This window comes from Pseudomonas protegens (assembly GCF_003363755.1).
Taxonomy (GTDB): domain Bacteria; phylum Pseudomonadota; class Gammaproteobacteria; order Pseudomonadales; family Pseudomonadaceae; genus Aquipseudomonas; species Aquipseudomonas danubii.
This window is the reverse complement of sequence record NZ_CP031396.1, coordinates 398577-856994: the sequence shown is the minus strand read 5'-3', so window position 1 is coordinate 856994 and position 458418 is coordinate 398577. Positions and strand designations below refer to the sequence as shown.

At 63.0% G+C, this 458418-nt stretch carries 382 protein-coding genes, 4 tRNA genes and 11 pseudogenes (2 of these 397 running past the window's edge); 211 read left to right on the top strand and 186 right to left on the bottom strand.

Features of this window, described 5'->3' with window-relative positions; translation table 11 throughout:
- From DWF74_RS03605 to DWF74_RS03550, 12 genes are all read right to left on the bottom strand, one after another.
- A protein-coding gene (locus DWF74_RS03605) for a peptidylprolyl isomerase (RefSeq protein WP_011061856.1) crosses the window boundary here: on the bottom strand, window positions 1-238 show its 5' portion. Its footprint begins 38 nt before the window's first position; 238 of the gene's 276 nt are visible here — the first part of the coding sequence; the start codon lies at window positions 236-238; its stop codon lies off the left edge, out of view.
- 51 nt (window positions 239-289) lie between these two features.
- Window positions 290-2830 carry a PAS domain-containing hybrid sensor histidine kinase/response regulator gene (locus tag DWF74_RS03600; RefSeq protein ID WP_115580349.1) on the bottom strand — a complete coding sequence of 847 codons (2541 nt, stop codon included), beginning with the start codon at window positions 2828-2830 and terminating at the stop codon, window positions 290-292.
- A 342-nt stretch (window positions 2831-3172) separates the two neighbouring features.
- Window positions 3173-5128: an acetoacetate--CoA ligase gene (locus DWF74_RS03595; RefSeq protein ID WP_115580348.1), complete on the bottom strand. Its 1956-nt coding sequence runs from the start codon at window positions 5126-5128 to the stop codon at window positions 3173-3175.
- Between the two features lie 169 nt (window positions 5129-5297).
- Complete coding sequence (gene hbdH / locus DWF74_RS03590) at window positions 5298-6071, bottom strand: 3-hydroxybutyrate dehydrogenase (protein ID WP_115580347.1); 774 nt, start codon at window positions 6069-6071, stop codon at window positions 5298-5300.
- Between the two features lie 7 nt (window positions 6072-6078).
- Window positions 6079-7470 carry a GntP family permease gene (locus DWF74_RS03585; protein ID WP_115580346.1) on the bottom strand — a complete coding sequence of 464 codons (1392 nt, stop codon included), beginning with the start codon at window positions 7468-7470 and terminating at the stop codon, window positions 6079-6081.
- A gap of 320 nt (window positions 7471-7790) precedes the next feature.
- A complete protein-coding gene (locus DWF74_RS03580) occupies window positions 7791-9209 on the bottom strand; it encodes a sigma-54 interaction domain-containing protein (protein ID WP_115580345.1) in 1419 nt (472 codons plus the stop codon).
- A 233-nt stretch (window positions 9210-9442) separates the two neighbouring features.
- Window positions 9443-11017, bottom strand: coding sequence for an ABC transporter ATP-binding protein (locus DWF74_RS03575; RefSeq protein ID WP_115580344.1), 1575 nt, complete (start codon window positions 11015-11017; stop codon window positions 9443-9445).
- Window positions 11018-11031: 14 nt separating this feature from the next.
- Window positions 11032-12054 carry an ABC transporter permease gene (locus tag DWF74_RS03570; protein WP_115580343.1) on the bottom strand — a complete coding sequence of 341 codons (1023 nt, stop codon included), beginning with the start codon at window positions 12052-12054 and terminating at the stop codon, window positions 11032-11034.
- Window positions 12054-13118, bottom strand: coding sequence for a microcin C ABC transporter permease YejB (locus DWF74_RS03565; protein WP_102864941.1), 1065 nt, complete (start codon window positions 13116-13118; stop codon window positions 12054-12056). Before DWF74_RS03565 ends, DWF74_RS03570 begins: the two co-directional genes overlap by 1 nt.
- Window positions 13118-14980 carry an extracellular solute-binding protein gene (locus DWF74_RS03560; protein ID WP_102864942.1) on the bottom strand — a complete coding sequence of 621 codons (1863 nt, stop codon included), beginning with the start codon at window positions 14978-14980 and terminating at the stop codon, window positions 13118-13120. The genes DWF74_RS03565 and DWF74_RS03560 overlap by 1 nt, the downstream gene beginning before the upstream one ends.
- 131 nt (window positions 14981-15111) lie before the next feature.
- Window positions 15112-15393 carry a peptidylprolyl isomerase gene (locus DWF74_RS03555; RefSeq protein ID WP_007924449.1) on the bottom strand — a complete coding sequence of 94 codons (282 nt, stop codon included), beginning with the start codon at window positions 15391-15393 and terminating at the stop codon, window positions 15112-15114.
- A 212-nt stretch (window positions 15394-15605) separates the two neighbouring features.
- A complete protein-coding gene (locus tag DWF74_RS03550; protein ID WP_115580342.1) occupies window positions 15606-16697 on the bottom strand; it encodes a 3-deoxy-7-phosphoheptulonate synthase in 1092 nt (363 codons plus the stop codon).
- Between the two features lie 639 nt (window positions 16698-17336).
- Between DWF74_RS03550 and DWF74_RS03545 the strand changes: the two genes are divergently transcribed.
- The 6 genes from DWF74_RS03545 (at window position 17337) to DWF74_RS03520 (ending at window position 22197) form a co-directional block, all read left to right on the top strand.
- Window positions 17337-18092: a carbon-nitrogen hydrolase family protein gene (locus DWF74_RS03545; protein ID WP_115580341.1), complete on the top strand. Its 756-nt coding sequence runs from the start codon at window positions 17337-17339 to the stop codon at window positions 18090-18092.
- The gene (locus DWF74_RS03540) at window positions 18092-18526 is read left to right on the top strand and encodes a GNAT family N-acetyltransferase (protein ID WP_102864945.1); all 435 of its coding nucleotides are present in this window, start codon (window positions 18092-18094) and stop codon (window positions 18524-18526) included. Before DWF74_RS03545 ends, DWF74_RS03540 begins: the two co-directional genes overlap by 1 nt.
- A gap of 470 nt (window positions 18527-18996) precedes the next feature.
- Window positions 18997-19638 (top strand): response regulator transcription factor GacA, encoded by a 642-nt coding sequence (gene gacA, locus DWF74_RS03535; protein WP_011061841.1) that lies wholly within the window; start codon window positions 18997-18999, stop codon window positions 19636-19638.
- Between the two features lies 1 nt (window position 19639).
- The gene (gene uvrC / locus DWF74_RS03530) at window positions 19640-21463 is read left to right on the top strand and encodes an excinuclease ABC subunit UvrC (protein ID WP_115580340.1); all 1824 of its coding nucleotides are present in this window, start codon (window positions 19640-19642) and stop codon (window positions 21461-21463) included.
- Between the two features lie 32 nt (window positions 21464-21495).
- Window positions 21496-22056, top strand: a complete 561-nt coding sequence (pgsA, locus tag DWF74_RS03525; protein ID WP_060839891.1) for a CDP-diacylglycerol--glycerol-3-phosphate 3-phosphatidyltransferase — start codon at window positions 21496-21498, stop codon at window positions 22054-22056.
- 65 nt (window positions 22057-22121) lie between these two features.
- Window positions 22122-22197, top strand: a tRNA-Gly gene (locus DWF74_RS03520).
- 784 nt (window positions 22198-22981) lie between these two features.
- Here the strand turns inward: DWF74_RS03520 and DWF74_RS30370 are convergent.
- Window positions 22982-23155: a hypothetical protein gene (locus DWF74_RS30370; RefSeq protein WP_162884065.1), complete on the bottom strand. Its 174-nt coding sequence runs from the start codon at window positions 23153-23155 to the stop codon at window positions 22982-22984.
- A 745-nt stretch (window positions 23156-23900) separates the two neighbouring features.
- On the opposite strand from DWF74_RS30370, the pseudogene DWF74_RS03515 reads away from it, so the two are divergent.
- The 5 genes and pseudogenes from DWF74_RS03515 to DWF74_RS03495 all read left to right on the top strand — a co-directional run.
- Window positions 23901-24524 (top strand): annotated as a pseudogene (locus DWF74_RS03515) (type VI secretion system ImpA family N-terminal domain-containing protein); the annotation flags it as partial.
- Between the two features lie 58 nt (window positions 24525-24582).
- Window positions 24583-25740: pseudogene (gene tssC, locus DWF74_RS03510) on the top strand (type VI secretion system contractile sheath large subunit); the annotation flags it as partial.
- 1 nt (window position 25741) lies between these two features.
- Window positions 25742-27037, top strand: a pseudogene (locus DWF74_RS03505) (effector protein Tle3 domain-containing protein); the annotation flags it as partial.
- Window positions 27037-28632 carry a type VI lipase adapter Tla3 domain-containing protein gene (locus DWF74_RS03500; RefSeq protein ID WP_115580338.1) on the top strand — a complete coding sequence of 532 codons (1596 nt, stop codon included), beginning with the start codon at window positions 27037-27039 and terminating at the stop codon, window positions 28630-28632. The pseudogene DWF74_RS03505 and the gene DWF74_RS03500, both read left to right, overlap by 1 nt.
- An 18-nt stretch (window positions 28633-28650) precedes the next feature.
- Window positions 28651-28911, top strand: coding sequence for a PAAR domain-containing protein (locus tag DWF74_RS03495; RefSeq protein ID WP_115580337.1), 261 nt, complete (start codon window positions 28651-28653; stop codon window positions 28909-28911).
- A gap of 125 nt (window positions 28912-29036) precedes the next feature.
- Here DWF74_RS03495 and DWF74_RS03490 read toward each other — a convergent pair whose 3' ends face one another.
- Entirely contained in the window at window positions 29037-29639 is a 603-nt protein-coding gene (locus DWF74_RS03490; RefSeq protein WP_240322023.1) for a DUF4265 domain-containing protein, read from the bottom strand.
- A gap of 217 nt (window positions 29640-29856) precedes the next feature.
- Here DWF74_RS03490 and DWF74_RS03485 point away from each other — a divergent pair, with 217 nt between their 5' ends.
- From DWF74_RS03485 to DWF74_RS03460, 6 genes are read left to right on the top strand one after another with little or no spacing between them, the layout of a single operon-like run.
- A complete protein-coding gene (locus DWF74_RS03485) occupies window positions 29857-30930 on the top strand; it encodes a glycosyltransferase (protein WP_240322022.1) in 1074 nt (357 codons plus the stop codon).
- 53 nt (window positions 30931-30983) lie between these two features.
- On the top strand, window positions 30984-32006 hold the full coding sequence (locus DWF74_RS03480) for a hypothetical protein (RefSeq protein WP_115580335.1): 1023 nt from the start codon (window positions 30984-30986) through the stop codon (window positions 32004-32006).
- Window positions 32003-32737: a hypothetical protein gene (locus tag DWF74_RS03475; RefSeq protein ID WP_115580334.1), complete on the top strand. Its 735-nt coding sequence runs from the start codon at window positions 32003-32005 to the stop codon at window positions 32735-32737. Before DWF74_RS03480 ends, DWF74_RS03475 begins: the two co-directional genes overlap by 4 nt.
- The gene (locus DWF74_RS03470; protein ID WP_115580333.1) at window positions 32734-33828 is read left to right on the top strand and encodes a hypothetical protein; all 1095 of its coding nucleotides are present in this window, start codon (window positions 32734-32736) and stop codon (window positions 33826-33828) included. The genes DWF74_RS03475 and DWF74_RS03470 overlap by 4 nt, the downstream gene beginning before the upstream one ends.
- Before the next feature lie 51 nt (window positions 33829-33879).
- Window positions 33880-34503 carry a phosphatase PAP2 family protein gene (locus DWF74_RS03465; RefSeq protein ID WP_115580332.1) on the top strand — a complete coding sequence of 208 codons (624 nt, stop codon included), beginning with the start codon at window positions 33880-33882 and terminating at the stop codon, window positions 34501-34503.
- On the top strand, window positions 34490-35455 hold the full coding sequence (locus DWF74_RS03460; RefSeq protein WP_115582413.1) for a fatty acid desaturase family protein: 966 nt from the start codon (window positions 34490-34492) through the stop codon (window positions 35453-35455). The genes DWF74_RS03465 and DWF74_RS03460 overlap by 14 nt, the downstream gene beginning before the upstream one ends.
- Here DWF74_RS03460 and DWF74_RS03455 read toward each other — a convergent pair.
- The 4 genes from DWF74_RS03455 to DWF74_RS03440 form a co-directional block, all read right to left on the bottom strand.
- The gene (locus tag DWF74_RS03455) at window positions 35425-37047 is read right to left on the bottom strand and encodes an EAL domain-containing protein (RefSeq protein WP_115580331.1); all 1623 of its coding nucleotides are present in this window, start codon (window positions 37045-37047) and stop codon (window positions 35425-35427) included. The genes DWF74_RS03460 and DWF74_RS03455 overlap by 31 nt on opposite strands.
- A 176-nt stretch (window positions 37048-37223) precedes the next feature.
- Window positions 37224-38963, bottom strand: coding sequence for a dipeptidase (locus DWF74_RS03450; RefSeq protein WP_115580330.1), 1740 nt, complete (start codon window positions 38961-38963; stop codon window positions 37224-37226).
- Between the two features lie 211 nt (window positions 38964-39174).
- Window positions 39175-40419 (bottom strand): saccharopine dehydrogenase family protein, encoded by a 1245-nt coding sequence (locus DWF74_RS03445; protein WP_102863073.1) that lies wholly within the window; start codon window positions 40417-40419, stop codon window positions 39175-39177.
- A gap of 29 nt (window positions 40420-40448) precedes the next feature.
- Window positions 40449-41546, bottom strand: a complete 1098-nt coding sequence (locus tag DWF74_RS03440) for a carboxynorspermidine decarboxylase (protein ID WP_102863074.1) — start codon at window positions 41544-41546, stop codon at window positions 40449-40451.
- Between the two features lie 354 nt (window positions 41547-41900).
- On the opposite strand from DWF74_RS03440, the gene DWF74_RS03435 reads away from it, so the two are divergent.
- The 7 genes from DWF74_RS03435 (at window position 41901) to DWF74_RS03405 (ending at window position 50224) form a co-directional block, all read left to right on the top strand.
- Window positions 41901-43226, top strand: coding sequence for a flavin-containing monooxygenase (locus DWF74_RS03435; protein ID WP_115580329.1), 1326 nt, complete (start codon window positions 41901-41903; stop codon window positions 43224-43226).
- The gene (locus DWF74_RS03430; protein ID WP_115580328.1) at window positions 43226-43636 is read left to right on the top strand and encodes a RidA family protein; all 411 of its coding nucleotides are present in this window, start codon (window positions 43226-43228) and stop codon (window positions 43634-43636) included. Before DWF74_RS03435 ends, DWF74_RS03430 begins: the two co-directional genes overlap by 1 nt.
- A 70-nt stretch (window positions 43637-43706) precedes the next feature.
- Window positions 43707-44384, top strand: a complete 678-nt coding sequence (locus DWF74_RS03425; RefSeq protein ID WP_102863076.1) for a DUF1028 domain-containing protein — start codon at window positions 43707-43709, stop codon at window positions 44382-44384.
- The gene (argE, locus tag DWF74_RS03420; protein WP_115580327.1) at window positions 44377-45540 is read left to right on the top strand and encodes an acetylornithine deacetylase; all 1164 of its coding nucleotides are present in this window, start codon (window positions 44377-44379) and stop codon (window positions 45538-45540) included. The genes DWF74_RS03425 and argE overlap by 8 nt, the downstream gene beginning before the upstream one ends.
- A 221-nt stretch (window positions 45541-45761) precedes the next feature.
- Complete coding sequence (locus DWF74_RS03415) at window positions 45762-47252, top strand: aldehyde dehydrogenase (RefSeq protein WP_102863078.1); 1491 nt, start codon at window positions 45762-45764, stop codon at window positions 47250-47252.
- A 108-nt stretch (window positions 47253-47360) separates the two neighbouring features.
- Complete coding sequence (locus DWF74_RS03410) at window positions 47361-48809, top strand: APC family permease (RefSeq protein WP_102880187.1); 1449 nt, start codon at window positions 47361-47363, stop codon at window positions 48807-48809.
- A 2-nt stretch (window positions 48810-48811) separates the two neighbouring features.
- The gene (locus tag DWF74_RS03405; RefSeq protein ID WP_102863080.1) at window positions 48812-50224 is read left to right on the top strand and encodes an aspartate aminotransferase family protein; all 1413 of its coding nucleotides are present in this window, start codon (window positions 48812-48814) and stop codon (window positions 50222-50224) included.
- 169 nt (window positions 50225-50393) lie between these two features.
- Here DWF74_RS03405 and DWF74_RS03400 read toward each other — a convergent pair whose 3' ends face one another.
- From DWF74_RS03400 to DWF74_RS03370, 7 genes are all read right to left on the bottom strand, one after another.
- Window positions 50394-54572, bottom strand: coding sequence for a putative Ig domain-containing protein (locus tag DWF74_RS03400; protein ID WP_115580326.1), 4179 nt, complete (start codon window positions 54570-54572; stop codon window positions 50394-50396).
- Between the two features lie 118 nt (window positions 54573-54690).
- Window positions 54691-55227, bottom strand: a complete 537-nt coding sequence (locus DWF74_RS03395) for a GNAT family N-acetyltransferase (RefSeq protein WP_115580325.1) — start codon at window positions 55225-55227, stop codon at window positions 54691-54693.
- Window positions 55224-55775 carry a phage tail protein gene (locus DWF74_RS03390; protein WP_115580324.1) on the bottom strand — a complete coding sequence of 184 codons (552 nt, stop codon included), beginning with the start codon at window positions 55773-55775 and terminating at the stop codon, window positions 55224-55226. Before DWF74_RS03390 ends, DWF74_RS03395 begins: the two co-directional genes overlap by 4 nt.
- 29 nt (window positions 55776-55804) lie before the next feature.
- Complete coding sequence (locus tag DWF74_RS03385; RefSeq protein WP_102863084.1) at window positions 55805-56380, bottom strand: phage tail protein; 576 nt, start codon at window positions 56378-56380, stop codon at window positions 55805-55807.
- Window positions 56381-56415: 35 nt separating this feature from the next.
- Entirely contained in the window at window positions 56416-56961 is a 546-nt protein-coding gene (locus DWF74_RS03380; protein WP_102863085.1) for a phage tail protein, read from the bottom strand.
- Window positions 56962-57559: 598 nt separating this feature from the next.
- The gene (locus DWF74_RS03375) at window positions 57560-58693 is read right to left on the bottom strand and encodes a branched-chain amino acid ABC transporter substrate-binding protein (RefSeq protein ID WP_102863086.1); all 1134 of its coding nucleotides are present in this window, start codon (window positions 58691-58693) and stop codon (window positions 57560-57562) included.
- A 135-nt stretch (window positions 58694-58828) separates the two neighbouring features.
- The gene (locus tag DWF74_RS03370; RefSeq protein ID WP_115582412.1) at window positions 58829-60088 is read right to left on the bottom strand and encodes a methionine gamma-lyase; all 1260 of its coding nucleotides are present in this window, start codon (window positions 60086-60088) and stop codon (window positions 58829-58831) included.
- 124 nt (window positions 60089-60212) lie between these two features.
- Here DWF74_RS03370 and DWF74_RS03365 point away from each other — a divergent pair, with 124 nt between their 5' ends.
- Entirely contained in the window at window positions 60213-60683 is a 471-nt protein-coding gene (locus tag DWF74_RS03365) for an Lrp/AsnC family transcriptional regulator (RefSeq protein WP_102863087.1), read from the top strand.
- Window positions 60684-60825: 142 nt separating this feature from the next.
- Here DWF74_RS03365 and DWF74_RS03360 read toward each other — a convergent pair whose 3' ends face one another.
- The 3 genes from DWF74_RS03360 to DWF74_RS03350 form a co-directional block, all read right to left on the bottom strand.
- The gene (locus DWF74_RS03360) at window positions 60826-61335 is read right to left on the bottom strand and encodes a flavin reductase family protein (RefSeq protein ID WP_102863088.1); all 510 of its coding nucleotides are present in this window, start codon (window positions 61333-61335) and stop codon (window positions 60826-60828) included.
- Window positions 61336-61448: 113 nt separating this feature from the next.
- Entirely contained in the window at window positions 61449-62483 is a 1035-nt protein-coding gene (locus tag DWF74_RS03355; protein ID WP_205413476.1) for a methionine synthase, read from the bottom strand.
- A 27-nt stretch (window positions 62484-62510) separates the two neighbouring features.
- Window positions 62511-63494 (bottom strand): DUF1852 domain-containing protein, encoded by a 984-nt coding sequence (locus tag DWF74_RS03350; protein WP_115580322.1) that lies wholly within the window; start codon window positions 63492-63494, stop codon window positions 62511-62513.
- A gap of 468 nt (window positions 63495-63962) precedes the next feature.
- Here DWF74_RS03350 and DWF74_RS03345 point away from each other — a divergent pair, with 468 nt between their 5' ends.
- The 4 genes from DWF74_RS03345 (at window position 63963) to DWF74_RS03330 (ending at window position 68006) form a co-directional block, all read left to right on the top strand.
- Entirely contained in the window at window positions 63963-65018 is a 1056-nt protein-coding gene (locus DWF74_RS03345; protein WP_115580321.1) for a sugar phosphate isomerase/epimerase family protein, read from the top strand.
- A 22-nt stretch (window positions 65019-65040) separates the two neighbouring features.
- Window positions 65041-65928, top strand: a complete 888-nt coding sequence (locus DWF74_RS03340) for an alpha/beta fold hydrolase (protein ID WP_102863092.1) — start codon at window positions 65041-65043, stop codon at window positions 65926-65928.
- Between the two features lie 142 nt (window positions 65929-66070).
- A complete protein-coding gene (locus DWF74_RS03335) occupies window positions 66071-66667 on the top strand; it encodes a TetR/AcrR family transcriptional regulator (protein WP_102863093.1) in 597 nt (198 codons plus the stop codon).
- Between the two features lie 160 nt (window positions 66668-66827).
- Window positions 66828-68006 carry a sugar transporter gene (locus tag DWF74_RS03330; RefSeq protein ID WP_102863094.1) on the top strand — a complete coding sequence of 393 codons (1179 nt, stop codon included), beginning with the start codon at window positions 66828-66830 and terminating at the stop codon, window positions 68004-68006.
- Between the two features lie 306 nt (window positions 68007-68312).
- Here the strand turns inward: DWF74_RS03330 and DWF74_RS03320 are convergent, their stop codons facing one another.
- The 7 genes from DWF74_RS03320 to DWF74_RS03290 all read right to left on the bottom strand — a co-directional run bounded on the left by DWF74_RS03320 (window position 68313) and on the right by DWF74_RS03290 (window position 76770).
- Window positions 68313-69527, bottom strand: coding sequence for an MFS transporter (locus DWF74_RS03320; protein ID WP_115580320.1), 1215 nt, complete (start codon window positions 69525-69527; stop codon window positions 68313-68315).
- A gap of 3 nt (window positions 69528-69530) precedes the next feature.
- Window positions 69531-70310 carry an ABC transporter ATP-binding protein gene (locus DWF74_RS03315; protein ID WP_102863097.1) on the bottom strand — a complete coding sequence of 260 codons (780 nt, stop codon included), beginning with the start codon at window positions 70308-70310 and terminating at the stop codon, window positions 69531-69533.
- 47 nt (window positions 70311-70357) lie between these two features.
- Window positions 70358-71425: a FecCD family ABC transporter permease gene (locus tag DWF74_RS03310; RefSeq protein WP_102863098.1), complete on the bottom strand. Its 1068-nt coding sequence runs from the start codon at window positions 71423-71425 to the stop codon at window positions 70358-70360.
- The gene (locus tag DWF74_RS03305; protein WP_115580319.1) at window positions 71422-72555 is read right to left on the bottom strand and encodes an ABC transporter substrate-binding protein; all 1134 of its coding nucleotides are present in this window, start codon (window positions 72553-72555) and stop codon (window positions 71422-71424) included. Before DWF74_RS03305 ends, DWF74_RS03310 begins: the two co-directional genes overlap by 4 nt.
- Window positions 72542-73414, bottom strand: a complete 873-nt coding sequence (locus DWF74_RS03300; RefSeq protein WP_240322020.1) for a PepSY domain-containing protein — start codon at window positions 73412-73414, stop codon at window positions 72542-72544. Before DWF74_RS03300 ends, DWF74_RS03305 begins: the two co-directional genes overlap by 14 nt.
- A gap of 16 nt (window positions 73415-73430) precedes the next feature.
- The gene (locus tag DWF74_RS03295) at window positions 73431-75662 is read right to left on the bottom strand and encodes a TonB-dependent siderophore receptor (protein WP_115580317.1); all 2232 of its coding nucleotides are present in this window, start codon (window positions 75660-75662) and stop codon (window positions 73431-73433) included.
- Between the two features lie 205 nt (window positions 75663-75867).
- Entirely contained in the window at window positions 75868-76770 is a 903-nt protein-coding gene (locus DWF74_RS03290) for a helix-turn-helix domain-containing protein (protein WP_102863102.1), read from the bottom strand.
- A gap of 375 nt (window positions 76771-77145) precedes the next feature.
- Between DWF74_RS03290 and DWF74_RS03285 the strand changes: the two genes are divergently transcribed.
- The 9 genes from DWF74_RS03285 to DWF74_RS03245 are packed head-to-tail and all read left to right on the top strand — an operon-like array spanning window position 77146 to window position 94852.
- The gene (locus DWF74_RS03285) at window positions 77146-78813 is read left to right on the top strand and encodes a (2,3-dihydroxybenzoyl)adenylate synthase (protein WP_115580316.1); all 1668 of its coding nucleotides are present in this window, start codon (window positions 77146-77148) and stop codon (window positions 78811-78813) included.
- The gene (locus tag DWF74_RS03280) at window positions 78800-80551 is read left to right on the top strand and encodes an ABC transporter ATP-binding protein (RefSeq protein WP_240322019.1); all 1752 of its coding nucleotides are present in this window, start codon (window positions 78800-78802) and stop codon (window positions 80549-80551) included. Before DWF74_RS03285 ends, DWF74_RS03280 begins: the two co-directional genes overlap by 14 nt.
- Window positions 80548-82311 (top strand): ABC transporter ATP-binding protein, encoded by a 1764-nt coding sequence (locus DWF74_RS03275; protein WP_102863104.1) that lies wholly within the window; start codon window positions 80548-80550, stop codon window positions 82309-82311. The genes DWF74_RS03280 and DWF74_RS03275 overlap by 4 nt, the downstream gene beginning before the upstream one ends.
- Window positions 82304-85774, top strand: coding sequence for a non-ribosomal peptide synthetase (locus DWF74_RS03270; protein ID WP_115580315.1), 3471 nt, complete (start codon window positions 82304-82306; stop codon window positions 85772-85774). Before DWF74_RS03275 ends, DWF74_RS03270 begins: the two co-directional genes overlap by 8 nt.
- Window positions 85771-91191, top strand: coding sequence for a non-ribosomal peptide synthetase (locus DWF74_RS03265; RefSeq protein WP_115580314.1), 5421 nt, complete (start codon window positions 85771-85773; stop codon window positions 91189-91191). The genes DWF74_RS03270 and DWF74_RS03265 overlap by 4 nt, the downstream gene beginning before the upstream one ends.
- Window positions 91188-92303 carry a saccharopine dehydrogenase NADP-binding domain-containing protein gene (locus DWF74_RS03260; protein ID WP_240322018.1) on the top strand — a complete coding sequence of 372 codons (1116 nt, stop codon included), beginning with the start codon at window positions 91188-91190 and terminating at the stop codon, window positions 92301-92303. The genes DWF74_RS03265 and DWF74_RS03260 overlap by 4 nt, the downstream gene beginning before the upstream one ends.
- Window positions 92300-93079 carry a thioesterase II family protein gene (locus DWF74_RS03255; RefSeq protein WP_102863107.1) on the top strand — a complete coding sequence of 260 codons (780 nt, stop codon included), beginning with the start codon at window positions 92300-92302 and terminating at the stop codon, window positions 93077-93079. The genes DWF74_RS03260 and DWF74_RS03255 overlap by 4 nt, the downstream gene beginning before the upstream one ends.
- Before the next feature lie 23 nt (window positions 93080-93102).
- On the top strand, window positions 93103-93426 hold the full coding sequence (locus tag DWF74_RS03250) for an isochorismate lyase (protein ID WP_102863566.1): 324 nt from the start codon (window positions 93103-93105) through the stop codon (window positions 93424-93426).
- Window positions 93419-94852: an isochorismate synthase gene (locus tag DWF74_RS03245; protein WP_115580313.1), complete on the top strand. Its 1434-nt coding sequence runs from the start codon at window positions 93419-93421 to the stop codon at window positions 94850-94852. Before DWF74_RS03250 ends, DWF74_RS03245 begins: the two co-directional genes overlap by 8 nt.
- Before the next feature lie 206 nt (window positions 94853-95058).
- Here DWF74_RS03245 and DWF74_RS03240 read toward each other — a convergent pair whose 3' ends face one another.
- The 4 genes from DWF74_RS03240 to DWF74_RS03225 form a co-directional block, all read right to left on the bottom strand.
- Window positions 95059-96000: an alpha/beta hydrolase gene (locus DWF74_RS03240; protein ID WP_115580312.1), complete on the bottom strand. Its 942-nt coding sequence runs from the start codon at window positions 95998-96000 to the stop codon at window positions 95059-95061.
- A 168-nt stretch (window positions 96001-96168) separates the two neighbouring features.
- On the bottom strand, window positions 96169-98574 hold the full coding sequence (locus tag DWF74_RS03235; protein WP_115580311.1) for a TonB-dependent siderophore receptor: 2406 nt from the start codon (window positions 98572-98574) through the stop codon (window positions 96169-96171).
- A gap of 116 nt (window positions 98575-98690) precedes the next feature.
- Window positions 98691-99674 (bottom strand): DUF4880 domain-containing protein, encoded by a 984-nt coding sequence (locus tag DWF74_RS03230; RefSeq protein WP_115580310.1) that lies wholly within the window; start codon window positions 99672-99674, stop codon window positions 98691-98693.
- Window positions 99671-100180: a sigma-70 family RNA polymerase sigma factor gene (locus DWF74_RS03225; RefSeq protein WP_115580309.1), complete on the bottom strand. Its 510-nt coding sequence runs from the start codon at window positions 100178-100180 to the stop codon at window positions 99671-99673. Before DWF74_RS03225 ends, DWF74_RS03230 begins: the two co-directional genes overlap by 4 nt.
- Before the next feature lie 168 nt (window positions 100181-100348).
- Here DWF74_RS03225 and DWF74_RS03220 point away from each other — a divergent pair, with 168 nt between their 5' ends.
- The 10 genes from DWF74_RS03220 (at window position 100349) to DWF74_RS03175 (ending at window position 111671) form a co-directional block, all read left to right on the top strand.
- On the top strand, window positions 100349-101308 hold the full coding sequence (locus tag DWF74_RS03220; protein ID WP_115580308.1) for a MarR family winged helix-turn-helix transcriptional regulator: 960 nt from the start codon (window positions 100349-100351) through the stop codon (window positions 101306-101308).
- A gap of 213 nt (window positions 101309-101521) precedes the next feature.
- A complete protein-coding gene (locus DWF74_RS03215; protein WP_115580307.1) occupies window positions 101522-102529 on the top strand; it encodes a zinc-dependent alcohol dehydrogenase family protein in 1008 nt (335 codons plus the stop codon).
- A 271-nt stretch (window positions 102530-102800) separates the two neighbouring features.
- On the top strand, window positions 102801-103469 hold the full coding sequence (locus DWF74_RS03210; RefSeq protein ID WP_060839795.1) for a GntR family transcriptional regulator: 669 nt from the start codon (window positions 102801-102803) through the stop codon (window positions 103467-103469).
- Between the two features lie 75 nt (window positions 103470-103544).
- The gene (locus DWF74_RS03205; protein ID WP_060841967.1) at window positions 103545-104351 is read left to right on the top strand and encodes an ABC transporter substrate-binding protein; all 807 of its coding nucleotides are present in this window, start codon (window positions 103545-103547) and stop codon (window positions 104349-104351) included.
- A gap of 12 nt (window positions 104352-104363) precedes the next feature.
- Window positions 104364-105137 (top strand): amino acid ABC transporter permease, encoded by a 774-nt coding sequence (locus tag DWF74_RS03200; RefSeq protein WP_102863115.1) that lies wholly within the window; start codon window positions 104364-104366, stop codon window positions 105135-105137.
- A 2-nt stretch (window positions 105138-105139) separates the two neighbouring features.
- On the top strand, window positions 105140-105919 hold the full coding sequence (locus tag DWF74_RS03195; protein ID WP_060839793.1) for an amino acid ABC transporter ATP-binding protein: 780 nt from the start codon (window positions 105140-105142) through the stop codon (window positions 105917-105919).
- A gap of 36 nt (window positions 105920-105955) precedes the next feature.
- Complete coding sequence (locus DWF74_RS03190) at window positions 105956-107566, top strand: gamma-glutamyltransferase family protein (protein ID WP_115580306.1); 1611 nt, start codon at window positions 105956-105958, stop codon at window positions 107564-107566.
- A gap of 185 nt (window positions 107567-107751) precedes the next feature.
- Window positions 107752-108261 carry a sigma-70 family RNA polymerase sigma factor gene (locus DWF74_RS03185; protein ID WP_060843894.1) on the top strand — a complete coding sequence of 170 codons (510 nt, stop codon included), beginning with the start codon at window positions 107752-107754 and terminating at the stop codon, window positions 108259-108261.
- The gene (locus tag DWF74_RS03180; RefSeq protein WP_115580305.1) at window positions 108258-109205 is read left to right on the top strand and encodes a FecR domain-containing protein; all 948 of its coding nucleotides are present in this window, start codon (window positions 108258-108260) and stop codon (window positions 109203-109205) included. Before DWF74_RS03185 ends, DWF74_RS03180 begins: the two co-directional genes overlap by 4 nt.
- A gap of 66 nt (window positions 109206-109271) precedes the next feature.
- Complete coding sequence (locus DWF74_RS03175) at window positions 109272-111671, top strand: TonB-dependent receptor (protein ID WP_115580304.1); 2400 nt, start codon at window positions 109272-109274, stop codon at window positions 111669-111671.
- Window positions 111672-111753: 82 nt separating this feature from the next.
- Here DWF74_RS03175 and mhpT read toward each other — a convergent pair whose 3' ends face one another.
- The gene (gene mhpT, locus DWF74_RS03170) at window positions 111754-112965 is read right to left on the bottom strand and encodes a 3-(3-hydroxy-phenyl)propionate transporter MhpT (RefSeq protein WP_060839788.1); all 1212 of its coding nucleotides are present in this window, start codon (window positions 112963-112965) and stop codon (window positions 111754-111756) included.
- A 332-nt stretch (window positions 112966-113297) separates the two neighbouring features.
- On the opposite strand from mhpT, the gene DWF74_RS03165 reads away from it, so the two are divergent.
- On the top strand, window positions 113298-114617 hold the full coding sequence (locus DWF74_RS03165) for an OprD family porin (RefSeq protein WP_115580303.1): 1320 nt from the start codon (window positions 113298-113300) through the stop codon (window positions 114615-114617).
- Window positions 114618-114671: 54 nt separating this feature from the next.
- Here the strand turns inward: DWF74_RS03165 and DWF74_RS03160 are convergent, their stop codons facing one another.
- Window positions 114672-115160, bottom strand: coding sequence for a MarR family winged helix-turn-helix transcriptional regulator (locus DWF74_RS03160; protein WP_115580302.1), 489 nt, complete (start codon window positions 115158-115160; stop codon window positions 114672-114674).
- A 207-nt stretch (window positions 115161-115367) separates the two neighbouring features.
- Between DWF74_RS03160 and DWF74_RS03155 the strand changes: the two genes are divergently transcribed.
- The 6 genes and pseudogenes from DWF74_RS03155 to DWF74_RS03130 form a co-directional block, all read left to right on the top strand.
- Window positions 115368-116198 carry a p-hydroxycinnamoyl CoA hydratase/lyase gene (locus DWF74_RS03155; RefSeq protein ID WP_115580301.1) on the top strand — a complete coding sequence of 277 codons (831 nt, stop codon included), beginning with the start codon at window positions 115368-115370 and terminating at the stop codon, window positions 116196-116198.
- Between the two features lie 105 nt (window positions 116199-116303).
- Window positions 116304-117752, top strand: a complete 1449-nt coding sequence (locus tag DWF74_RS03150) for an aldehyde dehydrogenase (protein ID WP_115580300.1) — start codon at window positions 116304-116306, stop codon at window positions 117750-117752.
- Between the two features lie 226 nt (window positions 117753-117978).
- Complete coding sequence (locus tag DWF74_RS03145) at window positions 117979-119862, top strand: feruloyl-CoA synthase (protein WP_060841966.1); 1884 nt, start codon at window positions 117979-117981, stop codon at window positions 119860-119862.
- Window positions 119859-121100 (top strand): thiolase family protein, encoded by a 1242-nt coding sequence (locus DWF74_RS03140; protein WP_115580299.1) that lies wholly within the window; start codon window positions 119859-119861, stop codon window positions 121098-121100. Before DWF74_RS03145 ends, DWF74_RS03140 begins: the two co-directional genes overlap by 4 nt.
- A 59-nt stretch (window positions 121101-121159) precedes the next feature.
- Complete coding sequence (locus DWF74_RS03135; protein ID WP_115580298.1) at window positions 121160-122914, top strand: acyl-CoA dehydrogenase; 1755 nt, start codon at window positions 121160-121162, stop codon at window positions 122912-122914.
- 515 nt (window positions 122915-123429) lie between these two features.
- Window positions 123430-124735, top strand: a pseudogene (locus tag DWF74_RS03130) (MFS transporter); the annotation flags it as partial.
- A 53-nt stretch (window positions 124736-124788) separates the two neighbouring features.
- On the opposite strand, the gene DWF74_RS03125 reads toward DWF74_RS03130, so the two are convergent.
- Entirely contained in the window at window positions 124789-125685 is an 897-nt protein-coding gene (locus DWF74_RS03125; protein ID WP_115580297.1) for a LysR family transcriptional regulator, read from the bottom strand.
- Window positions 125686-125801: 116 nt separating this feature from the next.
- Between DWF74_RS03125 and mdlC the strand changes: the two genes are divergently transcribed.
- The 6 genes from mdlC to DWF74_RS03095 all read left to right on the top strand — a co-directional run bounded on the left by mdlC (window position 125802) and on the right by DWF74_RS03095 (window position 133776).
- Window positions 125802-127388 (top strand): benzoylformate decarboxylase, encoded by a 1587-nt coding sequence (gene mdlC, locus DWF74_RS03120; RefSeq protein ID WP_115580296.1) that lies wholly within the window; start codon window positions 125802-125804, stop codon window positions 127386-127388.
- A gap of 82 nt (window positions 127389-127470) precedes the next feature.
- Complete coding sequence (locus tag DWF74_RS03115; RefSeq protein WP_102863127.1) at window positions 127471-128862, top strand: MFS transporter; 1392 nt, start codon at window positions 127471-127473, stop codon at window positions 128860-128862.
- Between the two features lie 38 nt (window positions 128863-128900).
- The gene (locus DWF74_RS03110) at window positions 128901-129824 is read left to right on the top strand and encodes a ketopantoate reductase family protein (RefSeq protein ID WP_115580295.1); all 924 of its coding nucleotides are present in this window, start codon (window positions 128901-128903) and stop codon (window positions 129822-129824) included.
- Window positions 129825-129978: 154 nt separating this feature from the next.
- Window positions 129979-131454 (top strand): aldehyde dehydrogenase family protein, encoded by a 1476-nt coding sequence (locus DWF74_RS03105; protein WP_115580294.1) that lies wholly within the window; start codon window positions 129979-129981, stop codon window positions 131452-131454.
- A gap of 119 nt (window positions 131455-131573) precedes the next feature.
- Window positions 131574-132830, top strand: coding sequence for an OprD family porin (locus DWF74_RS03100; RefSeq protein ID WP_115580293.1), 1257 nt, complete (start codon window positions 131574-131576; stop codon window positions 132828-132830).
- Between the two features lie 232 nt (window positions 132831-133062).
- Window positions 133063-133776, top strand: a complete 714-nt coding sequence (locus DWF74_RS03095) for a GntR family transcriptional regulator (RefSeq protein WP_060839774.1) — start codon at window positions 133063-133065, stop codon at window positions 133774-133776.
- 176 nt (window positions 133777-133952) lie between these two features.
- Here the strand turns inward: DWF74_RS03095 and DWF74_RS03090 are convergent, their stop codons facing one another.
- The 3 genes from DWF74_RS03090 to DWF74_RS03080 all read right to left on the bottom strand — a co-directional run bounded on the left by DWF74_RS03090 (window position 133953) and on the right by DWF74_RS03080 (window position 137452).
- Entirely contained in the window at window positions 133953-134903 is a 951-nt protein-coding gene (locus DWF74_RS03090; RefSeq protein WP_060843880.1) for a PDR/VanB family oxidoreductase, read from the bottom strand.
- 59 nt (window positions 134904-134962) lie between these two features.
- Window positions 134963-136021, bottom strand: coding sequence for an aromatic ring-hydroxylating oxygenase subunit alpha (locus tag DWF74_RS03085; RefSeq protein ID WP_115580292.1), 1059 nt, complete (start codon window positions 136019-136021; stop codon window positions 134963-134965).
- Window positions 136022-136303: 282 nt separating this feature from the next.
- Complete coding sequence (locus DWF74_RS03080) at window positions 136304-137452, bottom strand: MalY/PatB family protein (protein ID WP_115580291.1); 1149 nt, start codon at window positions 137450-137452, stop codon at window positions 136304-136306.
- Window positions 137453-137633: 181 nt separating this feature from the next.
- Here DWF74_RS03080 and DWF74_RS03075 point away from each other — a divergent pair, with 181 nt between their 5' ends.
- From DWF74_RS03075 to DWF74_RS03065, 3 genes are all read left to right on the top strand, one after another.
- On the top strand, window positions 137634-139049 hold the full coding sequence (locus tag DWF74_RS03075; protein WP_240322017.1) for a pyruvate carboxyltransferase: 1416 nt from the start codon (window positions 137634-137636) through the stop codon (window positions 139047-139049).
- On the top strand, window positions 139042-139989 hold the full coding sequence (locus tag DWF74_RS03070; RefSeq protein WP_102863134.1) for an AEC family transporter: 948 nt from the start codon (window positions 139042-139044) through the stop codon (window positions 139987-139989). The genes DWF74_RS03075 and DWF74_RS03070 overlap by 8 nt, the downstream gene beginning before the upstream one ends.
- A gap of 566 nt (window positions 139990-140555) precedes the next feature.
- Entirely contained in the window at window positions 140556-141596 is a 1041-nt protein-coding gene (locus tag DWF74_RS03065) for an ABC transporter substrate-binding protein (RefSeq protein WP_115580290.1), read from the top strand.
- A gap of 113 nt (window positions 141597-141709) precedes the next feature.
- Here DWF74_RS03065 and DWF74_RS03060 read toward each other — a convergent pair whose 3' ends face one another.
- The 3 genes from DWF74_RS03060 to DWF74_RS03050 form a co-directional block, all read right to left on the bottom strand.
- Entirely contained in the window at window positions 141710-142588 is an 879-nt protein-coding gene (locus tag DWF74_RS03060) for a helix-turn-helix transcriptional regulator (protein ID WP_102863136.1), read from the bottom strand.
- 77 nt (window positions 142589-142665) lie between these two features.
- On the bottom strand, window positions 142666-144081 hold the full coding sequence (locus DWF74_RS03055) for an aminotransferase (protein ID WP_102863568.1): 1416 nt from the start codon (window positions 144079-144081) through the stop codon (window positions 142666-142668).
- A 58-nt stretch (window positions 144082-144139) separates the two neighbouring features.
- Window positions 144140-145240 carry a polyamine ABC transporter substrate-binding protein gene (locus DWF74_RS03050; protein WP_115580289.1) on the bottom strand — a complete coding sequence of 367 codons (1101 nt, stop codon included), beginning with the start codon at window positions 145238-145240 and terminating at the stop codon, window positions 144140-144142.
- A gap of 394 nt (window positions 145241-145634) precedes the next feature.
- Here DWF74_RS03050 and DWF74_RS03045 point away from each other — a divergent pair.
- From DWF74_RS03045 to DWF74_RS30365, 4 genes are all read left to right on the top strand, one after another.
- Window positions 145635-145708 (top strand) — tRNA-Cys (locus DWF74_RS03045).
- Window positions 145709-145931: 223 nt separating this feature from the next.
- Window positions 145932-146321, top strand: a complete 390-nt coding sequence (locus DWF74_RS03040) for a (deoxy)nucleoside triphosphate pyrophosphohydrolase (RefSeq protein WP_115580288.1) — start codon at window positions 145932-145934, stop codon at window positions 146319-146321.
- On the top strand, window positions 146269-147138 hold the full coding sequence (locus DWF74_RS03035) for an HNH endonuclease (RefSeq protein WP_240322016.1): 870 nt from the start codon (window positions 146269-146271) through the stop codon (window positions 147136-147138). The genes DWF74_RS03040 and DWF74_RS03035 overlap by 53 nt, the downstream gene beginning before the upstream one ends.
- A gap of 14 nt (window positions 147139-147152) precedes the next feature.
- On the top strand, window positions 147153-147341 hold the full coding sequence (locus DWF74_RS30365) for a hypothetical protein (RefSeq protein WP_144404871.1): 189 nt from the start codon (window positions 147153-147155) through the stop codon (window positions 147339-147341).
- Window positions 147342-147601: 260 nt separating this feature from the next.
- Here DWF74_RS30365 and DWF74_RS03030 read toward each other — a convergent pair whose 3' ends face one another.
- On the bottom strand, window positions 147602-148363 hold the full coding sequence (locus tag DWF74_RS03030; RefSeq protein ID WP_115580286.1) for a hypothetical protein: 762 nt from the start codon (window positions 148361-148363) through the stop codon (window positions 147602-147604).
- A 416-nt stretch (window positions 148364-148779) separates the two neighbouring features.
- Window positions 148780-149391 (bottom strand): tyrosine-type recombinase/integrase, encoded by a 612-nt coding sequence (locus DWF74_RS03025; RefSeq protein ID WP_115580285.1) that lies wholly within the window; start codon window positions 149389-149391, stop codon window positions 148780-148782.
- 75 nt (window positions 149392-149466) lie between these two features.
- On the opposite strand from DWF74_RS03025, the gene DWF74_RS03020 reads away from it, so the two are divergent.
- Both DWF74_RS03020 and DWF74_RS03015 read left to right on the top strand, forming a co-directional pair.
- The gene (locus DWF74_RS03020; protein WP_115580284.1) at window positions 149467-149832 is read left to right on the top strand and encodes a hypothetical protein; all 366 of its coding nucleotides are present in this window, start codon (window positions 149467-149469) and stop codon (window positions 149830-149832) included.
- A gap of 520 nt (window positions 149833-150352) precedes the next feature.
- Window positions 150353-150694, top strand: a complete 342-nt coding sequence (locus tag DWF74_RS03015; protein ID WP_115580283.1) for a phage holin family protein — start codon at window positions 150353-150355, stop codon at window positions 150692-150694.
- Between the two features lie 45 nt (window positions 150695-150739).
- On the opposite strand, the gene DWF74_RS03010 is transcribed toward DWF74_RS03015, so the two are convergent.
- On the bottom strand, window positions 150740-151486 hold the full coding sequence (locus DWF74_RS03010) for a hypothetical protein (protein WP_115580282.1): 747 nt from the start codon (window positions 151484-151486) through the stop codon (window positions 150740-150742).
- 289 nt (window positions 151487-151775) lie between these two features.
- Here DWF74_RS03010 and DWF74_RS03005 point away from each other — a divergent pair, with 289 nt between their 5' ends.
- From DWF74_RS03005 to DWF74_RS02965, 10 genes and pseudogenes are all read left to right on the top strand, one after another.
- Window positions 151776-152093: an HNH endonuclease gene (locus DWF74_RS03005; RefSeq protein ID WP_115580281.1), complete on the top strand. Its 318-nt coding sequence runs from the start codon at window positions 151776-151778 to the stop codon at window positions 152091-152093.
- A gap of 173 nt (window positions 152094-152266) precedes the next feature.
- Window positions 152267-152797: a P27 family phage terminase small subunit gene (locus tag DWF74_RS03000; RefSeq protein WP_115580280.1), complete on the top strand. Its 531-nt coding sequence runs from the start codon at window positions 152267-152269 to the stop codon at window positions 152795-152797.
- Window positions 152760-154595: a terminase large subunit gene (locus DWF74_RS02995; RefSeq protein ID WP_115580279.1), complete on the top strand. Its 1836-nt coding sequence runs from the start codon at window positions 152760-152762 to the stop codon at window positions 154593-154595. The genes DWF74_RS03000 and DWF74_RS02995 overlap by 38 nt, the downstream gene beginning before the upstream one ends.
- On the top strand, window positions 154592-154780 hold the full coding sequence (locus DWF74_RS02990; protein WP_115580278.1) for a hypothetical protein: 189 nt from the start codon (window positions 154592-154594) through the stop codon (window positions 154778-154780). The genes DWF74_RS02995 and DWF74_RS02990 overlap by 4 nt, the downstream gene beginning before the upstream one ends.
- Window positions 154781-154782: 2 nt before the next feature.
- Window positions 154783-155439, top strand: a complete 657-nt coding sequence (locus tag DWF74_RS02985; RefSeq protein ID WP_115580277.1) for a phage portal protein — start codon at window positions 154783-154785, stop codon at window positions 155437-155439.
- Window positions 155420-156079: pseudogene (locus DWF74_RS30905) on the top strand (phage tail protein); the annotation flags it as partial. The gene DWF74_RS02985 and the pseudogene DWF74_RS30905, both read left to right, overlap by 20 nt.
- A gap of 66 nt (window positions 156080-156145) precedes the next feature.
- Entirely contained in the window at window positions 156146-156487 is a 342-nt protein-coding gene (locus DWF74_RS30900; RefSeq protein WP_430757483.1) for a gp53-like domain-containing protein, read from the top strand.
- 11 nt (window positions 156488-156498) lie between these two features.
- A complete protein-coding gene (locus tag DWF74_RS02975; protein ID WP_115580275.1) occupies window positions 156499-156927 on the top strand; it encodes a phage tail assembly chaperone in 429 nt (142 codons plus the stop codon).
- Window positions 156928-156978: 51 nt separating this feature from the next.
- On the top strand, window positions 156979-157530 hold the full coding sequence (locus tag DWF74_RS02970; RefSeq protein ID WP_115580274.1) for a glycoside hydrolase family 19 protein: 552 nt from the start codon (window positions 156979-156981) through the stop codon (window positions 157528-157530).
- Complete coding sequence (locus DWF74_RS02965; protein ID WP_115580273.1) at window positions 157527-158048, top strand: lysis system i-spanin subunit Rz; 522 nt, start codon at window positions 157527-157529, stop codon at window positions 158046-158048. Before DWF74_RS02970 ends, DWF74_RS02965 begins: the two co-directional genes overlap by 4 nt.
- 241 nt (window positions 158049-158289) lie before the next feature.
- Here the strand turns inward: DWF74_RS02965 and DWF74_RS02960 are convergent, their stop codons facing one another.
- The 3 genes and pseudogenes from DWF74_RS02960 to DWF74_RS30360 form a co-directional block, all read right to left on the bottom strand.
- Window positions 158290-159531: an MAC/perforin domain-containing protein gene (locus DWF74_RS02960; protein ID WP_115580272.1), complete on the bottom strand. Its 1242-nt coding sequence runs from the start codon at window positions 159529-159531 to the stop codon at window positions 158290-158292.
- Between the two features lie 124 nt (window positions 159532-159655).
- Complete coding sequence (locus tag DWF74_RS02955; RefSeq protein ID WP_115580271.1) at window positions 159656-160735, bottom strand: hypothetical protein; 1080 nt, start codon at window positions 160733-160735, stop codon at window positions 159656-159658.
- 89 nt (window positions 160736-160824) lie between these two features.
- Window positions 160825-161097: pseudogene (locus tag DWF74_RS30360) on the bottom strand (integrase core domain-containing protein); the annotation flags it as partial.
- Window positions 161098-161498: 401 nt separating this feature from the next.
- Here DWF74_RS30360 and DWF74_RS02945 point away from each other — a divergent pair.
- A pseudogene (locus tag DWF74_RS02945) lies at window positions 161499-161726 on the top strand (transposase domain-containing protein); the annotation flags it as partial.
- A gap of 919 nt (window positions 161727-162645) precedes the next feature.
- On the opposite strand, the gene DWF74_RS30355 reads toward DWF74_RS02945, so the two are convergent.
- From DWF74_RS30355 to DWF74_RS02915, 3 genes are all read right to left on the bottom strand, one after another.
- The gene (locus tag DWF74_RS30355; RefSeq protein WP_162884064.1) at window positions 162646-163650 is read right to left on the bottom strand and encodes a hypothetical protein; all 1005 of its coding nucleotides are present in this window, start codon (window positions 163648-163650) and stop codon (window positions 162646-162648) included.
- A gap of 968 nt (window positions 163651-164618) precedes the next feature.
- Window positions 164619-165581 carry a bifunctional GNAT family N-acetyltransferase/nucleoside diphosphate kinase regulator gene (locus tag DWF74_RS02925; protein WP_102863569.1) on the bottom strand — a complete coding sequence of 321 codons (963 nt, stop codon included), beginning with the start codon at window positions 165579-165581 and terminating at the stop codon, window positions 164619-164621.
- A 653-nt stretch (window positions 165582-166234) separates the two neighbouring features.
- On the bottom strand, window positions 166235-166663 hold the full coding sequence (locus tag DWF74_RS02915; protein WP_240322015.1) for a hypothetical protein: 429 nt from the start codon (window positions 166661-166663) through the stop codon (window positions 166235-166237).
- A gap of 265 nt (window positions 166664-166928) precedes the next feature.
- Between DWF74_RS02915 and DWF74_RS02910 the strand changes: the two genes are divergently transcribed.
- From DWF74_RS02910 to DWF74_RS02900, 3 genes and pseudogenes are all read left to right on the top strand, one after another.
- Entirely contained in the window at window positions 166929-167288 is a 360-nt protein-coding gene (locus DWF74_RS02910) for a hypothetical protein (RefSeq protein ID WP_102863139.1), read from the top strand.
- Window positions 167289-167489: 201 nt separating this feature from the next.
- Entirely contained in the window at window positions 167490-167882 is a 393-nt protein-coding gene (locus DWF74_RS02905; protein WP_102863140.1) for a VOC family protein, read from the top strand.
- Window positions 167883-167964: 82 nt separating this feature from the next.
- Window positions 167965-168195, top strand: a pseudogene (locus tag DWF74_RS02900) (IS5/IS1182 family transposase); the annotation flags it as partial.
- An 80-nt stretch (window positions 168196-168275) separates the two neighbouring features.
- Here DWF74_RS02900 and DWF74_RS02895 read toward each other — a convergent pair.
- Genes DWF74_RS02895 through DWF74_RS02885 form a run of 3 tightly spaced genes read right to left on the bottom strand, consistent with a single transcriptional unit; the run spans window position 168276 to window position 170314 of the window.
- Window positions 168276-169319 carry a hypothetical protein gene (locus DWF74_RS02895; RefSeq protein ID WP_115580266.1) on the bottom strand — a complete coding sequence of 348 codons (1044 nt, stop codon included), beginning with the start codon at window positions 169317-169319 and terminating at the stop codon, window positions 168276-168278.
- 36 nt (window positions 169320-169355) lie between these two features.
- A complete protein-coding gene (locus DWF74_RS02890) occupies window positions 169356-169742 on the bottom strand; it encodes a hypothetical protein (protein WP_102863142.1) in 387 nt (128 codons plus the stop codon).
- A gap of 11 nt (window positions 169743-169753) precedes the next feature.
- Window positions 169754-170314: a hypothetical protein gene (locus tag DWF74_RS02885; RefSeq protein ID WP_102863143.1), complete on the bottom strand. Its 561-nt coding sequence runs from the start codon at window positions 170312-170314 to the stop codon at window positions 169754-169756.
- 162 nt (window positions 170315-170476) lie between these two features.
- Between DWF74_RS02885 and DWF74_RS02880 the strand changes: the two genes are divergently transcribed.
- On the top strand, window positions 170477-170956 hold the full coding sequence (locus DWF74_RS02880) for a hypothetical protein (protein ID WP_162884063.1): 480 nt from the start codon (window positions 170477-170479) through the stop codon (window positions 170954-170956).
- Between the two features lie 463 nt (window positions 170957-171419).
- Here the strand turns inward: DWF74_RS02880 and DWF74_RS02870 are convergent, their stop codons facing one another.
- Window positions 171420-171665, bottom strand: a complete 246-nt coding sequence (locus DWF74_RS02870) for a hypothetical protein (RefSeq protein ID WP_115580265.1) — start codon at window positions 171663-171665, stop codon at window positions 171420-171422.
- A 198-nt stretch (window positions 171666-171863) separates the two neighbouring features.
- Here DWF74_RS02870 and DWF74_RS02865 point away from each other — a divergent pair, with 198 nt between their 5' ends.
- From DWF74_RS02865 to DWF74_RS02855, 3 genes are all read left to right on the top strand, one after another.
- Complete coding sequence (locus DWF74_RS02865) at window positions 171864-172367, top strand: hypothetical protein (protein WP_102863146.1); 504 nt, start codon at window positions 171864-171866, stop codon at window positions 172365-172367.
- Window positions 172368-172442: 75 nt separating this feature from the next.
- Window positions 172443-172676, top strand: a complete 234-nt coding sequence (locus DWF74_RS02860) for a YceK/YidQ family lipoprotein (protein WP_115580264.1) — start codon at window positions 172443-172445, stop codon at window positions 172674-172676.
- 122 nt (window positions 172677-172798) lie between these two features.
- A complete protein-coding gene (locus DWF74_RS02855; protein ID WP_115580263.1) occupies window positions 172799-173251 on the top strand; it encodes an anti-virulence regulator CigR family protein in 453 nt (150 codons plus the stop codon).
- Between the two features lie 70 nt (window positions 173252-173321).
- On the opposite strand, the gene fabF is transcribed toward DWF74_RS02855, so the two are convergent.
- Window positions 173322-174590 carry a beta-ketoacyl-ACP synthase II gene (gene fabF / locus DWF74_RS02850; RefSeq protein WP_115580262.1) on the bottom strand — a complete coding sequence of 423 codons (1269 nt, stop codon included), beginning with the start codon at window positions 174588-174590 and terminating at the stop codon, window positions 173322-173324.
- Between the two features lie 115 nt (window positions 174591-174705).
- Here fabF and DWF74_RS02845 point away from each other — a divergent pair, with 115 nt between their 5' ends.
- Window positions 174706-175191: a winged helix-turn-helix transcriptional regulator gene (locus DWF74_RS02845; protein ID WP_102882575.1), complete on the top strand. Its 486-nt coding sequence runs from the start codon at window positions 174706-174708 to the stop codon at window positions 175189-175191.
- Here DWF74_RS02845 and DWF74_RS02840 read toward each other — a convergent pair.
- The 4 genes from DWF74_RS02840 to DWF74_RS02825 all read right to left on the bottom strand — a co-directional run bounded on the left by DWF74_RS02840 (window position 175178) and on the right by DWF74_RS02825 (window position 178315).
- A complete protein-coding gene (locus DWF74_RS02840; RefSeq protein WP_102863151.1) occupies window positions 175178-176083 on the bottom strand; it encodes a hypothetical protein in 906 nt (301 codons plus the stop codon). The two genes, DWF74_RS02845 and DWF74_RS02840, sit on opposite strands and share 14 nt — an antisense overlap.
- A 190-nt stretch (window positions 176084-176273) precedes the next feature.
- The gene (locus tag DWF74_RS02835) at window positions 176274-176987 is read right to left on the bottom strand and encodes an HAD family hydrolase (protein ID WP_102863152.1); all 714 of its coding nucleotides are present in this window, start codon (window positions 176985-176987) and stop codon (window positions 176274-176276) included.
- A 105-nt stretch (window positions 176988-177092) separates the two neighbouring features.
- Window positions 177093-177626 (bottom strand): hypothetical protein, encoded by a 534-nt coding sequence (locus DWF74_RS02830; protein ID WP_102863153.1) that lies wholly within the window; start codon window positions 177624-177626, stop codon window positions 177093-177095.
- Window positions 177627-177682: 56 nt separating this feature from the next.
- Window positions 177683-178315 (bottom strand): TetR/AcrR family transcriptional regulator, encoded by a 633-nt coding sequence (locus DWF74_RS02825; RefSeq protein WP_102863154.1) that lies wholly within the window; start codon window positions 178313-178315, stop codon window positions 177683-177685.
- A gap of 93 nt (window positions 178316-178408) precedes the next feature.
- Here DWF74_RS02825 and DWF74_RS02820 point away from each other — a divergent pair, with 93 nt between their 5' ends.
- Window positions 178409-179017 carry an NAD(P)H-dependent oxidoreductase gene (locus tag DWF74_RS02820; protein ID WP_115580261.1) on the top strand — a complete coding sequence of 203 codons (609 nt, stop codon included), beginning with the start codon at window positions 178409-178411 and terminating at the stop codon, window positions 179015-179017.
- Between the two features lie 574 nt (window positions 179018-179591).
- Here the strand turns inward: DWF74_RS02820 and DWF74_RS02815 are convergent.
- The gene (locus DWF74_RS02815; protein ID WP_115580260.1) at window positions 179592-180080 is read right to left on the bottom strand and encodes an AAA family ATPase; all 489 of its coding nucleotides are present in this window, start codon (window positions 180078-180080) and stop codon (window positions 179592-179594) included.
- Window positions 180081-180447: 367 nt separating this feature from the next.
- Between DWF74_RS02815 and DWF74_RS02810 the strand changes: the two genes are divergently transcribed.
- The 3 genes from DWF74_RS02810 (at window position 180448) to DWF74_RS02800 (ending at window position 181652) form a co-directional block, all read left to right on the top strand.
- The gene (locus tag DWF74_RS02810; protein ID WP_102863157.1) at window positions 180448-180711 is read left to right on the top strand and encodes a DUF1652 domain-containing protein; all 264 of its coding nucleotides are present in this window, start codon (window positions 180448-180450) and stop codon (window positions 180709-180711) included.
- 280 nt (window positions 180712-180991) lie between these two features.
- The gene (locus DWF74_RS02805) at window positions 180992-181198 is read left to right on the top strand and encodes a hypothetical protein (protein ID WP_115580259.1); all 207 of its coding nucleotides are present in this window, start codon (window positions 180992-180994) and stop codon (window positions 181196-181198) included.
- Between the two features lie 367 nt (window positions 181199-181565).
- Window positions 181566-181652, top strand: a tRNA-Leu gene (locus DWF74_RS02800).
- 80 nt (window positions 181653-181732) lie between these two features.
- On the opposite strand, the pseudogene DWF74_RS02795 reads toward DWF74_RS02800, so the two are convergent.
- From DWF74_RS02795 to DWF74_RS02790, 4 genes and pseudogenes are all read right to left on the bottom strand, one after another.
- Window positions 181733-182548, bottom strand: a pseudogene (locus tag DWF74_RS02795) (tyrosine-type recombinase/integrase); the annotation flags it as partial.
- Between the two features lie 367 nt (window positions 182549-182915).
- Complete coding sequence (locus tag DWF74_RS30350; RefSeq protein WP_162884062.1) at window positions 182916-183689, bottom strand: hypothetical protein; 774 nt, start codon at window positions 183687-183689, stop codon at window positions 182916-182918.
- Window positions 183686-184972, bottom strand: coding sequence for a hypothetical protein (locus DWF74_RS30345; RefSeq protein ID WP_162884061.1), 1287 nt, complete (start codon window positions 184970-184972; stop codon window positions 183686-183688). The genes DWF74_RS30350 and DWF74_RS30345 overlap by 4 nt, the downstream gene beginning before the upstream one ends.
- 395 nt (window positions 184973-185367) lie before the next feature.
- Window positions 185368-186515: pseudogene (locus DWF74_RS02790) on the bottom strand (IS3 family transposase).
- Window positions 186516-186886: 371 nt separating this feature from the next.
- Here DWF74_RS02790 and DWF74_RS02785 point away from each other — a divergent pair.
- Entirely contained in the window at window positions 186887-187915 is a 1029-nt protein-coding gene (locus DWF74_RS02785) for a hypothetical protein (protein WP_115580257.1), read from the top strand.
- Between the two features lie 130 nt (window positions 187916-188045).
- Window positions 188046-188270, top strand: a complete 225-nt coding sequence (locus DWF74_RS02780) for a hypothetical protein (protein WP_115582409.1) — start codon at window positions 188046-188048, stop codon at window positions 188268-188270.
- 277 nt (window positions 188271-188547) lie between these two features.
- On the opposite strand, the gene DWF74_RS02775 is transcribed toward DWF74_RS02780, so the two are convergent.
- On the bottom strand, window positions 188548-188712 hold the full coding sequence (locus DWF74_RS02775) for a DUF4224 domain-containing protein (RefSeq protein WP_115580256.1): 165 nt from the start codon (window positions 188710-188712) through the stop codon (window positions 188548-188550).
- Window positions 188713-189187: 475 nt separating this feature from the next.
- On the opposite strand from DWF74_RS02775, the gene DWF74_RS02770 reads away from it, so the two are divergent.
- Together DWF74_RS02770 and DWF74_RS02765 are read left to right on the top strand one after the other, a co-directional pair.
- Entirely contained in the window at window positions 189188-189505 is a 318-nt protein-coding gene (locus DWF74_RS02770) for a hypothetical protein (RefSeq protein ID WP_102863229.1), read from the top strand.
- 479 nt (window positions 189506-189984) lie between these two features.
- Complete coding sequence (locus DWF74_RS02765; RefSeq protein WP_102863230.1) at window positions 189985-190263, top strand: hypothetical protein; 279 nt, start codon at window positions 189985-189987, stop codon at window positions 190261-190263.
- A gap of 48 nt (window positions 190264-190311) precedes the next feature.
- Here the strand turns inward: DWF74_RS02765 and DWF74_RS02760 are convergent, their stop codons facing one another.
- Window positions 190312-191022, bottom strand: coding sequence for a hypothetical protein (locus tag DWF74_RS02760; protein WP_115580255.1), 711 nt, complete (start codon window positions 191020-191022; stop codon window positions 190312-190314).
- 151 nt (window positions 191023-191173) lie between these two features.
- Here DWF74_RS02760 and DWF74_RS30340 point away from each other — a divergent pair, with 151 nt between their 5' ends.
- Together DWF74_RS30340 and DWF74_RS30755 are read left to right on the top strand one after the other, a co-directional pair.
- A complete protein-coding gene (locus tag DWF74_RS30340) occupies window positions 191174-191320 on the top strand; it encodes a hypothetical protein (protein ID WP_162884060.1) in 147 nt (48 codons plus the stop codon).
- 62 nt (window positions 191321-191382) lie between these two features.
- Complete coding sequence (locus DWF74_RS30755) at window positions 191383-191514, top strand: hypothetical protein (protein ID WP_258009275.1); 132 nt, start codon at window positions 191383-191385, stop codon at window positions 191512-191514.
- A 127-nt stretch (window positions 191515-191641) separates the two neighbouring features.
- On the opposite strand, the gene DWF74_RS30335 is transcribed toward DWF74_RS30755, so the two are convergent.
- Entirely contained in the window at window positions 191642-191884 is a 243-nt protein-coding gene (locus tag DWF74_RS30335; protein ID WP_162884059.1) for a hypothetical protein, read from the bottom strand.
- Between the two features lie 224 nt (window positions 191885-192108).
- On the opposite strand from DWF74_RS30335, the gene DWF74_RS02755 reads away from it, so the two are divergent.
- Both DWF74_RS02755 and DWF74_RS02750 read left to right on the top strand, forming a co-directional pair.
- Window positions 192109-192516 carry an acyl-CoA thioesterase gene (locus DWF74_RS02755; RefSeq protein WP_102882589.1) on the top strand — a complete coding sequence of 136 codons (408 nt, stop codon included), beginning with the start codon at window positions 192109-192111 and terminating at the stop codon, window positions 192514-192516.
- A gap of 439 nt (window positions 192517-192955) precedes the next feature.
- Window positions 192956-193339 (top strand): c-type cytochrome, encoded by a 384-nt coding sequence (locus DWF74_RS02750; protein ID WP_102882590.1) that lies wholly within the window; start codon window positions 192956-192958, stop codon window positions 193337-193339.
- A gap of 280 nt (window positions 193340-193619) precedes the next feature.
- On the opposite strand, the gene DWF74_RS02745 is transcribed toward DWF74_RS02750, so the two are convergent.
- The gene (locus tag DWF74_RS02745) at window positions 193620-194150 is read right to left on the bottom strand and encodes a GNAT family N-acetyltransferase (RefSeq protein ID WP_115580254.1); all 531 of its coding nucleotides are present in this window, start codon (window positions 194148-194150) and stop codon (window positions 193620-193622) included.
- 347 nt (window positions 194151-194497) lie between these two features.
- On the opposite strand from DWF74_RS02745, the gene DWF74_RS30600 reads away from it, so the two are divergent.
- The gene (locus DWF74_RS30600) at window positions 194498-194635 is read left to right on the top strand and encodes a PA0050 family protein (RefSeq protein ID WP_240322014.1); all 138 of its coding nucleotides are present in this window, start codon (window positions 194498-194500) and stop codon (window positions 194633-194635) included.
- A 493-nt stretch (window positions 194636-195128) separates the two neighbouring features.
- Entirely contained in the window at window positions 195129-195860 is a 732-nt protein-coding gene (locus DWF74_RS02740) for an ABC transporter substrate-binding protein (protein ID WP_102863238.1), read from the top strand.
- An 11-nt stretch (window positions 195861-195871) separates the two neighbouring features.
- Here the strand turns inward: DWF74_RS02740 and mddA are convergent, their stop codons facing one another.
- Both mddA and DWF74_RS02730 read right to left on the bottom strand, forming a co-directional pair.
- A complete protein-coding gene (gene mddA, locus DWF74_RS02735) occupies window positions 195872-196765 on the bottom strand; it encodes a methanethiol S-methyltransferase (protein WP_115580253.1) in 894 nt (297 codons plus the stop codon).
- Window positions 196766-196877: 112 nt separating this feature from the next.
- Window positions 196878-197813: a hypothetical protein gene (locus DWF74_RS02730; protein WP_115580252.1), complete on the bottom strand. Its 936-nt coding sequence runs from the start codon at window positions 197811-197813 to the stop codon at window positions 196878-196880.
- A gap of 343 nt (window positions 197814-198156) precedes the next feature.
- On the opposite strand from DWF74_RS02730, the gene DWF74_RS02725 reads away from it, so the two are divergent.
- From DWF74_RS02725 to DWF74_RS02710, 5 genes are all read left to right on the top strand, one after another.
- Entirely contained in the window at window positions 198157-198351 is a 195-nt protein-coding gene (locus DWF74_RS02725; protein WP_205413474.1) for a hypothetical protein, read from the top strand.
- Window positions 198352-198380: 29 nt separating this feature from the next.
- Entirely contained in the window at window positions 198381-199157 is a 777-nt protein-coding gene (locus DWF74_RS02720; protein ID WP_115580251.1) for an APH(3') family aminoglycoside O-phosphotransferase, read from the top strand.
- Window positions 199158-199355: 198 nt separating this feature from the next.
- A complete protein-coding gene (locus DWF74_RS02715; protein ID WP_115580250.1) occupies window positions 199356-199748 on the top strand; it encodes an MliC family protein in 393 nt (130 codons plus the stop codon).
- Between the two features lie 227 nt (window positions 199749-199975).
- The gene (locus DWF74_RS30330; protein ID WP_162884058.1) at window positions 199976-200134 is read left to right on the top strand and encodes a hypothetical protein; all 159 of its coding nucleotides are present in this window, start codon (window positions 199976-199978) and stop codon (window positions 200132-200134) included.
- A gap of 144 nt (window positions 200135-200278) precedes the next feature.
- Window positions 200279-200599, top strand: coding sequence for a YbjQ family protein (locus DWF74_RS02710; RefSeq protein ID WP_102863244.1), 321 nt, complete (start codon window positions 200279-200281; stop codon window positions 200597-200599).
- Window positions 200600-200633: 34 nt separating this feature from the next.
- Here the strand turns inward: DWF74_RS02710 and DWF74_RS02705 are convergent, their stop codons facing one another.
- Both DWF74_RS02705 and DWF74_RS02700 read right to left on the bottom strand, forming a co-directional pair.
- On the bottom strand, window positions 200634-201026 hold the full coding sequence (locus tag DWF74_RS02705) for a VOC family protein (RefSeq protein ID WP_102863245.1): 393 nt from the start codon (window positions 201024-201026) through the stop codon (window positions 200634-200636).
- An 88-nt stretch (window positions 201027-201114) separates the two neighbouring features.
- Complete coding sequence (locus DWF74_RS02700) at window positions 201115-202755, bottom strand: ABC-F family ATP-binding cassette domain-containing protein (RefSeq protein WP_102863574.1); 1641 nt, start codon at window positions 202753-202755, stop codon at window positions 201115-201117.
- 404 nt (window positions 202756-203159) lie between these two features.
- Between DWF74_RS02700 and DWF74_RS02695 the strand changes: the two genes are divergently transcribed.
- Entirely contained in the window at window positions 203160-203915 is a 756-nt protein-coding gene (locus DWF74_RS02695) for a carbonic anhydrase (protein WP_115582408.1), read from the top strand.
- Between the two features lie 195 nt (window positions 203916-204110).
- Here the strand turns inward: DWF74_RS02695 and modC are convergent, their stop codons facing one another.
- The 9 genes from modC to DWF74_RS02650 form a co-directional block, all read right to left on the bottom strand.
- Window positions 204111-205193, bottom strand: a complete 1083-nt coding sequence (modC, locus tag DWF74_RS02690) for a molybdenum ABC transporter ATP-binding protein (RefSeq protein ID WP_115580249.1) — start codon at window positions 205191-205193, stop codon at window positions 204111-204113.
- A 4-nt stretch (window positions 205194-205197) separates the two neighbouring features.
- Window positions 205198-205878 carry a molybdate ABC transporter permease subunit gene (gene modB / locus DWF74_RS02685; protein ID WP_102863247.1) on the bottom strand — a complete coding sequence of 227 codons (681 nt, stop codon included), beginning with the start codon at window positions 205876-205878 and terminating at the stop codon, window positions 205198-205200.
- Complete coding sequence (gene modA / locus DWF74_RS02680; protein ID WP_115580248.1) at window positions 205879-206646, bottom strand: molybdate ABC transporter substrate-binding protein; 768 nt, start codon at window positions 206644-206646, stop codon at window positions 205879-205881.
- A gap of 211 nt (window positions 206647-206857) precedes the next feature.
- Window positions 206858-207922: an NAD(P)H-dependent flavin oxidoreductase gene (locus DWF74_RS02675; RefSeq protein WP_102863249.1), complete on the bottom strand. Its 1065-nt coding sequence runs from the start codon at window positions 207920-207922 to the stop codon at window positions 206858-206860.
- 167 nt (window positions 207923-208089) lie between these two features.
- Window positions 208090-209163, bottom strand: coding sequence for a bifunctional DNA-binding transcriptional regulator/O6-methylguanine-DNA methyltransferase Ada (ada, locus tag DWF74_RS02665; protein ID WP_102863250.1), 1074 nt, complete (start codon window positions 209161-209163; stop codon window positions 208090-208092).
- A gap of 31 nt (window positions 209164-209194) precedes the next feature.
- Window positions 209195-209929: a DNA oxidative demethylase AlkB gene (alkB, locus tag DWF74_RS02660; protein WP_102863251.1), complete on the bottom strand. Its 735-nt coding sequence runs from the start codon at window positions 209927-209929 to the stop codon at window positions 209195-209197.
- Window positions 209919-210635: a 2OG-Fe(II) oxygenase gene (locus tag DWF74_RS02655; protein ID WP_115580247.1), complete on the bottom strand. Its 717-nt coding sequence runs from the start codon at window positions 210633-210635 to the stop codon at window positions 209919-209921. The genes alkB and DWF74_RS02655 overlap by 11 nt, the downstream gene beginning before the upstream one ends.
- Before the next feature lie 103 nt (window positions 210636-210738).
- Window positions 210739-210909, bottom strand: a complete 171-nt coding sequence (locus DWF74_RS30325) for a hypothetical protein (RefSeq protein ID WP_162884057.1) — start codon at window positions 210907-210909, stop codon at window positions 210739-210741.
- Between the two features lie 32 nt (window positions 210910-210941).
- Window positions 210942-211244, bottom strand: a complete 303-nt coding sequence (locus DWF74_RS02650; protein WP_011061687.1) for a DUF1883 domain-containing protein — start codon at window positions 211242-211244, stop codon at window positions 210942-210944.
- 209 nt (window positions 211245-211453) lie between these two features.
- Between DWF74_RS02650 and DWF74_RS02645 the strand changes: the two genes are divergently transcribed.
- The 4 genes from DWF74_RS02645 to DWF74_RS02630 all read left to right on the top strand — a co-directional run bounded on the left by DWF74_RS02645 (window position 211454) and on the right by DWF74_RS02630 (window position 213829).
- A complete protein-coding gene (locus DWF74_RS02645) occupies window positions 211454-211804 on the top strand; it encodes a hypothetical protein (protein WP_102863253.1) in 351 nt (116 codons plus the stop codon).
- Window positions 211805-211961: 157 nt separating this feature from the next.
- Complete coding sequence (locus tag DWF74_RS02640) at window positions 211962-212612, top strand: c-type cytochrome (RefSeq protein WP_102863254.1); 651 nt, start codon at window positions 211962-211964, stop codon at window positions 212610-212612.
- Window positions 212613-212677: 65 nt separating this feature from the next.
- Entirely contained in the window at window positions 212678-213529 is an 852-nt protein-coding gene (locus DWF74_RS02635; RefSeq protein WP_430757482.1) for a c-type cytochrome, read from the top strand.
- Between the two features lie 69 nt (window positions 213530-213598).
- Window positions 213599-213829: a hypothetical protein gene (locus tag DWF74_RS02630; protein ID WP_102863256.1), complete on the top strand. Its 231-nt coding sequence runs from the start codon at window positions 213599-213601 to the stop codon at window positions 213827-213829.
- 15 nt (window positions 213830-213844) lie between these two features.
- Here DWF74_RS02630 and DWF74_RS02625 read toward each other — a convergent pair whose 3' ends face one another.
- The gene (locus DWF74_RS02625; protein WP_102863257.1) at window positions 213845-214126 is read right to left on the bottom strand and encodes a hypothetical protein; all 282 of its coding nucleotides are present in this window, start codon (window positions 214124-214126) and stop codon (window positions 213845-213847) included.
- A gap of 464 nt (window positions 214127-214590) precedes the next feature.
- Here DWF74_RS02625 and galU point away from each other — a divergent pair, with 464 nt between their 5' ends.
- Both galU and gorA read left to right on the top strand, forming a co-directional pair.
- The gene (gene galU, locus DWF74_RS02620) at window positions 214591-215430 is read left to right on the top strand and encodes a UTP--glucose-1-phosphate uridylyltransferase GalU (RefSeq protein WP_007935647.1); all 840 of its coding nucleotides are present in this window, start codon (window positions 214591-214593) and stop codon (window positions 215428-215430) included.
- Between the two features lie 131 nt (window positions 215431-215561).
- A complete protein-coding gene (gorA, locus tag DWF74_RS02615) occupies window positions 215562-216920 on the top strand; it encodes a glutathione-disulfide reductase (RefSeq protein WP_115580245.1) in 1359 nt (452 codons plus the stop codon).
- Here the strand turns inward: gorA and DWF74_RS02610 are convergent, their stop codons facing one another.
- Window positions 216921-217928 carry a DNA-binding protein gene (locus DWF74_RS02610; protein WP_115580244.1) on the bottom strand — a complete coding sequence of 336 codons (1008 nt, stop codon included), beginning with the start codon at window positions 217926-217928 and terminating at the stop codon, window positions 216921-216923.
- A gap of 180 nt (window positions 217929-218108) precedes the next feature.
- Here DWF74_RS02610 and DWF74_RS02605 point away from each other — a divergent pair, with 180 nt between their 5' ends.
- The 3 genes from DWF74_RS02605 to ahpF all read left to right on the top strand — a co-directional run bounded on the left by DWF74_RS02605 (window position 218109) and on the right by ahpF (window position 221461).
- The gene (locus DWF74_RS02605) at window positions 218109-219047 is read left to right on the top strand and encodes a site-specific integrase (RefSeq protein WP_102882611.1); all 939 of its coding nucleotides are present in this window, start codon (window positions 218109-218111) and stop codon (window positions 219045-219047) included.
- A gap of 151 nt (window positions 219048-219198) precedes the next feature.
- Window positions 219199-219762: an alkyl hydroperoxide reductase subunit C gene (ahpC, locus tag DWF74_RS02600; RefSeq protein ID WP_011061677.1), complete on the top strand. Its 564-nt coding sequence runs from the start codon at window positions 219199-219201 to the stop codon at window positions 219760-219762.
- 133 nt (window positions 219763-219895) lie between these two features.
- Window positions 219896-221461 carry an alkyl hydroperoxide reductase subunit F gene (gene ahpF / locus DWF74_RS02595; protein ID WP_102863261.1) on the top strand — a complete coding sequence of 522 codons (1566 nt, stop codon included), beginning with the start codon at window positions 219896-219898 and terminating at the stop codon, window positions 221459-221461.
- A 172-nt stretch (window positions 221462-221633) separates the two neighbouring features.
- Here the strand turns inward: ahpF and gloA are convergent, their stop codons facing one another.
- A complete protein-coding gene (gloA, locus tag DWF74_RS02590; RefSeq protein WP_102863262.1) occupies window positions 221634-222155 on the bottom strand; it encodes a lactoylglutathione lyase in 522 nt (173 codons plus the stop codon).
- A 244-nt stretch (window positions 222156-222399) separates the two neighbouring features.
- Between gloA and DWF74_RS02585 the strand changes: the two genes are divergently transcribed.
- Complete coding sequence (locus tag DWF74_RS02585; RefSeq protein WP_240322092.1) at window positions 222400-222882, top strand: DUF4946 domain-containing protein; 483 nt, start codon at window positions 222400-222402, stop codon at window positions 222880-222882.
- 232 nt (window positions 222883-223114) lie between these two features.
- On the opposite strand, the gene DWF74_RS02580 is transcribed toward DWF74_RS02585, so the two are convergent.
- The 3 genes from DWF74_RS02580 to DWF74_RS02570 all read right to left on the bottom strand — a co-directional run bounded on the left by DWF74_RS02580 (window position 223115) and on the right by DWF74_RS02570 (window position 226239).
- Complete coding sequence (locus DWF74_RS02580) at window positions 223115-223480, bottom strand: histone-like nucleoid-structuring protein, MvaT/MvaU family (RefSeq protein ID WP_102863264.1); 366 nt, start codon at window positions 223478-223480, stop codon at window positions 223115-223117.
- Window positions 223481-223725: 245 nt separating this feature from the next.
- Window positions 223726-225264 (bottom strand): EAL domain-containing protein, encoded by a 1539-nt coding sequence (locus DWF74_RS02575; RefSeq protein WP_115580243.1) that lies wholly within the window; start codon window positions 225262-225264, stop codon window positions 223726-223728.
- 81 nt (window positions 225265-225345) lie between these two features.
- Window positions 225346-226239 carry a LysR family transcriptional regulator gene (locus tag DWF74_RS02570; RefSeq protein ID WP_115580242.1) on the bottom strand — a complete coding sequence of 298 codons (894 nt, stop codon included), beginning with the start codon at window positions 226237-226239 and terminating at the stop codon, window positions 225346-225348.
- 85 nt (window positions 226240-226324) lie between these two features.
- On the opposite strand from DWF74_RS02570, the gene DWF74_RS02565 reads away from it, so the two are divergent.
- The 3 genes from DWF74_RS02565 (at window position 226325) to hpaR (ending at window position 229161) form a co-directional block, all read left to right on the top strand.
- The gene (locus tag DWF74_RS02565; RefSeq protein ID WP_115582407.1) at window positions 226325-227281 is read left to right on the top strand and encodes a DMT family transporter; all 957 of its coding nucleotides are present in this window, start codon (window positions 226325-226327) and stop codon (window positions 227279-227281) included.
- A 251-nt stretch (window positions 227282-227532) separates the two neighbouring features.
- Window positions 227533-228609, top strand: a complete 1077-nt coding sequence (hppD, locus tag DWF74_RS02560; RefSeq protein WP_102863267.1) for a 4-hydroxyphenylpyruvate dioxygenase — start codon at window positions 227533-227535, stop codon at window positions 228607-228609.
- A gap of 129 nt (window positions 228610-228738) precedes the next feature.
- Window positions 228739-229161 carry a homoprotocatechuate degradation operon regulator HpaR gene (gene hpaR / locus DWF74_RS02555; RefSeq protein WP_102863268.1) on the top strand — a complete coding sequence of 141 codons (423 nt, stop codon included), beginning with the start codon at window positions 228739-228741 and terminating at the stop codon, window positions 229159-229161.
- A gap of 51 nt (window positions 229162-229212) precedes the next feature.
- Here the strand turns inward: hpaR and rarD are convergent, their stop codons facing one another.
- The 3 genes from rarD to DWF74_RS02540 form a co-directional block, all read right to left on the bottom strand.
- Entirely contained in the window at window positions 229213-230094 is an 882-nt protein-coding gene (gene rarD / locus DWF74_RS02550; protein ID WP_102863269.1) for an EamA family transporter RarD, read from the bottom strand.
- Between the two features lie 201 nt (window positions 230095-230295).
- Entirely contained in the window at window positions 230296-231309 is a 1014-nt protein-coding gene (locus tag DWF74_RS02545; protein WP_102863270.1) for an aldo/keto reductase, read from the bottom strand.
- 203 nt (window positions 231310-231512) lie between these two features.
- Window positions 231513-232415, bottom strand: coding sequence for a LysR family transcriptional regulator (locus DWF74_RS02540; RefSeq protein WP_115580241.1), 903 nt, complete (start codon window positions 232413-232415; stop codon window positions 231513-231515).
- Between the two features lie 100 nt (window positions 232416-232515).
- Between DWF74_RS02540 and DWF74_RS02535 the strand changes: the two genes are divergently transcribed.
- Both DWF74_RS02535 and DWF74_RS02530 read left to right on the top strand, forming a co-directional pair.
- Entirely contained in the window at window positions 232516-233247 is a 732-nt protein-coding gene (locus DWF74_RS02535) for an SDR family oxidoreductase (protein WP_115580240.1), read from the top strand.
- On the top strand, window positions 233244-233654 hold the full coding sequence (locus DWF74_RS02530; protein ID WP_102863273.1) for a hypothetical protein: 411 nt from the start codon (window positions 233244-233246) through the stop codon (window positions 233652-233654). Before DWF74_RS02535 ends, DWF74_RS02530 begins: the two co-directional genes overlap by 4 nt.
- 77 nt (window positions 233655-233731) lie before the next feature.
- Here the strand turns inward: DWF74_RS02530 and DWF74_RS02525 are convergent, their stop codons facing one another.
- Window positions 233732-235042, bottom strand: coding sequence for an MFS transporter (locus DWF74_RS02525; protein ID WP_102863274.1), 1311 nt, complete (start codon window positions 235040-235042; stop codon window positions 233732-233734).
- Window positions 235043-235197: 155 nt separating this feature from the next.
- Here DWF74_RS02525 and DWF74_RS02520 point away from each other — a divergent pair, with 155 nt between their 5' ends.
- Window positions 235198-236328 (top strand): sugar diacid recognition domain-containing protein, encoded by a 1131-nt coding sequence (locus DWF74_RS02520; protein WP_115580239.1) that lies wholly within the window; start codon window positions 235198-235200, stop codon window positions 236326-236328.
- Between the two features lie 417 nt (window positions 236329-236745).
- Window positions 236746-237888, top strand: a complete 1143-nt coding sequence (locus DWF74_RS02515; protein WP_115580238.1) for a glycerate kinase — start codon at window positions 236746-236748, stop codon at window positions 237886-237888.
- A 474-nt stretch (window positions 237889-238362) separates the two neighbouring features.
- Here DWF74_RS02515 and hpaI read toward each other — a convergent pair whose 3' ends face one another.
- The 8 genes from hpaI to DWF74_RS02470 form a co-directional block, all read right to left on the bottom strand.
- A complete protein-coding gene (gene hpaI / locus DWF74_RS02505) occupies window positions 238363-239163 on the bottom strand; it encodes a 4-hydroxy-2-oxoheptanedioate aldolase (protein ID WP_115580236.1) in 801 nt (266 codons plus the stop codon).
- Window positions 239164-239173: 10 nt separating this feature from the next.
- On the bottom strand, window positions 239174-239977 hold the full coding sequence (gene hpaH / locus DWF74_RS02500) for a 2-oxo-hept-4-ene-1,7-dioate hydratase (RefSeq protein ID WP_102863279.1): 804 nt from the start codon (window positions 239975-239977) through the stop codon (window positions 239174-239176).
- A 2-nt stretch (window positions 239978-239979) separates the two neighbouring features.
- Window positions 239980-241287: an MFS transporter gene (locus tag DWF74_RS02495; RefSeq protein ID WP_115580235.1), complete on the bottom strand. Its 1308-nt coding sequence runs from the start codon at window positions 241285-241287 to the stop codon at window positions 239980-239982.
- A 162-nt stretch (window positions 241288-241449) separates the two neighbouring features.
- Window positions 241450-241839 carry a 5-carboxymethyl-2-hydroxymuconate Delta-isomerase gene (locus tag DWF74_RS02490; RefSeq protein ID WP_102882626.1) on the bottom strand — a complete coding sequence of 130 codons (390 nt, stop codon included), beginning with the start codon at window positions 241837-241839 and terminating at the stop codon, window positions 241450-241452.
- Window positions 241840-241974: 135 nt separating this feature from the next.
- The gene (gene hpaD / locus DWF74_RS02485) at window positions 241975-242826 is read right to left on the bottom strand and encodes a 3,4-dihydroxyphenylacetate 2,3-dioxygenase (RefSeq protein WP_115580234.1); all 852 of its coding nucleotides are present in this window, start codon (window positions 242824-242826) and stop codon (window positions 241975-241977) included.
- Between the two features lie 54 nt (window positions 242827-242880).
- Window positions 242881-244341 (bottom strand): 5-carboxymethyl-2-hydroxymuconate semialdehyde dehydrogenase, encoded by a 1461-nt coding sequence (hpaE, locus tag DWF74_RS02480; protein ID WP_102863283.1) that lies wholly within the window; start codon window positions 244339-244341, stop codon window positions 242881-242883.
- Window positions 244342-245142 carry a fumarylacetoacetate hydrolase family protein gene (locus DWF74_RS02475; RefSeq protein ID WP_115580233.1) on the bottom strand — a complete coding sequence of 267 codons (801 nt, stop codon included), beginning with the start codon at window positions 245140-245142 and terminating at the stop codon, window positions 244342-244344. It abuts the gene before it with no gap.
- Window positions 245143-245151: 9 nt separating this feature from the next.
- Window positions 245152-245811 (bottom strand): fumarylacetoacetate hydrolase family protein, encoded by a 660-nt coding sequence (locus tag DWF74_RS02470; protein ID WP_115580232.1) that lies wholly within the window; start codon window positions 245809-245811, stop codon window positions 245152-245154.
- A 207-nt stretch (window positions 245812-246018) separates the two neighbouring features.
- Here DWF74_RS02470 and hpaA point away from each other — a divergent pair, with 207 nt between their 5' ends.
- Window positions 246019-246948 (top strand): 4-hydroxyphenylacetate catabolism regulatory protein HpaA, encoded by a 930-nt coding sequence (gene hpaA / locus DWF74_RS02465; protein ID WP_102863286.1) that lies wholly within the window; start codon window positions 246019-246021, stop codon window positions 246946-246948.
- Window positions 246949-247070: 122 nt separating this feature from the next.
- A complete protein-coding gene (locus tag DWF74_RS02460) occupies window positions 247071-248135 on the top strand; it encodes a DUF1176 domain-containing protein (protein ID WP_115580231.1) in 1065 nt (354 codons plus the stop codon).
- A gap of 36 nt (window positions 248136-248171) precedes the next feature.
- On the opposite strand, the gene DWF74_RS02455 is transcribed toward DWF74_RS02460, so the two are convergent.
- From DWF74_RS02455 to DWF74_RS02435, 5 genes are read right to left on the bottom strand one after another with little or no spacing between them, the layout of a single operon-like run.
- The gene (locus DWF74_RS02455) at window positions 248172-249833 is read right to left on the bottom strand and encodes a GMC family oxidoreductase (protein WP_115580230.1); all 1662 of its coding nucleotides are present in this window, start codon (window positions 249831-249833) and stop codon (window positions 248172-248174) included.
- Window positions 249834-249868: 35 nt separating this feature from the next.
- Window positions 249869-251170: a carbohydrate porin gene (locus DWF74_RS02450; protein WP_115580229.1), complete on the bottom strand. Its 1302-nt coding sequence runs from the start codon at window positions 251168-251170 to the stop codon at window positions 249869-249871.
- Window positions 251171-251221: 51 nt separating this feature from the next.
- The gene (locus tag DWF74_RS02445) at window positions 251222-252286 is read right to left on the bottom strand and encodes a 2,3-butanediol dehydrogenase (protein ID WP_115580228.1); all 1065 of its coding nucleotides are present in this window, start codon (window positions 252284-252286) and stop codon (window positions 251222-251224) included.
- Window positions 252283-253548, bottom strand: a complete 1266-nt coding sequence (locus tag DWF74_RS02440; RefSeq protein ID WP_115580227.1) for an MFS transporter — start codon at window positions 253546-253548, stop codon at window positions 252283-252285. The genes DWF74_RS02445 and DWF74_RS02440 overlap by 4 nt, the downstream gene beginning before the upstream one ends.
- Window positions 253549-253582: 34 nt before the next feature.
- Window positions 253583-254116 (bottom strand): 2,4'-dihydroxyacetophenone dioxygenase family protein, encoded by a 534-nt coding sequence (locus DWF74_RS02435; protein ID WP_060839573.1) that lies wholly within the window; start codon window positions 254114-254116, stop codon window positions 253583-253585.
- A 307-nt stretch (window positions 254117-254423) separates the two neighbouring features.
- Between DWF74_RS02435 and DWF74_RS02430 the strand changes: the two genes are divergently transcribed.
- On the top strand, window positions 254424-255392 hold the full coding sequence (locus DWF74_RS02430) for a helix-turn-helix domain-containing protein (RefSeq protein WP_102863292.1): 969 nt from the start codon (window positions 254424-254426) through the stop codon (window positions 255390-255392).
- Between the two features lie 22 nt (window positions 255393-255414).
- Here DWF74_RS02430 and DWF74_RS02425 read toward each other — a convergent pair whose 3' ends face one another.
- The 5 genes from DWF74_RS02425 to DWF74_RS02405 form a co-directional block, all read right to left on the bottom strand.
- Entirely contained in the window at window positions 255415-255675 is a 261-nt protein-coding gene (locus DWF74_RS02425) for a hypothetical protein (RefSeq protein ID WP_115580226.1), read from the bottom strand.
- 405 nt (window positions 255676-256080) lie between these two features.
- Window positions 256081-257202, bottom strand: coding sequence for a class II histone deacetylase (locus tag DWF74_RS02420; RefSeq protein ID WP_162884056.1), 1122 nt, complete (start codon window positions 257200-257202; stop codon window positions 256081-256083).
- Window positions 257203-257264: 62 nt separating this feature from the next.
- Window positions 257265-258455 carry an MFS transporter gene (locus DWF74_RS02415; RefSeq protein ID WP_115580224.1) on the bottom strand — a complete coding sequence of 397 codons (1191 nt, stop codon included), beginning with the start codon at window positions 258453-258455 and terminating at the stop codon, window positions 257265-257267.
- A gap of 24 nt (window positions 258456-258479) precedes the next feature.
- On the bottom strand, window positions 258480-259352 hold the full coding sequence (locus DWF74_RS02410) for a transporter (protein ID WP_115580223.1): 873 nt from the start codon (window positions 259350-259352) through the stop codon (window positions 258480-258482).
- Between the two features lie 136 nt (window positions 259353-259488).
- Entirely contained in the window at window positions 259489-260466 is a 978-nt protein-coding gene (locus DWF74_RS02405) for a helix-turn-helix transcriptional regulator (protein ID WP_102863297.1), read from the bottom strand.
- Between the two features lie 214 nt (window positions 260467-260680).
- Between DWF74_RS02405 and DWF74_RS02400 the strand changes: the two genes are divergently transcribed.
- Window positions 260681-261532: a helix-turn-helix domain-containing protein gene (locus DWF74_RS02400; protein WP_115580222.1), complete on the top strand. Its 852-nt coding sequence runs from the start codon at window positions 260681-260683 to the stop codon at window positions 261530-261532.
- An 83-nt stretch (window positions 261533-261615) separates the two neighbouring features.
- Window positions 261616-261966 (top strand): VOC family protein, encoded by a 351-nt coding sequence (locus DWF74_RS02395; RefSeq protein ID WP_102863299.1) that lies wholly within the window; start codon window positions 261616-261618, stop codon window positions 261964-261966.
- A gap of 17 nt (window positions 261967-261983) precedes the next feature.
- Here DWF74_RS02395 and hpaC read toward each other — a convergent pair whose 3' ends face one another.
- Entirely contained in the window at window positions 261984-262496 is a 513-nt protein-coding gene (gene hpaC, locus DWF74_RS02390) for a 4-hydroxyphenylacetate 3-monooxygenase, reductase component (protein WP_102863300.1), read from the bottom strand.
- Window positions 262497-262650: 154 nt separating this feature from the next.
- Window positions 262651-264213: a 4-hydroxyphenylacetate 3-monooxygenase, oxygenase component gene (gene hpaB, locus DWF74_RS02385; RefSeq protein WP_115580221.1), complete on the bottom strand. Its 1563-nt coding sequence runs from the start codon at window positions 264211-264213 to the stop codon at window positions 262651-262653.
- 378 nt (window positions 264214-264591) lie between these two features.
- On the opposite strand from hpaB, the gene DWF74_RS02380 reads away from it, so the two are divergent.
- Together DWF74_RS02380 and DWF74_RS02375 are read left to right on the top strand one after the other, a co-directional pair.
- On the top strand, window positions 264592-266217 hold the full coding sequence (locus tag DWF74_RS02380; RefSeq protein ID WP_102863302.1) for a methyl-accepting chemotaxis protein: 1626 nt from the start codon (window positions 264592-264594) through the stop codon (window positions 266215-266217).
- Window positions 266218-266302: 85 nt separating this feature from the next.
- Window positions 266303-267502 carry a pyridoxal phosphate-dependent aminotransferase gene (locus tag DWF74_RS02375; RefSeq protein WP_115580220.1) on the top strand — a complete coding sequence of 400 codons (1200 nt, stop codon included), beginning with the start codon at window positions 266303-266305 and terminating at the stop codon, window positions 267500-267502.
- Window positions 267503-267592: 90 nt separating this feature from the next.
- On the opposite strand, the gene DWF74_RS02370 is transcribed toward DWF74_RS02375, so the two are convergent.
- The 19 genes from DWF74_RS02370 to DWF74_RS02265 form a co-directional block, all read right to left on the bottom strand.
- Window positions 267593-268588 carry a 2-hydroxyacid dehydrogenase gene (locus DWF74_RS02370; RefSeq protein WP_102863304.1) on the bottom strand — a complete coding sequence of 332 codons (996 nt, stop codon included), beginning with the start codon at window positions 268586-268588 and terminating at the stop codon, window positions 267593-267595.
- Window positions 268589-268607: 19 nt separating this feature from the next.
- Entirely contained in the window at window positions 268608-269903 is a 1296-nt protein-coding gene (locus DWF74_RS02365; RefSeq protein ID WP_102863305.1) for an MFS transporter, read from the bottom strand.
- 82 nt (window positions 269904-269985) lie between these two features.
- Window positions 269986-270948, bottom strand: a complete 963-nt coding sequence (locus DWF74_RS02360) for a sugar kinase (protein WP_115580219.1) — start codon at window positions 270946-270948, stop codon at window positions 269986-269988.
- The gene (locus tag DWF74_RS02355; RefSeq protein ID WP_115580218.1) at window positions 270941-271723 is read right to left on the bottom strand and encodes a sugar phosphate isomerase/epimerase family protein; all 783 of its coding nucleotides are present in this window, start codon (window positions 271721-271723) and stop codon (window positions 270941-270943) included. The genes DWF74_RS02360 and DWF74_RS02355 overlap by 8 nt, the downstream gene beginning before the upstream one ends.
- Before the next feature lie 75 nt (window positions 271724-271798).
- Window positions 271799-272824 carry a LacI family DNA-binding transcriptional regulator gene (locus DWF74_RS02350; RefSeq protein WP_115582406.1) on the bottom strand — a complete coding sequence of 342 codons (1026 nt, stop codon included), beginning with the start codon at window positions 272822-272824 and terminating at the stop codon, window positions 271799-271801.
- Between the two features lie 122 nt (window positions 272825-272946).
- A complete protein-coding gene (locus tag DWF74_RS02345; RefSeq protein ID WP_115580217.1) occupies window positions 272947-273912 on the bottom strand; it encodes an alpha/beta hydrolase in 966 nt (321 codons plus the stop codon).
- Window positions 273913-274072: 160 nt separating this feature from the next.
- A complete protein-coding gene (locus tag DWF74_RS02340) occupies window positions 274073-275014 on the bottom strand; it encodes a choline ABC transporter substrate-binding protein (protein WP_115580216.1) in 942 nt (313 codons plus the stop codon).
- Window positions 275015-275287: 273 nt separating this feature from the next.
- Window positions 275288-277255, bottom strand: coding sequence for an autotransporter domain-containing protein (locus DWF74_RS02335; RefSeq protein ID WP_240322013.1), 1968 nt, complete (start codon window positions 277253-277255; stop codon window positions 275288-275290).
- A gap of 499 nt (window positions 277256-277754) precedes the next feature.
- The gene (locus DWF74_RS02330) at window positions 277755-278396 is read right to left on the bottom strand and encodes a DUF1345 domain-containing protein (protein ID WP_115580214.1); all 642 of its coding nucleotides are present in this window, start codon (window positions 278394-278396) and stop codon (window positions 277755-277757) included.
- Between the two features lie 1123 nt (window positions 278397-279519).
- Entirely contained in the window at window positions 279520-280131 is a 612-nt protein-coding gene (locus tag DWF74_RS02315) for a glutathione S-transferase (RefSeq protein ID WP_205413496.1), read from the bottom strand.
- Window positions 280132-280142: 11 nt separating this feature from the next.
- Window positions 280143-283784, bottom strand: a complete 3642-nt coding sequence (locus DWF74_RS02310) for an AAA family ATPase (RefSeq protein ID WP_115580211.1) — start codon at window positions 283782-283784, stop codon at window positions 280143-280145.
- Complete coding sequence (locus DWF74_RS02305; RefSeq protein WP_115580210.1) at window positions 283781-285025, bottom strand: exonuclease SbcCD subunit D C-terminal domain-containing protein; 1245 nt, start codon at window positions 285023-285025, stop codon at window positions 283781-283783. Before DWF74_RS02305 ends, DWF74_RS02310 begins: the two co-directional genes overlap by 4 nt.
- A 254-nt stretch (window positions 285026-285279) precedes the next feature.
- Window positions 285280-286914 (bottom strand): BatD family protein, encoded by a 1635-nt coding sequence (locus DWF74_RS02300; protein ID WP_115580209.1) that lies wholly within the window; start codon window positions 286912-286914, stop codon window positions 285280-285282.
- A complete protein-coding gene (locus DWF74_RS02295) occupies window positions 286911-288653 on the bottom strand; it encodes a VWA domain-containing protein (protein WP_115580208.1) in 1743 nt (580 codons plus the stop codon). The genes DWF74_RS02300 and DWF74_RS02295 overlap by 4 nt, the downstream gene beginning before the upstream one ends.
- The gene (locus tag DWF74_RS02290; RefSeq protein WP_115580207.1) at window positions 288650-289726 is read right to left on the bottom strand and encodes a vWA domain-containing protein; all 1077 of its coding nucleotides are present in this window, start codon (window positions 289724-289726) and stop codon (window positions 288650-288652) included. The genes DWF74_RS02295 and DWF74_RS02290 overlap by 4 nt, the downstream gene beginning before the upstream one ends.
- Window positions 289719-290213 carry a DUF4381 domain-containing protein gene (locus DWF74_RS02285; protein WP_115580206.1) on the bottom strand — a complete coding sequence of 165 codons (495 nt, stop codon included), beginning with the start codon at window positions 290211-290213 and terminating at the stop codon, window positions 289719-289721. The genes DWF74_RS02290 and DWF74_RS02285 overlap by 8 nt, the downstream gene beginning before the upstream one ends.
- A complete protein-coding gene (locus tag DWF74_RS02280) occupies window positions 290210-291151 on the bottom strand; it encodes a DUF58 domain-containing protein (RefSeq protein ID WP_102863320.1) in 942 nt (313 codons plus the stop codon). The genes DWF74_RS02285 and DWF74_RS02280 overlap by 4 nt, the downstream gene beginning before the upstream one ends.
- 5 nt (window positions 291152-291156) lie before the next feature.
- Window positions 291157-292116 (bottom strand): AAA family ATPase, encoded by a 960-nt coding sequence (locus tag DWF74_RS02275; protein WP_003218556.1) that lies wholly within the window; start codon window positions 292114-292116, stop codon window positions 291157-291159.
- A 414-nt stretch (window positions 292117-292530) separates the two neighbouring features.
- Window positions 292531-292887: a hypothetical protein gene (locus DWF74_RS02265; protein ID WP_102863321.1), complete on the bottom strand. Its 357-nt coding sequence runs from the start codon at window positions 292885-292887 to the stop codon at window positions 292531-292533.
- A 554-nt stretch (window positions 292888-293441) separates the two neighbouring features.
- On the opposite strand from DWF74_RS02265, the gene DWF74_RS02260 reads away from it, so the two are divergent.
- Entirely contained in the window at window positions 293442-298301 is a 4860-nt protein-coding gene (locus DWF74_RS02260; protein WP_102863322.1) for an NAD-glutamate dehydrogenase, read from the top strand.
- A gap of 100 nt (window positions 298302-298401) precedes the next feature.
- Here DWF74_RS02260 and DWF74_RS02255 read toward each other — a convergent pair whose 3' ends face one another.
- The 3 genes from DWF74_RS02255 to DWF74_RS02245 all read right to left on the bottom strand — a co-directional run bounded on the left by DWF74_RS02255 (window position 298402) and on the right by DWF74_RS02245 (window position 301330).
- Window positions 298402-299127: an META and DUF4377 domain-containing protein gene (locus tag DWF74_RS02255; RefSeq protein ID WP_240322012.1), complete on the bottom strand. Its 726-nt coding sequence runs from the start codon at window positions 299125-299127 to the stop codon at window positions 298402-298404.
- A gap of 345 nt (window positions 299128-299472) precedes the next feature.
- The gene (locus DWF74_RS02250; RefSeq protein ID WP_115580205.1) at window positions 299473-300837 is read right to left on the bottom strand and encodes a hypothetical protein; all 1365 of its coding nucleotides are present in this window, start codon (window positions 300835-300837) and stop codon (window positions 299473-299475) included.
- A 181-nt stretch (window positions 300838-301018) separates the two neighbouring features.
- Entirely contained in the window at window positions 301019-301330 is a 312-nt protein-coding gene (locus DWF74_RS02245) for a hypothetical protein (RefSeq protein ID WP_115580204.1), read from the bottom strand.
- Window positions 301331-301573: 243 nt separating this feature from the next.
- Between DWF74_RS02245 and DWF74_RS02240 the strand changes: the two genes are divergently transcribed.
- Genes DWF74_RS02240 through DWF74_RS02230 form a run of 3 tightly spaced genes read left to right on the top strand, consistent with a single transcriptional unit; the run spans window position 301574 to window position 303761 of the window.
- Window positions 301574-302230: an STN domain-containing protein gene (locus DWF74_RS02240; protein ID WP_102863578.1), complete on the top strand. Its 657-nt coding sequence runs from the start codon at window positions 301574-301576 to the stop codon at window positions 302228-302230.
- Window positions 302227-302772 (top strand): RNA polymerase sigma factor, encoded by a 546-nt coding sequence (locus tag DWF74_RS02235; protein WP_102863326.1) that lies wholly within the window; start codon window positions 302227-302229, stop codon window positions 302770-302772. The genes DWF74_RS02240 and DWF74_RS02235 overlap by 4 nt, the downstream gene beginning before the upstream one ends.
- Before the next feature lie 38 nt (window positions 302773-302810).
- Complete coding sequence (locus tag DWF74_RS02230) at window positions 302811-303761, top strand: FecR family protein (RefSeq protein ID WP_115580203.1); 951 nt, start codon at window positions 302811-302813, stop codon at window positions 303759-303761.
- 198 nt (window positions 303762-303959) lie between these two features.
- On the opposite strand, the gene DWF74_RS02225 is transcribed toward DWF74_RS02230, so the two are convergent.
- Both DWF74_RS02225 and DWF74_RS02220 read right to left on the bottom strand, forming a co-directional pair.
- Window positions 303960-304568 carry a PulJ/GspJ family protein gene (locus DWF74_RS02225; RefSeq protein ID WP_110653686.1) on the bottom strand — a complete coding sequence of 203 codons (609 nt, stop codon included), beginning with the start codon at window positions 304566-304568 and terminating at the stop codon, window positions 303960-303962.
- Entirely contained in the window at window positions 304565-304984 is a 420-nt protein-coding gene (locus DWF74_RS02220) for a GspH/FimT family pseudopilin (RefSeq protein WP_240322091.1), read from the bottom strand. The genes DWF74_RS02225 and DWF74_RS02220 overlap by 4 nt, the downstream gene beginning before the upstream one ends.
- Window positions 304985-305156: 172 nt before the next feature.
- Between DWF74_RS02220 and DWF74_RS02215 the strand changes: the two genes are divergently transcribed.
- Window positions 305157-305585: a type II secretion system protein N gene (locus DWF74_RS02215; RefSeq protein WP_240322011.1), complete on the top strand. Its 429-nt coding sequence runs from the start codon at window positions 305157-305159 to the stop codon at window positions 305583-305585.
- Window positions 305586-305588: 3 nt separating this feature from the next.
- On the opposite strand, the gene gspI is transcribed toward DWF74_RS02215, so the two are convergent.
- Window positions 305589-305975 (bottom strand): type II secretion system minor pseudopilin GspI, encoded by a 387-nt coding sequence (gene gspI / locus DWF74_RS02210; protein ID WP_102863331.1) that lies wholly within the window; start codon window positions 305973-305975, stop codon window positions 305589-305591.
- 148 nt (window positions 305976-306123) lie between these two features.
- Here gspI and gspG point away from each other — a divergent pair, with 148 nt between their 5' ends.
- The 10 genes from gspG (at window position 306124) to DWF74_RS02155 (ending at window position 331102) form a co-directional block, all read left to right on the top strand.
- Window positions 306124-306570, top strand: a complete 447-nt coding sequence (gspG, locus tag DWF74_RS02205; protein ID WP_102863332.1) for a type II secretion system major pseudopilin GspG — start codon at window positions 306124-306126, stop codon at window positions 306568-306570.
- Between the two features lie 8 nt (window positions 306571-306578).
- Window positions 306579-307562: a type II secretion system minor pseudopilin GspK gene (gene gspK, locus DWF74_RS02200; protein ID WP_115580202.1), complete on the top strand. Its 984-nt coding sequence runs from the start codon at window positions 306579-306581 to the stop codon at window positions 307560-307562.
- On the top strand, window positions 307559-308743 hold the full coding sequence (gspL, locus tag DWF74_RS02195; RefSeq protein WP_115580201.1) for a type II secretion system protein GspL: 1185 nt from the start codon (window positions 307559-307561) through the stop codon (window positions 308741-308743). The genes gspK and gspL overlap by 4 nt, the downstream gene beginning before the upstream one ends.
- Window positions 308736-309296 carry a type II secretion system protein GspM gene (gene gspM / locus DWF74_RS02190; protein WP_115580200.1) on the top strand — a complete coding sequence of 187 codons (561 nt, stop codon included), beginning with the start codon at window positions 308736-308738 and terminating at the stop codon, window positions 309294-309296. The genes gspL and gspM overlap by 8 nt, the downstream gene beginning before the upstream one ends.
- Window positions 309293-311683 carry a type II secretion system secretin GspD gene (gene gspD / locus DWF74_RS02185; protein ID WP_115580199.1) on the top strand — a complete coding sequence of 797 codons (2391 nt, stop codon included), beginning with the start codon at window positions 309293-309295 and terminating at the stop codon, window positions 311681-311683. The genes gspM and gspD overlap by 4 nt, the downstream gene beginning before the upstream one ends.
- A gap of 1062 nt (window positions 311684-312745) precedes the next feature.
- Window positions 312746-314167, top strand: a complete 1422-nt coding sequence (gene gspE / locus DWF74_RS02175) for a type II secretion system ATPase GspE (RefSeq protein WP_115580197.1) — start codon at window positions 312746-312748, stop codon at window positions 314165-314167.
- On the top strand, window positions 314167-315378 hold the full coding sequence (gene gspF / locus DWF74_RS02170; RefSeq protein ID WP_115580196.1) for a type II secretion system inner membrane protein GspF: 1212 nt from the start codon (window positions 314167-314169) through the stop codon (window positions 315376-315378). The genes gspE and gspF overlap by 1 nt, the downstream gene beginning before the upstream one ends.
- Before the next feature lie 538 nt (window positions 315379-315916).
- Window positions 315917-317074 (top strand): substrate-binding domain-containing protein, encoded by a 1158-nt coding sequence (locus tag DWF74_RS02165; protein ID WP_115580195.1) that lies wholly within the window; start codon window positions 315917-315919, stop codon window positions 317072-317074.
- A gap of 151 nt (window positions 317075-317225) precedes the next feature.
- Window positions 317226-318386, top strand: a complete 1161-nt coding sequence (locus DWF74_RS02160) for a substrate-binding domain-containing protein (RefSeq protein WP_115580194.1) — start codon at window positions 317226-317228, stop codon at window positions 318384-318386.
- A 335-nt stretch (window positions 318387-318721) separates the two neighbouring features.
- Window positions 318722-331102 (top strand): filamentous haemagglutinin family protein, encoded by a 12381-nt coding sequence (locus DWF74_RS02155; RefSeq protein WP_115580193.1) that lies wholly within the window; start codon window positions 318722-318724, stop codon window positions 331100-331102.
- Window positions 331103-331207: 105 nt separating this feature from the next.
- Here DWF74_RS02155 and DWF74_RS02150 read toward each other — a convergent pair whose 3' ends face one another.
- Complete coding sequence (locus DWF74_RS02150) at window positions 331208-331660, bottom strand: hypothetical protein (RefSeq protein ID WP_102863342.1); 453 nt, start codon at window positions 331658-331660, stop codon at window positions 331208-331210.
- A 141-nt stretch (window positions 331661-331801) separates the two neighbouring features.
- Between DWF74_RS02150 and DWF74_RS02145 the strand changes: the two genes are divergently transcribed.
- Window positions 331802-332275 (top strand): hypothetical protein, encoded by a 474-nt coding sequence (locus DWF74_RS02145; protein WP_240322010.1) that lies wholly within the window; start codon window positions 331802-331804, stop codon window positions 332273-332275.
- A 42-nt stretch (window positions 332276-332317) separates the two neighbouring features.
- Window positions 332318-332617 (top strand): hypothetical protein, encoded by a 300-nt coding sequence (locus DWF74_RS02140; RefSeq protein WP_115580192.1) that lies wholly within the window; start codon window positions 332318-332320, stop codon window positions 332615-332617.
- A gap of 13 nt (window positions 332618-332630) precedes the next feature.
- Here DWF74_RS02140 and DWF74_RS02135 read toward each other — a convergent pair whose 3' ends face one another.
- Window positions 332631-333836, bottom strand: a complete 1206-nt coding sequence (locus DWF74_RS02135; RefSeq protein ID WP_115580191.1) for an MFS transporter — start codon at window positions 333834-333836, stop codon at window positions 332631-332633.
- Between the two features lie 124 nt (window positions 333837-333960).
- Here DWF74_RS02135 and DWF74_RS02130 point away from each other — a divergent pair, with 124 nt between their 5' ends.
- Window positions 333961-334869 carry a LysR family transcriptional regulator gene (locus DWF74_RS02130; protein ID WP_115580190.1) on the top strand — a complete coding sequence of 303 codons (909 nt, stop codon included), beginning with the start codon at window positions 333961-333963 and terminating at the stop codon, window positions 334867-334869.
- A gap of 13 nt (window positions 334870-334882) precedes the next feature.
- Here DWF74_RS02130 and DWF74_RS02125 read toward each other — a convergent pair.
- Window positions 334883-334957 (bottom strand) — tRNA-Gln (locus tag DWF74_RS02125).
- Window positions 334958-335127: 170 nt separating this feature from the next.
- Window positions 335128-335832 carry a hypothetical protein gene (locus DWF74_RS02120; protein WP_115580189.1) on the bottom strand — a complete coding sequence of 235 codons (705 nt, stop codon included), beginning with the start codon at window positions 335830-335832 and terminating at the stop codon, window positions 335128-335130.
- Between the two features lie 177 nt (window positions 335833-336009).
- Here DWF74_RS02120 and DWF74_RS02115 point away from each other — a divergent pair, with 177 nt between their 5' ends.
- The 6 genes from DWF74_RS02115 to DWF74_RS02090 all read left to right on the top strand — a co-directional run bounded on the left by DWF74_RS02115 (window position 336010) and on the right by DWF74_RS02090 (window position 343958).
- Window positions 336010-337605, top strand: coding sequence for an FAD-binding oxidoreductase (locus DWF74_RS02115; protein WP_115580188.1), 1596 nt, complete (start codon window positions 336010-336012; stop codon window positions 337603-337605).
- A 4-nt stretch (window positions 337606-337609) separates the two neighbouring features.
- On the top strand, window positions 337610-339205 hold the full coding sequence (locus DWF74_RS02110; RefSeq protein WP_102863347.1) for a glycerol-3-phosphate dehydrogenase/oxidase: 1596 nt from the start codon (window positions 337610-337612) through the stop codon (window positions 339203-339205).
- Between the two features lie 20 nt (window positions 339206-339225).
- Window positions 339226-340800: an FGGY-family carbohydrate kinase gene (locus DWF74_RS02105; protein ID WP_102863348.1), complete on the top strand. Its 1575-nt coding sequence runs from the start codon at window positions 339226-339228 to the stop codon at window positions 340798-340800.
- 128 nt (window positions 340801-340928) lie between these two features.
- Window positions 340929-341432 carry a hypothetical protein gene (locus tag DWF74_RS02100; protein WP_102863349.1) on the top strand — a complete coding sequence of 168 codons (504 nt, stop codon included), beginning with the start codon at window positions 340929-340931 and terminating at the stop codon, window positions 341430-341432.
- Entirely contained in the window at window positions 341429-341677 is a 249-nt protein-coding gene (locus DWF74_RS02095; RefSeq protein WP_115580187.1) for a DUF4287 domain-containing protein, read from the top strand. The genes DWF74_RS02100 and DWF74_RS02095 overlap by 4 nt, the downstream gene beginning before the upstream one ends.
- A 154-nt stretch (window positions 341678-341831) precedes the next feature.
- Window positions 341832-343958: a TonB-dependent receptor family protein gene (locus DWF74_RS02090; RefSeq protein ID WP_115580186.1), complete on the top strand. Its 2127-nt coding sequence runs from the start codon at window positions 341832-341834 to the stop codon at window positions 343956-343958.
- 1 nt (window position 343959) lies between these two features.
- On the opposite strand, the gene DWF74_RS02085 is transcribed toward DWF74_RS02090, so the two are convergent.
- Complete coding sequence (locus DWF74_RS02085) at window positions 343960-344457, bottom strand: hypothetical protein (protein ID WP_115580185.1); 498 nt, start codon at window positions 344455-344457, stop codon at window positions 343960-343962.
- Window positions 344458-344675: 218 nt separating this feature from the next.
- On the opposite strand from DWF74_RS02085, the pseudogene DWF74_RS30895 reads away from it, so the two are divergent.
- Window positions 344676-345404: pseudogene (locus DWF74_RS30895) on the top strand (PAS domain-containing protein); the annotation flags it as partial.
- On the top strand, window positions 345384-345989 hold the full coding sequence (locus DWF74_RS30890; RefSeq protein ID WP_394304659.1) for a methyl-accepting chemotaxis protein: 606 nt from the start codon (window positions 345384-345386) through the stop codon (window positions 345987-345989). The pseudogene DWF74_RS30895 and the gene DWF74_RS30890, both read left to right, overlap by 21 nt.
- A gap of 104 nt (window positions 345990-346093) precedes the next feature.
- Here the strand turns inward: DWF74_RS30890 and DWF74_RS02075 are convergent, their stop codons facing one another.
- Both DWF74_RS02075 and DWF74_RS02070 read right to left on the bottom strand, forming a co-directional pair.
- The gene (locus DWF74_RS02075) at window positions 346094-347806 is read right to left on the bottom strand and encodes an amidase (protein WP_115580184.1); all 1713 of its coding nucleotides are present in this window, start codon (window positions 347804-347806) and stop codon (window positions 346094-346096) included.
- A 147-nt stretch (window positions 347807-347953) separates the two neighbouring features.
- A complete protein-coding gene (locus DWF74_RS02070) occupies window positions 347954-348544 on the bottom strand; it encodes a hypothetical protein (protein WP_240322009.1) in 591 nt (196 codons plus the stop codon).
- A gap of 332 nt (window positions 348545-348876) precedes the next feature.
- On the opposite strand from DWF74_RS02070, the gene DWF74_RS02065 reads away from it, so the two are divergent.
- Together DWF74_RS02065 and DWF74_RS02060 are read left to right on the top strand one after the other, a co-directional pair.
- Complete coding sequence (locus DWF74_RS02065; protein ID WP_102863355.1) at window positions 348877-350451, top strand: sensor domain-containing diguanylate cyclase; 1575 nt, start codon at window positions 348877-348879, stop codon at window positions 350449-350451.
- An 84-nt stretch (window positions 350452-350535) separates the two neighbouring features.
- The gene (locus tag DWF74_RS02060; RefSeq protein WP_102863356.1) at window positions 350536-350901 is read left to right on the top strand and encodes a DUF7677 family protein; all 366 of its coding nucleotides are present in this window, start codon (window positions 350536-350538) and stop codon (window positions 350899-350901) included.
- A gap of 124 nt (window positions 350902-351025) precedes the next feature.
- Here the strand turns inward: DWF74_RS02060 and DWF74_RS02055 are convergent, their stop codons facing one another.
- The 3 genes from DWF74_RS02055 to DWF74_RS02045 all read right to left on the bottom strand — a co-directional run bounded on the left by DWF74_RS02055 (window position 351026) and on the right by DWF74_RS02045 (window position 355932).
- A complete protein-coding gene (locus DWF74_RS02055) occupies window positions 351026-353245 on the bottom strand; it encodes an OsmC domain/YcaO domain-containing protein (protein ID WP_115582403.1) in 2220 nt (739 codons plus the stop codon).
- A 150-nt stretch (window positions 353246-353395) separates the two neighbouring features.
- Entirely contained in the window at window positions 353396-354904 is a 1509-nt protein-coding gene (locus DWF74_RS02050) for an NAD(P)/FAD-dependent oxidoreductase (RefSeq protein ID WP_115580183.1), read from the bottom strand.
- Entirely contained in the window at window positions 354901-355932 is a 1032-nt protein-coding gene (locus DWF74_RS02045) for a LysR family transcriptional regulator (protein ID WP_115580182.1), read from the bottom strand. Before DWF74_RS02045 ends, DWF74_RS02050 begins: the two co-directional genes overlap by 4 nt.
- A gap of 485 nt (window positions 355933-356417) precedes the next feature.
- On the opposite strand from DWF74_RS02045, the gene DWF74_RS02040 reads away from it, so the two are divergent.
- The 8 genes from DWF74_RS02040 to DWF74_RS02005 are packed head-to-tail and all read left to right on the top strand — an operon-like array spanning window position 356418 to window position 375937.
- On the top strand, window positions 356418-356684 hold the full coding sequence (locus DWF74_RS02040; protein ID WP_011061078.1) for a phosphopantetheine-binding protein: 267 nt from the start codon (window positions 356418-356420) through the stop codon (window positions 356682-356684).
- A 13-nt stretch (window positions 356685-356697) separates the two neighbouring features.
- Complete coding sequence (locus DWF74_RS02035) at window positions 356698-358047, top strand: NAD(P)/FAD-dependent oxidoreductase (protein ID WP_011061079.1); 1350 nt, start codon at window positions 356698-356700, stop codon at window positions 358045-358047.
- A gap of 32 nt (window positions 358048-358079) precedes the next feature.
- Window positions 358080-365456: a type I polyketide synthase gene (locus tag DWF74_RS02030; RefSeq protein ID WP_115580181.1), complete on the top strand. Its 7377-nt coding sequence runs from the start codon at window positions 358080-358082 to the stop codon at window positions 365454-365456.
- 48 nt (window positions 365457-365504) lie between these two features.
- Entirely contained in the window at window positions 365505-370829 is a 5325-nt protein-coding gene (locus DWF74_RS02025; RefSeq protein ID WP_115580180.1) for a type I polyketide synthase, read from the top strand.
- 50 nt (window positions 370830-370879) lie between these two features.
- Window positions 370880-372514: an NAD(P)/FAD-dependent oxidoreductase gene (locus tag DWF74_RS02020; RefSeq protein ID WP_102863361.1), complete on the top strand. Its 1635-nt coding sequence runs from the start codon at window positions 370880-370882 to the stop codon at window positions 372512-372514.
- 1 nt (window position 372515) lies between these two features.
- Complete coding sequence (pltE, locus tag DWF74_RS02015) at window positions 372516-373658, top strand: L-prolyl-[peptidyl-carrier protein] dehydrogenase (RefSeq protein WP_102863362.1); 1143 nt, start codon at window positions 372516-372518, stop codon at window positions 373656-373658.
- Window positions 373655-375151: an L-proline--[L-prolyl-carrier protein] ligase gene (gene pltF, locus DWF74_RS02010; protein WP_115580179.1), complete on the top strand. Its 1497-nt coding sequence runs from the start codon at window positions 373655-373657 to the stop codon at window positions 375149-375151. Before pltE ends, pltF begins: the two co-directional genes overlap by 4 nt.
- Before the next feature lie 3 nt (window positions 375152-375154).
- Window positions 375155-375937, top strand: a complete 783-nt coding sequence (locus DWF74_RS02005) for a thioesterase II family protein (RefSeq protein ID WP_102863364.1) — start codon at window positions 375155-375157, stop codon at window positions 375935-375937.
- A 5-nt stretch (window positions 375938-375942) separates the two neighbouring features.
- Here the strand turns inward: DWF74_RS02005 and DWF74_RS02000 are convergent, their stop codons facing one another.
- On the bottom strand, window positions 375943-376578 hold the full coding sequence (locus DWF74_RS02000; RefSeq protein WP_180988573.1) for a TetR/AcrR family transcriptional regulator: 636 nt from the start codon (window positions 376576-376578) through the stop codon (window positions 375943-375945).
- Window positions 376579-376689: 111 nt separating this feature from the next.
- Here DWF74_RS02000 and DWF74_RS01995 point away from each other — a divergent pair, with 111 nt between their 5' ends.
- From DWF74_RS01995 to DWF74_RS01965, 7 genes are all read left to right on the top strand, one after another.
- A complete protein-coding gene (locus DWF74_RS01995) occupies window positions 376690-377703 on the top strand; it encodes an HlyD family efflux transporter periplasmic adaptor subunit (protein WP_115580178.1) in 1014 nt (337 codons plus the stop codon).
- A complete protein-coding gene (locus tag DWF74_RS01990) occupies window positions 377700-379469 on the top strand; it encodes an ATP-binding cassette domain-containing protein (RefSeq protein ID WP_102863367.1) in 1770 nt (589 codons plus the stop codon). Before DWF74_RS01995 ends, DWF74_RS01990 begins: the two co-directional genes overlap by 4 nt.
- A gap of 3 nt (window positions 379470-379472) precedes the next feature.
- On the top strand, window positions 379473-380621 hold the full coding sequence (locus DWF74_RS01985) for an ABC transporter permease (RefSeq protein ID WP_102863368.1): 1149 nt from the start codon (window positions 379473-379475) through the stop codon (window positions 380619-380621).
- 4 nt (window positions 380622-380625) lie between these two features.
- A complete protein-coding gene (locus tag DWF74_RS01980) occupies window positions 380626-381744 on the top strand; it encodes an ABC transporter permease (RefSeq protein ID WP_115580177.1) in 1119 nt (372 codons plus the stop codon).
- An 11-nt stretch (window positions 381745-381755) separates the two neighbouring features.
- Complete coding sequence (locus DWF74_RS01975; RefSeq protein WP_115580176.1) at window positions 381756-383252, top strand: efflux transporter outer membrane subunit; 1497 nt, start codon at window positions 381756-381758, stop codon at window positions 383250-383252.
- A 71-nt stretch (window positions 383253-383323) separates the two neighbouring features.
- Window positions 383324-383923: a LysE family translocator gene (locus DWF74_RS01970; RefSeq protein WP_205413473.1), complete on the top strand. Its 600-nt coding sequence runs from the start codon at window positions 383324-383326 to the stop codon at window positions 383921-383923.
- A 130-nt stretch (window positions 383924-384053) separates the two neighbouring features.
- Window positions 384054-384443, top strand: a complete 390-nt coding sequence (locus DWF74_RS01965) for a hypothetical protein (protein WP_240322008.1) — start codon at window positions 384054-384056, stop codon at window positions 384441-384443.
- A 201-nt stretch (window positions 384444-384644) separates the two neighbouring features.
- Here the strand turns inward: DWF74_RS01965 and DWF74_RS01960 are convergent, their stop codons facing one another.
- The 4 genes from DWF74_RS01960 to DWF74_RS01945 all read right to left on the bottom strand — a co-directional run bounded on the left by DWF74_RS01960 (window position 384645) and on the right by DWF74_RS01945 (window position 388595).
- Window positions 384645-385643 carry an NADP-dependent oxidoreductase gene (locus DWF74_RS01960; RefSeq protein ID WP_115580175.1) on the bottom strand — a complete coding sequence of 333 codons (999 nt, stop codon included), beginning with the start codon at window positions 385641-385643 and terminating at the stop codon, window positions 384645-384647.
- Between the two features lie 63 nt (window positions 385644-385706).
- The gene (locus DWF74_RS01955) at window positions 385707-386576 is read right to left on the bottom strand and encodes an alpha/beta fold hydrolase (protein ID WP_115580174.1); all 870 of its coding nucleotides are present in this window, start codon (window positions 386574-386576) and stop codon (window positions 385707-385709) included.
- Between the two features lie 75 nt (window positions 386577-386651).
- Window positions 386652-387440, bottom strand: coding sequence for an SDR family NAD(P)-dependent oxidoreductase (locus DWF74_RS01950; protein ID WP_115580173.1), 789 nt, complete (start codon window positions 387438-387440; stop codon window positions 386652-386654).
- Window positions 387441-387494: 54 nt separating this feature from the next.
- Window positions 387495-388595, bottom strand: a complete 1101-nt coding sequence (locus DWF74_RS01945; RefSeq protein WP_115580172.1) for an alkene reductase — start codon at window positions 388593-388595, stop codon at window positions 387495-387497.
- 149 nt (window positions 388596-388744) lie between these two features.
- On the opposite strand from DWF74_RS01945, the gene DWF74_RS01940 reads away from it, so the two are divergent.
- Window positions 388745-389332, top strand: a complete 588-nt coding sequence (locus DWF74_RS01940) for a TetR/AcrR family transcriptional regulator (protein WP_180988380.1) — start codon at window positions 388745-388747, stop codon at window positions 389330-389332.
- A gap of 122 nt (window positions 389333-389454) precedes the next feature.
- On the opposite strand, the gene DWF74_RS01935 is transcribed toward DWF74_RS01940, so the two are convergent.
- Genes DWF74_RS01935 through DWF74_RS01925 form a run of 3 tightly spaced genes read right to left on the bottom strand, consistent with a single transcriptional unit; the run spans window position 389455 to window position 390978 of the window.
- On the bottom strand, window positions 389455-389886 hold the full coding sequence (locus DWF74_RS01935) for a carboxymuconolactone decarboxylase family protein (RefSeq protein WP_115580171.1): 432 nt from the start codon (window positions 389884-389886) through the stop codon (window positions 389455-389457).
- 28 nt (window positions 389887-389914) lie between these two features.
- Complete coding sequence (locus tag DWF74_RS01930) at window positions 389915-390535, bottom strand: FMN-dependent NADH-azoreductase (protein WP_115580170.1); 621 nt, start codon at window positions 390533-390535, stop codon at window positions 389915-389917.
- Entirely contained in the window at window positions 390532-390978 is a 447-nt protein-coding gene (locus DWF74_RS01925) for a GNAT family N-acetyltransferase (protein ID WP_115580169.1), read from the bottom strand. Before DWF74_RS01925 ends, DWF74_RS01930 begins: the two co-directional genes overlap by 4 nt.
- 87 nt (window positions 390979-391065) lie before the next feature.
- Here DWF74_RS01925 and DWF74_RS01920 point away from each other — a divergent pair, with 87 nt between their 5' ends.
- Together DWF74_RS01920 and DWF74_RS01915 are read left to right on the top strand one after the other, a co-directional pair.
- Complete coding sequence (locus DWF74_RS01920) at window positions 391066-392469, top strand: PLP-dependent aminotransferase family protein (RefSeq protein ID WP_115580168.1); 1404 nt, start codon at window positions 391066-391068, stop codon at window positions 392467-392469.
- A gap of 261 nt (window positions 392470-392730) precedes the next feature.
- Window positions 392731-393180, top strand: coding sequence for a GNAT family N-acetyltransferase (locus DWF74_RS01915; RefSeq protein WP_115580167.1), 450 nt, complete (start codon window positions 392731-392733; stop codon window positions 393178-393180).
- A 22-nt stretch (window positions 393181-393202) separates the two neighbouring features.
- On the opposite strand, the gene DWF74_RS01910 is transcribed toward DWF74_RS01915, so the two are convergent.
- The 3 genes from DWF74_RS01910 to DWF74_RS01900 all read right to left on the bottom strand — a co-directional run bounded on the left by DWF74_RS01910 (window position 393203) and on the right by DWF74_RS01900 (window position 395334).
- On the bottom strand, window positions 393203-393985 hold the full coding sequence (locus tag DWF74_RS01910) for a hypothetical protein (protein WP_240322007.1): 783 nt from the start codon (window positions 393983-393985) through the stop codon (window positions 393203-393205).
- Between the two features lie 15 nt (window positions 393986-394000).
- Window positions 394001-394423 carry a hypothetical protein gene (locus tag DWF74_RS01905; RefSeq protein WP_102863384.1) on the bottom strand — a complete coding sequence of 141 codons (423 nt, stop codon included), beginning with the start codon at window positions 394421-394423 and terminating at the stop codon, window positions 394001-394003.
- Window positions 394424-394548: 125 nt separating this feature from the next.
- A complete protein-coding gene (locus DWF74_RS01900) occupies window positions 394549-395334 on the bottom strand; it encodes a response regulator transcription factor (protein WP_102863385.1) in 786 nt (261 codons plus the stop codon).
- Between the two features lie 138 nt (window positions 395335-395472).
- On the opposite strand from DWF74_RS01900, the gene DWF74_RS01895 reads away from it, so the two are divergent.
- A complete protein-coding gene (locus DWF74_RS01895; RefSeq protein ID WP_102863386.1) occupies window positions 395473-396576 on the top strand; it encodes a polyamine ABC transporter substrate-binding protein in 1104 nt (367 codons plus the stop codon).
- A gap of 166 nt (window positions 396577-396742) precedes the next feature.
- Window positions 396743-397936 carry a contractile injection system protein, VgrG/Pvc8 family gene (locus tag DWF74_RS01890; RefSeq protein WP_115580165.1) on the top strand — a complete coding sequence of 398 codons (1194 nt, stop codon included), beginning with the start codon at window positions 396743-396745 and terminating at the stop codon, window positions 397934-397936.
- A gap of 105 nt (window positions 397937-398041) precedes the next feature.
- Here DWF74_RS01890 and DWF74_RS01885 read toward each other — a convergent pair whose 3' ends face one another.
- The 9 genes from DWF74_RS01885 to DWF74_RS01850 all read right to left on the bottom strand — a co-directional run bounded on the left by DWF74_RS01885 (window position 398042) and on the right by DWF74_RS01850 (window position 407394).
- Window positions 398042-399322, bottom strand: coding sequence for an MFS transporter (locus tag DWF74_RS01885; protein ID WP_115580164.1), 1281 nt, complete (start codon window positions 399320-399322; stop codon window positions 398042-398044).
- A complete protein-coding gene (locus DWF74_RS01880) occupies window positions 399319-401763 on the bottom strand; it encodes a lantibiotic dehydratase (protein WP_115580163.1) in 2445 nt (814 codons plus the stop codon). The genes DWF74_RS01885 and DWF74_RS01880 overlap by 4 nt, the downstream gene beginning before the upstream one ends.
- A gap of 3 nt (window positions 401764-401766) precedes the next feature.
- Complete coding sequence (locus tag DWF74_RS01875; protein WP_102863390.1) at window positions 401767-402570, bottom strand: hypothetical protein; 804 nt, start codon at window positions 402568-402570, stop codon at window positions 401767-401769.
- Entirely contained in the window at window positions 402560-403474 is a 915-nt protein-coding gene (locus DWF74_RS01870) for a DUF692 domain-containing protein (protein WP_115580162.1), read from the bottom strand. The genes DWF74_RS01875 and DWF74_RS01870 overlap by 11 nt, the downstream gene beginning before the upstream one ends.
- Window positions 403475-403537: 63 nt before the next feature.
- The gene (tglA, locus tag DWF74_RS30320) at window positions 403538-403696 is read right to left on the bottom strand and encodes a 3-thiaglutamate biosynthesis pearlin carrier peptide TglA (protein ID WP_162884043.1); all 159 of its coding nucleotides are present in this window, start codon (window positions 403694-403696) and stop codon (window positions 403538-403540) included.
- A gap of 10 nt (window positions 403697-403706) precedes the next feature.
- Entirely contained in the window at window positions 403707-404780 is a 1074-nt protein-coding gene (locus DWF74_RS01865) for a M50 family metallopeptidase (RefSeq protein WP_115582402.1), read from the bottom strand.
- Window positions 404781-404848: 68 nt separating this feature from the next.
- The gene (locus tag DWF74_RS01860; RefSeq protein ID WP_240322006.1) at window positions 404849-405661 is read right to left on the bottom strand and encodes a class I SAM-dependent methyltransferase; all 813 of its coding nucleotides are present in this window, start codon (window positions 405659-405661) and stop codon (window positions 404849-404851) included.
- A 118-nt stretch (window positions 405662-405779) separates the two neighbouring features.
- The gene (locus tag DWF74_RS01855) at window positions 405780-406526 is read right to left on the bottom strand and encodes a methyltransferase domain-containing protein (protein ID WP_102863393.1); all 747 of its coding nucleotides are present in this window, start codon (window positions 406524-406526) and stop codon (window positions 405780-405782) included.
- Between the two features lie 355 nt (window positions 406527-406881).
- Window positions 406882-407394 carry a hypothetical protein gene (locus DWF74_RS01850; RefSeq protein ID WP_240322090.1) on the bottom strand — a complete coding sequence of 171 codons (513 nt, stop codon included), beginning with the start codon at window positions 407392-407394 and terminating at the stop codon, window positions 406882-406884.
- 107 nt (window positions 407395-407501) lie between these two features.
- Here DWF74_RS01850 and DWF74_RS01845 point away from each other — a divergent pair, with 107 nt between their 5' ends.
- Together DWF74_RS01845 and DWF74_RS01840 are read left to right on the top strand one after the other, a co-directional pair.
- Window positions 407502-407864, top strand: a complete 363-nt coding sequence (locus tag DWF74_RS01845; RefSeq protein WP_115582401.1) for a hypothetical protein — start codon at window positions 407502-407504, stop codon at window positions 407862-407864.
- Between the two features lie 316 nt (window positions 407865-408180).
- The gene (locus DWF74_RS01840; RefSeq protein ID WP_205413472.1) at window positions 408181-409482 is read left to right on the top strand and encodes an amidase; all 1302 of its coding nucleotides are present in this window, start codon (window positions 408181-408183) and stop codon (window positions 409480-409482) included.
- A 145-nt stretch (window positions 409483-409627) separates the two neighbouring features.
- Here DWF74_RS01840 and DWF74_RS01835 read toward each other — a convergent pair whose 3' ends face one another.
- The gene (locus DWF74_RS01835) at window positions 409628-410041 is read right to left on the bottom strand and encodes a hypothetical protein (RefSeq protein WP_115580158.1); all 414 of its coding nucleotides are present in this window, start codon (window positions 410039-410041) and stop codon (window positions 409628-409630) included.
- Window positions 410042-410283: 242 nt separating this feature from the next.
- Between DWF74_RS01835 and DWF74_RS30315 the strand changes: the two genes are divergently transcribed.
- On the top strand, window positions 410284-410553 hold the full coding sequence (locus DWF74_RS30315; RefSeq protein ID WP_162884053.1) for a hypothetical protein: 270 nt from the start codon (window positions 410284-410286) through the stop codon (window positions 410551-410553).
- Between the two features lie 1183 nt (window positions 410554-411736).
- Here DWF74_RS30315 and DWF74_RS01825 read toward each other — a convergent pair.
- Window positions 411737-412000 (bottom strand): short-chain dehydrogenase, encoded by a 264-nt coding sequence (locus DWF74_RS01825; protein ID WP_115580156.1) that lies wholly within the window; start codon window positions 411998-412000, stop codon window positions 411737-411739.
- 460 nt (window positions 412001-412460) lie between these two features.
- On the opposite strand from DWF74_RS01825, the gene DWF74_RS01820 reads away from it, so the two are divergent.
- From DWF74_RS01820 to DWF74_RS01770, 11 genes are all read left to right on the top strand, one after another.
- Entirely contained in the window at window positions 412461-413258 is a 798-nt protein-coding gene (locus tag DWF74_RS01820; RefSeq protein WP_162884052.1) for a hypothetical protein, read from the top strand.
- 434 nt (window positions 413259-413692) lie between these two features.
- On the top strand, window positions 413693-414295 hold the full coding sequence (locus DWF74_RS01815; RefSeq protein WP_019093945.1) for a transposase: 603 nt from the start codon (window positions 413693-413695) through the stop codon (window positions 414293-414295).
- A gap of 32 nt (window positions 414296-414327) precedes the next feature.
- Window positions 414328-416004, top strand: a complete 1677-nt coding sequence (locus DWF74_RS01810) for a ShlB/FhaC/HecB family hemolysin secretion/activation protein (RefSeq protein ID WP_240322005.1) — start codon at window positions 414328-414330, stop codon at window positions 416002-416004.
- Window positions 416005-416023: 19 nt separating this feature from the next.
- Complete coding sequence (locus DWF74_RS01805) at window positions 416024-417841, top strand: DUF2341 domain-containing protein (protein WP_115580154.1); 1818 nt, start codon at window positions 416024-416026, stop codon at window positions 417839-417841.
- 11 nt (window positions 417842-417852) lie between these two features.
- Window positions 417853-418278 carry an ExbD/TolR family protein gene (locus tag DWF74_RS01800; protein WP_011061113.1) on the top strand — a complete coding sequence of 142 codons (426 nt, stop codon included), beginning with the start codon at window positions 417853-417855 and terminating at the stop codon, window positions 418276-418278.
- 3 nt (window positions 418279-418281) lie between these two features.
- Window positions 418282-418998, top strand: coding sequence for an energy transducer TonB family protein (locus DWF74_RS01795; protein ID WP_115580153.1), 717 nt, complete (start codon window positions 418282-418284; stop codon window positions 418996-418998).
- Window positions 418999-419038: 40 nt separating this feature from the next.
- Window positions 419039-420730 (top strand): putative porin, encoded by a 1692-nt coding sequence (locus tag DWF74_RS01790; protein ID WP_115580152.1) that lies wholly within the window; start codon window positions 419039-419041, stop codon window positions 420728-420730.
- Between the two features lie 17 nt (window positions 420731-420747).
- Window positions 420748-421395, top strand: a complete 648-nt coding sequence (locus tag DWF74_RS01785; protein WP_102863408.1) for a DNA repair protein — start codon at window positions 420748-420750, stop codon at window positions 421393-421395.
- A 20-nt stretch (window positions 421396-421415) separates the two neighbouring features.
- Entirely contained in the window at window positions 421416-421901 is a 486-nt protein-coding gene (locus tag DWF74_RS01780; RefSeq protein ID WP_102863584.1) for a YbjN domain-containing protein, read from the top strand.
- Window positions 421898-422851 carry a peptidylprolyl isomerase gene (locus DWF74_RS01775; protein WP_115580151.1) on the top strand — a complete coding sequence of 318 codons (954 nt, stop codon included), beginning with the start codon at window positions 421898-421900 and terminating at the stop codon, window positions 422849-422851. Before DWF74_RS01780 ends, DWF74_RS01775 begins: the two co-directional genes overlap by 4 nt.
- A gap of 171 nt (window positions 422852-423022) precedes the next feature.
- A complete protein-coding gene (locus DWF74_RS01770) occupies window positions 423023-424000 on the top strand; it encodes a LysR family transcriptional regulator (protein ID WP_102863410.1) in 978 nt (325 codons plus the stop codon).
- Window positions 424001-424066: 66 nt separating this feature from the next.
- Here the strand turns inward: DWF74_RS01770 and DWF74_RS01765 are convergent, their stop codons facing one another.
- Window positions 424067-424462 carry a hypothetical protein gene (locus DWF74_RS01765; protein ID WP_115580150.1) on the bottom strand — a complete coding sequence of 132 codons (396 nt, stop codon included), beginning with the start codon at window positions 424460-424462 and terminating at the stop codon, window positions 424067-424069.
- A gap of 254 nt (window positions 424463-424716) precedes the next feature.
- Here DWF74_RS01765 and DWF74_RS01760 point away from each other — a divergent pair, with 254 nt between their 5' ends.
- Both DWF74_RS01760 and DWF74_RS01755 read left to right on the top strand, forming a co-directional pair.
- On the top strand, window positions 424717-426597 hold the full coding sequence (locus DWF74_RS01760) for a hypothetical protein (RefSeq protein WP_162884051.1): 1881 nt from the start codon (window positions 424717-424719) through the stop codon (window positions 426595-426597).
- Between the two features lie 106 nt (window positions 426598-426703).
- Window positions 426704-427216: a GNAT family N-acetyltransferase gene (locus DWF74_RS01755; protein ID WP_102863412.1), complete on the top strand. Its 513-nt coding sequence runs from the start codon at window positions 426704-426706 to the stop codon at window positions 427214-427216.
- A gap of 303 nt (window positions 427217-427519) precedes the next feature.
- Here DWF74_RS01755 and DWF74_RS01750 read toward each other — a convergent pair whose 3' ends face one another.
- Window positions 427520-428212: an aspartate/glutamate racemase family protein gene (locus tag DWF74_RS01750; RefSeq protein WP_115580148.1), complete on the bottom strand. Its 693-nt coding sequence runs from the start codon at window positions 428210-428212 to the stop codon at window positions 427520-427522.
- A 78-nt stretch (window positions 428213-428290) separates the two neighbouring features.
- On the opposite strand from DWF74_RS01750, the gene DWF74_RS01745 reads away from it, so the two are divergent.
- Window positions 428291-429097: a helix-turn-helix domain-containing protein gene (locus tag DWF74_RS01745; RefSeq protein ID WP_115580147.1), complete on the top strand. Its 807-nt coding sequence runs from the start codon at window positions 428291-428293 to the stop codon at window positions 429095-429097.
- A 156-nt stretch (window positions 429098-429253) separates the two neighbouring features.
- A complete protein-coding gene (locus DWF74_RS01740) occupies window positions 429254-429745 on the top strand; it encodes a hypothetical protein (RefSeq protein WP_102863415.1) in 492 nt (163 codons plus the stop codon).
- Window positions 429746-429943: 198 nt separating this feature from the next.
- Here the strand turns inward: DWF74_RS01740 and DWF74_RS01735 are convergent, their stop codons facing one another.
- Window positions 429944-430162: a CcoQ/FixQ family Cbb3-type cytochrome c oxidase assembly chaperone gene (locus tag DWF74_RS01735; protein ID WP_102863416.1), complete on the bottom strand. Its 219-nt coding sequence runs from the start codon at window positions 430160-430162 to the stop codon at window positions 429944-429946.
- 58 nt (window positions 430163-430220) lie between these two features.
- Window positions 430221-431648: a cytochrome-c oxidase, cbb3-type subunit I gene (ccoN, locus tag DWF74_RS01730; protein ID WP_102863417.1), complete on the bottom strand. Its 1428-nt coding sequence runs from the start codon at window positions 431646-431648 to the stop codon at window positions 430221-430223.
- Between the two features lie 273 nt (window positions 431649-431921).
- On the opposite strand from ccoN, the gene DWF74_RS01720 reads away from it, so the two are divergent.
- The 3 genes from DWF74_RS01720 (at window position 431922) to DWF74_RS01710 (ending at window position 434913) form a co-directional block, all read left to right on the top strand.
- A complete protein-coding gene (locus DWF74_RS01720) occupies window positions 431922-433595 on the top strand; it encodes a nitrite/sulfite reductase (protein ID WP_115580146.1) in 1674 nt (557 codons plus the stop codon).
- Window positions 433592-434086: a DUF934 domain-containing protein gene (locus DWF74_RS01715; RefSeq protein WP_102863419.1), complete on the top strand. Its 495-nt coding sequence runs from the start codon at window positions 433592-433594 to the stop codon at window positions 434084-434086. The genes DWF74_RS01720 and DWF74_RS01715 overlap by 4 nt, the downstream gene beginning before the upstream one ends.
- Window positions 434087-434241: 155 nt before the next feature.
- Window positions 434242-434913, top strand: a complete 672-nt coding sequence (locus DWF74_RS01710) for a DUF3313 domain-containing protein (RefSeq protein WP_115580145.1) — start codon at window positions 434242-434244, stop codon at window positions 434911-434913.
- Between the two features lie 41 nt (window positions 434914-434954).
- On the opposite strand, the gene DWF74_RS01705 is transcribed toward DWF74_RS01710, so the two are convergent.
- Window positions 434955-435935 (bottom strand): DUF3829 domain-containing protein, encoded by a 981-nt coding sequence (locus tag DWF74_RS01705; protein ID WP_115580144.1) that lies wholly within the window; start codon window positions 435933-435935, stop codon window positions 434955-434957.
- A complete protein-coding gene (locus DWF74_RS01700) occupies window positions 435932-437554 on the bottom strand; it encodes a J domain-containing protein (RefSeq protein WP_115580143.1) in 1623 nt (540 codons plus the stop codon). The genes DWF74_RS01705 and DWF74_RS01700 overlap by 4 nt, the downstream gene beginning before the upstream one ends.
- 389 nt (window positions 437555-437943) lie before the next feature.
- On the opposite strand from DWF74_RS01700, the gene DWF74_RS01695 reads away from it, so the two are divergent.
- From DWF74_RS01695 to DWF74_RS01655, 9 genes are all read left to right on the top strand, one after another.
- Window positions 437944-438387, top strand: coding sequence for a polyketide cyclase (locus DWF74_RS01695; RefSeq protein ID WP_115580142.1), 444 nt, complete (start codon window positions 437944-437946; stop codon window positions 438385-438387).
- A gap of 61 nt (window positions 438388-438448) precedes the next feature.
- On the top strand, window positions 438449-439132 hold the full coding sequence (locus DWF74_RS01690) for a type 1 glutamine amidotransferase domain-containing protein (RefSeq protein ID WP_102863424.1): 684 nt from the start codon (window positions 438449-438451) through the stop codon (window positions 439130-439132).
- A gap of 221 nt (window positions 439133-439353) precedes the next feature.
- Window positions 439354-439854: a thiol peroxidase gene (gene tpx, locus DWF74_RS01685; protein WP_102863425.1), complete on the top strand. Its 501-nt coding sequence runs from the start codon at window positions 439354-439356 to the stop codon at window positions 439852-439854.
- Between the two features lie 178 nt (window positions 439855-440032).
- Window positions 440033-441355 carry an MdtA/MuxA family multidrug efflux RND transporter periplasmic adaptor subunit gene (locus DWF74_RS01680; protein WP_115580141.1) on the top strand — a complete coding sequence of 441 codons (1323 nt, stop codon included), beginning with the start codon at window positions 440033-440035 and terminating at the stop codon, window positions 441353-441355.
- Window positions 441352-444450, top strand: coding sequence for an MdtB/MuxB family multidrug efflux RND transporter permease subunit (locus DWF74_RS01675; RefSeq protein ID WP_115580140.1), 3099 nt, complete (start codon window positions 441352-441354; stop codon window positions 444448-444450). Before DWF74_RS01680 ends, DWF74_RS01675 begins: the two co-directional genes overlap by 4 nt.
- A gap of 37 nt (window positions 444451-444487) precedes the next feature.
- Entirely contained in the window at window positions 444488-447595 is a 3108-nt protein-coding gene (locus tag DWF74_RS01670; protein WP_115580139.1) for an efflux RND transporter permease subunit, read from the top strand.
- On the top strand, window positions 447592-449085 hold the full coding sequence (locus DWF74_RS01665) for an efflux transporter outer membrane subunit (RefSeq protein ID WP_115580138.1): 1494 nt from the start codon (window positions 447592-447594) through the stop codon (window positions 449083-449085). The genes DWF74_RS01670 and DWF74_RS01665 overlap by 4 nt, the downstream gene beginning before the upstream one ends.
- Before the next feature lie 221 nt (window positions 449086-449306).
- Window positions 449307-451382 carry a putative bifunctional diguanylate cyclase/phosphodiesterase gene (locus DWF74_RS01660; RefSeq protein ID WP_102863430.1) on the top strand — a complete coding sequence of 692 codons (2076 nt, stop codon included), beginning with the start codon at window positions 449307-449309 and terminating at the stop codon, window positions 451380-451382.
- A 126-nt stretch (window positions 451383-451508) separates the two neighbouring features.
- On the top strand, window positions 451509-452255 hold the full coding sequence (locus tag DWF74_RS01655; protein ID WP_102863431.1) for an SDR family oxidoreductase: 747 nt from the start codon (window positions 451509-451511) through the stop codon (window positions 452253-452255).
- Window positions 452256-452364: 109 nt separating this feature from the next.
- Here DWF74_RS01655 and DWF74_RS01650 read toward each other — a convergent pair whose 3' ends face one another.
- From DWF74_RS01650 to ccoG, 5 genes are all read right to left on the bottom strand, one after another.
- Window positions 452365-452919, bottom strand: coding sequence for a hypothetical protein (locus DWF74_RS01650; protein WP_102863432.1), 555 nt, complete (start codon window positions 452917-452919; stop codon window positions 452365-452367).
- A gap of 46 nt (window positions 452920-452965) precedes the next feature.
- Complete coding sequence (locus DWF74_RS01645; RefSeq protein WP_102863433.1) at window positions 452966-453760, bottom strand: PoNe immunity protein domain-containing protein; 795 nt, start codon at window positions 453758-453760, stop codon at window positions 452966-452968.
- Window positions 453761-453774: 14 nt separating this feature from the next.
- Entirely contained in the window at window positions 453775-454830 is a 1056-nt protein-coding gene (locus DWF74_RS01640) for a hypothetical protein (protein ID WP_115580137.1), read from the bottom strand.
- A 944-nt stretch (window positions 454831-455774) separates the two neighbouring features.
- The gene (gene mapR, locus DWF74_RS01635; RefSeq protein WP_053151441.1) at window positions 455775-457184 is read right to left on the bottom strand and encodes a GntR family transcriptional regulator MpaR; all 1410 of its coding nucleotides are present in this window, start codon (window positions 457182-457184) and stop codon (window positions 455775-455777) included.
- Window positions 457185-457339: 155 nt separating this feature from the next.
- On the bottom strand, window positions 457340-458418 hold the 3' portion of the coding sequence (gene ccoG, locus DWF74_RS01630; protein WP_102863435.1) for a cytochrome c oxidase accessory protein CcoG. It continues 337 nt past the right edge of the window; the window shows 1079 of its 1416 coding nt (coding positions 338-1416); its start codon lies beyond the right edge, outside the window — the gene reads right to left on this strand; its stop codon occupies window positions 457340-457342.

Below are 458418 nucleotides of genomic sequence, written 5' to 3'. Positions count from 1 at the left end.
ATTTGCTCTTGATCGGGCCGTGCACGGTGCGCAGGGGCTTCTTGAAAATCACCTGATCAATGGCGCCGACCATCTGCCCCGGACGCACTTCCCCCAGGTCGCCGCCGCGCTTGCCCGACGGGCAGGTGGAGTATTTCTTGGCCAGCACGTCGAAGGCTTCGCCCTTGGCGATGCGCTGCTTGAGCTGCTCGGCTTCTTCGGCGGTTTTCACCAGGATGTGGCGGGCTTGGGCTTTCATGATGGCGTGACCTTGTAGCGGGAAATCGGCGGCCGCGGATTATGCCTGAATTCAGGACTCGCGGCCGATCATCTGGCGAATCTTCTGCGCCAGTTCTTCGATGGAAAAAGGCTTGGCCATCAGGTCCATGCCCGGTTCCAGAAAGCCCTGGCGCTCGGCGGCCTTTTCCGCGTAGCCGGTCATGAACAGTACCTTGAGCCCCGGGCGCTGTTGGCGGGCGATCTCCGCCAATTGTCGGCCGTTCATGCCCGGCAGGCCGACGTCGGTCACCAGCAGGTCGACGCGCAGTGGCGAGTCCAGCAATGGCAGGGCGCTGCGTGCATCCTCGGCCTCGATGGCGCGGTAGCCCAGTTCGCTGAGGACGTTGAGCACCAGCATGCGCACCGCCGGGTCGTCCTCCACCACCATCACGCTTTCCCCGGCCATGGCCTGGGGCGCCGCGCTGCTGCCCGTGGGTTGCAGCGGTTCCAGGGGCGCGTTGTGCAAGCGCGGCAGGTACAGGCGCACACAGGTGCCCTGGCCTGGCTCGCTGCTGATGGTCACGTGTCCGCCGGACTGCTGGGCAAAACCATAGATCATCGACAGCCCGAGGCCCGTGCCCTGGCCGATGGGCTTGGTGGTGAAGAAGGGGTCGAAGGCCTTGGACAGAATCCGTGGGCTCATGCCGGCGCCGTTGTCGCTGACCCCCAGCATCACGTAGTCGCCGGCCTTGACCGGCTCCAGGGTGCTGATGTCGCTGCCGTCGAGGTAACTGTTGGCGGTCTCGATCAGCAGTCGGCCGCCGTCGGGCATGGCGTCGCGGGCGTTGATCACCAGATTGAGCAAGGCGTTTTCCAGCTGGCTGGCATCGGTGTTTACCGGCCACACCTCGTCCGCCAGTTGCATCTGCAGCTGGATGTGTTCGCCCTTGGTGTGGTTGAACAGCTCCTGCAGCGAGCGCACCAGCTGGTTCGGGTCCAGGGGCTGGCGGTCCAGGGACTGGCGTCGGGAGAAGGCCAGCAGGCGGTGGGTCAGGGACGCGGCACGTTTGGCCGAGGACATGGCGGCTTCGGTAAAACGACCGATCTCATCGCTGCGGCCGTTGTCGATGTAGCGCTGCATCAGGTCCAGGCTGCCGATGATGCCGGTGAGCATGTTGTTGAAGTCGTGAGCGATGCCGCCTGTGAGCTGGCCCACGGCCTCCATCTTCTGCGCGTGGCGCAGGGCGTCCTCGGCGCGCTCGCGCTCGAACATTTCGTTCTGCAGGCGCTGGTTGACGGCGGCCAGCGCCTCGGTGCGGCGGTTGACCCGTTCTTCCAGGGTTTCGTTGAGGTTGCGCAGAGCCTCCTCGGTCTGTCTGCGCTCGGTTTCATCGATGACGAAAATGTAGAAACCGTTGATGGCACCGTCGGCGCCATGGCGGGGCAGGTACTTCATCAGGGCATGGCGCGGGCGGCCGTCGCGGTGGGGCGAGTTGGCTTCGAAGCTGCAAGGCTTGCCCGCCAATGCGGCGGCAATGTTCTCGGCGCGGGTGGCGTAGATCTCGTCGCCCACCACTTCGCGGATGGTCTTGCCGTACAGCTCCTGCGGGGTCAGGCCGTACCAGTCCAGGTAAGCGCTGTTGTTCAGGCGAAAGCGCTCTTCGCGGTCGACGTAACCGATCAGCACTGGCATGGCGTTGATGATCAGTTGCAGTTCGGTCTGGCTCTGGCGCAGTGCTTGCTCCATCTGCTTGCGCTCGGTCAGGTCCAGGGCGGCGCCGAGAAAGCGCGTCGGCCGGCCGTGGTGATCCTTGTAGCAGCGACCCCGGGCGAACACCCAGCGCACCTGGCCGTCGGCCAGTTGCAGGCGGTATTCCTCGGCGTATTCGCTGCCCTGGGTGATGCAGTGCTTGATGCTCCGGGCCACCATGGCCCGGTCTTCCGGGTGCACGCCTTTGAGGTACTCACTGATGGGCAATTGTCGGGATAGCTGCGGGTCGACGCTGTGCAGCTGGGCAAAATGGGTATCGGCGATAAAGCGATCTTCGCCAATGTCCCAATCCCAGGTGCCCACCGCATCGGTGGCCGCCAGGGCCAGTTGCAGGCGCTCCTCGGTCTCGTGCTGGGCCCGCAGGCTGTCGTCGGAGCGCTGCTGCAGTTCGAGGGCGATGCGCCGGCGCTCGTTGGTCTCGATGGCGGTCACCAGGATTCCGGCAACGTCGCCGCGTTCATCGCGGATCGGGCTGTAGGTCAGGTCCAGCCACAGGTCGTGTGCAGTACCGTCGCTGCGTTGCAGGCTGAAGCGCTGCTCGCTGAAGCTGCGCACCTGGCCGTTGAGCACCGCGCGGTAGACCGGGTCGGTGAAGTCCATCAGCTCTGGCCAGATCAGGTGCGCCGGCTGGCCGAAGGCCTGGGGGTGCTTGTTGCCTGCCAGCAGGGCGAAGCCGTCGTTGTAGATCTGGGTCAGCTCGGAGCCCCACAGCAGCAACATCGGCATCGGCGAATGGATCACGATGTCCACGGCGGTGCGCAGGCTCTGGGGCCAGTGGCCCGATTCACCGAGGGCCGTGGCGGACCAGTCCAGACGGGCTATCAGGTGGGCGGCTTGGCTGCCGGAGTGGGGGGCATTCATGTCGGGTGTGTCCTGGGCGCAGCGGTGTTACGCGGCAAGGTCATGGCTCGCGTACTGGAAAAGTCGCATGGACATGCCGTGCATATTCAAACGGATGGAGTGTAGGTGTTTCTGGCGGGGTTATTTTCACCTGCTTTTGCGGCAGATGACCAGTCTAGAGGGGCTGAACGGTCCCTGTAGCCGCTGCCGCAGGCTGCGAACGCTCTGGGCGGCACTGCGTCGCAGGATGCGCTGCTCTTGAGATCGCTGAAGGTCCTGCGGCCCTTTGCGCAGCCTCGCGGGCTCGGCAGCGGCTACAGGTCCTGCGTCGCGAAGGGCTGCGCCGACGGTGGTTGGCCGTCGTCAGTGGCGCAATTCCTCGCGGTCGCGGAACTGCTCCAGGGCTTCGGGGTTGGCCAGGGCGTCGGTATTCTTCACCGGCAGGCCATGCACCACATTGCGCACCGCCAACTCCACGATCTTGCCGCTGATGGTCCGGGGAATGTCGGTCACTGCGAGGATCTTCGCCGGCACATGGCGCGGCGTGGTGTTGCTGCGGATCACCTGGCGAATCCGCTCCTGCAACGGCTCATCGAGCACCACGCCATCCTGCAGGCGTACGAACAGCACCACCCGTACGTCATGCTCCCAGCTCTGGCCGATGGCCAGGCTTTCCAGCACCTGTTCCAGCTTCTCCACCTGGCGGTAGATTTCCGCGGTGCCAATCCGCACTCCACCCGGGTTGAGCACCGCATCCGAGCGTCCGTGAATCAGCCAGCCGCCATGGGGCAGCTGTTCGGCGTAGTCGCCCTGGGCCCAGACTCCGGGAAACAGGCTGAAGTACGAGGCCTTGAGCTTGCTCTGGTCCGGGTCGTGCCACAGGCCTACGGGAATACTCGGAAAGTGCCGGGTGCACACCAGTTCGCCTTTTTCGCCGGTCACCGGCTGGCCCTGGTCGTTCCACACTTCGATGGCCATGCCCAGGCTCTTGCCCTGCATCTCGCCACGGCGCACCGGCTGGATCGGGTTGCCGGCGACGAAACAGGCGACGATATCGGTGCCGCCGGACATCGAGGCCAGGCACAGGTCGTTTTTGATCTCGCGGTACACGTAGTCGTAGCTCTGTGGCGACAGCGGCGAGCCGGTGCAGAGCAGGGTCTTGAGGCTGTCCAGGCGGTGGCTGAGGCGCGGTCGGCTGCCGGCCTTTTCCAGGGCGGCCAGGTACTTGGGGCTGGTGCCGAAGACGCTGATGCCTTCGCTATCGATCAGGTCGATCAGGCGCTCGTTGGTGGGATGGAAGGGCGATCCGTCGTAGAGCACCAGGCTGGCGCCGGTGGCCAGGGCCGAGACCAGCCAGTTCCACATCATCCAGCCGCAGGTGGTGTAGTAGAACAGCCGCTCGCCGGGCCCCAGGTCGGTGTGCAGGCCGTGTTCCTTGAGGTGCTGCAGCAGCACCCCGCCAGTGCCGTGGACGATGCACTTGGGCACCCCGGTGGTGCCGCTGGAATAGAGGATGTACAGCGGATGGGCGAAGGGCACCGGGACGAATTCGGGTTCGCCGCCTGACTGATAGAAATCGTCCCAGAGGCTGATCCGGGCCTGGGTACGGTAGTCCTCGACCCGGGCTTGCTGACGGGCGTAGGGCACGATGAGCAATTGCTCCAGGGACGGCAGGCGCTCAAGGATCTCGTTGACCTTGGCGGTCTGGTCGATGTCCTTGCCGGCGTAGCGATAGCCGGCGCAGGTGATCAGCACCTTGGGTTCGATCTGGCCAAAACGGTCGATCACCCCCTGGGTGCCGAAATCCGGCGAACAGCTGGACCACACCGCGCCGAGGCTGGTGCTGGCCAGCATGCCCACCAGGGTCTGCCAGGTGTTGGGCAGGCAGGCGGCAACTCGGTCGCCGAGGCCGACCCCGGCAGCCCGCAGGCTGCGCTGCAGGCCGGCGACCTGGGCCGCCAGTTCGGCGTAGGTCAGTGGTTCGCGCTGGCCGTTCTCGTTGATCGCCACCACCGCCACGGTGTCGTCCCGGCGCTTGAGCAGGTGCTCGGCGAAGTTCAGCGTGGCCCCTGGAAACCATTGGGCGCAGGGCATTTGCGGGCCTTCGCGCAGCACGGATTCAGCGGGCTGGTGAAAGCTGACCTCGAAGAAGTCGACGATGGCCTGCCAGAAGCTTTCTCGCTGGTCGATGCTCCACTGGTGCAGGGCGGGAAAGTCGGCCAGGTTGAGGTCGTGACGGTGATTGACCAGGCGCCGGAAGGCTTCCATGCGGGTCTTGCTGATGCGCTCGGCGCTGGGTTGCCAGAGTATTTCGGACATGGGATGCCTCTTGTTTTTCTTGCTTTGCACGCAAACCGATTCTAATGCCGGATGCTCTGTAGCCGCTGCCGCTGGCTGCGATCGGCTCTGCAGGAGACGTGCTCTTGAGGGCCTAGGAAGGCGCTACGCGCCTTATCGCAGCCTATGGCAGCGGCTACAGGGCGCGGGGTTATTGCGCCAGCCAGCCGCCGTCGATGTTCCAGGCCGCACCGCGCACTTGGGCGCCGGCTTCGCTGCACAAAAATAGCACCAGCTCGCCCAGTTGCGACGGGGTGACGAACTCCAGGGACGGCTGCTTTTCCGCCAGCAGATCATGCTGGGCCTGTTGCGGGGCAGCCCCGGCCGCCACCCGGTCGTCGATCTGCTTCTGCACCAGCGGGGTCAGCACCCAGCCTGGGCAGATGGCATTGCAGGTGACGTTGCTGGTGGCGGTTTCCAGGCCCACCACCTTGGTCAGGCCGATCACCCCGTGTTTGGCCGCGACATAGGCGGCCTTGCCTACCGAACCCACCTGACCGTGCACCGAGGCAATGTTGACGATCCGTCCCCAGCCCTTGGCACGCATCCCCGGCAGCCCCAGGCGGGTGCTGTGGAACACTGAGGACAGGTTGATGGCGATGATCGAATCCCAGCGCTCCACGGGGAATTCCTCCACCGCCGCCACGTGTTGGATGCCGGCGTTGTTGACCAGGATGTCGACGCCGCCAAACTCCCGTTCGGCGTAGGCGAACAGCTCGGCGATCTGTGCCGGGTCGCTGACGTCCGCCGGGTGATGGCCGACCTGCCCGCCGAACTGTGCGACCTCGGCGATCGCCTTCGAGGCATCGCCAAAGCCGTTGAGAATCAGCTTGGCCCCGGCCTTGGCCAGGACCCGGGCGATGCCCAGGCCAATGCCGCTGGTGGAGCCGGTGACCAGGGCGGTCTTGCCAGAAAGAGTGGTCATGAATACCTCACACAATGCCGGTGGCGTAGAAAGTGGCGATGACGACGAAGACCGCCAGGGTCTTGATCAGGGTGATGCAGAAAATGTCCTTGTAGGCTTCGCGGTGGGTCAGCCCGGTGACCGCCAGCAGGGTGATCACCGCGCCGTTGTGGGGCAGGGTGTCCATGCCGCCGCTGGCCATGGAGGCCACCCGGTGCAGCACTTCCAGGGGAATGTTGGCGGCATGGGCGGCGCTGATGAAGCTTTCGGACATGGCCGCCAGGGCGATGCTCATGCCCCCCGAGGCCGAGCCGGTGATGCCCGCCAGCAGGGTCACAGTAATGGCTTCGTTGACCAGTGGGTTGGGAATGTTTTTCAGCCAGTCGGCCAGCACCAGAAAGCCCGGCAGGGAGGCGATTACCGCACCGAAACCGTATTCCGAAGCGGTGTTCATCGCCGCCAGCAAGGCGCCGCTGACCGCGCTCTTGCTGCCCTCGGCGAGCTTGCTGCGAATCGCCGAGTAGCCGCACACCAGCACCATCAGGATGCCCACCAGCAAGGCCGCCTGCACCGCCCAGATGGCGGTGAGCTTGGCGATTTCGCTGGTCACCGGGGCGGCCATGCCCGGCAGGCTGAGGCTGTGGGTCTTGCCGTACCACTGGGGAATCCAGTGGGTGAACAGCAGGTTCATGATGCCCACCAGCAGCAGCGGCGACAGCGCCAGCCAGGGGTTGGGCAGTTTCAGGTCTTCGGCGGTTTCCGGTTCGTTGCGCAGTTCGGTGCCGTAGCCTTCACCGGCCTTCTGCGCCTTGTTGCGCTGGCGCTGCAGGAACAGCATGCCGGCGCAGAACACGAAAATGGTGCCGATCACGCCCAGCCAGGGCGCGGCCCAGGCGGTGGTGTTGAAGAAGGTGCTGGGGATGATGTTCTGGATCTGCGGGGTGCCGGGCAGGGCGTCCATGGTGAAGGAGAATGCACCCAGAGCGATGGTGGCCGGGATCAGGCGCTTGGGGATATTGCTCTGGCGGAACATCTCGGCGGCGAACGGGTAGACCGCGAACACCACCACGAACAGCGAAACCCCGCCGTAGGTCAGCAGGGCGCAGACCAAAACGATCACCAGTATCGCTTGGCGGGTGCCCAGCAGGCGGATCGCGGCGGCGACGATGGAGCGCGAGAAGCCCGACAGCTCGATCAGCTTGCCGAACACCGCGCCCAGCAGGAACACCGGGAAATACAACTTGATGAAGCCGACCATCTTCTCCATGAACACCCCGGTAAAGGCGGGCGCCACGGCGGACGGATCGGTGAGCAGCACTGCGCCCAGGGCGGCAATGGGGGCAAATAGGATGACGCTGTAGCCACGGTAGGCCGCCAGCATCAGCAGCGCCAGGGCTGCCAAGGCAATGATCACACTCATGGTGTGTCTCTCCAGGATTGTTATTGTTGTCGGGTGTTGCGTGTGGAGAGCGTTATAGCGAGAACTGTGCCAGTTAGTTAACTTGTTGAAATATAAACACTTTTTAAATATATCGAAGGTGATTTATCCAGATATTCTCTGTTTGGAGACAGTGAGGCGAGGGAGCTTGCTCCCGCTTTAGTGCGCAGCACTCCTCATGCCGGCCACCGGGTTGTGTCAGAAAGACCGCAATCACTGGGTTTGGCGCCGCTGCGCGGCCCAGCGGGAGCAAGCTCCCGGGCCACACAAGCGGTTGTCTCTGAATTGGGATTTTTGTCTCGTTATTGAGACTCGGCCATCCCCAGGGCCGCCATCTTCTTGTACAGCGTCGAGCGACCCAGCCCCAGGCGCCGGGCCGCTTCGTCCACCTTGCCGGCGCATTGCGCCAGGGTGGCGCTGATCAGTTGCCGCTCGAACCGTTCCCGGGCCGCGGCGAAGGTTTCCTGGCTCGGCGACTCGGCGGGCAGCGGGGCCGCATGGCGTTGCGCCGGGCTGAAGCTGCCGATTGCCGCGCGAATGTCCGCGGCAGTGAGTATCAGGTCGTCGCTGAGCAGCGCCGCGCGCTCTAGCACGTTGCGCAGTTCGCGGATGTTCCCCGGCCAGGCATGTTGCGCCAGCAGGGCCAGGGCTTCGCGATCCAGTTCATGCTGGCTGCGCAGTTCTTCGAGAATCCCTTCGCTCAGGGCCGGCAGGTCGTCCAGGCGTTCGCGCAGGGCCGGCACCTGGATCGGCAGCACGTTGAGACGGTAGTACAGGTCGGCGCGGAACTCGCCGCGCTTGATCGCCGCTTCCAGGTCGGTGGAAGTGGCGGCGATCACCCGCACATCGCTGTGGATCACTTCGTTGGAGCCCACCGGCTCGAACTCCTTCTCTTGCAGCACCCGCAGCAACTTGCTTTGCAGGGGCAGGGGCATGTCGCCGATTTCATCGAGGAACAGGGTGCCGCCCTGGGCGATCTGCAACTTGCCGGCGCGGCCCTTGCGGTCGGCGCCGGTGAAGGCGCCGGGGGCGGTGCCGAAGAACTCCGCCTCCAGCAGCGCCTCGGGAATCGCCGCGCTGTTGATGCTGACAAAGGGCTTGTGGGCCCGGGGCGAAGCAGCATGGATGGCCTGGGCCAGCAGCTCCTTGCCGGTGCCGGTTTCGCCTTGCAGCAGTACTGGGGATTCGGCGCTGGCGCTGCGTCGGGCCCGGCGTTTGACTTCCAGGCTGGCGGCGCTGGTGCCGATGAAATGGGCGAAGTTGTACTTGGTCTGCCGGGCCCGCAACAGAGAGCGGGTGGAGGCCAATTCTTCCTGCATGCTCAGGTAGCGCTTGAGCATGGGGGACAGGCTGCGCAGTTCGTCGAACAGGGCAAAGCCGATGGCGCCGATCACCGTGCCGGCGGCGTCGTGGATCGGCAGGCGCATCACCACCAGCGGTTCCTTGGGGGTGTCCTGCATGTCCAGCAGGATCGGGCGGCCGGTGCGTACCACCTCCCGCAGCAGGCTGCCGGGGATCACGCTTTCGCAGGGCTTGCCGATGGCGAAAGCCGCCGATTCCAGGCCGAAGCGCCGGGCGTAGCGCTCGTTCATCCAGACGATATTGGCGTCGCGGTCGACGATCACCGTGCCTTCGCTGGACTGCTCGATGATCTCGAACAGCGAACGGATCGCCAGTTGGCGCACACGCTGGTAATCCTTGAGGCTTTCGCTGTCGTTCATGGCGGCATCCTGAAAATGGGCGCGGCGATTATGCCGCAGTCTGCCCCGGTTGTTGCGCTGTAGCCGCTGCCGAGCCTGCGAGGCTGCGCAAAGGGCCGCAGGACCTTCGGCGGCCTTGAGGGCAGCGTCCGCTGCACAGCCGTTCGCAGCCTGCGGCAGCGGCTACAGGATGCAGCATCTGTAGCCGCTGTCGAGCCTTGGCGAGGCTGCGAAAAAAGGACGTCGGCGGCGGGTCAGCCGGGGTGGGCGGCGGCCAGCAGTTCCTGGGTGTAGGGGTGTTGCGGGTTGGCGAATACTTCATGGCTGGCACCGCGCTCCACCACCTGGCCGTCCTTGATCACGATCATGTCGTGGGCCAGGGCCCGCACCACCGCCAAATCATGGCTGATGAACAGGTAGGTCAGGCCGTACTTTTCCTGCAACTGGCGCAGCAGGGCCACCACCTGTTTCTGCACGGTGCGGTCCAGGGCCGAGGTCGGTTCGTCCAGCAGGATCAGCGCCGGTTTGAGCACCAGGGCTCGGGCGATGGCGATGCGCTGGCGTTGGCCGCCGGAGAACTCGTGGGGGTAGCGGTGGCGGCTGTTGGGATCGAGGCCGACTTCCTCCAGGGCGCGGATCACCTGTTCGTCGCATTGGCGGGCGTCGTACTGGCTGTGCACTTCCAGGCCTTCACTGATGATCTGCGCCACCGACATGCGCGGGCTGAGGCTGCCGAAGGGGTCCTGGAACACCACCTGCATCTGCTTGCGCCAGGGCCGCAGTTGCTTCTGGTCGAGGCCGTCCAGGGCCTGGCCCTGGAAGCGGATGCTGCCTTGGGAATCCAGCAGCCGCAGGATCGCCTGGCCCAGGGTGGACTTGCCCGAGCCGGACTCGCCGACGATGCCCAGGGTCTTGCCTTGCTCCACGCTGAGGCTGATGTCGTCCACTGCCCGCAGGTATTCCTTGCGCCGGAAGAGGCCGCCGCCTATCTGGAAGTCAACGCTGAGATTGTTCACCTCCAGCACGGTTTCGCGGCTGTCGCGGCACAACGGTCGCCCCTCGGGCTCGGCGTGCAGCAGTTCGCAGCTGTAGGGATGTTGCGGGGCGTTGAACAGGGTGTCGCAGGCGGCTTGTTCGACGATTTCCCCGGCCTTCATCACGCACACCCGCTGGGCGATGCGCCGCACCAGGTTGAGGTCGTGGCTGATCAGCAGCAGGGACATGCCCAGGCGCTGTTGCAGGGATTTGAGCAGCAGCAGGATCTTGCGCTGCACGGTCACGTCCAGGGCGGTGGTGGGTTCGTCGGCAATCAGCAGCTCCGGCTCGCAGGCCAGGGCCATGGCAATCATCACTCGCTGGCGCTGGCCGCCGGAAAGCTGGTGCGGGTAGGCCTTGAGTCGCTCCTTGGGTTTCTGGATGCCCACCAGTTCCAGCAGTTCGAGAATCCGCGCCTGGGCCTCCTTGCCCCCCATTCCCCGGTGCAGGAGCAGGGTTTCGCCGATCTGCTTCTCTACGCTGTGCAGCGGGTTGAGGGAGGTCATGGGCTCTTGGAAGATCATGGCGATGCGGTTGCCCCGCAGTTTTTGCAGGGTTGCCGGATCGCAGCCCATCAGCTCCTGGCCGCGGTAACGCACGCTGCCGGAGCTGCTACAGCCGGTCTGCGGCAGCAGTTGCAGGATCGAGTGGGCGGTCACCGACTTGCCCGAGCCGGACTCGCCCACCAGGGCCAGGCATTCGCCGGGACGGATGTCCAGGCTCAGGTCGCGGACCACGGTCTGTTCGCCGAAGGTGACCTTGAGCTGGCGGATTTCGATAAGGTTGTCAGGCATTTCTACAGTCCGCTTCAAGATCGTGGATCAAAGGCATCGCGCAACGCTTCGCCGATAAACACCAGCAGCGAAAGGATCAGCGCCAGGGTGAAAAACGCCGTCAGCCCCAGCCATGGCGCCTGCAGGTTCTGCTTGCCCTGGCCGATCAACTCGCCCAGGGAAGCGCTGCCGGCGGGCATGCCGAAGCCGAGGAAGTCGAGGGCGGTGAGGGTCGAGATGGCGCCGGTGAGGATGAACGGCAGGTAGCTCAGGGTGGCGTTCATGGCATTGGGCAGGATGTGCCGCAGGATCACCTTGCGGGCGCTCAGGCCCAGGGCCCGAGCGGCCTTGACGTACTCCAGGTTGCGCCCACGGAGGAACTCGGCGCGTACCACGTCCACCAGGGCCAGCCAGGAGAACAGCGCCATGATTCCCAGCAGCCACCAGAAGTTCGGCTCGACGAAGCCCGAGAGGATGATCAGCAGGTAGAGCACCGGCAGCCCGGACCAGACTTCCAGCAGGCGCTGGCCCAAGAGGTCGACCCAGCCGCCGTAATAGCCTTGCAGGGCGCCGGCGGCGATGCCGATCAGGGCGCTGATGGCGGTCAGCGCCAGGGCGAACAGGATCGATACCCGGGCGCCGTAGATCACTCGCGCGGCCACGTCCCGGGCCTGGTCGTCGGTGCCCAGCCAGTTGACCTTGCTCGGCGGGCTGGGGGCCGGCTGGGTCAGGTCGTAGTTGGGCGTGTCTTCGCTGAAAGGGATCGGCGGGAACAGCAGCCAGCCACCGTCTTTGCGGATCAGTTGCTGCACGTAGTCGCTGCGATAGTCGGCCTGGAACGGTAGCTGGCCGCCGAATTCCTGCTCGGTGTAGCGCTTGAACACCGGGAAGTACAGCGAGCCCTGGTAACTGACCACCAGGGGTTTGTCGTTGGCGATCAGCTCGCCGCCCAGGGTCAGGATGAACAGGCCGATGAACAGCCACAGCGACCACCAGCCGCGGCGGTTTTTCTTGAAGCGGTCCAAGCGTCGGCGGGCGACGGGAGAAAGCTTGAGCATCAGGCATTCCTCGCGGCGAAGTCGATACGCGGGTCGACCAGGGTGTAGCACAGGTCGCCGATGAGTTTTATCAGGAGGCCAAACAGGGTGAAGATGAACAGCGAACCGAACACCACCGGATAATCTCGCGACACCGCCGCTTCGTAGCTCATGCGCCCCAGGCCGTCGAGGGAGAAGATCACCTCGATCAGCAAGGAACCGGCGAAAAACACGCTGATAAAGGCCTGGGGAATCCCCGAGACCACCAGCAGCATGGCGTTGCGGAACACGTGGCCATAGAGCACGCGGCGCTCGCTCAGGCCCTTGGCCCGGGCGGTGACCACGTACTGGCGGGTGATCTCGTTGAGGAAGGAGTTCTTGGTGAGGATGGTCAGGGTGGCGAAGCCACCGATCACCAGGGAGCTGACCGGCAATACCAGGTGCCAGAAGTAGTCGGCGATCTTGCCCAGGGTGCTCAGTTGCTCGAAGTTGTCCGAGACCAGGCCGCGCACCGGGAACCAGTTCAGCGAAGTGCCGCCGGCGAACAGCACGATCAGGAACATGGCGAACAGAAAGGCCGGCATGGCGTAGCCGATGATGATCGCGGTGCTGCTCCAGATGTCGAAATGGCTGCCGTGGTGCACCGCTTTGCGAATCCCCAGGGGGATCGACACCAGGTAGGTGATCAGGGTCGCCCAGAGACCGAGGGAAATGGTCACCGGCATTTTCTCCAGGATCAGGTCGGTGACCGTGGCGCCGCGGAAGAAGCTCTTGCCGAAGTCCAGTTGGGCGTAGTTCTTGAGCATCAGCCACAGGCGTTCATGGGCCGGCTTGTCGAAGCCGTACTGTTTTTCGATGTCCTGGATCAGCTTGGGATCGAGCCCGCGGCTGGCCCGGGAGCCGCTGCTGCTCATGGCATCGGCGGAGCCGCCGACGCTGCCGCCACCACCAATGCCTTGCAGGCGGGCGATGGCTTGTTCCACCGGGCCGCCGGGGGCCGCCTGGACGATGACGAAGTTGACCAGGAGGATGATCAGCAGGGTCGGAATGATCAGCAGCAGGCGCCGCAGAATGTAGGCCAGCATCAGTGGCGTCCTCCGGGTTTGCCACGGCGGATCAGCTCGGCGGCCATCTGTTCATTGGTCAGCGCGGTGCTGCTGACTTCCCACCAGCTTTCGATGGCTTCGTCGTTGCTCGCCGGCACCTTGGGCCTGCCGAAGCGGTTCCACCACACCGTGGAGGTGCCTGGCGGGTAGTAGTTGGCGATCCAGTAGTAGTTCCACTGCAGCACCCGGTCCAGGGCGTGGGCGTAGCGCAGCATCTCCGGCTGGCTGGTGGCCTTCACCAGGCCGTTGAGCAGGCGGTCCACTGCCGGGTTCTTGAGCACCATGTAGTTGTTGGAACCCGGATCGTTGGCCGCCGCCGAACCGAAGTAGTTGTACAGCTCCATGCCCGGCGAGGTGGTCACCGGGTAGCCGGTGACGATCATGTCGTAATCCCGGGCCATCAGGCGGTTGACGTACTGCGAGGAGTCGATGCGACGGATGTTCAGGCTGATGCCGATCTGCGCCAGGTTGCGCTTGTAGGGCAGCAGCAGGCGCTCGATGGAACCTTGGGTGATGAGGAAGGTGAAACTCAGGGGCTCGCCTTCGGCGTTGACCAGTTTGTCGCCTTCGGCTTTCCAGCCGGCCTGTTCCAGCAGGGCCAGGGCTTGCAGTTGCTTGTCGCGGATCACGCCGCTGCCGTCGGTTTTTGGCGCTTGGAAAACCTGGGTGAAGACTTCGTCGGGGATCTGTCCGCGCAGGGGTTCGAGGATCTTCAGCTCCTCGGCGTCCGGCAGGCTGCGGGCGGCCAGGGGCGTGTTGGAGAAGAAGCTCTGCTGGCGGATGTAGAGGTTGCGCATCATCTGCCGGTTGCTCCATTCGAAGTCCCAGAGCAGGGCCAGGGCCTGACGCACCCGGCGGTCCTGGAACACCGGCCGGTCGAGGTTGAACACGTAGCCCTGGGCCGGTTGCGGCGCCGACTGGGCCAGGTGGGCCTTTTGCAGGCGACCGTCGTTCAGGGCTGGGCTGTCGTAGCCGATGGAATAGCCGGTGGCGGAGAACTCTCGGTTGTAGTCGTAGGCGCCGCCACGCAGCACCTGGCGGGCGACATCGATGTCGCCGAAGTACTCGACGCTGAAATGGTCGAAGTTGTACAAGCCGCGGCTCACCGGCAGGTCCTTGCCCCACCATTCGGGGTTGCGGGCGAAGGTGATGCTGTTGCCCGAATCCACTTTGGCCACGCGATAGGGGCCACTGCCCAGGGGGGCTTCGTAACCGCCGCCACCCGCGAAGTCGCGACTCTTCCACCAGTGTTCGGGGAACACCGGCAGGGTCGCGATATCCAGGGGCAGGGTGCGGTTTTCATTGCTTTTGAAGTCGAAGCGCACCACGCGTGGCGATTCCACGGTGACGCCTTTGACGTCCTCGAACTGGGTGCGGTAGCGCATGCTGCCCTGGGTCATCAGCAGGTCATAGCTGTAGCGCACGTCCTCGGCGGTGATCGCGGTGCCGTCGGCAAAGCGCGCCTTGGGGTTGAGGTAGAAGCGCAGCCACAGGCCGTCTTCCGCGCGCTCCATCTTTTCGGCCACTAGGCCGTAGACGGTGTAGGGCTCATCCAGGGAGCGCAGGGCCAGGGGCGAATAGACCAGGCCGTCGAGCTGGGAAACGCCGATACCTTTGTCTATATAAGGCAGCACGTGGTCGAAGCGCCCGATCTCGATGGCCGAGCGGCGCAGGGTTCCGCCCTTGGGGGCCTGGGGGTTGACGTAGTCGAAGTGGCTGAAGCCCTGGGGATACTTGGCCGGTTCGCCGTAGACGGTCATGGCGTGTTGCGGTGCCGCCTGGGCACCCGCGGCGCCCAGTAGCAGGACGGTGAAAAGCACAGTGGAGGAAAGCAGTCGCATTGTCAGCCTTAGGAGCCGGGTGATCGATGACCACGATTTGTACGCTAGCGGCGCGTGACTGGCCAGCCGCTTTCACAAACACAACGGCCCACCAGGAGGCGGGCCGTTGAGCAGACGCAGTCGCGAGGGGATCAGTCCTGGCGGCTGGTGACTTCCAGCAGGTGGTAACCGAACTGGGTTTTCACCGGACCTTGCACGACGTTCACGGGAGCGCTGAACACCACGGTGTCGAATTCCTTGACCATCTGGCCCGGGCCGAAGGAGCCCAGGTTGCCGCCGTCACGGCTGGACGGGCAGGTGGAGTTCTTTTTCGCGACTTCGGCGAAGTCGGCGCCGGCTTCGATCTCGGCTTTGAGTTCGTTGCACTTGGCTTCGCTGGCAACCAGGATGTGACGGGCAGTGGCTTTGGCCATGGATGTTGCTCCTTTCAAGAAAGTTGAGAGCCTACCGGATTCAGGTGGCTATTTCTTCTCAAAGTTCCTTCAAGGCGTTGCCGTCTGGCGCCTTCGCGGGCAGCCACGCTCTTGCGGGCGCGGCGGGTGTTACAGAAGCCGGCTTGCTGGCGAAGAAGTCGCTGCTCTTGGGGACGTCTTCGCTGGCAAGCCAGTGCCTGCAGCAGGGGCGGTCAGGCGGGGACGGCAGCGACCTTGTGTGCGTGCTGCAGTTGTTGCGCGGCATTGCGCAGCAATTGCTCGGTCGCGCTCCAGCCCAGGCAGCCGTCGGTCACGGAGACGCCGTAGCGCAGTTGGCCGCTCAGGGGCTGGCAGCCTTCGAACAGGTGGCTTTCCAGCATCACCCCCATCAGCGAAGTGTCGCCCTGCAGGCGTTGCTCCAGTACGTCGTTGAATACCGCCGGTTGGCGCAGTGGGTCCTTGCCGCTGTTGGCGTGGCTGCAGTCCACCATGATCCGCGCCGGTATCTTTAGCTTGTGCAGGTCGCGCTGGACCTGGGCCACGCTCTGGCGGTCGTAGTTCGGGCCGCTGTGGCCGCCCCGCAATACCAGATGAGTGTCGGGGTTGCCCGGAGTCTGGATGATCGCCGGATGGCCCTGGCTGTCGACGCCGAAATGGCGGTGGGGGTGGGCAGCCGAACGCATGGCATCACAGGCGATGGCGACGCCGCCGTCGGTGCCGTTCTTGAAGCCTACGGGCATCTCCAGGCCGCTGGCCATCTCGCGGTGGATCTGCGATTCGGTGGTGCGGGCGCCAATGGCGACCCAGCTCAACAGGTCGTCGAAGTAGCCGGCGGCCATGGGCTGCAGCAATTCGGTGGCAATCGGCAGGCCCAGGCGCAGCATTTCGCGCATCAGTTCCCGGGACAGGGTCAGGCCGCCGGCCATGTCGTCGCTGCCATCCAGGTCCGGGTCGTAGGCCAGGCCTTTCCACCCCACTGTGGTGCGGGGTTTTTCGACGTAGGCGCGCATCACCAGGAGCATCTGGTCGCTCACTTCTTCGGCCAGGCGGGCCAGGTTGGCGGCGTATTCCAGGGCTGATTGCGGGTCGTGGATGGAGCAGGGGCCGACTACCACCAGCAGGCGCTGGTCGCGGCCTTCGAGAATGGCGCGTACCGCCTGGCGGTGGGCGGCAACTTGCTGGCTCAGGGCCAGAGACAGCGGCAATTGCTGCTTGAGCTCCAGAGAGCTGGGCAGGCGCTGGGTCAGGGTTTCGTTGGCGCTGACGTGGGCGGACAGGGGCAGAGCGGATACGGACGAGTTCATGTTCGGTCTTCCTGGGCGGGCGGCGGGTGATGTCCCGCGCGCGGCCCTACTGGGGTGTTCGACAATTGGCCGTACTGGCCACAAGTGTGCAATTGCCACCGGTAGGTGACCGATCGGAGGCGGCAGGCTGTCCCGAGCGGAGGCTGCTAAATCGCCAGGTGGAGAACATGTCGTAGCGGTAATAGGTGGCGTAGTTCATGGGGAAAATCCTCGGTAAGTTCGGTATGTCGCTGAAAGTCGTGGTTGAAAACGTCGAGCCTGAAAAAACAAAACCCCCGGTCGGGAGGCCGACCGGGGGTTGAGAATTCTCTGGTAGGCGACCCGTTAAAGTGGGCGCCGGTTGGGTATCAGGCGCGCCAGTGGCTAAACCAATACCCAAAATAAAAGCTCGCCGGAGCACTGGTGCCGTTGACCCGAGCAGCCGCAACCGAACGCAGTGCGCTGGCGGTGTGGCGATGCAGGGAAAGGGTCTGGGACAACATGAGTTTCTCCGTGAAGTGGGGCGAGCTTACTCGAGGCCGGGGCCGCGATTCAATCAGTAATTTCTATGAGAGCTGATGCAATGAGCCATGGATTAAGCCGTGAAAGGATTTATGCCACACTCGCCGCTGCCTCTCGTTGTCTCGCCAAGGAATGTCCATGACCGTGCTGACCCTCGCTGCCGCCCAATCGGTGTCCATTGCTGGAGACTTGTCGGCGAATCTGGCCCGACATCAGCATTTGATGGGGTTGGCAGCGCAGCAGGGGGTGCAGTTGCTGGTGTTTCCTGAACTGTCCCTGACTGGCTATGAACCGCAGTTGGTCGCTGAACTGGCGCTGCCGCCCGACTCCCCGCGGCTGCAGCCACTGCGCAATCTGGCCCGCGAGTTGAAGCTGACGACGGTGGTGGGCATGCCGATTCGCTTGGCCGTCGATGGACCGGTGCTGATTGGCGCACTGGTGCTGGGGGCGGACGGCTCGCTGGCGGTTTATAGCAAGCAGCATCTGCACCCTGGAGAGGAGCGATTTTTTGCTCCGGGTAGCGGTGGCGCGCCGTTGCAGTTGGGGAATGAGGTCCTGGCCTTGGCGGTATGCGCGGATTTCTGTCATGCCAGCCATGTGCAGGCTGCGGTGGACGCTGGCGCCGGCATCTACGCCGCCGGGGTGTTGATCAGTGAAGGCGGGTATGCCGTCGACAGTGCTCTGTTGCAAGGATATGCCCGGGACCACGGGATACTGGTGCTGATGGCCAACCATGGCGGACCCAGCGGCGGCTGGTCCTGTGCCGGGCGCAGCGCAATCTGGAGCGCCCAGGGACAATTGCTGGGTGCTGTGGAAGGCGTCGGCGAAGCGCTGCTGATCGCCCGGCGCGATGGGGGGCAATGGCGGGTCGAAGCGCGGGCGGTTGCGGGTTGATGAGCGCCTTTCAATTGCGTCCGGCGGCTGAGGCGGATTTGGCCTTCGCCCGGGATCTGACTCGTTCCACGATGCTGCGCTATTACATTCGCAATGATCTGTTGTGGCTTGACGAGGCGTTTGATGTGGCGTGGAGCGGTCGCGAGAATCTTTTGATTTGCTCGGGGGCCAAGGTATTGGGGTTTGTCAGCTTGAGCAGGGACCTGCGCGCCGTCTACATCCGTGAGTTGCACGTACTGGAGGCGTGGCGGGGGCAGGGAGCCGGAGCCTGGACGCTGTTGCAGGTGATGGAAAAGGCCCGCTCGGAGCGGCGGGGCTTGTTGCGTCTGACTGTGTTCAAAGGCAACCCGGCACAGCGACTATACGAGCGGGTGGGGTTGAAGGTGGTGGGTGAGGAGGAGTGCTTTTTGCGGATGGAATGCTCATGCGCCTAAGATCCTCTGGAAGGCTCCTGCGGCAATTGAGCGCAACCTTGTGGGTTCAATCCCGTTTGCTGTTCTTGCGGCCTGCCAGAGGTGGAAAGGTATGTGCGGGATCGAGCCTCTGCCAGTGGGAAAAGTGTTGAACCGATTTACCTTGAAGCTCGCGCCTGGCTTGGCTTGTGCGGCAATGCGAATACCGGGCATAGTTCAAAACCGTTCAAATTGCTTGAGGGTACTGTTCAAGGACGATCAGAGGGCAATCTTTCGTCTGACCAGGACCCTGGCGAGTTGTCGTAGATCCAGATTCTGCGCAAAAGCCCCTGATCGCCGAGCCCTGAAGCCAGAGCGTTTTCTCGCTTCAGGTTGGCGGCGTCTCTTATCGCTTGCCGATGTTTTTTATATAGCGCTTGTGATTAGGTTTGTACGTCGCTTTTTGCTAAGGTATCCGGCAACCTATAAAGACCAAATCGCGAGGTGTCTGCTTGATTAGGGTGCTAGTAGTCGATGACCATGATCTCGTTCGTACGGGCATTACACGAATGTTGGCTGACATCGATGGCCTGCAAGTAGTCGGGCAGGCGGAGTCAGGGGAAGAATCCCTGCTCAAGGCTCGGGAGTTGAAGCCCGATGTGGTCCTGATGGACGTAAAGATGCCCGGGATCGGCGGCCTTGAGGCCACGCGCAAATTGCTGCGCAGTCATCCGGATATCAAGGTCGTGGCGGTGACTGTCTGCGAGGAAGATCCGTTTCCGACGCGGTTGCTGCAGGCCGGTGCGGCGGGCTACCTGACCAAGGGCGCGGGCCTCAATGAAATGGTCCAGGCCATTCGCCTGGTTTTTGCCGGTCAGCGTTACATCAGCCCGCAGATTGCTCAGCAACTGGTGTTCAAATCGTTCCAGCCTTCCAGTGATTCCCCGTTCGATGCCTTGTCGGAGCGGGAAATTCAGATTGCGCTGATGATTGTCGGTTGCCAGAAGGTGCAGATCATCTCCGACAAGCTGTGTCTGTCGCCGAAAACCGTGAACACCTACCGCTATCGTATTTTCGAGAAGCTGTCGATCAGTAGTGATGTCGAGTTGACGCTACTGGCGGTTCGTCATGGCATGGTTGATGCCAGCCTCTGAAATGACTGACCTGTTTGATCCCAGTGCCTTTCTTTCTACCTGCAGTGGCCGTCCCGGCGTGTATCGCATGTTCGACAGCGATGCACGCCTGCTTTACGTGGGCAAAGCCAAGAATCTGAAAAACCGGCTGTCCAGCTATTTCCGCAAGACCGGCCAGGCACCGAAGACCGCAGCCCTGGTGGCGCGTATCGCGCAGATCGAAACCACCATTACCGCCAACGAGACCGAAGCGCTGCTGCTGGAGCAGACGCTGATCAAGGAGTGGCGGCCGCCCTACAACATTCTCTTGCGCGACGATAAGTCCTATCCCTATGTGTTTCTTTCGGATGGCGATTTTCCGCGTTTCAGCATTCATCGCGGGGCGAAGAAGCACAAGGGCAAATATTTCGGGCCATACCCCAGTGCCGGTGCCATTCGGGAAAGCCTCAGCCTGTTGCAGAAGACCTTCATGGTCCGCCAGTGCGAGGACAGCTATTACAAAAACCGCACGCGGCCCTGCCTGCAGTACCAGATCAAACGCTGCAAGGCGCCTTGCGTCGGCCTGGTGGAACCCGAGATCTATGCCGAAGACGTGCGCCACTCGGTCATGTTCCTGGAGGGGCGTAGCAACGCCTTGACCGACGAACTTTCCAGTGCCATGGAGGCGGCCGCCGGCACTCTGGATTTTGAAAAGGCCGCCGAGTTGCGGGACCAGATTTCCCTGCTGCGCCGAGTCCAGGACCAGCAAAGCATGGAAGGTGGCACCGGTGATGTGGATGTGGTCGCGGCCTTCGTTAACCCGGGTGGCGCCTGCGTGCACCTGATCAGCGTGCGTGGCGGTCGGGTGCTGGGTAGCAAGAACTTCTTTCCCCAGGTGGGCATCGAGGAAGATGTAGCGCAAGTCATGTCGGCCTTTCTGGGTCAGTATTTTGTCAGCAGTCCTGAGCGCGATCTGCCTGCGGAGTTGATCGTCAACGTGGTGCACGAAGACTTCCCGACGCTGGTCGCCGCCATTTACGAACTGCGGGGCCGCGAGCTGACCATCAGTCACCGGGTCCGTGGCACCCGTGCCCGCTGGCAGCAACTGGCGGTGACCAATGCCGAACAGGCTCTGAGTGCACGCTTGGCCAACCGCCAGCACGTAGCCGCGCGCTTTGAAGCCCTGGCTGAAGTTCTGAACCTGGACGAGCCACCGCAGCGCCTGGAGTGCTACGACATCAGCCACTCCAGCGGCGAGGCCACAGTGGCCTCCTGCGTGGTGTTCGGTCCGGAAGGGCCGCTGAAATCCGATTACCGCCGTTACAACATTGAGGGCGTCACCGCCGGAGACGACTATGCGGCCATGCATCAGGCTCTTACCCGGCGCTTCAGCAAGCTCAAGGAAGGCGAAGGCAAGCTGCCGGATATCCTTCTGGTGGATGGCGGCAAGGGGCAGTTGTCCATGGCTCGCGACGTGCTCAATGAACTGGCGGTACCGGACCTGATCCTCCTCGGCGTAGCCAAGGGGGCGACCCGCAAGGCGGGTTTCGAGACCTTGTACCTGAATGACGCCGCCCACGAGTTCACCCTCAAAGGCGACTCACCGGCGTTACACCTGATTCAGCAAATCCGCGATGAGGCTCACCGCTTCGCGATCACCGGTCACCGTGCCCGACGTGGAAAAAACCGGCGTACCTCGACCCTGGAAGGGGTGGCGGGCGTTGGCCCGAAGCGTCGGCGGGACCTTCTTAAACATTTTGGTGGATTGCAAGAACTGTCTCGTGCCAGCATCGACGAGATAGCCAAAGCACCGGGAATCAGTAAAAAGCTCGCAGAGTTGATTTATGCAAACCTGCACAGCGAGTAGAATGCCCAATCACCTCGTAGCCAGTTGTGCCGATGAATATCCCTAATCTGATCACCGTTCTACGCGTCCTGCTCATCCCGATTTTCATATTGCTGTTCTATTTGCCCTATAGCTGGAGCTACATGGCAGCCAGTTCAGTCTTTGCCTTCGCGGCTGCCACTGACTGGTTGGATGGCTACCTGGCACGACGCCTGCAGCAGAGCACGCCGTTTGGCGCGTTCCTCGACCCTGTAGCTGACAAGCTGATGGTGGCGGTGGCCCTGGTGCTGCTGGTGCAAGAGCACGGCAACCTGTGGCTGACCTTGCCGGCAGCCGTGATCATCGGTCGCGAGATTGTTGTTTCGGCACTGCGCGAATGGATGGCCGAACTTGGCGCCCGGGCCCAGGTGGCAGTGTCCAATATGGGCAAATGGAAAACAGCAGCGCAGATGCTGGCGCTGGTGATCCTCCTGGCCAACCCTTCGGACTTCAGCTTCTGGGTCTTGGTGGGCTATGCCTTGCTGCTGGTAGCGGCGGGGCTAACCTTGTGGTCGATGCTGCAGTATCTGCGGGCCGCCTGGCCGCATCTGAAAATCGACAACGAGAAAAAATAAGTATTTTTGAATCAAGGGCTTGACGCGCATTCGGATTTCTATAGAATGCGCAACACCAAGACGATGCGGGAATAGCTCAGTTGGTAGAGCACGACCTTGCCAAGGTCGGGGTCGCGAGTTCGAGTCTCGTTTCCCGCTCCAAATATAGCGTTGTAGAATTCAGTCGATTTCTACTGCGATCGAAAAAAGGACCTCCGGGTCCTTTTTTCGTTTCTGTGCTTTTCGCTCAAATCCAGCATCATCCAGTGCGTTTAAGTCCAGAATTGAGTACGTTTCAAACGCTCAAGTCTGGTCAAGTGCTGAACACGGTTTGTTGTCGGCGTATGTCGATGTAGGTTATCCCCGCCCATCAACTCAATCGGACCTTGCGTGGGAAATCGTCCCCCCCGCCGGATCGTCTTACCGAAGGTGCTGTAGTTCAGTCCTCTTTCCTAAACGTGATACCCCCTGAAAACACAGATTCTGCTCAATCCGATTCTGCGATAGCGTTCTCCTCATGCTTTGTAGTACGCGCGGCACCTCGAGTCCTCCGACATCGGTCATTTCCTACGGTGTGCCGATCTGGTCGGTATGTAAGTTGTAGCTTTGGCTGGAAAGGCCGAGGGCGTTTTCGATGCGCGGCTGATCAAATTGCCTCATGGCCAAGTTTCTCGCTGGCATAGCGGTTCATGCATTTACCGCAGTCGCCGATTTCGATAATCGTCGATCAGGCCGTGGATGCCTTCACCATCCAGGCCGAACTGCAAGGAAGCCGGTTGGTTGAGTAGGCTTTTCAGCTCGACATTAGGCTCTATCCGAAAAGTTTCGAGACGAAGGTCAGGCAAGGCGAAAACGGTCGAGGAACGGCCGGGGTCGCGTTCGACTTCACGGGGTGTAAATGAGCATTCCGATCGGACTCGCGCACGAGACCGTTTTCAACGCAGCATCACCGAGTATCAAGGGTTTTCGTACAACGCATAGGGTTGTCCGAAATCAGCTCGATACGGATCGCATACAGCTCGCAGATGGCTTCGCAACCCTTGAAGGCCAGCCCCTTGAGGTCGTGGCGAACGGCAGGGATGGACAGCACAAAATGTGCAGTGTCGACTGACGCGAACATAGACTCATCCTTAAGCTTTAACCCGCACCTTGCCTGGCTCTGATGCAAGATGGCGCTCAAACTGGTAAAGCGTGCGCAAACGTTAATATGAGACCGGTCTGTAAAGTCAGTTGAAACTTCTGAGTCTAAAAGCTGCCCTCAATTAAGAACGGTGATGTTTAGGCCTAGGGCTCCGCTCACCATTCAAACGCCATGACCAAACAACACATCAGGACCATCGAGGTTAAGCAATAACTGGCCCGTATCCGGTGCTACAACAACGCAAAGCCTGCACTCTCATAATGAATCGCCGAGCAGTTTCCATTTTTTTGGAAGCTGTTGTACCGCTATTTCAGGGAGTTACACCTTGAGCCGAGTGTTCCTCTTGTTGGACGCGACCTTGAAAGGAGGTTGTGTTTTAGTTTCTAAGTAAGTTTCTTATGTTGTTGATAAATGTGAGCTAATTATATTTATCTCTCGGTGCGCCGTTAGCTGAATAAGGTTGTCTCGCCCCGTTTTTACTTTCTGATACAGCATGGTTAATGGAGGTATATATCTGTGGTAATGCATCGCGACGGCACTGCATGAGCGAAAAGGTCGGTAACAAAGGTCCTGGCGCGGAGTGCGCTTGTAGGAAAAATTGAAACGGTAAGGGAATTATTCTCGTAAGTTTAGGATTTTTCTTAAATTAATACTTATGGGTTAGGGGGTATATTTTTAAAGCACTAGCCATTTGTTCTGCGGCAAAGCTTTAAACAGGTCATGGATGAACTACTCAAATAAACTGTCTGCTCATTATCTTGAGATCGCCAAAGTCTCTATTTCCAAAGAGAGTTTTGCGGGCGCGGATGTTCGCTTTTCGAGTGAATACGAAGCCCTTGAAAACGAGTTGGCCAAAGCCCAGTCCATGCATGAAAGCGGTCAGATCGACTGGCTGAAAGTTCTTGAAAACAGTGAAAACCTGCTACGTGTGCAGTCCAAGGATCTGCGAGTGGCCGCCTGGCTCACTTGGGCGCTGTATCAGCGCGAGTCCTTCGCAGGATTGCTGGCGGGTTCCGGCCTCTTGCAGTACCTGTGTGAACAGCATTGGGTCGAGGTTCACCCCAATAAACTGCGTACCCGTGGTGCCGCCATCAGTTGGCTGGTGCCTCGACTGGAGCAGGCGTTAAGCGAAAACATCGCGATCAAGGAACAGTTACCGTTGTTTCGTCGACTGGTGCTGAATCTGGAAAAGCTTGATGCGGTACTGACCCAGCATCTTGGCGATGACGCTCCTTTGTTACTGCCCATCTGTCGGCGGCTGTCGAGCATGATCCAGCGTGCCGTCGAGCATCAGCCAGAGCCCGGCGCGGTCGGCACGGTGGTAGCACAGGTCAAGCAGGCAGCGAGCTGGGCCTGAACGCCGCCGCCCCAGACGCCTGACCCATCAGACAAGGAAGCCACAACACATGACTACCCGTGCCGCGCAACACCAAAGCAACGAGAGCAGCGAGTACAGCATTCTCGACGGCATCATCGCCGAAACCCGTCTGACTCCGAACGACGAAGCCTACGATATCGCCAAGCGCGGAGTGTCAGCCTTCATCGAGGAGCTGCTCAAACCGCAGAACAGCGGCGAGCCGGTCAAGAAGGCCATGGTCGATCGCATGATCGCCGAGATCGATGCCAAGCTCAGCCAGCAGATGGATGAGATTCTCCATCACGAAGACTTTCAGTCGCTGGAGTCTGCCTGGCGGGGGCTGCAGTTACTGGTGGAGCGCACCAATTTCCGTGAAAACATCAAGATAGAAATCCTCAACGTCTCCAAGCAGGACCTGCTGGACGACTTCGAAGATTCGCCGGAAGTGATGCAGGCCGGCCTTTACAAACACATCTACACCGCGGAGTACGGCCAGTTTGGTGGCCAGCCAGTCGGCGCGATCATCGCCAACTACTTCATGTCGCCCAGTTCTCCCGACGTGAAGTTGATGCAGTACGTCTCCAGCGTTGCCTGCATGTCACATGCGCCGTTCATTGCCGCCGCAGGCCCGAACTTCTTTGGCCTGGAAAGCTTCACCGGCCTGCCGGACCTGAAGGATCTGAAGGATCATTTCGAAGGCCCGCAATTTGCCAAGTGGCAGAGCTTCCGGCAGTCGGAGGACTCTCGCTACATCGCCCTGACCTTGCCGCGGTTCCTGCTGCGCAATCCCTATGATCCGGAAGAAAACCCGGTCAAGTCCTTCGTCTACAAGGAAACCGTTGCCAACAACCACGAGCACTACCTGTGGGGCAATACCGCATATGCGTTCGGCACCAAGTTGACCGACAGCTTCGCCAAGTTCCGCTGGTGCCCGAACATCATCGGTCCGCAGAGCGGTGGCGCGGTGGAAGACTTGCCGCTGCACCATTTCGAAAGCATGGGTGAAATCGAAACCAAGATCCCGACTGAAGTGCTGGTTTCAGATCGTCGTGAGTACGAACTGGCGGAGGAGGGCTTCATCTCCCTGACCATGCGCAAGGGCAGTGACAACGCCGCGTTCTTCTCTGCCAACTCAGTACAGAAGCCGAAGTTCTTTGGCATCAGCGCTGAAGGCAAGACCGCGGAGCTGAACTACAAGCTTGGCACCCACCCTCAAGGGCATTCTCCAGTTCATTGCCCAGAGACCGAACCCGGTTCCGGCACTGTCCAGCGTCGCGCTGAGAAACTGCCAGGGGTATGGCGCCATTGGCGGGCCGGGCTGGAGCGGCGGTCCTGCGTCGCACAGCACAATCGATGGTCAGCGCGTCTCATTCAATGAACGTGACAACCGTGGCTGCAGCTACCTTTACTTCACTCCTCAGGACCAGACCGTGGGCCTGGGCAACGTCCAGGGTATCGGTTGGCAGGGCGTCGGCGACACCGTGGATGGCCTGCCGGCGCGAACGCAGCTGCCGCTGAGTTTCCATCAGCGGATCTTTACCTTGCGCAAGCGCAACAACGAAAAGGAAGCCGTCGGCAAACAGGTTCCCCCCTACATCTACCCACTGCTGCTTGAGGGGGAGGCAACCTGGGAGGACACCGGTTTAGGACTGCTGGATCGCAGCGCAAGGGCCAATCTCAAACCGGGGGCACGGGTGATGTTGACGGCTCCACAATTGCCCATACCGGCAGAAACCGATTTCGCCACTGATGGCGTCATGACTGCGCCTGGTGAGGATTCGGACAGTGGCGTGTACCAGATAATGGACACACTGGACCCCATCGATGCCGCTATTGGCCTGAGCAATGACAAGTCGCTGCGTATCAAGTCGGCCTGGCGCCCGAAGGACACGCAATACGCCCGTCAGGAGACGATGGAGGAGGCCATTGCCTTCAAGCATGGCCGTGATGTCGCGAGCGTTAAAAAGGCCCGCGACGAGATCTACGAGGTGTCCCAGCACGCTCACGTGTTTGCGGTACGGGCGATGGGTGATGGCCAGGTCCTGGTGACGCGTGGAGAGACTCCCTATGAGGCTCGTTTGCGCCTGCAAAGGGAGGCGTATCAAGAGCCGCAGTCGTTTCACTCGGGGATTCCTAACAACCCGGAGCACAGTCGACGAGTCCTGGCCTATGACGTGGCGATTGGGGCAGGGGAGAGTGTGGATGATGTGACGTTCTATGCGTATTTGTGTCGGGTGGCGGATTGGCGGTTGGATTGGAAGAGGACTGATGAGGTCATAACTGGTCAAGATGATCAGGCTCCTGATCAACCAGATGAAGCGATTGAAACGTTTTATCTACAAGAGCAAGCCACTAACCGAAAATTAATCGATGCCACGATTGAATATCGAACTACAGGGACGCTACCTAGTTTGGTCGGGGACACTATGCCCTCTTTAGTAGGGGCCCAGACATGGGGCGAAGAAAAACTTGGCAAACCCATCCGCTTTGGGGGTAAAGCCTGATGCGCAGCTTATTCCAGTGTTTATTGATTGCCAGCTTGCTAGTGGCCAGTCATCAGTCTGAAGCGGACGAAATCTCATTGATAACAGTTCGCTGTTTTGCCAGCCCTGCTACGGCCGTTATTGCCAATATCCCTGTCAAGGAGGCGGCTTCAATGCCCACCAATACTCGCTACCGCGCCCCAACCATGTCGCCTCGCCTTGAAACCCTGGATGTGCTCAGCATTGGCGTGAGTCTGGATGTTTTTCGCCAGGGAGATATCTGGAAAACTTTGCAAGAGCAGAATGCGAGAGAGCCGGAGGCTCTGCATGTCGGCAGTATCCTGCCCATGGACCCGAAGAAATACCCGGTGACTGCCGATGATAAAAATATGGCTTATACAAAACGCAAAGCCGATGCATTGGAACTGGGATTACGCAATTTTTTAGAAAAGTGGCCAATTCCCACCATTACGGTTGTCCGTGGTTGGAGTCCTCAAACACCGAACCTGCGGTTCAGGCCTGAAAGAACCCAAGTAATGCTCACCAGTATGGTGAATAGTTACCGGACAGACTCGGGCTTACATTGGCATCGCATCCAAAATGTTCAGGATGGAATTGTCTGCAACGACACTCCTGAAGCATTGGTAGAAAACCTGTTCCGACTTTTCGAGCACAACCCTGATCTTCCTGCTGTTCTGGTTTATAGCGTTGAAGGCATCAATATGGCTGGCGCTCTATCAAGCAAGGACATTTCCTTAAAATCGCTTGGGGCTGTCGCGGGCCCACGCCAACCTGACAAACTCACCGACGCCATGGTCGCCTTAGTCGTCGGCCGCCCCGAACGTGTCGAATGGCTGCGCTATTACGCCCCCTTCACCAAGGTCAACCAGAACAAGATCGATCCTGAATTCACCGGTTGGGGCTGGCGTAAACCTCCCGTCGAGTTCCAACCTTCTGAGTTCATCCCGCAACCCTGGACCGAGCGCGCTTTTGAACAATGGGACGCCTTGCCAGTGCTGGCCAGGATTCATCGCCCGGTTACGGTTTCCCTACAGCGCCCGGACAATGGCGAACGCCTCAAGCGTGAAGCCTTGACCACGCAACTGGCCGCTGGCTGGAAAAAAGCCACTGATGCCGTTGCACCAGCACCGGCTCGGGTGTTCTACGACGGCGGCCTGAACAGCACGCCTCTGGCCGAGTTGCTGCCCGCGTTGACGGCTGCCCGCAGCTCGTTGGATTTGCTCGACTCCCGTGAGGGCTACGACCTGACCCAGCGTTTGGGCGATACCGGCGCCGCCTCGCCGTTCGTGGGTATCGCGCTGGCGACCATGGCCAGTTACCAGAATGCCGATACCAGCGTGGTGATGCCCATGCGTCGACAGGACCAGGTTACGATCATCAGCGTGACTTCGCCGACACCCGGTAAAAAACCTCTCGACAACAAGTTCGGCGTCAACCTGATGCCTCAAACTGCCAGCCATGACGACGGCGCCTCGGTAAAGCCCGCGCCGGCTGCTCCTGCCGCATCGCGGATGTCGGTTGTGGAAGAGGACTACACGCTGGAAGAGTTTCTGGCCGAGTTGAGGCCCAAGGACAATTGGATGGATGACCTTTAAGGTCGCTAAGGAGTGGGCATGGAGATTATTCGACTTGGGGACAGTACCAGTCATGGCGGTACTGTGATTGAGGCATTCGGCCAGACCGACTTGAACGGGAAACCCATGGCGGGTGTCGGGCACAAGGTTGTGTGCCCTCTGTGCAAAGGGGTGTTTCCTATTGCAGAAGGCAGTGCCCTGTTGGATGTCGGTGGTATTGCGGTGGCCCTTGACGGTATGAAAACCGCGTGTGGCGCCAGCCTGATCGCGAGCGGTCCCAAAGCAAGCGCGGCGCGTTAGCCGGGTATCGGCGTCGAAGTGTTCAAGAGCGCAGGGGGGCTGGCGCTGATCGATGAGCCACGGTCACGGCTTCTCAGGCCGTGCCATGGAGTGCCGTGGCGCTTGCCTTCTACTGAGCTGGCCGCTCAATGGGTCATGCGTGGTAACGATGCCAGGGATGAGCATTGCGATTGTCGTGCGAAGTCGATCCCGTGATGCTGCAGGCAGGCGTCTTCATAGGCGATCTGGTCATCGTCTGCGATCGAGCAAAGGTAGGCGTCTATAGGTTCGAAGCGGCACTCTGGCGCTATATCAACCGAGAAGAGCGACAGGCTATGAGTCACTGAACAGTGGGCACCCAACTGTTGCAGTGTCTTGATGATGTTGGCTTTGTCCTGTGCATTTTCAGCGAAGACTCTGAGGGTGGAGTGGCCTCCTTGTTGAATAACGACGGTAGCGATCAGCTCGTTGTTTTCCTGTCGCGTATCAATCAGGTCGCCTTTGCTGAGTCCATAAATGTAATAGGGCGTGTTGTCGACGATGTAGGTCGTTTCGCCTTGTTTGATGCCCCAAAGGGATTCGGCAGCGCAGGGTGGGTAACCGTCATCGTCCTGTTTCAGGAGGATGGTGATCTTGTGAAAGACTTCTGGGTGATGCTGTTTCATGCCCATGGGCTCCGCCCGCTCGAACGTGTCCGAGAGTAGTGATAGCTGATTCGCGCCGAAGAATACCTTATTCAATCGCTCCATCAGGACAGATTCCAGCGACTGTGTGGGGGGCACTTCAATGGTGCTCCTGAAGAATCCGGGGTCTTGAATCGCAGCGGGGTCCAGCGACTGCGTTGGCCATCACAGGGGGGCGCACTTGGCGTTTGAATAATCTCGGGAATAATGCTGTGATTGCGCCCGTCGCGCCCCCGGGTGGCCGCGCTTTTTTCAGAGATTCAGTGAAATGGATAGCCAAGCAATGACAACCAGGACGTCGCAGCTGCCTCCCGGCAGCGATAGGCGCGAGCGCCTGGAAGGTATCGCAGCCCATGCCGCGCTGGTGTTGGAGACCAACAACCTGCGTGGCGGCAAGGATGCACAGGAGGCCTTGAACAGCCTCAAGCGGCTGATCGCACGCCTTGCCCGGCAGAGTCTGCCTCCCCAGAGTTTTGCCCAGTGGGTCATCACCCACGATGGCCTCGATCCTGTGGCGCGCCAGGCCCTGTGTGCACTGGCCGGACGGGAACTGGACTTTGTCGAGATCGATACCCTCACCGGTTACTACGATGCCAAGAATGTCGGCTTCGACGCGGTCGATCAGGGGCGTTGCCAGTACGTGGTCTTTGCCGATGCCGATTGCATTCCCTGTAGCCATTGGCTGGAGCAGTTGCTCGTGCCTTTCGCCGAGGACGACGCGCCGTTGGCGGTTGCCGGGCGTACCAGTTATGCGCCCAGCGTCGCCGGCAGTGCCCTGACCGCCATCGACTTCATGTACTTCCCCAGCCCCTTGCGCCGCGGCGCCACGCGTAACTTCTACGCCAACAACGTGGCCTTTCGCTGTGACACCTTCGAGCAATATCGCTATGAGCCGCTCGATGGCATCTATCGCGCCCATTGCCAGGTCATGGGCCTGCGCCTGCAAGCGGCGGGCGTGGCGGTGGTCTATGCGCCAGGCGCCCATACCGAGCATCGACTGCCCGACAGCCAGGGCGAAGTGCTCAAGCTGCGCTGGCTCAGGGGCGGTGACAGCGTCGGCCTGACCCCCTATCTGGTCCGCGCCTATATGCCGGGCTGGCTGCAGTGGCTTGGGCGCAGTGGTCCGATCGGCCCGCTGTGCGTGATGCTCGGGCGCCTCGGCTACAGCCTGCGGGCCCTCAACCATCAGGACTTGCCGCCCTTGCGTGGGCTCCGACGTCTTGGGGCGACGCTGGTGGTCATCGGCATGTCGTTGCTCGACACCGCTGGCGCTGTGGTGCGTGGCATGGGCATCAGTGTCGGGCGCCGCAGCGCCGCTCACAGTGAAGCCTTGTCGTATCACCGCAACCTGGATTGATCCCCGTCGTGCCGTATCGTCGCACGCCGCCTGCGTGCCCACAGGACTCCCCCATGAAAACATCTTCGCTCGCTTCATTCGGCTACTCCCTGGCCTGCCTGGCACTGTTGGCATTGAGCGGCCAGGCCAATGCCGCGCCTTCCGAGTTCAGTGGTCGCGGGGTGTTTCACTTCGCCTCGGACAGTGGCTGCGCGACCGTCACCCGCAGCACCGACCGCGACTGCAACCGGATTGCCCTGGATGTGGCAGATGCCCGGGCCAGCGTCGACCCGCAAACCCACGCCATCGTGATTGGCGCTGACGACCACCATGACAGCAAGACGGTGATCGGCGACGTGCTGCTGCACGGCAGTGGCATCGCCGCCGATGGCCAGCGCGTGCCGCTGAGCCTGCAGGTGCTGTTGCGGCGCTCGGGCACGAAGTGGAAGTCCGACACCTATGTGCACTCGCCCGTGCGCGGCAAGTTCAGCGACATCGTCCTCGCCCCCTATCAGATCAGCGTCCGCGAAGGCACCGGCGAGCGTGTGCTGTTCACCGCCGAGCAGGCGCGCAAGGTCCTGGCGCAGCCGTCAATCGCCGCGCGAGTGGCCAGTTACTTCGTGGTCGTGCGTCCCAGCGATGCCCAGAGCCCGGCGGCCGACGACATCACCATCGGCCTGGGTGTCGGGCGGCTGTCCAAGTCAGTGATGCGTGCCAGCTTCAGCGCCACGCAACCGGGCACTGGCGAGCTGGATGCGTTGCTGGCAACGGGCACCTGGAACCTTAACCTGCATGCCCTGAGCGGCCAGATTCCGTTGTGGGTGGTTCAGCGCCAACTGTTCGTGTTCGGCCTTGAGGACAGTCCTCTGCTCAAGGAGGTGCGCCAACGCGGCCTGAACAAGCGCGACACCCTGGAATTGGGCGCGGTCAACGGCAAGGGCTACCTGCGTTACAACGGCCATGAACAACCCTTTGCCAATGCCGGGGCGTCCGGAACGGCCTTTATGCGTGACAGCTTTATCGGCCTGATCCTGGCCTGGCACCGCAGCCAGCAGGTGGCCACGGCATCCGCCACTGCCCCGCAGCCCGCGCAATGAGTGGGGGTGAAGCGGTCGCCACCGAGGCGGACTTCAGCTGCCTGAGCATGCCTCAGGCCCAGGGCCTGAGGGCGGTGCAGGCGCGCCTGGTGGATCGCATCAAGCGCGCTGCGCTGCGGCGCCTGCACCGTAGCCCCCGCGGGGAGCGCTTGTTGTTGCGCATGTACCTGGCCGGCGAAGACGCCACCGAGCGCACACTGCTGGAAGACTTGCTCCCCCAGTCACCGCCCTGGCTCGAGCGTCAGGTGCAACAGCACCTGGCCGATGAGCGTCGCCATGTGACGCTGTTTGCCGACGCTTTGCGCGGCCTGGGCGACGACGGCTCGGTGCGCCTGGAGCCGGACTGGCTCAGCCGGCGCAAGATCCGCCGCTGGCAGCGCCTGGCCCATCGCTATGCGGCACATTTCGAGCATGGCCTGCTGGTGCCGGCCTACGCCACCGGGCTCTGTGCCGAGCAGATGGCCCAGCGGGTATTGAGCCGCCACTGTGCGGTGATAGGCACCGGGCATGAGCTGTATCCGTTGCTGTCGCGGGTCCTGGCCGACGAGAAGGCCCACGTGCGCTTGTGCGAGAACACCTTGCGCCGCATTGTCGCGCCCCATGAGTCGGTACACCTGGACCTGTTGCTCAAGGACATTCGCGCAGTGGATGCCAGTTTCGGCGTGACCGGTGCCCTGGCCATGTACGTCGCCGGTTGGGTCCTGGGCGGTGTGGGCAGCGCGGCCCGATGAATAAACGGATTCTTTACCTGGCGACCGCCGATGCCCGTGGCCACCTGATGCGCGCGCAGTTGCTGGTGCATGCCCTGCACGAGGCGGGAGCCCAGGTCGAGGTGCTGACGACCTCGGAGCAGGGGCAGCACTTTCTGCAACGTTTCGGCATCGAGGCCGAGCTGCTGTCCAGACACTATGCGGTGCAGTTCGACAGCGAGCAGAACATGCTGCGCCACGCCACCAATCGCAATGTCGCCCATTACCTGTTTCGTCCCGGGCGGATGCTGCGGGATATTCTCCATCTGGGGCGCAGGCTGCGCAGTGTGGATCTGGTGATCAACGACTCCTTCCATCCGGCGCTGCTGTACATGGGCATGCTGCCGGGATGGCGACGCAAGGTCGTGCACGTGTACGGCGCGAGCCTCAAGGTGGCGTTGCTGAACAATTTCGCGGGCATGTGGCCGCGGCAGTTCGGGCGGTTGTTCGGCTGGATTGTCGACCGTCAGATCAACGCGGCGCGAGCCCGCATCGAGCATGATTTCGCCTATGAAGTGGACGACACCCAGGCGCCGTTGCTGTATCGCCTGCCGACTCCGGTGGCCCTGGCGGCGGTGATGCCGGAACCTGCGGCCCCCGGGGCTGCTGTGTACCTCAATCCGCATTTCAGCGAGCCCAGCCTGGCCGATGCCTTGGGTGCGGGCCTGGAGGACGCCGGCCTGGACGCGCATCGGGTGGGCGAGGGCTATGCCGGGCGCCATGGCTGGCTCGGGGTCGACCCGCACTGGGCCAGCCGCGCCGCCCAGGCCCGGCTGATAGTGTCAGCGCCGGGCATGGCGGCACTGTCCATCGCTCGGGTCTATCAGCGGCCGATCCTCCTGGTGCTCAGCGATCAGCCCGAACAGACCAGCAACGCGGCGCGTGCCGCCCAGCTACAGCTGCTGCATCGGGTGGTGACCTGGCGCGGCGACGCCGCGGACTTTCGCCGCCAGGTGACTGCGGCGGCGCAGCAATTGACTGCAGCGGCGGGGACCGAGTCGACAGCGGCTGCCGGTCGGGCGCGGGCCCAGGGGCGGATCGACGCCTGGGTCAGCCGCCTGCTCAGTCTGTGAACGCGCCGCTGTGGGCCGTGATCCACTCTTGTATCCACTAAGCGAGCAGCCATGAGCAATCCCTTGCCCAGCCCGACCCCGAGAGCCAACTATCGACAGACGCTGGTCGCGCTGTTGGGACTGTTGCTGGGCCTGAGCATTTTCATCGGCGTGCAGCGACTGATCACGCCGCGCTACACCTGGGTCACGCCGCTGGATGAATGGATTCCTTTCATTGCCCAGTCCTGGTGGCTGTACGTGCTGTTCTTTCCCTTCGTGCTGCTGGCGGCGACCTACGCCAGTGCTGAAGCGTTCAGGGTGTTCAAGAACGCCACGGGGATGGCTTTCGCCATTGCCCTCCTGTGTTTCTGGCTGTTCCCCGAGCACCTGCCCAGGCCCGATCTTGGCAACCTCGACAATGCCTTTTTGCATCAGCGCCTGAGCCGCATGTGGCAGCTGGACCTGGCGTCCAACGGCTGCCCCAGCCTGCATGTGGCGGTAACGTGCCTGGCCTGCCGTGCGCTCTGGTCCCACCCCGGCAAATGGCTGATCGGCATCACCGGCCTGCTGATCTGCCTGTCGACCCTGACCCTCAAGCAACACACGCTGCTGGATGTCGCAGGCGGCCTCCTGCTGGCCCTGGCCTGCGCCCTGGCCACCCAACGACAAGGAAACCATGCCCGTGTCCCAGCCTAATGCCCGCGCCGGCGACAATCAGGCGCTCAAGGCCTTTGTCCCGACCGCTGAGCTGTTTGTCCTCAAGCCCTGGATCGGGATGCTGGCGCTGCTCGCCGACTGGCTGCTGATCGCTGCCGCGTTCGTCTGTGCCGCACGCTGGCCGCATCCCGTCACCTACCTGTTGGCGGCGCTGATCATTGCCCGCAGCCAGTTGGCCCTGGCGGTGATCATGCATGAGAGTGCCCACGGCCTGCTCCTGCGCCGGCAGGCATTCAATGATGGCGTGGGTCAGCTGTTGGCGGCTGGCCCGCTGTTTCTTTCCATGGCTACCTACCGCGCCGGCCACCTGAAGCACCACCGGCAGCCGATGCTGCATGACGACCCGGTGATGGCGGTGTTTGGCATGGGGGACTACCCGCTGCCTCGGGGCAAGCTGGCCAGGCGCTTGCTGGCGGACCTGTTCGGGGTGGGCTACTTCATCAGTGCCTGCAAATTTGCCCGGGGTGACTACCGCGCCATCATGCCCAAGGTCGACAAGTCTGCGGGGCAGGTGTCCTGGGAGATCTGTTCAATGCTGCTGGTCAACGGCGTGCTGTTCGGCTTGCTGAGTGCGTTCGGGCACCCCTGGCTCTACCTGGGTCTGTGGTTGTTGCCGGCCATCACGTTGCTGCCCTTGATGGGCCGGGTCCGGGCGCTGATGGAGCACGCCGGCTTGCCCGCCCATGCTGACCAGAGCCAGAACGCCCGCAGCATCGTGCGTCCAAACGGGCAGACCTTCTTCTTCGGCCCCCATGGGATTCACTACCACATCGAGCATCACCTCTATGTGCGCGTGCCGTTCTACCATTTGCGCCGCCTGCATGAACAACTGGCAGCGCGGCAGTTGCTGCCTGCGGCGAATCTCTATGGCGGCTACATCGCGGTACTGCGGGATGTCAGCTACCCGGCGTTGAAGCCGCCGGCGGCCTGACTCTCTGCGACGTCCCCGGTCCCATCCCCCGGATGCTGATCGATGAACTCCCGCAGGTGCTGAATGCTCATGGGGCGGCCGAACAGCCAGCCTTGGGCGTACTGCACGCCATGTTTGCGCAAAATGTCGCGCTGGAGCGGATTTTCGACGCCTTCGGCAATCATCTGCAGGCCTAGGGAGCGCGCCAGTTCGATGATGTGCATCGTCACCAGGCTGGTGGGGGCGTCGGTGCCCAGGGTGTCGACAAACATCTTGTCGATCTTCAGGTAGTCCAACTCATAGGTGGCCAGGTACGACAGGCTGGAATGACCGGTGCCGAAGTCGTCGATGGCCACCTGGAAACCGTTGGCCCTGACCGCCAGTAGTACGGCGCGGGACTTGTCGGGGTCCATCAGGCCGCGCTCGGTGATTTCCACCATCAGGCTGCGCGGTCCCATGCCGGCTTCTTCGGAGAGTTTCTTCAAGCGCTGTTCGGCGTCCTGGGTCTTCAGATCCTCGCTGGAAAGGTTGATGGCGATGTGCAGGCGTTCATCGGCGCGCAGCAGTTCCGCGGCATCGCGCACCACGATTTCCATGACCCGGGCGGTGATGCGCTGGATCAGTCCGTTGGCTTCGGCCATGGGAATGAAGACACTGGGGCTGATCAGCTTGCCGCCCTGGGTGCGCCAGCGCGCCAGGGCCTCGGCACCGACGCAGCGGCCATTGTGCAAGTCGATGATGGGCTGGTACTCGATGAAAAACTCGTCGCGTTCCAAGGCCGCCTGCAACTCCCCCTTCAGGGACAGGCGGCGCCGGGCCAGATAGGCGACCAGAGCGGCCAACAGCAGGCCCAGCACCAGCCCCAGAGGCGCGATGATCAGCGCGAGGCGCCGTACCCGCTCGGCCACCACCGATGAGGATTGGGCGGCCAATGCCGCGGTTTCGCTGTTGGACGCCGGCACAATGACGACGAAGTAGCCGTCATCTTCGAATTCCAGCGCTTTGCCATCGCCGCTGTAGCGCTGTACCCATTGCTCCTTCACCACGCCGCGCTGGCCGATGATGCTGCGCAGCCGGGTTTGTAGGAAGGCGCTGGACACCGATGACTGCTGATTCAGCAGGTCCAGGGCAAAGTCGGGGTGAATGATGGCGGCGTAGTTGTCCCGGGCCACCAGGGTAAACACCTGATCCGGCAGACCGGGCAGATGTACTTTGTTCCAGAAGCGCAGGCCGCTGGGGTCCGGCCCCGAAAAAGCGCCCAACGCCAGGGGTTCGGTTTGGGCTTGCAGGGTATTGCACAGCAGCGTCGAGCCGGCCATGCCGGCCATGCCCACGATGTAGCGATAGCCCAGTACCAGTCTGTGCATGTCTTGGAGCTGTTGGCTGGAACAGAAGGCTTGAGGAGGTTGCTGGTTGAGCTGGCTGATGGCGGTATTGATCTGTGCGCGCTGCAGGCGGGCACGCTCCAGAACGTCGTTGGCCACCTCGTGCAACGAGGACATGACCGCTTCGCGGCCCTGGTTTTGGGCCAGGTAGAGGGACAGCGACAGGGGCGCAAGCAGTGCCAGCAAGCCAACGGCACAGGCCAGCAGGAGGACACCCGGCTTGTTCATTGAACGCTCCGTGACCCAATGACGGCCTCGTCAGTGCCTGGCGCGACCTTGATGACGTTCGGGAAAGCGGGCAGGAACCTGCCCAATGGCTAATGGGGTGCAAGTATAGAAGGCGCTGGGCAATCAATCGGAACAAGGCCATCGGACCCGCCATTGCAGCGGGTCCGACAGGCGTGTCAAAGCTTGGGCAGTTGCCCGATACGTCCGACCATTTCGGTGACGATCTGCAAGTCCAGGAGGAACTGGTCCACGGTCTTGAACTCGTTGTCGGTGTGGCCGGTGTACTTGACTTCGGGCCGCGCCAGGCCGAATTGCACGCCGTTGGGCAGTTCATGCACCGAGGTGGCGCCAGCGGAGGTGCCGAACTGGTGTTGCATGCCCAGGTTCTCGCTGGCCACCGCCAGCAAGGCCTTGACCCATTCGCCTTCGGGGTTGCGGTACATCGGCGCGGCGATGGAGGTGTCGAGCGTCACCGCCACCTGGGTCTTCTTGCTCCAGGCCGCCAGCTTGTCGGTGATTTCAGCCTTCAGCGCGTCCGGGGTCTTGCCCTTGGGCACTCGCAGGTTGACCGCCAGCTTGAAGGCTTTGTCATCCACGCCGACGAAGGTCGGGGACGTGGTCAGCGGCCCCATGAAGGCGTCGGCGAAACCGATGCCCAGCTTGTTCCCCAGGTAGTCCAGGCCCCAGTTGTCGGCGGCGTAGCGGGCACCGTCGGTGAACGCGTTGTGCTTGAGGGCGATCTTGCCGTCGAGGCTGTTGATGAAGTCCAGCATCCGCGCCACCGGGTTGACCCCGGACTCGGGTTCGGAGGAGTGGGCGGACACGCCGGTGACGGTCAACTGCACATCCTTGCCCACCACCTTGGCGGTCACCTGGAAGTTGCCGCCGTTGGCCTTGGCATAGGCGGCACCGGCTTGCTGCAGGCTGGCCACCAGTTCGGCGGGGGTGTCGGTCTTGAAGGTGGCCACCGAGGTGGAAGGAATCTGGTTGGTGGCCAGGCCACCGGTCAGCCCGGTCATTTCCGCGCCCTTGCCTTCGGCGGCACGCCGGGCAAAGGTCGCCATCACCGTGCCGTAGCCTTTCTCGGCGATCACCACCGGGTAGCCGCCATCCAGCGCCAGGTTGTAGTTGGGCGTCGGGTTGCGTTCGAAGTAGTAGGGGATGGCGTCGCCGCTGGTTTCCTCGGTGGTGTCCACCAGCAGTTTGAAGTTGCGCGCCAGGGGCAGCTTCTCTTCCTTGATGATCTTCATGGCGTAGAGCGCGACCACGATGCCGTTCTTGTCGTCCTCGGTGCCGCGGCCGTACATGCGGTCGCCGATCAGGGTGACCTTGAACGGGTCGAGGCGGGTGCCGTCTTCCAGGACCCAGTTTTCCGGGGTGACCGGCACCACGTCGGCGTGGGCGTGGATACCGACCACTTCGTCGCCGGTGCCGCCCAGGGAGATCTCGTAGACCCGGTTGTCGATGTTGCGAAAGTTCAGGTTGAAGGCCTTGGCCAGGCCCTGGATCTTCTCGGCGATCTTGAGAAACTCGGGGTTCTTGTACTGCGGCACACCGTCGATGTTGAAGGTGGGAATGGCCACCAGTTCACGCAGGGTCTCGGTGGCGGCCTTGCCGTACTTCACCCGGGCGTAGAGGCCTAGCAGGCGATGGATCTCGTTCTGCTGTTCGGCGGACAGGCTCTTGTTGTCGAGAAAGGCGCTGATGGCCGGGCCCAGGTTGGCGTCCTTGCCCGCTTCGCTCTTGGCCAGGCTGCCGAGGAACTGACGGAAGTCGCTGACCGAGTGGTCACTGAAGGACTTGAGGATGGCCGCGCTCTGTTGCGGGGTGATATTGGCCTGGGCGAAGCTTGAGAACGCGGACAGGCTGGCGAGCATCAGGGTGGCCGCAGCCAGGTGCTTGAGAGAAAAATCCATTGTTGAGGGCATTCCTTTGCAGGTTATGAGTGGGAAGTGTCTGATGTTTCAGACAGAAACGTTCCCAAGCTAACACTACGAAGGAGGGCGACGGGAGTCCCGGATGTGGGATCTGTCGCACAGAAAGGCAAAAGCGGCGCACAAACGAAAGATGTTACAGGGCGGGGAACAGCGGGCGCCTGGGTCGGCGCCCGCTGTGGGTGGGGCAGGATCAGATGGCGGCGTCCCAAGGACGATCGCCATGCTCGTCCTTGATGCGGGTCGGCAGGCCCATCACGTCCAGCGCCTTGAGGAACGGCTTGGCCGCCAGTTCCTCGACGTTGACCATGCGTTGCACGTCCCACTCGCCACGGGCGACCAGCAGGGCGGCAGCCACTGGCGGTACACCGGCGGTGTAGGAAATGCCCTGGCTGTCGGTCTCGGCGTAGGCTTCTTCGTGGTCAGCCACGTTGTAGATGAAGACTTCGCGCGGCTGGCCATCCTTGGTGCCCTTGACCAGGTCACCGATGCAGGTCTTGCCGGTGTAGCCCGGGGCCAGGGAGGCCGGATCAGGCAGCACGGCCTTGACCACTTTGAGTGGCACCACTTCCAGGCCTTCGGCGGTCTTGACCGGTTGCTCGGAGAGCAGGCCGAGGTTGCGCAGCACGGTAAACACGTTGATGTAGTGCTCGCCGAAGCTCATCCAGAAGCGCACGTTGGGCACGTCGAGGTTTTTCGACAGCGAGTGCACTTCGTCGTGGCCGGTCAGGTACAGGTTCTGCGAGCCGACCACGGGCAGGTCGTCGGTACGCTTGACTTCGAACATGGTGTTGCTGGTCCACTGGCTGTCTTGCCAGCTCCACACCTGTCCGGTGAATTCGCGGAAGTTGATTTCCGGGTCGAAATTGGTGGCGAAGTATTTGCCGTGGGAACCGGCATTGACGTCGAGAATGTCGATGGAATCAATGCGGTCGAAATGTTCTTGCTTGGCCAGGGCGGCATAGGCGTTGACCACGCCCGGATCGAAGCCCACGCCGAGAATGGCGGTGACTTTCTTCTCCTGGCATTCCTCGAGGTGCTTCCACTCGTAGTTGCCGTACCAGGGTGGGGTCTCGCAGATCTTGCCCGGCTCTTCGTGGATCGCGGTGTCCAGGTAGGCCACACCGGTATCGATGCAGGCACGCAGCACCGACATGTTGAGGAACGCGGAGCCGACGTTGATGACGATCTGCGACTCGGTCTCGCGGATCAGCGCCTTGGTCGCTTCGATGTCCAGCGCGTTGAGGGCGAAGGCTTTTATTTCAGCGGGCTGTTTGAGGCTGCCCTTGGCCTTGACGCTGTCGATGATGGCCTGGCATTTGGAGATGTTGCGCGACGCGATAGCAATACGACCGAGTTCGTCGTTGTGCTGCGCGCACTTGTGGGCCACCACCTTGGCGACACCTCCTGCACCAATGATAAGAACATTCTTCTTCAATTTATTTACTTCTCCTCGTGTCTGTCCGCTCAGGAAAGGCTGGACAGGTAGTCTTCGAAACCAAACTCGCGCACCACGTCGATGCTGCCATCGAGTTGTTTCACGACAATGGACGGCATTTTCAGACCGTTGAACCAGTTTTTCTTGACCATGGTGTAACCCGCAGCGTCGATGAACGACAGTCGATCGCCGATGGCCAGCGGACGATCAAATTGGTATTCGCCGAAGATGTCCCCGGCCAGGCAGGATTTGCCACACACCATGTAGGTATGTTCACCCGTGCTTGGTGACAGCTTGGCGTTCAAGCGATAAATCAGCAGGTCGAGCATGTGGGCTTCGATGGAACTGTCCACCACCGCCAGGTGCTTGCCGTTGTACAGGGTGTCGAGCACGGTCACTTCCAGGGACGCGCTCTGGGTGATGGCGGCTTCGCCCGGCTCCAGGTAGACCTGTACGCCGTACTTCTCGGAGAACGCCTTGAGGCGCGCGCAGAAGGCGTCCAGGGCGTAGTCCTCGCCGGTGAAATGAATGCCGCCGCCGAGGCTGACCCATTCCACCTTGTGCAGCAGGTGGCCGAAGCGCTCTTCGATGGTGGTCAACATCTGGTCGAACAGGCCGAAGTCGCCGTTCTCGCAGTTGTTGTGGAACATGAAGCCGGAGATCTGTTCGATCACGCCTTCGATCTTCGCCGGGTCCCACTCGCCCAGGCGGCTGAACGGGCGCGCCGGGTCGGCCAGCAGGTAGTCCGAGCTGCTCACCTGGGGATTGACCCGCAGGCCGCGGACCTTGCCGCTGGAGGCATCGGCAAAGCGCTGCAGCTGGCTGATGGAGTTGAAGATGATCTTGTCGCAGTTGGCGAGCATGTCCTCGATCTCGTCGTCGGCCCAGGCCACGCTGTAGGCATGGGTTTCGCCTGCGAACTTCTGCCGGCCGAGCTTGAGCTCGTACAGCGACGAGGAGGTGGTGCCGTCCATGTACTGCTGCATCAGGTCGAACACCGACCAGGTGGCGAAGCACTTGAGGGCCAGCAGGGCCTTGGCGCCGGACTGCTCGCGCACGTAGGCGATCTTCTGCATGTTGCTCAAAAGCTTCTGCTTGTCGATGAGGTAGTACGGCGTCTTGATCATTTCAGGGTCTCCGGCAGGGCCAGCCAAAAAGGTAGGCATTGTGCCCTCAGTGCCTGCAGATCGAAAGCACGGAAATGCATTTTCGCCGGGTAATCATCTGAACGGCCAAACTGATCAGTCTGATGGCCGCGGGTCAGCGCCCGGACGTCCCCGACCACGGTCCGGCCTCGTGCAACCCGGGGCCGCAGGCCCTCGTGCTGCCTCGTTTTTTCTTATCCAGGGAGCACATTTTTAGTCATTTTCCTTCGCCGACGTCTGTCGCACCATCTGCTGCATCCGACTCACACCCGGGTTCTGAACCAGGTGTCCAGCGCTTGCGCTGACGCCCTTCGTCTTGCAGAAGGACACACATACATGACCGTAGAACAAATACAAGTGGATACCCTGGTGGTCGGCGCGGGCCAGGCCGGCGTGGCCATGAGCGAACACCTGAGCAAGCTCGGGGTGCCCCATCTGGTGCTGGAGCGCAGCCGCATCGCCGAGGCCTGGCGCACCGGACGCTGGGACTCGCTGGTGGCCAACGGGCCGGCCTGGCATGACCGCTTTCCCGGCCTGGAATTCGATACCCCTGCCGATGCCTTCCCGGCCAAGGATCAGGTGGCGGACTACTTCGAGGCCTATGCCCGCCAGTTCAATGCGCCGATCCGCACCGGTGTGGAAGTGCGCAAGGTGCAGCGCAATGTCGGACGCCCCGGCTTCACCGTCGAGACCTCCGAGGGGGTGATCCAGGCCCAGCGCGTGGTGGCCGCCACCGGACCTTTCCAGCGCCCGGTGATTCCGCCGATTGCGCCCAAGGATGCACGGGTTGAGCAGATCCATTCCGCCGCCTACCGCAATCCGCAGCAACTGCCGGCGGGTGCGGTGCTGGTGGTGGGGGCGGGTTCCTCCGGCGTGCAGATTGCCGATGAGCTGCAGCGAGCGGGGCGCCAGGTCTACCTGTCGGTGGGGGCCCATGACCGTCCGCCGCGTTCCTACCGTGGCCGGGACTTCTGCTGGTGGCTCGGGGTGCTGGGAGAATGGGATGCGGAGATTGCCAAACCGGGCCGGGAGCACGTGACCATTGCTGTCAGTGGTGCCCGCGGCGGCCAGACCATCGACTTCCGCGCCCTGGCCCATCAAGGCATCACCCTGGTGGGGCTGACCCAGGCCTTCGACGGTGAGCGCGTAACCTTCCGGGCGGACCTGGTGGACAACCTGGCCCGAGGCGACGAGAACTACCTGGCGCTGCTGGACGCGGCCGATGCCTATATCGCCCGCAACGGCCTCGACCTGCCGCCGGAGCCCGAGGCTCGGCAGCCAGTCCCTGATCCGCAGTGCGTGAAACAGCCGATCCTGGAGCTGGACCTGCTGGCGGCCGGGGTCACCTCGATCATCTGGGCCACCGGCTATGCCGTGGACTTTTCCTGGCTGCAGGTGGATACCTTCAGCGAACAGGGCAAGCCCCTGCACCAGCGCGGTGTGTCCCGCGAACCCGGGGTCTATTTCCTCGGCCTGCCCTGGCTGTCGCGTCGGGGTTCCTCCTTTATCTGGGGCGTCTGGCACGACGCCAAGCACGTCGCCGATCACATCGCGACCCAGCGCAAATACCTGGCCTACAGCCAAGCCCGGCAGTCCTCGACGCAGACTTCAGCGCAACCAGAGACACCGATCCGCAACCTCGACAGCGTGGGAGCCCACTGATGCCTACTCATACCCGTATTCGCATGTTCAACACCAAGGACACCTATCCCAACCAGTCCCTGGACAATGACCTGTGCCAGGCGGTGCGTGCCGGCAACACGGTGTACGTGCGCGGTCAGGTCGGCACTGATTTCGACGGCCGGCTGGTGGGCCTCGGCGACCCGCGAGCCCAGGCCGAACAGGCGATGAAAAACGTCAAGCAACTGCTGGAAGAAGCCGGCAGCGACCTGTCCCATATCGTCAAGACCACTACCTACCTCACCGACCCGCGTTACCGCGAGCCGGTCTATCAGGAGGTGGGCAAGTGGCTCAAGGGCATATTCCCGATTTCCACTGGCCTGGTGGTCTCGGCCCTCGGCCAGCCGCAGTGGCTGATGGAAATCGACGTGATCGCGGTCATTCCCGAGTGACCCCTGTGCGGTTGTTTCCAGCGGCGCCGAGTCGAGCGTCCATGCAGGCCCAGTGGGCCAAGGAGTTGCCATGACTTTTTCCATCGTTGGCCGCTGTGCCGAAACCGGCCAGTTGGGCATCGCCATCAGTTCGTCAAGCATCGCCGTCGGTGCTCGTTGCCCCTGGGTGCGAGCGGGAGTGGGGGCGGTGGCCACCCAGAACGTGACCCTGCCGGCCCTGGGGCCGCAGATTCTCGATCTGCTGGAGAACCACAAGCTCGATCCCGGCACGGCCCTGGACAAGGCCCTGGGCAGCAACGGCTGGAGCCAGTACCGCCAGGTGACGGTGATCGACGGCCAGGGGCGCACAGCGCTGTTCAGTGGCCAGCAAGCCCTGGGCCTGCACAACGCGCTGGCCGGCGAACAATGCGTGGCCGCCGGCAACCTGCTGGCGGGCACAGGCGTGATCGAGGCCATGGTCGAGGCGTTCGAACAGACGCCGGGGATTCTCGTCGAGCGCCTGCTGGCGGCCATGCACGCGGCGATGGCTGCCGGGGGCGAGGCGGGGCCGGTGCATTCGGCGGCGCTGAGCGTGGTGGACGACCTGACCTGGCCCATCGTCGACTTGCGGGTGGACTGGGCCGATGAAGACCCCATCGGCCAGTTGGCCGGCCTCTGGCAGGCCTATCGGCCGCAGATGCAGGACTACCTGACCCGGGCCCTGGACCCCACGGCGGCGCCCAGCTACGGAGTGCCGGGCAATGAGTGAGCATTCGAGCCGCGAGCTGCTGGCGCGGTTGGTGGGTTTTGCCACGGTCAGCCGCGACTCCAACCTGGAGCTGATCGGTTTTATCCGCGACTACCTGGCGGGCCACGGGGTGGACAGCGAACTGATCTACAACCCGCAGCGCACCAAGGCCAATCTGTTTGCCAGCATCGGTCCCGGCGATCGCAGCGGTGTGGTGCTGTCCGGGCACACCGACGTGGTGCCGGTGGATGGCCAGGCCTGGAGCGTCGAGCCGTTTGTCTTGAGCGAGCGGGAAGGGCGCCTGTACGGCCGTGGCACCGCCGACATGAAGGGCTTTATCGCCTCGGTGCTGGCGGCGGTGCCGGGCTTGGTCCGGCGAGAGCTGCGCATACCGATCCACCTGGCCTTTTCCTATGACGAGGAGGTGGGCTGCCTGGGCGTGCGGCCGATGCTCGAACGATTGCAGCAGCGCCGGCACAAGCCGTTGCTGTGCCTGATCGGCGAGCCCACCGAACTGCGCCCGGTGCTGGGCCACAAGGGCAAGCTGGCCATGCGTTGCCAGGTGCGTGGCGCGGCCTGTCATTCGGCCTATGCACCATATGGGGTCAATGCCATCGAGTACGCGGCGCGGCTGATCGGCAAGCTGGGGGAGATCGGCGGCCGACTGGCCCGTCCCGAACACCACGACCCGCGCTTCGATCCGCCGTTTTCCACGGTGCAGACCGGCACCATCAAGGGCGGCCGGGCGCTGAACATCGTGCCGGCGGACTGCGAGTTCGATTTCGAGGTGCGTACCCTGCCGGAGTTCGATGCCCAGGCCGTGGTGGATGAACTGCAGCGTTATGCCCAGGACCAATTGCTGCCGCAGATGCAGGCGGTACAGGCCGACACCGGGATCGCCCTGCAACCCTTGAGCGCCTACCCCGGGCTGGCCACCGCCGCCGACAGCGAAGCCGCCGAACTGCTGGCGTTGCTCAGTGGTTCGCGGGCGTTCGACACTGTGGCGTTCGGCACCGAGGGCGGGCTGTTTCATCAGGCCGGTATCCCCACGGTGGTCTGTGGCCCGGGCAGCATGGACCAGGGGCACAAGCCGGACGAGTTCATCAGCCTTGAGCAGTTGCACGCCTGCGACGCCATGCTGCGGCGCCTGGGGGATTGGCTGGAGCGTCCGACCTGACCTTGCCCAGCGCTTGACGAGTCTTGTTTCACGCCCCAGGCCATCTTCCGGATGGCCTGGGCGTTGGCGTTTGTGCGGCCCGGCCCAGGGCCTTGGCTACCGAGCTTTTTCATGGTGCCGGAGCATATTTTTAGTATTTTTCCTCTCGCTCGCGGTGACGCACCATCCTCCCTACCTACCTAACAACCAGGCCGTTACCACGGTCGACGAGGGAGTGCAGCGTGTTCGATCTCGGTTACTGGCAGCAGCGAGCTGCCCGGCAAACATTCATTGACCAGGCGCTGATCGGCGGCCAACGGTTGTCCGCCCAGTCCGGCGCCACGTTCGATGCCATCAACCCCGCCACCAATCAACGCTTGGCCCGGGTCAGCGCCTGTGGCGCCGCCGAAGTGGACCTGGCGGTGGCCGCCGCGCGCCGGGCCTTCGACCAGGGGCCCTGGGCGCGCATGGCCCCGGTGGAACGCAAGAAGGTACTGCTGCGTCTGGCCGAGCTGATGCTCGCCCACCGCGAGGAGCTGGCCCTGCTGGAATCCCTGAACATGGGCAAGCCGGTGATGGATGCCTGGAACATTGACGTGCCTGGTGCCGCCAACGTCTTCGCCTGGTACGCCGAAAGCGTCGACAAGCTTTACGATCAGGTGGCCCCCGGCGCCCGCACCAGCCACGCCAGCATCAGCCGTGAAGCCCTGGGGGTGATCGGCGCCGTGGTGCCCTGGAACTTCCCCCTGGACATGGCGGCCTGGAAGCTGGCGCCGGCCCTGGCGGTGGGCAACTCGGTGGTGCTCAAGCCCGCCGAGCAGTCGCCGTTCTCGGCCCTGCGCCTGGGCGAACTGGCCCTGGAGGCCGGGTTGCCGGAAGGGGTGCTCAACGTGGTGCCGGGCCTGGGCGTCGAGGCCGGTCGCGCCCTGGGCCTGCACCCGGATGTGGATTGCCTGGTGTTCACCGGCTCCACCGAAGTGGGCAAGTATTTCATGCAGTACTCGGCCCAATCCAACCTCAAGCAGGTCTGGCTGGAATGTGGCGGCAAGAGCCCGAACCTGGTGTTCGCCGACTGCCAGGACCTGGACCTGGCCGCCGAGAAGGCCGCCTTTGGCATCTTCTTCAACCAGGGCGAGGTGTGTTCGGCCAACTCGCGGCTGCTGGTGGAACGCAGCATTCATGACCCGTTCGTCGAGCGCCTGCAAGCCAAGGCTCGGGACTGGCGGCCGGGCAATCCCCTGGACCCGGCCAGCCGTGCCGGGGCCATGGTCGATGCCCGCCAGACCGCCAGCGTCATGGGCTATATCAAGGGCGCCCGGGAGCAGGGCGCCGAGCTGGCGTGCGGCGGCCGGCAACTGATCATCGATGGCAGCGACAACTACATCGAACCGACCATTTTCACGGGCGTGGATCGGCAGATGACCCTGTTTCGCGAAGAACTGTTTGGCCCAGTGCTGGCGGTGACCGCCTTTGACCACGAGGAACAAGCTGTAGCGCTGGCCAACGACAGCGTCTATGGCCTGGCGGCGTCGCTGTGGAGCGATGACCTCAACCGTGCCCACCGGGTGGCCCGGCAGCTGCGGGCCGGCACGGTGTCGGTGAACACCGTGGACGCCCTGGACGTCACCGTGCCCTTTGGCGGCGGTCGGCAATCGGGGTTTGGTCGCGACCTGTCGCTGCACGCTTTCGACAAGTACACCCAACTGAAAACCACCTGGTTCCAGTTGCGCTGAGCCATGCCTTGCGACCTGCTCGCCAGGTCCAGTGCCGCGCCGTCAGAGCGCGTCTTTACCTGCCGCTTCGGCGGCAGGCCCACAACAATAAAAAGCGGAGTGTGTGCCATGACTGCAAGTGTCTCCATCGGGGCTGCAAGCCCCCTGCAACGCGGCGGTTTGCGCCGGGTCCTGGGCCTGGGTTCGCTGGTCTCGGTAGCCGTCGGCCTGGTGGTGTCCCAGGGAGTGATGGTGCTGATGCTGCAAGGGGCGGGAATGGCCGGGCTGGGCTTCTTCATGCCCCTGCTGCTGGCCTATCTGATGGCCCTGACCTACGCGCTGTCCTTTTCCGAACTGGCGCTGATGGTGCCTCGGGCCGGCAGCTTGAGCAGCTACACCGAAGTGGCCATCGGGCACTTCCCGGCGATCCTCGCCACCTTCTCCGGCTACATGGTGGTGGCGATGTTCGCCCTGTCCGCCGAACTGCTGCTCCTGGACCTGATCATCGGCAAGGTCTACCCCGGCGCGCTGCCGCCGATGCTGGTGGCCTATGGCGTGCTGGGCACCTTCACCTTGCTCAATCTGCTGGGCATTGACGTCTTCGCCAAGCTGCAGACGGTCCTGGCGGTGGTGATGGTGGTGATTCTGCTGACCCTGGGCCTGGGCGCCATCGGCAGCGCGCAGGCGGATCTGCAACTGCCGCTGGATCAGGGCTGGAACCCGATGGAAGTGGGGGCGCTGGCGCTGGCCGCTATGGCCATCTGGGGCTTTGTCGGTGCCGAGTTCGTCTGCCCGCTGGTGGAAGAAACCCGCAACCCGGAACGCAATATCCCGCGCTCGATGATCATTGGCCTGAGCATCATTTTCCTGGTGATCACTCTGTATTGCCTCGGCGCACTGCTGTGCATTCCCCGGGAGCAACTGGCGAGCAACCCGCTGCCGCATTTCCTCTTCGCCACCTCGGTGTTCGGTGAGGCCGGCAAACTGTTCCTGGTGGGCGCGGTGATCACCGCGACCTGCAGCACGGTCAATTCGTCCCTGGCGGCGCTGCCGCGCATGCTCTACGGCATGGCTCAGAACGGCCAGGCCTTTCCCCAGTTCAAGCGCCTGAGTCCGCGCACCCGTACGCCCTGGGTGGCGGTATTGTTCATTGCCGCGCTCACGGGCCTGCCGATCCTGCTGCTGGGCCAGGACCCGGACTCCATCAGCCTGCTGCTGTTGGCCGCGGCCCTGGCCTGGCTCTTGGCCTACATCATCGTGCACATCGACGTGATCGCCCTGCGACGTCGCTACCCCGAGGCGCCACGGCCGTTCCGTTCACCCTTCTACCCCTGGCCCCAGGTGCTGGGCATCGTCGGCATGCTGTTTGCGATCTATCACGTCTCACCGTCGCCGCAGATGACCGCGCGGATCTTCGGCAGCGCCGGGGTGGTGCTCGGGGTGATCTCGGTGATTGCCGTGCTCTGGATCAAGCTGGTGATGCGCAAGCCACTGTTTGTTCCCGAGCCGCTGTTGCCCCTCGAACCGGGGCCCGCTGCAACCTCTTCCCTTGAACCCACTTGCCGTGCAGGAGAATGACCATGAGCGCTTCCAACCCTCAGCCAGACAACGCCCCGCAACGCAGCACCCAGGACTACCAGGCGGCCGACGCCGCGCACCATATCCATGCCTTTCTCGACCAGAAGGCGCTGAATGCCGAAGGCCCGCGGGTCATCGTCCGGGGCCAGGGCCTGCACCTCTGGGACAACGACGGCAAGCGCTACCTGGACGGCATGTCCGGCCTGTGGTGCACCAACCTGGGCTACGGCCGCAAGGACCTGGCGGCCGCCGCCAGCGCCCAGCTGGAACAGCTGCCGTACTACAACATGTTCTTCCACACCACCCACCCGGCGGTGGTGGAACTCTCGGAGTTGCTGTTCAGCCTGTTGCCGGGGCACTACAGCCACGCCATCTACACCAACTCCGGCTCCGAGGCCAACGAGGTGCTGATCCGCAGCGTGCGTCGCTACTGGCAGATCCTCGGCCAGCCGCAGAAGAAGGTGATGATCGGCCGCTGGAACGGCTATCACGGCTCGACCCTGGCGGCCACCGCCCTGGGCGGGATGAAGTTCATGCACGACATGGGCGGGTTGATCCCGGACGTGGCGCATATCGACGAGCCTTACTGGTTCGCCCACGAAGGCAACCTGACGCCCGCCGAGTTCGGTCTGCGCTGCGCCCGTCAGTTGGAAGAAAAGATCCTCGAACTGGGGGCCGAGAACGTCGCCGGTTTCATCGCCGAGCCGTTCCAGGGCGCGGGCGGCATGATCTTCCCGCCGGACAGCTACTGGCCGGAGATCCAGCGCATCTGCCGCCAGTACGACGTGCTGTTGTGTGCCGACGAAGTGATCGGCGGTTTCGGCCGTACCGGGGAATGGTTCGCCCACCAGCACTTCGGTTTCGAGCCCGATACCCTGTCCATCGCCAAGGGCCTGACCTCGGGCTACATCCCCATGGGCGGCCTGGTGCTGAGCAAGCGCATCGCCCAGGTGCTGGTGGAGCAGGGCGGGGTGTTCGCCCACGGTTTGACCTATTCCGGGCACCCGGTGGCGGCCGCCGTGGCCATCGCTAACCTCAAGGCCCTGCGCGATGAAGGCGTGGTGAGCCAGGTCAAGAACGACACCGGTCCCTACCTGCAGCAATGCCTGCGCGAAGTGTTCGGCAAGCATCCGCTGATCGGCGAGATCCAGGGCACCGGGCTGGTGGCGGCCCTGCAGTTCGCCGAGGACAAGGCCACGCGCAAACGCTTTGCCAACGAGAACGACATCGCCTGGCGCTGTCGCACCCTGGGCTTCGAAGAAGGCGTGATCATTCGCTCGACCTTCGGGCGCATGATCATGGCCCCGGCCCTGGTGGCCACCCGCGGTGATATCGATGAGTTGATCGACAAGACCCGGCGCGCGGTGGAACGCACGACCCAGGAAATCGAGGCCGGGCAACTGCCAACGGCCTGAGGGCTGCTGCTGGATCGAGCGCTTGTCGGCGCTGTTAAAACACAACACCCCGCCAGAGTCGGACTCTGGCGGGGTGTTGTTTTGTTGCCGTGGCTCAAGGGGAGCCATTTCCATCTGTGGGGTTCAGCCCTGGGCCACTAATCTGTGGCCAGGGTTCAGAACGTGTCGTTCAGAACTTACCGTTGAGACCCAGGCGGAAGGTGTCGTTGCGTTCGTCCGAGCCCAGGGCGGTCTTGTACGAGACGCCCAGTTGCCAGGCGCGTCCCAGGTTGAAGTCCACGCCCATGTCCAGGCTGGCGAAATCGCTGTCCAGGGCATCGGGTTTGAGCCGGTACAGGGTGCCTTCGTCGCCCTGGTCGGTGTAGCGCATCTTGTAGTCACTGCTGTTACTGAAGTTGTGGCCCCAGGCCAGGCCGACCTTGGGCGTGACCACACCGACAGGGGTCATCAGGTCGTAGCCCGAGCGCACGCCGAGGTAGGAGGTGAAGTTCTGCTGGCGCTGCTCGTCGTAGGACAGGCCATAAATGCCGCCGCCACTTTCACGGTAGGCGTCCAGGCGCGTGGTGCTGGCATTCAGGCGGCTGTAAGGGGTCAGCGACAGCGGACCCTGGCGGTACTCGTAGCTGGCGGTCAGGGAGGCGAACAACTGGTCGGCATCCCGCGAGCCACGGGCATAGTCATCGGCACTGCCGGTGATGTAGCGGCGTGAGTCGAAGCTGATGCGGTTGTAGCCCAGCAGGCCGTCGACATACACCTGCGGGGCCAGGTTCAGGCTCAGGTAGGTGGCAATGCCGATGGCGTCCGCGTCGCTGCGGGTGTGGTTCTTGCCGATGTCACTACGGTCGTTGCCGTAGCCGAAGCCGATCCCGGCAATGGCCGTGGGCGACAGGCGATAGTCGACCCCGGCGCTCAGGCCCAGGGTGGTAAAGCTGTTGTCCCGGGCGCCCCGTGCGTGGGTCGAGCCGACGTTGACGAAGCCGTCGCTCCAGAACGCCAGGGCATCCTGTTGGCAATTGTCTTTGAGGGCGGCAGCGGCTTCGCGTTTTTCCTGCTCGGTCTGGTTGGCCGAGGCCCCCAGTTGGTCCTGGACGGCCTTGGCGATCTCGCCCAGCGGCACCTCGCGGCCTTCCTTGCGCAGGCTGGCGTTGAACGAATTGCGGTCGCAACTGATCTGGTGCAGTTGCTCCAGCCGCCGGTTGAAGTTGTCCATCTGGGTGCTGGCAAAGCGTTCCGCGGCCCGGGTCTGGGCGTTGAGCAGGCCAATCACTTCGGCGTCCTTGGTGGGGTCCGAACGTTCCTGGATGGTGAAGGTGACGGTGCTCGAGGCACTGGAGCCGCTGCCGTTTTGCAGGCTGAAGCTGACGATCGCGGTGCCGGCGAAAGCGGCCGACGGTACGAAGCGCATCGAGAACGGGCCCATCATCCTCGCCTGGCCGGCCGAGGCCGGGGTGACCGAGCCCAGGATGGCCTGGGTGAATGGACCGCCGGTAGCGCCTTGGGTCAGGTCGACGGTGGCTGACTGGCCCGCAGCGAGGATCTGGCTGGAGGCGGGCACGCTGATTGCCACCGCGGCGATGGTGATCGAGTAGGCCTGGGAGCCGGTAGCGCCGTTGGCATCGGTGGCGGTGATGGTCAGGTTGGCAGTGCCGCTGGTGCTGGGCGTACCGCTGATCAAGCCGCTGGCGGTGTTCAGGCTCAGGCCCGCCGGCAGGCTGCCGCTGCTGATGCTGTAGCTGTAGGGCGCCGTGCCGCCGGAGACGCTCAGGGTCGCGCTGTAGGCACTGCCCGCGGTACCGGCGCCGAGGGAAGCTGGGGTCAGCACCAGGGTCGGCGCGCTGACGGTGATGGTCACGGTGGCCGGGCTGGACGTGCCGCTGGCGTTGGTGGCGGTGTAGGTAAAACTGTCGGAACCGGAGAAACCGGCGGTCGGGGTGTAGGTGATGCTGGTGCCGCTGGCGGTGGCGGTGCCATGGCTGGCCGCGCTGGCGACGGCGACGCTGGTGGCCGCGCCACCGCTGAGGTTGAGAGTGATCGGGTTGGCGCTGCTGTTGGCCGCCACCGTGGCGCTGACGGCGCCTGCCACCGGCGCCTGGACGCCGATGGTGATCGAGTAGGCCTGGGAGCCGGTGGCGCTGTTGGCGTCGGTGGCGGTGATGGTCAGGCTGAGGCTACCGCTGGCCATTGGTGTGCCGCTGATGGCGCCGGTTGCAGTGTTCAGGATCAGGCCGGCCGGCAGGCTGCCGGCGGTGATGGCGTAGGTGTAGGGCGCGGTGCCGCCGGTGGCAGTAATGGTCTGGATGTAGGCCGTGCCGACGGTGCCATTGCTCAGGGAACCGGGGCTCAGGACGATGCTCGGCGCGCTGACGGTGATGGTCACGGTGGCCGGGCTGGAAGTGCCGCTGGCGTTGGTGGCGGTGTAGGTAAAACTGTCGGAACCGGAGAAACCGGCGGTCGGGGTGTAGGTGATGCTGGTGCCGCTGGCGGTGGCGGTGCCATGGCTGGCCGCGCTGGCGACGGCGACGCTGGTGGCCGCGCCACCGCTGAGGTTGAGAGTGATCGGGTTGGCGCTGCTGTTGGCCGCCACCGTGGCGCTGACGGCGCCTGCCACCGGCGCCTGGACGCCGATGGTGATCGAGTAGGCCTGGGAGCCGGTGGCGCTGTTGGCGTCGGTGGCGGTGATGGTCAGGCTGAGGCTACCGCTGGCCATTGGTGTGCCGCTGATGGCGCCGGTTGCAGTGTTCAGGATCAGGCCGGCCGGCAGGCTGCCGGCGGTGATGGCGTAGGTGTAGGGCGCGGTGCCGCCGGTGGCAGTAACGGTCTGGTTGTAGGCCGTGCCGACGCTGCCGTTGCTCAGGGAGCCGGGGCTGAGGGTGATGCTCGGGGCGCTGACGGTGATGGTCACCGTGGCCGGGCTGGAAGTGCCGCTGGCGTTGGTGGCGGTGTAGGTAAAACTGTCGGAACCGGAGAAACCGGCAGTCGGGGTGTAGGTGATGCTGGTGCCGCTGGCGGTGGCGGTGCCATGGCTGGCAGCACTGGCCACGGCGACGCTGGTGGCCGCGCCACCGCTGAGGTTGAGAGTGATCGGGTTGGTGCTGCTGTTGGCCGCCACCGTGGCGCTGACGGCGCCGGCCACCGGTGCCAGGCCGTTGATCACCAGGCTATAGGCGCGGGAACCGGTGGCGCTGTTGGCGTCAGTGGCGGTGACAGTCAAGTTGCTGGTGCCACTGCTGCTCGGCGTGCCGCTGATCACGCCTGTGCTGGTGTTCAGGCTCAGGCCGGCCGGCAAGCTGCCGGCGCTGATCGCGTAGGTGTACGGCGCGGTGCCGCCGGTGGCGCTCAGGGTCTGGCTGTAGGCTGCGCCCTGAGTGCCGTCGGGCAGTGTCGTCGGCGTTATCGCCAGGGTCGGCGGGGTGACGGTGATGGTCACCGTGGCCGGGCTGGAAGTGCCGCTGGCGTTGGTGGCGGTGTAGGTAAAACTGTCGGAACCGGAGAAACCGGCGGTCGGGGTGTAGGTGATGCTGGTGCCACTGGCGGTGGCGGTGCCATGGCTGGCGGCAGTGTCCACGGCCACGCTGCTGGCGGCGCCGCCGCTCAGGCTCAGGGTGATTGGGTTGGCGCTGCTGTTGGCGGCCACCGTGGCGCTGACCGGGCCGACGGTGGGGGGCGGCACGTTGTAGGTATAGCCGTTGGTCAGAGTTGCGGTGCCCCCTGGGGTGGTGACTACCACGTTAACCACACCCGCGGCGTGGGCCGGGGTGGTGGCGGTGATGGTGGTGGCATTGTTGACGATGTAACCGGTGGCGGCTGTCCCGCCAAAGCTCACCGCCGTGGCACCGGTTAGGTTGGTACCGGTGAGGGTGACGGAGGTGGCGCCTGCGGTGCTGCCGGTGTTCGGGTTGACGGCGGTCAGGGTCGGGGTCGCGGAGCTGGTGACCACCAGGGTATAGGTGGCGACGCCGCCCTGATTCAGGCCGTCATTGAGGGTGATGCTGAATGTGTAGGTGCCGGCGGTGGTGGGAGTGCCATGCAGTAGGGTGTTCGAGCTGCCCGGTGACGGATCGAGGATCAGGCCCGGCGGCAGGCAGGGCGTCACGCCGTCGTAGTCCGGGTCATTGGCGTCGCACTCCACCCATTGGTCCAGTGGTTGTGCGCCGCCGACGGAATTGATGACGATGCTCATGGGCTGGCCCACTGCCACGCTGGGCAAGGTACTGCCCGTAGCCGGGTTGGTGATCACGGGAGCGGCGGCCATTGCCTGGCTGCTCACGGTCAACATGACCAGGAGCAGGAACAGCGAAATCAGCGGGCGTGTCAGCCAGATACCTAGCGTGGTCAGTGGTGTTCTCATGAGGGCTTCCTGCCTTGCGACCGGTTTGAGGGTCGTGTCCAGCGTAAGTGTTGATAAAGGTCCAGCGGTTACAGCACGGCTACAGCCGGCCCCTAGGGGGGCAGGTATTACTTGATGCTCAGGGACTGTCGATCTCTTCCCGGGCGGCCATCCGCGCGGGACGCTGCATTTGGGTGTACAGGCCACTGTCGGCACCGGCCCGGAAGCCCAGCCGCTCATACAGCCGGCGGGCACGGCTGCCCTGTTCGACGCTCAGGCTGCAGGTCTGACGCTGGGCGTCGGCCTTGGCCAGTACCGTGCGCAGCAAGTCGGTGCCGATGCCCCGGCCATGCCAGTCCGGTAGCAGGGCAATATCGACAATGCGCACATCGTCGGCCGCGTACTGCACGCACAGGCGCCCGATCGGGCTGCCGGCCTGCTCGACGATCAGAAAGTCCGCAGTGGGAAAGTGCTTTTCATAGTGCTGGCGTTGCAACTCGGCCTGGGAGTGCAGGAAAGCCCGGCGCTGGGCGTCGTTCCAGCCAGGCACTGCACTGACTTCGGCCCAGCGGCGTGAGGCGTACAGCGCCTGGAGAAACCCCAGGTCGTGGCTGTTCTGCTTGCGCAGTACAGCCACCTTGCCTGCCGGCAAATGGAGAGCGGTGATGTGAGTCATGAGCTTCTGATCGGGTACTCGCCTTCCAGGCAGATGCAGTAGGACAGCGTCTGGAAGGGTTGCATGGTGTTGCGCAAGGCCGTCGACGTTGTGCCACTACCGGCGTTGCCCACCGTGATGGCCGCCAGTGTCTGGTTTGTCGCCGTCGGTGCGGTGTTGTTGTACAGGCGGACGTTGCGGGGTTGTGCCAGGTAGGCGGTGTTGTTGGGAGTATCCAGAGCGGCCGCCGATTCGCTGCCGTCCTTGGCCAACACCTGATGGGTATGCGGGGCGAAGTTGCTGGCCACCATGGTTATCCGGTCGGCTCCCAGGGCCGTGCCAACTGGCCTGTCGGTCAGCCCGGGGCCGGGCCCGGCCCCCATGGCCACGCGCCCGTTGAGATTGGGCAGCTTGAAGTTCTGTCCGGGGGTGCCGCCATACAGGTTGCCAATCACCGAATAGAGGGCCGGATTCTGCTGGACGGTGATGAGCGAGCCATCGCAGTACGCCCAGTTTTGCGGGACGAAGTTGTAGGGGAACAGTCTGATTTCACCGGTAAAAGCGTCCATGATCGGTCATTCCAGATTGAGTGAGGGGTTCACTGCTGTCGGGTCGGATAGAGGCCGACCAGGCAAATGATGTAGTTGATCGCCAACGAACCCATCAGGTTGCTGTGGGGGGTCGCGGCGCCAGCGCTCGGGGTCAGTGCCGAGTCGAGAAACTGCGGGTTCATCGGGACGGCGGTGGATGTTCCGGTTCCTGCGCTGTACAGCCCGGTGATGATCCCCGCGCCCGGGAATTTGCCAAAGGTCATGCTATTGGGCGTTGCGGCTGGGGATGGGACTGCCGAGGTGGCATCTTGGGCGCTCACCATAAAGCCATGGGTGTGGGGGGCAGTGTTTTCCGGCCTCATGGTCACGGTTTCCACGCCAAACTTCTGCGTTAGCGTCCTTGGGGTCAGTCCGGTGCCGGTGCCTTGGCCCACGGGGAGCCGGCCACGGTAGTCCGGGAGACCGAAGTTGGTGATGCCGTTGCCACCGTACAGGGTGCCCAGTAACGAGTAGAGGACCTGGAAGTTGCTGATGGGCAGCAGCGATCCGTCACAGAACGCCCAATTCTCTGGCGCATAGTTGCCGGCGAACATGCGGATTTCTCCGACGAAAGCTTCAGACATGTCAGTTTCCTTGCTTGAGGGTCTGTAGACAGCCGTTACTGGCGAGGTGGGTAGATGCCCGTCGTAGCAATGCAGAAATAGCCCACGATGGAGGGCTGCACATTCGGCATGGGCATGCCTGGCGTTGGGGTGACGGTCGCGCTGTTGAGGGCGATCAGAGTGCCGGTTGCCGAGGTATAGGTCGGTTTTGCCGGGACCCCCTTGGTGTTCGAGCTGACAGCGGGAATGTTGCCGCCCGGGTCATCGTTGCCCGGATCGTTGGAGACATGCGTGGCGTGGCTATGCTGGGCCACCGAGTTCTGCGGCATCGTCACGGTTTCGCTACCGCCTTTGGTGCCCAGCGCGTGCACATCCATGATCGGATCGACAGTGGAGGCTCTGTAGTTCTGCCCCAGAGCGACCCGGCCACGCAGATCCGGCAGGCCGAACGTCGTACTGCCGTCACCGCCATAGGTTTTGCCCAGCAGGGAAGCCAGCGCCACATTGGTGTTGATGGGTAGAACCTGGCCCTCGCAAGGGAGCCAACCCTCAGGTGCCCAGCCCCAAGGGAACAAGCGAATTTCTCCGATAAAAGGATCCACGTTCTTTTCTCCTTGAACAAGTTTTTGACGCCGGGAATCCGTCTCTTACTAATAGACTAGCAAGTGCGTAGGCGCACAATAAACAAAAGTGAATTTAGTGTGCAAATGTTATTTCAAGTTGTTTGGTGGTAATTAACGGAGGGCTCGTCTATTAGCAGGTAGTTGACGCTCCGGCTAAGAGATTTCAAGAAGGAAGTCTTTCACAGTGTTGCTGGTTGTCGCTCGGTTCAGGGCGTTATGTCCAGCGGGGGCGGGGTGAGGGCGTGATGTCCAGGCTGGTTGCAGGCTTTTGAGTTCGGCTTTTCGAAATCGTAAGTTCATTGTCAAGTAACTAAGCGTGCTAACGATCTACGCCGAAAGTATTGGTTGTCTAGTCTGGGTTTTGGCGGATTTACAGCATGCTTGAAGTGTAGCGGTAACAGGTCTTAGTTGCTGTTGTGGGGTGGTTATTCCCAAGTTGATAAGTAGGGTATTCTTTTGGCGGGGGAGCGGAGTAGTAAAGTTTTTTGCTCTAAGACCCTGTTTTGTTTGAGGTTGTTGTTTTTTTGACGCCAGCGGGACGCCGCTCCCCGGGGATGAGCGGCGCGCCGTTACCGGCTTACAGCCCGGCGCTTTCTGCCGCTACGCTCTTGGGCTTGCCGTAATGCCATTCATAGACCACGAACTTGAAGTCCTTGAGGTCGCCTTTCTCGTCGAAGCTCAAGTCCCCGGTGGGGGTCTTGAAGGTGCCTTTGTGGATCGCCTCGGCGACTTTCTCCGGGTCCTCGCTCTTGGCCGCGGCGATGCCCCCGGCAATCACTTCCACGGCCGAGTAGGACGGCAGCACGAACGGACCGCTGGGGTTTTCCTTCTTGGCTTCGAAGGCTTCCACCAGGGCCTTGTTGGCCGGGTCCTGGTCGAAGGACTTGGGCAGGGTCACCAGCATGCCTTCGGAGGCGTCCTTGGCGATCTGCGAGATCGAGTCGTTGCCTACGCCTTCAGGGCCCATGAAGCGCGCGGTCAGGCCCTTTTCCTTGGCCTGGCGCAGTAAAAGGCCCATTTCCGGGTGGTAGCCGCCGAAGTACACGAAATCGACATTGGCCTGCTTGAGCTTGGCCAGGATCGACGAGTAGTCGCGCTCGCCGACGTTGATGCCTTCGAACATCGCGACCTTGATGCCTTCCTTGCCGAGGATGTCCTTGACCGAGCTGGCGATGCCTTCACCGTACTGCTGCTTGTCGTGCAGCACCGCCACATTGGTCGGTTTCAGCTGGGCGATGTAGCGTGCCGCCGCCGGGCCCTGGGCGTTGTCCAGGCCGATGGTGCGGAACACCATCTTGTAGCCCCGGGCCGTCAGCTCCGGGCTGGTGGCTGCAGGGGTGATCATCACGATGCCTTCATCTTCGTAGATGTCGGATGCCGGCTGAGTGGAGCTGGAGCACAGGTGCCCGACCACGAACTTGACGCCGTCATTCACCACTTTGTTGGCCACGGCCACCGCTTGCTTGGGGTCGCAGGCGTCGTCGTATTCCACGGCCACCAGTTGCTTGCCGTCGACGCCACCCTTGGCGTTGATCTGCTCGATGGCCATGCGCGCGCCGCTGAACTGCATGTCACCGTATTGCGCCACCGGGCCGGTCTTGGCCCCGGCGATGCCGATCCGGATGCTGTCGGCTGCCAGGGAATGGCAGGCGAGACCGGCAAGGATCATGGCGCTGAGCAGTTGGGTGGCTTTGTTATTGATACGACTCATGGGTTGTTCCACTCCTGTGGGTAACGATTCAAAGGGTGTTGCGGGTGTTGCTTGGATGCATGATGCGCCGCAGGCAGCGGCGCATCGGCAACTCGGGGTTGTAGACCGGGCAGCCCGGAACGGCGTTGACCCGGCTCAAGGAAGGGCCTTGCCGATCCTGGCCACGGCCTCGACGGCCGGTAGCGGCGCCGCGGGTTCGACACAGGCATCCAGGGCCTGGGCGAGATCGGCCAGCAGGTCGGCGACGTCTTCCAGGCCCACCGACAGGCGCACCAGGCCTTCGGCGATGCCGTGTTCGGCCCGTTCTTCCGGGGTGTAGGTGGAATGGGTCATGCTCGCCGGGTGCTGGGCCAGGGACTCGGCGTCCCCCAGGCTCACTGCACGACTGAACAGTTGCAGGGCGTTCATGAAGCGGCTACCGGTGGCCAGGCCGCCCTTGAGTTCAAAGGCGAGCATGCCGCCGGGCAATTTCATCTGCTGTTGCGCCAGGCTGTATTGCGCGAAGGACGGCAGGCCGGGGTAGGCGACCCACTGCACCCGCGGATGCTCTTGCAGGTACTCGGCGATGATCTGGGCGTTGCTACAGTGGCGCTCCATGCGCAGGGCCAGGGTCTTGAGGCCGCGCATCAGGAGAAAGGCGTCCTGCGGCGAAAGCACGGCACCGGTGAGGTCCTTCAGGCCCTGCAGGCGAATGCGCTCCGCCAGGCTCTGGCGGGTGACCACGATACCGGCGGTGATGTCGCCGTGGCCGTTGAGGTATTTGGTCGCCGAATGCACCACCAGATCGGCCCCCAGCTCCAGTGGACGCTGCAGGTAAGGGGTGCAATAGGTGTTGTCCACGGCAAAGGTGATGCGCGGATGCTGGCGGGCGATTTCGGCCACGGCGGCAATGTCCACCAGTTGCATGTTGGGATTGGCCGGGGACTCGCAATAGATCATGCGTGTGGCCGGGCTGATGGCGGCCCGCAGGTTGCCCAGATCGCTCATGTCCACATGGCGCACCTTGACCCCGAACTCGGCCAGGCCGTGGTGCAGGAGGGCGAAGGTGCAGCCATACAAGGTCCGGCAGACGATGATTTCGTCGGTGGGGCGCAGCAGGGTCCACAGGGTGGCGGCAATGGCGCCCATGCCGGAACCGAAGGCCACTGCAGCTTCGCCATTTTCCAGGGCTGCCATGCGCGCTTCCAGCAACGCCAGGGTCGGGTTGCCGATGCGGGTGTAGAAGTAGCCGGGTTGTTCGCCGGCAAAGCAGCCAGCGCCATATTCGGCGGTGGCGAAGGTAAAGGTGGAGGTCAGGTAGATCGGTGGAATCAGCGCGCCCTGATGCTCCTGAGGGTTATAGCCGTGGTGGATGGCTCGGGTGGAAAAACCAAGGTCACTGTTTTTATTGTTCATGGTGAACACTCTCGGATTTTCCCTAATGCTATGCTCAAATCCGGCGCAATAAATTCTAATCTAGCTCCAAAAAAAGCACTTGATTGGAATAAAACATCATAAAAACAAGATAAAGAGGCAAAACATGCCCCAGAGCCTGGATCGTACGGACAAAGCCCTGCTGATTGCCCTGCAAGACAATGCCCGGCTGACCAATGCCGAGCTGGCGGACAGCGTGGCCCTCACCACCTCGCCGTGCTGGCGCCGGGTCAAGTTGCTGGAAGAGAGCGGGGTGATCACCGGCTACCAGGCGATCCTTTCGCCCAAGGCGCTGGGCTATGGGGTCACTGCCTTTGTCAGCGTGATGATGGAGTCCCATTCCCGGGAGACGGCTCGGGCTTTCGAGCAGCGGCTGCTGGAAATCCCGGAAATCATCGCCTGCCACAACGTTTCCGGGCGCTATGACTTTCTTCTCGAGGTGCTGGCCAAGGACCTGGAGTCCTTCGGCGAATTTGCCCGAGAGGTGCTGCAGACCCTGCCGGCGGTAAAGGAAATCTACTCGAGCTTTTCCTTCAAGTCGGTGAAACCGTTGCGGCAGATTCCGGTACAAGAGTAATGAGGGAGGTGCGGACGTTTGGCGGCTATCGTGGTTCGGCACTATCGCCAAGAGGCCGCGGCAACGGCGTCTGTCTGCTTCGCCAGCAAGCCAGTGGCCTGCAACAGGCCCTCAGCGAAAGAGCACCGCGCAGCTCAAGGCTTCAAACCGAGCCATGGGCTGCGAGGTTGCAATACTGCCCTTTGAAATACAGCAGTGGCTGCGCAGCCGCCGCTTGTTGCAGGTTCAACGCTTTCACTTCACCAATCACGATCAGGTGATCACCTGCGGCGTGTTCGGCGTGAATTTCACAATCCAGCCAATGCAGGCTGCCGGCAATGATCGGATTCCCCAGCGGCGATTCCTGCCATTGGACGCCATGCCACTTGTCCGTGCCTTTACGAGCGAACTGGTTGGAAATCCTGACCTGCTCACCGGACAGGATATTGACCGCGAATCGACCTGCCTGGCGAATCCTGGGATAGCTGGCCGAGCCGGACATGACGCTGAATGACACCAGTGGCGGGCTCATCGACACGCTATAAAACGACTGGCAGGTAAAGCCGATCGGCTCGCCAGCAATCTGCGAGGTAATCACCGTGATACCGGATGCGTAGTGCCCGAGCGCTTCGCGAAAGCTCAATGGCTCGATAGCCGTTCTGGGAAGTGACATGGAGGGTCCTAAATATCGGGTGCTGCTCGAAAGTGTCGAGGAGGGCCTGAAGCAGCCCGGTAACTTTTTAATCCACTGCTTCAATCCTCCCGCACAGCATTGCCGGCTTCAGCTCAGCACGGGTTCGAGAGTTCTCTTCGGATAATGTCTGCACCAGCGCTTAATGCCTTTAGCTTGCCTCTTGCCACTTCGCGAGCTAGTGGCGCCATGCCACAGTTGGTGCATGGATAGAGTTTGTCGGCCTCTACGAACTGCAGTGCCTTGCGTAGGGTATTGGCCACTTCCTCTGGTGTTTCAATGGTGTTGGATGCCACGTCAATGGCTCCGACCATCACTTTTTTGCCTCTGATGAGTTCAATGAGATCCATTGGGACATGAGAGTTGTGACATTCCAGCGAGACTATATCGATACTGGATTTTTGCAGCTTGGGGAAAGCCTCTTCATATTGTCGCCACTCTGATCCCAGAGTCTTTTTCCAATCGGTGTTGGCCTTGATGCCGTAGCCATAGCAAATATGGACCGCCGTTTCACACTTGAGGCCTTCAATGGCCCTTTCCAGAGTGGCCACTCCCCAATCATTCACCTCATCAAAGAAAACGTTAAAGGCGGGCTCATCAAACTGGATGATGTCCACACCGGCAGCCTCTAACTCTCGGGCTTCCTGATTGAGGATCTTGGCGAATTCCCAAGCCAGTTTTTCGCGACTTTTATAATGGCTGTCATAAAGCGTGTCGATCATGGTCATGGGGCCTGGCAGCGCCCATTTTATGGGTTGTTTGGTTTGCTGACGTAAAAACTTGGCATCTTCAACAAATACCGGTTTTTGCCGAGCGACAGCACCCACCACCGTTGGCACGCTCGCATCATAGCGATCACGAATTCTAACGGTTTCACGTTTCGCGAAATCGACGCCGCTGAGGTGTTCAATAAAGGTAGTGACAAAGTGTTGGCGTGTTTGTTCGCCATCACTGACGATATCAATACCGGCCTGTTGCTGTTCCTGCAGTGACAAACGTAAAGCATCGTGTTTGCCCTCGACCAATTCCTCGCCTTGCAACTTCCAGGGCGACCATAGTGTTTCAGGTTGTGCAAGCCAGGAGGGTTTAGGCAAGCTGCCGGCAGTTGAGGTGGGTAACAGTTTTTTCATCATCAATGGCCTTGTGATTTCAATGAGTCAAAGAGCGCAATGGGCGGACCACTGCTCAAGGATGGCCTGGTACGGCTTGATGAAGTTCTCCTCAACAAACTGCCCCTGCTCAATAGCCAGGCGGCTACGTTCCTCTCGGTCATAAACAATACGAGTCAGTGAGTAATCCTGGTGCTTCAGACTGGGTTGATAGGATTTTCCTGCTGCAGAATTGGCATTGTAGATTTCAGGGCGGTAAATCTTCTGGAAGGTGTCCATCGTGCTGATGGTGCTGATCAACTCAAGATTGGTGTAGTCACTGAGCAAGTCACCGACGAAGTAGAAAGCCAAAGGCGCAACGCTGTTTGCAGGCATGAAGTAGCGAACCTTCAATCCCATCTTCTTGAAGTACTCATCGGTTAGAGAGTATTCATCCTGCTGGTATTCAAAGCCCAAGACAGGGTGCTGGTTCTCAGTCCGATGATAGGTTCGGCTGCTGGAAACACTCAGGCAAATAACCGGTGCTTTGTTAAAGTTTTCCTTGTAGGCGCTTGAGTGGATGAAGTGCTTGAACAGCTTCCCATGCAGCTCTCCAAAGTTGTCGGGAGTGCTGAATTCTGGCTGGTCCTTGTTGTGGTTCAATAACAGAACGCTAAAGTCATAATCTCGTACGTAAGAGGAGAAGTTGTTTCCGACAATGCCTTCCAGGCGTTCATTGGTCTTTCGGTCGAAAATGTTCGTTTTCAGTATTTCAATCAAAGGGATGGCGTTGCCACTGTTTGCAGTATCAATGTCCATTTCAACGGAAACGATTTCAAGTTCGACAGCGTAACGATCGCCTTTGGGGTTGTCCCAGTGCGCCAAGGCATTGAAGCGGTTGTCAATCATTTTCAACGTGTTGCGCAAGTTGTCTTGGCGGCTTTTGCCACGGGCCAAGTTGGCGAAGTTGGTAGTGATGCGTGTATTTTCGGAGGGGTGATAGTTTTCGTCGAAGCAAATGCTTTTGATGGTGAATGTAAGCTCTTTGTTCATGGCGTCCTGGTTTCCGAGATGGAACCTGAATTTATTTATCGGTTCTCTGTACTTTCCAATGTTATTGCTAGGTTCTTTTGCTTAGTGGTGTTTCTAAGCTATCGATCATTGAGCTGCATTTTATGCCGGGCTATTAATTGAGAGGAAATGAATTGATTTCACTGAGTCTTTAGTCACATTCATGATGTGCTGTTCATTCAGTTGTACAAGTCTATTGCCCGCAGGATTCATTGATAGGCGAAACAAACAACTGAAAGTGTGCGAGCTGGCGAGTGTGTGGAGAAGCGCCATGCGCTTCCCGTTCATGTACCCGGCGCGTTCGCGTTTGCAGAACGGCGCTATCCCTGGCAAGCCAGCTGCTACCGGTGATCAGCCCGTCCCCAAAGCATTTTTCTGCACACCGATGATTGACGTGGCAACAGCGGCTCCCTATTCTTTGTCGACCAACAAAGAATAGGGAGCAATGCGATGAAAACCCTCAAGGGCCCCAGCCTGCACCTGGCACAGTTCAGTGCCGATACCGCTCCCTTCAACAGCCTGTCGGGCATCGCCCAGTGGGCTGCTGACCTGGGTTTCAAGGCACTGCAGATTCCTGCCTGGGATGCGCGTCTGTTCGACGTCGCCACCGCGGCGGACAGCCAGGATTACTGCGATGACCTCAAGGGTCAGTTGGCGCAAAAGGGTCTGGTGATCAGTGAGCTGACCAGTCATATCTTTGGCCAGCTGGTGGCAGTGCATCCGGCCTACGACGCAATGTGCGACAACTTCGCGCCCCAGGCGCTGCGGGGCAATCCCCAAGCCAGAACGGCCTGGGCCATAGAGCAGATGAAGCTGGCGGCCAAGGCCTCGCGCCGCCTGGGGCTCGGTGACATGGGCACCTTTTCCGGGTCCCTGGCCTGGCCCTATCTGTTTCCCTTTCCGCAACGTCCAGAAGGTTTGATCGAGGCCGCTTTCGAGGAACTGGCGCGACGCTGGCGGCCGATCCTCGATCTGTGCGACGAGCAGGGGGTCAACCTGTGCTACGAGATCCACCCCAGCGAGGACCTGCACGATGGCACCAGCTTCGAACGCTTCTATGAATTGGTCGACCGTCACCCGCGCTGCAACATCCTCTTCGACCCCAGCCACTTCGTGCTGCAGCAGTTGGACTACCTGAGTTACCTGGACATCTACCACGAGCGCATCCGCATGTTTCACGTCAAGGATGCCGAGTTCAATCCCAGCGGCCGCCAGGGCATCTACGGCGGCTACAGCTCCTGGGTCGAGCGGGCCGGGCGCTTCCGTTCCCTGGGCGACGGCCAGGTCGACTTCAAGGGGATCTTTGCCAAGCTGGCGCAATACGACTACCCGGGCTGGGCGACCCTGGAGTGGGAGTGCTGCCTCAAGGATCAGGAGGACGGCGCCCGGGAAGGTGTCGAATTCATCAACCGCCACATGATCCAGGTCACCGAGCGGATCTTCGACGACTTCGCCGGGGCCGGGATCGACCGCCAACAGATCAACCGCATGCTCGGCATTGCCTGAACCCTTCATCAAGAGAATCCCCATGACTGCATTCACCGACAACACCCAGGCCGACACTGGCGGCCTGACCCATCGCTATGTGCGCATCGACGGCCAGCGCATCCACTGTGTCAGCGCCGGCACGGGCCGCCCGGTGCTGCTGATTCCCGGCTGGCCGCAGACCTGGTACGCCTGGCGCGAAGTGATCCAGGCCCTGGCCGCCCGAGGCTTCCAGGCCATTGCCGTGGACCCGCCGGGCAGCGGCCAGTCCGACCGCCCGGAGCAGGGCTACGACACCGGCCATGTGGCCGGGGTGCTGCACCAGGTGATGGGGCAGTTGGGCTTCGAGCGCTACAGCGTGGTCGGCCACGATGTCGGCATGTGGATCGCCTACGCCCTGGCCAGCGATCATCCGCAGGCGGTGGAGCGCCTGGCGCTGACCGAAGCGGTGATCCCGGGGCTGGCGGCGGCGCCGCCGATCTTCGTCGCGCCAGAGCAGAACATCTTTCTCTGGCACTTCATGTTCAACCAGCTGCGGGACTTGCCGGAAGCCTTGATCGCCGGACGCGAGCGGGCCTACCTGAATTACATCTTCGATCACTGGTCCCATCGCCGCGAGGCGGTGGCCGCCGAGGTCTATATCGAGGCGTACGCCGCGCCGGGCGGCCTGCGTGCGGGTTTTGCCTACTACCGGGCGATTCCCGAGACCGTGCGCCAGAATCAGTTGCGCGCGCAGCGACCGCTGGCAATGCCGGTGCTGGCCATTGGCGCCGAGCACGCCACCAACGATGCACCCTTGCTGACCCTGCAGGGTCACGCCACGGATCTGCGCGGCGCCATCGTGCCCGACTGCGGGCACTTCATCATGGAAGAGGCGCCCGAGGAGTTCCTCGCTCACCTGCTGCCCTTTCTTCAGGAGGGCGCCGACTGAACAAAGGGCAGGCGGTCCCGGGCCATGGAAAATGGCCGGGGCCGGTGCAAATCTAATATCATTTCGTCGCGGCGCCTTGCGCCAACCCACTGACCGGCCCCTGCCGGTCAGTTTCCTTGTCCTGACGAGATACCCGACCCCCATGGCTGGAAGACCCCGCGAATTCGATCGCAACCAGGCGTTGCGCCAAGCGCTTGAGCTGTTCTGGGCCCGTGGATTTGAAACCACTTCCATGGCCGATCTGGTGGCGGCCCTGGGGATCGCCTCGGCGCGGATCTACGCCGCCTTCGGTTCCAAGGAGGCGCTGTTTCGCGAGGCCATCGAACTCTATGAAAGCCACGAGGGCGGTTTTGCCGACCAGGCCCTGGGCGAAGCCAGCGCCTATGTCGCCATCGAGCGCATGCTCAAAGAGGCGGTGGCGCTCTACACCCGGGCCGGTCATCCCCAGGGCTGCATGGTGGTGTCCTCGGCGGTGAACTGCTCCAGTGACAACGACGGCGTGCGTGAGTGGCTGGCCGAGCATCGCCGGGCCCGTACCGCCAGCATCATCCAGCGCCTGGAAGCAGCGGTGCAGTCCGGCGAACTGCCGGCACACACCGATGCAACTTCCCTGGGGGATTATTACTCTACGGTGCTGCACGGGCTGTCGGTACAGGCCCGGGACGGGGTCACCCAGGCGCGCCTGCTCAAAGGGGTGGCGCTGGCCATGACGGTCTTCGAGGCGGCGCAGGGCAACTGACCAGGCGCCTGCCAGCCTGTGTCGCGCAAAAAAACAGGCAGCGACACCGTGCGCCAGCTGCGCAAGCGGGCAGCCCCCGGTCATGGTTCCTGGCCCGGGTTGTGCATTTTTATCGGGTCCTGGACCTGTTCGATCATCGATAGAGTATTACGACCCGCCCATGAGCAACTCCGCGGCTACACCTCAAGGTAACTGGCAGCCGGTCATCGCGTTGGCGCTGGCGGCCTTTGTCTTCAACACGACGGAATTCGTGCCGGTGGGGCTGCTCAGCGCCATCGGCGCCAGCTTCGACCTGCCTACCGCGCGGGTCGGGCTGATGCTGACCATCTACGCCTGGATCGTGTCCCTGACCTCGCTGCCGGTGATGCTGCTGACCCGTAACGTCGAGCGGCGCCGGTTGCTCACGGTGCTGTTCGGGCTGTTCATCGTCAGCCATGTGCTGTCCAGCCTGGCCAACAGCTTCGGCCTGTTGATGCTCAGCCGCATCGGCGTGGCCCTGGCCCATGCCCTGTTCTGGTCCATCACCGCGTCACTGGCGGTGCGCCTGGCGCCGCCGGGCAAGCAAGTGCAGGCCCTGGGCCTGCTGGCCACCGGCACTTCCCTGGCCATGGTCCTGGGCATTCCTCTGGGGCGTCTGCTGGGCGAAGCCCTGGGCTGGCGTACCACCTTCGGCGTGATCGCGGCGATGGCCGGCTTGCTGGTGCTGTGGTTGATCCGTACCTTGCCGCTGCTGCCCAGCCAGAACTCCGGCTCCCTGCGCAGCCTGCCGCTGCTGTTCAAACGCCCGGCGCTGGTGGCGATCTATGGGCTGACGGCCCTGGTGGTCACCGCGCAATTCACCGCCTACAGCTACATCGAGCCGTTCATCAAGGTAGCGGCGGGCCTGGGGGGCGATGTGGTGACCCTGATCCTGCTGGTGTTTGGCGGTGCCGGGATCATCGGCTCGCTGCTGTTCAGCTGGCTGCACCGCCACAGCCCCCAGGGCTTCCTGCTGACGGCGGTGACCCTGCTGGCGCTGTGCCTGAGCCTGCTGCTGCCCCTCAACGGCCATGTCTGGTCCCTGGTGGCGCTGAGCGTGGTCTGGGGCATGGCGATCATGGGCTTCGGCCTGGCCCTGCAATCCAAGGTGCTGGTGCTGGCGTCGGACGCCACCGACGTGGCGATGGCGATGTTCTCCGGGATCTACAACATCGGCATCGGCGGTGGTGCGTTGCTGGGCAGCTGGGTCGGCGGACAGTTGGGTTTTGCCTATGTCGGGCTGGCGGGCGGCGCCCTGGCGGGCCTGGCCTTGCTGCTCTACAGCCTGGCCCTGCGGCGCATGGCCCGCAGCAACGTGTAGCCGCTGCCGCAGGCTGCGAACGGCTCCGCAGGAGACGCAAAGTCTTGAGACCGCCAGAGTCTCGGCGGGAGATCGCCAGGCAAGGCCCTGCGGACCTTTGCGCAGCCTCGGGTTACAGCGGGGTTGTGTAGCCGCTGCCGCAGGCTGCGAACGGCTCCGCAGGAGACGCGGCGGCCTTGCAGGCGCCGGAGGTTCGGCGGTCGATCGCCAAGCAAGGTCCTGCGGACCTTCGCGCAGCCTCGCCAGAGGCTCGACAGCGGCTACAGTGGGGCGATGTCGAGCATGCGCGCCGTCCGCCCGCCAAGGTCAGCGGCGTCGGGCTTCGGGCCAGCAGGCCACCAGCACCAGCAGCAGCGCCGCCAGCAGGTAGGGCAGGCGCGGCTCCACCGCGTAGATCAGGGTGCCCGCCAAGGGCCCGACCACCACCCCCAGGCCCTGGGCCGCGCCGACGGAGCCGGCAGTGGCGCCTTGCTCGGCAGCGTCCACTGCGTTGCTGGCCAGGGCGGCAAAGGAGGGGAAGATCCAGCCCATGCCGGCGGCCGAGACAAAGAACCCCAGCCACAGCACCCAGGCGTGAGCGGCGAGGATGCTCGCGGCAAAGCCCATTGCGGCCACCAGGGCGCCGACGCGGATCATCCGCAGTGGCGGCCACTCCAGCTTGCGCACCAGCAGTTGCGAGGCAATCAACGCCAGCCCCACCAGGGTCAGGGCGACACCGGCGGTCTGCGCCGCCTCCGCCGGACCCATGCCCAGGCGGTCGAGGGCGAAGAAGCCGACGGTGATCTGCGCCATGGCCACGCACAGCATCGAGACGAACGCCACCAGCAGCGGCCGGCGCAGGCGCGGGTCCGTCAGGCTCACCGACTTGGGCGGTTGCTTGAGGTGCAACTCCTGGCGCGGCAGCCGCGCCTTGAGCAAGGCGAAGCCCAGCAGCGGCAGCAGCGCCAGCACATAGAACGGCAGGCTCAGGCTGTAGCGGGCCAGCAGCGCGGCAATCGCCGGGCCCAGGACCAGGCCGCAGGCGTTGGCCGCCCCCAGCGAGGCCATGGCCCGAGCCCGGTGCTCGGGCTCGATGTTGTCGGCGATCAGCGCGTAGCCGCCCACCGGAATCGCCGCGTAGAACACCCCGATCAGGCCGCGTCCCAGCAGCAGCCCGGCAAAGGCCAGGATGGCCGAGGGCAAGGCGTGCAGCGCCAGGTCGATGAATAGGCTCAGGGCGAGAAAGGCCAGGGTGAAGCCGCCGGTGCCCAGCAGCAGGATCTGCCGTCGGCCCAGGCGGTCACTGGCCCGGCCCCAGGGCCGGGCCAGGAGCATCCAGATCACCCCGGAAACGGTCACCGCCATGCCTGCTTGCCAGGTGGCCAGGCCGAGAATCCGCGCAATGGGACCGATCAGCGAGACAAAGGCCATCATCGCCATGGTGCAAGCCAGGTTGGCCAGCAGCAGTGGACGCAGGTTGAAGGCCGGGGCGGCCTGGGGCGTTTCCAGGGTGTCGAAGGGCAGCTGTTGCATGTCGCTCATGATTTATCCCAGGGCTGAGTGAGAGGGCAGGCGGCCGTCGACCATCACCAGCGGTCGACCGCGCACCTGCTCCAGGCGGCCGTCGACGCCATAGACGTCGCGCAGCAGCTGTTGGTTGATCACCTCCAGGGCCGGTCCGGCGGCGGCCAGACGGCCGTTGTGCAGGACCACCACCTGCTGGCTGAAACCCAGGGCCAGGTTGATGTCGTGGACCACCACCAGGGTGATCAGCTGGCGTTCGCGGGTGGCCCGGGTAATGGCCTCCACCACCTGGCACTGGTGGTACAGGTCCAGGGCGCTGGTGGGTTCGTCCAGCAGCAGTACCCGAGGCTGGCGCACCAGGGCCTGGGCCAGCCCCACCAACTGGCGCTGGCCGCCGGAGAGGGCATCGATGGGACGGTCGGCCAGGGCGGTGAGGTCCAGGTCCCGCAACACCTGTTCGACCCCGTGCAGCACCGCGGCACTGGGCCGCCCGGGGGCGAAGCCGGCACCGCGATGCCCGGCCATGGCTGCACTGAGCACCGCTTCGAAGGCGCACAGGCGGGTGCGTTCCGGCAGGCTCTGGGGCAGGTAGACGATGTGCTGCGCCCGCTCCACCTGGGGCAGGCGGTTGAGGTCGACGCCATCGAGCAGCACCTGCCCGCTGGTTTTCTGCAACCCGGCGATGCCCCGCAGCAGGGTCGATTTGCCCGCCGCGTTGGGGCCGATCAGCGCGGTCAGGCTGCCGGGGGCCAGGGGCGGCAGGCTCACGTCGCGCAGTACCTGGTGGCTGCCGTAATGCATGTTCAGGCCGGCTGTGCACAGCCCGGGCGTGGAGGGGGCGTTAAGGCTCACAGGACACCTCGACGGTTGCGCATGACAATGGCCATGAAAAACGGAATGCCCACCAGGGCGGTGACGATGCCCACCGGCACCAGCACCCCGGGGATCAGGGCCTTGCTGGCGATGGAGGCCATGGACAGGATCAGCCCGCCGCTGAGCACGCTGGCCGGCAGGAACAGCCGATGGTCCTCGCCCACCAGCAGCCGGGCGATGTGCGGGGCGATCAGGCCGATAAAGCCGATGGTGCCGACAAAGGACACCGCCAGGGCCGACAGCAGGCTGATGCGCAGCAACGCCAGCAGGCGCAGGCGGCCGACATCGATGCCGAAGCTGCGGGCCCGTTCCTCGCCCAGGGTCAGGGCGGTCAGGGCCCAGCTCTGGCGCAGGGAAAACGGCAGGCACAGGGCCAGGGCCAGGGCCAGCAGGGCGAGCTTTTCCCAGGAGGCCCGGGCCAGGCTGCCCAGGGTCCAGAACACCAGTTGCTGCAGGCTGTCCTGGGTGGCGACGAACTGCAGCAGGGCCACCAGGGCGTTGAAGGCGAACACCAGGGCGATGCCGAACAGCACCAGGCTTTCCACGCCGAAGCCACGCCAGCGCGCCAGCAGGTAGAGCAAGGCCACCGAGGCCAGGGCAAACAGGAAGGCGTTGGCCGAGATCAGGTACTGCGCCGGCACCCCGGGAAGGCCCAGGCCCAGGACAATCGCCAGGGCCGCACCGAAGGCCGCGGCAGCGGACACGCCGAGGGTGAAGGGGCTGGCCAGCGGGTTGTCGAGCACGGTCTGCATCTCCGCTCCGGCCAGGGCCAGGGCCGCGCCCACCAGCACCGCCATCAGCGCGTAGGGCAGGCGCACGTTCCACACGATCACCGCCTCGACCCGGGGCATCGAGCCCGGGTCCCAGAGCACCTGCAGCAGGCGCGAAAGGCTCATGCCCGAAGGCCCGGTGGTGATGTCCAGGGCCAGGGACAGCAGCAAGGCCAGGGCCAGGGCGGACAACAGCAGTACCCGGCGGCCATGACGTTTTTGGTAATGCCCTGAGGCAACGCGCTCCTGCACGTCGGTGGCAGCCTGGGTCATGGTTGCAGGCTCGTGGCGAACACGCCGCTGGCGGGAATCGGCATGAAGCGCTGGTACAGCTCGCGGCGGGTCTGGTCCGGGTCCAGGTCCTTGAACAGCTCCGGGTGCAGCCACTTGGCCAGGGCCTGGACCGCGATCAGGTGCTCCGGCGAGTCGTAGAAAATGTGCCACAGGCCATGCACATTGCCCTCGCGCACTGCTCGCAGCTCGTTCAGCGGCGGGCGCTGGGCGGCCTGGCGCAGGCTGTCCCGGGCCTGTTGCAGGGTGGCGGAATAACCCAGGGTCACGCCGCCCTGGCCGGCAGCGAAGACCCCGGTGGCGACGTACACATCCGGATCGCTGGAAAGGATGTACTCCACGTTGAGCACGCCAATGGGCCCGGGAATGCGCCCGTCGGCGATGTTGCGCCCGCCGGCCAGCTTGATCATTTCGCCGAAGTTGCCGGTGCCCGGGGAGCCGCAGCAATCCTGCAAGCCGGCGAGCATGTCGATGAAGATCTTCGGCTGCTGGACCTTGCCGGCCTTGGCCAGGGTGTCGCTGACCCGGGCCAGGGACTGCTGGTAGAAGGCGATGAACGCCTCGGCCTGCTGTTCACGGCCCAGGGCCTGCCCCAGCAGGCGCATGCTGGGCACGGTGTTGCTCAGGGGATGGTCGCTGAAGTCGACGAAGATCACCGCCACTCCAGCCGCTTCCAGCTGCTGCACCGCTTCGCTGTCGGGGCTGGGCCCGTGGCCGCCGCTCAGGGCCATGATCGCCAGGTCCGGGTGCACCGCCAGGGCCTTTTCGACGCTGAAGGTTTCGGCGGACGTGCCGCCTACCAGCGGCACCTTGTCCGCCTCGGGGAAAGCCTTGTGGTAGGCCTCGTAGCCCTGCACGTCGAGGCCGCGAAAGTCCCCTTGCCAACCGGCGAGACGGGCGAAGGGATTCTGGCCTTCGAGCAGCGACAGGGAATAGATCATCCGGCCTTCCCCCAGGAGGATGTGTTCGACCTTGTCCGGCACCTGGACCTGGCGTCCGGCCAGATCGGTGAGGGTCGCGGCGCTGGCCGTGGCGGCCCACAGCAGGCCCAGGGGCAGCAGGCCGAGCAAGAGCCCGCGCTGGGCGCGGCGCAAGAAATCACGGTGTGTCATGTAAGGTTTCCTTGAACGATTGAACGGCCCGGCGGGCGACGCGCTTGCGCCACCACAACAGCAGGCCGGTGATGTACAGCAGGGGTAATGAAAGGCCGCAGACAAACCCCAGCCAGGCGCCGGGAGCCCCCAGCAGCAGATGGCCGTGGGCGGCGGAAAACAGCGGCTTGACCGCCATCGGCGTGGCTGTGAGCCAGCCAAACAGCTCCGGGCGCGCCAGCCAGGCACCGCTGCCGGCAATCAGCAGCAGCGGCAGGCACAGCCACGCGGCGGCCAGGTTGTGCCATTCGCGCAGGCGCCGGGGGCCCTGGCTACCGGGGCGCAGGCTGGCGGCTTTCCACCAGCTGCGGCGGCCCGGCCACCACAGGTACAGGCCGCTGCCCAGCGAGCCCAGCAGCACCAGGCCGCACAGCAGCACCAGGGTCGAGCCCAAGGCCCGCGGCAACAGCAGGCTGCGGTGCAGCGCCACCAGCTTGGCCAGCCACAGGTCCTCGAAGACGAAGAAGCCCCGGGGCGCGCCGTTGTAGGGATCGATCATGGCGATGCCGGTGCCGGGACGCTCCTTGAGGGCGCCGAAGACGATCACGTTGTCCGATTCGAGAAAGCCCTGGCGCGGAGGGGCTGCGCCGAAGACCTTGTGCAACTGCGGGTAGGCGTCGGAGGCGGCCCTGATCCAGGCGTCCTGTTCCAGCCGCGTGCCGTGCTCGCCGGGGGCCAGTTGCAGCATCGTTGCACCGACCTCCCAGCGCAGGATCGGGCCCTTGAGCTCCAGCAAGGCGCCGCTCAGGCCCAACAACGCCAGGAGCAGCCCCAGGCTCAGGGCCAGCCAGCGATGCAGCCGCAGCCAGAGTTCACGCATGGGCAGCATCGGCGGCTTACCAGCGGTAGCGCAGGCTGGCGATGACGCTGCGGTCATAACCGGCGCTGCAATTGGTCAGCGAGCAGCCTTCGTAGTAGCGCTTGTCGGTGAGGTTGGTGGCGTTCACCGCCAGGCGCAGGCCCTTGGCCGCCGGGATCAGCTTGTCGAAGTCGTAGTGCACCGCCGCGTCCAGCAGGGTGTAGGAGGGCACGCTGACGGTGTTGGCGGCATCGGCTTCGGTAGACCCGATGTAGCGCACGCCGGCGCCAAAGCCGAGGCCACCGAGCGGGCCTTCGGGCAGGGTGTAGTCGGCCCACAGCGAGGCCATCTTTTCCGGGGTGTCGGTGGGGCGCTGGCCTTTCTCCAGCGGGTTGTTGCTCTTGCTCACCTCGGCGTCGTTGTAGGTCAGCGCCGCCAGCAGGTCCAGGCCCCGGGCCAGGCTGGCCTTGCCTTCAAGCTCGATGCCGCGCACGTTCACCTCGCCGGTCTGCAGGGTGTTCAGGCGTTGGGCCGGGTCGGCGGTCTTGACGTTTTCCTGGGTCAGGTCAAACAGCGACAGGGTGATGTAGCTGTCGATCCCCGGTGGCTGGTACTTGACCCCCACTTCCGATTGCTTGGCGCTGGTGGGCTTGTACGGCGTGCCGTAGAAGTTGGTGCCCAGTACCGGGTCGAAGGACGTGGAGTAGCTGATGTACGGCGCCAGGCCGTTGTCCGCCAGGTACACCAGGCCGGTGCGGTAGGTGAACTTCTCGTCGTTCTGCTTGCTGCCGCTGTCGTTCATGCGGTTATCGGTACGGGCGCTGGAGCGGTCCTGGCGGCCACCGACGCTGAGCACCCAATGCTCGTCGAAGGTGAACTGCTGCTGGGCGTAGACCCCGACCTGATCGGCGCGCTGCACGGTGTTGGTGAACGGCGTGTTGGGGTTGAACACGCCGCCATGCACCGGGTTGTAGATGTCGATGGACGAGGCAGCGCCGCCGCGCAGGTAGTAGTCCTCGCGGGTGCGCCGGTAGTCGACCCCCAAAAGCGACACCATCTGCGTATTGCCCAGGTTCCAGCGGGCCTGGACGTTGTTGTCCAGGGAGTAGGTGTCGCCGACGATGCGGAAGCGATAGGCGGCGCGGTTCAAGGTGCGCAGGTCCGGGGCCAGGGACATGCCGCTGGCGGTGTTGGTCAGCAGGTTGACGTGGCCGTAGCGGGCGCTGGAATTGAGGCTCCAGACATCGTTCAGGCGCTGCTCCAGCAGGTAGCCCAGGGAGTACTGGGTGCGGTCGTTGTCCAGCCCCGGTTCATCGAGGAAGACGTTGTGCTTGAGCTTGCCATTGGGGTTGCCGAGCAGGGTGCCTTGGGCCGGCAGGGACACCCTGGGTGCGCCGAACGCATCCTGGGTGTAGTCGGCCAGCAGGGTCAGGCGGGTGTCGTCGTTGGGCTTCCAGGTGAAGGAGGGCGCGAAGTACTGCTTGTCGTCCTTGATGTGCTCGAACTGGGTGCCGCTGTCGCGTTCCAGGCCCACCAGGCGGTAGAGGAATTGCCCCTCATCGTCCAGCGGGCCGCTGAAGTCGAACTGGCCCTGGGCCCGGTCGAAGCTGCCGCCCTGGATCTGCACTTCATGGAAGGGCTGCTCCAGTGGGCGCTTGCTGATCTGGTTGACCACGCCTCCGGGCGAGTTCTGGCCGAACAGCACCGAGGCCGGGCCCTTGAGCACATCGATGCGTTCCAGGCCATAGGCTTCGACCTTGGGCCAGGCCTGGGCGGTGTTGCCCTTGAGGCCATCGCGGAGCATGCCGGTGGTGACGTCGAAACCACGGATCGAGATCGTGTCGAAACGCTGGCTGGCGGCGGTGGTGTTGGCCTGGACCCCGGCGGTGTAGCGCAATGCCTCGTTCACCGACTGCACCTGCTGGGCGTCCATCTGATCGCGGGTGACCACGGAAATCGCCTGGGGAATTTCACTCAGCGAGGCGTCGGTCTTGGTCCCGCTGAGGCTGCGCTTGGCCACGTAGCCGCTTTGCTGGCCGGTCGGCGAGTCGATCTGGGTAGCGCTGATCACGCTGGTGTCCAGGGTCAGGGTGTGGTCCTTGTCGGCCTCGCCATCGGCGGCCAGGGCGGCGCCGGCCTGGGTCAGCGACAGGCCCAGGGCCAGGCCATGGATCAGGCACGCCAGCGGGCTGCGGCGCAGCGCCGGACGCAGGACCGGACAATCGGCCGGCCAACCTTGGGTGTTTTGGTGCGCAACGCGGCTACCCATGCTTCACTCCGTGATGGGGATTAAATGAGAATGCAAACGTATCTCATTTGTGCGCCTGGGTTGCCGGCTAAAACTTTGGCTTGAGCGACCATTTCTTTCGTTTGCGGCACCGCGCGGGCAGGGCGCCCGGGGCAACAGGCGCGCGGTTCGACAGCGCCGGGCTGCGGCGTTGTTCAAGGTTCCAGGCATGCAAGACCAGGGCGATTCAGCGCAGGGACTTGGGCGACACCCCGAAGCGCTTGCGAAAGGCGGTGGAGAAATGCGCCGGGCTGTAGCCGACCCGATAGGCCGCGCTGGAGACATTGGTCTCGCCGCTGGCCAGCAAGCGGTAAGCCTCGCCCAGGCGCTGCTCCTGCAGGTAGGCATAGACGCTGGTGCCGAACACCTGGCGAAAGCCGGCGGTGAGCTTGCGCGGATTGAGGCCCACCTGACGCGACAGCTCCGACAACGACGGCGAGTCCTGCAATGAGTTGAGCAGCAGGTCCCGGGCGGCGTGGATACGTTCGATGTCCGCCGCGCTGCCGGGGCTGTCCTGCAGCGGCCGCGACTCGGCATGGGCAAGGATGCCCTCGACCCCCAGGGCGGTGAGCTCCAGGGCCTTGCCTCCCAGGTAGAAGGAGCGGGTCGGGCCTTGCAGCGGGCAGGTGAAGATTTGCTGGGCCAGGGCCAGCAGTGGCTTGCTGGCCGGCTGGCAGAACAGCATCGGCCCGCCGCCCCGCGGGTCCAGCAGGCGCTCGGGTTCCAGGCCGGCATTGCGGATCGACGGGAAGTCCAGCTGCACCGTGGTGTAGCGCACCGGTACGCCACGGGCGAACAGGTGGTCGCCGCAGTGCTCGCCCTGGTTGGCCACGGCGCACAGGGTCGGGCCGCGAATTTCCACTTCCGGTTGGCCCTCGACCCGGCAATTGAGCTGGCCGCTGAGCACCAGGATGATTTTCAAACCTTGCCAGAGCGGCTCTTGCATCCACATCTGGCTGTCCATCAGCACAGTCCCGGTGGACAAGGTGATTTCCGGCACCACCGCCGCCGTGCCGGCGTGCTGCGGATTGGGAAACTGCAGGGTGAAATCCCTTTGGACAGGCTGCGGCGCAGCGTGGGGGCTGAGCATGGCGAACTCCCTGTGAACCCGAAAAAGAGGCCATAAGCTATCAGGAAAATCCGCCTCTGTAATTAAGAATGATTATCCTTTAGCTTTCTCGCCCCGTCCTGTCAGGGCCTGCCGGGGCCGCGCCGCGCAATCAAAAGAAAAAGCCGCGCAAACGAATGTCCTGGCGATTGCCGGGCCTTGGAAATTGCCGGTTAATAATCACTCTCATTTGCAAGCACGGCAGCCCTTCATGGACGACACCCCACGCAACAGCACCGCAGGAGCGCCTGTGGACCTTCATTTCCTTTAGCGCCGACGACGTTTTCCCGTTCATTCCAAGGGCCTGGCACCTCAGGTCCAGGGCCGCTTTTTGCGTCAAAAAACTCAGGAGACAGCATGTCCACTTTCGATGATCTGCAGGATTGCCCCTCTTGGCCCGAGGCCTTTGCCCAGCGCTATCGCCAGGCCGGTTACTGGCGCGATGAAACCTTTGGCGACCTGCTGCGGGTGGCGGCCCAGGCTTTTGCCGAGCGCGAGGCGCTGACCGATGGCGAACAGCGCCTGAGCTATCGGCAGTTGGACCTGCGGGTCGATCAACTGGCCGCCGGCCTGTACCGCCTGGGCTTGCGCGCCGGGGACAATGTGGTCCTGCAATTGCCCAATCGCAGCGCTTTCGTCGAAACCTGCTTTGCCCTGTATCGCCTCGGCGTGCGGCCGATCTTCGCTTTGCCGGCGCACCGGCATCTGGAGATCGGTCGTTTCTGCGAATTCGCCCAGGCCCGGGCCTACCTGTGCACCGACTGTGATGCCGGCTTCGATTACCGGGCCATGGCCCGGGATCTCAAGGCCGGTAATCCGCACCTGGAGTGGGTGATAGTGGCCGGCGAGGCCGAGGAATTCACCGCCCTTGATGGCCTGTTTGACCCGGCCCCGTCGCCGGCTTTCCCGGCGCCGAGTGCCGATGCCGTGGCCTGCTTCCAGTTGTCCGGCGGCTCCACCGGGATTCCCAAGCTGATTCCGCGGCGGCACAACGAATACCTCTACAACCTGCGGGCCAGCGTCGAGCGCTGCGGTTTGTCCAGTGCCAGCGTGTACCTGGCGGTGCTGCCCATGGCCCACAACTTTCCCATGTGCTGCCCGGGGTTCATGGGCACCTTGTCGGTCGGCGGGCGCGTGGTGCTCGGCCACTCGCCAAGCCCGGAGGTCTGTTTCGAACTGATCGAGCGCGAAGCCGTCACCCATACCGCCCTGGTGCCGCCCCTGGCCCTGGTCTGGATGGAAGCGGCCCAGGCTCGCGGACGGGGGCTTTCCTCGTTGCAGCTGCTGCAGGTGGGCGGGGCCAAGCTCAGTTTCGAGGCCGCGCGGCGTATCGAACCGGTGCTCGGTTGCCGCCTGCAGCAAGTGTTCGGCATGGCCGAAGGGCTGATCTGCTACACCGACCCGCAAGACCCGCCCCAGCGGGTGCTGCACACCCAGGGCCGGCCCCTGTCGCCGGCGGACGAAATCCGCGTGGTGGACGAGCAGGACCAGCCCGTCCCGGTGGGCCAGGTGGGCCAGTTGCTGACCCGTGGCCCCTACACCATCCGCGGCTATTACCGCTATCCCGAGCACAACGCCCAGGCCTTCACCGCCGACGGCTTCTATCGCACCGGTGACCGGGTGCAGCTCACCGCCGACGGCTACCTGATGGTGGAAGGGCGGGACAAGGACCTGATCAACCGCGGCGGCGAAAAGATCGCTGCCGAAGAAGTGGAGAACCTGCTGCTGAGCCATCCGGCGGTGGCCGACATCGCCCTGGTGGCGATGCCTGATGCCTTCCTTGGCGAGCGCACCTGCGCCTTCGTTATTGCCCGTGGCCAGGCGCCCCGGGCTGTGGAACTGCTGCGCCATCTGCGGGCCCAGGGCCTGGCGGCGTTCAAGCTGCCGGATCGCTTCGAGTTCATCCCGGCCTTTCCCCAGACCGGGGTCGGCAAGGTCAGCCGCAAACACCTGCGTGAGGCCATTCAGGCCTTGTACTTCGGTGCTGAGGCCCAAGGCCGGGTGGGAACTGATGCCCGTGGCTGAACAACCAGGATTGACTGACCTGTTGCAACCGGTGCGCGGACGTCTGCTGGCGGCGATGCTGTTGCAGGTGCTGGCGGCGCTGGTGGGCCTGCTGCCGCTGATGGCCGTGGCCGAACTGGCGCCGCTGCTGCTGGCGGGCGAGCTGGATATGGACCGCGCGGGCTTCTGGCTGCTGGCCGGGGGCGGGGCCTTGCTCCTGCGTCTGCTGGGGCTGGCGGCGGGGTTGCAGATCACCCATCTGGCCGACAGTGACCTGCAGCGCCATCTGCGCCAGCGCATCGCTGCCCATCTGGCGCGGGTGCCCCTGGCCTGGTTGGGTGGCCAGCGGCAAACCGCCGAGCGGGTGTTGCTGGAGGATGTCGGCGCCCTGCATCAATTGGTGGCGCACCTGCCCAACAATCTGGTGGCGGCCCTGGTGGTGCCCTTGGCCAGCCTGATCTACCTGCTGACGGTGAGCCTGCCCATGACCCTGGTGGTGCTGGCGCCGCCGCTGGTTGCGCTGTGGCGCCTGCGGGTGATGCGTACCCCGGCGTACCACGCCGAGCGCCAGCGCCTGGGCGCGGCCATGGGCACGCTGTCGACGGCGACCCTGAACTTTGTGCAGAGCATTGCCATGGTCAAATCCTTTGGCCGGGTGGAGCGGGTGCAGGACGACTTCTTCAAGGCCGTAGAGGATTTCGGCCGTTTCTTCTCCCAGTGGGTCGAGCGCTGGGCCGGCCTGGGGGCCAGTGTCGAAGTGTTGCTTTCGCCTCTGCTGGTGTTGGCCCTGGTGCTGGTGGCCGGGGTGGCGCTGATTGCCGGCGGCTGGCTGCAGCCGGCGCAGTTGCTGGCGTTTGCCTTGCTGGGCCCGGCCCTGGCGGCGCCGGTGGCGGCCCTGGGCCATGGCGCCGATTCCCTGGTCCAGGGCCGGGCGGCGGCGCAGCGCATCAGCGCGGTGCTGAGCACGCCGGTGCTGGCGCAGCCGGCGTTCTCCCGAGAGCCCGAAGGTGCCCTGGTGACCTTCGATTCCGTGGACTTCAGCTACCCCGACGGCACTCAGGTGCTGCGGGGCATCGATCTGTGCCTGCAGCCCGGCACCCTGACCGCCCTGGTGGGGGATTCCGGGGCCGGCAAATCCACCCTGGCCACCTTGCTCGCGCGCTTTGCCGATGTCAGCGCCGGGGCGATCCGCATCGGCGGTGTCGACCTGCGGGACATGGACAGCGCGACCCTGTATCGCCAGGTGGCCTTTGTCTTTCAAGAGGTGCGTCTACTGCGCACCAGCGTCCTCGACAACCTGCGCCTGGGGCGCCCCGAGGCCGGCCTCGCAGAGGTCGAAGAGGCGGCTCGGGCCGCGCAGATCCACGAGCGCATCTGCGCCTTGCCCGAGGGATATCACACCCTGCTGGGGACCGGCGTGCAGTTGTCCGGCGGCGAGGTCCAGCGCCTGGGCATTGCCCGGGCCATGCTCAGCCAGGCACCGATCCTGGTGCTCGATGAGGCCACCGCGGCCAGCGATCCGCAATCCGAAGCGGCGATCCAGCAGGCGCTGTCGCGGTTGGCAGCGGGGCGCACGGTGCTGGTGATCGCCCATCGCTTGAGCAGCATCCAGGACGCCGACCAGATCGCCGTGCTCCAGGGCGGGCAATTGCGCGAGTGCGGTCGGCACCAGGCCTTGCTGGATCAGCAGGGAGTGTATGCCGGACTCTGGGCGGCGGAGCAGTTTGGCGCGGCCCCGTTGACGAGGGCCCTGTCATGATCGCTGCCCTGTTACGCAGCTTGCAGCCCAAGGAAGCCGGCCTGCTGCGCCGGGCGCTGCTGGCCATGGCGGCCAGTGCCTTGGCCCAGGGCCTGGCGCTGGCCTTGCTGCCCATGGCGTTTGCCGGTGTCTTCGACGCCGCGTCGGGCAAGGCGCCCTGGCTCTGGGCCGGGGCTTTTACCGGGTTCGCCGGGCTGTGCCTGGGGTTGCGCCGCCATGCCCAGCTGGCCGGCTACAGGGCCGGGGCGGCGGCCGCGCAGTCGCTGAACCTGCGCATCGGCCAGCAGTTGGCGCGCCTGCCCCTGGAGTGGTTCGTCGAGCGGCGTGGCGCCGAGCTCAACCGCCTGGTGACCCACACCGTGGCGCAGATCATGAGTGCCCCGGCGCACCTGCTGCAGCCCATGGCCAACGCCTTGCTCACGCCCCTGGCGTTGCTGCTGGCGCTGTTTTTCTATGACCGCTCCATGGCCCTGGCCGCCTTGGCCAGTGTGCCCCTGCTGCTGTTGTTCTATCACTGGGGCGTGCGTTGGGGCGGGCAGGCCGAGCGCCTCAGCGAAGCGGCGGCCGGCGAAGCGGCGGCGCGGGTCCTGGAGTTCCTGCGGCAGCAGCCGCTGCTGCGCTCCAGCGGGCGCAACGGTGAAGGTTTCAGCCTGCTGGGCGAGGCTTTGCAGCAACAGCGTCAGGCCCAGCGCCAGGCCCACTGGCGCACCTTTCCGGCAGCCCTGGGGTTGGTGGTGGTGCTCCAGGCCGGCTACACCGCCGTGTTGCTGTGCGGGCTCTACGCGGTCCTCGGTGGCAGTCTCGGGGCCGTGCAATACCTGGCCCTGGCGGTGCTCGCCACTTGCCTGGTGGAGCCCATGGGCGCCCTGGTCAACCTGGGCACCACGTTGCGCCAGACCCGCCACGGCGTGGACAGCCTGTGCCAGTTGCTGAACCTGCCGCCCCTGCCGGAGCCGAGCGAGCCCCAGACGCCGCAGGGGCAACGGGTCGAGGTGCGGGAGCTGGGGCTGGTGCGCCAGGGCCGAGCGCTGCTGCAGGACATCAGCTTCGAGTTGGAACCGGGCTCCCTGAACCTGCTGGTGGGGGCCTCGGGCTCCGGCAAGTCGAGCCTGTTGCGCTTGCTGGCGCGCTTTTGCGATGTCAGCAACGGCGCCATCCTGCTGGGGGGCGTGGACCTGCGCCAGCTCTCGGCCCGGCAGCGCGACCAGGACATTGCCCTGATGTTCCAGGACTGTCCGCCGCTGGCCGCCAGCCTGCTGGACAACCTGCGCCTGGGCCGCCCCGAGGCCAGTGAGGCGCAACTGATGGCCGCCGCCCACGCCACCGGCCTCGACCGCCTGGCTCAGCGTCTGCCCCAGGGCTGGCAGACCCGGGTGGGCGAGGGCGGTGTCAGCCTCTCCGGCGGCGAACGCCAGTGCCTGGCCCTGGCCCGGGTCATGCTCAAGGACGCCACGCTGATCCTGCTGGATGAACCCACCGCCGCCCTGGACGCCATCAGTGAGGCGCGGGTCAACCGCAGCCTGCTGCAACTGGCGCGCAAGCACACGGTGCTGCTGGTGACCCACAAGCCGACCCTGGCCCCGCATGCCGCGCAGATCCTCCTGCTGGACCAGGGCCGCCTGGCCCAGCGCGGCACCCATGCCCAACTGATGGCGGCTACCGGCCGTTATCGCGAACTGTTCCACGAGCGCGAGGCGATCAATCGCTGGCGCTTGCGACCTACCCCTTCCGTACCCCATAGGACCGTCCACCATGACTGATAACCCAGCACTGGCACGCGCTCATCCAGCGCACGCCGGCCTGAGTCATTCACCCCAAGGCCTCTGCGCGGGCATTGCCCGACTGCTCGACTACGCGCCCGAGGAGCTTGAGGCGGATGTTTCGCTGATCGAGCAGGGTCTCGATTCGGTGAGCATCATGCGCCTGCCGGCGTTGCTGGCCGCCGAGGGCGTGAGCCTGAGTTTTGCCGAGCTTATCCAGCAGCCGACCCTGGACGGCTGGTGGGCGCTGATCGAGGCCCGCCGGGGCCTTGCGGCGCCGTGCTTGCAGGCGGTAGCCGACGCCGGCGACAACGCTGATTTTCCTCTGACCCCGCTGCAACAGGCCTACTGGTTCGGTCGCGATCCGGGCATGCCCCTGGGGGGCGTGGGTTGCCACCTGTATCAGGAACTGGATGGCCAGGACCTGGAACCCCAGCGCCTGGAGCAGGCCGTGCGCCGCCTGTGCCAGCGTCATCCGATGCTGCGGGCCTGCTTTGTCAACGATACCTGCCAGCGCATCCTGCCCCAGAGCCCCTGGCCCGGTCTGATCGTCCACGACCTGCGCCAGGCCTCCAGCGTGGGTGTGGCCCAGACCCTGGAGCAGATTCGTCAGCGCCTGGCGCACCGCTGCCTGGAGGTCAGTCGCGGGGAGGTCTTCGATGTGCAACTGAGTCTGCTGCCCGAAGGCCGTAGCCGTCTGCACCTGAACATCGACCTGCTGGTGGCGGATGTCCTGAGCATTGGCATCCTGCTGCGGGATCTGGCCCTGATCCATGCCGGTCTCGAACAGCAACTGCCGGTGCTGGAGTGGGACTTTGCCCACTACCTGAAAGCCGAGCAGGCGGCCCGGGCGCCGCAACTGGCGGCGGCCCGGGACTACTGGCTGCCGCGCCTGGAGGCGTTGCCCGACGGCCCGCAATTGCCCCTGGCCCGAGAGCCGCAGCAACTGGGTACGCCACGCTTCAAGCGTCTGGCCATGCGCCTGGATACAGCCCAGTTGCAGGCCCTGGAGCACAAGGGCCGGCAGCACGGCCTGACCCTGGCCAGCGTGCTGGCCTGTGCCTATGCCCAGGTGCTGGGGCGCTGGAGCGCCAGTCAGCATTTCCTGCTCAACGTGCCGCTGTTCAACCGCCAGGAACTGCACCCTTGCGTGCCCCACCTGCTGGCGGACTTCTCCAATCTGGTGCTGCTGGAAGTGGATCAGCGCCAGCCCCTGGATTTCTGCCAGCAGGCCCTGGCGCTGCAGGCTCAGTTGCACCGGGATATCGCCCATAGCGCCTGGCCCGGGGTCGAGGTGCTGCGCGAGCGTGCGCGCCTGCGTCAGGGCGGTGGTCAGGGGGCGCCGGTGGTGTTTGCCTGCAACCTGGGCCCGGCCTTTGTCGATGACACCTGCCGCCAGCAACTGGGCGAGCCCGGCTGGGCGCTGTCGCAGACGCCCCAGGTGTGGCTGGATCACCAGAGCTACCCGATGGCCGACGGCCTGCTGCTGAACTGGGACGCGGTGCAGGGGCTGTTCCCCGAGGGCCTGCTGGAGCAGATGTTCGAAGCCTATCGCACTCTGCTGCTGTGGCTTTGCGAGCATGACTGGCAACAGGTGGCGCCGTTGCCCCTGCCGGCCGACCAGCAGCGGGTGCGCCGCGCGGTCAACGACTGCCGGCACGCAACCCCGGCCCGGCTGTTGCACCAGGGCTTCTTCCAACAGGCCCAGGCCCATCCCGAGCGGCTGGCGCTGATCTGCGACCAGGGCCAGCTGAGTTATGCCGAGCTGGCCCGGCAAGCCCTGCAACTGGCGGGCGCCCTGGTGGAGTGGGGCGTGCAACCCGGCGAGGCGGTGGCGATCACCCTGCCCAAGGGCCGCGAACAAGTGATCGCGGTGCTGGGGATTCTCGCCGCTGGTGCGGTCTACGTGCCGGTGGGCATCGAGCAGCCGCCGGCCCGGCGCGACATGATCTATCAGCGTGCCGGGGTGCGTGTGGTACTCACTGACACGGCTCACCGCGACGGCGGTATCTGGCTCGCCGCACTGCGGGTGGTGACCCTGGCCCAGGCACGCCCGGCAGCCGCCCTGGCGCAGCCTTTGCCGCTTGCGGCCGATGCCCTGGCGTATGTGATCTTCACCTCCGGCACCACCGGTGAACCCAAGGGGGTGGAGCTGTCGCACCAGTCGGCGATGAACACCATCGAGGCGCTCAACCGGCGTTATCGGGTCAGCGCCGAGGATCGGATGCTGGGCGTCTCGGCCCTGGATTTCGACTTGTCGGTGTACGACCTGTTCGGCCTCCTGAGTGTCGGTGGCGCCCTGGTGCTGCCGGCCGACGCCTTGCGCAAGGAGCCCCAGGAATGGCTGCGCCTGATCCGCGAACAGCAGGTCACCCTGTGGAACTCGGTGCCGGCGCTGCTGGACATGCTGACCTTGCAGGTACGGGACGCTGGCGGCCTGGCGGCGTTGCGCCTGGCCATGGTTTCCGGGGACTGGGTCGGCCTCGACCTGCCACGTCGTTTGCGAGAGGCGGCGGGGCGTGAACTGCAGTTCGTGGCCCTGGGCGGCGCCACCGAGGCGGCGATCTGGTCGAACTGCCAGGACGTGGACGTGGTGCCCGGGCACTGGCGTTCGATCCCTTATGGCCGGCCCCTGGACAACCAGTGCTTCCGGGTGGTGGACAGCCAGGGCCGGGATTGCCCCGACTGGGTGCCGGGCGAGCTGTGGATCGGCGGCGCCGGGGTTGCCGCGGGCTATCGCGGCTTGCCCAGCCTGAGTGCCCAGCGCTTTGTCGAGCATGACGGCGCGCGCTGGTACCGCACCGGCGACCAGGGTCGCTACTGGGCCGACGGCACCCTGGAGTTCCTCGGACGCCTGGACCATCAGGTCAAGGTCCGCGGCTTTCGCATCGAACTGGCGGAAATCGACCTGGCCCTGGAACGCCACCCGGCCATCAGTCGCGCCCTGAGCCTGGTGCTGCCCGGCAGCGAGCCGCAGCTGGCGGTGGTGCTGGTGGCCCATGAGCCGCTGCCCTCGACCCAGGCCCTGCGGCAGTGGCTGGGCCAATGGCTGCCCGAACACATGCTCCCGGACAGCTGGCTGACCCTGGCCGAGCTGCCGCTGAGCAGCAACGGCAAGGTCGATCGCGCGGCCTTGCTGTGGTTGCTGCAGGAGCAGCGGCGTGGCATCGCGCCGCACAGCGCCGAGCCTCCTGAAGGGGAGTGGGAAGAGGCCGTGGCCGCCCTTTGGCAGGAGTTGCTGGAGGTGCCACAGGTGGGCCGGCACCAGGGCTTCTTCGCCCTGGGTGGCAACAGCCTGCTGGCCGCCCGCTTGATCGAACGCATCGCTCGGCAGTTCCAGGTGGAACTGTCGCTCAAGGACTTTTTCAACGCGGCCACCGTGGCCCTGCTGGGGCAGTTGCTCGCCTCGCGCCGGGAACAGCGGCCCGTCACTCAGAACGCAATGGTGGAGGGCGTGTTATGACGCTGCAGCAACTGCAACAGGATCTGCAACAACTGGGCGTGGAGCTCTGGGAAGAACAGGGCCGCCTGCGTTATCGGGCCCCGGCTGGGGTCATGGACGACGCGCGCCTGCAGCAACTTCGGCAACACAAGGACGCGTTGCTGCAACAGCTGCAGGCGGCGCAGATGCCGACCCTGGAGGCCGACCTGCCGGCCCGGGAAGAACCCTTCCCGCTGACCGATGTGCAGGCGGCCTATCTGCTGGGCCGCACCACAGCCTTCAGCTTTGGCGGCGTGGCCTGCCACGGTTATCTGGAGTTCGCCCAGCAGGACCTCGACCCGCTGCGCCTGGAACAGGCCTGGAACCAGCTGATCGCCCGTCACGAGATGCTCCGCGCCGTGGTGCTGGAGGAGGGCTACCAGCGCATCCTGCCCCAGGTGCCCCATTACGCCATTGCGCACCACGACCTGAGCCAGGACGACGGCAGTGCCTTGCAGGCCCTGCGCGAGCGCATGGAACTGCGCCGCGCCACGCCTCAGCAATGGCCCTTGATCGAATTGTGCGTGAGCCAGGGCCGCGACACCTCGCGCCTGCACCTGTCGGTGGACCTGCTGGTGTGCGACTACCAGAGCGTGCGCATGCTGCTGGCCGAGTTGCAGCAGCTGTACCGCGGCGAGGCCCTGCCGGCACCGGCGCAGATCAGCTTCCGCGACTACGTGCTGGGCGAGCGGCGCTTGCGCGAGCAACCGCGCTACCAGCGCGACCGTGACTACTGGTGGGCGCGGGTCGACAGCCTGCCGGGGGCACCGGAGCTGCCGCTGCTGGGGGCACCCACCGGGCCACGCTTCCAGCGCCGGGCCATGAGCCTGGAAGCGCGGGACTGCAACGCCCTGCGCCTGAATGCGGCCGCCGCCGGGGTCGGCGTGTCGGCGGCGATCCTCTCGGCCTACGCCGAAACCCTTGGGCGCTGGAGTCGGCGCGGACACTTCTGCCTGAGCCTGACCCTGCTCAATCGCCTGTCCCTGCACCCTCAGGTCGACCGCTTGGTGGGGGATTTCAGCTCGGTGGAACTGCTGGAAGTGCAGACCCTGCAAGGGGGCAGTTTCGGCCAGCGCAGCCAGCAGTTGCAGGAACGGCTGTGGCAGGACATGGACCATCGCCTGTGCTCGGGCATCGAAGTGCTGCGCGAGCTGGCGCGGCGCAAGGGCCAGGATGCGGCGCTGATGCCGTACGCCTTCACCAGCACCCTGGGTGCCGGCGGCGAAAGCGGCGGCGGGGCCTTCATGCCGGGAGCCGAGCTGGTGTTCGGCATCAGCCAGACGCCCCAGGTGCTGATCGATTGCCAGGTCAGCGAACGGGACAACGGCCTGGCGATCAACTGGGACATTCGCGAAGGGGTGTTCAGCGAGGCGCTGCTCGACGACTTGTTCGATACCTTCGAACGGCTGCTCAAGCGCCTGGCCCGGGAACCCTCGGCCTGGACCCTGGACGATTGCCTGGAATTGCCGGCGGCCCAGCGCCTGCAACGCGAGCTGGTGAACCAGACAGCGGCGCCGTTGCCCACCGGCGGGCTGCATGAGCCGTTCTGGCGTCAGGCAGCTGCTGCGCCGCAGCGTGTGGCCCTGATCCAGGGCGCCGGGCAACTGAGCTACGGCGAACTGGCCGGACGCGCCGAGGCCGTGGCCGAGGCCCTGCTGAACGCCGGCTGCCAGCCGGGAGAGCGGGTCGCGGTGTGCATGGACAAGGGCCTGGAGCAGGTGATTGCGGTGCTGGGCATTCTGCGGGCCGGGGCGGCCTACCTGCCCCTGGACACCAACCAGCCCGAGGCCCGGCGCCAGTTGATTCTGGATAACGCCGAGGTCGGCCGGGTGCTCAGTCAGTCCTGGTTGAGCGATGAGTTGTGCTGGCCGGCACGGGTGACCCAGGTGATCCAGGTCGATCAGAGCCCGCTGGCGGCGCAAGCTCCGTTGCCGGTGCTGAACATCGATCCGCAGCAGTTGGCCTACGTGATCTACACCTCCGGCTCCACCGGGGTGCCCAAGGGCGTGATGATCAGCCATCAGGCGGCGCTCAATACCATCGTCGACATCAACCAGCGCTTTGCCATCGGCGCCGAGGATCGGGTCCTGGCCCTGGCCAGCCTGGGCTTCGACCTGTCGGTGTATGACCTCTTCGGCCTGCTGGCCGTGGGCGGCGCCCTGGTGCTGCCCGACCCGCAACGCCGCGCCGATCCTTCGCACTGGGCGGCGTGCGCCCGGGAGCACGGGGTGACCCTGTGGAACTCGGTGCCGGCGCAATTGCAGATGCTTACCCACTACCTGCAGGCAGTGCCGTCGATGGCGCCCGGTGCCTTGCGCCTGGCGCTGCTGTCGGGGGACTGGATTCCCCTGAACCTGCCGGCGGAGGCTGCCCAGCTGTTGCCGCAGTTGCGGCTGATCAGCCTCGGGGGGGCCACGGAAGCGGCCATCTGGTCGATCTACTACCCAATCACCCAGGTCGATCCGCAGTGGCGCAGCATTCCTTACGGCGCGCCCCTGGCCAACCAGCGCTTCATGGTCCTCGACGAGCAGGGCCGCGACCGTCCTCAAGGGGTGGCCGGTGAGCTGTACATCGCCGGTAGCGGCCTGGCCCTGGGTTACCTGGGGGACGCCGAGAAAACCGCCGAGCGTTTCGTCGATCACCCCCGCAGCGGCGAGCGCCTGTACCGCACCGGCGACCTGGGCCGCTACCTGGAAGATGGCCTGATCGAGTTCCTTGGTCGCGAGGATTTCCAGGTCAAGGTGCGCGGTCATCGCATCGAGCTGGCGGAAGTGGAAAGTGCACTGCTCAGCCATCCCCATGTGGAGTCCGCGGTGGTGGTGGCCGCTGGCGAAGGGGCTTTCGAACGGCGACTGCAGGCCTGCCTGCGGGCCAGTCTGCGGGACATGCCGCTGGCCTGGCCGGAGCAGCTGGAGGCGCGTACCCAGGCCGCGGCCCAGGCCGTGCGCGGTGATCTGAGCGATGCCCTGGTCAGCGAGATGTCGGCCTGTGTCGAGCGTGCCGCGCTGCTGTCCATGGGCCTGGCCCTGCAGCGTCCCGGGCTGTTCCAGCAGGCGGGGCAGCGTCACTCCCTGGAAGAGGTATGGGCCTTGAGCGAGGTCGCGCCGCGCAACCAGCGCTTGATCCGGCGCTGGTTGCAGGCCCTGGCCCAAGAAGGGCTGGTGCAGCATGACCGGCAGTCCGGTGGTTACTCGGACCTGCGGGTGCAGCGCGAGGAATACCTTCAGCTGTGGCAGCGCATCGACGCCTTGGAGCCTCGCGTAGGCTGGGGCGCCGAGGTCCTGCGTTATTTGCGCGAGAGCCAGGAGCAACTGCCGGCGCTGATGAGCGATCAACTGGACCCGCTGCACCTGCTGTTCCCCGAGGGCCGTACCGATACCGCCGAGGGCGCCTACCGCAAGAACCTGATCAGCCAGTACCTGAACCAGGCGGTGTGCGCCGCGGTGCAGGAGATCATCCGCCAGCGTCCTGCCGGCCAGCGCCTGCGCCTGCTGGAGATCGGCGCCGGGGTCGGCGGCACCAGCGCCGATTTGATCCCGGCCCTGGACGGCCTGCCGGTGGACTACCAGTTCACCGACCTGTCGCAGTTCTTCCTCAACGAGGCCCGGGAACATTTCGCCGCCTATCCCTGGGTCAGCTACGGGCTGTTCGACCTCAACCAGGACCACTGGGCCCAGGGCGTGGCCGCCAACTCCCAGGACGTGATTCTCTGCGCCAACGTGCTGCACAACTCGCGGCATGCCAGCCGGGTGCTGGCGCGGCTGCGGGAGATGCTGGCCCCGGGCGGCTGGCTGATCTTCATCGAGGCCACCCGCGACACTTACCAGATCATGGCCTCTATGGAGTTCAAGGAAGGCCTGACCGCTTTCGAAGATTTCCGTGCGGAACTGGACACCACCTTCATCCGGCGCGAGCAGTGGCAGCAGTTGCTGCTGGAGGCCGGGGGCGAAACCCCGCTGTGCCTGCCCAAGGCCGATGACGCCATGTCGCAGATCGGACAGCACCTGTTCATTACCCGCTTCAAGAGCGAGCGCCAGACCCTGGAGCCCGAGCCACTGCGTGCCCATCTGGCCCAGCGTCTGCCGGACTACATGATCCCGGCGGACTGGCAGATCCTCGATGAGATGCCCCTGACCGCCAACGGCAAGGTCGACCGCCAGGCCCTGGCCCGGATCGGTGTGGCCGGGCCCGAGCAACAGGTCAACAGCGGCGCGGCGCCGGTGGACGATCTGGAACGCAGCATCGCCGAGGTCTGGCAGGCCCTGTTGCGGGTGCCGGCGGTGGGCCGCGAGCAGGGCTTCTTCGAGCTGGGCGGCGACTCGTTGCTGGTGGCGCAAGTGGTGGGTCGCCTGCGCGAAGCCTTGCCCCAGGCCCGGCAGTTGCCCTGGAGCGACTTGCTGCGGCAGTTGATCAACCAGCCCACCGTGGCGGCCCTGGCCGACTACCTGCGCGGGCAGGGTGGGCAAGGCGATTCACCGCTGGTGCGCATCAGCGACAAGGTGCAGGGCCCGACGCGGATCTTCGTCCACGACGGCAGCGGCACCCTGGCGCCGTATCGCGCGCTGTTCGCTGCCCTGGGGGAAGACGCGCCCCTGGAAGGGCTGGTGCTCAACGACGTGCCGGGGTATCTGGCGCTGGAGCCGGCCACGGCGATTCGCCGGTTGGCCGAGCGCTATGCCGACACCCTGCAGGCCGAAGGCCGGCGCCAGGTGAGCATCGTCGGCTACTGCCTGGGCGGGTTGCTGGCCACTGAACTGGCGGCGTGCCTGGCGGCGCGTTCCATCGAGGTGCTGCAGCTGAGCGTGATCAGCAGCTACCGGGTGCCGTTCATGATCGAGGACGACCTCTTGGCCGAGTACGTGTTCGCCCGGGTGATGCAGGCCGATCCGCTGGTGCTGGGGTATCCCGAGGACGAGCAGGCCATGGAGCGCAGCATCGCCCGGGTCCTGGCCCAGACCCCAGGACGGGTGCCCCAGGGTTCGCTGTTGGCCTTGAGCGACGATGGCCAATGCACCTCGGCCCTGGCCTGTCTGCGGCGCCTGGCAGAGAAGACCCCCGAGCAGCGCCTGCAGGCGATTGCCGAAGCCATGCGTCACGCCGGTTCGCAGTTGAGTGACCTGGACTGGCTGCGCGAGCAATTGCAGGTATTGCGTCACAGTCTGGCGGCGGTGGCCCTGCATGAGGCCACGCCGTATCAGGGCGACTTGCTGTTCATCCGCCAGAGCGGCGAGGTCCAGGTGCTGCCGGGCATGCATCGCGACATGAGCGCTTACTGGCAGGCTCTGTGCCTGGGCGAACTGCGGGTGGTGGATGTGCCTGGGGATCACTTCAGTTGCATGCAGCAGCCCCAGGTGCAAGCCGTGGCCCGGGCCTTCGACGCCGCCGAGGTGGCGGCATGAGTGGGGCGCTCATTGGTCTGGTCGGCGCGTATGGCAGCGTTGGCCGTCAGGTGGCGCAACTGCTGGCACCCAGGCTTGCCTTGCGCCTGGGCGGACGCGACCGGCAGCAGGCCGAGCAGTTGAACCAGCAGTTGGGGGCGTGCGCCGACGTGCGCGCCCTGGACCTGTGGGATGAGCAAAGCCTGGCCAGCTTTTGCGCCGGCTGCACCCTGGTGATCAATTGCGCCGGGCCCAGCTACCGGATTCTCGACCGGGTGGCCCGGGCCGCGCTGGCGGCGGGCGCCGATTACCTGGATGTGGGCGGCGACGACCCGGTGCACGAGCGTCTGGCCGGTCAAGTGCCCGCAGGGCGCCGGGTGCTGTTGTCGGCGGGCATGCTGCCGGGGCTGTCGGGGGTGTTCCCGCGGTTGCTGGCGCAGTCTTTCCAGCGAGTCGATGAGATGCGCTGCTATGCCGGCGGCCTGGGACGGCTGTCCGCCACGGCCGCCGAGGACTTCCTGCTGAGCCTGGGCAATGGCTTCGGCCAGGCCCAGTGCGGCTGGCGCGAGGGGCGGGTGGTGCGCAGCACGGGCAGTGCCCGGCAGCCTCTGCAACGGGACTGGCTGCCGGTGGCCGGGGTACAGGCCTATCCCTACCTGAGCACCGAGCAGCAGCGCTTGTTCAGTGACCTGCAAGTGCCCCATGGACAGGGCTTCAATCTGTTCGAAGGCGGGCAACTGGCGGCGACTTTGCAGCGTATCCAGGGCTCGGCGCCAGAGGCGCGCAACACGCCGCAGAACATCGCCGCGCTGGTCCAGGCCAGCGCCCTGGATGTGGCCGGACGGCGGCCGTACCAACTGCTGGCGGTGGAGCTCGACGGCCTGCGTGATGGCCGCCCGCAGCAGGCCAGTGCCTGGTTGCGGGCCGGCGACGGTTCGCGGTTGACCGGCAGCGTCGCGGCGTTCTGCGCGCTGCATTGGCAGCTATTGCCCCAAGGCCTGCATTACGCGGCCCAGGTGCTGGATGCCCAAGCCTGCCTGGAGCAGGTCTGTCAGTGGTTGCCGGACACCCGGGTCAGCCTGGGCCTGAGCGCCGGTACGCCACTGGCCGAGCTAGAGGAGGGTGTGCTGTGAGAAAGGCTCCCAGTGCCTGGCTGCGCCGTTACCCGCAGCCGCAACCGCCGCGCTGCCGGCTGGTGTGCCTGCCCCATGCTGGGGGCAGCGCGAGTTTTTTCAATGACTGGCGGGCGTTGTTGCCCGCCGATATCGAGTTGATCAGCGTGCAGTACCCGGGGCGTGAAGAGCGCCTCAACGAGACCTGGCCCGGCAGCCTGGAGTGGATGGCGGGCACTATCACTCGGGCCCTGTCGGACCTGGTGGACCGGCCGCTGGTGCTGTTCGGCCACAGCATGGGCGCGGCCCTGGCCTATGAAGTGGCGGGGCGCATGCAGCAGCAAGGCTCGGCCCCTCAGCGCCTGATTGTGTCAGCACACCCGGCGCCCCATCGCCAGCGCCACAGCGAGCTGCACCTGGGGTCGGACGAGGCGTTGCTGGCGGATGTACGGCGCCTGTCCGATGGCGCGCCGTCCCTGTTGGACGACCCGACGCTGCGCGACCTGTACCTGCCGGCACTGCGTAACGACTATCGGCTGATCGAGTCCTATCGCGGCGACATCGGCCGCGCCCTGGACCTGCCCCTGAGCGTGTGCCTGGGGGGCCAGGACCCTGAAGTCGATGCGGACGAAGCCTATGCCTGGGCCGAGGTCAGCGCCCAGGTCACCGACTTCCAGAGTTTCCCCGGTGCTCACTTCTATCTGCGCGAGCAGCAGGCCGAAGTGCTGCGGCACCTGACCCGGCTGCTGGCCGGCCACGGCGAGCAGCCGTGGCACTGCTGGCCCTCGACCCCGTGAATTTTCCCTTGGTAGTCATCAACATGAAAACCCCCGAGCAATGCAGCGCCCTGGAAGACATCCGCTGGGCGATCGACACCCTGGACCAGCAGATCATCCAGGCCCTCGGCCAACGCCTGGCCTACGTCAAGGCGGCCGCACAATTCAAGCCGACCCAGGACAGCATCGCCGCGCCGGAGCGGGTCGCGGCGATGCTCCCGCAGCGTCAGCAATGGGCCGAGCAGGCGGGCCTGGACCCGATGTTCGTGGTGCCGCTGTTTGCCCAGATCATCCACTGGAACATCGCCCAGCAAGTGCGCCACTGGCGCGTTCAGCGCGGGCTTGAGCAAGGAGTCGGCAATGAATGAGTCGTGCCTGTCCGGACTGACCCAGGCCCTGCGTGAAGGCGAGGCCCAGGCTCGGCGCAAGAGTCGCGCGGTACTGGTGGTGTTCAGCCTGGCCGCCGAGCGCCTGGAGCCACTGCGGCTGTTTGCCGCCAACCGCCAGGTGTTCGGCCAGAGTCTGTTCTGGTCCAGCGAGCAGGGCGCTCTGGCCCTGGCCGGGTTCGGCTGCACCGAGGAAATCAGCCCGCCGGCCGCCGAGCGCTTTGCCGCCAGTACCCAGGCCTGGCGCCAGCTGCTGGAGCAGGCCCATCAGGTCGGCCCGCGCAAGGCTTATCTGTGCGGCGGCTTCGCCTTCGATCCCCAGGGGCCGCGCAGTACTCAGTGGCAGTCGTTCGCCGCCACCTCCCTGGTGCTGCCACGGATTCTGTTGTTGCGCGAAGGCGAACAGCAGCACTGGCTGTTCAGCCTGTGGATCGAGCCGGGCGCCGATGTGGCCCATTGCGCTGCCGGCCTTGCGGCGGAATGGAACCTGCTGCAGGTCCGCTATGCCCATGCACCGTCACTGCAGGTGCCGGTGGGCACCCGGCAGGACGACGACGCCCCGGGCGCCGAGCAGTGGCAGGCCACCGTCGCCGGCGCCATCGGCCGGATCAACGCCGGTGAACTGAGCAAAGTGGTGCTGGCCCGGGAAGTTTGCCTGCGGGCCCCGCGCAGCATTCCCTGCGGCCCCTTGCTGGAGAACCTCAGGGCGGCCTATCCCCAGGCCTTCCTGTTTGCCTTCAGCCGCGGCGACAGTTGCTTCCTCGGCGCCACCCCCGAACGTCTGGTGCGCGTGGCCCGGGGCACCTTGAACACCGTGGCCCTGGCCGGCACCTGCGCCCGCGGTCAGCACGAGCAACAGGACGCCGAATTGGGCCAGGGCCTGATGGACAGCGCCAAGGATCGCCACGAGCACGCCCTGGTGGTGCAGACCCTGCGCGAAGCGCTGCAGCCCTATTGCGCCATGCTGGAGATTCCTGCGCAGCCGCAACTGCACCGCCTGGCCCACGTCCAGCACCTGCTGACCCCGGTGCTGGGGCGGTTGCGGCCCCAGGTGGACCTGCTGCAACTGGTCGACGCCCTGCACCCGACCCCGGCGGTGGGCGGCCTGCCCCGGGTCAAGGCCCTGGGGTATATCCGCGCGCATGAGCAACTGGACCGTGGCTGGTACGCCGCCCCGGTGGGCTGGCTCAACGCCGAGGGCGATGGCGAGTTTGCCGTGGCCCTGCGCTCGGCCTTGATTCGCGGCAACCAGGCGCACCTGTTTGCCGGTTGCGGGATTGTCGGTGAGTCGGACCCCGCGAGTGAGTACCAGGAAACCTGCCTGAAGTTGCGCACCATTGGCGACGCGTTGTGTCCGCCAGCGGCCTTGCCGAGCGTGGCCGTGAGCGGCGGGCAGAGCGCCTTGTAGCCGCTGCTGAAGGCTGCGAACGAGCCGCAGGTGTGCAGCGATCCTGAGGGCGTCGAGGCCCCTTCGGTGCCTTGCGCAGCCTGCGGCAGCGGCTACACAGAGGGTTTCCTGTAGCCGCTGCTGAGCCCGCGAAGCTGCGCAAAGGCCCGCAGGGCCTTGCCTGGCGACCCCAGCCAAGCCCCGGCCTCGCGTCCTAGCCAGCAGCTTCAGCCAGTGGGCGCGGTGCTGGCCGTCGGGCCGGCGACGCTGGACGCCGGCTTGGCCCGCAGCAGGGCATTGATCGCCTGGCCGTAGTCCTTGCCCGCCAGGCGCATGCTGTTGTTGTGGGTGCCGCCAGGCACCAGCAACAGCTTTTTCGGTTGCAGCGCAACCTTGAACAGTTCCTTGCTCAAGCGTGGTGGTACGTAGTCGTCTTTCAGGCCGTGCACCACCAGCAGTGGCATGCCGATGTCGCGGATCTTGTCGACGGAGTCGAACTTCTGCGACAGCACCCAGCGCACCGGCAGCGAGGTCTTGGTCACCGCCGCGGCGGCATCGGCCAGGGTGGTGAAGGTGGACTCGACGATCAGCCCGCGGGCGGCAATCGGGGTTTTCTCGGCGGCGGCCGTGAGCCCCAGTTCGGCGGCCAGGTCGATGGCCACCGCGCCGCCCAGGGAATGGCCGTAGATCAGGCGCTTGCGGGCGTCGGGCTGCAGCAGCTTGAGCCGCTCCCAGGCGATGCGCGCGTCTTCATACACGCTGCTTTCCGAGGGCAGGTCGCCGTGGCTCTGGCCGAAGCCGCGGTAGTCGATGGCCAGCACCGAGTAGCCCAGGGCGTGCAGTTGCTCGATGCGAAACAGCTGGCCGGTGAGGTTCCAGCGCACCCCGTGCAGGTAGAGGATCGCCGGGGCGTCGGCGCGCGTGGCCGGCCACCACCAGGCGTGGAGGTTCTGCCCGGCCTTGAAGCTTTTCGGCTTGAGTTCCAGCTCCTGCACCGTGCTCGGCAGGCCGCGATACCAGCCGGCGGTGCCCGGCTCGATGCGAAACACCAACTTGCGCTCCTGGTGTTCGAGCACCGCGCAGCTCACCGGCAGGCCACCGACCAGCGCGGCCAGGCACAGCAGGGAAAACCAGCGACGGCGCAGGCGCTGGGACAGGGTTGGGGACATGGAAGGCTTCACCACGGAACGATCAGCCAGGAGTTTTAACAGAAGTGTGCGGATGGCTGTAGTGATTTTGCTGCCGTGGTCGCCGCATCGGGCTACCCGATACCAGGTGATTGTCAGCGGCCCGACCCTGCCCGATTGGGCAGGGTGCACCGATTGGGGAACCAGGTCTTAGAAGTCCCAGCGAGTGGTCACCATCACATTGCGTGGGTCACCGTAGTAGGCCGAGTCATAGAAACCGATGTTGGTGTAGTACGACTTGTCGAACAGGTTGTTGACGTTCAGGGTCGCCGAAAGGTTGTCGGTGACTTGGTAGCGCGCCATCAGATCCACTAGCCAGAACGGGTCCTGGGAGAACTTTTCGTAACGGTCCTTGCCACGGTTGTACAGCGTTTGCCAGCCCTCACCCTGCCAGCGGGCGCCACCGCCCAGGGTCAGTTTGTCGAGGCTGCCGCCGAGCTTGTAGCTGCTATAGAAACTGAGCTGATCTTGCGGTTCCCAGGTGGCCACCTTCACCCCGTCGGCATCACGGCTGACCTTGTGGGTATAGCCGGCCTGCAATTGCCAGCCAGGACGCAGCTCACCGGAGATCTCCGCTTCGTAGCCCTTGGTCTTAGTCTTGGTGGCGATATAGGAGAAGTCGACCCCAGGATTGGAGTTGTAGATGGTGTCGGCGATTGGACGGTTTTCCTCGTGTACCTCGAAGTAGGCGAGGCTGGAGTTCAGGCGACCGTCGAAGAACTCGCCCTTGAGCCCGATCTCGTAGTTTTTCCCTTCGTTGGGTTCGAGCATCTTGCGCGTGCGGTCACGGTACTGGGTTTGCGGTTGGAAAATCTCGGTGTAGCTGGCGTAGGCGGAGACATTGTCGTGGAGGTCGTAGACCAGGCCGGCATAGGGCACTACCTTGCCGCTCTCCTTGGTGTCGCTGGTACCGGTGACCTGGAAATTGGCGACGCGGGTGCCGAGCAGCAGCGACAGGTCGTCCATCAGGCTGAAGCGGCCGGTGATGTATGTGCCGGTCTGGCGCGTGGTTTCATCGTTGATCTTGGTCGGCTGGTTCCACAGGGGCTCGATGGCTTCGCCGTGCCAGTTGTAGAAGTCATAGGCGTTGTCGAAATAGGTGGCGTCGGAATAGTCCTTGCCCTTCCATTCCGAGATCGACAGGGACTGGCCCACTACCAGCTGGTGTTCTCGACCGAAGAGTTCGAAAGGTCCGGATGCATAGACGTCGAGGCTGTCACTGGTGGTTTCGCCAGTGTATTTGCGAGCGTAGATCGAACTGGTGGTAGCGGTGTCCTGGGAGACGTAGCCCAGGGGCGCGTTATAGCCGTTGATCTGGTGGTTGTACTGGGCCTTGGCGACCCAGCCATTGTCGAAGTTGTGCTCCAGGGTGGCGAACACGGTACGGGTGTATTGTTCCCAACTGCTCCACTTCGGACCATTGTTGAACGAGCGAGGCAGGTTCAGATAATTGCCGTCCGGGTCATAGACGGTACGTGTGCCGGTCCAGCTCGAGCCCTTCGGGTCGCTGTCCTGATAGTCGGCACCCAGGGTCAGCAGGGTGTCCGGTGACAGGTCGAATTCAAGGATGCCGTAGTAGACATTGGTCTTGCGCTGGTAGTGATCAAGAAACGATTTCTTGTCTTGGTAGGCGGCCACCGCCCGGCCGCGGACGTTGCCGGAGTCGGTCAGCGGCCCGCTGACATCAATCTGGGTGCGATAGTTGTCCCAGGAGCCGGCGCCGAGCTCGATGCTGCTCTTGAACTCGGACGTGGGCTTCTTGCGGATCAGGTTGATGGTGCCGCCAGGACCGCCGGCGCCGGTCAGCAGGCCGGTCGCGCCCTTGAGCACTTCGACGCGGTCGTACAGCGCCATGTCGGTCATGGTCTGGCCGGCCGAGTACTGGGCGTCACGCAGGGTCGGGATGCCGTCGTACTGGAAATTGACGATGGAGAAACCGCGGGAATAGTAGTTGGTGCGTTCGCTGTCGTAGGTGGATACGGTGATACCCGGCGTGTGGCGCATCACGTCGTCTATTGCCGTGAGGCCAAAGTCATCCATCACCTGGCGGGTCACCACCGAGATCGACTGCGGGGTTTCCCGCGGGGTCAGCACCAGCCGGGTGGCGGTGGCGATGGTGCCTGGGGTATAGGAACCGGTGCCTTCGGTAACGCTGCCCAACTGGTTGGCGCTGACCGTGGTCGCCCCCAGCTCGACCCGTTCACCGCCGCTGGCCTGGACCACCCGATAGCCCGCGCCCTCGGCCACGGCTTGCAGGCCCAGGGGTTTGAGCAGGCGCTGCAGGCCTTCGTCCACGCTGAAGCGGCCATTGAGGCCGGTGCTGCGCTTGCCGGCGCTGAGGCTGGCATCGATGGCGATCATGCTTGCCGATTGCTGGCCGAAGGCGCCCAGCACCTGGTCCAGGTCGCCCGGGGCGATGGCGTAGTCGCGCTGCTGGCGGTCGGTCACGGCGGCGCCGGCTTCGGCGGCCATCAGTGGCAGGCTGGTGCTGGCGATGGACAGGCCGATGAACACCGGGCGCAAGGCCGCGGCAAGGGGCGTAAGGCGAATGTGCATAAGGGAAATCCGTGGGTTGAGAAGGGTTGGCGCTGAGCTGTTTTCCAGCTTCTTCCCAGGTCTTGATGCACGAGATTGAAAAAACTGCCGCCGCTTCGGAAAAAAAACCGAAAAAATCAGCTGGCCTCCACGGTGGCCCAGTAACCCATCACCCGCCGGATGCGAATCGGCAGGGTCTTGGCCAACAGGTCGAGGCTGGCGTCCGGCTGGTCCAGGGAGAACGAGCCGGAGACGCGCAACCCGGCGACCTCGGCGGCGCAGCGCAAGAGGCCCGGGCGATAGCGGTCGAGCTCGGCGATCACCTCGCCCAGGGGCTGGCGCTCGGCGATCAGCAGGCCCTGGGTCCAGGCACTGGCGGTGGCGGGCACTGTGGTCAGGGCGCCGATCCGCTGCTGGTTGATTTCCACTTGCTGGCCCGCGCCCAGGCTCAGCGCGGGGTGCTGGGCGTTACTGAGCGAGCCGCTGCCGGCGAGCACCTGTGCCCGGGTGCCGTGGCTGCCCGGCCAGCCGACGCTGAGGATCAGTTGCGACTGGGGCGCCAGCAGTATCCACGCATCGGCGGTGACGATCCGCAGCGGCGCGGCGTTGCCCAGGGTCAACAGCAGGCGGCCAGTGTTGAGCTGCAGTTGCAGGCCCAGGGGGCTGTGCTGCTGATCGAGGCTGGTGCGGGTGTCCAGTTGCAGGCTGGCGCCCGTGGCCAGTTGCAGTTGGCGGCGCTCGCCGGTGCTGGTGTGGTAGTCGCTGAACAGCTGCGGCAACAGCAGCCGTTCACGCACGCTCCAGCTGCTGGCGGCCACCACGCCGAGGCCGACGATGCCCTTGAGCAGGGTGCGCCGCCCAGGGTGGCTGCGGGCCTGCAGCAGCTGCCGGGCACGGGGCGCGGGCAGGCTGCGGGTGCTGTCACGCAGGTCCTGGCCGATGCCGACCAGGCGTTGCCAGGCAAGTTCGTGTTGCCGCTCGGCCCGGCGCCAGGCCAGGCAGGCGGCCTGCTGCTCGGGGTTGCTGATGCCCGATTGCAGCAACACCAGCCACTCCAGAGCCTGGTCCAGGACCTGCTGTTCCACGGCGCCCTGATCGTCCACCGGCTGGAAGGCGTTCATCCCGGGTACACCGCCGCGTAGCAATGGCGGTAGGCCTTGAGCATGGCTTTCTGCACCACGTTGACCGAGAGCTGCAGGCGCTCGGCAATCTGCGGGTAGGTCAGGCCTTCGAGCTGGGACAGCAAGAACACTTCGCGCACCCGGGCGCCCAGGCCATCCAGTACCTGGCCCACGGCGTCCAGGGCTTCGAGCACCAGCAGGCGGGTTTCCGGCGAAGGCTGGTGCTGTGGCTCCAGCTGCGCCAGGGATTCCAGGTAGGCGCGCTCCAGGGCCTGGCGGCGGAAATACTGGCCGCACAGGCGGCTGGCCACGGTATTGAGGTAGGCCCGAGGTTCACGCAACAGCGGCAGTTGCTCGCTGCGCAGAATGCGCAGGAAGGTGTCCTGCGCCAGGTCCAGGGCCTGGTCCTGGTTGCCGAGCTTGCGCCGCAGCAACTGCACCACCCAGTTGTGATGCTGGACGTAGAGCTCGCCCACGGCGCGCTGTAGCGAAGAATTGGGCACCATCGATAGAGGTTCCGGGACCGAGGCGGGCGAAAAGGGCGTTTATGGTAATGCTTCTCATTAGTGCGTGCTCGAGTTTTTATCGCTGCCGACCAGGGCCCGAGCACATCGGGCTTGTCGGCTATATGGTTGTAAGCTACAACTAAAAAGTCCACGAACGAGGTCACGCTTATGTCGAGCCCATCCGCAGGTTTCATCCCTCAATTGCGCCAGGCTTCCCGGCAGATGGTTCGCGAGCTGGGCTTCATGCACAGCACCCTGGCCGCCACCGACTACCCGCCCTCGGCGGTGCACGCGCTGCTGGAAATCGGCCAGGGCCATGCCTTGACCGCCAGTGACCTAGTGACACTGCTGGGCCTGGAGAAATCCAGCGTCAGCCGGTTGGTGCGCAAGCTGGTGGAGGCGGGCGAGCTCAGCGAACAGGCCGATGCCCAGGATGCCCGCTCCAAGCGGCTGCACCTCACCGCCCAGGGACGCCAGACCCTGGACGGCATCGACCGTTTTGCCCAGGCCCAGGTGGCCGCGGCCCTGACGCACCTGAGCGCGGACCAGCAGCTTTGCGCCTCGACAGGCATCGCCGACTACGCCCGGGCATTGCGTGCGGTGCGCCTGGGCGAGGCGCCCGAGCCGCCCGAGTGCTGGTCCATCGCCGCTGGCTACCGGCCGGGGGTGATTGGCCGCATTGCCGAAATGCATGCCTGCTACTACGCCGCCCGGGCCGGTTTCGGTCAGCCCTTCGAAAGCCTGGTGGCGGCGGACATGGCCGAGCTGATGGGGCGTTTGCACAACCCGCGCAACCAGGTTTGGGTGGCGCTGCGGGGCGAGCGGATCGTTGGGTCCATCGCCATCGATGGGGAAGGCGAGGGCGGCGAGGCGATCCTGCGTTGCTTCATTCTCGATGATGCTGCCCGCGGTCGCGGGCTGGGCCGGCGACTGCTGGGCGAGGCCCTGGCGTTCTGCGACCAGTGGGGCTTTGCCGCCACCCGCTTGTGGACCTTCAAGGGCCTGGACGCGGCGCGCACGCTGTATGAGCAACACGGCTTCGTATTGGCGCAGGAGCAGGTGGGCGACCAGTGGGGCGCGACGGTGACCGAGCAGTGTTTTGTGCGAGCCAGGGTGGGGGAGCGTTGAAACCCGCTGAGCGTTGTCGCCGCTGCTGAGCCCGCGAAGCTGCGCAAAGGCCCGCAGGGCCTTGCTTGGCAGTTCCGAGCCGAGCCTCCAGCGGCACTGAAAACCTGCGTCTCCTGCGGAGCCGTTCGCAGCCTGCGGCAGCGGCTACAGATCGCCGGTATTGGTGGTAGGGTTAGCCCCCTGGACAATTATCGATCTGTGGAGACCCATTCCATGCAAGCCATCAAGCTCAGCCTGCCGGCATCCCTGGACAACCTGAAAACCGTGGAGTTGGCCGATCCCGGGCAACCCGGCGCCGGGCAGATCCGCGTGCGCCTGCATGCCTGTTCCCTGAATTTCCACGATTACGCCGTGGTCACCGGCGCGCTGCCGACTGCCGATGGGCGGATTCCCATGGCCGACGGTGCCGGGGTGGTGGAAGCGGTGGGCGAGGGCGTCAGCGAGTTCAAGGTCGGCGATGCGGTGGTGTCCTGCTTCTTCCCCCATTGGCACGATGGCGGCCCGGCGATTGCCGATTTCAGCACCACCCCGGGCGATGGCGTCGACGGCTACGCCCGTGAAGTGGTGATCCAGCCCAGCCACTGGTTCACCCACGCGCCCCAAGGCTACAGCCACGCCGAAGCCGCGACCCTGACCACCGCCGGCCTGACCGCCTGGCGCGCGCTGGTGGTGGATGGCGCGCTCAAGGCCGGGGAAACCGTGCTGGTGCTGGGCACCGGCGGGGTGTCGATCTTCGCCCTGCAACTGGCCAAGGCCATGGGCGCCACGGTGATTGCCACCTCGTCCTCGGACGCCAAGCTGGCCAGGGTCCGCGAACTGGGGGCCGACCACACCATCAACTACCGCACCCAGCCTGAGTGGGGCGACGAAGTGCTCAGGCTCACCGGCGGGCGCGGCGTCGATCACGTGGTGGAAGTCGGCGGCCCGGGCACCTTGCCGCAGTCGATCACGGCCTGCCGCATCGGCGGGCATATCGCCCTGATCGGCGTGCTCACCGGCTGGTCCGGCCCGGTGCCGACGGCGGCGCTGATGGCCAAGCAACAACGCCTGCAGGGCCTGATCGTCGGCAGCCGCCAGCAGCAGATCGAGATGGTCCGTGGCCTGGAAGCCACCGGCATCAAGCCGGTGATCGACAGCACCTTCCCCCTGGCAGAGATCGCCAAGGCCTTCGCCCATGAAGCCTCGGGCGCGCACCTGGGGAAAATCTGCCTGACGTTCTGAGGCGTTGACCGCGGCAACGCCCGGGTGGCTCCGGGGGTTGCCGCAGCCCCGATGGCGCTTGTTACCGGGCGCAACCTGTATGCCCCACTTTGACTCACTGCCTGCGCGTTTTCGTAGCAGCCTGGCCTTGGCCGCGCTCCTGGCACCTTCCTGCTCATCGAGCACTGGTTCGGCAAATCAATGACTTGAGTCCGCTTGCGCCAAGCTGGCACGCATTCTGCTTTTTTTGTATCTATGGATAATTGGATACAAAAATACAAAAGGTGCCTCTATGCAATTCGCTCCCGCCTACGTTGACCGCCAGCCGCTGACTGCCGAGGAGGAGGCCTACAACTTTCTCCTGGAGGCGATCTGCGGCGGCCGCTACCGCAAGGGCGACCGGCTGATCGCCGAGGACATCGCCAGCGAGATCGGCATGAGCCGCATGCCGGTGCGCGAAGCCTTTCGCCGCCTCGATGCCCAGGGCCTGGTGACCCTGCGGCCCAATCGCGGGGCGGTGGTCAGCGGCCTGGACATCGAAGAGCTGCACGAAGTGTTCGAGATGCGCAGCGCCCTCGAAGGCCTGGCGGTGCGGGTGGCGGTGGGGCGTATCGGCGAGCGCCAGCTGGCGGCCCTGGAACGGCTGCTGGACGAGATGGACGACTACCGCGACGAGAGCGCCGAGTGGGTCAGCCGCCATCGGGCCTTCCATGAATACCTGTGCAGCCTCAGCGGCCGGCCCCGGCTGATGAAGCAGATCTCGGCCCTTTATTCGCTGGTGGAGGCGCCCATGCGCCTGTGGCTGCAACACGGCGAAAAACCCCTCAGCGCCCGCCAGGAGCACGCGGTGATCCTCGATGCGATTCGCGCCGGCGATGCCGAGCGTGCCGAAGCGGTGGTGCGCGAGCACATCGAGGGCACGGTGCCGGCGCTGATCCAGTTTCTGCAAACGGAACAATAGAAGCGGGCCCGAGCCCGCCCCTTGTGTTGACTTTGAATCCTGCCCCCGTTGTTCAACGAAGTGGAGTGTCTGGTCATGCATAAACGCCGCGCCTTGCTGGTGGCCGTATCCCTGGGACTCTGTGCACAGTGGGCCGCCGCCGCGCCCCAGGTGCCGGAGCGCCTGCAACAGGTCGACAAGCTCACCTATTGCTCGGGGATGGATTCACCGCCCCTGGTGTCTTTCGACCAAGCCCAGAAGCCCCGCGGGCTGAGCGTCGACCTGGGCCTGGAAATCGCCCGCCGTCTGGGCAACAAGGAGGTGCAATGGCGGGTGATTCCGTTCTCCGGGTTGCTCCCGGCGCTGCTGGCCCGGCAGTGCGACATGATCGTCGACCAGCTGTTCGACAAGCCCGAACGGCGCGAAGTGATCGACATCGTCAACTACATGTATTCCAGCCAGTCGGTGGTGGTGCCCAAGGGCAACCCCAAGGCGATCAAGAGCCTGGATGATTTGTCCGGGCGCAAGGTTGCGGTGCTCAATGGCTCGACCATCAAGACCCTGCTGGACGCCCACAACGCCAGCCTCGCCCAGGCTGGCAAGGCACCGATGACACTGGTGGTCTACAACAGCGACACCGATGCCTTCCAGGCCTTGCGTATCCGTCAGGTGGACGCCTACGGCACCACCGTGGAAACCGCCGGCTACTACGCCGCCATGGCCCCGGACCTGTTTCAGGAAGGGGTGCCGGCCTTCAGCCGGATCCTCACCGGCCTGGGCATCCGCAAGGACGATGCGCAGTTGAGCGCCGCGGTGCAGCAGATCATCAACGACATGCGCAGCGACGGCAGCTATGCCCGGTTGCTGAGCCAGTGGCAGGTCAGCAGCGACACCCTGAACTGAGGCAGCGCCGCGATGAATTTCAATTGGGATGTGTTCTGGCAGTACCTGCTGCAACCCAGCGGGGTGTACCTCACCGGGCTCTGGCTGACGTGCGTGATCAGTGTCCTGGGCATGGCGCTGGGCTGTGTCCTGGGGCTGGCGGCGGCGCTGCTGCGCCTGTCGCGCAACCCCTTGCTGTACCTGCCGGTACGTTTTTACGTGTGGCTGATGCGCGGCACGCCGTTGCTGGTGCAGATCGTCTTTCTCTACACCGCCCTGGCGGCCGGCGGGATCTTTCGCTTCGAGGACCTGCAACTGTTCGGCCTGGTGGTGCCGGGCAACATCCAGGCGGCGATCATCGCCCTGGGCCTCAACGAAGGCGCCTACATGGCGGAGATCATCCGCGCCGGGATCGGCGCCGTGGACAAGGGCCAGTACGAGGCCGGGCGCTGCCTGGGCATGACCTTCGCCAAGCTGATGCGGCGCATCGTCCTGCCCCAGGCGTTCCGGGTGATCGTTCCGCCCCTGGGCAACGAGTTCAACGTGATGCTCAAGAACACCACCCTGGTCAGCGTGATCGGCGTGCAGGAGCTGCTGCTGAGCACGCAGATGGTCACTTCGGCGACCTTCCGGGTGTTCGAGCTGTACCTGGTGGTGGCCCTCTACTTCCTGCTGCTGACCACCCTGTGGGGCTTCTTCCAGCGCTGGCTGGAAAAGCGTTTCGGCCAGAGTGACCGACCCGCGCCGCCGGCCGCGGGCCACCGGATGTTCGGGCGCCACACCTTCAAATTGCTGCGGGGACGTTGAACATGGCACACCAGAGTGAAGACCTGATCATCGAGGCCCGGGACCTGCACAAGTCGTTCGGCGCCCTGCAGATCCTCAAGGGCATTTCCCTGTCGGTACGCCGCGGTGAAGTGGTGGTGCTGATCGGCGCCTCGGGCTCGGGCAAGACCACCTTCATCCGCTGCATCAATCTGCTGGAACAGATCCAGTCCGGGCTGATCCGGGTCAACGGCCGGGCCATGGGCTATCGCGAGCGCGCCGACGGCAGCCTGGTGCGCGATAGCGAGCGCAACATCGCCCGCCAGCGCCGGGACATCGGCATGGTGTTCCAGCGCTTCAACCTGTTTCCCCACATGACGGCCCTGGAAAACATCATCGAGGCGCCGATCCAGGTCCTCGGCGTGCCCCGGGCCGAAGCGGTGGAGCAGGCCCGGGCCTTGCTCGCCCGGGTCGGCCTGGCGGACAAGGCCGGGCACTACCCGTCGATGCTGTCCGGCGGCCAGCAGCAACGGGTGGCCATCGCCCGGGCCCTGGCGATGAAACCCCAGGCCATGCTCTTCGACGAGCCCACCAGCGCCCTGGACCCGGAAACCGTGGGCGAGGTGCTGCAGGTGATGAAGCAGCTGGCGCAAGAGGGCATGACCATGGTGGTGGTCACCCACGAGATGGGCTTTGCCCGGGAGGTGGCCGACCGGGTGGTGGTGCTCGACCAGGGCGAGCTGATCGAGCAGGGGCCGCCGGAACAGATCTTCAGCCGCCCCAGCCACCCGCGGACCCAAGCCTTTCTCAGTCGCGTGCTGTGATTTTTTGCGGCCTCAACCCTTGCACGAGCCTTTGCCATGCTGAATTTTTCTGCCCATGAGTACCCCTACGCCTCACAACGTCAGAGCGTGTATGCCCGTCGCGGCATGGTCGCCGCGTCCCAGCCCCTGGCCGCCGAGGCCGGGATCGAGATCATGCGTGGCGGTGGCAATGCCATCGACGCCGCGATTGCCAGCGCCGCAGTGCTGACAGTGGTCGAACCCACGGGCTGCGGCCTGGGGGGCGACGCCTTTGCCCTGGTCTGGACCCAGGGCCAGTTGCATGGCCTGAGTGCCAACGGCCAGGCCCCGGCCGCCCTGAGCATCGAGGCAGTGCGGGCCGCCGGGCACGCGCAGATGCCGCTGTATGGCTGGACCCCGGTCACCGTGCCGGGTTGCCCCTCGGCCTGGGCCGAGCTGTCCCGGCGCTTCGGCAAGCTGCCCTTTGCCCAGTTGCTGCAACCGGCCATCGAACTGGCCCGGGACGGTTTCCCCCTGTCGCCGGTGGTCGCCCGGCAATGGCAGATCGCCCTGGAGGAGTTCGCTCCCCACCGCGACCCGCTGCTGCAGCCCTGGTTCGACACCTTCCTGATCGACGGCCGCGCCCCCCGGGCCGGGGAGGTGTTTCGCAACCCGGCCCAGGCGCGGACCCTGCAGGAACTGGCGGCCAGCCTGTGCGAGAGCTTCTATCGCGGCGAACTGGCCCAACGCCTGGACGCCCATTCCCGGGCCACCGGCGGCTACCTGCGGGCCAGTGACCTTGAGGGCTACAGGGCGCAGTGGGTGCAACCGATCAAGGTCGATTACCGCGGCTATCAGGTCTGGGAAATCCCTCCCAGCGGCCAGGGGCTGGTGGCGCTGATGGCGCTGAAGATCCTCGAAGGCTTCGATTTCGACCAGCGTGACAGCCAGCAGACCTGGCACCGCCAGCTGGAGGCGATGAAGCTGGCCTACAGCGACGGCCTGCACCACATCACCGACCCGGCGCACATGCGCGTGGCGGTGGCCGATCTGCTCAGCGACGCCTACAGCGCCCGGCGGCGGGGGCAGATCGCGGAACAGGCGCAACCGCCCAAACCCGGCGACCCCCATGCCAGCGGTACGGTGTACCTGGCCACGGCGGATGCCGAGGGCAACATGGTGTCGTTCATCCAGAGCAACTATCACGGCTTCGGCTCCGGGGTGGTGCTGCCGGACAGCGGCATCGCCCTGCAGAACCGCGGCCAGGAATTCAGCCTCGACCCGGCGCACGCCAACGCTCTGGCGTCGGGCAAGAAGACCTTCCACACCATCATCCCGGGCTTTCTCAGCCAGGCCGCTGTGCCCCTCGGTCCGTTCGGCGTGATGGGCGGCTACATGCAGCCCCAGGGCCATGTGCAGATGGTCATGAACCTAGTGGATTTCGGCCTCAACCCGCAGGCCGCACTGGATGCGCCGCGCTGGCAATGGCTGGGGGACATGCGCGTGGGCATCGAGCAGGGCGCCTCGGGCGATCTGGCCAACGCCCTGGCCCGGCGCGGCCATCAGGTGCAGATCGCCCACGACTCGCTCAACTACGGACGCGGCCAGATCATCCTGCGCGACCCGGTCAGCGGCGTGTTCTGTGGCGGCACCGAGCCCCGGGCGGACTCCCATATTGCGCTGTGGTAGCCGGCTGTAGCGTGGGGACGCCAGGAGGCTGCGCGGCGCCGGTCTGAACCTGACCAGTGCGCCGATGGGGCATGAGCGGGGCGGGGCACGCCAGGACCAGGGCAACGAAAGAAGGTGTGCCGGCGAGCGATATTAAATAGAATGAGTCTCATTTGATTTAACGTGCCACGCCGGGTGCCCTTGCCATGAATGACGCCGTACTGCCAACGGAGCACACCTTCGACAACCTGTACCGTGAGCACCGCAGTTGGCTTGAAAGCTGGCTGCGGCGACGCCTGGGCAACGCCTGGGATGCCGCCGACCTGAGCCAGGACACCTTCTTGCGGGTGCTCGGCAGCGCCCAGCCCCTGGCCCAGTTGCAGGAGCCGCGGGCCTACCTGCTGACCGTGGGCAAGCGCTTGCTGATCAACTTCCATCAGCGGCGCAGCCTCGAACAGGCCTACCTCAACGCCCTGGCGACCTTGCCCGAGGCCTGCGTGCCTTCGCCCGAACAGCGCTGGATCGTCCTGCAAGCGCTGCAGGCGCTGGACGAGCTGCTCGATGGCCTGCCCCATCCGGTGCGCCGGGCGTTTCTCTGGAGCCAGCTGGAAGGCCTGGGTTACCGCGAGATTGCCGAGCGCCTGCGGGTGAGCGAGCGCACGGTCAAGCGCTACATGGCCCAAGCCTACGAACACTGCCTGCTGGTGGAGCTGTGACCTCGTCCACCGGCAGCGATCCGCGTCAGGTCGCCCGCGCCGCGGCGCGCTGGCTGGCCTTGCTGGAGTCCGGCAGCGCCAGCGAGAGCGACCAGCAGGGCCTGCAACAATGGCGCGAGCGCTGCGCCAGCCACGAACAGGCCTGGCAGAAAGCCCAACTGTTGCGCCAACGTTTCGCCGAGCTGCCCCCGGCCCTGGCCCTGGCCAGCCTCGACCGCCCACAAGTGGGACGTCGGGCCCTGGTCAAGCGTGGCCTGGGGGTGGCGCTGCTGGTGCCGAGCGCCTGGTGGCTGAGCCGGCAACTGCCCCTGGAGGCGTGGCGCGCCGACCTGCACACCGCCACCGGCGAGCGCAAGCAGCTGTCCCTGGCCGATGGCAGTTTCCTGCAACTCAATACCGCCACGGCGCTGGACCTGGACCTGGCGGCGCGCCGCCTGACCCTGGTGCAGGGCGAGATCGCGCTCAGGGTGCCGGGCCATTCGGCCCTGACCCTGTACACCGACTTCGGCCGGGTGCGGGTCAGCCAGAGCGAAGTCTGCGTGCGCCAGGAGCGCCTCGGCTGTCGGGTCTCGGTGGTCAGCGGCGTGGTCCAGGTGCAGCCCTTGCAGGGGCCGGCCCTGACCCTGCACGGCGGGCAGCAGGTCAGTCTGCAGGCTTCCGGCGCCGGGTTGCCGCAGGTCTTCGACAGCGCGATACCCGGTTGGCGCGAAGGGGTGTTGCTGGCCCAGGACCAGCCGCTGGGGGATTTTTTGCGCGAGTTGAGTCGTTACCGCCGCGGCGTGTTGCGCTGGGACCCGGAGTTGGAGGCGCTGCGGGTCACCGGCAGTTTCCGTGTCGAGGACACCGACCGGGTGCTGGCCTTGCTGGCCGCCAGCCTGCCGCTGGAGGTGCAGGCGCGGACGCGTTTCTGGGTCACGCTGCGTTCGCGTAAAAAACTCGCTTGAGGGCTGTCCCCTTTTTTCCAGGTGCCTGTCATTGCAGGTAAGTGAACGAAAAAGAGAGCCTCTTCAATGCCCTGCGTCATGCCTGCTGCTGTGCGTCCCTTGTTGCGTCTGAGTCTGCTGCTGAGCCTGAGCGCCAGCCCGTTGCTGGTTCCCTTGAGCTGGGCCGAGGAGGGTGGCCGCCGCAGCTACCAGGTGCCGGCCGGCAGCCTGGGCGCTGTCCTGACCCGCTTTGCCGGGCTGTCCGGAGTCGATCTGGCGGTGGACCCGCGGCTGGTCGAAGGGCGCAGCAGCCCCGGGCTTTCCGGTGAGTTCGCGGTGCAGGAGGGCTTTGCCCGGCTGCTGCAGGGTTCGGGCCTGCAGTTGCACGCGGTGGGCGAACAGGCCTACACCCTGGCGCCGGTCCCCGAGGCCGGCGGCCTGGCGCTGCCCGCCACCTCGATTCTCGGCAGCGATCTCCCTGTCAGCGGCGAGCCCTATGCCGGGGGCCAGGTGGATCGCAAGGGCGGCCAGGGCCTGCTCGGCGACCGCGATTTCATGGACACCCCGTTCAACCTCACGTCCTACACCGCCGAGGCGCTGAAGAACCAGCAGGCGCGAACCCTGGGCGACGCCGTGGCCAGCGACCCTTCGGTTCGCACCACCAACCCGGCCAGCGGGCGTTTCGAGCAGTTCTCGGTGCGCGGCTTCAGCCTGTTCAACAGTGACGTGTCCTACGGCGGCCTGTACGGGATCCTGCCGACCTACGCCATCGACATGGAAATGGTCGGGCGCCTGGATGTGCTCAAGGGTCCGGGCATGCTGCTGGGCGGGATTGCGCCCCGGGGCAGCGTCGGCGGCGGCATCAACATCGAGCCCAAGCGCGCCGCGGACAGCCCCCTGACCGAGTTCACCGCGCTCTATGCGTCCGCCGGGCAGACCGGTGGCGCGGTGGACATCGGCCGGCGCTTTGGCGAGGGCAACCGCTTCGGCCTGCGTTTCAATGGTGTGCGCCAGTCCGGCGACACCGAGTGGGACCACCAGCAGCTCCAGCGCGAAACCGGAGTCATCGGCCTCGACCTGCGTGATGAGCGGCTGCGCCTGTCCCTGGACCTGGGGCACCAGGAACGTCACGCCGACGCGCCGATCGAGCGGGTCGAAGTGGCGGCCACGGCGAAAATGCCCAAGGCCGAAGACATCCGCCACAACATCGCCCAGTCCTGGACCTACGCCCATTCCAAGGACAGCTTCGGTGCGCTGCGCGGCGAGTATGACCTCAGCGATTCACTGATGGTGTACGCCGCCCTGGGGGCGCGCAAAGGCAACTACGACTTTCTGCGCCATGCGGTGCAGGTGACCAACAGCGCCGGCGACTTCACCGTGACCCCGCGCACCTTCCGTCGCGACGAGGACGTCAAGACCGCCGTCATCGGCCTGCGCAGCGGGTTTCAGACCGGGCCGGTCGGGCACAGCGTGAACCTGAGCCTGAACCGCTTCAACATGGATTTCGACAACGCCGGCGAGCGCTACCCGCGCGGTGTCAGCAACCTCTACCGACCGGTGGAGCTGCCGTTGCCGGGGCGTCCCAATCGCCTCGACACCAGCACCCACACGGAAAACCGCTTCACCAGCCTGGCCCTGGCCGACACCTTGAGCCTTGCCGAGGACCGGGTGCTGCTGACCCTGGGCGCACGCTTGCAGCGGGTCCAGGTCAGCACCTGGAGCGATGGCGTGCGCGAAGAACCGGTGAATGGCGAGAAGGCCCTGTCCCCGGCCCTGGGCCTGGTGGTCAAGGTCACCGATCAGCTGTCGCTGTACAGCAACTACATGGAAGGCCTGAGCCAGGGCGCAACCGCCCCGACCACCGCCACCAATGCCAACCAAGTGTTCGCCCCGTATCGCAGCAAACAGGTGGAGGTCGGCGCCAAGTATGACCTGGGCCGTTTCGGCATGAGCGCCAGCCTGTTTCGCATCCAGCAGCCGTCCTATGTCTACGACGAGAACAACAACTACAAGCCCGATGGTCAGTTGCGCAACCAGGGCCTGGAGTTGAATGTCTTCGGCGAGCCCCATGACGGCGTGCGCCTGCTGGGCGGGCTGATGCTGCTCGACAGCGTGCAGACCGAAACCGGCCAGGGCCTGTATGACGGCAATCGCGGCACCGGCTCGCCGGTGGTCAACGCCAACCTTGGCGCCGAATGGGACATCGACAGCCTGCGCGGCCTGACCCTGACCGCGCGGGCGATTCATTCCAGCTCGCAATACCTGGACCCGGCCAACCAGCAGAAAATCCCCGGCTGGGAGCGCTATGACCTGGGGGCGCGCTATGCCTTCGAGCTGGGCAAGAAACCGATCACCCTGCGCGCCAGTGTCGAGAACGTGCTCAACACCGCCTACTGGGCCTCGGCCGCAAGCTCGTCCGACAGCGCGGCGGGGTTGACCTTGTCGACGCCGCGCACCTGGCTGGTGTCGGCGACGGTGGGGTTCTAGGGCCGTCCTCGAACAGTGCGCAGTCGCGGGCCAAGCTTCTTGCCGCGGTTACCGGGAGCCTGGTAACCGCCCTGTGCCAGGTTCAATGCGCAGGCTTGAGCTCCGGCGTGGCGTTGGCCCGGGCGATGACCGTGAGGATCGACAGCGCAGCGATGACCAGCCCTGGCGAGGTGGCCAGCAAAACCCCGGCGGTGCCGGCGCCGGCGGCGAGGATCTGCCCGGCGGCCAGGGGCCCGGCCACCGAGCCCAGGCGGCCGATGGCCACGGCAGCGCCCACGCCGGTGGCACGCACCGCGGTCGGGTAGGAGGGCGGTGCCAGCGCGTAGAGCACCAATTGTGCGGCCATCACGAACAGCCCCGCGGCAAACCCGGCCAGGGCCATGGGCGCAATGCCCTGCGACAGCCCGACCCCGGCCAGCGCCGCCAGCAACCCGGCGTACACGAACAGCACCACCTTGAGCCCGTTGCAGCGGTCCAGCAGCAGGCCGCCGAGCAGCGAGCCGAGGGCGCCGCCGATGTTGAACAGCATCTGCACCAGGCCCGCCTGGGGTTTGCTGAAGCCCTGTTCGAGCAGCAGCGAGGGCAGCCAGTTGAGCAGCATGTACATCACGGTCAGGGTGAAGAAGTAGCTCAGCCACAGGGCCAGCGTGGTGCGCGCGCGACCTGCGCCGAACAGCGCCTGGGCGGTGGAGGCGCGCTGGGTGCCGGCACTGGCGGTGTGTTGGCGAAAGGCACTGGATTCGGGCAGCAACCCGGCCATCAGCGGCACCACCAGCAGCGGCGCCAGGCCGCCGATGATGAAGGTGGTCTGCCAATGTTCGCTGGAGAACATCGCCACCACCGCCGCCAGCGCGCCACCCAGGGGCACGCCGCAGTACATGACGCTGATGGCCGTGCCCCGGCGGCGTTCGCTGACCGCTTCGGCGCACAGGGCGATCAGGTTGGGCAGCGCCGCGCCGAGGCCGAGGCCGGTCATGAAGCGCACCAGCAGCAGGCTCGAATAGCTCTCGACGTAGGCCGTGCACAGCGAGAACAGGCCGAACAGCAGCACCGCGCCGACCAGGATCTTCTTGCGCCCGATACGGTCGGCGACCCAGCCGCCGAAGAACGCCCCGGGCAGCAGGCCGATGATCCCGGCGCTGAACACCCAGCCCATCATCTTCGGATCCAGGGCGAAGCTCTGGCGCAATCCGGCGGCGGCGGTGCCGGCCGCCTGCAGATCGAACCCCTCGATCAGCGCAACGATAAAGCACAAAGCGATGGTCAGCGTCGAACGACGCGATGGACTGTCCATGGGCAAACCTCATTGTTGTTTTTGTTGTGGTGGCCAGTCGGACGCCGGGCCTGAATGCGCCGGCGCTGGTGGCTGGCGATTAAGATAACAAAGATAACTAAAAAATGAACAGCGCCTTGATTTCGGCTAATAAATGCAAATAAAGCCATTTAAATCAGATAGATAAACTATCAATAAGGATTACCTGTAAAAATAGATAATATTATTAATGTTCGATTATCGGTCATTTGTGGTTGACGTCAGGCTTGGGCTGTTTCCATTCTCTGTCCGCGACGTCGGCTGCCAGGCCCTCGTTCGCCCCCTAAAACAACAACAAAAAATGGACATCGGACATGCCAAATCTCCCCACCAACGCCGTTGCGGCGTCAGCTTCCTGTGTGCCCAGTCTCCCCACGCGGCTGGCTCTGGCCTTGCTGGGCTTGAGCCTGTTGCCCGGCCCAGTCCGGGCGGCGGGTTTTATCGACGACAGCCACGGCACCCTGACCTTGCGCAATTACTACCTGGATCGCGACTACAAGGACGATGGGGCGAAGACCGCCGCCCGGGAATGGGCCCAGGGTTTCATCATGAACATGGAGTCGGGGTTCACCGAGGGCAGCGTCGGTTTCGGCCTGGATGTGCGCGGGCTGCTGGGGGTCAAGCTCGACTCCTCGCCGGACCGCAGCGGCACCGAACTGCTGCCGGTGTCGGCCAGCGACAAGCGCGCCGCGGATGAATACTCGCGGCTGGCGCCCACCGCCAAACTGCGCTTTGCCCAGACCACGGTGAAGACCGGCGATGTCTCGATCTTCCTGCCGTTCGCCTTTGCCAGCCCGTCGCGCCTGCTGCCGCAGACCTTTCGCGGCACCACCCTGAGCTCCAGGGACATCTACGGCCTGACCCTCAACACCGGCTACATCGACCGCATCAACAAGCGCGACTCCACCGACTACCAGGCCATGACCATTGCCTCGCCCAACCGGCGTTTCAATGCCACGGCCAGCACCTCGCACCTGGCGTACCTGGGGGGCGACTACCAGGTCAACAAGGACCTCGGCCTGCGCGCCTATCACGCCCAGGTGGCCGACCTCTACCAGCAGGACACCCTGGCCCTGCTGCACAACCTGCCCCTGGGCGATGGCGTGCTGAGCAGCGACCTGCGCAGTTTTTTCAGCCGGGAAGACGGCAGCGCCAAGGCCGGCCGGGTCGACAACCGCAACCTCTCGGCGCTGTTTGGCTACACGTTCGGCGGGCACCGGGTGAGCCTGGGCTACATGCATTCCAGCGGCGACACGGCCACGCCCTACATCTCCGGCACCGAGTTGATGGGCATGAGCGAGCTGACCATGAGTTCGGACTTTCTCAACGCCAAGGAGCGCACCTGGCAAGCCATCTACGACTATGACTTTGCCGCCTCCGGCCTGCCCGGGCTCAAGAGTCGGCTGCGTTACGTGCGCGGCGACCATATCGAGCTGGCGGCCTTCAATGCCAGCGACCGCAAGGAGCGCGAGTTTCAGATGGAGTTGGGGTACGTGCTGCAGAGCGGTCCGTTGAAGAACCTCGGGCTGGTGGCGCGCAAGTCGATCTATCGCAATGATTTCCCGGCGGGCGCGGCGTTCCGCGATGAAAACCAGACCCGCTTCCTGGTGCTCTACACCTTGCCGATCTGGTAGGCCCGCAAGCACCTTGCCGCCTCAGCGTGCCGGCCCTGTGCCGGCACCTTGGCTTCAGTCCTGGTAAACCTTCTTCAGCAGGCGCAGCAGTTCTTCGCGTTCCTCGCCACTCAAGGCCGACGTGGCGTCGACGTCACTTTGCGCGGCGATCTGCTTGAGCTCCTTGAGCAGGGTTTCGCCGGTCTTGCTGAGGAAGATCCCGTAGGAGCGCTTGTCCGGCTTGCAGCGCACCCGTACTGCCAGCGCGCGGCTTTCCAGTTTGTTGAGCAGGGGCACCACTTGCGGCGGCTCGATGGCCAGGGCGCGAGCCAGGTCGGCCTGCATCAGCCCCGGGTTGCTGTCGATGATCGCCAGGGCCGAGAACTGCGCGGGCCGCAGGTCGTGGACCGAGAGCCGGCCGATCAGGTTCTGGAACAGCTTGAGCTGGGCGCGACGCATGGCGTAGCCAATCAGTTCGTCCAGGGCCGAATCCAGCGGCGCCTGGACCTCGGCGTTGGCGGGAGGGGCCTCGCGCGGGTCGGCGAGGGGAGCGGGCTTGGCCATGACAAAAACATCCTGGGTCGGTTAACAAGGCTATCCAGTTTGCCGGGGTCGGCCGCTGATAGCTACGTTTGCCTGTGTTGGCAGGCGTTGCAGAAGGATTTTTCCGCGGTGAAGAAAAATGGTTAATCAAATTAATAGTTAATTGACATAACTATTTTTGCGGTTTAATTTCGACCCATCTTCAAGCCAGAACAAGAGAGCATCGCCATGAGCAACTACGAAGGTCGCTGGACAACGGTCAAGGTCGAAATCGAAGAGGGCATTGCCTGGGTCATCCTCAATCGCCCGGAAAAACGCAACGCCATGAGCCCGACCCTGAACCGGGAAATGATCGACGTGCTGGAAACCCTGGAGCAGGACCCGGCCGCCGGCGTGCTGGTGCTGACTGGCGCCGGTGAAGCCTGGACCGCCGGCATGGACCTCAAGGAGTACTTTCGCGAGGTGGATGCCGGGCCGGAGATCCTTCAGGAAAAAATCCGTCGCGAAGCCTCCCAGTGGCAGTGGAAACTGTTGCGCATGTACGCCAAGCCGACCATCGCCATGGTCAACGGCTGGTGCTTCGGTGGTGGCTTCAGCCCGCTGGTGGCCTGCGACCTGGCGATCTGCGCCGACGAAGCGACCTTCGGCCTCTCGGAAATCAACTGGGGCATCCCGCCGGGCAACCTGGTGAGCAAGGCCATGGCCGACACCGTGGGTCATCGCCAGTCGCTGTACTACATCATGACCGGCAAGACCTTTGGCGGGCAGAAAGCCGCCGAGATGGGCCTGGTCAATGAAAGCGTGCCCCTGGCGAAACTGCGTGAAGTCACCATTGAACTGGCGCGCAATCTGCTGGAGAAAAACCCGGTGGTGCTGCGTGCCGCCAAGCACGGCTTCAAGCGTTGCCGCGAGCTGACCTGGGAGCAGAACGAAGACTACCTGTACGCCAAGCTCGATCAGTCGCGCCTTTTGGACACCGAAGGCGGCCGCGAGCAGGGCATGAAGCAGTTTCTTGACGACAAGAGCATCAAGCCCGGCCTGCAGGCGTATAAACGCTGAGCCCGGCCGGCGAACGGCGGGCCCATCCCGCCGTTCGCCATGCCCCTGACGTTACCGTTACACCGCTGCGCTGCATTCCCGACAAAGACAACAAGAGGAATCACCATGCTGGACGTGCCCCTGCTGATCGGTGGCCAGTCGCGCCCCGCCGGCGACGGTCGAACCTTCGAACGCCGCAACCCGGTGACCGGCGCGGTGGTATCGCGCGTGGCCGCCGCGACCCTTGACGATGCCGACGCCGCCGTGGCCGCGGCCCAGGCCGCATTCCCCGCCTGGGCGGCCCTGGCCCCCAACGAACGCCGCAGCCGCCTGCTCAGGGCCGCCGAGCAATTGCAGGCCCGCAGCGAGGAATTCATCGCCGCCGCCGGCGAGACCGGGGCCATGGCCAACTGGTACGCCTTCAACGTGCGCCTGGCGGCCAACATGCTGCGTGAAGCGGCGTCGATGACCACCCAGATCAACGGCGAAGTCATTCCCTCGGATGTTCCCGGCAGTTTCGCCATGGCCCTGCGCCAACCCTGTGGCGTGGTGCTGGGCATCGCCCCGTGGAACGCCCCGGTGATTCTCGCCACCCGGGCCATCGCCATGCCCCTGGCCTGTGGCAATAGCGTGGTGCTCAAGGCTTCCGAACTGAGCCCGGCGGTGCATCGCCTGATCGGCCAGGTGCTGCAGGACGCCGGCCTGGGCGATGGCGTGGTCAACGTCATCAGCAATGCCCCAGCCGATGCCGCGGCGATTGTCGAGCGGCTGATCGCCAACCCGGCGGTGCGCCGGGTCAACTTCACCGGTTCGACCCATGTCGGGCGGATTGTCGGCGAGCTTGCGGCGCGCCACCTCAAACCGGCCTTGCTGGAGCTGGGCGGCAAGGCACCGCTGCTGGTGCTGGACGATGCCGACCTGGATGCAGCTGTCGCGGCCGCGGCGTTTGGCGCCTACTTCAACCAGGGGCAGATCTGCATGTCCACCGAGCGCCTGATCGTCGATGCCAAGGTGGCCGATGCCTTCGTCGCCAAGCTGGCGGCCAAGGTCGAGAGCCTGCGCGCCGGCGACCCGGCGGCCGCAGATTCGGTGCTCGGTTCGCTGGTGGATGCCAGCGCCGGCACGCGTATCCGGGCACTGATCGACGATGCCCTGGAGCAGGGGGCGCGGCTGGTGGTCGGCGGGCAACTGGACGGCAGCATTCTGCAGCCGACCCTGCTCGACGGCGTCACCGCATCGATGCGCCTGTACCGCGAGGAGTCCTTCGGACCGGTGGCGGTGCTGCTGCGCGGCAGCGGCGATGAAGAGTTGCTGCGTCTGGCCAACGACTCCGAGTTCGGCCTGTCGGCGGCGATTTTCAGCCGCGACACCGGGCGGGCCCTGGCCCTAGCGCAACGGGTCGAGTCGGGTATCTGCCACATCAACGGGCCCACCGTGCACGACGAGGCGCAGATGCCGTTTGGCGGCGTCAAGTCCAGCGGCTACGGCAGTTTTGGCGGCAAGGCCTCGATCGAACACTTCACCCAATTGCGCTGGGTCACCTTGCAGAACGGCCCGCGGCACTACCCGATCTGATCCGTCGCCACGGGCGCGGTGCCCTCTGAACCGGCTTTCGATCTGGCGAACAACGCTTTTTAACGCCGCGTCAGCCAAGCGCAGCAGATCGCAAGCAGGTTCTTGAGCACGCGGCCCGTGTGCAGGCAGGGCATAACAATAACAAGGCCGCAGCCCCCGGCTGCCACGCTTGCCAGCCGTCGCCCTGCGTGCGCGGCGCAGGCGTGCCTTGATGGAGGACATGTACGTGAGTTGCCAATTCAGAGCGCCATCCCCACCCGCGGCCGAGCCGCCGCGTTACCGCCAGGTGTCCATCGGCCGGCCGGCGGTTGCTGTCAGTGAAGAGCAGGGCGTGTTGCACATGCGCTCCCTGGAACCCCTGGCGCCCTTGCCGCAGCGCTTGCTTGATCGCCTGCTGCACTGGGCCCGGGTGCGCCCCGAGCAGACCTTCATTGCCGCCCGCGAGGCCGGCGGCGACTGGCGCCGGGTCAGCTATGGGCAGATGCTCGACAGCGTGCGCGCCATCGCCCAGGGCCTGCTCGGCTACGGCTTGTCCGCCGACAAGCCGCTGGCGCTGCTTTCGGGCAATGACATCGAACACCTGCAACTGGCCCTGGGCGCGATGTACGCCGGGATTCCCTATTGCCCGGTGTCGCCGGCCTATTCGCTGTTGTCCCAGGACTTTGCCAAGCTGCGCCACGTCTGCGACCTGTTGCAGCCGGGGCTGGTGTTTGTCAGCGATGCTGGCGCCTACCAGCGGGCCATCGACGCGGTGCTGCCCCCCGAGACGCCGCTGATCTGCGTGCGTGGCCAGGTGCCGGGGCGACGCCAGGCGAGCTTCGCCAGTCTGCTGGCCGAGCCCGGTGGGGCCGAGGCCGATGCGGCCTTTGCCGCCACCGGGCCGGACAGTATCGCCAAGTTTCTCTTCACCTCGGGCTCGACCAAGCTGCCCAAGGCGGTGATCACCACCCAGCGCATGCTCTGCGCCAACCAGCAGATGCTGTTGCAGACCTTCCCGGTGTTCGGCGAAGAGCCGCCGGTGCTGGTGGACTGGCTGCCCTGGAACCACACCTTCGGTGGTAGCCATAACGTCGGCATCGTGCTCTACAACGGCGGCAGTTTTTATCTGGACGACGGCAAGCCCACGGCCCAGGGCTTTGCCGAGACCTTGCGCAACCTCAAGGAGATTTCCCCCACCGCCTACCTGACCGTGCCCAAGGGCTGGGAGGAGCTGGTCAACGCCCTGGAGCAGGACGCCGAGCTGCGCGAGTGTTTTTTCAAGCGCATGAGCCTGTTCTTCTTCGCCGCCGCCGGGCTGTCGCAAAGTGTCTGGGACCGTCTCGACCGGGTCGCCGAGCAGCATTGCGGCGAACGCATCCGCATGATGGCCGGGCTCGGCATGACCGAGGCCGCGCCGTCCTGCACCTTCACCACCGGGCCGCTGTCGATGGCCGGCTACATCGGCCTGCCGGCGCCGGGGTGCGAAGTGCGCCTGGTGCCGGTGGACGGCAAGCTCGAGGGGCGCTTTCGCGGGCCGCACATCATGCCCGGCTACTGGCGCGCGGCGCAGCAGACCGCCGAGGTGTTCGACGCCCAGGGCTTCTATTGCTCGGGGGATGCACTCAAGCTCGCCGACCCCCAGGACCCGCAGCTGGGGCTGATGTTCGACGGGCGCATTGCCGAGGATTTCAAGTTGTCGTCCGGGGTCTTTGTCAGCGTCGGCCCGCTGCGCAATCGCGCGGTGCTCGAAGGCTCGCCCTATGTCCAGGATCTGGTGGTGGCCGCCCCGGACCGCGAGTGCCTGGGGGCCCTGGTGTTCCCGCGGCTGTATGAATGCCGGCGGCTGGCGGCGCTGGGCGCCGAGGCCAGCGATGCCCAGGTGCTGGCCAGTGCGCCGGTGCGCCAGTGGTTCGGCGACTGGTTGCAGCGCCTGAACCGCGAGGCCAGCGGCAACGCCAGCCGCCTGGAGTGGATCGCCCTGCAGGTGGAGCCGGCGTCCATCGACCGCGGGGAAATCACCGACAAGGGCTCGATCAACCAGCGCGCGGTGTTGCAGTGGCGCGCCGAGCAGGTCGAGGACCTGTATCGCGGCCGCGAACCGTCGATCCTGCGCGCCGAGCCCAAGCCATGAACGGCGCCGGGCAGTACAGCGAGTTTGCCGATGTGGCGATCCTTGAGGCGTTGCGCACGCCCTGGGTCGACCTTGGCGGGGACCTGGCGGAGATCTCGCCGATCGATCTGGGGATCAAGGTCGGCCGCGAGGTACTGCAGCGCGCCGGCATCGATGCCCGGGCGGTGGACAGCGTGCTGGCCGGCTCCATGGCCCAGGCCAGTTTCGACGCCTACCTGCTGCCCCGGCACATCGGCCTGTACAGCGGCGTCGGGCAAGCGGTGCCGGCCCTGGGGGTGCAGCGCATCTGCGCCACCGGTTTCGAGCTGTTGCGCCAGGCGGCCGAGCAGCTGCGGGGCGAGGTGCAACTGGCGTTGTGCGTGGCCAGTGAATCGATGTCGCGTAACCCGATTGCCGCCTACACCCATCGCGGCGGCTTTCGCCTGGGGGCGGCGGTGCAGTTCAAGGATTTCTTATGGGAGGCGTTGTACGACCCGGCGCCGGGGCTGGACATGATCGCCACCGCCGACAATCTGGCGCGGCGTTATGGCCTGACCCGCGAAGCCGTGGACGGCTATGCCTGCGCCAGCCATCAGCGGGCGTTGGCGGCGCAGCAGGCGGGCTGGTTCGCGCCGGAAATCGTCGCCGTAAGCCAGCAGGCCTTCGAACTCGACGGCTATCGACCGCGCGGCATTCGCCTGCCACGGGGTGTCGAGACGGTCAGCCAGGACAGTCATCCGCGCCCTGGTGAGCTGTCTGCCCTGGCGCGCTTGCGGACGATCCACGAGGGCGGGGTGCAGACCGCCGGCAACAGTTGCGCGGTGGTCGATGGCGCGGCGGCGGCCCTGGTCGGGCGGGCATCGACCTGCAGTGCTGCGCCCCTGGCGCTGTTGCGGGCCAGCGCGGTGGTCGGGGTGGCGCCGGAGTGCATGGGCATCGGTCCGGCCCCGGCGATCCGCCTGCTCCTGCAGCGCAGCGGCCTGGGCCTGGAGCAGATCGGTCGCCTTGAAATCAACGAGGCTCAGGCGGCCCAGGTGCTGGCCGTGGCCCGGGAGCTGGAGCTGGACAGTGACCGCCTGAATGCCCGGGGCGGCTCCCTGGCCCTGGGTCATCCCCTGGCCGCCAGCGGCCTGCGCCTGGTGCTGACCCTGGCCCGGCAACTGCGCGAGCACAACCTGCGCTTCGGGATCGCCGCCGCCTGCGTGGGAGGCGGCCAGGGCATGGCGCTGTTGATCGAAAACCCGGCCTGGCGCGGCTGAGCCCGACCGGCCCGCCGCCCCTGGCGGGTCATTCTATTTCTACTCGATGAGGTGTCCCCATGTGGAGCTACCAGGCGCCGCTGCGCGATATGCAATTTGTCCTTGAGCACTGGCTGGAGGCCCCCGAGGCGTGGCGTCGGAGCCCGGCGTTCGAGGCGCTGGACCTGCCCCTGGCGCTGCAGGTGCTGGAGCAGGCCGGGCGTTTCAGCCAGGACGTGCTGGCGCCGCTGAACGCCAGCGGCGATCGCCAGGGCTGCCGGTGGGCGGACGGGCAGGTCAGCACCCCGCAGGGGTTTGCCGAGGCCTACCGGGCCTATGTCGAGGGCGGCTGGCCGGCCCTGGCTTGCGCCGAAGCCCTGGGTGGCCAGGGCCTGCCGCAACTGCTGGACGCGGCGCTGCAAGAGATGCTCTACGCCAGCAACCACGCCTGGGCCATGTACACCGGCATCGCCCACGGCGCCTACCTGTGCCTCAAGACCCACGGCGCGCCCTGGCTCCAGGAGCGCTACCTGCCCGAGATCATCAGCGGCGCAAGCCTGCCCACCATGTGCCTGACCGAGCCCCAGGCCGGCAGTGATGTCGGCCTGTTGCGCTGTCGCGCCGAGCCCCAGGCCGACGGCAGCTATCGCCTCAGCGGCAGCAAGCTGTTCATTTCCGGCGGCGAACATGACCTCACCGACAACATCCTACACCTGGTGCTGGCCCGGCTGCCGGGCGCGCCGGAGGGCAGCCGCGGGATCTCGCTGTTCCTGGTGCCCAAGCGCCTGGAGCGGGGCCAGGGCAACGGCGTGCGCTGCGACGGCATCGAACACAAGATGGGGATCAAGGGCAGCGCCACCTGTTCCCTGGTGTTCGAGGCGGCCCAGGGCTGGCTGGTGGGCGAGGCCCATCGCGGCCTGGCGGCGATGTTCGTGATGATGAATTCGGCGCGCCTGCACGTGGGCCTGCAAGGCCTGGGGCATGTCGAAGCGGCGTGGCAGAACGCCCGTGACTACGCCGGCGAACGCCAGCAGATGCGTGCGCCGTTGCGCCCCGCCGGGGTCGCCGCCCAGGCCGCCGACCCGATTCGCTACCACCCGGCCATGCGCCGCGTGCTGCTGGAATTGCGCGCCACCAGCGAAGGCCTGCGGGCCATCGGCTACTGGGCCGCGCACTTGCTGGATCAGGCCGAGCATCACCCTGAACCCCAGGTCCGGCGCCAGGCCGATCAGCTGGCGCAACTGCTGACGCCGATCATCAAGGCGTTCTTTACCGAGCAGGGCTTTCGTCAGGCCAGCAACGCCTTGCAGGTCTTCGGCGGCTACGGCTACGTCGCCGAGTTCGCCATCGAGCAGACCCTGCGCGACAGCCGCATCGCCATGATCTACGAAGGCAGCAACGAGATTCAGGCCAACGACCTGCTGTTGCGCAAGGTGCTGGGGGATGGCGGGCAGGGCTTCGCGCTGTTGCTTGAGCAATTGCGCGATGAGGCCGGGCACAGCGCCCAGGTGCCCGAGTGCGCGCGGTTCGCCCGGTCGTTGGCGGATCTGGCCGAGGCGTTGCAGGCACTGGTGGCCCAGGTGCAGCAGTGGGCGCTGGAGGATGCCGAGTACCCGTATCGCGCGGCCGGGGACTTTCTGGCGTTGTGTGGCCTGAGCCTGCTGGCGCTGGCCTGGACCCGGGCGGCACGGGTGTCGCGCAGGCTGCCCGAGGGCGACCCGCTGCGGGGGGCCAAGCTGGAGACGGCGGGGTTCTTTTTCAGCTACCTGTTGCCCCAGGTCGAACCGCGGATGACGGCGGTACGCAGCGCCCGGGCAGGGTTGGCCTTTATCTGAGGTGATGCAGGTTATTGGATCCAATCAAGGGGGAAAACCTTGTGGCGAGGGAGCTTGCTCCCGCTGGGGTGCGCAGCGCCCCCATCGCTGGCCGGCGAGCGTTTCCAGGCCTACCGCACCCGCAGGCTGTGCGATGGCTGCGCCATCGATCGGGAGCAAGCTCCCTCGCCACATGCTTGGTTGGCCGATAATCGCCCGCTAATCCCGGCGCCGTGTCGGGCACCTAAGCGTTTGATCCTTATGGTAATTGACCCCGTCCATGGCTGGCCAAGGGGTTTTTGAGCAGCCTTTTCAGCCCGCTTCTCTCTTGCTAATGGATCCATTAAGCGCTTTATTGGCGACCTGGCGATGGCAGGAGCCCTCCTGACCGTCCGCAATAAAAACAACAAAAAGGGTTTCGTCATGAATGTCTTTTCGACGGCGTGCAGCCACCTGGCTGGCGCGCGCTGGCTGTCTGTGTGCACAGGTTCGCTGGGTGTTGCGCTTCGGCTCGTGGCCGAACGGCAGGTGCGGCCATGAACGGTGATCTCAAGCAACGGCTCGATCAGGGGCCGATGGGTGCGTTCCAGTGCCTGGCGATCGGTATCTGCATCGTCCTCAACATGATCGACGGCTTCGATGTGCTGGTGATGGCCTTCACCGCCGCGTCGGTGTCCGCCGAGTGGCAACTCAACGGCGCGCAGATCGGCCTGCTGCTCAGTGCCGGGTTGTTCGGCATGGCCGGCGGTTCGCTGTTTATCGCGCCCTGGGCCGATCGCTTCGGGCGCCGGCCGCTGATTCTGGGGTGCCTGTTGCTGTCCGGTGTCGGCATGCTGCTTTCGGCCACCAGCCAGAGTCCGTTGCAACTGGCGTTGTTGCGCGGCCTGACCGGCTTGGGCATCGGCGGCATCCTGGCCAGCAGCAACGTGATCGCCGCCGAATACGCCAGCCGCCGCTGGCGGGGGCTGGCGGTGAGCCTGCAATCCACCGGCTATGCCCTGGGGGCGACCCTGGGCGGCTTGCTGGCGGTGTGGCTGCTGAGCCATTGGGGCTGGCGCTCGGTGTTTGTGTTTGGCGGCGTCGTCACCCTGCTGGTGATCCCCCTGGTGCTGCTCTGGCTCCCCGAATCCCTGGACTTTCTCCTGGCCCGGCGCCCGGCCGATGCGTTGCCGCGGGTCAATCGCCTGGCCCAGCGCCTGGGGCACCCGACGCTGGCGCGGCTGCCCGCGGCGGCGCTGCGCGAGGAGGGCGCCGGCAGCGGCTTCGGCCAGCTGTTCGCCGGGCCGATGCGGCGCACCACGCTGCTGATCTGGCTGCTGTTTTTCCTGGTGATGTTCGGCTTCTACTTCGTCATGAGCTGGACCCCGAAACTGCTGGTGGCCGCCGGGCTTTCGGCGCAGCAAGGGATCACCGGCGGGGTGCTGCTGAGTGTCGGCGGGATCTTCGGCGCGGCGCTGATCGGCGGCTTGTCTTCGCGCTGGCCGCTGACCCGGGTGCTGTCGCTGTTCATGCTGGTGACCGCCGGGCTCCTGGTGCTGTTTGTCGGCAGCGCCTCGTCGATTGCCGCGGCCCTGGGCCTGGGGCTGCTGATCGGGCTGTTCGCCAACGGCTGCGTGGCCGGGCTGTATGCCTTGTCGCCGGTGGTCTACGACGCTTCGGTGCGGGCTACCGGGGTGGGCTGGGGGATCGGCATCGGGCGCATCGGCGCGATTGTCTCGCCGACGGTGGCCGGGGTGCTGCTGGATGCAGGCTGGCAGCCGCTGCACCTGTACGGGGTGTTTGCCGTGGTCTTCGTGCTGGCGGCGGCTTGCCTGTTGCTGCTGCGCCCGGCGCCGCCGCAGGCGCAAGCGGCCCTGGCCTAGCCTGCGCAACCGGATGCGCCCGCGGGCGCCGCTTCACGCCTGGCCGTCGATGATCGCCGCGGCCACGGTCTGGCGGAACCAGGTCAGGGCGGCGGAGCTGTCGCTGTTGGGGTGCCAGTGTAGGGACACGTCGAACTCCCCCAACGGGAACGGCAGCTCCAGTTGCCGCAGGCCGCCTTCGAGGGTGAACAGGCGGGCGATCTGCGCCGGTAGCACCGCCAGCAGGTCGGTGCCGGGCAGGACCTTGGGCAGCACCGAGAAGTGCGGCACCTGCAGGCTGATGCGGCGCGTGGCGTTCATTTGCTTGAGCACGTCCTCGACGCTGCCGTGGCCGGTGGTGCGGGTCACGGCGATGTGCCGTTCGGCGAGGAATTGTTCCAGGCTCAGGTGTTCGCCGATGCGCGGGTGGCGGTCGCTGAGCAGGCACACGTAGCGCTCGCGGATCAGTACCTGGCTGCGGGTGCCGGTCAGGGGCTTGCGGCAGATCAGCGCGTCGACCTTGGCGCTGCCGAGCCATTCCCCGGCCTGGTCCACCTGCAGCGGCAGGACCTCGACTTCGGCCTCCGGGGCCTGCTGGTTCAGGCGCGCCAGGATCAGCGGCAGAAAGCCCATTTCGCCGAGGTCGGAGAGGGCGATGCGAAAGCGTCGCTCGGTGGTCGCCGGGTCGAAGTGCCGGGTGCTGTGCACGGTGTTTTCGATCCGCGTCAGGGATTCGCGCAGGGGCGGGTACAGCTCATCGGCCAGTTGGCTGGGCTGGATGCCGTCGCGGCTGCGGCTGAACAGGCCGTCGTCGAACAGGTCCCGCAGCCGCGCCAGGGCGTAGCTGACCGAGGGCTGGGTGACGAACAGGCGCTCGGCGGCCAGGGTCACGCTGCGGGCTTCGTAGAGGGTGACGAAGGTGCGGATCAGGTTCAGATCGATGTGGCTCATGCTGCCTCATGGATATAGATGGATCTTATTTTTAATAGAAATAGTATCGATTTGATCAATTTCATCGCGGCTGCAAGAGTAACTCAAATTCTAAAAAAGCAGCGGCAAAGGTCCCTATGAAAACCGTCCATAGCGCTTCCTACGACATCCTCCGGCAACACGGCCTGACCACGGTGTTCGGCAACCCGGGTTCCAACGAGTTGCCCTTTCTCAAGGGTTTTCCCGAAGACTTCCGCTACATCCTCGGCCTGCACGAAGGCGCGGTGGTCGGCATGGCCGACGGCTTCGCCCTGGCCAGCGGCCAGCCGGCGTTCGTCAACCTGCATGCGGCGGCCGGCACCGGCAACGGCATGGGCGCGCTGACCAATGCCTGGTACTCCCACAGCCCGCTGGTGATCACCGCCGGCCAGCAGGTGCGCTCGATGATCGGCGTCGAAGCCATGCTGGCCAATGTCGATGCCGCGCAGTTGCCCAAGCCCCTGGTCAAGTGGAGCCATGAACCGGCCTGCGCCGAGGATGTGCCCCGGGCCCTGAGCCAGGCCATCCACATGGCCAACCAGGCGCCCAAGGGCCCGGTGTACCTGTCGATTCCCTACGACGACTGGGGCCGCGCCGCCCCGGCCGGGGTCGAGCACTTGGCCCGGCGCCAGGTGGCCACGGCCGGGCTGCCTTCGGCGGCGCAATTGCGCCAGCTGGTGCAGCGTCTGGTGGCGGCGCGCAACCCGGTGCTGGTGCTGGGGCCGGATGTGGACGGCAGCCAGAGCAACCACCTGGCGGTGCAACTGGCGGAAAGGCTTGGCATGCCGGCCTGGGTCGCGCCGTCCGCGTCCCGCTGCCCGTTCCCGACCCGCCACCCGAGCTTTCGCGGGGTGCTGCCGGCGGCCATCGCCGGCATCAGCCGCTGCCTGGCGGAGCATGACCTGATCCTGGTGGTGGGCGCCCCGGTGTTCCGTTACCACCAGTTCGCCCCGGGAGACTATCTGCCCGAGGGTTGCGAGCTGCTGCACATCACCTGCGACCCCGGCGAAGCGGCACGCTCGCCCATGGGCGATGCGCTGGTAGGGGACATTGCCGAGACCCTGCAGGCCCTGGTCTGGGCGCTGCCGGAGTGCGACCGGCCACCGCCGCCAGCCTTGCCGGCACCGGCGCCGGTCGAGGAAACCGGCGGCCTGCTGCACCCGGAAACCGTGTTCGACGTGATCAACGAGCTGGCGCCCAGGGATGCGATCTACGTCAAGGAATCCACCTCCACCGTCGGCGCCTTCTGGCAGCGGGTGGAGATGCGCGAGCCCGGCAGTTACTACTTCCCGGCGGCTGGCGGCCTGGGCTTCGGCCTGCCGGCGGCGGTGGGGGTGCAACTGGCCCGGCCCGAGCGGCGGGTGATCGGGATCATCGGCGACGGTTCGGCCAATTACGGCATCACCGCGCTGTGGACCGCCGCCCAGTACCAGATCCCGGTGGTGTTCATCATTCTCAAGAACGGCACCTACGGCGCCCTGCGCTGGTTCGCCGATGTGCTGCAGGTCAGCGATGCGCCGGGGCTGGACGTGCCGGGCCTGGACTTCTGCGCCATCGGCCGCGGCTACGGTGTGCACGCGGTACAGGCCAACACCCGCGAGGCGTTTGCCGAGGCGTTTGCCGCGGCCCTGGCGGGCCAGCGCCCGGTACTGATCGAGGTGCCGACCCTGACCATCGAACCCTGAAGACAGCCTTGTCGCCGGGCCCGGTGCCCGGCCTTGCCCACCGCAGCTTGCGGACTCACCAGAAGAATAAAAAGAGGTGGATATGAACACGACTTCGGTCACAGCAGCGATAGACGATGCGCCCCAGTCGGCGCGTCGCGCTCCCTCCCATGCCGACATCGGCACCTTGCTCGACCAGGGCCCCTTCACCGGCATGCAGAAGCTGGTGGTGCTGTTGGCGGCGCTGTCCATCGTCATGGACGGCTTCGACGGTCAACTGATCGGTTTTGCCATTCCGCTGATGATCAAGGAATGGGGCATCACCCGCGAGGCGTTCGCCCCGGCGGTGGCCGCCGGGCTGATCGGCATGGGCATCGGCAGTGCCTGTGCCGGACTGTTCGCCGATCGTTTCGGCCGGCGCATGGCGGTCATCGCCAGCGTGTTCGTGTTCGGCGCGGCCACCTGCGCCATTGGCCTGGCGCCCAATGCGCTGGCGGTGGCGGTCTTGCGCTTCATCGCCGGCCTGGGTATCGGAGGCGCGCTGCCCAGCGCGACCACGGTGACGGCGGAGTTCACCCCTGCGCGGCGGCGCACCCTGGCGGTGACCGCGACCATCGTCTGCGTGCCCCTGGGCGGGATGCTGGCGGGGCTGTTCGCGTCCCATGTGTTGCCGCTGTATGGCTGGCGCACGCTGTTCTTCATTGGTGGCAGCCTGCCCATGGTGCTCGCCCTGCTGTTGCTGGTGACCCTGCCGGAGTCGCCGCGCTTTCTGGCGCGCCGACCGCAGCGCTGGGGGGAGTTGAGCGCGTTGCTGGGGCGCATGGGCCGGCCCATGGCCGCAGGGGTGAGCTACAGCGATGCCCTGGAGCAGAAGAGCGAGAAGCAGGGCGGTTTCCGCAGTCTGTTCGACCGGGGCTACGGGCGCGACACCCTGGCCCTCTGGGTGGCCTTCTTCATGTGCCTGACCGCGGTCTATAGCGCCTTCAGCTGGCTGCCGACCATGCTCCTGGCCGAAGGCCTGGAGCTGTCGGTGGCCGGTTCCGGGTTGACCGCCTACAACCTCGGCGGGGTCATCGGCGCGCTGGTCTGTGCGGTGGCCATCACCCGCTGGGGCTCGTTCTGGCCGTTGCTGATCTGCTGTGCCGGCGGCGCGGCCAGCGCCTTTGCCTTGCAGGGGGTGGATATCCATCAGCACACCGGCTTGCTGATCTTCGGCTTCGGCGTGCACGGCCTGTTCGTCAACGCGGTGCAGTCCACCATGTATGCGCTGTGTGCCTTTATCTACCCCACCGGCGTGCGCGCCACCGGCACCGCCTCGGCCCTGGCCTTCGGGCGCCTGGGGGCGATCCTCAGTGCCTTCGCCGGGGCCCTGGTGATCACCCGGGGCGGCGCCCAGGGCTACCTGACACTGCTGGGCGCGGTGATGCTCATGGCGCTGATCGCGCTGCTGATCGTGCGCCGGCACATTCCCCGGCGCCTGCCGGGTCAGTCATGAACGTGGCCCTTGAAAGGCTCATTCCATCAGGAGGTTCGATGAACATCACCATTCTCGGCGCGGGCGCCATGGGTTCGCTGTTTGGCTGCCTGCTGGCCGAAAGCGGGCAGCAGGTGACGCTGCTGGACATCAACGACGCGCATCTGGCGGCCATCCAGCGTGACGGCCTGTTGCTGGCCACCGACCACGGCGAGCGGCGCATCCGGGGCTTGAACGCCTGCCGCCCGGAAAAGGCCAGCGGGCACCCGGACCTGTTGCTGGTCTTCACCAAGACCCTGCACACCGACAGTGCCTTACGCAGCGTTGCCAGGCATATCACCCGGCACACCCGGGTGCTGACCCTGCAGAACGGCCTGGGCAACGCCGAAGCGGTGTCGCGGCATGTGGCCCCGCGGCAGGTGCTGATCGGCATGACCAACTGGCCCGCCGACCTGCTCGGGCCGGGGCAGGTGCATTCCCATGGCCAGGGCATGGTCCGGGTGCTGGCCCTCGACGAGGGTGAGCGCCAGGCCAGCGCTGAAGTGGCGGCGGTACTGGACGCGGCCGGGCTGAGTTGCGCGGTGGACCCCGAGGTGTGGACGTCGATCTGGGAGAAGGTCGCCTTCAACGCGGCGCTGAACAGCCTGTGCGCGGCCACCGGCTGCACCGTCGGCCAGTTGGACGCGGCGCCGGAAGGCGTGGCGCTGGCCCGGGCCATCGTCATGGAGGTGGTGGCCGTGGCCGGCGCCCAGGGCATAGTGCTGGACGCCCAGCGCTGCCTGGACAGCGTGGCCTTTGCCATGGCCAACCACCGCAGCCACAAGCCCTCGATGCTGCAGGACGTGCTGGCCGGGCGGCCCACGGAAATCGGCGCGATCAACGGCCAGGTAGTGGCCCGGGCGCGAGAGGCGGGGGTGGCGGTGCCCCACACCGAAACCCTGCTCGGCCTGCTGCGGCTGATCGAGCAACGCGCCGCCTTGTAGGCGCCGGCTTGCCGGCGAAGAGGACCTTGGGTCTTGTGTGCTTGTTGCGGGCGTCTTCGCTGGCAAGCCAGTTCCTACACCAGCCAGCTCCCATACAAGCCGGGTTTTGGGCGACACATCGGTTTATGAATGCTGTTTCTTGAGGAGATTTTTCATGAGTGAATCCAACGCGGCCTATCGCGATCTGCATCTGCAACCCATCGCCGGGCAGTGGCGCGCCGGTGCCGCCGGCAAGACCCTGGCGGTGACCAACCCCTACGATGGCGCGCTGTTGCTGGAAGTGGCCCAGGCCAACCGCAGCGACCTGGATGCGGCCTACGCCAGGGCCGCCCAGGTGCAGCCGCAATGGGCGGCCCTGGGCCCGTCGCAGCGCGCGGCGGTGCTGCACCGGGCGGTGGCGATCTTCGACCGGCGCCAGGAGGAAATCGTCGACTGGATCATCCGCGAATCCGGCAGTACGCGGATCAAGGCCCTGGCCGAGTGGGGCGCGGCGCGGGCCATTACCCTGGAGTCGGCGTCGTTCCCGGCGCGGGTCCATGGGCGGATTGTCGAGTCCGATGTACCGGGCAAGGAAAGCCGGGTGTACCGCAGCGCCCTGGGGGTGGTGGGGGTGATCAGCCCGTGGAACTTTCCGCTGCACCTGACCCAGCGTTCCATCGCTCCGGCCCTGGCCCTGGGCAACGCGGTGGTGGTCAAGCCGGCCAGCGATACCCCGGTGTGCGGCGGCCTGCTGCTGGCGAGGATCTTCGAGGAGGCGGGGCTGCCCGCCGGGGTGTTCAGCGTGGTGGTGGGGGCCGGCAGCGAGATTGGCGATGCCTTTGTCGAGCACCCGGTGCCGGCGCTGATCACCTTTACCGGCTCGACCCCGGTGGGGCGCGGTATCGGCCGCATCGCCAGTGGTGGCGAGCATCTCAAGCACGTGGCCCTGGAGCTGGGGGGCAACAGCCCGTTCGTGGTGCTCGACGATGCCGACCTGGAGCAGGCGGTGAACGCCGCAGTGTTCGGCAAGTTCCTGCACCAGGGGCAGATCTGCATGGCGATCAACCGGATCATCGTCGATGAGCGGCTCTACGAAGCCTTTGCCCAGCGTTTCGTGGCCCGGGTCAAGCAACTCAAGGTGGGGGATCCGCAATCGCTGGAGACGGTGATCGGCCCGGTGATCAATGCCCGCCAGTTGCAGGGCCTGCAGGACAAGATCGCCCTGGCCCGGGAGCAGGGCGCCGAGCCGCTGTACGAGGGCGGGGTGAACGGCAATCTGCTGGCGCCCCATGTCTACGGCGAGGTGCGGGCCGACATGGACCTGGCGCGCAATGAGATCTTCGGCCCGCTGGTGGGGCTGCTGCGCGCCCGGGATGAAGCCCATGCCCTGGAGCTGGCCAATGCCAGCGAGTTCGGCCTGTCCAGCGCGGTGTTCACCCGCAGCCTGGAGCGCGGGGTGAACTTCGCCCGCCAGGTGCGCGCGGGCATGACCCACATCAACGATGTGCCGGTGAACGATGAGGCCAACGCGCCGTTCGGTGGCGAGAAGAACTCCGGGCTGGGGCGCTTCAACGGCGACTGGGCGATCGACGAGTTCACCCGCGACCACTGGATCAGCGTGCAACACCGGCCGCGTCAGTATCCCTTCTGACGGGCTGACCTGAACAACCCCGGCCGCCCTGGCCGGGTTTTTGAGCATCCGTGAATGGACGGGCCGTCACGGGCCTGTCGGGGCACGGCTGCGTCCATGAAAAACGGAGAACAATAATAATGAACACCCGTCATCCGATGCTTTGCCGTTCCCTGGTCGGGGCTTGTCTGTCAGCGGGCCTGTGCGCCCCTTCCTGGGCTGGCGAGGACAGCGGTTTCTTCGAGGGGAGCAAGACCGACCTGCTGCTGCGCAACTACTACTTCAACCGGGATTTTCGCGACCACGACGCGCCCAAGGGGCAGATCGAGGAGTGGGCCCAGGGCTTCATCCTCAAGTTCAGCTCCGGCTACACCCCGGGCACCGTGGGTGTTGGCCTGGATGCCATCGGCCTGTTCGGCCTCAAGCTCGACAGCAGCCGCCGGGTCAGCGGTTCGGAGTTGCTGCCGCTGCACGACGACGGCCGCGCGGCGGACAATTTCGGCCGCGCCGGGGCAGCGTTGAAGGCGCGGATTTCCGCCACCGAGTTCAAGCTCGGCGAACTGCTGCCGGACGTGCCGCTGCTGCGCTATGACGATGGCCGCCTGCTGCCGCAGACCTTTCGCGGGGCCATGCTGGTGTCCCGCGAGATCGACGGCCTGGGCCTGCAGGCCGGGCAGTACCGGGCGGTGAGCCTGCGCAACTCGTCGGACATGCAGGACCTGTCGGCCTGGGCCGCGCCGGGGGTGAAGTCCGATGGCTTCAACTACGTGGGCGCCGACTACCGCTTCAACCAGCAGCGCACCCTGTTCGGCGCCTGGCATTCGCAACTGCAGGACATCTACCGCCAGAGCTATTTCAACCTGCAGCACAAACAGCCGCTGGGCGACTGGGTGCTGGGGGGCAACCTGGGCTACTTCATCGACCGCGACGATGGCAGCGCGCGCATCGGCCGGGTTGACAGCCACACCGCCTATGGCCTGTTTTCCGCCGCGCGGGCCGGGCACACGCTGTACCTGGGGGTGCAGAAGGTCAGCGGCGACAGCCCCTGGATGTCGGTCTATGGCAGCAGCGGCCGGACCCTGGGCAACGACATGTTCAACGGCAATTTCAGCAACGCCGGCGAGCGTTCCTGGCAGCTGCGCTACGACTATGACTTTGCCGCTTCCGGGGTTCCCGGGCTGCTGGCCATGGTGCGTTACGGGCGAGGCGACAACGCCACCACCAAGGCCGGCAAGGACGGCCATGAGTGGGAACGTGATACCGAGATCGGCTACACCCTGCAGAGCGGCACCCTGAAGAACCTCAGCCTGCGGCTGAACAACGCCACCAATCGGCGCAGCTTCAACAGCGACTTCGACCAGACCCGGCTGATCGTCAGCTATCCCTTGTCACTCTGAAAACCCTGTAGCCGCTGCCGCAGGCTGCGAACGCTCTGGGCGGCACTTCGTCGCAGGAGGCGCGGCGGTTTCGAAGGCGCTGCAGGTTCGGCGGGAGAACGCCAGGCAAGGTCCTGCGGACCTTTGCGCAGCTTCGCGGGCTCAGCAGCGGCTACAGGTATTGTCGGGGGGGCGTGTTGTGGCGGGCCTTGCGTTACTATGGCCGCCCACCTTTTTTAAGGAAGCTGCCCGGATGAGCAAACCCGGTCAAACGGTGCTGGTCGCACTGCGCAAGATGATCGCCTCGGGCGAGCTGGCGGCAGGCGAGCGCTTGATGGAAGTGCCTACCGCCGAGCGCTTCGGGGTGTCGCGCATGCCGGTGCGCATGGCGTTTCGCACCCTGGAGCAGGAAGGCCTCTTGGTGCGTTTCGGCGGTCGCGGTTTTCAGGTGCGGTCGGTCAGCGCCGAGGACATTGCCGGGGCGGTGGAGGTGCGCGGGGTGCTGGAAGGCCTGGCGGCGCGCCAGACCGCCGAGCGCGGGCTGTCGGCCGAGGGCCGGGCGATTCTCGAACGTTGCCTGGTCGAGGGCGATGCGCTGTTCGACAAGGGTTATGTCAACGAGGAAGACCTGGAGGTCTACCACGACCTCAACATGCGGTTTCACCAGGTGATCGTGGCGGGCAGCGGCAACCCGGCGATCGCCGATGCCCTGGCGCGCAACGACCATCTGCCGTTCGCCTCGGTCACCGCCCTGGCGGTGGATCGCCAGGACATGGCCCGGGAATACCGGCGCTTCAACTACGCCCACATGCAGCATCATTCGGTGTTCGACGCCCTGGTCAATGGCCAGGGCGCGCGGGCCGAAGCGCTGATGCGCGAGCATGCCAACGCCACCTTGCGCTACGCCGAGATCTTCGGCTCGGCCGTGGCCGATGAGCGCATGAAGCTGATCCTGCCCTCGCCGTGAGGCGCAAGGCGCTGTCCGAACAGTTTTGAGACGAAGTTCAGGCAAGGCGAAAACGGTCGAGGAGCGGCCGGGGGCGCGTCCGACGTTACGGGGTGTCAATGAGCATTCCGATCGGACTCGCGCACAAGACCGTTTTCAACGCAGCATCACCGAGTATCGAGGCTTTCGTGCAACGCCTAGAGATCCAGCACCAGTAACGGGGTCTTGGCGCGGGAACAGCAGGGCGTGAACTGATCGTTGCACGCCTGTTCTTCCTCGGTGAGGAACAGGTCGCGGTGCTCCGGCACACCCTCCAGCACCCGGGTCAGGCAGGTGCCGCAGATCCCTTGTTCACAGGAAATCGCCACTTCGATGCCCTGGTCCTGCAGCACCTGGACCACGCTGCGATCGGCCGGCACCTGGAACACCTGGCCGCTGCTGGCCAGCTTGACCGCGAAGCTGCCGTCGCTGCCGTGGTCCACGGGCGCGGCGCTGAAGTACTCGCGGTGCAGGCATTGTTCCTTCCAGCCCAGGGCCCTGGCGCTGTCCAGCACGTGTTGCATGAACCCGCCGGGGCCGCAGACGTACAGGTGCAGATCATCCTGCGGCGCGGCCAGGGCGTGCGCGATATCCAGGGCCGTCTCGGGCTGTTCGTCGAAATGCAGGCTGACCCGCTCGGCGAAAGGCGATTGCCGCAGGCGCGGGACAAAGGCCGCGCGCTCGGCGGAACGGGCGCAGTAGTGCAGCTGGAAATCCGCGCCGCCGTGGGCCAGGTGCTCGGCCATGCTGAGGATCGGGGTAATGCCGATGCCGCCGGCGAACAGCAGGCTGCGCCGCGCGCCGGGGGCCAGGGCAAACAGGTTGCGCGGCTGGCTGATGCGCAGGCGCGTGCCCACTTCCAGCTCTTGGTGCAGGCTGCTTGAGCCGCCTCGCGAGGCCGGATCCTTGAGCACCCCGATCACGTAGCGGTGGCGTTCTTCGGGGTGGTTGCACAATGAATATTGGCGCACCAGGCCGTTGGCCAGATGCACGTCGATATGGGCGCCGGCGCTGAAGGCGGGCAGGGGGCTTGCGTCGGCCGCGGCCAGTTCGAAGCTGCAGATGTCCAGGGCTTCGTTGTGGCGCGCGACCACCAGTACGTCGATCATTGTCGGTCCTCGCCAGTGGCCGCATCCGGGCCGGCTGGCTGTCGGGGGCGGAGAAGGGCTTAACGGCTTGCCGCGATCAGTGCTTCCCGGGGCTCGCGCTCCTGGGCGATCAGGCGTTCCAGTATCCGTCGCGACTGCACGCCGCCGGCGTCGATGTTCAGCTTGAGCAGGCTGCGCTGGGGCTGGGCGAGCAGGTTCTGCTGCTGGCGTTCGAGCATCTCCAGGTCTTCGCTGAAGATCTTGCCCTGGCCTTCGCGGATGCTGGCGGTGAGGGCCTGGTCCTGGGGGTTGAAGTTGCGTGCCATGCCCCAGAAGTACCAGATCGAGGTGTCGCTTTCGGGGGTGATGAAATCCACCACGATGCTCGATGCCTTGAATGCCGCCGGGGCGTCGTAGCCGCCGTGGCCGGCGTGGGCCACGCCGACTTCGATCAGCACATGGCTGGGCGGGCTGAAGCGGCAGATCTGCCAGCGGTCCACCGGCACGTCGTCGGCCAGCTGGTTGCCGCGCAGGGCCATGCGCCAGAACGGCGGCGGCATGACGTTGTGCATATGGCGGGCGGTGACCACCTGATAGCCGTCCACGGTGGTCTGTGGCGGCGCCTCGTCGATCTCCTTCTGGCCGATGCTGGAGGCGTGGACGTAGGTTTCGTGGGTCAGGTCCATCAGGTTGTCGATCATCAGCCGGTAGTCGCACTGGATGTGGAACAACCCGCCGCCATAGGCCCACTGTTCGTTGTCGGCCCATTCCAGGTGATGGATCAGTGCCGGATCGGCCAGGCTCTGGTCGCCGGGCCAGACCCAGATGAAGCCGTAGCGCTCGACCGCGGCGAAGGTCTTGTTGCAGGGGAAGCCGCGTACCCGCTGGCCGGGCATGTCCACGGTCTTGCCGTCGCAGCCCATCACCAGGCCGTGGTAGCCGCACACCAGGTTGCCGTTCTCGACATAGCCCAGCGACAGCGGGGCGCCGCGATGGGGGCAGAAATCCTCGACGGCGGCTACCCGGCCTTCGTGGGCGCGGTAGAACACCATTCGTTCGCCGCAGATCTGCCGGCCCAGGGGCTTGCCCTGCAATTCATCGGGGGTGCAGGCAACGTACCAGGCATTCTTGGGGTACATGACGTCTCTCCAGGCGTTTGTTGTTTTTATTTAATGGATCCATTAAAGGGTTCGTGCTCTGGGGGTGTCAAATGAATGCGCGGATTTTCTGTTCGATAATCGGCTATTTTTGAGGTTTTAGAGGTTTGTGGATCCAATGGTGTGATTTTTATGGATCCATTGGGCGCGTGTCAGCGCACCGCCGGGGCAGGGTGGGGCGTGGCTGCGGGGCTGGGCCAGGAGGGCGCAGCGCCAGGGGCGGGAACCTGGCGGCTGCGCTGGCGGGGTGGGTTTGTGCGGCGATCAGCGCCGTTGCAGGCTGTCCTGCAGGCGCTGGATGCCTTCTTCGAGCATGGCCCGCGGGCAGCCGAAGTTCAGGCGCACGAATTGCCCGCAGTCATCGCCAAACTCCAGCCCGGCGCTGAGGCCGACCTTGGCTTCCTTGAGGAAGTAGCCATGGGGATCGTCCAGCCCCAGCTCGCTGCAATCGAGCCAGGCCAGATACGTGCCCTGGGGCGCGTGCATGCGTATGCCCGGCAGGCGGGTCTGCACCGCGTGCAGCAGGTAGTCGCGGTTGGCTTGCAGGTAGCCGAGCAGCGCCTGCAGCCAGGGGCCGCCGTGGGTCAGGGCGGCCAGGGTCGCCTCCAGGCCCAGGGGGCTGACGCTGTCCACCATGCCGGCGCGGGCGTTGTTGAAGGCCAGGCGGGTGGCCGGGTCCTGGACGATGGCGAAGCAGGTCTTCATCCCGGCGATGTTGTAGGCCTTGCTCGCCGACATCAGGGTGATGGTGCGCCGGGCGATCTCCGGGCTCAGGGACGCGGTGGGAATGTGCCGGCGGCCGTCAAAGCACAGTTCGGCATGGATCTCGTCAGAAATGATCAGTGCGCCCTGATCCAGGCAGGCGTTGGCCACGGCTTGCAGTTCGTCCCGGGGGAAAACCTTGCCCAGCGGGTTGTGCGGGTTGCTCAGGAGCATCGCCCCGGCGCCTTGCAGGGCCTGGCGCAGTGCATCCATGGGGGTGACATAGGTGCCTTGCTCGGTGAGCTGGAACGGCACTTCGACCTTGTCCAGGCCCCAGTTGCCCGGGGCCAGGCGCAGCGGGCGATAGTTGGGGGTCTGCAGCACCACCGATTGCCCGGGCTTGACGAAGGCATGCAGGGCCATGTTGAAGCCGGGCTCGACCCCGGGGAGGAAGATCAGTTCGTCGGGCTGCACGCGCCAGGCGTACTTGTCCCGGAGGTCGGCGACCACCGCGTCGCGCAATTCGTCGCGGGCCACGCTGTAGCCCAGCAGCGGGTGCTCCAGGCGCTGGCGCAGGGCCTGGAGGATGCCGTCGGCCACGGCGAAGTCCATGTCCGCCACCCACATCGGCAGGACATCTTCGGGGTAGCGGCTCCATTTGGTGCTGCCGGTGCCATGGCGGGGGTGCAGGGTGTCGAAATCGAAGCTCATGAACGGCTCTCGTCGCCTGGGAAAGGTAGCGCAGATTCTAGCGCTTGCGCGGGCATCCGGTAGGGAATAACGGGGTGGGCCGTTGGTCGGCGTGGCGGTCGCAAGCATTTGTGGCGAGCGCGGGGCGGTTTGAACGAGCCCTGACGCCTGTTTATTTAAATAGGGATATTTGGAGTGCCGAATGTTTCGCTTTGGGCGTTTTTTTCGAACCCTGTTTGCGCTGTTTTTTAAGGTATTTCTTAGGTCGGGTTTTTACTCGCTGTTATATGGTGTGGCGGTTGTTGCAGGTCTTGTGTGCCAAGCAAAACAGTGTGGGCTGCGAAAAAAACCAATAAAAAGGAGCAGGGCGATGAAACTTGAAAATGGAATTCGCTACCGTGATTTTTCCGTCCCCTATCTGGTGGATGAAACACTTCGGGAGGGGATTGAGCGCACAGCCTTTCCCATCACGGTGGACGCCAAGTTATCCATCCTCAAGTCCATGGTCGAGGCCGGACTACGGGATTTCGTGGTGGGCTGCGGACCGGAGGAACCGCTGGTCTGGGACCGCCTGCATCGGGCACGGCAAGCCGGCGAATTGCCGGCCGATACCCAGGCCACGTTCATCGTCCTGTTGAACTGCTGGGAGACCGCCTTGGCTTATTTCAAGGCCCGGGCCCATCGACGGGAATGGATTGCCGACACCGTCTTCAGCTTCGGCATGATCACCTACAGGCAGAGCGACGGTGAATTCGAGCATGCAATCCGGGCGTTTCGCGAGCTCGGCGCCGTCAAGTTCAAGGCCAGCGTGCTCAACAACTTCCGCAATGGAGTGTGCGAGCAGCGTTATGCCGAGATCTGCCGGCAGATCGACTGGGCTGTCAATCTGGGCGTGGACATCATCCGCATCAACGACTCCGTGGGTTCGCTGCAACCCCATGTGACCCGCTGGCTGTGCTCCAAGCTGGTGGCGGATTACCCCCGCCTGGTGTTCTGCCTGCATGCCCATAACGACAACGGGTTGGCCCTGGCCAATACCATGCAGGCGATTCAATGCGGTTTTCAGATGGTTGAAGGGGCCCTGGCCGGATTTGGCAACCGCTCCGGAATTGCACCGCTGGAGCAAGTTGTGAAGTTGTGTCGGGACAACAATATACAGCTGGGCGCGCAGCCGCTGGATCTGGACAAGTTGATCGGCGCCGCTCGTTACTGTGAGGAAAAGTTGCTGCAGTTGCCCGGTGTCTATCGTCCGGTCAGTGGCAAGTTTGAAACACTTTCCAATTATGGCGTCTTGAATATTCCGGACTTTCTGGAAACTCAGGATGATAAGGCTTACTTCGTCAATTATGTGGGCTTGCATCCGCAGACCATCCGTCAGGCCCTGGCCGATTATTCATCGCTGAGCACCCAAGTGGCCGAGATTGCCGATGAGGAGCTGTGGCCAATCGTCGAGAGTCTGAAAGAGGAAATGCGGGCCTCGATGTCGGACATCGAGGTCCGTTATCAGCACGCGATGGCCGGGGTGATGGAGTTCTATCGATCCTGCACCTACAGCCCGATGCACCTGGCCCGCTATGCCGAGCGTCAGCTTCTTCAGGAGCAACCGGCCCATGGATAAGGTCTTTACGGTGGTGATGCCGCTGTTTGCGATGATTTTCGCCGGCTACTGGATTGTGCGGCTGGAGGTGATCGGCAAGGAAACGGTCAAGGGCCTGGTGGGGGTGGTGTTCTGGTTGTTCCTGCCGTGCTTCATCTTCATCAAGACCCTCGGCACCCGGGATCATGGCGAGCTGGATTGGGCCTTGCTCGGCGCCTATTACCTGGCCTGCCTGGTGACCTTCATGATCGCCGCCGTGGGCGGGCGGCTGATCTGGGGCGGCAACGCGCGGGTGGCCGGCCTGCGCGGGCTGTCGTCCATCTCCGGGGTGGTGGGGTATATGGGGTTGCCCTTGATGGTCATGGCGTTCGGCGATGAAGCGGCGCTGCCCACGCTGATGATCACCATGGCCGACAACCTGGTGATCCTGGCGGGGGGCGCCCTGATCATGGAACTCACCGAGCCGCGCGAAGCCCGGGCCAAGCCGGATCTGGCCCGTGTGCTGCTGACCACCGGCAAGTCGATCATCAGCAACCCGCTGATTCTGGCGGTGGCCCTGGCGGCGCTGTGCATTGCCTTGCAGTGGCGCTTGCCCGGTCCGCTGCAGATCTTCGCCACGCAGATGACCAACGCCACCGGCCCCTTGGCGCTGGTGGCCCTGGGTGCTGCCTTTGCCGTGCACCGCCAGCAGAACCTGATCAAGGGCGACTCCCTGGCCCTGGCCCTGTTGAAGGTGGTGGTGTTGCCGGTGCTGGTGTTCGTGTCCGCCCGCTATGTGTTCGGCCTCGGCGATTTCCTGGTCAAGATCGCGGTGATCATGGCGGCGCTGCCAGTGGCGGTGAACGTCTTTATCCTGGCCTCGCGCTACAAGACCTACGAGATCGAGGTGTCCAGCAGCATGCTGCTCTCGGCGGTGATGGGCATTGGGGTAATCTCGGGGTTGCTGGTCGTGCTGGATTGAGCTGCGGCGCCCTTGACCCATGAGTTGTCAAAACGCCCCGCCCGGGTGATGCCCTGGCGGGGTTTTTGTTGTTGCTCCGGCGGACTTGCTTGTCCGTCCAGGCGCGCCGCTCGGTGTGCGCATTCCGTTCGTCGATCTCGGGCCGAGTCTGCCGTCTAGGCAGCTTTTCCCTTGCCTGTGCCTCAGAAAAACCTCGTTTCGCAATGCCTCGGGTTGGGCAAACAATAAACCCCTGCATACGCCTGCCCGACTGCCCGGGACGTTGTTGCGATGCACTGCCGATCGATTTGTTCTTCCTACAAAAACAACAGGGAGCAAGCGATGAACCGCCATTCGAGCAAGACCGCGTCCGCTCACTCCGGACCGGTTGTAAACACTCCAAGCGAACGGGGCCAAAGAGCCCGCAACGGTGACGATCCGGCTACCCGGCCTTTGCTGCCAGGTGCCTTGCACCGCTGACCAAGACTCGTAGTGCCTGGTGCAGTACCGCCCGTGAATACGGTCGCTTCCAGGCTCCTGCTGTGTAGGTTCGTGCGGGCGAGCCGGCTTTCTTGAGGATGGGTTTTATGTCCAACACCTTGCGTTGCGGCGTTGCATTGTCGTGGGTTCTGCTGTGCACCGGGGCTTGGGCCCAACCGCAGAACCTCACCGTCATTTCCTTTGGCGGAGCCACCAAACAGGCTCAGGAAAAAGCCTACTTCCAACCCTTCAACCAGAGCGGGGCAGCCCGGGTGGTGGCGGGGGAGTACAACGGTGAACTGTCGAAGATCAAGGCCATGGTCGATGTCGGCAAGACCAGCTGGGATGTGGTCGAAGTGGAGAGCCCGGAGCTGTTGCGCGGCTGTGACGAGGGCTTGTTCGAACCTTTGGACCTGGCCCGCTTTGGTGATCCGGCGCAGTTCGTCCCGGGCACCCTGAGCGAGTGCGGCGTGGCCACCTACGTCTGGTCGATGGTCATGGCCTTTGCCCCGCAGAAGCTGGCCAAGGCGCCCGGGTCCTGGGCCGACTTCTGGAACCTCAAGGACTTCCCCGGCAAGCGCGGTTTGCGCAAGAGCGCCAAGTACACCCTGGAAATCGCCCTGCTGGCGGACGGTGTGGCGCCGGCCCAGTTGTATCAGGTGCTCAACACCCCGCAAGGCGTGACCCGGGCCTTCGCCAAGCTGGATCAGATCAAGCCCTACATCCAGTGGTGGGAAGCCGGGGCGCAACCTCCGCAATGGCTGGTGGCCGGTGATGTGGTCATGAGCGCGGCCTACAACGGACGCATTGCCATGGCCCAGAAGGAGGGCATGCAGTTGAGTATCCTCTGGCCCCAGAGCCTGTACGATCCGGAGTACTGGGCGGTAGTCAAAGGCTCGCCGAACAAGGCCCTGGCCGAAGATTTCATCCTGTTCGCCAGCCAGCCCCAGGCGCAGAAGGTGTTCTCGCAGAACATTCCCTATGGACCGGTGCATCGTCAGGCACTGCCCCTGTTGCCTGAGGCGGTGCAGCAGCAACTGCCGACCTACGAGGCCAACCTGCAAGGCGCGCGGGCGGTGGATGCGGCGTTCTGGGTCGACCATGGCGAGGAGCTGGAGCAGCGCTTCAACGCCTGGGCGGCCCGTTGAACGCCTCACTGATGCACTGAGGAAAAAGGGCCTGCACAAGCTGTGCAGGCCCTGGTCCGATTGACGGGATCTGACGGCGTTGGTGCGGCGGCGAGCTGGACACACCCGTCGGCTCAATGGGCGGGGGCTTGAGGGCGCTGGGTCAGCCAGTCGATAAACAATGAAAACAGCTCCGCCTGGGAACTGATGGCCAGCTTGGTATAGAGATTCTTACGGTGCATGCGCACGGTTTCCGGAGAGATTTCCAACACCTTGGCCGTGGATTTCACCGAGTGACCGCGCAGGATCAGGTGGGCGATCTCCCGTTCACGCACCGTCAGTAGCGGAGTGCCGAAGCTCATGAAGGCGGCTTCGATCTGTTGGTTGAGGTCGGCCGGTGCCTGGGCCGGCAGCGAGCCCTGAGTCGCGTGCCGCACCAGTTGCTGCAGGCCGCCGGCAGTGCCGAAACGACGGATCAGTTCGCGCACCAGCGGCTCCACCGCCCGCAGTAGCGCCAAGGGTTCGCTGGCGAAGCGTGCACCACTCAAGCCCTGGAACATGCACAGGGAAATCTTGCTGTGCGGGTCGAGGTCGACGATGTAGTAACTGTCTTCGGCGCCCCCGGTCTTGAGGTAGTAGGTCTTGTAGTACTCGCTGGCGAAAAAGTCGTCCGGGGCGATTTCCGAGAGGTGGTAGAAACCTTCCGCCAGACCGTTTTCCACCGCCAGGCAAAAGGGATCGAGCAGGTAGCCGCGGGAGAAATAGCGGTTGATGATCTCGTCGCGGTACGCGCCGACAATGCCTTGCTCATGCAGCAACTGGGGTGGCAAGCCTTTGCGTTCCAGGCTGATCATCATGGATTCGATGGGGGTCAGGGCATTCAGCGCTGCCGCCAGATGGCTGAGGAAGGCCTCATCGTCCACGCTGTCGAATGCCTTGGCCAAGCCGGCATGCCAGGCCTGCAGGGCATGGAGGGAGAGAGGGGCGTTGGGGGGATTGGCAGATGCGCTCATGCCCGGCAGTTTAACTGCCGGGCGCAGGCCGGGTAAGACCCCGATTCGCAGTGCTGTCGGTGCCCGTTGTCGATTCATCAACCCAGGTACTGGCCGTCACGGCGCAGCTCGGCTGCAGCCTCGAGGATGCATTCGCGCAAGGTATCGACGATTTCGTCGATCTGCGCACGGGTGATGATCAACGGTGGCGACATGACGTTGAGATGGCCGATGGGGCGCACCAGCAAGCCCTTGGCCTGGGCTCGCAGGTGGATGCGTTCGGCAATGTTCAGGGCCTCCGGCAACAGGCTCTTGCTGTGCTTGTCGGCGACGAACTCGACGCAGGCCATCAGCCGCTTGCAGCGTACATTGCCGACCAGGGGCAACTGCGCCAGGGTCTGCAGGCGTTGCTCCATGTAGACCCCCACCTCTTCGACATGGGCCAGCAGGTTTTCCCGCTCGATGATCTCGATGTTCTTCAGCGCCGCGACGCAACTGACCGGGTGCCCACTGTAGGTGAAACCGTGGGTGAAGCAACGGCCCTTGCCCGGCTCGCCGATCACCTGCCAGATGCGTTCGGAGAAAATGCAGGCCCCCAGGGGCAGGTAGCCCGAAGTCAGGCCCTTGGCGGTGGTGATGATGTCCGGCTGCATGCCGAACACGTCCTGGGAGGCGAAAAAGGTGCCCAGGCGACCGAACGAGGTCACCACCTCATCGGCGACATACAGCAGGTCGTAGCGCTGGCAGATTTCCCACATGCGCCGGTGATAACCCTCGGGCGGAATGATCACTCCGCCTGAGCCCATGATGGGTTCGGCGAAGAAGGCGGCCACCTTGTCCGGGCCGATGGTGAGGATCTTGTCCTCGAACTCGGCCACCAGAAAATCGAGGAAATCCGCCTCGCTCATACCGGCCGGGGCGCGGTAGTAGTTGGGGCAGGAGATGTGGTGAAACAGGTCGCTCATGAAGTCGAATTCGGGAGCGCGGTCGGCGGCCTTGTTGCCGATGGACATGGTCAGGAAGGTCGAGCCGTGGTACGCATTGATCCGCGAGATCACATGCTTCTTCTCATGTTTGCCACGACTGTTCTGATAGAACTGCACCAGGCGGTAGGCGGTGTCCACCGCAGTGGAGCCGCCAGTGGTCAGGAACACGTGGTCCAGGTCCCCCGGTGCCAGGCTGGCGAGTTTTTCACAGAGCTGGATGGCGCTGACGTTGGCCATGTCGCAGAACGGATTGGAATAGGCCAACTGCCGTACCTGATCGGCAATCGCTTCAGCCATTTCCTCACGGCCCAGGCCGATGTTGGTGCACCACATGCCACCGACCGCATCCAGGTAGCGCCGGCCGGCGGTGTCATAGATATAGGCACCGTCACCGGCAGCGATGTTCAGCGAGCCCTGCTCGCGGTGCTCGTCGAACATATGAAAGCCGTGCATGTAATGGGCCTTGTCGGCGGCCACCAGTTGTGGGTCGTCGAACTGTTGAAAAAAGGCTTCGGGTTGGATGGCCATGGGCTTCACCTCGGGTTGAACCATTGGACGCAACGTCCGTGGAATGGGTAGGCATGGATCACTTGCCGATCTTCACCATGTTCCAGGTGCGGGTGATCAGGCGGGTGCTGGCGGGGGACTGTATCTTCTGGGTGAACAGTCGCTCCCGGGTCTGGGCATCGGGGTAGATCGCCGGGTTGTCACGCACCTCGGTAGCGAGCAGCGGGATGGCCTTGAGGTTGGCATTGGCATAGCGGATGTAGTCGCTGACCTCGGCCATCACCTGCGGCTGCAACAGGTACTCGATAAAGGCATGGGCATTGGCCACATTCGGTGCATCGGCGGGAATGTAGAAGTTGTCGAGCCAGATCAGCGAACCTTCTTTGGGAATGAAATAGTCGAGCTTGACCGGTGCCCCCGCTTCATTGGCCCGGGCCTGGGCGGTGGCGTAATCGCCGGACCAGGTCGCACTCAGGCACAGGTCGCCATTGGCCAGGCCATTGAGGTAGCTGGTGGAGTCGAACTTGCGGATATAGGGCCGTATGGCCATCAAGGCATCTTGCGCGGCCTTGAGGTCTGCGGGCTCGGCGCTGTTGGGATTGCGCCCCAGCCAGGCCAGCACCAGCGGCAGAATGTCCGTAGGCGAGTCCTGCAGCGTCACTCCGCAATCAGAAAAGCGCGACACCACCTTGGGATCGAACAGCATTGCCAGGGAGCCGATGGGCGCGTCCGGCATCCGCTCACGGATCTTGTCGACGTTATAGGTCACCCCATTGCTGCCCCAGGTATAGGGCGCCGAGTACTGCACCCCGGCGTCGTAGTTCTCCAGGCTTGTCAGCACCTGGGGATCGAGATTCTGCCAACTGGGCAACCACTGCTTGTTCAGCGGCTGGAACACCCGCGCCTTGATCAAGGGCGGTACCAGCGCCGCGTTGAGTACCACCAGATCGTAGCCGGAGCGCCCGGGCAGCAACTTGCCCTGTACGGTTTCATAGGAATCGAAGGTGTCGTAGATCACCTTGATGCCGCTGGCCTTCTCGAAGCCGGCGAGGGTGTTCTCGCCGATATAGTCCGACCAGTTGTACAGCCGTAGCGTCTTGCTTGCGGGCTCCTCGGCCTGCACCCAGGCTGCCGCCACTATCAGAACCACGCCAAACACCGCAGGGAATGCTGTACGCATGCTGGAATTCCGCCTTGAGCCTGATGGGAGGAGCCCGGGTCGAGCCGTTGGCGCTACTGTCCGCGAGCGGCCGCACACACGCCATAACCCGATCGGGTAGGTGAGTGAGGAACAGGCAAGGGCGAGCTATCGGACTTGATTTATGCAATCATCCAGCCCCGTCGGTGACTTCGAGGCGTATTGGCCCGCCCGGAAACCTGTAGAAACAGCCCGGCAGAAAAAATATCGAATAGGAGTTGCCAGGAATGGAAAACATGTCCATAATTGCGACCATTCCTCAGCGAGGAAACGGAAAAACTCTTTAGAAATCAAAGAGTTGCGAGATGAGGTTGATCTCGAAAGCCGTTCCAGTTTGTAGGTGTTCAGTGTTGTCATTCAGGCATTGGACATTTGGGGCCGAGTAGCAAAATGGTTATGCAGCGGATTGCAAATCCGCCTACGCCGGTTCGATTCCGACCTCGGCCTCCACCCTTGAAAACCCCGTAGATTAACGTCTGCGGGGTTTTTTATTGCCTGGGATTTGGGTAATCGCTTCCGCAATTTTTTAGATCACTTCCGCAATTCGCCTGTTTTTGGCGTCGCACTGAAGAGAATTTCCCTTCCCGGAGTGCGGGCTGGTGATGGTTCTCGGCTAAGATGTTTTCCCTTCGTTCCTATGGATCTTTCGGACTTGGCGATAAGGAATCGCGCTATGAAAGCACCAGTAGCTGCCGCGGTCGTACATCGCGACGGGAAAATTCTTATCACGCGCAGAGCTCCAGGCCAGAAGCTGGCGGGCATGTGGGAGTTTCCGGGCGGTAAGCTTGAGCATGGCGAAACACCGCAGGACTGCATCACCCGTGAACTACGTGAAGAGTTGGGTGTTGAGTCCGTCGCCGGCGAGATTCTCACTTCTTCGATTTACACCTATCCCGGCGGCACGATCGAACTGATCGCCGTCAGCGTCGTTTTGCAATCCATCCAATTCGTCCTGCAGGTACATGACCTGATCGAGTGGGTGCGGCCTCACGAGTTACTGCAATACGACCTTGCTCCTGCTGATGTTCCAATTGCTGAAGAGATCATCCGAATATATGGTTAATTTTGTTCCTCCAGTCCCAGGCTCTAATCTCAATAACGACGATCTGACGCAGTTGTTTCAATGCAGTCCGCAAGGTGGGATGCGCCGCTCAAATCGTACTAACACCCTCGTCATCGTTTCGAACCATGTGGCGTCCATTTATGACGATCGCTGGGTTAATGATGTGCTGCACTACACCGGTATGGGTCAGCAGGGTGATCAGTCGCTGGAGTTTAATCAAAACAGAACGCTGAACGAGTCCCGTGCCAACGGCGTATCCGTGCATCTGTTCGAAGTATTCACTGCTAAAACCTATACCTACATTGGTGAGGTGATGCTGGCTGATGAGCCTTATCAGGAGAGGCAGCCTGACGTTGAGGGGCAGGAGCGCTTTGTGTGGGTATTCCCGCTACGCCTCAAGTCAGGTGCTCTGCCGGCCATACCAGATTCCACACTGCAACAGCTAAACCAGGTGAAGGAGAAGCAAGCGCGTAAATTGAGTGATGCTGAGGTAGAGGCCCTCGCTCGGCGCCAGGGGCGGGCCAGTGTTGGAAAGCGCAGTGCCAAAGTTACCCAGCATCAGCGTTCGGCCTGGGTAGCGGAGCATGCCAAGCGCAGATCCAAGGGGCGGTGTGACTTGTGCCAAGAAGCTGCACCGTTCAACAAGAAGGACGGAACCCCTTTTTTGGAGACGCACCACATTGTGTGGCTTGTAAAAGGCGGGGCCGATACGGTGGAGAATACAGCTGCGCTTTGCCCCAATTGCCACCGCAGAATGCATGTGCTGGATGATGATGCAGACAGGCAACTATTGACCGCACGGTTGAACGGTTTTTAATTCGGGAGTTGGATATGGAAGAAGAAATTAGTTTTGAGCACGAAGGTACGACGTATACCAGCCACTACATTGTTCATGGAGACGATTTGGTCGTTTATCTTCCTGATGGCAGCCAGCGGACAACTACTCTTCGTGGTCTTGATCCTCAAATGGCAGCACTGACCCACTTGCGTGGTTTTGTACTGCGTTTGAATAAGGCTTGAGTGGGGGCTTTGTGATGGCACTTGTTGCTATGTAGTGTCTTGGTTCTTTGGCTAGAGCAGCATTCAGATCGCGTTGGATCACGACTGCTTTCGGCCAGGAGCTGTCGCCCACGTAATCAAATTCGATCCCAAGCGGCCCTAGCGTTGGGTCACGGGGCGGGTCTAGCTCGCCCAAGTGAGCGTAGAGAACGATTTAAACCACTCCTAGGTTGTGCTGCCGGACCAGACTCTTTGAGTTTCATAGATGGAGTTTTTCAGAGCTAGCGCCCGTAAATCTCTCTGTATCCATTCAGCTGTTTCAATGCTTCTTTGAAGCTGCCAGGCGCTTGTGTGCCTCGGGCCAGAAACAATGTGGTTGGGAGTCCAAACATAACTATCTCTTTTTCTGGGTTGGCATGGCGGGCCACAGCTTCTTGCTTTTGGGCTTCTGACAACCAAGCTTCCTCATGTCGCAGTGTCATAATCTTTGTCAGTTCATTTATGTGCGCGTAAACAAGCTCGCAATATTCGATTGCCACGCATTCCGAAGGAATCAATCCTTTATGGATGACCGCATTCCTAAATTCTTTCCAATTTTTAGTGTCTCCCCGCGATGTATTAGGCAAAGTTGGCTTCTTGTTATCGATCACTTCTGGACATTCTTTAGACCATAAAAGCATGGAAAATATGAAGGCGCCGAACTGGCGCTCTGACGCCACATCAATCAGTCGCCAGGCTGCGTGCAATTGTTCTTCCGGGACTTCCATGCTAGAACTAATGACACGCATGCATAGTTCGTAAAATCGTTCAAGCGCCGCGGCAATAGTGGCAATTGCTTCTCTAGGATAACCATCCGCTAAAGCCATAGCGCCGATTTCGAAGAGAATCTCGTGCTTATGCTGAGTCAAAGCTATGAAGGTTTTATGGCCACGAGTACAGATAACCTCGTGAATATTGCTTTCACCAAGCTCTAAAAAAGAGAAAACCGGCTCCTTAACTCCATCCAGTTCGAAACACTTAAAACAAGGTATTTTTACTTTCAACTTTAGCTCCTATTGATACAGAGGTATTGCGCAAAACAAATAGAGCATATATGTGGTGTTGCTTCTGCAAATTATATTTGATAGCGCCCCTATTCATGGACAAGTCCATCACAATTGCGCGGTATAACCATCATTGAGTTAATATTCGATTTCACTATCTATTGACCTGGTATTGACTCCGTTCGCCGCTGGTTTTGGCCGAAAATTGTTCGTCACATTAATCGATACGGCCCATCATTTGGTTTGCTTGAGTCTAGCTTGGATGCTTAGGTTGCGAGATGATTATCTTGGCAACCAGCCGCCATTCTTTCCGACCATAAGGTAGTACACCATTGTCCGGTTCGGGTCGAAGGTAACAGCCGCGGGTGTCCGCTTCTGGCCGTTAGCTGCCAATTACGATTTTTGGATGCGGGGATTCACTTCGTAGGTTTAACGATCTCCCCAACTCGCCGGTAGACCTTCTTGGTCATCTCCTCAGTTGAGTGCCCAAGCAGTCGGCTTGCATGGGTCAACTCAATTTCACTGGCCGCCTTCGGCCGAATATCCTTGAACTGAAACTGCCGAATGTTGACCGCCAATGCCGGATCGCCATCGGCCGCAGCCTTGATGGCGGCCTTCTCCCGCGCGTCGTCCCAGCGGTTGCGCAGCATCTGCTGGCTCATTCGTAGTCCTGACGCGTTGGTGATCAGTGTCGATGTCCTGATGCCATTAATGGCCCTGCGTTCCTGCAGGTCCTCGATAAAGGCACTCAATCCTGATTGGATGCCTTCGTCCTCCAGGCGCAGCCGGAGGCGCTTTTCGGTCTTGCCCTGACCTATCAGTAAAAACCCATTGTTCAGGTCGGTGGCGGCGATCTTGAGCACGTCTGCGGGGCGTTGTCCGGTCAGGTAGGCCAGGTCCATCGCGTCCTTCAGCTCCTGCACCGCCTCGGCGTAGACCGCATTCCATACGGTCTCGCCGGCGTAGTAGTCCCTGGGCTTTTCCTTGTTGCGGCGAACGCCGAAGCACGGGTTGGCTTTGTCGGTCATGGGCCTATCAGAAGCCGACCAACTGGGGGCGCGGCTCTGCCTTGCAGGTGGCGCCGATGGAGGAGGAGCCTTGCTTTGATTAAGCGAATCGACGAGATGCTCAAACTCTGGGCCCAGGATCTGCACATGCCCACGACCCTGGCCATCGGCACCGCAGGCGGCGGTAACATGATCGCCATGCTGATGGAGTGCAAAGGCGAGCTGATACGGGGAACCCGGGGCAGTCGGGTGCTGCTGGATGAATCGGCCGATATCGAACTGATCGTCAACAAGCACCTGCCGCCCGAGCTGGCCCTGGTGGTGATGGAGCATTACTGCAATCACGACAGCCTGCTCTCGCAGAAGATGCTGCACTGCGGTTGTAGCGCCAGGACGTACTACTTGCGCTTGCATGAGGCGCACGTGTGCATCGACGGCTTGCTCATGGGGAGGGCTGCTTGAGCCTTACCCTGGCTGCGTTTGTTGCTGTCCTACTGGCTCGCCTTGTCCGACTGCGTTTTAACGCAGCAGGACAAGCGCGGGCCTTGTCATTCGTGGGCTGTCCTACTGTCCAACCTCTCAGCGCGTCATGCGCACACATGAGCGTAGCGGGCACACACTACGCGCCGTGGGCGCGCACGCGTGCCTTTCAATTTCTTCTTACATGCGAGAAAGGAAAGATAGAGGTAGGACAGTAGGGCAGAGCTTTGTATTTCGGGGCCTGTAGCTGTCCTGCCTGACTCACTATCAGTGGGACAGGTGGGACAGCGCCAAAGGCGCTGAAAGCCGAAATAAAGATATTCGCCGACATTGCCTAGGCGTTCACTAGACATTCACCGGGTGGCGTTAAAACAGGGTTGCTGCCAGTAAAATCCACCTGTAAAAAGTAGCCATCTTCGATAGGTGCGACCGCAGAGAGCGGCAGGCACCCACACACCAAACCCGGCCCTTGCGCCGGGTTTTTGCGTTTAAGGGGCAGGCGATGACGAACGAGCAACAAGCACTGGCAGAGATGCCGATCTGGTTAGTGATCGTCCTTGCCCTTGTGGGCGGCGTTTCCGGGGAGATGTGGCGGGCAGACAAGGAAGGGGCGCGAGGTTGGGCATTGGTTCGGCGTCTCGCGCTGCGGTCCGGTGCCTGCATCATCTGCGGCATGGCTGCACTGATGCTACTGATCGGTGCCGGGGTTTCAATCTGGACGGCGGGCGCCTTCGGTTGCCTGACCGCGATGGCTGGGGCGGATGTTGCCATTGGCTTGTACGAGCGCTGGGCGGCGCGCCGGATTGGCGTCTCCGACCACCCGCCCGAAAGCGGAGCGGCCTAAGAATGAAGAAAGCCCAACTTTAGTCGAGTTGGGCTTAATTCTGGATTATTTACTATTTATGAGTTGTTTTGGTTGTTTTTCTTTTAGAAGAGTCTCTCTCAGAACTCGACCTGTTTTGCTGTCAAATTTGTATACAGTGTGGTCGGATATCAGGAAGGTGCTCTTAGCGTCTATTGCTAGAAGTTGGCCTGATATCTTTATGTTGTCATTAGTTATAATGGTGTATTCCTTGGTTACTTTATTTTTCGCATTTATACCCATGTTGCTAATGATGGCTTGTGTGCCTCTTTCAATGCCATGATTCATTCCGATCAAAGGCGCAAAAAATAAGAGATATAGGATGTACCCTCCTGAAATTCCTTTCAGAGTGATTGCTATCCATGTTGTTTCATTTTTCACTAATAGGAAAAAGTAGATTATTGCTGTAATTACAAATGGAATCCATGGTAGCAGGTAGCCAAAATATGGCACCAAATCAGGCCAGCTCAAAATGCTAGTCAGAATTTGTGAGTATCCTATAAGCAGGATAGTTGAGTTTGTTAGTTCAAGCTCGCCTATCATTATTCCGAACTGTTCATAATAAGCCGTTAGCTCTATGTGTCCATATATGTATATGGATGTTTGTATAAATAGTGCGAGGCAGATCAATAGTTTTAAGGCGAAGTCTTTGTCTGTCTCCCTGATTTTGGGTGGTGTCTCAGTCGTTACCGGTGGAGCACCACAATCCGGATAGGTGATGGTTAGGGGCGTCGTAAATTCCACTTTGACTTTCTTTTCTTTTTTCCAGAACACGTTTCTTCCTTGATCTGTTGGCGGGTAGTTAACGTCGGCTAGTGTATCGACAACTTCTCTAGAAAGAGAAATGCCTAGAGGTGGTTTTTTAGCTGGGCGAACCTGAGGGGAAGTGTTGCAGATAGCACCATCAGCTTGCTGAAATTATTTTCATCGAGATTGCGTGGTGTGATTGAAGTCACTTTGCAAAAGGAGAGCTCGTGACAGCACTAACCTACCTGGCAACGAGTGCCTTCACTGCTCGAGTTTTCTGTATGAGTAACTTTGCGTATGTCTGGAAGATGGGCTGATGGCTGCGCCTGCGCCGCCAGCGAAGGTCATCAGCCCCTACAACTACCGGTGGCAGCAAGCGCGTGAAGGTTTTCTGCGCAAGCATCCGCTGTGTCGCAATTGCGAGCGGCGCGGCATCGTCGAGGCGGCCGGTGTAGTTGACCACATCGTTCCTCACCGCGGCGACATGACCCTGTTCTGGGATCGCAACAACTGGCAGTCGCTCTGCATCCCTTGCCACAACTCGTACAAGCAGCGGCTGGAGAAATCCGGGCACGAGGTTGGCTGCGATCAGGGCGGAAAGCCCCTGGATCCGGGCCATCACTGGAATCGGTGAGCGCGCACCAAAACTGTGCAAAAAATGACCATTTTTTTGGGGGGGGGGCAAAAAATCCTTTCCCGAAAACGTTCTAGACCGTTCGCCCCTCTCTCTGTGCAACGCCGGGAAAAATGGCAAGGGGGGGTATGAAAAGGTCAGGGGGTTAAGGCCCGATTTTCAAGGAGGTTCACATGGCTGGAAACGGCAACTCAGGTCGGACGGCCAAGCCGACAGTGCTGCATTTATTGGATGGCAACAAGAGCAAGAAGAACTTCGGCGCCTTGATGGATGACCTGACATCCCCGGCGATTCCGGTTCAGGCCCCGCCGATGCCCGACTGCCTTTCCGATGGTGCGGTCGCCGAGTGGGAACGCCTGGTTCCAGACCTGCTGGTCCTCGGGCTGGTGACCAAGCTCGACATGATGGCGCTCGCCAGTTACTGCGAAGCCGTCGCCGATTGGCAGGGCTTCCGTCGCCGGATTGCAGAGGTCAATGCTCAGCACGCAGGCCTGGAACAAGGCGACATCCAAACGTTCGCCACCGGAGCCAAGCAGATTTCCATCTGGCGCCAGTTGGCGAACGACGCCGAGAAACGTGCTAACGCCGCCGGGGCGCAATTCGGATTCTCGCCTATGGCGCGTCGCAATCTGAAAGTCACGGCGCCACAAGGTGAGCTGTTCCCTAATGAGCCAAAAGACGCCGCCAGCAAGTACTTCAGCTGATCTGGACCGTGCCACCGAGTTCGCTCGGGCGGTCATTGCCAAGCAAATCGTTGCTGGCCCCGATGTTCGCAATGCCTGTCGTCGGCACATGCGCGACCTGCGTAGCGGGCACAAGCGTGGCCTGGTCTTCGACTTGGAGTCAGCCAATCGGGCCATTGGCTTTTTTGAGGATGTCCTCTGCCTCAACGGCGGCGAGTATGAAGGGCTGCCCTTCATCCTGGCCCCGTGGCAAGCCTTCATCGTGGGCAGCCTGTTTGGCTGGAAGACTGAGGACGGCTACCGGCGCTTTCGGATCGCCTACATCGAGACGGCCAAAGGCAGTGGCAAGTCGCCCTTGGCGGCGGGCATCGGCCTGTATGGCTTGGTTGCGGACGGCGAGGCTCGGGCTGAGATCTACGCTGCAGCCACGAAAAAGGATCAGGCCATGGTCCTGTTCCGTGATGCGGTGTCGATGGTCGACATGTCGCCGCACCTCAACGCTCGGCTGCATCGCTCGGGTACCGGGGACAAGGTTTGGAACCTGTACTACCCGAACGCGGGTTCGTTCTTCAAACCGATCAGTGCCGACGATGGCCAGTCCGGCCCGCGTCCGCACATCGGGTTGCTGGATGAGGTGCACGAGCATAAGACCGCGACGGTCATCAACATGCTGCGCGCTGGCACCAAGCACCGGAAGCAGGCGCTGATCGTGATGATCACCAACAGTGGCTCGGACAAGACCAGCGTTTGCTGGGAGCACCACGAACTGGGCTCGCGGATCTGCGCAGGCAAGGAAGACAACGACAGTGTCTTCGCCTTCATCTGCAGCCTGGACAAGGGCGACGATCCGTTCAAGGACGAAAGCTGTTGGCCCAAGGTGAACCCAAGCCTGGAGTTCGCTCTGGACGGTCAGGTCGATGGCATCCCGGGTCGCAAGTACTTGCGTGAACAGGTCGCCGAAGCCCGCGGTATGCCGTCGAAAGAGGCGGTGGTCCGGCGGCTCAATTTCTGCGAGTGGACACAGGCCTCTGCACCGTGGATTTCATGGGACGTCTGGAGTCAGGCTGCGCAGCGGGTGCGGATGTCGGTGTTGCGTAACCGCCCTTGTGTGGGCGGACTTGACCTGTCCAGTACCACTGACCTGACCGCTTTTGTGCTGCTGTTCTTCCCGACATACGAGGATCCGCACTGGCGGTTGCTGCCGTATTTCTGGATCCCGGATTTCCAGCTGGCTGATCGAGAGAAGCGCGACAAGGTGCCGTACCTGGCCTGGATCAAGGCCAAGGAGCTGGAAACAACGCCGGGCAAGGCCATCAGCAAGCTGTTTGTGCTGCGGCGCTTGCAGACCATCTGCGGCTACTTCGACGTGCGCAAGATCGCCTATGACCGCTGGCGTATCGAAGATCTCCAGCAACTGATGGATGAGCACGACATCTGCTTGCCGGAGATCGCGCCCTTTGGTCAGGGCTACAAGGACATGGGCCCCGCGGTGGACGAGTTCGAGCGGCGTCTGCTGGGCAACATCGAGCGTGCGCCACCTGTGCTTGATCCGGACGCCGAAGACGCCGAGTTGATCAACGATGCCACGGTGGCCGATCTGGTTGAGCCACTCCGGCACGACGACAACCCGGTCATGACCTGGTGCGCGAGTAACGCGGTCATCACCGCCGACCCGGCCAACAACCGCAAGGCGGACAAGTCCAAGGCCATCGGGCGCATTGACGGCATTGTCGCCAGCATCATGGCGACGGGCATCAGTGGTTCGGTCCCTGTGGCTTCCTCGGGTAAATCCATCTACGACGAAGGGGTAAGCATTTGACTCTTATCGCATGGGCCGCTTGGCTCGTCGGCGCGTTGGGCTTCGGCCTGCTCATTGCCGGTATCGCGTTGATCCACATTCCGGCGGCGTTCATCGCGGCCGGGCTCTGCCTGCTGGTCTGGGCCTACATTGCTGATAAGGCCGCTGCGGCCTTGCACAACAAACAATCTCCCGGAGGTGGCTGATCATGTTCTTCAGCAATCTGCTGGGGCCCCGTAGTGGGCTTACTGTCAATGACGGTGCCGGATTGTGGAGCAGCCTCATTGGCTCTGTCCGGTCTGCGGCGGGGGTGAAGGTCACCGCGGAGAGCGCGCTGGCGATTACCGTTCTGCAGAACTGCGTCACGCTGTTGGCCGAGAGTGTGGCGCAGCTGCCGCTGGAGATGTACCGACGCATGGGGGAGGGCAAGCGTGAAGCCGCCTTGAATCATCCGCTGTATGACGTGCTGCGCTACCAGCCCAACCCCTGGCAGACGCCTTATGAATACCGGGAGTGCAGTCAGCTTGCGGTGGGTTTGCGGGGCAATGCCTATAGCTTCATTGACCGGCACGACGACGGATCGGTGAAGGGGCTTTACCCCCTACACAACGATAAGGTCAGTGTGCTGAAAGGGGCTGACCTGATGCCGTATTACCGGATCGGGGCGCAGGATCCAGTGCCCATGCGACTGATTCACCATGTTCGCTGGCACACCAAAAATCACTACACGGGCATGTCGCCGATTGAGCTGCATGCCGATGCTGTGGGGCTGGCCCAGGCAGTACGGCAGTACGCCGGCAAATCCTTCCAAAACGGCACGGCTGTCAGCGGCGTGATCGAGCGGCCCAGCAGAGAACGACAATGACCAGTTGCTGGCGGCGATCAAGGCCATTGTGCGGGACTCGATCCCGCCGGAGAAGATCCGCACCACGCTCGCTGAGTACGGCATTACCGACGCTTACACCAAGTCGGTGACGTACACCAAGGCAGAGGTCGAGGCGCTGCTAAAGAACATGTCAGCGCTGCCTGTGGGGGCCATGGTGCCGTTTCCAAAAGGGACCGTGCCGGCGGGCTTTCTGGAGGTGGATGGCAGCGTGCAGAGCGTTGCGACCTATCCCGACTTGGCGGCGTACCTGGGGACCACCTTCAACAAGGGCGACGAGGGTGCCGGTAACTTCCGACTGCCAGAGTCGCGCGGTGAGTTCCTGCGGGGCTGGGACCATGGGCGCGGTGTAGATGTAGGCCGGGCTCTCGGTAGTTGGCAGGATAGCGATAACAAAGCACACACTCACGGATCTACTGCAGGTGCTGCATGGAAGTTTCTTTCTTCTGATGCGACAGGCGGTGCGGGGTTGTCAGGTGGTTCCGGCTCAAGGGTCACATATACGGCGGACATTACGAGTTCTGGCGGCTCTGAGGCGCGCCCGCGCAACCTTGCGGTCATGTGGTGCATGAAGGCGTGGAACGCCCCAGTCAATCAGGGAAACATTGATGTTGCCGCACTGGCCCCGTTGGCGGCTCAGGCGACGGAGATTAATCAGGGGACGGCCAAGATTGCTACCGATGCGCAGATGCTAGACAGCGCAAACGACGCGGTTATCGCAACGCCGAAAAAACTTCGCAAGGGCTTTGCAGTCGGCCTCGGACAGAATGGCCATGTTGCGCTCCCCTGGTGGCTTGGCAGCCTTGTATTGCAGTGGGGGAGCGTCCCAGTAAGCTCTACAAGCGCAGCAATCGCATTCCCGATTGAGTTCCCGAATGCTCTTTATACGGTTATTGGAAGTCCTGTTGGCACTAGCTCTTCCTCCGGTGCAGGTGGCGGGGCAATTTCAAGCGGCTCACGCACAGGGACGACAGTCTATGTGTGGGGAACAGGAAACTGGACGTACCGCTGGTTTGCAATCGGCAGCTAAAGGGGAAGTAAATGAAGCGTTTTTATAGTCGGTCCACGGGGTGTACGTACATCGTCGGTATTCACCAAGTTGTGCCGCCTGATGCGGTTGAAATTTCGGCCGAACGCTATGATGCGGTGATCGCAAATCCAGCATCCGGAAAGATTCGCGCTCACGATGAGCAGGGGCTGCCATATCTTGTTGATGTGCCCGAAGTGGTCCCGGATCTGGCTGCACAGGAACGCGAGTGGCGAGACGCTGAGCTGGCGTCGGTTATGTGGTTGCGCGAGCGCCACCGGGATCAGCTGGAAGTTGAGGCCCCTACGACGCTGACAGTCGAGCGGTTCAAGGAGCTGCTTGTGTACCTCCAGGCTCTGCGCGACTGGCCGCAGTCTGCGGATTTTCCTGATGTTCAGCACCGTCCTGCAGCGCCGCCCTGGATCGCTGAGCAGTCCCAGTAAACGCCCCGCATTGACGGGGCGTTTTCATTTCTGACCTACGAGGTTCTACTTATGCCCATCACAACGCAGCAACTGCTGCAGATCCTCCCCAACGCCGGCGCTAAAGCCGGCGTTTTTGTTCCTGCTCTCAACGCCGCCATGAGCAAGTACGGCATCGTCACCCGCCTGCGCATGGCGGCGTTCATCGCGCAGATCGGTCACGAGTCCGGCCAGCTTCTGTACGTGCGCGAGCTGGGCAGCGATCAGTACTTGAGCAAGTACGACAACGGCACCTTGGCCAAGCGTCTGGGAAACACCCCCGAAGCGGATGGCGACGGCCAGAAGTACCGGGGCCGGGGGCTGATTCAGGTCACGGGCCGGGCGAACTATGAAGCCTGTAGCGAAGCTCTGTTCAGCGATGCTCGACTGCTCAACACCCCGGAGCTGCTGGAAAGCCCGGTCTACGCCGCTCTGTCGGCTGGGTGGTTCTGGCAGAAGGCCGGCCTGAACACCCTGGCCGACAAGGGCGACTTTCTCGCCATCACCAAGCGCATCAACGGCGGTACCAACGGCCTGGCGGATCGCGAGGCGCTGTATGAGCGTGCGTTGAAGGTGCTGCCTTGAAGGCCCCGGGTTGGTTGTTGCCAGCCCTGGCCCTGGTGTTGGGGTTCGCCCTAGGTGGTTGGCTGGCCTGGACGTGGCAGGCCAACGCCTACGGCAAGGATCTCGCTGATCAGGCCGAGGCGTACAGCACTGATCGCGAGCAGGCCGCCACGGCGGTGATCAACTGGCAGGAAACCCAGCAGGACGCCCGCCGGGCGCTGGAGGACCGCCTGCAGGCGAATGACGAAACCCATTACAAGGAGCTGCGCGATGCTCAAACGAAGCAGGCTCGCCTGCGTGATCGGCTTGCTACTGCTGACCTGCGGCTGTCAGTCCTACTCAACACCGCTGCCTCGGGTGGTAGCGGTGGGGTGTCAGCCACCGCCAGCACCTGCGGCGTGGTTCATGGAAGAGCGCGAGCCGAACTTGACCCAGCGGCTGCTCAACGAATTGTCACCATCGCCGGAGACGGTGACCAAGGATTGATCGCTTTGGCGGCCTGCCAGAGCTATATCAAAGAAATCGTTTCAACGAAGTAAAAAGGAGCGGTCGGGCCAGATGCGTCAACATCTAACCCGGCTGCTGTCCTCGCAGAAAGTTTCTGCAAGTCCCGCCAAGGCTCTTGCTCTGTACATAAAGCGCGGCGAGATGAGGTGCTTCGGCCCATCGGAAGCATCCCGCCCGCGGAGGCCGTAGCAAACCACTGCACCGCTCTGGAAACTCCGGCCATAGCCCCCGTCACGAAGAGCAGTCAGCCCCCGGCAAAACTGGCGCGGTTCATCACCCGTTGCTGAACAGAATCTGCTGCACGCGGGTCGTATACTTGCCAATATCGATCACCGTCTGCCGGTTTCTGACCGTATTATAGGTATGATATTCATCCATCAATTTCAGGCAACGTCGCGCCACCCGCATATCCCTGAGAAGCGCCAGGGTCGGGTAGAGTTCCATGTGATCGATCACGTCCCAATTGATGGCGGGTTTCAATGATTCCGTCCAAGCATCATAGGTGTTCGCGGTGACGGATCCGCCAATCTTGGTCAGGGACGTCTTCTCGTACTTGCTGATATTCGATTCCGATTCCTCATGGCCTTCGCTATGGGTGTAGTCCGAGCCACCACCGAAGCCCTTGATGGCCAACTTGAAGCCGACCGAGAACTCCTTTTCCTCCGACCGGGATTCCGTGTATTCCGATACCTCGGCGTTTTCCTCGCTGACCAGCATGCCGCCCAGGGTGAAGGTCCGAGCGACATAGTAGCCGCGGCTGTTCAAGGTTTCGATCAAGTTGACATAGGCGTCAATTTCGTAGCTTGGCGAGATGGCCGTGGCGATGGCGCTTTCGAAATCGGAAACCAGGACGAGGTTCGCGCGCTCTTGGGAGAGGGCGACCTTATTCACCATGTACTTGCCAAGCAGGTACTGTTTTACTTTTTTCGATGTCGTCGTATGGGATTGGGCATAGGAGAAGTCGGTCTGGCCTCCGCCGATGGGGGTTGTCACCGATACCGAGCTTTTGTCGGAAGTGGTCAGGGCCAAGGTGTTCCCCACCTCGGAAAAGGTGGAGATGACGCGGTTCTCGCTCATGTAGGTGGGCTTGGTCGACGCGGGGAGCTGGTTGGCGTTCCATGAGGCGATACAGGGCTTGAAGGTCCGATAAAACCCCTTGTCTTCCGCCGCCGTGATGCCCCGATAGATTTCAATCTCGTTGAACAGGGCCAGCTTTTGGCTGGTGGTGAGATGATTGTAACGGTCCACCGTCTTGTCCGGATCCTCCAGGCCCGTCGACGCCACGCCAATCATGAGCGTGCCGGAGCCATCGGCGCCGACCAAGGCCGACAAGTGCACGTCGTCTTCGTCATCCCGATCGACCGGGGCGCCGCGGAGAAGAAAATCATCGGCGGAGGTCATAAGCTCTTTGCTGGTTAGAACCTCGCGGGTTGCCGTTAATGAGGCGTTCAGATCCAGGGCCACGTTGCGACGTTGACCATCGGTGCGTTCGACTAAAACAAGTGTAGTTGCCATATGTCTTATTCCTTTTTTATGTGTATCTTTAAAGGGGATAATCCAATTACCCTAGAGGTGGTAAGTATCGTGGTGGGCGGTAGGGCGCGTTCATCTCATTTGATATGAGGTGCAGTGATCGTTTTCAATCCACGGCCCAAGGACCGGGCGTGTTCAGGACGTTAATGACCTTGTCAGCGGATTCCTTGTCCTTGAAGACGAAGAAGTAAAAGATAACCGCGCCAATGACGTTCTGGTTGGGGTCATCTTCTTTGAGAACCTGGATCGAGCCGAAAGTTTGGTCTGATTGGGGGCCGCGCGAGGGGGCGCCCGTCTCGATGGAATCGCCCGGTACGTAGACATCCCCGGACGGGTCTCCTGGAGTGAATCGCTCGTTTGCCGCCACGCTCTTGAGATTTAGGCTCGCGCCCTGAAAAGCCATCGATCGGGGGGCGGTGGGCGCGGGCGCTTCCATGTTACTGGTGTAGGTTTTGCCATTTTTTTTATAACTAGTAAGACGCCATGTTTTCACCGTTATTTTTTGGTAATACACAACTTCCTGTGTTGGTATGTTGAGTGATGCCGTACTCTCAATTTGGATAGAATTATTAGAGCTTTGATAGCGTCTCAGGGTACTGAAGGATTGATGGTTGGGGTTGTCCCCATATGTATTGTAGAGGGAGCTGCAGATAGTGTCCTTTTCGCTGCTCACCGAATAACCAAAGCCAGCCGCGCCCCAGGAACTGATTTCGAAGTTCACCACTGAGCCTTTCTCGCAGATGACAACCCGATCGTAGAAGGCGTTGCTCTGCTCGTTGGTCGGTTGAACATCCCTCAGCATGATGGGATCGAATTTTCCCTGGTTGGCGGTTATGGCCTTGCTGTCACTCTTATTCAGAGTGATCCGAACCCCGGCGTTCCGGTTGTAGAGCCAATCCGTCTGGGTGCCAAAAAGGTCGGTCTTGTTTCCGGCCACCAAAGCCATTTGCACGATGGTGTTGGTGTTTGTCGTGGGGTCGGGAAAGGCAATGCTTGAAATGGGCTTGCGGGCCTCTACGGAGCGATCGTTCAGGATGGTTTTTTGTTCAGTGAACCCATTGTAATATATGAAGTTGTAATCATCCGCCGCCGCCCCGATCTTGTTTCGAAGCACGGAAAGGTAGTCTGTGGGGAGGGCATCAACAATACGTTTGTTACCGCTCAAATAGACGGAGTACTGTGACATGGGATATTGCTTCCTAGTTTGATGGATTCCCTAGGATAGTACATATACAAATTGGACTTGCCCCTACAAAACCGGACACCAACTCCCCGTTAAACTGATGCAGCTGCCAAGCGCCTGAACTCCCTCGGCGAGCGATAGTTCAATGCGCTGTGCGGATGCTGCTCATTGTAATGCTCAAATGCAATTGCCAGGTTACGCAGCGCCGTTTCTCGATCCGGCTTGGGCATGTGCGCGACGTAATCCCGCTTGATCGTCTTCACGAAGCTATCGGCCATGCCATTGCTCTGCGGGCTGCGCACCGGCGTGGTCACTGGCTGCAAACCGATCTGTCGAGCAAACAGGCGCGTCTGTTCGGCGGTGTAGGCCACCTCGGCGCGGACGTTGGAATCAACCCGAATGCCGCCCGCCTCGTCCAGGTAGTCGCTCACCCGCAGGCGGCAAATCTCTGTAACCGTCATGCCGGTGCCGAAACACGTCAACAGCAAGGCCGCGTCTCGGGTGCCATTCTCGGGACTACTGACCCTGGCGACCTTCACCGCATGCTCCAGCTGCTGATCCTCGATCACTATCGCCTTGGGCATTGTTCACTCTACGACGTGATTTTCGATTAATCCCGACATAGTATGGCGACAAAAAAGCCGGGGATAGCCACGACCCTTTTGATTTCGCGGTGTTCACGGAAAATGAGAGGGGGCCTATAGGGATATAGGTGTAAGCAATAAGCCAGAATGACTTTAGATATGCAGTCGTATGCTGTGAGCCTTGGGTCGAAAACACGATCAGGCCATGGGCGCTTGGGCGTTCCAATTGGCTGTTCGCCGGATCTCTGCGCGGCGGCAAACGGGCGGCAGCAATCATGAGCCTCATCCAGTCGGTACGCATGAACGGGCATGATCCATATGCTTATCTCAAGGATGTGCTGATGCGGTTGCCAACGCAGCAGGCCAGTGAGATCGACCAACTGTTGCCGCATCAGTGGATGCGCGCTTAATGTGCGCAAGGTAACTTGTTTTTCGGTTTGGGCAGGCCGCGTGCATTCAAGATGACATTCAAAGAAAGGATACCAATGGATAATGCTTTAGAGGTAGAGCCGGGCGCTGAGAAAATCATCGGGCATTGCGACGGATGTGGTCATGAAACCAGAACCTTTCGCGGGTTCGTTAATGACCAAGACGGTGCGTACGCAGTTTACCTTTGCACGTATACAGCGTCTCATCCCGAGTTAGGTGTTGACATGGCCATAAGCATGGGAGGCTGGGGAGTGGGCAATGATCCCTCGCTCAAACAGTGTGTTGCTCTGGAGTGGCGTCAGAGTGAAACCGGGCCAGGCTGTCGAGTAATAGATGCTTCTGACTCTCGATGGCACGGTAATGACCGCCTTGGAAGGATGCTGAGTAGAGAGCAAGCCATGAACTCCGCTAAAGCGACAGAAGCGTTTGCTGTTACTGATGCCGTTTGGCAGAGTGACCAACGCTTGGCGGCAGCGCTTGCATAGACCAAACTGCGGCGAGCATGCTGGCCAGGCCATTGTTGCAATCGGATTTGAAAGGTGTGTTGAGCAGCCGCTTATTCTAGATATGCAGTCGTATGCTGTGAGCCTTGACTATCGGGCTGAACCAGAACCGCACCGGCGGTCCGCTTTTGGCCGATACCGGCCTTTAAATACGGTAGTAAGGAGGGGGTGGATGCCTATCCTCTCTGGAGTTTCTTTGATCGGACAAACTCTGATCGGAATGGCGTTCTTTGCTGCTTCCCTGCTTAAGTTTTGCTACAGCAAGGATTATTTTTATTATAAATATATGAAATATAAGTAGTTTTAAATTTGGTATGTCCGATCCATCATGGGAAAGCGGAAGCGTCTAAATCAGTGCCGATAGGTTGGTAAAATCGGCACTGATTTAGAGATGCTCTTATGCCTCGGATGGAAGCTTGACCTGGCGATACTCAATTGGAACATTCAATTTTACCTTGAGGAATCTGAGGTATCTCTCGTCCTCAAGGCTCAACGCAGTCCGGCCAACCGCAACTAGCCTAACTGCTTTTTCTGGCAAGTTGTCCCAGTAGTATGCGTATTCGAGTAGCTGACCAATTGCCAAGCGTAGAACCCTACGGGTACAGAAATCTGACTTAATTTCGAAGAGGATTTTCTCCATTTCCGTTGTTACGGTGACATCTACAAAATTTTCTTCAAAGACGATATTCGCCCCTGGATATTCGATCTTCAGTTCCTCATGCAGAGCAGCCTGGATCATTCCATGCTCCGGTGAGCATTCCCGTCCCGAGCCGCCACTCCTAAAATAGCTGTCTTGTATGGGAGGAAGATTCTGTCCTTTTCGAGCCCGGCGGCGTGTATTCACCGTTTCTGGCAGGGAGGCCTCGTGATCAAGCTCAATGAGCTGATAGCGGTTGTAGTGCTGTACGGGGTCCCCAGCCTCAGCAAACGTGTTTGGCGGGTACCACTCAACGTCTTCTGGGCGAAAACGAACATTCAACACGTAAGGCGCCCACTCACCGTTCCCCAAGCCACTTCTATCGCCATTTACAGCATCTATTTCCTCCAGCATGCGGTCATACCACCCAAGCCGCTTGTAATGATCCAAGGCCGCGATACTTTGAGTGTCATCTAGGAATTCGATATGGCGAATACGGGCCACATAACGGCGCCCATCAGGAGTAAGGGTGAAGAGCACAACATCACCTGCACGCTCACCACGTGCGAGCCGTGATTCCCAGCCCCTGTTTACTCCTTGAAGAAAGCCATATTGCCAGCCGCCAATTTGCCATTCGAATCGAAAGAGCCATTCCTCATGGCCATAGCCGTGCTGTGAAAAAAAGGTATTCGATGCTTCAGCTGCAGTCCTTGTGGGGTACTGCCAATTGGAGTCGTTTTGACAGATGCGGGTGATATAGCTCATTGCTGTCCTTGTCGATGGCTTGCGGCAAATTGCCATTATGTAGGATGACAAAAATCAAATGTCATTCCAAGCACTCTCCGAAAGCAGCTCAATGTCTTGTACGGAATGGTGCCAGTTGAGGAGAGAGGGGCTGAGAATGAGACAAAAACCGTTCCGCAACTCAAAACTGGACCCTTGAAGGATGTGGTCTACAGGTCGTTAAAAATCAGTAGCTTGCGGAACGAGAGTCATGTTAACCAGTTGATTTACCAAGCCTTTTTTGCGGATTGCAAATCCGCCTACGCCGGTTCGATTCCGACCTCGGCCTCCACCCTTGAAAACCCCGTAGATTAACGTCTACGGGGTTTTTTATTGCCCGCTTGAAAGTGCTGGCGCACCAAAACTTTCCTATTTCGTCGGGTTCGCGATGTCTCGGACGCGAACGTAAATCTTCTTCGTAGTCTCCTGTTTAGAGTGTCCGAGAAACCGGCTTGCATCGCCTAGGTCGAGAATTTTAAGCGCTTACGCAAACATCTCGACACATGCAAAGGCCCTGAAGGCATGAGAGTTTGTGGCTTGGCTGGTGCCGGCAGAGCCAGATGCCTGCGACTCTTATTCAGCCCCCCAAAAAAACGAAGAAAGGTCGCAGTGTGATCACTGTCGGCGGCGGTGCTTTCGGTGTTGGGAGGAGGCCGCAAGCAATAAATTAGTCAGTTTCCTATTTGCTCTTCAATGCTGCAGGCGCCGCCCTCCGTGACCGGTGGTGGCAATTTGATTTGGGTTGGGGGATTACGGGAATCCGTCGATTTAGAGAATTCAAATTGTCGTAGGAGTCGGCTAGATCCGTTCTGCCGACTCCTGCTTTCGCAACGGGCTCCGCGCCCACCCTTGACCCTACAACGAGCCGCTCAGGCACAGAACGCGAGGCGCCTTCCTTTGGGTTGGGGAGTCCTCGCCTCTGATGGGTGAACACCGAGCGAAAGGCGCAATTATAGGTGGAAATCGCCCGCAGCCTCCGGCTGGTAAAGCACTTTCCTGATCTCAATCCGGCGGGTCCGATCAGAAATCCGCCAGTCGATGGTGTCCCCCTCCTGATAGCCAAGGATGGCGGCGCCTATATCGGAATACACGGAATGCTTCCCTGCGTTGCTGTCCGCGTCTTCCGGGTAGACCAAGGCTACTTCGATCTCTTCGTCGTCCAGTTGCAGCAGGGCCCTGGAGTTCATCGTGACGACATTGCGCGCCACCTGCTGCGGCTTGACGACAATGGCTCGCTCAAGCTCATGTTCGAGTTCAAAAACGGCCGGGCCTTGCTCGAGCGCGATCAGGCTCTCGAGCCTGGCCTTGTCGATTTCGGTGATGTAGATCTCAGTGGAGTCGGCAAGGGTACCTTCGCGCAATAACTGGAGATAGCGCCCCGCCGTCATGGAAAATGATGTCAATGTCGGCGTTTCGCTTTCAAGCAGAAAGCCGCTGCGCTGAAAGGCTTTCAGCGAGCGCGTGTTATCCGGGTGAATCTTGGCGATGAGCTTCTCGGCCCGCATGTCGAGGAAGGCCAGTTTCATGCCTTCGCGGATGGTGCGAGCGCCAAGGTTTCGGCCCCATTTGTCGCTGTCTCCGATGACCAGAACTATCTCGCAATTGGAGCCGGTCTTGATCAGACGGACAAAGCCCACCGGCGCGTCATGCCGGTCATAGGCCATGAAGAATCGGCCGCCCCGGTTGAACAGATGGGTCAGGATCGGCAATTGAGTTCGATCGATGACTTGCTCGATGGAGCGAGAGACATCGCGTGAATCGCTCAGATAGCAGGTAACGCGCTCATCCTCCAACCAATCCATCAACGTCAGCGCGTGCGCCCGAGTAATTTCAGGGCACAGCGAAATGAAAGGCTTGTTCATCTTAACCACACTTATTTGTAAAGGATGGAAGCCCGCCATGGCTATGGTCATTACGGTTCGTCGGCAGCCGGCCATTTTAAGATATACCGCGAGTAATGGCGAACATCCCGGCGAGTTCGAGTAAATCAACGTTTTGCCGAGCACGAGCACGAGCACAAGCACAAGCACGAGCACGAACCAGTCAAGCGCTCAAGCCTCGATGAAGCCGACTACATTCAGAATGATCAGCGCTGTATCGTTCTGCCCCTTGATGCGGTACCACACCAGCCGAGACACCTTTCTGGTGGAAGTCGGCAAAAAAAATGAAGTTCGGCGAAGAGAGGACTCGTCAGCTCTGGAAGGCCTGCATGGCTTGGATTGACGGTGTTCTGGAGGTTCGTCGAGAGGCCGCGTAGTTCCTTTCAATTGTGATCTTTGAGTGGAGTTTTCTATCAAGGGAGGGAAGGGGAATGTCCAGCTCAGGAGGGTCATCAGCCAAGTATCGAAGGTAAACTTTTGGTGCAGCCTCGGTAGGCTGGGCCAAGCCATGAGCGGCAAAGCTCTTGGCTCCGTCACCATTACCCGCGGCGACGTTAGCCGCTATCAGTTCCGCCTGGCTGCGTTTCAGCGCAGCACCGCCGATGTGTGCCTGGAGATGCCCAGCCTGGCCGATCTATTCTTTGAACGTATGTTTCCTCTTGGCTGCAATAAAATCTTGAAAGCTTTTAATAAAGCCTTGTCTTATGTCGGGCAATTTTTTTTAGAATCAGAAAGTAAAGATAGATAGGTGTTGTGTAACCTGTGCCTTCCTCTATCCAGCGCTCTTCAGTTTCAAAGCAAAAAAGAACACAGCGTATGAGAAACGAAAAGTTTTCATCTGATTGACGGTGCTGTTTCTTTACCGCCCAGAGTTCTAGTACAAGCTTTCTCCGGAGATATCCATCGCTTTCTATACGCTCTCGCAGGATACTATCTTCAATATATGGAGTCAGCACCTTCAACTTAGAATCAGAAATGGTTGCAAGTACACCACCGTCAATCAGACTGAGCAAATAGCGAGCGTACTGACGTTTCATTTCGCCGAAAGACACGCTCGCTTCAAATAACGCCTCTTCAAGGCAATCAAACTCTTGTACCTCCAGGCTATCAATCATTATACAGCTCCAGCTTTTACTCTCATCGCGCAGCAGCAATCGGCCTAAAGCGGCCTGAGCAGATTCGGGAAGGGGTTCGAATCTCTATTTTCGCGACCCTGGTTGCATTTGGCGAACTGGTTGTTGGCTAGGGAGGTGAGGTTGTGGGGCAAAAATGGAGTAATCCATACGCCAAACTGAATCGCCCCTGCGCATCGTGCAGCTCGGGCACCGTCGATGTTGGTTAGAATGGCGTGTTGAAGTCTATTGCTCGCAAGGGAATCCAATGAGCACTGAAAAGCCAGAGCTTTTGTTCATACTTCAAAGGTTTCTAGATAATGTTTATGAGAAGGCTTCGAAAAGCCAGAGTGTTTTACTCAAAAGGAATCATGGCCACTACACATACGCGGATGAAATACTCTTCGTCTACGTGACGATCTTCCCTAAAGAGGTTGAGCTTGTTTTTGAGAGCAAGCAGGTAAGTTGCGGAGTTTTTAGTATCGCTTTGGATATGTGCATGTCCAGTGGAGAAGTACTGGCTGGCGACCTGCTGTCTCTGAATGGGAGATGCGAGGAGATCAGCGCGGCATTGGCGTTGCAAGAAGACTGGGTGTTGGCCCTGTTGTTAAAGTGCTTGGGCAACTGAGTCTTTTTCAGGAGCGTGGACAACGCAGGCGTTCCGGTTTACCGGTTCGCGAGCGCGGAGTTTATGCCGTGACCGCTACTGGCCCAGAGTGTGTAAAAACCGCTTCCAAGACCGGCGGAGTATGTTTCAGGAGAGGAGTTGAAAACAGCCTGGAAACTCTTGGTATGGTGCGAGACGGTTTCCTCTTATTAGGACAAAAAAATGATTTCACATGTATTCATCGGAGTGAATGACTTCAATCGAGCACTTGTGTTTTACCAAGGGGTCATGCAGGTGCTCGGACTTGATCTCAAGTTCACAGACCTTGAACGCCCATGGGCGGGCTGGAAACACCCCGACACTGCACGCCCTCTTTTCGTGGTGGGCAAGCCGTTCGACGGCGAATCTGCGGCGCTAGGCAATGGGCAAATGATTGCTCTGCTGGCACCTAATCGACAGCGCGTAGACAACGCCCATGCGCTGGCGTTGGCATTGGATGGAACATGTGAAGGCGCTCCGGGCTTGCGACCCGAATACCACCCGAATTTTTATGGGGCGTATTTTCGAGACCCTGAAGGAAACAAGCTTTGCGTCTGTTGTCACGATCCGGAGTAGGTCAAGTGTGGGATCTATTTTTGGCCTGAAATCGTGAACAAAACATTGTCGAGAACCCCGGCGCCTGGGGCGCGAGGCTCAACGCAATTTCACCAGCGCCAAACTGAAGCGGCGAATGGAAGAAATTGAATCGAGCATCAACCGTTACCTGACGGCACTTGATGCTGCCGATCGGCAAGAACCAACAGTCTCCGAGCCCAGCGCCGTGCGGCTGGAAGAGAAAATCGCCAAGTTGAAGACGCAAATGAAAGAGCTTCAAGCAATTGAAGTTCAGCTCAACGAATCGCCGGACCTGAAAGCAGCCGTTCATGACTGACCCCTTTTGAGCATTGGAAGCCCCTAAGAAATCAGTTCCGCAATCAAAATCCTGCCCCGCATACCCCCGGACTTGCCTTACTTGGACAGCGACAACGGCACACCCCAGATGGGATCTTCCATGCCTTGTTTGCCCAGCGGCGTGATCTGCATGGGCTGGAGCCTGGACAGCAGTTGCCGGTGCTTCTCGCTCAGGTTGCGCTGCTCGATGAGGTGCTGCGAAAAGCTCATGGGTGCCGGCCAGGTGTAGACGGTCAGGTTGTCGAGCGGACACTCGATTTTTTTCGGATCGATCGCTCGGCACTTCGACTGCTGGTACTTGTAGCCAGGGGTCTTCAGATGCATGCGCGGGGCCAGCAGCAATTGCCCGCCCTGGATGGTGAAACTGGCGAGCGCCTTGTCGACCGGCAGGCGCGCCTGGACCTTGATCGCGGGAATGTCGCGAGAGTCGGTCTGTTGGTAATAACCGGCCGGGGAGCCCGCCGTCGTCTGGGTATATTGCTGTTCACCCCAGCTCACGCAGGCACCCGAGGCCCTGACTACAGCGGTACAGACACGCTCGGTCTTGGTCTCGCTGCCATAGGTAGCGTCCTTCCAGACCTCTTCCCTGTAGTACTCGCGATACAGTTCAGGGGACAGGTAGGCGGTCCCGTTGGCGCCACGGCCCGAACCGGGTGGACCGCTGCGGGCGCCGACCTGGTCAAGCAAACCGCGGAGCTGGTAGTCATCGCCGCCGGTCAGCAAGTATTTGCCGGGTGGCAGGATATGCACCTCGAAGGCCTTGAACAGGTAGGTTTCGCCAGGCGGTCTCTGCAGCGCGTTGGTCTGGAACTTGCGGCCGAAGGTCACCTTCGGATCTTTCTCGTATTCCCAGATCACCGTTGGCGTCCATTGCGTCATGGTTAGCGCATCGCTCAGCGACTTGTGCGGCATCACGTCCGCCACCAGCACTACCGCCATGTTTGCCTTGAGTGCTGCGTCCACTTGGTCCAACAGCTGTGCGTAGCGCGGATCGTCCATGCTGCCGTAGGCACCCGAATCGAGATCGGAGACGCAGCCGGAGAGAGATAGGGAGAGAAGCAACGCCGTGGGAAGGGCAAAACGCAGTCGGAACAGTCTCATGTATCAGTCCTTGAACTATCTATGTCGGGCCAGCCACTAAGGCGCCAAGGCCACGCCCGTGCAGCGGCCACGAATGGAGAAGTCCTTGATCTGTCTGGCCTTGTCGACAGTCATGGAGAGGGTGCAGCCGCTCGTGTGAGTGACATCGTCCCAGTAGTTGGTGTGGACCATCACGCCGCCCTGCATCTCGCTGGAGCTGCCGACCACTTCCTTTTTCACGTAGGAAGTGTCGCGGTACCACTGCATTTGCACCTCGCTGCGGTCGGGCGAGGGCTGCATGCGTCCGGGCGGGCCGAAGAAGTCGATGGCTTCCTTGGCATCGCGTCCCTTCCATTGCTGGCCGGCCCTGTATTCCGGGAGGGTGGGAATGCAGCCGCTCAGCAAAGGCAACAGCAGGCCGAGGGCAAGTAGGTGCCGGGTCATGACGGCCTCCTTCATTGCGCGCTGTTGCCGAGCATTGCGTCCAGACTCTGCACGGCCTCGCTGTTGGCCTGGATGCCGTACAGTTGCTGGAACATGGCCTGGACGGTCTCGACCATGCGGCCGGCGGCCATTTTGCCCATTGGCAGCATCTGGTTGTTCTCGCGGTTGCCTGCTGCGCAGACGAAGGCGAAGGTGCGCTGCAGCCAGTAGTCTTTCGGGGCGATCCAGCCCTGGGCAGTGGTCACGTCCTTCATGGCGTGGTCGAAGCGGCGCATGGCGCGGGCGCTGTCGAAGCGAACTTTGCGCTCCTTGCACTTGTACTGGATCTCGTAGGCCGCCAGCACGGGCATCGCCGGGTCTTCGAATATCTGCATGATCATGGCCGACTGCACCCCCTGGGGCTTTTGCAGGATGCCGGCGGCATCGGCGACGAATACCTCGTTGTGGTAACGCTCGCCCTTGCCGTAGACGATCCAGTATTCACCTTGAGGCGTGGCGAGTGCCGTGCCGCTGGTACACAGCAGGATGAGTGATAGCGGCAACCATCTGGCGCGGGGGAATGGAATCGCCATGATATTTCCTTCCTTGATGGGGCTTGTCCGTGGCCGCATGGGACCGTCCAGAAGAAGGAATATAGGTCTGGCCGGCAGTAGCGGTCGATTAGGGCGGATGTGCTAATGGCGCATTGCCGTTATCGATCGGGTCAACGAAACCTGTGAGTGGCGGTCGTCTGCATGATCAGAACCTTGGGCATGTCCAGGTGCGGTGTTAAAGTGCCGCCACTGAAAAGGGAGAGCGGGATGCGGGGCCAGATACTGGATATCTCGACAGAGGTCGAATCGTTGCTCCTGCAGCTGGGGGCATCAGGCCGAGGTCTGCATGAAAAACTGAGTTCCATTGAGGGAATGATCAGCCCGCCAATGGCGAAAAAGATCCGCTGGATTGCGAGCGTGCGCAACAAGGCGGTTCATGAGCGTGTTGTCGAGGTGGATCTTGAAGACTTCAGCAAGGGCGGGGTGCAAGTAGTCGCTTATCTGAAGCAACTTGTTGCTTCGATCACACCTAAGCAGACCAAGCACAAAGAACCGCAAGGTTCGCCTGAGCCAGGCAAGTCCTGGGCCGAGAAGGATGGTTGGGAGAAGACCAAGACGGTCGGTACCTATATGGCGGCCGGCGCAGCTGTGGTCGCTTGGTTGTTCATGTCCTCCAAATGAGTCTTCACGATTGCTTATGGCCCGGTTCTCTTGCCGGGCTTTTTCGTTTCCGGCGGCCTGATGCTGGAAACTGTGGTTCTGGAAAGACGCGGTATTGCTGAGTATTGGGCGTTGTGTCACTGAGTGCTGCGTTGCCTGGCAATCACATCTCAATAGTTGGCATGGTGCTTTTGCCGCAACTTATCAGTTGCCCCGCCGTGACCTGTAGTCCACTTGTTGGTTTTGCCGCGTACCCGGCAAAGAAGCCGACGGACACCAATGCAATGTAGAGGACGGTTTTTCTCAGGGCCATGCTGGCACTCGCTCACTGTTTGATAGGGAAATGTCCAGCACTGATCCTCATTGACGGAAAAGGTTCCAGGTGAACGATGTTGCGCGTGCTTCACTAGGGACGATGCAAGTTTGGCCATTGGCAGTGTTCGGCCCCGGGCTCAACTTGCCACGGGGTGGCAAGTTGCACTATTCAGCAAAGGCTATCGGCTGGAGAGGGTATGGAAAGGGGTGGAAGGCCCACGTTGCGAATGGCCGCGGCGAGTTTGTCCTGATAGATCGTCAGAATGGAGTAATCCAGCTTTTGGGTGATGTTGGCGCCGTCTGCGCAATTGGCCAGGAGTTCATCCAGGGCGCCGGCCACCAGGTCTGCGGTGACTTGCAGGACATTCAATCCAAAGCGGTTATCGACAATGACCAGATTCGTTAAGTCGTACATACAGCCCCTATGGTCACTGTGCTTATGAGTAGTGGCTATGAGCCATGATTATTTTAACTAAACGGCAGGTGCGCTGTCATCGGGAGAAGATGGGCGGTGTCGCGGGCTGATAGGCGTTTGTGCTTCTGAATTTTCAGCACGCCTGTGGCAGCCCTGTGTACCATTGCTGCCCGCGAAAAAGCACCAGAGGCAATCTGCATGCTGATATTGAAAAAGGGCGACAACCAGGGCTTGAGGGTAGGGCCGCGCTGGCCGTCCGCAAAGGTGTTGATGGAGCGCGAAGTCTTTGTGCAACTGCTTAAGGTCCAGTCCAGCCTGCCGCGTTCGGTGCAGTTGTTGGTGACCCGGGGCTACGAGCGCAAGAGCAGTTACCTGGGGTTTTTCAGGACGCTGTCACGCTGGCTGGGGATCAGGTTGTTCTGCCTGTGTTATCCAGGGCGTAAAGAGGAGCTGGAGGATATCTTCGGTTCCAATGGCCATGATGTGGATGGCACTCATATCGATGTGTCCATTGTCTTCAATGGCAAGCGCCTGCGCTTTTTACCACTGGGGGTGTTTACCCCGCCGGCGCGCCAGCAACAGTTGCAAGGGCGGTACTCGGCTGTCGTTGATGAGGTCAAGAACCTGTTGAAGCGTCACGGTTTCGAGATTCATCGCAATCACACGGAAAGCCTGCAGATTCATTGCGACTACAAGGCCTGATAGCCAGGAACCGCCGTCCTGGGCTCGGCTGCCGAGTCCATAGCGCTCATGTCCTGAACGTAATAAGGAAGTTATGTGTTGCGAAGTCTGTTGTTGCTGGCGTTGAGCTTTGTCTTGAGTGGATGCACGGCCCTGATGACTCGCACTACTCCCATGAGTTGCCCCTATATCGGCGTGCGCATGGATTGGGCATTGGCTAAGGAGAACAACGGTGTGCTCTGGCCTTTTCTGGCGTTGGATGCTCCATTCTCCGGCGTGGTGGATACGCTGATGTTTCCCTTCGAGTATCAGTACAGCTGCACGCTTTGATCTTGAGCTGGCCGATGACCTGCCGCTCACTCATGGCGGCCTCTGTGTGTCTGACCTTCGATCACTGACAGAGACGACCGTCTACAGTTAAGTGTGACCTTGGCTTCCCGAAGAGAACCGACATGCTCAAGTCTCGCTCGTTGATCGCTGTTCTTGCCGGCGTGCTCTTGGCTGGCGCTTCCCCTCTGGCGTTGGCCGACCCCGGAAATGGCAAGGGGCAGGGGCATTCCAAACACAGTTCTCAGGGTGACCAGGGGGGGCATGGCAAGGGGAAGAAGTCAGGCGCCGATGACTGGAGTCATGGCCCCAGTGTCGATCGCGGCATTGTCCTGGGCATATTGGGTGGGCACCGTGACTACTGGAGCCCGGGACCGGCGCTGCCTCCAGGCATTCAGAAAAACCTGGCTCGGGGCAAACCTCTGCCCCCGGGAATTGCCAAGAAGCTGGACCACCGGCTGTTGGGGCAGCTTCCTCGCTATGACGGTTATGAATGGCGGCAGGCCGGAACCGACCTGATTCTGGTGGCTATCGCCAGCGGGATCATCTACGAAGTGCTCAATGACGTCCTCAACTGATTGGCGGGCCTGTTGAGGTTTCAGCCTGTCGTGGCTGAAATCTCAACATCGAGTCCGTCTTCTCGAAGCGTTATTGCCAGCGCTTGAACAGCACGCTGGCATTGACCCCACCAAAGCCGAAACCATTGGACAGTGCGTATTCCATGGCCATTTTGCGTGCCTGGTTGCGCACCAGGTCAAGGCCCTCGGCGGTGCTGTCCGGGTTGTCCAGATTGAGGGTTGCGGGCGCGATCTGGTCACGCAGGGCGAGGATGGCAAAGATCGCCTCGATGCCCCCGGCGGCACCCAGCAGATGCCCGGTGGCGGACTTGGTGGCGCTGATGGCCAGGCCGCTGCCGGTGCCGAATACAGTCCTGATGGCAGCCAGTTCGCCCTTGTCGCCCACTGGCGTGGAGGTGGCATGGGCATTCAGGTGCTGGACCTGAGAGGCTTGCACACCGGCCTGGCGCAAGGCTTGCTGCATGGCACGCCGGGCGCCGTCGCCATCTTCCGGCCCCGCGGTCATGTGGTAGGCGTCGGCGCTGGTGCCATAGCCCACCAGCTCCGCGATGGGCTGTGCGCCCCGAGCCAGGGCATGTTCCAGCTCTTCGATGACCAGCAGTCCGGCGCCTTCACCCATGACAAAGCCATCCCGTGCCTGATCGAAGGGGCGTGAAGCCCGTTCCGGGGTGTCGTTGTACTCGCTGGACAGCGCGCGGGCTGCGGCGAAGCCTCCCAGGCTGACCCGATGGATCGCCGCCTCAGCTCCACCACAGACGGCGATGTCGATTTCACCGGCGCGGATCATTCGCGCGGCGTCGCCAATGGCCTGGACTCCGGCAGCACAGGCAGTGACTGGCGCTCCCAATGGTCCCTTGAGGCCGTGGCGGATCGAAACGTGACCTGCCGCCATGTTGCTCAGGAATGACGGAATGGTGAACGGCGACAGGCGCCGCGGGCCCTTGCTGTCGGTGGTTCGCACGGCATCGGCGATGGCCGGGAAGCCGCCTACACCAGAGGCAATGATGGTGGCTGTACGTTCCTGGGCCTGGGGACTATCGGGTTTCCAGTTGGCCTGGGCCAGGGCTTCTTCGGCCGCCGCCAGGGCGAAGAGGATGAAACGGTCCATCTTGCGCTGTTCCTTGGGGGCCAGCAGCCGATCCGGGTCGAAGCCGGCCTGGGGATCCTCGAGCACGTCGGGCACCTGGCCGCCAATGGTGGTGGGCAGATCCTGGATAAACTCTTGCGGCAATTGACGGATTCCGGATTGTCCCGCCAGCAGGCGCTGCCAGACCTGCTCGACCCCACAACCCAGTGGAGTGATTGCGCCCATACCGGTGACTACGATGCGTTTACTCATGCGGGTCCTGCTCCTTAGTTGGTTTGCGTGGGGAACAACGAAACGTGGACGATACTATCATCATGAAAGTAACATCCGAATCCACAAATACTGAGGTGCATCGCAGGAGCCAGCCATGCAACGAAAAAGTCTGATCGACGCTGAATGTCCCATTGCCCGCAGCCTGGAGCGGGTCGGCGAATGGTGGAGCATCTTGATCATGCGCGACGCGCTGCATGGCCTGAGGCGCTTCGACGAATTCTCCCGCAGCCTGGAGATCGCCCCGAACATGCTGACCCGACGCTTGAACTCACTGGTGGAGGCGGGGCTGTTGGAGCGCCAGGCCTACAGCGAGCGCCCCTTGCGCTATCAATATGTGCCTACAGCCAAGGGCGAGGATTTCCGTGTCGTACTCATGGCCTTTGTAGCTTGGGGCAATCGCCACTACGCGCCCGAGGGCGAAAGCGTGCAACTGGTCGAGCGTGAGAGCGGACGACCTGTGCAGCCAGTGATGGTGGATGTTGCCGATGGTCATCTGGTGCCGTTGCAGGCGTGCACGGTACAGGCGGGACCTGCTGCCAGCGTCGGCATGCGTCAGCGACTGATGGCTATGGTGGAGTGAGTCCGGTTTGGGGCTGGCTCCGTGGAGCGGCTGCGCTGCCGGGCGGCTCGCTCTGGACGGTGGGTCCCGGGAGAAGGACGGAAGGATTGAGGTTACTGGGGATCAATTTGCCTACCACGTAGCCGCTGTGGCTGATCAGGGCCAGCAACAGCAGTGTGTTATGCAGTTTCGGCAACACCTCCAGCACCCAACTGCCTGAGCCCAGGCTATGGCCGACGGCGGCGCCATAGACAAACACCACCACCATGGTGATCAGCAGCATCTGCAGGCGTGGCAGGTCGACGATGACGCCGTTGGTCACGTCCTCGCCGCGAATCAGGTCGGCCAATCGCGCATCCTTCGGGTCACTCTTCATCAGTACCTGGCCTTTGGCTGACGGCAGGGCGACCAGGCTCTGGCTGTCGAGCAACTGCTGGCCGGTGGTTGCCAGAGCGTTGGTGTCTGCAGGCTGCTCGGCCTTGCGGTTCAAGGCCATGGGGGCTGTGACGAAGCTGGCCAGGCTGAAGCCCATCAACGCGATCAGGTTGTAGTCCAGGTCCACCATCAGCGCCGTAGTGGCGTTTCCCCGGACAATGTTGCCGATGTACACCGTATACAGAGTGGCCAGTACCAGCAGTGTCCACAGGGTCATTTGCAGGCGTGACAGCGAATACCGGTTGCGCTCGTCAATCAGCACCCCAAGTACCCGTCCGCGAATTCGCAGACCGGCGAGGACGAACAAGACGAACAGGCCGGCCAGGCAACTGGCCCAGGCGCCCAGGCGTGGCCAATCGAATGCAGGTGCAACTGTCAGGTACGAGGGAGGGGTGGGGTGACTCAGAAGTAGGGCGGCGGGTGCGCCGGTCGCGAGCAACACGGCCAGCGTACGCAGCAGATAGCCATTGGTTTTCATCGTGGCAGGCCCTCTCCTTGTGTGGGCGGCTGTTTTTCCTTGGTCTGCGAGGCCGCTCTTGTCTCCAGGCTGCTTGACGTCGCGGGCGCCCTCCGGCTCATGGCCGCAGGGGCGCCTGCTGTTGGGTATAGCGAATCTTTTTCCTGGCCGTTTGCCGTTGGTCGGGTGTTGTGTAGGGGGGCGGCGGGTGTCAGCGAGCGCCAAGCCCGCGGCGCCAGGCCGGGTGGAAGTGTCGCCAGTGCGCGTCCTGTGCCGCCGCCAGGAGTTCGCGGTCACCCCGGGTATCGCCCCAGGCCCTGAGTCGATATTGGTTCAATGGGCCGTAGACACTTTCCAGGCGCAGTACCTTGTTTTCGCAACGGCAATTGTGGCCGGCGATGCGGCCGGTCAGCACGCCATCGACCACCTCCAGTTCGGTTCCGATCAGGCTGATGCCCAAGCGTGTGGCGAAAGGCTGCAGCACCAGGGCCGGCGACGCCGAGCACAGGGTCACCAGCGCTCCGGAACGCAGTTCCCCGGCTACGGCTTGCAGCCCACTCGGGCGCATCAGTCGGGTCCAGGATTTCAGGCAGAAGGCTTCGGCCTGTTGCTGGAGCCACGCCGCCTCGATGCCCTTGAGAAAGGTGCTGATCAATTGCGCCTTGAGTCGGTCGCGGTCAACGCGACGAGTCAGGTAACCCAGACTGGGTAGCGCCAGCTTGAGTATCCGTTGGTTGAACCCGCGTTGCCCGAAGGCAAACTTCAGAAAGGGCACAAAACTGTCGTGGCGAGTGAGGGTTCCGTCGAAGTCGAATACCGAAAGCACTGGGTTGGCATCGGCGTTGAGTCCAACGGTGTCCGGGGGTAGCGGCTGTGTTTCAGCCTCAGCGCTCAGGGGCGGCAGGGTCTTAGGGGGGGGCGACATAGCTGTTCTCGGTGGTTGCAGCCGCTTGATTCGCGGCCGGTATTGCCAGTAATGGATGCAGTTTACGCGCTCCAGCCTTTAGCCGCGGGCCGGATAGCCGGAGGATCAGAGGCGCAGCATGGGCAAAGGTTTCCAGGGGCGGATCAGCAGTTGCTTGAAAGACAGCTGAACCAGGCGCAGATGAAAGCCTGCATCAGGAAAGGCTGAAAATACCCGGCGGCGATCGTCTCGCGAGAGGCCGAAATTCAACATTCCCAGCGACACATCTATCCAGTCGGCTCGGCGAAAACGTTCCACCAGGCTGCCTGGGGGTGGGGCGGCGGTGATCTTGTGGTGCTGTTCGATCATTGCCAGCACTTCGGCTTTCCACTCGGACCTGTCTATTTCATCCAGGTGGTTTTCAGCCAGGCGCAGCGATGGCGGTAGGTAGTCGAACGTCTTGGCGGTCCAGATGCCCAGGTCGTGGAAGGCGCCAGCTATGGCCAGTTTCTGCAACTGCTGGGCATCGGCATTGATGAGCAAGTTGCAGAAGTTGATGACCCGGTACACGTGGTTGCGATAGCCGGTGAAGTCCTTGCCCAACTCTTGGCGATAGCGTTCCAGCAATTGATCCAGCGGTTCCAATCGTGTCAGCAACATTGCTTTTCCTTTGCAGGACTGGCGCTGGGGCCGGTCATTGATATCCGGGCAGTGGCTCATTGGGTTGCAGAGGTGCTGGCGCGTGCTCTTTCAACCATGGCCACGATGGTGGCGCAGAGTTCTTCCTGGGCTTGTGCGGGAGTGATTTCTCCCAGCGCCGCCGCGTGGGAAACCGCTTCGGCCGCACCCAGCATGGCGCGCAGCCCGGCCCTTGCGATCACGGCTCCGGTAGCGAAGGGTTCCAGAGCATGGCGGCATTTCTCTAGGAATATTGCCTGGTACTCGCGCTTGATGATCTCAAGCTCCGGCGAACTGGCCAGGGCGGCAATCACCCCGGGGATTTCGCGGCCCTGCAGTAGCACGCAGTCGACGTAGGACGTGGCAATGACTGCCGCGCGGGCGGCAAGGGTCGGTTCGCTGGTTTGCAGGGCCTGTTCCATCAGCAGCGTCTGGCGCTGGTCGAAGTCCTGATACAGCGCCGCCAGGAGCACCGCTCGAGTGCCGAAATGGTCGTAGACCACCGGCTTGGTGACGCCGGCCTGTTCCGCCAGATATCCCAGGGTGAGCGCCTCGGTGCCGTGCTCACGGACAATCTGCCAGGCTACGGCCATCAGTTGTTGCAGGCGTTGCTCCCGCGACAGGCGCCGTCGCGGCGATGAAGTGGAATCGGTTTTCTGACTGCTTGACATGGCTATATACCAAAAGTAACTTATCGGCAGTAACTTACTAAAAGTATATAAAGCTCAATCCCCCAGCGCAATCCGTCCGCAGGAGTACTCGCCATGCATGCACTTATTGTTGTCGCCCATCATGATCCCAAGTCTCTCACCCATAGCCTTGCGGCGCAGATTGCCGAGGGGCTGGGGGGCGGTTCCGGGCATTCATTCGAGATTGCCGATCTCTGGGCTGAAGGGTTCGAACCACGCTTCGGTGCTGCCGATATTGCTGTGCATCGTACCCAGGTGCTTCCTCCCGCCGATGTGCTCGCCGAACAGGCACGGATCGACCGCGCCGATGCTCTGGTGCTGGTCTATCCGGTTTATTGGTGGTCCATGCCGGCGCTGCTCAAGGGCTGGATTGATCGCGTGTTCTCCAATGGCTGGGCCTTCGATTTTCGCGCGGACGCCAAGCTGGAGAAGAAGCTAGGGCGACTGAGCGTGCACCTGATAGGCGTTGCCGGGGCCGACGTTGGCACTTATGAGCGACATGGTTATCTCGGCGCGATGCAGACCCAGATCGACCATGGAATCTTCGACTACTGCGGCGCCAGGGTACTGACCTCGCAACTGATGTTTGACTCGGAGAGCGGCGATGTGGCGCCTTGCCTGGAACGGGCACGAGCGCTAGGGCAGGCACTATTCAGTGCCACCGCAGTCGTCGAGTCGGCGTGAGAAGAGGGCTGGAACCGTTTTCAACGCAGTATCACTTTCGTACAAAGCCTAGCCCCAGCAACACCAGGCAAAGGTGGACAGGCACAGCATCAGGGGCAGGGCGTCGAGAAAGTCATTCATACCCACACATTCCATTCAGGCAAGTGCCGGCAATTTAAGGTGAGCAACGTTGTCTGTCTGTTGCGATTCTGTGAATTTTCAGCGCATTTTCGTTTAACGGTGGACGGACTCTCGCACTGCGGTGATGGGCAATTCAGGCGCATCATCTTGGTGCCTAAAAAGGTGCGAGAAGGTGTGACATGAAACTAAAGTACTCAAAAAAAGTGTGGATATTTAATGACTTAGGTGATTTTATTTGCGTTTTTTTCTTCAAAATATCTTGTTACAGAATGTACTGTTCCGTTACTATAGCTCCGCGTTCACCTACCACGGTTTATGCATTTTTAGCCCCAAGTGTCCATCAGCTACTTGGGCTTTTTTTTGCCTGAAATTTGTCTCCGCCGCCTTTCTCGACGCACCCTTCCTACGCAAGCTTCAGAAGCCGGCCCGGCATTACGGGCGACAATCCCGCAATTCAATGCTCCAGGATGTGCAGTCCTTCTTCAGTCTGTGGAAGCTCGAAGTAACGGCAGATCAGCTCGAATTGTTCCTTGCTGGTACTAAAGGGGTGATCTCCCTGGCTGTTACGTTCCCGCAGTCTTCTCAGGCAGACATCCTCATCGACATTCAACAGGTGCAGTCGATGCTCGACCTGTGCTTGATCTGCCAAGGCTAGCAACCAGGCGCGTTGGGCCAAAGTATTGGCGGGGAAGTCCAGTACGACATTGTTGCCACCACGCAACAGACTGATCAGCAAAGGCTCCAGCGCGTTTTTCAGGCGCTGGGCATGCAGCGCATAGTCAGCAACTGAATGAATAAGGCCCGGATACAACTGCGCCAGCCATTGGTCCTCACAGATCAACACGCTGTCGGGAGCTTGGGCCAGTCGCTTGGCCAGTGTGGATTTACCCGAGGCGATCTTGCCGCACAGCAGGTGTAGAACAGCAGGGGGTGAGTGGCTCATGTTTGTCTCCTGGGGTTTGCGCTTCAGAAGACGGGTGATAAAACCCGCCTCCGAGGCGGGATGATTAGGGGTTGAACGACCGCTAGCCCACCTTGCTGATGCAGGCGGTCATAATCGCGGCGGGGCGGGACTGAAGATTCAGGTTCATAGGTTTGAAACTTACACAACTGACGGAAAAAAGCACAGCGCAGAATAACGCTGGAGAAGCAGGTAGACCCAGGCGATCAGTGCGTGGCTTGGCGCAGAATCTGCGCAGTAGAACTGAGAGGTAGTTAGCATTTGTTGTGTGTTTTTTCGATACAAAGGATCAGGCGCTGACCTATTCTGAATGGGAAAAATCCACAAAATTCCACACAGGCGATAAGCCATGCTCTCCACCAGCGAGCTTTGCCACATCTTGGAGTCCGGCTTTCTCCCGCTTTCCTGCGTCTGCAGCGTGCATCCCAGCGGCTCCCTGACGATCAAGATCTACGATGCCGATTCAGGCCGGGTGGATTTATTGTTAACCGGAGTCTCGACTGCCGAGCTCACCAGTGTGCGCGACATCTCCAACCTGATCGGCGAGTTGCGTACTGAGCTGCGGGCAGGGCGCAGAGGCTTTGCCGGTGGTTTTACCAACTACGCTGGTTAACACCCCCCGGTTGTCATTGGTGACAGTTGAACATGTCATTCCGAACGCATAGTTTTGTGGCGTTCGCCCGGTATCTATGACTCTTTACCGGTTCATGGATGGCGAGGTCATGTGTACTGGGCGAACTCCGTTGGCTATCGATGTGCTTATATCCAGCCCAGGGCCTGTAGTATCCCATCGCAGCGTCAGTATCTGGTCAATGAACCGGGACGCGGCATGCCATGACTTTTGACTCTTCGATCTGTCCTTGCGGATTGACTCGATATCAAGGACGACCTCCATGAACATAGGCAATACGCCTCCCGCCAATTACACCTACGCACAACTGTCAAAGGTGCTGGAAAACAACCGCACAGCGACCCAGGTCAAGGGCCCGGAGGCGCCAGTGGAACAGGCGTTTTCGACTCACCTGGAAACCGAGTTGGCCGCCCCCCAGGACGACTCGCTCAAACTCAAACTATCGTTGAATTTTCTGGCTGAAGCTTGAGACCTGCCAAGGGCCCGCTTCGCGCTGAACGGATTGCATGGTTTGACTGGCGCCCCTCTCGAATGAACTTGTGGCTGGTGATAAGTCTTTATAAATCAGTTGGTTGGATAAATTCTCCGTGTTAGTCTTGGCGCCGCTTAACAAGTCGACGCGATGTTTGATGACCCTATCCAGGATTATCAGACCGCCGCTGTAGGCTGCTGATTTACTGTGTTTTTTTACACAGGGCTCAGAGTGAAGGGAGAGGTTTTTTTGCCTGCTTCGACCTTGCTTCACAAGGACTGGATGTATATATTCCACACCCTGCTTTAAGCACTGGCCGGCCTGATGCCGATTGACTGTTCCAGTGCCGCGTGATCGCGCTACCGCCCGAATGGCGAAACTGGTAGACGCATGGGACTTAAAATCCCCCGCTCGTAAGGGCGTGCCGGTTCGATTCCGGCTTCGGGCACCATATATATCAAGGGGTTAGGCTTCTTTCATTGCTCCTTAGACAGAAAGCAAATTGCCGCAATCCTACAATGTTGCCGCAATCTACTTTGTTGGCGAGACCTTCTTACCTATCCGATTGCGAATGTAGTGCTCGGTCATGACGACAGTTGTGCGCCCAAGCTGGTCGCGTGCCTGCAGAATATCTCCGCTAGCTTCGAACTTCTCCATGCCTGCTTTTGCGCGCAGATCCCTCATTTGAAAATCAGCCTTTTTAACCCCGGCCGCCTCTCGAGCAAGGTCGAATCTTCTTCGTAGCATTGCGACCGTCAATGGTGTGCCATCTTCCAAAACGATCAGCCGCGTCGAGCGGAATTGGTGGGAGTCCTTCCTCGCCATTATTCGATCAAGAACTATCTTCAGTTCGCCAGTGATTTCGATGCGGCGCTTTGCCTTGGTCTTTCCTTGTTGAACAGTTAAGCGGCCATCGCGGATATCGCGTTCATCCATTTTCAATGTGTCGGCAATGCGCTGACCGGTCAGATAGAAGAGGTCCATTGCGTCCTGGAGCCCGACATCAGCTTTTCGTAAAACCCTCTGGAACAGTTCGTCTTTAACGTAGTTGTCTCGCCCCGTCTCCTTGTTACCCTTGATCCCTGTGCAGTGGGTGGCGAGAGCTGTATAGCCCTTATTACGGGCATAGTTCCAGATCGCACTAAATAGAGCCTTCTCCCGATCGGCGCGTACAGGCGCCGACTCACGCCAGGTCAGATACTGCCTAATGTGTATCGGCTCGATGTTATCGAGTGGGCCTGGTGGATCATCGAAGAAGGCGAGAAGGTTTTTCATCTCTCTGAAGTTATTCTTTTGGGTGTTTACGCCCTTTGTCGGAACAATCTCCACTAGATATTTTTCCGCCACTTTTAGCTAAAATGAAGAGAGAGGTAGATTCGTGTTTACCTGGTTAAGCAGCACTTATCCCCAATGACCTGGTGAATATCGCATTAAGTTGATAAACATGCTGATCAAGAGAAAATGCAGACTATTTCAGGCAGCACTACCGGAGAAATGGATCTTCGACATACCACCTGCACTGATAGCCATTATGAGAGCTCTGTTCTGCATTTCACTGGCAGTGCAGGGAATCATTCTAGTCATGAATGGTGGTACATGGACATCATTAGCTGGGTTGTTTACTCTCGCAAATTGCTAGCGCTTGCCCGATATGCAACCAGCTTGTGAGCAAAAGGGTATAACTAAGCCGGTTGTGGTTGGGGACGTACATTTTCTAATTGGTTAATTTTGAAACAGATATTTCGTATTGTTTTGCGGTTGTTTTTATGTTGTGTCTGTCGGGAAATAGGGAGTTTCTCCAAGATGCAAGTTGCATCCTGAGAGGTTCTAGAAATAGTTTCCAATTTTCCCATTCGCTATCACTACTATGAATTGAGTTGGCGACGGATAGCGAGTCTTTCGTGCTAGAACCTAAGACGAAGTAATCTCTCCAAACGCTTAATAGTCTTCCGGTCGTTTTTCGGTTGGAAGATTCTGAGCTTCGTTTGACAGCACCTTTTATAAACTCACCAAGCAGCGCTCTTTTTTTATCAAACAACTCGCTTCTTTGGGAGTTTGAAGCGCACTGGAGAGCTGATTCAGCCTTGATTCTATCAAGATCTTTGTAGCGAGGTGAATCCTTTATTGAGACGAAAGCGTCGAAGGCTTCACATTCAAAGCCAAAAGCTTGCCTAAAATTTCCAAGATTGTATTTTATACTATCCCATTCGCATGAGGCGAGAAATGAAGCATACTTATTTTCAACTTCGATATATGCTTGGTGCTCCTCAGTCGTTAATGGATTATTGAGCCAGCATTGTGAACGTTGGGAGTTTGCTCCAATTGATGTGCATATGGAGTGATTAAATAATACCTCTTTCATTGATTTGGAGGCCTTTGATATCTCATCCATTTCCGATTGAGTGCAAGCAGAAGCGTGAGAGTTTGGTATGCCTAAAATCATACTGGATGTCAGTAAACAGAGGGCGTAGAAATTAAGGGGGGTCATTGTCTTGCCTCGCTAATGGTTGGGCATTTCGCAATGATCTTTAACTCATTGTCATCAAAGAAAGCAGTGTCTTGATTTTCATCCCACCAATCACCAAGGCTCGTTGCTGAAAGAGTTCGGCAGCCTGTAATTCTACTTAGAAATCGAACGGATGAGTCCTTGACATCACTTGGGGGCGGGTTTTCCGTATTGTTAATTAGCTTTATAAACTCGTCTAGATCCGCTGTATTTCTATACCTGCGAACTTTTTCACGTAAAATAAGCGCCTCGGAGCGCTTCTCGAAATCATTGACGTCGCTCTTGAATTGATCTAGGTTTTCTATTTTTGCATTTGTGAGTGTGCTTGTTAAGTATGCTGACTTGGCTGCAACTAATGAAGGAACAATTATGTCGTCTTTGTTTACAATCAGAGACACAACAGGGCTTGTAATTATATCTTGTTGCTGAGCGGTTTTTGCTAAAATATTTCCATTTATTTCGTCATATACAAAGCTGCGTTTCCAGAAGTCGAGTTTTGACAGATCGCCCCTTGCTCTGCCAACCAATACAAATCGACCTGTCTTCAATGGAGTTAGGTAGGGCGTGCCAACGTTTCGCTCAGTCGATGATTTATAAAACTGAACGGAGTAATCAATAAGCATTTTATTACTGGTGTTGGCCAGGATGAGGCTAGCGGCACGCGTTGCGGTTGGTATGACCTGTGATAACGCCGGGTTTTGCAGAGCAAGAGCTACAGCCCCTCCATATTTAGAAACCTCTGATAATGTTTCCCTTGTGTCTAGATTTCTTTCCGTTGCAACATCCATTACGCGAACTCTAATCAAAGGAGGAACTTGGTCATCCCATACTTCTTGGTGAAAGACTAAAAGATTTGAGAAGTTCAAGGATTGCCCAGGAAGCACTCCTCGCTGATACCAGGCAACAATTGATTGGCTGGCTCCCTGGTTTTTTGCTGATATGTCGAGAATCACAGCAATGTCTTTTGATTCTTCCTTGTCGCTTTCTTTTAAGGCTTGAGGGAGTGATATGGAATTTATTATTATAGATAGTGGTTGGCCGTGGGTAGGATCATTTCGGGTGTTGGTGGCAGCTACTTGAAAGCTATTAAGTAGGGGGGTTTCAAATTCTTTGTTTGTCTGGCTTTGAAGATAGAATACCCTGTTGTCTGGATACTCAGGTGTATTGACAATATATAGGTCTCTTTCCGAGAAACCCGGCTGTCTCATGTTTGAACACCCAGTCGCTGCGACAAATGCCAGTAAGAAAACCATCCGTTTTTTCATATTGGTCACCTTGGGGGTAGCTAATTTTCTGCCTCTGGCTTGAGTCACATGCCCTATATCAAAAAGCTAGCATGCTTTTAGCAGCTGTCTATCACATCAGCGGCCTAGGGAATTTTTCGGATGCCCAGTACGCCAGCAAACGCGAACAGAACGGTTTCAACCGTAAGGGGTATCCATTACAGTTCGTATTGCTTGGCCTTGAGGGGGGCGATATCCAGATCATGTCTAGGTAGATCGGATGTCACGCAGAGGGGGGGCTATGATCGTGAGATCGGAATAGAGCGAAAGCTTCATCCGACCCACGCCGATCATAGTACTAACTTTGAGCATGACCACTCGCAAGGAATACGATTAAGCGGACGTACATGCCGGCGGCAATGACAGAAATGTAGTGGTCAACTAATCCCGGACACGACGTTAAGTTTTTCCTCGGCCCGCGCTGGAGCCAACCCATCGTTGAATTGATGAGGCCGAATCCAGTTGTAGCGATGCATCAAAAAATGGCTGATATCGCGCTGTGCTTCCTGCGCAGTTCGATAGCCCACGGTCGGTATCCATTCTGTTTTCAAGCTGCGAAATACGCGCTCCATCGGTGCGTTATCCCAGCAGTTTCCTCGTCGACTCATGCTTTGGCGCATGCGGTATCGCCACAACCGCTGGCGAAAGAGTCGGCTTGCATATTGCGATCCCTGGTCTGAGTGGAATAGCACATCCGAAGGCCTGACACGCTGCTCGTAAGCCATATCCAGCGCTTTGATCACCAGCTCAGCGTCTGGCTTTTCCGACAGCGCCCAGCCCACGATCCGACGCGTACAAAGATCCAGGACGACAGCCAGGTAATGCCACTTTCCTTGTGCACAAATGTAGGTGATATCGCCGCACCAGACTTGATTGGGCGCAGTCACGTCGAACTCGCGGTTCAATGTGTTCGGGATATCCAGTCTTTCTACTGTTGCTCGTTTGTAGGCATGGGAGCCGGGTTGTTTGCTGACTAAATCAAGCTCGCGCACAAGCTACGCACTTTGAATCGACCGAGTTGCTCACCGTCTTCACGCATCAGCGACAGGATGCTGCGACTGCCCGCAGAGCTACGACTTTGCGAGAACAGCTCACTGACGCGACTACGCAATCGAAGCCGTTCAACATCCGGCGTGCGGCGCCGCAGGCGCTGGGCGTAGTAGCACGAGCGAGTGACGTCAAACACCTTGCACAGCCAATCAACCGGCTCATGGGCGCTCAACTGGTCAATCAGCGCGAACGCTCGTGATCTTCCGACATCAAGAGCGCGGTAGCCTTTTTTAGTATTGATTTCTCTCGCTCAAGCCGAGCAATCCGGGCTTCCAGCTCCTGAATTTTTTGCTGTTCCGGAGTCAGTGCCTTGCTCTGCGGGGTGACGCCTTTATGTTCTTTCTGAATCTGGTCAACCCAGCGGCGCAATGCCGAGTGAACGGCTGGCTTCGATGTAGCTGTAGTTTTGTTTGAGCACAAGGTCGGCAGCCTCGCGCTTGAATTCAGGAGTAAAGGAGCGGCGTTGTTTGGTCATCTGACACCTCGATCTGGCGAGCATTCTCGCCTAAATGGGTGTCCGGTTTCATTAGACCACTACAAAACGCCTCCTAACGCAAACCATCGGATGTTGAAATGAGGCGTTTATTGGAACTGCTCCGAAAAAGCGGCCTAGGCCTTCGGGAGGTGACTTGGTTAGACGCTTAATCTGCATCCGCTTACCTGAATGTCTGGCTTGCCAAATGCGAGCGAATCTGGTGTCATTGCTGGGTCAGACTTTGCATGGTGGCCGTGCAAGCAAATTAAATCTGACTCCTACTCATGATTGAACCTGATTCGACGTCCAGCTTCGCGTCTAACGGCCCTACAAGCGCAGCTAACCCCAACGTCGAAGATTAGGGGATATTCATGTCTGCAAAAAATCTGCTCCAACCTCTCGCTGCTCAACTCCACGTATCGTTCTCGGCTTCTGGCCGCCCGTACGATCATCAGGTCATCCACCAACTGCTCCACGCTGCCATCGGCTCCGTTGCTCCGGAAGTTGCTTCCAAAGACAAGCTGCCTATCCAAGTTTGCCGCGCCAATGACACTGGACAGTACAACCTCTACGCGACAATCGAGCGTGCGAAGAAGTGCTTGGGATTGACTGATCTTCAAGCGGTCGGCGTAGCTGAAGAGGTCATCGAGTCACTACGAACTGCTGGGATCGGAGTGAACCAGGTTCGCCTGCTCCTCGACCCATCCTTTACCTCGAAGACTCGCAAGAAGGCCTTCAACGCGCTCTGCAAGAATCTGGACCTGAACGAGAACGGCGATAGATTCGCCCCGAAGACGGCCACGTTGGCCATCGCTGCTGGGATAGCGCCGCATCCAAAAACGTCTTGGAAGGATCGCTTCGCCCTAGCGGCGGCCTCCCCTATTCGCGGGCAAAGCGAGCTTGTCAGCATGGTTAATCGAAGTGAGTGTTATCTGTGGGTGTTTCCACCGACTGACCATCAAGCCACAGCTCCAGCGACGCACGACCGTTTCTTCGGCGAACAGACCCACCCGAGCGCTGAGATGGGCATGGGATTCAGTATTATCGATTCCGGCTGGACCCGCCCAAAATACCCGATGCTCTCCAAGCGGTCGAAAGAGATCTTTACCCAGTATTCGCTTTCTACCCCGATGTGGTCCTGGCGTACGCAAGGGAATACCTGGCGACTGGGAAATATCCTTCGCTCCAGAATCCTCGACGGCGCTCCTTGGAATGACGAGCCCCTAAGCGATGTGCTGCCGGATGGCCTGAAGTCCTTGCCGCGAATCCATGGGTGCGCCACCTGTCGAACACTGTTCATCGAGAAACACAGCGGCTATCCGGATGTGCCCACTCAGTGCCTGTGCGGTAGGCCGAGTACTAGCGACGACCAAGAGTCACCTGCTGCTCTCAATAGCTGATTTTTTCTTTCGGTGGCGGGGCTATGCCCCCTCTAGGGATTGGCTATGGGAGCGGGATTCGCTTACCCCAAACCTGAAGGCCCCACCATCAAACCAAGCGAAATGAGCTCAATTGCTCGCGGAGTTAACGATGGAAAACACAACCAAGAAACAAGAAGCCATGTCGCTTATCAACAGGCTCGCTGAGATAGCGTACGACAACGGGGTCGCGAATGGGTTTGAGGTCGGCAAACAATTCGGCTTTGTGGCCGGTGTCTTGAGCCTCAAAAGCGCCCTGTCCAGTGGAGTGCGGCATGGTTCGCCTGAATGCGGTAAGGCTCTGGAAAGCCTCAAGCGTATCGGGATCGACGAGTGAGTGAAGAGTACGGGCCGTACGCTGTAGGCGTACGGCCCGTACTTCTATTGAGCAAGATCAGCAGTCCAATGAGCTTGCAGGGTGTCTAAAAAAAATCCGGGGCGATTCATTTAGACTTGCTTGCATCATTCCGAACTCGAACAGAAATCTCTTCGCTTGCCATTTCTTCTTACCTATAGGGAAGGAGGTTACCCTGAGCTTAATCAGGGGGAAAACGACGCCTAAGCACTCCAGCGTAGACATGGTGGTCCGGCTACCTTTTTCCCTACAAGCCGATTTACTCACAAAACGACGCAAGCGCCGCGGTGATCACACAAGGCCAGACACTGCGTTTGATGGTGTGCCGAATTCCGTTTCGAACAAGCACGGAAATCTGCCCGGCCTTGGTCTTTGCTCCGGTCAGTTCGCCGACCTCTTGGTGCGATAAAAATTGAATGTCCATAGGGTATCCACGCCGCACGTAGCGGCAGAAGGTGGTTACTCGGCCTGCAGCCGGTAGTAGGTGGTGCACCGGCACCTTGGACAGATCATGTCGCTGACGCCCGAGCCGTACTTCTTGGTTGGCACTTTTAGCCGCTCGCTTTCCATGTCCTTGTTCTTGCAGCGGCAGCACTGAACTTTTATGACGGACATGCGTGTTTCCCGCCCGCCATCGCCGGCAGGCTTTCCGATTGTTGAGGGTGTTGTTTCAGATGGTGCTGATTTGCCCTGGCGTTGCGCCTGGCTGTGGTTTGCAGCGTTCGCCCGGCCTATCCCTTCATTTCAAGTCCAGGGCTCTCGGGTCTGGCGGACTCTTCTGGACCAGTCCTGTCGGAGTGTGACCCGTCCGCTGAGTTTTACGACTCAGCTGGCTTGGGCCGTGACGGTTTTGTTGAACTTAGGTAACTTGGCATTTTCCCTTCACGGATGACGGACTCATGCCAAGAACGAATCGTATTGCAAAAAATGCCCTGAGCATCTCGCTGCTGGGCCTACTAGTCACTAGCACATTGGCCTTGGCAGAAACTCAAAAGGTGACCGATCTATTAAGCAGTGGCTATGAGATCAAAGCCGCCTACCAGTCGCCAGCAAGAGTTGGCACGGTTCACTTTCTAATCTTGCAAAAAGGCTCGTCTGCGTTCCAATGTATGAGCTACGGCTCCGAATTAAGGCCGAAATTCTTCGACTATTCCAACACCTACTCTTGCGCAAAAGTTCAGGATCTGATTCCGGTCCAGCCTAACCTCGGGCAATGAACCAAAAGTGCATTTACGGTTATGGGTAACGCTGGATTTGGTCTAGGCCGCGCAGGTTCGGCAACGTCATTCATGGCCTTGGCCCCGTGTAGATGTTCCAGGCGAGGTAGAGCAGGGCGGATCATGGCTGCACCTCCAGATCGCGGCGGACTTGGCTGTATGTCTCGACGTGCCCACAAGGCTTGATCCAGCTGTGAACGACCAGCTGAAGGCTGAGTAGGGTTCGCCGCGCAGGCCGCCGCACCGCTGGCAAATCCGCGGGAGCGTCACGGTGATTGAGGCTTGGACCGCGTGCTGCTACCGGGCCGGGATGGTTACCGTTCTTTCTTCAGGCATGACTTCGTCCTTGGCCGCTATAGCGGCTGAATTAAATGTGGGGGAGGGGTTACTGCTGGGGAGGGTTGGGCAGCCGCTGCTAAGGGGAATTAAGGGGGGGTGAAAGAGGGCATGCTTCGACAAGAATCCACCCTGGAACTACTGTGGTTGAAAGCGGCAAGGGTGGCCTCATCATGTTCAATCAATATCCAAATCAAAAATTTGCTCGGCGGTTGTTCTTTTCAGGGGGGCTATTGATGCTGGGCGTAGCGATCGCCGTCCTTGTTAGTACTGATTGGATTGGATTTTTATTGACTGTTGTGGTTTCGAGCATCTTTTTCATACCCGCGTTCATCCTTAGCGAAAAGGCCTTTGAACGCTTTGTAAAAGCGATGGGCAAGATCAGCTTTCTGGCTCCAGTCATTCGATTTTTCAGCGGCTGAATTAGATGAGAGTTCGATTTTTATGGGTGGAGTACAAATGTACTCCTTTCAGGATTTGGCTGGTTCAGCTTTCACGGCCAGGCCCTCTACCGCCTCGCTGTAGATGAACTTGATCTGGTCCCACGGGATGGTGTGTTTTTGCCCGTACTCGCCTTCAGCGTCGCAGATGTCGCAGCCCTCTGTGGGGTCCTCCAGCTCGCAGCATTCAGGGCATTCTGTGATAACTCGAAGCTTGAACTCCCCAAGTAGCAGGGCCTTGGCGCCGTTCTCCGCTGTAAGGTGGCGGGGCATGATGCTGTAGCCGTCGGGCACCACCGCAACCGGCGCGCTCGGCTCTGCGCTGTAGAGCGCGCCACACCTCACGCAGTCGCTACGAAGCGGAACGAACGCATGAGCTCCTTCTGCGCAGAGGTCGTTGATCGGCTCTACGCTGGCGGATAGTGCGGTGTGCGCAACCGTGCGATCTTCAATGAAATCGGGCTCATCGCCGCACCAAAGGATATTCAGCGGTTCTCCGCTTACTGTGTCCCAGTTCCCACTCTCAAAGTGGTAATGCTCCCGATCGGCGCAGAATTTCAGGGCCTTGCGCAGAGCCTCGACCTCCTTCTCCAGCCGCTTCGCTTCATCGAACCAACTCCGGCGCGATAGCTCGCGCTCGTTGTCGCTGAAGGTGAGAGCGCCTATCTGCTCGTCCTTGGTGTTTAGGTCGGACTGAAGGGCAGCTACTCGATGTTCCTGGTGTTGGGTTTCTGTGGGCATGGGGCGTCCTATCCGGGGCTTGCCCGGTTGGTGTTGTGGGGGGACGGAAGGCCGGAACCAACTAATTGCGCAAACGGACTTGCGTTTTTGAGATCAGAGATACCCTTACAAGTACGAGCGGTTTTTACCGGTTAGCTTAACGAGGGGCTCTATGGTGATTATTAGAATCTTTGACGATTTGCTTAGCGGCTACATCGCTTCCGGTAAATGGGATGAGAAAGCTCATCAGAAAGCTGCAGCAGCTGCCGATGAAATGCTCAAAGAATATGATCGTCGCGTAAGGCAAGCAGGCAGTTAAGTTTTCCTCGTAGCGACATAAGCACAGCCATCGTGCTGGGCTTTTTTACATCTGGAGCCACCATGGCCTTCTACGACGAAATGGCCGTGATGGCTCTGGAGATGATCACAGAGTTCGGCCAAACCGTGATCATCCGCGACATCAAACCCGGCGAGTACGATCCTAATACAGACTCGGCCGGCCCTGACACGTGATATTGCCGCTCGACTCCACCTTGTCTGTGCCAGCAATGGCGCGCAAATCACGCATCTGGAAGTCGGGTTTTTCAACTCCTGCGGCCTCTCTGGTCATATCAAACGCGCCTGCGTAACATCGCCGCCGTCATGGCGTGCCAGCTTCTGCCACGGTCAGCCGCATCGAGTGGAGCTGGTGGGATTTCTTCCTTGCCATTATTCGATCAAGAACAATCTTCAGCTCGTCAGTGATTTCAACATGGCGTTTAGCCTTGGTCTTTCCTTGCTGAACAGTCTGACGGCCACGCACGACACCTTCAAAGTGGAGCATTCCCTTGAGCTGACGCTTGCTAAAGCCACGTAGCGCCGCGCCAGCGCGGCATACGCTCATTGTTACCCCAGACACGTCCATCGGCGGCGACCCAGCCGGTCACGGCCTAGATGCTCGCGGCTTCTGGGGATTGCTGCATCACGACTTTTTTCAGAAATGACTTCGTCCTTGGCCGCTATACCGTCTATGCAGTGGAGAAGGGAGGGAGGTATCGTGTCCTTGGGCAAACAGCAGCTGCGAGTTGGTTGTTATAACTTCGTCACTCAATATTAAGGATTGATCTTGTGCCGAACTCAGTGATTATCAAGAGGAAGGTATTGTTCGGCGACTGTGATCCGGAGGGGATTGTCTATACACCTAGGTTTTCGTACTTTGTGGTTGAGGCCGTTCATGATGCACTTACAGTTTGGCTGTCCGGACCCGGATTAAGAACGCTGCTAGGTTTTAATTTACTGCCTCCAGCAAGGGCCTTCTCGCTGGAGTTTCTTCATCCGGTCACTTGGGATGATGAGCTTTCAATTAAGGTAAGTGTTTCCAGTGTTGGGCTTCACTCGTTCACATTTTTAGTCGAGGGCAGTTTGACGCCAGATGTTATGGCATTTACTTCTAGCCTTACACACGTTTGCGTCTCACCGATTACCAGAGAAGTTATTGAAGTTCCTTTGCAACTGCGGGCGTTACTCCAGCCATGAGCGTTATAGTTGATTGGACGAGGCAGAGTGGGCGTGGCGCGTGCGGGCTTAACCTTTTTCCAGCTCACCCAGTTTCCTGGCGTGCGGTGCGTCACCACTGAATTGCGTGCTGCTGATGACGTCGGCCAGTTCTAGAGGGGATTGTTCATTAGCCTTTCTGGACGATCGTTGCACGCAAGAGCGTCTCGAAGGAGAATGGCGAGCTTCTAATCACCGTCATTAGGATTGTTCTGTTAAATCAACGAGCTGATATCAGGCTAGTGGTCGGGCATGTCAAACGAAATACCCTTTGGTCTGAAGTTTACTTCTCGGGGGGGGAAGCATCTTGCTAATGAATGATCTCGGTCTAGATGTTCTCGAGAGAGTTGAATGTTGTAGAGGTATGACCGGGGTTTTCCTTCGATTCAGATCTGGTTTTTCCAATAAGGCCACATAAAAAATGAAAGAAAAAGTATTACTCATCGTTTCGCTAGGGGTTATGTCGTTGATTCAAGCATCCCTATCTTTCGCGGATAATGCCAATGGAAAAAATCTCTATTTACAGCGATGCGCTATGTGTCACGGAGCCGATATCAAGGGGACGGGGCCGTTGGCAAATAAAAGCAATCCGCCCACGCCTGATCTAACGACATCCGCATTTAAAAAGCGCCTAAATGATTATCCAGGCGTTATTGTTTCATCAGTCATACTGCGACCCAATGGCGACTTGATTCCAAGAACTTTACGGGAGAATGGTGTAAAGCTATCGCCATTCTCTTGGCGGGTTAACGATTTTCGCGATTTAAATCAATATATGAGTGGTGTAATTTTAAAAAGCCGATGATTTTTAGAGGAGGCGCGGGTACAGAGCTTTAAGGGGGCGTGGCATCCTTCATTGCCAGTGACTGATCATGTACAAGTGCATGAGATACTCGGGTGTGCAAGGCTCACAGATCTATGGTGAGCGCTCTGCTGGAGTCAAGGGCTCACGAGCAACCGAGATTGGTTTGCGAGAAATCCAGGTTCGCGGTGAGCTTGAAATAGACAGGAAGTGTATTGGTGGTACATAGCTGAATGCTCCTGTCTGTGAAATGCAAAGCCCGGCCAAATGCCGGGCTTTTGTATTAATCAAGGCGACTCGGCTTCTCTATTTTGTAGAGCAGGTACTCTTGAGTGCGATCAGTGAGTTGTCTGATGGCGCGATGGGAGAGGTGCCCGCCGATTTTTTCCATGGCGCGTTGAGAGCGAACGTTCTGGCTGTCAACGTGAAACCAAACAGTGTCCACCCATTGAAATGCATGGGTCAGCATTAAATGTTTCAACTCTCTATTGGTTCCGCCTCCCCAACGATCACGAGCCAGGAAGGTGTACCCGATCGTCACTTCTCGCTTCTTCTCATCGAACTCGTAATAACGAGAGGAGCCGATCACTTGGTTATGGCTGCGATCGATAACGATAAGCGCGCCTTTTGAAGCAAGTGCCTCGTTAAACCAATGGTGAAATACGGACTCCTGATAGCGCGTTGGGCTTGGATGTTGAGCCCAGATCAGAGGGTCGGATGCCACACGGTACAGCGCTTCGAAGTCATCATTTTCCAGTGGGCGCAGTTCAAGCGTTTCACCAATAGTTGAGGGGGCGAGTGGCAGTAGTTGCATCATTCTTTCCTTTGGGCTCAGGAGTGGGCTTGTCTGTTCACTGTCACGTAGGTGGCGCTATCGATTGGACTACCTTCGAAAGGTCTTAGCCTATCCGATAGGAGTGATGACTGCGGGGCCGCTTCGTCTCTGGCGCGACAATGCACCACACTGGCGCAACCGACGTGACTGGTCTTTTCTGTTTCGGGTCCTTTGGCGTGCTCGCTGACCGTTCTGGTGGCAGGCGCGTGAGGGACGGGTGTTTGGGGCCCGGTTCTTGAACCTACGGTTTGCGAGTGCCCCTAAGTGTTTGCTCGTGCCCTCGATAGTGGGCATGGATTGCTCGTCTACTGACCAGGAGGTTACAAATGAAGAAAGTCATGTTGGCTGTGCTGCTGCTCTGTGGTTTTTCCCTGACTGCCCAGGCTGCGTGCCCGGTATTTGGCCCATCCAAGGACCCGTGCAGCGGTCCGGTGTTTGGTCCTTCTACTTGCGAATGCCCTTAGTGCAGGTCATCTGGCAGGTCCGGTTGAATCCGGACCTGCTTTCTGAAGTTGGCACTGTCCGCTCTCAAGCAGGCTATTAAGCGTGCCCCCTTGGAACCCGCCCTGAGCGGGTTCTTTATTGCCTTGAGAAAAGATCGGCAGGGGAGCCAACCGAGTACGCTAGACGGTATGTGCTGTTTACCGCACTCAAACGGCGTGGTTCTGATTAAATGAGGCTGGTTTTTACAGGAGCTTCTTTGTTATGGAAAATCTGTTCAGGCAACCATTGTTCGTAGTTGGCATGACCCTGCTCGCTGTGGGAATGGGCACCTCTAACCCCGGTTTTTGGATACCCGGGAGCGTTTTTATGATGATCGGTTGGTCGCAACGGCGAAAGGGTTGAGGCGGCTGTTCTCATAGTGCAAAGACAGTGATGCGCGAGTCCGAGTCCATCAGTTAGCTGTTGCCGGTCACCGGTCCTGCTTTTTTCTGAACCTCATTCACGGAGCAAAACATGAGTGCTATCAACCAAGCGGTCCTGGACGATCTGGCACCGCAAGGCGTGCTGCGGGCCGCGATTAATTTTGGCAACCCAGTCCTGGCGCAAAAAGGTAGTGATGGTTCGCCGCAAGGTGTGTCGGTCGCCTTGGCAGGCGCTCTGGCTGAAGAGCTCGGCGTAAGTTTGCAGATGGCCACTTTCGATGCTGCCGGCAAGGTCTTTGCGGCGTTGGAGGAGGGCATCTGGGATGTCGCTTTTCTGGCTATCGAGCCAGTGCGTGAGGAGCAGATCGCCTTCAGCGAGCCTTACGTCATCATTGAGGGCACCTATCTGGTGGCGGCGGATTCACCTTTCCAGGCGGTCGAGGATCTTGACCAGCCAGGCCTGCGGTTGGCAGTGGGCAAAGGTGCGGCCTACGACCTGTTTCTGTCTCGTACGTTGAAACATGCTCAGCTTGAACGGGCGGAAACCTCGGCGGGTGCGGTCGAGCTTTATCTTCAACAGCATCTGGATGCGGCGGCCGGCGTGCGCCAACCCCTGGAGCAGATGGCGGCCAACACTCCGGGTTATCGTGTACTGGAGGGTGCGTTTACGGCTATTCGTCAGGCCATGGCAGTGCCGCGGCAGCGGGAAGCAGGCGCGACCTATGTCAGGGACTTCATCAAGCGCAAGAAGGCCGAAGGATTCGTCAAGGCCGCACTGGCCCGGAGCGGGCAGACCGATGTGACTGTCGCGCCTCTTCAATAGCGGCGTATTGGTCATATCAGGTCCATGTCAACGGCAGGTGCGTTTCTCTTGAAGGACCTGTGGGGGAGGGGAGTGACTGTTGGAGACGTCCTCCCAATCAGGATTTCAAGAGCGTTCAACCTTCTTCGCAACTCAGGTTTTTTGCGTGAAGGCAGCAGCATGCCAACCTGCTGTTTATAAGCCAGGTATTGCTTGCCAAAGACTCTGGCCATGTCTTTCTCTTCGAGATGGGTTCCCACGAATATGTAAGCGGTGCAGGTCAGTGCGAACACGAGGTGTCCGACAGTCATCTCAGGTGTTGCCCAGAAGGTTATGAGAAAGCCCAGGTACATGGGGTGGCGAACAACCTTGTAGAGAAAGGGCGTGATGAAGTTGAGGGGCTCCGGCTGGGTTTTGTAGATGCCACGGTAAGCCTGTTTCAAACCAAATAACTCAAGATGGCTGATCAGAAAGGTTGCCATTAGCGCAAGCCCCCATCCCGCCCAGTACAAGCCGTTCAGCAACCCTCTGAAACCCTCGGCCTGAACGGTCCAGACCACGCCCGGGATGGGTTGCCACAGGATGAACAAGAGGATCAGCATCAGGCTGCTGCATAGAACATAAGTCGCTCGCTCTATGGGGGCGGGAATGATCCTGGTTATTTTTTTCTTGAAGCCTTCGCGGGCCATGACGCTGTGCTGGACCGCGAACAGGGTGATAAGGGCGATATCTATAACTGTTGCAACCAGCCCATGGCGATATACCCCTGAGTCAATGTTTTTTGGTACCAACAACGAACCGAGAAAACCAATCAAGTAGAGAAAGGTCAGGAGAAAAATCACGTAGCTGCAGAGGCTGTAGAGCAGATAAAGCAGGTTTTTGGCAGTGTTTCCGGTTGTTTTTTTCAGTTTGTAGTCCGCGTTCATGAACGATTCCTTTCGGTCATGGCGGAGACTGCAAACTTGCGCCCAGAGTGGAAACTCAATTAATCGATGCTTAAACCTAGCACTGATTGTCGCTTGCTGTTCCTTGGCTGTTTCAGCGTTGTCCCGGATCCGGCTGCACTAGATGCCGCCAGGGAAATACTTGCCGGGCAAAATGCTTTACGTAGCCGCCGCCAGCGGCCTGGATCACCATGAACTGCAATGCAGGGCGCAGTTGTTGCAGGCTCTCGAGCTGTTCCAGGCTCAGGCAGGTGTTGCGCAGGCGCAGCGCCCTCAAAGGGTCGCAGGCAGTACTGGCGAATAGTTGTTCATAGTCGGCGAAGGAGGTGACGGACTGTTCTTCGCGCTGATCCGCCCAGTTGTTCTGCAGCGCGCTGGATTCGGTGAAGTCCAGGTTGCTCAGCCGCGGCAGATTGTCCGAGCTGGCCAGGTTGGCAATGAAGTGCTGGGTGTCCCAATGGCCGCCAATACGCAGGTGGGTAAGGTGCGGCAGATGGACCTGGAAGAAGCTCGAGTCGGGGGCATTGGGCAGGGTCAATTCGCTCAGATGCGGCGCCTTGGCGACAAAGCGGGCGATCTCTCCTGCTTCCTCCATCAGCATGCCGGCTTTCTGGATCAGCGAGGCATTGTGATCCTGGGGCTCGCTGGGGCGAACCGACAGCGACCTGAGAATGGGAAAGTTCACGTCGCTGTCCAACAAGGGCGTGAACTCCCATTCGCGGGTGCCGTTTGACCCTTGGTCCGGGCCAGAAAAGGCCAGGGAACTGAGGGTGTCGGCCACTGCCTGGTCGGCGAGGCATTCCAGGGTCCAGGCAAAGGGCTCTTCCCACAGGTCGCCATGAAACTCCAGATGCAGGCCACCACGCATTGGGGCCAGGGCCAGGTAGTTGTAGTCACTGACCCACAGCGGCCCCGTCAGGTCTTCGGGGTGGTCGTCGCGCTCGGCTGCCTGGTCCCGGGTGAAGCCATGGATGCGTTGCTGCAGGTCCAGCAGGCGCTGGTAACCCGGCGAGGACAAAGGGGTAGGCATGGCTGGAATCCGCTGTTGGGTGGGGCCGGGCTGAGCCGCTGGCGAGGGGCGTCGATGATAAGTCCTGTCGCCTACCTGAGTCTTGGTCCGGCACAGTGCCCTACACATTTTTCAACAAATTGACCATGTCCCCGGGGGGGCAGGGAGCACTAGGATCGCCCTTTCATGCACGGGGCCTGTGGACCTTTAGGAGTGTTACCCCATGCCACAAGGGCTATTGCCTCATTCAACCACTGGATTGCTGGCCAGCTCGCTTCAGGGCCGGGGCGTTGCCCGGCAGTTGCACCGCGAGCTTGAAGACTGGGCGGCCGGGTAGGGCGCGCGCTGGCTGCGGTTGAGCGTGGTGTTCGAGAACGTCCGGGCCGAGGGTTTCTGGAGAGCCTGTGGCTATGTCGAGGCCCGTACCCGTGACGGGATAGAGCTGGGCCAGTTACGGCACAGGGTGCGCATCATGATCAAGCCGCTGTCCTCGGACTCCCTTGAAGACTACTTGACCCTGATGCCCCGCGATCGGGTCGAGCCCCCGGTATCGGTCTGATAAAAATGGTTGGAAACAGTGTGACCCCCATGACATTGAAACTGCCTGAGGCCATCGCGTGCTTCATTGGTGATGCGCAGCTAGTCCCGGACACCGTGGGTGAGTCGCCTTGCCGTGTGTATAGCTTCCTTCGCGGCAACGAGCGCTTCTTCCTCAAGTTCTCGGCGGCTCTCTATGCCCCCACCACCTACGGCGTCTTGCGGGAGGCTCGTGTACTTGATTGGCTGGACGGGCGCCTCAAGGTTCCCGAACTGGTGCTGGTGGAGTCGGGGGGTGAAGGCGAGTTTATGATTACCCGCTCTGTGCCGGGTGTTCCATTGTCCTCTTGCATAGCCGCCGGCCAACCGGCACTGCCGCTGTTTCGCGAGGCGCTGCATCAAATGCAGTCAGTGGCGGTGGACGAGTGTCCATTCGATGCCGGAGTCTCGATGCGCCTCGCCGAGCTGGATTACCTGATGGCCCAGGGACTGTGCGCTGCGGAATATGACCTGGCCCAATGGCCTGGGTTGGCCGGCCCCGAGGCCCTGCGGACGCATCTGCAGCGTACCCGGCCCATTGAAGACCTGGTTTTTTCCCATGGTGATCTGGGGGACAGCAACATCTTCATCGATGGTCGCGATGAGCTGTATTTCATCGATCTGGGGCGGGGCGGGTTGGCCGACCGCTGGCTGGACATCGCCTTTATCCAACGCGATCTCCGCGAAGTGCTTTGCGAGGCGGACGCGGCTGAGTTTCTCCAAGGCTTGGGACTCCCGGACAATCCTTCAAGGCGGATCTTCTTTGAACAGTTGGACGAGCTGTTCTAGCTGATGGGATCAGGCACCTGTAACGGCGACGTGCAGGGTGGGGCGATGCATCAATATCTGGTTTCGCAAGCTTCAGCCCTGCACACGAGCCCTCTGCTCTGGAGCGGTCGGCAGGACCGGGCGAAGGCCTCTCGGGCATGAACTAAAATCGCTATCACCAGTCCCATGGGGCATCTTTGACCATTCGGGGGAAATACCGTGAAAACTCGTCTCGCAACGCTCTGCGCCGCAGCTCTGGCTTCGGCCCTGCCGATTTTGACCGAGGCTGCCCAGGCGCAGGCGCCCGCCCCTGAGCCGGCCTATCAGAGCCAGGTGGCGCGCTATCAGTGCGAGGGTAATGTCCGCATCGATGCGGCCTACCTGAATATCGACAATGGCACCTCATTTGCCACGCTCTACTACAAGGAGCAATTGATTCCCATGCACATTGCTCGCTCGGCTTCCGGCGCGCTGTATGTGGCAGACGATGAACAGAACAGCTTTCGCTGGCACACCAAGGGCAAGCTGGGCGTGTTGTCGTTCCTGGAGGCAGATCACACCGCCAAGGAGCAGCAACTGCTCAAGGACTGCCAGGAGATTGATCCGCAGTAACAGCTCCCCCGCAGAGGGGCTTGAGGCAAAAAAAAAACCGCGCGAGCGCGCGGGCGAACTGTAGTTGCTTGAATGAGCGAAGCAACTATACACAGACGGAGTTAGCGTCTGGGTGAAAGAAGTTTCATCTTGCTCAGGGTGTGTTTTGTCGGCAAAAACGAGCCATTGCCGGATCTGTTCTAACCTGAAATGGCGAGTTAAAAATCCCTTCAGGAAGAGAGGTGGGCATGGCAACACAACAGCAACGCCCTTATGAGCAGGAGCGCAGTGACGAGGCGGCGCAGTACCAGGTCGAGCACAAGGAGCCGCCACCGCAAACCTGGAAACACCCGGACGATGGCAAGAGCCTGTCGGAACTGGACGAAGAACGTCCCTTGAAGCCCTGATCCCAAGCCCCGCTCCAGAGCGGGGCTGTTGTGTGTGGCGACGCCATTGTTGCCCATGACCGACCCTCACCGTCGCTCTGATACCATCGCCAGCCTTAATGTCCCGGGAGCTCGGGACGGAATGTCTGTTCAAGGGAGAAATACATGATTGTCACCACCACCGCCCATATCGAAGGTCGGGAAATTGCCGCGTATCTGGACATCGTCAGTGCTGAATCCGTCCAGGGTATCAACGTGGTCCGCGATCTCTTTGCCGGCATGCGCGACTTCTTTGGTGGTCGCTCTCAGACCTTGGAGCGCGCCTTGAAGGAAGCGCGGATCCAGGCCACCAGCGAAATCAAGGAGCGGGCCCGTCAGTTCAATGCCGACGCAGTGGTCGGCGTGGATTTCGAGATCAGCATGCCTTCTGGGCGTGGCGGCATGGTGGTGGTGTTTGCCACCGGGACCGCCGTCAAGCTCAAGTAACGTTCTGCCCGACTTCCTCCCGTACTCCCTGGACTCAAGCACCCACTGGGGTGCAGAGCTCCACCAGGGTGCCATCCGGACAACGCACGTAGGACACCGTCTGCCCCCAGGGTTTGCTGCTGGGGGCCGCCAGTTCCTGGGCGCCCTGTTCCAGGGCTCGGGCATGGGCTGCATGGACGTCGTCGGTCACCAGTCCCAGTTCCATGCCCAGAGGGTGCGGCGAGGAATGGGCGGCGACGTGGCCAGCCTTGAAGTTCAGTTCTGCCAGGTCGTGATCGGCGAAGGCCAGGGTGGTGCTACCGGTTTCCAGTTCGCCGTAGGTGCCGGACTCATGGAGAAACCGCCGCTTGAAGCCGAAGGCCTGCTCAAAGAAGGCCAGGGAATCTTCGACCTTGGGCACATAGATGATGGTGTAGCCGAACTGCATGGCGTGACGCTCCTTGTCTATGGATAAGAGGACGCGAATCTAGCATGGGCACGCGCCTGTCCGCGGTTTTTTGCGATAAGGCACTGTGTTATTGGCGACGCTCCAGTAACTCCCAGCCCCGTGGGGACCATTGCAGCTCATGGGTCGGTGCCAGGGCCTGGAGGAAGTCCTGATCGTGGGACGCCACTACCAGTGCCCCGGGGTAGTCCCGCAGGGCTTGTTCAAAGGCCTGTACCGATTCCAGGTCCAGGTGATTGGTTGGCTCGTCGAGCAGCAGCAAGCGCGCCGGGCTGCCCCCCCACAATGCCAGCGCCAACGCCGCTTTCAGCCGCTCTCCGCCGCTCAACAGGGCGCAGGGTTGCTGCACCCGCCGAGCATCCAGTTGCAGGCGTGCCAGGCAGGTGCGCAAGGCACTTTCCTCCAGTGGTGTAGCGGCATTGGCCAGTTGCTCCAGCAATGAGGTGCCGGGGGCCAGTTGCAGCAGGTGCTGGTCCAGGTAGGCGCTGTTCACCGTCACCCGGCAGTCGCCGCTCAGGGGTTGCAATTGACCGGCGAGCATCTTCAGCAATGTGGATTTACCGCAACCGTTGGGGCCGATCAGGGCAATGCGTGCCGGGCCGCTGATGTTGCAGGTGAGATAGGACGCCGGCGACCGGCGGTCCAGCCAGGGCAATTGCGCCTGCTGCAGGTTGAGCACTGGCTGGCCTGCCTGCAGGGTGGTATCGGGCAGGGTCAGCAGGGTCGGTTGTTGCGCGGTAACCCGGGCATAGGCACTGCGTACTTGCTCATCAAGGGCGCTCTTGTGCCCCTGATGGCTGTGACGCACCTGACCCATGATGTCCCGGGCGGCGCCCAGTATCTTGGCTCGCTCGAAGCTGGAGATGTTGGCGGTCTTGGCGTATTTACGCGATGTAGCGGCGTGGCGCTGGATGGTGTCGTGCTCGCGTTGCAGACGCTTGTGTTCACGGCTGCGCTGGGTGCGGGCATGTTCCAGTGCCGCCTGGGCGGCATCGTCATGGGCCTGACGCTGAGCCTGGTACAGCGCGTAGTTGCCGCCGTAGACCTGGGCTCCCTGGGGACTGAGCTCAACGATGCGTTGTACCTGCATCAGCAACTGGCGGTCATGGCTGACCAGGATCAAGCCGCCGCGCCAGTGGCGCAGTTGCGCCATCAGCCAGCAGCGTCCGGCACGGTCCAGGTGGTTGCTGGGCTCGTCGAGCAACAGCAGGTCGGCGTCGCTGAGCAGAGCACCGACCAGCACCACTCGGGCCAGTTGCCCGCCGCTCAGGCTCGCCGCCGGATGATCCGGTTCCAGATGTTGCAAGCCGGCCTCATCCAGAGCCTGACGCAGGCGCTCGGCCAGGTCCCAGCGGTCATCCACCCGCAGCAGGTCTTCCGGGTCGGCGTTACCGGCTGCCAGGCGCTGCAGGGCCCTCAGGGCATCAGCGACGCCTGCGACCTGGGCCACCGTCTGCTGCGGAGCAGGCAGCGGGTCCTGGGGGACATAGGCGAGGCTGGCGGCGCAATTGAGGCTGCCGGAAGAGGGCTGCAGTTCTCCGGCGATCAGGCGCAGCAACAGGGATTTACCCATGCCATTACGCCCGACTATGGCCGTGGGCAGGCGATCGAAGCTGAGGGTCAGGGCATCGAGCAAGGTTTCGCCATTGGCGAATTGATAAGTCAGCTGGTTCAGTGAAACCAGCGCAGGCAGCCGGGTGACGTGAGTCATCAGCACCTCCGGAAAATGTGTTAGCAGGCCAATGAGCACTTGCAGGGCTCATTGCGAAGACATTTTGGGAAGGCTTAGTTGTTCACGTCGGCAATCGTCCAGGGACGGGAAAGAAGGTGCGTAGCCTAACCGCGGAATTATCTGACTGACAAGCCCGCTGATTCGCCGACGGGAACTTTGATATGGATTGCGCCGTTTGCTCCAGGTCCCGCAGAAGGCTCCTCAGCCCTGGAGCGAGACTGGAAATTATCAATGTGAAAGTTTTTTTATTCTTTGTTGTTATTGTGTTAATTGCAGTTTTTTGATCTTTGGATTGTTTGGGTTTTGTTGGGTTGACTCAGTTTGAGGTGCGAACTTTAATCCAGGTGGTGGATCTCCGGAATTTATTGTTCGAGGTGGCTGATATGCAAAACAACGTTACTAATAATTGTGAAGAATGCTCATCCAGTAGTAGACGTACGGTGTTGAAAACAGCGCTGGGTTTGACTGCTGTCAGTATTGTCGCAGGGGTGGGGTTGGGTATATCAAGTTTTTCCTATGCCGCGTCCTTGAGCAAGGAACAGCGCGATAACATGACGCCGGATCAAGTCATTGCCGGTATGAAGGAAGGCAATCTGCGCTTTCGCAACGGAAAAATGGATCAACACGACTATCTGGCACAGAAAAGAGCCAGTGCGAGCGGGCAGTTTCCGGCGGCGGTGATCCTCAGTTGCATTGATTCACGAGCGCCGGCGGAGATCATTCTGGATGCCGGGATTGGCGATACCTTCAATGCCCGTATCGCCGGGAATGTCGCCAACAGTGACCTGATCGGCAGTCTGGAGTTCGCCTGTGCGGCCGCCGGGGCCAAAGTCATTCTGGTGATGGGGCATACTGCATGTGGCGCCATCAAAGGTGCTATCGACAATGTCGAATTGGGTAGCCTGACCGGGCTGCTGAACAAGATCAAACCGGCCATCGGTGCAACTAAGTACGCTGGAGAACGCAGCAGTAGGAACGATGAGTTTGTGGATGCAGTGGCCAAGACCAACGTGCAGAACACCATCAATGAAATTCGCCAGGAAAGTTCCATGCTGAGCCAGTTGGAAAAAGAAGGAAAAATAAAAATAGTCGGTGCCATGTATCACTTGAACGGCGGAGTGGTTGAATTTACTGCCTGAACTATTTCCCTCTGAAATAGTGTTGTCATTTGTCGTAGTTGCTCGATGGATCGAGACTCCAGGGCAACTACGATGAAGTAATCGAACCCGTTCTAGTGTGGAGACCTCTTTTTTATATCCAGGCGCGTTTCAACGTGAAGTTCAGGCGATCGGTACCGGTTCGGCGCGCATGCCAGAGGGCTGGCTTGCCCGGTGTCATGCCAGTACCGCCACCGCCTTGATCTGCGCCCAGAGTTGTTGACCGGGGTGCAGGTCGAGCTGATCCCGGGAGTAGCGGGTGATGCGGGCCAGCAGCGGGGTGCCGGCCGCGTCCAGGCGTACCAGGACGTGGGCGGCGTTATCTGCGGGAATCTCGTCGCTGACGGTCACCGGCAGGCGATTGAGAATGCTGCTGTGTTCGCTGGCCTGCAGGCTCAGGCTGACGTCCCGGGCCTGGACCTTGAAACGCAGGGACTTGCCCAGCGCCAGGGGCTGGTGGGCCACGCGCACCCGTAATTGACTGTCGGGCAGTTGCAGGGTCAGCAGTTGGTAGGTCGCGTCATAGTCGCTGACCCGGCCTTCCACCACGACCCCGGCGTCATCCCCCAGAGCCAGGGGCAGATCCAGTCGTGCCAGGGTTTGCCCGATGGGACCGCTGGCCAGTGCGCGGCCGTCACTGAGCAGCACGATATGGTCGGCCAGCCGCGCCACTTCATTCTGGGAGTGGCTGACGTACAGCACCGGGATATCCAGCTCGTCGTGCAGCCGCTCCAGATAGGGCAGGATTTCACCTTTGCGTTTCGAGTCCAGGGCCGCCAGGGGTTCGTCCATCAGCAGCAGCCGTGGGCTGGTGAGCAGGGCTCGAGCGATGCCGATGCGCTGGCGTTCGCCGCCCGAGAGGTTCTGCGGGTGGCGCTGGAGCAGATGGCCGATGCCCAGCAACTCGGTGGCCTGGCCCATGTCCACCCGGCGCTGCTGCCGGGGAATGCGGCGCAGGCCGAACTCCAGGTTGGCCTGGACCGACAGGTGGGGAAACAGGCTGGCCTCCTGGAATACATAACCCAAGGAGCGCTTGTGGGGCGGGATGAACAGCTGGCGCTGGCTGTCCTGCCAGATTTCATCGTTGATCTGGATCCGCCCACGTCCGGCCTTTTCCAGGCCGGCAATGCAGCGCAGGCAAGTGGTCTTGCCCGAGCCTGAATGGCCATAGAGCGCGGTGACGCCGCGCCCCGGCAGTTGCAGGTCGAGGTCCAGGGCAAAGTCGTGGTAGTCCAGGTTCAGCTTGACGTGAATGCTCATCGACTCAGCTCCAGCCAGCACGGGTCTTGCGGCTGGAGTACAGCGCCAGCAGCACCAGGAACGAGAACACCAGCATGGCGCCGGCCAGCCAGTGGGCCTGGGCGTACTCCATGGCCTCGACGTGATCGTAGATCTGCACCGAGACCACCCGGGTCTTGTCAGGAATGTTGCCGCCGATCATCAGCACCACGCCGAACTCGCCGACGGTGTGGGCAAAGCCGAGAATCGAGGCGGTGATGAAGCCCGGCCGGGCCAGAGGCAGGATCACCGAGAAGAAAGTGTCCCAGGGATTGGCGCGCAGGGTGGCGGCCACTTCCAGAGGGCGGCTGCCAATGGCAGAAAAGGCGTTTTGCAGCGGTTGCACCACAAAGGGCATGGAATAGATCACCGAGCCCAGCACCAGGCCGCTGAAACTGAAGGTCAGGGTGCCCAGCCCCAAGGACTGGGTGAACTGGCCGAAGAAGCCGTTGGGCCCGAGGGCCAGCAGCAGATAGAAACCTATCACCGTGGGTGGCAACACCAGAGGCAATGCCACCACGGCGCCGATCGGCCCGCGCAACCAGGAGCGGGTGCGCGACAGCCATAACGCAATCGGAGTACCGATGACCAGTAGGATGAGGGTCGTCAGGGACGCCAGTTTAAGGGTCAGCCAGATGGCGGAAAAATCGGCACTCGAAAGGCTCATTTACAGTTGATAACCGTAGGATTTGATGACGGCGGCGGCTTTGGGCGCCTTGAGGTAGTCAACCAGCGCCTTGGCGGCCGGGTTGTCCTTGCCCTTGTTGAGGATCACCGCATCCTGCTTGATTGGATCATGCATCTGGGCCGGGACTATCCAGGCTGAGCCGCTGGTGACTTTGCCGTCTTTATAGATCTGCGACAAGGCGACAAAACCCAGTTCGGCGTTGCCGGTGGAGACGAACTGATAGGCCTGGGTGATGTTCTGGCCCTCGACGATCTTGGCCTTGACCTTGTCGGTCAGGCCCAGCTTGGCCAGCACCTGGGTCGCGGCCAGGCCGTAAGGCGCCGCCTTGGGGTTGGCAATGGACAGGTGCTGGTACTGATTGTCCTTGAGCACCTGGCCTTGGCTGTCGACGTAGCCGTCCTTGGCCGACCACAGGGCCAGGGTGCCGATGGCGTAGGTGAAGCGCGAGCCCTTGACGATGTCGCCCTCGCTTTCGAGTTTCTGCGGGGTGCTGTCGTCGGCAGAGAGGAAGACCTCGAAAGGCGCGCCGTTCTTGATCTGGGCATAGAACTGCCCGGTGGCACCGTAGGCGGCCACCAGCTTGTGGCCTGTGTCTTTTTCGAAGTCGGCGGCGATGGCCTGGATCGGTGCGGTGAAGTTGGCAGCGACCGCCACCTGGACTTCAGCGGCCTGGGCCGAGCCGAAGGCGAAGAGGGCGAGCAGGCTAGCGAGGCAAGTCGGGGCAAAACCTGAAGCACTAAGGTTCATCGAACAGCTCCATTGGAGAGAAGGGCGCGTTGGGCAGCGAATGCTCGGAGGGAATCTGCACCCAGGGCAGCGAGTGTCGCTGTATAGCGAAATATATAGCGAATTCTCGATCAGCGGAACTGTGCCGCAGGCCTCGCTGGCAAAGGGCTGCAACCGGCACATCAACCGGTGCGGCAACCAGCACCGCGACCGTGGTCGCGGCGCCGGCCGGTCAGCGCCGCTTGAGCTGCGCCAGGGCCTGTTCGGCCAGACGCAGGGTCAGCTCGTAGGCAGGCAGCTCCACTCCCAGGCGCAGGGCCTGGCCGGACCAGAGATTGGCGAAGTCGGCATCGTCCTTGGCCTTCAGCGGCAGCAAGGCTCCGCCAGCGCGGGGAAACGCTGGCGCCAGGGAACTGATGGGGCCGATTTCGCGCATCACCCGGTTGACGATGCCTCTAGCGGGGCGACCGGTGAACAGGTTGGTCAGTGCGGTCTGGCTTTCCTTGGCGGTACGCAGGGCCCGGTGATGGGCGGCGCTGATGTTGGCTTCTGGAGTGAACAGGTAGGCAGTGCCCAGCTGGACTGCCGAGGCGCCCAGAGCCATTGCCGCGACAATGCCCCGGGCGTCGCCGATGCCACCGGCGGCGATCACCGGCACCTTCAGTGCATCGACGATCTGCGGCACCAGGGCCATGGTGCCCACCTGGGTGTTGAGGTCGTCGCTGAGGAAGATTGCCCGGTGGCCACCAGCTTCGTAGCCCATGGCAATCACCGCGTCGCAGCCGCGCGCTTCGAGCCATAGGGCTTCGTCCACGGTGCTGGCCGAAGAGAGCACCTTGGCCCCGGTGGCCTTGACCCGGGCCAGCAGCGTCGGCTCTGGCAATCCGAAGTGAAAACTCACCACCTCGGGCCGCAGCTCTTCCACCAACTGGCAACCCGCTTCGTCGAAGGGCGCCCGATTGCTGACCGGCGTCGGTGCATCGAAGTCGGCGCCCAGTTCGCGGTAGTAGGGTTGCAGGGCGTTCTTCCAGCGGCTCTCCTGCGCGCTGTCCACGGCCTGTACCTGATGGCAGAAGAAGTTCAGGTTCAGCGGCTGCCGAGTGGCTGAGCGAATGACCTGCACTTCCTGGCGGATCTGTTCCGGGGTGAGCATGGCGCATGGCAACGAGCCCAGACCGCCGGCCCGGGACACGGCAATCACCATGGCGGAGCCGTTGGCGCCCGCCATGGGGGCTTGAATGATGGGCAGGTCGATGCCCAGCAGATCGAGGAGGCGACTATCGGTCCATTGGCTCATGTGCATGGTTCTCCGGCGGCAGGATTGGACGAGGCAGCCGGTGGTTTTTAGCAGGAGAGGGGCGTCCTCGGCCAGCTGACTTTTCCCGGGGGTGCTCAAGATCGGGCATTTGCCACGGACTTTGAGGTCTATACCAGCGCCGATTCGCTGGCGATCTACATCGGGATTCAGGCCTCGGACAGCGTTTCGCGTTCCAGCAACTGACGCTTGCGCTCCACGCCCCAGCGGTAGCCGGAAAGACTGCCGTCGCTACGCACCACCCGGTGGCAGGGGATCGCCACCGCCAGGGTGTTGGCCGCGCAGGCCTGGGCCACTGCGCGCATGGCCTTGGGGGCACCGATACGCTGGGCGATCTCGGCGTAGCTGGCGGTGCTGCCGACGGGAATGCTTTGCAGGGCCTGCCACACTCGTTCCTGGAATGCGGTGCCGCGCAGGTCCAGGGGCAGGTCCAGGCCGATGGCCGGCGCCTCGACAAAGCCCACGACCTGGGCGACCAGGCGTTCGAAATCTGCGTCGGCACCGATCAGGTTGGCGCGGGGAAACTTGTCCTGCAGTTCCTCCACCAACGGGGTGGGGTCGTCTCCGAGGAGGATGGCGCAGACGCCCCGGTGACTCTGGGCCACCAGGATCGCGCCCAGGGAGCACTGGCCCACGGCGAAGCGGATATCGGTGTTGGGCCCGCCGGCGCGGTAGTCACTGGGTTTCATGCCCAGCAACTGATCTGCAGCTTCATAGAAACGGCTGTTGGAGTTGAAGCCGGCGTCGTACAGGGCGGTGGTCACCGTGTGCCCGCTTTGCAGATGGCTGCGGACTTTGCGCGAGCGTTGCGCATTGGCGTAGCCCCGCGGTGTTAGTCCGGTGGCGGCCTTGAATACCCGGTGAAAGTGGTAGCTGCTGACGCCCGCATGCTGCGCCAGTTGCTCCAGGCTGGGGGCTGACTCGGCGGCCTCGATCTGCCGACAAGCCGCGGCCACCAGTGCCGCATGGTGCGCGGCCACCTGGGTCTGGTCGCTGGCCTGACGCTTGCTCGGACGATAACCCGCCGCCTCGGCCTCTTGGGCGCTGTCGAAGAACTCGACGTTTTCCGCCTTTGGCAGGCGCGACAGGCTGCTGGGGCGGCAGTACACCCCGGTGGTCCGGACGGCATAGACGAACGTCGCATCGGCGCGGGCGTCGCGTTTGAGCACGGCTTGCCAGCGTGGGTCCTGTTCAATCTGTTGTTTGCGTGTCAGGGCATTCATGGTCGGTGCTCGGCGCGGAGTGGCGGCCAGATTAACGGCCCGGTGCCTGATCGGCACTCCGGGGCTTGCGGTTGAACTCTACCTCTGAGCCGGCACGGCGAAAGGTCAGGTTGATCCGTTGCTGGCCGAGCAGGGGATGGCTGCCGTCCTTGAGGGGCAGCACCCCGTGATAGCGCAGGCGATCGACGCCGCCCCAGACCACCACGTCGCCGTGCAGCAATGGCACCCGCTGGCTTTTGTCGCCGCGCTGCTGGCCGCCGAAAAGGAACATTGCCGGCAGACCCAGGGACAGGGAGACGATGGGGGCGCTGAAGTCGCGTTCGTTCTTGTCCTGGTGCAGGGACATCTTCGCGCCGGGCCGGTAGCAGTTGATCAGGCACGAGTCGGGGTTGAAGCCTTTGAAGCCGGCGGTTTCGGCTGCCGTCTGCGCCAACTGGCGGAACACCTCGGGCATTGCCGGCCAGGGACGCAGGCTTTGCGGATCAATAGGGCTGTAGCGATAGCCTTTGCTGTCGCTGGTCCAGCCCAACTGGCCGCAACTGCTCAAGCCGACGGACATGGTAAAGCCGCCGGGCGTGATCATGTGGCGAAACGGCGCCGCGGCCAGCACTTCCTCAAGTTGTGGCAGTAGCCCTTCGATCCACGGCAGGGCGAAGCCGCGCAGGACGCGGGACTGGGGGCCAAGCACCTCGATGCGTGCCGGCTGTTGCAGATCGCTTTCATCGAAAAGCCCGAGGCTGCCGGGCGGCTCATGGCTACAAGGCATCGTGAAAAATCACTCCAAGGGTGTGGCGCTGGCCGCTGTGCACGCGACTGACGCCATGGCGCAGGGTGACTCGATAGTACCCGCGGGAACCTTTTACCGGCCGATGATGCACGGCGAATATCACCCCATCACCTTGCTTCAGACCAATGACCTGTGGACGTGACTGCATACGCGGACGCTGCTCGGTGAGCACCAGTTCGCCGCCGGTGAACTCCGTTCCAGGCTGGGACAGGAGGAAGGCCGCTTGCAAGGGAAATACGTGCTCGCCATACAGATCCTGATGCAGGCAGTTGTAGTCCTCGGGGCCGTACTGCAGCAACAGCGCAGTGGGGCGCTGCTGTCCCGCGCTCTGGCAACGCTGGATGAATGCCGAATGTTCTGCCGGGTAGCGGATGTCGATATTCAGGCTCTGGTTCCAACGATTGGCCTGGTCCACCAGATACGGATACAGCTGCTGGCGCAACTCGGCGACCGGTTCCGGCAAGGGGTAACGGAAGTACTGGTACTGGCCACGGCCGAATCCATGGCGGGCCATTATCACTTTCGAGCGAAACAGCGCAGGGTGTTTGTACAGATCCCTCAGGGACTGGCATTGGCCGGCACTCAGCAGGCCTTCGAGGCGGGCGCAGCCGTCTTGGTCGAGGGCCTGCTCAATACGGGCCCAGTCCAGTTGTTGCAGGCGATCCTGGAGCGAGGAAACAGGCATGGCGGGAGTGTCCTGGGTGCAAGAGATTTCCTCCAGTCTGGGGCTCAGGCACCCCATGCACACTCCGCTGCTTGCGCTTGAATCGGTCTTGGGCAAAGACGGCCTACAAGGCCTTGCTGACACTGACGTCGCTGATGACGTCGTCGGACTGGCCATGCAGGGCTTCCAGGGCGGCCCGGGCTTCTTCCTGGGTACCGTTTTCAAGCTGGGCAAATTCGAAGCGGCGCTCACCATTGAGCTTGTATTTGATGACGTATTTGGTGGTCTGAGGCACGGGGTTACCTGTTGTCGCGAGGAGGTTGGGGCTTAGCGCAGTTTCGAGCTGGAGCGACGAATGATGCGGATCGAGTGAGTCAGGTTCGGCTTGCGGGTCACGCTGATGGGGCGCCGGTTGACGGTGTCGATGGTGATGTTCCAGAAGCCGGTGCTGGGGGCGGTGATCTTGGCGGGGAACTTGTCGAAGGCTCCGCCGTGATAGGTGTGACGACCGCCATTCTTGAAGCTGCGGAAGTTGGCGTCGCTCATCAGGCGAATGTTGCAGACCTGGGAGCATTCGATGACGACGATATCGTCTTCGTTCAGGTGCTCGCGCTGGTGGATGAATTTCATGGGCGCCTCCAGAAGGGCTATATCTACAAAAACAAAACGTTGGCGTGGGCGATGGCGCAGTTTATCAGGCCCAAAGGGTTATTATTCGGCCCCGGCCTCGGGCTTTGACAATTTAAAACAGTTATTTGGATTTTTATCGGCGATAAAGCCGTGCCTCTGGAGAAAAGCAGCGCCTGTGCTGTCGGATGGATTTTTATTGGAGATTTTATATGAAGCGCTGGGTGTGGGTTCTGGCCATGGCCATCAGCGGTTGTGCCTCCGTCTCGGATATCAACCAGACGCCGCCGACCCTGAGTGTCATCTCTGGCAAGAAGCCCCAGGAGTACGCCAATTGCCTGTCCGGGAAGCTTTCCGGCAGCCGTGGCGCACTGCAGGTTGAGCCGCGCAAGGAAGGTTACCGGGTGATCGTCCCGCAGAGCCTGTCGGCGGCTCCGGCGGCGGTGTTCTACATCGATGAGCGCTCCGGCGGCAGCAGCATCAAGCTGCATGAGCAAATGTCCAACAACCCCCTGCGGCCACAGGACGTGCGCAAGGCGGGGGAGGCCTGCATCTCCGGCTGACCCCAAGCCCAGGGCCGCGCCAGGGCCCGAAACGGCTCTCGTGAGCAGCATCAGATACCCGCACCAATTTCGCATTGTCGCTATGGATCGATTGCCCTACTATTTGTGTGCTTATACCCGCTGGGTCTAAGCATATAACTAGAATAATGGAGTCCATATGATCCCACTGGATCGAATGCTATTGAGTGGCCTGATGCTACTGATTGCGCAATCTGCACACGCCGTGGATGGGCAGAAAGTCTTCACCCAAGGCGGCACCCAGCCAGGGGCAACAGCTTGTCTGGCCTGTCATGGAGCGGACGCGATGGGCTTGGCCCCCGCCGGGTTCCCGCGTCTTGCCGGCTTGCCGGCGGGCTATCTGGCCAAGCAGTTGCATGACTTTCGCAGCGGTGCACGCAGCAGTCCGGTCATGCAGCCTCTGGCCAAGGCGTTGAGCGAAGACGAAATCACCGCCGTGACCGCCACCCTCGCGGCCATGCCCGGGCCGAAAACCCAAGCGATCGGCCGTAGCCAGGCCGCCAGCGGTGTCGGTGAACGCCTGGCCTTGCGGGGCGCCTGGGAGCGGCAGGTTCCCGAATGCGTCAGTTGTCACGGGCCTGGTGGTGTCGGTGTCGGTGTGGCTTTTCCGCCCCTGGCCGGGCAACCGGCCGGCTACCTGGTGGCGCAACTCAATGCCTGGCGCGATGGCAGTCGGCACAACGACCCCAACGACCTGATGGGGCATGTCGCCAAGTCCTTGAGTGCCGAAGAAGTCACCGCAGTGGCGGACTACTTTGCCAGCTTGCAACCTCAGGAGGCGCGGCCATGAAACTATTGATTGCCGGGCCGTTGATGGCATTGCTTGCCGTTCAAGTTCAGGCCGCCTCCATCGCCATGGAGGATCAGTCGCAGATACCGGCGCCAAGCGCTTCCGCTCATACCCAGTACTTCCAGCCGCCGGCCGAGGGCGAGTTACCGGACAATGCCTACGGCAAGCTGGTGCGCGAAGGTCATGCCTTGTTTGTCGACACCAAGCGCCTGGCGCCGCAGTACGTGGGCAACGGGCTCAATTGCAGCAACTGTCACCTTGACCAGGGCCGCCTGGCCAACTCCGCGCCGCTTTGGGGCGCCTATCCGATGTATCCCGCCTACCGCAAGAAGAACGACAAGGTGAACACCTTTGCCGAACGCTTGCAGGGCTGCTTCCAGTTCAGCATGAATGGTGGCAAGCCGCCGGCGGCGGACAGTCCGGAGATTACTGCGCTGTCGGTCTATGCCTACTGGCTGGCGAGCAAGGCGCCCCTGGGCGTGGAGCTGCCTGGAAGGGGGTATCCGGATGTGGCCCAGCCTGCCAAGGGCTATGACCTGAAGCGGGGCGCGGCGGTGTATCAGGCGCAATGCGCGGTCTGCCATGGCGAGCAAGGTCAGGGCCAGAAGGCTGGCGCGGACTATGTGATGCCGCCGCTTTGGGGCAAGGATTCCTACAACTGGGGCGCGGGGATGCATCGGATCAATACGGCGGCGTCCTTTATCAAGCACAACATGCCCCTGGGCAAGGGCGGCAGCCTGAGCGACCAGCAGGCCTGGGATGTGGCGGCCTTCGTCAACAGCCACGAGCGGCCCCAGGACCCGCGCCTGGTGGAGGGCTCCATCGAGAAGACCCGAATCAAGTTTCACGCCAATGACGGGGTAAATTTGTACGGTCAGACAGTAGAGGGCGTGCTGATAGGCCAGGGCATCCGATAAACTATCCCCTATCGTCAACGATGCCGCCCGGGTTCAAGCCTTGGCGGCATCGTCTTTTTGGGAGAAAGCATGAAGCGGGAACACGTCAGGGAAAAGCATGCAGAGGGCTTGATCTCTGCCACTCACGTGATTCAGAACCCGGCCAACTCCGGGGAATGGATTGTGTTTTTCAAGAAGAGTGCCGGACGCAGCTACTTTCTGGTGGATGAGAGCGACGAGGTGGAATCCTTTTCCCGTCTTGACGATCTGATCGAAACCATTCGCGGCCTGGGCATCAAGTTTGCCGAGATTCACATGTAGTGGGGCGTTTGCCCGCTATTTGCAGACGACTATCACGCTGCGGCTTTTGTAGTTGCCAACGTCGACTCCCAGGGTCTTGTCGCTCTCCTTGGGGGCGGGTGTGCCTTCGGTGCTGACGATCTGATAGCCCGTGCCGGCGCAGGACGCTTCGGCTTTTTCATAGCAGCTGGCCCAGGAGCCGGCTTCCCCGGAGCAGTCGATGCTCAGGCCTTGTTCGCCATTGGTCAGATAGGTGTTGGAAGCCGTGGCGCATCCGGTCAGAGCCAGTACAGCGGTGACTGCGAGAAGTCTGTTCATGGGGGGATTTCGTCGTCTGGGAGGGGGATGTGTTGGGAGGCGGGTATCGATGTGGCGATGCTATAGCTAATGGCCATTTCGGTACAGCGCATCACCTTAGTCCGCAGGCATTGCCGAAAAGTGCCGCATCTGGATATGGCAGCTCTTGTGTCGGGAATCCAAGGGCTATTTCGTCGCCGTCGACGGTGCCATCAGTGTTGCGTGGAAAATGCAATTGTCTGTGCCTTTGCGGGCTCGCATGGGAAGCATCTCGATCTGGCTGGTCAAGGCTCCAGGTGGCGGTTTACAAGCCCTGTGAGGTGATGAAGGTTTACGCCGTGCGCTATCTGGAGGATGCTGCGGAACTATCTGGCGCTTTATTTCTCTATGATGGCAGCGGTTAGCCAGCGCGGGGCATTGTAAGGTGCACGCGGCCTGATTAGACTGCGCCGAAACTCGTACGCACAGCCTTTTTAAGGACTCATATGATCAAGAAATGCTTGTTCCCAGCAGCCGGTTACGGTACTCGCTTCCTGCCAGCGACTAAAGCCATGCCTAAAGAAATGCTGCCGGTGGTGAACAAGCCACTGATCCAGTACGGCGTTGAAGAAGCGCTGGATGCTGGACTGACTGAAATCTCCATCGTGACCGGCCGTGGCAAACGCGCCCTCGAAGACCACTTCGACATCAGTTACGAGTTGGAAAACCAGATCAAGGGCACCGATAAGGAAAAGTACCTGGTTGGTATCCGCAAACTGCTGGATGAGTGCTCGTTCTCCTACACTCGCCAGACCGAAATGAAAGGCCTGGGCCACGCGATTCTGACCGGTCGCCCGCTGATCGGTGATGAACCCTTCGCCGTGGTACTGGCAGACGACCTGTGCGTCAACCTCGAAGGCGACGGCGTGCTGACCCAGATGGTCAAGCTGTACAAACAGTTCCGCTGCTCGATCGTGGCCATCCAGGAAGTCGACCCGCAGGAAACCAACAAGTACGGTGTGATCGCCGGCGAGATGATTCGCGACGACATCTATCGCGTTCACAGCATGGTCGAGAAGCCAAAGCCGGAAGACGCCCCGTCGAACCTGGCGATCATCGGTCGTTACATCCTGACGCCGGACATCTTCGATCTGATCGAGCAGACCGAGCCGGGCAAGGGGGGTGAAATCCAGATCACCGATGCCCTGATGAAGCAGGCGCAGAACGGTTGTGTAATGGCCTACAAGTTCAAGGGCACGCGTTTTGACTGCGGTGGCGCCGAGGGTTACATCGACGCGACCAACTTCTGCTTCGAGAACTTCTACAAGACCGGCAAGGCGTACTGATAGTCGCCTCGCGGGGTTGTCAGAAAAAGCCACCTTCGGGTGGCTTTTTCATTGCCCGCCCTTATGTAAAGCCACGGCGCTGACCCGATCGCCATCTGCGGTTATGCTGTCAGTCTGCCTGGGAGAGTGAAATGGCCTACGATTTTGATCTTTATGTAATTGGTGCCGGTTCCGGCGGTGTACGTTGCGCACGCTTTGCTGCGGGTTTCGGGGCGAAAGTCGCGGTGGCCGAGAGCCGCTATCTGGGCGGTACCTGTGTCAACGTCGGCTGCGTGCCCAAAAAACTCCTGGTGTACGGAGCCCACTTCGCCGAAGACTTCGAGCAGGCCTCGGGTTTTGGCTGGTCACTGGGCGAGGCGAACTTTGATTGGGCGACTTTGATCGCCAACAAGGATCGCGAAATCAATCGCCTTAATGGCATCTACCGTAATCTGCTGGTCAACAGTGGCGTGACCCTGCACGAAGGCCATGCCAAGTTGATCGATCCTCATCAGGTGGAGGTCAATGGCCAGCGCTACAGTGCCAGGCACATCCTGATTGCCACAGGCGGCTGGCCGCAGATTCCGGATATTCCCGGTCGCGAGCATGCCATCAGTTCCAATGAGGCGTTCTTCCTCAACGCTTTGCCAAAGCGTGTCCTGGTGGTGGGCGGTGGTTACATTGCGGTGGAGTTTGCCGGGATCTTCCACGGCCTGGGTGCCGATACCCAGTTGCTGTATCGCGGTGATCTGTTCCTGCGTGGCTTTGATGGCGCGGTGCGCAAGCATTTGCAGGAAGAGCTGACCAAGCGCGGCCTGGGACTGCAATTCAATGCGGATATCGAACGCATCGACAAGCAGGCCGATGGCAGTCTGGAGGTCACCCTCAAGGACGGTCGCAAGCTAGCAACAGATTGCGTGTTCTACGCCACTGGGCGTCGGCCGATGCTCGACAACCTGGGGCTGGAGAATACCGGTGTCAAACTCGATAAGCGCGGCTTTATCGAGGTCGACGACCAGTACCAGAGCAGCGAGCCGTCGATCCTGGCCATTGGCGATGTAATTGGTCGCGTGCAACTGACACCTGTGGCCCTGGCGGAAGGCATGGCCGTGGCTCGGCGTCTGTTCAAGCCGGAACAGTATCGCCCGGTGGATTATCGGATGATTCCGACGGCGGTCTTCAGCTTGCCGAATATCGGCACCGTTGGCTTGACCGAAGAGCAGGCGCGCGAGGCGGGGCACAAGGTGCAGATCTTCGAAAGCCGTTTCCGGCCGATGAAGCTGACGCTGACCGACTGCCAGGAGCGCACCCTGATGAAGCTGGTGGTGGATGCCGAGAGCGACAGGGTGCTGGGGTGCCACATGGTTGGACCTGATGCCGGGGAAATTGTCCAGGGCCTGGCGATCGCCCTGAAGGCGGGAGCCACCAAGCGCGACTTCGACGAAACCATCGGCGTGCATCCGACGGCTGCCGAAGAGTTCGTTACCCTGCGTACCCCCGTCGCGGACTGATCACGCGTCTGCAGGCGTGTCTGGCTGCGCCTTGGTTGCCGCAGCCAGGCGCAGCGCCTCAAGGCCGGCCTCGGCCTTGGCGGCGCGCAACTCCATCTCCTTGCTCAATCGAGTCTGGCTGTCGGCTCTTTCCTTGAGTGCCTGAATCTCCTCCGAGGCTACGCGCAAGCGTTCCTGGAGCAGGGTGACTGCGCTGTCCTGACGCGCCAGCTGCTCGCTGAGCAGTGCTTGCGATACGGTGCTCTTGCTCGCGGCGTCCTGGACCAGCTTAAGCTCCTTGTGGGTGGCTCGCTGCTCGCTGAGCAGACGTTCATTGTCACGATGCAGTTGGGTGATTTCATCCTGGCGTACCAGTGCGCTCTGATGAGCCTGGCGCAGCTCCATTTGCACCTGTTGGATCTGGCCTTCGTGGCGACGCTGTTCCTGTTCGCGTTGTTCCTTGCTGGCGGCGCGATAGTGCTCCAGGGCGTCCCGGGCATGCAGGTGCTTTTCTTCCAGGGAGCGGATCTGTTGCTCCTTGTCTTCCAGGCGCAGATGGCAATCCTTCAAGGCTTGATTGAGTTCGGCGTTGCGGGTCTGTTCGCTCTGCAGCATGGAGCGGGTGTCTTGCAGGGCGGCACTTTCCCCGGCCAGGGCGCTGGCCTGGATTTGTAGCTGCTGTTGCAGTTGCTCTTGGCTCTGCCGCGCTTGCTCCAATTGCTGCTCGAAGGCCTGCTTCTGTTGTTCGGAGTGGGCGAGGGCCTGTTCCAGAGGTTCCTGGGCCTGCTCCTGCAGGCGTTGAGCCAGTCGTCCCACCAGTTCGCTCAACTCTTCATCCAGCGGCATCGGGCCCGCATCTCGGCGGCTGGTGCCGTCATCCAGCTCCTTCAAATAGCGGTGGATGGTGGTTTTCGAACCGGTATTGCCCATTTCTATGCGTACTGCATCGATGCTGGGGTGTTCGCCGCGGGCAAGAATCGCCTGACGCGCTTTCTTCACCACCGCCCTGTTTATGCCTCCGCGAGCCATGGCTCCTCCAACGATTTGATACTGTGATACATGGTATGTAATTGATGGTTATTGTACAGATGGATGAAGCTGCTAGATAGAGAAAATATGACCTGGGATATTGTAGTATTACCCAGTGTCATGGGGCATGCGGCGCTTCTTTGTCTTTTGTGGCCGTACATCTGCCGGGGTTGAATTGTCATGAGTGAACTGGATCGTTACCTGCAAGCCGCTACCCGCGATAACACCCGTCGCAGTTATCGGGCAGCGATCGAGCATTTCGAGGTGCAGTGGGGCGGGTTCCTGCCGACGACGGCGGAGAGCGTGGCGCGTTATCTCGCGGCCTACGCCGGGGAGTTGTCGATCAACACCCTGAAGTTGCGCCTTTCTGCCCTGGCTCAATGGCACAACAGCCAGGGCTTTGCCGATCCGACCAAGGCGCCGGTGGTACGCCAAGTGTTCAAGGGCATTCGTGCATTGCATCCAGTGCGTGAGAAACAAGCCGAGCCCTTGCAGTTACGACACCTGGAGCAGGTGATTGGCTGGCTTGACGAGGAGGGCGCAGCCGCTGCCGCCGAAGGCCGTCAGGCCGACCTGTTGCGAGCACGCCGCGACCGGGCGCTGATCCTGCTGGGGTTCTGGCGGGGTTTTCGCAGTGATGAACTGTGTCGCTTGCAGATCGAGCATGTACAGGCTGTGGCCGGTTCCGGCATCAGCCTCTATCTGCCGCGCAGCAAGGGTGATCGCGACAACCTGGGGCGCACTTTTCACACGCCGGCGCTGCAGCGCTTATGCCCGGTGCAGGCCTATGTCGACTGGATCAACAGCGCCGCACTGGTGCGCGGTCCGGTGTTTCGCAGCATCGACCGCTGGGGCCACCTGAGCGAACAGGGGTTGCACGCCAATAGCGTGATTCCGTTACTGCGCCAGGCCCTGGAGCGCGCCGGCATTGATGCCGAGCATTACACCAGCCACTCCCTGCGCCGTGGTTTTGCCACCTGGGCCCATCGCAGCGGGTGGGACCTCAAGTCCCTGATGAGCTATGTGGGCTGGAAGGACCTGAAGTCCGCCATGCGCTACGTGGAGGCCAGCCCGTTCATGGGCATGGCGCTGATTGATCCGCAGCCGGTCCGTCGGTAATCAAAGGTTTCTTCTATTAATACTGTCGGCTGATAGTCAAAGCCAATCGATAGCATCAGGTTTGCCAATGAGCCAAGCGGCAAGTCATTGGTTAGGATTCTCCCCATCAAGTTTTCACCCAATGTTTTCAACCACTGATGGAGAGTCAACGATGCCTATCATCAACAGCCAAGTTAAACCGTTCAAAGCTACCGCATTCAAAAACGGCGCATTCGTCGAAGTGTCGGACGCTGATCTGAAAGGCAAATGGTCTGTCGTGTTCTTCTACCCGGCTGACTTCACCTTCGTTTGCCCAACCGAGCTGGAAGACCTGGCCGACAACTACGCCGAATTCCAGAAACTGGGCGTTGAGATCTACAGCGTTTCCACCGACACCCACTTTGCTCACGCTGCCTGGCACAACACTTCGCCAGCCATCGGCAAGATCCAGTACACCATGATCGGCGACCCGACCCTGGCCATCTCCCGCAACTTCGACGTGCTGATCGAAGAAGCCGGTCTGGCTGACCGCGGCACCTTCGTGATCAACCCGGAAGGCCAGATCAAGATCGTTGAAATCAACGATGGCGGCGTAGGCCGTGACGCTTCCGAGCTGCTGCGCAAGATCAAGGCCGCTCAGTACGTTGCCGCTCACCCAGGCGAAGTCTGCCCAGCCAAGTGGAAAGAGGGCGAGGCCACTCTGGCTCCGTCCCTGGACCTGGTTGGCAAGATCTAAGTCCATGCATTACCCAAGGGCGGTGATCCGCACTTAAGTCAGCTGCACCGCCCCTAAAACGCCCGGGCGAGATTCGCTCGGGCGTTTTTTTTTACCGAACCATCTCTTTATTCAGAACATGGAAATCGCCCGTATGTTGGACGCCAATCTTAAAGCTCAGTTGAAGTCATACCTGGAACGGGTCACCCAGCCGATCGAGATCGTCGCCTCCCTCGACGACGGTGCGAAATCCCAGGAAATGCTCGCGTTACTCAAAGACATTGTCAGTCTTTCCAACCAGATTACGTTGCTCGACAACGGTACCGATGGGCGCAAGCCGTCGTTCACGTTGAATCGCCCGGGAGGCGATATCAGCCTGCGTTTCGCCGGCATTCCGATGGGCCACGAATTCACTTCCCTGGTGCTGGCCCTGCTGCAAGTGGGCGGCCATCCGTCGAAAGCCAGTGCTGAAGTGATCGAGCAGATTCGCTCGCTCAAAGGCGAGTTCAACTTCGAAACCTACTTCTCGCTGTCCTGCCAGAACTGCCCGGACGTGGTCCAGGCCTTGAACCTGATGGCGGTCCTCAACCCGAACATCCGTCATGTGGCGATCGACGGCGCGCTGTTCCAGGCCGAAGTCGATGAGCGCAAGGTCATGGCGGTGCCCAGTGTCTACCTCAATGGCGTGAACTTCGGCCAGGGCCGCATGGGGCTGGAAGAGATCCTCGCCAAGCTCGACAGCGGTGCGGTAGAGAAGCAAGCGCAGAAGCTCAACGCCAAAGAGGCCTTTGATGTGCTGGTGGTCGGCGGCGGTCCCGCCGGTGCTTCGGCAGCCATCTACGCCGCTCGTAAAGGCATTCGTACCGGGGTCGCGGCCGAGCGCTTCGGCGGCCAGGTACTGGACACCATGGCCATCGAGAACTTTGTTTCGGTGAAAGAGACCGAAGGGCCAAAACTGGCCGCGGCGCTGGAAGAGCACGTCAAGCAATACGACGTCGACATCATGAACCTGCAGCGAGCCAGTGCCCTGGTGCCGGCCAAGGAAGTGGGCGGCCTGCATGAGATTCAGTTTGAAAGCGGCGCCAGCCTGAAGGCCAAGTCGGTGATCCTGGCGACAGGTGCCCGCTGGCGTGAAATGGGTGTGCCGGGTGAGCAGGAGTACAAGGCCAAGGGCGTGTGTTTCTGCCCGCACTGCGATGGTCCGCTGTTCAAAGGCAAACGGGTGGCGGTGATTGGTGGCGGTAACTCCGGCGTCGAAGCGGCTATCGACCTGGCGGGTATCGTCAGCCACGTCACCTTGCTGGAGTTCGACAGCAAGCTGCGGGCCGACGCCGTGTTGCAGCGCAAGCTGTACAGCCTGCCCAACGTCAAGGTCATCACCAGTGCCCTGACCAGTGAAGTGAAGGGTGATGGGCAGAAGGTCACCGGCCTGGCCTACAAGGATCGCGATTCGGGTGAATTCCACACGGTGGACCTGGAAGGCATCTTTGTGCAGATTGGCCTGCTGCCCAACACCGACTGGCTCAAGGGCTCGGTAGAACTGTCGCCTCGCGGCGAGATCATCGTCGATGCCCGTGGCGAGACTTCGCTGCCCGGCGTATTTGCTGCCGGAGACGTGACCACCGTGCCCTACAAGCAGATCGTGATTGCGGTGGGTGAGGGCGCCAAGGCTTCCCTCAGTGCATTCGATCACTTGATCCGCACATCAGCACCGGCTTGATCGGCCGCTGAACAAACAAAACCCCATGAGCCTGGCTCATGGGGTTTTTTTATGGCTGCCTGGGTCGGCGCCGGCTTGCCAGTGAAGAGGCTGTTGGGCCTGGCGCAGTCCTTGCGGATGCGTTCGCTGGCAATCCAGTTCCTACACAGGCCGGCTCTGCACCTGTATCGGGTTACAGCGGCGCTGGCTGGATGATCTCGACCCAGTAGCCATCGGGGTCCTTGATGAAGGCCAGGCTCTTCATGCGACCATCATTCAGGCGCTTCTGGAAGTCGCAGCCCAGGGTCTCGAAACGTTCGCAGGCAGCGACAATATCCGGTACCGAGATGCAGATATGGCCGAAGCCACGCGGGTCGGTGTTGCCGTTGTGGTAGGCGAAATCCGGATCGTTCTCGGTGCCGTGGTTGTGGGTCAGTTCGAGAATCCCGGGGATCGACTTCATCCATTCGGTACGGGCCGCAGCGTCGGCCGGAATCTGCGACTTGTCCACCAGTGCGAGGAAGTACAGGCTGAATTCGGCTTCGGGGAAATCACGTTTTTCCACCAGGGAAAAGCCCAGGACCCGAGTGTAGAAGTCCAGCGAGCGAGTGATGTCCTTGACCCGCAGCATGGTGTGGTTGAAGACGAAACGAGCAGTGGCTGCGTCCGGTTGGGCGGTCACGCCAGGGAAAGTGTTGAGTTCGTTGAGGCTCATGGGCCCTCCAGAAGAAAGTGCGGCAAAGGCTGCCCGCGAGGGCGGGGAAGTCCTTGTCTGGCAATGGTTCGGACATCCTTGGAAGCGGGCAATGATACGCAACTGGACAGGATGGCGCCAAACCCAAAGCTCCTGATCTATTGCCCATTCCTGGCGCCGGGCTCAGACTTCAAGGCCCGTTTCTTTAGTGTGCCAATCCATGATCGAGTCGCTTAGAGCCCAGGCTGTGGCCGTTTTACTGTTGATGTTTGCGGGCGTTGTCCAGGCGCAACCGGAGGTTGCCTGGCCCGAGGGCTGGACTGTGGAGCCAGTGCCGGTCCAGGAGGCGGATCAGGCTGCCCAGGTTTCCCGGCAGCGGGCGGTGAAGAATGATGCCGCGGGCAATCCGCAACTGGTCATGGAGTTGACCATGACCCAGGTGGAACGCGGGCATGTAGTCAATCTTCAAGGGGTATTGCTGGAGATGCGCAAGTCAGTGCAGAAAGACTTTGCCCGCAGTGGATATCAGAGTGTCTGTAACAAGATTCATGCTGCACAGTTGAGTCGTCTGGACGCTCTGGAGACCACTTGTACCATTACCCAGAATGGGCGACATGTGTTGTCGCAAACACTGGTGGCGGCACTGGATGAGGATAAGGCTTATGTACTTTCATACGCCGGTCAGGCGGCGGCTTATGCCGATAGTCAGGATCAGATACTGGCTGTACGAAATAGCCTCAAACTTTAAGGAAAAATCTGAAACAGTCGGTTTGCTTTTCGCGTGTAGCGAGTTCGTTTTCGAGAAAGGCATCAAGCGACTAGTTGCTTTGGGGGCTGGCTTTATAGCAAAGCCTATCGCGAGATGGCTGATTGCCATCGGTTGGGCTGGATCTTCCCTTAGATTCAAGTCGTAATAAGAATATTCTTGTCAATGTAAAAGGCCCTGCATATGCAGGGCCTTTTTCAGGTGGCGGCTTTGTTCAAGCGCGCAGCCAGGAATCCACAGTGGCAGCACCGTACTGTTCTTTCCAGGCTTTCAGGCCGCGATGATTGCCGCCCTTGGTTTCAATCAGTTCACCGGTGTGCGGGTTCTGATAGACCTTCACCACACGTGCGCGGCGCTGTTTAGGGGCGTTGGCTTGTGGCAGGCCGCTTTTGCCCAGGTTGGGATCAAGGATTGCGATAATGTCACGCAAACTCTTGTCGTAGGATTTCATCAGGGCCTGAAGTTTCTCTTCGAACTCGATTTCCTTTTTGAGTCCGGCGTCGTTCTTCAGGGATTCAAGCTGCGCGAGCTGTTCTTGAAGTGCTTTTTCTGCAGCACGAAATTCAGCAAGTCTGGACAATATCTTCACTCCAATAGTCTATTTTGGCTGATACAAACCACAAACAAAGCTATAAGCCATAAGCCGGTTAAGGCTCGATTAAGTGGCCTACCTGTGAATCTTGTACAGGCGGGAAAAATTGTAGTAGTTAATGGCGCGAGAGTAAATCAGGTTGTTCTTGTTCAAGCCTGTATTTGCCAATTGAATCAAATTGGTGCGTATCCCGAGTTACCGTAGTCGAGCACTTAATGTTCTGGTATGGCTATTTAATGGCGCGCCAGGGCCGCAACAAATTCCGCACTGGGCATGGGGCGCCCAAATAAATAACCCTGCAGGAAATCCACGCCTTGAGCCGCCAGGTAATCCCGCTGCTCGGCAGTTTCAATACCTTCGGCGACGATGCCCAGATCGAGTTTGGTCGAGAGTTGAATAATGCTGTCGAGTATATGCAGCGACAGTGCGTCGGCACCGATCATGGCGACAAAGCTTTGATCGATCTTCAAGTAATCGACATTGAACTGACGCAGATAACCCAGGCTGGAATGCCCGGTGCCGAAGTCGTCGATGGCGATCATTACCCCGAGTTCATGCAGAGCGGCAAACAGCTGCTGGGTGGTGGCCGTGGGCTCGATCAGTTCGCGTTCGGTCAACTCCAGCACCAGGATCACCTTGCCGGGAGGGAAGGCGGCGAGAAACTCCCGGCAGTCCTCCAGCAACTGCAAGTCATGGCAGTGACTGGCAGTGATGTTGATGCCGATATGAAAACCGTCGGTGAAGCCAGCGGCGTGGGGGGCCAGCACCTGCATCGTCTGCTGCATCAGCGAACGGGTCATGGGCACGATCAGCCCGGAATGTTCGGCGAAAGGGATGAACAGGTCCGGACGCACGAGTCCCTCTCGCGGATGTTGCCAGCGCATCAGCACTTCAATGCCGGCCCATTGCAGCGTGTCACCGCGCACCACCGGCTGAAAGTATGGGATGAACTCCCGGGCTTCCAGTGCCCGGCGCAATTCATGGCTGGGAGAGGCGGAGCGCTTCTGCAACCAGTGGGCCAGGACACCGGCGCCGGCACCGAGAAAGACCAGCAGGCTGAACAACGCCGGGTACTGGCTTTTCATGTATTTCCAGATGTCCCCCTCGGGAAATCCTGTACTGACGCTGTAGGGATAACGCGATGAACTCAGATGCAGGGGGGCCACTGCTGCCAGTGGCGGTGCGCCGTCGTGGACCCCGCCATCACTGGACAGCCAATGCTCGCCCACCTGCAGCCGCAGATGAGCGAAGCGGCTGATCAGGCGCAGGGCGTTGGTCAGGTGATAACCGTCGATGGTCGCCAAGGCCGAGCGCTCCCCCTCACTCAAGCGGTAGATCAGCAGCGCGGTGTTGGGGGTGACGGGGTTGCCACTCATGAGCCAGAGCCGGCCGTTAACGTAATCCCGGGGATCGAGGGGCACCGGATAGCTGCCCAGCAATGAACTGCAATAGTTGTTGTTGCGCCACACCAGGTTGGTCGAGCGCACGAATGGTCGGCGAGTCACTTGGTTCCTCAGGGCCAGTTGCCGTACCTCGTCGCACTCCAGGCCTGCCTGGGGCAGCAGCGCCCTGGCGGCAATATCGGTGTTGTCCAGCATCAGGTCGAACTGGCGGATGGCTTCCTCGGCGGTTTCCAGGCTGCTGCGCACCAGCGCTCGTTCGGCCTGGGCGTAGAAAATGACGGCCCCCAGTCCGATGGGAAGCACAATCGCCAACACTGTCCAGAGTCTGCGGGTAGAACGCTTGAGCGGACCTTTGGCGGTCAGGGGCATGGATCGAACCTGTGGTGGAGGAGGGGCGGGCCAGCGTCTGGCTGCCGCAGCGGTGGCGGCAGCCTCCTGACATTGTCTGGATCATCGCAGGATAGACGGCTTTGGATGACGATACAGACGTTGCGCATGCTGGATGAAGGCCAGTGTCGCCGGCGATGCCTGGCGCCGATCGAGCACGGCGATCCCCACTTGGCGCCGCACCGGCGGCGACAGGGGCTTGCTCCCATAGCGGGCGTCCGCAGTCGGGGGCAAGGACAGCTCGGCCAGAATGCTCAAGGCGTCACCCCGGGCCACGGTTTCCAGGGTGCTGAGCAGTTGCGAACTGCGGTAGCGGATGTTGGGGCTCAGGCCGGCGCCGATGAACAAGCGCGTAACCAGCTCGGCCGAGCCGGCTTCGGTCAGCACGAAGGGATCGTGACACAGCTGTTCGAGGCGGATCTCTTGCTCCCGGGCCAGGGCATGGTCTGCGGGAATCAGCGCCATCAACTGGTCCTCGATCAGGGCGAAGGTATCGAAACGCTCCTCGGGCAACACCACGAAGCCGACGTCGACCCGTCGCTCCTCCAGCCATTGCAGCACCTGGCGATCCGGCCCCTCGTCGATATGCACCTCGATCCCCGGATGCTCGCGCCGGTACTCCTCGAGGATGGATGGCAACAGGCGCATGGAGGAGGTGGGGCCAAAGGAGCCGATGCGCAAGGTGCCGCGCTTCATGCCCCGAGCGTCGGCGGCCTCCTGTTCCAAGGTCGCCGCCAGCCCCAGCATGGCCCGGGCCCGCAGCAACAGTTGGCCACCAATATCGGTGAGCTCGACCTGGGCCTGATGGCGGCGGAACAACTCGACCCCCAGTTCCTGTTCCAGGGACTTGATGGCGTGGGACACGGCCGACTGGGTGATGCCCAGGCGCGTGGCGGCGCTGGTAAAACCCGCCAGTTCGGCCACCCGGGAGAAGATCTCCAATTGGGTCAGGGTCATGAGTAAAAGCTCATTTTACGATGATGAGCCATTAGACAAAAAATGACCTCAGAGCACAAATCCACGACCACAGAGCAGCATGATCATGAGTGAAAGCAGTATTAGCGGCGCCCTGGCGGCCGATCACGCAGACCTGTCGGTCTATTGCAAACTGGTGGCAGTGACCATGATCTGGGGCGGCACCTTCGTCGCCGGGCGTTACCTGGCCGGCGGGCTTTCCCCCTGGCTGGCTGCCAGTCTGCGCTTCTTGCTCGCCAGCCTGGCCCTGCTTGGCTTCATGGCGGTGGCGCGCATTGCCCTGGTCAGACCCAGCCTCAAGCAGCTCGGCCAACTGGCGCTCCTGGGGTTCTTCGGCATCTTCTTCTACAACCTGTGCTTCTTCCTCGGCCTGCAACAGGTCAACGCCTCGCGGGCGTCCCTGATCGTGGCGCTCAATCCTGCGGTGATTGCCCTGGCGTCCTGGGCACTGTTCAAGGAACGCCTGAGCCGGCGCAAGTTGTTGGGCATCCTGTCGTGCCTGAGTGGCGCGGCCCTGGTGATCTGCAGTCGCGATCCTTCGGCCCTGGCTGCCGGGGCAGGTGGCTGGTATGGCGACCTGCTGATACTCGGCTGCGTCCTGGGTTGGGGGGTGTACTCGCTGTGTTCCAAAGGTCTCAATCAGCACCTTGGCCCGTTGCAGACCGTTACCTATTCGATCCTGATGGGAACCCTGATGCTGTGGGCTGCAACCCTGGCCCGGGGTGAGTTCGACCTGCATGCCATTGTCCGCCTGGACCTGAGCCAGGGCTTGAGCCTGCTGTACCTGGGCGTCCTGGGTTCCGCGCTGGCCTATATCTGGTACTACGACGGCCTGCGACGCATCGGTGCCACCCGCTCCGGAGTATTCATTGCCCTCAACCCGCTGACGGCAGTCCTGCTGGGCGCACTGTTGCTGGGAGAGCAACTGAGCCTGGTGATGGGAATGGGCGGGGTGTTGATTCTCGGCGGCATCTACCAGTGCAACAAACCCCTTGCGGGCCAGGCGAAAAAGGCGATTTTATAGAGAATGCGGACAAAGGCTTTTACGCTGTGTAGAATCCGGTTACGCATACAATAATAAAGTCTTCTGGCAGCAGAAGCCTCGTCCCCCAGCCTGTAAGACAGGGTCGAAATGAAGATTCTCGGGTTTCAACTGATCTACGGTGACTTCCTCGCCCGCAGCGTGCGGGGCATCTCCTGCGCACCGCCTTCTTTCCTCAGCATTGATAGCAACTAACGATCCGTTAATTCTAAAAATATGATGAGGCGCCAACCATGGCAGATATCTTCGAAAACCCAATGGGCCTGATGGGCTTTGAATTCATCGAATTCGCATCGCCTACCCCCAATACCCTCGAACCGATCTTCGAGATCATGGGTTTCACCAAAGTCGCGACCCATCGTTCAAAAGACGTGCATCTGTACCGCCAGGGTGCGATCAACCTGATCCTCAACAACGAACCCCACAGCGTTGCCTCGTACTTCGCCGCCGAACACGGCCCGTCGGTATGCGGCATGGCGTTCCGGGTCAAGGATTCGCAAAAGGCCTACAAGCGTGCCCTGGAACTGGGCGCCCAGCCGATCCACATTGAAACCGGGCCGATGGAGTTGAACCTGCCGGCAATCAAGGGCATCGGCGGCGCGCCGTTGTACCTGATCGACCGTTTCGGTGAAGGCAGCTCGATCTATGACATCGACTTCGTGTTCCTCGAAGGCGTGGACCGCAACCCACCGGGTGCCGGCCTGAAGATCATCGACCACCTGACCCACAACGTGTATCGCGGGCGCATGGCCTATTGGGCCGGCTTCTACGAGAAGCTGTTCAACTTCCGCGAGATCCGTTACTTCGACATCAAGGGCGAATACACCGGCCTGACCTCCAAGGCCATGACCGCTCCGGATGGCATGATCCGTATCCCGTTGAACGAGGAATCGTCCAAGGGCGCCGGGCAGATCGAAGAGTTCCTGATGCAGTTCAATGGCGAGGGCATCCAGCACGTGGCCTTCCTCACCGACGATCTGGTGAAGACCTGGGACGCGCTGAAGAAGATCGGCATGCGCTTCATGACCGCGCCGCCGGCAACCTACTACGAGATGCTCGAAGGCCGCCTGCCGAACCACGGCGAGCCGGTCAATGAGTTGCAGTCCCGCGGCATCCTGCTGGACGGCTCCTCGGAAGCCGGTGACAAGCGCCTGCTGCTGCAGATCTTCTCGGAAACCCTGATGGGGCCGGTATTCTTCGAATTCATCCAGCGTAAAGGCGACGATGGTTTCGGCGAGGGCAACTTCAAGGCACTGTTCGAATCGATCGAACGCGACCAGGTGCGTCGCGGGGTACTGGCCACCGAGTAACCCTCGGCAGGCTTGAACACAGAGCCCGATCAGGCCATGCCTGATCGGGCTTTATATTGCCTGTCGGTTGGCGATAGTGAATGTGTTAATGTTTCCGCCTTTGTTTCCCAGCCCTTGACCGATGCCTCGATGAACACACCCAGACCGTCCCTGACCTTGACCCTGTTGCAGGCCCGTGAGGCCGCCATGGCCTTTTTCCGCCCCTCGCTGAACCAGCACGACCTGACCGAGCAGCAGTGGCGGGTGATCCGCATCCTGCGCCAGAACGGTGAGCTGGAGAGCCACCAACTGGCAAAGATGGCCTGCATCCTGCCACCGAGCATGACCGGCGTGCTGACCCGCCTGGAGCGTGACGAGTACGTCAGCCGTCGCAAATCCCCAGAGGACCAGCGCCGCCTGTTCATCACCCTGACCGACAAGGGCCAGGCCTGTTTCGAGTCCATGAGCGGCGACATGGAAATCAACTACCAGAAAATCCAGCAGCAATTTGGCGAGGACAAGATGCAGGCCTTGCTGGCCCTGCTCAATGAGCTCAAGCAGATCAAACCCTGATCCCCAACGGCGCCCGAACCTGGGCTGCCCAGGCCCATGCGGGCGCGTCGATCAGTTGCGGCGCTGGCGCAGCAGGTGCCTGACCCCTTCGAGCACCAGCACCAGCACCGCCAGCCAGACCGGGATGTAAGTCAGCCATTCCCCGGCCTTGATGCTTTCCCCCAGCAGCAGGGCGACAAACAGCAGCAACACTGGCTCCACATAGCTGAGCAGGCCGAACAGGCTGAAGGCCAGCAAGCGACTGGCGATGACGTAGCACGCCAGCGCCGAGGCGCTGATCACCCCCAGCAGAGGAATCAGCAGGTACAGGCCGGGATGGCTGTCCACCACGGCAAATCCCTGTTCGCCGCCTTGCACAAACCACAGTGCCACCGGGATCAACAGCGCCATGTCCAGCCACAGGCCACCCAGATGATCGGTGCCCAGGCGCCGCCGCAGGACGAAATACACCGGGTAGCCCACGGCCACCACCAGGGTCGCCCAGGAAAAACTGCCCACTTGATACAACTCGTTGAGCACCCCGAGGCAGGCCAGCAGCGTGGCCACTTTCTGCAGGCGCGACAGACGCTCGCCATACACGATGCGTCCGGTCAGGACCATGGTCAGCGGCAGCAGGAAGTACCCCAGTGACACATCCAGGCTGTAGCCGTTGAGCGGCGCCCACATGAACAGCCAGAGCTGCACCCCCACCAGGGCCGACGACAGCAGCAACACCAGGCTCAGCAGCGGTTTGCCTGCCACCTGGCGCAGCACTTGGCCGACCCGGTGCCACTCGCCGCTGAAGATCATGAACAGGGTCATGCAGGGCAGGGTCAGCAGCATCCGCCAGCCGAAAATCTCCACCCCGGTCAGGGGCGTCAGCAGGGAGGTGTAGAAATACATGACGGCAAACAGCACCGACGCCAGGACCGATAAGGCAATTCCTTTAGACACACTGTCCTCGTAATACCCGAACGCTCGGGACACATAGAAATAGGGGGGAGAAGCGAGGGGGAATATAGAGGGTCAGGCGCGAGTTTTTTGCTCTGATTGCGCCATCGTGGCGGGATTTTTTCTCGTTTATGGCCACAGTGCCGCCGAGCCTGCTGAGCCCAAGGCCGGTGGCGCGCGCCTTTGCGCCGCCACCGGCAGCGTTCAGCCCAGGTGCGGAAAACGACCGGAGACGAAATGACTCACATCGTTGAAGCCCGGCGTCGAGGCGTGCCCCGGGGTCACCAGGGCGTCGATGAAGGCTTCATCCTCTGGGCTGATCTTCACCTCAAGGGCCCGGGTGTAGGCGTCCCACTGGGCTTCGGTACGCGGACCGACAATCGCTGAACTCACCGCCTGGTTGTTCAGCACCCAGGCGATGGCGAACTCGACGATACCGACCCCGCGGTCCTGGGTGTATGCCTGGATCTGCTGGGCGATGCGCAGGGATTCCACCCGCCACTCGGTTTCCAGGATGCGCTTGTCCTGGCGTCCGGCGCGGCTGCTGCTGTCCGGGGCCGTGTCCGGCGCGTACTTGCCACTGAGCACGCCACGGGCCAGCGGGCTGTAAGGCACCACGCCCAGGCCATAGGCCTTGGCCGCGGTGATCTGCTCGGCCTCGGCCTGGCGGTTGACGATGTTGTACAGCGGCTGGCTGATGACCGGGCGGTCCACCCCCAACTGGTCGGCCACGCGAATGGCCTCGGCAATCCGCCAGCCTCGGTAGTTGGACAGGCCCCAGTAGCGGATCTTGCCCTGGCGCAGCAGGTCGCCGATGGCCGAGAGGCTCACCTCCAGCGGGGTGTTGTGGTCCTCGCGGTGCAGGTAGTAGATGTCCAGGTAGTCGGTGCCCAGGCGGGTCAGGCTGGCCTCGATGCCGTTGAAGATGTGCTTGCGGCTCAGGCCGCTGCGGTTGGGCACGCCATCCGCCGGGCCGAAGCCGACCTTGGACGCCAGCACCCACTCATGGCGGTGGCGGGCGATGGCTTCACCGACGATTTCCTCGGAGCGGCCCTGGGTGTAGACGTCTGCGGTGTCGATGAAGTTGATCCCCTGGTCCCAAGCCTTGTCGATGATGCGCAGCGAGTCTTCGGTGCTGGTCTGCTCGCCGAACATCATGGTGCCCAGGGTCAGGCTGGAAACCTTGAGACCGGAATGGCCGAGGGTGCGATAGCTCATGGGCGAAATCCTTGTGCTAGAAGGGTGGCCGGGGCATCTCCGGCCATGGGGGCGACCATCAAATACCACAACGCCGGGCTAGCGCAATGCCTGAATGGCGCCTCCTCGCCGGGGCCGGTTTTTCGGCAAAGAGGCCCGTGAGATCGCCTGCAAGGACATTGCGCAGGAGCCGGCTTGCCGGCCAGCCGCCCCCGGACCGGCGCTCAAGACGGGCACAGCGCCCGACAGCGCTGCAACACAAAGCTGTGCAGCAGGCGCACCCGCTCGGAAACCTGCAGGCGATGGGGGCACAGCAGATTGAACGGCGCCCGTTCCCCTTGCCAGTCGTCGAGCAGCGGCACCAGGCGCCCGGCGCGGATATCCTCGGCCACATCCAGCCGGGCCTTGTAGACAATGCCGTGGCCGGCCAGGGCCCAGCGCCGGGCCACTTCGCCGTCGTCGCACAGGTAGTCGCCGCGCACGGGCACCTCGCGAGTCTCGGCGCCACGGCTGAAGCGCCAGCTGTCATAGGGTTGGCCGTTACGCAGGTAGAGCAGGGCACTGTGGTGCGACAGGTCTTCGGGGGACTGCGGGGTACCGCAACGGGCCAGGTAAGCCGGGCTGGCGCACACCAGGCGACGATGTTCGGGGAGGATCGGCAGGGCCACCAGGCTCGAGTCCGCCGGCACGCCAAAGCGCAGGGCCACATCCACGGTGTCGCGGAACAGGTCGGCGTGGCGGTCATTGAGCCGCAGTTGCAGGCGCAGTTGCGGGTGCTCGGCCTTGAACTCGTCAAGCCAGGGCAGCAGCGCGTTGCGTCCGAAATCCGAAGGCGCCGACAGTTGCAGCACACCGGCCAGGCCCTGGCTCTGCTGCTTGAGCGCCTGCTCACCGTCCTCCAGAGTGGCCAGGGCCAGACGCACGCTTTCCAGGTAGCGGCGCCCCTCTTCGGTCAGGCGCATGCTGCGGGTGGAGCGCGCCAGCAGGCGGCTGCCCAGGCGGGTTTCCAGGCGCTTGAGGGCGATGCTGGCCGCAGCGGCCGTCATGCCCAGGGAGCGGGCGGCGGCGGAAATGCTCCCGGAATCGGCCGTGCGCACGAAAATTTCCAGGTCGAGGATTGAGCTCATTAGTAAAAATCCTTTAAAGATCTTTGCGTTTTAGCGGGATTTTTCCTCGATTGGCAAGCTGTGAAGATGCAATCACCTTTACATGACCCAGGGGATCGCAATGACTCTTTCCAATCCAAGCTTGCAGCACAAGACCGTGGTGGTGATTGGCGCCGGCAGCGGCATCGGTGCTGCCGTGGCCCGTCAGGCGGCCGCACGCGGGGCCAAGGTGGTACTCGCCGGGCGCAGCCTCGAAGCCTTGCAACGGCAGCAGGCGCAGTTGCCGCCCTCGGCCCGCAGCCTCGCCGTGGACATCACCGACGCCGCCAGCCTCGGTGATCTGTTCAGCGCCGTGGGCGCCTTTGACCATCTGGTGATCAGTGCCGGTCCGGCGATCACCGCCAAGCCCCTGGCCGACACCGATCTGCTGGATGCCCAGCGGGCGTTCGAGGTGAAGTTCTGGGGCGTGTGGCGCGCGGTCCAGGCGGCGCTGCCCCATCTGGCGGCTCAAGGCAGCATCAGCCTGACCTCAGGTTTGCTGTCACGCAAAATGGTTCCCGGACAAGTGCTCAAGACCACCCTCAATGCCGCTCTCGAAGCCCTGGGCAAGCACCTGGCCAAGGAACTGGCGCCACGCCGGGTGAATGTCATCAGCCCTGGGGTCACTGCCACCGAAGCCTATGCTGGTCTGACGGCGGAGGCCCGGGCAGCAATGTTTACCCGCACCGCCGCCAGCCTGCCGGTGGGTCGTGTCGGCCAGCCGGATGACATCGCCGCGGCCTTTATCCTGGCCATGGAGAACGGCTTTATCAGCGGCAGCCTGATCGACGTCGATGGCGGTGGCCTGCTATGAGCTGGCGCTTCGATCACCTGGCGTTCAACTGTGCCCAGGGCCAGGCGTTGCAGCAGGCATTCGCCGATCTGTTGGGCCTGCAAGCGGGACGGCGTCCCCCGTTTCCCTTTCCCGGGCGCTGGCTGTATCAGGACCGGCAGGCGCTGGTCCACGTCATCGAACAGGCCGATAGCCCCGAGCCGCAACTGAGCCACATCGCCTTCAGCACCCAGGAGGCGGCCGACGCCGTGTTACGGCGGGTGCAAGCCAGTGGCCTGGAGCATCAGGTGGCGCAGGTCCCGGAAGACGGCATCTGGCAGATCTTCGTCCGCTTGCCCGGCGGCCTGGTGCTGGAGCTGGATGCTCCGGCGGCGGGGGAATTGAGCATCAGCCACGACTACGCCCGGCACGGTGGCGCCCCGAGCTGAGGCCGGCCATGAAAAAGCCCGTTGGAGCAGAGGCTCGGACGGGCTTTTTTCGTTGCTGGGCGGTGTGTTGCCGGGGTTCAGCGGTTCAGGGTGCGGGTCATGCGCAGGGCCAGCAGGCTACCGCCGACAATCACCCCGGCCAGCAGGTACAGCGCGGCATCGGTGGAGCCGGTGCTGTCCTTGACCCAACCGACCAGGTAGGGGCTGAGGAAGCCGGCCATCTGGCCCATGGAGTTGATCAGCGCCAGGCCACCGGCCGCGGCTCCGGCACTGAGCAGGGCGGTGGGCACCGGCCAGAACATCGGCAGGCCGGTGAGGGCGCCCATGGTGGCGAGGGTCAGGCCGAGGAGGGCCAGGGCCGGGGTGCTGGCGAAGTTCACCGCGATCAGCAGGCCCACGGCGCCCATCAGCATCGGCACCACAAGGTGCCAGCGGCGCTCCTTGCGCAAGTCCGCCGAACGGCCCACCAGCAGCATGAACACCGCCGCCAGCAGGTAGGGAATCGCACTCAGCCAGCCGATCACCAGATTGTCGGCAAAGCCCAGGTTCTTGATGATCGACGGCAGCCAGAAGTTGATCGCGTAGACCCCGCTCTGGATGCAGAAATAGATCAGGCCGAAGGCCCAGATCGCCGGGTTCTTGAACACGGCTGCCAGGGAATCGCTGGCGGTTTTCGGCTGGTTGGCGGCGTCCGCGGCCTGGTCGGCCTCCAGCACCGCGCGTTCAGCCGGCGTCAGCCACTTGGCGTGGGCGAAGCTGTCGCTGAGCAGGAAGAACGCCAGGGCGCCGAGTACCACCGTGGGAATGCCCTGCAGCAGGAACATCCACTGCCAGCCGGCGAGGCCGCCTTGTCCGGCCGCGAAGTGATTGAGAATCCAGCCGGAAAACGGGCTGCCCAACAACCCTGAGACCGGGATCGCCGACATGAACAGGGCCATGATCCGGCCCCGGCGGAAGGTCGGGAACCACTGCGAAAGGTACAGCACCACGCCGGGGAAGAAGCCGGCTTCGGCGGCTCCGGTGAACAGGCGCAAGGTATAGAACTGGGTCGGCGTGGTGACGAACAGCAGGCAGGTGGACAGGGTGCCCCAGGTGATCATCATCAGCGCGATCCAGCGCCGTGGGCCGAACCGGTTCAGCGCCAGGTTGCTCGGTACGCCGCACAGCACGTAACCGATAAAGAAGATCCCGGCGCCCAGGCCGTAGACCGTTTCACTGAATTTCAGGGCATCGAGCATCTGCAACTTGGCGAAGCCAACGTTGACCCGGTCGAGGTAGTTGAACAGATAGCAAACGAAGATGAAGGGGATCAGGCGCAGGGTGATGCGCTTGTAGACGGCGTGCTTGTCGTCAGCCTGGGCCAGTGGGGCAGCGGCGCTCTGTGACATGGAGTGTCTCTCTTTATTATGATTTTTTGCGGTGCAAGGGTAACGTTGACCGCCCCGAGAGTCTCAGTCACACCGAGGTCGCTGTCTTTGTGCCGGCGCACAGCGATTGGCCGCCGACCCTGTGCCACTGAACAACGTCCAAGGACCTTCCCTCTATGTTCGAACTCGATCATGACCTGGCACAGGACATCGTCGACCGCACGATGGCCATCCTGCCCTACAACGTCAACGTCATGGACAGCCAGGGTCTGATCCTGGGCAGTGGCGAGCCGGAGCGCATCAACACCCGCCACGAAGGCGCGCAACTGGTGCTGGCCAACGGCCGGGTGGTGGAGATCGACGAGCCCACCGCACGCCAGCTCAAGGGGGTGCAGCCGGGGATCAACCTGCCGTTGCTGCACGACCAGCGGCTAATCGGCGTGCTGGGCATCACCGGCGATCCGGCGTTGCTGCGCACCTACGCCGAACTGGTGCGCATGACCGCCGAGATGCTGGTGAGCCAGCGCCACCAACAGGCCGAACAGCAATGGCGGCGCCAGCGTTGTGACGATCTGCTGGCCCTGCTGTTGAGCGACAGCGGCGACTCGCCACGGCTGGTGGATGAAGCTCGGCAGATGGGCCTCAAACCGCAATTGGCGCGCACCCCTTACCTGTTCGAACTGGCACCGGAGCAGCCCGTGGGGCAGGGCGTCGAGACCCTCAGCACCTGGCTGATGAGCCGCTACCCGGACAGCTGGTGCGTCAGTTCGTCAAAGACCTCCCTGCTCTGGTGTCGCCCGGCGAACTTCAGCCTGGACAACCCGCGCCTGCTGGAAAAACTCGACGGCCAGGGCTGGAACATCCTGCGGGTTGCCGTGGGCGGGCAGGCCGATGGCCTGGCCGGATTGCGCCGTTGCTATCGTCGGGTCGGCGACCTGCTGGCCTACGGCCGCGACCTGCTGCCGGACTCGCGCCTGCTGACCCTCAACCGCTACCGTCTGCCGGTGATGCTCTGGCGCCACCGCAACGACGACGCCCTGGACGAGTTGCTGACCCCGTTGCGCAAGGTGCTGGCCAAGGACAGCAACGGCCAGTTGCTGGCGACCTTGCGCAGCTGGTGCGACCACGATGGCCAGAGCCAGGCCTGCGCCGACGCCCTGGGCATCCACCGCAACAGCCTGCGCTACCGCATGGAGCGGATTGCCGAACTCAGCGGCGTCGACCCCTTGCGCCTGGACGGCATGCTGGCCCTGTACCTGGGGGTGCAATTGCTGCCCCCCAACACGGCTCAACACAATCCCCTGTAGCCGCTGCCGAGCCATGGCGAGGCTGCGCAAAGGCCCGCAGGGCCTTGCCTGGCAATCTCCCGTCAAACCGGCATCGCCTTCAAGCCCCTCGCGAGCGCTCCGCGCCCGTTCGCAGCCTGCGGCAGCGGCTACAGCGTCCAGGAGGATTTAACTGGTGTAGCCGCTGCCGAGCCATGGCGAGGCTGCGCAAAGGCCCGCAGGGCCTTGCTTGGCAATCTCCCGTCAAACCTGCATCGTCTTCAAGCCCCTCGCGAGCGCTCCGCGCCCGTTCGCAGCCTGCGGCAGCGGTTTCAACGCTAGGCGAGGCTGCGCCGTTGTAGCAATGAACAATAAAGCGCCCCCGGACTTGTGCAGCGGACCGGGGCCAGCGCCTGCGCCAAGTGGCAGCATGGCGGCACAAGAACCGGAGAACACCCCATGAAGATCATCATCGCCCCCGACTCGTTCAAGGACAGCCTGAGTGCCGAAGGCGTGGCCCAGGCCATTGCCCTGGGGCTGGCCGAGGTCTGGTCCGACGCCGAGCTACGTCAATGCCCGATGGCCGACGGCGGCGAGGGCACGGTGGAGTCGATTCTCGCCGCTTGTGACGGGCAGCTGCGCAGCCATCGGGTCCAGGGACCGCTGGGGGCGCCGGTCGAAGCCCGCTGGGGCTGGCTGCCCCAGAGCCACACGGCAATCATTGAAATGGCCGAGGCCAGCGGCCTGCAATTACTGGCGCTGGATCAGCGCGATGCCTGCAACAGCAGCACCTTCGGTACAGGGGAACTGATCCTGGCCGCGCTGGAGGCCGGGGCCCAGCGCATCATCCTGGCCATCGGCGGCAGCGCCACCAACGACGGTGGCGCCGGTGCCCTGCAAGCCCTGGGTCTCAAATTGCTGGATCGCCAGGGTCAGGTACTGCCCCGGGGTGGTCTGGCCCTGGCTGATCTGGCCGGTATCGAGCTCGATGGCATGGACCCGCGTCTGGCCCAGGTACGTTTTGAAATCGCCGCCGACGTCAACAACCCGCTGTGTGGCGAGCACGGTGCCTCGGCGATCTTCGGCCCGCAGAAAGGTGCTTCGTCGCAACAGGTGCAAGCGCTGGACCGGGCCCTGGGGCACTTCGCCGACCTGTGTGCCCAGGTGTTGCCCAAGGACCTGCGTGACGAACCCGGCAGCGGCGCGGCGGGCGGCCTGGGGTTTGCCGCCAAGGCGTTCCTCGGCGCGCAATTTCGCCCGGGGGTGGAAGTGGTTGCGGAGCTGGTGGGCCTGGAACAGGCCGTGCGCGGTGCCGATCTGGTGATTACCGGTGAGGGCCGCTTTGACGCCCAGACCCTGCGCGGCAAGACCCCCTTTGGCGTAGCGCGCATTGCCCGGGAGCAGGGCGTTCCGGTGATCGTGATTGCCGGCACCCTGGGCGAGGGTTACCAGCAGATGTACGCCCACGGCGTGGATGCGGCCTTCGCCCTGACCAGCGGCCCCATGAGCCTGGAACAGGCCTGCCGCGAGGCCCCGCGCCTGCTGCGCGAACGCGCCGCCGACATCGCCCGCGTCTGGCGCTTGGCCCGCAACGCCCGCTAGATACTCGCTGGAGCTGGTCAGTGAAGTTCGTTAATTAGGGCCGGTGGTGGGCATATCCGGTGCTGCGGTAATGGCCGCTTAGGGGTTCGCTCTCACAGTGGCGGTTTGGAGGACATATCCATTTCTGCAGGGGCGGCGGCTGGCGGTTTCGCCCTTACGGCGAGTCACTTTGGGGCCCCAAAGTAACCAAAGGGCTTTGCCCCTCCACTCGGTGCCTCGCTGGGGCTCGGCATGCCCGAACTCCGGCATTGATCCGTGGGCCGCCGCCACCGGCCATCCCTGGCCGGGTGGCGGCTAACCCGGCATCCTTGCCGGCTTGCCCACGGATCAATGCCTGCGTTCGGCCATCGTGGTTAACGGGGCAGGCAGATCAAAAGCAAAATCAAAATCTGACGGCGGCCTTGCGGCCGGCCTGAAGCAGGGGGTGGGGCAGTGAGCTGGCTGGCCAGCGAAGAGGCTACCAGCCAGCGTTCGTCAGTAAACCCCGCCTTCGCTGGTAGGGGTGTCCAGGGTCTTGTACTGGCCGGCCAGGCTCTGCAAGCCTTTCATCAGGACCGTGGTATCTACGCCCACCGCAACAAAATTCGCCCCCAGTTCGATGCAGCGCCGGGCCAGACGCTGATCGGCACTGAGAATTCCCGCGGCCTTGCCCGCCTGACGAATCCGCACGATGGCGTCTTCAATCGCGGCCACCACCTCGGGGTGCCCGGGGTTGCCCCGCTGGCCCATGGCCGCCGACAGATCCGCCGGGCCGATAAACACGCCGTCGACTCCGTCCACCGCGAGAATCTCATCCAGGTTGCGCAGGCCTTCGAGGTTCTCGATCTGCACCAGCAGGCACATCTGCTCGTCCGCCTGATCCAGGTAGCCGGCGACGCTGTTCCAGCGCGATGCCCGGGCCAGGGCGCTGCCGACCCCGCGCACCCCCAGCGGCGGATAGTGCATGGCGCGCACTAGCTGACGTGCCTGTTCGGCGCTTTCCACCATGGGAATCAGCAGGGTCTGGGCGCCGATGTCCAGCAGTTGCTTGATCAGCGCGGTATCGCCAATGGGCGGGCGGATGATGCCCTGGGCTGCGTAGGGCGCGATGGCCTGCAGCTGCGCCAGCAGGCTGCGCAGATCGTTGGGCGCGTGTTCGCCGTCCAGCACCAGCCAGTCGAAACCGGCGTTGGCCGCCAGCTCGGCGCAGTAGCCGTCGGCCAACCCCAGCCACAGGCCGATCTGCGGTTCGCTGTGTTGCAGTCGTTGTTTGAACAGGTTCAGAGGCATGTCCATGGCTGTCTCCTCAGACAAAGCGGCAGGCAATGCTGCCCAACTGATCGTAGTCCACGTGGAAGACATCCCCGGGACGGGCGGCCACCGGGCGCGTGAAGGAGCCGCCGAGAATGATCTGCCCGGCTTCCAGGCCGACGTCGTAGGCCGCCAGCTTGTTGGCCAGCCAGGCCACGCCCTTGGCCGGGTGGTTGAGTACCGCGGCAGACACCCCGGACTCCTCGATCACGCCATTGCGGTAGAGCACCGCCGGCACCTTGCGCAGGTCCACATCCCCTGGGCGCACGGCGCGGCCGCCCATTACCACCCCGGCGTTGGCGGCGTTGTCGGAAATGGTGTCGAACACCTTGCGCGTGGCCTGGGTCTGCGGGTCCACTTGCTGGATGCGCGCGTCGATGATCTCCAGGGCCGGGATCACCCAGTCGGTGGCGTCCAGCACATCGAACAGCGTGCAGTGGGGGCCTTTCAGGGGTTTGCCGAGGATGAACGCCAGCTCCACCTCGACCCGCGGCACGATAAAGCGCTGGAAGGGAATGTCCGTGCCTTCATCGAACAGCATGTCGTCCAGCAAGGCGCCGAAATCCGGCTCGGTGATGTTCGACGATACCTGCATCGCCCGGGACGTCAGGCCGATCTTGTGGCCCACCAGCTTGCGGCCGTCGCGGATCTTCTGCTCCACCCAGCTGCGCTGGATGGCGTAGGCATCCTCGATGCTGATGTCGGGGTATTGCAGGGACAACTGGCCGATCTGTTCGCGGCTGCGTTCGGCGGCATTGAGGCGCGCGGCGGCTTCTTGGATATCCGAAGGGCTGAGCATGGTTATTTCTCCCGAGGGTTGACGATATGGGCTGGCACCCGCAGCACCAGCCAGGCGCCCAGGGCGATCAGCAGGGCCAGGGCATAGAGGGCGAGGCTGGCGCTTTGGGTGGCGTCGCGCACCACGCCGATCAGGTAGGGCGCGAGGAAGGCGGCCACACTGCCGAAGGAACTGATCAGGGCAATACCCGCGGCCTGGGTGCTGCTGGCGAGAAAGGCCGGCGGCAACTGCCAGAACATCGGCAGCGCGGCGCTGGCGCCCATGCCCGCCACCAACAGGCCGAACATCACCAGCCACGGGTCGCCCGGGGCCAGCCCCGTGAGAGTCAGGCCGAGGCTGGACATCAATAGCGGTATCGCCAAATGCCAGCGGCGCTCGCGCAGGCGGTCCGAAGAACGGCCAACGCCGAGCATGAACAGGCAACCGGCCAGATAGGGCAGGGCGCTGAGCAGGCCGACGTTGCTGTCCCGGGCGATGCCGGCGTGGTGGATCAGGGTCGGCATCCAGAAGGCGATGGTGTTCACCGCCAGCATCACCGCGAAGTAGATGCACACCAGCAGCCAGACATGGCGCTCCGTGAGGATGTCGCTGAAGCGGTTGATGGACTTGCGCTGTTCTTCCTGTTGCAGCGCCTGCAACAGCTGGGTTTTCTGCGCCGGGGTCAGCCAGTTCACCTGCTCGATGCTTTCCGGCAGGGCCTTGAGCACCACTAGACCCAGCAACACCACGGGCAAGCCTTCGATGAGGAACATCCATTGCCAGCCGCGTAGGCCGCCGAAGTCGTGGAAGCTTTCCAGAATCCACCCCGACAGGGGCCCGCCAATCACCCCGGCCATGGGCACGGCAATGGCGAACAGCGCGGTGACCTGACCGCGGCGGCTGGCCGGGAACCAGCGGTTGAGCAGCACCAGGATGCCGGGGAAGAACCCCGCCTCGGCGACCCCCAGCAGAAAGCGCAGCACATAGAAGCCCCAGGCGCTGTCGACCAGCATCAGGGCACTGGACAGCAGGCCCCAGACCAGCATCAGCAAGGCGATCCAGCGCCGTGGTCCGACCCGCTCCAGGGCCAGGTTGCTGGGCACCCCGAACAGCGCGTAGGCCACGAAGAACAGCCCGGCGCCGAGGCCGTAGACGCTGTCGCTGAAGCCCAGGTCCTGGGTCATCTGCAACTTGGCGAAGCCGATATTGATACGGTCCAGGTGGGCGAAGATGTAGCAGACGAACAACAGCGGCATCAGCCGCCAGGTGATCTTGCGATAGCAGTCGTTGACCTCGGCCACAGGAGCCTCGGCGATTGCGGGATGGGACATGGGGGGATCTCGTTATTGTTCTTGTGTGGGTCGGCTTGCCAGCGAAGTCTGCCTCGGGGCTGGCGCCTGGCTTGCGGGCCTGTTCGCTGGCAAGCCAGTTCCTACGGGTGGCATGGGCGTTGTGCAGGAGCCGGCTTGCCGACGAAAGGGCCGGCACAATGCTCAGGCCTGTCCGCGCAGGAACTCATGCACGTTGTTGTGCTTGAAGTTCAGCTCGGCATCCAGCTCGCTCATCTCGAACGACAGGGCCAGCAAGCGCTGCGCCTGCAGCGTGGCGAAGTGGGCCTTGATGATGTCGAACAGCCCCTCGGCCACTTGGCGCCGGGTGGCCAGGTCACGACCGGCACCCACTTGCAGGCGCATATGGACAAAGGCGTAGTCGTGCTTGCCATCGGCCATGCGCCAGGTGTCCAGGCGTACCCCGCGGCTGCGAATGCCCCCAAGGGGAAACACGCCCGTGGCGCCCAGGTAGTCATGAACCTTGCTGAACAGCCCTGGCAGATCGGCGGCCTGTTCGATGTTGTCGGTGTACTCAGCGATGAAATGCGGCACGGGAAGTCTCCTTGGGAGGCAGCGGCAAGCGTCAAGCTGCAAGCCACAAGAGCGGACTCCTGTGACTTGAGGCTGGTGGCTTGGCACTGCGTTCGATTGTGTCTTGCAGCGAGTGGCTGGAACTTGCCGCTGCTTCTAGAAGATGGCGTTGATCTGGCCGGTGCCGGAGCTGCCGAACAGCGGCGTGACGATCTCCGCCGGGCGCTGGTGTTCCGGCCCGCCCAGCAGCCCCAGGAGCATTGCCGTGTCGTGCATGCCGCCTTCGCCATGGCAACTGGTGGCGTAGTCCGGGAGCATGGCGCAGAACTCGCGAAAGCGACCCTGCTGCCACAGCTCCACCACCCGCTGGTCCACCTGCTTGTCGAATTCCCGGGTCCAGTTGTGGATGTTGGCCTCGGCTTCGCGGTCGTTGGAAAAACGGTGGGACAGCGAGCCGGACGCCAGCACCAGGACCTTGCGCTCGCTCTTTTCGATCGCCCGGCGCACGGCGGCGCCGAAGGTGAAGCTGTCCTCCAGCTTATGCCAGGCGCACCAGGCGGCGATGGACACCACCTTGAAGTGCTCGGCGGCGGGCACGTCCATGTGCATGTAGCGCATGGGCACCAGGGTGCCGTACTCCAGCTCCAGGCTGGGGATGTTGTGGGCCAGGGTGCGCACGTCGGCGGCGTTGGCCTCGGCGGCGATCAGCTCCCCCAGCTCCGGGCAGCCCTGGTAGTCGTAGGTCATGTTCTTGATGAAGTGCGGCAGCTCGTTGCTGGTGTAGGTGCCGTTGAAGGCTTCACCACAGTTGATGTGGTAACCGCTGTTGACCAGCCAGTGCACATCGAACACCACAGCGGTGTCGGCCCCCAGCGCCCGGGCGCGGCGAGCAATTTCCTTGTGCCCGGCAATGGCCGCCTCACGGCAGCCGTGGTGCTTGCCCGGCAGTTCGGACAGGTACATCGATGGAACGTGGCAGACCTTGGCGGCCATGACGACTTCGCCCATGGTGCTTCTCCTGAAACATCTTCTTGTTGGCGTGATCCGGGACGGTTGTAAACCTTACACGCCCCAGCGCGGGATGTGATGGCTGCCCATGGAGAGGCAGACGTTCTTGATCTCGGCAAACACTTCGAAGCTGTATTCGCCGCCTTCGCGGCCGGTGCCCGAGCCCTTGACGCCACCGAAGGGCTGGCGCAGGTCGCGGACGTTCTGGCTGTTGATGAACACCATGCCGGCCTCGATACCCCGGGCCAGGCGATGGGCCTTGCCGATGTCCTGGGTCCAGATGTAGGAGGCCAGGCCGTACTCGGTGTCGTTGGCCAGTTGCAGGGCCTGGGCCTCGTCCTTGAACGGGATCAGGCACACCACCGGGCCGAAGATCTCTTCCTGGGCGATGCGCATCCGGTTGTCCACGTCGGCGAACACCGTAGGCTGGATGAACTGCCCGCGAGCCAGGTGTGCCGGCAGGTTGGCCGGACGTTCCAGGCCGCCGGCCAGCAGGGTCGCGCCTTCTTCCAGGCCGATGCGGATGTAGCCGGTGACCTTGTCGTAGTGGGCCTGGGTGATCATCGAGCCGACCTGGGTCTTGGGGTCCTGCGGGTCACCGACGATCAGGCGCTTGGCCCGGGCGGCGAACTCCTTGACGAACTGCGGGTAGACGCTTTCCTGGATGAAGATCCGGCTGCCGGCGGTGCAGCGCTCGCCGTTCAGGGAAAAGATGGTGAACAGCGCGGCGTCCAGGGCCCGTTCCAGGTCGGCGTCCTCGAAGATCAGCACCGGCGACTTGCCCCCCAGTTCCATGGAGTACTTCTTCAGGCCGGCGGTCTGCATGATCTTCCTGCCGGTGGCGGTGCCGCCGGTGAAGGAGATCGCCCGCACGTCCGGGTGGCGCACCAGGGCGTCGCCGGCGGTGGCGCCGTAGCCCTGGACGATGTTCAGCACCCCGGCGGGAATCCCGGCTTCCACCGCCAGCCGGCCCAGCTCGTTGGCGGTCAGCGGCGACAGTTCGCTCATCTTCAGCACCGCGGTATTGCCCAGGGCCAGGCAGGGCGCGGTCTTCCAGGTGGCGGTCATGAACGGCACGTTCCATGGCGACACCAGGGCGCACACGCCCACCGGCTGGTACAGGGTGTAGTTGAGCATCTGGTCGTCCACCGGATAGCTGTGGCCATCCATGCGGGTGCAGACCTCGGCGAAGAAGTCGAAGTTGTGCGAGGCCCGGGGAATCAGCACGTTGCGGGTCTGGTGGATCGGCAGGCCGGTGTCCAGGGTTTCCAGCTCCGCCAGGTGCGGCACGTTCTCCTCGATCAGGGCGCCCAGGCGGCGCATCAGCCGGGCGCGCTCCTTGGCCGGGGTATTGGCCCATTTCGGAAAGGCATCCTTGGCCGCCGCTACCGCCTGGGCGATCTCCTCGGCGCCGCCGCTGGCCACCTCGCCAATGGCTTCGCCGGTGGCGGGGTTGTAGTTGGTGAAGACTTCACGGCTTTCGACTTCGCGGCCGTTGATCCAGTGCTTGATCATTTATGCGTGCTCCTTGGCCACGGCGGTGGGCTCTGGGTGGGCGTGATGGGCGAAGAATTCGCTTTCGCTGACGATACGGTTGACCAGCCGGCCGACGCCTTCGATCTCCACCACCACTTCATCGCCGGGCACTACATCGCTGAGGCCTTCGGGGGTGCCGGTGGCGATCATGTCGCCCGGTTGCAGGGTCATGAAGCTGGACAGGTATTCGATCAGGTAGGGGATGTCGAAGATCATGTCGGCGGTGCTGCCTTGCTGGCGCAGTTCGCCGTTGACCCAGGTGCGCAGGGTCAGCTTGTTGGGCTCGGGCACCTCGGCGGCGTCGATGATCCACGGGCCCACCGGGGTGGTGGCGTCGCGGTTCTTCACCCGCAGGTTGGGCCGGTAGTAGTTCTCCAGGTAATCGCGGATCGCGTAGTCGTTGCACAGGGTGTAGCCGGCCAGGTAGTCCAGGGCGTCCTCGCGCTTGACGTTGCGCGCGGTCTTGCCGATCACCGCCACCAGCTCGCACTCGTAGTGCATGTAGGCGACGTTGTCCGGGCGCCAGGTCACCTGGTTGTGGCCGGTGTAGGTGCCCGGCGACTTGATGAACACCAGGGGCTCGGTGGGCGGCTTGAAGGCCAGTTCGGCGGCGTGGTCGGCGTAGTTCAGGCCCAGGGCGAACAGGGTGCCGGTGGCCGGTGGCAGCCACTGCACCTGATCCTCGGCCAGGACCCGGCCATCTTCCAGTTGCAGGGTGTTGGGGCCGGTGACCCGAGCGTCGTGGACCTGGCCCTGATAGCGGATGCGCGCGTGTTTCATGTCGGTTCCTTATTCGGCAACGATGCTGTTGGCCAGACGGCCCAGGCCGCTGATCTGTACTTCGACCCGGTCGCCGGGCCGCACATCGACCCGGCCTTCGGGAGTGCCGGTGATCAGCACGTCTCCGGCATGCAGGGTCATGAATTCGCTGATCTCGGCAATCAGCTGGGGGATGTTGCGCACCAGGTTGGCGGTGCTGTTGTGCTGCACCCGCTCGCCGTTGACGAACAGCTCCAGGCTCAGGTCGTGGGGATCGCTGATCTGGGCGGCCGGCACCAGCTGCGGGCCGATGGCGCAGAAGCCGTCGCGGCATTTGGCCTTGACTGCCGGGCGGTAGTAGCTGTCTTCCGGCAGGCTGAACTCGTTGACGATGGTGTAGCCGGCCACATGCTCCAGGGCGTTTTCCAGGCGCACCCGGCTGGCACGCTTGCCGATCACCACCCCCAGGGCCGGGCCCGGTTGCAGGCGTTCGACGTCCTTGGGAAACACCACCGGTGCTTCATGGCTGTTGCGGGTGTTGGGGGTCTTGATGAACAGCACCGGCTTCACCGGAGGCTTCTGGTAGGGCGGCTGGGTGAAGCTTTGCAGATGGCTCTGCAGCAAGCCCTGGTAGTTCAGCGCAACGCCGAACAGGGTGCCGCCGGCGTGATCGTTCAGTGCACGGCTCATCGAGCGTCTCCTGGTTCCTGGTGTGGGGCCCCGCAGTGCGCTTGCCGCTGGCGGGGTGAATTCGTTAATGTATTAACGTTATATTTAATATGTTAATGATCGTCAAGCGCCAGCCTGAACGATTGCGTCTTGCCCTGGCGGGCCAGCCGCGAATCGCGCAGGATGCCAACGCTCTGCGTGCTGAAAAATAAAAAACAGAAGGGTGCCATGAACCCACGTCAACCCATTCCCAACATCAACATCGGTCAGGTCTACGATCAGCGCTACGCCGATGCCCAGGTGCATTACGACAAACTCAGCAACCTCGCCGGCTTCTTCGGGCGCAACATGCCGGTGCACCGCCACGACCGTTTTTTCCAGGTGCATTACGTGCAAAGCGGCGCGGTGCGGGTCTATCTGGACGACCAGCAGTACCTGGAGTCGGGACCGATGTTCTTCCTCACTCCGCCGACCATTCCCCATGCCTTCGTCACCGAGGCCGACAGCGAGGGCCACGTGCTCACCGTGCGCCAGCAGTTGGTGTGGGAGCTGATCGGCGCCGATCCGACGCTGGCCCCCGCGCCGCTGGTGCCACCGGCCTGCGTGGCCCTGGCGCGGCTGGGGCCGCAGTTCGCCGGCGAGGTGCGGCGCCTGGAGTGCCTGTTCCATGAGTTGCAGCAGGAAATCGCCGGGCAGGACGCGGGGCGCGAGCCGGCCCTGGAGGCCCTGACCCGGCTGCTGATGATCAGCCTGCTCAGGCTGTCGGCCAACTCCCTCAAGGCCCGTCCGGCGCGCCACGAAGACCTGCAGATCTTTCACCGCTTCAACGAGCTGATCGAGGCCCGCTACCTGGAGCACTGGCCCCTGGCGCGCTACGCCAGCGCCCTGGGGGTCACCGAAGCGCGGCTCAACGATGTCTGCCGACGCATCGCCGACCTGCCGTCCAAGCGCCTGGTGTACGAACGCCTGATGCAGGAGTCCAAGCGCCTGCTGCTGTTCACCGCCAGTTCGGTGAATGAAATCTGCTACCAGCTGGGCTTCAAGGACCCGGCCTATTTCAGCCGCTTCTTCCAGCGTTACGCCAAGACCGCGCCGGGGGAATACCGCGCGCGCCAGGGCCAGACCAACCCGCCAGGGGCCGACGCGCCAGGCCCTTGAGCGCTGGCGCCGGGCCGTTCGGCGCGGCGGCGATGCCTCGCCCCGGGGCGCTGGCGATGGCGGTATTCGAACCTGGGCGAGCGTGGCAGAATCCGCGCCTTTGTCTGACCAGGAGCGTCGTCATGCTGCGTCCCGCTGTGCTGTCTTTGCTGGTGCTTGGCGCCGCTCCCTGCCTGGCCCAGGAGCTGCCGGAACTGACCCCGCTGTGGGTGCAGCAGCAGGGCTGGATCAGCGCCTGCGACAACCGCCGCGACTGCCAGCTGCTCTACACGCCGAACATCGGGTTTGCCGAGCCGGTCAACCACCTGACCCTGATCATCCGCAGCCAGGCCGGTCCCGAAGGCCGGCTGCAGCTGCAACTGGAGCACCAGGGCGCGCCTATCGAGCCCAACGCGCTGCGCCTGGACGGCCGCCCGCTGGAGCCCGCCTTGCTGGCGGCGCTGGTGCAGGAAGTGGAAGCCCCCGACAGTACCCGGCAGCAGCAGTATTACCGGGTTGACGATCAGGCCCTGGCCCGGCAATGGCTGGCGCGGTTGCGCAGCGGGCAGGTGCTGGAACTGCCGGGGGCGCAACCGGCCCGGGTGCTTCTGACCGGGCTGGCCGAATTGCTGCAACAGGTCGATCAGGTGCAGCACCGCCAGGGCACGCTCAGCGCCCTGGCCACGCCCGGCGAACAACCGGCCAGCGCGGTGCCCAGGGTCCAGGCGGCCCCGGCGCTGCGCCCCTATCCCGGGGTGACGCCGCTCAGTGCCCGGGAGCGCAGCGGGTTGCGGGCGGCGGTGCAGAAAACACTGCCTCCGCCCAAGTCGGAAGAGGACGACGACTACGTCATGCCTGCGCGCATCGAGCTCTATCCGCTGACGGCGCAGCAGGCGCTGGTGTTCGAGTTCTCCGACTGCGGCGCCTATATCTGCCTGTTCGACATCAGCAGCCGCTCGCGCACCGCGCCCTATGCGCTACAGCCCCTGCTGATGCAGGCATTGCCGGACGGCAGCGTCGACCATACCGGCGGCATCAACTATGACCCCGAAACCGGGACGCTCAGCAGTTTCCTCATGGGCCGCGGGATCGGCGACTGCGGGGAAATGGCCAGCTGGCACTTCGACGGCCAGGCCTTCCAGCTCACCGACTACCGGCGCATGCCCAATTGCAGTGGCCTGGGCTATGACAACTGGCCGGTGCTCTAGAGTGCCGAGGCGCCGAAGCGCCCCTGAACCCTGGCCTCAGGCGCACGCGTGGCCCTGGGGCTCGGCGCTCGGCTGTGCCAGTGACGAGCCCAGCAGCAGGTCGGCGGCCTTTTCCCCGATCATGATCGCCGCCGCGTTGGTGTTGCCGGTGATCAGGCTCGGCATGATCGAGGCGTCCGCCACCCGCAGTCCCTGCAGGCCATGGACCCGCAGTTGATCGTCGACCACCGCCAGTTCGTCATGGCCCATCTTGCAGCTGCCCACCGGGTGGAACACCGTGCCCAGGTGCTGGCGAATCCATTGTTCGATCTGCTCCTGGCTCTGCACCTGCGGACCAGGCAGCAGTTCGCCCTTGAGGCGCCGGGAGAAGGCCTGGGTCGCGGCCAGCTGGCGCACCAGGCGCAAGCCGGCCACCAGTTTGCGCAAGTCCTCCGGGTGGCTGAGAAAGTTGGCCTCGATCAGCGGTTTGTCGTGGGGATCGGCGGAGTTCAGGCGCACCCGGCCTCGGCTTTGCGGATGCATCACCGCCACATGCAGGCTGATGCCATGGCCCACCGGAATCAGGCGCCGGGGCTGGTTCTTCAGGGCCGGGGCGACGATCAGCCCCAGCTCCGGCACCGGGTCTTCGGGCGTAAGGCGCAGAAAGGCCCCGGACTCCACGGTGTTCGACGTCAGCGGGCCCTGGCGCCGGGTCAGGTATTGCCAGGGCGAACGGGCCAGGGGCAACAGGCCCTTGGGCGAAAGGCCGTAGCCCAGCTCCGGGTCGCTGCGGTACATCAGCACGATGTCCTGGTGGTCCTGCAGGTTCAGGCCGACCCCCGGCAACGGGTGGCGCGGCAGGATGCCGTGGGATTTCAGTTCCTCCGCCGGGCCTATACCGGAGAGCAGCAGCAACTGCGGCGAGTTGATCGCCCCGGCGCACAGGATCACTTCCCGGCGCGCCTGCAATTGCCGGACCTCGCCGTTCTGGCTGATCTCCACGCCGCTGGCGCGAGTGCCTTGCAGCAGCACCCGGTGGGTCAGGGTGCTGCTCAGCACGGTCAGGTTCGGCCGCTGCAGGATCGGGTGCAGGAAGGCCCGGGCCGCGCTGCAACGCTCGCCGTTGACCTGGGTGACATGGAAGGGCCCGAAGCCTTCCTGTTCCGGGCCGTTGAAATCCGGGTTGTAGCGCCAGCCCAGCTCCGTGGCCGCCTCATAGAACACCTGGTTGACCGGGCTCGGGCTGCGCTGTTCGGCGACGTTGAGCTCGCCGTGCCGGCCGTGCCAGGGCGAATCCCCCGGTTCGAAATGCTCCGAACGCTTGAAGTAGGGCAGCAGCTCGTCGTGGCTCCAGCCCTGGTTGCCGGCGGCGGCCCAGCGGTCGAAGTCCTGGCGATGACCACGGATGTAGATCATGCCGTTGATGGCGCTGGAGCCGCCCCAGACCCGGCCACGGGGGCAGGGGATCGGCACGTCGCCGCTGGCGGCCTGGGCGCTGAATTGATGCATCCAGTTCCAGCGCGGGTTGGCGATCAGGCGGATGATCCCCGCCGGGGTGCGCACATAGGCGGCGGGCAGCAAGGTGCGGTCACTGGGCCCGGCCTCGATCAGGCACACCTGAAGCTTGGGATCGGCGGACAACCGGTTGGCCAGCACGCAACCGGCGGAGCCGGCGCCGACCACGATGTAGTCGAAGGTTTGCGTGGGGTGTTCAGTCATGGGGATACCTCCTTGGGCAGTCACAGAAATCCATCTCACAGCCCCAGCAGCGAGCCGACGTCTAGGGTCACTTGCAGGCCGACGACAAAGCCGTTGCCGGTCAGCTCGCGGGCTTCGGGGTTGTAGAAATTGTCCGGGTTGATCAGGTACTGGATGCTGGGTTCCACCGCCAGTTGCCGAGTCAGGGCGATGTGGGCGTTGGCTTCCAGGGCATAGACATTGCGCTCGCCCAGGCGCGGATCGCCGCCGTTGGCGGTCCGTGCCTGTTGCTGGAAGCGCAGTTGGTGATCGTTGAGACGCAGGTAGCTGGCCTTGAGGTTGAGCTTGTCCCGGGGCCGGTCGAAGGGCGCCAGATAGGTCAGCCCGGCTTCGGCGAACTGGCTGAAGGGCTGTTTGTCGTCGGCCGCCGCCGACAGCGAACCGAACAGCAGCAGGGCCTGGGGCGCGGTGCCGGTGCCAGCGTCGGCGCGCCACAGCGCCTGCTGGAACTTGAAGAAGGCGCCGCCGCTGCCGAATGCGGTGGCCCCGGTCAGCGGATCCACCTGTTTGGAGGTGTTGTAGTAGCCGTTGAGCTCGTAGTGGGCGCTGTAGGCCTCTTGGTTCTGGCGGCCGATGCCCAGCAGCAGGCTGGTGCCGCTGGCGTCGTCGGTGCTGAAATCCAGGCCCTTGCGTTCCTTCAGGTAGTCCACCGGGTTGGACTCGAAGGCGCCGCCGTGCACGTACCACTGGGGCGTCAGCTGGTACTTCAGGTAGCCGCCCCAACTGCCGTAGGGCGGCGGCAGGATGCCGGTGGAAGAGTCGATGATCGGGTCGTTGCAGGTGACGGTGCTTTCGCAGTTGTAGATATAGAAATAGCGCCGCGCGTTGGTCCGCCCCAGGCTCAGGTCGACCCGGCCGTCGAGCCAGGTCTGCTGGTAGGTCAACAGGCTCAACTGGTGGCTGGTGAGGTCGTTGTGGATCGGCGCGCCGCCAAAGTAGCTGCCGGCGGCGCCTTGCCAGTTGCGTGAGGTGGGCACGCCGGTCTGCTGGTCGAGGATGAACAGGGTCTGTTCGACGTGCAGCGCCGCGCCGTCCAGGCCGGCCAAGGTCCCCAGGTCGATATCGGCGCCGACGAACAGGTCGCCGCTGTTGCCGAAACTGTGGGGCCGCGGGCCGGTGTCGAGGTTCTTCATCGCCAGGCTGAGAAACTGCACATGGGGCGTAATGCCCCGGTCGGCCAGGTAGTCGCCCAACCCGGACAGTGGCCCGCTGCGGGGCGCAGCCGGGGCATCGGCGAAGCCATCAAGGGGCAGCAGCAAGGCTGCCAACAGCGGGCACAGCGCATAGGAAGCATTCATGTCGGGTACTCGTTTCTTGTTGTTTTTGTCTTGAGTGTTGAAAGCGATGGGTCAGGCCTCGGCCAGGGCCGGCGTCGGGTTGATCAGCACCTTGATCTGACTCTTGTCGTGCAACAGCGCCTCGAAGCCCTGTTCCACCGCCTGCTCCAGGGCCAGGCAGCGGGTCACCAGCCGCGACAGGTCCAGGCGTCCGCTGGCCAGCAGCTCGATCAGTTCGGGGTACACATGGCGGTAGCCGACGCTGCTGAGCAGGCGCAGTTCGTGGTTCACCAGGTGGAAGGCGTCGACCTGCACTTGGCCCATCAGGCCCACCAGCACGGCCTCACCGCCCTTGCGCAGGCAGTGCAGGGCATGGCTCAGGGTCTGCTGGGTGCCGGCGGCCTCAAAGGCTGAGTCGAGGCCGCCGTCGCTCAGTTGCCGCAGGCGCTCCTGCAACTGTGGGCCGGCGCCGTCCAGGGCGGTGCTGGCGCCGAATTCCAGGGCCAGGCGCCGGCGCTCGGGGTCCAGGTCCACGGCGTAGATGCGCTCCACGCCCCGCAACCGTGCCAGCAGGATCAGCAGCAGGCCGATGGGGCCCAGACCGAACACCACGCAACTGTCGCCGGCCAGCAGGCTGCTCTGGTTCAGGGCGTGGTAGGCCACCGCCGCCGGCTCCAGCACGGCGGCCTGCTTGAAGCTGACGCTCTCTGGCAGCCGGTGCAGCATGTAGGCGGGCACCAGGGCCTGCTCGGCAAAACCGCCGTCGCCCATCAGGCCGATAAAGCCCATGGACTCACAGAGGTTGTACTGGCCCATGCGGCAGTATTGGCATTCGCCGCAGCGATACTCCGGCTCCACGGCCACCCGTTGCCCCAGCAGGCTCGGATCGACACCGGGACCGAGGGCCACCACCTGACCGCAGAACTCATGGCCCAGGGTCAGTGGTGCCCGGCAGCCGGACAGCGGGTGGGCCGCGTGCTGGGGAATCGAGTGCGGCCCATCGGCGTACTCATGCAGGTCACTGCCGCAGATACCGCAGTAGGCCACCTGCAGCAGGACTTCCCCGGGGCCGGGCTGGCGCAGTTGCACCTGGCTCAGGCGCAGGTCCCGGGCGGCGTGCCAACGCAGTGCGTTCATGGCTGGTTTCCTTGCAGGACAGAGGAGGTGTGCTGGCGCTGTTGACGGGCCAGCACCGCCGGAGCGGTTTCCTTGAGAAACAGCGCCAGTACCGCTGCCAGCAAGGCGCCGCCACAGGACATCCACATGACGATGGACAGGCCGAAGCGGTCGGCGGCGAACCCGGCGATGGTCGGGGCGACGAAGCCGCCCACCAGTTCACCGATGCCCATGATCAGGCCCAGGGCCGTGGCCATGACTTCACGGGGCACGGTTTCCGCCGGAATGGTGGCCATGAACAGGGTGAAGCAGCCCAGGCCGGTGTAGGTCAGCAGCATCAGCCCGCCGAGCATCCAGGGCGAAGACGCATAGAGCAGGGCCATGGGGCAGCAGGCGGCGATCAGCGAGAACAGCACCAGGGTCGGTCGCCGGCCGATGCGATCGGAGATCGCCGGCACGCCGAAGCCCCAGAGCACCCAGGCGCCGCCCAGGCAGCTCATCACCGTGCCCATGCTGGCCGGGCTGTAGTCGCGGACCTTGACCAGAAAGGTCGGGGTGAAGGAAATCAGAATGATGAACCAGGTCAGGAACACGCAGCTGATCAGGGTGCAGAGCACGATGTTGCGGCTTTTCAGCAAGGCCAGCCGATGTCCGCTGCCCTTGCTCGGTGCGGCGTTGGTTCGGGATTCGCTCCGTGGCGGGTCCGGGTGCACGTAGCGCCAGATCAGCAGGGCGATCAGCAGGCCGGGAACCAGCGAGAGAATGAAAGCGTGGCGCCAGCCATAGGCTTCGGCCAGGGCGATCAGCAGCGGCGGGCCGATCACCGCCCCCAGCAGCCCGGCCGCCGAGCCTTGCAGCAGGCCCATGTTCAGGCCCCGGCGCTGGGGCGATGAAGCCTCCACCATCAAGGATTGTGACAAGGGCAGGATTGGCCCTTCGGCCAGCCCCATGATGGCGCGAAACAACAGCAGGCTGAGGAAACCGGTGACCAGCCCGGAGAGGGCCGAGCACAGAGAAAACAGGATCACCGCGACAATCAGCAGCGGCTTGCGCACGCCACGGCGGTCCGACCAGGCGCCCACCAGGGCGCCGGACACCGCCCAGGCCAGGGCCAGCACCGACGACAGCATGCCCAGGTGGCGGTTGCTCAATTGCAGTTCGTCGGCCATGAACGGGAACAGGAAGGACAGCGCCAGACGATCGAAAAAGACAAAGCCGAAGGTCAGGAACAGCACCCCGAGCAAGGTGTTCTGGTAACTGGCCTTGTTGTTTTTATAAGCCATGGTGGTTCTCCAAAGGAGGTGTGAGCGGCGCAGGTCAGCGAAACAGGGTGTCGATATGGGCCGCGCCCAGGCCGATCTTTTCGTAGTGTTCGCGGCACAGGGCGATGTAGGAGTGCACGTCGAAATAACCGTCGGGCTCACCCTGTTGGTCGAGCCAGATCAAAGGGCCCTTGACGATGAAGAACACCCGCATCGGTTGCTCGTGCTCGTAGGCCACCAGGGTGTGGCCTTCGCCCGGGGTTTCGTAGACGAAGTCGCCGGCGCTGGCCGTCCATTCGTGCTCCAGGTAGCCCCACTTGCCGGACAGGGTGTAGGCGAAGACTTCGTGAGGGTGGTAGTGGCGGTTGACCAGCCCGGCGCTGCGGGCCATGAGGATGTCGCACCAGCGGTTCTCGCTGGGGGAAATCCACAGCGGTCGCGACGACACGGTTTCGGTGAAGGGCACGTACAGGCTCAGGTCGTCGCTGGCGGCATTCGGCAGGTAGACCTCGGGCTTGGCATCAGGCTTGAAACAGTGGGCGATGGGCTGCAGGTCTTTCCAGAACTCACGGGTGGCGGCTTCAGGCATGGTCGACCTCGATTGTTGTGATAGGGGGCGTCATGGGGATGACTGAGGCGACTTTAGGCCCACGGCTGGACGCCGGTTTGATTGAATCGGACCGATTTGTTGTCTGTTTCGGACGGGAATTTTTCCTACCGAAAATAGCGAGGTGACGAGGCGGTTCCGGCGAACGGCTCTCACTGCGTTTCAAGTTGACAGGCTATATGGTTCAGATGTTAATGAATGGCCGCAGCCCGCAGATCATGCGGCCCCAGGTGCCCGGACACAGCCTTGCCGTCCGGGGAATATCCAGCCGCCCATGAGAAGAACAACAATGTCTCCATGCGCCTTGCTCGAAACCCGGCACGCCAGCACCCAGGCGGTCGACCCGGATCACCGCCTGAGCTTCTGGGAGGACTACAACGCCAGCACCCTGGTGGGGCTCAAGTGCAACTCCTACGCCGACGACGGTTTCACCGCCCGCCAGGACAACCTGCAGTTGGGGGCCATGCGCCTGGCGCGCATCGTGGGCAATGAACACGTGGTGGAACGCGATACGTCGATGATCCGCGGTGTACCCAAGGATTCGATCTTCGTGTCCCTGGTCACCGGCAGCGGTTCGTTCTTCTATCAGGACGGCGCCTGTCAGGTGCTGGAACCTGGGGAGCTGGTGGTCTACCGCACCGACAAGCCTTACCTGTTCGGCTTCTGCGGGGCGATGCGCCAGTTCATTTTCGACATTCCCCAGGAGCAGTTTGCCGAGCGCTGCCTGAAGCGTTTCGACCGGACGCTGAAGATCAGCGTGCACAGCGCAGTTCAGCGCTTGCTGTTGCGCACCCTTGGCGAGCGCACCCGGACGTTTTTCCAGCAGCCGCTGTGTGGCGAGGCCGAGACCTACCAGGAACAGGCCTTCGAACTGCTGGCCAGCATCATCGCCGGGCAGGTTGGAGAACGGCCCATCAATGCCCTGAGTGCTTCCTACCTGCTGGCGGCCAAACAGTGCATTCATGAACAGTTGGGGGACCCGGCCCTGAGCTGCGAACGGGTCGCGGCCCAGACCGGCATTTCTACCCGGCACCTGGCCCGGCTGTTCGCCATGGAGAACACCGTGCCCAGCCGCTTCATCCTGGAAAAACGCCTGCAGCAGGCCCGCCAGCTGCTTTGCAGCAGCCAGGGGGCAAGCCTGGACATCAGTGAAATCGCCTACCGTCATGGCTTTGTCAGCCAGGCGCATTTTGCCCGGGCGTTCAAGGCCCGTTATCAGCAGACACCCAGTGAGGCCCGGGCCCTGGAGCCGTTATAGCCAGGGCATTGCCCGCGGTGCTTCAGTCCGCCGGTTCCGTCGGCGGCGTGCTCCCGGCGGACCCGTGCCCGGGTGGCGCAGCCTGTTCGGAACCGCGACGCAGTGCGGCCAGGCCGCAGCTGTGCAACAGATCGTCCAGCGCTTCCTTGGCGGTATCGGCTACGGTGGTTTCCCTTGGGCCGGGGGGAGGTTCGTGAAGTTGTGCCGCTTGCTGCAACAGGCGGGCGCGGGCCCTCTGCCAGAAGTAGATCTCGTCGAGGTATTGCTTGGTCTTGCGGTCCATGGACATCTCCTCTGTCTCAGCGGATAGGCAAGCCCCCGATCAGTGGGAAATCCCGGCAACCGGGGATAGCGGGCAAGCAGACGGACAGGCCCCGGCGCACGACACACCCGATCCCGAAGGCAAAGGCGCGTTGCTACGGCACGCGAGAGTTCTTCCTGGGGTGAACGGCGAAAAAACGGACCCGTGGGTCAGGTTATTGAGGAGAGAATAGAAAACCTTTGGCCATCGTCAGGGCGAATGTGCCGGAGGGCTGCGCGAGGCAGCAGGCAGAGGAGCGGGGGGACGGGGCTCGGGCCGCGGCCATTGGCGTGGCGCAATAACGCGTGCGAGAGCTGATAAGGCAGGCAGTGGCTGATGTCCGGCGTCAGGCCGCTGAACATCAGCCCTGGGAGGGCGCCGGGCGGGTCAGCGAGCGGCGGTCGCTATGGCCACGGCCTGACGGTCCAGCAACTGGCGCTGAAAGGCCGTGAAGTCCTGCTTGGGCTGCTGCAGGCGCACGAACTCCAGCATCGGGTCCTGCACCGCAGTACGGATGCCCGACAGTGCTTCCAGGGTCGCCAGCCCGCAAAAAGGCACATAGGCCTCGGAGTAGCCGCCTTCGTGCACCAGTACCAGGCGTCCCCGGCACAGGCGTTCGGCAGCGTCGCGCAGGCACTGGGTCATCTCGCGGAAGGAGTCGCTGTGCAGCAGCATCCGCGCCAATGGGTCCACGGCGTTGGCGTCGTAGCCGCAGGCGACGATGATCAGCTCGGGCTCGAAGCGTTCCAGGGCCGGCACCACGATGCGCTGCATGGCGTACAGGTAGGCATCATGGCCACCACCGGGCAGCAGCGGGATGTTGATGTTGCAGCCCAGCCCAGCGCCGCGGCCACGGTCGTGCTCACCGCCGTAACCCGGTGGAAAGCAGCCGTCCTGGTGCAGGGACAGGGTCAACACGTCGGCCCGCTCTTCGTAGATCGACTGGGTGCCGTTGCCGTGGTGCACGTCCCAGTCGATGACCGCTACCTTGCCCAGGCCATGGCGGACCTTGGCGGCCTCGATGGCAATGGCGATGTTGGCCAGGAAGCAGAAGCCCATGGCCTGGTCGCGGGTGCAGTGGTGTCCCGGTGGACGGGACAGCGAGTAGGCGTTGTCGGCTTCACCGCTGAGCACGGCGTCCACGGCGGCCAGGGCCAGCCCGGCGGACAGCTTGGCGATTTCATAGCTGCCGGGTCCCACAGGCGCCTCGTCGCCCAGTTGACCACCGCCGGCATCGCTCAAGGCCTTGAAACGTTGCAGGTAGGCGGCACTGTGGACCCGTAGCAGATCGTCCTCGGTGGCCGCAGGGGCACTGCGCAGATGCAACTGACGGGTCAGGCCGCAGACATCCATCAGGCTTTTCAGCCGGCGCTTGGTTTCCGGTGATTCAGCATGCCCCGCGGCAGACGGCGGCTGGACCCAGCCGCCTACCGGGAGCGTCAGGACGTGGGGGCTGCCGCTGTGCCACAGGCAGCGTTCATCGAAGAAAAAAGCCGTTCTACAGGTCATGGTGATATCCATTTTTCAAGGAAAGTGTTGTTCAAGGACGCGGCGGCGCTGCCCGCTGGCCGTCATCGCCCCTGGGGCTGGGAAGGGGCCTGGAGGGCGGGCCGGCAACTGAGTACCAGCGCCAGGGACAGCAAAGTGATGACGGCCCCCCCCAGCAACAGGCCCTGGAAGCCGCCGCTGCTTTCGATCAGGCGCCCGGCCAGGGTCGGGCCTATGGCCAGGCCGGCGCTGATCACCAGATTGGAGGCGTTCATCAAGCGCCCGCTGCGATCCATCTCGGCCATGCGCGCCAGGATCAGCGGCAGGATGAAGGTCCAGGTGAACTTGAACACCAGCGCCGCCAGCGCGAAGCGCGCCAGCTGCGGCTGGCCCAGAAGCGCCAGCACCGAGCCCGCCATCAGGCCGTAGCCCAGCAGGAGCAGGGCGCTGCGAGGCAGGCGGTCACCGAACAGGGTGGCGCACAACGCGCCGACGATGCCCATCAAGGTGGCGATGGCCAGGATGTCGCCGTTGGTCTGCGCCGAGAGGCCGGACTGGCTGCCGATGGCGCCGATGAAGGTCCAGACCCCGCTGAGGCTGATGTAGAAGGTGAGAATGCCGAGTATTCCCAGGCTCGCCTTGAGCCAGGAGATCGCTGGGGCTTGCGCGGCATCGGCGGCCGGGCGCGCAGCGCCTGCTGGAAAACAGCGGGCCAGGGGCAGGCACAGGGTCATCAGCAGCGCCAGGATCAGGTAGCAGGCGCCCAGGCCGAAGCGTTGGAAGAGCATGGGCAACAGGCTCAGGCCGACCGCGCCCAGCACCAGTTGGCCCATCACCCAGAAGCCGTAGGCCCGGCTGGGACTGGGGCTGGCGGCGGCGCTGGCCAGGCAGATGATCATCAGCGAGCCGCCGGCCAGGGCGCTGCCAAAGCGCGCCATCAGCAACAATGAATAGTCGTGGGCCAGCATCGACAGCAGGTTGGCAACGATGAACAGCACGGCGCTGCACAGTGCGGCGCGCCGCCAGTCGATGTGTTTCAGCCACCAGATGGCCGGCAACGTAGCCAGGCTCATGGCTCCCAGTTCGGCGGAGAACAGGTCGCCGATCTGTGTGGGGCTCAAGTGCCACTGGCTGGCCAGTTGGGCGGCGATGGCCGGGGCCATCAGCAGTACCGCGGGAGTGATGGCGGCGAACAGCACGATGGCGGCCAGCAGCCCCTGGGGGTGGCGAGCAGCTGGCGCGGTGGCGCTCAAAACGGCGTTCTGGGTGTTCATGGACAGGCTCCAAAGACAAGGGGTTCAGAACACGTGGACCAGGCGCATCAAGGCGTCGGTGCCGGCAAAACCGTTATCGGTGGCGACGTTCTGCGACAGGCTGAACATCAGCTGATTGCGCTTGTCCAGCCAGTGCCCGACCTCGAATCCGGCCTGGGTGTAGCGCTTGTGGGTGTCGTTGATCCGTCGGTCGTTGATCCGCAGTTCGCCGCCATCGGCGTGGATCAGGCGCAGGGCGCCGTAGGTCGCAGGGGTGAAGTCGTAGGAGGCGAAGGCTTGCAGGCGATAGAGCGGGTCCTGTTTCAGGTCGCTGCCGAAATAGTCGTCGTTGGTGCCGTACAACTGGGCTTCGAGGTTGGCCTCCAGCACCCATTTTTCCCCCAGGCCCTGGGTGTAGTTGTAGACAAAGGTCGCGCCCCAGCGATTGGCCCCCGGGGAGACGTCCGGGTTGCGGCTGTGGTACTCGCCCAGCGGCAGCGTGACCAGGGTCAACAGGCCGCTGTAGGTGCGGGTTTGCGGCTGGTTGATGAAAAACAGCGTGCCCCCCACCTGAGGATCACCGAAACCGCTCTCTCCGGTATGGCGTTCGGCGCCGGGCAAGCGAGCGCTGATGTCGGCGAAGGGCACGATGAACTGTGGGGTGCACAGGGTGCCGCACAGGTCGCTGAAGAACACCTGGCGGTAGGCCATGGCATTGACTCGCAGCTCGGCCTTGCCGCTGCTGTCGGCCGGGCCGTGAAAGTCGCCGGCACGGGTGGCCGGGAGGTACAGCACCCCCAGGCGGGTGCCCACGGGGGCGGCGAAGAAGTCCCGGGCGTTGAGGTCCGCGGCGTTGAGCGACAGGCTGGCCAGGGTGCCAGCCAGGGCCAGGGTGGTGCGGGTAATGAGCCTTGTCATGGGCGGTGCGTCTCTTGTTGGAGTTGTTGTTCGGCGAAGGGCTCGCCGGCACACGGCAGTGGGGCAGAAAAAGGGCAAAGGCTGCCCGTGGCCGTCAAATACGACGGCGTAAATCAGCGCAGGTCAGGGGGTGGGGTCAGTCGGGCGGGGCGTGGAGCAACTGGGCGATGCGCGCCTTGTCCTTGACCCCGAGCTTGCTGTAGATGGCGCGGATGTGATGGCGCACGGTGTTGGGCGACATACCCAGGTCCCGAGCCACTTCCTTGTAGGTCTTGCCATCACCGAAGCACTGGGCGACGGCGTTTTCCCGGGGGCTGAGCTTGGGCAGCAGGCTGCGGCTGCGGGCCGCCAGCAGGTACAGGTCGCCCACGGCCGAGCAGTCGATCTGCAGGCGCTTGCCCTCGAAACCGTTGCCATCGAGCTTCATGGGCAGTTGCGGACCGTTCCACTGCGGCCATTCATGCAGCAGCAGATCGACAAAACCGCGCTCGGCGCACTGCAGCACACCGCGCTGGTCGCACACGGCCAGGGCCAGATTGCGCGGGCGGGTGAGTTTCTCGCGCATGGCCACCAGGGTGCGGATCTGATTGGCCGACACCGCTGCCACCAGGTGCAGCATCAGGTTGTTCAGCACATGGCAGTCGTCCCGGGTAAAGGCCGGGGCGCCAGGGGCACGGTACAGGGCCAGGTGGTTGCTCAGTTGGGTATGGGGATCGATGTGCACCACGCATAGCAGCTCGCCGATGTTGTACTGGCGCCCCAGCCAGTTGAGTCCGGGGCCGTTGTGCGGATCGGCCATGTCGACGATCACCGCCCGTCCCGGCACTTCGTGCACCCGGTTCACGGTGACGTCGATGTGGCGGATCGATTGCCAGTCCGCCAGGTAGCTCGGTGGCAGGCGGTACAGGTAGCAACTGTGTTCATCCGGCAAGCCGTCGACCAATGCGGCGCGGCCCCACCAGGCACTGTCGAAGGGCAAGAGTTTGCAGATGCGCGCCAGGGCATGCTGGTGAAGGTTTTCGATGTCCTTGTTCTGCGCCAGTTGCTGCAGTTCCAGGGTCAGCTCGCTGAAGGCCTGCAACAGGCTGGCCGGAGCGTGATCGAGTCGGTTCATGGGTCTGTACCTCTGTGCGACGTTGTTATTGTTTTCGTCACGGAAGGGGTTGAGGACCATTACGCCTGGGGGACGTGGGCAGGGCCTGGTGCGAGTATCGATGGCTTGGCCGGCCACCGCCATCCTACAGATGCAGGAGGTGGCCCATGGCCCAGCGGCGCGGGTCGCTTATGCTTCAGCTGGTCAACCATGATCACTATTGGGAGTGAGTTCGATGCCAATGCAGCCTTTCTCTGTTTCGCACTGCGTCACAGGGTTTGATGCCATCAGGCTGCGGCCCTGGGGCGGTCGCTTGTACGGCTTCAGCGAGACACTGCCGGGCACCGTGCGGCGGCTTGAGGTCGCGCAGCCACAGGTCAAGCTGGTCATCGGGCTGGCGTCCCCCTACGGGCTCGCCGCCAATGGGCGCGAGGAGCGGTGCCAGGCGTTCGTGGTGAGCCGCCCGGCAGCTCCGGTGATCGTCGAGCAGAGCGGTGTGCATTCATGCATCGAGGTGGAGCTACCGCCCTGGGCCGCGTACCGCCTGTTTCAGGGTGATGGCCAAGTGCTTGCCAGCCCTTGGCTGGATCTGCGGGAACTGTGGGGCACGTCGGTGTGCTTGTTGGTCGAGGCACTGGAAGAAAACCCTTGCTGGACGAGTCGATTGCAGCGGGTCGAAACCTTTCTTGCCGAGCGTTTGCAGAACTCGCGCCGTGAGTTGCCCGAGATGCTGCGCCGGGCCTGGGAGGAACTGCAGCGAAGCGCTGGCGGTACCTCGATCGGTGATCTGAGTCAGCAGGCCGGCTGCAGCGGACGGCATTTCGCCAGTCGCTTCAAGGCCCATCTGGGACAAGGGCCCAAAGCCTGCGCCCGGCATATTCGTTTTGCTCGCGCCCAGCAGTTGCTGGAATCGCTACCGGCGCTGGAGCTGGTGCAGGTTGCGGTGCTGTGCGGCTACAGCGACCAGAGCCACTTCACCCGGGAGTTCCAGGCATTCGCCGGCTGCTCCCCGGGAGCCTATGCCCGAAGCGGCTGGGCCGATATTCCTGGCAAACCGGCATCGTTGCTCGAAGGCCGGGAGAATTGAGTGCCCCGGTCAGTTTTATTCAAGACCCGCCGAGCCTTTGCAGCGGACAGTGACAGCTCTGTCTCTGTGAACGTGGAGGATGTATGCCAGGTAGTCTTTCTCATGTGGAAATCGGGGTTGCCGACGCTCCGCAGTCGCTGGTTTTTTTCCAGCGCCTGTTCGACTGGTCGCCGCAGCGGTTGGGTGCAACGGAGGATGCCTGGTTGCAGACGCCCTCGATCCGGGTCGGCGTCCATGGCGACGATCCGCAGTCGCGCATGGTCGTGTATTTCCGGGTCAGCGACATGGCCGACAGCGTGTCCCGGGTCCGGGCTCTGGGGGGGCAGGCCGGTGACATCAGTCCCCACGAGCCCGGTTTCGGTCGGTTCTGCCAGTGCCACGATCCCCAGGGCGTGTGCTTCGGCCTGCATCAGCCGGACCCCCTTGAATCCTAGCCAGGGCTGGGAGGCGTTCAGGCAGCCTGGCCAGGGCGCTGCAGGCGATGGAAGCAGCGGCTGAAATACACCAGCGAGTCGCCTTGCTCGCGCACGCTGATTTCATCCAGTTCCACCAGCATCACCGAGTGGGTGCCGATTTCCTGGACCTCGGTGATGCGTCCCTGGAGGCTGGCCAGGGCGCCCTCCAGCACCGGCAGGGCCTGCAGACCGTCGCGCCAGGGGTGCAGGCCGAAGCGCTGGTCCATGGCCACCTCGGTCATGCCGGCAAAATGCCGCGCCACGTCCTCGTGTTCGCCGCTGAGGACGTTGATGCACAAATGGCCGTTGCCCTTGAACACCGGGTTCAGGGCGCTGTTGCGGTTGACGCAGACCATCAGGGTCGGCGGGCTGTCGGTGACCGAGCAGACCGCGGTGGCGGTGATGCCGCAACGGCCGGCGGGGCCGTTGCTGGTGATGACGTTGACCGCAGCGGTCATGTGGGCCATGGCGTTGCGGAAGGCGAGTTGCTTGGGATCGAGTACAGACATGACGAATTCCTCATGGACGCAGGGCATTGCGCTGCAGGAGCCAGCTTGCCGACGAAGAGGAGCTTGTGGTGCTCTGGCGGGCGCTTTCGCTGGCAAGCCAGCTCCTACGACAACAGGTGGACATTGGCCTTTTCCGTAGGAGCCGGCCTCGTGGCTACTGGCGGATGCGGTCCAGCATGTTGATGTCGTCGGGGTTGCTCAGGTGCGGCACGGTCCAGCCATCGAGGTCGTAGTCGCCCAGGCATTTGTCCACCAGGTCGGTCATGGCCTTCATCGAGCCGCTGGCCTGGGCGTGGCGCAGGCACTGCATGCGGATCTCGTCCTGGCTGCCGGCATAGTTGATCTCGTACAGCTCGTGGCGGCCGCCGAACTCGGTGCCGATGGCGTCCCACAGCAGCTTGAGAATCTTGATCCGCTCTTCGTGGCCCATGCCCCCCGAGCCGCGGCAGTAGGTACTGAGGTACTGGTTGAGCACCGGGTCCTTGAGATCGCGGGAGCCGGAGGGCAGGTAGATCAGGCCGCTGGCCACCACCTGCTCGATGATCTTCTTGATGTCGGTGTAGGCCTGGGGCGCCAGCACCCGGTAGGCCTGCAGGGCCTGGGTGCTGGGCAGGTAGACGCCGTTCATCCATTCGCTGGCGTTGCCGTGCATGGCGTCGGTCAGCGACCAGAACAGGTTGCGCCAGGCCACCACTTCGCCGACCTGGGCCTGGACCCCGCGAAACTCCAGGGAGCCGGTGCATTGCAGGGCCTTGACCAGCAACCCGGTGATGAAGTCCAGCTTGACCGCCAGCCGGGTGCAGCCCTGCATGGGGAACAGCCGACCGAAACCGCCTTGCGGGAACCACTGGCGGCAGCGCTCGAAGTCGCGGTAGATCAGCACGTTTTCCCAGGGGATGAACACCTTGTCCATGATCAGGATCGCGTCGTTCTCATCGAAGCGGCTGGACAGCGGGTAGTCGAAGGGCGAGCCGGTCATGCCCGCCTGCAGTTCGTAGGACGGGCGGCAGATCAGCTTCATGCCGCGGGTGTTCATCGGGGCGATGAACATCAGGGCGAAGTCGGTGTTGTCCCCCAGCAGCTGGGCCGAGCCCTGGCCGACGAAGTTGTAGTGGGTCAGGGCCGAGTTGGTGGCCACCACCTTGGCGCCGCTGACAATGATCCCGCCCTCGACTTCCTGGTCCACCGAGATGAACACGTCCTTGACCTGATCCACCGGCTTGTCGCGGTCGATGGGCGGGTTGACGATGGCGTGGTTGAGGTAGAGGCAGGCTTCCTGGATGCGCTTGTACCAGGTGCGGGCGTTGTCCGCGAAGCGCCCGTAGAACTCCGGGTTGGCCCCCAGGGCGCTGCCGAAGGCGGCCTTGTAGTCGGGGCTGCGGCCCATCCAGCCGTAGGTCAGGCGCGACCAGTCGGCGATGGCATCGCGCTGCTGGCGCAGTTCATCGGGGCTTTTCGCCGAGCGGAAGAATTTGTGGGTGTAGCCGCCGTTGCCGGTGTCGGTGTCCCAGCACAGTTGTGACTGGGTGGCCGGGTCGTGCAGGGCGTCGTACAGGCGGGCCATGGAGGCCGCCGAGTTGCGGAAGGCCGGGTGGGTGGTGACGTCCTTGACCCGGTCGCCATAAATGTAGATTTCACGATCATCGCGCAGGCTGGCCAGGTATTCGGCACCGGTCAGCGGGCGGTCGGTTGCGGCACGAAAGTCTTCAGGTTTCATATCCAGTCTCGGCGTTGTTTTTATTGACTGGGGCCATGATGGGCAGGGGCGGGCGCTGAAAAAATGGCTTTTACGGCGAATGAATTGCACTTTTCATAGGGCGCGTTGGCGCTCTCGGGCTGGGTACGGCGCACTGTTCTGGCGCGGCGAATCACGGCTTTATCGATTCACTTCACGTTGTGTTGTCTCAGGCCTGACACAGGGGGCACATTTCGAAATATTTTTGCCAATCAGACAGATGAAAGCTCAAGTTCGGCCGATATCTCTGATAGGCCCATGGACGCTCTTTCCGTGGTGTCCCTCGTCGATGCAGTCCTGATGCGTCGGCCGATAAGGGCATGGATGCTCGCCGCCCCGTTCTCCTTCGAGACTCGTCCTATGTCCTTGCGTAACCTGAATATCGCCCCGCGTGCTTTCCTCGGTTTTGCCTTTATTGCCCTGCTGGTCATGGTGTTGGGCGTATTTGCGGTGAACCGCATGTCGATCATCCGCGACGCGTCCCTGGAAATGGAAAGCAATCAGCTGCCCAGCGTCGGTTATCTGGGCAACCTGACCGAGAACGTCCTGCGCCTGCGGATTCTGTCATTTCGCGTGCTGGTGAACCGCGAGCCGGCCGGCCTTGCCGAAGCCCAGACCCGCATCGGTGTGCTGGTGGACAAGGCCAGGCAGGCCCAGGCCAGCTACGCGGCGTTGCCGGCGGGCCCGGAGGAAGTGGCGCTGTACAAGACCTTCAGCGCGACCCTGGACAATTACCTGCTGGCGCAGAAGGAGATGCTCGAGCTGTCACGCCAGGACAAGCTGGAGGAGCTGCGCACCTTGATCAACACCCGGATCAAGGACGGCACCGATCAGATGGGCGAGCAGTTGAACAAGCTCATCGCGATCAATGCCGCGGGCGCCAAGAGTGCCTCCAAGGCGGCCGGCGAGCACTACGACAGTGCCATTGCCGGGATCGTCATCGTCGCGCTGCTGGCCGCATTGCTGACCATCGTGCTGGCGCTGTTGTTGACCCGCAGCATCGTCACCCCCCTGAACAAGGCCCTCAACGTCGCCGAGGTGATCGCCGGCGGCAACCTGCGCCAGGCCATCGAGGTCGACGGTCAGGACGAGCCGGCACGCCTGTTGCGCGCCCTGGCGCAGATGCAGGCCAGCCTGCGCCGCACCATCGAGCAGATCGCCGGCTCGGCGACCCAGCTGGCTTCGGCCTCGGAAGAACTCAGCGCAGTGACCGAGGAAGCCTCTCGCGGCGTGCAGCAGCAGAACACCGAGATCGAACAGGCCGCCACCGCAGTCAACGAAATGACCGCAGCAGTGGAAGAGGTGGCACGCAACGCAGTGTCCACTTCCGAGGCGTCCCAGCAGTCGACCCAGGCCGCCCGCGAAGGCCGCGACCGTGTGGTGCAGACCGTCGAGGCGATCCAGACCATGGCCCATGACGTGCAAAACACCTCGGTGATGATCGAAGGCCTGGCGACCCAGGGCCGGGACATCGGCAAGGTGCTGGACGTGATCCGCGCCATCGCCGAGCAGACCAACCTGCTGGCGCTTAACGCCGCCATCGAAGCGGCCCGTGCCGGCGAGGCCGGGCGTGGCTTTGCCGTGGTGGCCGACGAGGTGCGGGCCCTGGCCCATCGCACCGCCCAGTCGACCCAGGAAATCGAGAAGATGGTGGCCGGTATCCAGAACGGCACCGGCGAAGCGGTGGAGTCCATGCAGCAGAGCAACCGGCGGACCCAGAGCACCCTGGAGCTGGCCCGCGCCGCTGGCGAGTCCCTGGAGCAGATCGCCGAATCCATCAATCAGATCAACGAGCGCAACCTGGTGATCGCCAGTGCCTCGGAAGAACAGGCCCAGGTGTCCCGCGAGGTGGACCGCAACCTGGTGAACATCCGTGACCTGGCGATCCAGTCGGCGGCCGGGGCCAACCAGACCAGTTCAGCCAGTCATGAACTGTCGCGCCTGGCGGTGGATCTCAACGCCATGGTGGCGCGCTTCGTGGTCTAAGGGCGCGAACGGTGGGGCCGGGCGCTCGACGAGTGCCCCGCCAGCACCTAGGGTTTTGGCTGAAGCATCTTGCATGGAGAAAGCGATGCGCTACTCAGCCCTGACCCAACGGATTGTCGGAGAAGGTTCCGCTGCCTGGAACATCCACTACCGGGCCCTGGCCCTGCGCGAGCAGGGGCGGGATGTGTTGCTGCTGACCATTGGCGACCCGGATTTCGATACCCCCAGGCCCGTGGTCCAGGCCGCGATCGACAGCCTGCTGGCCGGCGATACCCACTATTCGGACGTGCGCGGCAACCTGGCGCTGCGCAGCTGCATTGCCCGGCGCCATCATCAGCGCTGCGGACAGATTGTCGACGCCGAGCATGTGGTGGTTTTGCCGGGCGCCCAATGCGCGGTGTTTTCCGTGGCCCAGTGCCTGCTCAATCCCGGGGACGAGGTGCTGGTGGCCGAGCCCATGTACGTCACCTACGAAGGCGTGTTCGGCGCCTGCGGGGCCCGCATCGTGCCGGTGCCGGTGCGGGCCGAGCAGGGCTTTCGCGTCGATCCGCGGGACATGGCGGCGCGGATCACCCCGCGCACCCGGGCCATGTTGCTCAACAGCCCGAACAACCCGTCGGGCGCGAGCCTGTCCCTCGACGACTGGCAAGCACTGGCGCGGCTGTGCTTTGCCCACGACTTGTGGCTGATTTCCGACGAGGTCTATTGCGACCTGCTGTACCAGGGCCAGCACTTTAGCCCCGGCAGCCTGCCGCGCATGGGCGAGCGCACGGCCACCATCAACAGCCTGTCCAAGTCCCATGCCATGAGCGGCTGGCGGGTGGGCTGGGTGATTGCCCCACCGACCCTGGCCGGGCACCTGAGCAACCTGGCCCTGTGCATGCTGTACGGCCTGCCGGATTTTGTGCAGAACGCCGCAGTGGTGGCCCTGGACAGCGACCTGCCGGAGCTGGCGCAGATGCGCGACGAGTACCGACGGCGCCGGGACCTGGTGTGCGCGCTGCTGGACCAGTGCCCGGGGCTGACCCCGATCTGCCCGGATGGCGGCATGTTCGTCATGGTGGATGTACGCCGCACCGGGCTGGACGCCCAGGGCTTTGCCGACCGCTTGCTGGACGACCATGGCGTTTCGGTACTGGCCGGTGAAGCCTTCGGCCCCAGCGCCGCGGGCCACATTCGCATCGGCCTGGTGCTGGACTGCGAGCGCCTGGCCGAGGCCTGCCGGCGCATTGCCCGCTGCACCGAGCAGATTCTCGAACAACGCCCCGCAACCCTCCACCTGTAGGCGCCGGCTTGCCTGTCATGCACCGCCCTGGCGAACGCGTTTGCCGGCAAGCCCGCGGTTGCAGAGGTGTTCGCCAGGGGCTCGCGGCGGTTAGGCCTGACGCTGCGATGGAGCGGTCCAGGCGGCGCTGTTCACCAGATTGGCTGGGCGCTGCCCCGACAGGGCTGCCAGCAGGTTGTCCACCGCGCAGCGAGCCATGGCTTCACGGGTTTCGTGGGTGGCCGAACCGATGTGCGGCGTGGCCACCACATTGGGCAATTGCAGCAGCGGTGAGCGGTGGTCCAGCGGTTCGCGCTCGAACACGTCCAGCCCGGCGCCGCGTATCCGTCGTTCCTGCAAGGCTTCGATCAAGGCCGCTTCGTCCACCACCTTGCCTCGGGAAATATTGATGAAGATGCTTTGCGGACGCATCAGCGCCAGTTCACGACGGCCAATCAGCCCTTGGGTTTTCTCGGTCAAGGGCAAGGTCAGGCAGATGAAGTCGGCCTCTTGCAGCAGTTGCTCCAGGCTGCGGTAGCGGGCATTGAAACGTTGCTCCACCGCCGGCTTGGGGCTGTTGCTGTGGTAGATCAGCGGCATGCCGAAACCGAAATGTCCACGCTGGGCCAACGCCTCGCCAATGCGCCCCATGCCGATGATGCCCAGGGTCTTGCCGTGCACGTCGCTGCCGAAATGCAGCGGTCCGATGTTGCGGTTCCATTGCCCGGCGCGCACCAGATTGGCCAGTTCCACCACGCGCCGGGCGGTGGCCAGGATCAGGGCGAAACCGGTGTCGGCGGTGGTTTCGGTGAGCACGTCCGGAGTGTTGCTCAGCAGAATCCCGCGTCGGGTCAGGTAGTCGATGTCGTAGTTGTCGACCCCCACCGAGACACTGGCCACCGCTTGCAGGCGCGGCGCCAGGTCCAGCAGTTCGGCGTCCAGGCGCAGGCTGGCCCCCAGCAGGCCGTCGGCGCTGGGCAGGGCCTGGCGCAGGGCCTTGAGGCCGGTTGGGCCCAGGTCCTCGATCAGGGTGACCTCGGTCTGTTCCTGCAGGCGCGCCATCAGCGACGGCGAGAGTTTCTTGTACAGCACCAGGTGTTTTTTCATGACGGTTCTCTGTGGCAGTTCAGGAGTGGGCCAGGCGGCGCGGCAGGGGCAGGCCCTTGGCCCGAGGCGCTCCGGCGCCGGGTGTCAGCAGCAGGGTCAGTAGCACCGAGAGCAGCAGGGCGCCGCTCATCAGCAGGTAGGACATCCCCGGCGAGCCGGTGGCGCTGTTCAGGTAACCCACCAGATAGGAGCCGCCGAAGGAGCCCAGGGCGCCCATGCTGTTGATCAGGGCCATGGCGCCGCCGGCGACGTTGGCCGGGAGAATCTCCGGAACGATGGCGAAGAACGGCCCATAGGGCGCGTACATGCAGGCTCCGGCGATTACCAGCAGCCCGTAGGACCACCAGAAGTGTTCGGCGCCCAGCAGGTAGGAGGCGTAGAAGGCGATGGCGGCCACCAGCAGCGGCGGCCAGACGAAGCGCTTGCGTTTCTGGGTCCGGTCCGAGCCCCAGGACACCCCGAGCATGGCGATCACCGCCGCCAGGTAGGGCAGGGCCGAGAGCCAGCCGGCCTCCACCATGTCCATTTGCGCGCCGTGCTTGAGGATCGAAGGCAACCACAGGACGAAACCGTAGACCCCGATGCTCCAGCAGAAAAACTGCAGGGCGAGGATGATCACCTTGGGCGAGCGGAAGGCCTCGGCGTAGTTCTTCACCGCCTTGATGCCCTGCTGTTCGGCGGCCAGGGCGCTTTCCAGGTCCTGCTTCTCCTGGTCGCTGAGCCACTGGGCCTGGCTGGGCCGGTCATCGGCCAGGCGCCACCAGATAAAGGCCCAGAGCACCGCCGGCAAACCCTCGATGATGAACATCCAGCGCCAGCTGAAATGCTCCACCAGATAGCCTGAGACCACCGACATCCAAAGCATGGTCACCGGGTTGCCGAGGATCAGGAAGGTGTTGGCCCGGGAGCGTTCGGCCCGGGTGAACCAGTGGCACAGGTACACCAGCATCGCCGGCATCACCGCGGCCTCCACCACCCCGAGCATGAAGCGGATGGCGATCAGCGTGTAGGCGTTGGACACGATCCCGGTGAGGGTGGCCAGGCCGCCCCAGAGGATCAGGCTGACGAAGATCAGCTTCTTCACGCTGCGTTTTTGCGCGTAGATCGCACCCGGCACCTGGAAGAAGAAGTAGCCGAGGAAGAACAGCGCCCCCAAAAGCGAGGACAGCCCCGGGGTGATCTGCAAGTCGTCGGCCATCCCGGAGGCGGCGGCAAAGCCGTAGTTGGCACGGTCCAGGTAGGCCAGGCTGTAGGTGATGAAGACGATGGGCATGATGTACCACCAGCGGCGGGCGGCGAGTTTGAGCGTGTCCATGAAAGTTCTCCTGAGCTTGTTGTTTTTGTCGCAACAGGTGGTTCTGGGTGTTCGTTTCCCGGATGAGCCGGTACGCCAGCTGCTATGAGGCGCAGGCGGTTTTCAGGGGCGCTGCCTGGTCGGGCAGTTCGTGGCGCCTGGGCAGGCCTTCCATGTCGCCACGGCTTTGTACTGCGCGGCTGCCCAGCCAATTGGCCCGCTGCACCGCCTCGCTCACGCTGAGGCTTTCCAGCAGGGCGCTGATCAGGCCCACGGCGAAGGCATCGCCGGCACCGACGGTGTCCACCACCTTGGCCACCGGCACACCGTCGACGAAGCCGGCGTCCAGATGGGTGCGGTAGTAGGCACCATGGGCCCCGAGCTTGATCACCACCGCTTCGGCGCCCTGGTCCAGGTAGAAGGCGGCGATGTCCGCCGGGTCGTCACGCCCGGTGAGCAGGCGGCCCTCGCCGAGGCCCGGCAGCACCCAGTGGGCCAGGGCCGCCAGGCGGTTGATCTCGCGGATCATCTGGGACTCGCTGGCCCACAGGCCGGGACGCAGATTGGGGTCGAACGACACGCTGCGGCCGCTGGCGCGCTGGGTCTGCATCAGGTGGCCGGACAGCTCCCGGGCCGAATCCGAAAGGGCCGGGGGAATGCCGGTGGCGTGCAGGTGACGGGCCTGGAGCAGGGCCGGGGCCAGGTCGTCGAGGCTCAGGTGGCTGGCGGCCGAGCCGCGGCGGAAGTACTCCACCCGCGGGTCGTCGCCGGTGTCTTCCCGGGACTTGAGCTGAAAGCCGGTAGGGTGCAGCGGGTCGCGGCGCACGAAGCGGCAGTCCAGGCCCTCGGCCTGCAAGGTGTCGAGCACGAAGCGTCCCAGGGAGTCGTTGCCGACCCGGCTCAGCCAGGCCACATTGAAACCCAGGCGCGACAGGCCGATGGCGACGTTGCTGTCGGCCCCGGCAATGCGCTTGTGAAAGTGCTCGACCCGGGCCAGGTCGCCGCTGTGCTCGGCGACGAACATGGCCATGGTTTCCCCGAAGGACAGAATATCGATCTCAGACATGGGCTGGCTCCAGTCGCGACTGGCCGAGGCGGGCCAGCAGGTCGACCTGCTCGGCGCTCACCTGCAGCAGGTCGTCGCCTTGCAGGGGGTATTCCACGGCCCGGGTTAGACCTTGATTCATGTGCCGCAGCAGGTGTTCCCACTGCTGCAACTCCGCGGCGCCGGGCGGCAGGGCCACCCGCTTGCCGTCGTCCCGCAGGCGGACCGCCTTGCAGTGCAGGTAATCCACATGCCGGCCCAGCAGGCGCGCGGCTTCCAGCGCCGACTGCTGCTGCCAAGCCCAGTTACCGATGTCGAAGGTCATGCGCAGGGGCAGGTTCCACCCTTGCACGGCGTTGAAAAAAACCTGGAAGGGCTCGATGCGCCCGCCATGCACGGTCTGGTCGTTTTCCACCAGCAGGGTGAGGGGCTGGCCTGACAGCAGGCTGGCCAGGCTGCCCAGGTCGTGATGCTCGGTGAAGTGACCGAGGGACACTTTCAGACGCTTGGCGCCGAACGCCCGGGCCCGTTGCAAGGTGGCGGACAGCTCGGGGTTGGGTTCGTAGCCCTCGGCCAGCCACAGCTCCAGGGGCGAGGAAAATACGCTTTCCAGGCCATGTTCCCGGGCGCTGCGGGCCAGTTCCTCGGGCTTCTCGTGGGTCAGCAGTTCTTCGCGCCACTCGATGCACGAAGCGCCGGCGGCGGCCACCAGGGAAATGAAATGGCCCTGGCCGTGCTGGCGGACCAGATCCGCGCCGTAGCTGGACAGACTGATGGAGACGGGTGATTGATGCATGCTTCAGACCTCTGAAACCGGTTTCATTTTTATTCGAGAAAACCCGGGACACGCTGCGATGCAAGGGGCTCGGGATTACACAGGGGGTTTTCGGGTGGAGCCACGAACCATCAGTTGCGCCGTAAAGTCCAGTACTCGCGCCGGGCCGGCATCGCCTCGCAGGCGCTTGAGCAGGCATTGGAAAGCGGCGGTGCCTATGGCTTCGGTGGGCTGGGCCAGGGCCGTGATGCCGCTGCCCACCAGGGGGTACCAGTCCAGGTCGTCGAGGGCGATCAGGCCGATGCCTTCGAACAAGGGGCAATCCAGTTCACGCAGGACCCGGGTCGTCGCCAGGGCCGCCACGCCGTTGGCGCAGAACAGCGCTTTGGGGCCAGGACCGGGAGCGTCGATAAAGTCTTTCAGGTGGCGCGCCAGGGCCGCGCCGGTCTCCAGTGACTGGCCACGCAAGGCCGGGCGCCGGGCGACTTCGTCCTGGAAGGCGGCACTGCGTTCGAGTCGTGAGCTGGTGCCGTCATGGGGTTCGCTGACCAGCAGCAGGTCACGGTAACCCTGTTGCTCCAGGTGTTCGATGGCGCTGTGCACTGCCGCCGGGTTGTCCAGGCCCACCAGATCGGCGTGCAGTGATTCAAGCTTGCGGTCCACCAGGACCATGGGCATTTCCTGCTGCAACTCCTGCAACTGCTCCAGGTGATGACCCAGGGTGTTCACGATCAGGCCTTCGATGTTGTAGGCCCGCAGGTTGGCCAGGTGCTGGGCTTCCTGCTGGTCGTCACGGTCGGTGTTGCACACCACCAGGCTATAGCCGTGCTGGCGGCAGGCGGTTTCCACGCCATGCATCACGGCAATCGAATAGGGGTTGCGGATATCGGCCACCAGCATGCCGATCAGGCGGGTGCGCCCGCGTTTCAGGCCGCGGGCCATCTGGTTCGGGCGGTAACCCAGCGCGCTGATGGCCTGCTCGATGCGCAAGGCAATGGCATCGGAGAGCAGGGCGCGGTCTTCGCCGATAAAGCGCGACACACTGGCCTTGGAAACCCCGGCGTGGCGGGCGACATCGAGCATGGTGACGCGGCTGCGCTGGGCGGCGGAAAACTGATTCACGGGCAACGACCTTATTCTTGGAATTATCGGTTTGCAGTGCTTCCGGGTACGGTGCTGAAACCGGTTTCAGGAAACCGCAAAACCCATTCTGCCGTCAAGGGCGCAACGTCGATAAATCGCTATCAGGGCTCAAGTTGGCTGACCAACGGTAGGGCTCGGGTTGGCTCAAGAAACTCGCGCAGGGCCCGCAGCAGGGCGTCGTACAGCCCATCGACTTCCGCCGCCAGCCCTCTGGCCCGCAGGCAGCCATGCACCAGGCCCAGGCCCGGGTACAGCTGGCTGGCGACGCCGGCCTGCAGCAGGCGCTGGTGATAGCACTGGCCGTCGTCGCGCAAGGGGTCGAACTGTGCCTGCGCGATAAAGGCCGGCGGCAGGTGACTGAAGTTCTCTGCCTGCAGCGGCCGGGCATAGGGCGAGGTGGGTTCGGGCTCCGGCAGGTACAGCGCCTGGAAACAGTCCAGGTCACTGCTGCTGAGCAGCGGGGCATCGGCGCACTGGCTGCGCGAGGGCAGGTTGGCGGCACCGCCGAGCCCGGGATAGACCAGCACCTGGGCGTTGGGCAAGGGTTCAGCGGCATCCCGCAGGGCCAGGCACAGGGCGGCGGCCAGATTGCCCCCGGCGCTGTCGCCCATCACCAGCCGACGGCGGTGATCCAGAGGCACAGGGCCCAGCCCCTGCTCCAGAGCCCGCCATACCGCCAGGCAATCGTCGAAGGCGGCCGGGAACGGGTGTTCCGGGGCCAGCCGGTAGTCCACCGCGATCACCAGCGCCTGCAACTCGTGGGCCAGATGGGCGGTGATGAAATCGTGGGAATCCAGGCTGCCCAGCACCCAGCCGCCACCGTGCAGGTACAGCAGCCAGGGCCAGCCACACTCCGGGGCGGCGCGGTCGGGGTGATAGAAACGCAGCGGCACCTGGGCCAGTTGTCCTTGATGCACGGCGAGGCCGGGCGGATGGGCCGGAGTGAAATCCCGGCACATGCGCTCATAGCTGTCGCGCAGGCCCTTGAGGCTGCTGTCGGCGCTGGTGTAGCTCAGGGTGCGCTGGACGAAGGCCGCCAGCTCGGCAGAAAGCGGGTAATGGCTCATGGACAGTCCTGGAGGGTAGGTGCCGGGTTGCCGGCGAACGAGCCCGGGCAATCGTCATCATCGCAGCGCCTGACCGAAAGAGCCGCCGCAGGGCGTTGCGTTTGTCGGCGAAGGGCCCTGAGACCGCCTTCGCCGGCAAGCCGACTCCTGCGCCGGGCGGTTACAGGTTCGCTTTGACCGCAGCCACACCCTCGCGGCCGTCGAAGGTGGTGACCCCCGTCAGCCAGCGCTGCAGGTCTTCTGGGTGCTCGCGCAGCCACTGGCGGGCCACTTCCTGGGGCGCCTTGCGTTGCATGATCGGTACCATCAGTTGGCTTTCCTGGGCGGCGCTGAAGGTCAGGTTCTGCAGCAGCCGATGCACGTTGGGGCAACGCTCGGCGTAGTCCGGCGCGGTGACCGTGGACACCGTGGCCGCCCCCTCGTTGGGGCCGTACACGTCTTCGCTGCCGGTGAGGTAGGTGATGGCCATGTTGATGTTCATCGGGTGCGGGGTCCAGCCGACGAACACCACGAACTCCTTGCGATTGATCGCCCGCTGCACCGCCGCCAGCATCCCGGCCTCGCCGGATTCGATCAGCTTGAAGCCCTTGAGGCCGAAGTGGTCGGTGTCGATCATGGTCTTGATCGTGGTGTTGGCGCCGCTGCCTGGCTCGATGCCGTAGATCTTGCCCCCCAGCTGCTCCTTGAAACGGGCGATGTCGGCGAAGGTTTTCAGGCCCGCCTGGGCCACGTAGTCCGGCACTGCCAGGGTTGCCTGGGCATCCACGAGGCTGGGCTGGGCCATGACCTTGACCTGCCCGGCCTCGAGGAAGGGCGCGATGTTCTGGTCCATGGCGGGCTTCCAGTAGCCGAGGAAGATGTCCAGGCGCTGGTCGCGGATGCCGGCGAAGATGATCTGCTGCACCGCGCTGGTCTGCTTGCTGTCGTAGCCCAGCCCGGTGAGCAGGACATCGGCCACGGCGCTGGTGGCGATCACATCCGTCCAGTTGACCACCCCCATGCGCACGGTCTTGCAGGACGCGGGCTCGGCGGCCCAGGTGGGGGAATTGAGCAGTGCAGTGGCGCAGAGGAGCAGGAAACAACGCTTGAACGGTGTTTTCATCAGAGGATCTCTTCCGGCAGGTGGCTTGTTGTTCAGAGCGGCGTCTTGTTGCGCCGTACTGGCCACCTTACGTGGCCCCGATGGCCCGGGAAACGCTCTGTAGCGACCGGCTTTTGCACTGTGACGACTGCCCGGGCGCACTTCACGCCTACAGGCTCGTCCAGGTAGCGATCAGCAACAGCCCTGGCGGTGCGCCAGGGCTGGGGTCTGGAAGTACGGTGCAGCCTCGACCGGGCTGATGTGGAATACCGCGAGACAGGGCAGGAGCCGTTATCAGAACTGATAGGTAAAGGCGGTTCGAATACCGGTCGTGTCGTTGCCGCCCGGCTCCTGTGTCCAGAACACACCGGCATGCACGGCGCTGTTCTGGTTCAAGGCATAGCTTGCCCCGGTGCCCGCGGCAAAACGGGTGTCGTGCTGTTTATCGGCCTGGTAGGTATAGCGGCCCAGGTAGTCCATGCGCGCTTGAAAGGCATCCTGGTCTTTGTCCAGGTCCTGGATCAGGCCCAGGCTGGCATTGAGCTCCAGCTGTTTTGTCAGGCGTTTGGCCGTCCGTACGCCGGCGTTCAGGCTGGTCACCGAGCGCTGCATTTTTGCGTAGCTGGCCGCCATGACGGCGCCGCTGTGCTCGCTATAGCCCTGGCGGCTGACTTGAGTCTGGCTGAGGCCGATGTAAGGCGTCACGGTCAGGCTTTTGAGCCGCAGGCCATAGCCACCCTCGATGCTGAAGGCCCTGCCACGCAGGCTCGAGCGCCCTTGACCGGCTTCGGTATAAGCCAGTTGCTCACGGCGGATATCGACCTTGGACGACAGGTAGGCCGCAGCCAGACGCCCCTGCCAACCCAGGCCCTGGCCCGATTCGTCCACGGCAACGAACATTGCCACTGCGGGTGCGTTGGACCCTGCCTTGGTGTAGTTGTCCGGCAACTGTTGATCGAGGTTCTGGTCCAGGGTGATGCCTACGCGCAGATGGTCGCTAGGACGGGCGCCCAGGGTCAGACTCGTGGAGGTCTGGCGAGTCTCGCGGTTTCTGCTGTAGCTGGGACCAACACCTATACAGAACGAGCCGCTGTCGATCTGGCACTCCTGGCTCATCAACCGATCCAGTTGCGCACTGCGCAGGTCCAGGACTCCCCATGCCTGATTGGCGCTTTTGGCCATCGCGGTCCGGGTGTTGTCCAGATCAAGCAGGTGAGTGCCGGTTTCCGTGATCTTCCACAGTGCGGCGTGTAGGTCACCACTCGCCGTGAGGCTCAGGCCGACGGCAATATTGCCGTCGGCGGACACGGCAGTCGCTGCCGAATGTTGGCCGCCTAACGTGCCCAGATCGATCATGCCGTCGGCATCGGTGTGTCTGAAGGCGTGGTTATCGCCCTCTGCGGTAGTGGCAAAACCGACGATAACGCGGCCGTCGGCGGATGCCGCGCTAGCGCTGGAGTCGCCCCCCCAGGAGCCGAGCTCGACCATGCCGTTGGCGTCAGTGTGTTTAAACGCTTGAGTACCGCCGGTGATAGTTTCCGAACTGCCCACGACCACCTGGCCGTCGGCGGATATTCCCAGAGCCTGGGAAGATGTTCCGCCGAGGGTGCCCAGGTCGGTCATGCCGTTGGCATCGGTGTACTTGAACGCGTGTTGTACGTTCGAATCCGTATCGATGTCCGACTGCCCCACGACGACGCTACCGTCGCCGGACACCGCAGTTGCAAGGGAGTCGCCACTGTTGTCTGCCTTCAAGGTCCCCAGATCGATCATGCCGGTCGTCTCCGTGTGCTTGAAGGCACGAGCACTCCCCAGGAGATTCGAGGCGTATCCAACGACCACGGCGCCATCAGCGGATACGCCGTTGGCGCTGGATGATTCGCCGCCCAATGTGCCCAGATCGATCATGCCGGTCGCATCGGAGTACTTGAAGGCGTGAGTCGAGTCAGGGGTGTCCGATTTTCCCACGACCACACTGCCATCGGCGGATATCGCATGGGCATAGGCATGGTTTCCACCCAGGGTCCCCAGATCGACCATGCCAGTCGCATCGCTGTATTTGAATGCGCGATCTTGGCCTGTGGGTAATGTTTTGTTTACCGCGATTAGACGACCGTCGGCAGAGACGCCGAAGGCCATAGAGTACTCATTACTCAAAGAACCTAAATCAATGCTGTCGATTGCAGTGATCGCATGGGACTGTACTGAATAAACGACGCTGTATAGCAGGGTAATAGCTGTTATTACGGATGGGTATTTCAACGTTGTAACCTTTTGGCGAAGCAGAAAACACAACAGTCTGTGGAAGTTACAGGCTGCTTTGGGGGTGGCTGTTTGCTGTTGGGCCCATGGATTGGGTGCGCGGGCGCTCTATTGCAAGTGCTTTCGTCATTTGGACATGGCGAGGTCGGCAAACTTCAGGTTCGGGAAAAAAAGGGGGGTTAGTTGAAGGCGAGGGACTAACGTTAAGAAGTTAGTTGGCTAAATCCAGGGCTGTAAAAGGCGGCTATTTTATTTTTAGTAAGAGGGCGGGTCTTTAAGATGATTCTTAAATTGATCTTGAAGTGTTGGGGCGATTTGTTCGGAAGGTCGATCAGCACAACTGAATTTAGTTGCTTGGTGTTGGCGGTCGTTCGAATTAGATCAACTAGGGTTACCCAGCCTGACACTTGCTATATGGCACCCCGGACGAAGCCGTCGCGATTCTTACTGACGATCCCGCGAAGCTGCCAGGACTGGGCTCAAGCCGTCTTGTACCGGTTCAGCTGAACAGCCCGGCGGCAATATTGATGGAAAAACCGAGGATCGCAGTGTTGAACAGAAAACCGATCAAGGACTGGGCGAGGACGATCTTGCGCAGCTCGCGGGTGGCCACGCCGACGTCCGAAGTTTGCACCGCCACGCCGATGGTGAAGGAGAAGTAGAGGAAGTCCCAATAGTTCGGCGTGGTCAGTTCCTCGGCAAAGCGCAGGGCCGGTTCCTTGCCATTCCAGGTGTAGTAAAGGCGGGCGTAATGCACGCTGAAGATCACCCCCACCAGCAACCAGGAACCGATCACCGTGAGCCCGGTGAAGCCGTAATGCAGCAGACGCTGAGGGGTATCCAGGTCCTTGCTGCCCACCAGCTCCAGGGTAATGGTTACCAGACTGGCGATGGCGGCGACGCAGACGATCAACAGCACCAGCCCGGCGTTTTCGTCCTCGGTTTCGGCGATGCGTTTCACGTCCTCGGCCCGTGCCCGCACGGTCAGCCAGAACATCAGCGCCAGGTAGGTCCAGACCGCGGCGTTCCAGCCGATGAGGAGCTTGCTGGTCAGGGTTTGCGCGGGGGCGAGGATGCCGACGGCGCAGCCGATCAGCACGCCGAAGGTCAGGCGGGGGTGGGTTCGGATCACGAAAGACATGGGGGCTCGCAGCTTCAGGGCAGTGGGGGAACATTAGCATGTAGGGGGATTTGGATAGGGGGGGGATAGCGGTTGCTGCGGGTGTGGCGGCTGGCGGGTTCGGCTTTAGGGGACTGTGCCACTGGGTACATATCCGTTGCTGCGGTAACGGCTGCTTATGGTTTCGCCCTTACGGCGAGTCCCTTTTTTTCAAACGCCAAAAAAAGGAACCAAAAAACGCTTGCCCCTCCATGGGCCCCTCGCTGGGGCTCGGGGTTCCCTCTCTCCGGCATTGCTCCGGGGGCCCGCCGCCAACCGGCCATCCATGGCCGGGTGGCGGCTAGCTCGGCATCCATGCCGAGCTGCCCCCTACGCAACGCCTACGCTCGGCCGGCTGGGAAGGGGCCTGAAGATCAAGATCAAAAGCCAAAGCCAAAGCCAAAGCCAAAGCCAAGGTGCGCAGGCCGGCTCCTTGTAGCCGCTGCCGAAGGCTGCGAACGAGCGCTCGCGCTCGCAAAACCAGGCGACGCGGTGGTTCAGGAACATTGGGGAGGCAGGTTTAGCGTCTCCTGCGGAGCCGGTCGCAGCCTTCGGCAGCGGCTACATGTAACGCGAACGGTGATGAAACAGGCCGGCCGGCAGGCCGCCGTCAGATTTTGATCTTGCTTTTGATTTTGATTTTGATCTGAACGCCCCGTTAACCACGATGGCCGAGCGCAGGCATTGAGCCGTGGGTAACCCGGCAGGGATGCCGGGTTAGCCGCCACCCGGCCATGGATGGCCGGTGGCGGCGGCCCACGGATCAATGCCGGAGTGAGGGCATGCCGAGCCTAGGCGAGGCACCGAGTGGAGGGGCAAGAGCTTTTGGTTACTTTGGGCTCTTTCCAAAGTGACTCGCCGTAAGGGCGAAACCCTAAGTGGCCGCACCCGCAAGAACGGATATGTACCCAAACCCGCTGTAAGAGCGAAACCGCCAGCGGCCGCACCCGCAGAAACGGATATGTACCCAAACCCGCTGTAAGAGCGAAACCGCCAGCGGCCGCACCCGCAGGAATGGATATGTACCCAACCCCGCTGTAAAAGCGGAACCATAAGCCGCCGCACCCGCAGCCCCGGATATGTACCCAACCCCACAACAAAAAACTCACGCCAAAGTCTTGGCCATGACCCCCACAAACAACTCCGATTCAAGAAACCCCTGCAACCACTCCTGCAACGCACGATAAGGCGTCTGCGCAAACCACTCCCGGTCCACATGAGCAAACTGGCGAACAAACGGCAGCAGGGCCATGTCCGCCAAGCTCGGATGTGCCGCCAGCAGATAGCGTCGCTCCTGCAGCAGGCGCTCCAACTGCGCCAGAAACACCTCGCCCTGGGCCCGGTAATGCTCCATGGGCGCTTCGGGATAACGCTCGGCGTACTTGTAGCGATTGAGGTGCACCTTGAACACCTGATCATTCTCGGCAATCAAGGCCGCCATCTGTGTCTGGGCCTCGGGGGCGCCGATGAGCCGCCAGTTGTCCGGATCATGCTGCTCCAGCGCCCAGTGCATGATCTCCAGGCTCTCATCGATCACCCGCCCATGCAGATCCAGCACCGGCACCGTGCCCTTGGGCGACAGCGCGAGCATCTCGGGTGGCTTGGCCTTGAGGCTGACCTCGACGATCCGCACCGGCACCTGGGCATAGCGCAGCGCCAGGCGCGCACGCATGGCATAGGGGCAGCGGCGGAACGAGTAGAGGGTCGCCTCGGGCATCGGCCGCGTGCTCATTTCACCTCCAGGGTGCTCAGGCCGTTGCCCTGGCGGCTGACCTGGATCTGCACCGGAATCCGTTCGTGCATTTCCTGGACGTGGGAAATCACCGCCACTTTGCGTCCCTGGGCCTGCAGGCCGTCGAGGGCGTCCATGGCCAGTTGCAGGGACTCGGGGTCGAGGCTGCCAAAACCTTCGTCGATAAACAGCGATTCGATCTTCAGGGTGCTGGAGGCCATGGACGCCAGACCCAGGGCCAGGGCCAGGGACACCAGGAAGGTTTCGCCGCCGGACAGCGAGTGCACCGAGCGCAGTTCGTCGCCCATCTCGGTGTCCAGCACCAGCAGGCCGAGCATGCTGCCGCCGCGCTTGAGGCGGTAGCGCCGCACCAGCTGGCGCAACTGGGCGTTGGCGTGGTGCACCAGCAGGTCGAGGTTGTAGGCCTGGGCGATCTTGCGGAAGGTGTCGCCGGTGGCCGAGCCGATCAGGGCATTCAGGCGGGCCCAGCGCTGCCATTGGTGGTAGGCCTCGTTGATGCGCTGGCTCAGGGCCTGGTTGGCTTCCTGGCGGCGCTGGTCCTCGCTTTGCCGGGCGCGCAGTTCCGCTACGTGTTGCTCGCTGGCGAGGGCTTGTTGCTGCAGCTCTTCAAGGGCCTGGGCCAGTTGCCCGGCCTCCAGGTTGCCGTTGTGCTGGGCCTGGTGCTGTTGCAGGCGTTGCTGACGCTCCTGGAGCAGGACCTTGGCTTGTTCGATGGCCTTGTCGTTGGCCTGCAGGCGCTGGCGCAGTTGCTGGATCTGGTCCTCATCCAGTTCCAGCAATTGTTGCAGCCCGGCGTCATCCAGTTCCGGGTGCTGGGCGCGCCATTGCTCGATGCTGCCGGCCAGTTGCTGCTGTTCGCTGTCCAGGGCTTGCAGGCGCTCTTGCCGGGCCTTGAGTTCGGCGCTCAGTTGGATCAGTTGCTGCTGCAGCTCGTGCTGCTCGTGCTGGGCCTTGGCCTGGGCGCTGCGGGCCTGTTCCACGGCTTGATCGAGCTGCTGCTGCCAGAGCTCGGCGCTAGGGTGCGACCCCAGCAGGGCGGCCAGCCGGTCCTGGCAGGCCTGCTGCTGTTGGCTCAGGGCGTCGAGCTGCTGCTGAGCGTCGCTCAGTTGCTGCTGGCGGGTCAGTTGGCGGTCCTGTTCCTTGTCCAGCAGCAGTTGGCGCTGCTGTTGTTCTTCGGTTTCGTCCTGGCGCTCGCGCAGCTGTTCGATGCGCTGCAGGACCTGCTGGTCCAGTTGCATGAAGGTGCTGGCCGGATCACGGCGCAGGCCTTCGAGCACCTCGGCCGGCAGCAGGTTGTTGAAGCTGGCCAGTTCTTCCTCCAGACGCTGCTGGTCGGCGGCCAATTGCTCCTGCTGCTTGTGCAGGTGCTGGGCCGCCTGCTGGCTGGCGTCTTGTGCTTGCTGCAACTGCTGCTGGAGCCGCGTGGCGTCCTTTTGCAGGGTCAGCAAGGCATCCAGGCGGCTCTCATCCTGGGTGATGCTCTGTTGCAACTGTTCCAGTTGCTGGCGTAGCCAGGCATCGCGTCGCGCCGGGTCCTGGTCCAGCAGGCTGGCACTCTGCGGGTGGGCTTGCAGGCTGGGGGCCAGTGCCTGTTGCTGGCTGGCCAGTTGTTCCTGTTGCTGGAGGAATTCTTTCTGCTGGGCGATCAGGCCCTGGACCTGGGCCCGCAGTTCGTTGAGCTGTTCCTTGAGCCTGTCCACCGCCTGACGGGCGTTGGCTTCTTCGCTCTCGTCATGGCGCCCCAGGCTGTGCAGCAGGGCTTCGGGCTGGTGATAGGGGTGCTCGACGCTGCCGCACACCGGGCAGGGCTGATCGTCCTGCAACTGCTCGCGCAGTTCCTCGACACTGGCACTGCGGGCCAGGCGCTGGCGCTCCAGCAGGGCCTGGGTGACGCTCAGGGTCTGCTCGGCGACGCTCAGTTCGGCCTTGGCTTGCAGGCCGGCCTGGTTCAGTGCTTCACGCTGGGCGGCCACGGCTTGCTGCTTGTCTTGCAGGGCCCGGCCGCGCTGGTCCAGTTCCTGTTGCTGGGCCCAGAGCCGTGCCAGCTCTTCGGTGGCCCGTTGTTGCTTGCGGTTGTCCTTGAGCAGGCCGTCCAGCAATTGGATCTGCTCGGCTACGGCCTGGGGTTCGGCACCGGCTTCGCTGTAGAGCAATTCAAGGTGGGTACGTTGTTCGGCCAGTTGCTGAGCCGCGGTGCCGGCCCGCTGTTCCAGGGCTGGCAGTTCGCTCTGGCCCTGATTCAGACGGTTGCCGATCAGCATCAGTTGCTGCAGGCGTTCGCGGTAGAGCGTCCAGGCTTCGCTCAAGGGGGCGAGGGCGGCGCTGTGCGCCAACTGCCCGGCGATCCGCTCCAGGCGCTCACCCACCAGACGCTGCTTCTCCAGCAGTTGGGCAATGCTTTGCTGGCCTTGGGCACTGACGCTTTGCGCGCGGTCACGGGTTTCGCCGGCGTCGCTCAGGCTCTGGCCAAGACGGCTCAGGTTGCCCTGTTCGGCAAAGGCTTCGCGCAGCAGCGGGACGCTGTCGCTGTGCTGGCTCTGGGCCTGGGTCAGGGCGCTATCGGCGTCGAGCACGTGCTGTTGCAGCTGTTGGTGACGTTGTTGCAGCTCAACCTGTTGCGCGGCCTGCTGCTCGATCTGTTGGCGCAGGGGCTCCAGGGCTTGGCGCAGCTCGATCTGGCGCAGGAATTGGTGACGCTGCGGCGCCAGTTGCTCCAGCCGTTGCAGGCGCAGGCGCTGCGGAGTCAGGGTCTGAGCCTCCTGCTCGGCCTGTTGCAACTGCTCGGCGGCGTCCTGCTGCGCCTCCTGCCATTGGCGCAATTCCTTGAGCCAGCTGTGCTGGGCTTCCAGCTGCTTGAGCTGGGCCTGCTGGGTCTTGAGCTGTTGCTGGGCGTCGTTGAACTGCTGGTCCAGTTCGGCCCGGGCCTCGGGGTCCAGGGGGACGATGCCGCTGGCCTGGGCCTGGAGCGCCTTGTGGGCCTCGTCGGCTTCCTTGCTCTTGCTGTAGGCCCGGCGCCCCAGCTGGCTGTAGATCGCGGTGTTGGTGAGCTTTTCCAGCAGCTCGCTGCGTTCCTTGTCGTCGGCCTTGAGAAAGGCGCTGAACTCGCTCTGGGCCAGCATCACGGCGCGGGTGAATTGCTCGAAGTTGAGGCCCAGCTTGGATTCGATCAGCTGTTCGTAGTCGCGCTTGCTACTGGCCAGCAATTGATTGCTGTCCAGGTCGGTGAGGCTCTGCCGGCTGGCTTGCAGCTTGCCGTTGGCCTTGTCGCGGGCGCGGTTGGCTTCCCAGCGGGCGCGGTAGCGGCGCCGGTCGATGCCGACAAAGTCCACTTCGGCGAACCCGCTGCCGGTGCCACGGCGCAGTAGGGTGCGTGGGTCGCCGGTGGAGATATCGCTGTCGACCTCGGGAACCTTGTTTTCCTTGGCGATCTTGTTCAGCCGCGGCACCGCGCCGAACAACGCCAGGCACAGGGCGTCCAGCAGGGTGCTTTTGCCGGCACCGGTGGGCCCGGTAATGGCGAACAGGCCGGCGCTGGCCAGGGGCTCGGCGGTGAAATCGATCTCGAACGGACCGGCCAGGGAGGCCAGGTTCTTCAGGCGGATGGCCAGGATCTTCATGGCTGTTCACCTTCTTGCTGAACGTCCTGCAACAGCAGGGCGAAATCCTTGAGGGTGGCGTCGTCCACTTCATTGGCGTAGGCGTCGCGCCAGGCCCGGCGGAACAGTTCTTCGGGGCTCAGTTGATCCAGTTCTATCAGCTCGGCGCCGCTGTCTTCAGCGTCGCGGCCGCCGTTACCGGCGTATTCGGCGGCAATCCGTACCAGACGCACGGCCTTGCCTTGCAGGGCGCTTTCCACTTGCTGGCGCAGGTCCGGTTGCGGTTCGTCCAGGCGCACCCGCACTTCCAGCCAGGGCTGGCGCTGTTCTTCGGCCAACAGGTCGATGTCCGGCAGCTCGCCGAGCTGGGTCAGGATCTCCCCCAGGGGCGCCGGGCCCAGGCGTTGCAGGTTGACCGCCCGGGGAATCAGCCGCGGTTCGACGCTGACCAGGGTCTGGCCGTCCAGGCGCACATCGAGGATCTGGTGCGGGTAGTCGATTTCGGAAAACGATAGGGGAATCGGCGAGCCGCTGTAGCGGATGCGCTCCTCGCCATTGACCTTCTGCGGCTTGTGCAGGTGCCCCAGGGCCACGTAGCTGACGTCCGCGCCGAACAGGCTGGCGGGCAGCGCCTCGGCATTGCCGATGATCAGGCTGCGCTCGGAATCTTCGGACACCGAGCCACCGGCCATGTGCGCATGGCTCACGGCGATCAGGGCCTGGCCCGGCTGGCGCTTGGCATTGGCCGCGGCGATCAGCCATTCATGGACCTGGGCGATGCCCTTGAGGTAGTCGTCTCCCAGCTGCGGGCCGGTGACTTCCGCCGGACGCAGGAAGGGCAGGGCCAGGCACCAGCCGACAATTGCGCCGCTGGCGTCGGGCAGGGGCAGCAGCAGGCGCTCGGCGTCCAGCTGGCCGTCATCCAGCCACAGCACCCGGCCCAGGGCGTGGGTGCGCAGGCGGCGCATCAAGGGGGCGGGCAGTTCGATACGCGAACCGGAATCGTGGTTGCCGGCGATCATCACGATGGTCAGGGCCGGCTGCTGTTCGTGGGCGCTGACGATGAAGTCGTAGAGGCGTTCCTGGGCTTTGACCGGCGGGTTGACGGTATCGAAGATATCGCCGGCGATCAGCAGCACGTCCGGTTGCTCGTGCTTGAGCTGGCGCAACAGCCACTCCAGAAAGCAGGCATGTTCGAAGTCGCGCTCCTGGCCGTGGAGGTTCTGGCCCAGGTGCCAGTCGGAGGTGTGAAACAGACGCAAGGCAAACTCCGCATGAAAAAGGCTGGCCGCACAGAAGATGACCGCGGCGAAAGGGTCGAGAGTTTACTGGCAAACGCGTGTTTATGCCCGACGCTGCGGCAAATGCAGGCGCGATTGGCCCAGCGGCTTGGCTCCAGGGAGGTGGCTGTAGGAGCGGGCTTGCCAGCGAAAGGGCCCGCCCAGGCGCTGCATGACTTACCGGCCTCGTCGCCGGCAAGCCGGCTCCTACGCCGCAGGGGGCTGCACGGCTGCTGTTATTTGGGGTACAGCGGTGGCAGGCTGGTGGTGTCCGCCACTGGGGTTTGCACTCGCTCGTTGATGGGGATGGCGCGGATCGCTCGCCAGAGTTCCTCACCTTGCCAATATTGGCCGGTCTCGCTGTAGAGGGCGCCGTTGAGGCCATCCAGGGCATCGGACAGGGGGATGAAACGCGCGGCCATGTCGGCCAGGGTTTCCGGTTGCTGGCGTGCCCAGGCGTCCAGGGCTTGTCGGGTGGCCTGGGGGTCGTTGGCCTGGCAGGCGCGCTTGAGGTCGTCCAGCAGCGAGCGTGGGCTGGGGCCGGTCTGGGCCGCCCGCAGCACCGCCGGTTGCGATCGCGCACGCCACCACAGGCCAAAGCCCAGCAGGGTGGTGCAGGCCAGCAGCAGGGTGCTCAGTTGCCACAGCCACAGGTTGCCGCCGTCGACGCTGATCGGCGCGTTGCCCGCCGGGGTGTCCACCACCAGGCTGGGGTTGTTCGCCACTTGCAGGGTTCGCGCCGGCAGGCTGGTCTGTTCCAGGCGATCTTCCAGGGTGTTCCACCAAGTGATCTCCAGGGCCGGCAGTTCGAGGTCGCCGGTGCGGGTCGGCACCAGGGCCTGGCGCTCTTCGCGAATCCCCAGCAGGCCGTGCTCGATGTGCTGGTTGCTCAGTTGCGGCTGGTCCGGGTAGCTGCGCAGGCCATTGATCTCGGCCTGGGGCAGTGGGGGCAGTTGGGCGCTGGACAAGCCCTCGGCACTCAGGGTCAGGCTGCGAGTCAGGGAATCGCCGACCTGCGGGTGATCGGGTTCCGGGCTCCAGCTTTCACTCAGGCTCAGGCTGCGCGCCGGCAGCCAGGGGATATCGGCGGGGTAGGCGGCAGGCTTGGCCAGCACTTGCAGGCTCAGTTCGGCGGAGCTGACGTGGATCAGCTTGCCGGGCTTGGGGGCCTGGGACGCCGGCTCCTGACCGGTGCTCGGGTTGGCCGGGGTGGCGGTGAAGGTCAGTGCCGGGATCAGCAGTTCGCCGCTGCGCTGGGGATAGACGGCGTAGCGCATCTCGATCACGCCATGGCGCACGCCATTGATGAGTTTTTCGTAGGTGCGCGGCTCTCCCAGTTGCTCGATCCGGGCATCGCTCAGTTGCAACGGGCTCAGGCTGCTGTCGTCGAACAGCGGCACGGAATGGTAGATGTGCAGGGTCAGCAGGGCCTGGGCCTGGACATAGACCTTGGGCTGATCGAGTTCGGCGTGGATGAACACCGGTTCCAGGCGGCTGTCCTGATCCTGCACCGGGCTGGCGTTGACTTGCAGGGTCAGGGCCTGGCTCTGCAGGTTGCCCAGTTGCAGCGGGACGATTTCCAGGGTGCCGGTGTGGCGCGGCAGCAAGGTGACGATCCAGCGGGTGCTGGCGTGGCTGTCGCCAAGGCTGTTGAGCTGGTTGACCTGGCGCGTACCGCGCACTTCGAACTGGCTGTCCAGGGACGTCAGGTCGGGCTTGCCGAACTGGGTGACGTCGGTGGACTCCAGGGTCAGCTCGACAGTCTCGCCGGAGTTCACCTGGTTGCGGTCCAGGCTGGCGAGCAGCCCGGCAGCCTGGGACGCCGAGGTCCAGAGCGCGAGGGCGAGCAGAAGGGCGGTGCAGCGGGTCATCGAAGTTTTCCCTGATCCTGATGTTGTTGCTGTTCGTACCAGAATTTACGCCTCAGCAGTTCTCCCGGGTCGTCCGGGATCTTGCGCAGCCATTGCTCCAGTGCCTGCTGGTGTTCGGCGTCCAGGCTGTCCTGGGCCGGACGCAGGGGCGTGGTGGTGTGCTGGTCGTCCAGCTCACTGCCGGGCACCTCACTGTAGCCGTTGCGCTGCGGGTCGGGCGCTGTGGCCTGGCCCTCGTTGGCCGCAGGCTGCCCGGGGTTGTCCGGGGGTTCGCTGGCGGTGGCCGGCTGGGTGGCCGTCGCGCTGGGTCCGGGGGTGTTGCTGTCGTCGCTGTCGGGGTTTTCCGGCTGCTGCGGCGGTGTTGGCGGGGTGGCTTGCTGCTGTTGCAACAGGCTTTCCACCAGGGCCTTGTTGTGTAGCGCCGGCTGCAGCTCGGGCTGTTGTTCCAGGGCCTGTTCGTAGGCGTCGATGGCGGCTTCCAGCTCACCACTGCGCGCCAGGGCATTGCCGCGATTGTAGTGGGCGCGGGCGTCGTTGCCTTCGGCAAAGCGCTCGGCGGCGGCATTGTAGTTGCCGGCCTCGTACAAGGCCACGCCTTGCCATTGCGGGTCCTGGAAGTGTCGTGCAGCCTCGGCCGGGCGCTGCTGTTGCAGCAGGCGCTGGCCTTGCTGGTCGGGGCGCAGCCACAGGTCGTTGAAGTCGAAGGCGTAGCTGGGTTGCGGCGCGGCCAGTAGCAGCAGCGGCAGGCAGAACAGCCAGCCCCGGCGTCCGGCGCAGGCCGCCAGCAGCAACAGCGGCAGCAACAGCCAATAGCCCTGGTCGGCCCAGGTGTCCAGACGCAGGGTCTGGCCGTCGCTGCGCACGCCTTGCGGCCCACCCGTCAGACCCAGGCCCTTGAGGTCGCTGTCGTCCAGGCGCGCCTGACGGTAGCGGCCGCCCACTTCGCCAATGAACTGCTTGAGGTCCGGGCTGTCCAGGCGTGATACCAGGATCGCCCCCAGGTCGTCCTTGAGGTAGCTGCCGTCTTCCAGGGCCACCGGGGCACCGTTGCGGCTGCCGAGGCCGAGCATCAGCAATTGCGGTGTTCCGCCGTCAAGCGCCTGGCGGATGCCCTGGCGTTCCTGTTCGCTGAGGGAGGAGGCCATCAGCAACACCCGGCCCTGGCCCAGGGCGCCCTGGTCCAGCAGCTTGAGGGCCTTGAGCAGGGCCAGGTCGGCGCGCTGCCCGGCCTGGGGCATGATCGATGGCTTGAGGGCGTCCAGCAGGTTGCGGCTGGTGGCCAGATCATCGGACAGCGGCACCAGGGTGTGGGCGCTGCCGGCGTAGACGACGATCGCGGTCTGGGCGTCGCTGCGCAATTGCAGCAGGTCCAGCAGTTTGTGCCGGGCCTGTTCCAGGCGGTTGGGCGGCACGTCGCTGGCGAGCATTTGCGGGGTCAGCTCCAGCAGCACCACCAGCGGGTCGGCGGGTTTCTGGCTGGTCTGTTCCACCCGCTGCCAGCTCGGGCCCAGCAGGGCCAGCACCGCCAGCAGCCAGGCCAGGCCCAGGGCCACCCAGGGCAGTTTGCTTTCGCGGCCGTTGCCGCCGCTGAGCAGGGCGGCGTGAAAGGCCGGTGGCAGGATCATCTGCCAGCGTCCGGCGCGCTTCTGCCGGTGCCAGAGCTTCCACAGCAGCAGCGCCAGCAGTGGCAGCACCAGCAACCATCCGGGTCGGAACCAGTGGGGCCAGAGACTGATCATCGACGCCTCCGCAAGCGCAGGCGCTTGAGCCGCTGGCGCCAGTCATGGGCCGGCAGCAGGAAGTTCGACTCGCTGAAGAAGCGCTGCAGCGGGTTGTGCGGCCAGCGCTCGCGCAGCACCAGCAGCACGCTGAGCAGCAGCGCCGTGGCCAGGGGCCAGTGGTACAGGGCCTGGGCCGGGCGGGCCTGGGTCGGCTGCTGGGCCACCGGCTCCAGTTGGTCGAGGGTGTCCTTGATGGCTTGCAGCTCCTGACCGTCACGGGCACGGAAGTAGCGCCCGCCGGTGACTTCGGCCAGTTCCTTGAGGGCCGGCTCGTCCAGGTCCAGGCTCGGGTTGAGCCCCAGCAGGCCGAGGGTCGCGCCCTGGTCCGGGTCGGCACCGATGCCGATGGGATAGATTTTCACCCCTTCCTCGGCGGCCAGGCGTGCAGCGGTAATGGGCGGGATTTCGCCGCCGTTATTGGCGCCGTCGGTGACCAGGATCAGCACCCGGCTCTGCGCCGGGCGCTGGCGCAGACGTTTGAGGGCCAGGCCGATAGCGTCGCCAATGGCGGTGTTCTTGCCGGCGATGCCGATCTTCGCTTCATCCAGCCAGATCCGCACCGTGCGCCGGTCGAAGGTCAGGGGCGCCTGCAGATAGGCCTTGCTGCCGAACAGGATCAGGCCGACCCGATCGCCCTCGCGGTGTTCGAGAAAGTCCCCCAGCAGGTGCTTGACCAGGCTCAGGCGGCTGACGTCTTCGTCCTGCCATTGCATGTCGGGAAAGTCCATGGAACCGGAGACGTCCACCGCCACCAGCAGATCGCGGCCGCTGGCGGCCACCGGCAGCGGTTCCCCCAGCCATTGCGGGCGTGCCGCGGCCAACAGCAGCAGGACCCAGAGCAGGATGAAGCGGGCCTGCTGGCGCCAGGCCGGCAGGTGGGCCCGGGCCCGGCGCTTGGACAGGCCTTCCAGGTCACTGAGGAAACTCACTTTCAGCGCCGGCTCGCCGCTGTCGGCCACCGGCAGCACCAGGCGCAGCAGCCAGGGCAGCGGCAGCAGGGCGAAGATCCACGGCCAGGCGAACTCAAACATGCTTGCGAATCCAGGTGTCCACCGCCTGGGTCAGGCCGGCGATGGCTTTGTCGTCGAGCTTGCACTCGGGTTTGTAGGCGCCTTCCACCAGCACCATCCAGCGGGTCAGACCGGCGGCCGGACAGCGGTTGTCGAGAAACGCCAGCCACTTGCGGCCATTGAGGGTGTGGCTCTGGCTGTAGGGATAGTGGTTGCGGCACAGACGCTTGAGCAGGGCGTTGAGGGCCTGCAGCCAGGCGCCGGCCGGGGCGCCGTCATAGGGCTTGGGCAGCAGCGCCAGTTCCGCCAGGGCGGCCAGGCGCACCGGGTCCAGGGGCTGTTCGCTGCGCGCGCGCGCAGCTTTGCGTGGCCACAGATGACGCCAACGCCAGGCCGCGAAGCCGAGCACCGACAGTAGCAACGCCAGCAGCCACCAGCCTGGCGCTGGCGGCCACAGGCCGATTGCGGGCGGCGGCAGCAGCGGTTGCAGTTGTTCCAGGCTGCTCATCGGCCGGCTCCCGGGCGCTGCGGATTGAGGTACTCGCGCAACTGCTCGACCATTTCGCTCTGGGTGCTCAGGGGCATCAGCAGCACCCGCAGTTTTTGCGCCAGGCGTTCCCAGCGGGCGATGCGCGCTTCACTCTGGGCCCGGTAGGCCTGGCGCAGTTCGTAGTTCAGGGTGTCCAGCTCCAACTGCGCGCCGCGCTCGGCAAAGCGCAACAGCCCGGCGGCGGGCAGGGCATGGTCCAGGGGGTCGGACAGCGGCATCAGCAGCAGGTCGCAGTGCCGCGACAGCAGGCTCAGCTGTTGCTCGGCGGCGTCGCTCAAGGCGCGCTCGTCGCAGATCACGATCACCAGGCTGCCGGGGCGCAGCACTTCACGGCCGCGCAGCAGCGCGGTGCCCAGGGCATCACGCTGGGGCTGGGCTTCGCTGTGCAGCGACTGGTTGACCCGCACCAGGCGGTTGAGCAATTGCAACAGGCTTTGCTTGCTGCGTCGCGGTTTGATTTCGTAGTGCTCGTCGTCGCCGTAGACCAGGCCGCCGACCCGGTCGTTATGACCCAGGGCGGCCCAGCCGATCAGGCTCGCGGCCTGGGCGGCGAGCACCGACTTGAACATCAGCCCGGAGCCGAAGAACAGCTGGCGGCTTTGCTCGACCATGATGAAGATCGGCCGCTCGCGCTCCTCGTGGAACAGCTTGGTGTGAGGTTCCTGGGTACGGGCGGTGACCCGCCAGTCGATGGTGCGCACGTCGTCGCCGGCCTGATAGACCCGCACCTGATCGAAGTCCACACCGCGTCCACGCAGCTTGGAGTGATGCAAGCCGATCAGCGGGCTGCGCTGGCTGGGGGTGGAGAACAGCTGCACCTCGCGCACGCGGTGGCGCATCTCGATCAGCTCGCCGAGGGTGATGCGAATGCCGGGTTCGGCGATGGCTTGAGTCATGGAGATCAGGCGACGGCAACGACGTCGAGGATGCGCTGTACCACACGGTCCTGGTCGATGCCTGCCGCTTCAGCCTCGAAGGACAGAATGATGCGGTGGCGCAGCACGTCGAACAGCACCGCCTGGATGTCTTCCGGGCTGACGAAATCGCGCCCGGCGAGCCAGGCGTGGGCCCGGGCGCAGCGGTCCAGGGCAATGGAGCCGCGGGGGCTGGCACCGTAGGCGATCCACTCGGCCATTTCCGGGTCGAACTTGGCCGGGGTGCGTGTGGCCATCACCAGTTGCACCAGGTATTCCTCCACCGCGTCGGCCATGTACAGGCCGAGGATTTCCTTGCGCGCGGCGAAGATCGCCTGCTGGCTGACCCGACGCTCGGGCTTGGTTTCGCCATTCAAGGCTTCGCCGCGGGCCTGCTGGAGAATGCGGCGTTCCACGGCGGCGTCCGGGAAGCCGATCTTGACATGCATCAGGAAACGATCGAGCTGGGCTTCGGGCAGGGGATAGGTGCCTTCCTGCTCGATGGGGTTCTGGGTCGCCATCACCAGGAACAGGGGCGACAGTTCATAGGTGCTGCGCCCGACGCTGACCTGACGCTCGGCCATGGCCTCCAGCAGCGCCGACTGGACCTTGGCCGGGGCACGGTTGATTTCGTCGGCCAGCACCAGGTTGTGGAAGATCGGGCCTTGCTGGAACACGAAGCTGCCGGTTTCCGGGCGATAGATCTCGGTGCCGGTGATGTCGGCGGGCAGCAGGTCGGGGGTGAACTGAATCCGATGGAATTGCGCTTCAATGCCTTCGGCCAACTCTTTGATGGCCTTGGTCTTGGCCAGTCCTGGAGCGCCTTCGACCAGCATGTGGCCGTCGGCGAGCAGGGCGATGAGCAAGCGCTCGATGAGTTTTTCCTGGCCGAGAATCTGCGTTGAAAGAAAGGTTCGCAGCGCCAATAGCGCTTCACGATGTTCCATCGGTGACTGTTCCTGGAGAGGGTGCGCCCCGGGCGTTGAACTAACGTCGGGGCTGGGGGCGATACTTTAATCCATAGCGGGGGTCGACGACTAACGGGGAAAACCTGATTTAGCCAATTAGTCGAAAAAAAAACACCGCCACCCACCGATTCCTGCGGGCGGTTCCTGTAGCCGCTGCCGCAGGCTGCGAACGGTTTGGGCGGCATACCGACGCAGGAGACGCGGGGATCTGGAGGGCCGCCGAGGTTTGGCGGGAGGCCGTCAGGCAAGGTCCTGCGGACCTTTTCGCAGCCTCGCCACAGGCTCGGCAGCGGCTACAGGCGTTGCCAGGGCTGTTGTAGCCGCTGCCGCAGGCTGCGAACGGCTCCGTAGGAGACGCGGGGATCTGGAGGGCGCCGCAGGTTCGACGGCGGGTCAGGGCAGTTGGCTGATGTAGGTGCCGGTGCCCTTGAGGATGTTCTGCAGGGTCAGTTCCACTTCGGCCAGGTCCGAGGCGGCGGTGCTGTGGCGGATTTCCAGGTGGTCGGAACCGTTCAGGGCGTCGGCGTCGGCCGCGGCGATTTCGATCAGCAGGGTGGTCGGGCTCAGGGTGACCTTGACGCCATCGAGGGTCGAGGGCTCGCCGTCGAGGGTGATTTCCAGCTCGTCCTCGTCCGGGTAGCGGCTCATCAGGAACATCTCGCCCTGGCTGCTGTGGCAGCAGAGCATGGCCATGTTGTCTTCTTCGTCGTCGCAAGGGTTGGCGATCAGGTGGGCAGTGGTCATGAGCATGGGGGCATTCCTGGGGCGGGGCCGGCAGCGGCCGGACAGGGCAAAAAGAAACAATTCTGCCAGCCCGAGGGAATTTCTGCTGGCTTGTCTGTCAGAGAACAGGTCGTGAACAGTCATCACCTGCAGCGTCACTTCTGGTACGCAAGTACCGTGAAACCGGGGAAAAACCCTGGTTTTTCTCCGTCGCCTGCTAGTGTTGTTCAGGGCACCGTCCGCCAGTTGCGTGCCGTTGACCGAATATGTCGCAGCATCGCAAGCAGCTGTCGCGTTCCACTCGTTAAGCTGCGCAGCGGACAATTTGTTCTCAAGTGCAATTGGGGGGGCGTCCGAAGGGTGATGGTCACCTGTAAAGGCATTGCGCGCTCTGCAAGCGCCAGTCGTTTTTGCAGATGCCCATCCCGGGAAGGTGAATGTGACCTGCGCGTCTCGTCCAGCTTCACCCACCTGGCATCCTGCAACCTCTGCCCGAGACCAGGAGCAGGATGCACCACCGCCCCGCAAGGGGTTTGCACGCGACGCTACCATCAATAACAAGCCCAAGCGGAGTACCACAGATGGCGTTCTTCACCGCAGCCAGCAAGGCCGACTTTCAGCACCAACTGCAAGCGGCACTGGCCCAGCACATCAGTGAACAGGCACTGCCACAAGTGGCGCTGTTCGCTGAACAATTCTTCGGCATCATTTCCCTGGACGAACTCACCCAGCGTCGCATGTCCGACCTGGCGGGCTGCACCCTTTCTGCCTGGCGCCTGCTTGAGCGCTTCGATCACGCGCAACCGCAAGTGCGCGTCTACAACCCCGATTACGAACGTCACGGCTGGCAGTCGACCCACACCGCGGTGGAAGTCCTGCACCACGACCTGCCGTTTTTGGTGGACTCGGTCCGTACCGAACTCAACCGTCGCGGCTACAGCATCCACACCCTGCAGACCACCGTGCTCAGCGTGCGCCGTGGCAGCAAGGGCGAGCTGCAAGAAATCCTGCCCAAGGGCACCCAAGGCGAAGGCGTGCAGCAAGAGTCGCTGATGTACCTGGAGATCGACCGCTGCGCCAATGCCGCCGAACTCAGCGTGCTGGGCAAGGAACTGGAGCAGGTGCTGGGTGAAGTGCGGGTCGCCGTGGCCGACTTCGAGCCGATGAAGGCCAAGGTCCAGGAACTGATCGAAAGCATCGACAACAGTCAGTTCGCCATCGCTGCCGATGAAAAGACCGAGATCAAGAGCTTCCTGGAATGGCTGGTGGGCAACCACTTCACCTTCCTCGGCTATGAAGAATTCGTGGTCGGCACCGATCAGGACGGCGGGCATATCGACTATGACCCCAGCTCCTTCCTCGGCCTGGCCAAGCTGCTGCGCGCCGGCCTGACCAGCGATGACCTGCGCATCGAAGACTACGCCGTCAACTACCTGCGCGAACCGACGCCGCTGTCGTTCGCCAAGGCCGCGCACCCCAGCCGCGTGCACCGTCCGGCCTACCCGGACTTCGTCTCGATCCGTCAGATCGATGCCGACGGCAAGGTGATCAAGGAATGCCGCTTCATGGGCCTCTACACCTCCTCGGTGTACGGCGAAAGCGTGCGAGTGATTCCCTACATCCGCCGCAAGGTGGAAGTCATCGAGCAGCGCTCGGGCTTCCAGGCCAAGGCGCACCTGGGCAAGGAACTGGCCCAGGTCCTGGAAGTGCTGCCACGGGACGATCTGTTCCAGACCCCGGTGGACGAGCTGTTCAGCACCGTGATGTCCATCGTGCAGATCCAGGAGCGCAACAAGATCCGCGTGTTCCTGCGCAAGGACCCGTACGGTCGCTTCTGCTACTGCCTGGCCTATGTGCCGCGCGACATCTATTCCACCGAAGTGCGGCAGAAGATCCAGCAAGTGCTGATGGATCGCCTGCAAGCCACTGACTGCGAGTTCTGGACCTTCTTCTCCGAGTCGGTGCTGGCCCGCGTGCAGCTGATCCTGCGGGTGGACCCGAAACAACGCATCGACATCGACCCGCTGCTGCTGGAAAAAGAAGTGGTGCAGGCCTGCCGCAGCTGGCAGGACGACTACGCCAGCCTGGTGGTGGAAAGCTTCGGCGAAGCCCACGGCACCAACGTGCTGGCGGACTTCCCCAAAGGCTTCCCGGCCGGCTACCGCGAGCGTTTCGCCGCGCACTCGGCGGTGGTGGACATGCAGCACCTGCTGAGCCTCACCGAAGCCAACCCGCTGGTGATGAGCTTCTACCAGCCCCTGGGCCAGGTCTCCGGCCAGCGCGAGCTGCATTGCAAGCTGTACCACGCCGACACCCCGCTGGCGCTGTCCGACGTGCTGCCGATCCTGGAAAACCTCGGCCTGCGCGTGCTGGGTGAGTTCCCGTACCGCCTGCGCCACAACAATGGCCGCGAGTACTGGATCCACGACTTCGCCTTCACCGCCGCCGAAGGCCTGGACCTGGACATCCAGCAGCTCAACGACACGCTGCAGGACGCCTTCGTCCACATCGTCCGTGGCGATGCCGAGAACGACGCCTTCAACCGCCTGGTGCTGACTGCCGGCCTGCCATGGCGCGACGTGGCGCTGCTGCGTGCCTACGCCCGCTACCTGAAGCAGATCCGCCTGGGCTTCGACCTGGGCTACATCGCCAGCACCCTGAACAACCACACCGACATCGCCCGCGAGTTGACCCGGTTGTTCAAGACCCGTTTCTACCTGGCGCGCAAGCTCACCAGTGAAGACCTGGAAGACAAGCAGCAGCGTCTGGAACAAGCGATCCTCACCGCCCTGGACGACGTTCAGGTGCTCAACGAAGACCGCATCCTGCGACGCTACCTGGACCTGATCAAGGCCACCCTGCGGACCAACTTCTACCAGACCGACGCCAACGGCCAGAACAAGTCCTACTTCAGCTTCAAGTTCAACCCGCACCTGATCCCCGAGCTGCCCAAGCCGGTGCCCAAGTTCGAAATCTTCGTCTACTCGCCACGGGTTGAAGGCGTGCACCTGCGCTTTGGCAACGTGGCGCGCGGCGGCCTGCGCTGGTCCGACCGTGAAGAAGACTTCCGTACCGAAGTCCTGGGCCTGGTCAAAGCCCAGCAAGTGAAGAACTCGGTGATCGTGCCGGTGGGCGCCAAGGGCGGCTTCCTGCCCCGTCGCCTGCCATTGGGCGGCAGCCGGGACGAGATTGCGGCCGAGGGCATCGCCTGCTACCGCATCTTCATTTCCGGCTTGCTGGACATCACCGACAACCTGAAAGACGGCGCCCTGGTACCACCGGCCAACGTGGTGCGGCATGACGACGATGACCCGTACCTGGTGGTGGCGGCGGACAAGGGCACTGCGACCTTCTCCGACATCGCCAACGGCATTGCCATCGACTACGGCTTCTGGCTCGGCGACGCCTTCGCCTCCGGCGGTTCCGCCGGTTACGACCACAAGAAGATGGGCATCACCGCCAAGGGCGCGTGGGTCGGCGTGCAGCGCCACTTCCGTGAGCGCGGGATCAATGTCCAGGAAGACAGCATCACCGTGGTCGGCATCGGCGACATGGCCGGCGACGTGTTCGGCAACGGCCTGTTGATGTCCGACAAGCTGCAACTGGTGGCGGCGTTCAACCACCTGCACATCTTCATCGACCCGAACCCGGACCCGGCCACCAGCTTCGTCGAGCGCAAGCGCATGTTCGAGCTGCCGCGTTCGGCCTGGACCGACTACGACACCAGCATCATGTCCGAAGGCGGCGGCATCTTCTCGCGCAGCGCGAAGAGCATCGCCATCTCGCCGCAGATGAAAGAGCGCTTCGACATCCAGGCCGACAAGCTGACCCCGACCGAGCTGCTCAACGCCTTGCTCAAGGCGCCGGTGGACCTGTTGTGGAACGGCGGGATCGGCACCTACGTCAAGGCCAGCAGCGAAAGCCACGCTGACGTCGGCGACAAGGCCAACGACGCCCTGCGCGTCAACGGCAACGAGCTGCGCTGCAAAGTGGTGGGCGAGGGCGGCAACCTGGGCATGACCCAGCTGGGTCGTGTGGAATTCGGCCTCAATGGCGGCGGTTCCAACACCGACTTCATCGACAACGCCGGTGGCGTGGACTGCTCCGACCACGAAGTGAACATCAAGATCCTGCTCAACGAAGTGGTGCAGGCCGGTGACATGACTGACAAGCAGCGCAACCAGCTGCTGGCCAGCATGACCGACGAAGTCGGCGGCCTGGTGTTGGGCAACAACTACAAGCAGACCCAGGCCCTGTCCCTGGCCGCGCGCCGTGCCTACGAGCGTGCTGCCGAGTACAAGCGCCTGATGAGCGACCTGGAAGGCCGCGGCAAGCTGGATCGCGCCATCGAGTACCTGCCGACCGAGGAGCAGCTCACCGAGCGCGCCGCGACCGGTAAGGGCCTGACCCGTCCAGAGCTGTCGGTGCTGATTTCCTACAGCAAGATCGACCTCAAGGAAGCCTTGCTCAAGTCCCTGGTGCCGGATGACGACTACCTGACCCGTGACATGGAGACCGCGTTCCCGCCGAGCCTGGTGGCCAAGTTCTCCGAAGCCATGCGTCGCCATCGTCTGAAGCGCGAGATCGTCAGCACCCAGATCGCCAACGACCTGGTCAACCACATGGGCATCACCTTCGTGCAGCGCCTGAAGGAGTCCACCGGCATGAGCCCGGCGAACGTTGCCGGTGCCTATGTGATCGTGCGGGACATCTTCCACCTGCCGCACTGGTTCCGTCAGATCGAAGCCCTGGATCACCAGGTCTCGGCCCAGGTGCAACTGGAGCTGATGGACGAGCTGATGCGTCTGGGCCGTCGGGCGACCCGCTGGTTCCTGCGCAGCCGTCGCAACGAGCAGGATGCCGCGCGCGATGTCGCCCACTTCGGTCCGCACCTGGCGGCCCTGGGCCTCAAGCTCGACGAACTGCTGGAAGGCCCGACCCGCGAAGGCTGGCAGAACCGTTACCAGGCCTATGTCGAAGCCGGCGTACCGGAGTTGCTGGCGCGCATGGTTGCAGGCACCACTCACCTGTACACCCTGCTGCCGATCATCGAAGCCGCCGACGTGACTGGTCAGAGCGCGGCCGATGTGGCCAAGGCCTACTTCGCCGTGGGCAGCGCCCTGGACTTGCCGTGGTACCTGCAGCAGATCAGCGATCTGCCGGTGGGCAACAACTGGCAGGCCCAGGCCCGTGAAGCCTTCCGCGACGATGTGGACTGGCAGCAACGGGCGATCACCATCAAGGTGCTGCAGATGGCCGATGCGCCGGACGACATGGAAGCCCGCGTGGCCCTGTGGCTGGAGCAGAACGCCAGCATGGCTGATCGCTGGCGCGCCATGATGGTGGAAATCCGTGCCGCCAGCGGCACCGACTACGCCATGTATGCCGTGGCCAACCGGGAACTGCTGGACCTGGCCATGAGCGGTCAGTCGGTGCTGTAACGGCCTGACCCCGCCCTGAACAAAAAAAGCCCCGTATCGCAAGATACGGGGCTTTTTTATTGCCTGGCGTCGGTGCCGGCAGGCGGTTGTCGGGTAAGGCTTAGCGGGTCTTGGCCGAGGCGTCCTGCTCGACCACCATGTCCAGCACGTAGACCGTGGACGGGGCGTCGGCAGGCGGGTTCTTCCATTCGTATTGCTTGACCCGCAGCACGTTGCGCACGCCGTCCTGGTGCTCGTAACCCTCGATGGACTGGTACAGCGGATGCCAGGCGTCCTGGGTCGGCAGTTGCAGGCCCGCGGCATCGTAGCGGCGCTCACGCACTTGCAGGCACTGGAAGTCGGGGATCAGCGGGTGGCTGCATTTGACGGTCTGGGCCGCCACTTCCAGGAAGCGCGTCTGGCCCTGGCTGCCGTAGCGGGTTTCGGGGGTGGGCTGGCCTACGAACTTGAGCTGGGTGCCGTCCTGGGTGGTCAGTTGCAGGGTCGGAGTCGATTCGTCGCCGCCGAAGGTGGTGCGCAGGTCGCCCTTGAACAGGCGGCCGACTTCGGCATCCAGGGTCATCAGGCTGGGGTCGCAGGCCATCATGGTCGAGGCCAGGGGCTGGACCTTGAGCACGCCGTTTTCAGACTGGAAACCGCCGAACTGGCGGTTGCAGCCGCCGCTGATGTTGAGGTTCTGCCCGGTGAAGGTCAGGCGCAGCTGGCGCTCGATGCCCTTGTCCAGGGCGGCAACGGGTTTGCCCGCCGCGTCGCTGGCCGAGACCAGTTGCCAGTAGTAGGCGGCCAGTGCTGGTTGGGCGCTGACGGAGGCAGTGCTGGCGGGCATGGAAGAGGATCCTTCAGGGGGAGTGGACGCCGGGGTGCAGGCCTGGAGCAGGGCGGCACAGACGGATACGAGGAGGATGTTTTGCTTCATGGTTCGCTCTTTCAGCCTTGATGGAGTATGGCCTGGCGCATGGGCGGCAGGCCCAGGCCGGTAACCTGTGGCAGTGATGCGCGGCGCCCGCCACCTGGGCCGGGCGCCGCCGGACGACCGCTGCCGTTACCGATTGCGATGTGACAGCACTGTGCCAGTTCGGTTTCATGGTCGCTGGCCAGCGGGAGTGTTACCAAATCTTGCGCGCGCGTTGCAAGCAGCGCCCCGGATTGCCCGCCGCCCAGTGTCCCGGGCTTACCAGAACCAGTAAGGCAGGAATTTGGGCGTTGGTTCATTGGCCAGTTCCAGGTGATAGGTGATGGCGTTGAAGAAGAACCCATCGAGCAAGAGAAACGCCGCCACGCCGAACGCCAGGACGATCACCTCGTAATGCCGGTGCTCGGCGTATTGCCGGCCGATCCAGTAGCGCACGCCGCTGAGCAGGACAAAGCTTGCGAACACACCGGCGAAGTTGGGCTGCAAGGGCTGGGCGGCAAACGCGTTGTAGCCCAGTACCAGCAGCGCCAGGACCGCGCCGCAGGCCGGCAGGTTCAGGCACAGGCGCAGCAGGCGTTTGCGGGTGGCGCTGAACAGGCCGTTGGGGTCGACGAATATATAGGCCGCCAGCAGGGAAATGGCCGGGGTGATGGACACGATGTAACGCGCCTTCTTCGAGTTGGGAATGCTGAAGAACAGGATCAGCACCAAGAACCAGGCGCCCAGGTACAGCAGCAGGCGCGGTGCCGACGGCGGCGGCGCGCTGAACCCCGGCCTGGCGCTTCTGACCATGACGCACAGGGCGTAGAACGCGGTGAAGCTGTAGGTGATCAGCCCGATGCTGAAGTAGAAGTAATAGCGTGGCGAGTGATTGCTGGCGATCCGGCCCAGGCCCTGCATCTCCAGCACTTGCTGCATGAAGGCGTCACCGCCCTGCACCTGGGCGGCCCAGGCCAGCAGGGCGACCCCGGCGGCGAACAGCAGGCCGCTCAGCAGCGAGAACCCGACCAGGGTCCGCCACTGCCGGCTCAGCAGGTAATAGGTGCCGACCACCAGTGCCGGGCCGATCATGCCGATCGGCCCGCGCAGGGCAAAGCCCAGGATCAGCCCAAGCAATACCAGCGCCAGGCGTGCGCGCTGTTGCTTGAGATCGGCGGTGTAGGCCAGGTAGAAGCAGCCCGCGGTGATCAGGGCGGGGTAGATGTCCAGGGCCAGGGAGTTGACGCTGTCCAGGAACGCCCAGGTGAACAGCGCAAAGAGCACGCCGCAGACGCCCCATTTCTGCTCATGCAGGGCCCCCAGTTTGTAGATGAACACCAGCATCAGCGACGCGGCAATGCACAGGGGCAGGCCCATCGACAGCACGGACAGCTGGCCGAAGGGCAGCGACGCCAGGTAGACCAGCACCGTGTTGACAACGGTGTAGTCGGGATACGGCTGCAGATCCTCGGCGATGGGGAACAGCGTCATGCCGTGCTGCAGCATGTAGTCGGCGAAGTCGACGAAGCGCGTGGTGTAGTTGAGGACGGCCGGTTTGTATTGCAGGCCCATGAGCAGCACCAGGGCCACCAGGAAAATACTCAGGCCGGGTCGTTGCCAGATTTGTTTTTGAACGCTTTCCATGTTCACAACACACAAAAAAGCCGACGGTATGGTGGCCAGCACTCGAACGCGTGCACGAATGGCGGCGTGGCAGGTTGCTGGCACCGATGTTTGGGTGCAGCAATCTAGCGCGGCCGAGGTTAACGGCCGGTATAGGGGCGCAATCCCGATAGTGGCCGCTTGAGGGTGGAGGAACTGGCCCTCAGGGCCGTTGCGGCTTGACCGAAGTGCCGAAGGTATTACCCATGCGCACGCTGGTGGCGGCCGGTGTCGAGAGCCCGACCTGGTTCGGCGGGCGCTTGTGCACCGGGTCCTCCATGGCCTGTTGATTGGCCTGGGCCGCCTTGACGGCGTCCGGGTCGTTGCCCATCTGTTTGCTCAGGCATTTGTAGTCGGGGGCCTTGTAGCCGCCGACGCTGACTTCCACACAACCCTCGCGGGCCTCCTCGGCCTGCAGCGTCCAGGGCAGGGCGCACAGCAACAAGGTGGCGGCGTATTGGCTTGAACGATTCATCCTGGCCTCCTGGCAGACCCGGGAAAGCGGGCCTCGATGCCGGCCGAGTGTAGTGCAAACCGATGACTGAAAAAGTGATGGTTTTTTTGCCGTGGCCGTAACACCAGATTCATAAACTGGCCTCAGGATGACGCTTTTAGGGATTGGACTGCAGTGCAGCGACGCAGCGCGCAGGTCGGGCGATGGACTTCATTGCACGGGGGCTTGGCGACCTGTGTGCTGGGGTTCGTGCTGCTGGCGTTGATGCCGCAGGGCTGGGGCCAGCCCGCTGTCGAGGGACCGCCCCGGGTGGATTCCCAGGCCTTGCTGACGCTGGAGATTCCGGCGCAGAACCTGGTGGATGCCCTGGAGCTGTTCAGTCGCGCCACAGGAATGGCGGTGCTGGTGGATCGGGAGTTGACCCGGGGGCGGCGGTCGGTGGGGATCAAGGGCCGCTACAGCGCTCAGGAGGGCTTGAGTCGCCTGCTGGCGGGCAGTGGCCTGATGGCCCGTTATGCCCGCAGCGATGCCTTCACCCTGCAGGTGCCGCAGGCCACGCCGGCCACGCCGCTACCGGGTGCGGGAAGCAGCCGGGCGGCGCGGCTCAACAGCAGTTATGCCAGTGCCGTGCAACAGGCGGTGGAGCACAGTCTGTGTGGTTCGGCGCTGACCCGTCCGGGCCGCTTTCGCGCCTTGCTGCAACTGTGGATCGGCGCCGATGGCCGGGTGCAGCACAGCCGCCTGGTGAGCTCCACCGGCGACTTGCAGCGCGATGAAGCCTTGGTGCAGCGCCTGGCCGACACCCGGGTTCAGCGCCAGGCGCCCAGCTCGCTGCGCCAGCCGCTGACCTTACTCTTGATACCGGACACAACAGGGAAACGCATGGACTGCAGGGAATGGGAAGGAGCTTCCGGGGTATGAAAAATACCGCACAGAGTGCGATGGTCAGGCTGTTCCTGACGTCCTACGAGGACTTTCGGGTGCGCTTGCGCAGGCGCCTGGGCTCCGAGGACCTGGCCAACGACGTCCTGCATGAAACCTACCTGCGGGTCGACCGCATGGAAGAGCCGCCCAACCTGCTGCAACCCAATGCCTACCTCTATCGCATGGCCCTGAACATTGCCGCCGACCGCCGCCAGTCCGACGCCCGGCTGCTGACCGGCGACGAGGTCGAGGAACTGCTGCACATCGCCGATGACACCCTGGACCCGTCGCGGGTGGTGGGCGGCCAGAAAGAAATCCAGACCCTGCTCAAAGCCCTCTACGAACTGCCGGCGCGGCGGCGCAAGATCTTTATCGCCGCGCGCCTGGAAGAGGCGCCGCACCTGGAAATTTCCCAGCGTTTCGGCATTTCCACACGGATGGTGGAGAAAGAAATCAAGGCTGCCCTGGGCCATTGCGCCTTGCGCCTTGAAAGAAAAGTCATTCAGCGGTTCGGTCCCGGGGCCGGAAAACTGTCCTAGACAAAGAGTCCCTGATCAATCCGTGAGTACCTGCGCGCTTGAACATTTTTAGCATCTGCACCCCCCAGGCCTCGGCGGACCCGCAACTGCTGAGGGAAGCCCAGGACTGGCTGGTCCTCCTGACTTCGGGTCGGGCCACCGTGGCCGACGCCCGGGCGCTGCGCCAATGGTGCGCACAAAGCCCGCAGCACGCGGCCGCCTTCGAGCACACCAAGGCCCTGTGGCACTGCCTGCAACCGGCAGCCCAGCAGCTGGAGCAACAGTCCCGACCCCGGCACTTGGGGCGTCGGGCGTTCCTGGGTGGCGCGATTGCGGCGTCGGCGGCGCTGTTCATGGTGCGGTTCACTGTCCCGGGCGGCTTTGCCGGGCTGACCGCGGATTTCGCCACCGACGTCGGTGAGCAGCGGCGGGTGGACCTGGCCGAGGGCATGCGCCTGGAGCTCAATACCCAGACCCGCATCAGCCGCCGCGACCCAGGCGCGGGCGAGCAGGGCATTGAACTGCTGGAGGGCGAGGTGGAAGTCTTCAGCCACAGCACCCAGGCGCTCAAGGTCCAGGCCGGAGATGGCTGGCTGAGTGCGCGCCAGGCGCGCTTCAATTTGCGCAACACCGATCATCAGGTGTGCGTGACCTGCATCGAAGGCAGCCTGCAAGTGGCAGTGGCGGGGCGCAGCATTCGCCTGGACAGTGGCCGACAACTGACCTACGACGCCAGGGCGGTGGGCGAGCCGATCGCCGTGGACCCCCGCAGCGTGATCGCCTGGCGCGAGCAGGTGCTGGTGTTCGACAACGCCAGCCTCAACACCGTGATCAGCGAGATCAACCGCTATCGTCCGGGGATGCTGGTGCTGCTCAATGCCGAGTTGGGCCAGCGCAAGGTCCAGGCGCGCTTCAACCTCAACCAGTTGGCGGGCGTGGCCTTGCTGATTCGCGACGCCTATGGCGCCAAATGCACCGAGCTGCCCGGTGGCGTGGTACTGCTCAGCTGACCCCCCGCGAGATCCCTGCGTCTCCTGCGTCGGAATGCCGCCCAAGCCGTTCGCAGCCTGCGGCAGCGGCTACAGAAACTCCGGATCGACATTGGCCCTGTAGCCGCTGCCGAGCCCGTGGCGAGGCTGCGAAAAGGCCCGCAGGGCCTTGCCTGGCGATCTCGCGTAGAACCCTCAGCGCTTCGAACCCGCAGCGTGTTAGAGCAAGGGCCCTAGCACTTGCCGGTAGCGCTCTTCGCCCTGGGGTGTTTGCCGCACCAGGCGGATCTCCAGGCCCGGGGGATTGTCCTGGCGATTGCCACTGAGTTGACGCCAGCCTTTGTCAGGGTTCCAGACCCGTACCTGCAAGTCGCTGACCCGGCCGAGCACGGCCACTCCGTTCTTGGGCGCCGGCAAGGGATAGCGGTCCCGAACCTCGGCCTCGGCGCGGTACAGGGTGTCGCCCTTGAGCCACCAGCGCACGCGTTGCAAGCCAACCCCCGGGGCGGGGGCGCTGCGGATCACTTCCAGGCGAAAGCCCTTGCTGTCGGAACTGCGCACGCTCAGCGGGGCAGGGCTGTCGGGTTCGGCTTCGTCGGTCTCGCCCAGGCTCGGTTCGCGCAACTGGGAAGCGGCCCGCAAGGCCACGTCGCGCTCCAGCTGATTGAGGCTGCGCAGCAGTTCCTCGGTCTGTTCGGTACTGGCCCGCAGATGGCTGTCGGCCCGGGTGACGCTGTCCAGGCCGCGCCAGGCAATCAGGCTGACCAGCGCCATGAGCATGATCGCCACCATCACCTCGATCAGGGTAAAGCCGCGTTGTGTCGTCATGGCTGGCTCACCACCCGCAACTGGCCGCTGGCGCTGCGTTCTACCCGCAAGCTGTTCTGGCCGTCGGACAGCACCACCTGCAGTGGCGGGTTGATCCATTCGGCGTTCAGTACCAGGCGCTGCCTGGGCTCGATATGCACCTGCAGCGTCGGGCTTTGCCACTGCCGTGGCCGCAGTTGCCGGTCGTGGCGAAAGTCGTCGATGCCGCTGCCCTCGTCCTCGCGGCGGCTGAAGGTATAGCCCTTGGCCGTGGCCCGCCAGGTGATCGGCCGGCCGTCGGCCCGGGCTTCGGCCTGGGCCACTTGCAGCAACTGGGCCAGGCCTTCGGCGTCCTTGCGCAGGGTCTGCAGCGGATCGGGGCGGATGCTCAAGCCCACGGCGGCGCTGGCGATGCCGATGATCACCAGCACCACCATCAGTTCGATCAGGGTAAAGCCCTGTTGCTTGCCTGTGTGTCGCACCTTGTGCTCCTTGGCGACGGGACTGGCGTGCCCGACGCAGATGATCGTGCAGTGAAATAAAACCGTGAGAATTGAGCGGTAGGCTGTGGCAACGGACAAACAGGAGGTCCCGCCGATGCTACGTGCCATGTCATTTCCGTCGCGCCTTGACGCCCCCCGGTTGCTGCAATACGCGGCGTTGCTGGCGGCCCTGGCCGGTGTTGCCACCTGGTCGTCGCTGCTGCTGACCCCGGCGCAATCCCAACCCCCGGCAGTGGCGCCCCAGGTGCTCGCCGCGCGCTCCGACAACCCGGCCTTGCAGTGGTTTGCCAACCAGCCGGTGCAGGTGGATATCAAGGTGTCTGGGGTCATGGCCGGCGCCCGTGGCGCGGTGGCGATCCTGAGCCTGAACGACGGTCCGCCGCGCAGCTTCCTGGCCGGCGAGCAACTGACCCAAGGGGTGCGCCTGGCCGCCGTCGAGGCCGACGGCGTGCTGATCGAGCGCGGCGGCGAACAGTCGCGGATCAAGGTCAGCAAGCTGCCGGACTCGCCGCTGCTGCCACGGCTGACACGCTGACCCTCACTGGCGCGGCGCCTGGGGCCGGCTGATCAGGGTTTCCAGGCGGGCCAGGGGCGGCGCCTCGCGGCTGCGCTCGCGCACCTGGACGCTGACCCGCACCAGCCCGGGCGCGGTCGCGGCGCCAATCGCCTGTTCGCAGCGCAGCTTCAGGCGCCCCTGGTCGCAATCGACGCTCTTCAATCCGCTGGGCAAACGGCCTTCCAGGCGCAACTCGGCGAGCCGGCTCTGCGCCGCCAGCAAGGCCAGGGACTTGTCCCGCAGCAGGCCGTTGCTCTGGGTCATCAGCCCGGCCACGCGCACTGCCGCGGCCATCGCCACGGCAATGATGGCCAGGGCCACCAGCACCTCGATCAGGGTAAATCCAGCTTGTTTGGACACGGCTCGCATGGGCCCCTCGCGACTGGGAAACAGCCTCGCAGACTAGCCTGCGGGCTTGACCGAATGGCGACTGAAACTCCCGAGGTTTTTCAATACCACTGACATATCTTCTTGCAACACTGCGCGACGAATCGAACTCAAGCCAAGGAATGTCGAGATGGATATCGCGCCTGTCACCTCAACCGCAGCACCCCGAAGCCAGCGTGGCTTCACCCTGATCGAGATCATGGTGGTGGTGGTCATCCTCGGGATTCTGGCCGTGATGGTGGTGCCCAAGGTCCTGGACCGTCCGGACCAGGCCCGGGCCACGGCGGCCAAGCAGGACATCGCCGGCCTGATGCAAGCCTTGAAGCTGTATCGCCTCGACCACGGCAGCTACCCGAACATGAACCAGGGCCTCAAGGTGCTGGTGGAGCGTCCGGCCAATGCCAAGGACAGCAACTGGCGCTCCTACCTGGAGCGGCTGCCCAACGATCCCTGGGGCCGTCCGTATCACTACCTCAACCCGGGGGCCAATGGTGAGGTGGATGTGTTCTCCCTCGGTGCCGACGGCCAGCCCGATGGCGACGGCGTGAATGCCGATATCGGCTCCTGGCAGCTGTAAGGCCGGCCATGAACAGCCATTCGCCCCATGCGGCGAAGCAGCGTGGCATGGCCATCATCAGCGCCTTGCTGATCGCCGCGGTGGTGGCGGTGCTGGCCGCCGCCATGCTCTCCCGGCAAAGCACCTTGACCCGCAGCGTGGAAGCCGAGCAGGCGCGGGTGGTGGGGATCGGGGTGTTGCAGGGCGGCCTGGAATACAGCCGGCAATTGCTCTGGGACGCCCGTCAGCGTGACGTCCTGACCCGACTCGACCAGGCCTGGGCACGGCCCATCGGCGATCAGGCCCTGGGCGGCTTCAACGCGGGGTTCCAGGGCCGCCTGCAAGACCTGCAAGGCAAGTTCAACCTGCGCAATCTGGTGTTCAACCAGCAAGTGGACCCGGTGCAGTTGCAGGCCTTCGAACAGCTGTGTCAGCTGATCGGCATCGACAGCGCCCTGAGCCGACGCATCAGCCAGCGGGTGATCGCTTCCTATCCCCAGCGCTTGGGCAGCACAGCGCACGCCGCCAGCCAACCGGGCAGCTTCAACAGCGGTCGCCTGACGTCTCCGGGCGCGGCGACCCAGACCTTGCCGCCCCGTCAGCCGATGCTGCGCAGCCTGGACGAGCTGCGGGGCATACAGGGTCTGGACGAGGCCCGGCTGGCCCGTCTTGAACCCTACGTCAGCATCCTGCCGGGCAACACCTGGATCAACGGCAACACCGCCAGTGCCGAGGTACTGACGGCGGCGGTGCCGGGGCTGCCACTGTCCCGGGCCAAGGCCCTGGTGGCGGAGCGTGATGCCGGGCACTGGTTCATCAACCGTGGCGACTTCCTCAACCGGCTACGCATGCCGCACCTGGCCCTGGAACAGATCAAGATCGGCATCACCAGCGAATGGTTCCTGCTCCAGGGCCGGGCTCGCCGCGATCAGCGCCGGGTCAGCCTGGAGGCCCTGTTGCACCGTCCCGAGGACCGCATGCCCCAGGTGATCTGGTCGCGGGTGGGGGCATGATTCGCTTGCGCATCGCCTTGCCGCCCCTGGCCGAACTGATCGCGGCTGAGCCGCCATTGGCCTGCCCGGTGGACTTCGCCCGGCTTGATCGCAGTGGCCGGGCGGGGGAGATCGGTCGCTGTCCCCTGGGGCAACTGGCCCAGGGTGGCAAGCCGGTGCTGGTGGAGTGCTTCCTGCATCCGTTGGACAGCCTGCTGACCCATATCGAATTGCCTCAGTTGCCGGCGGCGCGGATCAAGGCCGCGGTGGACTGCGCCGCCCAGGCGCTGATCCTCGGCCCCAGTGAGCAGATGCACGTGGCCCATGGCGCCCGGGATGCCCAGGGGCAGGTGGCCCTGAGCTGGTTGCCCAAGACCGCACTGCAAGCCCTGGGGCGTCTGTTGGCACAGGCCGGCCTGAAGCTTCAGGGGCTGTACCCGGCGCCTTATGCCTTGCCGGTGCCGCCGCCGGGGCAAGCCAACCTGTGCCTGCTCGATGGCCAGCTGCTGCTGCGCCAGAGCAGCGGGCAGGGCAGCGTGCAGCCGCTGGTGGAAGAAACCCTGGAGCAGTTGCGGGCTTCGGGCTGTGAGGTGGGCTGGATCGGCGATGCCGCGCCGCCGGCCTGCCAACTGCTGCCGGGCGAGCAACGCTGGAGCGGCCCGCTGCCGGGATGGGGCTTGCACGCTGGCGCTGTGGCGGGGGGCGTGAAGGTCCAAGGCTGGGGCCGGGCCCTGGGGTGCTGCGCCCTGGCCGTGCTGGTCTGGGTCGTGGGGCTGAACCTGTATGCCGCCCGTGAGGCCGAGCAGGGCCAGCGGCTCAAGGCGCAGATGAGTCAGCGGGTCAAGCAGGTGTTCCCTCAGTTGCCGGTAGTGCTCAATCCCCTGCAACAGGCCCGCCAGCAACTGGCGGCGCAGCAGAGCGGGGCGGCTGACCCGACCCAGGTGTTCAGCCGTCTGTTGCAGCAGGCCGGCAGCGCCATGCCCTTCATGGTGGGCAGCGTGCAGAGCCTGAGTTTCGCCGAGGACCGCTTGCAGCTGGAGCTGCTGCCGGACACGCCCAAGAGCGCCGACAGCGCCTGGCAGGGCGCCTTGACCCAGGCCGGCTACAGCGTCCGGGCGCAGGGCAATGGCTGGAGCCTGAGCCCGGCCGCAGACGAGCCGGCCAACGTCGCCGACACCCCCCCGGGAGCTGAAGATGAATAAGGCCAGGCTGGCGCAGTATCAGGCGCGCTGGTCGCGTCTGCGGACCCAGTTCCAGGCCCACTGGAACACTCTGGCGCTGCGGGAAAAACGCCTGCTCAGCGCCACCGCCCTGGGCGTGCTGGGGCTGTTGCTGTGGTGGCTGCTGATCCAGCCGCCGCTGAAGACGATCGATTACTGGCAAGCCGAGACGCCGAAGCTGCGCGCCCAGGCTGAGGCCCTGGAAGTGCTGTTGCACGAGGCGGCGGGCCCTGAAAGCCGGGGCGCGAGCCTTGAGCAATCCTTGCGCCAGACCCTGGACGGCGCCGGGCTCAAGGACCACTACCAGTTGCAACAGCCTGATGAAGCCGGCCCCGAGAGCTGGCGGTTGACCTTTGAGCAGGCCCCGGCGGATGCCGTGGTCGGCTGGCTGCTGGGGGCTCCCCGGCAGCTTTCACTGCAGGTGGTGGAGGCCCGGCTGCAACGCGCAGCCGCGGCCGCCGCCCAAGACTCGGCAGGCACACTGTCCGGGACCGTTCGCATGGATCAGGCGCAGGGCGCTAAGGAAGCTTCATGAAGTGGTCAGGTTGCAATTACGTGCGCCAGTGTCGCAAGGCCGCACCTTTTCTGCTGCTGGCGTTGGGGGCCTGCAGCAACACCCCGTCCACCACGCCGCCGCCCTTGCTGGTGGACAGCGAACTGGGCCAGCCCCTGGCCAATACCCAGCGCAGCGGCGATGCCCTGCTGGATCGCCAGCGCTTGCAGGCACAGCAGGCTCAGCGGCCGAAAGTCCTGCATCCGGTGACCAACAGCAGTCGCGGCCACAGCAGCCCGCGCAGCACCAGCGTGCCGCGCAACCCCCTGGGCAATCAGCCGGTGCAACTGAACTTCGTCGACGCCGATATCCAGGCGGTGGTGCGGGCCTTGTCCCGCTCCACCGGCCAGCAGTTCCTGGTGGACCCGCGGGTCAAGGGCAGCCTGACCCTGGTCAGCGAAGGCCAGGTGCCGGCCCACCAGGCCTACGACATGCTGCTGGCGGCGCTGCGCATGCAGGGCTTTTCCGTGGTGGACGTGGGCGGCGTGGCCCAGGTGGTGCCGGAGGCCGATGCCAAGCTGCTGGGCGGACCGATCTACAGCGCCGACAAGCCAGCGGGCAACGGCATGCTGACCCGCACCTTTCGCCTGCAATACGAAAATGCGGTGAACCTGATCCCGGTGCTGCGGCCTATCGTTTCGCCGAACAACCCGATCAACGCCTACCCGGGCAACAACAGCATCGTGGTCACCGACTATGCCGAGAACCTGCAGCGAGTCGCGCAGATCATCGACGGCATCGACACCCCCAGCGCCATCGACACCGATGTGGTAGCGGTGCAGAACGGCATCGCCGTGGACATCGCGACCATGGTGGCCGAACTGCTGGAAACCCAGGGCGCCGACCAGACCCAGAAAATCAGCGTGATTGGCGACCCGCGTTCCAACTCCATCATCATCCGTGCCGGCAGCCCGGAGCGCACCGAGCTGGCGCGCAACCTGATCTACAAACTGGACAACGCCCAGAGCAACCCGAGCAACCTGCACGTGGTCTACCTGCGCAACGCCCAGGCCGGCAAGTTGGCCCAGGCCCTGCGCGGGCTGCTGACCGGCGAAAGCGACAGTGGCAGCAGCGACGGTGCCCGGGCCATGCTCAGCGGCATGGGCGGCAACAGCCAGAGCGGCCAGAGCCCGACCCAGAACAGCAGTGGCACGCCCACCGGCAGCGGCAACGTCAGCAGCAGTGGCAGCAGTGCCTACGGCCAGGGCAGCAACTCCGGCAGCGGCTTGAGCGGCACTGGCCAGGCAACGGATCAGAACACCGCCTTCAGCGCCGGCGGGGTCACCATCCAGGCCGACGCCACCACCAACACCTTGCTGATTTCCGCCCCGGACCCGCTGTACCGCAACCTGCGGGAAGTCATCGACCAGCTCGACCAGCGTCGCGCCCAAGTGGTGATCGAAAGCCTGATCGTCGAAGTGGGCGAGGACGACGCCAGCGAATTCGGCGTGCAGTGGCAGGCCGGCAACCTGGGTGGGCGTGGCGGCTTTGGCGGGGTCAACCTCGGCGGCAGCGGGCTGCTGGGGACACCGGCCAGCAAGATCAGCATCGACGTCTTGCCCAAGGGCCTGAACATCGGCGTGGTCAACGGCACCGTGGACATCCCGGGGATCGGCAAGGTGCTGGACCTCAAGGTCCTGGCCCGAGCGTTGAAGAGCAAGGGCGGGACCAACGTGTTGTCGACGCCGAATCTTTTGACCCTGGACAACGAGGCGGCGAGCATTTTTGTTGGCCAGACCATTCCCTTTGTCACCGGCAGCTATGTCACCGGAGGCGGCGGCACCAGCAACAACCCGTTCCAGACCGTGCAGCGTGAAGAAGTGGGCCTGAAGCTCAATGTGCGGCCGCAGATTTCCGAGGGTGGCACGGTCAAGCTCGACATCTACCAGGAAGTCAGCAGCGTTGATCCTCGCGCCTCGGTGGATGCCGGGACCGTGACCAACAAACGCGCGATCGATACCAGCATCCTCTTGGATGACGGGCAGATCATGGTGCTGGGGGGGTTGCTGCAGGACGGTTACAGCCAGAGCAATGACGCGGTGCCGTGGCTGTCGAGTATTCCTGGACTTGGGGCATTGTTTCGCAATGAGAAGCGCAGCATTACCAAGACCAACCTGATGGTGTTCCTGCGGCCCTACATCATTCGTGACAGTGGCGCGGGGCGCAGCATTACCCTCAATCGTTACGACTTCATGCGCCGGGCGCAGGGGGAGTTGCAGCCGGAGCGCAGTTGGGCGATGCCGGATATGCAGGCGCCGCAGTTGCCTTCGGCGGCGAAGGCGATTCCGGGGGCGGTGCCGGTTTCGTTGCAGACGCCTGGGGTTGGGCAGGGGCCGCGGGCGACGATCAGGGCGGTGCCGGTGCAATGAAGGTGTTCATTCAGAGGCATGGAGCCTATGTCCGTTGTTGTGGTCATGGCCACTTTTGCGGGGGCTTTGATGGCCAATGGAGGGGGTACATATCCGTTGCTGCGGGTGCGGCTGCTTATGGTTTCGCCCTTACGGCGAGTCCCTTTTTACAAACGCCTAAAAAGGAACCAAAAACGCTTGCCCCTCCATGGGCCCCTCGCTGGGGCTCGGGGTTCCCTCTCTCTGGCATTGCTCCGGGGGCCCGCCGCCAACCGGCCATCCATGGCCGGGTGGCGGCTAGCTCGGCATCCATGCCGAGCTGCCCCCTACGCAACGCCTACGCTCGGCCGGCTGGGAAGGGGCCTGAAGATCAAGATCAAGATCAAAAGCCAAGGTGCGCAGGCCGGCTCCTTGTAGCCGCTGCCGAAGGCTGCGAACGAGCGCTCGCGCTCGCAAAACCAGGCGGCGCGGTGGTTCAGGAACATTGGGGAGGCAGGTTTAGCGTCTCCTGCGGAGCCGGTCGCAGCCTTCGGCAGCGGCTACATGTAACGCGAACGGCAATGAAACAGGCCGGCCGGCAGGCCGCCGTCAGATTTTGATCTTGCTCTGGCTTTTGATCTTGATCTGAACGCCCCGTTAACCACGATGGCCGAACGCAGGCATTGAGCCGTGGGTAACCCGGCAGGACGCCGGGTTAGCCGCCACCCGGCCATGGATGGCCGGTGGCGGCGGCCCACGGATCAATGCCGGAGTTCGGGCATGCCGAGCCTAGGCGAGGCACCGAGTGGAGGGGCAGAGCGTTTTGCTTACTTTTGCGCTTTTCAAAAGTGAGCCGCTGTAAGAGCGGAACCGTAAGCGACCGCACCCGCAAGAACGGATATGTACCCAAACCCGCTGTAAGAGCGGAACCGCCAGCGGCCGCACCCGCAAGAACGGATATGTACCCAAACCCGCTGTAAGAGCGGAACCCTAAGTGGCCACACCCGCAGGAACGGATATGTACCCAACCCCGCGGTAAGAACAAAAACCGTATTCAGCCCCACCCGCACCACCGGATATGCACCCCACCAGGAGGCACAAGCAATGACCACCCAGCTCCCCTACGCCTGGGCCAAATCCCAACGCATTCTCCTGCGCCACAGCGAGCAGGGCGCCACCCTGCTGGTCTGCCCCTCGACCCCCGGCTGGTCCATCAGCGAAGCCCGCCGCCAGTTCGGCCCCGCACGCCTGGAACGCATCCGCGACGACGAGCTCGACGGTCTGTTGGCCACTGCCTACGCCGACACCGGCAGCGCCGCAGCGGTGGTCGGGGCCGCGGAGAATGAGGTGGACCTGGACCGCCTGATGCAGGACATGCCGGAAATCACCGATCTGCTGGACACCCAGGACGGCGCCCCGGTGATCCGCATGATCAACGCCTTGCTTACCCAGGCCGCGCGTGATGAGGCCAGTGATATCCATATCGAGCCCTTTGAAACCCACTCGGTGGTGCGCTACCGGGTCGACGGCACCCTGCGCGATGTGGTCTCGCCACGCAAGGCGCTGCACGGGGCGCTGGTGTCGCGGATCAAGATCATGGCCCAGTTGGATATCGCCGAAAAACGCTTGCCCCAGGACGGCCGCATCGCTTTGCGGGTGGCCGGCCGGCCCATCGACATTCGGGTGTCCACGGTGCCCACTGGCCACGGCGAGCGGGTGGTGATGCGGCTGCTGGACAAGCAGGCCGGGCGCCTGCAACTGGAAACCCTGGGCATGGACCCGGACCTGCTGGCGCGTCTGGATGGCCTGATCCGCCAGCCCCACGGCATCGTCCTGGTCACCGGGCCCACCGGCAGCGGCAAGACCACCAGTCTCTACGCCGCCCTGGCCCGGCTGGATGCCAGCACCAGCAATATCCTCACCGTCGAGGACCCGGTGGAATACGACCTGCCGGGCATCAGCCAGATCCAGGTCAACGCCAAGATCGACATGACCTTCGCCCTGGCGCTGCGGGCGATCCTGCGCCAGGACCCGGACGTGATCATGATCGGCGAGATTCGCGATCTGGAAACCGCGCAGATCGCGGTCCAGGCTTCGCTTACCGGGCACTTGGTGCTGGCCACCCTGCACACCAACGACGCGGTGTCGGCAGTCAACCGCCTGATCGACATGGGGGTGGAGCCGTTCCTCCTGGCCTCGTCAATGCTCGGGGTGCTGGCCCAGCGGCTGGTGCGGCGCTTGTGCAACCAGTGCAAGCAAGCCGATCCGGCCAATCCCGGCACCTGGCACCCGCTGGGTTGCCCGGCCTGCAACCACATCGGCTACAGCGGCCGCACCGGGATTCATGAGCTGTTCTGCATCGACGATGACATCCGCAGCCTGATCCACCAGGGCGCCGATGAGCAGGCCCTGCGGGCCGCCGCGCGGCGGGCCGGGATGCTGAGCATGCGTGAGGACGGCGAGCGCTGGGTACGCAGCGGCGCCACCGCACCGGAAGAAATCCTACGTGTGACACGGGACGCCTGATGAATCGCTATCGCTACGAAGCTGCCGACGCCCTCGGCAAGATCGAGTCCGGCCACCTGGAAGCCGACAGCCAGGGCGCGGCTTTCGCCAGCCTGCGCAGCCGCGGCCTGACCGCGCTGCAGGTGCAACTGGACAGCAACCCAGACAGCGGCGCAGCTGGGGGGCTCTTCAGCCCCAGGCTCAGCGACAACGACCTGGCCTGGGCCACGCGCCAGCTGGCCAGCCTGCTGGGGGCCAGCCTGCCTCTGGAGGCGGCGCTCAGTGCCACGGTGGAGCAGGCCGAGCGCAAGCACATTGCCCAGACCCTGAGCGCGGTGCGCGCGGATGTGCGCAGCGGCATGCGCCTGGCCGAGGCCCTGGCGGCGCGGCCCCGGGACTTTCCGGAAATCTACCGGGCACTGATTGCCGCAGGTGAAGAGTCCGGCGACCTGGCCCAGGTCATGGAGCGGCTGGCGGACTATATCGAGGAGCGCAACGGCCTGCGGGGCAAGATCCTCACCGCCTTTATCTACCCCGGGGTGGTGGGCCTGGTGTCCATCGGCATCGTGATCTTTCTGCTCAGTTATGTGGTGCCCCAGGTGGTCAGCGCCTTTTCCCAGGCGCGCCAGGACCTGCCTGGGCTGACCCTGGCCATGCTCAACGCCAGCGACTTCATTCGTGCCTGGGGCATCCAGTGTTTCGGCGCCCTGGTGGCGGGGTTCTGGGGGTGGCGGCTGTACCTGCGCAATCCCCGGGCACGCTTGAGCTGGCACAGCCGGATTCTGCGCCTGCCGCTGTTCGGGCGTTTTGTCCTGGGGTTGAACACCGCGCGTTTCGCCTCGACCCTGGCGATTCTCAGTGGCGCCGGGGTGCCGCTGCTGCGGGCCCTGGACGCGGCGCGCCAGACCCTGTCCAACGACCGCCTGAGCCAGAGCGTCAGCGAGGCCACGGCCAAGGTGCGCGAGGGGGCCAACCTAGCGGCTGCGCTGCGGGTGGAGAAAGTCTTCCCGCCGGTGCTGATCCACTTGATCGCCAGTGGTGAAAAGACCGGGGCCTTGCCGCCGATGCTGGAGCGGGCGGCCCTGACCCTGTCGCGGGATATCGAACGCCGGGCCATGGGCATGACCGCGTTGCTCGAACCGCTGATGATCGTGGTCATGGGGGGGGTGGTGCTGGTGATCGTGATGGCGGTGATGCTGCCGATCATCGAGATCAACCAGCTGGTGACCTGAACCGCACACCCCGACCTGACCTGACCGCGTCCGGCCCGGTCCGTAGGCGCTGGCTTGCCAGCGAAGGCGTCGGCCCCGGCGATGCAGGTCTCGCGAGCCCCTTCGCCGGCAAGCCGGCTCCTACGAGGGGCGTAGCGAAGGTGTGCTCCGAAGCGCAGGGCAGCCAGAAAATTTCACGCGGCCTGCCTCACTCCCGACCTGGCAATCGGCCAAGCTCGGGTTCCTTGTTCTGTCATGTTCCGGCGCTGTCTGCACCCGCTTCGGCGCTTGCAGAGCGATGCCGGCGCCAGCTCGGACAGACTGGCGCTCAGCGACCCGGGAAAGGCCCGGAAAACGGCGCCAAACACCCGAGAATCTTTTGCCAAAACAGTCGGTTTCTCCCGAGGTTTTTTCCTTTATCTGTCACCGGAAGCTGCGAACTTCTCTCTCCATGGCCTCACCCCTCAAGCCCTCTGGATCAAGGCTTCTGGCCCGAGTGCCATGGCGTCATGCAAGAGCTATTCACCCAACGTACGAACACGACGAAAGGAGATTCTTCATGTTTAAGCGCAACGTTCTCGCGGCATCCCTGACCCTGGCTGCCCTGTGCTCGGCACAGGCTGCTCTGGCTGATATCAACGGCGGTGGCGCCACCCTGCCACAACCGCTGTACCAGACCGCTGGCGTACTGACCGCCGGCTTCGCTCCCTACATCGGCGTAGGCAGCGGCAACGGCAAGGCTGCCTTCCTGAACAACGACTACACCAAGTTCGTGGCCGGCACTACCGGCAAGAACGTGCACTGGGCGGGTAGCGACTCCAAGCTCAGCGCTGCTGAGTTGAGCGCCTACGCCACCGGTCACGAAGCGGCCTGGGGCAAACTGATCCAGGTGCCTTCGGTGGCCACCTCGGTAGCCATTCCGTTCAACAAGGCCGGCACTGCTGCGGTCAACCTGAGCGTCAATGACCTGTGCGGCGTGTTCTCCGGCCGTGTTTCCGACTGGAGCCAGATCGCCGGTTCAGGCCGTACTGGCACCATCACCGTGGTTTACCGCAACGAAAGCAGCGGCACCACCGAGCTGTTCACCCGCTTCCTGAACGCCAAATGCGCCGAGACCGGCACCTTCGGCGTGACCACCAACTTCGCTACCAGCTACACCGGTGGCCTGCCTGCCGGCGCTGTGGCCGCTGTGGGCAGCCAAGGCGTGATGGATGCCCTGAACGCCGGCGACGGCCGCATCACCTACATGAGCCCGGACTACGCCGCGCCGAGCCTGGCCGGTCTGGACGACGCCACCAAGGTGGCCAAGGTGGCCGGCGTTTCGCCTGCACCTGCCAACGTTTCCGCCGCCATCGGTGGCGTTCCGGTTCCAGCTGCGGCCGATCGCGGCAATCCGGACAAGTGGGTACCTGTCTTCGGCAAGGCCGGCGCAACCGGCACCGTGCCTTATCCCGATACTGGCTACCCAATCCTGGGCTTCACCAACCTGATCTTCAGCCAGTGCTATGCCGACGCCACTCAGAGCGGCCAGGTGCGTGACTTCTTCGCCCGTCACTACGGCGCGACCACCAACAACGACGCGGCCATCACCGCCAACCGTTTCGTACCACTGCCTACCGCTTGGAAAACCGCGATCCGCACCACCTTCGTGACCGCTTCCAACACCCTGAGCATCGGCAACACCAACGTCTGCAACAACATCGGTCGTCCGCTGTAACGGCGAACCCCACCGAGCGGCAACACCCGATCAGCAACGGTTTCGGCCGTTGCTGATTTTTTTCATCCAGCATCTGTTCAGAGCGCGCATCCAGCGGGCTTACGCCCTCCGAACGGCCAGTGACATCACCGGATAGGACAGGAGTCTTGTCATGCCCAAAGCTCAATGGTTGATCGCTTCACTGTTATACGGCGCGTTCTGCGTCCAGCAGGCCCAGGCGGATATCAACGGTGGAGGCTCGACCTTTACCCGGCCGCTGTATCAGACCGCCGGGGTGTTGCCCGCGGGGTTTGCGCCCTACATTGGCGCGGATCAGGGCCGGGACAAGGTGGCTTTTCTACAGAACAACTACAGCGTGCTGGTGCCTGGCGCAGCCCCCAAGACCGTGCATTGGGTGGCCAGTGAGTCGAGGCTGAGCGCGGTGGAACTGAGCAACTACGCCTTGGCCTATCAGGCGCAGTTCGGCAAGCTGATCCAGGTGCCTTCGGCAGCCACGAGCGTTGCAATTCCGTTCAACAAGCCCGGCAGCCATGAACTGGACCTGAGCATCGACACCTTGTGTGGGGTGTTCTCGGGGCGTCTGTCCCGCTGGGAGTGGATCCAGGGTTCCGCACGTAGCGGCCCGATCACCGTGGTTTATCCCAAAGGTAGCAGCGGCTTCACCGAGCTGTTCACGCGTTTCCTGAATGCCAAGTGCAATGAAACCGGGACCTTTGCCGTGACCACCTACTTTGATTCCAGCTATTCGGGCGGGCTGCCGGCCGGCGCGCTGGCGGCCAATAGCGGTGACGCCATCATGACGGCGGTGAATGCCTGGGATGGCGCCATCACCTTCATGAGCCCGGCCCTTGCGGCACCGACCCTGGCCGGTCTGGATGACGGGAACAAGGTGGCCAGGATTACCGGCGTCTCGCCGGCGCCGGCCAACATTGTCAATGCCATCAATAGCGTTGCGCTGCCTCCCATCGCCGAGCGCAGTAACCCGGACAAGTGGGTGCCGGTGTTCGGCAGGAACTGGGAACAGGGCGTCTTGCCTTATCCGCAGAGCGGCTATCCGATCCTGGGCTACACCAACCTGATCTTCAGCCAGTGCTATGCCGATGCCACTCAAAGCAATCAGGTCCGTGACTTCTTGGCTCGCCACTATGGCGCGCTTGAGGCTCGAAACAATGACCAGGCAATCAGGGCTCAGGGCATGCTGCCCTTGCACCCGTCCTGGAAAGCCGCCGTGCGTTCCAACTTCCTGAGCGCCACCAATGCCTTGAGCATCGGCAATCCCAACGTCTGCAACGGCATCGGCCGGCCACTGTGAGCGGGCTCCGGCAGCGGCTTGGGCCGTTGCCGGAGCCCAACGTCGCCTGCATTACACCCGCTAGATGAATTTTTAGTGACATCCGTTCGGTCGCGCTCCGCGCCAACGGCCTATCCCCTAAAGCAGTGACGCGTGCCCTGGGCCCTAGGCTCTGTACGAAAAGATTTGAGACGAAGGTCAGGCAAGGCGAAAACGGTCGAGGAAGCGGAGTTTACGGGGTGTAAATGAGCATTCCGAGACCGTTTTCAACGCAGCATCACCGAGTATCAAGGCTTTTCGTACAAAGCCTACAAGCGTCGCGCTCCCGTGGGCGTCATAACAAAGGATGAGTAGTCATGGTTCGCTGCAAACCACCGGTCAAATCCCCAGCCCAGCGCCTTGATGGCGAGTTGCCGAGCCTGCGGCTCAAGCCCCTGGCCCAGGCCATTGCCTTGCTGATGGTGGCGGGCAGTGCCCATGGCGCCACGGCCTTCAGTTCCGGCTGGTTCGCCGCCAAGGGCGCGTCCCAGGCCGCCACCGCCGCGCGCACCAACGGCCAGGTGCCGGGGATTCCGTCGTTGTCCCAGCAGACCCGGGCCAACCAGCAGTTGCAGCGTTCCTTGAGCAATCTCAACGCCAGCGTCGCCGCCATTGCCGCCCAGCAGGCGGCCCAGGCCGCAGCGCGTCAGGCGGCCTTTGGTACGGTGAGCCAGATTCCCGATGGCCTCGGCCAGGGCGGGCTCAAGGTCGACAACAGCCTGGCCCAGGGCTGGATCAACGCCAAGGGGCCGGTGCAGAGCCAGTCCGGCGGCAAGACCACGGTAACCATCGAACAGACCGCCGACAAAGCCATCCTCAACTGGGAGACCTTCAACGTCGGGCGCAACACCACCGTGGATTTTCAGCAGCAGTCCAACTGGGCGCTGCTGAACAAGGTCAATGACCCCAACGGTCGGCCCAGCGAGATCCAGGGCCAGATCAAGGGCGCCGGCACGGTGATGATCATGAACCGCAACGGAGTGATCTTCAGCGGCACCAGCCAGGTCAACGTGCGCAACCTGGTGGCGGCTGCGGCCACCATCAGCGACGAGCAGTTCACCAAGCAAGGCCTCTATGTGGACGCCAACGGCACCCAGCCGACCTTCACCGATGCCCTGGGCAAGGTCCAGGTGCAGCGCGGCGCGCTGATCCAGACCCACCCGGCAGCCAGCTCCACCGAGTCTGGCGGCTACGCCTTGCTGCTGGGGTCGGAAGTGGAAAACGCCGGCACCATTGTCACCGCCAAGGGCCAGACCACCCTGGCGGCCGGCGACAGTTTCTACATCCGCCGCGGGGTCGGCACCAGCGGCAATCAGCACTCGACGACACGGGGCAACGAGGTCGCCACCTCGCTCAAGCCCGGCAGCACGGCGGGCACGGTCAGCAACACTGGCCTGATCATGGCGTCCACCGGCGACATCACCCTGACCGGGCACCGGGTGCAACAGAACGGCGTGGCCCTGGCCAGCACCTCGGTGGACACCCGCGGCACCATCCATTTGCTCAACGCCGCCAGCGACAGCAGCGGCAGCGTGACCCTGGGGCAGGGCAGCACCACCGCGATCCTGCTGGACAGCAGTGGCAACACCGCCCTGGACAGCCAGCGCAACAATGGCCTGATCAACCTCGACGGCACCCCGACCAACCTGATCAGCGGGCCGTTCAACAACTTGAGCAGCGTGGCCGACCGCAGCGACCAGTCGCGGGTGGAGATCGTCAGTGGCGGCACCGTGGATTTTCAGAACGGCTCCATCACCCTGGCCACCGGTGGCCAGGTGGCGGTCAGTGCCGGGCAGCGCAGCCTGGTGCGCGACGGTTCGGTGATCGACGTGGCCGGCGCGGTCGGGGTCAAGGTGGCGATGGAGTCCAACACCATCAAGATCAACGTCCAGGGCAACGAGCAGCGCGACTCGGCGGGCAACCGCGACAGCGGCCAGTTGATCAACAACGATGTCTGGGTCGACCTGCGCGAACTGGTGTTCGTTCCGGCCGGTACCAACGGCTATGCCACTGATCGCTGGTACACCGCCGGCGGCCTGCTGGAAGTGGGCGGCTACCTGGGCACCCAGGGTCACAACATTGGCGAGTGGATGGCCCAGGGCGGCACCCTGACCTTCACCGGCAAGGAGGTGGTGACCCAGTCCGGGGCCCAGTTGAACCTGTCCGGCGGCACCGTCGATGTGCAGGCCGGCTATATCCAGCAGACCTGGCTCAAGGGCGTTGACGGGCGCCTGTACGAGCTGTCTCGAGCCCCGGGGGATTTGCTCTACACCGGCATCTACAAGGGCTACGTGGACAGCAGCCCGCGCTGGGGCCGCACCGATTACTACTACAACCCGCTGATCGCCCAGCAGCGCCGCTACGAGGCCGGCTACAGCGTCGGCCGCGACGCCGGCAAGCTGGTGATCGGCACCGGCAACGCAGTGCTTGAAGGCCAGCTGGTCAGCGAAGTGTTCAAGGGCGACCGCCAGACCCAGGCGCCCAACGTCAACCTCGACGGCTACCAGCAATCGCACAAGGCCGCGGCCCAGCGCGCGCAACTGATCATTGGCAACTACACGCCGATCTACAACAAGGCCAGCGGCACCCTGCGCTATGCCCTGAGCCCGACCGTGGACAAGGTGCTGATCGAGGCCAACCAGCAGCAGATTGCCGCCGGCCTGGACCTCACCACAGCCCTGCCGGCCAACCGCCAGGGCCAGCTGGTGCTCGACAGCGACACCCTCAACGGCTTCCAGTTGGGGGCGATCAAGGTCGGCGCCAAACAGCAGATTCAGGTCAACGGCGCGCTGCAGGTGGCGCACGGTGGCGATATCACCCTGTTCGGGCCAGAGGTCCAGCTCAACGCCAACCTCACGGCCCACGGCGGCAGCATCAACGCCGGCAACGTGCTGAACCAGGTGGATGTGAACCGCAACTTCGTGGTCGGCGATGTGATCCTCGCGCCCAGCGGCGGCGCCCAGGCCCGGGTCAAGGTGGCCGATGGAGTCAAGCTGGATGTCAGCGGACGCTGGAGCAACCTGGCCCTGGACCCGTCGGACAGCAGCGGCCTGGCCTTTATCAACGGTGGCAAGCTGTCGTTGCGCAGCAGCGGCGACCTCAACCTGGGCAACGGCACCCTGGTGGATGCCAGCTCCGGCGCCAGCCTCGGCTATGACGGCAAGGCCAGCGGTGGCAAGGGCGGCGACGTGACCCTGGCCGCCGACGGCCAGCTCGACCTCAAGGGCGAGCTGCGCGGCCATGGAGTCAACGGTGGCGGCACCCTGGCTCTGCAGGCGCACAAGGTGCTGATCGGCGCCAAGGACGTGGCCCCGCAAGCCGGAACCTTGCAACTGGCGGGGGACTTCTTCAACAAGGGTTTCGGTGCCTACGACATCACCGGCAATGAAGGCCTGACGGTGGCCGACGGCGCCCAGGTCGAGGTCAAGATGCCGGTCTACCGCCTCGCTGCCCAGGCTGGCAGCAGTGCCACTGGCAGCGATCCGGCCAGCGTTCTGCAGCCCTGGCTGCCGGACCTGTACCAGCAAGACGCGGCCAAGGGGGTGCTGACCCAGCGCCGTGGCGCCGGGTTGACCCTGAGCGCCGGCAATCAGTACTCCACGGCGGCCCAGTTGGCCACCACGGCGTTGTCCGTGGGGCAGGGCGCGGTGATCAGTGTCGACCCGGGGCAGGCCATCAACCTGCGCAGCGTCGGTCAACTGACGATGAACGGCACCCTCAATGCCTGGGGCGGCAGCGTCAGCCTCGGTGGTTTGACGGTGGCCAGTTCCGAGGCCGCCAATGCCGCCGGCCACGGGCGTTCGATCTGGGTCGGCGAGCAGGCGCTGATCGACGTGGCGGCGCGGGCGGTGAGCGCGGTGGACAACCGTGGCCGTCATTACGGTCAGGTGCGCAATGGCGGCAAGATCGCCATCGGCGGCGAGATCGACCTGGCCAGCGGCATTGCCAAGGCCAGCGACCTGTTTGTGGTGGTGCGCGACGGTGCGCGTCTTGACGCTTCCGGGGCCCAGGCGGCCCTGGACATTCCCGGCCAGGGCCGGGTGCAGGTGGCCAGCAACGGTGGCAGCATCAGCTTCGCTTCCAACAACGGCCTGTACCTGGACGGCCGCTTCGTCGCCCGGGCCGGGGGCGCCGGCGCGGCGGGGGGCACCTTGTCCCTGGCCCTGGAAAGCCCGTACTACATCAAGAACGCGGTCAACGACCGGGTGCTCAAGGCGCGGGAGCTGGTGCTCAGCCAGGTCCACCAGGGCAGTGGGCTACCGGCCAGTGCCGACGCCGCAGCCGCCAGCCTGGAGTACGGCCATGGCCGCCTCGGGGTGGATCAGGTCACGGCCGGCGGTTTTGACAATCTGGCGCTACTGAGCAACGGCCTGCTGAGCTTTGACGGCGATGTGTCGCTGAACATGGGCCAGAGCCTGCGCCTGTACAGCGGCGCGCTGAACCTGAGCGAGAGTGCCGCGGCCAACGCCCGGGTCAATCTGTCGGCGCCCTACCTGTTGCTGGCGGGCATCCTCGCGCCACTGGAGGCCAAGGATCAGTACCTGCGCCCGGTGTCCACCGGGACGCCATCGCAACGGGGCACCCAGGCGCAGTTCAATGCCAGCGCCAATCTGATCGATGTGCGCGGCAACGTGGTGTTCGGCAGCAAGGGCACCTTGCGCCAGGCCGACAACAGCCTGCTGAACGTCGAGCGCCGTGGCTTCGACCATGTGCAACTGACCAGCCAGGGCGATATGCGTTTCCTCGCCGGGGCCGGTGTCGATGTGATCGCCAAGGGCATCAGCACCCAGCTGCTGACCCAGGGCGACATGACCCTGCGGGCCGCGCAGTTGTACCCGGCCACCGAGGTCGGGGCCCGGGTGATTGCCGGTTACCTCAACGATATCTCCGGCACCCGCATCAACTTCGACCCCAGCCGTACCCTGACCATCGGCCGCACCGGAAATGGCGACCCGGCGGTGCCGTACTCGGCCTTCGGCCGCCTGCAACTGGGTGCGGCCAGCATCAAGCAGGGCGGGGTGATTCGTGCGCCCCTGGGCCTGATCGAGATCGGCAACCTGGGCGCCAGCCAGGTGGAGTTGCTGCCCGGCAGCCTGACCTCGGTCAGCGGCAAGGGCCTGGTATTGCCTTACGGCGGCACCGTCGACGGTCAGGTCTACAAGTACAACGGCAAGACCGTGACCTTCCTCGGCCAGGGCGCCCTGGTGAATGAGAACAGCGACCTGAGCGTCGGGGTGATCCTCGGGGGCCAGTCGGTGCAGGTGCAACCCAATGCCACCGTGGACCTGTCCGGTGGCGGCGAGCTGCTGGGGGCCGGGTTCATTTCCGGGCGCGGCGGTTCGACCGATGCGCGCTACAGCCCGCTGGTGCAGATCGGCGCCAACGGCAGCTTCATCCTGCCGGGCCTGGGCAGCAACCCGATCTACGCCATCGTCCCCGGGGCACAGCCGGGCTATGCGCCGGTGGCTCCGGAAGGCGGCGCGGTGGACCCGTTGATCGGCCAGCAGATCACCATCGGCAGTGGCGTGCCGGGGCTGGCGGCGGGCACCTACACCCTGATGCCGTCCACCTATGCGCTGATGCCGGGGGCCTTTCGCGTCGAAATCAACGGCTTGGCCGGGCTTGGCAGCGAAAGCGCGGCCCAGCAGCTGCGCAATGGCTCCTGGTCCACCGCCGGGCGCCTGTCGATCGCCAACACCGGGATCAGCAACAGCGTGGCCAGTCAGTTGATCCTGACCTCGGCCGATACCCTGCGGCGCTATTCCCAGTACAACGAAACCGGCTACGCCCAGTTCGCCCTGGCCGATGCGGCGCGCCTCGGGGTGCCCCGGCCGATGCTGCCGGTGGACGCCAAGACCCTGAAGCTGGCGCTGCAAGCGGGGGCCGGGGAGCAGGCCTTCTCCTTCCACGGCATCGGTCGTTTCGACGCCGCCCAGGGCGGCTACGGCGGCACCGTGGCGATCTTGAACATGGGCAGCGGCGGCATTGAAGTGGTGGCCGCCGGCAAGTCGGCCACCAGCGGCTTCAGCGGCGTCACCCTGGACGCGGACAGCCTCAATACCCTGGGCGCGGCGCGGCTGATGCTCGGTGGCCTGACGCTGGTCAAGTACGGCCAGGGCGGCAACTACATCACCCTGGCCGAAGGCATCAACGCGCCCAAGGGCTCCATCACCTTGCGCGAAGGCGTGACCCTGGCCGCGCCGGAAGTGTTCCTGGTGAGCAACAGCGGCGAGATCGTCCTGGAGCAGGGCGCCTCCATCAACACCCTGGGTCGCGGCAAGGCCAGCTATGACGCCCGGGACGGCTTCACCTACCAGGTGGCCAATATGCTGGCGGTGTCCAATGGCCTGCTCAATGTCATCAGCAAGGTCCAGGCCGGCGGGCAAAGCAGCGGCGGCATCAAGGTCGGTTCCTGCGCCAGCGCGCCCTGCAGCGGGCAGACCGCGCTGTATTCCGAAGGCAGCATCGTCGCCCTGACCGACAACACCTTCGAACTGGGTGATCAGGTGCGCTACGGCACCCGCCACCTGAACCTGGGCCTGAACAACATCAATGTCGGCAGCCCCGAAGCCCTGGCGGCCGCGGCGGCGGGCAACCGCCTGCCCAGTGGCATGACCCTGACCCAGCAAGTGCTGGATCGCCTGCTGCGTGGCGACACCCAGTTCGGTGCGCCGGCCCTGGAGACCCTGCAGCTCTCGGCGCGGGACGGTTTCAACTTCTACGGCAGCGCCACCCTGGACACCTACGACCCGCTGACCGGCAAGTCGCTGCTGAGCAACCTGATGCTCTCCACTCCGGCGATCTACGGCGCGGGCGGGGCCAATGACGTGGCCAGCATCCACACTGCCAACCTGATCTGGCAGGGCGCGGTGACCCCGGCCGGGGCGGTGGTGGCCGGAGGGGCCGGGACCGGCAGCGGGCGTCTGCAGATTGACGCCGAGCGCATCGAGTTCGGCTACGGCGCCTTCGCCCAGCCCAGCACCACCCAGAGCTTCGACCGCCTGGCCCTGGGCTTTGCCAACGTCAACCTGAATGCCAGCCAGCGCATCACCGCCAACCACAAGGGCAGCCTGGCGGTCTACCAGAACCAGGGCGCCTTCGACCCGCTCAGCGGCTTTGCCTACAGTGGCGGCAACCTGAATATCATCACCCCGCTGATGACTGGCGAGGCCGGCTCGGTGAACCGCATCAGCGCCGGTGGCGCCATCGACATCGGCGCCTCGGCGGGCCCCCGTGGCGCGGCCAATGGCCAGGGCGCGGAACTGTCCCTGCAGGGCGACAGCATCCGTCTGGCCAGCGCCGTGGTCCTGCCCAGCGGCAAGGTGACCCTGGGCGCCCGTGGCGATGTGCTGTTGACCGACGCGGCGCGGGTCGATGTGGCCGGTCGCGCCATCGCGTTCAACGACCTGACCCGATACGGCGCCGGCGGCGAAGTGCTGCTGCAAAGCCGCAGCGGTAACGTGCTGCAGGCGGCCGGCTCGACCATTGATCTTTCGGCCAGCCACAACCAGGCCGGCAAGCTGCGGGTGGTGGCGCTGGACAGCGCGGCCGGGCGGGTCGACCTGGCGGGCAGCATCCTCGGCGGCAGCAGTGGCCAGTACGATGCCGGCGGCACCCTGGTGCCGTTCCTCGGCGGCGCGGTGGAAATCCAGGCCCAGCACCTGGGCAGCAGCGGCAGCCTGGACGAGCAGTTCGCCGCCCTCAACCAGCGCCTGAACCAGGGGCAGGTCTTTGGCGCCCGCAGCTTCCAGCTCAAGCAGGGCGACCTGACCATTGGCGACGGGGTCAAGGCCAGCAGCATCAACGTCTCGCTGGACCATGGCAGCCTGCGGGTCAGTGGGCGGGTGGACGCCAGTGGCGCTCGGGTCGGCAGCATCAACCTGGCGGCCAGCCAGGGCCTGACCCTGGACAGCGGCGCGCTGCTGGACGCCCACGGCAGCACGCTGCGGGTCGACAGCTTCGGCAAGATCATCGACTCGCCGAACCGCGCCAGCGTGGTCCTGAGCTCGGGCCAGGGCCGCCTGACCCTGGCCGACGGCGCGCGCATCGACCTGCGCCACGGCACCGATGTGGCGTCGGGCAGCGCCCCGGGGCAGAACGACGGCCGCAGCCGCGGCACCCTGGAACTGAACGCGCCGCGCATCGTCCAGGCGGACCAGAGCAGCAATGACATCGACATCGATGCCCGTGGCCGCCTGGATATCCAGGGCGCGCGCTCGATCGCGGTCAACGGCATGATCAGCTACGACGATGCCCCGGAAAAAACCGACGCCACCGCCAGCGGGCGCCCTTACCAGGAGATCACCCAGGCCTACCTGGAGGCCAAGCACCTGCAAAGCACCGCCTTTATCAACGCTGCGCTGCAGAACAACGACCTGCTGCACAACAAGCTGGCCGGCCTGAACAACGCCACCTACGCCGATGCCTTGCACCTGCGGCCCGGGGTGCAGATCGTCAGCAAGACCGCCGACGGCGACCTGGTGGTGCAGGGCGACCTGGACCTGTCCGGCTACCGTTACGCCAGCCTCAACCCCCACACCCAGAAGGACGACAACGTCTACGGCTCCGGTGAAGTGGGCAGCCTGAGCCTGCGCGCCGGTGGCGACCTGAACGTCTACGGCAGCATCAACGATGGTTTCGCCCCGCCGCCGGGCACCGATGACGACAATGGCTGGATTTTGCGGGCCGGCATCGACTTCACCGGTGGCGATATCGTGATCCCGGGGGGCGGCCTGTCCCTGGCCGACGGCACCCTGTTCCCTGGGGGCAGCACCCTCAACTACGACTTGCCGATCAAGGCCCTGACGCTGCCGCAGGGCACGCGCCTGCCGGTGGCGGCGACCCTCAGCGAGAGCCTGGTGCTGCCGGCGGGCACGGTGCTGGCCGCCGCGGTGCGCGACAGCAACGGTTCGTTGCTGTTCGCCGCCGGCACCCTGTTGAACCAGAGCCTGACCCTGAACCCGGGCAGCGTGCTGGAGGCCGGCACACTGCTGACCGCCAATACTGCGGTGAATGCCCTGACCTGGCCCAAGGGCGTGCCCCTGCCGGGCGTTGCCGGGGCGCGTAACCTGGTGGTGCTCGACGGTGGCAAAGAGCTGTCCCGTGGGGCGCTGATTCCTTCGGGCACCGATATCAAGCTGCCGGGCGGGGTGGCCTCGGTGCTGTTGCGGCCGGAAAACGGCGGGCGCCAGGGCAAGCTCTGGGCCATCGCGCCGATGCTGACAGAGGGCGCACAGTCCTGGTCCCTGCGCCTGGTGGCCGGGGCCGACACCGCGGCGGCCGACAGCCGCGTGCTGCAGAGCCAGCCCACGGCCGGCAACCTGCACCTGGCGGACAGCCATTACGGGATGTTCGGTCAGGCGCAGTATGTCTGGACCGAAGAGGGCTCCCTGGACTTCTTCGGCGACGACAGCATGGTCGGCCAGCCGGTCAACTTCGACGAGTTCGGTGACCCTGCGCTGTGCGACAACACCCCCAGCTACTGCGCCGTCGGCGACTCCTACGCCCTGGTGCCCAGCAGCACCCGGTTCAGCGTCGTGCGCACCGGTGCCGCCGACCTCGACCTGCTGGCGGCGGGCAACCTGAGCATGGATTCGCTGTTCGGCGTGTACACCGCCGGCACCTCCTCCAGCGCCACCTCGGCCAGCGATCCCTACAACCTGGCGCGGGGAGGCAACGGCCAGAAAGTGCTGAACAACGTCGCTGGCGGCTACGAGTCCCTGGTGGACGGTGGCGCCAGCAGTGTCTACCGGGCCTGGTACCCGGACGGCGGCGGCAACCTGCGGATCAAGGTCGGGGCGAACCTCGGCGGCAACATCGTGACCCTGCCCAACCAACTGCCCCCGGGCCGCCCGGTGGCCAGCGACACCGGCAACGACTCCAGCAACGTGGGCAACTGGCTGTGGCGCCAGGGCAATGACCTGAGCGGCGGCGTGGCGCGGGACACGGCCTGGTGGATCAACTTCGGCACCTACACCGCCAACAGCGCCGGCGGTGCCGATCAGATGGTCGGCTTCACCGGCTTCGGCACCCTGGGCGGCGGCAACCTGGAGGTCGAGGTCGGCGGTGATGCCGGTGCCCTGGCGCCCATGGCGGCGCCGGTCTACGCCAGCTACGTCAACCCGCGCAGCACCGGGCTGATCCTGGCGGTGGGCAGCACCGGCCGGGTGGCCGCCGATGGCAGCCGGCAAGTGACCGGCGGTGGCGACCTGACCCTGCGCGTCGGCGGACAGGTCAACCCCTACAGCCAGGTCGGCTTTGGCGTGTTCAACGGCGCCCTGGTGAACCTGCGCGGCCATGCGCAACTGAGCAGCGCAGCCCTGGGCAGCCTGGACCTGCACTACGGCGCCCAGGCGGCGGACCAGAGCCGCAGCGAAACCCGGGCCTTCGAGCCGCAGCGGGCGACCCTGGCGGTGGCCGCAGGCGGCATGACCCTGATGCCGGGCGATGCCACCTTCAGCCTGTCGACCCGTGGCGACCTGGTGCTGCAGACCGTGGCCGACCCCGGGCGCGCGCCCCTGGCCAATGGCTGGGCCTACCAGGGCGCCAGCGGGGCCACCGGCATCGGCCAGAGCTGGTTCTCCCTGTGGACCGAGCGCAGCGCCATCGACCTGTACTCGGCCGGGGGCAACCTCACGCCGTTGACCAGGGGCACGGAAACCGACATGGCCACCGTCTACCCGCCGACCCTGCGCGCCGTGGCGGCCAGCGGTAGCCTCTACTACGGCCAATCCAGCCTGTATGAGGCGGGGGCGGCGGTGGTTCCGGCGGCACTGGTGCTGGCGCCTTCGCTGAACGGCCAGTTGCAGCTGCTGGCCGGTGACTCGATCTACGGTGGCGAGTTGACCGTCAGCCGCTCCAGCGCTTCGGCGCAGGCGCTGGCGACCCCCGAGCACCCAGCCTTCATGGCCACCAGCGCGACCCTGGAAGGGATTCCCCTGGCGGCCAGCGGCAATCTCTCCGCCGATGGCAACCGGGCCCGCGGCGGGGTGTTCCCGCTGTTTGCCTTCGGTCCCAACACGGCGACCAACCAGTGGGCGGGCAACACCGAGCCGTCGCGGTTCTATGCCATCAACGGCGACTTGCTGGGGGTCAGCAGCGGCCGCGTCCTGACCCTCACCACGGCGTCCGACCCACGCCTGGGACAGACCTACTATGAAGGCGGTGGCGCAGTCTGGATGAAGGCCGGCCAGGACATCGTCAGCAGCGGCACCGGTCTTGGCGGGGCCAAGGGCGGCAACAGCACCTATGGCGAATACACCTTCAGCGGCAACCTGTTCGTGCAGCACAACCCCAGCGACATCTCCATCGCCAGTGCCGGGCGCGACATTCTCTACAGCAGCTTCAACGTTGCCGGCCCCGGGACCCTGGAGCTGACCGCGGGGCGCAACATCCTCATGGAAGACCGGGTCAGCGTCACCAGCCTCGGCGCCGTGGCGGCGGGGGACAGCCGTCCCGGGGCGAGCATCGTGATGCAGGCCGGGGTCGGTGCCAGCGGCCCGGATTATCGACGCTTTGTCGAAGCCTATCTGGACCCGAGCCGCCTGGCTCAGCCTGGCGAAAGCCTGTCGGCGGGCAAGGTGGCCAAGACCTACGAGGGTGAGCTGCTGGACTGGCTGGCGCAGCGCTTCGGCTTTGTCGGCGACAGCGCCCAGGCCCGGGCCTACTACGCGGCCTTACCGGCGGAGCAGCAGCGGGTGTTTGCCCGGGATGTGTATTTTGCCGAGCTCAAGGCCGCCGGGCGCGAGTACACCCAGGACGGCGGGATACGCCAGGGCAGCTACGCCCGGGGTCGGGCGGCGATTGCCGGGCTGTTCCCGAGTACCGATGTGGCCGGCAACCCGATCACCTACAAGGGCGATATCACTCTGTTCGGCGGCGCCGGGGTGCACACCGATTTCGGCGGCAATATTCAGATGCTGACCCCGGGCGGCCACCAGACCTTCGGCATCGAAGGCACCGCGCCGCCGGCCTCGGCCGGGGTCATCACCCAGGGCGCGGGGGACATCCAGCTGTACTCCCTGGGCAGCATCCTCCTGGGCCAGAGCCGGATCATGACCACCTTCGGCGGCTCGATCATGGGCTGGTCGGCGGCGGGCGACATCAACGCCGGCCGGGGCTCCAAGACCACCGTGGTCTACACCCCGCCCAAGCGGGTCTACGACACCTGGGGCAACGTCAGCCTGTCACCGTCGGTGCCCAGCACCGGGGCCGGGATCGCCACCCTCAACCCGATTCCCGAGGTGGCGGCCGGCGACATCGACCTGATCGCACCCCTGGGCACCATCGATGCCGGCGAGGCGGGTATCCGGGTCTCGGGCAACGTCAATATCGCCGCACTGCGGGTGGTCAACGCGGCGAACATCCAGACCCAGGGCAAGTCGTCCGGGGTGCCGGTCACGGCGGCGGTCAACACCGGCGCCATGAGCTCGGCCAGTGCCGCGGGTTCGGCGGCGTCCCAGGCAGCGGAGGAGGCGGCGCGCAATCAGCAGGCGGCAGCCAGGCAGGGCCGGGCGTCCATCGTCACCGTGGAAGTGCTGGGCTTTGGTTCCGAACCGGTGCAACGCCAGCGTGAAGAAGCCAGCCGCGCCCCGGGCTACAACCCCGACAGCCCAGTGCAGGTACTGGGGGCCGGGCCCTTGAGCGAACAGGCCCGGGCGCGCCTGACCGATGAGGAGCGTGGGCAACTGACGCTGTAAGGTGCTCTCGTGGTAGCAAGGCGTGGGATGAAGGTGCTGCCCAGGGGGCGTATGGCCCTGGGCAGCGACGGCCCCGCCGTGGCGGGGCCGTTTTGCAGCGGGTGGTCAAACCGTGGCGATCATGCACCCTATGGCGCCGGATTCCTGGTAGATGACCCGGGTGTTGTGGGCATTGGCGAAGTCCCGCAAGCCACGTTTGGCAACGTCGCTGTACCCCAAGGCCACAGCCCAGCGTGCCGCGACGGGGCTGGTGTACTTGGTGAGTTTTTCGATGTCCTTCTGAGTTTCGGCCAGCAGCTTGTTGCCGGCGTTGGTGGCACTTTCCACCTTCAGCTCAATGGCGTAGTTCTCACCGTTTTGCTGGGCCAGCACGTCCAGGCGCAGGCCTGAATTCGGATTGGGATAGGGCACTTCGCGGGCGGCGGCCACATGGGCCGAACGCAGCAGCATCAGAAACTCCACTTGAAACCACACTTCCCAGGCGGCGCCGGTGCTGATGGCGGCTTCGATGCGGGCGTGGTCGCTGAGGATGAGTTGGCTGAGGTCGGTGTTTTTCATCGGGTATTCCTCTTTGTTGGGGGTGCAAAGAGGAACGTGCGGAAGGGGGCGGGTGTGAATCTGCTGGCCAGATCATGGGTGGGGTGGGCTATTCTTCGCGGCCCGCAATGAACAGGGCCGGTCATTACCCCATGGCGCCAAATGAAGGTTCCACCTGCGATTCCGGCAGTCATCAACGAAGCACACGGGTTGGATATGGACATCGAACGTCTCCTGAAAAAACGTCAGCTCAATGTTCAGGAACAAAACACTCTCAGAGCCTACGAACTGGAATGCACCGCAAGGAGCTGGCGGGACGAGGGGGTGCCCCAGGCCTTGTTGGATTACGCCGAGTCACAGGGAGTCGACTGGTCGTCAACCATCGTCCTCAAGTTGGATATCGACTTTCCCGGAATGCCCAGTCTGTTTGGCTTGTTGTTGACCCAGGACGAGCGCTTCATCGATTTTGAAATCGAAACCGACCCCACTCACCGGCAGGTTGAAGCGGTGGAGTGCTGGAATGACATCACCGCCACTCTGAATCATTCGACGTGTAACCGAGGTACAGGCAAGGGCTTTGCGGCCATCGCGCTGCAAGTCCGGTGCGAGTTGCTGGGACAGGTCGATCACGGGTGATTGGCGAGTGGAGGGTTTTCTGCCCCATGAGGACTGGCTTTTATGCCTGAGCGAGTACGCCGCCTGCGAGCGGATTTCATTGACGTCCTGGATGAAGTGTCACCCTTGCTGGCCCGTGCCTATGAGCAACTCGGCCCCGTACCGGAGGATCACGCATTGGCCCAGGCGGGCTTGGAGCATGGGCGGGAAATCGTGCTGGATTATCTGGAACACAACGAGGCCGGGGTCGCCTTCGAGCATTTGCTGTACATGATCAATGAGCCACCTCTGGTGATTTCAGCGCACTGTCGGGCAGCCCTGGTGCGGATAGCCGAACGTCTGGGGATGCCCCTGAAGGCATGAGCAGGATCAAGCCTCAATCCGCTTCCCTGGCTACAGGCTGGCTCAGGTTGGCCGCGCCCAGGCAGTAGAACAGCCCCCCGGCGACAATGAACGCTCCCAGCATGTAGAAGATCCAGTGCGCCGGCTGGCTGGCCAGGACCATGCCGCAGAGTATCGGGCCCAGGGCGCCGCCGAGGCTGGAGAGGTTCTGGGCGCCGTAGTACAGGCCCCGCAACGCCTCAGGGGCGATCAGGTCGATGAACATGTACTCGGCGGGAAACACGATGATTTCCCCCAGGGTGAACACCACCATCGACAGCACCCACAGCGGCAGGCTGGTGGACAGGCCAAACCCGCTGATCCCCAGCAGGAACAGCCCCAGCCCGGTTGCCAGCCAGCGGTTCAGGTGGCGCGGGGAAATCCTGCGGCCAATGCTGTACTGCAAGGCAATCACCAGCAGGGCGTTGGTCGCCACCAGGGTGCTGATGATGCGGTAGGTGGCCTCCGGGGACGTGGTGACCACCAGGTACTGCGAGAGGTAGGCCGAGAACTGGCCAAAGACCACGGCGCTGAGCAGGCCGCCGAGGGTGAAGCACACCAGGCGGTAGTCCCGCAGCAGCTGTTTGCCCAGGGTCGGGAAGGAGAGTGGCGTGGATGTGGCGCCAGCGGCATCCAGCTGTCTGTCGCCCCAGAGGTGGTGGATGGCCAGGAACCCGGCGCCCAGGGCGGCGGATATCAGGAACGGCAGGCTGATACTCAGGTGCGCCAGCCCGGCGCCGAGAAACGGGCCCACGGCGTAGCCGATGTTGGTCAGGGTGTACTTGATCGAGAAGGCTTCGCTGCGTTGCTCCACCGGCAGGCGCTGGGCAAAGCCGGCCTTGATCGCGATGTCGATCACCGCGTAGGCCAGGTTGATCAGCACCAGGCACAGGTAGAACAGCCACAGCTGGCGGGCGGTGAAGGTGCCGACAAAACCTAGGGTGAACAGCGCGCAGCAGCCGAGGATCAGGCGGTGGCTGGGGGTCCTGTCCACCAGGAATCCGCCATACAGGCTCAGCAGCGAACCGAGGATCAGGCTGCTGCCGATCACCAGGCCGATGTCGCTGACCGGCAGGCCGAAAGCACTGTTCAGGTAGATCACCAGATAGGGCAGGGTGATGGCCCGGGCCAGGGTCAGCACCAGGGTGCCGGTGAGCAGCAGGTTGATCGCCTTTGGGTAGCCTTTCAGGGTGCGCAGCATCCGTGCCTCATCGTCTGTAGCAGGGTCTTGGGAGAATGCCAGCCAGCTTACTGGGGAATCTGATTCTGTTTTATGATGATTTTTACCCAATGAATGGAATCAGATTCATGAATGCGAGGCACCGATGTTTTCTTCCGAGCGCTTGAAGGGGATCGATGTATTTGTCTGCGTCGCCGACTGCGGCAGCTTCAAGGCCGCCGCCGAGCGCCTCAACCTCACCGCTTCCGCCGTCAGCAAGGCGATTGCCCGGCTGGAAGGGCGGTTGCAGGCGCGGCTGTTCCAGCGCACCACTCGAAGCCTGGCGCTGACCGACGCGGGGACGGCTTTCTACCGCACCTGCAGCGGTGTGCTGGCCGATCTGGAAGAGGCCGAGCTGGCGCTGAACGCGGAACACACCGAGCTGCGCGGGCGGGTGCGCATCGATCTGCCCGGGACCTTTGGCCGCTCCCAGGTACTGGCTGCCGTGTTGCGGTTTGCCCGGGAACACCCTGGTTTGCAGCCGCACATCACCTTTTCCGATTCCGCCATCGCCCCCCTCGAAGCCGGCGTGGACATTGCCGTGCGCCTCGGCGGTTCGGAGCTGTGGCCGGCGGCACTGGGGCATCGCTGCCTGGGCCGCGAGTGGCACCTGTTCTGCGCCTCCCCCGATTACTTGCGGCGCCATGGCACGCCGCTGACCGACCAGGACCTGGAACGGCACCAGTGCATTGCCTATGGCTGGGTGGACGGCCGGGTCAGCCCCTGGAACTTTGCGACCGGACGTCCGGGCGAGAGCGAGCGCCGGGTCATGTCCGCCAGTTGCGTGGTGGGGGATGGCGAGGGGCTGCTGATGACCGTGCTGGACGGTTACGGCATAGCGCAATTGCCTTCGTGGCTGGTCAAGCAGCAGCTAGCGCAGGGCACCCTGGTCGAAGTGCTGCCGCAGTGGGCCAGCGAAGGGCAGGCGATTCATCTGCTGTGGCTGAAAAGCCGGCAGGGGTTGCCCAAGGTCAGTGCATTGCTGGAGGTGCTGGAACGGAGTCTGGGGGGATGAACATGAAGAGAAATGGCAGGGGCGGCTGGATTCGAACCAACGCATGGCAGGATCAAAACCTGCTGCCTTACCGCTTGGCGACGCCCCTGTAGCTGTTGCGACGTTACTTGCTTTGAATGCCGGTCCGGGGAGGGCCGCTGCAAGAACGGGCGCAAATTTATCAACTTATAGACGGGCTGTGAAGCCCCCCAATGCAAAAAAATGAGTTTGAAAACAGCTGCTTAGTCTTTTTCTGAGCGCTTTTATCCGCCCTGGGGTTCAGGGGGCCAGGTAGCCGGGCTGTGAATCCTTCAGGGGCCGGGCCATGGCCAGTGCGCGGCGGATGGCCCGCAACTCCGCGCCTTGCAGGAGGCGCCGGCCAAAATCATAGTCGTCGCCCCCCGGGCCCAGGTGCACCGAAAGCAGCCCGAACAGTTGTCCGCCCAGGTCCTCGATGAACATTTCCATATAGGTTTCGTCGCGGCGGTAGGCGCTCAGGTAGATCAGCCCCTGGATCTCGGCGCGACCACAGTTGTCGATGGCCTCCCAGGTCAGGCAACTGCCCTGTCCATTCTCGATCAGCGGCATGTGCCAGGCGTCCTGTGCCAGCGGCTGGGCGCGCAGGGCCGTCGGCAGTGGCTGGCAGGACAGGACCAGGAAGCGGTACCTCGGCCGGCCATGGTGGATGGCATTGCGTGGTGTCGGCGGCTCGGGCGCCGGGCCGGTGATCCGCACTCGCAGCAGCTGGCTCAGGGCAATTTCCGAAGGCTGCTCGTTCCAGCCATTGAGGTCGGCAACCGGCGGGCACCAGATCAGTTGCAGGGTTTCGCCGATCAGGATGCCGTCCCGGTGCTGGAAGAAGGCCGAGTGTTCCTCGCCCACCACGGGCAGCAAGTCGTGCAGGTGCAAGGTCGGCGCACCGTAGTCGATGCCCAGGTCGGTGGACCAGAACAGCGGGGCGCAGGTTTTCAGGGGTGCCGGCATGGACGCGAGCCTGTGATGGGGAGGGTGAGGATTCTTCGGTAATTGGCGCCGGATGTCACCTGTGCCTGACTCAATCGGCTACATCCTCTGGCGCGATGCGACCGTGACAGCGTTCAGCCGCGCACTAGTATAGGGTGCCTGAAGCAAGACCTATAAGAACAGCACAAGGACACACGTATGCGACGCTGGAACGGCTGGGGGGATGTATCCACGGTGGTCGAATTGCCGGCCCAGGGCGCGGGATTTCTCGCCGAGCGCCTGGGCCCGGGGCGCCGCTTGCCGGAGGCGACTCTGGAACAGGCGCTGGCCAAGGTGCCGGCCTCACGCCTTGCTGCCCACCCGCTGTATTGCATCGATCCCCAGGAACGCCTGCTGCATGCCCGCGGCCAGAGCCTGCCGGACTGGCTGGCCCTGCGCGAGGGCGAGCTGGGGGTCTATCCGGATGCCGTGGCCTTTCCGGAAACCGCCGAGCAGATCCGCCAGTTGCTGGCCCTGGCCGAGGACCGCGACCTGTGCCTGATTCCCTACGGCGGCGGCACCTCGGTGGCCGGGCATATCAATCCGGGCTGGTCCGAGCGGCCGGTGCTGACGGTGTCCCTGGCGCGCATGAGCCGCCTGCTGGAGCTGGACGAAGACAGCCTGCTGGCCACTTTCGGCCCCGGTGCCAGTGGCCCGCAGGTGGAGAGCCAACTGCGCGCTCGCGGCTACACCCTGGGGCACTTCCCCCAGTCCTGGGAGCTGTCGACCCTGGGCGGCTGGGTGGCCAGCCGCTCCAGTGGCCAGCAGTCGCTGCGCTATGGGCGCATCGAGCAGCTGTTCGCCGGGGGCACCCTGGAAACCTTTGCCGGGCCGATGGCCATCGCCACCTTTCCGGCGTCTGCGGCCGGGCCGGATCTGCGGGAAGTGGTACTGGGCAGCGAAGGGCGCTTCGGGATCATTTCCGAGGTCAAGGTCAGGGTCAGCCGCTTGCCGGACGACGAGCGCTTCTACGGTGTGTTCCTGCCGGACTGGACCCAGGCGCTGCAAGCGGTGCGCGCCCTGGCGCAGGCCCGGGTGCCGCTGTCGATGCTGCGCCTGTCCAATGCCCTGGAGACCGAAACCCAATTGGCCCTGGCCGGCCATCCGACGCAGATCGCCTGGCTGGAAAAATACCTGGCCCTGCGCGGTGCGGGGCCGGGCAAGTGCCTGCTGACTTTCGGCGTGACCGGCAATCGCCAGCAGAACGCCTTGTCCCTGCGTCACGCCCGGCGCCAGCTCAAGGGGTTTGGCGGGGTCTTTACCGGCACGTTGCTGGGCAAGAAGTGGGCGCAGAACCGCTTTCGCTTTCCTTACCTGCGCGAAAGCCTGTGGAATGCCGGCTACCTGGTGGACACCCTGGAAACGGCCACCGACTGGAGCAACGTTGATCGCCTGCTGCAACGCATCGAGGGCAGCCTGCGTGATGGCCTGGCCGCCGAGGGCGAGCAGGTGCATGTGTTCACCCACCTGTCCCACGTCTATGGCGAAGGGTCGAGCATCTACACCACTTACGTATTCCGCCCCGACGCCCAGTACCCGGCGACCCTGGCGCGCTGGCAGGCCCTCAAGCACGCCGCCAGCCAGACCATCGTCAATCACCACGGCACCATCAGTCATCAGCACGGAGTGGGCAAGGACCATGCGCCGTACCTGCTGCGGGAGAAGGGCGCGTTGGCCGTCGACACCCTGCAGGCCTTGAGCCGCCACTTCGATCCCGCCGGGCGCCTCAACCCCGGCACCCTGCTGGAGCAGTAACGCCATGAGCCAGGACTGGAACGGCCAGTGGCGCCAACAGGCGCTGCCCGGGCTGGGGGCGCAACCCTGGGACCTGATCGTGATCGGCGGTGGCATCAGCGGCGCCGGCATCCTGCGGGAAGCGGCGCGGCGCGGCTGGCGTTGCCTGTTGCTGGAGCAGCGGGACTTTGCCTGGGGCACCTCCAGCCGTTCCTCGAAGATGGTCCATGGCGGCTTGCGCTACATCGCCAAGGGCCAGTGGCGCCTGACCCGGGACTCGGTACGCGAGCGCCAGCGCCTGCTGCAGGAAGCCCCCGGGCTGGTGGAACCCATGAGTTTCCTGATGCCCCATTACCGCGGCAGGTTCCCCGGGCCCAAGGTGTTCGGTGGCCTGTTGACCCTGTATGACGCCCTGGCCGGGCGCCGTAACCACTGCTTTCACGATGCCGCGCACCTGCGCTTCCTGGTTCCGGGGGTGAAGGAGCCGGGCCTGCTGGGGGGCACCTGTTTCCTGGATGCCCTGACCGACGATGCGCGCCTGGTGATGCGGGTGCTGGCCGAAGCCCGGGCCGATGGCGCCGTGGCCATCAATGGCCTGCGGGTGACCCGCCTGCTGCGGGAGAACGGGCGGGTGTGCGGGGTGGCGATCGAGGACAGTGAAACGGGCGCTGTGCATACCCTTGGCTGCGCGGCCCTGGCGGTGGCCACCGGGGCCTGGGCCGAGCGCCTGCGTCCGGCCCAGGCTCCGCGCCAGCTGCGCCCGTTGCGCGGCAGTCATTTGCTGCTGCCGGGTTGGCGCCTGCCGGTGGCCCAGGCCTTGAGCTTCATGCATGCCGAGGATCGGCGGCCGGTGTTCGTCTTCCCCTGGGAAGGCGCCACCGTGGTGGGCACTACCGATCTTGATCACCGCGACGATCTGGACCAGAGCGCCAGCATCAGTCAGGAAGAACTGCGCTATCTGCTGGCCGCCTGTGCCCAGCAGTTTCCCCAGGCTCAGGTAAGCGCCGCCGATGTGCTCTCGACCTGGGCCGGGGTGCGCCCGGTGGTGGCCGGCGCGGGGGGGGAGCAACAGGGCAAGCCGTCCAACGAAACCCGCGAGCATGTGCTGTGGCAGGAGCCGGGCTGCGTGACCCTGGCCGGCGGCAAGCTCACCACCTTCCGGCCCCAGGCCATCGAGGTGCTGCAAGCCTGTGGCGCCATGCTCGGGCGCAACGTGGAGGACGACGGCGAACCGGTGTTCGCCCCCCAGGCGCCGGTGGACATTCCCGGGCTCAGCGCGGCTCAGTTGCGGCGCCTGGCCGGGCGCCATGGCCGCGACTTGCCCCGCGTAGCGCAGCGGGTGGCCGAGCTGGGCGGCGATTGCGTCGGCGCCAGCGACACCCTGTGGGCCGAGCTGGCCTTTGCCGCCGAGGCGGAAATGGTCCTGCACCTGGACGACCTGCTGCTGCGCCGCACCCGCATCGGCCTGCTGCTGGCCGAGGGCGCCGCCCAGTACCTGCCGGCCATCCGCCGCCTGTGCCAGCCCCGTCTGGGCTGGGACGATGCGCGCTGGCTGGCCGAAGAACAGCGCTACCGCGACCTGTGGCAGCGCCATCACAGCCTGCCCCCCGTCACCGATTGAGCCCCAACCAAGAGAGCCCCATGGACACGCACAACAACAATAAGCAGGACTACCTGCTGGCGATCGACAACGGCACCCAAAGCGTGCGCGCGCTGCTGTTCGACCTGTCGGGCAACCTGCTGGGCAAGGGCAAGGTGGAGCTGGAGGCCTATTTTTCAAGCCAGCCCGGCTGGGCCGAACAGCACCCGGACTATTACTGGGCCAAGCTCGGCGAAGCCTGCCAATTGCTCTGGCAGCAGACCGGCATCGACCGCTCGCAGATCCGCGGCGTGTCCCTGACCACCCAGCGCGGCACCCTGATCAATGTCGACGCCCAGGGCAAGGCCCTGCGTCCGGCCATTCTCTGGCTCGACCAGCGCCAGGCCGAGGTCGAGGGTCGGATCAAGGGGCCTTGGGGCTGGCTGTTCAAACTGATCGGCGCCGAGGCCACGGTGGACTATTTTCGGGCCCAGGCCGAAGCCAACTGGGTGGCCCAGCAGCAACCCGAGGTGTGGGCAGCCACTGACAAGTTCCTGCTGCTCTCGGGCTTTCTCACCCATCGCCTGACCGGCAACTTCGTCGACTCCGTTGGCTGTTGCGTGGCGTACCTGCCGTTCGACTACAAGCGCCTGTGCTGGGCCGCCCCCAGCGACTGGAAATGGCAGGCCCTGGCGGTGCGTCAGGAGCAGTTGCCGACCCTGCTCAAACCCGGCGAAACCCTGGGCCGGATCAGCGCCGAAGCCAGTCGCCACACCGGTATTCCCGAGGGCTTGGCGCTGATTGCCGCCGGTGCCGACAAGGCTTGCGAAGTCCTGGGCTCGGGCGTCCAGGATTCCACCACGGCCTGCCTGTCCTACGGCACCACGGCGACCATCACCACCACCCGTTCCCGCTATCTGGAAGTGGTGCCGCTGATCCCGCCGTACCCGGCGGCGGTGCCGAACCACTACAACTGCGAGGTGATGATTTTCCGCGGTTACTGGATGGTCAGCTGGTTCAAGCAACAGTTCGGCCTGCGGGAAGTGCAGCAGGCAGCCGAGCAGGGGCTGGAGGCGGAACAGCTGTTTGATGCCCTGGTCCAGGCGGTGCCGCCCGGGTCCATGGGGCTGACCCTGCAACCCTACTGGTCGCCGGGCATCCGCGAGCCGGGCATGGAAGCCAAGGGCGCGATGATCGGCTTTGGCGACGTGCACACCCGGGCCCATATCTACCGGGCGATCCTCGAAGGTTTGGCCTATGCCCTGCGCCAGGGCATGGAACGCATGGAGAAACGCTCCAAGCTGAAGATCACGCGCCTGCGGGTGGCCGGCGGTGGCTCCCAGAGCGATGCGGCGATGCAACTGACGGCGGATATCTTCGGCCTGCCGGTAGAGCGCCCCCACGTCTATGAGGCCTCGGGGCTGGGGGCGGTGATCGCCTGTGCGGTGGGCCTGGGCCTGTACCCGGATTTTCCAACGGCCATCAGCGCCATGACCCGGGTCGGCGCGGTGTTCGAGCCACAGCCGCAAGCGCAGCAGATGTATCAGCGGCTGTACAGCGAGGTCTACCTGCGCATGTACCGCCAGCTCAAGCCGCTGTACCAGAGCATCCGCGAGATCACCGGGTATCCGGCCTGAGGACACGGCAGGCGCAGGTCGCCGGGGCAAGGATTCCCTGGCGAAAAAAAAGGTCCTGCCGGGCAAGGCTCATCTATCGTCATCAAGGTAGACGGACCTCTCCGAAAACCTGAACCGACGAGCTGAACATGAACCGCCAGGAAGCACTGAACATCCTATGGAAGCGACTGTTCATCATCTTTGTGCTGCTGTTGGCGGCGTCCCTGGGAGCGGTCGCCCTGGCCGACGGCTACACCATCCCCTCGGTGGTGTTCATCGTCGGCAATATTGGTGGTTATGTGGGGTTTCACCGGCAACTGTCACACCTTTGCGAGGAGGAGATCATCAGCCTGTGCAGTTCCTGGTTCAATGTGCTGCTGCCGTCGTTCATTGGCGGCATCCTGGCGGGCCTGCTGTACATCCTGTTCATCTCCGGCGTGGTGCAAGGGGAACTGTTTCCCGAGATCGTCAGGGACAAGAGTTGCAACTACCCCGAGAACAGCTTCTATGTGATTTTCTGCCAGCACGCTGACGGCTACGCCGCCTATGGCAAGTTGCTGTTCTGGTCCTTCGTTGCCGGTTTCAACCAGAACTACGTGGTCGATCTGATCGAAAACATCAAGGGCAGTAAAAAAGCACAGGGTGAAGCATGAGCAAAGACGGTAGGACCCAAGACAACAAGAGCCAAGCCAGCCAGGTCAAAGGCCCGGCGTCGTACTTTCCTTCCATTGAAAAAAACTACGGTCAGCCCATCAGCCACTGGCTGGAGCTTCTTGGCGCCCTCAGCGGCAAGAAGCACATGGAACTGGTGGCCTGGCTCAAGTCCGAACACGGCATGGGCCATGGTCATGCCAATGCCTTGGTGGCGCACTTTCTGGCGGGGGCCAAGACCCCTTAGCGCTGCGTGCTGGACGCTGTGGCTTCGCCAGTGAAGGCGTGACTGCCGACATCCGCTTTCCTGGCGAAAAAAAGCCCAATTCCCCTGTGTTCTCTTGGTTCTTTCCTGCGTCGCAACTTGCATTGCCCCCTTTCTGCCTGTCGGAGTTTTCTCGATGTCTTCGCCAAAATCCTTGCCCACGGCCCTGTTGGGCCTGGCCCTTGCCTGCCCGGCAATCGCCGAGACCCGGAGCGTGGAGCTGGCCCCGGTGCAGGTCCTGGGGCAGGAGCAGGGCGCTGAGGGACAGCAGGTGGCAGAGGCCGAGGCGGGGCTGGCCCAGGTGCCGGGCGCCAGCAATGTGGTGGACATGCGCCGGCCGCTGCAGGGGCGGGTGGCCAGCAACCAGGATGTGCTGGCCTATCAGCCCGGGGTCTATGCCCAGTCCGCCGGGAACGAAGGGGTGAAGATCTCGATCCGTGGTTCGGGCATCAACCGCGCGCCGGGGGCCCATGCCTCGGGGCTGTACACCATGCTCGACGGCTTGCCCCTGACCGGTCCCGGCGGCACCCCCTATGAGTTGCTCGAGCCCCTGTGGGTCGATCACGTAGAGGTGCTGCGCGGCGCCAATGGTTTCGACCGTGGCGCCCTGGCCCTGGGGGGCGCCATCGACTACATCAGCCACACCGGCTACGACGCACCGCTGTTGCAGGTGCGCTACGCCACTGGCAGCCACGGTTATCAGCAGCGTCAGCTCAGCTCCGGGCAAGTGCTGGGGAATTTCGACTACTACGTGTCGCTGACCGACGCCAACGCCGACGGTTACCAGGACCACACCCGCAGCCAGAGCAAGGGGGTGATTGGCAACTTCGGCTACCGCTTCAACCCGAACCTGGAAACCCGTTTCTACCTGCGCTACCGCGAGACCGACAACGATCTGGCCGGGCGGGTCAGCAAAGGTTCCATCGAGCACGACCCACGGGCGGCCAACCCGGCCTATGTCAGCCGCGACGACCGGCGCAAGCAGCCGGGCAGTACCTTTGTCGGCAACAAGACCACCTATTACATCGACGACGATTCGAGCATCCAGACCGGTCTGGTCTACCACGATTACCCCATGGACCTGCGCGAAGGCCCCAACCGCCTGAAGGTGGCCTACAGCGACGTCAGCGGCACCTTCGACTACAAGCGCCGCGACACTCTCTGGGGCCGGGAAAGCCGCAGCACCCTGGGCCTGCGGGTCACCCAGCACCTGCCCAATGATGGCGCCAGCGAGTTTGTGCGGATTCCCACAGGCAATACCGCCAGCTATGCGCCAGGCACGCGAATCCGCAACTTCACTTACCAGGGCTCGGACACCGTCCTGCACGTTGGCAATGACCTGGAAGTTGCCGATGACCTGTGGCTGACCACGGGCCTGGCGGCCATCTACACCCGGCGCGAAAGTGCGGTGACCTACCCCGAGGGCGGCGGCAAGACCAGCCTCGGCGATTGGGACTACGCGCCGCGCCTGGGCCTGCGCTACCAGCTGACACCGAATGTGCAGCTGTTTGGCAACCTCAGCCGCTCGGTGGAAGCACCGCACCCTTGGTCGTTGATCTACAGCTCGAACCTGCGCTTCCCGGCTGGCAGCGGCGTCGCCACGGGCGCCCAGCGCGATCCGATCAAGCTGCGCAACCAGACCGCCACCACCCTGGAGCTGGGCGGCCGCGGCGATAGCAGCCTGGGCGAGTGGAGCCTGGCCTGGTACTACGCCCAGGTGCGCCACGAACTGCTCTCGGTTTGGCCGGACGCCAACGCCACCATGCCCTACGAGCTCAACGCCAGCCCCACGGTGCACCAAGGCGTGGAGGCCAGCCTGCAGAGTGAGCTGTGGTCGCAGCCAGGCGTCGGCCGCCTGAGCCTGCGCCAGGCCTACACCTTCAGCGACTTCCACTATCGCGATGACGCGCGTTTTGGCGACAACCGCCTACCGGGCCTGCCGATGCACTATTACCAGGGCGAGTTGCGCTACGACTGGCCCCTGGGTTTCTTCGCCGCCGTCAACACCCAACTGGTGTCCAAGGTGGCGGTGGATTACGCCAACAGTTACTACGCCGACCCTTACGCGCTGTTCGGCGCCACCCTGGGCTACAACGCACCAAAGAACGACTGGCAGACCTGGGTCGATGTGCGCAACCTGACCGACAAGCGCTACGCCGCCACCGTTACTCCGGGCTACGACGACAAGGGGCTGGACGCGGCGCGCTCGACCCCGGGAGAAGGCTTGGGGGTGTACCTGGGCGTGTCCTGGAGCTTGCGCTGACTCAGTTACGAAAATACAGCTCGTCCAGCTGCCGCCGGCGGATCACCAGGTACTCCTCCCAGACCTTGGGAAAGTCCTCGTCCCGGGTGAAGGGAAAGGTCAGGTAGACGGTGCGACCGATGACACTGATGTACTCCCGCACTCGCTTGTACGCCGGTTGCTCCAGCAGCGAGATGTATTCGTCATAGGCGTAGTGGTAGTGGGAAATGGTCACCCGGTGGGGCGCGATCATGCAGCGGGAGAAGTCGATCACCCAACCGTGACTCATGCCGTTGCCCAGGTACCCGTAGACCCCGTCCTCGGACAGGCTGATGAAGTTCCGTGCCTGCTCGCCATCCTCATCGTTGACCAGCACGATCTGGCTTTCGAAATAGCGGATGGCCTGTTGGTCGGGGCCGCGCAGGTGCAGGTTCCAGCTGATGGCGCCCATGCGGAATTCACCTTGTTCGGCAAATTCGGCAATCCAGCCGTTGGCGAGGGTAATGCGGTGTGTGGTCATGGTGAGTGGTCCGGCTCGGGCGGTGCATGGGGGAAGGGCGCTAGTGGCGTGGCGCGGGGATTGTAACCACCAGGCTGGGTGCATGGCTTTATATCAGGGGAGAAAATGGAGCGCTGCAAACAATGCTTCTATAGTGTTTTTGCAGCACAAAAAAAGCTGAAAACAAACCCCCAACGGTTGCCGATAGCAAAGAGTCTCTCCTTTAGCAGGATGCGCCCATGTTCAATACTCGTTTGAAAATGCAGTTGCAGTCCCTTCAGTCGGAGCTTTCAGTGGCTCGACAGTTGCTCAAGGGGATTGAGACTTGCCTTGTGCGTGCGGTCCTTGACGCCAACTACAACGTTATAGATGCCAATGAAGGCTTTCTGAACATGTTGGGGTGTGGCGCCAACCAAGTACTGAACAAACCGATCGACAATTTCATTCCGCAGTATGTACGGCAGATGGATTGCTATCGTCGTTTGCTCGACAGCGTGAACAACCACGACGCGGTTATCGATACTTACCGTTTTCAGCGTCCCGATGGTGGACTGTCGTGGTTTCGCGGCCTCTGGCAGCCGATTGTCAATCAACAGGGGCAATTGGAAAGTATTCATGCCTTTGGTTCGAACATCACCGAGACCGTTGACACTTCGGCGGAGAATTCGGCGTTCATTCAAGCGCTGCTGCGCTCCACTGCGGTGATCGAGTTCGATCTTCAAGGCCATATCCTGCAAGCAAACGAGCAGTTTCTGCGCTCAATGGGCTATGAACTTGGGCAAATCAAAGGCAAGCACCACAGCATGTTCTGTGACCCAGCCGATGCCGCGTCCAGTCATTACAAGGAGTTCTGGGCGACCCTCAATCGCGGTGAATTCGTGGCTGACCGTTTCAAGCGCGTCGATGCCCATGGTCGAGTCGTTTGGCTGGAAGCGACCTACAACCCGGTGCACAACGCACAGGGCGTCCTTTACAAGGTGGTCAAGTTCGCCACGGTCATTACCGAGCAAGTGGCTCGCGAGCAGCAGGTGAACGAGGCGGCGACCATCGCGTTCGAGATCTCCCAACAAACCGACATCAGCGCCCGCCGAGGTGCCGACGTGGTGCAGAACACCGTGCAAACGATGCGCATGATCTCGGATGAAATGCAGGCGGCATCCGCCGGGATTGAAGCGTTGGGCAAGCAATCACTGCTGATCAGCTCGATTGTCCAGACCATTGGCGGCATCGCCCAACAGACCAACTTGCTCGCGCTCAACGCCGCAATCGAGGCGGCGCGGGCCGGTGAGCAGGGCCGGGGGTTTGCCGTGGTCGCCGATGAAGTGAGGCAGTTGGCGGGGCGCACCAGTGCCGCTACCGAAGAAATCGTCAGCGTTGTACAGCAGAACCAGAGTCTGGCGGATGCAGCCGTAAGCGGCATGGCCAACAGTCGCGGGCAGGCTGAAGAAGGCCTGGCACTTGCCAACGAGGCCGGCTCGGTGATTCTCGAAATCCAGGAGGGCGCGCGCCAGGTTGTGGGGGCCGTGGGGCGTTTCGCCAATCAGTTGAAATAGCCTGCGCAACATACCGTCGCGCGCCCCTGGCGGTGCATCGCTGTGGTGCGCTGTCAGGCGGGTAAAGGCCCGGGGCGCCTTATGGGCGCCTCGGGCCTTTGCGCTTAGCGAGCGAGTGACAAGGCCGGCGTGCGTGGTGGAATCAGGCGCTTGCTGCCGGTGGATTCGAAGGCCGACGCCAGGCGCAGCAGGCTCGAATCGTCATAGGCGCGGCCAGCGAAGGTCAGGCCGACCGGCATGCCGATGTCTGCCATCACGCCCATCGGCACGGTCACCGTGGGCACGCCCAGGTGGCGGATCGCAAGGTTGCCGTTGGCCACCCACACACCGTTGCTCCAGGCAATGTCCGCCGACTCGGGGTTGATATCGGCATCGGCCGGGCCAACGTCGGCCACGGTGGGGAACAGCACCGCGTCCAGCCCCAGGCGATCCATCCACTCTTCCAGATCGATGCGCCGGGTCTGCTCCAGGCCGCGCAGGCCGTCGGCCAGGGAGGCGATCTGGTCCCAGGTCTTGAGCCCGCGCTTGGCCATGGTCACGTACTGGTCCATGCCGGCGGCCAGGTCGTCTTCGCGGTTGGGCAGGGTGCCGGGGTCGTGAGGGAAGATCTGCGGCCCGTCGACATCCGCCAGGCGGTTGAGCTTGGGGTCGTCGTTGGCCCGCAGGAAGTCGTCGAAGGCCCAGCCCGACAGTTCCCACAATTCGTCATGGAGGAACTCCTTGCTGACCAGGCCGCGGTTGTACACGGTCGGTGCGCCGGGGCGGTCGCCTTCGCAGTTGGACACCAGGGGGAAGTCCACTTCCAGCACTTCGGCGCCGGCGGCTTCCAGGGCTTGACGCGCCTGTTGCCAAAGGTCGATCACCGAGGGCCGGGTGTGAATGCGCTGGCCGGTGGGGCCGCCGATGCCGGGTTTGTCGCTGGTGCCGGCTTCCGGGTCGGCATTGATGTACATGCGCGGCACACCAAAGCGTTTGCCCTTGAGCGCCGTGGCGTCGGCCGCCAGTTGCGGGTAGGACGCCGGGCGCACCGAGCTCACGCTGGGGATCGGCACCCAGGGCTGCAGGCGCCACAGGTCGCCGCGGGTGTCCGGGTCTTCGGCCACCACCACGTCCAGCACTTGCAGCAGGTCGGCCATGGTCCGGGCGAAGGGCACCACCACGTCCATGGTCGGGGTCAGCGGCCAGTTGCCGCGCACCGAAATCACTCCACGCGATGGTGTGTAGGCGCACAGGCCATTGTTGGAGGCCGGGCCACGACCGCTGGACCAGGTTTCCTCGGCCAGGCCGAAGGCGGCGAAGCTGGCGGCGGTGGCCGTGCCGGCGCCATTGGAGGAGCCCGAGGCGAAGGGCGCGGTCAGGTAAGCGGCGTTGTAGGGGCTTTCCGCACGGCCATACACCCCGCGCTGCATGCCGCCATTGGCCATGGGCGGCATATTGGTCTTGCCCAGGCAGATGGCCCCGGCGCCCCGCAGGCGCTCGATGGTGAAGGCATCGCGGTAGGCCACCAGCTCGGCAAAGGCCGGGCTGCCCGAGGCGGCGGTCAGGCCCTTGACCAGGTAGCTGTCCTTGGCGGTGTAGGGAATGCCGTCCAGCGGGCCCAGGGTCTGGCCCTTGGCGCGACGCTCATCGGACGCTGCGGCCTCCTTCAGGGCCTCAGGGTTGCGCACCACCACGGCGTTCAGCGCGGTGGCGGTCTGCGGGCCATCGTAGGCATCGATCCGCGCCAGATAGGCCTGGACCAGTTCCACGGCGGTGGTCCGGCCTGATTCCAGGGCGGCGCGCAGGTCGGCAATGGACACTTCGGTGACTTCGATCATGGGGCTACCGCCGTTGGCTGGTGGGTGAGGAGGTCAAGAGGGCGCAACGGAGCGCGGGTGTTCGGGTAATGGCTGTGCATGGTGATTCTCGTGGTACGGCTGGGCACGACAAGGGGTGCAAGGGAAAACTGTGGGCCTTTTTAGCATCTAGTGCGGGGCAGAGGAACCGTTGAACTCGCCCAGGTAGTCCAGTGTCGGCGTGCTTTGCGGCGGGCGCTGATTGGGCCCGGAGGCAACCGATCGCTGGTCGCCATCAATCGACTCGCTGCCGACGATGATGAAGTGGCTGTAATGCGCCTTGATCCGCGAGCGCAGCCGCTGTTGCTCGGCATCACTGCGGATCAGCGATTCCAGGTATTGCGGGCAGTCGTCTTTGCCGATCAGCTCGACGAAATCGGCGTCCATGTAGTAGCCCAATTCCTGCCTGAGGCGCCAGCTGGGATTGCGCGCTTCCCAGGCGCTGAATTCGGCGTCGCTGGCATCCGCCGCAGGTTCGGGCTCCCACTGTTCGAAGGCGAACCGTTCAGCCTCGGCCTGGCTGGGGAAGGGGGCGGCGAACAGGTGAAAGGCGAAGTAGGCATCGGCGGCTTCGAGCAGGGCCCGGTTGGCGGACTCGGCCTGTTCCTGGGGCTGGACCGGATCGGGCGTTGCATCCGCTTCATGGGGCGCCTGGAGTGTGTCAGTGGCCGACGGTGCCGGCTTTTCGAGAGGGTCGAACAAGGTGCTGAAGACGCTCATGGGCGGTCCTTGCGATCAGTGAGGCGGGCGGCTTGGGGGCAACTCTGGCCTGAGGCGGCGCATTGTGACGGGTTGGGGCGGGTGTGAAAACCATGGGCCGTGCGCCACTGGACGCCTGGTCATTTTATCGATTGCCAATCGGAGCAACCCGGGTAGACTGCGCGGCTCTAATAACTGACGCCTTTATAGCCAAACAGTGCAGGCGTTTCGACGATGTTCGACGGATGATTATCCATGTGTCTAGGGCGCACGGACGTGAATGATCCATAGCCGGCAGGCAGTTGGCGCAACATCGAAATCCACTGTCTGCTTGCTCATCCGGACTTTTTTACATGCCTACCCGGCCCAAGCCCAAGCTTAATCTTCGTGTGCTGATTCTGGTCTTCGTACTGTTTGCAGCATTGGCCACCCTGGCCAACAGCTTCTGGGTCATGTTCAAGATCCAGAAGCAGGAGCTCATTGAAAACGCCCTGCAAGTCAACCAGGCCTATGCCGCTCGGATCGCCTCCGGTGTGGAGCAGGTGCTCAGTTCCGATCAGGATCGCTTGAAGTATGCCGCCGCTGTTCTGGGTGGAGACTTTGACGATTCGCAACGACTGGCCGGCGAAGCCCAGCGCTTGCTGGGGCAGGACAACAGCTTCAACTCGGTACTGATCACCAACGCGACCGGCACCATCATCGCCTCAATGCCCGAGCACCTGCATCTCAATGGCCAGTCCCTGCAAGACCAGACACCGCTCAGGCTGCGTCAACCGATCATCAGCAAGGCCTTCAAGTCCATTGCCGGCAATCTGCTGGTTTTTGTATCCCAGCCGGTGTTTGACGGCAAAGGGCGGTACCTGGGGCTGGTCGGCGGCAGCATCCGACTTGAACAGAAGAACGCCCTTCAAGATTTGATGGACCGGCAGGTCCGTGAGGATGGCGCCCATGTCTATCTGGTGGACAGTAATCGGCGGGTTCTCTATCACCCCTATCCCGAGCAAATCGGCCAGATCGTTGCCGATGACCCGATCGTCGATGCGGCCTTGAGCCAGGGCGGGGGGGCATTGCAGGCGCTGGATGCCCAGGGCGTGGAAATGCTCGCGGGTTTCACCCATGTGCCCAGCAGCGGTTGGGGGGTGATCGCCCAGCAGCCCCTCGGCAACATCCAGGCCACGCTGCAGGTAACCATGTCCAAAGTCGCCAAGGGCATACTGCCGCTGGCGCTGTTTGGCCTGGTGCTGATCTGGTGGTTGGGGACGAGGATTTCGGCGCCGCTGTCGCGGCTGGCCGAGAGTGCCAGGCGCCTGGACAGCCCTGAGAGCTACGAGCGCATCAGCGCGATCCCGGCGCAGTATTCTGAAAGTTGGCAGATTCGTCGGGCGCTGCTGCTGGGCACCAGCCTGCTCCAGGAAAAGATCGGCCGGCTCAACCAGCAGGCGCAAAGTGATGCGCTGACCGGGCTGGCCAACCGGCGGGCGATGCAGGACACCCTGGCGCATTGGCAGCAGGCCAATCAGCCGTTCGCCATCGTTTCCATGGACATCGATCACTTCAAACGGGTGAACGACACCTTCGGCCATGGCGTGGGGGATGAAACCCTGAGAGCGATTGCCGACCTGATGAAGCAAAACTCGCGCACTGACGACCTGCCGTGCCGGGTGGGCGGCGAGGAGTTTGTCCTGCTCTTGCCGAACAGTTCGCTACGGGCTGCAACCGATGTCGCAGAGCGCCTGCGAGCCTCGATCGCCGCGGCGCAGATCGATACCGTCGGGCACATTACGGTTTCGTTGGGCGTCAGCGTGTGGCAGCCGGGAAGTGGTTCGATCACCGCCGCGTTGGAAAAGGCCGACCAGTTGTTGTATCAGGCCAAGCAGAAGGGACGTAATTGCGTGGTAACCGAACAGCGCTCGCTGGCCGTCAGTTGAACACGGCGGCTGCCGTCGACTTGCTTGCACAGCGGCCAGTACCGGAGAATCCTCCCGGTCCGATACCTAGCAGAGGCAAGCCGCATGCTTTACCCGAAACAACTCAGCCCGGAGTTTTCCGGGGCGTTGCGCACCTTCAGTTTCTGGGTCGCCAACGGCACCCTCGGCTACCCGCTGCTGGAGGGTGTCGACTATCGCAGTTGCCTGAGCGAAGAGCCGAGCATGCTGGAGATGGCCTACGCGATTTTTGCCAATGTGCTGGAGCTGGACGAAGAGGGCGTACCGGTGAATGCCAAGTACGCCGAGTACCGTGCCGCCCAATACATTCGCCAGTACTGCGATCCGGGATACAGCGCATCGCCGGCGTTCGAGGACTGGGAGCAGGAGCTGTATGGCCCGCCTGATAGAGAGGACCGCAAGCCCTGGCCGCCCGGGCTGCGCGATGGCTGACGAGTCACTGTAGGAGCGAGCAGGCTGGCGATGGTCGCCAACGAAAACGCCGCGTTCACTGGGGAACGCGGCGTTCTTGAGGGCTTCGCGAGCAAGCTCGCTGCTACAGGTACGGGGCGCTGTGTCAGCGGTTGGCTGCGCTCCACTTGGCCCGTGCCGCGTGCAGCTTCTTGTAGCTGTCGATCAGCCGCAGGTGACGGTCCAGGCCTTCGAGCTGCAGGTTGGTCGGGGTCAGGCCGTAGAAGCGTACGCTACCGTCCACCGAGCCGATCACCGCGTCCATCCGTTCGTTGCCGAACATGCGCCGCAGATTGGCTTCGTAGTCGCCCAGCTCCAGTTCGTCGTCCAGTTCCACTTCCAGCACCGCGTTCAAGGCCTGATAGAACAGCCCGCGCTCGACGGTGTTGTCGTTGTATTGCAGGAACATCTCCACCAGTTCCTTGGCCGGGTCGAACTGCCCCAGGGCCACGTGGAGCAGCAGCTTGAGTTCGAGGATGGTCAACTGGCCCCAGGCGGTGTTGTCGTCGAACTCGATGCCGATCAGGGTGGTGATGTCGGTGTAGTCGTCCAGCTCGCTTTCTTCCAGGCGCTCCAGCAGTGAGCGCAAACCGTCTTCGTCCAGGCTGTGCAGGTTGAGGATGTCTTCACGGAAGAACAGCGCCTTGTTGGTGTTGTCCCAGATCAGGTCGTCCACCGGGTAGATTTCCGAATAGTCCGGCACCAGGATGCGGCAGGCGGTGGCCCCCAGGTGCTGGTACACCGCCATGTAGACTTCCTTGCCCAGGCCTTCGAGGATGCCGAACAGGGTCGCGGCTTCCTCGGCGCTGGCTTTTTCCCTTTCGCTGAAGCCGCTCTGGCTGGTGAAGTCCCACTCGACGAATTCGAAGTCCGCCTTGGCACTGAAGAAACGCCACGACACCACGCCGCTGGAGTCGATGAAGTGCTCGACGAAGTTGTTCGGCTCCATCAGCGCCTGGCTTTCAAAGGTCGGTTGCGGCAGGTCGTTCAAGCCTTCGAAGCTGCGGCCCTGGAGCAGCTCGGTGAGGCTGCGCTCCAGCGCCACCTCGAAGCTTGGGTGGGCGCCGAACGAGGCGAACACGCCACCGGTGCGCGGGTTCATCAGGGTCACGCACATCACCGGGAACTCACCGCCCAGGGACGCGTCCTTGACCAGCACCGGGAAGCCTTGCTCTTCCAGGCCCTGGATGCCCGCCAGAATGCTCGGGTACTTGGCCAGCACTTCCTGGGGCACGTCCGGCAGGGCCAGCTCGCCTTCGAGGATCTGGCGCTTGACCGCCCGCTCGAAGATCTCCGACAGGCACTGCACCTGGGCTTCGGCCAGGGTGTTGCCGGCGCTCATGCCGTTGCTCAGGTACAGGTTCTCGATCAGGTTGGAGGGGAAGTACACCACCTCGCCGTCGGACTGGCGCACGTAGGGCAGGCAGCAGATGCCGCGCTCGATGTTGCCCGAGTTGGTGTCGTACAGGTGGGAGCCGCGCAGCTCGCCATCCGGGTTGTAGATGGCCAGGCAGTGTTCGTCGAGGATCTCCTTGGGCAGCTCGTCCTTGCGCCCCGGCTGGAACCAGCGTTCGTCCGGGTAATGCACGAACTCGGCGTTGGCGATTTCCTCGCCCCAGAACTGGTCGTTGTAGAAGAAGTTGCAGTTCAGGCGCTCGATGAACTCGCCCAGGGCCGACGCCAGGGCGCTTTCCTTGGTCGCGCCCTTGCCGTTGGTGAAGCACATCGGCGACTGCGCATCGCGGATATGTAGCGACCAGACGTTGGGCACGATATTGCGCCATGAAGCGATTTCGATCTTCATCCCCAGGCCCGCGAGGATGCCGGACATGTTGGCGATGGTCTGCTCCAGGGGCAGGTCCTTGCCGGCAATGTAGGTGCCTGCGCTGGTGCCCGATTGCGGCATCAACAGCGCCTGGGCATCGGCGTCGAGGTTTTCCACTTCCTCGATGATGAACTCGGGGCCGGTCTGCACCACCTTCTTCACGGTGCAACGGTCGATGGAACGCAGGATGCCCTGGCGGTCCTTGTCGGAGATGTCCGCCGGCAGTTCGACCTGGATCTTGAAGATCTGGTTGTAGCGGTTTTCCGGATCGACAATGTTGTTCTGCGACAGGCGGATATTGTCGGTGGGGATGTTGCGGGTCTGGCAGTACAGCTTGACGAAGTACGCCGCGCACAGCGCCGAAGAAGCCAGGAAATAGTCGAACGGACCCGGCGCCGAACCATCGCCCTTGTAGCGGATCGGTTGGTCGGCCACCACCGTGAAGTCGTCGAACTTGGCTTCAAGTCGAAGGTTGTCGAGAAAGTTGACCTTGATTTCCATGGGGGGCACCGGCATCACAAAGCAAAAAATGGCGGGCATTATCCGGGATTTTGCGCGGGAAGTGTTGCGGTTTTCGGCGCACGGGTGGATCGCCAGGGCTGGCTGCCGGTCACAGACACCGGCACCCGGCCCCGGGCATCACTCAGGCATTCAGGCTTTGAGGATGAAACGATTGGATATCCGCGAATAGCCCAGGGGCAACAACTCGGCTTCATGCTCCTTGATCAGTTCATGCAGCGCGTTGGCGGTTTCGGCCACCGGCCTGGCTTGCTCCCTGGCCTGTTGCATGACCTGGCACGACTGCCTGAACAGGCTTTCGTAGGCGGGCGAGTTCAGGGACAGGCAGCCAGGGAAGCGCACCGCCTCAAGCGCTGCATCGAACTGGCGGGCGTCGCCACTGTGTTCCAGGTCGTGCAGCAGCTTTTGCAGAAAGGCACTGCCCAGGTTGGAGCCGCTGAGCCAGACCCGATGCCACACGTTCCACAGGTGAAAGTCGCTGAAGGCTTCATAGGAGCAGGAAACCAACTGGTCATTGGTCGCCACCGCGTTCAGGCAATGGCGCTCGACTTCGATGAACTGTTCCCGTTGCCAGCGGTTGCTGCGGGCGGCGTCCAGCACCTTGGGGGCCAGCCTGAGGATGGACTCGAAGGTGGTGATCAATCCCCTGGAGAACAGCGGGTCGATAAACCCTGTGGCTTGCGGCAGCAGGCAGAAGCGATCCCCGACATTTTGCACGCTGCGGTAGTTGATGCGCGGCGCGTAGATCCACTCCCGGGCATTGACCGCATCCTTGAAGTGTTCGCCGATGGCCGGGTACTTTTTCAGCAGTTTGCGAAACTCGATCTCCGGCGCCTCGGTGGGACGGTACTTGGCGTTGTTGAACTGGAAGCCGACGCTGCACAACTGATTGGTGCCCTGCGGATGGTTATTGAAGGGGATGACCCACAACCAGCCCTCTTCGAAGATGTGGTGCAAGGTGCTCTTGAACAGTTCGATGGGGGAACGAGTGCGGGACAACGGAGCCAGGGCATCTTCGTAGCTCTTCACATTGAGCATGTGGGTGAAGAATGAGCAGGTGTCGGTCGCCAGCCCTTCGGTGGTGCGCAAGCCCAGTTGGCGGGAGAGCGGAGAGCCCTGGGCAGCAGCGTCAATGATGAACGCGGCCTTGACGGGGGCGGCGTTGGACAATGCCACCTCGACCCCGTCGTCGTTGAGGCTGATCGACTCGATCTTGATGTTCTGTCTGGATTCGGCGCCGTGTTTCAGGGCAATCATCAGAGCGAAATAGTCGATGTCCTGCCGGAAAAGATGGGCTTCCGGCGCCTTCAGCGGCGGGGCCACAAGGTGGTCGGGGGACGACGGCGCGTTCTCTTGATGCCAGGCAAAACTGAAGCCCAGCTTGATCCCGCAGGCGCTCGAACCGACGTGCTGGATGATCTTGTCGGGGTGCGAGAGGTAGGCGATTTCAGGGATGTCGAAGCGCTTTGCGAGCAAGCGCAGCAGAAAACCGCTTTCCGGTGTCGCCGCTTCGCCGACGGAGAATCGTGGGTGCTGGGCCGAGTCGAGGATCAGTACGTTCAGCCCGGACTTCGCGAGGACAGCGCCGGTCAGCGCGCCGGCGATACCACTACCGATGATAATGACGTCGTACTGATTCATGATGTCTGGCTCTTGTCGTGCAAGGTGGTGGCTCTGGAAAGCGCTGAATGCATTGCCGTATCGAAATGCAGGGTGGCCAGGGTCTGCGGTATTTCCTTTTCAAACGGCAAGTCCCAGTAAGGCGTGCTGCCGATCGAGCGTTTCAACTCATTGATGAACAGGCGGGTCTTGGCCGGGACAACGCTGCTGCGTGCCCTCAGTGCGTAGATCGCTCCCTGTTGCGGATCGGCCTCGCAATATTCGTCGAGCAGCGACACCAGTTGGCCGCTGGCGATCTGTTCATGCACCAGCCAGGTGGGTGCGTGGATGATTCCTATGCCTTGAAGGGCGCCGTCCACCAGCAACTCGGAACTGTTGACCGATAGCCGGCTGCTGGGCATGAGCTTCTTGAACAGGCCATCGACCTTGAATTGCCAAGTCAGTGAGAAGTTGCTGCAGGTGCTGTGGATCAGGCAGGCATGTTGGTACAGGTCTTCAAGAGTTTGCGGACAGCCGTGTTGCCGGATGTATTCCGGGCTTGCGCAGAGCACGCGCCGCATATCCGCAAGTTTCGTTGGAATCAGATTACTGTCCGGCAATATGCCCAGCTTGATACAGATATCGACGTTATCGATGCTGGGGTCGAGAACGTTGTCGTTAAGCGAGAATTCAATGTTCAAACCGGGATGATGGTTCAGTATTCGGCTCAACAAAGGCGCTACATGGCGCCGTCCAAAGGCCACGGGTGCTGAAACCTTGAGAATGCCAAGGGTCGATGCAGTGTGTTCTTTTACTTCTGATCTAGCATGCCCAATGCATCTCGAGATGTTCTTTGCATGTTCGAGAAAGAGCAGGCCTGTTTCGGTAAGTACCAAGCATTTTGTCGATCGATTGAATAGGCAGGTTTCAAGTTCTTTTTCGAGGCTATTGATTCTGCGCATCACCGAAGAAGGTGGGATGCCAAATAGTCTTCCTGTTTCGGAGAAACTACCAGTTTTAGTTACGGATATATAAAGGTCTATGTCATTGACAACGCCTAGCGCCTTCATTACTAAATCCTTTTAGAGTTTTTAGTGTCTTGTTTTTGTAAAGACAAATTACAAATAGATCATGACAGCCTCCTTAGTACGGCTAGGCTTTTTGTTTGTCAAGCAGTGCTGGGCCCTTGATTAGTTGGCTTTGATAAAATTGATTCATAATATTTCAGGCTCCGCAGCTCCACCCGGCGCAGAGCGGAACACCGCTCAAGTGCAAGGCTTGGTTTGCACTATCTGGATACAAAAATAGTTCTAGTGGCCAATTGCGCAGAGCGCCAAAACTATGCTTTGGCGCTCGAAAATGACTTTCTGAAGATCGTCATACAGGCCTGTGGAACACCGTTAAGTTGTGTTGATTTCGATGTTGTCGGGGCTGTTTTGCCTTTGCGGATATGCAAAGGCCTTTTGCAAAATCGGCTATTCACAAGTGCATTCTGATTGAGGATTGTAGACGGGTTTTCCCAACCCACGATTGTCGAGTGCAGGAGCGTACGTCTATGGACGGAGAGGAAGTTAAAGAAAAGATTCGTCGCTACATCATGGAAGATTTAATCGGGCCAAGTGCAAAGGAAGATGAGCTTGATGACCAGACTCCACTACTGGAGTGGGGCATTCTCAACTCGATGAATATCGTCAAGCTCATGGTCTACATCAGGGATGAAATGGGTGTCTCGATTCCAAGTACCCATATCACCGGCAAATATTTCAAAGACCTGAATGCAATATCCAGGACTGTCGAGCAACTAAAGGCCGAGTGCGCCTAACAGGGAGTGGGCAATGAGCGATCATGATTATGATGTAGTGATTATCGGTGGCGGGCCGGCGGGTTCGACCATGGCCTCCTACCTGGCAAAAGCCGGTGTCAAATGCGCGGTGTTCGAAAAAGAACTGTTCGAGCGCGAGCATGTTGGCGAGTCGCTGGTACCGGCCACCACTCCGGTGCTGCTGGAAATCGGGGTGATGGAAAAGATCGAGAAAGCCAACTTCCCGAAGAAGTTCGGCGCTGCCTGGACCTCGGCAGATTCCGGCCCCGAAGACAAGATGGGCTTCCAGGGGCTGGACCACGATTTCCGTTCGGCGGAAATCCTCTTCAACGAGCGCAAGCAGGAAGGGGTCGATCGCGACTTCACGTTCCACGTCGACCGCGGCAAGTTCGACCGCATTCTTCTGGAGCACGCAGGTTCGCTGGGGGCCAAGGTCTTCCAGGGCGTGGAGATCGCTGACGTCGAGTTTCTCAGCCCGGGCAATGTCATTGTCAATGCCAAGCTGGGCAAGCGCAGCGTCGAGATCAAGGCGAAGATGGTGGTGGATGCCAGCGGTCGTAACGTGCTGCTGGGCCGCCGGCTGGGCTTGCGAGAAAAGGACCCGGTCTTCAACCAGTTCGCGATTCACTCCTGGTTCGACAACTTCGACCGCAAGTCGGCGACGCAAAGCCCGGACAAGGTCGACTACATCTTCATTCACTTCCTGCCGATGACCAATACCTGGGTCTGGCAGATCCCGATCACCGAAACCATTACCAGCGTGGGCGTGGTTACGCAGAAGCAGAACTACACCAACTCCGACCTCACCTATGAAGAGTTCTTCTGGGAAGCGGTGAAGACCCGGGAAAACCTGCATGACGCGCTGAAGGCCTCGGAGCAGGTCCGCCCGTTCAAGAAAGAGGCGGACTACAGCTACGGCATGAAAGAAGTCTGTGGCGACAGCTTCGTGCTGATCGGCGATGCCGCTCGGTTCGTCGACCCGATCTTCTCCAGCGGCGTCAGCGTTGCACTCAACAGTGCGCGCATCGCCAGCGGCGACATCATCGAGGCGGTGAAGAACAACGACTTCAGCAAGTCCAGTTTCACTCACTACGAAGGCATGATCAGGAATGGCATCAAGAACTGGTATGAGTTCATCACGCTCTATTACCGCCTGAACATCCTCTTCACCGCGTTCGTTCAAGACCCACGCTACCGCCTGGACATCCTGCAATTGCTGCAAGGGGACGTCTACAGCGGCAAGCGCCTGGAAGTGCTGGACAAGATGCGCGAAATCATCGCTGCGGTTGAAAGCGACCCTGAACACCTCTGGCACAAGTACCTGGGCGACATGCAGGTTCCTACCGCCAAACCCGCGTTCTAAACACTAAACACCCAGTCGAAGGAGATGACTGAATGGATGCTCGTGCGCCCATGGATTTTGAACCCATTGCAATCATCGGGAGTGGATGCCGCTTTGCCAAAGGTGCATCGACCCCCGAGGCATTCTGGGAGCTCCTTCGTGCTGGGACCGATTTTGTCGGACCGGTTCCCGCAGAGCGCTGGGACACAGCAGCGATCTACGATGAGAACGCTGCTGAAACCGGTACGACCTACAGCAAGGTGGGGGCGTTCCTCGAGCACATCGACCGCTTCGATGCGCATTACTTTGGCATCTCGGCCTCTGAAGCCAAGGAAATGGACCCGCAGCAGCGCCTGCTGCTGGAGGTCGCCTGTGAAAGCGTGGCCCGGGCCGGCCTGACCCGCGAGCAGCTCAAAGGCAGCAGGACCGCGGTCTATGTCGGCATGCTGGGCATGGATTACCTGGCGCTGCATTCCCGCGAGGCCGGCATCGAACAGATCAATCCCTACTATGCCGCCGGCAAGGAATTCAGCTTCGCCGCCGGGCGTATTGCCTACCACCTGGGTGTTCATGGGCCGGCAATGACCGTGACCACGGCATGCTCTTCGTCCCTGGTGGCCATGCACCTGGCCTGTCGCGCCTTGCAGGCAGGGGAGGCGGACATGGCCCTGGCCGGAGGGGTGAACCTGATGCTGGCGCCGGACCTGACGATCTACATGAGCCAGATCAGGGCGATCTCGCCCAGTGGCCGCTGCCGGGTATTCGATGCGGCGGCCGACGGGATCGTCCGGGGCGAGGGCTGCGGGGTCACGGTGCTCAAGCGCCTGGCAGATGCCCTGCGCGATGGCGACCCGATCCAGGCTGTGATCAGGGGCTCGGCGATCAACCAGGATGGCGCCAGTGCCGGCCAGACCGTGCCCAACGCCAATGCCCAGGCTGCGGTGATCCGCCAGGCCCTGAAAGTGGCCGGCTTGAGCGTGGACGACATCGACTATGTCGAGGCCCACGGCACCGGTACGCCACTGGGCGATCCGATCGAACTCTCTTCGCTGGACCGTGCCTTCCAGGGGCGTGAGCGACCGCTGTGGGTGGGCTCGGTCAAGGCCAACATGGGCCATCTGGATGCGGCCGCCGGAATGGCCAGCGTGATCAAGACCATGATGGTTCTCAAGCACGCCGAGGTGCCTGCGCAACTGCATCTCGCACAGTTGAACCCTCTGGTGGACTGGAAGCGTTCCCGGCTGGCGGTGCCCACGGCGATCGAGTCGTTGCCCGACCGGCCGCGCCTGGCTGGAATCAGCGGTTTCGGGCTCAGTGGCACCAACGTCCACATGATTCTCGAAGATGCCAGCGCCTATCGGCAGGCACAGCCGCAGCAGGAACCTTCGGCACAGGGCCGGCCCTGGGTCCTGCCGGTATCGGCCAGGTCCGCGCAGGCCGTGGTGGAGCAGGCCAGGGCCTATGCCATTCATCTGCCGCAGCAGGACGATGGGCAATTACAAGCCTTTGTCGCCAGCGCCATTCATCGTCGTGATCACTTTCCCTACCGGTCGGCCGTGGTGGGTGCGAACGCCGCGCAATTGAAGAGCCAGCTGGAGCAGTTGCCGGCCCCGACCTTGGCCTGCGCGACGGACGAAGAGGATCGGCGCGGGCCCGTGCTGGTGTTTACCGGGCAGGGCGCCCAGTGGGTGGGAATGGGCCGCGACCTGCTTGAACGGGAGCCGGCCTTCCTGGCGATGATCCGGCGTTGCGACCAGGCGCTGGCCCAGTGGGCTAACTGGTCGGTGGAGGCCGAGCTGCGCAGCGACGCCAGTGGGTCCCGCCTGCACCTGACCGAATTTGCCCAGCCCTGCATCTTTGCCATCCAGGTGGCGATCAGTGAATGCCTGCGCCAGTGGGGTGTGATCCCGGCGGCGGTGGTCGGCCACTCCATGGGGGAAGTGGCCGCGGCCTATTGCGCCGGAGCACTGGACCTGGAGTCGGCGGTGCGGGTCATCCACCATCGGGCCCAGGCCATGAAGGACACCCTGGGGCAGGGGCGGATGCTGGTGGTGGGCCTGCCCGCGCCGACGCTCCAGTCGCGTCTGGCGAACAACCCGCAACTGGAACTGTCGGTGGTCAACAGTCGAAACAGCTGTGTGGTGTCCGGCAGCCCGCAGGCTGTACAGGCTCTGGATCAGCAACTGCGTGACGAAGGCATCTTCACTTACCTGATGCCGGCGGAATATGCCTTCCACTCCTACCAGATGGATGAGTGCCTGACGCAGATCCGCGCGGGGCTGGAGGATTTGCCGGTGGTTGCCGCGCACACGCCCTGGATTTCCACCAGCGCGATGCCCGAGGAGCCGATCCTGGCAGATGCCGACTACTGGGCGAGGAATGCCCGTGGCATCGTGCGCTTCGATCGCGCCATTGAACAGTTGATCGAGCAGGGGCACCGGCTGTTCGTCGAGATCGGCCCGCACACCGTGCTGGCGGCGTCGATCAACCAGGCCCTGGCCGACAAGGGAACCCAGGGGCTGGTGTGCGGCGCCTTGCACAAGCAGGGCGACGCCGCCCTGGAGCTGGCCAGTATTGTTGCCCGCCTGTACGAGTGGGGCGCGGGTCCCGACTGGCAAGCCTTCCAACCCAGGGAGGCGGCGCTGGAGCTGCCGGCCTATCCCTGGCAGCAGCAGCGTTTCTGGTTTGCCCCGGCGCCGCGGCCGCAGCCGGCGGGACTCGTGTCCCAGCTGCGGGCGCAGGTACTGGTGTATGACGCCCAGGGCAATCTCTGCGCCCAGGCCAACGATGTGGCGCTGAGCGTGCCGCAGCTGGCACAAGTCGCAGTGCCGGCACCGGCCAAGGTGCCCGCTGCGGCGCAGCCGGTGGGGGATGTGCGGGCGCAGATTGGTGCACTGCTGACGCAGATCATCGGCGTGGCCTGTGCCGACCCGGACCCGGATCGAGGCTTCTTCGAACTGGGCCTGAGCTCGATTTCCCTGGTTGAATTCAAGCGCATGCTGGAACGCCAGTTCGCCCTCAAGCTGTCGGCGACAGTGGGCTTCGACTATCCCACCATCAACCGGCTGGGCCAGTACCTGGAAGGGCTGCTGTCCCGGGAGCCGGCCAGTACCCCGGTAACGGTCGATGCCGGGGCGACCGACGCCGCGGGGAGCATCGCCGTGGTGGCCATGGCGTGCCGGTTTCCCCAGGCCGACAGCCCCGAGGCCCTCTGGAAGCTGATACTGGAACAGACGGACACCGTAGGGCCGGTACCGCCGTCCCGGCTCGCCGGCGCCAAACCGGAGGAAACCTTCCCGCGGTTTGCCAGCCTTATCCAGCGCCCCGAAGGGTTCGACGAAGCGTTCTTCCGCATTTCCCCCAAGGAAGCCCGGAGCATGGACCCCCAGCAACGGCTGTTGCTGATGGTGGCCTGGGAGGCTCTGGAACGGGCCGGTATCCCTCAGGAGAAGCTGCTGGAACAGAGGGTCGGGGTGTTTGTCGGGGCCAACGCCCACGACTACGAAACCCGGGTCCTGGGTAGCGCGCAAGGCGTGGATGCCCACTACGGCACTGGCAGTTCGTTTTCGGCGATCTGCGGGCGCCTCTCACATTTTCTCGGCGTGCGTGGGCCGAGCCTGACGGTGGACACCGCATGCTCGTCATCGCTCACGGCCATCCATCTGGCGTGCAACAGCTTGCGTGCCGCGGAGTGCGACATCGCGATTGTCGGTGGGGTGAATGTCATCGCCTCGGCATCGATCTTTCAATCCATGGGGCAGGCCGGCGCATTGGCCCCGGACGGCATCAGCAAGGCCTTCGACGACAGTGCCGACGGTTACGGTCGAGGGGAGGGCTGCGGCGTGGTCATTCTCAAGCGCCAGGCCCAGGCCGAGCGGGAGCGTGACCCGATTGTCGCGACGATTCTCGGTTCGGCGGTCAATCACGACGGTGCCTGTGCCGGGCTGACAGTGCCCAATGGTCCGGCGCAAGAGGCGCTGATCAGCGAAGCACTGGCCAACGCCGGCGTGCATCCGGGGCAAGTCAGCTACGTCGAGGCCCATGGCACCGGTACGGTGCTGGGTGACCCCATCGAGCTCAACGCCCTGCACAACGCCTATCGCCAGGCCAGCCCCGACAGTCCGGCGCTGACGGTGGCCTCGGTCAAGGCCAATATCGGGCACCTCGAGGCGGCAGCGGGCATCGCTTCGCTGATCAAGGCCTGCCTGGTGGTGGAGCACGGCCGGATTGCCCCGCAAGCCCATCTGCAGCGGGCCAACACCCGTGTCGATTGGGCGGCCATGAACCTCAAGCTGGCGCATCAGGCCATGGACTGGCCGGGCCGGCCGGAGTCGCGGGTGGCCGGGGTCAGTGCCTTTGGTTTCACCGGGACCAACGTGCATGTGCTGCTCAAGGGCTACACGGCGCCCGCGACAGCGCCTTTGCCTCCCGCCACCGCGCCAGTGGCCTTGTGCCTGTCCGCGGCCACCCCGGCGGCATTGGCGGAGCTGGCCCAGCGCTATGTGTCCTTCCTGGGCACTACCGAGCACTGCCCACAGACCATCTGCTACAACGCGCTGGTGCGGCGCACGGCGTTCAAGGAACGCCTGGTCGTCCAGGGCCAGGATTGCCGCGAGCTGGCTCAGGCACTACAGGCCTGGCTGGCCGGCAGCCCCATCGCCAATGACCGCAAACCCGCGGCCGGCGAACCCTGGGCAACCCTGGCCGAGGCCTTTGGCCGCGGCGTCCAGGCGCCGGGCCCCGAGCGCTTGCCGGACGGCTGTCAGGCCATCGGGTTGCCCACCTATCCGTGGCAGCTCAACGACTACTGGATCGACGCTGGGCAGCCGGCCACGGCGGTGCAGCCCGCCCGGGCAGCCTCGGGCCACCCTTGCCTGCAGATGCTGGTACGGCCGGCCGGGCAGCTCTGGTACTGGTCGGGGGCTCTCGCTCCCCAGGCCGGGCATTACGACCCGCTGGGCGAACAGGGGTACAGGGTCAAGACTCACCTGTTGCTGGATGCCGTGCTCCAGGCGGTGCAGGAAACACCGCGGGGCGTGCAGCAGATCCGCGACTTGCAGATTGCCCAGCTGCGTCTGCGCGGCGAACAGCACCTCACTTCGCACCTGAGCATCCACCTCAGCCAGGCCGCTGACGCCTGCTTCGAACTGGCCTTGCAAGGGGCCGGCGACGAGCGCCGCCAGGTCTGCATGAGCGGAACCCTGGTTGACTGTGCAGTGCAGTTGCAGGAGCAAACCCTGCGCGCGGTGTCGATGCTCGATGAGCCTTCAGCGCCGGCGCCGGACGTTGGCCTGTGCCCATGGTCCGGGTGTGCGGCCACGGGCGGGCAGCGGGCCTTGTACCGCTTTGCCCACTCCCTGACGGCGGCCGAGCGCCAGACCCAGTTGCTGGCCAGTGTGGTCGAGCTGTTTGAAGGCGCCCACGCCGCCGCGCTGGTCGGGTTCTCCGGGCTCCAGGTATGGGCAGACCTGCCGGCGCAGGTATGGATTGTGCTGACCGGCCATGACGCCGACAAACCCGACAGCCTGCAGGTAGTGGATGCCCGGGGTTGCCAGCTGGCACTGTTCGAAGGTCCGCAGTTTGGCCATCCTGGTTCGTGGTACTTGCCCGACCTCCAGAGCGCACCCCTCGACCTGCCGATGATCGTTCGCCAATGGCAGGACTATCCGATGCCGGGCGAGGGTGCTCGGCAACGCGAGGGCTACTGGATGGTGCTGGCCTGGAGCACCGCCGAAGTCCAGCCACTGGCTGCGGCGTTCGCGGCTGAACAGCGTCCGGTCGAAGTCATCGAGCTGCACGCCGGGCAACAACCTCTGGCCCGTCAACTGTCCTCGGCGTTGCGCGGGGCAGTGGCCGATCCGTCCTGCCTGGGGGTGATCGTTGCCGGCGCTGATGCTCAGGAGGCCGACGACCTCGGTGTATCCCTGGTGGCCTCTGCGGCGCTGGTACAGGCCTTCGCCGGTGCGATTGCCAGCGTCGGAACACCGGCAAAGCCGGTCTGGTTCGCCCTTCATGCCAGGGATGCTGCATCGCCGGCCATGGGCGCTGTCCAGGCCACCTGGCAGGGCGCCGCGCATATCTTCGCCCTGGAGCATCCTGCCTGGTGGGGCGGTCTGGTGACTTTGCAGGGCAGCGACGGAAGAAGCTACGCCAGCCTCTGCCGGCTGTTGCACGGCCAACCTGGCCATGATCACTTTGCGATCAGCGGCGCCCGGGTCGAGGTGCAATACCTGGTGGAGGATCAAACCGACCCGCTCCAGCGCCTGGAGCCGCCGGCGCTGAACGGAACCGTTGTGCTGCATGCCGTCCCGGGATGTGACCTGGAGCCTGTGCTGACGGCACTCGGGCAGCGGGGTGTGCAGCGTGTGCTGCTGCTCTGCGAGGCCCCCGGGCAACTGCACATGCCTGAGCGGATGCCCGGGGCGATGGCGATCAGCAGCCTCTCGGACCTGAGCCGGGAAAACCTGGCTGACACCTTCGCGACGCTGCGAGCGCAAGACCGCATCGCCGGCTTTATCCACCTCGATCTTGACTGGCGCACGGTTGCACTCAAGGAGCCAGAGTTTGTCGTGCGAATGCAGGAAAGCGCTCGGCCGCTTGAGGTCTTGCAGCAGCTTCACCAACTGATCGATGACCCCGAAGCGTTCTTCCTGATCCTGGGCAGTGTGTCTTCCCTGCTTGGCGGGGCCGGCTTCGCCCGCTCGGCGATTGCCGATGCGTATGCCTCGTGGGTGCATGCACAGCGCCGGCGCCAGGGGTTGAACTGCCAGCTGCTGCACCTGACGCAGAGCGAACAGGAGCTTGAGCAGGACGCCGCCGCCCGCACGGCCATGCAAGGCAGCGGCCTGCAGCCTTTGCAGCGCTCGCAGATAGTGCAAGCCATAGCTCGCGTGCTGGGCGGCCAGGGCCAGTGCGGGCTGCTCAATGTCGACTGGCAACAACTCAAAGGGCTGTACCTGAGCGTGCTGCGCTGGCCCCTGCTCGAACACCTGGGCGCCGCGGATAGCGCCGCGGATCAGCGTCTGGCCGAGCTGATTGGCCTGCCACCGCTGCAGCAGCGCCGGGCCATGCAGGCGCTGGTCTGCGAGGTAGTGGGGCAAGTGTTCGGCGTTGCCGATGGCCTGGAGCTCGACGTCAGGAAGGGCTTCTTCGACATGGGCATGTCCTCGGTCATGTCGCTGGACCTGCGCTCACGGCTGGGCCGGGCGTTGAGCATCGACCTGCCTTCGACCTTCGGCTTCGAATACACCTCCATCGAACAGGTCACGGACTACCTCATGGGCGAGCTCCTGGCGCCTGAAACCCGGGAGTCGGTGACGGCGCCCGAACCTGTGTCGCCAGCGTCGCGGCATCAGGACCTGCATGAACTGTCACGGGCCGAGCTGATTGGTGCTCTCGAAGACGAGCTGCGCGATATCGCCAATTACTAGCCCTGGGGCTGGATGACCACTGCCAGAGAATCACTGATCGAGGCCTTTATGGATAACGATGTCCGCGATGTAAGCAAGGAACAGCTGCAAGAGAGTCTTGCTCAGGCAATCACCACCATCCGTGCGCTCAAGGAAAAGGTGGCCGGCAAGAGCTCGGCGCCTGTCGAGCCGATCGCCGTAGTGGGCCTGGGGTGCCGGCTGCCGGGCAGTGCCGACACACCGAAGCGGCTGTGGAGCCTGCTGAAAAATGCCACCGATGCGGTGGGCGACATGCCCCGCGACCGTCTGTACGGCACCGACTATTACCATCCTGATCCCCAGGCACCCGGCAAGGCCTACGTCATGCGTGGCGGCTTCATCGAGGGGGTGGACCAGTTCGACCCGGGCTTCTTCGGCATTTCGCCCAAGGAAGCCGAAGGCATGGACCCCCAGCAGCGCCTGGCCCTGGAGGTTGCCTGGGAGGCCCTGGAGAACGCCGCGATCGCCCCCGACAGCCTGCATGGCAAGAAGCTCGGCGTGTTCATGGGGGTCAGTACCAATGATTACGTGCGCCTGCGCCAGCAGTTGGGCGCGGTCGAGGACGTCAACGCCTACCAGTTCTATGGCGAAACCAGTTTCGTGGCCGGGCGCATTGCCTACACCCTGGGCTCCAGGGGCCCGGCGGTGGTGCTCGACACCTCCTGCTCCTCATCCCTGGTGGCCCTGCACCAGGCCTGCAACAGCCTGCGCAGCCGCGAGAGCGAGCTGGCGCTGGCCGGTGGGGTCAATCTGATCCTGTCGCCCTACGGTTTCATCCTGGTCAGCAAGCTGCGGGCCGTGGCCCCCGATGGCCGCTGCAAGACCTTCGACGCTGCGGCCGATGGCTACGGGCGTGCCGAAGGCTGCGTGATCCTTGCGCTCAAGCGGCTGAGTGATGCGGTACGCGACCAGGACCCGGTGCTGGCCGTGATCGAGGGCAGTGCGGTCAACAACGACGGCGCCAGTAGCGGCATCACCGTGCCCAACATCCACGCCCAGGAAGAGGTGATCAGGCTGGCGCTCGGCCAGGCCGGGCTCCAGGGCAGCGAGGTCGACTATGTCGAGGCCCATGGCACCGGCACCGCGCTGGGCGACCCGATCGAACTGCACGCCCTGCATGCGGTACTGGGCAAGCAGCGGCCCGTGGATGCGCCGCTGCTGGTGGGCTCGATCAAGGCCAACATGGGGCATCTCGAACCGGTCGCCGGGGTGACCGGGCTGGCCAAGGTCCTGTTGTGCCTGCAACAAGAGGCCCTGGTGCCCCAGGTGCATTTCAACACGCCCAATCCGCGGATCGAATGGGATCGCCTGGCCCTGAAGGTGGTCACCGAATCCACGCCCTGGCCACGCCAGGGCAAGGCGCGGCACGCCGGTGTCAGTTCGTTTGGTGTCACCGGCACCAACGCCCATGTGCTAGTGGGCGACGCGCCGCTGCGCGAACGTGCCCAGGGGCGCGACAATCCCTGGCAGCTGATCACTCTGTCGGCCAAGGGCGAGACGCCCCGGCGCCAGATTGCCGGACGCTATGAACGTTTTATCGCCGACAACAGCCAGCTCGAACTCAAGGACCTGTGCTACACGGCGAACGTCGGGCGGGCGCACTTTGGCCATCGTTTCGCGGCCGTGGCCGATAGCCGTGAGGGGCTGCGCGAGCAACTGGCGGCCTATGCGTCACGCAAGGTGGTGGGCCATGTATTCGAAGGGCGCTGCCAGGGAGCGGCGGCGCCGCTGGTGATGCTCTTTCCGGGGCAGGGCTGCCAGTACCGGGCGATGGCCCAGGCACTGTATGACAGCGAACCATTCTTCAAGGCGCAGATCGATGAATGCCGCGCCCTGTTGCAGCCGCTGATGGACGTGGACCTGCTGACCCTGGTGCTGGACGCGGGTGCGGCCAGTGACAGCTACCTGCAACAGACCCGCTATGCCCAGCCGGCGATATTCGCGGTCGAATATGCCCTGGCGCGGTTGTGGATGCATTGGGGGGTCGCTGCCGATGCGCTGTTCGGACACAGTTTCGGCGAGATCAGTGCCATCTGTGTGGCCGGGGCGGTATCCCTGGCTGACGCGCTGCGTATGGTGGAGGCGCGTGGGCGCCTGGCCCAGCAACTGATGACGGCCGGCGGCGCGATGTACGCACTGGGCATGAGCGAGGCGCAACTGCTGGAGCTGCTCAAGGACCGGCCCGGCAGCGCAATCGAACTGGCGGCGGTCAACAGCCCGCAGGACGTGGTGGTGGCCGGGCCGCAGGCCGAGGTCCAGGCGCTGGCCGAAGCGGCGCTCGCCAGCGGCTGCAAGGTCAAGAAGCTTGCGGTTTCCCATGCCTTCCATACCGCAGCCACCGAGCCGATGCTTGAAGCGTTCCGCCAGACGGTGGCGCAGATCACCTTCAGCGAGCCGCGCTTGCCGGTCATCAGCAGTGTCACTGGCCGGGTGCATACGCTCTCCAGCCTGGGCTCGCCCGATTACTGGTGTACGCACACCCGCCAGGCCGTGAGGTTCAGCGAAGGGGTCAACACCCTGATCGCAGAGCTGGGGGTGAAAACCTTCCTTGAAGTGGCCTCCGATGCTGTGTTGACGCCGCTGATCGGCCGTCACCCCCTGGCGGACGACAGCCTGGTCCTGGCCAGCCTGCGCCGGGCCGGCGATCCGCCCAGGGACCTGCGCCTGGCCGCCGCGCAGCTCTACGTGGGCGGCCATAACCTCGACTGGGCCCGGCTGCACGAGCATGACGGGGCCTTGCGCCAGGCCTTGCCCGGGTATGCGTTTCAGCGCCAGCGCTACTGGTTCGACAACGCCAGCGGCTCGCCCCTGCAACAGCTCGCTGCGGGAGCGGTCGGCCGGCTGCTGGGGCACTCGGTCAATGCACCCACTCCGGCATTCGAGTCGACGCTGGATAGCGCGCTCCTGCAGGCCGTGGGCGGCGAGATCCGCGATGACCTGGCGCTGCTGCGTCCTGACCGGTTGCTGGCAGCCCTGAGCGATGAGCTGGCCGGGCACTTGCAGCTGGACACCTATGGGGTGAGCCTCGCCAGCATCACCCCGGCCCTGGCGTTCCATGTCGATGACCAGTTGCATCTGTTTACCGAACTCAAGCCGCTGCCCGGGGCGGCCTGGGAGGTCAACTGCTCGGCCCTGAGCGCAGCGGCCAAGGTTGCCGGTGCCGATTGGCAGCCGGTCCTGTCGCTGACCCTGGAGGGCATGCCGGCGGTTACCCGTGGCGGCCTGCCGGACCCGGGCCATGCCGCCGCCCAGGACGCAGGCTTTGTCTATCACATGCAGTTGCCGGCAGAACCCGATCCGCACGGCAATCGCCTTGGGCAGGTCCTCGAGTACCTGGGGCAGGCGGCGCCGGGTGATGCGCCGGGCTCGATAAGCGGCATCCGCCGCTGGGTCGCCAGCCGGTCCGCTTCGCCCCGGGCACAAAGCCTGGTGATTGCCACGAGCCAGGCACATCCGCAGCAGTTCGACTGCGCCTTGTACGATGCCCACGGCCAGTGTGTAGGCAGCCTGGAAGGGCTGACCCTGGCTGCCGCGCCGAGTGAGGAGGCGCTGCGTGGCATGCTTTACCAGCCCGACGTGCTCTACAGCCTGGATTGGCTCGAACGCCCTCGCCAGCGCGCCGAAGTGCCGCAGCAGGACCGGCTGTTCACCCTGGTCAGCCGCTCTCCAGAGACCGCCGCTCCCCTGGTCGAACACCTGCAGCGTGGCGGGCATCGTACCCGGGTCCTGTGCCCGCAGCAGTTGCTCGATAGCGCACGGATGGTGCTGGCCCAGGACCCGAGCCAGCCATTGACCGATGAAGGCGAGGCCTTGGCCGCCGATATCATCGTGCTCGATGGCAAAGACATCGAGGATGCCGGCTCGACCACGCTGCAGAGCCTGTCGAGCCTGCAGGCGACACTGTTCCACCCGTTGCTGGAGATGGTCCAGGCGCTCATCGAACTGGGCCCGCGCGGTGGCCGGTTGTGGCTGGTGACCCAAGGGGCAAACGCCGTTGGCCTGGATCGCGACCAGCCCTTGCAAGTGGCGACCGGGCCGTTGTGGGGGCTGGGCAAGACGCTCGCCCTGGAGCACCCCGAACACTGGCGCGGGCTGATCGACCTGGCCCCCGACGATCCTCACTGGGCAAGGGCCCTGGCCGAAGAAGTCAGCGACCCCGATGGCGAGGACAAGATCTGCCTGCGCCCGGGCAAGCGCTATGTCCAGCGCCTGAACCATTTCAGCGCTGCGCAGTTGCCAGCACAGGCCTATGCGCCTTGCCCGCAGGGCAGTTACCTGATTACCGGCGGCATGGGCGGAATTGGCCTGGCCATGGCCCAGTGGCTTCTGGATAAAGGCGCTGGCGCTGTGCTGATCACCGGCCGGCGGCCACTGGAGGATGTTGCTACGGGCCTGGAGCGCTTCGGCGCTGCGGCATCGCGGGTGAGTTACGTCCAGGCCGACATCACTTCGCCCCAGGACATGCAGCGGCTGTTCTGCGGTCTGGAGGCGTCGGGCGCGAGCCTGAAGGGCATCTTCCATGCCGCCGGGATTTCAATTCCGCAGGACCTCAAGGACGTCGACCGTGACAGTTTCGATCAGGTGATGCGGCCCAAGGTCGAGGGCACCTGGTTGTTGCACGAACTGTCCCTGGGGCTGGACCTGGACTTCTTTGCCCTGTGTTCGAGCATCGCCAGTGTCTGGGGTTCGCAGCATGTCGCCAGCTACGCAGCCGCCAATCAGTTCCTCGACAGCCTGGCGTGGCAGCGTCGGGCCATGGGCCTGAGTGCCCTGGTGATCGACTGGGGACTGTGGGCCGGCGGCAGTCACCTGTTCGACGAACAGGTGCTGAATTTCCTCACCAGCGTTGGCTTGAAACAGATCGCCCCAGTGCAGAACGTCGGCCTGCTGTCGCGGATTCTGGCCAGCGAGCTGCCTCAGCTGGTGGTGTCAGGGGTGGACTGGAATCGCTTCAAGCCACTGCTCGAATCCCGCGGCCCGCAACCGCTGCTGCAGTACATCCGCAGCCAGGCTCCGACCGCCAGGGCCGGAGACAGCAGCAACGTGGAGATCCTGCAGCAGCTGGCGGGCGCCGACGAAGCCGCTGCCCTGGCATTGCTGGATGACTACGTGTGGGAGCAGTACGCGCAGTTGCTCGGGGTCAAGACCGAACAGGTGCGGGCCAAGCTCGAGGATGGCGGCAGCCTGATGGACTTCGGCCTGGACTCGCTGCTGGTGATGGACATGGTCGCCCGCTGCCGGCGCGATCTGAAGCTGGAGATCAAGGCCCGCGAGTTTCTTGAGTGTCCGGGCCTGATGTGGCCGGACTTCCTGGCCCGTTCGATAAAGGAACAGGGCTGCGTGGCCGAGGCCTGACGGGCCGCAGGCAGTGCAACCCAGACCCATGATCTGTGATTGAGGTGGTTATGAACGATGTGCAGTCTGGCAAGGCGCCAGAGCATTACGACATTCTCTTGGCGGGCAACAGCATCAGCGTGATCATGCTCGCCGCCTGCCTGGCCCGGAACAAGGTCCGGGTCGGTTTGTTGCGCAACCGGCAGATGCCCCCCGACCTTACCGGTGAGGCGACGATTCCCTATACCTCGATGATTTTCGAGCTGATTGCCGACCGCTATGGCGTGCCGGAAATAAAGAACATCGCCCGCACCCGGGATATCCAGCACAAGGTGATGCCGTCTTCCGGGGTCAAGAAGAACCTCGGGTTCATCTATCACCAGCGCAGCCGGGCGGTGGACCTGGGCCAGGCGCTGCAATTCAACGTGCCTTCCGAGCATGGCGAGAACCATCTGTTCAGGCCCGACATCGACGCCTACCTGCTGGCGGCGGCCATCGGTTATGGCGCGCAGTTGGTGGAGATCGACAACAGCCCCGAGGTGCTGGTCGAGGACAGCGGGGTCAAGGTAGCTACGGCGCTGGGACGCTGGGTCACTGCCGATTTCATGGTCGATGGCAGCCAGGGTGGCCAGGTGCTGGCGCGGCAGGCGGGCCTGGTCAGCCAGCCTTCGACGCAGAAGACCCGGACCCTGGAATTCTCCACTCATATGCTCGGGGTGGTGCCGTTCGATGAGTGCGTGCAGGGCGATTTTCCCGGCCAGTGGCATGGCGGCACTCTGCATCACGTGTTCGATGGGGGCTGGGTGGGGGTCATCCCGTTCAACAACCACCAGCACTCGCACAACCCTTTGGTCAGCGTGCTGGTTTCACTGCGTGAGGACCTCTGCCCGAGCATGGACGGCGATCAGGTCCTGGCCGGCCTGATCGAGCTGTACCCCGGCCTGGGGCGACACCTGTCCGGCGCCCGGCGGGTACGCGAGTGGGCGCTGCGCCAGCCGCCCCGGCAGGTCTATCGCACGGCGCTCGAACGCCGCTGCCTGATGTTCGATGAGGGCGCCGCGAGCAACGATCTGTTGTTCTCGCGCAAGCTGTCCAATGCTGCGGAACTGGTCCTGGCCCTGGGGCACCGGTTGATCAAGGCGGCGCACAGCGGTGACTACCGCAGCCCGGCCCTGAATGATTTTGTCCTGATCCAGGACAGCATCATCAGCTTGAGTGACCGGATCGCCTCAGCGGCCTATGTGTCGTTTCGCGACCCCGAACTGTGGAATGCCTTCGCCCGTGTCTGGCTGCTGCAGTCGATTGCCGCCACCATCACCGCGCGCAAGATCAACGATGCCTTTGCCAAGGACCTGGACCCGCGAGTGTTCGATGAAATCGACCAGCTCGCAGAGGACGGTTTCTGGATGCCTCTGTATCAGGGGTACAAGGATATTCTCAACACTACGCTGGGCCTTTGTGATGACGTCAAAAGCGCCAATGTCTCAGCTGCGCAGGCGGCGAGCAGCATCTTTACGGAGCTTGCGAACGCCAGTTTTGTGCCGCCTATTTTTGATTTTGCTAATCCTCACGCTCGTGTCTATCAACTGACCACCTTGAGAAAGCTCAAGGCGCTCTGGTGGGGCCTGATGCAAGTGCCCTCAGAGGTCGGACGGCTGATTTTCTATCGATCCTTCAGAAAACCTTCCCTGCGCAAGGAGAGTTGAAATGGACTTCAACTACGACGATACCCAGAAAAAACATGCGGCCATGATCGCCCAGGTGTGTGCCGAGCAACTGGCGGCCTGTGGCAATGAACACTCGCGGTATTTCACCGCCCGGCAATGGGCGATCTGCGGCGAGGCCGGGTTGCTGGGGCTGTCGATTCCCCGGGAATACGGTGGCCAGGGCCTGGGTGCACTGTCGACGGCCATTGCCATGCACGCCTTTGGCCTGGGTTGCACCGACATGGGCCTGGTGTTCGCGGCGGCGGCCCACCAGTTTGCCTGTGCGATGCCGATCGTCGAGTTCGCAACACCGGAAACCAAACGCGATGTGTTACCCAAACTCGCCAGCGGTGAATTCATCGGCTCCAACGCGATCACCGAACCCGAGGCCGGCTCCGACTCCAGCAATTTGAAGAGCCGTGCCTGGCCCCAGGCCGATGGCAGCTATCGCCTTGACGGCCACAAGAGCTTTGCCGGCAATGCGCCGATTGCCGACATCTTCGTGACCTATGCCACCACCCAGCCCGAGTACGGTGCCCTGGGGGTCAGCGGTTTTATCGTCCACCGCAGCACTGCGGGGCTCAGGGTCAGTGAGCCCCTGGACAAGGTATGCCTGAGAAGCTGCCCCGCGGGTGAAGTGTTCTTTGACGATTGTGTGGTTCCTGAGGTCAACCGCCTGGGTGAGGAGGGGCAGGGCCGGCAGGTGTTCCAGAGTTCCATGGGCTGGGAACGTGCCTGCCTGTTCGCAGCGTTCCTGGGGATGATGGAGCGGCAACTGGAACAGGCCATCGAGCATGCGCGCACCCGGCGCCAGTTTGGCAAGCCGATTGGCGACAACCAGGCGGTTTCGCACCGTATCGCGCAAATGAAGCTGCGCCTGGAGTCGGCGCGGTTGCTGCTGTTCCGGGCGTGCTGGGGCATGGACCAGGGCGATCCGGGGCAGCTCAACATTGCCCTGTCGAAACTGGCCATCAGTGAGGGGGCGCTGGCATCGAGCATCGATGCGGTGAGGATTTTCGGCGGCCGGGGCTGCCTGGAGTCTTTCGGGATCGAGGCGATGCTGCGCGATTCCATCGGCACTACGATCTTTTCCGGCACCAGCGACATGCAGCACGAGATCATTGCCCGGGAGCTGAAGCTATGAAGCTGCTCCATGAACGGATGATGCACAGCCTTGCCCGCTACCCGCGGCAGACGGCGGTGGTGGATGAGCAGGATGCCTTGAGCTACGAGGCACTGGAGCTCAGGACCCGGGAATTCGTGGCAATGCTCTGTGCCCTGGGGGTCGGGCAGGGGCAGCGGATCCTGCTCTGGGCGCACAAGTCGGTGGACCTGGTGGCGGTCATGCAGGCGGCCCTGCGGCTGGGGGTGGTGTATGTGCCGGTGGACCCTCTGAGCCCGGTGTCGCGCCTGGAAAAGATCGCCGGGGATTCCCAGGCCGTGCTGGTTCTCTGCACCGCGGCACGCCTGGAAGAACTCGCCGGCTCCGCGCTTGCCCAGGTGCGCAGCGTGGTCCTGGACGACCCGGCCAGCGCCGGCTACTGGCGCAACATCGATACCGGCTCCAGCCTCGTGCCGACGCTGGACATCCAGCCGGACGATCTGGCCTACATCCTCTACACCTCCGGTTCCACCGGCGTGCCCAAAGGGGTTGCGCTCAGCCACGGCAATGCCCTGGCCTTCGTCGACTGGGCGTGCGAGCGCTATTGCTTCCAGCCTGGCGAGCGGTTCGCCAACCATGCTCCCCTGCATTTCGACCTGTCGGTCCTGGACATCTACTGCGCGCTCAATGTGGGCGCGACGGTGTGCCTGGTTCCCGAGTCGATCGCGTTCTCGCCGCGGCTGCTGACCGACTTCATCCGCCAGCACGAAATCAGCATCTGGTACTCGGTGCCCTCGGTACTCATGATGATGATGCAAGACGGCGACTTGCTCAGCGATATCCAGGACACCCTGCGGGTGCTGCTGTTCGCCGGCGAGCCTTTTCCGATCAAGCACCTGCGTGACCTGCGCGCGGCCTATGCCGATGTGCGTCTGGCCAATCTCTTCGGCCCCACGGAAACCAATGTGTGCACCGCATTCGAGGTCGGCGCCATCGATCCCGAGCGCGTGCTCCCGGTGCCCATCGGCACGGCCGCCTCCGGCAACCAGGTGTGGGCGCAAAAGCCTGACGGCAGCCGCTGCGCAGTGGGTGAAGAAGGTGAGCTGGTGGTGCAGGGGCCTACGGTCATGCTGGGCTATTTCGCCAAGCCGGCTCAGGAGGGGCCCTACAAGACCGGCGATATGGTCAGGCAGCGGCCTGACGGCAACTACGAATACCTGGGGCGTCGTGACGACATGCTCAAGGTGCGTGGCAACCGGATCGAGCGCGGGGAAGTCGAAGCCGCGCTGCTGGCCCATCCCCAGGTCAGCGAGGCCGCCGTGCTGGTGGTCGGGGAGGGGATGAACGCGCAGTTGTGGGGCGTGCTGGTCGCTCACACCCGGGACGCTCTTTCGCTGATCGACCTCAAGCGCCACTGCGCCCAGCGCCTGCCTCGCTACATGATCATCGACAAGGTGCTGTGCCTGGACGCACTGCCACGCAACGCCAATGGCAAGGTCGATCGCTTCGCCCTGGCCAGGCAGGTGGAGGGCTGACCCATGGGAACTCCATCACGCGTGGCCAAGGACGCCTGGTTTCCCTATGCCAGCCGGCCGCGGGGCAAGATGCGCTTGTTCACCTTTCCCTATGCCGGGAGCGGGGCCTCGGTCTTTCATCGCTGGTTCCTGCCCCTGTACGACCAGGTCGACCTGTATGCCTTGCAGCTGCCGGGCCGCGAGGGTCGCAGCCAGGAGGCCTGCTACAGCGACATGCAGGCGGCGGCCAATGACGTGGCCGACTGCCTGGAGCAGTTTGGTGATGACGTCCCCTGCTGTTTCTTCGGCCACAGCATGGGCGCCTTGCTGGCCTTTGCGGTCGCCGGAGTGCTGCAGGAGCGGCGGTTGCCAATGCCGCAGCAACTGATGCTCTCGGGCATGATTGCGCCCCATGTGCGGCAACGGGTAGCACCGCTGCACCAGCTGCCGGCAGAGCAGGCCATCGCCGCGCTGCAGGCCATGGGGGGCGTGCCGGCGGTGGTGCTGGCCGAGGAGGACCTGATGCAGATGTACCTGCCCATCATTCAGGCCGACATACAAATGGTCTACTCCTACGCCGGTGCCCAGCCGCAGCCGCTGGACACCCGCATGATCTGCCTGAGCGGCGCCCAGGACCTGATTGCGCCGCCTGCGCAGATGCAGCAGTGGCGGCGCTACACCCTGGGCGGCTTCGAGCAGTTCGTGTTTGCCGGTGGCCATTTCTTTCTCGACGCCCAGGTCATGTCGCGGGTCAAAACTGTGCTGGGCAGCGCCCTGCACAATCAGCCTGGCAGTCTGGCGGTGTGAGCCGACTATTGGGCAATGGCCGCGAGGCCGGACCTGGCGAACAGCTTGAAGTGGGCTTTCAGGGCGTTGGCGTCGTGTTGCAGGACGGCTTGCAGCGGGCTGGGCTGCTGGCGATCTATCACCGCCAGCATCAGGCAGGGCGCGATGATGCTGATGGTGCAACGCGCCAGCGCCGGGTCACCGATCGGAAAGCCGGTGATCTCGCTGATGAGCGCTTCCAGCAGACGGAATTTGGGCATCACTTCTTCTTGCACAAGGCTGGTGAAATGGACAGTGGGCGCCAGTATTTCCCGTGCACAGACTTTGCTTTGCCAGCTCTGCTCATCGAGCACCCGGGTGACGATGGCATCGATGAAGCTATCGAGCTTGATCAGCGCCGGCTCTTCGCTTTGCGCCAGCTGCGACAGGGCTTCGAAGCTCACCAGCTGCTTGTGTCCCTCGATCAGTACTGCCTTGTACAGGGCTTCCCGGCTACCGAAGTGGTAGTTGATGGCGGCGAGGTCGGCGCCGGCTTCTTCACAGATGAGCTTGCTCGCGGTGTTGGCATAGCCATGCTGGGCAAACAGGCGGGCAGCCACATCGAGAATGCGGATTTTAGTGTGTTCGCCGTCGCTTCTGCTGGTTCTGCGTCGCGTGTTCATGATGTTCCTCGTGGTCTGAGCGGGGGGTTGCTTCATGGCCAGTATCTGTTATTTTCTAATTTAAATTCAAATTGAATTTTAATTAGGCCTTGGCAAACAAAGGACTCATGGATGAAGAAGCAGTTGATTGTAGGGGTTGCCGTACTGCTGGTGGCCACAGCGGGTGTTTCCTGGTTTCTCCTTCGCCCCGAGAAGCAGAACGACCACCTCAAGCTCCATGGCAACGTCGACATTCGCCAGGTGTCCCTGGCGTTCGACGGCAGTGAGCGAATCGCCGCGCTGTATGCCGAAGAGGGCGACCTGGTGCAGCCCGGCCAGGTCCTGGCGGAACTCGACACACGCACACTGCGCCTGGAAATAAATCGCTCCAAGGCCAGGATCGGCGCCCAGGAACAGGCGCTGCTGCGCTTGAAGAATGGCACACGGCCTCAAGAGGTCGAGCAGGCCAAGGCACGTTTTGATGCCGCCCAGGCGCAAATGCAGCTGGCTCAACTGCACATGCAGCGCCTGCGCAGGATCGCGGACGACACCCAGGGCAAGGGCGTCAGCCAGCAACGCCTGGACCAGGCAGCCGCCCGCTTGCAAGTGGCCAGGGCCCAGTCGCAGGAGCAGCGCGAATCCTGGACCCTGGCCAAGATCGGCCCACGCAATGAAGACATCGCCCAGGCCACGGCCGACCTGCAAGCCTCCAGGGCCGACCTGGACCTGCTGGAACATTACCTGGCGCGCGCTCAGCTCAAGGCGCCGACCCAGGCCCGGATCCGCACGCGCTTGCTGGAGCCGGGGGATATGGCCTCGCCGCAGCGCCCGGTGTTTGCCCTGGCCCTGACCGACCCCAAGTGGGTACGGGCCTATGTCAACGAACGTCAGTTGGGCCACATACGTGCGGACCAGAGGGCGCGGGTCTACACCGACAGCTTTCCTGACCAGGCCATCGACGGCAAAGTCGGCTACATCTCCTCGGTTGCCGAATTCACCCCCAAGTCGGTGGAAACGGAAGACCTGCGCACCAGCCTGGTCTACGAGATCCGGGTACTGGTCAAGGACCCTGACGATCGCCTGCGGCTCGGTATGCCGGCGACCGTCTACCTTGACCAGGCACCGGTGGCCGGGGCCACGCCATGAGTGCGCCAGCGGTAACGGTTCAGGCTGTTGAACTGGTCAAGCGCTTTCGCCGTGGAACGCGAGAGCAGTTGGCTCTGGAGCAGGTTTCTCTGGAGGTGCCCAGTGGCAAGTTGAGTGCCCTGGTGGGGCCGGACGGGGCCGGAAAAACCACCCTGTTGCGGATGATTGCCGGCTTGCTCAAGGCCGACGAAGGGCTGTTGAAGGTGCTGGGCCTGGACGTCGCCGCAGATCCGCAGCAGGTGCAGGACCTCATCAGCTACATGCCGCAGAAGTTCGGCCTGTACGAAGACCTGACGATCCAGGAAAACCTCGAACTCTACGCCGACCTGCATGGCGTGCGCGCCCAGCAGCGCGAGGAGCGCTTTTCCCGCTTGCTGCAGATGATGGACCTGACGCGTTTTCGCGACCGGCTGGCCGGACAGCTCTCCGGTGGCATGAAACAGAAACTGGGGCTGGCCTGTACCCTGGTCCGTTCACCGCAACTGTTGCTGCTGGACGAGCCCACCGTGGGGGTGGATCCGCTGTCGCGGCGGGAACTGTGGAGCATCATCGAACAACTGATCGAGCAGGAAAACCTCACGGTGCTGATCAGCACTGCCTACATGGACGAGGCCCAGCGTTGCGCCCAGGTCTTTGTGCTGTACCAGGGGCGGCTGATCGCCCAGGGGCCACCGGCGCAGTTGTGCCATCTGGCGCAGGGCCTGTGCTATGGCGTCGGCCCCGAGGCCGGCACCCCGGCCAGGCTGTTGCAGGCGCGCTTGCTTGACGACAATGAACACATCATCGATGCCGTGCCCGAAGGCGGCATGGTTCGCTTTATCCGCAGCGCCCAGGTGCCTCTGCAGGCCATTCCATCCCTGGCTGGCCAGGCCTCTCCCCAGGCGCTGGAGGCCCGCCTCGAAGATGGCTTCATGGTGTTGCTCCGGCAGCAGGTTGGCAGCGTTGCAAGCCTGGACGAGCCGGCGCAGGTGCCCGCCAGCGACGGCCAGGGCGACGTTGCCTCTGGGCGTGCGGTGGTCATCGAGGTCCGCGACCTGGTGCGCAAGTTCGGGGACTTCACCGCGGTTGCCAGCACCTCGTTCGAGGTGTTGAAGGGCGAGATATTCGGCTTGTTGGGCCCCAACGGAGCCGGCAAGACCACCACGTTTCGCATGCTATGCGGTTTGCTTCCCGCCTCCAGCGGGCACCTTGAGGTGGCTGGCGTCAACCTGCGTACCGCACGGGCGGCGGCGCGGCGCAAGATCGGCTACGTCTCGCAGAAGTTCGCCCTGTACGCGAACCTGTCGGCCCTGGAGAACCTGCGCTTCTTCGGCGGCGCCTATGGCCTGCACGGCGCGAAGCTGAAAGCGCGGGTGGCGTTGATGCTCGAACAGTTCGACCTCGACGAACACAAGCACCTGCGCAGCGGCGAGCTGCCCGGTGGCTACAAGCAGCGCCTGGCCATGGCGGTCGCGCTGCTGCACGAGCCGCAGATCCTGTTTCTCGACGAACCCACCAGTGGTATCGACCCCTTGGCCCGCCGGGCGTTCTGGCGCCGTATCACCGCCCTGGCGCAAAGCGGCACGACGATCGTGATCACCACCCACTTCATGGAAGAGGCCGAGTACTGCGACCGTATCGTCATCCAGGATGCCGGACGGCTGCTGGCCCTGGGCACTCCGGAACAGGTACGCCACCAGGGCAGCGAGTCGCTTGCCGACATGAACAGCGCCTTCATTGCCGTGGTCGAGCGTGCTCGGGCCCAGGCCAGCGCCCCGGTGCAGTGAGGAATGACCATGACTGACTCCAATCGATCCGCCTCAGGGTTCAGGCGCAGGCTCATTGCGCTCACCCGAAAGGAGTTGCGCCAATTGATGCGCGACAAGAGCAACCTGGCGATAGGCATTGTCCTGCCCATCGTACTGATCCTGATATTTGGCTACGGCCTGTCCCTGGACATTCGCAACACGCCGCTGGCCGTGGTCCTGGAAGACAGCTCCCCCAGCGCCCGCAGCGTGGTGGCGAAGCTTGCGAGTTCGGACTACTTCTCGGTGGTCCAGGTGACCAGCATGGCCGAGGCCCAAGCACTGATGGACAAGCGTCGGGTCGACGGCATCGTTCGCGTGCCGGCGGATTTTTCCAGGCGCCTCGAACAGCAGGATGCGCGCTTGCAATTGCTCCTGCATGGCGCCGATGCCAACAGCGCGGCAACCCTTGGACGCTATGTCAGGGGCGCGCTGAATGTCTGGCAACAGCAGCAGTTCGACCGCTCCGGGCAGCCCCAGTCGGCCGGTCGGGTGCTGGTCGTCGAACGCATGTGGTTCAACGCCGCCAACAGCAGTACCTGGTACCTGGTGCCCGGGCTCATCGCCCTGATCATGACCCTGGTGGGTGCCTTCCTGACCTCTCTGGTACTGGCCCGGGAGTGGGAGCGGGGCACGCTCGAATCACTGTTCGTCACCCCGGTCAGGTCGATCGAAATACTCCTGGCCAAGATCATTCCCTATTTCCTGGTGGGCCTGCTGGGCCTGGTGATGTGCCTGGTTTCGGCGCGGCTGCTGTTCGAGGTGCCGATCCAGGGGTCGCTGGTGCTCCTGCTGCTGAGCTCCATGCTCTACCTGCTGGTCACCCTGGGCATTGGCCTGCTGATTTCAGCGAAGACACGCAACCAGTTCCTGGCCAGCCAGATCGCGATCATCTTCAGCTTCCTGCCGGCGCTGATGCTCTCGGGGTTCCTCTTCGATCTGCGCAATGTGCCGACGTTCATCCGCGTGGTGGGCTCGATCCTGCCGGCGACTTACTTCATGGAACTGGTCAAGACCCTGTTCCTGGCTGGCAACAACTGGCCGTTGATCGCCAAGAACCTCGCAATCCTCGCGGCCTACGCCGTGTTCCTGTTGAACGCTGCACGCCTGTGCACCCGCAAGAAGCTGGATTGAAGCCATGGACAAGCTAATGAATTTCCTACGCGAGTTGCTGTTCCTGTTTCAGAAGGAGTTCCTGGCCATCGTCAAGGACCCGGCCAACCGGGTGATCCTGATTGCCCCGGCGATCGTCCAGTCATTGCTGTTCGGCTACGGCGCCACCTACGACCTGAACTACGTGCCTTATGCCGTGCTGGATCAGAGCCAGGGGCGCGCTTCGACAGAGCTTTTGGCACGCTTCGATGCCTCCGGGGTGTTTGCCCGAGTGTCGACCCTGACCAGCGTCGATGAGATCGCCCCGGTGATCGACCGGGGCAGTGCCTTGCTGGTGCTGCATATCGCCGCAGACTTCGACGAGCGCCTGAGCCGGCATGAAAACGCCGGCTTGCAGTTGATCCTGGATGGTCGCAACTCGACGACCGCGGGAATGGCGGCCGGGCATATCGCCAACCTGGTGGCTGACTTCAACCAGCAGTTCCTGGCGGTGGACAACGCGCCGATCCGCCTGGAGACCCGTGCCTGGTTCAACCCCAACCTGCAAACCCGCTGGAACATAGTGCCGGGCCTGATCGCCGCGCTGAGCATGATCCAGACCCTGATGCTGGCGGCGTTGTCGGTAGCCAGGGAGCGCGAGCAGGGCACCTTCGACCAGTTGCTGGTGACTCCGCTGACGCCTTTCGTGATCTTGCTGGGCAAGGCACTGCCGTCGGTACTGATCGGTCTTTTGCAGTCCAGCCTGATCCTCCTCATCGGCCTGTTCTGGTTCAAGATCCCCATGATCGGCTCCGTGCTGGACCTGTACCTGGGGCTATTCGTCTTCACCAGCGCCTGCGTGGGCATCGGACTGTCGATCTCGGCGCTGTCGGCCAACATGCAGCAGGCCATGGTGTACACCTTCGTGCTGATGATGCCGCTGATCCTGCTCTCCGGCCTGATCACCCCGGTGCACAGCATGCCCGAGGCCCTGCAACTGCTGACCTATCTCGATCCGCTGCGCTTTGCCATCGACCTGGTCAGGAGGATCTACCTGGAGGGGGCAACGCTGGCGGATGTGTCCTGGAACCTGGTGCCCATGTTTGCCGTTGCGCTGGTGACCCTGCCGCTGGCTGCGTGGCTGTTTCGCAATCGATTGGTGTGATAAGGAACGTCATGAAAACTACTCACTCTGGATACCTGCGTAATGGGCTGACGCTGGCCATGCTGCTGGCCATCACCGCCTGCACCGTCGGGCCCGATTTCAAGGCACCGGCAGTACCTAGCCCGGAACGCTGGACGGATTGGCACAGTGGCCCGCCAGCCTCTTCGGTGCCGGGCAAAGCCCCGGCGACCACCTCGCACACCGCAGACGGCAACTGGTGGCAGGTGTTTGGCGACCCGGTGCTGGACCAGCTGCAGGCCCAGGTGCGCGAAGGCAGCCCGGACCTGCACACGGCCTTGCTGCGGTTTGCCCAGGTGCGGTTGCAACGCCAGATAGTCGCTTCCCTGGAAACGCCTGAAGTGTCCTTTTCCGCGGCGGCTTCGCGAAACCGGCAAAGCCGGTACGCGCCGAACAATCGAATGCTTGAAGCCTTGGGCAGCGACAGTGATGCCCTGGAAAAGGTGCTTACCGACCCTTATAGCCTGTACCAGGCCGGGTTCGACGTTTCATGGGAGCTGGATCTCTGGGGGCGGGTGTCACGCCTGGGTGAAGCCGCCCAGGCCGAGGTCGATGGTGCGGCCGCGACCCTGGACGACGTGTTGCTCAGTGTCTCCAGCGAGCTGGCGCGAAACTACTTCGAAGTGCGTACCGCACAGCGCCAGACCCGTCTTCTGGAGCAGGAGGCACAGATCCTGGCCGCGCACCTGCAAGTGGTTGCCGTCCAGGCCCGGGAGGGCGAGGAAGACGGGTTCGCGGTGGAACGCCAAGAGGCACGGCTGGCCTCGCTGCATGCACAGATACCGGGTTGGAAGGCGCTGCACACCCAGGCGGGCAACCGTATTGCGCTGTTGCTGGGGGAGCATCCCGGAGCCCTGGAAACCTTGCTCGCGGAGCGGCCTGATAATGCCTTGAGCCGCCCGCTGCCCAACCTGCAGTTGGGCCTGCCTGGCGACCTGGCCCGGGAGCGTCCGGACATCCGCGCGGCCCAGGCCCGCTTGCACCGGGCGACGGCGGGCATCGGAGTGGCCGAGGCCGAACTGTACCCGAGCGTGATGCTGGGGGCCGACTTCGGCTTCGAATCCTACAAGAGCGGCCAGTTTGCCGACTGGAGCAGCCGCACCTGGTCGGTAGGGCCGCGCCTGGACCTGCCGCTGTTCGACCGTGGGCGGCGCAGCAAGACCGTGGTCCTGCGCACACTCGAACAGCAAGAGGCGGCCGTGGCATTTCACCGGACCGTACTGGCAGCCTGGCAGGAAGTGGACGATGCCATGAGCCGCTACCACAACGAATACCAGCGTGCCGCGCACCTCAAGGACAGCTATGACAGCAAGGCCCGCACCTATGAGTGGACCCGCGTCCGGTACGCGGCCGGGGAGGCCAGCTACCTGGAGGAACTGGAAGCGCAGCGCACCGTGCTGGAGGCGCAGCGCGACCTGGTCAATAGCGACAGTCAACTGCGTACTCACCTGATCAGCATTTACAAATCCATGGGTAGGCATTCCACCTGAGCCCCTGAAACGCTGCCTCTGGCAGCACTCCCCACAGACCCACTTTCCTAACGGAATAGGAAGCCATGCAAATGGATGACCTCTACAAGATCGCGCTTTTTTCGTCCCTGATACTGGTAGTGCCGGGGCCCTCAAACACCTTGCTGCTGGCCTCGGGCTTCAAGTTCGGCGTGTTGCGCTCGCTGCCACTGGTGTTGATCGAAATGCTCGGCTACACCGTTTCGATCTGCACTTGGGGCTGGGGGCTTGTGCTGCTGTCCCACGACTACCCGTGGCTGATCCACCTGATCAAGCTGCTGTGCGCCTTGTACATCGCAGCGCTGGCCTTGAAGACCTGGAAGACTTCCACCACCGGAGCCCAGCACACCGAGCGCTTTGAGAGCTGGCCACGGCACCTGTTGATTGCCACCTTGCTCAACCCCAAGGGGCTGATCTTCGCCAGTGTGATCTTCCCGGCCAGCTCATTCGCCAGCCTGGGAGGGTTCCTGCCGTCATTAAGCGCTTTCTTCCTGGCACTGGCGCCAATAGCCTTGCTCTGGGTCTCGCTGGGGGCGGGCATTCGAGCCGAATACCTGGGGCGGGTTTCTGGACCGCTGTTTTCCCGGGGCACCGCCGTCGTTCTGGCGCTGTTTTCCGCCACCCTCACTTACACCGTGGTTCGTGCGGTGTAGGTGTTTTTGCCGCGGCTTTCAGCGCCCAGGCTTGCCGGTCCTCTTCGGTGGCCTTGATCCGATGAACAGGGCGTCTGGCGGATGCTAATCTGCGCCTTCCGGACAAACGGTGGGCCAGTGGATGCAGAGGATGTTGAGTGAAGCCGAGCTTCACAAGGTGCTGGAAGCGATCGAAAGCGACTCCTGCCATGACTTGAATCGTCTGTATGACGGGGTGCAGATAGACCGGTGCGCTCTTTTCAATCAAGTCGCCATGGCGGTGGCCCGGCTCTTTATCGAGGGGCGGCGCGACTTTCATTACGGCGATGCGGTCATGAATACCTTGTTCAGTGACATTGTTGATCTGTCCTTGAACGCTGACATGCCCGAGCCGGCCTTTTCCATCTACCTCGCGTTTGATGCCGGAGAGTATCGTCACCCGGGGGATGGGCAGGATGAGTTGCCTTGGGAAAAGTGGACGCGGCCGGCGCTTGAACGGATTCTGCGCGAAGCCGATGAGGGGGCGTCTGCCGAGGTCTAGCCGGCCTGGGTGACGACCGGAACCCGGGCAAACTCACGCGGTTTCGCTACGGCTCCAGCATCAAGCGGCGCCAAAGAATCGGCGGCGCAACAGCACCCGCCGGCTCTTGCGGTGCAGGTTTGTCCGGCGCCTGCGCCGGCGTTGCCTCGTCGGGTTCAGGGGCTGTCGTCGATTCAGTCGGGTCATCGGTAGGCGCTGTGGTCATTTGATCTTGATCACCACCTTGCCCTTGGCTCGTCCCTGCTCGACGTACTGCAAGGCCTCTGCCGTCGATTCGAAACTGAAGCTGCGGTCAACCACAGGCTTGATGATGCCGGCCTCGATCAGCGCGGTGATCTGTTGCAGCTGGGCGCCATCGGCCCGCATGAACACAAAGGCGTAGCGGACGTCCCGCTGGCGCGCCTTGCGCCGGATACCGAAGCTCAAGAGGCGCATGACCTGCTGCAATGGCCAGGACAAGCCTTGCTCCTGGGCGAACTGCACGGTGGGGGGACCGGAGATGGAAATCAGCTGGCCGCCGGGCTTGAGGACCTTGAGGGATTTCTCCAGCACATCGGCACCGAGGCTGTTCAACACCAGGTCGTAGCCATGCAAGAGGCTTTCGAAATTCTGCTGCTTGTAGTCGATCACCTGATCGGCGCCCAGGGCTTTGACCCATTCGACATTCCCCGTGCTGGTGGTGGTCGCGACAAAGGCGCCGAGGTGCTTGGCAAGCTGGATGGCCAGGGTGCCGACGCCGCCTGAGCCTGCATGGATCAGCACTTTCTGGCCTTTTTTCAGTTGCGCGGTTTCCACCAGCACTTGCCAGGCAGTCAGGGCCACCAGGGGAATGGACGCGGCTTGCGCCATGTCGATGTTGGCCGGCTTGAGAGCGACCGCGTCCTGATGCACGGCGATCCATTGGGCAAAGGTGCCGATCCGCGTTTGCGGCGGGCGAGCATAAACGGCATCGCCGGGTTTGAAACGCCGCACTTGCGGGCCGACTTCGACCACGACCCCTGCCAGGTCATTGCCCAATATCAGCGGCAATTTATAAGGCAGGATCAGCTTGAATTCGCCCTGGCGGATTTTCGAATCCAGCAGGTTGACGCTGCTGGCATGAACCTCGATCAATACATCGTGGGGCCCCACCTCGGGCGTGGGGACTTCGCTCAGGCGTCCGCTGTTCTTGCCGTAGCGATCAATTGAAAATGCCTTCATGGGTATGCGGCTCTGTTGGGTTGGCGTCAGTAGGGGGGCTGTTGCGGTTGCGGCCAGGTGCTGTCAGTCATCAAGGAACCTCAATACCCGGGTCACGAAGTCCGTGTGGTGCTGGAAAATGCTGCCGTGGCCGGCGTCCTCATACAGCACAAGCTGCGCATGGGGGATGCGCTCAGCCAGGGCGCGCGAGTTGACGCTGGGTACCATGAGGTCATTGTCGCCGTTGACCACCAGCGTCGGCGTTTTCAGGTGTTGCAGATCGTGCGGCGTCTGTTTGCCCCATGCCGTGATGGCCTGCAACTGCCGCAGGAAAGCCCGCGGCGTCGGGCCCTTGTCGTGATTTTTCCGGCGTGCTTTGAGCCGTTGCAGATACGCCGAGGCGGCTCGGCGACCATTGTCCGTCGACGTGAAGAACAGGTAGACCTTGGGATCGCGCAAGGTCAGCAAGCCTTTGAGCATCAAGGGCCAGGTCACCGAGCCGACCTTGTCGATACCGCTGCCGCCGGCCGGTCCGGTGCCGGTGAGAATCAAGCGGCGCACCCATTCGGGGGCCTTGAGGGCGATCTCCTGAGCAACGAAGCCGCCGAGTGAAAAGCCCAGTACATCGACACTCTTGAACCCCAGGGCCTGGATCAACTCAATGGCGTCTTGCGCCATTTCGCCGACCGTCAGTGGCGCGCTGCCACCCGAGCCGCCGATGCCGCGATAGTCGGTGGTGATGACCCGCCGGGTCTGTGCCAGCCCATCGATGATGGCTGGGTCGAAGTGGTCCAGCACCGCGCCCCAATGGTTGAACAGCACCAGGGGCACGCCGCCAGCGGGGCCGGTATCGCGATAGGCGAAGGGAATGCCCCTGACCATGATCGACTGGTTCGCCGCGTCGATGAACGAGGTCTGCTCAGCCGGGGCGCGAGTTGTCTGTATGGGATTCATTGCTACTCCGAACAGCGGAGCGGATTCGTCGCAGTGCCTGCCGCGAATCCGCCGCGAATGCTCGCTATCTGACGATCATTGTTGGGCCTGGTAACGCTGGGCAACCTCGGATTGACGGATCTGCCCCAGCAGGGCCTGACGCGCGTTCTGCAGGTCATCCCAGCGTTCGGCCTGTTGCAGCGGCGGGATGGTCACCGGTTCGCGCCGATCGAAACCGACCAGGGCGGCATCCACCAGATCGCCGACTTCCATGATGTCGCTCAGGGTGTTGATGTCGACGCCGGAGCGGTCCCAGATCTCCGTGCGGGTCGCCGCCGGCAGCACGGCCTGCACGTACACGCCCCGGGGCGCCAGCTCCAGGCTCAGGCCTTGGGACAGGAACAGCACGAAAGCCTTGGTCGCGCCATACACCGTCATGCCGAATTCCGGCGCCAGGCCCACCACCGAACCGATGTTGATGATCGCGCCATCGCCGGCCTTGGCCAGACGCGGGGTAATGGCACTGGCCAGGCGCACCAGCGCGGTGGTGTTGAGGGCGACCAGTTGCGCAACGCTGTCGGTGCTTTGTTCGACGAAGCTGCCGGACAGGGCGGCGCCGGCATTATTGATGAGGATGCCGATGCGGGCGTCGTCGCGCAGGCGGACTTCAACGGTGGTCAGATCGCTGAGTTGGGTCAAATCCGCTTTCATCACCTCGACGGCGACCTCGTGCTCGCTGCGCAATTGGGCGGCCAGTGCGTCCAGGCGCGCCTGATCGCGGGCGACCAGCACCAGGTCGTGGCCGCGTTGTGCAAAGCGCTCGGCGTAGGTGGCGCCAATGCCGCTGGAGGCACCGGTGATGAGAACGGTAGGGCGAGTGTTCATGGGGGTATCTCTCTTTCAGGAAAGGGACAGACAGCTGGTGTGAGCGGGTAGGGCTCAGTTGGCGCGGGCGCCCGACTCGGCCAAGGTCGGGTAGTCGATATAGCCCGTCGCGCCGCCGCCATAGAGCGTGGCGGGATTGAAGGCGGACAGCGGCGCACCGCTTTGCAGGCGCTCCACAAGATCCGGGTTAGCAATGAACGGGCGACCGAAGGCGATCAGATCGGCCTGGTCTTCGGCGAGCCGCGAGGTCGCCAGCTCCAGGTCATAGCCGTTGTTGGCGATGTAGGTGTTTTTGAAGCGCTGGCGCAGGGCGGCGAAATCCAATGGCGCCACGTCACGCGGGCCACCGGTCGCACCTTCGACCATGTGCAGGTAAACCACGCCGAGGGCGTCGAGTTGATCGACGAGGTAATCGAATTGCGCCTGCGCATTGCTGCTGGAGACACCGTTGGCCGGCGACACTGGCGACAAGCGCACCCCGGTGCGATCTGCGCCGATTTCATTGATCACGGCTGCGGTGACTTCGAGCAACAGGCGCGCACGGTTTTCAATCGAGCCGCCGTAAGCATCGGTGCGCACGTTGGCACTGTCCTTGAGGAACTGATCCAGCAAGTAGCCGTTCGCGCCGTGAATTTCCACGCCGTCGAAGCCGGCGGCAATGGCGTTTGCCGCGGCCTGGCGGAAATCGGCGACTATCCCCGGCAGTTCGCTGATGTCCAGTGCGCGCGGCTCGCTGGCGTCTTCAAAGCGGTTGTTGACGAACACCTGGGTGGCCGCGCGCAACGCGGAAGGGGCCACGGGGGCGGCGCCGTTTTCTTGCAGGTCAACGTGGGATACGCGGCCGACATGCCACAGTTGCGCGAAGATCTTTGCGCCCTTGGCGTGCACGGCGTCGGTCACGGTGCGCCAGCCCTCAATCTGCGCCTGGGTGTAGATCCCGGGGGTGTCCTGATAGCCCTGGCCCTGTTGGGAAATCTGCGTGGCTTCGCTGATCAGCAAGCCGGCGCTAGCGCGTTGGCTGTAATAGGTGGCGGCGAATTCGCTGGGAACAGAGCCTGCGCCGGCGCGGTTGCGGGTCAGTGGCGCGAGGACGATGCGGTTCGACAGCGCGAGGGCGCCGAGGGTGTAAGGGGTGAACAGGTTCTGATCGGTCATCTGGTGTCTCTTGCGTGCCCGTGGGTGGAGGTCGGTGGTGCGTGCAATTAGGATGATGATCGAAATCTAAGCTGTCAACGATTTTGATTATGATCGACATCTATGTATGATCGGGCCCATGATTTTCCGATGTATAGGAGGTATTGCAGGTGAGAGTGAGCAAGGCTCAGGCGCAGGCCAATCGAGAGCACATCGTTGAAACGGCCTCAGAGTTGTTCCGTGAGCGCGGCTTCGACGGTGTGGGGGTGTCGGACCTCATGGCGGCGGCCGGTTTCACCCATGGAGGTTTCTACAAGCATTTCGGTTCGAAGGCCGACCTCATGGCCGAGGCCTCGGCCTGCAGCCTTGCCAAGTCGCTGGCTGGCCTGCAAGCGCTCGATGTGCCTGGCTTCATCGACGTCTATGTGACCCGAGAACACCGCGACGAACGTGGCGGCGGTTGCACCATGGCCGCATTGGGTGGCGATGCGGCACGTCAATCGGATGATGTGAAAGCGAGGTTTGCCGAAGGGATCGAGCACACCCTGAAAACCCTGGGGGACAAATACCCGACCCGGCCGGATGCCGCACCGGGTGAGGGCAGGCAGAAAATGATCGACCTGCTGTCGCGTGCGGTCGGTGCAATTATTTTGTCCCGTGCCTGCCCGGATGATTCGGCGCTGGCGGATGAGATTCTTGAGGTGTGCCGCGCTGAGATGTTTGCTTCGTTGCCGGTTGATAAAGACCAGCCGGCGTGAAGGGCGACGATTCAAGCCGACAGTGGTGTGGCGCACCAGCACCCGCAGCAGCCCCGGCGGTGGACGCACCCGCGCGAACGGTTAACGGCTGAATCATTGAGGCTGCTGGGCTCTGCTTGCTCTTAGAGCTTCATGCCCACTGCCAGCCGGTTAAAGGCATTCATCAAGGACACGGCCAAGGTCAGGTCGGAAACCTCGACCTCGCTAAAGTGCGCTTTCAGCGGTTCGTACAGTGCGTCCGGCGCGCCCTTGTCGTGGACGTAGGTGAGGGTTTCGGCCCAGTCCAGGGCGGCGCGTTCGCGCTCGTTGAACAGTTCGCTGACGCGCCAGCCGGCGAGGCAATCCAGTTTGTCCTGGGCGACGCCACATTCACGCAGGGTCTGTGAGTGCTTGCCCAGGCAGAACGAGCAGCCGTTGATCTGCGACACGCGCAAATACACCAGCTCCAGCAAGGGCAGGCCCAGGGGGCTGGCGGCCAGGGCGGTGTTGGTGGCGAGCAGGCCTTGATAGGCGGCCGGCGACAAAGTGGCAAAGGGCAGTCTGAGTTGGCTCATGGTGAAACTCCGATATGGAAAAAAGTGATCAGGCACAAACGAGGGGGTTGAACAGGGGCTGCAAGGACAGTGCGCTGCGGGCCTCGTCGAGGGTTGCGCGCACCGCTTCGTCACCGAACACCAAGCCCTGCAGATAAGTGAGCTGCAGGTCGAACAGACCCAGGGTGTTCAGCACCTGGCGCAGGTAAGGCGTGAGAAAGTCCGGTTGGCGTGCCCGCGGGCCTTGGTGAAAGCCGCCGGAACTCACCAGCACATGCACCGGGCGGTCCTTGAGCAGGCCGACCTTGCCCTCCGGGCCGGAGCTGAAGGTGCGGTGAATGCGCAGCACATAGTCGATCCACAGCTTGAGCGCCGCCGGCAGGGTGAAGTTGTGCATGGGCGTGGCAATCAGCAGCACATCGCAGCGCTCCAACTCACGAATCAGCCCTTCGGACACCTCGAACAACGGCGCGTCGAAGGGCGTGGCGCTGGTCAGGGCGTGGGCGTAGTCCAGGCCTAGCGGTGGCAACGGCTGCGCCCCCAGATCGCGCTCGACCAGTTCGAGCTGCGGATAGCGTTGGCGCAGGGAGCTCAGCAGCTCCAGTGCCAGCCGGTGCCCCTGGGAAACCTGGCCATGGGGGCTGGCGTTGATCAACAGGACAGTGTTCATGCCGGCTCCCCACCGCGAAGCCGCAGGGTGAAGTGCATGCCGCGGGCCAGCAACCCCTGGCGGAAATAGAAGCGCTGGGCCAGAGGCATATGCAGGCCGGTATCCAGCACGAAGTGATCGCATTGACGCTGCGCGGCCTCATCCCGCACGGCGCTCAACAGCCGCGCTCCCAGGCCGCTGCGCTGCAGCTCCGGGCTCACCACCAGGTCATCGACGTAGATGAAGCGTCCGTAGAGCAGGTTTTCCAGCTCGCGGTAACCGGCCAGGCCGACGATGCGCTCGGCGTTCCACGCGGCGAGCAAGCGGTAGCCCTGTTCGGTTTGCCGGGCCAGTTGGGCGACATAGGCCGCCGGGTGGGTGAGGTGCGGGCGCAAGACACGCATCACGTCGAAACTGGCCGCCAGGGCCGCCTCGCTATCGAGGTGTTGAAGGGTGTAGGGCATGTCCGTCATCCGCTGCAAAGAGATGGCCCACTGTAGAAGGCCAATGGCTTAAGCTACAGGGCCAAAAAATGCATAAATGACTAGGCCATGATCCTTCCTTTCGAATTGGACCGCAGCCAGACGGCGCCGATCTATCGCCAGCTGTACCAGCGGTTTCGCGAGTCCATCGCCGATGGCCGCCTGCGTCCGGGAGACCGCGTGCCGGCGGTTCGCGCCTTGGCGGCGGAGCTGAACCTGGCGCGGGGCACCGTGGAAGCCGCCTATCAACTGCTGATAGGCGAGGGCTACCTGATTGCTCGCGGGGCCGCCGGGACCATTGTCACCCCGCAACTGGCGCCGATTTCCGCGCCCGTGCAACGCGCCCCGGTGGCTGCAACGACCCACCAAGCCACCCATGCCGGCATGTCGCCCCTGGCACTGCAAATGGGCCTGCCAGCGCTGGACGCCTTTCCGCGCAAACTCTGGACCCGCCTGGCGGGCCGGCAACTGCGCCAGGCGGGCGTCGAAGGCCTGGTCTACCCGGACGCTCGCGGCTACGCCCCGTTGCGGGCGGCCATTGCCTCCTACCTGGGGATTTCCCGGGGCATCACCTGCCACCCGGAGCAGATTTTCGTCTGCGCCGGCTACCGCGCCTGCCTCGACCTGATCAGCCACACCCTGATGCGTCCAGGCGCCACCTGCTGGCTGGAGGAGCCCGGCTACTTCATGGCCAGGAACGCACTGCTGGAAGCCGGCGCGCAGTTGGTGCCGGTGCCCGTGGACGATCAGGGCCTGGACGTCGCCCAAGGCATCGCCCGCGCCCCAGAGGCCGGCTTTGCCGTGGTCACCCCGACCCACCAGAGCCCGCTGGGGGTGTCGCTGTCCCTGCCACGGCGCCTGGCCCTGCTGGACTGGGCTAACCGCCAAGGCAGCTGGATCATCGAGGACGATTACGACAGCGAATACCGCTACCAGGGCAAGCCCTTGCCGGCCCTCAAGAGCCTCGACCAGCAGGGCCGCGTGCTCTACACCGGCACCTTCAGCAAAGTCCTGTTTCCAGGGCTGCGCCTGGCCTACCTGGTGGTGCCCGCCGAACAGACCCCAGCGTTCGCCCGTCAGGCGGATCGTCTGCACAATCACTGCCCGCACCTGCTTCAAGCGACCGTCACCGCCTTCCTCAACGAGGGTCACTTCGCACGGCATCTAAATAAAATGCGCGGCCTCTACGCGCGACGCCGTCAATGGCTGATCGATGCGTTGCATCAACAGTTTGGCGAGGGTTTACAGATAAACCCTCAAGCAGGCGGCATGCACTTGGTCGCCGGTCTTGGGCAAGGAAATGATGTCGAGTTCGCCCAGCGCGCCCGGGCGGTGGGCATCGCGGTTGAGCCGCTGTCACAGTGGTACCTGGAGGCCCAGTCCAGGCAGGGTCTGGGGATGGGCTTCACTAACGTTGCCAGTGCCGAACAGGCATCGACGCTGGCGCTGCGCTTGGCGCAAGTCATCCAGTGAAGAAGGAAACTGATTGTTACTGGCGCGAAATGGCCCGCAGCAAGGTTTGAGTCGCAACAGTCCCGCCGGGACCACTTCGCGATGGAGCACTTTTTTCTGAGCTTGAAAAGGGAACGCATGTGGCGGCGTGGTTATGCCGACCCTGCCGAAGCAGGCAGCGACATCGCTGAACGAGGTGTCTGTTTGCCGCGGCGTTGCTGCGTATCGCAAGGTTGGGTGTTCTGGTATAGAAACACTCCACTCAAGCCAAGGACGACGACTGTGCAGATACGCAAGATGACTCACGAAGACCTGCCGAGCGCCACTGCCCTTTGCCTGGAAGCGTTCATGCTGGCAGTTGCGCCTTCGCTCTCAGCGCAGGGCGTGGAAACCTTCGCCAAGGTAGCGGCGCAGAAGGCGTTTGCCGAACGAATGGCGAGTGACAACCTGATGCTGGTTTGTGTCGCAGAGGGAACCCTGGTCGGACTGATCGAACTCAAGGAAGGGCGCCATGTGGCGATGCTGTTCGTTGCGCCGCTGTGGCAGCGTCGCGGCGTTGGCAAACGCTTGGTGAGCGCAGCTCTGGAGCAGGCCAGAGCCGATGTGGTAACCGTCAGAGCGTCTCTGTCCTCAGTGGCCGCTTACGAAGGTTACGGTTTTGCCTTGGCTGGGGAGGAGGGTGAGTTTGCCGGGCTGATCTATCAGCCGATGGAGAAGCGGCTGAGCCTGTGAATCCACACCCTTTCTCCAGGCGTCATTCCACGTAGCGCAGCCACAGGTGTGTCCGCTCGCGGATCGCCTGGACGACCGCTGAAGTCACCGCTTGCCGGTTCTCTTCAGGGGTGTTGTAGAGCGCACAAAAATCCTTCGCCACGGCGTTGGCGACGTGCAGGTCGGCAGGCGCTGCACGCAGGAAACCGAGGTAAGACGCGCCAACCCCGATCAATTCATAACCGTGGGCCTGAGCAAAATGGCGCGCTAGCGCATAGTTTTGCGCGGGGCCCAGGTCGCAACTGAAATAGCCGTTGGGAAACGCAGCCAGTGCCTGGCAGGCATGCTCGACCGGAACCAGGAGCGCCGAGAGAGGCTGGTCGAGCAGTGAAACCGGGTTGTCCTGATAGTCCATCCATTCCTGCAGGGCGGGCTGGTCAAGGGTCAGGCCGTGGGCGCAAGCCTCTTCGAACGAGCTGCCGGCCACCAGCTTGGTGAAGTTGCGCAAGCAGATCGGGAACTCGGCTTTGGTGGTGGAATAGCCCAGGTATTCGCCCTGTTCGAAGCATTCGGCAGGTAACTGGGCAATGTCCTGTTCCGAGGCCTCATCCAGCCCCAGGTTGTTGCGTGCATGCCCGCAGGTGTAGCGGGCCTGGGGCAGGTCATCCAGCGAGAGCAGGGGCCTGAAGCCCGGGTGCTTGTCGGCGATCTGGCGGTAGGCGTCGATCAGCTCATCCAGGCTGGAAATGCCGCTCAGGCTGTACTCATCGCAGGTGCCGGCAGCGGGGTTGCCAGGCATTGCGTTACCGCGAAATTGGATATCCATCGAAGGGCTACCTGTTCACTGTTGATGTTCAGACGAATGATTCAGCTTTCTGCGCGCCAGTGCACCCCCTGCCAGTACCGCCGGCATGATGGCCAGGCAGCAGCTGATATGCACCCAGCTTATTTGGCTCAAGGAGAAGATCCCCACGGGAATGCCCCAGACCAGCAGGATGATGACCCCGACCCAGAGGGCGGGACGCAAGGAGCGGGTCGCGTGGGTCCGGGTGCTGACAAATCCCCCCAGCCCTGCCATGAGGGCCCAGCTCAGCACCGTCAGCCATTGAACGCTATGCAGGCTGACCAGTTGATTGTGCTGTTGTTTCCAACCCGGTTCGCCAAGGGCAACGAACCCAGGCGGGAGAAACTGTGAAATCACCAGCCCGAAAACAGGCAGCACCAGGGCGCAGGAGAGCAGGCCGAAGAGAATGGCTTTAAACATGGGGTGTTCGACATCCGTGTTGAGAGGGGCTTGGAGGGTGTTGCTGATGGAATGCGGGGTTATCCAGGCGATGCAGTGGTTTGCTTACGGTTTGCCGGCAGGGATCGTCATCGAAGTCGATAGCGTCAAGAGAGAACATCCTGTTTTGGCATGAAGAATCGGGCGAAGAGTTCGGATTGCGACTTGATGTTCAGCTTGGCGTAAATGTTGCGACGGTGAACCTTTATCGTCTCTGCCGAGAGGGAAAGTTTGCCAGCGATCTCCTTGTTGGAAAAGCCACTGAGCAACAGCCTGAGTACATCGCTCTCGCGGGTGGTTATTTGTGTGCCCAGCTGGCTAATGGTTTCGGGCCATTGCGGCGGGGCGCTGAGGTTTTTCTCGACATCCGTTTCAAAGCACATGCGCTGATGCATCAACGCAGTGACCCACGGCTTGATCAGATCCAGCATCGTGATCTGTTCTTGATTGAAGTGCACGCCGCTGCCAATGGAGATGCACAGGGTTCTGTCGGCATCGAGCTGGATGTTGTATTGCACTTCATCGACAGAAATGTATTGCGCAAAGTACTTGTGGTAGTACTCGGTTTCCCGAAAGTACTCCGGTGCAATATCCAGCAGGTGAAAGAATCCGCTCTGCGGGTTTTCTCGATTGGCGATATAAAAGGGGTCCAGCAGATATAGCCCCTTTACATACAGGTGAATAAACGCATCCACTTCTTCCACATCGGCTACTTCGGGAAGACTGACCACTTGTACTTGTTGATTGCTGAAGATCAGCACGACCCAGTTATCGATCTGCACATATTCATTGAGTGTGCGAATAAGCGAACTCCAGAAGTCTGGACGGTTCAGCTGCATGATCAGTTTTCCAATCGAGCGGTGCCAAGCCAGGCTATGCAGGTCGAGTGGCATTTTCTACCCCTTTAGGGTTAGGTAATCGTGGGTCAAGGGTAAGTAATCGTAGGTATTTACTATTGCCCAAGGCTCGGTATATTCGCCTTCAAGGTTTACGACAGCCATGAGGGCACGTCGTCTAGACAGGGATGTTGCATGAGAAAATCACCTTTGCGAACCGTTTTTTCGGTCGCGTTGCTCTGCGCCGGAATCAGTACATCCGCAGGTGCAGTAGAGCCAGGGATGTACCTGTACAACTGGTTCGGGCTGCTGGCTCCGGAAACGCCAAAAGAGTTCGAACAGGCCACGGGCACCCGAATTCACATGGATGCCTTCGACAGTGCCGAGATCATGCAGAGCAAGGTCATGGCCGGTCGCACCGGCTACGACGTGGTGGTGGCGACCTCCAATGTGTTGCCCAGCCTGATCGAAGCGGGGGTGCTGCAGCCGCTGGACCCTGCCCAGCTGAGTAACCTGTCCCACGTCGATCCGGCCATCCTGGCCCAACTGGCGGTCAACGACCCAGGCAATCGCTACGCTGTGCCTTATTTGTGGGGCACCACCGGCATTGGCTATGACGTGGATAAAGTCAAAGCGGCATTGGGTGATCATGCGCCGGTCGATAGTTGGGACTTGATCTTCAAGGAAGAGAACATCAGCAAGCTCAAGTCTTGCGGTGTGGCCATGCTGGATTCGCCCAGCGAGATCATTTCGATTGCCTTGAATTACCTTGGGCTCCCCAGCAATAGCAAGAACCCGGATGATTACCAGAAGGCTCAGGAACTGCTGTTGAAGATCCGGCCTTATATCGTTTATTTCGACTCTTCCAAAATCGACGCTGACTTGGCGGGCGGCAACATTTGTGTCGTGGTGGGCTGGGCCAATGGTGCCCTGGCGGCGCAGGCTGCCAACGAGAGCGCCAACACCGGACGCACGATCAGCTACAGCCTGCCTCGCGAAGGTGCGTTGGTCTGGTCGGAAAACCTGGTGCTGCTCAAAGACGCGCCTCACCCAAAAGAAGGCCTGGCGTTTATCAACTACATGATGCGTCCGGAAGTGATTGCCAAAACGTCAAATCACACGCTGTATCCTAATGCCAATAAGGATGCCACCGAGTTTGTCCAGCAGAAGTTGCGCGATAACCCATGGATATATCCAGACAAGGCAACCGTCGCAACACTGGTTCCGCTTGAACCGCTGCCATTGAAGTTGGAGCGCATCCGGACGCGGGTCTGGACTAAGGTGAAGAGCAGTATCTGATCGGGTTTGACTCTTCCTCTCCTGCGCCATGCACGTTTCATAGCGAGTGCGGGCTCATTATTTAAAACATTCGTTGAAATGTATTCGTCATGCGGGAAATTAACTTTCCCGCCTGGCGGTATGCGCCTGTGTCCATTCAATACCTGATCCAAGAGGAGCACAGTGGATGTTCAGCCCAGCCAATCAAACGCACTTCTGTTTGACCATCGACGGTTTTGCGCATGAGGTTCAAGTGCTCGCATTCACCGGGGAAGAGGCGATCAGCAAGCCTTACTTTTTCAAGGTGGAGTGTGTGAGTGAACGACCCGACCTAGAACTGCAAAGCCTGGTCGACAGGGAGGCCTTCCTGGCTTTCGATGGCCACGGCCATGGCATTCACGGGCGCATCTATCACATCGCCCAATGTGCGGACACCCAGTGCTACAACCTGGCCCTGGTTCCGCACCTGTCCTACTTGCGCCACCGCACCAACCAGAGGATCTATCAGCAGTTTTCGGTGCCGGCCATCGTTGCCCTGATTCTCGAAGAACACGGGATTCTGGGCGATGCCTACCGCTTCGAGTTGGGCTCGACCTACCCCGAGCGTGATTGCTGTACCCAGTTTGGTGAAACGGATTTGCACTTCATCCAGCGCTTGTGTGAGGAGGAGGGGATTCACTTTCACTTCCAGCACAGTGCTCAAGGTCATGTGCTGGTGTTTGGCGATCATCAGGCGGTGTTTCCCAGGATCGAGCAAGCCACGGCTGTCGCCCCCGAGGGCGACAGCCGGGCCACCGAGCGACTGATCAAGCCCGCCAGGCAGCTCACCCCGCAGGCCGGCGAGCACCGCCGCGCGGCCTACCGTCCGCTTGAAAGCCAAGGTCAGCAAACCGGGCTAGCCAGTGGTCATGTTGTGGAAGTCCCCGGCCCGCCGGGCCAAGAGCGCCATGAGCCATGGCTACTGACTCGGGTCATCCATGAAGGCAGACAGCCACAGGTATTGAATGAATCCGCCAGTGGCGACCCGGCTGACGATGACCGGTATCCGGGTTACTGCAATCGCTTCATGCTTGTGCCGGGGGATGCGCTCTATCGTCCGCCTTTGGCTCACGAGAAACCGCAGGTGCCCAGCCAGACTGCGCTGGTTATCGCCATGGAAGATGAAGCGCTGCGCACTGATGGACGCTGCGCGAGGCTCAAGGTCAAGTTTCCCTGGGATCGGGAAGGTCGGTTTGACGACAAAAGCAGCTGTTGGCTAGGGGGCGCTGCCAATTGGCAGTGTGAATTGACGCCACTGCGGACGGGCGTGGAAGTCAGGGTCACCTTTCTTGAAAGCGACCCCGATCAACCGTTGATCAGCGGTTGCCTGTGCTGTCAGTGATTCGATGCTGAGCCTGCCTTGCTCGCTCATACGCAGCGCAACTGACGGGTTTTTGCGGCGGCTTGACGGACCTGTGGTCAACGAAGACGAGCTGGCCGCCAGCGTTTACCGCGCCGTCGCTGTTTTCAGTTGCCACGGTTTGAAACTCAGCCACAGCAACACCCCAGGTACTTGCAAGGCAATCATCACGCCCAGCGACCACTGGTAAGCCTCCACCGGATGCCCTTGTCCATTGGCCGGCCACAGGTTCAGGATCTCTCCCATCAACCATTGCAAGGCGAACGCCAGCACGAACACCACCAGGTTGAACGACGAACTGACCCGCCCGGCCAGTTCAGGCGATACCGACTGAGCTACGATCGCGTAGTTCATGGTGGTGGAGGTGCCGAAGAAGCTGAACCCCATGGCAATCAGCAGCGGCGACACCGGCAGTCCGCTGATCATCAGCGATTGAAACACGATGAAGATCGCAACCCCGGCGCCGCACACCATGATCGGCTGCACACCAAAGCGGCGCAGGTAGTCGGTGATCGAGCCGAAGGCCAGCGAACCTGCCACCATCGCCACGGTGCCCCAGAGCAAGGTATTGGCCATGCTCGACTCGCTGAGCTGGGCGACATCGCGCAGCCACGGCCCCATCCACAGCGACAGCACCGACATGTAGATCGCATGGGCAAACACCGAGTACAACGCCAGTCGCCAGAATACCCACGAGGAGTAAAGTGTCCCCACGGCCTTGGACATTTCGGCCAGAGTGGTGTGCTTGGGTTTGTAGGTGCGCGGCACGCTCAGGTGAATGACCACGCTGACGAACAGAGTCAACAGCGCCAGAATCAAGAACGCTTCACGCCATGAGATCCACTTGAGCAGTTCATGCAGCGGCGTGGTGGACGCCATGGCGCCCAGGCCGCCTACCGACAACAGGCACGCCGTACTCAGCGGCAGGCGCTCGACCGGCAGCCAGATGGTGCACGCCTTGATCGCACTCATCAGCGAACCGGCTACCCCCAGGCCGATCAGGCCGCGACCGATGATCAGACCCAGCTCGGTGTGGGAGAAGCTGAAAATCAGCGAGCCCAATACCGCGAACAACAGCATGGGGGCCTGCACGCTGCGCGGACCGTAGCGGTCGAGCATGACGCCGAGCGGAATCTGCGCCGCGGCGAAGGTCAGAAAGTACACGCCGGTCAGCAGGCCCATGCTGCTGGCGGGCAGGTGCAGTTCCTGCTCCAGGTCCACATAGATCAAAGCGTTGACCGTGCGAAACAGGTACGAGACGAAATGGCCGAGGCCAAAGGGAATGAAAATGGTCAAAAACAGGTACACAAAGGTGTGCTTAATTTCCTGGTCGGCCTTGGCGCAAGAGGCTGTATTTTCTTTACTCATGTCGCAAGAGCCTCGCATGGGGAAAAGGTTGTGCGTATTTCACAGCAGAAACGCCCTCGTGCCTCTTCAAGCCAAAGTTCATCGGGGCACGGTCGCATTTCCGAGAACTTGACGTGGCCTGCGTTCTTCAGCGCATTGCTGATGCCGTCGAAGGACAAAGGGTTGTCGAAGTCGAGGAACAGCGGTTTGGGTTCGGTATCGATCTTGACGAAGGCATAGCGGGGCAAACCGTGAGCGCCAGCCCAGGCACGCCATTGCAGGGTGTGTTCTAGCTCGTCGATCGAGCCCTTCGGTTCCGGCAGGCGATCGCGGGAAAATAGCCAGGAAGCGCGCTTGTAGAGGGTCCGGCCCAACCAGATACGGCGGTGATCGTGTTTGGCCACGGCGCTGCCGGCCAGGGCGAAGCCCAGCCGATGCAAGGGCGTGGAGTACACGCACAGCAAGTCTTCGCTGAACTGACCCAGGGCGTCGACCACTTGCAGACGACCGTTCACCCGCAGCACTTTTGCCCTGCCAGCGGCAAACTGCTGGTGCGCTGCGACACAACCGCCGCCAGACGGCAGCACCAATTGCAGGTAGGAGGGCTGCAGTGGCCAGTCGATGTGGGAGCGCTGATAGCTCTCGGGCGAGTCAGCCAGTACCAGGCGAGGGCGTTGGAAAATCGCCTCCACCTGTTGGTTTATCTGCGTATTGAAGGGGCCGAACGGGGCGGCAACGGGCTGGCTCAGCGTATGAACTGCCGGGTGCACTTCACCGACGATGATTTCGTAGTCGCCGCGATTGAAAGCCTCGACCGAGGCGCTGGAGAGCAGGATATCCGGAGAGTGAAAGTCGCTGCCGAACACCTCGAAGCCTTCGACATCCAGACGGCTGTTCAGCAGGCTGATCAGGCGCTCGACGTCCGCAGCACACAGACGCACTTCGGCGTGCTCCGGGAAGTCCTGCAGCAGTTGCGCCCAAGCGCTTTCCAGGCGCTGATCGAGGTCGCCGATGATGCGCGCCTCAAGTGCAGGTAACAGAGGGGCAAGGGTGTTGAGCAGGTCGAGAAAATCAACCGGTTTGCCGGGGTTGGCCACCTGGCGCTGCTCCCAGACCTCAATGAAGGCCTGATTGAGCTGGTGCGCGATGGCTTTGATCAGCCACTGATTGATACGCATCAGCGGCGCCAGTTCTTGGTTGACTTGGTCGAGCATGGCTTGCCCAAGGCTGATGTTCATGTTTCTCGAACAATCTTCGTACAGCGGGTAACGGCCGACATACATGGCGCCGGTTTCTCGGCTGAGGTCGACCCCGGCCTCGCCAAGCAGTTGGTTCAAGCGCTCCAGGCATTCGGTCCGACGCATCAGGTCGCCGTGGGCATAGTCATGGCGCAAGCCCTCCAGCGCTTCAAGGCGCGATTGCCAGAGCTGGTTGAACGGGTCGGATACCCCCGCGTTGGCCAAACAGCGTTGCAGCTGCACGATGGGGTGACGCTCACGGGGCGACATTTGCCAGCCCCGGCGCACGATACGTTTGCTCACCAGGTGCTCCAGCAGATCGCGCAATGTGCCAGCCGCGTCTTGCGGACAGTCGTTCAATATCCCCGCGTAAGTGGCGGCTCGATCCTGGTGCTCGCTGATGTACTGCAGTACCTGGGCGGTTTGCGGGTTGAGGCGCTGGCTTTTGCCAATCGGCATGAACAGGGTCTGTTCGTGCAGGTAGCAACCGGTATTGAGCTGCAAGGGCATACGGTCGGTGTCTGGGCATTGCTGGTTGATCTGTTCGACCAACCGCTGTACCACCCAATTCTCAAAGAAGGTGTGGCGATCCTTGATCCACGCCGTGTCATCCTGGGTCAGATGCACATTGGCTGTCTGCCGGGTATCGAACCGGCCCCAGGCCAAAGGTCCGAAAAAACTGGAGGTATCGTTCTTGGCGCAGAAACGTTGCGCGTAACTCCAGCCCAAGCGCAGCTTCTGCTTTTTGCGGGTGTCGTTCCTGCTGTGCCGATCCCTGATCAGCTCACGGATGCGTGTCAACGCCGACGGGTTGGAGATGAACAAGGCCTCGGCCACCGCATCGTCATCCAGGAAGTCGATCAGTCCTTGGCGGGCGCTTTCCAGATAGGCGTCATATTCCCGGGCGGCTTCTTCAGGCGCTGACGTTCGCGCGAGCAAAGCATTCCAGTGTTGCAACGCCTCACCGAGAGGTTCGCGCAGTACTTCTGGCAGATCGGTGGGTTGCAGGGCCTGGTTCTCGTTGAGTTTGCGGATGAATTTGCGGCAGGCCTGGGGCGAATGCGCGTTGGCCTTTTCAAGCAGCGTCGCCTTCAGCGTCTGCAAGGAGCGGAAGTCTTGCTCGAAGGCGCGGCACGCTGGCAGGTCGGCGAATCGGCCCAGATCCGTCAAGTGATGAATGGGGAAGCCGGTCGAGCGCAGCCAGAAGTACTGTGAGCTTTCCATGGTCTAGGCCGGCATCCTGATGGCGTTGAGTCGATGCAGCTTATCGAGCAGTGCCAAGTCCTCGCCGCTGGGTTGTGCGGCGCTGGAACCCAGTATCTGCATCAAGCTGACGAGTGACTGTGGTTGCTCCAGGCAGTGATAGAGGTACGCAGCGCGCGGGCTGATCAGGGTGAATTTGTGGCGCGCCTCAGGGGTGGGCAAATACACCAAGATGTGCTCGCAGGCTTCCTCCGGTCTGCTACGCCCGAGCAGGCTTTTATCACGCAACCAGTGCGACAGCGCATAGCGGCTCTGGTAAATGCGTGCACCGTCGGTGCGTTGATAAGTGCCCGGCACTGCGGCACTGGTTTCCACCAGCCCGATGTAGAGGCGCACAGATTCGCGCTCAAGGCCCATCAGGTCGCGAATCTGCGGGTAGTCGGCAAGTTCCTGGCGCTCGAGCAGAAAGCCCAATGCCGCGTCGCAATAGCCATACACTCTTGGCCCGTAGTCGAACCACTCTTGTTGGCGCAGGAATGCCTTGGACAGTGCCGGCAGGTCCAGGCCGATATTGAGCAGCGCGCGCAGCGTCAATGGCGCGCCGGTTTCCAGCGCATTGATAAAGGAATTGACCAAGCGGAACTGATAGTTTTCGACGAACCATTTCACTCGTTCAAACTGACTGCCATAGGCCTGCAGAATCACCCGCTCGTTATCAGGAAAGTGTTCCAGCCATTGAGTCGCGCCTTGAGCTTCGAACAACTGCTGCTGCAGTGTTTCATCGCGTAGCAGGCGTCGCCACAGCTTCCAGACCTGCTCAGCATCCATGCGTCAGCTCCTGTGCCGCTTTTGTGTAGTGATTCCAGATGTTCTGTGCGCGCCGCACATCGGTGACGATCATGTGTTCGTCGTTGGCGTCCATCACGCGAGTCAGTGCGTGGTGAGCCTGCCCCTGGTATTCGAGGATGATCGCCGAGGGTTGGCAGCGGGACATGAGTTCCTGGTACAGATCCCAAACAGGTTCGGGCACACACGAGTCATGCCAGTCGTGGTAGAGCCCCTCATGCCAGCTGCCACCTGCCAGATGCACAGAGATCACCTTGTCCAACGGCAAGGTGTCGAGGTAGTCGCGCAAGTCGAAGTCTTTCAGGTTCAAGTGGTTGGTGTAGATGTTGTGCAAGTCCAGATGCAAGAAGGTGCCGGACTGCTGCACGAGACGGGCCAGGAACTCGGCTTCGCGCATTTCTGCACCCGGGCATTGCAAGTAATAGGCGGCGTTTTCATGGGCCAGTGGCATCCCATAATGTGCCTGCAAAGCCTTCGCGCGTTCGGCGCAGCGCAGAACCTCTGCATTGGAAAACTGCAGCGGGCTGCTCCAGATATCCAGCCAGGAGTTGTCGCCATAAAAACAATGGTTGGCGACCCATGGGCTGTTGAGCATCTTGGCCAGGGGCACATGGCGTTGCACAGCGGCGGTTTCTTCAAGAGGGCTGAAACCAAAGTCGCAACCGTAGTTGGAATGCGCCAGCAAGGTGAATTTCTCAGACAGCCGATTGATCATCGCCTGGGCCGCGGGCTTGATGATCTGGGGGCCGTCCATAGGGGCCATGATGTTGTCGAGCAGTATTTCCAGCACATCGACTTCGATGTCCTCAAATGGAAACCAGTCGAGGATCTCGGGGTTGTACTGGATACCCACACCAATCGGTTCGGGCTTAACGAAGTGAGCCATGTGGTTGCCCAGTTTGAGGAAGGGAAGGCTTCCTCGACGTCAAGCCGAGGAAGCTCGGAGCGATCAGGCGAACACTTTGCTTTCGATGATTTCGATATCGTCGAGGTCGAACTCCTCGAACGGTGCATCGGTAAGGGCTTGCGGCGCGACGTCGGCCGGGGCGGTTGTGGTGGTGGCTTCATCCATGGCGGCAATAGCCGGAGTCACTGTAGGTTGAGTCATGACACTGTCCTTATGGGTGGTTGAAAAGGCGAATCAGGGTGGCTGCGATGAAGCTCCAGGCGATGACCCAGCCCAGGCAGGTCAACAGGAATGTGCCCCAGTAGAGCCTGCGCAATGCAGGGGAAAGGGTTTCCTGCGGCGCGCTGCGCCAATGGCGCTTCACATAGTTGAAAGCACGCTGGCGCAGGCGCGGTTGCCCCAGCACTTCGGTAATCGCCAGGTAGGTGTCGCCATTGAAGATGGGCAGCAGGGTGGGGATGAGGGAAATGCACGAAGCCACGATCATCACCACGAAAAGGGCGGGCAAAACCCCTTGGGTGTCACGGAACATCGCCCACAGGGCAATGCCCACTCCCGCATACAGAAGGCTGACCAAGGGGCCTGCCAGAATGGTGATCACCCGTTGGTTCAGCGGTAGCTGCGACCATTGTGTCTGCACCGGACGTACCCAACCGGTGGCGAGCAACAAGTAGATGCCGATCCCGAAATCGTTGACCTTGACCCCATAGTGACGACAGGCCATCGCATGCCCCAGTTCGTGAAGGGCGATGGAGGTCAGGATCACCGGGAAGTGCCAGAGCAGCCAGCGGTAACTCTGGATATAGGTGGCGCTGGCATCGGCCATGAAGCTGTCCAAGTGCGCGCCCAGGTACACGAAGCTCAACAGGGACAAGGCCAGCAGCGGCAAAATGAATGCCGCGCGGCAGCACCAGGGCGCCAACCGGTAAAGACGATCAAGCAATGGCTGCGGGTTGGTTTTAACCAGGTTAATCAGCAAATGCTCTTTCAGCGGGCCATAGGTTATGCCCGTGGCGGGATCGCGCAGGTCCTTTTTATGATCCGTTTGCTCGCTGCTCAGCAGTTTCAGGTTGAGCAGTTTGCGCTCGAACTGCGCAAGCTTCTCGGGGCTGACCTTGATTCGATGCTGCGCCAGGGCGGCGTCGACAATCTCTTGCAGGTTTCGCTGGCCATCGAAGAGCAAGGCAAGTGAGTACTCGGCCTGGCCCAGTTCAAAACCGATATCACTACGGGGGTCATAGAGGTTGTAGCGCCGGGTGACCGCGTCTGCTGGCGGTGGTGTCACGACCAGATCATCCCTGAAGCAGGAATGGACGCGGGCACTCGACTTTTCGAGGGCATAGGCCGAGGCACTCATGTGCGGGGTCGCATCGAGTGCAGGCTTGGCATGTAGGACTCCTGCAGTGCCTTGCGGCCCTGAGCCTTGATGCTTTCGAGGTGCTCGGTGGCAGGCTGGGCACAGGCTCGCCCCAGCACGAACACCGCCCCCGGTCGGGTCGGCCCGCACACGGGCTCATGGGTGGTCTGGATCGGCTCCCAACCATGCCGGTACATCAGGTGCTCGATACTGCTGGCACTCAAGTAGCGGCGATGGTTATGGGTTAGAAACCCTTGTTTGATGCCATAACCCAACGCGCGACCTTCAATCAGCAGCAATCCATCCTCGGCACTGGCCTGCCGGCAAAGCTGCATGACCTGGTGGACGTCATGCACATGCTCCAGCGAACCGTTGATGATGATCAGGTTGTAATCACCCGTGGGGCTCATGTGTTCGGCGCCCACCAGGTCGATGTCCAGGCCGATATTCTTGCCGTATTCGACGTAGGCCCGGTCAGGGTCATTGCCTCTGACTGTCCAGCCGCGCTTGGCAAAAGGAATCATCAGGCCGCCGGCGGAGCAACCGACGTCAAGCATTTTGCCTGTGGCGGGAAGCACATCTTGCAGGTGCTGATACAGGTGTTCGCCGCGGCGTACCTGGTCCAGAAAGAAGGCGCGCTCCGGCTCCGTATTGCCGAACAAACTCAGGCGGTAGAACTTGTCGTAGTAAGCGCTGTAGAAGGCTTCGTCGAAGCGGTATTGCTGGAAAATATGCCCACAATCCTGGCAGCCGAGCACTGGCAATGCCACCGCCTGGTCACCGGGGCCCTGGACACTTTCCAGCAACACCCGATGATCTTTGGAATTGCAAAGTTCACAATCCATTTTCTGCGCACGAAAGGTTTCAGGCATTTGCAATAGTTGCAAATACTGTTGTTCTATAGTTGTACTCACAATGAAGCTCCATTCACTTAATGCAGAAGAAGCCTTCAAAGCAAATATATTTGAAAATACTGGTTATATCCTTGAAGCCGGCGCGGGATAACATGTCGATATTGCCGGCCGTGGAAAAAGGCTCAAGGACACCTTTTAAACTTCTGGTCTTCGCCAGGATTTCATCGGCGTTATAACCTTGGTCGCGCTTATAATCTACATACAGGCTGCTGAGGATGTCTTGAAAGCGTGCGTCTGGGCCGCGTACTTTTTCAAACATGATAAAAGCACCGCCCCAGTTCAAGGTCTCGTAGATACGATCGAACAAGGCTTGGCGAATGCGCGGGTGCACGAACTGAATAGTGTAATAAGCAACTATCAGATCACTTTTTTCATAGGGAAAGGTCAGGATGTCGTCGGTAACGAAGCTGACGTTGTGCTGCGGCGACGCGCTCAAGAGCTCATTCGCCTTGCGCGTCATGGCCTCTTCCACATCAATGCCCACCCACTTCACCGAGGCGCAGTGGCGCTGTGCAAGTTGTCGAGTGAGGGTGCCGGTGGAACTACCCAGTTCGTAGCAGGTGCTATCGCTCTTTACAAAAAAGTCGCTGAGCGACAGCACGATGTTATGCCCGTCCTTATATTTAGGTACGGACTTCGAAACATGGGAGTCAAAGTGTTGCGGAGTACTGCCTCCGAAACTCCATGAGGCATTACTCGACTCTACGCCGTCACCGACGGTTTCGTAGAGAGTGGCAGGCGAGGTAATTAGGGAAGACATGTATGTCACATCCTTGTCCGATACCAATGGGGGTGTACTAGTACAACGAGAATCCTTTCTCTCGGACAGGAGAGTATCCAGTCTTAGTTAACGTGTCATCATTTTTTTTTGCGAACAATAAAGGTGCGATCGCACCAAAAAGGTGCGAGAAATCGCTGTTGAGAATAGTCCGCAGTAAACACCGATTGTTGATGTTCTCGGTACTTGAGGTTGCACTGTTCGAGGCGGTGGATCTTGCATCGCCTTGAAGGCGCATCAAGCCGCGAGGCAGAGGGCTCGGACCGCGCTCGACAGTGATTCGTTGTTTGACATCATCGGCCTGATTCCCGGTATCGATCTTGAGGCCAGGGCTTCTTCATGACTGTCTGGCAGCGTAGGTCTCGCCAGTCAGCAGCAGGACGCCTTCTTTTGAGCTGACGCGGGTGATGCTGTTGATCACGACATTAAGGCCGCTTGAATGCGGGAACAGCGACAACAACAACTCGAAATACAGGTAGTCCTGAACCAGGCGCGCCGCCAGATCGGGATGGTCTCGCAAGAGCGCCCTGAAGCTTGGGTAGCCCAGCTGTGCCAGCTGCGGAATGTCGACAAAACCCTGGTCGATATCGTCGGTTTTGCATTCGGCGGCAAAGGTGTCGGCGCAGTCAAGAAAGCATTGCGGCAGATCGCGGTGGTGGATGCGCAGTTCATAGGGCGTTGCTGGGATCGTCAGTGCCTCGCCGAAGCCCAGGCTGCGATAGCCGATGGTTTTTGGGTCGATGAGTTGATCGGCCGAGGTGAATTTCATGGGGATTGGCGTCTGATGGTCCACGTCGGCTGTGCCGGTTCTATTGGCCAGTTGTTCGGGAGTGAAGTGAGTGTCATCCATGATTTGCAATCGTCAGAGAAGCCGGGAAGGGACTGTACTGTGTCCGATGTATAGTGGCGAGCGGCAGTTAACGGATGCTGCGCCCATGACTGATCGGAATGATACGGATGTTTGATGAGCTGATCTTTACCTGTGAAATGCCTGCAAAAGATGATGCCTATGTCGGTGGCGGGGCCGGTCTGCCGACTGATCTGGCATGGCCCTGTTCGCCTGATGGCGTGCCGCTGACACACCTCATGGCCTTTCCTGGGCGTTGGTTTTCAGAGGCCTTGATTGATGGGGAGTATTGGGTTTCGGTTTTTATGCCTTATCAGCTGGGTGACGTGGCTCATTATGGGGGCGATCTGGATAGAGCGCTGCCTGAGCACAAAGGCGTGCTTTCGGATGGCATGGGGTATCTGTTTCTGGATGAGGATTTTTCAGAGAGGACAGGCGCGGGGATTGGTCGGTTCTTTTTGCAGTTGGGGTAGGGCGATAGGGCGCTATCGAAAGCGGAGGCCAGGCCAGCGATCTTCGCTGAAAGGGCGTTTGGCTGCGTAAACGGGCGTTGCTCGACCAATGCCAGTTGAGAGGCTTCTAGATAGACGGAGAGAGCCAATACTCTATACCTGGTCGGAGCCTAACCTAAGTGTCTGTGGCCCTGGCAGTTACCCGTCTGGATTCAGCTGTGTCGGTGCTTTGTCGTTTGGGGGCTAATCGCTTTCGGCCAGGAGCGGTCATTGGCGGACTTTGCCCCCCCTCGCCTGAAATTATGCGCTGCCATGATGCTATAGGCATGTAAATGTATTGGAGCAAACACAATTGCCTTTACCGTATTCATTACTACGTCATTCAGCTTCTGAACTTGCCAGATTGATTCAACGGCGCGAGCTCTCCTCCACATCCATTGTGTCCACCTACCTGGCACGTATCGAAGCGCTTAACCCATCACTCAACGCCTTGGTGCAGGTATGTGGCGAGGCTGCGTTGGCACGCGCCTGGGAGGCCGATCGTGCAGTTGCCCAAGGTGAGTATTGGGGAGCGCTGCATGGCGTCCCCTTCACCGTTAAAGACGTTATGGATACTCGCGGTGTGGTGTCAGCAGTCGGCTTGGTCGATCGGGCTCGATACGTACCCGAGCAGGACGCTGTAGTGGTTAGGCGCATGAAAGCTGCCGGCGCGATCTTGCTTGGCAAAAGCAATTGCCCACCCGGGGGCGGCGGGGGCGTCACTGATAACCCCGTATATGGTGCTACGCGTAATCCGCATTCTCTATCCCACAGCCCAGGAGGCAGCAGCGGTGGCGAAGCTGCTGCGATCGCCGCCGGCCTTTCACCATTGGGATTAGGCAGTGATTCCGGCGGTAGCTTGCGTGTGCCTGCGCATTTTTGCGGTATCAGTACGTTGAAACCCACCAGTGGCCGTGTACCCAACACCGGTGTATTCGATCATCTTGGCGGGCTCAGCGACTACCGCAGCCAGATTGGCCCAATGGCCCGACATGTCGAGGATCTGGCTTTGGTGCTGCAATTGATCGCCGGTGAGGACGGTCGGGACGCCGGCGTGATACCGATGCCGCTCTGCGCCATGAGTACTGTCGAACTACGCGGATTGCGAGTGGCTTGGTACGGCGAGGGCGGCATTGCACCTGTTGACGACATCACGCAGACGACTCTGCAGTCGGTGGCCGAGATATTGAAGGAGGCAGGTGCCGTGCTCTCTTCGGCGTTCCCAGAGGCATTGGCCAATTCCAGAGCCATTACCGAACGCTATTGGGCCATGAGCAAAGGCTCCGGGGCGGAGTTAGTACAGTTGTTGGCAGACTGGGATCAATTTCGCAGTGCAATGCTGGGGTTCATGGAGGGCTACGACATCATTCTCTGTCCTGTCGACGCCGCACCGGCGCCGTGCGTGGGAGAGGCACGGCCTACCCTATTCAGTCACACGTTGCCCTACAGTTTGGCAGGTTGGCCCAGCGTGGTAATTCGTGCCGGTACTAGCGATACGGGTTTGCCGGTGGGGGTGCAGATCGTCGCGCGACCTTGGCACGAGCATGTTGCTTTGGCTGCAGCAGTAGCAGTTGAGAAAGCGCTCCCATTCACGCTTTGAATCGCCACTGGTGATTGGTAAAAACCTGAGCCGAAAATGCACGCAGGTTTATTTTTATACATGAGCCGCTTCATATCACGGCCAAAAGCACCTGAAAAAGATCCATTTGGTTGGCTGCTATCGCTCCACAAAAGCAGCCCATCAGCTAGAAAAATAAGGCGCACTGCGCCTCTTGCGCCCGCAAACGCAGGATCAGGCCCGAGGTGAATTCAATCACCAGATGATGATCCGCAGGGAACTGGTCCGAGAGGTAGAAGGTCTCGGTGGCGGCGCCGGCTTCCACCACGCCTATGGCATGCACGCAGCCCAGGTCGCTCTCGAAGGCGTTCATCTCCCTGGCATCGGCGCAGAAGTAGCTCAGTTGACTGAAGCTGAGAATGATCTGGCGTGCCTCTTCGACGGGCACCCAGTCTTGCTGCAGACGGTTGAAGGTCAGTGTCAGCGAGCCTTTCAGGACGTCGTGTCGGATAGCCTCGGCGTTGTAGAAGTTATGCAGATCGTAGGCGCGTCCCTGCACTTCGACTTCGATATGGCCCAGGAGGAAGTTGTGACAGTGCATAGGGTGGCTTGATCTCTTGATGGAGGGCGGGTGAACGGGCCGGTGTGAGATGGCAGTGTTGTTGGCACGGCGACGCGGTTAGCCGAGTCGGAGGGCGGTTTTTTGTGTTGTACTTGCCGGGCGAAGTTGAGCATTTGACAACGGGTTCAAGTCGTTCGCGTCGCTCACCGAGATGGGTTAAAACCCGTCCCTTAACCAAGCGTCAAATGGCAAATTAAAGTCGGTAGCATGGCCGAAAATAAATGAAATTCAATGACGGTGACAGGGTAAAAGTTAAGCCCCACGTGTGGTGGCCGAATGGCGGGGTTGGAGTGGTTTCGTTACCTCCAGAATATGTAAAGGAAGCCTTAGGTGGTGAAGTGGAGTTATCTAGCACTCAACGAACTATGGCTGGAAAAGACAGGATTATTACCAGTGTATGGATTGATTTTGACGAGCCGGCAATGGATTGCAGTAATGACGGCCCTTACCTCGGTGGCGAGGTTCTCTTGGAATATTTGGAACATGTATAGGGTAGGGTTTAAAAAGTGAGCCTGTCTGAAAGCTATGCTTTTTTGTGCTAGAAAATACTCATGCGAAAAAATAATTAAAGTTGCAGAAGATGTAAAGGTGTTGAAGGACTAAAAATCCAGCAGGTTTGATAAGTTTTTTTGTGATTGAGTGGTTGTGATCGCTCACGAGGGAAAGGCTGAAACTCATCTCAGATTCAAGCGTTAGGTCACATTGTGGGGTTTGGGAATTTATAAAAGTATTTGAGGTCAATGAGGTGGTCAGTTTTACCTTGGGTGGAGGGACTTGAAGTGAAATGGCGAATAAAGTAACTCAAGAGTCCTATATTTTGCCGAGTGGCATATTGTTTGTGGGTGCTGGTCATTCGAGTTTTCATCGATGCATCGTTTTTAGTGCGCAATTAATGCATGTTTTTAATAGAATTAGTTGAGGAGGGTTGTTAGAGGTTTCTGCGGTTATATTGGCCAGGGATACTGAGGTGTCTAATATTTTAGGAAGGTGGTACGTGCTGTTTCTAATCAACTTCTGACTGTATGAAGTGTGTGCATAGCGATAGCTTTCCAGCTGATTCAGCTTTGTTGAGAGGTACATGATAAATATCCAAGAGTAGTTGTTCGCAGTATTTTGCTTGGCGATTTGGCATCTCAAGAAAAGTCCAGTAAACGAGCATTTCTTCCGAAAAGTCCTTTGTCTTCCAGTGTGCCAGCAGTCTCCTGGCTATCTGCCCCTTTCCGACATACAGCGCTCTCATGTGGAAAGTATTGTGAATATCACAATAATCATCCTTATGCCATAGCACGTAAATGCCAAACGCATCCTTAGTTATCCATTCGTTGAGAAGGTGTAGATCGCTTATTGTTTTGTCAGTATACCAGCCGATATTGGAGTGGCATACATCATGTAGGCGCCAAATGAAAAGTGTCTCCGCCTCAATGGATGCATCAAAATAGGGTGGTGCTTCCAAACATTCGCAAGAACAACTTGAGTAGCAGGGCATTAATTGAATCCTGAAGATTGAACTAGCAGAGGGTGCTGGTTTCTGTGCTCTGTCGTGGTTTGAAGTATAAACATTAGAATGGTAATTCTGGCACCTATTAGTCTGTCTAGCATATAGTCTAATTGCCTGTACTTGGCCGAATGTGTTTGAAACGCTCCGCGCCGCCCAGCAGCGCGGAGCACAACGCGTCAGGCTTGAAGGCGCCAGCCCATCACTCCCAACAGGTCGCAACTGTCACGCAGCAGAATCGCCGCTGCGTTGGAGATATGTCGCAGATCGGTGTCGTCAGCGTTCTTCAGTTCTGCGCGGGAGAGGCTTTCCAGCAGTTGAGTCACGGCCAGTAAACGTGCGGTGCCGTTGGCATGCAGCACGTCCAATGGTGCGGTCTTGTCGATAAACAGGCAGGGAATCAGGCAGTCGATGCCGGTGATGGGGATGTATTGCTGAGTCATGGGAACCTCCGCTTGTGGGTAAGGGAGCTGTCCTGTCGTCGCCAGTCGAATAGGTGGCAGCTATACGCGGGTTGGCGAGCCGACTCATCCCACAATAATCGGCAGATCCGAGGATCTCCCGCGTACAGCCGCCATGAAAGATCGCCGTGAACATAAAGGGTCCTCGGCAAAGCTTGCAAGCGGAAGTGCCTGTGGGTGAGTTGCCAGGTCGCCAAACCCGGTCGCCATTAGGGCGAGTGGGGACTATGGATGTTGGGTCTTGGGGGGACAAGTCAGACGCGTCTGCAAGTTTTGTAGGATCGCAGAGGTGAACTTGGCGACCTGTGAGCCGGCCAATTATGCTCGGGGGTTGGGGTACATATCCGTTGCTGCACTCGAGGTCTTGTAGCGCTCCGTTTGACCCGGCTTTTGCATCTGCGTAAAGATTCGCGTCCCCCTCCCACGGCACAGGCACTGGATCTTGAATCACAAACAACTACTGGGTTATCTGCCGCGTGATCTTGTTGATCCAGTGGTGCATGACGTTGCGCGGCTCACGGCGTGGGCGATGCTGGGCGCGAAAAGAAGTGCGCCTGAGGCACTCGCGGCAGGGGTGCTCGCTCCGCTGCTGTTGCGCTGGAATTGTGTGTTGGACGCGCCGGGGGATGAGGTCAGCGAGCATTACAAGGATCTGGTGCGCCTGACCCTGGCCGTGGTGCTGCACCGTCATGGGTTTCAGGATGACGGTTTGACCAAGGCTGCGCTGCAGGCGATCGATCGGCTCAACGACAAGGTGGTTTTGAGCGACACTTTTTATCGCCATCGCGAGGCGATTAAGGCCCTGGTTGTTTCGCCGCCGACAGCGCTGAGTCGGCGTCCCGCCACCGGCAAGAACCAGACCTTCTGGAGGGCGGGTGATGCTGCTTCGGTGCAGATCGGCGAGTGGTTCTACGCGATTTACGTGCAGAGCATCGTCGGTAATCACGAGGCGCCCATTGTCGAGATTTATGATTTCGCCTCGCGCCAGCGGCCCGGGCCAGAAGACATCCGTGAGTGTCAGGCCAAGGGGCAGCGTTATAACGACGGCGTGGAGCGTATCTCGCTGTATGCGGCTTACGGGCTGCGGGATCTGCCAGATCGGGCGAATCAGTTTCAGGTCATTGCCAGTGGCGTGCCGGCTCCTCGTGTCGATCATTTGCAGCCGGCGATCGGTCTGTACGCGGTCAGCGACCACTTCAGGTTGTTGAAGGACATCCAGGCGCTGTTTGGCCACGCCTGAGGTTTCTCTCTTTGTGGTGTCGCTCCGAGGTCTGTCAGGGCTAGCGCTCTGAAGCTCTGGCGCCCTTAGAACTGCTGCGACCGCTTCGTCGGGGTGCCGCCCAGCTCGTTCGCAGCCTGCGGCAGCGGCTACAAAAAACACCTCGACATTCCCCCTGTAGCCGCTGCCGAGCCTTCGGCGAGGCTGCGCCAAGGTCCGCAGGCCCTTGCTTGGCACTCTCCCGCCGTACCTCTAGCACCCTTGAAATCCCCGCGTCCCCGCAGGCTGTTTGCCGCCTTGTCGGCAAGGCAGCGCTGGTTTGTGAATGAAGCTTTTATGACAAAAGTTCGGTAGCACATGGCCACGCACGTCTTGGGTATGTAACGCGCTTGAGGGGGCCGCCAGGCCACTTTTTTAAGCCGAGGCGGGACGCCGGGAGTGAGGCTATGGGGACTATGGAACGCTACTCGAAAGTGGGCATGCAGGAGCTGGATCAACGGCTGTCGAAGATTGTCGAGGCGGCGCGCAAGAAGCCGGTGTCGGTCTATCGCTACGGCGCGCCGTGGGTCTGGATCGTGTCCCAGGATGATTGGCAGGGCGCCTTGAAGGAGGTGGCCAGCTATATCCCGCCGGGGCATTCGCTGGTGCTGCTGCGTCCGCAGATCGATGAGTTGCTGGATCAGCACCGCGATCTGCTCCAGGGCCTCAATGCCGAGCCCGGCATGCTGATCGCGCCGCGTACGGTGATGCACATTCTGTTGCTGCAGTTGCTGTATTCGGTGCCCAGCGAGCAGCAGCTGTATGAACAGCTCAGTTACAACCTGTTGTTCCGTTGGTTCGTCGGTCTTGATCTGAATCAGAAGGTCTGGAGCTTCAGTGTCCTGAGTCGCGACATCGCCACGCTGTTGAACAACCCGCGGGCGGTGCAGTTGATCCAGAAAATCATCGGTGAAGTGTTTTGCGGCGCGCTGCTGCAAATGCCCGAGTTCTCGCTGAATTTTGCGCTGTTGCACACCTGGCTGGCGCGCCACGAAAACACCTCGATCAGCAGCAATTGAAGCGGCCAAACGCTGTGCAGACGGCGACGGCAATGCGCGTGCGCGCGCCAATTTTCAGTTTTTTAGGGGGCGGTGTGGAGCATCTGGGCAAATCAGGGCGACCCGGCAGTGGCGGGCGCTGGTGGCCGTTGTGCGGCTGGTTGACGCTGGCGGCACTGGCGCCGGCGGTGCAGGCCGAGGAGGGCGAGGCGGTGCCGGTCGAAACCACGGCTGCGGCGCGGTTGGTGGACGTCAATGAATACTTCGTGCGCGGCAATACCGTGCTCGATGCCCGGGCCATCGAGGAGGCGGTGTACCCGTTCCTCGGGCCGCAGAAGGCCCTGGCCGATATCGAAGGCGCCCGGGATGCGCTGCAGAAGGTCTATCAGGAGCGCGGCTACCAGTCGGTGTTCGTCGAGCTGCCGGAGCAGAAGGTCGAGGACGGCATCGTTTATCTGCAGGTCAGTGAAACCAAGGTCGGCCGGGTGCGGGTGGTGGGGGCCAAGCATTACTCGCCGGTGGAGATCCGCGATCAGGTGCCGGCGTTGCAAGAAGGTCAGGTGCCGGATTTTGCCACGGTGCAAAGCCAGCTGGCCGGGCTCAATCGTGGCGCCGGGCGCCAGGTCATGCCGCTGGTGCGCGAAGGCCAGCGCCCGGGGACCATGGACGTGGACCTGCAAGTGGAGGACCAGAACCCCTGGCACGCCAGCGTCGGCCTGAACAACGACTACAGCGCCGACACCGAGAAGCTGCGCAGCGTGGTCAACGTCGGCTACGACAACCTCTGGCAACTGGGCCACAGCATTTCCCTGACCTATTTCACCGCGCCCCAGGACACCGACAACGCCAAGGTCTGGTCCGGTTCCTACAGCGCGCCTTTGAGCGAGCGCTGGGCCCTGCAGTTCTCCGGTTACCAGTCCGACAGCAACATCGCCACCATCGGTGGCAGCAACGTGCTGGGCAAGGGCCATTCCTACGGGGTGTCGGCGATCTACAGCTTGCCCGCGGCCGGCAACTGGGCCAACTCGCTGTCGGTGGGGGTGGACTTCAAGGACTTCGAGGAAGAGATGCGCTTTGGCCGCAGCAGCGACCAGATTCCGCTCAAGTACGCCCCCGTGACCTTTGGCTACAACGGCTACCGCTACAGCGAAAAATCCCAGCTGGGCCTGGGCCTGAACCTGATCGTCGGCACCCGGCGCTTCTTCGGCTACGGCAGCGACGCCGAGGAGTTCCACTACAAGCGCGATGAGGCCAGTGCCAGTTTCTCGGTGCTCAAGGGCGACCTGAATTTCACCTACACCTTCGCCAACGACTGGCAGTCGGCGTCCAAGACCGCCTTCCAGCTGGCCTCGGGGCCCCTGGTGTCCAACGAGCAGTATTCCGCCGGCGGCGCCACTTCGGTGCGCGGCTATCTGGCCGCCGAGCGCACCGGGGATGAGGGCTACCTGTTCTCCCAGGAGCTGCGCACGCCGTCCCTGGCCAAGTTCCTCGGCAGCTACGTGCAGGAGTGGCGTTTCTATGCCTTTGCCGAAGGCGCGCACCTGTCCCTGCACGAGCCGCTGCCCGAGCAGGAGGACCAATACAGCCTGGCCAGCGTTGGCCTCGGCACCCGCGCCAGTTTGAGCAAGTGGCTGTCCGGCAGCCTCGACTGGGGCTACCCGCTCAAAGACGGCCCCAACACCCAGAAATACGACCCGCGCCTGCACTTCAGTGTGCAAGCGACGTTCTGACTTTACGGAGACCCTTCCCATGCAACGCTTATTCCTGAGCCTGTTGATCTGCCTGGGCTTCGTGCTCCCGGCCACGGCCCATGCCTGGTGGCAGGACGACTGGCATTACCGCAAACAGATCAGCGTGGACACCACGCCCCAGGGCGCGGCCATCAACGAGGCCCTGGGCCGCACCGCGCTGCTGGTGCGCCTGCACACCGGCAATTTCACCTTCGACGGGGTCAAGGAAGACGGCGCCGACCTGCGCTTTGTCGCCGCCGATGACAAGACCGTGCTCAACCACCAGATCGAAAGCTTCGACCCGCTGATGGGCATGGCGCTGATCTGGGTCGATGTGCCCAAGGTCGAAGGCGGCCAGCGCCAGGACATCTGGATGTACTACGGCAACCAGAAGGCGCCGAGCACCGCCAACGGCCAGTTGACCTTCGACCCCAGCTACACCGCCATCTACCACTTCGACGGCAGCAACGGCACTCCGGCCAAAGACACCACCGCCTACGGCAACACCGCGCAGAACGCCACCGGCGCGGCGATTGACGGGGTCATCGGCCGCGCCTTGCAGTTCAGCGGCCAGCCGCTGTTGCTGCCGGCCAGCCCGTCGCTGCAGCACAACGCCGGCGGCGCCTTCACCTTCAGCGCCTGGGTGCGCCTGGATCAGGCCAGCGGCGAGCAACTGCTGCTGGCCCGCCGCGAAGGCGCCGGCAGCCTGCTGGTCGGCATCAACCAGGGCCTGCCCTTCGTCGAAGTGGACGGCCAGCGCGCCGCCTCCACCCAGCCGCTGAACCCGGGGCAGTGGCAGCACCTGGCCCTGAGCGGCGAGGGCAGCCGCCTGGCGCTGTACGTCAACGGCCGCGAAACCGCGAGCCTGGCCCAGGCCATTCCCACCTTCAATTCGCCGTTGGCCATCGGTGCCGACCTGCCGCCCGCCGCTGGCGCCGAGGCCAGCCATTTCCTGCCGTTCACCGGGGCCCTGGACGAGCTGCGCCTGTCCAAGGTGGCGCGTCCGGCGGCGTTGATCCTGGCCGATGCCAGCGCCCAGGGCGCGGAGTCGAAGTTGGTGGCCTATGGCGTCGATGAAGAACAGTCGGGTTTCGGATTCGGCAGCCTGGGCTTCCTGCTCAAGGCGGTGCCGGTGGATGCCTGGGTGATCATCCTGGTGCTGGTGGGGATGATGATCCAGTCCTGGGTGATCATGCTGCGCAAGAACCGCATGGTCGGCCGGGTCAGCGCCGCCAATGCGCTGTTCCGCGAGCAGTTCGCCAAGGTCGGTACGCGCCTGGAGATGTTCGCCGACGATCAGGTCCTGGCCAGCCGCCTGGAGCATTCCTCGCTGTGGCGCCTGTACCTGGTGGCGGTGAAAGAGATCCGCACCCGCCGCGAGCAGGGCGCCGATACCTCCTCGGTGTCGGCGGCCACCATCGAGGCCATCCGCTGCTCCATGGACGGGGTGCGCACCCGGGAAAACCAGCAGCTGAGTTCCAAGCTCTCGACCCTGTCCAACGCCATTGCCGGCGGCCCCTACATCGGCCTGTTGGGCACGGTGCTGGGGATCATGGTGGTGTTCCTCGGCACCGCCATGGCCGGTGACGTCAACATCAACGCCATCGCCCCGGGCATGGCCGCGGCCTTGCTGGCCACCGCCATGGGCCTGTTCGTCGCGATCCCGGCGCTGTTTGGCTACAACCGCCTGATCACCCGCAACAAGGAAGTCGGCGCCGACATGCGGGTGTTCGTCGACGAGTTCATCACCCGGCTGGCGGAGCTGCATGGCGAGAGCCAGCACAGCGAGAACGCCCACTGGCGGGTCAGTCACAGCAACGCGTCGGTTCCGGCCTGAGGAGAACTGCCATGGCTTCCGTGAACGCTTCCCATGACGACGAAGACGATGCCGCCGTCGACAGCATCAACATCACGCCCCTGGTGGACGTGCTGATGGTGGTGCTGGTGATGTTCATCCTCACCGCCACCGCCCAGGTTTCGGGCATCCAGATCCACCTGCCCAAGGCTAGCGCCTCGGTGTCGCTGTCCGAGGCCAAGACCAAGGCCATTTCGGTGAACGACGGCGGCCAGGTGTTCCTTGATGCCTACCCGGTGACCCTGGGCGAGCTGGAAGAGCGCCTGCGCATCGAGAAGGCGCAGAACCCGGACTTCCCGATCATCGTCCGTGGCGATGCCACGGTGCAGTACCAGAAGGTCATCGAAGTCCTCGACCTGCTGCGCCGCCTGGAGTTGTCCCAGGTCGGCCTGGTCACCGGCAAACCGAGCCAGGGCTGAGCCATGACCGCACAACAACCCATCGAACTGCCTCCGGTGCAGAACAAACCGCGAGCCGTGCGCCTGCTGAAGTGGGGCGCCGGATTGCTGCTGGGGGCCGTGGCCGCCTGGTTTTTGTGGCAGTGGGCCAATGACATGGCCGGGGTGCGTCGGGAAGCACCGAAGGTGCCGACCATCATCCCGCTGCCGCCTCCGCCACCACCCCCACCGCCGCCTCCGGAGAAACCCAAGGAGCCGGAGCCGGTGGAGGAAAAGATCCCGGAACCCGAACCTACGCCAACCCCCGAGGAGGTCAAGCCCGAGGAAGAAGCACCGCCATCGCCGGCGGACGATCTGGCCAACCCGATGCAGATCGACGGCGATGCCCAGGCCGGCAACGACGGCTTCAACGTCGGCGCCGGCAAGGGCGGCGGCATGGCCGGCGCCGGTGGTGGCGGGCTGGGCACCGGCACCTACAAGCAGTACCTGGCGGCGACCTTCCAGCGCGCGCTGCGCGAGGACCCGGAGCTGCGCAAGAAGGCCTATGCGCTGCAGGTGGACCTGTGGCTGGGCGCCGACGGCCAAGTGACCCGCGCCGAACTGGCCGGCTCCAGCGGCAATCCCGAGACCGACCAGCAGGTGCTGGCGGCGCTGCGGGCCACGCCGCGCCTGAAAGAGCGCATGCCGGCCTCCCTGACCTTGCCGGTGCGCCTGTCCCTCAAGGGCCGGCGTCCGGAATGAGCGAACCCCTATTTGCAGTTTCTACAGGAGTTGTGTGCAGATGATTTCCACCGTGAATCGATTGACCCTGGCGCTCGGCATGGTCGCCCTGACCCTGGCCGGACAGGCCGCGGCTGCCGCCGCGCCTTCGGAGAACGCCACGATCAACCTGATCCGTCTGTTGGTGCAGCAGGGGGTATTGAAGCAGGAGCAGGCCGACGGGCTGATTGCCCAGGCCGAGAAAGAGGCCCAGCAGGCCCGCGCCGCCACCGCTGTGGCCGCTACCGGCCCCGCTGCGGCGCCCGGTGATGTGCGGGTGCAATATGTGCCGGCCATCGTCCGCGAGCAGATCCGCGATCAGGTCAAGGCCGAGGTCATGGCCACCGCCAAGCAGGAAAACTGGGCCCAGCCCAACACCTTCCCGGACTGGGTCTCGCGCATCAGCTTTGACGGTGACATCCGCCTGCGCCAGGAGTCGCGGTTCTTTGCCGACAACAACAGCAACGAGCTCGTCGACTACGCCAAGCTCAACGACAACGGCCCCTACGACGTCAACAAGGACACCAACAGCAAGCTGCCGCCGCTGCTCAACAGCCGCGAGGACCGCGACAACCTGTTCCGCCTGCGGGCGCGCCTGGGCATGAAGGCGGTGATCTCGCCGGAATGGACCGCCGGCATCCGCATCGGCACCGGCTCGGATAACAACCCGGTGTCCACCACCCAGACCCTGGGCGGCGGCTTCGGCAAGAAGGACATCTGGCTCGACCAGGGCTACCTGACCTGGAAGGCCACCCAGGACCTGACCCTGACCGGCGGACGGATCGCCAACCCGTTCTATTCCACCGACATGCTGTATTCCAACGACCTGAACTTCGACGGCGTGGCGGCGATCTTCAACCACAAGCTGGACAGCGACTGGGGCCTGTTCGGCACCCTCGGCGCCTTCCCGGTGGAGTACACCAACGACACCGCCACCAGCAACGGCTTCGACAAGAACGAGAGCGACACCAAGTGGCTGTTCGGCGGGCAGATTGGCGCCAATTGGAAGATCAACCGCAGCAACAGCCTCAAGGGCGCCTTGGCCTACTACCGCTTCGACGACATCGAAGGCCAGCGCTCCAGCCCATGCGCGCCTTGGGCCGGGGCCCCGGGCTGCGACAATGACGGCTCGCGGGTGGCCTTCATGCAGAAGGGCAACAGCGTGTTCCTGCTGCGCGACATCACCCCCAACCCGGCCACCCCGGGCCTGACCCCGCAGCCGCAGTTCGTCGGCCTGGCCTCCAAGTTCGACGTGCTCGACCTGAACCTGGCCTGGGACACCGAATTGCCGGACGACCTGCGCCTGCGCAGCCAGACCAACTTCATCCGCAACCTGGCCTACGACAAGGGCGAGATGCTCAAGCGCAGCGAGGGCGAGATCGTCAACAACATCAACCGCAACGGCCAGTTCGAAAGTGGCGGCAATGCGCTGCTGGTGCAGTTCACCCTGGGCAACGCCCTGGAGATGAAGAAGTCCGGCGATTGGAACCTGCTGGCTGGCTACAAGTACATCCAGCCCGACGCCTTGCCCGACGGCTTCAACGATTCCTCGTTCCATCTGGGCGGCACCAACGCCAAGGGCTATTTCGTCGGCGGCAATTACGGCATCGACAAGAACATCTACGCCACGGCCCGCTACATGAGCGCCTCGGAAGTCTACGGGCCGCGCTATGAAGTCGACGTCATGCAGCTTGAACTCAATACGCGCTTCTAAGCATCAGGAGGAAGGTTATGAACAGCCGAGCGAGGGCAGGGGCGGTCAGCCTGTTAGTGGCCTGGGGCGTGCTGGCCAGCGCCAGCGCTAGCGCCGAAGGCATGGAGGAGCGTCTGCGCACCCAGTTGCGCAGCACCACCCAGCAGTTGCAGGCCCTGCAAAGCGAGCAGGCCCAGGCCGCGGCGGCGCGGATCGCCGCTGAGAACGCGGCCAAGCAAGCCCAGGCCGAGGTCAAGCAACTGAGCGCCGAGCTGGCCAAGACCCGCGGCGTGGCCGAGCAACTGGCCGGCCAGCAGCAGAACCTGCAAAGCCAGGCCCAAGCCCAGGCGGCGGCCAGCAGCGAGCAGTTGGGCAAGTTCAAGAAAGCCTACGAGGACTTGCTGGTGCTGGCCCGGGGCAAGGAAGCCGAGCGGGCGAAATTGCAGGCGCAATTGAGCGAACGTGACACACAAGTGCAGCAATGCGCGGTCAAGAATCAACAGATGTACGGCGTCGCCAAACAGATCCTGGCGGCCTACGAAAAGATCGATGTGGCTGAGCTGGTGAAAATCCGTCAGCCCTTCGCCGGCAGCGCCCGGGTCAAGTTCGAGGAACTGGCCCAGGGCTTTGGCGACGAGCTTTACCAGACCCAGTTCGACGCCCCGCAGGCGGCGAGCACCCACTGATCACCAGGGAAGAGATGACCATGACTTTGATTACCAGCGTCACCACCGACAGCCTCACCGACCTGCTGCAAGGTGCCGGCTACCGGGTCAACCAGACCGAACAGAACGGCATCGTACAACTGCTCAGCGCCAGCCAGGGCATCGGCTACGCCGTGCGTTTCGGCAACCCGGGCAGTGAGGCCGGGCACTATGTGGACTTCACCTACAGCTGCGCCCTGCGGGTGCAGGGCGAGCTGCCGGCGGGGCTGGCGGAGCTGTGGAACGCCTCGCGGCGCTTTGCCCGGTTGTCGCTGCAGGGCGAGTTCCTGGTGATGGAGATGGACGTGGTGGTGGCCGGGGTCGGCGAGACTCACCTGCGCAGCCAGCTGGAGTTGTGGGACCGGTTGCTGCAGGAGTTCATCGTCTACCTGCGCGAATACAGCCAGCAGGCGGCCCAGTTACAGGCCCAGGCCGAGCAGCCCCAGGCGCCACAAAGCCAACCCCAGGAAGAGGTGGCCAGCCTGTGAAAAAGCCGACCCTGGTGGTCGGTGCCGGGGCACTGACCCTGCTTGGCCTGGCGCTGGGGCTGGCCCTGCGCCCGGGCAACGACCCGGTGGCGGCGCAGCAGTCGGCACCGGCCGTGTTGCAGCAATCGGCGAGTACGCCGGCGGTGGCGCGCCTGGGCAACCAGCAGGTGGCGGCCGAGGAACTCAAGGCGCTGTTCGCCAGCCTGCCCGAGGAGTCCCGGGGGCAATTGCGCGGCAACCGCCCGGCCCTGGAAGCCTGGATACGTTCGCGCTTGGCGGAAAAGGCCGTGCTGGAACAGGCCGATGCCCAGGGCTGGCGCCAGCGCCCGGAGGTGGAGCAGCAGACCCGCGCCGCCACCGAACAGATCGTGTTTCGCGACTATTTGCAGTCGGTCAGCCAGGTGCCGGCGGACTACCCCAGCGCCGCCGAACTGCAGCAGGCCTATGACAGCGGCAAGTCGGCGTGGCTGACCCCGCCGCTGTACCGGGTCAGCCAGATCTTCCTCGCCGTCGCCGACCCGCAGGCTGTCGAGCAGGTACGGCGCCAGGCCCAGGAGCTGAGCCGCAAGGCCCAGGCCGCGCCGGGGGAGTTTGCCGCCTTGGCGGCGCAGTATTCCCAGGACTCGGGCAGCGCCCAGCGCGGCGGCGACGCGGGGCTGCAACCCTTGCAGCAACTGGTGCCGGAAGTGCGCAGCGCGGTGGCCCGGCTCAAGGTCGGTGGCGTTTCGGAGGTGGTGCAGAGCGCGGCGGGTTTCCATGTGCTCAAGCTCACCGAACAGCAGCCGGCGCGAACCGCCAGCCTGGATGAGCTGCGCGAGCGCCTGACCCAGGCTCTGCGCGCCCAGCGCCAGGAGCAGATCGCCAAGGCCTATTTGGAAGGCATGCTCAACACCGCGACCCTGAGCATTGACGGCGCCGTACTGAATCAGGTCCTGGAGGACACGTTGTAGGCGCCGGCTTGCCAGCGAAGGTGATCTCACGGGCCCCTTCGCCGGCAAGCCGTCTCCTACGGGGCAACACGCAGGCCCGGCAACCGTAGGCGCTGGCTTGCCGGCGAAGGCGGTCTCACGGTCCCCGCCGCCCGCCAAGGAAGCAACACTCCACAAGACAGGGAGTCACCAATGTCATTTCTCGAACCCGCTCCACACCAGGGTGTCGCACCCTACGTTGCGCCCCAGGAACCCCGGGAAGCCTGGCTGGCCCTGGCCGCCGGGGTCGATCCTGAGGTCGCCCAGTATTTCCTGGTCAGTGCCCGCTGCGGTTGCTTCATGCAGGCAGCCCGCAGCCTGAACATCAAGGCCACGCTGTTGCGCAAGCAACTGGCCTTGCTGGAAGAGCACCTGCGCCGTTCACTGTTCTGTTATCAGGGGAGTGCCTTGAGCCTGAGCCGCGAGGGCCTGCAACTGCAGGCACAACTGATTGCCCTGGCCCACCAGCGGCGGCTGCCGGTGATCGAGCAGCCGTTGATTCGGGTTGCCGTGGCGCAAACCCTTCTCCACGACATTCTCGGTCGCGACCTGATCGCCTTGCTGCGGCGCAATGCCAGCGCCCGCCTGGAGATCATCTCCATCGACAGCGACCTGTCCCTGCAAGCCCTGAGCGCCGATCTGGTGCTGTGGCTGGCGGCCGAAGACTCACCGCTGCCGGGGCCCAGTTTCGCCACCCGCGAGCCGCTGCCCCTGGCGCGCATCGACTACCTGCCACATATCGCCAAGCGCTACTCGCGGGTGGCGGCCCGTCCCGACAGCCTCGACGACCTGGCCGACTACATGCTGGTGCAGTGGCAGCACGACTCTCAGGTAGAGCCGTTCCGGCCCTGGAACAGCCTGGTGGAACAACGCCTGGCAGGGGTGGTGCACGTCCATGTCTATGAACTGATGCTGGAGATGATCCGCTGCAGCGCCTGCATCGGCTTGCTGCCTCAGTACATCAGCCATTTCGACCGCGGCCTGACTGCCTTGCCGGGGTTGTTCAGCGAGCCCATGCAGCGCCGGGCCTGGCTGGCGGTGAATGCCCAGGTGCAGCATGAGGAACAGGTGCAGCAACTGGTGGAGCTGATCCTCAACACCTTCAGCGAGCGTGAGGATTGGTTTGCTTGAGGCGCGCCGCCCCGTGGGGGTGGCCCGGTCCGAACGCTTGGCGCTGTCCGGACCGGGCGCTCAGGCTCATGCCTTGGTTTCAGGGATCATCAGATCCTCCCAGTCGTCTTGTACTTCGGCGGTGCTGGTCTTCTTGTCGGGGAAGTGGGCGATGTTCCACTGGGTGTCGGTACTGAACTCGTCGCCGAGCAGGTCTTTGGCGATAGCGTTGGCTTTGATGGCCTCCTGCCGGTTTGCCGGCACGTCACCCTCAAGGTCCTCGCCCTCTGGGTTGATCCATACCCCTGGCGCCGGGTTGACACCAGGATCGCCCCGGTAGGCGTCTTGCAGTTGTTTGCGTGCTTCTACGATCGCCGCCGCTTCAGCCCGGGGAGTGCCACGAGCTACAAGCAGGGCTTGTTCCATGGCGTCGCTTTGCCGTTGTTTGAGCTCAAATGCGTCGTTGTCATCTTTGTAGGACATCGGGTGGTTCCTTGTGCATTGCTTGTTCAGTGGATGGGGTCCACCGAGGCGGTTTGTGACTGACCTCGGAGGCCCGACACGTTAATCGGTGGCCGCGCCCCGATTTGTGCAATTCAACGAGGGGATGACGGGAAAATGTTGTAGCGCCGCGAACAACCTCTCAGGATGGGCGCAGAACAACGGAGGGTGGGTGCGGTTTGATTAACAGGATTCCCAAGTTTCACGAAGTCATCGAGCTGTTTTACGAGCGTGCAGTGTTCAAAAGGTCGAAGGAGCCCTTGCCACGGCAGGGCCAGAGCCTGGAGCAGCGCCAGAAGCGCGAGGCGGCAATGCTTGACGTAGTGACACGGCGAATGACGGGCGGGGCCGATGATCCGCTGCTGACCCCGGTGTTGGGCAATGTGCGGGAGATTCACAAGCACCTGGGGTTTGTGGCCCTGTTTCCCGACAAGGACGTAGGTGCTGCGCACTTGTATTTCTGGCTGATCGTATGGCCACAGCTTGAGCAGATGTTCGAGGACGCGCTGGAGAACGAGCAGGCTTCGATCCCATTGCGCTATCTGGCACGTTGCCATGAGTGCTATGGGGACCGGCTGTTCGGCGACCCGGTGGCGACCCGGGAGGCCATTCTGGCGAGCCTGGAAGCGTCCCTGCTACAGGTCACGCAGGGCTTGAAGATTCCCCAGCAAAGGGCGCAGGTGGCTGTCTTGCAGTTCCTGCGATGCTTGGGGCGCCTGATTCGTCATGATTCGTTTCCCGCTAGAACTTCGGTCGACGCGCCCTTGAAGGCGTTGGAGTTGGCATTGGGTCGACCGCTGAAGAAAGCCCAGGCTGTCATCCAGCAACTGGAGCAGTTGCTCGAAGGTGCCAAGGTGCTGCATGCCGCTGGTCGCTGGTCGTTGCCGGAGCCCAGGCCGGTGCTGCCGGATGAGTTGCACGAAGTACACCGCAACCTTTATCGGCAGGCCAGGCGTGATGCCAGGGTTGGCGGACGCTTGCCGAGCTTGCAGTTCGGCACCCTGGTGAGCCTTTTCAAAGCCCGGATCAGGCATGTGGAACCCGGTGACTTTCTGTCGCAACACGCCAGGCAAGTAGGGCGCTCCAAGGCGACTCGCAGCCTGATCGAGCACAATGCCGGGCAGTTCCATGCCTATGTCTTGCTGGAGCAGATCAAGAGTGACCTTGATGTCGGGCGCCGGCTGCAACGGGTCGAAAACAGTGTTCAGGTGTTGGTTAGGAGATACGGGGCAGACCGGGAGCACTGGCTGGCACTGTTCCAGGACATGCCGTTGTCGCTGTTCCTGCTCAACGCAATCTTTTCTTCTTCCTTGACCCTGATCCAGCGGCTTCTGGGTGAGGAGGCGTTCGCAAAGGCCGCGTTGGCCCTCAGGCCCCTGGTCGAGGCTGCACAAACCGAAGGGCCGCAGCGTGAGCAACTGCTTGCAGTGGCGGCTCAACAGCAGATCAAGGCGCTCAAGATGCTGTTGGATACCTATCACGCCCAGCATCACCTGGGGGGGCTGGCGATGGAGCTCCTTGCCTTCGTCTATGCCTTCAAATACAAGTACGACCTAGGGTTCCAGCCCCATGCCACGGACAAGCTGGAGGCGATTCTCGATGACTGTGTCGATCAACGGGACATCCGTCACCGGATTGCCTATGAAACCCGATTCGGCCGTTGTACGCGCACCCTGAGCCCGATGGGCACGGATGTGGCGCTCATCATGATCCACCAATACAACCGCTACATCCTCGCTCACTGTGAACACCCGCTTGAGTACCTGTGCAATCCGTTGCAACGCCTGAGCGAGCTTCTGCAAGCTGCCTTGAGCGCCGCCAGTGCCGAGGGGGAGATCGAGGCGGCGATCCTCAAGCGCTGCATCAATGCAGCGTTCGGAACGGGCAAGGATAAGTCGGTCATGCGCATTGGCGGCCTGCGTCCTTACGAGTGCCTGCGTGATGTGCGCTTCTATCTGTCGGCATTGCATCTGGCCCCGCTAGAAACCTTGAACCCGGGGTTGTTTCGCTACCTGGCGTTGCCAGATGCCTTGCAACGCTTGGTTTTGCAATGGCTGTCACCTGCACGCTACGCCGAGGATCTGCGTCGCCAGCACAGTCAGTCGCCCGAGCTGTAGGGCAATGGTTTCTGAGGCCTGTGCCGCTCTGCACTTGAGTGCCTCGCCAGAGTCGCATTCATGCCCTTACACTCGATGGCCATTTCCACTTCAAGGAAGACCGGCCATGCCTAACGCCAATCCCACTATCGTTATCGAGCGTTGCAACGAATCCCATATCGACGGCCTGACCGCGCTGTACAGCGAACCCAGCGTGGCGGCCCAGACCCTGCAACTGCCTTATCAGTCCCGCGAGTTGTGGCGCAAGCGTGTAACGCAGGGGCAGGACAACGAGGGGCTGGTTGCCTTGGTGGCGCTGCACCAGGGCATGGTGATCGGCAATTGCAGCCTGATGCAGGTGAGGCGTGTGCGCCGGGCCCACTGCGCCGAGGTTGGCATGGGGGTTGCCCCCTCCTGGCAGCGCCAGGGCGTCGGCAGCCGTCTGCTGGCGGCGGTGCTGGAGGTGGCGGATAACTGGATGAACCTGCGCCGGGTCGAACTCACGGTGTATGCCGATAACCAGCCGGCCATTGGCCTGTACCAGAAGTTCGGCTTTGAAACCGAAGGCCAGCTGCGGGACTATGCCATCCGTGGCGGGCAATACGTCGACGTGCTGAGCATGGCCCGGCTGCGTCGTTGAGGCCGGGCTTGTGTAGCCGCTGCCGCAGGCTGCGAACGGCTTGGGCGGCATTCCGACGCAGGAGACGCAGGGATCTTGAGGCCGCCCAAGATTGACAGGCGATCGCCAAGCAAGGCCCTGCGGGCCTTTGCGCAGCCTCGCCAGGGCTCGGCAGCGGCTACAGGTCAGTGCCGAGCCATTTTGTAGCCGCTGCCGCAGGCTGCGAACGGCTTGGGCGGCATTCCGACGCAGGAGACGCAGGGATCTTGAGATCGCCCAAGATTGACAGGCGATCGCCAAGCAAGGCCCTGCGGGCCTTGAGGTTCACTCCAGCAAAGCAAAATCCACCGCCGCCCGGGCATGTAATTCGGTGGTGTCGAGCAGGGGCAGGGGGCTGTGCTCGGGCTTGAGCAGCAGGCCGATTTCCGTGCAGCCGAGGATGATGGCTTGGGCACCACGGGTCCTGAGTGATTCGATCACCTGCTGGTACACCCGGCGCGACGCGTCGCTGATGACCCCGACGCACAATTCCTCGTAGATGATCCGGTGCACCGCCTGGCGCTCCTGCGCATCGGGCACCAGCACATTCAGTCCTTGTTGGCTCAGGCGGCTCTTGAGGAACTCCTGTTCCATGGTGAAGGCGGTGCCCAGCAGACCGACGTTCAGGGTGCCGGCCGCCAGCGCGGCCTGGGCCGTGGGGTCGGCGATATGCAGGAAGGGCACGGCCGTGGCCGCCTGAATCTGCTCGGCCACCTTGTGCATGGTGTTGGTACAGAGCACCAGGCACTCGGCGCCGCCGGCCTGCAATCGCTGGGCGGCGTCTATCAGAATCCGCGCCGCTTCATCCCAGCGCCCGGCGTGCTGGGCCTGTTCGACAGGCCCGAAGTCGACGCTGTACATTAGCAACCGCGCCGAGCGCAGCGGCCCCAATTGATCGCGAACCTGCTGATTGATCAGGCGGTAGTATTCGGCGCTGGACTCCCAGCTCATGCCGCCGATCAGGCCGATGGTGCGCATGGGCAACTCCTCTGTGGTGTGGGTGAGTGAGCTTCAGTTTCGTCTCGCCTGAGCTGGCGATCTATCAGGAAATTTCACATGCCCGAGGTCCTCGAACACCGCCTGCTGGACGGTCGGCTGCTTCTGCAACTGTTGCCCGCAGCCGCCTACAGCGCGCGCGATCCGGCGCAGTGGCAGACCCTGGGTGTGACCCTGGAACGCCAGCGCGGGGTGCATGCCATCGATTCCGATCGGCGCGAGGATTTCGACACCTGGCCCGGCACCCTGGCCTTGACGCCCAAGGGCGTTGAGGTGTTCTCCGAATCTGCCCGTGGCGGCGAATACCTGCTGGCGCGCTGGCAGGAGCAGACGCCGCTGATCCCCGGCGAGCGCCGCCTGCAGCGTTCGGGGCATGCCCAGGCCCTGGCCCTGGGGCGTGAAGCCCGGCGCCTGCTGTTGGCGCCTGTCATCGATGAGTTGGCCCTGGAGCACTGTGCCCTGGCCTTTGTCGGTCTGTCCCAGTCCCGCCACATTGCCACGGCGCCGTTACCACGGCTGGGGCAGGTGCTGGAGCAGATGGCCGACCAGTACGCCCAGCCCTTGTCCCTGGCGCAATTGGCACTCACTTACGGTCACAACGAACTGCGACTGCTGCGGGACTTTCGCCGCGCCGTCGGCATGACGCCCCATGCTTGGATCACCGAGGTGCGGCTGCAGGCAGCCCGGCGCTTGCTGGAGCGCAGGGACCTGCCCCTGGCGGCCATTGCCCACGACAGCGGCTTTGCCCACCAATCGCACCTGGGCAGCGCCTTGCGCAAAAGCCTCGGCCTGACCCCGCGCCAGTACCGGCTGCGTTTTCACTCCTGTCTCCCTGTACCTGTCCGGTCTCCCAGCCGCGGGCAGTAAACGGCCCGCAGCGACATGGCGGGGCAAGGCCGGAGCCAGCGGCTAGAGGAATGGGTTGGCCCTGGGGTAAACACCCCAACGCCCGGGACCGGCATCTGCCATGATCAAGACCGGCGACCTGCAGTTCCCAAAGGTCGATGCCAGGGACACACCGCAATGGACGATATCCAGCAACTGGGCGAGATGCTCCGCCACTACGCCGCCAGCGAAGCCCACAAGAAGCAGCTGTTCGACAGCCAGTCGGTGGTTTGGGCCCGGCGTATTCATGAGCTGTTCGGGCAGATTGAACAGTGGCTGGCACCGGTGCTGCTGCCGGATCTGCTGGAGCTGCACCGTGAGCCTTATGTGGCCTTCAGCCCGGCATTGCCGGTGGAGAGTTCCACCTTTAACAGCGAGAAGCTGACTATTGTCATCGCTGGCAAACCCGTGGAGTTCGTCCCGGATGTGATGGGCCCCAATGGACAGATTTCCCTGGCGGTGATCGGCCTGACGGCGGCGCGCCTGGGCAGTGTTTCCCTGGTGGGCGAGGCCAGCGGCGCCTGGCAATGGCGCAAGACCAACGGCCTCAAGGACCCCGACACCTTCGTTTTCGACGGCAACTTCCTGGCGGCCCAATTGCAGAGCCTGATCCCCCGCGAGCGCGCCTGATGTAGGCGCTGGCTTGCCGGCGAAAGCGAGCGCCGGCCATGTGCAGGTCTTGCGGGCCCCTTCGCCGGCAGGCCGGCTCTTATGGGGCAACACGCAGCACCGGCAACTGTAGGCGCTGGCTTGCCAGCGAAAGCGGCCTCTGGCCATGTACAAGGCTTGCGGGCCTCTTTGCCGGCAAGCCGGCTCCTACGGAGTGCGTTACATGTCCAGGTTGATCCACCCCGGCTTGGGCTCTTCCGGCGCCACGGCATTGATCTTCTTGCCGGTGGCCACTTCCACGCGATGCGCTACGTCGGGGTCGTCGGCAAAGGGAATCAGGCTGGCGTCATCCAGGCTCTTGGCGCTCTGGTGGCGCAGGCAGTACTCGATGCTGAGGTAGAGAAACGCCACCCCCAGCAGATTGAACAGAATATCCATCGCCATCCGGCTCCCTAAAAAAGCCGCCGGTCACTGGGACCGGCGGGCAATGCCTGGCTCAGGCGATCTGTGCGTCGCTCAGGGCCAGTTCTTCATCGGCCACGCGTACCGTGCGCCAGGTGTTGTAGGCCATCAGCAGCATGCCACTGAGGAAGAACACGCCACCGGCAAAGCGCACCACGAACCCCGGATGGCTGGCCACCAGGGCCTCGACGAAGGAGTAGGTGAGGGTGCCGTCTTCGTTGACCGCGCGCCACATCAGGCCCTGGGTGATGCCGTTGACCCACATCGAAGCGATGTAGAGCACGGTGCCGATGGTGGCCAGCCAGAAGTGCAGGTTGATCAGCGGCACGCTGTACATCTGCTCGCGGCCGAAGACCTTGGGCACCATGTGGTAGATCGCACCGAAGGTGATCATGGCCACCCAGCCCAGGGCCCCGGCGTGCACATGGCCGATGGTCCAGTCGGTGTAGTGGGAGAGGGCGTTGACGGTCTTGATCGCCATCATCGGGCCTTCGAAGGTCGACATGCCGTAGAACGCCAGGGACAGCACCAGAAAACGCAGGATCGGGTCGGTGCGCAGCTTATGCCAGGCGCCCGAGAGGGTCATCATGCCGTTGATCATGCCGCCCCAGCTGGGGGCCAGGAGGATCAGCGACATGGCCATGCCCAGGGACTGCGCCCAGTCTGGCAGGGCGGTGTAGTGCAAGTGGTGCGGGCCGGCCCAGATGTACAGGGTGATCAGCGCCCAGAAGTGCACGATGGACAGGCGATAGGAATACACCGGGCGTCCCACTTGCTTGGGCACGAAGTAGTACATCATCCCGAGAAAGCCGGTGGTCAGGAAGAAGCCCACGGCGTTGTGGCCGTACCACCACTGGACCATGGCGTCGGTGGCCCCGGAATACACCGGGTAGGACTTGAACCAGTCCACCGGGATCGACAGGTGGTTGACCACATGAAGCATGGCGATCACCAGGATGAAGGCACCGAAGAACCAGTTGCCGACATAGATGTGCTGGCTCTTGCGCCTTACCACGGTGGTGAAGAAGACGATGGCATAGGCCACCCAGACCACCGCCATCCACACCGCGCCGGCGAATTCGATCTCGGCGTATTCCTTGGTGGTGGTGTAGCCCAGGGGCAGGGTGATCAGCATGATCACGATCACCGACTGCCAGCCCCAGAAGGTGAAGGCGGCCAGGGTGTCGGAGTACAGCCGCACCTGGCAGGTACGCTGTACGGCGTAATAGCTGGCGGCGAACTGGGCGCTGCCGGCAAAGCCGAAGATCACCAGGCTGGTGTGCAGCGGCCGCAGGCGGCCGAAGGTGCTCCAGGGCAGATCGAGGTTCATCTCCGGCCACACCAGTTGCGAGGCGATCCACACCCCCATGGCCATGCCGATCACGCCCCATACCACGGTTGCGACGACGAATTGGCGAACCACCTTGTAGTTGTAAGCCTGTCCGATTGTTGCTGAGTTCATGGTCAATGCTTCCACGGTTGCAAAGTCTTGCCAGGCCACCCGGTCTGGCACGGGGTGCACTGTAGGAATCAGCGGGGAAACAAAACAGGCTCAGAAAAACTGCATTAATACGGATCAGATTTATCTCATGTCCACGGCACTATGGTGGCGGCTGATATGGTTTTTTAGTTTTTACCTGAATCTGTAACGTTCTGCGCCGTACGCGCATAGTCGCCCCCTCACAATACGCGCCGTTTCGAGCACGACCAGCACCGATGAGGATGAGGTAGGCACATGTATCAGTACGACGACTATGACCGGGCCCTGGTCTTTGAGCGGGTGGCGCAGTTTCGTGATCAGGTCGAGCGCTTCATGGGCGGCCAACTGAGCGAGGAGGAGTTCCTGCCCCTGCGCCTGCAGAACGGCCTGTATATGCAGAAGCACGCCTACATGCTGCGGGTGGCGATTCCCTACGGCACCCTGAGCGCCCGGCAGATGCGCACCCTGGCCAGCATCACCCGGGACTTCGACCGCGGCTACGGTCACTTCACCACTCGGCAGAACCTGCAGTTCAACTGGATCGAGCTGGCCCAGGTGCCGGACATCCTGCAGCGCCTGGCCGAGGTGGAGATGCACGCCATCCAGACCTCCGGCAACTGCGTGCGCAACATCACCACCGAGGCCTTTGCCGGGGTCGCCGCCGATGAGTACCTGGACCCGCGCCCCCTGGCGGAGATCCTGCGCCAGTGGTCCACCATCAACCCGGAATTCCTGTTCCTGCCGCGCAAGTTCAAGATCGCGATCTGCTCGGCCAGGCAGGACCGCGCGGCGATCATGATGCATGACATCGGCCTGTATCTTTATCGTGCCCGCAGCGGCGAAATGCTTCTGCGCGTGATCGTCGGCGGGGGCCTGGGGCGCACGCCGATCCTTGGCCTGCAGATTCGTGACGGGCTGCCCTGGCAGCACCTGCTGTCCTACGTCGAGGCGGTGCTGCGGGTCTACAACCGCTATGGCCGGCGTGACAACAAGTACAAGGCGCGGATCAAGATCCTGGTCAAGGCCCTGGGCATCGAGGCCTTCGCCAAGGAAGTGGAGGAGGAGTGGCAGCACCTCAAGGATGGTCCGGCGCAACTCACCGACGAGGAGTACCAACGGGTCGCCAGTGCCTTTGTGCCGCCAGTCTACGAGCGCCTGGCGGACACCGATCTGGATTACGGCAGCCACATGGCCGAGTCCCCGGCCTTCGCCCGCTGGGTGGCGCGCAATGTGCACCCGCACAAGGTGCCGGGTTACACCTGCGTGGTGCTGTCCACCAAACCGGGGCCAAGCTCGCCGCCGGGGGACGTCACCGGTCAGCAGATGGAGGCGGTGGCCGACTGGTCCGAGCGTTTCGGCTTCGGCGAGATTCGTATTGCCCATGAACAGAACATCGTCCTGCCGGATGTGCCCAAGTCGCAGCTGTTCGAGCTTTGGCAGTGTGCCTCTGAGCACGGCCTGGGCACCGCCAACGCGGGCTTGTTGACCGACATCATCGCCTGCCCGGGCGGCGACTTCTGTGCCCTGGCCAACGCCCGGTCGCTGCCGATTACCCTGGCCATCCAGCAGCGCTTCGAGGACCTGGACTACCTCCACGACCTGGGGGACATCAGCCTGAACATCTCCGGCTGCATGAACGCTTGCGGCCACCACCACATCGGCAATATCGGCATTCTCGGGGTCGACAAGAACGGCAGCGAGTGGTTCCAGGTCACCCTGGGTGGCGCCAAGGGCCGTGACAGCGCCCTGGGCAAGGTGATCGGGCCGTCCTTCAGCGCCGAGGAAATCCCCGAAGTGATCGAGCGCATCATCGCCACCTTCGTGCGCTACCGGGAAAGCGACGAACCCTTCGTCGAGACCCTGCAGCGCATCGGCCTGGAGCCGTTCAAGGAGCGGGTCTATCCCAAGGCCCTGGAGGCGCTGGCATGAACAATCTGCTGCGGCTGTGCGAGGGCGAAGCCCAATTGGTCGAGGACGATGCCTGGAGCCTGGTGCGCGGGGTTGACGATACGCTGCCCGACGGGCCGCTGATCCTGCCCCTGGCCCTGTGGCTGATGCGTCGCATCGAGCATCACCCGGCCCGGGACGGCGTGTGGATCGGCCCGGATGACGAAGTGGAAAGCCTCAAGCCCTGGCTCAAGCTGATCCCGCTGATTGCCGTGGACTTCCCGAGCTTTCGTGATGGCCGGGGCTACAGCCAGGCCTACCTGCTGCGTACCCGCCTGGGCTGGATGGGCGAGTTGCGGGCCATTGGCGACGTGCTGCGCGATCAACTGAGCCATATGCGCCAGTGCGGCTTCGACAGCTTTGCCGTGCGCGAAGACAAATGCGCCCAGGACGCCCTCAAGGGGCTGGTGGGCATGAGCGTGCTCTATGGCCGCTCAGTGATCGAACCCCGGCCGCTGTTCCGCCGCAGGTAACCGCTGGCGCGCCAGCAACGGGACCCCGAAGATGATGTTTGTCGGGGTCCCTGGTGGCCTTTCATCCTGAAAACACCCTGCTCGGCAACCATCCTTTGGCTATACCTGTAACTCCCCTGGCCAGTTCCTGGCTGTTTCACCTACAGGAGTTACCCATGAAACTTGCATTGATGATCGGCACGGCGTGCCTTGCCTCTTTGGCCATGGTCGGCTGCTCCAGCAACGTGACCCAGCCCGACGAATACTCCGGGTTTCTCCAGGATTACAGCCGACTCAAGGAGGCCAAGTCGCCCTCCGGGGTGGAGGTGATGCGCTGGATCGATCCCAAGCTGGATGTAGGCCGGTACCGGGCGATCTACATCGAACCCACCCAGTTCTATCCGCAGCCACAAGCCACGGCGAAGATTCCCCAGAGCACCCTCGACGGTATCAATCAGTACTACGACCAGGCCCTCAGGCGTGAGGCGGCGCGCAGCCTGCCCCTGGCTCAAGGCCCCGGGCCGGGGGTGCTGGTGGTGCGGGCGGCAATCACGGCGGTCAGCAGTAAAACCGAAGGCCTGAAGCCTTATGAAATCATTCCTGTGGCCCTGGTGGCAGCGGCGGTCAGCACCGCCAGCGGAATTCGCGACCAGCAAACCACGCTGGGCACCGAGGCCGTGTTTCTCGATGGCAGCAGCGGCAAGGTCATTGCCCAGGTGGTGCGCAAGGGCACTGGCAAGCCCCTGGAAAACGACACGCAAGTGATGAAGGCCGATGACGTGAAGAACGTCATCGACGGTTGGGCGGCGGACTTCCACCAGTCTTTCGTCAAGTTCAAGGGGCGTTAGGGCCTGACTGTCCGGCGGCGGCCAACAGGGCCGCTGCCGCTTCAATAGTCCACCTGGGCCTGCTTGTTGTAGTAGCTGAGCAGCGAGTCGTAGGCCCGCATGATGGCGTGATAGTCCTCGCTCAGATGCTGTGGCTCAGCCTGTTTCTGCCAGTCCTGATGCAGGGCGAGCAAGGCTTGCTGATAACGCTGCGCCGGCCGCGTGATCTGGCTCCACAGGTAATAGGCCGGTTGCGTGCGGCTGCTCTGTGGTCGGTTGCGCAAGGGCTGCCCGGCATCCCAGGTCCGTTGCAGGTCCTGGCTGGCTTGTGCCAGTTGCGCCGGGGTCAGGGTTTTCTCGCGCATGCCCTGGCTGATCTGCTCCACTGTGAGCCGCGCCTGGATCATGTAGTCCAGCAGGTGCCAGTGGATGTCCTGCCCCAGGCGTTGCTCAAGCAGCCGCTGTTGCTCGCGTCGGGCGCCGATGTCTGCGCTCGCCAGGGCAGCGCGCAGGTCGGCGGAGGCTTGCAGGTAGTGGTCGAACTTGGGCTTGAGCAGGGCAACAGTGGCCGCGTCTTCCTCGGCCGGCATGTAAGCACCGGGTACGGCGCTGGAATGAGCGCGCCGGGCCAGGTTGGCCTGGTGCAGTGCGTCGATGTAGCGCTCGGCCAGGCCGATCAGCGGGGCGTCGGGTTGCAGGTGGCGTAGCCGATAGAGCATGCGCGGTTCGCAGTCGCGGGCGGGCAGGGTATCCATGTCGGTCTTCGCGCCGTCTGCGAAGTCCTTGGCATTGTTCAGCAGGTCGGTGAACGCCGCGCGCCAGGCCGCTTGAGTGCCGTAGGTGTAGTAGCCCAGGCGCCAAGGTACATCGTATTGGTTGACGCAGTCGATCAGCGGCGCCCTGGCCGCGGCCTGGGCGCTGGCGGGGCTGTCCAGGCCGGCCAGCCACAGTTCGACGCGGGCGATCGGCGCTCCGGCAGCCAGGAGTGCAAACAGGCCGAAAATCAGCGTGCAACCGAAAAGCAACAAGGGGCGTTGGCTCATGGCCGCTCCTCCTTGGGGTACCACTGCTCCTGGGTGGCCGGTGCTGCACACTCGGGGGTATCGGCCGGCATGCGCGCGCACAGCCGTTCGGTCCAGGGCTGCAGGCCCTGATAACGCCCGGCGGTGTGGCGCCCGTCGAACCACTTGAGGGTGGCGATTACGGCCACCAGCAGCACCAGTGCGGTGCCCAGCAGCAGGCGACGCGGCCAGGGATTGATGCGTTGCCAGGCGTTCAGCGGGTCGATCTGGCGCTGACGGGCCAGGGCCACCAGCAGCAGGACCCCGAGATAAGTGATAGTGGCCACCGGGTGGACCACCACGCCCAGCAGTGCGCCCAGCAGCGCCGCGGGCAGCAGGTCGCGGATCAGCTGCACATCGTGATAGGGCGTCTGGTGCCGAGGCAGGTGTTGGCTGAGGCGCTCGTCCCACTGGAACAGGCGTTGGCTCAGGGGGCGCCAAAGTCGCTGCAGCCCTTCGCCCGCGGCGCAGAAGCACAAAGCCCAGACCAGCGTGACGCCGATAATCTCCCAGGGGCTGCTGTCTTGCCCGGCGTAATCGGCCATTGCGCCGGTGAGGCAGGCCAGAACCACCCCCAGGAGCATCGGCCAGCTGTTGATCGCGTGTTCCCAGTCCCGCCAGAAGTAGGGATTGCTGGCGGGCATGCCGGCGGCGACTTGCGGGTAGTCTGCCGCCAGGCTTGCAGCCAGCTTGTGACAGGCCTGCCAGTCCAGGTTGCCCAGGTGTCGGGCCCAGGCGCGGCGCTGACTGAAGCTCAGGGGCGCGAGCAACAAGCGTGCCGCACGGTGTTCCGGGGTGCTCGGCGGTTCGCTCGCCAGTTGTTGCTGGTGGGCCAGGTACAGCGGTGCCTGATGGCGTTTCAACAGCCGCGGCCAGAGCTGTTCCGGGCAGTTGTCTGCACTATTGGCGTGCCAGCCTTGGCCGGCGCAGACCGCCTGGAACACCGCCACCGACCAATAAGGGCTGTTGGCCAGTGTCTGTGCCAGCCATTGGTTGAACCATTGTCGGTGCTGCAGGTGCAGCAGCCAGGCGTGGGCTGAACGCTGGGCGTAGGCCTCCAGGAACGCCGCTTCATCCTTGGCCTCCAGGGCTGCGGCCAGTGGCTCTTGTATTCGCTGATAGAGCTGCTGCTGCAACTCCTGCACCAGATACTCCGGCAGATCCAGGCGTTGCCAGGCACTCATCCAGCGCAGACGCTCGAACCCCCAGTGCAACACCGCATCGGCTTGCGCCGGGTGTTCGACGCAATAGCGCAGCAGGGCCAGTTCGAACTCATAGGCGCACGCCTGCTCCTGGGCCTGCTGATAGCGCTGGTCGAGCTGATCGACAGGCAGCTCCTTGAGCAACATGGCCACCCGCTGCACCGGTGACAGCGCCAGCGTTACCGGCTCGTTGCCGGCCCAGGTCTCGGGCGTTTCCAGGGGCTCGTTCTGTTGCTCCCAATCCTTATGGGCCAGCGCCTCTTCATAGGCGTCGCGCAAGCGTTGGAAAGCTTGCGGGTCTTCATCCGGACGGGTCTGTTTCAGCAGCTTGGCGTAGTGGCGCTTGATGGTCCGGGTATCCGCGGTGACCGGCAGGCCGAGTAGGGTCCAGCAACTCATTGGGCGATAGAACTCCATGCAACCCTTGGCAACATCCAGACATGACTGGAGGAAATGGCGCACCCTACCGGTTTCCCGGGTAAAAGTCCCTCGACTCGAATCCGTCTAAGCAACAGCGGCAGGCGTCTGGCGATTCAGCCCAGGTGGCTGGGGCGCGCGGCTTCTGCTGTGCCGCGCTCTGTTGCGCCGGGCGGGCGTGGGGCAGGTCCGAGCGGATGGCCGTCAGTGGAAAAGGGCTGTTAAAGTGATTTGTGATTATTTCCATGCTTTGTGCATGGTTTATTTAATGTTGTTTCTAGATTAAAAAATTACAATAAAAACAATTGTTTATGATGTTTATGTGATGTTGATTGTAATTATTTCGTTGGCTGAGCAAGGAGCTGTCAGCTATGCCTGTAGTGGAGCGCACGATTTTTCTGCCGGGCCGCAGCCCGGCCCAGGTGTTGGGTTTCTGCCTCGAAGGGACCAACTTTCCCAAGATCTTTCCCGAGCGCGTGACCCCCTTGGGGGGCATCGACATCAATGACCTGCGCATCAGTGTCGGACGCCAGTTCAGCTTCCTGCACTGGATGTTCGGTGTCATACCGGCGAAATGGACGGTGGTTATACGTGAGGTCAGCGATCGGCATTTTGTCGACGAGATGCTCAAGGGCCCGCTGCGCGCCTTTCGTCACGAACATCGGGTCGAGGCCGCCGAAGGGGGCACCCTGTACACCGACCGCGTGACTTATCGGGCCATCGGTGGCGCACCTTTGGAACGCTTGGTGGTCAACGCCTACATGGCGCGGATTTTCGATGCCCGGCACCGCAACATGTTGCGCTTGCTGGGGTGACGGCGCCGCGATGCCGTGTTTGCCCATTTCTATTCCAAGTTCAAGTTCAAGGAGCATGCCCATGAGCAAGAAGATACTGGTGGTCCTGACCAGCGTGGCCAAATACCCCAACCTGAACCGTGCCACCGGTCTGTGGCTGGGGGAGGCGGTGCATTTTGTGAAGAAGGTGCAAGCGGCCGGGTTCGAGGTGGATTACGTCAGTCCCAAGGGGGGCTACGTACCCATCGACCCCCACAGTCTGGCCATGGCCGACGACACCGACTGGCAGTGGTACCAGGACAGCGCCTTCATGAGCCGCCTGGGAGCGACCTTGCAACCGTCGCAGGTCCAGGCCCGGGACTATGTGGCCATCTATTACGCCGGTGGTCATGGCGTGCTCTGGGATTTTCCCGACAACCCCGAGTTGCAGGCCCTGAGTCGCGACATCTACGAGCAGGGCGGCTACGTCAGCTCGGTCTGCCATGGCGCGGTGGGCCTGCTGAACATCAGGCTCAGCGATGGCTCGTTGCTGATCGCCGGCAAACAGGTCAGCGGTTTCTCCAATGAAGAAGAGCGGCTCGCCGAGCTGGACTCGTACGTGCCGTACCTGACCGAGACCGAACTGCTCAAGCGCGGCGCCCTGTACCAGAAGGCCGCCGAGCCCTGGGCGCCGTTTGCCGTGCAAGACCAGCGGGTGATCAGCGGGCAGAACCCGGCCTCCGGAGGCCCCGTGGCGGACCTGCTGCTGGCGCACCTGCACGCTTGAGCACCGCCTTGCAGGAACCGGCTTGCCGGCCAAGAGGCCCGCGAGCCGGACCTAAGCTTGGAAACCGCCTTCGCCTGCACGCCGCCCCCTGCAGTCGGCCAGGTTGCTGGACAATTTATCCGTGGGGCAATAGGTGCTCGCGCCGTTTCATGCTTAACTTCGGCCTCTCAAGAATTTCTCATTGCTGTTCCATCATCACTGTTCAATAAAGGACTCCGTTCATGGCTCAAGTCACTCTCAAAGGCAACCCGGTTCAGGTCAACGGCCAGCTGCCGCAAGTGGGTTCCAAAGCCCCTGCGTTCTCCCTGGTAGGCGCCGGTCTGGCCGATGTCTCCCTGAGCAGCCTCGCCGGCAAGCGCAAGGTGCTGAACATCTTCCCAAGCGTCGACACCCCAACCTGCGCCACCTCGGTACGCAAGTTCAACGCCCAGGCCAACGAGCTGGCCAACACCGTGGTGCTGTGCATCTCCGCTGACCTGCCGTTCGCCCAGGCCCGTTTCTGTGGCGCCGAAGGCCTGGAAAACGTGCAGAACCTGTCGACCCTGCGCGGCCGCGAGTTCATCGAGAACTACGGCGTGGCCATCGCCGACGGCCCGCTAGCCGGCCTGACCGCCCGCGCCGTGGTGGTGCTGGATGAAAACGACACCGTGCTGCACAGCGAACTGGTCAAGGAAATCGCCGAAGAGCCGAACTACGACGCCGCCCTGGCCGTGCTCAAGTAACAGGTTTTACAATTTTTCACGGCCTGGCTCTGTCCAGGCCGTTTTTATTTGTGCTTCAGTGGCTTAGCGCCGCACCTTGAAACGTCAGTCAAAGGTAAATTGCCGGTAAAGGCGCTTTGCTAAAACCGCTCTAGTGCTTATCTTTCAGCCTTCCCCAAAGAAGACTCCCACGCGCCCAATGGTTGATCACTCCATGCAATCCTCTGCTCCCCGCAACTCTCGTCGCTGGCTGTTCGGCCTGTTTGTCCTGCTGCTGGTGATCGGCCTGTGCTGGAAATTCTGGCCCGCCGGCAGCGCCCCCAAAGAGGGTGCACAGGCGAAGGCCGCGGCCGGGCATACCGGACGCAGCGGCAGCCTGCGCCCCGGCTTCGGCGGCGCCAGCGGGCCGATCCCGGTGCGGGTGGCGCCGGTGACTCAGGGCGACTTCCCGCTGTACTACAAGGCCCTGGGCACGGTGACGGCACTCAACACCATCAATGTGCGCAGCCGGGTGGCGGGGGAGTTGGTCAAGGTCAACTTCGAGGAAGGGCAGATGGTCAAGGCCGGCGACCTGCTGGCGCAGATCGATCCGCGTCCTTATCAGAATGCCTTGCTCCAGGCCGAGGGCACCCTGCTGCAGAACCAGGCCCAGCTGAAGAATGCCCAGGTCGACCTTGAGCGTTATCGCGGCCTGTATGCCCAGGACAGCATCGCCAAACAGACCCTGGACACCGCTGCGGCGCTGGTGGGCCAGTACCAGGGCACGGTCAAGACCAATCAGGCGGCGGTCAACGACGCCAAGCTCAACCTCGAATTCACCAATATCCGCGCGCCGATTGCCGGGCGCGTGGGCCTGCGTCAGCTGGACGTAGGCAACCTGGTGTCGGCCAATGACACCACGGCACTGGTGATCATCACCCAGACCCAGCCCATCAGCGTGGCCTTCACCCTGCCGGAGAACAGCCTGGACACCGTGCTCAAGCGCTACCACAGCGGCGCCAAGCTGCCGGTGGAAGCCTGGGACCGGGGCGATGTGAAATTGCAGGCCAGCGGCATGCTGCAGAGCCTGGACAACCAGATCGACACCACCACCGGCACCCTGAAGTTCAAGGCGCGCTTCGATAACCGCGACCAGGGCCTGTTCCCCAATCAGTTCGTCAATGTGCGGCTGCTGGCCGACACCCTGAAGAATGTGGTGCTGGCACCTTCGGCCGCGATCCAGTTCGGCACCAACGGCACCTTCGTCTACGCCCTGGATGGTGATAACAAGGTGAAGATCCGCCAACTGCAGGTGAGCGACAGCAACGGCGACCTGACGGTGATCAAGGACGGCCTCAAGGCCGGCGACCGGGTGGTGATGGAAGGCACCGACCGCCTCAAGGACGGCAGCGAGGTGGAAGTGGTCAACGACAGCAGTGAAGTGCCCACCAGCCCCACCGAACACCTGCAGGGCAAGCCCGCCGCAGCGCCGGCCGCGGATGGCAAGCCGGTTGATGGCAAGGCGCAAAAGGTCGGCGCATGAATTTCTCGCGACTGTTCATCCTGCGTCCGGTAGCCACCACCCTGAGCATGCTGGCCATTGTCCTGGCCGGCCTGATCGCCTATCGCCTGTTGCCGGTCTCGGCCTTGCCCCAGGTGGACTACCCGACCATCCGGGTCATGACCCTGTACCCCGGGGCCAGCCCGGACGTGATGACCAGCGCGGTCACTGCGCCCCTGGAGCGCCAGTTCGGGCAGATGCCCGGCCTGACCCAGATGGCCTCCACCAGCTCCGGTGGCGCCTCGGTGCTGACCCTGCGTTTCAGCCTCGACATCAATATGGACGTGGCCGAGCAACAGGTGCAGGCGGCCATCAACGCCGCCACCAACCTGCTGCCCAAGGACCTGCCGGCGCCGCCGGTGTACAACAAGGTCAACCCGGCGGACACCCCGGTGCTGACCCTGGCCATCACCTCCAAGACCATGCTGCTGCCCAAGCTCAATGACCTGGTGGACACCCGCATGGCGCAGAAGATCGCCCAGATCAGCGGCGTCGGCATGGTCAGCATTGCCGGCGGCCAGCGCCAGGCGGTGCGGATCAAGGTCAACCCCGAGGCCCTGGCGGCCAACGGCCTGAACCTGGCGGACGTGCGCACCTTGATTGCCGCGTCCAACGTCAATCAGCCCAAGGGCAACTTCGACGGCCCGACCCGAGTCTCGATGCTCGATGCCAACGACCAGCTGACCTCGCCCAAGGATTACGCCGAGCTGATCCTGGCCTACAAAAATGGTGCACCGCTGCGCCTGAAGGATGTCGCCGAGATCGTCGACGGCGCCGAGAACGAGCGCCTGGCGGCCTGGGCCAACGAAAACCAGGCAGTGCTGCTCAATATCCAGCGCCAGCCCGGGGCCAACGTGATCGAGGTGGTGGACCGGATCAAGGCGCTGCTGCCGAGCATCACCGACAACCTGCCGGCGGGCCTGGACGTCACGGTGCTCACCGACCGCACCCAGACCATCCGCGCCTCGGTCAAGGATGTGCAGCACGAGCTGTTCATCGCCATCGCCCTGGTGGTGATGGTGACCTTCCTCTTTCTGCGTCGGGCCAGCGCCACCCTCATTCCTTCGATTGCCGTGCCGCTGTCGCTGATCGGCACCTTCGGGGTGATGTACCTGGCCGGTTTTTCGGTGAACAACCTGACCCTGATGGCCCTGACCATCGCCACCGGTTTCGTGGTGGACGATGCCATCGTCATGCTGGAGAACATCTCGCGCTTTATCGAGGAGGGCGACAGCCCGATGCAGGCGGCGCTCAAGGGCGCCAAGCAGATCGGCTTCACCCTGATCTCCCTGACCCTGTCGCTGATCGCGGTGCTGATCCCGCTGCTGTTCATGGCGGATGTGGTGGGCCGGCTGTTCCGCGAGTTCGCCATCACCCTGGCGGTGGCGATCCTGATTTCCCTGGTGGTGTCCCTGACCCTGACGCCGATGATGTGCGCGCGGTTGCTCAAGCGTGAGCCCAAGCCTGAGGAGCAGGGGCGCTTCTACCGCGCCAGCGGCGCCTGGATCGACTGGTTGATCGAAAGCTACGGGCGCAAGCTGCAATGGGTGCTCAAGCACCAGTTCCTGACCCTGATGGTGGCCGTCGGCACCCTGGGCCTGACCGTGTTCCTGTACCTGGTGGTGCCCGAGGGCTTCTTCCCGGTGCAGGACACCGGGGTCATCCAGGGCATTTCCGAGGCGCCGCAGTCGGTGTCCTTCGCCGCCATGAGCCAACGCCAGCAAGACCTGGCGAAGATCATCCTGCAGGACCCGGCCGTGGAAAGCCTGTCGTCCTACATCGGCGTCGACGGCGACAACGCGACCCTCAACAGTGGCCGTCTGCTGATCAACCTCAAGCCCCACAACCAGCGTGACCTGAGCGCGGCCCAGGTGATTGCACGGATTCAGCCCGAGGTGGACAAACTGCTGGGCATCCGCCTGTTCATGCAGCCGGTGCAGGATCTGACCATCGAGGACCGGGTCAGTCGTACCCAGTATCAGTTCAGCCTGTCTTCGCCGGACGCCGAGCTGCTGGCCCTGTGGAGCGGGCGCCTGAGTGAAGCCCTGGCCCAGCGCCCGGAACTCACCGATGTGGCCAGCGACCTGCAGGACAAGGGCCTGCAGGTGTACCTGGTGATCGACCGCGATGCGGCGTCCCGGGTCGGGGTTTCGGTGGCCAACATCACCGACGCCCTGTATGACGCCTTCGGCCAGCGGCAGATTTCCACCATCTACACCCAGGCCAGCCAGTACCGGGTGGTGCTCCAGGCCCAGGCTGGCGAGCGCATCGGACCCCAGGCCCTGGAGCAGATCCACGTCAAGACCACCGACGGCGGGCAGGTGCGGCTGTCGAGCCTGGCCCATGTCGAGGAGCGCCAGGCGCAACTGGCCATCGCCCATATCGGCCAGTTCCCGGCGGTGATGATGTCCTTCAACCTGGCGCCCGGTGTGGCCCTGGGGGAGGCGGTTAACGTCATCGAGCAGGTGCAGCAGGACATTGGCATGCCAGTGGGGGTGCAGACCCGCTTCCAGGGCGCCGCCGAGGCTTTCCAGGCGTCGCTGTCGAGCACCTTGCTGCTGATCCTGGCGGCGGTGGTGACCATGTACATCGTCCTGGGGGTGCTCTACGAGAGCTACATCCACCCCATCACCATTCTCTCCACCCTGCCTTCGGCGGCGGTGGGGGCCTTGCTGGCGCTGATCCTCAGCGGCAATGACCTGGGCATGATCGCGATCATCGGCATCATCCTGCTGATCGGCATCGTCAAGAAGAACGCGATCATGATGATCGACTTCGCCCTCGACGCCGAACGCCACCAGGGCATGGCCCCGGAACAGGCGATCTACCAGGCGGCGCTGCTGCGGTTCCGGCCGATCCTGATGACCACCCTGGCGGCGCTGTTCGGCGCCGTGCCGCTGATGCTGGCCACGGGTTCAGGTGCCGAGCTGCGCCAGCCCCTGGGCCTGGTGATGGTCGGGGGCCTGCTGGTGAGCCAGGTGCTGACCCTGTTCACCACGCCGGTGATCTACCTGTACTTCGACCGCCTGGGTCGGCGCTTCGGCAAAGGTGAAGACGCCCAAGAGGTGGAGGCATGAAGGGCCGCAGCCAGCCTCCAGCCCGGGGCGTTCAGCCATGAACCTGTCCGGACCTTTCATCAAACGCCCGGTGGCGACCATGCTGTTGTCGTTGGCGATCATGCTGCTGGGCGGGATCAGCTTCGGCCTGCTGCCGGTGTCGCCGCTGCCGCAGATGGATTTCCCGGTGATCGTGGTCCAGGCCAGCCTGCCCGGAGCCAGCCCCGAGGTCATGGCGTCCACCGTGGCCACGCCGCTTGAGCGCTCGTTCGGCGCGATTGCCGGGGTCAACACCATGAGCAGCCGCTCCAGCCAGGGCTCGACCCGGGTGATCCTGCAGTTCGACCTGGACCGCGACATCAACGGTGCGGCCCGGGAAGTGCAGGCGGCCATCAACGCCTCGCGCAACCTGTTGCCCAGCGGCATGCGCAGCATGCCCACCTACAAGAAGGTCAACCCGTCCCAGGCGCCGATCATGGTGCTGTCGCTGACCTCCGATGTGCTGGAGAAGGGCCAGCTCTACGACCTGGCCTCGACCATCCTGTCCCAGAGCCTTTCCCAGGTGCAGGGCGTGGGCGAAGTGCAGATCGGCGGCAGCTCCTTGCCGGCGGTGCGCATCGAGCTGGAGCCGCAACTGCTCAACCAGTACGGCGTGGCCCTGGACGACGTGCGCAACGCCATTGCCAACGCCAACCAGCGTCGGCCCAAGGGCTCGGTGGAGGATGACCAGCGGCTGTGGCAGATCCAGGCCAACGATCAGCTGGAAAAGGCCCGCGACTACGAGCCGCTGATCATCCACTACAAGGACGGTGCGGCCCTGCGTCTGAAAGACGTGGCCAAGGTCAGCGACGGCGTGGAAGACCGCTACAACAGCGGTTTCTTCAACGACGATGCGGCGGTGCTGCTGGTGATCAACCGTCAGGCCGGGGCCAACATCATCGAGACGGTGAACGAGATCAAGGCCCAGCTGCCGGCGTTGCAGGCGGTGCTGCCGGCCAGCGTCAAGCTCAACCTGGCCATGGACCGCTCGCCGGTGATCAAGGCCACCCTGCACGAGGCGGAGATGACCCTGTTGATCGCCGTGGCCCTGGTGATCCTGGTGGTGTTCCTGTTCCTTGGCAATTTCCGCGCGTCGGTGATCCCGACCCTGGCGGTGCCGGTGTCCCTGGTGGGCACGTTCGCCATCATGTACCTGTACGGTTTTTCGCTGAACAACCTGTCGCTGATGGCGCTGATCCTCGCCACCGGGCTGGTGGTGGACGACGCCATCGTGGTCCTGGAGAACATTTCCCGGCACATCGACGAAGGTATCGCGCCGATGAAGGCGGCATACCTGGGGGCCAAGGAGGTGGGCTTCACCCTGCTGTCGATGAACGTGTCGCTGGTGGCGGTGTTCCTGTCGATCCTGTTCATGGGCGGGATCATCGAGAGCCTGTTTCGTGAGTTCTCCATCACCCTGGCAGCGGCCATCGTGGTGTCCCTGGTGGTGTCCCTGACCCTGACCCCTATGCTCTGCGCGCGCTGGCTCAAGCCCCACACCCCGGGCCAGGAAAACGCCTTGCAACGCTGGAGCCGGCGCAGCAACGAGTGGATGGTGGGCAAGTACGCCACCAGCCTGGACTGGGTGCTGCGGCACAAGCGCCTGACCCTGGTCAGCCTGCTGGTCACCATCGGCGTCAACGTGGCCCTGTACGTGGTGGTGCCCAAGACCTTCATGCCGCAGCAGGACACCGGCCAGTTGATCGGCTTCGTGCGCGGCGACGACGGCCTGTCCTTCAGCGTGATGCAGCCGAAGATGGAGATCTTCCGCCGCGCGGTGCTCAAGGATGCCGCGGTGGAAAGCGTGGCCGGCTTTATCGGCGGCAGCAACGGCACCAACAATGCCTTCATGCTGGTGCGCCTCAAGCCGATCAAGGAGCGCGACATCTCGGCGCAGAAGGTCATCGAGCGTTTGCGCAAGGAAATGCCCAAGGTGCCCGGCGCGCAACTGATGCTGATGGCCGACCAGGACCTGCAGTTCGGCGGCGGCCGCGAGCAGACCACCTCGCAGTATTCCTACATCCTGCAAAGCGGCGATCTGGGCGAGCTGCGCCAGTGGTACCCGAAAGTGGTGACCGCGCTGCGCGCCTTGCCTGAGCTGACCGCCATCGACGCCCGCGAAGGCCACGGCGCCCAGCAAGTGACTCTGATCGTCGACCGTGACCAGGCCAAGCGCCTGGGGGTGGACATGGACATGGTCACCGCCGTGCTCAACAACGCCTACAGCCAGCGGCAGATCTCCACCATCTACGACAGCCTCAACCAGTATCAGGTGGTGATGGAGGTCAACCCGAAATACGCCCGGGACCCGATTACCCTGAATCAGGTGCAGGTGATCACCAGCGAGGGCGCGCGGATTCCCTTGTCGACCATCGCCCATTATGAAAACAGCCTGGAAGACGACCGGGTCAGCCACGAAGGGCAGTTCGCCTCGGAAAGCATTTCCTTCGACATGGCCGAAGGCGTGACGGTGGAGCAGGGCACCGCGGCCATCGAGCGGGCGATTGCCAAGCTGGGCATGCCCGAGGACGTGATCGTCAAGATGGCCGGCACCGCCGACGCCTTCGCCGCCACCCAGAAGAGCCAGCCGTTCATGATTCTCGGGGCATTGCTGGCGGTGTACCTGGTGCTTGGGGTGCTCTATGAAAGCTACATTCACCCGCTGACCATCCTCTCCACGCTGCCGTCGGCCGGGGTCGGCGCCTTGCTCTCGATCTATGTGCTGGGCGGCGAGTTCAGCCTGATCTCGCTGCTGGGGCTGTTCCTGCTGATCGGGGTGGTGAAGAAGAACGCGATCCTGATGATCGACCTGGCGCTGCAACTGGAGCGCCACCAGGGCCTGGACCCGCTGCAATCGATCCGCAGCGCCTGCCTGCAACGCCTGCGGCCGATCCTGATGACCACCCTGGCGGCGATCCTGGGTGCCTTGCCCCTGTTGCTGGGCAACGCCGAAGGCTCGGAAATGCGCCAGCCCCTGGGCCTGACCATCATTGGCGGCCTGGTCTTCAGCCAGATCCTGACCCTTTACACCACCCCGGTGGTCTACCTCTACCTCGATCGCCTGCGCCACAAGTTCAACCACTGGCGTGGGGTCCGTACCGATGCTGCTCTGGAAACGCCGCTATGACCGACCAATCGTCCCGTCCTGTTTCTCCGCTGTCCGCCCAGCGCCTGGCCATGGCCCGGGGTTCGCGGGCCTTGAGCCTGGGCCTGTGCGTGGCGCTGCTCAGTGCCTGCGCCATCGGTCCCGACTATCAGCGCCCCCAGGTGGCCGAACCGGTGCAGTACAAGGAGGCCCAGGGCTGGCGTCAGGCCAACCCCAGCGATGCCCTGGCCCGTGGCGCCTGGTGGGAGCTGTACGGTGACACTCAGCTCAATGGCCTGATCGAGAAGCTCAACAACTCCAACCAGAGCGTCGCCCAATCGGAAGCGCAATACCGTCAGGCCCAGGCCCTGGTGCGCAGCTCCCGGGGAGCGTTCTTTCCCAGTGTCGACTTGAGCGCCGGCAAGACCCGGGCCAGCCAGGGCACCGGCAGCAGCAACTCGGGGCTGAGCAGTTCCAGCAGCGGCATTCGAGACACCTACAACACCCAATTGGGGGTGAGCTGGGAGGCGGACATCTGGGGCAAGCTGCGCCGCGGCCTGGAGGCCAACCAGGCCAGTGCCGAGGCGAGCTTCGCCGATCTGGCGGCCATGCGCCTGAGCCAGCAGTCGGAGCTGGTGCAGAACTACCTGCAACTGCGGGTGATCGATGAGCAGAAGCGCTTGCTGGAAGCCACGGTGGCGGCTTACCAGCGCTCCCTGACCATGACGCAGAACCAGTATCAGGCCGGGGTATCCGGCAAGGATGCGGTGGCCCAGGCCCAGACCCAGCTCAAAAGCACCCAGGCCGACCTGATCGACCTGATCTGGCAGCGGGCGCAGTTCGAGAACGCCATCGCGGTGTTGATCGGCGTGCCGCCGGCGCAGTTCAATCTGGCAGAAACCCCGCAGATTCCGGCGCTGCCCCAGGTGCCCCTGGCGCTGCCCTCGCAGTTGCTGGAGCGGCGTCCGGACATCGCCTCGGCGGAGCGTTCGGTGATCGCGGCCAACGCCAATATCGGCGTGGCCAAGGCCGCCTATTACCCGGACCTGACCCTGAGCCTGGCCGGAGGCTACAGCAGCAGTACCTACGCCGACTGGATCAGCGTGCCGAACCGGTTCTGGTCGGTGGGGCCGAAACTGGCCATGACCCTGTTCGATGGTGGCCAGCGCTCGGCGGAAGTGGATCGCACTGAAGCCGCCTACGACCAGACTGTGGCCAAGTACCGACAGACTGTGCTCGACGGTTTCCGCGAGGTGGAGAACTACATGATCCAGCTCAAGGTTCTGGAAGACGAAGCCCAGGTGCGCCAGCAGGCCCTGGATTCGGCGCGTGAGGCCCTGCGCCTGACCGAGAACCAGTACAAGGCCGGATTGATCGCCTACCTGGACGTGGTCACCAGCCAGGCCACTACCCTGAGCAACGAGCGCAGCGTCCTCAGCTTGCTGCAGAGCCGGTTGATTGCCAGCGTGCAATTGATCGCCGCGCTGGGGGGGGGCTGGGATGGTCAGGTGCAGGGCGAAGGGCAGAAATAGGCCGCCGCCAGGGCTTTGCGCAGGGGCAGATGCATGCCCCCTGCGACATGGGCAAAGCCTTTGGCCACAAGGGCTGTAGGGGTATTAAGGGCCCGTGCCAGACGTTCTGTCTGGCTACTGGCTTTTTGCTCACTTTGTAGATGCGTTCTTCTACGCAATCAGTACAATCTGCGCTTTTTCCCGCCGAGCAAACTGTCGGCACAACGACCAAGAGATGCCCCATGCTCATCGGTAGTTACTCCCCCGCACTGGTCGTGATTTCCATTTTCGTGGCGATCCTCGCTTCCTATACCGCCCTTGATCTCACCGGTCGCATTGCCACCACCAAAGGCCGTGCAGCCTATCTATGGATGTGCGGCGGAGCCCTGGCCATGGGCGTTGGTGTGTGGTCGATGCACTTTATCGGCATGCTCGCGTTCTCGCTGCCCATCGACCTGGGCTACGACATCGTGCTGACCGCCTTGTCGTTGCTGATTTCCATCCTGTCCTGTGGTTTTGCCCTGTGGCTGGTGAGCCAGCCGCGCCTGCCGCTGGGGCAATTGCTGTTCGGTGCCTTGATCATGGGCACCGGCATCAGCGGCATGCACTACACCGGCATGGCGGCCATGCGCATGCAGCCGGGTATCGACTACGACCCGAGCCTGTTCAGCGCCTCGTTGCTGATTGCCTTTGGTGCTTCGCTGGCGGCGCTGTGGATCGCCTTTCACCTGCGCCAGAACACGCCCCATGTGCGTCTTGCCCGTACCGGCGCGGCGATTGTGATGGGCTTTGCCATTGTCGGTATGCACTACACCGGCATGGCCGCGGCGCGTTTCGCCGATGGCAGCTTCTGCGGTGCGCTGGGCAATGGCTTGAGCGGCAACGGCCTGGACAATCTGGTGCTGATCACCACCCTGGCGGTGCTGATCATTGCCTTGCTGACCTCGGTGCTGGATGCGCGGCTGGAAGCCCGCACCGCGGTGCTGGCGCAGTCCTTGACCGAGGCCAACAAAGAGCTGACCCAGCTGGCCCTGCACGACACCCTGACCGGGCTGCCCAATCGCATCCTGCTGGCGGACCGCATCGATCAGGCCATGCACCGGGTCACCGCCCATGGTGGCTGCTTTGCGCTGATGTTCATCGATCTGGACGGCTTCAAGCCGGTCAATGACGCCTTCGGTCACCACATGGGCGACCAGTTGCTGCGAGAAGTGGCCCAGCGCCTGCGCGAGGACCTGCGCACTGAGGACACCCTGGCGCGGATCGGTGGCGACGAGTTCGTGCTGCTGGTACAGCTCGGCGAGCCGGAAGATGCCCTGCGGCTGGCGGCACGCCAGGTGGGCCTGGTGTCCCGTTCGTTCCGCGTGGCCGACCACGATTTGCAGATTTCCGCCAGCATCGGCATCGCGGTGTATCCGGGCAATGGCCTGACCGCCCAGGAACTGTTGATGAACGCCGACGCGGCCATGTATCACGCCAAGGCCACCGGCAAGAACGGCTACAGTTTTTTCGACGCATCGATGAACACCAATGCCCGGCGTCAACTGCAGTTGCTTCAGGACCTGCGCAATGCCCTGGAACATCAGCAGTTCCGCCTGTATTACCAACCCAAGTTCGATGCCAGCAATGGTCGTCCGGTGGGGGCCGAGGCCCTGTTGCGCTGGGAACATCCGCAGCACGGCCTGCTGCTGCCGGACAAGTTCATCGAACTGGCGGAGAAGAGCGGGCTGATCATCGCCATCGGCGACTGGGTGCTGCAGGAAGCCTGCCGACAGATGCGCGAGTGGTATGTCCTGGGTTATACCCACTGGCGGATCGCGGTGAACCTCTCGGCCCTGCAGTTCTGTCACGTGGGGCTGGTCAAGAGCGTGCAGGAGGCCTTGCAGCGCTACCAGTTGCCGGCCAATAACCTGACCCTGGAGATCACCGAGACCACGGCGATGAACGACGCCGACGTCAGCATGATCGTCCTGCAGCAATTGGCGGACATGGGGGTGGACCTGTCCATCGACGACTTCGGCACCGGCTATTCGAGCCTGATGTACCTCAAGCGCCTGCCGGCCAACGAGCTGAAGATCGACCGTGGCTTTGTCCGCGACCTGGAGCACGACAGCGACGACGCCGCCATCGTCTCGGCGATTGTCGCCCTGGGGCAGGCCCTGGGCCTGCGCATCGTCGCCGAGGGGGTGGAAACCGGGGTGCAGCAGACCTTCCTCACCCAACTGGGCTGCGATTCGTTGCAGGGCTATTACCTGGGCCAGCCATTGCCGCCCGAAGGCTTCATGCAGGGCATTCAGCTGGCTGAACACAAGTCCTGAGCGAATCCCTGGCTGCAGTTCCTGCGACCTTTGGATGAGGGCTGATTGATGTCACTGCGGTTTTCATCGCTGCCGGTGCAGTGTTTAATGACGGGCGTTGAAACGATCAGTCAGGGAGTCGGCAGCATGGACAAAGTCATCGTCATCACCGGTGGCGGGCGGGGAATCGGCGCAGCCACGGCGTTGCTGGCTGCTCAGCAGGGTTTCAAGGTGTGCATCAACTATCAGGCCGATGAACAGTCGGCTCAGCAGGTTCTGGAGCAGGTCCGCGCTCTGGGCGCCCAGGCCATTGCGGTGCGGGCCGATGTCAGCATCGAGGACGAGGTCATTGGCCTGTTTCACCGGGTCGACAACGAACTGGGCCGGGTCACTGCACTGGTCAACAACGCTGGCACCGTGGGGCACAAGTCCCGTCTCGACGAAATGTCCGAATTCCGTATCCAGAAGATCATGAAGACCAATGTCATGGGGCCGATCCTCTGCGCCAAGCACGCGGTGCTGCGCATGTCGCCGCGCCATGGCGGGCAGGGTGGCAGCATCGTCAACGTGTCGTCGGTGGCCGCGCGCCTGGGGTCTCCGGGCGAGTACGTCGACTACGCCGCCTCCAAGGGCGCGCTGGACACCTTTACCATCGGCCTGTCCAAGGAAGTGGCGGGCGAGGGTATCCGCGTCAATGCGGTGCGCCCGGGTTACATCTACACCGATTTTCATGCCCTGAGCGGCGATGCCGACCGGGTCAGCAAACTGGAAACGGCGATTCCAATGGGCCGTGGCGGACGTCCCGACGAAGTGGCCGAAGCCATTCTCTGGCTGCTGTCGGACAAGGCTTCCTACGCCACCGGCACCTTCGTCGACCTGGGCGGCGGCCGCTGAGTCCCGACCGCGCTTCCCTGCAGGAGCCAGTTGGCCGGCGAAGAGGCCCTTGAGCCTTGTGCCGACCTTGCAGAGTTCGTCGCTGGCAAGCCAGTTCCTGCAGGTTCCTTCAGTTGGCGCGGCGGCGGCCGGGGCCGATCAGCAACGCCAGCAACAGCCCCAGCACGTTGATGGCAAAGCCCATCAACAACGGCGCCAGGTACCCCAGGGTTTCCCCCGGACGGGTGCAGCTGTAGCCATATCCGTAGCCTTGTTCATGGGCCCAGACGTCCGGTGTGGCGCCCAGGTCCACGGGTGCCGAAGGCTCGGGCTGCTCCTCGGAGAACCCCAGGTTCGAATGGCTCGCGCTGCGCCTTTCCAGCTGTTCGATGGCCTGCAACTGGGCCTCGTTGCAGCGGCTTTGCGCCCAGCTGCCCACCACCACCAGGGTCGACAACAACAGCAGCAGAGGCACCGGGTAGTAGCGCCGGGTGCGCAGCAGGGGCGCCACCAGCAGCCCGGCGAAGAAACCGGCCAACAGCAGATTGATCCAGTACCATGGGGCGCCTTCCAAGCTTGGCGGTACCAGGAACGACAGCAGCAGTGGCAGGACAACGCGGGCAAACAGCAGGCACAAGGCCGCCGCAAGCAGAGTGATCAGCAGGGTCTTGATCCAGGATTTCATGGGCAGTGCATCACCTTTTTTAAGCAGGGGAGGTCAACGGGGCGTATCAGTCCGGTATCACCCCTTGGGAAATTGGCGGGGTAAAGCGTCGGGCGTATTCGAGCATCTCCCGGGGGAAGATCATGTGCTTGACCGCGCTGTCGTCCAGACCGAACAGGTAGGCCACGGCAGCGGCTTCAAAGGCCCAGTAGCCGAAGTAGGAACCCTCGTCGCCTTGCAGGTGGGAGTCGTGCCAGGGAGCCTGTTCGAACGCCTCGTACCACTGGTTGCAGTACTCCACCAGCAGTTGCCGCGGCTCGTCCGGGTCTTCGCTGTAGATCGCCCAGATCAGGGGCGAGTAGAGGCTGTGGTACCACTCATCGAGCTCGGCGCGATCCGGCAGGTAGGGCTTGAGCAGGTCCTCGATCAGGGTGTCCTGGCCGCCAAAGCCGGCGCGGTCCTGCAGCAGCACCAGACGCGGTAGCAGGTCGCTGCGTTGCAGGAGGATGCACAGGCTGATCACCTGGACATATTCCTCGTACTCGTCGGGGTAGTCTTCGATGTTCAGTGGCGCGATATCCGGCCGTTCTTCATAAACCTCCAGCTTGCGCTGGTAGTCCTCGTAGCCTTCGATCACCCCGTCCAGCTCCCGGGCCAGTTGCTCCATGGGGGCACCGCCGGTGTAGCCCAGGATCAAATGGTGCAGGCGCGCGCTTCGCACCGTGGAGGCCTTGAGGGAGGCTTCCTGCTCGGGGCTGTCGGCCATCATCGAATGGGTCTGCCAATGGGCCTCTTCGCCGGCCAGGCTTTCGAGAAAGTCGTGGTACTGCTTGTGGCTGAGAAACACTTGTCTGCGGTTCATGTCGGTGCCTTGTCTCAGTACACGGGAATCAGGGTGAAGGGCGCCTTGCGCTGCGAGGTTTCCAGCAGCAGGGTCGCCAGGTCGACTTCGGCGGGCTCCAGGTCGAGCTCTTCCAGCTCTTCTTCCAGTTGCTGCGCATCGGCCGCCAGGGCCTTGATCGGCTGGCGCAGGTAGGGGCGCGGGTCTTCGCCGTAGTAGATCTTCACCGGGCCCTCAGGGATGCCTTCCAGGCGGGCAAAACCCTCTTCGTCGAGGCTGCCCTCGGCTTGCGAGCCGTCACTGAACACCGCTCGGTAAGCGGCGCCGGACACCGGTTCCAGGTTGGGGTAGTGCAGGTTCAGCTCCAGCCAGTGACCTTCGCCGGTGAGGTGTTCCAGGCCCTGGTTGATATCCTGGGCAAGGCTCGCGGCGTCCTGGCTTGCCGGCTGCGGCGCGGGGGTGAGGGTGGTTGCGCGCGGCTCCAGGGAAGACTGCGGCTTGGGCACCAGGGCCGGGCCGCGGCTGTGGGCGGCGGCCGAGTTGTTGCGCTGCTCGGCGATCCACGGGGCGATGCGCTCTTGCACCGAGGCCATGAGGAATTCGGTGTGTTCGCAGGCTTCGTTGAGGTTGTGCAGCACCAGGCGCTGCTGCTGGGGCGTCAGGCCGTTGAAGGTGCTGGAGGCGCTCACGCCGCGGATGATCTCGGGCAGTTCTTCGGCCAGGCGCATTGGGTCCAGGCACTTTTCCAGCAGCTGTTCGGGGCTGGTTTTCAGGCGGCAGGCCATCAGGGCGTAGCGGATCATGTCGAAGAGCTTTTCGGCGTGGCGCTGGGGCGCGCGGTTGATCAGGCGCAGGAGGATCTTCAGGCCTTGTCCCGGGCCGGGGATCCAGCCGATCAGGGCCAGGGCCAGGTCGAAGAAGGCGTCTTCCTCGTCCTTGGGGTTGTTGATGGCGTCCAGTTCGAAGATCGCCTGGATGCAGTCGTAGGCGTTGAGTTCCTGGGTCAGCAGGGGCAGGCGGCCGCGTTCGATGGCCTTGAGCAGTTCGGCCTTGGCCTCTGGGTAGTCGTCGTAATACAGGTCTTCGACCATGACGTGTTCCTTTCCCTGGAAAATTGGAGTGCGGATGCTGAAGGAAACGAGGGGGTGGGGCAAGGGAGTTTTGGTTCTTTACAGGGGCTGGAATGCCGACCCAGACAAACGACCATCGTGTCTAAAGGGGCAGGCAGATCAAAAGCCTAAGCAAGACGGCGGCCTACCGGCCTGGTTTCATTTGTCCTTTACAGGGCGACGTTGCGCTTGACAGGGCCGAAGGTCCTGCGGACCTTTTCGCAGCTTCGCAGGCTCAGCAGCGGCTACAGAACAACATAGGACCCTGTAGCCGCTGCCGCAGGCTGCGAACGGCTCCGCAGGAGACGCAGGGATCTTGAGGCTGCCCAAGATCGGCGGCGATCGTCAGGCAAGGTCCTGCGGACCTTTTCGCAGCTTCGCCGTGGCTCAGCAGCGGCTACAGAGCAACATAGGACCCTGTAGCCGCTGCCGCAGGCTGCGAACGGCTCCGCAGGAGACGCAGGGATCTTGAGGCTGCCCAAGATCGGCGGCGATCGTCAGGCAAGGTCCTGCGGACCTTTGCGCAGCTTCGCAGGCTCAGCAGCGGCTACAGAACAATATAGGGCCCTGTAGCCGCTGCCGCAGGCTGCGAACGGCTCCGCAGGAGACGCAGGGATCTTGAGGCTGCCCAAGATCGGCGGCGATCGTCAGGCAAGGTCCTGCGGACCTTTGCGCAGCTTCGCAGGCTGCGAACGGCTCCGTAGGAGACGCGGGGATCTTGAGGCTGCCCAAGATCGGCGGCGATCGTCAGGCAAGGTCCTGCGGACCTTTGCGCAGCTTTGCAGGCTCAGCAGCGGCTACAGAACAACATAGGACCCTGTAGCCGCTGCCGCAGGCTGCGAACGGCCGACGCAGCAGGCGCTAAACCTGCCACCCCGATGCACCTGATACACCCCATCGCCCGACTCCCCGTGCGCCTGCACCACTCAAAAGGAGCGGATGATCCGCCCCAGGGTTTCCATGGCCTGTTCCGCCGCTTCGTTCCAGGGGCTGCCGTAGTTCAGGCGGATGCAGTTGCGAAAGCGCTGGGTCGGGGAAAAGATCGGCCCGGGGGCGATGCTGATGCCCTGGGCCAGGGCCATCTGGAACAGTTTCAACGAGTCCATCTGCGGTGGCAGTTCCAGCCACAGGAAGTAGCCGCCCGCCGGCTGGCTGACCCGGGTCTGCGCCGGGAAGTAGCGGGCAATTGCCGCCAGCATGGCGCTCTGCTGTTCTTCCAGGGCGTAGCGCAGTTTGCGCAGGTGGCGGTCGTAGCCGCCGTGCTGCAGGTAGTCGGCAATTGCCGCCTGGGCCGGCATCGAGGCGCACAGCGAGGTCATGAGTTTCAGCCGTTCGATTTTCTGCGCGTAACGCCCGGCGGCCACCCAGCCGATGCGGTAGCCGGGGGCCAGGCTCTTGGCGAAGGAGCCGCAGTGCATCACCAGGCCTTCGGTGTCGAAGGCCTTGGCCGGTTTTGGCGCTTGCTGGCCGTAGTACAGCTCGGCGTAGACGTCGTCTTCGATCAGTGGCACTTGATGCTGGCGCAGCAGTTCCACCAATTCCTGCTTCTTGGCCTCGGGCATGCTCGCGCCCATGGGGTTCTGGAAGTTGGTCATGCACCAGCAGGCCTTGATCGGGTGCCGCTCCAGGGTCTGGGCCAGGACCCCAAGGTCGATGCCGTCTCGCGGGTGCACGGGTATTTCCACCGCCTTGAGCTTGAGCCGTTCCAGCACTTGCAGGCTGGCATAGAAGGCCGGGGCCTCGATGGCCACCAGGTCGCCGGGCTCGGTCACGGCCTGCAGGCACAGGTTCAGGGCCTCCAGGGCGCCGTTGGTGATCAGCAGTTCCTCCATGGGCAGCATCAGCCCGGCCACCATGTAGCGCAGGGCGATCTGGCGGCGCAGTTGCGGGTTGCCCGGGGACATGTCGGTGACCACCACCCGCGGGTCCATCTCGCGGCTGGCGCTGGCCAGGGAGCGGGACAGGCGTTGCAAGGGGAACAGGGTCGGGCTGGGGAAGGCCGAGCCGAAGGGCACGGTGCTCGGGTCCTTGATCGAGTCGAGCACCGAGAACACCAGTTCGCTGACATCGACTTCGGTGGATTCGTTGACTTCGCTGCTGATCACCGGCTCGGAGAACGGGCTCGGTGCGTGAGCATTGACGAAGTAGCCGGAGCGCGGGCGGGCACGGATCAGGCCGCGACGCTCCAGCAGGTAATAGGCCTGGAACACCGTTGACGGGCTGACCCCGTAGGTCTGGCTGGCGTAGCGCACCGAAGGCACGCGCTGGCCAGGGCCCAGTACCCCGGAGCGGATCAGTTCGGCGATGTCGTCGGCGAATTTTTCGTAGCGTTTCATCTGCGGTGCAAGATCCAGTCTGGTCATCGGGTCTAGGTGTTCAGATTCGCAAGGGAAGGCTCGACGGCCAGGGTGGGGCCCATGGCGGCGTCGAGTACAGGGTTCCCGTGGCCGAGGGACGGCAGCAGGCTCCCTGGCCACGGCATTCTAGAGGCTCAGCGGTTCATCGGCGCAACAAAACGGCTTTTGGCGATGGCGTAAACGCTTGGCTCATCGCTGTCGGCGACCTTGAAGCTGATGGCCTGGGAGCTGCTTTGTGGGCGGTCCTGGGTCATCGCCACCGAGACTGGCAGGTCGGTGATTTCGCCCGGGGCCAGGCTCAGTTCGGTCTTGCCCTGCAGTTCGAAGCCATCGCCATCCACCAGGGCCAGGCGGTAGTTCTGGCGCTCCTGGGTCTTGTTGATGATCTTCAGGCTGTAGATGTTCTCGATCTGCCCCAGGGCGTTTTCGCGGAATAGGCCACGGTCCTTGCTCACGTCCAGGGACACCATCGGCCGTTGCACCAGGGCCAGGGCCAGGGCGCCGATCATCACCAGCAGCACCGCGCTGTAGCCCACCAGGCGCGGCCGCAGCAGGTGAGTCTTGCCCCCTTGCAGTTGGTGTTCCGAGGTGTAGGCGATCAGGCCCCGGGCGTAGCCCATCTTGTCCATGATCGAGTCGCAGGCGTCGATGCAGGCGGCGCAGCCGATGCATTCCATCTGCAGGCCGTCGCGAATGTCGATGCCGGTAGGGCAGACCTGCACGCACACCTGGCAGTCGATGCAGTCGCCCAGGCCGACGTCGGCGGGCTTGACGTCACGCTTGCGCGGGCCGCGGCTTTCACCGCGTACCGGGTTGTAGGAGATGGTCAGGGTGTCCTTGTCGAACATCACGCTCTGGAAGCGCGCATAAGGGCACATGTGCATGCACACCGCCTCGCGCAGCCAGCCGGCGTTGATGTAGGTGGCCGCAGCGAAGAACAGCACCCAGAACAGACTCAGGCCACCGATCTGCAGGGTCAGCAGTTCCTGGGCCAGAGGGCGGATCGGGGTGAAGTAGCCAACGAAGGTCAGGCCGGTGAGCAGGCTGATGCCCAGCCACAAGGTGTGCTTCATGGCCCGGCGGGCCAGCTTGTTCAGGCCCCAGGGCGCAGCTTGCAGCTTGATGCGCTGGTTGCGTTCACCTTCAGTGACCTTCTCGCACCACATGAACAGCCAGGTCCAGGAACTTTGCGGGCAGGTGTAGCCGCACCAGA

Excerpts from the sequence above, each read along its gene's own strand:
- DWF74_RS03600 (WP_115580349.1), bottom strand. The coding sequence starts at position 2,830 with ATGAATGCCCCCCACTCCGGCAGCCAAGCCGCCCACCTGATAGCCCGT.
- DWF74_RS03595 (WP_115580348.1), bottom strand. The coding sequence starts at position 5,128 with ATGTCCGAAATACTCTGGCAACCCAGCGCCGAGCGCATCAGCAAGACC.
- hbdH (WP_115580347.1), bottom strand. The coding sequence starts at position 6,071 with ATGACCACTCTTTCTGGCAAGACCGCCCTGGTCACCGGCTCCACCAGC.
- DWF74_RS03585 (WP_115580346.1), bottom strand. The coding sequence starts at position 7,470 with ATGAGTGTGATCATTGCCTTGGCAGCCCTGGCGCTGCTGATGCTGGCG.
- DWF74_RS03580 (WP_115580345.1), bottom strand. The coding sequence starts at position 9,209 with ATGAACGACAGCGAAAGCCTCAAGGATTACCAGCGTGTGCGCCAACTG.
- DWF74_RS03575 (WP_115580344.1), bottom strand. The coding sequence starts at position 11,017 with ATGCCTGACAACCTTATCGAAATCCGCCAGCTCAAGGTCACCTTCGGC.
- DWF74_RS03570 (WP_115580343.1), bottom strand. The coding sequence starts at position 12,054 with ATGCTCAAGCTTTCTCCCGTCGCCCGCCGACGCTTGGACCGCTTCAAG.
- DWF74_RS03565 (WP_102864941.1), bottom strand. The coding sequence starts at position 13,118 with ATGCTGGCCTACATTCTGCGGCGCCTGCTGCTGATCATTCCGACCCTG.
- DWF74_RS03560 (WP_102864942.1), bottom strand. The coding sequence starts at position 14,980 with ATGCGACTGCTTTCCTCCACTGTGCTTTTCACCGTCCTGCTACTGGGC.
- DWF74_RS03555 (WP_007924449.1), bottom strand. The coding sequence starts at position 15,393 with ATGGCCAAAGCCACTGCCCGTCACATCCTGGTTGCCAGCGAAGCCAAG.
- DWF74_RS03550 (WP_115580342.1), bottom strand. The coding sequence starts at position 16,697 with ATGAACTCGTCCGTATCCGCTCTGCCCCTGTCCGCCCACGTCAGCGCC.
- DWF74_RS03545 (WP_115580341.1), top strand. The coding sequence starts at position 17,337 with ATGACCGTGCTGACCCTCGCTGCCGCCCAATCGGTGTCCATTGCTGGA.
- DWF74_RS03540 (WP_102864945.1), top strand. The coding sequence starts at position 18,092 with ATGAGCGCCTTTCAATTGCGTCCGGCGGCTGAGGCGGATTTGGCCTTC.
- uvrC (WP_115580340.1), top strand. The coding sequence starts at position 19,640 with ATGACTGACCTGTTTGATCCCAGTGCCTTTCTTTCTACCTGCAGTGGC.
- pgsA (WP_060839891.1), top strand. The coding sequence starts at position 21,496 with ATGAATATCCCTAATCTGATCACCGTTCTACGCGTCCTGCTCATCCCG.
- DWF74_RS30370 (WP_162884065.1), bottom strand. The coding sequence starts at position 23,155 with ATGTTCGCGTCAGTCGACACTGCACATTTTGTGCTGTCCATCCCTGCC.
- DWF74_RS03500 (WP_115580338.1), top strand. The coding sequence starts at position 27,037 with ATGCGCAGCTTATTCCAGTGTTTATTGATTGCCAGCTTGCTAGTGGCC.
- DWF74_RS03495 (WP_115580337.1), top strand. The coding sequence starts at position 28,651 with ATGGAGATTATTCGACTTGGGGACAGTACCAGTCATGGCGGTACTGTG.
- DWF74_RS03490 (WP_240322023.1), bottom strand. The coding sequence starts at position 29,639 with ATGGAGCGATTGAATAAGGTATTCTTCGGCGCGAATCAGCTATCACTA.
- DWF74_RS03485 (WP_240322022.1), top strand. The coding sequence starts at position 29,857 with ATGACAACCAGGACGTCGCAGCTGCCTCCCGGCAGCGATAGGCGCGAG.
- DWF74_RS03480 (WP_115580335.1), top strand. The coding sequence starts at position 30,984 with ATGAAAACATCTTCGCTCGCTTCATTCGGCTACTCCCTGGCCTGCCTG.
- DWF74_RS03475 (WP_115580334.1), top strand. The coding sequence starts at position 32,003 with ATGAGTGGGGGTGAAGCGGTCGCCACCGAGGCGGACTTCAGCTGCCTG.
- DWF74_RS03470 (WP_115580333.1), top strand. The coding sequence starts at position 32,734 with ATGAATAAACGGATTCTTTACCTGGCGACCGCCGATGCCCGTGGCCAC.
- DWF74_RS03465 (WP_115580332.1), top strand. The coding sequence starts at position 33,880 with ATGAGCAATCCCTTGCCCAGCCCGACCCCGAGAGCCAACTATCGACAG.
- DWF74_RS03455 (WP_115580331.1), bottom strand. The coding sequence starts at position 37,047 with ATGAACAAGCCGGGTGTCCTCCTGCTGGCCTGTGCCGTTGGCTTGCTG.
- DWF74_RS03450 (WP_115580330.1), bottom strand. The coding sequence starts at position 38,963 with ATGGATTTTTCTCTCAAGCACCTGGCTGCGGCCACCCTGATGCTCGCC.
- DWF74_RS03440 (WP_102863074.1), bottom strand. The coding sequence starts at position 41,546 with ATGATCAAGACGCCGTACTACCTCATCGACAAGCAGAAGCTTTTGAGC.
- DWF74_RS03435 (WP_115580329.1), top strand. The coding sequence starts at position 41,901 with ATGACCGTAGAACAAATACAAGTGGATACCCTGGTGGTCGGCGCGGGC.
- DWF74_RS03430 (WP_115580328.1), top strand. The coding sequence starts at position 43,226 with ATGCCTACTCATACCCGTATTCGCATGTTCAACACCAAGGACACCTAT.
- DWF74_RS03425 (WP_102863076.1), top strand. The coding sequence starts at position 43,707 with ATGACTTTTTCCATCGTTGGCCGCTGTGCCGAAACCGGCCAGTTGGGC.
- argE (WP_115580327.1), top strand. The coding sequence starts at position 44,377 with ATGAGTGAGCATTCGAGCCGCGAGCTGCTGGCGCGGTTGGTGGGTTTT.
- DWF74_RS03410 (WP_102880187.1), top strand. The coding sequence starts at position 47,361 with ATGACTGCAAGTGTCTCCATCGGGGCTGCAAGCCCCCTGCAACGCGGC.
- DWF74_RS03405 (WP_102863080.1), top strand. The coding sequence starts at position 48,812 with ATGAGCGCTTCCAACCCTCAGCCAGACAACGCCCCGCAACGCAGCACC.
- DWF74_RS03400 (WP_115580326.1), bottom strand. The coding sequence starts at position 54,572 with ATGAGAACACCACTGACCACGCTAGGTATCTGGCTGACACGCCCGCTG.
- DWF74_RS03395 (WP_115580325.1), bottom strand. The coding sequence starts at position 55,227 with ATGACTCACATCACCGCTCTCCATTTGCCGGCAGGCAAGGTGGCTGTA.
- DWF74_RS03390 (WP_115580324.1), bottom strand. The coding sequence starts at position 55,775 with ATGGACGCTTTTACCGGTGAAATCAGACTGTTCCCCTACAACTTCGTC.
- DWF74_RS03385 (WP_102863084.1), bottom strand. The coding sequence starts at position 56,380 with ATGTCTGAAGCTTTCGTCGGAGAAATCCGCATGTTCGCCGGCAACTAT.
- DWF74_RS03375 (WP_102863086.1), bottom strand. The coding sequence starts at position 58,693 with ATGAGTCGTATCAATAACAAAGCCACCCAACTGCTCAGCGCCATGATC.
- DWF74_RS03370 (WP_115582412.1), bottom strand. The coding sequence starts at position 60,088 with ATGAACAATAAAAACAGTGACCTTGGTTTTTCCACCCGAGCCATCCAC.
- DWF74_RS03365 (WP_102863087.1), top strand. The coding sequence starts at position 60,213 with ATGCCCCAGAGCCTGGATCGTACGGACAAAGCCCTGCTGATTGCCCTG.
- DWF74_RS03360 (WP_102863088.1), bottom strand. The coding sequence starts at position 61,335 with ATGTCACTTCCCAGAACGGCTATCGAGCCATTGAGCTTTCGCGAAGCG.
- DWF74_RS03355 (WP_205413476.1), bottom strand. The coding sequence starts at position 62,483 with ATGAAAAAACTGTTACCCACCTCAACTGCCGGCAGCTTGCCTAAACCC.
- DWF74_RS03350 (WP_115580322.1), bottom strand. The coding sequence starts at position 63,494 with ATGAACAAAGAGCTTACATTCACCATCAAAAGCATTTGCTTCGACGAA.
- DWF74_RS03345 (WP_115580321.1), top strand. The coding sequence starts at position 63,963 with ATGAAAACCCTCAAGGGCCCCAGCCTGCACCTGGCACAGTTCAGTGCC.
- DWF74_RS03340 (WP_102863092.1), top strand. The coding sequence starts at position 65,041 with ATGACTGCATTCACCGACAACACCCAGGCCGACACTGGCGGCCTGACC.
- DWF74_RS03335 (WP_102863093.1), top strand. The coding sequence starts at position 66,071 with ATGGCTGGAAGACCCCGCGAATTCGATCGCAACCAGGCGTTGCGCCAA.
- DWF74_RS03330 (WP_102863094.1), top strand. The coding sequence starts at position 66,828 with ATGAGCAACTCCGCGGCTACACCTCAAGGTAACTGGCAGCCGGTCATC.
- DWF74_RS03320 (WP_115580320.1), bottom strand. The coding sequence starts at position 69,527 with ATGAGCGACATGCAACAGCTGCCCTTCGACACCCTGGAAACGCCCCAG.
- DWF74_RS03315 (WP_102863097.1), bottom strand. The coding sequence starts at position 70,310 with ATGCATTACGGCAGCCACCAGGTACTGCGCGACGTGAGCCTGCCGCCC.
- DWF74_RS03310 (WP_102863098.1), bottom strand. The coding sequence starts at position 71,425 with ATGACCCAGGCTGCCACCGACGTGCAGGAGCGCGTTGCCTCAGGGCAT.
- DWF74_RS03305 (WP_115580319.1), bottom strand. The coding sequence starts at position 72,555 with ATGACACACCGTGATTTCTTGCGCCGCGCCCAGCGCGGGCTCTTGCTC.
- DWF74_RS03300 (WP_240322020.1), bottom strand. The coding sequence starts at position 73,414 with ATGCGTGAACTCTGGCTGCGGCTGCATCGCTGGCTGGCCCTGAGCCTG.
- DWF74_RS03295 (WP_115580317.1), bottom strand. The coding sequence starts at position 75,662 with ATGGGTAGCCGCGTTGCGCACCAAAACACCCAAGGTTGGCCGGCCGAT.
- DWF74_RS03290 (WP_102863102.1), bottom strand. The coding sequence starts at position 76,770 with ATGCTCAGCCCCCACGCTGCGCCGCAGCCTGTCCAAAGGGATTTCACC.
- DWF74_RS03285 (WP_115580316.1), top strand. The coding sequence starts at position 77,146 with ATGTCCACTTTCGATGATCTGCAGGATTGCCCCTCTTGGCCCGAGGCC.
- DWF74_RS03280 (WP_240322019.1), top strand. The coding sequence starts at position 78,800 with ATGCCCGTGGCTGAACAACCAGGATTGACTGACCTGTTGCAACCGGTG.
- DWF74_RS03275 (WP_102863104.1), top strand. The coding sequence starts at position 80,548 with ATGATCGCTGCCCTGTTACGCAGCTTGCAGCCCAAGGAAGCCGGCCTG.
- DWF74_RS03270 (WP_115580315.1), top strand. The coding sequence starts at position 82,304 with ATGACTGATAACCCAGCACTGGCACGCGCTCATCCAGCGCACGCCGGC.
- DWF74_RS03265 (WP_115580314.1), top strand. The coding sequence starts at position 85,771 with ATGACGCTGCAGCAACTGCAACAGGATCTGCAACAACTGGGCGTGGAG.
- DWF74_RS03260 (WP_240322018.1), top strand. The coding sequence starts at position 91,188 with ATGAGTGGGGCGCTCATTGGTCTGGTCGGCGCGTATGGCAGCGTTGGC.
- DWF74_RS03250 (WP_102863566.1), top strand. The coding sequence starts at position 93,103 with ATGAAAACCCCCGAGCAATGCAGCGCCCTGGAAGACATCCGCTGGGCG.
- DWF74_RS03245 (WP_115580313.1), top strand. The coding sequence starts at position 93,419 with ATGAATGAGTCGTGCCTGTCCGGACTGACCCAGGCCCTGCGTGAAGGC.
- DWF74_RS03240 (WP_115580312.1), bottom strand. The coding sequence starts at position 96,000 with ATGTCCCCAACCCTGTCCCAGCGCCTGCGCCGTCGCTGGTTTTCCCTG.
- DWF74_RS03235 (WP_115580311.1), bottom strand. The coding sequence starts at position 98,574 with ATGCACATTCGCCTTACGCCCCTTGCCGCGGCCTTGCGCCCGGTGTTC.
- DWF74_RS03230 (WP_115580310.1), bottom strand. The coding sequence starts at position 99,674 with ATGAACGCCTTCCAGCCGGTGGACGATCAGGGCGCCGTGGAACAGCAG.
- DWF74_RS03225 (WP_115580309.1), bottom strand. The coding sequence starts at position 100,180 with ATGGTGCCCAATTCTTCGCTACAGCGCGCCGTGGGCGAGCTCTACGTC.
- DWF74_RS03220 (WP_115580308.1), top strand. The coding sequence starts at position 100,349 with ATGTCGAGCCCATCCGCAGGTTTCATCCCTCAATTGCGCCAGGCTTCC.
- DWF74_RS03215 (WP_115580307.1), top strand. The coding sequence starts at position 101,522 with ATGCAAGCCATCAAGCTCAGCCTGCCGGCATCCCTGGACAACCTGAAA.
- DWF74_RS03210 (WP_060839795.1), top strand. The coding sequence starts at position 102,801 with ATGCAATTCGCTCCCGCCTACGTTGACCGCCAGCCGCTGACTGCCGAG.
- DWF74_RS03205 (WP_060841967.1), top strand. The coding sequence starts at position 103,545 with ATGCATAAACGCCGCGCCTTGCTGGTGGCCGTATCCCTGGGACTCTGT.
- DWF74_RS03200 (WP_102863115.1), top strand. The coding sequence starts at position 104,364 with ATGAATTTCAATTGGGATGTGTTCTGGCAGTACCTGCTGCAACCCAGC.
- DWF74_RS03195 (WP_060839793.1), top strand. The coding sequence starts at position 105,140 with ATGGCACACCAGAGTGAAGACCTGATCATCGAGGCCCGGGACCTGCAC.
- DWF74_RS03190 (WP_115580306.1), top strand. The coding sequence starts at position 105,956 with ATGCTGAATTTTTCTGCCCATGAGTACCCCTACGCCTCACAACGTCAG.
- DWF74_RS03185 (WP_060843894.1), top strand. The coding sequence starts at position 107,752 with ATGAATGACGCCGTACTGCCAACGGAGCACACCTTCGACAACCTGTAC.
- DWF74_RS03175 (WP_115580304.1), top strand. The coding sequence starts at position 109,272 with ATGCCCTGCGTCATGCCTGCTGCTGTGCGTCCCTTGTTGCGTCTGAGT.
- mhpT (WP_060839788.1), bottom strand. The coding sequence starts at position 112,965 with ATGGACAGTCCATCGCGTCGTTCGACGCTGACCATCGCTTTGTGCTTT.
- DWF74_RS03165 (WP_115580303.1), top strand. The coding sequence starts at position 113,298 with ATGCCAAATCTCCCCACCAACGCCGTTGCGGCGTCAGCTTCCTGTGTG.
- DWF74_RS03160 (WP_115580302.1), bottom strand. The coding sequence starts at position 115,160 with ATGGCCAAGCCCGCTCCCCTCGCCGACCCGCGCGAGGCCCCTCCCGCC.
- DWF74_RS03155 (WP_115580301.1), top strand. The coding sequence starts at position 115,368 with ATGAGCAACTACGAAGGTCGCTGGACAACGGTCAAGGTCGAAATCGAA.
- DWF74_RS03150 (WP_115580300.1), top strand. The coding sequence starts at position 116,304 with ATGCTGGACGTGCCCCTGCTGATCGGTGGCCAGTCGCGCCCCGCCGGC.
- DWF74_RS03140 (WP_115580299.1), top strand. The coding sequence starts at position 119,859 with ATGAACGGCGCCGGGCAGTACAGCGAGTTTGCCGATGTGGCGATCCTT.
- DWF74_RS03135 (WP_115580298.1), top strand. The coding sequence starts at position 121,160 with ATGTGGAGCTACCAGGCGCCGCTGCGCGATATGCAATTTGTCCTTGAG.
- DWF74_RS03125 (WP_115580297.1), bottom strand. The coding sequence starts at position 125,685 with ATGAGCCACATCGATCTGAACCTGATCCGCACCTTCGTCACCCTCTAC.
- mdlC (WP_115580296.1), top strand. The coding sequence starts at position 125,802 with ATGAAAACCGTCCATAGCGCTTCCTACGACATCCTCCGGCAACACGGC.
- DWF74_RS03115 (WP_102863127.1), top strand. The coding sequence starts at position 127,471 with ATGAACACGACTTCGGTCACAGCAGCGATAGACGATGCGCCCCAGTCG.
- DWF74_RS03110 (WP_115580295.1), top strand. The coding sequence starts at position 128,901 with ATGAACATCACCATTCTCGGCGCGGGCGCCATGGGTTCGCTGTTTGGC.
- DWF74_RS03105 (WP_115580294.1), top strand. The coding sequence starts at position 129,979 with ATGAGTGAATCCAACGCGGCCTATCGCGATCTGCATCTGCAACCCATC.
- DWF74_RS03100 (WP_115580293.1), top strand. The coding sequence starts at position 131,574 with ATGAACACCCGTCATCCGATGCTTTGCCGTTCCCTGGTCGGGGCTTGT.
- DWF74_RS03095 (WP_060839774.1), top strand. The coding sequence starts at position 133,063 with ATGAGCAAACCCGGTCAAACGGTGCTGGTCGCACTGCGCAAGATGATC.
- DWF74_RS03090 (WP_060843880.1), bottom strand. The coding sequence starts at position 134,903 with ATGATCGACGTACTGGTGGTCGCGCGCCACAACGAAGCCCTGGACATC.
- DWF74_RS03085 (WP_115580292.1), bottom strand. The coding sequence starts at position 136,021 with ATGTACCCCAAGAATGCCTGGTACGTTGCCTGCACCCCCGATGAATTG.
- DWF74_RS03080 (WP_115580291.1), bottom strand. The coding sequence starts at position 137,452 with ATGAGCTTCGATTTCGACACCCTGCACCCCCGCCATGGCACCGGCAGC.
- DWF74_RS03075 (WP_240322017.1), top strand. The coding sequence starts at position 137,634 with ATGTTTCGCTTTGGGCGTTTTTTTCGAACCCTGTTTGCGCTGTTTTTT.
- DWF74_RS03070 (WP_102863134.1), top strand. The coding sequence starts at position 139,042 with ATGGATAAGGTCTTTACGGTGGTGATGCCGCTGTTTGCGATGATTTTC.
- DWF74_RS03065 (WP_115580290.1), top strand. The coding sequence starts at position 140,556 with ATGTCCAACACCTTGCGTTGCGGCGTTGCATTGTCGTGGGTTCTGCTG.
- DWF74_RS03060 (WP_102863136.1), bottom strand. The coding sequence starts at position 142,588 with ATGAGCGCATCTGCCAATCCCCCCAACGCCCCTCTCTCCCTCCATGCC.
- DWF74_RS03055 (WP_102863568.1), bottom strand. The coding sequence starts at position 144,081 with ATGGCCATCCAACCCGAAGCCTTTTTTCAACAGTTCGACGACCCACAA.
- DWF74_RS03050 (WP_115580289.1), bottom strand. The coding sequence starts at position 145,240 with ATGCGTACAGCATTCCCTGCGGTGTTTGGCGTGGTTCTGATAGTGGCG.
- DWF74_RS03040 (WP_115580288.1), top strand. The coding sequence starts at position 145,932 with ATGAAAGCACCAGTAGCTGCCGCGGTCGTACATCGCGACGGGAAAATT.
- DWF74_RS30365 (WP_144404871.1), top strand. The coding sequence starts at position 147,153 with ATGGAAGAAGAAATTAGTTTTGAGCACGAAGGTACGACGTATACCAGC.
- DWF74_RS03025 (WP_115580285.1), bottom strand. The coding sequence starts at position 149,391 with ATGACCGACAAAGCCAACCCGTGCTTCGGCGTTCGCCGCAACAAGGAA.
- DWF74_RS03015 (WP_115580283.1), top strand. The coding sequence starts at position 150,353 with ATGACGAACGAGCAACAAGCACTGGCAGAGATGCCGATCTGGTTAGTG.
- DWF74_RS03005 (WP_115580281.1), top strand. The coding sequence starts at position 151,776 with ATGGCTGCGCCTGCGCCGCCAGCGAAGGTCATCAGCCCCTACAACTAC.
- DWF74_RS03000 (WP_115580280.1), top strand. The coding sequence starts at position 152,267 with ATGGCTGGAAACGGCAACTCAGGTCGGACGGCCAAGCCGACAGTGCTG.
- DWF74_RS02995 (WP_115580279.1), top strand. The coding sequence starts at position 152,760 with ATGAGCCAAAAGACGCCGCCAGCAAGTACTTCAGCTGATCTGGACCGT.
- DWF74_RS02985 (WP_115580277.1), top strand. The coding sequence starts at position 154,783 with ATGTTCTTCAGCAATCTGCTGGGGCCCCGTAGTGGGCTTACTGTCAAT.
- DWF74_RS30900 (WP_430757483.1), top strand. The coding sequence starts at position 156,146 with ATGCTAGACAGCGCAAACGACGCGGTTATCGCAACGCCGAAAAAACTT.
- DWF74_RS02975 (WP_115580275.1), top strand. The coding sequence starts at position 156,499 with ATGAAGCGTTTTTATAGTCGGTCCACGGGGTGTACGTACATCGTCGGT.
- DWF74_RS02970 (WP_115580274.1), top strand. The coding sequence starts at position 156,979 with ATGCCCATCACAACGCAGCAACTGCTGCAGATCCTCCCCAACGCCGGC.
- DWF74_RS02960 (WP_115580272.1), bottom strand. The coding sequence starts at position 159,531 with ATGGCAACTACACTTGTTTTAGTCGAACGCACCGATGGTCAACGTCGC.
- DWF74_RS02955 (WP_115580271.1), bottom strand. The coding sequence starts at position 160,735 with ATGTCACAGTACTCCGTCTATTTGAGCGGTAACAAACGTATTGTTGAT.
- DWF74_RS30355 (WP_162884064.1), bottom strand. The coding sequence starts at position 163,650 with ATGAGCTATATCACCCGCATCTGTCAAAACGACTCCAATTGGCAGTAC.
- DWF74_RS02925 (WP_102863569.1), bottom strand. The coding sequence starts at position 165,581 with ATGACCATAGCCATGGCGGGCTTCCATCCTTTACAAATAAGTGTGGTT.
- DWF74_RS02915 (WP_240322015.1), bottom strand. The coding sequence starts at position 166,663 with ATGATTGATAGCCTGGAGGTACAAGAGTTTGATTGCCTTGAAGAGGCG.
- DWF74_RS02910 (WP_102863139.1), top strand. The coding sequence starts at position 166,929 with ATGAGCACTGAAAAGCCAGAGCTTTTGTTCATACTTCAAAGGTTTCTA.
- DWF74_RS02905 (WP_102863140.1), top strand. The coding sequence starts at position 167,490 with ATGATTTCACATGTATTCATCGGAGTGAATGACTTCAATCGAGCACTT.
- DWF74_RS02895 (WP_115580266.1), bottom strand. The coding sequence starts at position 169,319 with ATGAGACTGTTCCGACTGCGTTTTGCCCTTCCCACGGCGTTGCTTCTC.
- DWF74_RS02890 (WP_102863142.1), bottom strand. The coding sequence starts at position 169,742 with ATGACCCGGCACCTACTTGCCCTCGGCCTGCTGTTGCCTTTGCTGAGC.
- DWF74_RS02885 (WP_102863143.1), bottom strand. The coding sequence starts at position 170,314 with ATGGCGATTCCATTCCCCCGCGCCAGATGGTTGCCGCTATCACTCATC.
- DWF74_RS02880 (WP_162884063.1), top strand. The coding sequence starts at position 170,477 with ATGATCAGAACCTTGGGCATGTCCAGGTGCGGTGTTAAAGTGCCGCCA.
- DWF74_RS02870 (WP_115580265.1), bottom strand. The coding sequence starts at position 171,665 with ATGTACGACTTAACGAATCTGGTCATTGTCGATAACCGCTTTGGATTG.
- DWF74_RS02865 (WP_102863146.1), top strand. The coding sequence starts at position 171,864 with ATGCTGATATTGAAAAAGGGCGACAACCAGGGCTTGAGGGTAGGGCCG.
- DWF74_RS02855 (WP_115580263.1), top strand. The coding sequence starts at position 172,799 with ATGCTCAAGTCTCGCTCGTTGATCGCTGTTCTTGCCGGCGTGCTCTTG.
- fabF (WP_115580262.1), bottom strand. The coding sequence starts at position 174,590 with ATGAGTAAACGCATCGTAGTCACCGGTATGGGCGCAATCACTCCACTG.
- DWF74_RS02845 (WP_102882575.1), top strand. The coding sequence starts at position 174,706 with ATGCAACGAAAAAGTCTGATCGACGCTGAATGTCCCATTGCCCGCAGC.
- DWF74_RS02840 (WP_102863151.1), bottom strand. The coding sequence starts at position 176,083 with ATGAAAACCAATGGCTATCTGCTGCGTACGCTGGCCGTGTTGCTCGCG.
- DWF74_RS02835 (WP_102863152.1), bottom strand. The coding sequence starts at position 176,987 with ATGTCGCCCCCCCCTAAGACCCTGCCGCCCCTGAGCGCTGAGGCTGAA.
- DWF74_RS02830 (WP_102863153.1), bottom strand. The coding sequence starts at position 177,626 with ATGTTGCTGACACGATTGGAACCGCTGGATCAATTGCTGGAACGCTAT.
- DWF74_RS02825 (WP_102863154.1), bottom strand. The coding sequence starts at position 178,315 with ATGTCAAGCAGTCAGAAAACCGATTCCACTTCATCGCCGCGACGGCGC.
- DWF74_RS02820 (WP_115580261.1), top strand. The coding sequence starts at position 178,409 with ATGCATGCACTTATTGTTGTCGCCCATCATGATCCCAAGTCTCTCACC.
- DWF74_RS02815 (WP_115580260.1), bottom strand. The coding sequence starts at position 180,080 with ATGAGCCACTCACCCCCTGCTGTTCTACACCTGCTGTGCGGCAAGATC.
- DWF74_RS02810 (WP_102863157.1), top strand. The coding sequence starts at position 180,448 with ATGCTCTCCACCAGCGAGCTTTGCCACATCTTGGAGTCCGGCTTTCTC.
- DWF74_RS02805 (WP_115580259.1), top strand. The coding sequence starts at position 180,992 with ATGAACATAGGCAATACGCCTCCCGCCAATTACACCTACGCACAACTG.
- DWF74_RS30350 (WP_162884062.1), bottom strand. The coding sequence starts at position 183,689 with ATGACCCCCCTTAATTTCTACGCCCTCTGTTTACTGACATCCAGTATG.
- DWF74_RS30345 (WP_162884061.1), bottom strand. The coding sequence starts at position 184,972 with ATGAAAAAACGGATGGTTTTCTTACTGGCATTTGTCGCAGCGACTGGG.
- DWF74_RS02785 (WP_115580257.1), top strand. The coding sequence starts at position 186,887 with ATGTCTGCAAAAAATCTGCTCCAACCTCTCGCTGCTCAACTCCACGTA.
- DWF74_RS02780 (WP_115582409.1), top strand. The coding sequence starts at position 188,046 with ATGGAAAACACAACCAAGAAACAAGAAGCCATGTCGCTTATCAACAGG.
- DWF74_RS02775 (WP_115580256.1), bottom strand. The coding sequence starts at position 188,712 with ATGGACATTCAATTTTTATCGCACCAAGAGGTCGGCGAACTGACCGGA.
- DWF74_RS02770 (WP_102863229.1), top strand. The coding sequence starts at position 189,188 with ATGCCAAGAACGAATCGTATTGCAAAAAATGCCCTGAGCATCTCGCTG.
- DWF74_RS02760 (WP_115580255.1), bottom strand. The coding sequence starts at position 191,022 with ATGCCCACAGAAACCCAACACCAGGAACATCGAGTAGCTGCCCTTCAG.
- DWF74_RS30340 (WP_162884060.1), top strand. The coding sequence starts at position 191,174 with ATGGTGATTATTAGAATCTTTGACGATTTGCTTAGCGGCTACATCGCT.
- DWF74_RS30755 (WP_258009275.1), top strand. The coding sequence starts at position 191,383 with ATGGCCTTCTACGACGAAATGGCCGTGATGGCTCTGGAGATGATCACA.
- DWF74_RS30335 (WP_162884059.1), bottom strand. The coding sequence starts at position 191,884 with ATGAGCGTATGCCGCGCTGGCGCGGCGCTACGTGGCTTTAGCAAGCGT.
- DWF74_RS02750 (WP_102882590.1), top strand. The coding sequence starts at position 192,956 with ATGAAAGAAAAAGTATTACTCATCGTTTCGCTAGGGGTTATGTCGTTG.
- DWF74_RS02745 (WP_115580254.1), bottom strand. The coding sequence starts at position 194,150 with ATGCAACTACTGCCACTCGCCCCCTCAACTATTGGTGAAACGCTTGAA.
- DWF74_RS30600 (WP_240322014.1), top strand. The coding sequence starts at position 194,498 with ATGAAGAAAGTCATGTTGGCTGTGCTGCTGCTCTGTGGTTTTTCCCTG.
- DWF74_RS02740 (WP_102863238.1), top strand. The coding sequence starts at position 195,129 with ATGAGTGCTATCAACCAAGCGGTCCTGGACGATCTGGCACCGCAAGGC.
- mddA (WP_115580253.1), bottom strand. The coding sequence starts at position 196,765 with ATGAACGCGGACTACAAACTGAAAAAAACAACCGGAAACACTGCCAAA.
- DWF74_RS02730 (WP_115580252.1), bottom strand. The coding sequence starts at position 197,813 with ATGCCTACCCCTTTGTCCTCGCCGGGTTACCAGCGCCTGCTGGACCTG.
- DWF74_RS02720 (WP_115580251.1), top strand. The coding sequence starts at position 198,381 with ATGACATTGAAACTGCCTGAGGCCATCGCGTGCTTCATTGGTGATGCG.
- DWF74_RS30330 (WP_162884058.1), top strand. The coding sequence starts at position 199,976 with ATGGCAACACAACAGCAACGCCCTTATGAGCAGGAGCGCAGTGACGAG.
- DWF74_RS02710 (WP_102863244.1), top strand. The coding sequence starts at position 200,279 with ATGATTGTCACCACCACCGCCCATATCGAAGGTCGGGAAATTGCCGCG.
- DWF74_RS02705 (WP_102863245.1), bottom strand. The coding sequence starts at position 201,026 with ATGCAGTTCGGCTACACCATCATCTATGTGCCCAAGGTCGAAGATTCC.
- DWF74_RS02700 (WP_102863574.1), bottom strand. The coding sequence starts at position 202,755 with ATGACTCACGTCACCCGGCTGCCTGCGCTGGTTTCACTGAACCAGCTG.
- DWF74_RS02695 (WP_115582408.1), top strand. The coding sequence starts at position 203,160 with ATGCAAAACAACGTTACTAATAATTGTGAAGAATGCTCATCCAGTAGT.
- modC (WP_115580249.1), bottom strand. The coding sequence starts at position 205,193 with ATGAGCATTCACGTCAAGCTGAACCTGGACTACCACGACTTTGCCCTG.
- modB (WP_102863247.1), bottom strand. The coding sequence starts at position 205,878 with ATGAGCCTTTCGAGTGCCGATTTTTCCGCCATCTGGCTGACCCTTAAA.
- modA (WP_115580248.1), bottom strand. The coding sequence starts at position 206,646 with ATGAACCTTAGTGCTTCAGGTTTTGCCCCGACTTGCCTCGCTAGCCTG.
- DWF74_RS02675 (WP_102863249.1), bottom strand. The coding sequence starts at position 207,922 with ATGAGCCAATGGACCGATAGTCGCCTCCTCGATCTGCTGGGCATCGAC.
- ada (WP_102863250.1), bottom strand. The coding sequence starts at position 209,163 with ATGAATGCCCTGACACGCAAACAACAGATTGAACAGGACCCACGCTGG.
- alkB (WP_102863251.1), bottom strand. The coding sequence starts at position 209,929 with ATGCCTTGTAGCCATGAGCCGCCCGGCAGCCTCGGGCTTTTCGATGAA.
- DWF74_RS02655 (WP_115580247.1), bottom strand. The coding sequence starts at position 210,635 with ATGCCTGTTTCCTCGCTCCAGGATCGCCTGCAACAACTGGACTGGGCC.
- DWF74_RS02650 (WP_011061687.1), bottom strand. The coding sequence starts at position 211,244 with ATGAAATTCATCCACCAGCGCGAGCACCTGAACGAAGACGATATCGTC.
- DWF74_RS02645 (WP_102863253.1), top strand. The coding sequence starts at position 211,454 with ATGAAGCGCTGGGTGTGGGTTCTGGCCATGGCCATCAGCGGTTGTGCC.
- DWF74_RS02640 (WP_102863254.1), top strand. The coding sequence starts at position 211,962 with ATGATCCCACTGGATCGAATGCTATTGAGTGGCCTGATGCTACTGATT.
- DWF74_RS02635 (WP_430757482.1), top strand. The coding sequence starts at position 212,678 with ATGGAGGATCAGTCGCAGATACCGGCGCCAAGCGCTTCCGCTCATACC.
- DWF74_RS02630 (WP_102863256.1), top strand. The coding sequence starts at position 213,599 with ATGAAGCGGGAACACGTCAGGGAAAAGCATGCAGAGGGCTTGATCTCT.
- DWF74_RS02625 (WP_102863257.1), bottom strand. The coding sequence starts at position 214,126 with ATGAACAGACTTCTCGCAGTCACCGCTGTACTGGCTCTGACCGGATGC.
- galU (WP_007935647.1), top strand. The coding sequence starts at position 214,591 with ATGATCAAGAAATGCTTGTTCCCAGCAGCCGGTTACGGTACTCGCTTC.
- gorA (WP_115580245.1), top strand. The coding sequence starts at position 215,562 with ATGGCCTACGATTTTGATCTTTATGTAATTGGTGCCGGTTCCGGCGGT.
- DWF74_RS02610 (WP_115580244.1), bottom strand. The coding sequence starts at position 217,928 with ATGGCTCGCGGAGGCATAAACAGGGCGGTGGTGAAGAAAGCGCGTCAG.
- DWF74_RS02605 (WP_102882611.1), top strand. The coding sequence starts at position 218,109 with ATGAGTGAACTGGATCGTTACCTGCAAGCCGCTACCCGCGATAACACC.
- ahpC (WP_011061677.1), top strand. The coding sequence starts at position 219,199 with ATGCCTATCATCAACAGCCAAGTTAAACCGTTCAAAGCTACCGCATTC.
- ahpF (WP_102863261.1), top strand. The coding sequence starts at position 219,896 with ATGTTGGACGCCAATCTTAAAGCTCAGTTGAAGTCATACCTGGAACGG.
- gloA (WP_102863262.1), bottom strand. The coding sequence starts at position 222,155 with ATGAGCCTCAACGAACTCAACACTTTCCCTGGCGTGACCGCCCAACCG.
- DWF74_RS02585 (WP_240322092.1), top strand. The coding sequence starts at position 222,400 with ATGTTTGCGGGCGTTGTCCAGGCGCAACCGGAGGTTGCCTGGCCCGAG.
- DWF74_RS02575 (WP_115580243.1), bottom strand. The coding sequence starts at position 225,264 with ATGCCCCTGACCGCCAAAGGTCCGCTCAAGCGTTCTACCCGCAGACTC.
- DWF74_RS02570 (WP_115580242.1), bottom strand. The coding sequence starts at position 226,239 with ATGACCCTGACCCAATTGGAGATCTTCTCCCGGGTGGCCGAACTGGCG.
- DWF74_RS02565 (WP_115582407.1), top strand. The coding sequence starts at position 226,325 with ATGAGTGAAAGCAGTATTAGCGGCGCCCTGGCGGCCGATCACGCAGAC.
- hppD (WP_102863267.1), top strand. The coding sequence starts at position 227,533 with ATGGCAGATATCTTCGAAAACCCAATGGGCCTGATGGGCTTTGAATTC.
- hpaR (WP_102863268.1), top strand. The coding sequence starts at position 228,739 with ATGAACACACCCAGACCGTCCCTGACCTTGACCCTGTTGCAGGCCCGT.
- DWF74_RS02545 (WP_102863270.1), bottom strand. The coding sequence starts at position 231,309 with ATGAGCTATCGCACCCTCGGCCATTCCGGTCTCAAGGTTTCCAGCCTG.
- DWF74_RS02540 (WP_115580241.1), bottom strand. The coding sequence starts at position 232,415 with ATGAGCTCAATCCTCGACCTGGAAATTTTCGTGCGCACGGCCGATTCC.
- DWF74_RS02535 (WP_115580240.1), top strand. The coding sequence starts at position 232,516 with ATGACTCTTTCCAATCCAAGCTTGCAGCACAAGACCGTGGTGGTGATT.
- DWF74_RS02530 (WP_102863273.1), top strand. The coding sequence starts at position 233,244 with ATGAGCTGGCGCTTCGATCACCTGGCGTTCAACTGTGCCCAGGGCCAG.
- DWF74_RS02525 (WP_102863274.1), bottom strand. The coding sequence starts at position 235,042 with ATGTCACAGAGCGCCGCTGCCCCACTGGCCCAGGCTGACGACAAGCAC.
- DWF74_RS02520 (WP_115580239.1), top strand. The coding sequence starts at position 235,198 with ATGTTCGAACTCGATCATGACCTGGCACAGGACATCGTCGACCGCACG.
- DWF74_RS02515 (WP_115580238.1), top strand. The coding sequence starts at position 236,746 with ATGAAGATCATCATCGCCCCCGACTCGTTCAAGGACAGCCTGAGTGCC.
- hpaI (WP_115580236.1), bottom strand. The coding sequence starts at position 239,163 with ATGGACATGCCTCTGAACCTGTTCAAACAACGACTGCAACACAGCGAA.
- hpaH (WP_102863279.1), bottom strand. The coding sequence starts at position 239,977 with ATGCTCAGCCCTTCGGATATCCAAGAAGCCGCCGCGCGCCTCAATGCC.
- DWF74_RS02495 (WP_115580235.1), bottom strand. The coding sequence starts at position 241,287 with ATGTCCCATCCCGCAATCGCCGAGGCTCCTGTGGCCGAGGTCAACGAC.
- hpaD (WP_115580234.1), bottom strand. The coding sequence starts at position 242,826 with ATGGGCGAAGTCGTCATGGCCGCCAAGGTCTGCCACGTTCCATCGATG.
- hpaE (WP_102863283.1), bottom strand. The coding sequence starts at position 244,341 with ATGATCAAGCACTGGATCAACGGCCGCGAAGTCGAAAGCCGTGAAGTC.
- DWF74_RS02475 (WP_115580233.1), bottom strand. The coding sequence starts at position 245,142 with ATGAAACACGCGCGCATCCGCTATCAGGGCCAGGTCCACGACGCTCGG.
- DWF74_RS02470 (WP_115580232.1), bottom strand. The coding sequence starts at position 245,811 with ATGAGCCGTGCACTGAACGATCACGCCGGCGGCACCCTGTTCGGCGTT.
- hpaA (WP_102863286.1), top strand. The coding sequence starts at position 246,019 with ATGAACCCACGTCAACCCATTCCCAACATCAACATCGGTCAGGTCTAC.
- DWF74_RS02460 (WP_115580231.1), top strand. The coding sequence starts at position 247,071 with ATGCTGCGTCCCGCTGTGCTGTCTTTGCTGGTGCTTGGCGCCGCTCCC.
- DWF74_RS02455 (WP_115580230.1), bottom strand. The coding sequence starts at position 249,833 with ATGACTGAACACCCCACGCAAACCTTCGACTACATCGTGGTCGGCGCC.
- DWF74_RS02450 (WP_115580229.1), bottom strand. The coding sequence starts at position 251,170 with ATGAATGCTTCCTATGCGCTGTGCCCGCTGTTGGCAGCCTTGCTGCTG.
- DWF74_RS02445 (WP_115580228.1), bottom strand. The coding sequence starts at position 252,286 with ATGAACGCACTGCGTTGGCACGCCGCCCGGGACCTGCGCCTGAGCCAG.
- DWF74_RS02440 (WP_115580227.1), bottom strand. The coding sequence starts at position 253,548 with ATGGCTTATAAAAACAACAAGGCCAGTTACCAGAACACCTTGCTCGGG.
- DWF74_RS02435 (WP_060839573.1), bottom strand. The coding sequence starts at position 254,116 with ATGCCTGAAGCCGCCACCCGTGAGTTCTGGAAAGACCTGCAGCCCATC.
- DWF74_RS02430 (WP_102863292.1), top strand. The coding sequence starts at position 254,424 with ATGTCTCCATGCGCCTTGCTCGAAACCCGGCACGCCAGCACCCAGGCG.
- DWF74_RS02425 (WP_115580226.1), bottom strand. The coding sequence starts at position 255,675 with ATGGACCGCAAGACCAAGCAATACCTCGACGAGATCTACTTCTGGCAG.
- DWF74_RS02420 (WP_162884056.1), bottom strand. The coding sequence starts at position 257,202 with ATGACCTGTAGAACGGCTTTTTTCTTCGATGAACGCTGCCTGTGGCAC.
- DWF74_RS02415 (WP_115580224.1), bottom strand. The coding sequence starts at position 258,455 with ATGAACACCCAGAACGCCGTTTTGAGCGCCACCGCGCCAGCTGCTCGC.
- DWF74_RS02410 (WP_115580223.1), bottom strand. The coding sequence starts at position 259,352 with ATGACAAGGCTCATTACCCGCACCACCCTGGCCCTGGCTGGCACCCTG.
- DWF74_RS02405 (WP_102863297.1), bottom strand. The coding sequence starts at position 260,466 with ATGAACCGACTCGATCACGCTCCGGCCAGCCTGTTGCAGGCCTTCAGC.
- DWF74_RS02400 (WP_115580222.1), top strand. The coding sequence starts at position 260,681 with ATGCCAATGCAGCCTTTCTCTGTTTCGCACTGCGTCACAGGGTTTGAT.
- DWF74_RS02395 (WP_102863299.1), top strand. The coding sequence starts at position 261,616 with ATGCCAGGTAGTCTTTCTCATGTGGAAATCGGGGTTGCCGACGCTCCG.
- hpaC (WP_102863300.1), bottom strand. The coding sequence starts at position 262,496 with ATGTCTGTACTCGATCCCAAGCAACTCGCCTTCCGCAACGCCATGGCC.
- hpaB (WP_115580221.1), bottom strand. The coding sequence starts at position 264,213 with ATGAAACCTGAAGACTTTCGTGCCGCAACCGACCGCCCGCTGACCGGT.
- DWF74_RS02380 (WP_102863302.1), top strand. The coding sequence starts at position 264,592 with ATGTCCTTGCGTAACCTGAATATCGCCCCGCGTGCTTTCCTCGGTTTT.
- DWF74_RS02375 (WP_115580220.1), top strand. The coding sequence starts at position 266,303 with ATGCGCTACTCAGCCCTGACCCAACGGATTGTCGGAGAAGGTTCCGCT.
- DWF74_RS02370 (WP_102863304.1), bottom strand. The coding sequence starts at position 268,588 with ATGAAAAAACACCTGGTGCTGTACAAGAAACTCTCGCCGTCGCTGATG.
- DWF74_RS02365 (WP_102863305.1), bottom strand. The coding sequence starts at position 269,903 with ATGGACACGCTCAAACTCGCCGCCCGCCGCTGGTGGTACATCATGCCC.
- DWF74_RS02360 (WP_115580219.1), bottom strand. The coding sequence starts at position 270,948 with ATGTCTGAGATCGATATTCTGTCCTTCGGGGAAACCATGGCCATGTTC.
- DWF74_RS02355 (WP_115580218.1), bottom strand. The coding sequence starts at position 271,723 with ATGCATCAATCACCCGTCTCCATCAGTCTGTCCAGCTACGGCGCGGAT.
- DWF74_RS02345 (WP_115580217.1), bottom strand. The coding sequence starts at position 273,912 with ATGAGCCATTACCCGCTTTCTGCCGAGCTGGCGGCCTTCGTCCAGCGC.
- DWF74_RS02340 (WP_115580216.1), bottom strand. The coding sequence starts at position 275,014 with ATGAAAACACCGTTCAAGCGTTGTTTCCTGCTCCTCTGCGCCACTGCA.
- DWF74_RS02330 (WP_115580214.1), bottom strand. The coding sequence starts at position 278,396 with ATGTCTTTCGTGATCCGAACCCACCCCCGCCTGACCTTCGGCGTGCTG.
- DWF74_RS02315 (WP_205413496.1), bottom strand. The coding sequence starts at position 280,131 with ATGCCCGAGGCGACCCTCTACTCGTTCCGCCGCTGCCCCTATGCCATG.
- DWF74_RS02310 (WP_115580211.1), bottom strand. The coding sequence starts at position 283,784 with ATGAAGATCCTGGCCATCCGCCTGAAGAACCTGGCCTCCCTGGCCGGT.
- DWF74_RS02300 (WP_115580209.1), bottom strand. The coding sequence starts at position 286,914 with ATGACCCGCTGCACCGCCCTTCTGCTCGCCCTCGCGCTCTGGACCTCG.
- DWF74_RS02295 (WP_115580208.1), bottom strand. The coding sequence starts at position 288,653 with ATGATCAGTCTCTGGCCCCACTGGTTCCGACCCGGATGGTTGCTGGTG.
- DWF74_RS02290 (WP_115580207.1), bottom strand. The coding sequence starts at position 289,726 with ATGTTTGAGTTCGCCTGGCCGTGGATCTTCGCCCTGCTGCCGCTGCCC.
- DWF74_RS02285 (WP_115580206.1), bottom strand. The coding sequence starts at position 290,213 with ATGAGCAGCCTGGAACAACTGCAACCGCTGCTGCCGCCGCCCGCAATC.
- DWF74_RS02280 (WP_102863320.1), bottom strand. The coding sequence starts at position 291,151 with ATGACTCAAGCCATCGCCGAACCCGGCATTCGCATCACCCTCGGCGAG.
- DWF74_RS02275 (WP_003218556.1), bottom strand. The coding sequence starts at position 292,116 with ATGGAACATCGTGAAGCGCTATTGGCGCTGCGAACCTTTCTTTCAACG.
- DWF74_RS02265 (WP_102863321.1), bottom strand. The coding sequence starts at position 292,887 with ATGCTCATGACCACTGCCCACCTGATCGCCAACCCTTGCGACGACGAA.
- DWF74_RS02260 (WP_102863322.1), top strand. The coding sequence starts at position 293,442 with ATGGCGTTCTTCACCGCAGCCAGCAAGGCCGACTTTCAGCACCAACTG.
- DWF74_RS02255 (WP_240322012.1), bottom strand. The coding sequence starts at position 299,127 with ATGCCCGCCAGCACTGCCTCCGTCAGCGCCCAACCAGCACTGGCCGCC.
- DWF74_RS02250 (WP_115580205.1), bottom strand. The coding sequence starts at position 300,837 with ATGGAAAGCGTTCAAAAACAAATCTGGCAACGACCCGGCCTGAGTATT.
- DWF74_RS02245 (WP_115580204.1), bottom strand. The coding sequence starts at position 301,330 with ATGAATCGTTCAAGCCAATACGCCGCCACCTTGTTGCTGTGCGCCCTG.
- DWF74_RS02240 (WP_102863578.1), top strand. The coding sequence starts at position 301,574 with ATGCCGCAGGGCTGGGGCCAGCCCGCTGTCGAGGGACCGCCCCGGGTG.
- DWF74_RS02235 (WP_102863326.1), top strand. The coding sequence starts at position 302,227 with ATGAAAAATACCGCACAGAGTGCGATGGTCAGGCTGTTCCTGACGTCC.
- DWF74_RS02225 (WP_110653686.1), bottom strand. The coding sequence starts at position 304,568 with ATGACGACACAACGCGGCTTTACCCTGATCGAGGTGATGGTGGCGATC.
- DWF74_RS02220 (WP_240322091.1), bottom strand. The coding sequence starts at position 304,984 with ATGGTGGTGCTGGTGATCATCGGCATCGCCAGCGCCGCCGTGGGCTTG.
- DWF74_RS02215 (WP_240322011.1), top strand. The coding sequence starts at position 305,157 with ATGTCATTTCCGTCGCGCCTTGACGCCCCCCGGTTGCTGCAATACGCG.
- gspI (WP_102863331.1), bottom strand. The coding sequence starts at position 305,975 with ATGCGAGCCGTGTCCAAACAAGCTGGATTTACCCTGATCGAGGTGCTG.
- gspG (WP_102863332.1), top strand. The coding sequence starts at position 306,124 with ATGGATATCGCGCCTGTCACCTCAACCGCAGCACCCCGAAGCCAGCGT.
- gspK (WP_115580202.1), top strand. The coding sequence starts at position 306,579 with ATGAACAGCCATTCGCCCCATGCGGCGAAGCAGCGTGGCATGGCCATC.
- gspL (WP_115580201.1), top strand. The coding sequence starts at position 307,559 with ATGATTCGCTTGCGCATCGCCTTGCCGCCCCTGGCCGAACTGATCGCG.
- gspM (WP_115580200.1), top strand. The coding sequence starts at position 308,736 with ATGAATAAGGCCAGGCTGGCGCAGTATCAGGCGCGCTGGTCGCGTCTG.
- gspD (WP_115580199.1), top strand. The coding sequence starts at position 309,293 with ATGAAGTGGTCAGGTTGCAATTACGTGCGCCAGTGTCGCAAGGCCGCA.
- gspE (WP_115580197.1), top strand. The coding sequence starts at position 312,746 with ATGACCACCCAGCTCCCCTACGCCTGGGCCAAATCCCAACGCATTCTC.
- gspF (WP_115580196.1), top strand. The coding sequence starts at position 314,167 with ATGAATCGCTATCGCTACGAAGCTGCCGACGCCCTCGGCAAGATCGAG.
- DWF74_RS02165 (WP_115580195.1), top strand. The coding sequence starts at position 315,917 with ATGTTTAAGCGCAACGTTCTCGCGGCATCCCTGACCCTGGCTGCCCTG.
- DWF74_RS02160 (WP_115580194.1), top strand. The coding sequence starts at position 317,226 with ATGCCCAAAGCTCAATGGTTGATCGCTTCACTGTTATACGGCGCGTTC.
- DWF74_RS02155 (WP_115580193.1), top strand. The coding sequence starts at position 318,722 with ATGGTTCGCTGCAAACCACCGGTCAAATCCCCAGCCCAGCGCCTTGAT.
- DWF74_RS02150 (WP_102863342.1), bottom strand. The coding sequence starts at position 331,660 with ATGAAAAACACCGACCTCAGCCAACTCATCCTCAGCGACCACGCCCGC.
- DWF74_RS02145 (WP_240322010.1), top strand. The coding sequence starts at position 331,802 with ATGAAGGTTCCACCTGCGATTCCGGCAGTCATCAACGAAGCACACGGG.
- DWF74_RS02140 (WP_115580192.1), top strand. The coding sequence starts at position 332,318 with ATGCCTGAGCGAGTACGCCGCCTGCGAGCGGATTTCATTGACGTCCTG.
- DWF74_RS02135 (WP_115580191.1), bottom strand. The coding sequence starts at position 333,836 with ATGCTGCGCACCCTGAAAGGCTACCCAAAGGCGATCAACCTGCTGCTC.
- DWF74_RS02130 (WP_115580190.1), top strand. The coding sequence starts at position 333,961 with ATGTTTTCTTCCGAGCGCTTGAAGGGGATCGATGTATTTGTCTGCGTC.
- DWF74_RS02120 (WP_115580189.1), bottom strand. The coding sequence starts at position 335,832 with ATGCCGGCACCCCTGAAAACCTGCGCCCCGCTGTTCTGGTCCACCGAC.
- DWF74_RS02115 (WP_115580188.1), top strand. The coding sequence starts at position 336,010 with ATGCGACGCTGGAACGGCTGGGGGGATGTATCCACGGTGGTCGAATTG.
- DWF74_RS02110 (WP_102863347.1), top strand. The coding sequence starts at position 337,610 with ATGAGCCAGGACTGGAACGGCCAGTGGCGCCAACAGGCGCTGCCCGGG.
- DWF74_RS02105 (WP_102863348.1), top strand. The coding sequence starts at position 339,226 with ATGGACACGCACAACAACAATAAGCAGGACTACCTGCTGGCGATCGAC.
- DWF74_RS02100 (WP_102863349.1), top strand. The coding sequence starts at position 340,929 with ATGAACCGCCAGGAAGCACTGAACATCCTATGGAAGCGACTGTTCATC.
- DWF74_RS02095 (WP_115580187.1), top strand. The coding sequence starts at position 341,429 with ATGAGCAAAGACGGTAGGACCCAAGACAACAAGAGCCAAGCCAGCCAG.
- DWF74_RS02090 (WP_115580186.1), top strand. The coding sequence starts at position 341,832 with ATGTCTTCGCCAAAATCCTTGCCCACGGCCCTGTTGGGCCTGGCCCTT.
- DWF74_RS02085 (WP_115580185.1), bottom strand. The coding sequence starts at position 344,457 with ATGACCACACACCGCATTACCCTCGCCAACGGCTGGATTGCCGAATTT.
- DWF74_RS02075 (WP_115580184.1), bottom strand. The coding sequence starts at position 347,806 with ATGATCGAAGTCACCGAAGTGTCCATTGCCGACCTGCGCGCCGCCCTG.
- DWF74_RS02070 (WP_240322009.1), bottom strand. The coding sequence starts at position 348,544 with ATGAGCGTCTTCAGCACCTTGTTCGACCCTCTCGAAAAGCCGGCACCG.
- DWF74_RS02065 (WP_102863355.1), top strand. The coding sequence starts at position 348,877 with ATGCCTACCCGGCCCAAGCCCAAGCTTAATCTTCGTGTGCTGATTCTG.
- DWF74_RS02060 (WP_102863356.1), top strand. The coding sequence starts at position 350,536 with ATGCTTTACCCGAAACAACTCAGCCCGGAGTTTTCCGGGGCGTTGCGC.
- DWF74_RS02055 (WP_115582403.1), bottom strand. The coding sequence starts at position 353,245 with ATGGAAATCAAGGTCAACTTTCTCGACAACCTTCGACTTGAAGCCAAG.
- DWF74_RS02050 (WP_115580183.1), bottom strand. The coding sequence starts at position 354,904 with ATGAATCAGTACGACGTCATTATCATCGGTAGTGGTATCGCCGGCGCG.
- DWF74_RS02045 (WP_115580182.1), bottom strand. The coding sequence starts at position 355,932 with ATGAAGGCGCTAGGCGTTGTCAATGACATAGACCTTTATATATCCGTA.
- DWF74_RS02040 (WP_011061078.1), top strand. The coding sequence starts at position 356,418 with ATGGACGGAGAGGAAGTTAAAGAAAAGATTCGTCGCTACATCATGGAA.
- DWF74_RS02035 (WP_011061079.1), top strand. The coding sequence starts at position 356,698 with ATGAGCGATCATGATTATGATGTAGTGATTATCGGTGGCGGGCCGGCG.
- DWF74_RS02030 (WP_115580181.1), top strand. The coding sequence starts at position 358,080 with ATGGATGCTCGTGCGCCCATGGATTTTGAACCCATTGCAATCATCGGG.
- DWF74_RS02025 (WP_115580180.1), top strand. The coding sequence starts at position 365,505 with ATGGATAACGATGTCCGCGATGTAAGCAAGGAACAGCTGCAAGAGAGT.
- DWF74_RS02020 (WP_102863361.1), top strand. The coding sequence starts at position 370,880 with ATGAACGATGTGCAGTCTGGCAAGGCGCCAGAGCATTACGACATTCTC.
- pltE (WP_102863362.1), top strand. The coding sequence starts at position 372,516 with ATGGACTTCAACTACGACGATACCCAGAAAAAACATGCGGCCATGATC.
- pltF (WP_115580179.1), top strand. The coding sequence starts at position 373,655 with ATGAAGCTGCTCCATGAACGGATGATGCACAGCCTTGCCCGCTACCCG.
- DWF74_RS02005 (WP_102863364.1), top strand. The coding sequence starts at position 375,155 with ATGGGAACTCCATCACGCGTGGCCAAGGACGCCTGGTTTCCCTATGCC.
- DWF74_RS02000 (WP_180988573.1), bottom strand. The coding sequence starts at position 376,578 with ATGAACACGCGACGCAGAACCAGCAGAAGCGACGGCGAACACACTAAA.
- DWF74_RS01995 (WP_115580178.1), top strand. The coding sequence starts at position 376,690 with ATGAAGAAGCAGTTGATTGTAGGGGTTGCCGTACTGCTGGTGGCCACA.
- DWF74_RS01990 (WP_102863367.1), top strand. The coding sequence starts at position 377,700 with ATGAGTGCGCCAGCGGTAACGGTTCAGGCTGTTGAACTGGTCAAGCGC.
- DWF74_RS01985 (WP_102863368.1), top strand. The coding sequence starts at position 379,473 with ATGACCATGACTGACTCCAATCGATCCGCCTCAGGGTTCAGGCGCAGG.
- DWF74_RS01980 (WP_115580177.1), top strand. The coding sequence starts at position 380,626 with ATGGACAAGCTAATGAATTTCCTACGCGAGTTGCTGTTCCTGTTTCAG.
- DWF74_RS01975 (WP_115580176.1), top strand. The coding sequence starts at position 381,756 with ATGAAAACTACTCACTCTGGATACCTGCGTAATGGGCTGACGCTGGCC.
- DWF74_RS01970 (WP_205413473.1), top strand. The coding sequence starts at position 383,324 with ATGGATGACCTCTACAAGATCGCGCTTTTTTCGTCCCTGATACTGGTA.
- DWF74_RS01965 (WP_240322008.1), top strand. The coding sequence starts at position 384,054 with ATGTTGAGTGAAGCCGAGCTTCACAAGGTGCTGGAAGCGATCGAAAGC.
- DWF74_RS01960 (WP_115580175.1), bottom strand. The coding sequence starts at position 385,643 with ATGAAGGCATTTTCAATTGATCGCTACGGCAAGAACAGCGGACGCCTG.
- DWF74_RS01955 (WP_115580174.1), bottom strand. The coding sequence starts at position 386,576 with ATGAATCCCATACAGACAACTCGCGCCCCGGCTGAGCAGACCTCGTTC.
- DWF74_RS01950 (WP_115580173.1), bottom strand. The coding sequence starts at position 387,440 with ATGAACACTCGCCCTACCGTTCTCATCACCGGTGCCTCCAGCGGCATT.
- DWF74_RS01945 (WP_115580172.1), bottom strand. The coding sequence starts at position 388,595 with ATGACCGATCAGAACCTGTTCACCCCTTACACCCTCGGCGCCCTCGCG.
- DWF74_RS01935 (WP_115580171.1), bottom strand. The coding sequence starts at position 389,886 with ATGAGCCAACTCAGACTGCCCTTTGCCACTTTGTCGCCGGCCGCCTAT.
- DWF74_RS01930 (WP_115580170.1), bottom strand. The coding sequence starts at position 390,535 with ATGAACACTGTCCTGTTGATCAACGCCAGCCCCCATGGCCAGGTTTCC.
- DWF74_RS01925 (WP_115580169.1), bottom strand. The coding sequence starts at position 390,978 with ATGCCCTACACCCTTCAACACCTCGATAGCGAGGCGGCCCTGGCGGCC.
- DWF74_RS01920 (WP_115580168.1), top strand. The coding sequence starts at position 391,066 with ATGATCCTTCCTTTCGAATTGGACCGCAGCCAGACGGCGCCGATCTAT.
- DWF74_RS01910 (WP_240322007.1), bottom strand. The coding sequence starts at position 393,985 with ATGGATATCCAATTTCGCGGTAACGCAATGCCTGGCAACCCCGCTGCC.
- DWF74_RS01905 (WP_102863384.1), bottom strand. The coding sequence starts at position 394,423 with ATGTTTAAAGCCATTCTCTTCGGCCTGCTCTCCTGCGCCCTGGTGCTG.
- DWF74_RS01900 (WP_102863385.1), bottom strand. The coding sequence starts at position 395,334 with ATGCCACTCGACCTGCATAGCCTGGCTTGGCACCGCTCGATTGGAAAA.
- DWF74_RS01895 (WP_102863386.1), top strand. The coding sequence starts at position 395,473 with ATGAGAAAATCACCTTTGCGAACCGTTTTTTCGGTCGCGTTGCTCTGC.
- DWF74_RS01890 (WP_115580165.1), top strand. The coding sequence starts at position 396,743 with ATGTTCAGCCCAGCCAATCAAACGCACTTCTGTTTGACCATCGACGGT.
- DWF74_RS01885 (WP_115580164.1), bottom strand. The coding sequence starts at position 399,322 with ATGAGTAAAGAAAATACAGCCTCTTGCGCCAAGGCCGACCAGGAAATT.
- DWF74_RS01880 (WP_115580163.1), bottom strand. The coding sequence starts at position 401,763 with ATGGAAAGCTCACAGTACTTCTGGCTGCGCTCGACCGGCTTCCCCATT.
- DWF74_RS01875 (WP_102863390.1), bottom strand. The coding sequence starts at position 402,570 with ATGGATGCTGAGCAGGTCTGGAAGCTGTGGCGACGCCTGCTACGCGAT.
- DWF74_RS01870 (WP_115580162.1), bottom strand. The coding sequence starts at position 403,474 with ATGGCTCACTTCGTTAAGCCCGAACCGATTGGTGTGGGTATCCAGTAC.
- tglA (WP_162884043.1), bottom strand. The coding sequence starts at position 403,696 with ATGACTCAACCTACAGTGACTCCGGCTATTGCCGCCATGGATGAAGCC.
- DWF74_RS01855 (WP_102863393.1), bottom strand. The coding sequence starts at position 406,526 with ATGTCTTCCCTAATTACCTCGCCTGCCACTCTCTACGAAACCGTCGGT.
- DWF74_RS01850 (WP_240322090.1), bottom strand. The coding sequence starts at position 407,394 with ATGGATGACACTCACTTCACTCCCGAACAACTGGCCAATAGAACCGGC.
- DWF74_RS01845 (WP_115582401.1), top strand. The coding sequence starts at position 407,502 with ATGTTTGATGAGCTGATCTTTACCTGTGAAATGCCTGCAAAAGATGAT.
- DWF74_RS01835 (WP_115580158.1), bottom strand. The coding sequence starts at position 410,041 with ATGCACTGTCACAACTTCCTCCTGGGCCATATCGAAGTCGAAGTGCAG.
- DWF74_RS30315 (WP_162884053.1), top strand. The coding sequence starts at position 410,284 with ATGAAATTCAATGACGGTGACAGGGTAAAAGTTAAGCCCCACGTGTGG.
- DWF74_RS01825 (WP_115580156.1), bottom strand. The coding sequence starts at position 412,000 with ATGACTCAGCAATACATCCCCATCACCGGCATCGACTGCCTGATTCCC.
- DWF74_RS01815 (WP_019093945.1), top strand. The coding sequence starts at position 413,693 with ATGGAACGCTACTCGAAAGTGGGCATGCAGGAGCTGGATCAACGGCTG.
- DWF74_RS01810 (WP_240322005.1), top strand. The coding sequence starts at position 414,328 with ATGCGCGTGCGCGCGCCAATTTTCAGTTTTTTAGGGGGCGGTGTGGAG.
- DWF74_RS01805 (WP_115580154.1), top strand. The coding sequence starts at position 416,024 with ATGCAACGCTTATTCCTGAGCCTGTTGATCTGCCTGGGCTTCGTGCTC.
- DWF74_RS01800 (WP_011061113.1), top strand. The coding sequence starts at position 417,853 with ATGGCTTCCGTGAACGCTTCCCATGACGACGAAGACGATGCCGCCGTC.
- DWF74_RS01795 (WP_115580153.1), top strand. The coding sequence starts at position 418,282 with ATGACCGCACAACAACCCATCGAACTGCCTCCGGTGCAGAACAAACCG.
- DWF74_RS01790 (WP_115580152.1), top strand. The coding sequence starts at position 419,039 with ATGATTTCCACCGTGAATCGATTGACCCTGGCGCTCGGCATGGTCGCC.
- DWF74_RS01785 (WP_102863408.1), top strand. The coding sequence starts at position 420,748 with ATGAACAGCCGAGCGAGGGCAGGGGCGGTCAGCCTGTTAGTGGCCTGG.
- DWF74_RS01780 (WP_102863584.1), top strand. The coding sequence starts at position 421,416 with ATGACTTTGATTACCAGCGTCACCACCGACAGCCTCACCGACCTGCTG.
- DWF74_RS01770 (WP_102863410.1), top strand. The coding sequence starts at position 423,023 with ATGTCATTTCTCGAACCCGCTCCACACCAGGGTGTCGCACCCTACGTT.
- DWF74_RS01765 (WP_115580150.1), bottom strand. The coding sequence starts at position 424,462 with ATGTCCTACAAAGATGACAACGACGCATTTGAGCTCAAACAACGGCAA.
- DWF74_RS01755 (WP_102863412.1), top strand. The coding sequence starts at position 426,704 with ATGCCTAACGCCAATCCCACTATCGTTATCGAGCGTTGCAACGAATCC.
- DWF74_RS01750 (WP_115580148.1), bottom strand. The coding sequence starts at position 428,212 with ATGCGCACCATCGGCCTGATCGGCGGCATGAGCTGGGAGTCCAGCGCC.
- DWF74_RS01745 (WP_115580147.1), top strand. The coding sequence starts at position 428,291 with ATGCCCGAGGTCCTCGAACACCGCCTGCTGGACGGTCGGCTGCTTCTG.
- DWF74_RS01740 (WP_102863415.1), top strand. The coding sequence starts at position 429,254 with ATGGACGATATCCAGCAACTGGGCGAGATGCTCCGCCACTACGCCGCC.
- DWF74_RS01735 (WP_102863416.1), bottom strand. The coding sequence starts at position 430,162 with ATGGATATTCTGTTCAATCTGCTGGGGGTGGCGTTTCTCTACCTCAGC.
- ccoN (WP_102863417.1), bottom strand. The coding sequence starts at position 431,648 with ATGAACTCAGCAACAATCGGACAGGCTTACAACTACAAGGTGGTTCGC.
- DWF74_RS01720 (WP_115580146.1), top strand. The coding sequence starts at position 431,922 with ATGTATCAGTACGACGACTATGACCGGGCCCTGGTCTTTGAGCGGGTG.
- DWF74_RS01715 (WP_102863419.1), top strand. The coding sequence starts at position 433,592 with ATGAACAATCTGCTGCGGCTGTGCGAGGGCGAAGCCCAATTGGTCGAG.
- DWF74_RS01710 (WP_115580145.1), top strand. The coding sequence starts at position 434,242 with ATGAAACTTGCATTGATGATCGGCACGGCGTGCCTTGCCTCTTTGGCC.
- DWF74_RS01705 (WP_115580144.1), bottom strand. The coding sequence starts at position 435,935 with ATGAGCCAACGCCCCTTGTTGCTTTTCGGTTGCACGCTGATTTTCGGC.
- DWF74_RS01700 (WP_115580143.1), bottom strand. The coding sequence starts at position 437,554 with ATGAGTTGCTGGACCCTACTCGGCCTGCCGGTCACCGCGGATACCCGG.
- DWF74_RS01695 (WP_115580142.1), top strand. The coding sequence starts at position 437,944 with ATGCCTGTAGTGGAGCGCACGATTTTTCTGCCGGGCCGCAGCCCGGCC.
- DWF74_RS01690 (WP_102863424.1), top strand. The coding sequence starts at position 438,449 with ATGAGCAAGAAGATACTGGTGGTCCTGACCAGCGTGGCCAAATACCCC.
- tpx (WP_102863425.1), top strand. The coding sequence starts at position 439,354 with ATGGCTCAAGTCACTCTCAAAGGCAACCCGGTTCAGGTCAACGGCCAG.
- DWF74_RS01680 (WP_115580141.1), top strand. The coding sequence starts at position 440,033 with ATGGTTGATCACTCCATGCAATCCTCTGCTCCCCGCAACTCTCGTCGC.
- DWF74_RS01675 (WP_115580140.1), top strand. The coding sequence starts at position 441,352 with ATGAATTTCTCGCGACTGTTCATCCTGCGTCCGGTAGCCACCACCCTG.
- DWF74_RS01670 (WP_115580139.1), top strand. The coding sequence starts at position 444,488 with ATGAACCTGTCCGGACCTTTCATCAAACGCCCGGTGGCGACCATGCTG.
- DWF74_RS01665 (WP_115580138.1), top strand. The coding sequence starts at position 447,592 with ATGACCGACCAATCGTCCCGTCCTGTTTCTCCGCTGTCCGCCCAGCGC.
- DWF74_RS01660 (WP_102863430.1), top strand. The coding sequence starts at position 449,307 with ATGCTCATCGGTAGTTACTCCCCCGCACTGGTCGTGATTTCCATTTTC.
- DWF74_RS01655 (WP_102863431.1), top strand. The coding sequence starts at position 451,509 with ATGGACAAAGTCATCGTCATCACCGGTGGCGGGCGGGGAATCGGCGCA.
- DWF74_RS01650 (WP_102863432.1), bottom strand. The coding sequence starts at position 452,919 with ATGAAATCCTGGATCAAGACCCTGCTGATCACTCTGCTTGCGGCGGCC.
- DWF74_RS01645 (WP_102863433.1), bottom strand. The coding sequence starts at position 453,760 with ATGAACCGCAGACAAGTGTTTCTCAGCCACAAGCAGTACCACGACTTT.
- DWF74_RS01640 (WP_115580137.1), bottom strand. The coding sequence starts at position 454,830 with ATGGTCGAAGACCTGTATTACGACGACTACCCAGAGGCCAAGGCCGAA.
- mapR (WP_053151441.1), bottom strand. The coding sequence starts at position 457,184 with ATGAAACGCTACGAAAAATTCGCCGACGACATCGCCGAACTGATCCGC.